This is a genomic window from Bradyrhizobium betae (assembly GCF_008932115.1).
Classification (GTDB): Bacteria; Pseudomonadota; Alphaproteobacteria; order Rhizobiales; family Xanthobacteraceae; genus Bradyrhizobium; species Bradyrhizobium betae.
Genome location: NZ_CP044543.1, coordinates 5638073 through 6092543 on the forward strand (window position 1 = coordinate 5638073; position 454471 = coordinate 6092543).

Below are 454471 nucleotides of genomic sequence, written 5' to 3' on the forward strand. Positions count from 1 at the left end.
CGATCACGATGCAGCGGTCGGGCCCGAGCGCCGCGAGCGGCGTGTCGTCGGCGAGGAAGCCGTAGACGGCATCCTCGATGATGGTGAGATTGAGCTTCTCGGCGACGCGCATGATGTCGGCGCGCCGCGTCGCGTTCATGGTGACGCCGAGCGGGTTCTGGATGATCGGCTGCAGATACAGCGCCGACAGATGCGCTTCGCGATGCGCCTTCTGGATCGCATCGGGACGCGCGCCGAATTCGTCCATCGGAATCGGGACCAGCGTCACGCCCAAGCGCGCCGCGATGCTCTTGACGTAGGGATAGGTCAGCGCCTCGACGCCGCAGCGGCCGCCGTTGGGGACGAGCGCCGCGAGAGCTGCCGCGAGTGATTGTTTGCCGTTGGCGGTGAAGACGATCTGCTCGGCCTGCGGCGCAAAATCCTTGCGCGCGAGATAGGCCGCGGCTGCGTTGCGCGCGCTCTTGGTGCCGGTGCTGGTCGAGACGCGTAGCGCGGATTCGAGCGCGTCGACGCGCTCGAGCCCCGCAAGGCTCTTGGCGATCATCGCCCATTGTTGCGGCAGCAGCGGGTAATTGACCTCGAAGTCAATCCGCGCGTCGCGCGGCTCGCTCAGCGCCTCGACCTCGCGCCTGATGTCGCCGGAGATGAAGGTGCCGCGGCCGACCTCGCCGACGACGAGGCCGCGACGGAGCAACTCCGTATAAACACGGCTCGCGGTCGAGACCGCAATGCCACGGTCATAGGCAAAATTGCGCTGCGGCGGCAGGCGGTCGCCCGGCCTTAACGTGCCGTTAGAAATATCCGAGGCAATAGCATCGGCAAGCTTCACGTACTCGAACTTGGACATTATTGCACCGAGAGCAATGTTTTTCTTGCTCCGAGCAATGTACTGGAGCATTTAAGTTCCATCAAGGTCCGCGATTGTGCCGAGGAGAGCGAGAGCAATCCGATGGCAAATGAGGTGCAAACGCTCAGGCGTCTGTGCCAACGGCATCCGCTTCGCCGCGTAGACCACAGGCCGGAGAAGAAACATGACCACGATTTCCCAAACTGCGGGGCGGAGTTTACGCCCAGCCTCGTCGGGCGGATTTTTCAGCACGCTCGTCAACGCCGCCTATGCCCTGTTCGATCGTCTCGAGCACCGCACCGCCGTCAAGACGCTGAACGAGCTCGACGACCGCGCCCTGCGCGACATCGGGATCAACCGCAGCCAGATCGAGGACGCGGTGTACGGCCAGTTCAAGGCCGAGCTGACGCGGTATCTGTGAGCGCTTCGGCTCTTGTCCCGGACGCGCTGCGGCGTTCTTACGCTGCTGCGCAGAGCCGGGATCCAGCAGGCCGCGGTACTCGCTGCGACATGGGCCCCGGCTCTGCAGCGCACCACACCGGACGATGCTTCGCATCGCCGGGAGCGCTGCGCAACGTCCGGGGCACGAGACCGCGGTCTCGGGCGCAACTGCTTCCGCATCGTCATTGCGAGCGCAGCCAGAATCTCGCCGCGGCGACAATGTCCATTCCGTCATCCTGAGGTGCGAGATTTGCGATGCGATAGCATCGCAAGTCGAGCCTCGAAGGATGAACGGCCGAGATGCAGCCGGGCCGTCGCCCTTCATTCGACTTCTGAAGCGTTAGACACAGCTTCGCATCCTCGCGGCGTGTTTCGCCCGAGCTTTACATCTCGCGTCACCCTCAAACGAAAGAGGGCGCAGGGAAGACCGGGTGCCGGCCGGGCACCCACGGTCCACTGTGCGAAGGTGGCAACAAGAATCTGCACAGCGGCATACAGGTGTAGCCAGGACATCCCGGCCTTCCCTGCGCAGTGGCTTTACGGCTTATGTCGCGCTCTCCCCGGGGAGCGATGCACTCTTGCCCCCGTCGCCTTGCGGATGGCTGATGCGCGAGTCCGGTTGGACCCCACCCATCACCGCAACGCTTGACGCCAGCCTGCGGGCGCCAGGACCACACGATTTTGCCGTACGCGGATCACACCGGTCGTGCGTGCGATGTGCCTCGCTCACGGTTTCCCGCCCTGCGATCACCCTCGCACCGATGTGGCCCACGTCCACCGCCGTCCGGCCCGCGTTCGTGACGATCGCGATGCGCCCCTCTTCCTTGGGCCGGAGTGCGCGCAATATCCGCCTATTCCGAATTTCTGTAAAGACGAATATTTTTGGCTGCGCGGATTGACCGATCGCTTGGGTGTTTTGCCCGTCGGGCAACGCGATATCTTGTAGCCAGGCTCTCGTGTCCCGGACGCGCTGCAACGCCCCATAGCGCATCGAAGACGCGCGTAAACGCGCTTTAGGCGTTGCTGCGCAGAGCCGGGACCCAGCAGGCCGCGGCATTCCTTGACGCATGGGCCCCGGCTCTGCAGCGCATCACACCGGACGATGCTTCGCATCGCCGGGAGTGCTGCGCTGCGTCCGGGGCAAGAGAGTGGAGTTCGCTCCGAGCTAGTGCCTGACCACCAGCACCGAGCATTTCGCGTAGCGCACGACATGGCCGGCGTTGGAGCCGAGGAAATAGGTGCGCATCGCCGGCCGGTGCGAGGTCATCACGATCAAATCGGCCTTCATGTGCACGGCTTCCTCGAGGATCTCGTGGTAGATGCCGCCCTGGCGCACCACGCTGGAGATGCGCGCCGCGTCGATGCCGGATTCACGCGCGACGATGGCGAGGGCTTCTTCCGAGGTCTGGCGCTGCTGTTCGTCGAAATCGGCCGGCACGTATTCGGCCAGCATCACCGGCGTCATCGGCAATACGTTGAGCAGGCGCACGACGCCGCTCCAGGTTTGCGACAGCGTTGCCGCGGTGGCGATCGCCGGCTTGGCGAGGTCGGTGTCGGCGAGGTCGATCGGCACGAGGATGGACTTGAACATCTGCGCCTCCAAATCTTCCGGTCAGGACGTCTTCCCGGCACGTCGCGCGATCAACCCGATCGAAGCAGCCTTGCGTTACCGAAGCAGCTTTGGACTCACGAACAGCACCAGCTTGCCGCGGCGGTAGGCTACGTCGTTCCAATCCTTGACGTCAAAGTCGAAGATCGCAAGCCCCGCGGTGGGCAGGTTATCGGCCAGCGCCTTGGCGCCATCAGGATCGCCACTGCCCATCAGCATCAACGCGGCCTCGTGCATGCCGGGATTGTGGGCGATCAGCAGCAATTGCTTCGGGTCGGCCGGGGCGGTTGCAGTGCGAATGGATTCCAGGATCTGCGCGGAATCGGCGCCGTAGAGTTCCGGCACGACCTCGACCTGCGGCGCCGCGACGCGGTCCTTCATCGTCTCCCAGGCGGCATCCCAGGTCTGCCTGGCACGGACGGCGTGCGACACCAGCACCGCATCGGGGAAGGGGGATGGGTGGCGATCCAGTCGCCAATCCGGGCCGCGTCCTTGTGGCCGCGGTCGTCGAGGCGGCGATCCTGGTCACGGCCGCTCGGCGCGTCGGTCTCGGTCTTGGCGTGACGCAGCAGCATCAAACGGCGCATGGCATTCTCGAATCGTTACAGGTCCAGGATAGTCCAGATGGATCATCTACAGGCGCCGGCTGAGGACAAGGTGACAACGGCCCGCACGGTCCTTTAAAGCGCGACGAGATCAGGACAAACCCTCGTCCCGCGTAAAATTTTCGTTTGGAGCATGATCTTTTCGGAAAACCGCTGCACACTTTTCCGGATCATGCTCTAAGAAAACGACATGAGCGAGACTTTCACAAGCGTAGCCCAGGAAGAAGCCGGCTTTCGCGACCGTGCGCGGCTGTCGTTCGATCTCGACGCCGACATCTGCGTCATCGGGGCCGGGCTCGCCGGGCTCTCGATCGCGCTGGAGGCGGCCCGGCTCGGGGCCAGCGTCGCGGTGCTCGAGGGGCGCCAAATCGGCTGGAACGCCTCCGGCAACCAGCTCGGCACCGTGATGCCGGGCTTCGCGCTGCCGCTGACGGAACTGATCGAGCGCATCGGCTTCGAGGACGCGCGCGAATTGTGGGCGATGTCGAAGGAGGGCGCCGAGTTCGTCCGGGCCAACGCCACCGAGGCGAACATGCCGGGGATCGGGCCCAGCGACGGGGTGCTGGAGGTCTCCAATGTCGATGCCGGCGACCGGCTTATCAGCCGGCTGCAGATGCTTCACGAGGATTTCGACACCGAGGTCGAGGGCTGGCAGGTCGATCGCGTCCGCGAGGCGCTCAAGACCGACCATTACTTCCACGGCGTCTACTATCCCCGGGGATTCCAGGTCGACGGCCGCAAATACGTGCACGGCCTTGCGGCGCTGGCGCGGCGGGCAGGCGCCCGCATCTTCGAGGACACGCCGGTCGTCAGCATCGATCATTCCGGCATCCGCAAGCGCATCGTCACGCCCTCGGCGCGGCTGCGCGCCACCCACATCGTGCTCGCCGGCAACATCCACCTTGGCGCGCCGCTGCGTCGCCTGTCGGAGACGCTGCTGCCGGTCTGGCGCTATGCCGGCATCACCGCGCCGCTCGGCGAGCGTCTGCACGAGATCATCGCCTTCAAGGGATCGGTGATGGATTCCGACGGCGTCGACCATTTCCGGATCGTCGACGGCGACCGGCTGATGTGGGAAAGCCCGGAGACCACCTGGGCGGCACGTCCGCAGCGCTTTGCAGGCAGCGTCAGGCGGCGGATCCGATCGATCTTCCCTGAGCTCGGCGATGTCGCGATCACCGACATGTTCGGCGGCGCCACCGGCCAGACCGTGCACGGCATGCCGCAGATCGGCCAGTTGCGCAAAGGCCTGTGGGTGGCGAGCGGGTTCGGCCGCCAGGGCATGAACACCTCGGCCATGGCCGGACAGTTGATCGCGCGCAGCATCCTGTGGGGCGACGAGCGCTGGAAGCTGTTCTCGCCGTTCGAGCTGGTCTGGGCCGGGGGCGCGACCGGGCGGGTCGCGGGCCAGCTGGTCGGGGTCTGGGGCAGGGCGAGTTCCGCCGCGGCAGGCTCGCTGGCCCGCTACCGCGAGCGGGCCAGGCTCAAGGACCGGGAGCGCGAGGCGCGGCTGGCCGAAGCCAACCGGGCCGCCGGAACTGGCCCGCGCCGTCCGCCGCCAGGTGCCCGGCCAAATGTCCCTCCAGGTCTCCGGCCGCGACCGGCCCCGCCGCCGCAACCCGCGGCCGGAGAGGTGGAACCGGCCCCGCATGACGGCGGCGTCTCGCAATAATCCTGCGAAAAATTCCGCCCGGAAGTGTAACGTCGGCCGTTAGAGCCCGTATCTCAGGACGTGGGACTCCCCGCGCACGGAGAATGAGATGTTTGACCGCCGCATCCTGCTAACGACCGTCGCCGGCCTGTTCGGCCTTTCGGCTTTCCGCTGGCTGAGAGGAACGCCTGCCGAGGCCGGCGAGAAGGCCGCGCAAAAATTCGAGATCGAGAAGACGGACGCCGAGTGGCGCGCCCAGCTCACGCCGCAGCAATACGAAATTCTCCGCAAGGAGGGCACCGAGCGGCCGGGCTCCAGCCCGTTGCTGAAGGAACACCGCAAGGGCGTCTTCGCCTGCGCCGGCTGCGACCTGCCGCTGTTTGCGTCCGACACCAAGTTCGAGAGCGGCACCGGCTGGCCGAGCTTCTACCAGCCGATCGAGGGCAATGTCGGCAAGACCGAGGACCGCACCTACGGCATGCTTCGCACCGAGGTGCATTGCCGGCGCTGCGGCGGCCATCTCGGCCACGTCTTCGACGACGGCCCCAAGCCGACCGGATTGCGCTACTGCATCGACGGTTTCGGGCTGGTGTTTCACCCGGCTGCGGCGTCGGCGACGTAGGCTTCATGTGACCTCATGCCCCGGCAATTGTTGCCGGCCCCGGCAATTGTGCCCCGGTCATCCGACCGGGGCAGTCTCTCTAAGTCATTGATTTCCTGAGAATACCCGCATTGGCATAGCCCTTGCGACTGTCTCCCCCGACTGCGGCCCTGGTCGACCGGCCGCCGAGATCGGATTTGGAGACAAAGTTATGGGTATCTTCGATGCAATGAACACCTCGGTGGGTGGCCTGCAGGCGCAGTCCTACGCGCTGCAGAACATTTCCGGCAACATCGCGAACTCATCCACCACCGGTTACAAGGGCATCGGCACCAGCTTCGTCGACCTCATCCCCGACTCCTCCACGCCGAGCAAGCAGGTCGCGGGCGGCGTGACGGCCAACGCCAAGGCCACCATCACCACGCAGGGCACGATCTCGTCCTCCAGCGTCGCCACCAACATGGCGATCACCGGCGACGGCTTCTTCTCGATCCAGAAGGCGACCGGCACCGTCGACAACGTGCCGGTGTTCAGCGGCGTCACCTACTACACCCGCCGCGGCGACTTCCAGCTCAATGCCAACGGCAATCTGGTCAACGGCGCCGGCTATTATCTGATGGGCGTCGCGGTCGACTCCAAGACCGGCAACCCGACCGGCAGCGTGTCGACGGTGCTGAAATTCCAGAACAACTTCATCCCGGCGCAGGCGACCACCTCGATCCAGTACGCGGCCAACCTGCCGACCCAGCCGAACACCTCGGCGAGCACGACGGCGGCGAGCGGCTCGCTGCTGGCGGAAGGTGGCCTGAACCCATCGGATTTCGCGGCCAACCCGCTGCCGGTGGGCACGCCGCCCGCGCCCTACACCAACGCGACGGCGTCCGGTGCAGCCGCCACCGGCAACATCCGCTCGGCCTATTCGTCGACGACGGCGACGGGCACGACTGCACTCCAGAACAACTCCTCGGCGGTGGCCTCGACCACCACGTCCCTCGACAACACCGTGGGCACCCATCTCGCCTCCAGCATCCTCTCCGCGCTGAGCGGCCAGACCCTGACGATCAACGGCAACACGATCACCTTCAACGCCGGCACCACGGTCACGACGGCCGGCAGCAATACCACGATCGGTCTCGGCGCAGGCACGACGGCCACGGTGGCCAGCATCCTGAGCGCGATCCAGACCGCCGGCGGCGCGGGCGTCACGGCCTCGCTGAGCGCCAGCGGCAACATCGTGATCTCGAGCGGCACCGGCACCGACGTGGCAGTCAACAGCGGCACGGCAGCCACGGCCCTCGGCATCAGCAGCGTGACGCGCGGCGGCAACGTGCTGTCCTCGCCCGCGATCTCGGGCGCCACGGTGCTGAGCGGCTCCGCGACCGCTGGCGGCGCCCAGGTACTCTCGTCCGGCTTCGCCGCTGGTGACACCATCACGGTCGACGGTCAGACGTTGACCTTCATGGCCTCGGGCGCGTCAGGCACGAACCAGATCAACGTCACCGACAACATCACGACCCTGCTCGGCAAGATCGATGCTCTCGCGGGCGCCTCGGGCTCGGCCGTCAGCACTGGTGGCGTGATCACGCTGAACACCGGCACGGCGGCCAATCTGTCGGTGTCGAGCTCCAACAGCGCCGCCTTCGCCGCGCTCGGTTTCACCTCGACCATCACCAAGAACCGCAATGGCGGCGGCACCGCCGGCACCGGCGGGGTGATCGGCAACGACATCTCGACCTTCACCAAGGAATCGATCAGCGGCGGCGCGGTCACGGCCTACAACGCCGCCGGCACGCCCGTGAATCTGCAATTGCGCTGGGCCAAGACCGACAGCGCCGCGCTGGGCGCGGGTCATGCCGATACCTGGAACATGTTCTACCAGACCGATCCGAACGCGACCGGCACGACGGTCGGCTGGGTCAACACCGGACAGGCCTTCACCTTCGCCAGCGACGGCTCGCTGACCTCGCCGAGCGGTTCCGGCATCACCATCAACAACGTCTCCGTCAGCGGTCAATCGCTCGGCTCGGTCGCCTTCAACATCTCCACGGGAGGGCTGACGCAATATGCGAGCACCAGCGGCGCGGTGACCATCAACACCATCACGCAGAACGGCTACGCCGCCGGTCAGCTCCGCTCCGTCTCCGTCAACAACAGCGGCCTCGTGGTCGGCACCTTCTCGAACGGCCAGAACCTCAACCTCGCCCAGGTGACGCTGTCGCACTTCAACGGCACCAACTATCTGAAGGCGATGGACGGCGGCGCTTACGCCGCGACCGAACAGTCGGGAACCGCCATCGACGGCGCCTCGGGCAGCATCAGCGGCTCGTCGCTGGAAGGCTCGAACACCGACATCGCCGACGAGTTCACCAAGCTGATCGTGACCCAGCAGGCCTATTCGGCCAACACCAAGGTGATCACGACGGCGAATTCGATGGTGCAGGACCTCCTCAACGTATTGCGCTGACCGGCGCGTGACGTAACCAAAGGCGGGTAAGTCCACATGGGTTTGAGTTCAGCCCTTGCCAGTGCGATGAGCGGACTGCGTGCCAACCAGGCCGCGCTCTCGATCGTCTCCTCGAACGTCGCCAACTCGCAGACGCCGGGTTACGTCGTCCAGAAGGCGAACCAGATCGAGGTCACCACCGGCGACTTCGGTTCGACGGCGATGACGACCGGCGTCAGCCGGGAGCTCGACACCTATGTGCTGAACCAGCTGCGCACAGAGACCGGCGGCAGCGGCTACGCCGACCAGATGGCCAGCATCCTGAAGCAGCTTCAGAATGTCTATGGCACGCCGGGCAACAGCGGCACGCTCGAAACCGCGCTGAACAATTTCACCACCGCGCTGCAGGCGCTGTCGACCAGTGCGGGCTCGTCGTCGGCGCAGACGGTGGCAGTCGGTGCGGCTCAGACGCTGGCGCAGCAGCTCAACGTCACCACCAAGGGCATCCAGTCGCTGCGCTCCAACGTCGAGCAGGACCTCGGCAGCTCGGCGCAGCAGGCCAATCTGGCGATGAACCAGATCGCCGACATCAACACCAAGCTCCAGGGCCTGTCGGCGAACGATCCGTCCGCCGCGACGCTGATGGACCAGCGCGACCAGGCCATCAACACGCTGTCGAAATACGTCGACGTCCGCGTCACCACCGACGGGTCGAACCAGGCCAACATCTACACCACCACGGGGATCCAGCTCGTCGGCGCGGGGCTCGCCTCGCAGTTCTCGTTCGCGTCGGCCGGCGCCCTGACAGCGACCTCGCAGTACAACATCGATCCGGCCAAGTCGGGCGTCGGCGCGTTCAACATCAAGCTTCCGAACGGCTCGATGGTCGACGTCGTCGCCAACAACGTGGTGTCCTCCGGGCAGGTCGCGGCCGATCTGAAGCTGCGCGACCAGACGCTGGTGCAGGCGCAGAACCAGATCGACCAGCTCGCCGCCACGATGTCGAGCGCGCTGTCGGACAAGACCACGACGGGCAGCACCGTCTCCGGCCCGCCCGCCGGCTTCGACATCGATCTTGCCGGGGCGCAGCCGGGCAACACCGTCAACATCAGCTATACCGACACGACCACCAACACCCAGCGCCAGATCACGCTCGTCAACGTGACCGATCCGGCCGCCCTGCCGCTGCAGAACGCCACCAACGCCAACCCGATGCAGATCGGCGTGAACTTCTCCGGCGGCATGGGCGCGATCGCCTCCGCGCTCAACACCGCGCTGTCAGGCGCGCATCTGACATTCGCCGCCGCGTCGTCGCCGGCGACGGCCACGACGCTGCGCGTCACCGACGACAATACCGGCCTTGCCAAGGTCAATTCGTCCTCAAGCACCAAGACGATATCGTCGCTGACCTCGGGCAATCCGCAACTGCCGCTGTTCACCGATGGCGGGCAGGCGCTCTACACCGGCGCGATCACGGCGTCGGGCTCGCAGATGACCGGCCTTGCCGGGCGCATCGCGGTGAACACGCAGCTGGCCGCCGATCCAACCAGGCTGTCGGTCTACAGCACCTCGCCGGTGACGCCCACGGGCGATACCACGCGCTCGGACTATCTCTATTCGCAGCTGACCAATGCGGTGTTCTCCTATTCGCCGCAGACCGGCCTCGGCTCGGCGAACCAGCCCTTCACCGGCAGTGTCTCGAACTACCTCCAGCAGTTCCTGAGCGTTCAGGGCAATGCCGCGACGCAGGCGACCCAGCTCCAGCAGGGCCAGAGTGTCGTGGTCTCGACGCTCCAGGCGAAGTTCAACTCGACCTCCAGCGTCAATCTCGACTCGGAGATGTCGAACCTGATCCAGCTCCAGAATGCCTATGCCGCCAACGCCCACGTCATGTCGGTGGTGCAGACCATGATGAATACGTTGCTCCAGGCGCAAGTGTAACCAGTACAGGGCCCTGAACCATGTCGATCAGCAGCATCAACTACTCTTCGTCGGTTCTCGGCTCGCAGATCCGCAACATCAACCAGCAGCTCACCGACCTGTCGACGCAGCTCTCGACCGGCAAGCTGTCGCAGAACTATTCCGGCATGGGCACCAACGAGGGCTTTGCGATCGCCGGGCGCTCGCAGATCTCCAACATCGCCGCCTATACCGACACGATCACCAACGTCAACGTCAACATCAACCTCGCCAACACGGCGCTGCAGTCGCTGACGACGATCCGCAACACGGTGCAGACCGGGTCCGCCACCACCGCGCAGGATCTCAACGTCAACGGACAGACGGTCGCGCAGAACACCGCCGCGGCGCAGTTCGGCTCGATGGTCGGCGTCCTCAACACCCAGTCGGGCAATCGCTATCTGTTCTCCGGGACGGCGTTCAACACGCAGTCGGTCGCCAATGCCGGCGACATCATCAACGGCACCACGACGCAGGCGGGCCTGAAGACCGTGATGGCGGAGCGTCAGGCCGCCGACCTCGGCGCCAACGGCATGGGCCGGTTGGTGCAGACGCAGCCGACGCCGAGCTCTGTAAAGGTGTCCGAGGATGTCGCGGGATCTCCGTTCGGGCTCAAGATCGCGGCGGTCTCCTCGACCCTGACGGGGGCGACCGTGACCGGCCCGAGCGGCTCGCCGGTGTCGTTCTCGGTCGATCTCAACGGCGTCAACCCGAACAACGGCGACAAGCTGAGCGTCCAGTTCACGCTGCCGGACGGCTCGACCGAGCAGATCGACATGACGGCATCGACGAAGATTCCGACGCCGCTCGGCAGCTTTGCGATCGACGCGAGCGTCCCGGTCAACCCGAACAACACCGCTGCGAACCTCAACACGGCGCTGAACACCGCAATCACCAAGCTCGCCAATACCTCGTTGGTGGCGGCATCCGCCGTCACTGCGGGCGACAATTTCTTCAACACCGCGAGCTCGGCGATCGGGGCGTCCGTCAACAACCAGGCGGCGACGCCTGCGCCGATCACGGGCGCGACGGCACTGTCCGGCGCGAGCCCATCGGACTCGATCTCGCCCGGCTTCGTCGCCGGCGACACCATCACCGTCAACGGGACCACGCTGTCCTTCGTCAATTCCGGCGCGACCGGCAACCAGCTCAATGTCGGGGACAGCATCCAGACCCTGATGAGCAAGATCGACGCGATCACCGGCACCTCGAAGCCTTCCACCGTGCATGGCGGCTCGATCACGATCAACACCGACAATGCGGCAAGCCTGAGCATCACGACCTCGAACACCGCTGCGCTGGGGTCGCTCGGCTTCGGCTCGACGCCGGTCACCGCCACGCAACCGCCGCTGCGTGTCGGCTCGTCGCCGGCAAGCTCGGCGACGACGCTGGTCAACGGCTCGGCCAATACCGTGAAATGGTACACCGGCAATGACGGGCCCGGCTCGCCGCGCTCGACCGCGGTGGCGCGGGTCGACGATTCCATCACGGTGCAATATGGCGCGCAGGCCAACGAGGACGCGATCCGCAAGCAGATGCAGGCGGTCGCCGTGTTCGGGACGTTCTCGACCTCGCCGACCGGACAGTATGCCGGCGGCCAGGTCGCGGCGCTGAGCCTGCGCACGACCCAGGCGCTGACGAAGCAGCCCGGCGAGCAGCGCATCGAGGACATCCAGACCGACATCGCAATGGCCCAGAACACGATGAAGGACGCCTCCACGCGTCAGACCCAGGCCAAGGCGCAGCTCCAGTCCATCATCGACCAGGCGGAGTCGGCTTCGCCGGACCAGGTCGCCAGCGAGATCCTGTCGCTGCAGAACGCGCTTCAGGCGTCCTACCAGGTTACCTCGAAGCTCGCGCAGCTGTCGCTCGTCAAATTCCTGTAAGGCGGCATTAAGGCGCCGTTAACCATGCCTCTTTACCTCTTGGTGAGGATTTGAGCGGGGCGGAGCCGTCAATGTCGGACAAGATGCAGCTGGTGGTGGCCACGCCGTGCTTCGGCGGGCAGGTGTCGAGCATTTATGCGAGCTCGATCTTCGCGCTCCAGCGGGCCGTGCACGGCATGTCCAATCTCGAGCTCAAGGTGCTGTTGCGCGACGGTGACGCGCTGATCACGCGGGCGCGGGCCAATCTGGCCGCGATGTTCCTGGACGATCCCAAGGCGACGCACTTCCTGTTCATCGACGCCGACATCGGGTTCAAGCCCGAACAGGTGTTCCGGCTGATCGAAAGCGGCGCGGATGTCGTTGCCGGCTGCTATCCGATCAAGCGCGTCAACTGGGACAAGGCGAAGCGGGCGATCCAGTCCGGCCGCGCCGACGTGCCGGCCGCCTCGCTCGACTATGTGCTCGAGATCGAGGACCCCGACCGCATCGTGGTGGTCAACGGATTCACCCGCGTGCGCTACGCCGGCACCGGCTTCCTGATGATCCGCCGCCACGTGCTGGAAGCGATGTGCCGCCACCCCAACCATGCGAACCTGCAATTCTTCCGCGAGCATTCGCACGATACGCTGGCGGCGAGCCAGAACCGCTTCGCCCTGTTCGAATGCATGATCGACCCCGCGACGGGCACGTATCTGTCCGAGGACTTCGCGTTCTGCAAGCGCTGGACCGACATGGGCGGGGAGATCTGGGCCGACATCCAGAGCTCGCTCGACCACGTCGGGCCGTCAGTGTTCCACGGCGACATCGCTTCGCAGTTCGCACCGGCGCCCGCGGCGGCGGCCGATGCGGCGTGAGCCTCCCGGGATGAGCGCCGGCGCATCCCGTCTGTCGACCCCCGAGCGCACGCCCGACGACGGCTCGCGCTACCGTCTGCGCGATCTCTTCACGCCACTGGACACGCTGCTCGTCTCCGGCGGAGATCAGCGGCTGGCGCTCGACGCCAGGGATCGCGTCAACGGCTATGGTTGTGCGGCCTCGCCGGAGCCGGAGCTGTGGAATTTCGCCTCGTCGACCGCTTCGACGATCTCGCAATTGGCTTATGACCGCGCCGCGCTGGCGCGCGAAGAGCTGATGCACAAATGCCTGTTCGACGAGGTCGAGGTCGCCTTCGATGCGCGCTGCGAGGACATGCGCGAGGAGTTGCGCGGCCATCTCCAGCTCCCGTCGCGCGTCGACATCGTGTTCTCGCCTTCGGGGACGGACTCGCAGCTCCACGCGCTGTTCCTGGCGCGCGCGGTGCTCGGCGCAGCTCCAGTGACGATCGTGGTCGGCGCCGACCAGACCGGCAGCGGCACCGTCCACACCGCGCGCGGCCACCATTTCAGCTCGCTGACGGCGAGCGGCTTTACGGTGCGCAAGAACAGCCCGGTCGCGGGTCTTGCCGGCGACAGCATCGCAGTGCCGCTGCTCGATGACGCGTCCGACTTAGCGATGCGCCGGGATCCGGATGCCGCTGCAATGTGTGCAATCCAGGACAGCCTCGCGCAAGGTCGGCGCGTTTTGTTGCACATCATGGATTCGTCAAAACTCGGCTGGCGTGCCCCAAGCGAGGCCTGCCTCGACGAGATCGCCAAGCGCTGGAACGGCCAGGTGCAGATTGTGGTTGATGCCTGCCAGATGCGGCTCGGGCGCCGGCGTCTGCGCGGTTATCTCGATCGCGGCTACATGGTGCTGATGACAGGCTCGAAGTTTTTCGGCGGCCCCGCCTTCTGCGGCGCGCTGCTGGTTCCGAAGGGATTGTCTCGCGCCGTCGATGGGCTGGGTGAGATCGCGCCGGGCGTCCTCGACTACGCCGGCCGCTGCGACTGGCCTATGGCCTGGACGGCGCTGCGCTCGCGCTTCGAACGCCGGCCGAATTTCGGTCAATGGCTGCGCTGGGAGGCGGCGCTCGCGGAGATCGGCAGCTACTACACAGTATCAGGGGCTTTCCGTACGAGAGTGCTGGCCGAGCTTGCCGCCGGCATCGACAGCATGATTGCGTTGTCGCCATCGCTTCGCCGCGTTTCCAGCGCGACCCGGACGACCGGTCCGGACGACGAGGAATTTGCGCACGCCACCATCTTCCCCTTCACGCTGCAGCGCGACGGCAAGCCGGTCTCGATTGCCGAGACGACCGCCGTTTACCGGGCGCTGGCGCGCGACATGAACGAGGAGATCGGCGGCAGCGCGGCAGACCGGCAGGTCGCCACGCAGCGCTGCCTGATCGGCCAGCCGGTTCGGCTGGAGCGACCGGACGAGGCGCCGCAGGCCGTATTGCGCCTCTGCGTCGGCGGGCGGCTCGTCACCGAGGCCTGGTCGGCGGACGCCGCGCAGGCGCAACGCAATTTGCAGCACATTCTCGATCGCATCGCCCATGTCGTGGCGAAGATCGAACTGCTGCTTGATCGTGCCACGGCTGCGCCGGGGAAGTTTGTGCTCGAGGCTTAAGATGCTGCATCCTGTTTTCGCGCCCGATAGCGTGACCACGCCGAACTATTCCGACCGCATCGGCTTTGCGCAATTGACGCGCCGGGCTTTCGAGGGCGGCGATCTGCATCCGTTGCGCGAGCATCTTCTGGCACGGATCGCGGAGGGAACGGCGGAGGCGGGCGAAGGCCTGGATCTGTCGCTGATTGCCCAGCTTCTGGGTGAGAAGGAGGCCGGGCTCGTGATCCAGAGCGAGGTGCTCTCCTTCCATCAATTGTTTCGTACCCCTTGCGCGGCTGCGAAACCCCGCCTGCGCGTGCTCGCGCTCGCGGCCGATATCGACATGGGTGGCAACACCCCGATCGAATTCCTGCTCGAAGGCTCCGACATCGAGCTGTTGACGCTCTATGTCATCAAGGGCGTCGGCCTTCCCGAGACATTGCCCGATCACGACGTCGCCATCGTGGTCGCCTCCGATTCCGAGGAATGCCGCGAGACACTTGCCGTCATCGCAAAGGCTGCGCCACGCTGGCCGCGGCCGCTGCTCAATCGCCCCGAGTTCATCGGCAATCTCGACCGCGACAAACTGTACCGGTTGTTGGCCGGCATCTCCGGTCTCGACATTCCCGTGACCGCCCACGCGACGCGCGGGCAATTGTCGGAACTTTCGCAAGGCAAGATCGCGTGCGAGAGCATCACGGGCGAATTGCGCTTTCCGATGATCGTCCGGCCGCGCGGTACGCATGCCGGCGTCGGACTCGCGAAGATCGACGACGCTGCGGCGCTCGCTGCGTATCTCGCCGAGCGGCAGGAGCACGAATTTTTCGTCGCGCGCTTCGTCGACTATGCGAGCCCGGACGGACTTTACCGCAAATACCGTCTCACCGTGGTCGACGGCAAACCTTACGCCTGCCACATGGCGATCGCCGACCGCTGGGACATCTGGTATCTCAACGCCTACATGGCGTTCAGCGAAGAGAAGCGCGCTGAAGAAGCCGTCTGGATGCAGGACTTCGATCACGCCTTCGCTGCACGGCATAAAGCTGCGCTCGACGAGATGAGCAAGCGCGTCGGCCTCGACTACTTCATCGTCGATTGCGCCGAGAACCGGGACGGCGAATTGCTGGTGTTCGAGGCGGACAACACCGCCGTCGTACACAACATGGACCCACCCGCCGTGTTTCCGTACAAGCCGCCGCAGATGCGCAAGATCTTCGCCGCGTTCACGGCGATGCTGTCGCGGCACGCCATGAACGGCGAGGGGAGGGCCACATGAACGAGATCATCCGCAACGCGCAAAGCGCCGTCACGCACACCTCGCTCGATCCGCAGGACTGGAGCGAATTTCGCGCACTCGCGCACCGCATGCTGGACGAGGCGATCGACGGCATCGCCAATGTTCGTGCGCGTCCGGTGTGGCAGCCGATCCCCGATGCTGTCAGGGCGGCGATGAAGGCCGAAGTGCCGCGCGAGGCGAGCGATCTCGCCGAGGTCTATCGCGAATTCTCAGAGCATGTCGCGCCCTATGCGACCGGCAACGTTCACCCCGGTTTCATGGGCTGGGTGCATGGCGGCGGTACCGCGGTCGGCATGCTCGCCGAAATGCTCGCAGCCGGCCTCAACGCCAATCTCGGCGGGCGCGACCACATGCCGATCGAGGTCGAGCGCCAGATCGTTGCCTGGATGCGCGATCTGTTCGCTTTCCCGGAGAGCGCCAGCGGCATCTTCGTCACGGGCACGTCGATGGCCAATCTGATGGCCGTGCTGGTGGCGCGCACGGCTGCGCTCGGCGCGCTGGCGCGGCAGCACGGCATCGGCAATGATGGCGCACTGCTCACGGCTTACACGTCGCGGGCCGCGCATGGCTGTGTCTCCAGGGCGATGGACATTGCCGGGCTCGGCACCGATGCGCTGCGCAAGATCGATGTCGATTCCGATCATCGCATCGACGTGGCCGCGCTGCGCGCGCAGATCGCCACCGATCGCGCGGTCGGATTCAAGCCGTTCCTGGTGGTCGCGTCCGCCGGCACGGTCGATATCGGCGCAATCGACGATCTCAAGGCGATCGCCGAGCTGTGCCGCGAGGAGGGGATCTGGTTTCACGTCGATGGCGCCTTCGGTGCGCTCGCGATCCTGTCGCCGGAGCTTGCGCCCCTGCTCGGCGGCATCGAGCTCGCCGATTCCATTGCGCTCGACTTCCACAAATGGGGGCAGGTGCCTTACGATGCCGGCTTCCTGCTGGTGCGCGACGGCGAGCAGCATCGGCAGGCCTTTGCGCAGCCGGCGGCGTATCTGAGCCGCGAGGCGAGGGGCCTTGCAGCCGGCGCGGTCTGGCCCTGCGATCTCGGCCCCGATCTGTCGCGCGGCTTCCGTGCGCTGAAGACCTGGTTCACGCTGAAGACGTTCGGTACCGATCGGTTGGGCGCGGTGATCGCGCGAAGCTGCGCGCTGGCAAAATATCTGGAAGCGCGCGTTCTCGCCGAGCCGCGGCTGGAGCTGCTCGCGCCGGTCAATCTCAATATCGTCTGCTTCCGTTACCGTGCCGACGATGCGGTCAATCGCGAGATCGTCGCCGATGTCCAGGAGTCCGGCATCGCGGCGCCGTCAAGCACGACGCTGGACGGCAAGTTCGCGATCCGCGCGGCCATCGTCAATCACCGCACCGACGAGAGGGACATCGACGCGCTCCTGGCTACGGTGCTGGAGTTCGGCGAACGCCGCAGCGCCGGCGCCGTGATCGAGGTCGAAGCGCCGCCGCTCGCGGCGCAGTGACATCAGCACTTGTCTTGACGTGTTGAAACGAAAACGCCCCGGACCCGGTCCGGGGCGTTTTCGTTCGGATGTGCGAAGCGCTCAGGCGGCCGAGCTGACGTCGGCCGCGACGCCGTCCTTGGGATGGGTCGCCTCGAACTGCTCGCGCAGCTTGTCTTCATAGGAGATCAGCTTGCGGGCGTCCTTCAAGGCTCGATAGAGATCGCCGCTCATGATGTGGTTGTTGATGCTTTCGATGATCGGCCAGGCGCTCGGCACCGCGGTGACGATGTCGCGCACCAGGTTGAAGTAGGTGCCGTGCTGGCTCTGCGGATCGGGCGAGATGTACATGAGCTGCACCGCCAGATAGACGAGCTTGGCCGCCGTATCGGCGGTCTCCGGCGTGAGGATGTCACGCTCGCGAAGGATCGGCACGTTCTCGCCGTCGATCAGAAGGCGGGCGCGCTGGTCGGTGTTGGTTATTACGCAGTTACCGACGATGATGCGTTCGTGCGGTCTCAGCTCGACCTTGAGGGCCATGCCTGTTCTCCATCAACGCTTTCGTAACCGAGCGTGTGTTGCGGCGGATCAGGGCGCAATACTCTCTCAAGACTAGTTAACGAGTTGTGAATCCCCGGTTTTTTCGAGAAAAATACCAATCATTTCAATGGCTGGTTCGAGCCGCAGCGCGGTGGCGGTGACGCTTGTCCTGCCGAATCATCCCGCGACTCGGCGAAAGCGACGGTTTCATTTCATGCTTCGTTAGATTCTCGGCGCCACGGTCCGCCGGTCGCTTGGCAAATCTCGATCAAGCAGACGCGTAACAGTAAGCGTCGTTTACCAGAAAGGTAACACCCAATGTCCGGTATCGTTCTCTCCTCCTCGGTTCGTCAGAACCTGCTCTCCCTCCAGTCCACCGCTGATCTTCTCGCCACCACGCAGAACCGTCTGTCGACAGGCAAGTCGGTCAACTCGGCCCTGGACAATCCCACCAACTTCTTCACCGCGCAGTCGCTCGACAACCGCGCCAGCGACATCAACAATCTGCTCGATGGCATCGCCAACGGCGTGCAGGTGCTGCAGGCCGCCAACACCGGCATCACCTCGCTGCAGAAGCTGATCGACAGCGCGAAGTCGATCGCCAACCAGGCGCTGCAGACCACCGTCGGCTACTCCACCAAGTCCAACGTCTCCACCACCATCTCCGGTGCGACGGCTTCGGACCTGCGTGGCACGACGTCCTTCGCAAGCGCCACCGCGCTCAGCAACGTGCTGTATGACGGCACGGCAGGCGGCACTCACGCGGCAACCTCGGCGATCACTCTGGGCGCGACCCAGGGCGTTGACACCGGCGCGACCGCGACGGCTGGCGACGGCTCGACGGCTCTCTCCGCGGGCATCACCCTGATCGCGAGCGGTGCGGCGACGGCGACCGGCCTGGTCGGCACCGCCCAGCCCGCCGACGGCGACACGCTCACCGTCAACGGCAAGACCATCACCTTCCGCGCCGGCGCTGCTCCTGCCTCGACTGCTGTTGCCAGCGGCTCGGGCGTCAGCGGCAACATCGTCACGGACGGCAGCGGCAACTCGACCGTCTTCCTCGGAACCTCCGGTACCCCGGCCGCGACCGTGGGCGATCTCGCCACCGCGATCGACCTCGCCAGCGGCGTCAAGGTTGCCGTGAACACCGCCGGTGCTGCGGTCATCAGCACGAGCGCTGGTGAGACGGCATCGGATGTCGGCGTCACAACTGCCAGCAAGGTTACGCTGCGCAGCTCGACCGGTGCCGACCTCAACGTCACGGGCAAGGCGGATCTGCTGAAGGCCCTCGGCCTGAGCTCGGCCGTCGGTGGCGGCAACGCCACGGTGAACGTGGCCCGCACCACCAGCGCTGCCTCCCTCGGCCAGCTGATCCAGGACGGCTCGACGCTGAACGTGGACGGACACGTCATCAGCTTCAAGAACGCCCCGGTTCCGGGCTCTGCCGGTGCTCCGGCAATTCCGACCGGCTTCGGCAAGAGCGGCAACGTCATCACCGACGGCGCCGGCAACTCGACGGTCTATCTGCAGGCCGGCACGATCGCCGACGTCCTGAGCGCGATCGACCTTGCCACCGGCGTTCAGTCCGCCAGCATTGCCGCTAACGGCACTGCCACTCTGTCGACCGCCACCGGCCAGACGGCTTCGTCGATCAACGCGTCGGGCCAGCTCAAGCTGTCCACCGGCGTGAACGCCGACCTGTCGATCACCGGCACGGGCAATGCGCTCAACTCGCTCGGCTTCGCCGGCAACACCGGCACTGCGACCGCCTTCACCGCGGCCCGTACCTCCGGCGTCGGCGGCATCACCGGCAAGACCTTGACCTTCAGCTCCTTCAACGGCGGCACGGCGGTCAATGTCACCTTCGGCGACGGCAGCAACGGCACGGTCAAGACGCTCGACCAGCTCAACACGAAGCTTCAGGCCAACAACCTGACCGCGACGATCGACGCCAACGGCCTGCTGACGGTGTCGACCACCAACGACTACGCGTCCTCGACGATCGGGTCGAGCGCCGCGGGTGGTGCAATCGGTGGTACGCTGACGAGCTCGCTGACGTTCTCGACGGCTTCCAGCCCCGTCCAGGACACGGTTGCGCAGACGTCCCGCGCCAACCTCGTCAACCAGTACAACAACATCCTGAACCAGATCGACACGACCTCTCAGGACTCCTCGTTCAACGGCGTCAACCTGTTGAACGGCGACCAGCTCAAGCTGGTGTTCGACGAGACCGGCAAGTCCAACCTCAGCATCACCGGCGTGACCTACAACTCCAAGGGTCTGGGCCTCGCCGCTCTGACCAGCGGCGTTGACTTCATCGACAACTCCGCGACCAACAAGGTGCTGTCGAACCTCAACGCGGCCTCGAGCACGCTGCGCTCGGAAGCCTCGGCGCTCGGTTCGAACCTCTCGGTGGTGCAGGTTCGTCAGGACTTCAACAAGAGCCTGATCAACGTGCTGCAGACCGGTTCGTCCAACCTGACCCTGGCCGACACCAACACTGAAGCGGCCAACAGCCAGGCGCTGTCGACCCGTCAGTCGATCGCGGTCTCCGCGCTGTCGCTGGCCAACCAGTCGCAGCAGAGCGTGCTGCAGCTGCTCCGCTAATAAGCGGCAGACATCGCAACACATCTTTAAGCAAGACATGGCGGCGGGGCTTCGGCCCCGCCGCTTTCTTTTGTGCCGGTGTATGAAGACGTCGTGTGGTGAGACGAAGAGGATGCATTCGAATGCAGCCAATTGCTCTCTCTGAGTTATGGTTGACAAGTAGCAAACACACCGTCGCTGCACGAAAAAGCATCAATCTATCATGGCGATACACGCGGGCGTGATCTGGCCTCGATCGCGTTTATGGTGAATCCGCGCAAGGACTGGTGCGACACGCTTCATGCTTTGTTAGCCCCAAACGGTCACCGTCCCGGCATCGATTAATCCTAATCGAAGTTTGTTGCGTTGCGTACCAGAAGGGTAACAGTCAATGTCCGGTATCGTTCTCTCGTCCTCGGTTCGTCAGAACCTGCTCTCCCTCCAGTCCACCGCTGATCTTCTCGCGACCACTCAGAGCCGGCTGTCGACCGGCAAGAGCGTCAACTCGGCCCTGGACAATCCCACCAACTTCTTCACCGCGCAGTCGCTCGACAACCGCGCCAGCGACATCAACAATCTGCTCGACGGCATCGCCAACGGCGTGCAGGTGCTGCAGGCTGCCAACACCGGCATCACCTCGCTGCAGAAGCTGATCGACAGCGCGAAGTCGATCGCCAACCAGGCACTGCAGACCACCGTCGGCTACTCCACCAAGTCCAACGTCTCCACCACCATCTCCGGTGCGACCTCTGCCGACCTGCGCGGCACGACGTCTTTTGCAAGCTCGGTTGCCACCAGCAACGTGCTGTATGACGGCACGGCGGGCGGCACGCACGCGGCAACCTCGGCGATCACTCTGGGCGCGACCCAGGGCGTTGACACCGGCGCGACCGCGACGGCTGGCGACGGCACGACGGCTCTCTCCGCGGGCATCACCCTGATCGCGAGCGGTGCGGCGACGGCGACCGGCCTGGTCGGCACCGCCCAACCCGCCGACGGCGACACGGTCACCGTCAACGGCAAGACCATCACCTTCCGTGCCGGCGCTGCTCCTGCCTCGACTGCTGTTGCCACCGGCTCGGGCGTCAGCGGCAACATCGTCACCGACGGCAGCGGCAACTCGACCGTCTTCCTCGGCACCTCCGGTACCCCGGCCGCGACCGTGGGCGATCTCGCCACCGCGATCGACCTCGCCAGCGGCGTCAAGGTTGCCGTGAACACCGCCGGTGCTGCGGTCATCAGCACGAGCGCTGGTGAGACGGCATCGGATGTCGGCGTCACAACTGCCAGCAAGGTTACGCTGCGCAGCTCGACCGGTGCCGACCTCAACGTCACGGGCAAGGCGGATCTGCTGAAGGCCCTCGGCCTGAGCTCGGCCGTCGGTGGCGGCAACGCCACGGTGAACGTGGCCCGCACCACCAGCGCTGCCTCCCTCGGCCAGCTGATCCAGGACGGCTCGACGCTGAACGTGGACGGACACGTCATCAGCTTCAAGAACGCCCCGGTTCCGGGCTCTGCCGGTGCTCCGGCAATTCCGACCGGCTTCGGCAAGAGCGGCAACGTCATCACCGACGGCGCCGGCAACTCGACGGTCTATCTGCAGGCCGGCACCATCGCCGACGTCCTGAGCGCGATCGACCTTGCCACCGGCGTTCAGTCCGCCAGCATTGCCGCTAACGGCACTGCCACTCTGTCGACCGCCACCGGCCAGACGGCTTCGTCGATCAACGCGTCGGGCCAGCTCAAGCTGTCCACCGGCGTGAACGCCGACCTGTCGATCACCGGCACGGGCAATGCGCTCAACTCGCTCGGCTTCGCCGGCAACACCGGCACTGCGACCGCCTTCACCGCGGCCCGTACCTCCGGCGTCGGCGGCATCACCGGCAAGACCTTGACCTTCAGCTCCTTCAACGGCGGCACGGCGGTCAATGTCACCTTCGGCGACGGCAGCAACGGCACGGTCAAGACGCTCGACCAGCTCAACACGAAGCTTCAGGCCAACAACCTGACCGCGACGATCGACGCCAACGGCCTGCTGACGGTGTCGACCACCAACGACTACGCGTCCTCGACGATCGGGTCGAACGCCGCGGGTGGTTCGATCGGCGGCACGCTCACCTCGTCGCTGACGTTCTCGACGGCTTCCAGCCCCGTCCAGGACTCGGTTGCTCAGACGTCTCGCTCGAACCTGGTCAATCAGTACAACAACATCCTGAACCAGATCGACTCCACTGCGCAGGACTCCTCGTTCAACGGTGTCAACCTCCTGAACGGCGACCAGCTCAAGCTGGTGTTCGACGAAACTGCCAAGTCGAGCCTCAGCATCACTGGCGTGACCTACAACTCCAAGGGTCTGGGCCTCGCCGCTCTGACCAGCGGCGTCGATTTCATCGACAACGCGGCGACCAACAAGGTGCTGACCAACCTGAACTCGGCCTCGAGCACGCTGCGTTCGGAAGCTTCGGCACTCGGTTCGAACCTCACGATCGTGCAGGTGCGTCAGGACTTCAACAAGAACCTGATCAACGTGCTGCAGACCGGTTCGTCCAACCTGACCCTGGCCGACACCAACGTCGAAGCCGCCAACAGCCAGGCGCTGTCGACCCGTCAGTCGATCGCGGTCTCCGCGCTGTCGCTGGCCAACCAGTCGCAGCAGAGCGTGCTGCAGCTGCTCCGCTAACAAGCGGACGACATCGCAACACATCTTTAACCAAGACATGGCGGCGGGGCTTCGGCCCCGCCGCCTTCTTTTTGCGTCCATGTTCGCGGCGGTGCTGATCGAGCTTCCGAAAAGTAACCCGCGGTTATGGTTAATGGAGCGTAAGCGCGGAAAAACGCCAGTAAATTCAGCCGGATTTTGGGGCGGCGCCGGTTTCTCCCGCCGGTTTATGGTGAACCGGCGCTTATGCTGGCGCGTCTCATTTCACCCTTTGTTAGCCATGTCGCGGCAGGCTGTCCCTGTCACTCGATCCGAAGCGATCGAACGAAGACGCGTAAACCAGAAGGGTAAGAGTTATGTCCGGTATTGTTCTCTCTGCGTCGGTTCGCCAGAACCTGCTGTCTCTCCAGTCCACCGCCGACCTCCTCGCCACCACACAGAACCGTCTGTCGACCGGCAAGAGCGTCAACTCGGCCCTGGACAATCCCACCAACTTCTTCACGGCCCAGTCGCTCGACAACCGCGCCAGCGACATCAACAATCTGCTCGATGGCATTGCCAACGGCGTGCAGGTGCTCCAGGCCGCCAACACCGGCCTGACCTCGCTGCAGAAGCTGATCGACAGCGCGAAGTCGATTGCCAATCAGGCGCTGCAGACCACGGTCGGTTATTCCACCAAGTCGAACGTCTCGACCACCATCGCGGGTGCGACGGCTGCCGACCTGCGCGGCACCACCAGTTTTGCAAGCGCTGTCGCTTCCAGCAACGTGCTGTATGACGGCACGGCGGGCGGCGTGCATGCGGCGACTTCGTCCGTCACGCTCGGGGCGCCTCAAGGTGTCCAAACGGGCGCAACCGCAACCGCCGGCGACGGCTCGACGGCGCTGAGCGCCGGCATCACCCTGATCGCGAACGGTGCGGCGACGGCGACCGGCCTGGTCGGCAACGCTCAGCCCGCCGACGGCGATACGCTCACCGTCAACGGCAAGACCATCACCTTCCGTGCAGGCGCGGCTCCGGCTTCGACCGCTGTTGCCACCGGCTCGGGCGTAAGCGGCAACATCGTCACGGACGGCAACGGTAACTCGACGGTTTATCTCGGCACCACCGCAACTCCCGCTGCCACGGCCGGCGACCTCGTCACCGCGATCGACCTCGCCAGCGGCGTCAAGGTTGCCGCGATCACCACCGGCGCTGCGGTCATCAGCACCAGTGCCGGCGAGACCGCATCCGACGTCGGCGTCACCACTGCCAGCAAGGTTACGCTGCGCAGCTCGACCGGCGCTGACCTGAGTGTCACCGGCAAGGCCGACCTGTTGAAGGCTCTCGGTCTCAGCACCGCGACCGGCGGTGGCAATGCCGCGGTGAGCGTGAACCGCACCACCAGCGCCGCGTCGCTCGGTCAGCTGATCCAGGACGGCTCGGCGCTGAACGTCGATGGTCACACCATCACCTTCAAGAACGCTCCGGTGCCCGGCTCCGCGGGTGCTCCGGCGATCCCGTCCGGCTCCGGCAAGAGCGGTAACGTCATCACAGACGGCAACGGCAATTCGATCGTCTATCTGCAGGCCGGCACGGTGGCCGACGTGCTGAACGCGATCGACCTCGCCACCGGCGTGCAGGCCGCCAGCATTGCCGCCAACGGCACTGCCACACTGTCGACGGCCACCGGCCAGTCCGCCTCGTCGATCAATACTTCCGGTCAGCTCAGGATCGCGACTGGCGTGAACGCCGATCTCTCGATCACCGGCTCGGGCAACGTGCTGAACGCGCTCGGCCTCGCCGGCAACACCGGCTCGGCCAACACCTTCCAGGCGGCTCGCACCTCCGGCATCGGCGGCATTGCCGGCAAGACCCTGACCTTCACCTCCTTCAACGGCGGCACGGCGGTCAATGTCACCTTCGGCGACGGCACCAACGGCACGGTCAAGACGCTCGATCAGCTCAACACGCAGCTTCAGGCCAACAACCTGGCCGCGACGATCGACGCCAACGGCCAGCTCACCATCACCGCGTCCAACGACTACGCGTCTTCGACGCTCGGCTCGACCACCGCGGGCGGTACGATCGGCGGCACGCTGACGTCGGCGCTGACCTTCTCGACCGCAACCACCCCGGTTCAGGACGCGGTTGCGCAGACGGCCCGTGCCAACCTGGTTTCTCAGTACAACAACATCCTGAACCAGATCGACACGACCTCGCAGGACTCCTCGTTCAACGGTGTCAACCTCCTGAACGGCGACCAGCTCAAGCTGGTGTTCGACGAGACTGCCAAGTCGAGCCTCAGCATCACCGGCGTGACCTACAACTCCAAGGGTCTGGGCCTCGCTGCGCTGACCGTCGGCGTCGACTTCATCGACAACGCCGCGGCCAACAAGGTCCTGACCAACCTGAACGCCGCGTCGAGCACGCTGCGCTCGGAAGCCTCGGCGCTCGGTTCGAACCTCTCGGTCGTGCAGGTGCGCCAGGACTTCAACAAGAACCTGATCAACGTGCTGCAGACCGGTTCGTCCAACCTGACCCTGGCCGACACCAACGTCGAGGCGGCCAACAGCCAGGCGCTGTCGACCCGCCAGTCCATCGCGGTCTCCGCGCTGTCGCTGGCCAACACCTCGCAGCAGAGCGTGCTCCAGCTGCTCCGCTAATAAGTAGCTGAATTAACAGTATAAAATCAGGCGGCGGGGCTTCGGCCCCGCCGCTTTTTTCGTTGGCGCGGGGTCCGTGTGAAACCGGGGGAAGGGGGCTAACCCCCCATTAACCCTATCCCTTAAACCGCCGTTAACCATACTTTAAAGGACAGCCCCTAAGACTGGACAAAAGCCCGCTTTCCAAACCGCGCGGCCGATTCGTATCCGGTTCAAGAGGAAGTCTCGCCAATGTCCAACATCGTTCTCTCGGCGTCCGTTCGCCAGAACCTGTTGTCGCTGCAGTCGACGGCCAATTTGCTGGCCACGACGCAGGAGCGGCTGTCGACCGGCAAGAAGGTCAACACGGCGCTCGACAATCCCACCAACTTCTTCACCGCACAGGGGTTGGACAACCGGGCGAGCGACATCAGCAACCTGCTCGATGGCATCAACAACGGTGTCCAGGTGCTTCAGGCGGCCAACACCGGCATCACCTCGCTGCAGAAGCTGATCGACAGCGCGAAGTCGATCGCCAACCAGGCGCTGCAGACCACGGTCGGCTACTCGACCAAGTCCAACGTCTCGACCACCATTCCGGGTGCAAGCCCGGCGGACCTGCGCGGCACGACCTCCTATGCGAGCGCGACCGCCAACAGCAACGTGCTCTATACCGGTGCAGCCGGCGGCGTGACGCCGGTGACCTCGGGCGCATCGCTCGGCGCGTCGCTCGGTTCGACGGCCGGCACGCTGACCGGCGCAGTTGCCAAAGCCGCCGACACCACCACTAACCTCGCCGGCACCGACACGCTGATCGGTGCGACCGCCGCGACCACGTTCGGAGCGTCGCCGGCAGACGGCGACTCGATCACCGTCAACGGTAAAACCGTGACCTTCCGCACCGGTGCTGCACCTTCGTCCCAACCGACCGGCTGGGGCCTCGACGCCAGCGGCCACATCGCCACGGACGGCAACGGCAATTCCATTATCTACATGGGCACGACCGCTGCTCCGACGGCCACCGTCAACGACCTGCTCAGCGCGGTCGATCTTGCCAGCGGGGTCAAGACGGCGACGATCAGTGCGGGCGCAGCGACGATCGCGACGAGCGGCGCGACGGTTGGTACGGTCCAGACGCCGTCGTCCATTACCGCGGGCGCCGTTACGCTGAAGAGCTCAACCGGTTCCGATCTGAACGTGACGGGTAAGGCCGACTTCCTGAAGGCGCTCGGTCTGACTTCGGCGACCGGCGCAGGCAATGCCAGCATCAGCGCCAACCGGCAGACCACCGCGGGTTCGCTCGGCAGCCTGGTCAAGGATGGCTCGACGCTGAACATCGACGGCCACACCATCACCTTCAAGAACGCCGAGACGCCGCAATCGGCGACGAGCGTGACCTCCGGCGGCGTCAACGGCAATATCGTCACCGACGGCAACGGCAACTCGACCGTCTATCTCCAGAGCGCGACGTTGACCGACCTGCTCAACTCGATCGACCTTGCCACGGGCGTGAAGACCGCCAGCATCTTCCTCGGTGCCGCGACGCTTTCGACCACCGCTGGCCAGATCCCGTCGTCGGTGAATACCAGCGGTCAGCTGGCGCTCTCGACCGGCATCAACGCCGACCTTTCGATCACCGGCACCGGCAACGCTCTCAGTGCATTCGGTCTCAGCGGCAACACGGGAACGGCGACGGCGTTCAGCGCGGCACGCACCTCGGGCGTCGGTGGCGTCAGCGGCAAGACGCTCACCTTCAGCTCGTTCAACGGCGGCACGCCGGTGAATGTCACCTTCGGCGACGGTACCAACGGGACCGTCAAGACGCTGGATCAGCTCAATGTGCAGCTTCAGGCCAACCACCTGACGGCAACGATCGACGCCAACGGCGTGCTCACGGTGACCACGGTCAACGAGTACGCCTCTTCGACCCTCGGTTCGGCGGCGGCGGGCGGCGCGGTTGGCGGCACGCTCACGGGTGTTCTGGCCTTTACCACGGCGCAGCCGCCGGTCCAGGATCCCGTGGCGCAGACGGCGCGCTCTGGCCTGGTCAGCCAGTTCAACAACATCCTGGCGCAGATCGACACGACCTCGCAGGACTCGTCCTTCAACGGCGTCAACCTGCTCAATGGCGACACGCTGAAGCTGGTCTTCAACGAGACCGGCAGCTCGACGCTCGGTATCAACGGTGTGGTCTTCAACGCGGCGGGTCTCGGACTCAGCAATCTCGTCCCGGGCACGGACTTCATCGACAACGGCGCCACCAACAAGGTGTTGACCAGCCTGAATGCCGCCTCGAGCACGCTGCGCTCGGAAGGCTCCGCGCTCGGTTCGAACCTCTCGATCGTGCAGGTGCGTCAGGACTTCTCCAAGAACCTGATCAACGTGCTGCAGACCGGCTCGTCCAACCTGACGCTCGCCGACACCAACGAGGAAGCGGCCAACAGCCAGGCGCTGTCGACCCGCCAGTCGATCGCAGTGTCCGCGCTGTCGCTCGCCAACCAGTCGCAGCAGAGCGTGCTGCAGCTGCTGCGCTAATTCGCAACGCAAGATCGCTGAGACGTCGCGGCGGAGCTAATGCTCCGCCGTTGTTTTGAGGGAGATCGCTAAGGCAGGATTAGCTGAGATCGACACGCATCACGCAAAGCAAGTTTACAGCGTGCGTATGTGCATCTAGCGTTGTGCTGAGAAGAGCTCCGAGCCCCGTAATAATCCGGAGTGCCTTCCATGCACACACGTAAGCAAATCTTAAGCGGTGCTGCCTAGGGTTGGGAAAGAAATCCTTAAGCGCGTTCAACGGGCTAGGTAACCTCCAAGGTGTGATTGATGTCGAATTCCGCTGCCTCGGCCTACGCGCGTGTCGCAACGACAACCGCATCTCCTCGCGACGTCGAGGCGCAGACGCTGCTCAAGGCCGCCAACAAGCTGCAGGACGCGGTCAACAGCGCCGACCCGTTCAGCGAGCAGACCACACACGCCCTGATGTTCAACCGCAAGCTTTGGACGATCTTCCTGAGCGAGGCGATGCGCGACAACAATCCGCAGCCGCTGGACGTCCGGCAGAAGATCGCCAACATCAGCGTGTTCGTGTTGAGCCAGACCGCGGCGCTCCAGATGAGCCCGCAGTTCGATCACTTCCGTCCGCTGATCGAGATCAACCGCAATATCGCCGCCGGTCTGTCCGGTCGTCCCTGACGGAAAACCCGTCATGGCCGACCTCATGAGCATTCTGTCGACCGCGTACAAGTCGAACGTGCTGTCGAGTACATCCGGCTCATCGAAATATGTCGCGGTTGATTCCTCGCTCTACCAGGGCAGCTGGACCGGGAAGTATCCGGACGGCAAGACGTTCTCGTTGAACGTCTCGCGGGTCAGCGGATTTCGCGCGCAGATCCACTACCAGAGCGAAGGCACGTCGCAGTACCAGCAGGTGCTGATCAAGGACGGCTCATTCCGTTTCGGGAATACCAAGTTCACGCTGACCGATACCGGCAAGGCGCAGATCAAGAACGTCGTGACGGATCCCGCGACCGGCTCGACCTATCTCGACACCGCGCAGGCCACGCTCGATACGTGACCGTCAGGCGCTGACGTCCGTATTGAGCGGACGCGAGGGCTGGGACTTCAGATCCTCTGCATGGAAATAGGCCCGCCGGCGCAGCATCGCTTCGTCGGGGAACTGATTGACCACGGCGTCGGTCCTGTCGTTGACCACCTGAAAGACGAAAGACGCGGCGGCCTGGTCGAACACGACCTGACGCGAGACGTTCTCGTTCTTCGGCAAATCACCGCGCAAGGCCGCACTGGTATCGCTTGCGGCGACCGTCTGGCTCACCGGCAAATCAGTTTGCACCGCCTCGTTCGCCGCCGAATTCGACGTCGTTACGGTCTGCACGGGGGCCGGTATCCCCACCGGCCTGATGCTGAAATCTGTACTCATGGCAGCCTCCTGGTTGCCTCACGTGAGTCAAATCCCAACCCCTCTCAATACGCAACCATGGAACACCAGGTTTGAAGACCTGGTAAGGAAACGTGCCTAACCGCGCGACGAGATCGCCGCGCGGGTTTTCGTAAAATTGTCGCTGGTTTTTGCGCGTGCTCAGAGCGAGCGGCTGACCGCGAGCGGCGTGATGTGGCGCGGGCCCGGCGTGGCGCGACGGCCCGCGGCCGTATAGGTGTTCGGCACGTTGCGCTTCTGGATCTCGGCATTGACGCCGCGCACGACGCTCTCGGAGACCGCATGTGCGGTCGCGAGCACGGTGAGATTGACCTGGAGCATTGCGCGGAACGCATCGTGGTGCCGATGCAGCGTCGAGAGCAGCTCGGGCGCGGATTTGGCGAGCTGGGGCTGGTTCGCCTTCAATTCGCTGACGGCGCTGACATAGTTTCGCGACAACTCCTGCTTCTTGCTTTCGAGAGTCATCGCCTCGCGGACCTGGCCGGCGCGAACGAGCTCGGTCTCGCGCTCGATCAGTCCGAGCAGGGCGCTCATCGCGTCCATCAACTGCTCGGCGACCTTGCGCGCCTCGGTGCTGCCGGGAGCAGTGTTCGGGCGCTGCGCTTGCACCGGCTGTCGTGAGGCGTTGAAGTGGTTCATCTCGTTTGACCTTATGCCGTGCGGATGGTTTTCGCCTGCTGCATGATGAGGGTGCGGTAGACCTCGGTTGCGACGCCGACGCCGCCGGCCTTGGCGAAGTTCCTGGAATATTGCTCGGTCAGCATCGAGCGCCACACGCCGGTGCCCGTCGTGTCGCCGAACGGACCTTCGCCCTTCAGGCCCGAGGTCATCTGCGAGAACATGCTGTTGAGGAACATCGCCTCGAAATCGGTGGCGGTCTTCTGCGCCTTCGCCTGCTGCTTCGGCGGGACCTTTTGCAGTGCGGCGGCGAGCTCGAAATCGGGCCGGCCGTTACGGCTCTCGACGGAGAACGCCGGCGACGTTGCGACGTGCGGGGTGTTGATCATGCTGGTCTGCATCACATCACCTCGATGTCGGCTTCGATCGCGCCTGCGGCCTTGATCGCCTGCAGGATGCTGATGAGGTCGCGCGGGCCGATGCCGAGGCCGTTGAGGCCGTCGACGAGCTGCTGCAGCGAGACGCCGTCCTTGACGACGGCGAACTTCTTGCCGTCCTCGGTGACGCTGACGCCGGTGCGCGGCGTGACCACGGTGCGGCCGCGTGACAGCGGGTTGGGCTGGCTGACCTGCGGGCTCTCGGAAATGGTGACGGTGAGGTTGCCCTGGGCCACCGCGACGGTGGCGACGCGGACGTCGCGGCCCATCACGATGATGCCGCTGCGCTCGTCGATGATGATCTTGGCGGCGAGGTCGGGATCGACCTGGAGCTGCTCGATCTCTGTGAGGAAGGCGACGACGTTGCCCTTGAAGTCCGGCGGGATCGACAACTGCACCGTCGAGGGGTCGATCGGCTCGGCGGTCTTGAGGCCGAGATAGTCGTTGATCGCGGCCGCGATCCGCTTGGCCGTGGTGAAGTCGGCGTTGCGCAGCGCCAGCCGGACGTTCGGCAGCCGATTGAGTGCGAACTCGATCTCGCGCTCGATGATGGCGCCGTTGACGATGCGGCCGACGGTCGGAACGCCGCGCACGATCTTGGCCGCTTCACCCTCGGCCTGGAAGCCGGAGATCGCGAGCGAGCCCTGTCCAACCGCGTAGACGTTGCCGTCGGCGCCGAGCAGGGGGGTGACCAGCAGCGTGCCGCCGCGCAGATCCTTGGCGTCGCCGAGCGCGGAGACGGTGACGTCCATGCGCGTGCCCTGGGTGGCGAAAGCCGGCAGATTGCCGGTCACCATCACGGCGGCGACGTTGCCGGTGCGGATGGTGGCGCCGCGGATATTGACGCCCATGCGCTCGAGCATCGCTTGCAGCGACTGCTTGGTGAAGGGGATGTTGTTGAGCGTGTCGCCGGTGCCGTTGAGGCCGACGACGAGGCCGTAGCCGATGAGCTGGTTCTGCCGTACGCCCTCGATATTGGCGAGATCCTTGATGCGCGACGTCGCGCTCGCGGGCGCGACCGAGAGCGCCAGCGCTGACAGCGCGGCGCAGGCCACCCCAAGAATCCTTACCCAACGAACGGCTGGCATCCTCTGCTCCCCGAGGCTCCTCAAATCTCGGACCAATCTCGACACTCCCATGACGAGCTGGTCCGACGCTGTCCTTGCGAGCGCTGTGCCAACACGGGAAAATTGGGGTAGTCGATTGAATAGGTTGAATAAACCTGTTTCGACCGGTGTCAGCCGGCGTTCTCCCTGAGGCGCGAAACTGCCGCCTCTCGGCAGATTTTGCCGGGCTGTTTACGCGCCGTTAACCATAAGACGGCGAATGTGGCGCATCGATCACCCGGATTGCTGCGATGCGCATCTACGGACCGAACGGCACAACGCTTGGAACGCCGGCCAGCCAGGCCAAGCGGACGGGCTCCGGCACCTTCGTCCTGCCCGACGCCTCGTCGGCGCAGGAGACGCGGAGCGCTGCCGCGCCGAAGGCCGCCGCGAACATCGATGCACTGCTTGCACTGCAGGGCATCGAGGAGGATCCGGTCGAGCGCCGCAAGCGTTCGGTCGCTCGCGGCAGGACCGCGCTCGACGTGCTCGACGATCTCAAGATGGGCCTGCTGTCCGGCAATCTCGACGCGTCGACGGTGATGCGGCTGCGGGATGCCGCGACGAATTTGAAATCGTCCTCCGGTGATCCCGGTCTCGATTCCGTGCTGTCCGAGATCGAGCTGCGCGTCGAGGTCGAACTCGCCAAGGCCGGACAGGCTTAGACTAGTCGGGCAGGTTGTCGTCGCCCGGCTTGACCGGGCGACCCAGTATTCCAGAGACAGTCGTCTTGAATCGAGAAGCCTCAGCGTGCTGGATGCCCCGGTCAAGCCGGGGCATGACAGCGGAGTTTGGGGCGGCGCGCGAACGGCTCGCTCCAGAGCTTGCCATTCACGCCGCGACGTCCTTAAGCTGCGCATCGTAACGGCGCTGGGCGGCGAGCACGTCTTTCAGGTTCTGCTCGGCCCAGTCGCGCAGCGGATCGACGGCGGCGGCCAGCGTCACGCCGAGCTGCGTGATCGAATACTCCACCGTCACCGGCACGGTTGCGATGGCGTGACGCTTGATCAATCCGTCGCGCTCGAGCGACTTGAGAACCTGGCTCAGCATCTTCTGCGAAATGCCTTCAATCGTGCGGCGCAACTGATTGAAGCGCATCGGCTCCTCGCGCAGCAGCAGCAGGATCAGCACCGCCCATTTGTCGCCGACGCGGTCGAGGATCTGGCGCGTGGGGCAGTTCGCTGCATAGACGTCTGGCTTCATCGTCGGGGTCCTCGCAATCTTCTTCGGCCGCTCGCCGGTTACTCCTGCGTAATCAGGTAAGCGCAAAGTGCTCTCTTAACACCAGCATCCTTTGCGATATCTAGTCACCATTAGTTACCACAGAAGCAAAGGAAGCCTTTCATGAAAATCGCAGTCGCCGGCGCCTCGGGCCGGGCCGGGTCGGAAATCACCAAGGAACTGGCCCGTCGCGGCCACACCGTTACGGCCATCGCCCGAAACCCCGAGAAGATCGCGGTCCTGCCGCATGTCACGCCCACCAAGGGCGACGTGCTCGATCAGGCGGGTCTTGCCAAGCTGTGGGCCGGGCACGACGTCGCTGTGAGTTCCGTGCACTTCCTGGCCAGCGACCCGCTCAAGCTGATCGGCGCGGCAAAGGATTCCAGGGTCGGCCGCTACCTGGTCGTCGGTGGAGCCGGCAGCCTGGAAGTCGCTCCCGGCGTCAAACTGGTTACAACCCCTGGTTTTCCGGCCCAATACAAGGCGGAAGCGGAGAAAGGCGGCGCCTTCCTGGACCTGCTGCGGCAGGAAAAGGACCTGAACTGGACCTTCATCTCGCCCTCGGCCCTGTTCGTCGAGGGGGAGCGCACGGCCAAGTTCCGGCTCGGGACCGACCAGCTTCTCGCAGATGCGAGCGGGAAGAGCTGGATCAGCTTTGCCGACTACGCCATCGCGCTCGCCGACGAGATCGAGCGGCCGGCCCATGCGCGGCAGCGTTTCACGGTCGGTTACTAGGCTTTTGGCCGCCTCCGGACCCTCCAGGATAAACCTTCCTGTGCAAGGGTTTGGGGGCGGTAACCGAGCGATTAAGGAAATATTGTCTGTCACAGGAGGTCGCTATATAAGCCCCGGCTCAACGGACGTCGTTCCGTTCACGAGTCGTTGCTTAAGAAGATAGGCCGCCCTTGGAAAAGTTGAAAAACTACCGACCGACCGAAAAAGAGCCTTTCATGAACGACCGGCAGAAGGAGTACTTCCGTTTGAAGCTCCTCGCCTGGAAGGATGAGATCCTCAAAGAGTCCAAGCTCACCCTGCAAGCGCTGCAGGAGGAGAACGTCAACCACCCCGATCTCGCCGATCGGGCATCGTCCGAAACCGACCGCGCCATCGAACTCCGCGCCCGCGACCGCCAGCGCAAGTTGATCGCCAAGATCGACGCCGCGCTCCAGCGCATCGAGGACAACACCTACGGCTATTGCGAGGACACCGGCGAGCCGATCTCTTTGAAGCGGCTCGAAGCCCGGCCCATCGCGACGCTCTCGGTGGAAGCGCAGGAGCGCCACGAGAAACGCGAGAAGGTCTATCGCGACGAATAGAGTTCGAGCCGCAGCGATGCGGCTCTTTGTTTTTGGACGCAAGGCGCCGCTTCGCGCTGTGATCAGCATGTTGCCTGTCGCTTGCCGACGCGCGCTTCAACGCGCGGCTGCAATCGCGAAAAGTGAATCGCGATCAATGAGCTAGACTCGACTCCTCCGAGCTCACGTGAGTTCGGATGAGAAACAGCCTTCACTTCAGGTGCGGGATGTTTTGCGAGTCGCATCAACGGGATCGGCCCGGATGCTGAGACACCGATCCGGCAGCATCAGACATCGCTGCAATCAGGCCTGCTGCGACGTCACGAGGCGCGCATCCCCATAAAGCCTGGACCAGCTCAATATTTCCTTAAACGCCGGCAGCAGGCCGTAGGCCGCATCGGTCAGCTCGTACGCGACCTGCAACGGCCTCGAAGCGAGGACCGTCCGCGACACCAGTCCGTCCTGCTCGAGCTCGCGCAGTTGCGTGGTCAGCATGTGCTGGGTGATGCCGCCGATCGATCGCCGCAAGGCACCGAACCGAACCGCGCCGTTCATCAGCGCAAACAGGATCTCCAGTTTCCACTTGCCGCCGAGCGCGTGGATGGCGCGCTTGAAGTCGGCGAGCAGGGCGGGGTCGGGGCTGCAATCGCAGTCGCCGTCGCAAATGCTGGTCAGGTTTTCCATACCGGTCTCGAAATCCATTCTACTTGTCCCCCGGGAGATAGTGACCAGATGCGGCCTTGAGCAGGGCCGGCGGAACCCATTCGCCTGGCCGCACACCGAAGGGGAATTGGCAATGAGCACCGTTCTGGTCACCGGCGGGTCCGGCTTCGTCGGCAGCCATGTCGTCCTGCAACTTCTGGCCGCCGGCCACGGGGTGCGGACGACGGTGCGCCGGCCGGACCGGCGAGACGACGTGCTGACGATGCTGCGCGAGGGCGGGGCGATTTCGCCGGAGAGCCTGTCCTTCCTGATCGCCGACCTTACCAGGGACGAGGGTTGGCGCGAGGCGGTCTCGGGTTGCGACTACGTGCTGCATGTCGCCTCGCCCCTGTCGACCAGCGTTCCCAGGGACGAGAACGAGATGATCATCCCGGCGCGTGACGGCACGCTGCGGGTGCTGCGCGCCGCGCGGGATGCCGGCGTCAGGCGGGTCGTCATCACCTCGTCGCTGGGCGCGATCGGCTACGGCCATCCGCCGCGCGAAAAGCCGTTCGACGAGACCGACTGGACCAATCTCGAAGGCGCCGACGTGCAGCCCTACATCAAATCCAAGACTTTGGCGGAGCGGGCGGCCTGGGATTTCCTCGCGCACGAGGGCGGCGGGCTGGAACTGTCGGTGGTCAATCCCGCCGGCATTTTCGGTCCGGTGCTGGGGCCGGACTTCTCCGGCTCGATCGAGATCGTCAAATCGCTGCTCGACGGCGCCGTGCCGGCGGTGCCGCGGGTCTATTTCGGCGTGGTCGACGTGCGCGACGTCGCCGATCTGCATCTGCGGGCGATGATTGCGCCCGAGGCGAAAGGCGAGCGCTTCATCGCGGTCGCCGGCGAGACGATGTCGATCCTCGACATCGCCAGGGTCTTGCGGCGGGAACTCGGCCCGGCCGCACGCCGGGTTCCGCGGCTCCAGGCCCCGGACTGGCTGGTGCGGCTGGCCGCCAACCGGATTCCGCTGCTGCGTGCGGTGGTGCCGATGCTTGGCAGGGTGCGGCATTCCACCAGCGCCAAGGCGAGGTCGCTGCTCGGCTGGCAGGCCCGCTCCAATGACGAGGCGATCCTGGCGACGGCCGAGAGCCTGATCCGTCTTGGTCTCGTCAAGGCGTGAGGCCGCCCCGTCCTTGTCACGCCCCGGCGGGGGTGCTGAAGTGCCGTCCTCGATTGTGTTGCGTGGGAGGCGGCGCCGATGGACAAGATTCTCAAAGCCGCAAAGGCGATCGCGCTGGCGCGGCGCAACCACGCGCCGCTTGCCGCGCTTGAGGTTCCTCCCGCCGACGAGGACGAAGGCTACGAAGTCCAGCGCGCGCTGCACGATCTGCTGCTGCCGCATGCCGGGCCGCTGGTCGGCTACAAGATCGGCTGCACCAGTGCGGTGATGCAGGACTATATCGGCATTCCGCATCCCTGCGGCGGCGGCGTGTTCCAGAAGGGCGTGCACGACAGCGGCGTCAAGCTCGCGGCCTCCGATTACGTGCGTGTCGGTGTCGAATGCGAGATCGTGGTGCGGCTGAAGCGCGACCTTGCCGCCGGCGAGGCGCCGTTCACGGCCGAATGGGTCGGTGAAGCCGTCGAGGCCTATCATCCCGCGATCGAGATCGTCGACGACCGCTACGTGAAGTGGGAGACGATGGGCGCGCCGACGCTGATCGCCGACGATTTCTTCGCCGCCGGCTGCGTGCTGGGGCCGTCCGTGCCGCGCTCGTCGGTGCCGGACCTGAAATCGGTCAAGGGCCGCGCCATCGTCAACGGCGAGGAGGTCAGCCACGGCACCGGCGCCGACGTGCTCGGCCATCCCCACAATGCACTCGCCTGGCTCGCCAACCATCTCGCCGCCGAGGGCAAGGGCCTGCACGCGGGACAGCTCGTGCTGACAGGGAGCCTCGTCAAGACGCTGTGGCTGAAGGCCGGCGACAAGGTGCGCATGGAACTGGACGGGTTGGGCGTGGTGGAGGCGGAGTTTACGTGAAGTCGCTCCGTCGTCATTGCGAGCGCAGCGAAGCAATCCAGACTGCCTCCGCGGAAAGACTCTGGATTGCTGCGCTGCGCTCGCAATGACGGAGTGTGGAGCAACGTCTTCGCAAAATAGATGCGGCCCTCGCCAGGGGAGCTAGCGAGGGCCGCGTCGTACATCGTCGTTCGCGCCTAGGTTCGCGAGCACGATGTGGGAGCTCGGGAGAAACTTAGAAGGGCAGCAGCACGTCCATGACTTGCTGGCCGTAGCGCGGCTGTTGCACGTCCGTGATCTGGCCGCGGCCGCCATAGGCGATGCGGGCCTGCGCGATCTTGCTGGAATCGATGGTGTTGTCGCTCTGGATGTCCTCGGGGCGGACGATGCCGGCGACCACGAGCTCGCGGATCTCGTAATTGACGCGGATCTCCTGCTTGCCCTCGACCACGAGGTTGCCGTTCGGCAGCACCTGCGTGACCACCGCGGCGACGTTGGTCTGCAAGGCTTCCGTACGATTGACCGAGCCCTTGCCGTCGCTGGAGGCGCTGGAATCGGCGGTGAGGATGCGGCCGGGCAGCACCTTCTGCGCCTGCACGCCGAGCGTCTTGCCTCCGATGAAGTCGGTGATCCCCGAGTCTTCCTTGTTGGTGCGGCTGCGCTGGGTCTCGTTGGCGATGTTGGCCTTGTCGGTGATGTTCACGGTCACGGTCAGGAGGTCGCCGACATGGGTCGCGCGCTGGTCCTTGAAGAAGGCGCGGCTGCCGTTGCGCCACAGCGAGTTCGGATTGTAGGAGGCGACTTCCGGCTTCGGCATCGGCATCTGCACCGGCTTGTAGCCGGGCTGCGTCGTCGGATTGTCGATCGTCGACAATTTCGGTTGTTCGCCGATCTGTGACAGGCGGTCGATCGAGGAGCAGCCGCTCGCCAGCGCGCAGGTTGCCAGCAGCAGGGCAGAGATCGCGATGCGACGAAGACGGGAAGCCGAACTGAACCTGGACATGACTTACTCTGACTTGGCTGGAGCTTGCGAGACGCGAACTTGCGGGATCTGGGCCTGTGCGACTTGCGCTTGGGACGCCGGGGCCTGGACCAGGTTGCGGAGGAGGGCCGCGGTATCGACGGGGGCGGGCGCTTCGTCGCGCTTGAGCGACGAGCTCTGCTCGACCGCGGCCGGCATCGGCGCGGACTGGCTGGCGCCCTGGACCGTGACCTGGCCGCGGCCGGTGACCGTTCCGGTCAGCGTCCGCTTGGTCTGCAGGTTGAGGACGCTCACGGTGTCGCCCTCGGTGCCGCTCTCGAGCGCCTTGCCGCGGGTGGTGAGGTAGATCCCGGGGACCTGGTAGATCACGGTGACGCTCTGGTCGCGCGACACGAAGTCGGGCTTGACGATGTCGGCGACGCGGATCGGCGTGCCCGCCCGCATCGGCCGGCGCAGCTGCATGCCGACGGTGCGGTCGCGCGAGGCGGCCTCGCCGGTGACTTCGGCCTTCGGCCGGCGCTCCAGCGCGACGTCGGAGGATTTCAGCAGGTCGGCGCGGTCGATGTCGCGCGTCAGCACGGCCACTTCCACCGTCTCGATCGCGTTGCCGGTGAAGCGCAGCTTGGTCGGCGCCGGATTGTTGTCGTTGACGATCTCGAAGGCGACGTCGAAGCGGCCGCTGCGGGCGTCGTAGCGGGTCGCGACCGGCTGCAGCGCGCCGCTGTTGGAGGCGTCCAGCCGCATGTCGGAGATGCCGCGGTCGAAGGTGACGGTGATGTTGGCGGCATCGCCAAGGCCGAAGCGGCGCTCCAGCGCGGCGGCCACGGCGTTTTCGAGGTCCTTGTTGACGAGCGTGCGGGCGAGGCGGGTGACCTGGACTTCCTTGATGTCGCCGGTCATCACGCCAATCACCTGTTTTCCGCGCAGCACCGACAGCACCTGCGCGACCGGCAGCGCGCCGGTGGTGCCGAGATCGGGCGAACGGTAGACCGGGATCAGCGCGGCCGAGCCGGCGTTGTCGATGAGATCGCCGACCCGCACCACGTCCGAGGTGACGGTGACGCTGGCGCGCAGCGTCGGTGCCGCGATGAAATCGTCGGCGGCCCGCGCCGGCAGCGCCAGCGCGAGGAGGACGGAGATCGTGACAAGGGTGGCGCGGATCATCGTCATTGCTTCAGTCCTGGCCTCAGCGGAACAGCGCCGTGGTCGATTGCATCATCTGGTCGGCGGCGCTGATGACCTTGGCGTTCATCTCGTAGGCGCGCTGCGCGGCGATCAGGTCGCTCATCTCCGAGACGACGTCGACATTGGCCTGTTCCAGGCTGCCCTGGGTGAGCTTGCCGTAGCCTTCGGAGTTCGCGGTGCCGTCCTGCGGCGCGCCGGAGGCCGGCGTTTCGGTGAACAGGTTGCTGCCGACCGGCTGCAGGCCCGCCTTGTTGATGAAACGGGTCACGCCGATCTGGCCGATGATCGAGGAGGTCGACGAGCCCGGCAGCGTCACCGAGACCTGGCCCTGCTCGCTCACGGCGATGCCCGAGGCGTTGTTCGGGATGGTGATGGTCGGCTGCACCGGGTTGCCCTGCGCGGTGACGACGCGGCCCTGATTGTCCATCTGGAAGGTGCCGTCGCGGGTGTACTGGTAGGTGCCGTCGGGCATCAGGATCTTGAAGAAGCCTTCGCCCGAGATCGCGAGATCGAGGTCGTTGCCGGTTTGCGACAGCGTGCCCTGCGTCATGCTGCGCGGCGTGCCGACGGTCTTGACGCCGCCGCCGACGTCGACGCCGACAGGCAGGATGGTGCCCTGATCCGAGGCCTGCGCGCCGACGCGGCGGACGTGTTCGTAGATCAGATCCTGGAACGCTGCCGTCTGCTTCTTGAAGCCGGTGGTGCGCAGGTTGGCGATGTTGTTGGAGATGACCTGGACGTTGAGTTCCTGGGCCGCCATTCCGGTCGCAGCGGTGTGGAGCGCTTGCATGTCAGTAATCCCTTACATCAGGCCGGAACGTCGGCGAGCTTCTCGATCGCCGATTTGTGGAGGTCGCTCTGCTGCTGGAGCAGATTGGCGATCGCGGTGTAGCTGCGCATGACTTCGACCATGCGGCTCATCTCGCCGACCGAGTTGACGTTCGATTTCTCGATGTAGCCCTGGCGGACCACGGACTTGGCGTCGGCCTGGATGACGGCGGAGCCGGCGTCATAGAGGTTGGCGCCGAGCTTGGTCAGCTTGGCCGGATCGTCGAACGAGGCCATGCGGATCTTGCCGCGGATCGAGTCGGTCCTGGCCGTGCCCTCGAGCACGGTGACGGTGCCGTCGGGGGCGACGTTGATGTCATGGTCGGTCGGCTGGAAGGTGATCGGGCCGCCGGTGCCGAGCACGAGGTTGCCGTCGGAGGTGACGAGCTGGCCGGTGCTGTTGAGCGAGAACTTGCCGTCGCGGGTGTAGCGCTCGCCGCCATTGGCCTGCACCGCGAAAAACGCGTTGCCGTCGATCGCCATGTCGAGCGGATTGTTGGTCGGCTCCATCGGCCCCTGGCCGACGTCGCGGAAGGTGCCGCGGTCCTGCACATAGGAGACCTTGCGGTCGGAGGCGATGAAATTGTCCTCACGCGCGTTCGAATTGAGGAATTCCTCGAACAGCGAATGGTCGGCCTTGAAGCCGTTGGTGTTGGCATTGGCGACGTTGTTGGCGACGACATCCATCTGCCGTTCCAACGTCATCTGCCGCGACAAGCCGATCAGAAGCGCGTTCTGCATCGGAAATCTCCCCTGAGTGAGCCTGCCACCTCGCTCTCCCAAGCGCCTTGGCCGACCCCGTGAACGAGACTGTCAGGTTCTCCCAAACCCTCCGGTCTCATCCCTCTCTCAGCGAAAGCCGTGCCAACGTGGGAAGTTGTGTAATTTCAATTGGTTGTTGATTTTTCGAGGGCGCGGGAAGCCGGCAGAAAGGTTCTGTTAGCCATGTTTGCCCGGCAGATTTTTCCTAGTGGAGGCCCGATCGAAAGGTTCCGTTAACCATTATTACCGTAGCGTTTGCGAGCAAGAGGAGCGCATCGCGCCGGGGCATTTGTATCGCGTCATTGTCTGCAGGAGGCTTCGCTCTTTCGATCCGTTTAAGATGAGCGAGCCTGATCGACCATGGCAGAGAATGAAGCGGAAGGCGGCGCAGCCGCCGAAGGCGCGGAAGCCGCTGCCCCCAAGAGCAAGTTCAAGCTGATCCTGATCGTCGTCGGCGCACTCGTCCTGCTCGGGGGCGGCGCTGCGACCTGGTTCCTGTTCTTCCGCCATGGCGAGGACGAGCATCACGCCGAGGCGGCGCCGCCACCGAAGCCCCCGGCCTTCGTCGAAGTGCCCGACATCATGGTCAACCTCGCCGGCGCGCCGGGTGAGCGCGTGCAATACCTGAAGCTGAAGGTCGTGCTGGAGCTGAAGGAAGAGAAACAGGTCGAGGTGATCAAGCCGACGATGCCGCGCATCACCGACATCTTCCAGACCTATGTGCGTGAATTGCGCTCGTCCGACCTCAACGGCTCCGCCGGCATCTTCCGCCTCAAGGAAGAGCTGACCAAGCGCGTCAACGCGGCGGTCGCGCCGGTCCAGGTCAGCGCGGTGCTGTTCAAGGAAGTCGTGATCCAGTGAGCATGGTGGGCTAGGGATCATGGCGGGCACCGACCAACCAGACCAGGATGCAATTGCCGCCCAATGGGAGGCCTCGCTCGATTCCGAGGATCCCGCCGAGGCCGCGAAGGCTGCTGCCGAAAACGAACTATCCGAGACCATGGCCCTGCAATGGGCGGCCATGGTCGAGGACGGCAGCCGGGATCTCGGCACCGGCAAGAACTCCGGCGAGCGGGTGCTGTCGCAGGAGGAGATCGACAACCTCCTCGGTTTCACCGTCGGCGACGTCACGCTCGACGACCATTCCGGCATTCGCGCGATCATCGATTCGGCGATGGTCTCCTACGAGCGTCTGCCGATGCTCGAAATCGTCTTCGATCGCCTGGTGCGGTTGCTGACGACGAGCCTGCGCAATTTCACCTCGGACAACGTCGAAGTCTCGCTCGACCGCATCACCTCGGTGCGCTTCGGCGACTACATGAACTCGATCCCGCTGCCAGCCGTGCTCACGGTGTTCAAGGCCGAGGAGTGGGAAAACTTCGGCATGGCGGTGGTCGATTCCAGCCTGATCTACTCGATGATCGACGTGCTGCTTGGCGGCCGCCGCGGCTCGAGCCAGCTCCGCATCGAGGGCCGGCCCTACACCACGATCGAGACCGAGCTGGTGAAGCGGCTGGTCGAGGTGGTGCTGACCGACGCCGAGCAGGCGTTCCGGCCGCTGTCGCCGGTGACCTTCTCGATCGACCGGCTCGAGACCAATCCGCGTTTCGCCGCGATCAGCCGGCCCGCCAACGCCGCGATCCTGGTGCGCCTGCGCATCGACATGGAAGATCGCGGCGGCAATATCGAGCTGCTGCTGCCTTATGCGACCATCGAGCCGATCCGGGGCGTCCTGCTCCAGATGTTCATGGGCGAGAAATTCGGCCGCGACACGGTCTGGGAGGGCCATTTCGCCACCGAGATCAACCAGGCCGAGATCGCGGTCGATGCCGTGCTCTACGAGGCCGATATCCCGCTCAAGCAGCTGATGCGGCTCAAGGTCGGCGACACCCTGCCGCTCGACATGCGCGCGGATGCCAACGTGACCGTGCGCTGCGGCGACGTCACCCTGACCGAGGGGCGGATGGGCCGGGTCGGCGATCGCGTCGCGATTCGGGTGACGAAACCCTTGCGCAAGCCAAGTACGACACTTGCCATGTTCGAGAAGGTCGACGAGCAGAACAAGATGATGGAGGCCCCATGAACCACTCCCTGGGAATGGCGATCGAGACGCTGGTGGCTATCCTGCTGATGCTGACGATCTTCTACTGCGTCATGCTCAACAAGCGGCTGACGCGGCTGAAGGCGGACGAGCATTCGCTGAAGGCGGTCATCGGCGAGCTGATCACGGCGACCGAGATCGCCGAGCGCGCGATCGGCGGGCTGAAGCTCGCGGTGCGCGACGTCAACGAGAACCTCGGCAGCCAGCTCGCGGCGGCGACCCAGATGTCGGACCAGCTCTACAAGCAGCTCGGCGAAGCCGACAACGTGGTGCGGCGCCTGTCCAAGATCGCGATCGCCGCGCGCCCCATGACCGGTCCGGAAACGGTTGCCGCGCCCGTGGTCAAGCCATCCTCGGCGAAGGCGGTGGCGGCCGCGGCCGAAGCCTTCTCCGAGCGCCGACGATCCAACGGCGGCCTTGCCGCATAAAGTCAGGGTATGAAGTCCTTTCGTAACATCCGCGTCATTCCGATCGTCCTGGTCGCCGTCGCAGGCCTCGCCACGCTCAAGGTCGCGGGCCTCGTGATCAATGGTGGCTATGTCTTCGACTACCAGCCGAACAAGCTCAAGAAATCCTGGGCGCAGGAGAATCTGAATTTTCCGGGACGGGAAGACCCCGACATCACCGGCTCGACCCATGGCGCGCCGAAGGAGGCGCCCAAGCCCGCTGCTCCCGAGACCAAGATGGAGGGCGGCACCGTGGTCAAGATCGACGAGACGCAGCCGCAGATCTCTGCCTCGGAGCGCGCGATCCTGGAACGGTTGCAGGCCCGCCGCCAGGAGATCGAGGCCCGCCAGCGCGAGATCGACATTCGCGAGAGCCTGCTCAAGTCGGCCGAGAAGCGCATCGAGAACAAGGTCGACGAGATGAAGGCGGTGGAATCCCGCATTTCCGCAGGCCAGGCCGAGCAGAAGGCCGCCGAAGCCCAGCGCATGAAGGGCCTCGTGACCATGTACGAGGGCATGAAGCCCAAGGACGCCGCACGGGTGTTCGACCGGCTCGAGATGGGCGTTCTGATCGAGATCGCCTCGGCCATCGCGCCGCGAAAGATGTCGGACATCATGGGCCTGATGTCGCCGGAAGCCGCCGAGCGGCTGACGGTCGAGATGGCCCGCCGCGCCAATGGCGGCGGCGATCAATCGGCCTCGGCCGGCGATCTGCCCAAGATCGACGGCAAGCCGACGCAAAAGCCGAATTGAGGGCTCATACTTAAGAAGCCCTTAATTGGCAAAACCTACAATCGGCGGCACGGGCCGGCGCCAGTGCCGGCATGGACCGTCGAACCGGAAGAAATGCCGCCAATGGCGCAGAAGGCTGCCGCTGGATTTGTGTCGCGAGCCCGCGCCTTGGCGCGGGTGCCGTCGCGCCATGTCCGCAAGGCCGCCATGCTGGCTGCCTGCCTGCTGATCGGCATCAGTGCGCCCGCCAGGGCGGCCGACCCGATCCGGGGAGAGGCGAGCTTCTCGGCCGCCGGCGGCTTCGCCCGGCTGGTCATCAAGCTCGGCGAGGACGTTCCCTCCGAGGTCACGACCGCCGGCTCCATTCTCATCATCCGCTTTGACCGGCCGGTCGACGTTCCCGTCGACCGCGTTCCGGAAGGCGCGCCCGATTACGTCAATTCCGCCCGGCGCGATCCCGATGGCGGCGCGATCCGGCTGTCGCTGGCGCGGCGCGTTACCGTCAACACCATGAACGCCGGCGAGCGCACCTTCATCGACCTGTTGCCGGACGGCTGGAAGGGGCCGCCGCCGAGCCTGCCCATGGACGTGGTCAAGGAACTCGCCGAGCGCGCGCGCGTGGCCGAACGCGCCTTGCGTGCCCAGCGCGCCTCGGCCGAGAGCAAGAAGCGTCCGCCGATCCGCGTCCGCGCCTCGGTGCAGCCGACCTTCGTCCGTTTCGTGTTCGAGATGCCCGACGGCGTCGGCGTGTCCTCCGTGCTCAACGAGCAGAAGCTCACGCTGGCCTTCAACGCCAACCTCAATTTCGATCTGGCGGACGCGGTCGTTGCCGCGCCCCCGAACGTCGCCTCGATCAAGCAGAAGGGCGACGTCGATCAGACCAGCGTCGAGATCGCCCTGATCGGCGATTCCGACGTGCACTCCTTCCGCGACGAGAAGAACTACGTCGTCGACATCTCCTTCCAGCCGGACAAGGGCAAGACGGCCGCAACCGCTGAATCCGTGCTCGCGCAGGCGAAGCCTGCTGCCCAAGGTCATGCACCCGCACCGGCGCCGGAAAAACCGGCGGCCGAGAAGCCGAAGGACGCCCAGCGCGAGATCGCGCCGCCGACCTCGGAGACGATCGCCCGCGAAGCCAAAATCGAGGTGAAGCCCGAGGCGAAGGTGGAAGCACCCGCCGCGGTGCCGCCCGGCGAAGCACCCAAGGAAGTGCTCAAGGAAGCACCCAAGCCGGCGCCGGCTCCCGTGGTCGAGGCGCCGCCCGCCGCGGAAGCGCCCAAGGAAACCGTCAAGGAAGCTGTCAAGGAAGTCGCCAAGGAAGCCGTCAAGGAAGCCCCGAAGCCGGTCGCGCCGGCAACGGAAGCCGCGGTTGCGCCCGTCAAGCCCGCGGTTGCCGAGGCGCCGGCCGCGCCGCAGCCGCCCATTGCCAGCGTCGATGCACGCCGCGACAGCGACGGCTTGCGCGTCACGTTCCCGCTTCAGGTTGCAACGCCCGCGGCGGCGTTCCGCCGCGGCGACACGGTGTGGCTGGTGTTCGACACGCCGAAGCCGATCGACGTCGAGGCGATCCGCACCAGGGGCGGTGCGATGATCGGCGAAGTCAGCCGCATGCCGCTCGACAAGGGGCAGGCGGTGCGCATCCGTCTCACCCGGCCGCTGGTCTATTCGCTGACGAGCGAGGAGGTCGGCAAGGAGACCAACTGGCTGCTGACGCTCGCCGACAAGATCCAGGCGACGCCGTTGCCGCTGATGATGTCGCGCAACATCACCGATCCCGCGCTCGCCACCATCGCGATCCCCTTCGCCAATCCGGGCGTGTTGCACAAACTGACCGATCCCGACGCTGGCGACATGCTCTATGTCGTCACCGCGCAGCGGCCGGTCCGCGGCTTCATCAAGCGGCAGGACCTCGTCGATCTCTCGCTGCTGGAATCCGCGCACGGCATTGCGATCCGGCCGAACTCCGACGAGGTCGGTGTGGAGGTCGGTTCCGACAAGGTCATTCTCGGCAAGAAGGGCGGACTGACGCTGTCGCCGGTCGATATTTCCGCCGACCGCGCGCCGACCGCGGTGCGGCCGATCTTCAGCCCGGAAGGCTGGCGCAAGGGCCAGTCCGAAGACTTCGTGGCGCGGCAGGGCGAGCTGATCATGGCGGCTGCCGCCGCCGAGCCGGCGCAGCGCTCGCTGCCGCGGCTCGACCTCGCGCAGTTCTACATGTCGCGCGCCATGTATCACGAAGCCAAGGCCGTGACCGACCTGATGCTGAGCGATCCGCTCAACAAGGAGGAGAGCAGCGCGCTGATCATGCATGCGATCGCAAGCATCCTGATCGGGCGGCCGGCGCAGGGTCTGAAGGACCTCGCCAATCCCGTGATCGGCAACAGCCATGATTCCCAGCTCTGGAAGGCGCTCGCCTATGCGCGCCAGGGCAAATGGGCCGATGCGCGCGAGAAGTTCAAGAACGTCGAATTCGCCATCGCCTCGCTGCCGCTCGACATCCAGCGCATCGTGACGATGGACGCGATGCGCGCCTCGCTCGAGGTCAAGGACTATGCCGGCGCCTCCAAGCGCCGCAGCGAGATCGAGGTGGTCGGCGTCCCGACCGAGGCAGCGCCCGGCTTCGCCGTGCTGCGCGGCCGGCTCGCCGAGGCGCTCGGTCACGACAAGGACGCCCTCGACGACTACAAGTTCGCGGTCGCCTCGAACGACCGGCCGGCGGCGGCGGAGGCCAAGCAGCTCGAGGTGGCGCTGCGGCAGAAGCGCGACGAGATCAGCAAGGAAGACGCGCTGCGCGAGCTCGAGACGCTGTCGATGACCTGGCGCGGCGACTCGATCGAGGTCAAGACGCTCCAGTTGCTGTCCCAGATGTACGCGGAGAACGGGCGCTATCGCGACGCGCTCACGGCGGCGCGCACCGCGACGAGGCTCCAGCCGAACGCCGAGGCCTCGCGTCAGGCGCAGGACCTTGCCTCCGACCTGTTCACGCAGATCTTCCTGGGCTCCAAGGGCGACGATCTGCCGGCGGTCGAGGCGCTCGGGATGTTCTACGAGTTTCGCGAGTTGACGCCGATCGGCCGTCGCGGCGACGAACTGATCCGCCGTCTCTCCGACCGCCTCGCCTCGATCGACCTGCTCGACCAGGCGGCCGAGCTTCTGCAATATCAGGTCGACCACCGTCTCGAAGGCGCCGCCCGCGCCCAGGTCGCCGCACGCCTGTCGATGATCTATCTCGCCAACCGCAGGCCGGACAAGGCGATCGCGGCGCTGCGCGCGAGCCGCATCAGCGATCTCTCCGGCGAGCTGCGCCAGCAGCGCCTGCTGCTGGAGGCCCGGGCGCAGAGCGACGTCGGCCGTCACGACCTCGCGCTCGACATCGTCTCCAACGTATCCGGGCGCGAGGTGCTTCGCCTGCGCTCCGACATCTTCTGGGCGGCGCGGCGCTGGCGCGAATCCGCCGAGCAGATCGAGCTCTATTACGGCGAGCGCTTCCGCGACTTCAAGCCGCTCAACGCGGTGGAGAAGAGCGACATCATCCGCGCCGCCGTCGGCTATGCGCTCGCGGACGATTCGATCGGCCTGTCGCGCTTCCGCGAGAAGTACGCGCCGCTGATGAGCGAGAGCGCCGACCGTCTCGCCTTCGACATCGCCAGCAAGCCGGCCGCTTCCTCGAGCGCCGAATTCGCCGAGATCGCCAAGCTCGCCGCCAGCGTCGACACGCTCGACGGCTTCCTGCGCGAGATGAAGCAGCGCTTCCCCGACGCCACCGCCCGCGCACCGGGCTCGCCGCAGGCCAAGGAAGAGGCCGACCACACCGGCTCGCTGCCCACGATCCCCGTCGTGCGGCAGATCAAGATGACGCGTTAGGAACCCTGCTACCTCTGGACCTCTCGACAGGTGCCGCGCCAGGCGGCAACCTGTGCCCCTTCATGCCGGGAGAGCGTTGTTATGAGCAAGCCTGCCAAGACCGAAGCCGAACTCGTCGCCATGGCGCGGGCTGAATTGAAGGTCCATGCCGATGGCCCGGATGGTCTCGCCATCTCGATCGTCCGCGACGGTGACAGCTGGGAATTCCGTGCCGATGCGGACCAGGCGACGCGGGACAAGCCGGGCTTTCCCGAAAGTGTCGCCATGCTGGTGCAGATCGGGGATCACCTCAGCAGGCAGTATGACGTGAAGGGGTAGGGGGCAAGTCTGCCCTACGTAACGCGATTCGTGTCACACGTTCGGTGTCGTCGCCCGGCTCGACCGGGCGACCCAGTACTCCGAGACGGAAGTGATCGATCGATGGGCCGCAGCGTACTGGATGCCCCGGTCAAGCCGGGGCATGACAGCGGAAGTTGCGGTTACTATCCCCCGTAACTCTGCACCAGGCTCCCCGCCACCAGCGACCAGCCGTCGACCAGCACGAAGAAGATCAGCTTGAACGGCAGCGAGATCGTCGCCGGCGGCAGCATCATCATGCCCATCGACATCAGCACGGAGGCGACGACGAGGTCGATGATCAGGAAGGGCAGGAACAGCAGGAAGCCGATCTCGAAGGCGCGCTTCAGCTCCGAGATCATGAAGGCGGGGACGAGGATGCGCAGCGCGAGGTCGTCGGGAGTGGCCGGCGGCGGCTCGCGGGACAGGTCCAGGAACAGCTTGAGGTCCTTCTCGCGCACGTTCTTCTGCATGAAGCCGCGCAAGGGGACGGAGGCGCGCTGGAGTGCGTCCTCGACGCTGATCTGGTTGGCGACGAGCGGACGGATGCCCTCGTCGTAGGATTTCTGCAGGACGGGTCCCATCACGAAGAAGGTGAGGAACATCGCGAGCGCGATGATCACCGAGTTCGGCGGCGCTGTCGCCGTGCCCATCGCGGTGCGCAGCAGCGACAGCACGACCACGATGCGCGTGAACGACGTCATCATGATCAGGATCGACGGCGCGATCGACAGCACCGTGAGCAGGGCGATGAGCTGAATCGCGCGCTCGGTGACGCCGCCGCCCCCCTGACCGCCCAGATTGATGCTGATGTCCTGCGCATGCGCAGGGCTCGCGAGCGAAGCCGCGCCGATCAGGACAGAAAGAAGAAAAACTCTACGCGGGAGGGCCGACAGCCTCACGAAGACGGCTTCGGACGGCCGAGCAGCGAGGCCATCTCGTCTTCGAGATTTTCAAAGCTGGTCTTCTCCACGGCCGGCTTTGCGGGCGGGGCCGGTGGCGTCGGCGGCTCACTACGCGCCACGCGCGGCGGCGGGGCGGGCGGCTCGGGTGCAACCGGCGGCGCGACCGTCTCACCGGCGGGACGGCGCAGCGCGGCTTCGAGCCGCTGCGCCATCTCGGCGAGATTCTGCTCGGCGCTCGATGGCGCCGCGGGGGCGAGAGCCGGCGGCGCTGGAACGGACGGAGCCTGCGGCACGGGCGGAGGTGGCGGAGGTGCGGGCGCGCGCTCGGCGCGGACCGGCGGCACCTTCACAGGCTCGCTCTGGCGCGGCGGACGCGGCATCAGCGGCGGTTCGTTGCGGGCGATGCGGGGCGGTAGGGGTTCGGGACGCAGCTCGCGCTCAGGGCGCGGTGCGATCGGCTCGGGCGTAAAGCCGCCCAGTGGCGGCTCGCCGCGGCGCTCGGCCAAAGCGGGCGCGGGCCGGCGCACCTCGTCGGCGAAGGAGGGACGTGCGGGCCGCGGCGGCGGCTCGGGCATCTGCGGCTCGGGATGATCGAGCAGCTCAGGCCGCGGCGCTTCGTCGGCCCAGCCGCCGGTGTCGGGCATCGGCGCGAGACGCGGCGGCTCGGCGGCGTTGGGACGCTGCGGAAGCTGGTCGCGGCCGGGCGCGCCGCGCACGATATTCGGCTCGACGACGATGTCGGTGGGGCCGCCGATCATCAAGAGATGTTCGACATTGTCACGCCGGACCAGCACCAGGCGGCGCCGGCCGTCGACCGCGGCGGCATCGATCACGGCGAGCCGGGGCATCCTGCCGCGCTGGGTGTTGGCGCCGAGCCGGCTGGAGGCGAATCGGCGAACCAGCCATGCAGCGACGCCGATCAACGCCAGAACGACGATGAACGCGACGATGAAGGTGATAGGGCTGCCTTGCATACTTGTCCCCGACAAATGGCGCTTTTCTCGTGCCCAAGGTCAGATGCGCCGACCACAGGCGTGCGATGCCCCAAACTGCGATTTCTTAACGTCCCACGGCAAGTTTTGCCGTCCCCAACTCTTAATAACCCATGAATCGCTCGATCCAAAACGACTTCTTGGCCTGTGCATGACCGGCCAAGCGATTGGGTTAATGCCGCTTTTCGGGGCGTAGAATCACGGGAGCGCAAACGCGTGTTCCGCGCGATGGCAAGCGTCGATCGCATCCTTAACCACCTGTTAACCATACACGCGGCAAATTCTGCCTAGCTTCGGACCCCAGATCCGCAAGAGGCGGAAGGAGCCGCAACGATGTCCATCAACGACCTTCCGGTGCTGTCGGCGCTTCGCACCAAGATGCAGTGGCACCAGGAGCGCCAGCGCGTCCTGTCCGAGAACGTATCCAATTCCGATACGCCGCAATTCCGGCCGCGCGACCTGGTCGAGCCGAAGCTCGACAAGGCAGGCGCGGTCACGGGATCGATGGGCCCTCTGGCGCTCACCCGCACCAGCGGCTCCCACATCAGCCCGTCAGGCGCGGCCTCGGCCTTCGACCAGAACAAGAATGCAGGCTTCGAGACACGTCCCGCGGGCAATGCCGTCAATCTCGAAGAGGAGATGCTGAAGTCCGCCAGCAACCAGATGGATTATGCGGCGGCGACCTCGCTCTATTCGAAGAGCCTGCATCTGCTCAAGACCGCGATCGGTAAAGGCTAGGGCCGGAGAGGTAGACCATGGCGAATGACAGCAGCGACTTTGCCCGCTCGATGGCGATCGCGACCTCCGGGCTGCGCGCGCAGGCCGGGCGCATGCGGGTGATCTCGGAAAACATCGCGAACGCGGATTCGACCTCGCAGACCGCAGGCGGCAATCCCTACCGGCGCAAGGTGCCGACCTTTTCCTCCGCGCTCGACCGCACGCTCGATGCGCAGGTCGTGACGCTGGGCAAGATCAAGCCCGACCAGTCCAATTTCCGCGTCAAATACGAGCCGAACAATCCGGCGGCGGACGGCTCCGGCAACGTCAAATATCCCAACGTGAACTCGGTGGTCGAGATGACCGACATGCGCGATGCGCAGCGGTCCTACGAGGCCAACCTCAACATCATCAGTGCGACGCGCCGGATGATCCAGCGCACTCTCGACATCCTCAAGAGCTGAACAGGACAATTGAGCCATGGCATCACCGACAGTCGCCGCCAATGCTTATGCCAACCTCGCCCGCGTGCTGGAAAACAGCGGCGCCGGTGCCGGCAAGGGCAGCGAAGCGAGCGGGCAATCCTTTGCGTCGCTGCTGAAAGACGCCGTCGGCAGCGTCATGGAGTCCGGCAAAAAGTCCGACGCACAGACGGTGGCGATGGCCGCCGGCAAGGCCAACGTGATGGACGTGGTGACGGCGGTCGCCGACACCGACGTCGCGGTGTCCACGCTGGTCTCGGTCCGCGACCGCGTGATCGCGGCCTATGAAGACATCATGAAGATGCCGATCTGATTTGGGGCGCTGTCATTCCGGGGCGCGCGCAGCGCGAACCCGGAATCCATGGTGCGACCAACCCCGCGGCTCGATGGATTCCGGGGCTCGCGCTGCGCGAGCCCCGGAATGACGACCAACAATTCACAGTGAGAAAAAGAAAATGACCGGACCCGAAACCCTCGACGTCGCGCGTGATGCGATCTGGACCATCGTGATCGTGTCGTCGCCGCTGATGGTGGTCGGCCTCGTGGTCGGCGTCATCGTGTCGCTGTTCCAGGCGCTGACGCAGATCCAGGAGCAGACGCTGATCTACGTGCCGAAGATCCTGGCCATCTTCGCCACGATGCTGCTGGCGCTGCCGTTCATGGCCGACGCACTTCATTCCCACATGCTGCGGATCTCGTCGCGAATCATCGGCGGCTGAGGCACAATGCGCCGGTCATGCGCATCGACGTCTCGCTGCTGCCGGCGCTCGCCGCGGCCTTCATGCTCGTCTTCGCCCGGGTCGGCGCGATGGTGATGCTGCTGCCGGGGCTGGGCGAGACCAATATTCCGACGCGGATCAAGCTGTCGATCGCGTTGCTGCTCACGCTGATCATCCTGCCGCTGCATCGGAGCGCCTACCAGGTCGACATGGGCTCGATCGCGCCGCTTCTGGTCCTGATGCTGCATGAAATCGTGATCGGCATCGTGCTGGGCGCGACCGCGCGCGTGACGCTGTCGGCGCTTCAGGTCGCAGGTTCCGTCATCGCCCAGCAGATGGGGCTCGGCTTCGTCACCTCGGTCGACCCGACCCAGGGCCAGCAGGGCGTGCTGGTCGGCAACTTCCTGACCATGCTCGGCATCACGCTGCTATTTGCCACCGACAGCCATCACCTGGTGATCGCGGCGCTGAACGACAGCTACGCGATCTTCTCGCCGGGCGAGACCGTGTCGAGCGGCGATGTCGCTTCGCTGGCGACGCGCGCCTTTGCCGCCGCGTTCCTGCTCGGCCTGCAGCTTTCCGGGCCGTTCCTGGTGTTCGGCCTCGTCTTCAATATCGGGCTCGGCGTGCTGGCGCGGCTGATGCCGCAGATGCAGGTCTATTTCGTCGGCGTGCCGCTGTCGATCTTCGCGGGCTTCCTGGTGCTCGCCGTGGTGCTCACCGCGATGATGGGCACGTATCTCGACTACTTCATCGGTGTCATGCACCAGATGATGCCGTTGAACAGGTGATCGATGGCGGACGACAAGGATCCAGAGAGTCAAACAGAAGACCCGACACAAAAGCGTCTCGAAGAGGCGCTCGAACGCGGTGACGTCGCCAAGAGCCAGGAGATCAACACCTGGTTCATGATCGCGGGCGGCACGCTCGTGGTCTCGACCTTCTCGGGATCGGTCGGCAGCGGGCTGCTGACGCCGATGCGTGGCCTGCTCGCCAATTCCTGGATGATCAAGACCGACGGCAAGGCTCTGCTGGCGTTGATGCAGCAGATCGAATTCGCGGTGCTCGCGGCGGTCGGCATACCGTTGCTGATGCTGGCGCTGGCAGCGATCGCCGGCAACATGCTGCAGCACCGGCTGGTGTGGTCGGCCGAATCCCTCAAGCCCAAATTCAGCAAGATCTCGCCTGCCGCCGGCTTCACGCGCATCTTCGGCAAGCAGGCGGCGGCGAACTTCCTGAAAGGCATCGGCAAGCTGATCGCGCTCAGCGTGGTGATGACCATCGTCCTGTGGCCGGAACGGCATCGCATGGAGGCGATGGTCAAGCTCGACCCCGCCGCCCTGCTGGGCGCCACCACCAGCATGACCATCCATCTGCTCGGTGCCGTGGTCGCCGCGCTCGCGATCGTCGCCATCGGCGACTATTTCTTCCAGTATCGCAGCTGGTTCCAGCGGCAGAAGATGTCGCTCCAGGAGATCAAGGAAGAGTTCAAGCAGTCCGAAGGCGACCCGCACATCAAGGGCAAGCTGAGGCAGTTGCGCCAGCAGCGCTCCAAGAAGCGCATGATGGCGGCGGTTCCCAAGGCTGCCGTGATCATCACCAACCCGACCCACTATTCGATCGCGCTGTCCTACGAGCGCGGCATGTCGGCGCCGATCTGCGTCGCCAAGGGCGTCGACAACCTCGCTTTCAAGATCCGGGAGATCGCGCGCGAGCACGACATTCCGATCGTCGAGAACGTGCCGCTGGCCCGCGCGCTTTACGCCACAGTCGAAATCGACCAGGAAATCCCGACCGAGCACTACCATGCGGTCGCCGAGGTCATCGGCTACGTCATGCGGCTGAAGCGCGGATTCAGCGCCGGCCGCGGATAAAACCCCCGAAAAGTACCGGAAATGGCCGTAATCTGGGAATCAGCGTACCTTTCGCCCTTGCTGCCCTTGCGCCTGCGGGTCCGATTCAGGCAGGGAGGGCCGTGCGCGCGGCGTAGCGCGTTGATTCTCTGCCGACAGGCTGTGCCAGCTTGAGATGACTGCCGAGACCGACCACGATCTCCCACGCGAGCCCGTTGCGACGCACGAGCCGTCGCCGCGCTCGGGCAGCATTGCGCTCGTGCTGCTGGTGGCTGCCGGCCTCGTCGCGGTCGCCGTAGGGCTGATGACGCTCGGGCGCGTGCAGGCGCAGCCCTACATTCTCGGCATCCTCGCCGTGCTGGCGATGGTCGGCCTGTTCAACCTGTTCGCCTTCGCCGCCGGCATCATCCGCTTCGTCGACCGCAATCTCGACGATCCCGTGATGGGCCGCATCGCCGACCACGCCTTCGACGGGCTGGCGGTGACCGACCCGCGCGGCCATGTGATCTATTCCAATGCGGCCTATCTGACGCTGACCGGCGCCACCGGTCCGCAGGACGTGCGCCCCGTGGAGCGCGTCTTCATCGGCAACCCCGACGTCTCCGAAGCCGTGTTCCGCCTGCTGAAGGCGGCCCGCGAGGGCAAGCGGCAGCAGGAGGAGGTGCGCATCTCCGGCCAGGACGGCAGCCAGGGCCGCTGGCTGCGCATGCGGGTGCGTCCACTCGGCACTGGAAAGCGCGAGACGCGCTATGCGGTGTGGTCGATCGCCGACATCACCCGTGATCGCGAGCGCCAGGAGGACGTGTTCCAGGAGCTCCAGCACGCGATCGAATATCTCGACCACGCGCCGTGCGGCTTCTTCTCGGTCAATCCGGCCGGGGAGCTTGCCTATGTCAACGCAACGCTGGCGAACTGGCTCGACTACGATCTGGCCGAGATCGGCTCGGGGGGGCTGAAGCTCACCGACATCGTCTCGGGCGATGGCGCCTCGCTGCTGACGTCGATCGTGGCGGTGCCGGGCGAGGTGAAGACGGAAGTTTTCGACATCGACCTGCGCATGCGCACAGGCAAGACCATGCCGGTGCGGCTGTATCACAAGCTCGCCTTCGGCGCCGACGGGGCGCCGGGGCCGTCGCGCACGCTGGTCATCAGCCGCGCCCGCGACGAGCGCAGCGATCCGGACCGTGCCGCCGAAGTGCGCTTCATGCGCTTCTTCGACCACACGCCGATGGCGATCGCGACCGTCGACCGTGGCGGCAACGTCGTGCGCGCCAATGCGCGCTATGCCAAGCTCGGGCAGGCGCTCGGGCTCGACAACGCCAGCAAGTCGATCTTCCGCGCGGTCAGTTCGCGCGACCGTCATCTGCTGATCGCAGCCATCAACCAGGCCGCAGAAGGCCAGGCCGACATCGCGCCGGTCGAGGTCGCTCTCGAGGGGACCAAGGAGCGCTGGGGCCAGTTCTTCGTCACGCCGGTCGACTCGGCCGAGAACGACGCCGAAGCCGCCATCGTGCACATGCTCGAGACCACCGAGCGGCGCGCGCTGGAGAACCAGATCAACCAGTCGCAGAAGATGGAAACGGTCGGCCAGCTCGCCGGCGGCATCGCCCACGACTTCAACAACGTGCTCTCCGCCATCATGATGGCGAACGACTTCCTGCTGAACGCGCACAAGCCGACCGACCCGTCGTTCCAGGACATCATGCAGATCAAGCAGAACGCGACGCGTGCTGCGACCCTGGTGCGGCAGCTGCTGGCGTTCTCGCGGCGGCAGACGCTGCGGCCGCAGGTGCTCGATCTGGGCGATGCGCTCTCCGACCTCGCGATGCTGCTGCGCCGGCTGATCGGCGAGAAGGTCAAGCAGGAGACCATCCACGGCCGCGATCTCTGGCCGGTGAAGGTCGACGTCTCCCAGTTCGAGCAGGTGATCGTCAATCTCGCGGTCAACGCGCGCGATGCCATGCCCGACGGCGGCAAGCTGATCATCCGCACGGCCAACGTCACCGCGGAAGAAGCGGCCAAGCTCGCCTACAAGGGCATGCCGGCCGCGGACTATGTGCGGATCGAGGTCGCCGATACCGGCACCGGCATTCCCGCCGACATCCGCGACAAGATCTTCGAGCCGTTCTTCTCGACCAAGGAAGTCGGCAAGGGCACCGGCCTCGGACTCTCCACGGTCTACGGCATCGTCAAGCAGACCGGCGGTTTCATCTACGTCGATTCCGAGCCGGGGCAGGGCACCTCGTTCAAGATCTTCCTGCCGCGCCATCATGCAGAGCCCGAAGCGCAGGTCGAGCAGCCAGCGGCAGTGGCCAGCGCGACCAACGGCGCCGCCAAGGACGCTGCGCCCGCGGCGGAGGCGAAGCCGCGCACCGATCTCACCGGACAGGGCACCATCCTGCTGGTGGAGGACGAGGAGGGCCTGCGCGCGCTCAACGCACGCGGCCTGCGCTCGCGCGGCTACACCGTGGTCGAGGCCGAGAACGGCGTCGAGGCCATGGAGATGCTGGAGGAGCAGAGCGGCGCGATCGATCTCGTCGTCTCCGACGTCGTGATGCCGGAGATGGACGGCCCGACGCTGCTCAAGGCGATGCGGGAAACCAATCCGGACATCAAGTTCATCTTCGTCTCCGGCTATGCCGAGGACGCCTTCGAGAAGAGCCTGCCCGAAGGGCAGCAATTCGACTTCCTGCCAAAACCGTTCACGCTCAGTCAGCTGGTGGCGGCGGTGAAGGAGACGATGGCGAAGCAGGGGTGAGCGTCCCCACCGCTTGGTCGCAAGGGCGCATGGACGGGGAAAAAGCGGAATCCGTGCGGATGAGTTGCCGGTACCCGGCGACCACAGTTCCGCCGTAGGCCCGGCCAAACCCTCGTCAAATATGGGCTTTTGCCACATCCCCGCGACTGAGGGCCGCAGCCACGGGTTCCGAAACCGGCTTTCTTTTTCGGGAAGTCTGCCCATCTTAGGGGCACGTCCCCATGCCGGGGATTTGGGAAACGAACATGAATTTCTCGCAACGCTCCCGCAGTCTCTTCAAGACGATCGCCGTCGTGCTGGCGCTTGCGCTGCCGACTGCACTGGCGATCTCGTCCGCCGACGCGCGGGTCGGTGGCGGCATGTCGTCGGGTTCGCGCGGCTCGCGGACCTATTCGGCGCCGCCCTCGACCACGACCGCGCCGGGCTCGGCCTCGCAGTTCAACCGCACCTACACCCAGCCGGGCGCAGGCATGAATTCGGCCGCAGCCGCGCCCGCGCGCGGCGGCCTGTTCGGCCGTGCCGGCGGCTTCATGGGCGGCCTCGCGGCCGGCTTCCTCGGTGCCGGCCTGCTCGGCATGCTGTTCGGCGGCGGCCTGTTTGGCGGCCTCGGCGGCCTGTCGTCGATCCTCGGCCTGATCATCCAGATCGTGCTGGTCGTTGTCGTGGTGCGGCTGGCGATGTCCTGGTGGCAGCGCCGCCACACGCCGCAGACGGCCTATGCCAATGCTGATGCGAATGCCGGTCAGGGTCCGCAGCCGAACTATCGCAGCGGCCTCGGCGGCGGCGCTCTTGGTGGTGGTCTTGGCGGCGGTCTTGGCAGCGGTCTTGGCGGCTTCGGCTTCGGTGGCACCAACAACGCGCCGCTCGAGATCAAGCCTGATGACTACGAGGCGTTCGAGCGCCTGCTCGGTGATGTCCAGGCCGCCTGGTCGAACGAGGACGTGGCCAAGCTGCACACGCTCGCGACGCCGGAGATGGTCTCCTATTTCGAGCAGGACCTCGGCAAGAACCGGGCGAGCAACGTCGTCAACAAGGTCACGAATGTGAAGCTGTTGCAGGGCGACCTCGCGGAATCCTGGCGTGAGGGCGAGACCGACTACGCTACGGTGGCGCTGCGCTTCTCACTCACCGACAAGACGCTCGACCGCAACACCGGCGCGATCGTTGCCGGCAGCGAACAGCCGGGCGAGGCCACCGAGGTCTGGACCTTCGCCCGCCGGACGGGCGGCACCTGGGAATTGTCGGCGATCCAGCAGACCAACTGATCGCCTTCGAATTGAAGGCAAGGGCGTCGTGCTTCGGCACGGCGCCCTTTTCGTTTGTCTCCTCCGTCATTGCGACGGAGTGTGTGGCGCCGCCGTTCCATCCCTCGCTGACGGAACCTTCGGCTGCGTGCTACATTGTTCGCACCCCCAAGTGCACGGACCCCTCCCATGAAATACGAGCTCTACTATTGGCCCGAGATCCAGGGCCGCGGCGAATATGTGAGGCTGGCGCTGGAGGAGGCGGGTGCGGCTTACGTGGACGTCGCGCGCGGTCCGCGCGGCACCGGCGCGATGATGAAGATGATGGACGCGCACAAGGGCACGCCGCCCTTTGCGCCGCCGTTCCTGAAAGCCGGCAAGCTCGTCATCGGCCAGACCGCCAACATCCTGCTCTATCTCGGCAGTCGTCACGGGCTCGCGCCTAAGACGGAAGCGGGAAAGCTCTGGGTGCACCAGCTTCAGCTCACCATCACCGATCTCGTGCTGGAGATCCATGACACCCATCATCCGCTCGGACCCTCGCTCTACTACGAAGACCAGAAGCCGGCGGCCAGGAAGCGCACGTCCGAGTTCTGGAGCGAGCGCGTGCCGAAATATCTCGGCTATTTCGAGCAGTTCCTCACCGACAATGGCGGCGCCTATGTCACCGGACGCAGGCTCACCTATGTCGATCTCTCGCTATTCCAGATCGTCGCCGGGCTGCGCTACGCCTTCCCCAGGCGCATGAAGGCGTTCGAGGCAGACATCCCCGGCCTCGTCGGCCTGCACGACCGGATCGCCGCGAGGCCGAACATCAAGGCCTATCTTGCGAGCGAGCGCCGCATTCCCTTCAACGAGCAGGGCATCTTCCGCCGCTACAGGGAGCTCGATGGCTAGAGCGTTTTCGAGCGAAGTGGATTCCGGTTCGCGTGAAGACAACGCCTCAAAATAAGAAATCTAACCGGTCCGGAGGGAGGCTGGCGGCAGCCCCCGTTCCGGACCGGCCGTTTCGGGCGCGATCAATCGCCCGAACGCGTCATGGCTCCCGAGCGCCCGTGAACGCTCCGGACCAGATCGGTCGTTTGAATCGTCGGGGACGGGGGAGAGGTCGTGCTCGTCGGGGCAGGGGGGCTTGCAGAACATCGTCGCGACTCCCGTTGCGTGGGTGCGGACGCTGTCTAGCGGGGGCCGGACGCGGTGGCGTCGCCCGATTGGAGGAGCGCGCGCGCTTTTCCGGGAGGTCTCGGCTTATCGCAGAGAGCCGTGATGCGTGCTCATGGCGCATCCGGCAAAGATCGGGCCGGACGCGCGAAAGGCCCGATCGACCGGATCGGGCGCTTCGTCATCATCGGCGGGCTCGATCAGGCGAGCTGATCGATCCGCGTGCCCTGACCCGGCGGCAGCGGCGCCGGCGGCGGCGGCTTGTAGGTCGGGTCGGTATCCTTGGTCTTGGCCTGGTCGTCCTGCTGCTTGGTCGTGTCGTAGCTCGGGACCACGATCGCGATCGGCGGCGGCGTAACGGTAGAAACGCTCATCCACAAATCCTCACATATGGAAACAATTGGACCCTGCGCCGCGAGGCGCGAAACTTCCGTCAAGCCAATCGTTAAAATGCGAGGGATCTGGTGCAGCGGGAGGGGCTGTCTTCGTCGCGGCCTCCTCTGCGCAATTTGCGTGAGACGACGAGAACTCTCCTCGTCATTGCGAGCACAGCGAAGCAATCCAGAGTCCCAATGCGAAGACAGTTCCGGATTGCTTCGCTGCGCTCGCAATGACGGAGTAGGTTGAAAGCGCGAGCGCCCGCTCTATTCGTCCTTGCCGCGCGTGATCGCGATGGACGCGTCGGTCTTGGTCCGGGTGCATTCCATGTTGAGCCGCCGGTAGCGCATGGCGACCTTGTCACCGCGGAGCAGTCCCATCCGCTTCAGGCAGCGTGTCGCGCCCGTCGTGGTGTCGTCCTTGGTCACCGTGAAGACGATCGCCGCCATCGATCCCACCAGCGCAAAGAACTCCGGCTTCGGCTTGCGATCACCCTTGGCATAGAGCTCGATGGAATATTTGTCGCCGCGGCAAGCCACGGACAGCTCCTTGGCCCCCGGATGTGTCAGGTAGACCACGTTGGCGGCGCGGAAATTCACCTTGAGGCGATCGACCTGGTTCGCCAGCTCCTTGGCGCTGTCGTCGCAGCGGTCCGCACGCGCGGGTGAGGCGAGGGTCACAAGGCCGGTGATGGCGGCGGCGACCAGGATCGCGCCGCGGAAGTGCAGTTTGAAAATCATGATGAAAAGCCCCTTGGAGGGCGCATTCAAGCGTCGGCGGACGCGAAGCGCAAGGGTGGGTCTTTCATGCTGGCAGGTGCGTGATATAAAGAGCACATGAGCAAGGATCAGGTGAAGGCCGTTCTGGACCGCGTTCTGACTTGGCCGCCCGAGCGCCAGGAAGACGCAGCGAAGATGCTGATGCTCATGGAGTCGCAGGACGAGAGCGCCTATCGGTTGACCGACGAGCAGGTCGAGGAGGTTCGCCGCCGTCGGTCCGATCCGAATGCGCGTCGGCTTACCCTCGAGGAGTTTAGGGAACGGCTCCAGCGGCGCCTCGGCGAATGAAGGTCGTCATTCACGAGTCGGCAGCTCGTGATCTCGACGAGATTATTGATTGGATATCTCAAGACAGCCCCGCGCGGCAGCTAGGATAGCCGATCGCATCAGGGTGAAGATCGAGCGCCTTGCCGTTTCCGGTCTGTCTCACATAGGTCGTCCGGGTTTGCTTGAAGGGACGCGAGAACTCGTGGAGGCTCCCTATGTCATCGTCTATGCGATCGATCAAACAAACCAGCTGATTGACGTATTGGCCATCCTTCACGGGGCGAGGGATCGCGAAATCTAGGGCTCACCCATGACTTTGGCGGGCTTCCGAGGCGCTTCCTTTTGCGGCAAAAAAGCTTAGAACGCTTCCATGCTGAGAGGCCCGCGAGGGCTCCAAAACCCCGAGATCCGCCCCCATGAACGCTCCCACCGCCTTCCCCGACCCCGCAAAGCCCGTTCCGCCCTACAAGCACACCCCGCTGTTCCCGCTGGGCAAGGACGAGACGCCCTACAAGAAGATCACGGCCGAGGGCGTGCGCGTCGAGAAGGTCCTGGGCAGGGACATGCTGGTGGTGTCGCGCGAGGCGCTGCGGGCGCTGTCGGAGGCGGCTTTCGGCGACATCAACCATTATCTGCGCCCCGGCCATCTGAAGCAGCTCCGCGCCATCCTGGAGGACGGCGAGGCCAGCCCGAACGACAAGTTCGTCGCGCTGGATTTTCTGAAGAACGCCAACATCGCGGCCGGCGGCGTGCTGCCGATGTGCCAGGACACCGGCACCGCGATCATCATGGGCAAGAAGGGCTGCAACGTCATCACCGACGGTGACGACGAGGCGGCGCTGTCGGAAGGCGCGCGCGATGCTTACCTGCGCCGCAATCTGCGCTACTCGCAGGTCGCGCCGCTCTCGATGTACGAGGAGAAGAACACCGCCAACAACATGCCGGCGCAGTGCGAGATCTACGCCGAGGGCGATGACGCCTACAAGTTCATGTTCATGGCGAAGGGCGGCGGCAGCGCCAACAAGAGCTTCCTGTTCCAGGCGACGCCCTCGGTGCTGACCAAGGACCGGCTGCTTGCCTTTCTGAAGGAAAAGATCCTCACCCTCGGCACCGCGGCGTGCCCGCCCTATCACCTTGCCATCGTGATCGGCGGCACTTCGGCCGAGCTCTGCATGAAGACGGTGAAGCTGGCCTCGGCCCGCTATCTCGATGCGCTGCCGACCCACGGCTCGCCCGACGGCAACGCCTTCCGCGACGTCGAGATGGAGCAGGAAATCCACAAGATGACGCAGTCGCTCGGCGTCGGCGCGCAGTTCGGCGGCAAGTATTTCTGCCACGACGTGCGCGTGATCCGCATGCCGCGTCACGGCGCCTCGCTGCCGATCGGCCTTGGGGTGTCCTGCTCGGCCGATCGCCAGGTGCTCGGCAAGATCACCAAAGACGGCGTCTATCTCGAGGAGCTCGAGCACAACCCTGCGCAGTATCTGCCGCAGGTCGAGCAGTCGCTCGGCGGCGAGGTCGTCAAGATCGACCTCAACCAGCCGATGAAGGACATCCTGGCGACGTTCTCGAAGTATCCGACCAAGACCCGGGTCTCGATGACCGGCACCATGATCGTCGCGCGCGATTCCGCGCATGCCAAGCTGCGCGAGCGCCTCGACAAGGGCGAGCCGCTGCCGGATTATTTCAAGAACCACCCGGTCTACTACGCCGGCCCCGCCAAGACGCCCGAGGGTTACGCCTCCGGCGCGTTCGGTCCGACCACGGCGGGCCGCATGGATTCCTTCGTCGACCAGTTCCAGGCCGCCGGCGGCTCGATGGTGATGGTGGCGAAGGGCAATCGCGCGCCCGCCGTGCGCGAGGCCTGCAAGAAATATGGCGGCTTCTATCTCGGCTCGATCGGCGGCGCCGCGGCGAATCTCGCCGAGCACTGCATCAAGAAGGTCGAAGTGCTCGAATATCCCGAGCTCGGCATGGAAGCGATCTGGCGCATCGAAGTCGTCGACTTCCCGGCGTTCATCATCATCGACGACAAGGGGAACGACTTCTTCAAGGAGTTGAATTTGGGCTAGCGCATCACCTGGCCCCGCTTGCGGCTGCGATCGCTGTTGAAGCTGTCCCCCCGCGGCGCATCCTTCGAGACGCCCGCCGTTGGCGGGCCCTCAGCGACTGTCTTCGAAGTCAAGCGTTTTGCCATGGTCTATTGTCTCTGATGATGGCGTTGAGGGTGGTGAGAAGCTTCCGGGCGACTGCCACCAGAGCAACCATCTTCGGCTTTCCGGCGCTGAGGAGGCGCTGGTAAAAAGTCTTGAGGGCAAGGTTGCAGCGGCTCGCCACCAAGGCGGCCATGTGGAGGACTGTGCGAACGCTGGCTCGGCCGCCGCCGATCATGCTCTTGCCTCGCCAGCGGCCTGATTGCCGGGTGTAAGGCGCAAGGCCGGCGAGGCTGGCGATTTCCCGACGGCTCAACCGGCCAAGTTCAGGCAGCTCGGCGAGCAGAGTTCTGGCGACGATGTTTCCTATCCCAGGCACCGAGGCGAGAAGATCCTCCTTGGCGCGCCAGACCGGCGAGCCACGAACCATGGTCTCGATGTCTCGGTCGATGGCATCGAGCTCCTTCTGCAGCATGGCGATGTGACGCTGCAGACCTTTGCGGATCCGGACATTGCTTGCCCGTTTCTCACGCTGGCCTTCCGCGGTCTTCATCTCGATGATCTGCCGGCGGCGACTGACCATTTCGGCCAGCAGGCGCGCTTCCTGGTCAGGCAGCTCGCGCGGCTCCGGCCGGAGCGCATCCGCGAAGTGAGCAATCACGGCAGCGTCGATCGGATCGGTCTTCGCCCGTTTGCCGGCCGCCTGGGCGAAGTTGCGGATTTGGGCAGGATTGACCACCGCCAGCGGGATTGAAGCGCCGGCAACGGCCGCAGCCACAATGGTTTCGAAACCTCCGGTCGCCTCCACCGCGACCAAAGTGGGTTTCAGCTCTAACAGCCGTTCGACGAGGCTCTCGAGCCCTTTGCCGTCTCGCGTGACAGCGAACATTTCTCCGCTCGGACGTACGTGAACGTCCAGGCGGTCCTTGGAGACATCGATTCCCACGAATGACAATTCCATCGGCACCCCTCCTTGCGCAACCGGGCTCGCCAGGCGGCCCACGCGACTGTTCGGGTTCAACGGACTTGCAGATGGGGAGCCGAGCTGAGGGACGGGCTTTGCGGCCCTAGAATGAGACGGTCTCCCATCTGCAGCCGAACGGCCAAGCCTAGATCGCCGACCGGTCTTTGGCGAGTTACAAGGATGAGGGCGGAGTATGCGGCTGCAGTTTCTGGGACGCCGACGTAGTTCAGCCTCATCCTGAGGAGACCGCGAAGCGGTCGTCTCGAAGGACGAGGCGCTTGCTCAGTGGTAGCCAGAAAGCATGTGCGATTGCCCTACGGCCCGCAGGGCGGGGAGATCGGATAGCTAACTGCAATTCGTGACATGGTAGGAGCACAGACCGCGCCACCAGCCGCGCACGCCGTCCTGGCTCTCGACCAGGCCCCAGAGGCCGCTGCAGGCGAAGATGCGCTTTGGGCCGCCGTCGGTGTCGATCGCGCCGCCGAGCTCGCGCTGGGCCGGCATCGATTTGGCATCGACGAAGGGCGCCTGAAACAGTCCGCCCATGCGGGTGGCGCCGTTGGCGTAGGCGGCACCGACCTTGTTGGAGTCGACCCAGCCGCGACCCGCATAGGGTTTCGGCGCGTTGCGCGGATAGCGCTTCTCGTCCTCGTAATCCTTGCCCGGCGGCTTGGCACCTTCGATCAGAAACCAGCCGTCCCTGAAGCCGATGATGCGAAATTCGGTGAGCCAGCCGCCATCCGGCGTGTTCTCGGCGCCGCCGAGCTTGAGCCGGTAGGGCGGCGGCAGCGTGCCGAGCACGCGGGCCTTCGCCGACGGCTCGGCGCGCACGTTGAGGCCAGCTGGATCCTTGTCGATGGACCAGGCGCCGAGATCGCAGGGCTCGGTGCCACCAGGGAGCGTTGCGCGCCTGGCGGCGAGATCGGCGTGCAGCCGGGCGAAATCGGTGTCGTCGTTATCGGGATCCGGCCCGGTGCGGGGCTTCAGCTCGGCCGAGACCGCACGCGTCGCTTCCGGCGTGAGCGTGACCACGAGCGTCTGGCGCGCGGCGAACACGCTTGCCGGGGTCTTCGGATCGTTCGACGTGGCGGGATCAATGGCGAGGTAGCCGGTCGCCCCATCGGTCCGGTAGGCGAGGCCTGGGACATAGCCCGCAGGCACCAGGGCGAGCGCGCTTGCGCGCCACGCCGGTTCGGTGTCATCCGCGCGCACAGCCTGTGTCGCGAGGCACAGGATCGCCGCCGCGATGAGACGGAGCACGCGCACGGTTCGCAGCGGGCTTACGCGCGGGCGCCTGTGAACGGGAAGCTGCCCATCGGGCCAATACCCATCTCGCCGCTGATGCTGTCGCCGGCGACGGTGCCGCTGAATTCGACCGTGAGCGGCATCGGCTTGTCGATCGAGACCTTCCAGGAGACGTTGTCGCCGCTGACGGTGCCGTCGAAGATCTCCGAGGAGTTACCCTCCGCACTCTGCGTGCCCGTGAGCGTGCCGCCCGCGGCCTTCAGGCTCAGCGTGGTCGTGCGCTCGCCCATGGGCGTCGTCATGGTCAGAGTCCAGTTGCCGTCCACGGCCATTCGCATCTCCCAACTTTTTCCCGGCAGCCGGCGACAATCCGCAGGCTGAGCCAGAAGGCCTATAGCCCAACTCGCGTGGCCTGCCTAACGCTCTCTTTGCCGCGCCCTCACGCGCGGGCGCTGCGAATGCGGCTGCCGACGAGCAAGCGGAAGGCAACGTACTGGACGGCGAACGCGGCGATCTTGGCGCCGACCAGGACCACGGAAATATAGAAGACCCACAGCTTCATGTCGCCCGTCATGGCGACGGCGACGGTGCCTGCGGCAAGTACGAACATCAGCACGGCCCAGGCGTAGCCCGCGACGGTGACGTATTTCGGAATGGTCTCGGTCACGATCGCCGGCAGATAGCGCAGCATCCAGCCGCGCTTGAGCATGATGATGCCGATCGCGATGTGTCCGATGGCAGGCTTAGCCAGCACGAAGCGCGGGTCGTTGGTGAGCAGCGTCGCGCCACCGAGCACGATGACGAGGCCGAGGCTTGCCCAGGTCATGTAGCCGAGCGTCTGGCCCTTGATCCGCGCCCAGACCACCTGGCCGATGGCGCCGAGGATGGCGACCGTCGTTGCGAGGATGACGTTGTCGGTCGCCAGATAAATCACCAGGAAGACGATGGTGGAGAGGAAATCAGAGACGAGCCGGCGGAATACGTCTTTCATCGTCTGTCCTGTCATCAATGAGAGTGGGCGATCGCGGCCAATGGCTTACCGTATTTGATCTGGCAATATTCAGGATACCACTTCGTGAAATAGATCGCGGTGTTGCGGGCGGCGAAGGCGACCGCGAGGCCCGACCAGACCGGCAGGCCGGGGAAGTAGAGCAGCACGATGTTCGCTGCCGTCATCAACAGCGCGGCCGCGGTCCAGGCACCCGTGATGATGTAGTTGGCAGTGAGGAAGCCGGGCATCGCCGCGGTCTCGGCCGGGACCGCCTCGACCGCATATTGCAGCGTGAAGGGACGGCGAACCAGCATCGAGCCGAGCGAGATCACGAAGATGCCGATATCGACCGACAGCTTGACGCCGAGCGTGCCGAGCGCGGGATCGACCAGCGCGAGGGTGAGGCCGATGGCTGCGAAGACGATCGCCGAGCCCGCGGCCAGGATCTTCACGGAGCGGCCGCGCGCAACGTCGATCGCGATGGTGGCGAGGCAGATCGCGGACGCTGCGAACACGCTTGCAGTGGCCGACGTCACCAGCATCAGGAAAGAGTAGGCACCGTAGGGCGCGAGGATCAGGAAAATCGCCATGGATGGCCTCGGTCTGGCTGATCTTTACAATGTCAAGATAGATAGTCGAGCCGGTCCGGCGGGTCAAGCAAAATCTTTACAGTGTCAAAATGACGTAAGTGACCTCCAAAAAGTGAAGTGCCGCAACGGCTTGCTCGGACGCCTCCTGGGCGAATTCCGCCCAGGGCAGGCGTGACAGGACCGGCAGTCCGGCGGCGATCAGGAGGCCGATGGCGAGCAGGATGCCGCCGTCGAAGAGGGCGTGGCTGCTCCGCCGCAGCAGGATCGTCGGGAACGCGAGCGCGGCGCAGGCGAGGGCGAAGATGGCGAGGAAATCGGTGATCGAGGGCAGGTACATGGGAAGCTCCTCTTCTGTTCTGTCATTCCGGGGCGACGCGCAGCGTCGAGCTGCGATGCGCAATTGCACATCGCAGGATCCATCGGGCGTCAGACGTGCGGCAAAATGGATTCCGGGTTCGCGCTAACGCGCGCCCCGGAATGACGAGGGGAGAGCTACGCCGCTCCCACCCAATTGCCGTGAAAGCCATCCGGGACGCGATGGCCGAGCTGCACCAGCGCGACCGGGCCCGCCTCGATATCGGTGGCGTTGAAAACGGCGAGGTCGCTGCGGTTTTCCCGCGCGCGCCAGACGACCGCGAGCAGCCAGCCGTCGCCTTCGGCTGCATCCTTCGCGCGTTCGACGAACACCGGCTCGGAGATCGTGTCGCCGGCCGGCAGCAGGTATTGGCCGAGCCGCTTGCCGTTGCCGTCGACATGCACGACGCCTGACAGCGCGCCGAACATCGGCAGTTTCGGATTGGCGCAGGCGTACCAGCCGTGATGGCTCTTCAGCCCGGCGCGACGATCGTCGATGCGGGGGAATTCGCCGGTGAGATCGTCGAGATAAGTCTGCTGGAAGCGGTCGGTATTGCCGGAGAGATCGAACGTCCAGCGGCAGTGGCGGGCGCGCGATTTCTCCGGATCGGTCGGCCGGCCGTCGGGATGTGGAAACAGCGGCGCTTCCTCGAACTGCATGACGTCGGCGACGATGCGGCCATCGTCCTCCCACGCATTCATGACGTGGAAGACGTAGCAGGCCTCGGCACGAAACCAGACGATGTCCTTGGCCGCGCCGTTGCGCTTCATCACGCCGACATAGGCGCCCTTGTCCGGCTCCCAGGCATAAGGCGGCCGTCCGCTCATCGCGCGCTCCATGCTGCCGGTGATGGGGAGGATCGGAAACAGCACATGGTTCTCGGTGACGATGAAGTCGTGCACCATGCTGGCATAGGGCGCCTCGAAGCGTTCGAACCGCGTCGCCTTGCCTGTTACATCGATCGATCCCCAGGAGAGGGCAGGCGTCAGCGGCCCCGCTGCGTTGTAGCCGAAGAACACGAGCTCGCCGGTCACGGGATCCGTCTTTGGATGCGCGGTAAAACTGCCGGCGACGCGGCCGTGATAATTGTGATAGCCGCGCGTTGCCAGCGTGCCCGGCTCGATCTCGGTCGGCAGATGCGCTTCTTCCAGCGCGAGCAGCTTGCCGGCATGGAAGATGATGTTGGTGTTGGCGACGCCGCCGTCGGTGAGGTTTTGCGGCGCATCCGGCAGCTTGCGGCCGAAGCCGCCGAACAGCGCGCGGCCGGCATCGTGCTCGGCCAGCCATTTCGGCGTGCGGACCCAGCGGTTGCGATAGCTGGCGCGGCCGTTCTCGAGGTGGAAGGCGTGCAGCATGCCGTCGCCGACGAACCAGTGCGCGCCGGGCGCGTCGAACTGCGGATTGGGGCCGTTGCGATAGAGCGTGCCGTTCAGCTCGCGTGGCAGTTCGCCGACGATCTTGAGGAAAGGCGCGTCGGCCTCGAACGGAATCGGTCCGAGATTGTTGCGGCGCTCGGTGGCGGCGGCCTGCTGCACAGCGTATCCCTCCGTCTATCTTTACATCGTAAAGATCAAATAGAGCCGATCGCGGCGCCGGTCAAGCGAAATCTTTACACTGTCAATATTGCGTCATATAGCTGGGTCCATGGCCAAGTCAGAAACGGTGCGCCGCCCGCGCACTTCGAAGAAAACATCCTCGGCATCGTCGGCGCCGCCCCGCACCGCGAAGACCGAGACGCCTTATCATCACGGCGCCCTGCGCGAGGCGTTGCTGCAGGCGGCCGAGCGGGTGCTGGAGCGCGACGGGCTTTCCGGCCTGACATTGCGCGCGGTGGCGCGCGAGGCGGGCGTGTCGCACGCCGCCCCCACCCATCATTTCGGCGATCTCACCGGCCTGCTCAGCGAGCTCGCAGCCGTCGGCTTCCGCCATTTCAACGCGGCGATGGCGTCGGCGTGCGATACAGCCACCACGCCGCTCGCGCGCGCGCTGGCGCGGCCGAAGGCCTATGTCGCCTATGCGCAGGCCCATCCCGGCATGTACGGCATCATGTTCCGCACCGAACGCCTCGACTATTCCCGGCCGTCGCTGCACGAGGCGGCCGAGGCTTCCTTCGCCGGGCTTGCCAACGCCATCGGCATGATGCGGCAGGAGCAGATCAGCGAGGACTCGCTGACGCTGAACCAGGGCGCTGCGATCGCGCGCGCTTGGTCGATGGTGCACGGTTTCACGATGCTGCTGCTCGACGGGCGGCTTGAGGACATCATGGGGCGGCTGCCCGAGGGGACCACGCCCGAACGCCTGTTCGAGGCGATGCTGACGGCGCCCATGAGCGGGAAGCTGCCGGCATAGCTTTCCGGGCTGGGCGCAGGCCTAGCGCCGCGTCGCGAGCTCGACCGCGCGGCCGCTGGTGCCGATGACCTGCACCTCGTCCTCGTCGCAGTTGAAGCCGCGGGCGACCTCGTCAGCCGCCTTGCGGGCAAGTTCATTGGTGCTGCCCAGCGATTGGGCGTCGGCATCACCCGCGTTCGAGCAGGCAAGCAGCCCGGCCAGGCAAATGAACGCAATACGCCTCATGATGACGCCCTGATGCAGCGGAACTCCGTACCATCAGACGTCTTCATTGTGGGCAAGGTTCAAACAGGGGCGGGATAGACCTGACAGCGCCGAGGAATCGTTCTAGAAGAGCGGCTTCGCTTGAGGCATCGGGCCTCGTTTGCGTCCTCATTTTTCTCGATCATGCCAGCCATCGCTTCCAGCAAATCCTATCGTGTCGGCCGTTCCAAGACCGGCCTCGGCCTGTTCGCCACCATGCCGATCAAGAAGGGGACCCGGATCATCCGTTATTTCGGACCGATTCTGGACTCCAAGATTCCCGCGCATGACGAGATCGAGAACAAGTATCTGTTCGAGCTCAACAACCGCTGGACCATCGACGGTTCGGTGCGCAAGAACCTCGCCCGCTACATCAACCATTCCTGCCGGCCCAACGCCGAATCCGACGTCCGGCCGCGCGAGCGCAAGGTCTTCATCCGCGCCATCAGGAACATCGAGCCGGGCGACGAGATCAACTACGATTACGGCACCGATTATTTCAAAGCCTATCTGAAGCCGATCGGCTGCAAGTGCGAGTCGTGCGAGAAGAAGCGCAAGAAGCTGCGCGCAGAGGCGCGCGCCGAACGCGCCAAGGTGAAAGCCCGCGCGGAGCGTAAGGCGCTGAAGGCCGGCGCGAAGGGCGCGCTCGCGAAAAAGAAGAAGCTGAACGGCAAGCGTTTCGGCGGCAAGGTCGGCCGGGCGAAGGCGTAGCTGCTGTCGGTCACTGCTTACGCAGAAGCGGCGCAGTCTCGACATTTTCCGGTCTCGGACAGGAAGCTGGTCATGAGCCCGCGGGCGTCACGATCATCATTCCGATTGGAACAGCTGGTTCCAGAGCCTTGGGAACCTTGCCCTGGGAACTCTGAGGCGGCCACCGCCTACGTTCACTTTTGAACATTCAAATTCCCTGAGAACGGGCATATTCTACCTATGCCATACCAAGTGAAATCGGGATCGTTTCTGATCGTCGCATCCACGCTGCCCGCAGCGCTCCAGCTGTATGACGACATGAAGAGCGGGCCCGAAGACGTGTCGATCCGGGACATGGACGGCAGACAGATCGACATCGACGAACTCCGGCCCATCCTCAATGACGGCGAGCCTTCGTAAGCTCTGATCTGGTGATCAGGCTTGTCGTGTTTCCTGCGGACCGAAAACGGACATCGCAGCGGCGATCACTGTGGCGCGCTGCTCTCTCCAGCCAATGGTCTTGGCTTTCTCCGCACCCACAGGTCAGCCATGACCTTGATGGTCGCCGCGAGGACCAGTGCGCAAAGCGCCGCCTTCGACACCGTCTCCATCGTTCCCTCGATCAGCAGGCAATGGACGACACTGCCGATGACGATGACGATCGCGAGGGGGATGTGAGCGATGCGCCACGTTCGCAGCCGCAGCCCCAATCGCCGGCGCAGGGTAGCCAGGAGCGCGACAACGAAGATGGCCCACATGGCGATCACGCCAAAGGGGGAGAACGGCGTCGGCGACGAGAAGGTCAGGGCGTCGATCATATCGGGCGGACTGGTGAACCAGAGGCCGGCGACATGGATCACCACGGCCACGAGCAGCGCGCCTCCGATCCAGTGATGGGCGCGGCGTCCGCGATAAGTCGACAGCGGCGGCAAATATCCGCCGATCAGCAGTGGCTGAACCAGCACGAGACCCAGCGCAACAATCCCTGCAAACCCGGCCAGAACATAGACCGGACCGCGCCATGCGAGCAGCGGGCTCATCGCTGCCGCGGCGATCGGCACGCCAACGGCTGCTGCAAGGGCGGCCCAGATCAGGGGCACCTTCGCCCATCTCATTCCCGTGGTCCCAATCCGGTCAGGCCGGCTGAAGGACGAAGTGGGCCTCCAGGCTCGTTTCCTTTGCACTGCGCATCACCGGCCGCAGGAAGACGGTTTTGAATTCACCGCTGTCATAGGCGAGGTGACCGTGCGGCTGGCCGAAGACGGGAATGATCTGCGGCATCTCGAGCCGGAACGCTCCGTTCTTGTCGGTGAGCGTGGCGCCATGGCTCTGCGGCTCGTGCTCCTGTCCTTCGGTCGTGTGCGCCCAGATCTGGATGCGCTGCCCGGCAAGCGGCGCCCCGTCGCCTGCGCGGCGCACCGTGCCGCTCATCCAGAAGCCGCCCTTTCCGATAAGGTCAACGATCGGCGCGCCCTTGCGGTAGTTGTTCGACCCGCCCGACATTGAATCGGTCGGCGCGAGGCCGTCCGCGCGCGCGGGCAACAGCAGCCCCGAGACCCCGGTTGCGAGAACGGAACCGCCGGCGGCGAGGAGGAGGTTGCGGCGGTTGAATACGACGTTGGTCATGTCAATTCCTCCTGGCGGCCGGGCAACTGCTCCACCGATCGTACAACAACATGCGCGAGAGGCCCAGTTGAGGCAGGCAAACAGGTCGACAGGCCGCAATGACAGTGTTGTGAACGGGCGTCCCGGCTCCGCGCCGCAACGCCAGGAGCGTTGCGGCGCGTCTGGAGCGCGGGAGGATCACGCCGTCACGACACCGCCGCTCTTGCGCAAGCCCACATATTGCAGCTCCGCGAACACGCCGGTCGCGATGGCTTGCGCGACCACCATCAGTTCGCCGCCGATGTTCGGCGACACTGCGCCCGAAAGCAGCAGCGCAATGCTGCCAACCGTCCAGGCCGCATTGCCGACCACGACCAGCAGCACGAGCGGCTTCGGCACCGCTGAGCGCGCGGCGAGCCAGCCGACCAGCGCAGTGTAGGCGATCAGGAACAGCCCGGTCTCGCGCAGCAGCGCTTCGGGCAGATTGAACAGCGTCGCGAACGCGCCTGCGCCGAACGTGAAGCCGAGGGCGGCGACGCCGCTGAACATCGCGTCGGCAAGGAGCGCGCGGCGCAGGAAGGTGGATGCGTCAATCATCGTGGGTCTCCATGGTTGGTTGGGCTTGGGGTGAACTCGATGCATCTTCCGTTGCGAATGAAGATGCGCTGGGCCGAGACCGAATTCGATTACCTCGGGGTAATGGAACGGGTGAAATCCGCATGCTAGGTTTTCCGTCATGACCGCTCATGCATCCACGGCACGCGCCGAACACAGCCAGCCGGTTCATATCGGCGATCATTTGCGCGAATGGCGGCAGCGCCGCCGCATGAGCCAGCTCGATCTCGCCGGCGAGGCCGAGATCTCCGCGCGACATCTGAGCTTCGTCGAGACCGGCCGTGCCGCGCCCTCGCGCGAGATGGTGCTGAGACTGGCCGAGCGCCTCGACGTGCCCTTGCGCGAACGCAACGTGCTGCTGGTCGCGGCCGGCTACGCGCCGGTGTTTCCGCAGCGCCCGCTGGAGGATCCCGCCTTGACATCAGCCCGTCAGGCGATCGACCTCGTTCTCAGAGCGCACGAGCCCAATCCGGCGCTGGCTTATGACCGGCACTGGAATCTGGTTGCGGCCAACCGCATGTTGGCGCCGCTGCTCGACGGCATTCCGCAGCGCCTGCTCGGCCAGCCCGTCAACGTGCTGCGGCTCGCGTTTCATCCCGAGGCCTTGGCGCCGCGCACGGTCAATCTGGCGGAATGGTGCGGACACCTGCTGGAACGGTTGCACCGGCAATGCGAGGCGACGGCCGATCCCGAACTCGTCAAGCTCTACACCGACCTCAAAAGTTATCCGATTCCGGCGCGCTCGGCGCCGCTGCCCAGCGACAATGTCGCGATCCCCTTCAAGCTGCGTCTTGGCGGTGAGATACTTAGTTTCTTCTCCACCACCATGGTGTTCGGCACCCCGGTCGACATCACCCTGTCCGAACTGGCGCTGGAGACATTCTTTCCGGCGGATGAGCGCACCGCCGGGCGGCTGAAGCAGATGGCGGCAGCCATGAGCTAGCGCCCTCATCCAGTGCTCTTGCCTCAGCGCCCGTTCGGCTTATCTTGGGGCAAACCCGCATCGCCCGAAGGAGGCGCTCATGAGCACGCTGAAACCGCTCCAGATCGATGTCGTCTCCGACGTGGTGTGCCCCTGGTGCTATATCGGCAAGCATCGCATCGAGAGCGCGCTGGCGCTCGTGCCCGACGTTCCCGTCAAGCTCAATTTCCGTCCCTTCTTCCTCAATCCCTGGGTGCCGCGCGAAGGCATCAGCCGCGAGGCGTATCTCACCCAGAAGTTCGGCTCGGTCGAGGCCTACAAGGGCATTGCCGGGCGCGTGGTCGGGGCGGCGAGCGAAGAGGGCCTCGTCTACCGGCCCGAGCTGGTCGCGCGCCAGCCCAACACGACCGATTGCCACCGCCTGATCCTCTGGGCCGAAGCGATCGGCAAGGCACCCGAGATGAAGCAGCGCCTCATGGAGCTCTACTTCCGCGACGGCGGCGACCTGACCGACGTCAACGTGCTGGTGCAGGCCGCAGCCGATATCGGCCTCGATGCCGACGACGTGCGCAAGCGCCTCGCCACCGACGAGGACGTCGCACGCGTCACTGCGGATGCGCAGGAAGCCGCCGAGAAGGGCATCTCCGGCGTACCCACTTACGTGTTCGCGCAGAAATACGCCGTATCAGGCGCGCAGGATCCGAACCTGCTCGCCCGCGCCATTCGTGAGGTCTCGGCGGAGATCAACGCGCAGGCGGCGGAGTAGTCTATTTGCGGAGCCGACGGACCACGCGTCGCGCAGCCTCGTGGGCGACGTTGAGGCCGGTCAGTGCCGCGTGAATCAAGGCGACGACCGGATCGTTCCGCCGCAGCGGGATCAGCACGTCACCGATGGCAAAGCGTCCGCGCCAGATCGGGTTGATCATGGGGTGATCGGCGCTCGCGGTGGAGTCCGCGCTGGCGATGGCGGGATCGGCGCAGAGATGGCGGGTGAGCTCGAGCGTGAGCTGCACGCCCGGCGAATATTTCGCGAAATTTTCGTCAATGCCGAGCTTGAAAAAGAAGGCGCGGTCCTGGTGGCGCAGCACGATTCCGGCGGCCACCGGCGTGGCACCGGCGCGTAGCGTGTTGATTTCGCATTGCGCGGTCTCGGCGAGTGCCGGCACGGCGCGGCGGATGAAGGTCGCATCGCCCGCGTGCTGGATCAGCGCGGTGCCGCGCTTGCCCTTCCAGCCACTGGCCTCGAGCTGCAGGAATGTTTCGAGTGCGGAACGGATCTCTTCGGGCCTGCGCGCAGCCTCGAACGTGACGGGACCGTGCTCTTCGAGGCGATGGCGCTGACGGCGGAGCTCCTTGAGTCGCCTGGCGCCGAGCGCCTCGCGCAGCAGCGTCTCGCCATCCCGCGTCGCATCGAGGCTGGCGCGGATGTAGGAGGATAGTACGCGCGGCTTCAGGCCGTCGCGATCGAGAGCCTGGCTGAGCGCATTCATCGCCGCACCGTCAAGCGCGACGTCGTTCAGCACGAGCGCATGGGCTCCGGCGGCGCGCGCCTGCTGCAACAGACGCGTGGCGGCCTCGATCGGGGCGTCGCGGTCGATGAGGGGGCTGCACAGCGTGCCATAGGGATGCGCGCTCACCAGCGCGGGCAGGGGGATCCTGCAGGCGCGCCACAGCGAGATCACCGGCATCAGTCCGATCAGCCGCGACGAAGATCCGTCGGATGCGGCCAGCGCCGAGGCGTCCGTGCGGCCGCGCGCGGTGGCGCTGACGGCGAGCTCCCAGCCCGGCAGGTAATATCCGTTCGGCTCGATCGCGCGCTGCGCCAGCGCGCGCCATTGGCCCGGGTCGATGGAGCTGAGTGGGACGAGCGCGCGCGCCGCCGCGGCATCTCTTGCCGATGCCGGATTGATCGCAGCCTCATGCGCGATATCGACCACGTCCCGTCGTCCCCGTTCACGCGGGCCAAGGCCCGTGTTGCACGGCCTTGTCTAGCGCAAAGATTGGAAAATACCGTTGGGGCGCCGCTTTAATTCGAGCGGTAGTATTAACGTCTCATTCACCCTCCGGCGCCTGCCGCCGGAGGGTGAATGGACTGTGAGTGCTGCTAGTCGCCCGGCACGAAATGATCGCGTGCGCTCGCGCGGCCGCCGCCGGCGGTGTCGGTGTCGGTGATGGCAATGTCGATGTCACGCGAGGCCTTCGGCAGGTCGCCGGGGCCGACCTGCACCGACAGCCTGACCTCGCGGGTCTGATCCTGTCCGACCTCGATGATCGGCTTGCCGCCGGGGCTGTTTTCGACACCGGCGACGCGACTGATTGCGCCGGGCAGTCCGGAGACCTCGAGTGCAAACGATCGCTGCGCGCCCTTGTTGAGGATGCGGACGGTGTAGTCGTTGCGCACCCCGCCATCCGAGAGCTGGACGAAGAGGGGATTGCGCTCATGCAGCACGCTGACGTCCATCGTCGCGCGCGTGGCGAGCTTGTAGAGCATGATGCTGCCGACGACGGCGATGGCCGCGGCATAGATCAGCGTGCGCGGACGGATGATGCGGTAGATCGGCGCCTTGCCCTCGCGCCGGCGCTGCATGTTGATGTCGGTGTCGTAGCCGATCAGGCCGGCGGGCCGGCCGATCTCGCCCATGACGTTGTCGCAGGCATCGATGCACAGGCCGCACTGGATGCAGCCGAGCTGGATTCCATGGCGAATGTCCACGCCGGTCGGACAGACATTGATGCATTGGTGGCAATCGACGCAGTCACCGGCGGGATCGCCGTGCGCGCGGGCGGCATCCGCCTTCTTGACCGACATGCGCGGCTCGCCGCGGTCGAGGCGATAGGTGACGTTGAGCGCCCATTCGTCGGTCAGCGCCGCCTGGATGCGCGGCCACGGACACATGTAGATGCACATCTGCTCGCGGGCATGACCGGCAAAGACATAGGTCGTGGCGGTGAGGATGCCGATCCACAGATAGGCGATGAACGGCGCCTGGAAGGTGGCGAGCTCCTTCACCAGCGTCGGCGCGTCCGCGAAATACAGCACCCAGGCGCCGCCGGTCCACCAGGCGATCATGATCCAGAGGAAGTGCTTCAGCGCGACCTTCCGGATGTGATCGAACGTCCAGTAGCGCTTGTCGCCCTGCATGCGCTCGCGCCGGTCGCCCTCGACCCAGCGCTCGACCGCGTAGAACAGGTCGGTCCACACCGTCTGCGGACACATGTAGCCGCACCACAGCCGGCCGGCGACGGCATTCATCAGGAACAGCGTCATCGCGGCGATGATCAGCAGGCCGGTGAAATAGTAGACCTCCTGCGGCCACAGCTCGATGAAGAAGAAGTAGAAGCGCCGATGCGGCAAGTCGATCAGCACCGCCTGGTCCGGCAGGCCGGGCCCGCGGTTCCAGCGCACGAACGGCAGGAGATAATAGGCCCCGAGCGTGACGCAGAGGATCGCCCATTTGATGCGGCGGAACCGACCATGGACGGACTGCGGATAGACCTTCCTCCGCTTCTCGTAGAGCGGTCCCTGGATGAAGGTGTCGTCGGTCATGGTCGGCCTATGCAATCTGTGCGAACGGTCTCAGGCAATCTCGGCGACGACTTGCTTCAGCAACTCGCGAACCTGACCGGCGACGGCGCCGAGCTTCGGATTTTCGATCGCCGTCATCGAAGCGACGGGATCCACTGCCGAAATCTCCACTTTGCCGCGCTCGCGTTGCTGAACCACGACGTTGCAGGGAAGCATCGTGCCGATCTTGTCCTCGACGGTCAGCGCCTCATAGGCGAGCTTGGGATTGCATGCCCCGAGGATGAGATATGGCTGAAACTCGACCCCGAGTTTCTTGTTCAGGGTGTCCTTCACGTCGATTTGGGTGAGCACGCCGAAGCCATGGTGCTTCAACGCTTCGATCGTGGCCGCAACCGCGGCGTCGAACGGCAGGTCGACCGTCTTCGAGAAGTGATAGGTCATGGCTGTCTCCGTCGAATTGGGTGGTTTTCTCTGTACGGGTTCACGAGAACGCGCAGCCACCGCGCAGGCCCAGCTTCTTGAACACGATCGCAGCGGGACAGAAGCCCGTGAACGAGGCCTGCAACATGTTCACCCCGGCAAACGCCGTCAGCAGGTACCAGTATGCATTCACGTAGGTGCCCAGTGCGAGTCCGAGCAGGACAACGAAACCTGCGAAGGCGAGAACGGCTTTGTCGACATTCATGGCATGCTCCTATTGAAGGGTTACGGTCTTAAGAATCTGTCAGGCCAGCCTGGGTCCAGGCGACGATGCTGCGCGCATCCATCGCGCCGGCGTGGCGGGCGACTTCCCGGCCGCCGCGCATCAGCAGCAGGGTGGGAATACCCGTGATGTTGAGGCGCGACGAGAGGTTCGGCGTGTTGTCGGAGTTGAGCTTGAGCAACCGAACCTTCGGCTCGAGCTCACGCGCAGCGCGCTCGTACATCGGTGCCATGGCGCGGCAGGGCCCGCACCATGGTGCCCATACATCGACCAGGACCGGAATCTCGTTGTTCGCGACGTGACGCTGAAAACCTTCCTCGTCGACCTCAATCGGATGACCGGTGAAAAGCGCCTGATGGCATACACCGCACCGTGCGGCTTCCGGCGCGCGCTCGGCGGGCAGGCGGTTGGTCCGCCCGCAATGCCCGCAAACGATCTGGCATGTCTCACTCATTTGCCAGTGCGAACCTCCCTGATCTTGGCGATGTTCAGCCTGTCGAGCACGAAGCGTTCATAGAACGGCTCGCTTTCGCCCCTCCGCATCTTGCGGATGAAGTATTTCTCGAAGGCCACCTTCGCGTAGTGGACCCACTCGCCCTTCGACGACCAGCTAACGTTCCGCGGCGGGATCTGCGGCTGCGCGAGGAACGCGACGCCGGAGTCGCCGAAGTCCGCAAGACAAATCGCGTTCAACGTCGGCTCCGTCTTGGGCTCCGTGCCGCGAAGCAGGGCGCCAATGTTCATCGCAGTCGCCGTTACCATGGACTCGATCATGAAGCCGGTCTTCGGCACGCCGACTGGTACTGCCGTCGCCCCGACCGGCGCGATAGCCACGCAAACCCCCACGGCGAATACATTCTGGTAGGTGGGGTTACGCTGGTGCTTGTCCACGATCACGAAGCCGCGCGGATTGGTCAGCTTTTCGACGCCGCGGACCGCCTCGACACCGCGAAAGGCGGGCAGCATCATCGAATAGGCAAAGGGCAGGTCGTGCGCCTTGTGGGCCGTGCCGTTCTCGGCCAATTCCTCCACTGACATCATGCCGGGCCCGACGCTGTCCACGCGCGCGTTGGTGATCCATTTGATGTGCTTCTCCCGCATCTCAGCCTCGAGCAGGCCCTTGGTGTCACCGACACCGTCCAACCCGAGATGGCCGATATAGGGCTCCGAAGTGACGAAGGTCATCGGCACCTTGTCCCGCAGCTTGCGGCGGCGCAGCTCGGTTTCCAGGATGAAGAGGAACTCGTAGGCGGGCCCAAAGCAGGAAGCGCCCTGGACCGCGCCGATCACGACAGGGCCGGGATTGGCTGCGAGCTTTTCAAACGCTTCGTTGGCGCGCGAGGCGTGATCCACATGACAGATCGATTGCGTGTGGCCCTGTGGACCCAGGCCCGGGATTTCGTCAAAGGCCAGCTCGGGACCTGTTGCGACGATCAGATAGTCGTAGTCGATCGAGGTGCCGTCGGCGAGATCGATGCGATTCTCGGCCGGATGCACGCGCTTGGCGCCCTGCGTCAGCAGGCGAATACCCTTGCGCTTCATGATCTCTTCGAGATCGATCTCGATCTCGTTTTGCTTGCGCCAGCCGATTGCCACCCAGGGATTCGACGGAACGAAGTGATAGACGGCGCCCTGCGAGATCACGCTCAGGCGATCTTCCGTTCTCAACTGTGGCAGCAATTCATAGGCCATCAGCGTTCCGCTAAGTCCGGCTCCGATTACGACGATTTCCGCCATGGGGTCCTCCGTTGAGTATCGATCACCGGTTCAGTCCGGCCGTTCTGTGCTTGACCTTATATTCGTAATTGCGTATATACGCAAGTATGAAAATAAATAGCGAAGTCATAAACGGCGAAGTCATGGAACAGGCGGCCGATCAGGCGAGCGAGCTGCTGAAGTCGCTCTCCAATCGGCACCGGCTGTTGATCATCTGCCAGTTGATCGACGGCGAACGGTCGGTCGGTGAACTGGCCGAATTCCTGAGCCTTCGGGATTCGACGGTCTCCCAGCATCTTGCGCTCCTGCGCAGGGATGGTCTCGTATCCTCTCGCCGGGACGCGCAGACGATCTTCTATTCGATCGCAAGCGAGCCGGCGCGTGAGGTGCTGAAGACGCTTTACGGAGTGTTTTGCGCGCCGAAATCCGCAAGGACGAAATGAAATCTGCGAGCGATCGCGTGGCGGCGCATTGAGCGAGATCAACACCCCGCCGGATAAAACCGACGACATGACAGAGGCACACCGTACACCGGTGTGACAGTTCCATGATTATGCGGATAGACCCTATGCGGGCCTTTGGATTTCTGGTCGCGCTGGCGGCCGCTACCTTGCAGGCCAGTCTCGCGACGGCGGAAACGCTGACGGTGGCGCCGCACGTCGTCGCCGACGAAAAGGCCGTCTTTGCCACTGTCGAAAGCATCAGCGTGGTACCGGCGCGCGGGCGCATCGGCGGAACCGTGGTCCAGCTCCACGTCAGGGAAGGGGATCGCGTGACCGCAGGGCAGGCGATTGCGACCATCGGAGACGAGAAGCTCGGCTTGCAGATGAAGTCCCTGGATGCGCAGATCGAGGCGCTGCAGGCGCAGGCCAACCAGGCGCAGATCGATTTCACTCGGATTGAAGGTCTGGTCGAGCGCGGCACGCTTCCGCGCGTCAAGCTCGACGAGGCCCGGACCGCGCTGAACGTGGCGGAGAACGGCCTGCGCGCCAGGACCGCCGAGCGTGCCGTGATCAACGAGCAGCTCAACCAGGGTCAGGTCCTTGCACCGACAGAAGGACGCGTACTGAAGAGGCTCATCACCGTTGGTTCTGTCGTATTGCCAGGTGATCCCATCGTCACGGTCGCGCAGCAGAACTTCAAATTGCGGTTGCGGGTGCCGGAGCGCCATGCGCGTCGTCTCAAGGCTGGCGACAAGGTTCGCGTCGACGGCGCGGAGCTCGGCGGCGAAGCCGCCAAATGGGGAGTTGTCGATCTCGTCTATCCGCTGATCGAGGAAGGGCGCGTCATCGCGGACGCGACCGTCGAAGGGATCGGCGAATATTTCGTCGGCGATCGGCTGCGGGTGTGGATCTCCGGTGGCACCCGGCCGGCTTTCATCGTTCCGGCAAGCTACGTGACGACCCGGTTCGGCATCGACTACGTGCGGCTGCAAAAGGCCGGAGGAGTGATTGACGTGCCGGTGCAGCGCGGCTCGGAATTGCCGACGCCCGCGCTTCCCGACGGACTTGAAATCCTATCCGGCATTCGCGCCGGCGACCAGTTGGTGCGGCCGTGAACCTCGGTCTCTCGGGTAGGCTCACCAAGGCGACGATCGGCTCGCCGCTAACGCCGTTGTTTCTGATCGCAGCGTTCGTCGTCGGCCTGATCGCGGTTATCGTGATTCCGCGCGAGGAGGAGCCGCAGATCAGCGTTCCGATGGTCGATATCCGCGTCAACGCCGACGGCTTGCGCGGACCCGACGCGGTCGAGCTCGTCACCAAGCCGCTCGAGGCAATCGTCAAGGGCATCGACGGCATCGAGCATGTCTACAGCCAGACCGAGGACGACCGGGTGATGGTCACAGCGCGGTTTCTGGTGGGCACCAAGGCAGAGGACGCGATTCTCCGCGTCCATGAGAAGATTCGAGCCAATCTCGATCGCATCCCGGTTGGAATTCCCGAGCCCTCGATCGTCGGCCGCGGCATCAATGACGTTGCCGTGACCGTCTTGACGCTTTCGCCGAAGCCGGAAGCCGCCGAACGCTGGACCGACAAGGATCTGTTTGAGCTTGCCGACAAGCTTCGCTCGGAGCTCGTGAAGGTCGACAGTATCGGCTTGACCTACATTTCCGGCGGGGCGGCGCAGCAGATCAGGGTCGAGCCAGATTCCGAAAAATTATCGCTGTTCGGCGTCACACTGCAGCAGCTCGTGGCCAAGGTTAAGGACGCCAATCGCTCCTTCCTGGCCGGCCAGGTCCGTGATGCGGGCATCGTTCGCAATGTCGCCGCAGGCCAGACGCTCGCAGGCATTCCCGATATCGGCCTGCTCCTGATCTCGACCCGTGACGGACGGCCGGTCTACGTCAAGGACGTGGCGAGCGTCATCATCGGTCCGAATACGATCGAGCACCGGGTCTGGAACGATGCGCGGGACGAGAAGGGGCAGTGGGCCCGGGTGCCCGCGGTCAGCCTCGCACTCGCCAAGCGCGCCGGCGCCAATGCGGTGGTTGTGTCTGCCGACATCAATCACCGCCTGGAGGGATTGAAGGGGCGTCTCATCCCCGAGGATGTCCAGGTGACGGTGACCCGCGACTACGGCGAGACCGCCAACGAGAAGGCCAACGAACTCCTGTTCCACCTCGGGCTCGCGACGGTCTCGATCGTCGTCCTGATCGCGATCGCGATCGGCTGGCGCGAAGCGTTGGTGACCTTCGTCGTGATCCCGACGACGATCCTGCTGACGATGTTCGCCGCCAACCTGATGGGCTACACCATCAATCGCGTCAGCCTGTTCGCGCTGATCTTCTCGATCGGCATCCTCGTCGACGACGCCATCGTCGTCGTCGAGAACATAGCGAGGCACTGGGCCATGCGCGACGGCCGGCCGCGCCTGCAGGCGACCATCGAGGCCGTTGCGGAGGTCGGCAACCCGACCGTCGTCGCGACGCTGACCGTGGTCGCGGCGCTGTTGCCGATGCTGTTCGTGTCGGGGCTGATGGGCCCTTACATGGCGCCGATTCCTGCCAACGCTTCAGCGGCGATGCTGTTTTCTTTCTTTGTCGCCATGGTGGTCGCGCCGTGGCTGATGCTCAAGCTGGCGCCGAAGGGCGAAATGACGTCCGCGCGTGCGGCGCATGATGAAGGACGCCTGGGCCAGCTCTACCGACGCTTTGCCACGCCGATCGTGCGCAGCAGGCGTTCTGCCTGGATATTTCTGCTTGGCGTCGGCATCGCGACGCTGTTGTCGATGACGCTGTTTGCAACCAAGTCGGTGACCGTCAAGCTTCTGCCGTTCGATAACAAGTCCGAGATCGCCGTGGTCGTCGATCTGCCGGAAGGGGCAAGCCTGGAGGCGACCGAGCGCACCTTGTTCGGTGCTGCCGAGATCGCCCGGCAATTGCCGGAGGTCACCTCGTTGCAATCCTACGCCGGCACACCGGCTCCCTTCAATTTCAACGGCCTCGTGCGGCACTATTACCTGCGGGAGAGGCCCGAGCTCGGTGAAGTGCAGGTGAACCTGGCTGCGCGTGGCGAGCGCAAGCGTGCGAGCCATGAGATCGCGCTCGAGCTGCGCGAGAAGCTGAAGGTGCTCGATCCGCCCAAGGGCACCAGCATCAAGGTGGTTGAAGTGCCGCCCGGGCCGCCGGTGCTTTCGACGCTGCTTGCCGAGGTTTATGGTCCCGATGCGGCTACCCGCCGCGCGGTGACGGCCGAGCTCAAGAAGGTCTTCGCGGAAGTGCCGTTCATCGTCGATATCGACGATTCGATCGGGGAGAAGCGGCCGCGGCTGCGGCTCTCGATCGACCAGGACCGGCTCGAGTTCTTCGGCGTCGAGCAGCGCGACGTCTACGACACCATCCAGGCGCTGTTCGGAGGCATTTCGATCGGCTACTCGCATCGCGGCGAGGACCGCAACCCGATCGAGATCGCGGTACATCTCGGCAAGCGCGACCTGGTCTGGGACGAGGCGCTTGCCTCGACGCCGGTACCCGCCAACACGGTGCCCGGCAGCAAGACGGTGGTCGAACTTGGCCAGGTCGTGAAAGCGACGCTGGAGGAGGGCTCGCCGACGATCTTCCGCCGTGACGGGCGTTTCGCCGACATGGTGATGGCCGAGCTTGCCGGGCGCTTCGAGGCGCCGCTCTACGGCATGCTTGCGGTAGCCGACCGCGTCGATGCCCATGATTGGGGCAATCTGCCGAAGCCGGCGATCAGTCTGCACGGACAGCCGGTCGATGAGTCGCGTCCGACGGTGTTGTGGGACGGCGAATGGGAAATCACATGGGTGACCTTCCGCGACATGGGCGCGGCCTTCGGCGCGGCCATCCTTGGCATCTACGTGCTGGTCGTCGCCCAGTTCAAGAGCTTCCGTTTGCCGCTCGTCATCCTGACGCCGATCCCGCTCACCTTGATCGGTATCCTCGTCGGACATTGGCTGCTGTCCGCGCCGTTCACGGCGACGTCGATGATCGGCTTCATCGCGCTGGCCGGCATCATCGTGCGCAACTCGATCCTGCTGGTCGACTTCATCAGGCACAGCGGCGGAGACGGCAAGTCGCTTCGCGAGGTGGTGCTGGAGGCCGGCGCGGTCCGCTTCAAGCCAATTCTGCTCACCGCACTTGCGGCCATGATCGGCGCCGCGACCATCCTGCTCGATCCGATCTTTCAGGGATTGGCGATCTCGCTCCTGTTCGGGCTTGCCTCGTCAACGCTGCTCACCGTGCTGGTGATTCCCGCGATCTATATCGCCCTGCGCGCGCCACGCGAGGCGACTTCGACCACAGCCCAACCCAGCTAGCGAGGGTCCGATGGACAAGAACTACGTTGATATCACCAGGAATATCTCGGCCAACCTGAAGAAATTGCGGAGCGACATTCCCGACACGATGAAGGGGTTTGCGATGCTCGCCCAGGCCGCGACGCGGGACGGTGCTTTGGACAAGAAGACCAAGGAGCTGATCGCGCTTGCGCTCGGTGTCGCCGCGCATTGCGACGGCTGCATCGGCTTTCATACGGAAGCGCTGGTCAAGCTCGGTGCGACGCGCGAAGAAGTCGAGGAGACGCTGGGTATGGCCGTTTACATGGGCGGCGGTCCGTCGCTGATGTATGCCGCGGATGCGATCGCGGCCTACGAGCAGTTCCAGCAACAGGCGGTCATCGCCTGACGCCGGTGATGTGCTTCGATCACGAGAGCAGGACCGGGCGAGTTGTCTCGTCCGGTCCTGCGCACTATGGCTTGATTTATTACCAGCGGTCGCCGACACCGACGCCCACGCTGACGCCGGGGGCGCGAATGCCGACGCCGGCGCGCGGACCATCGTCCCAGTCGCGATAGGTGCGGCGCTCGTAATAGCGCTCGCGCGGCATGGCATTGTAGGAGTCGCGCACGATCACGCGCGCGCCGCCGCGGGTGCGATAGCAATTGCCGGCGTCGTCGCACACGAGCCGGACCTCCTGAACGAGATCGGGACTGGTGTATTCGCTGGTCGTGTAGATATCGGCGGCCTTTGCGCCGCTCGCCGCAGCAAGAGCTCCGACACCAGCCAGCAGTGCAATCGTCAACGTCCTCATCATGTCCTCCTCCGAAGCTGCCCTGTGCAGGTAACAAGAATGGGAGGCGGGGATCGTTCCCGGCCGGGTGCATGTTTTTCCCGAATAGGCCTGTCAGATCGGCTCGTAGGTCTCCGACCCGCAGATGTCGTCTGCCTCCGCGCGGCGGCGATCGACCACCTTTCCGGCTGATATCGTCACGATGTAGATCTGGGTGCCGAGCGTGGAGCCGGTCGCGGAGGTGAGCTGCGCGCGGACGCAGGCGGTCCAGCCCGGTCCTCGCACCTCGCGATGGGGCGGGGCAACGTGCACCTCGCGCGGATAGGACGTGTTGAGGAAGACCACGTTGATCTGCTCGCGCACCACGCGCTTGACGTCGGGGGCCGGTTCGGGCGGCGGCTGCTCGGCTTCTTTCAGCCGCATGAACTCAGGCACCGGCGCGCGGCTGTCGGCAAAGCCGCAAGACGCCAGCGCCAGCGCGGCGGCGATCAGCGCCGCATGAGCAACAATCCGCAACATACGTGAAGGTCCCCTGCGGGCCAACAGATAGGCAGGAATGCGATCTGGCGAAGTCCCGGCCGATCAAGATTTGCTGAAGGCAAATCTTGCTGAAGATCCGGGAGCCCGCGACATTTGCTATTACGGGATTGCAGGCTAGGTTGTACCCCAGACGAAGGGGATTGCACCAATGAGAATTCTGGTCATGGCAGCCGCACTGCTGGCTCTGACGGTCGTGTCAGTGCAGGCGCAGGGCCGTGGCAGAGGTCAGCCGAACGAAGGCGCCCCCAAGACGGACAACAAGCCCAAGGTCGACGAGAAGGCCTACAAGGCCGCGCTCGAGCGCATTCCCGAGCCCAAGGAGAAGTACGACCCTTGGAGCGGGGCGCGTCCGGCCGAGCCCGTCAAGAAGCCGAAATAGACGAGGTGGGCGTTGGCGACCCGCCCGGGCTATTTGGCCGCCGTCCTCGCGCATTTCGCTCTTGCGAGAAATCACGCCCGACAATGTCGGTGATCTGGTTCGGGCGTTCGAATTACACAGCGGCGATCTTGCGGCCCGCCCGCCTGAGTTGATGCGGCGAACCAAATTCCAGGCGACGCCACTCTTCGTCGAAGACAGCCTGATCTTCTGCACGCCCTTCAACGGGGGCCTTTGCCGGCGCCATCGACGTCGTATCGGGCGAACATAGCACCGCATCGTGCGCGCGTTGCGAACGCGCATTCACACCGTGTGTACTACTGTACGAAAGCGAGGCCGATGCGCCTGTCGCTGCGCCAGACGGCACGGCAATTCCGTGCGAAATTGTCGCGCGCGATCGACAGCGTGAACGATTGCGGCAATGTGACGGGGCCTTCGAGGTCGATCGCCGCGCCGCTGGCCGACATGTTTCGCACCGTGCACGCGATGCCGCTGTCTTCAAAGATGATCGTTCCACCCTTGAAAACACGGTGCCGCTGCGCTGCACGCTTCTCGATCATTCGCGTTCATCCATAATGACGTTTGTGAAATAGTGCATAGAAATTACGTTGAACTAAACTCAATACTGGCGCTACTTGCGCTGCGCTTCAGACTTCGTTTACGACGTTGAAGCGGAGAGTCACTCCGCCGACTTCCCTGCAGGCCTTTTTTTATGGCGTCCCGCGCCGATGGAGATACTGATGAAGACCACGCTTTCGATTCTGTTCGCCGCAGCGTTCTCGCTGTCGTCGATGCCCGCCCATGCCGTCAAGTGGGACCTCTCGACCATGACCTGCAAGCAGTTCCTCGAGAGCGGGGAAGACAACATCGCGGTCGTGCTGACCTGGATGGATGGCTGGTACAAGGGCGACGAGGACAACGCGATCATCGACACCGAGGTGTTCATCGACAACGCCAAGAAGTTCGGTGCCTATTGCGGAAAGAATCCGACCGTCAGCGTCGTCACCGCGGCCGACGAAATTCTCGGCAAGTAATTCTTCAAGCGTACCGAAGCGCGGATGCAACCGCGCTTCGGTCTCTCGCTTCGATAAGATCGTGATGGAGAGCCGCGGTGCGCTTTGCGCTCACGCGGCTCTCTTCGTTTGGAATGATGCTCAGCCCGGCAACATCGCGAACGCGCTCGACACCATCGCTACCGGTTTGTTGTCGGAGGCGGAGAGCAGCGTGACGCGGCCGAAGCTCATGGTGCGGCCGAGCCGCACCACGCGGGCGTCGGCGAGCACGTCGGAGGAGGAAACCGCGCGCATGAAATGCGTGGTCTGGTCGACCGTGGTCATGGGACGGTAGCCGCGATTGGCGGCGAGGTTCGCCATCACCATCGCGGTGTCGGCGAGCGCCATCAGCGCCTGGCCGCAGACCACGCCGCCGTTGCGGCACAGCCGCTCCGAGAACGGCATGCGGAGCAGCGCGCTCGGCTGCCAGTCGGGCATGTCGGCCGGCTGCGCGTGCTCCATGCGCTCGACGGTAAGGTTGAGGTCCTGGACCCAGGGCGCAAAGACCTCGCCGAGGATGCGTCTGGCCTCGGTGATGCCGAACTCGGCTTCTGGCTGCGATGGCATTGCTGTCGTTTCCCCCTATGTTACCGGTTGTTGCGGCTATCTTGCGCGAACTGGCGCGGCAAAGTCACCCGGTCTTGCGCCGGTCGGTCGGCTTGAAAATGCCTGACTTCGCCCGATATGGTGCACCGGATGCGGCCCTCGGCGGGCGGTTGACAGGGACGACCAGGCGCGGTTGATCCGTCCCCGATGGACCCAAGGAGTACATGATGAAGCTTTTCCGTATGGCGGCGGTGCTGCTGGCCGTGCTGGCGGGACCGGCCTACGCGCAAATGCCCAATCTCAATTTGCTGCAGGACGGCCCGAGCAAGACGCCGGAGGAGAAGGCCGCGGAAGCCGAGCGTGACAGGGCCTACAAGGAAACGCTGAAGAAGATTCCGGACTCCAAGGCGTCCAACGATCCCTGGGGCGGCATGCGCTCCGATCCGCCGAAGGCGCCTGCTGCGCCGAAGGCGTCTGCCGCAACCAGCGCGCCGAAGAAGAAGTCCGGCACGACTCCCAATTGATCGTATCGTCCGATCGGAGGCGGCTGACGCCGCCGATCGGGACTCCTCTTCGTCCGATCCGCGCCCTACATTCTTGCATGCGTGTTGCGTAGTGGAGGTACGGGATGGCCGATCGTCCGCGGGATCTCGCCGAGCGGATGGCACGCCGGCGCAAGATGGGCAGCCAGCCGGGTGAAAGCCGCGGCGACGGTTATCTGCGCGAGACTTTCACCCTGCCGCGTGAGGCGGCGCGGGCGAGGGCAGAGGCCTTCTTCACCCGCTACCCCAAGGCGGGCTATATGAGCGCGGTCGAGGCTTGGCGCGAGCTGCCCGGCGGCGAGATCGAATTCACCATGCGGCGGCTGCCCAGCGCGGACTAGGCGTTTTCACCCGCGACCATGCCGCCGGACTCGGGTTCAGGTCCCGTCCGCTGTCCGATGGCCTTCAACTCCCGATCGATGCGCAGCTGCACACGGCGGATCGCCAGCAGGTCGATCTTCGTCTCGGTCTTGCCCGTCTTGGTCTCTTCACCGATGCGGAACTGCCACTGCCAGATGCCCGGAATGGCCGTCTTGGCGACGGTGAACTCAACGCCCCTGTGATTCATGGTCACCTCCACGATTCACTTCCATGATCGCAAACATGTTGGGCGTCACAATATTCCCGCGACAAGCAAAATCTCCCGATAACCCATGGATAGATCATCGGAATTTGGAAATCGCGCGTGGTCCGAAACAAACGAAATCGGATTCCGAAAGGCGGCAGGCTTATGGAGGCTGCGCCGCAAGAGGCACCCGAGGTGACATCGCCGCCGCGGGAACTCCGTTCAGGGTGGGAGAACCACGGACGGCCCAAGGCCTTCACACCGCGGTTCCATCGTGGCGCGAAGCGAGCAGGAGTGGTCGACACTTTTCCACTTTTGCGTGTCATCCGTTTATACTCCTGCTAATGCCGATGGGCGGTGCGAGCGCGATGTCGCGGAAGAGGAAGGCGTGAACTGGCTGAGACACATTGTGCTGCGCTGGGGTGCACGGAATATCTCGCTGGCCTGTCCGCGCTGCCGGCATCCCGCGTCCTCGTCGACCTTCAGGCGCGGGCGGTTCATGCTCGGTGACGAGGAGCTCGTCTGCGACCAGTGCGGCGAGAGCAGCGTCGTCACGTTCTGGCGCTTCGAGGGATTGTCGTGCTGCGCCGAAGAGATGCCGCGTGCGCCGGTGACCAACTCGCGACGCTGACCGACGCCTGAGATGCGACCGGCGGCACGTGCCTTGCTTGACCTGATGACGGCCAGCAACAAGGGTGCGTCATGCTCGGCATTCCCCGCCGCTACAGTCATTTCGTCTTCGGCATCATCCAGTCCGGCCTGACCTCGCTGATCGCGGCGGGCATCGCCAGCCTGCCTGCGGACAGCGCGCCGGTCTTCCTCGGGCACTGGATGGTGTCGTGGCTGATCGCATGGGCCGCGATGCTGCCCATCGTGCTGCTGGCGGCGCCCGCGATCCGCGCCTTCTCGCTGCGGCTGACGCAGGAGGAGAGGGAGCCGCGCGCCGGCCGGCAGGCATGAAAAAACCCGCTTGGGGAGAGCCAAGCGGGTGAGAGAGTTATTGGAGGCTGAGGTGCTGGGCTGCAACACCATAGCCAGGTAAGCCTAGCCTGCCCGGCTTACGACAGCCTGACAGGCCGGCGGATCGAATCCACACCCGTGCCCGCAAACCAAAAACCCCGCTCGGGGCAGAGCGGGGTTCTCAGGCTGGTATGGAGACCCGGTGTTGGTCCACCGGGCGGGAGAAGACTAGGGGAGCTGGCTTACGGGTGTCTGACGGCGGCCGAAAGCCGCGCCCGAACAGGCCGCAGACTGGCCCCGCACACGTCCCAATTTGGCCACCCGATCGCACGACTGGAGCCACAGCCGCGGGCGAGATTTCGCACCGTCAGGCGCAGCCATGGGGGAAACGTGGCGCGCCGGCAGCGGGGTCGCATCATGGACAAGGTAGAGCGGTCGTTCGCCGCCGCGACGGCGGTTGGATTTGTGGTGCTGGTGATCGGCATCGGCCTGCTGGCGCTGATGTAGGCGCGGCACGGGCGCAGCTGTGGGGCTGCCATGCCGGGCGGTCGCGCGCCGCCGCGGCCTCAGAAACATCGAAAACAACCCCATGCACAGTAGGTCGCTGTGGGATTTCGCTGTGCCGTCAATGACTTGATGGAGGTGTCAAGATACCGATAGCCCGCTCCCGGCGGCCCTATTGGACATTGATCGCGTCCACAGGAAGGTGGAGTTCGGCCGCGCGCTCCTGGCGATCCTTCTGGCGGAATTCGCTTTCCTTCCGTTCGAACTTCGCCAGCTCCTCCATCGCTGCCGCCAGCAGGAGGTGGCGCCTGGTGGCGTCGTGGTGCGTATTTTCAATCATGATCGATGTCCCCAGAGTGGCGGTCTCCGGCCAGATAAAGCCGTTCGCCGCCGAAAGGTTCGCTACAGCAGGATTGCGAAATTATGACGGCGCCTAAGCGGTGCGTCTTTGATGCGCGTCATGCTTCGGCCGCATGCCTGCGGCCGGCCCGCAATTCGGGTACTGGCCGAAATAGGCCACTCGCAGATGCGAAATAGGCCACCCTTTCGTTATGTCATCATTGCTTACATTTGCAGGGCATTGCGTATCTGCAAAGACCGTCAACGAACTTGCGGATTAGGTCGAATCGGTCCATAAGGGCTACGTGGCCGACTTGGCGGAATTGGTAGACGCAGCGATCTTTAAAATCGCGACCCTCGCAGGTGTACGGGTTCGATCCCCGTAGTCGGTACGACATTCGCGTTCTAAGGAGCCTAGCCATGGCTAAAACATCAGCAGGAATGAAGGCCCTTCTCGAAGAGAAGGATCGCCTAGAGAACACTATGTTTCGACTGTTCGAACAGAGCGAAGCAATCAGGAACAAGATCGCTGGCATCGATATCGCAATCTCAATCATTGAGAGAGGCGATCAAGCGCCTGCGACAGAGAACCAAGTGTCCGCAACCAATCTGAAGGTATTGTTGACGGATCTTGCCCGTGAAACCGGTGCCACCGGCATAAATTCGAATACGGCGGTTGAACTAGCCCACAAGCGCGGCATCAAACTATTGCGGGGTAGCGCAGCCAGCAATCTAAGCCGCCTGAAGAATGACGGTGTGCTTGTGCATGATGGGAAGGTCTATCGGTTGCCGGAATTTGTTCGCCCACAACCTCAATTGATTTTGGGCGGGAAGAGTTCTTAGAGCGACGACGTCTAGCTCTAGGAAGCATGGGGGCGGGTTAGGGTCCGACTGTTAATCGGGTGCCCAAAACCCGCCCTCTCACTTTGATCGGTAGACGCAACCGAATTTCTTCGGTTCCTCGCAGGATTTGGTCTTCCGTTCTAAGCATTGGAATCATCTGCGTCTTGCGAGTTGATTACAAGCAACTTGTGTATCGGATTCATTGCGTTGATATTGAGCGTGTTATTCATGATTAAGATTTTCCTCCGTTGATTACTACGAACTTCCGCCGTCGATCTGGTGGGGTCTCGGTTGGTAGAGCGGGCGCAACGGCAAGCGCGGCGTCAACAAGCTGAGCAATGCTCCAAGGTCGCTCAGCAAGCCCCAGCGCCTTTGCTGGCGTCGTGCGCAGCGCTTCATGAGTGCGGCACAGATTGTAGTGAGCAACGTACAGCGCGACGGCTGCAACGTGGTTGTCCAGCTTCTTGCTAAAGCCGTTGGTAAGGCGAGTGAACCGACGCGATGCCATGCGCAGCGTCAAGTTCTGGCACTCGACATAGCTAGTCGAAACGTACTGCTCGGGATCGCCTGATACTACCTCACGGCTTACGGCTACTACTTGAGCCGGGCTGTAGCGGGTGACGGCATCCTTTGCGAGGTTAGTTACGCTGTAGGTCTTTACGATCACGCCATGCGAGGCGTTCGGGCCGAAGGCGTCACGTCCGAGCCGCTGCAGAGGGCCGCAATCCCTTGGACAATATCATTCGGCGAGACGATCAATAATGAAAGAGGCCGCCAACTGAGGCGGCCTTACCTGCACTCGCAATGTTTTGTGCCCTGCTGGTCAGAGACAGCAATACAAACGCCTGGGCAACCCTGAGGCTGACAAGTTCCGCCAGCGCCGAAGCAACGGGAATCATCAACGGCGATTATTGAACCGTCTCCCAGTTTTTCGAGCTTCATAGCGATTCTGGCCTTCGATATTGGAGTGTAATTCCTTTCTGCCGCCCCAGCGGATAACGTTGGCAGTAAAAGCAAGACAGCGCCGAATGCGAAACCAGCGCCGAGACCGAACAGAGCCTTCCGGGTCATGGAGTAACCTCCCTTAAGGTTGCAAGTCATAATTGATAATCGTGTAAGGCTAGCGCTGAAATTGCGTGGGCACAACCTCACCAAACCAAATCAAGCCACTTTCGTTTTCAAAAACAGGCCACTGAGGTCGGAAACAGGCCAGCACCGCAATTCGCAAAAGAACATATTGCGAACTTGGAACAAATGGGGTACGTTGCTTTTGTCGACGACCCGCCGCGCCAGCCGTTTGTCCCCCTAGCGAATCCCCGCCATAAGGAGCACGACCCATGTCCACCACTGCCCTGCGTATCGTCGAAGGATCCTCCATGGACAAGAGTAAAGCTCTGGCCGCCGCGCTCTCCCAGATCGAGCGCCAGTTCGGCAAGGGCTCGGTGATGAAGCTCGGAAAGAACGATCGCTCGATGGATGTCGAGGCGATCTCATCGGGTTCGCTGGGGCTCGATATCGCGCTCGGGATCGGCGGCCTGCCGAAGGGGCGCGTCGTTGAAATCTACGGGCCGGAATCCTCGGGCAAGACCACGCTGGCGCTGCACACGGTGGCGGAAGCGCAGAAGAAGGGCGGCATCTGTGCCTTCATCGACGCCGAGCACGCGCTCGACCCGGTCTATGCACGCAAGCTGGGCGTCAACATCGACGAACTCCTGATCTCGCAGCCGGACACGGGCGAGCAGGCGCTGGAAATCTGCGACACGCTGGTGCGCTCGGGTGCGGTGGACGTTCTGGTGGTCGATTCGGTCGCGGCGCTGGTGCCGAAGGCCGAGCTCGAGGGCGAGATGGGCGATGCGCTGCCGGGACTTCAAGCGCGGTTGATGAGCCAGGCGCTGCGCAAGCTGACCGCCTCGATCAACAAGTCCAACACCATGGTGATCTTCATCAACCAGATCCGCATGAAGATCGGTGTGATGTACGGCTCGCCGGAAACCACGACCGGCGGCAACGCGCTGAAATTCTACGCTTCGATCCGCCTCGATATCCGCCGCATCGGCGCGATCAAGGAGCGCGACGAGGTCGTCGGCAACACCACCCGCGTCAAGGTGGTGAAGAACAAGCTGGCGCCGCCCTTCAAGCAGGTCGAATTCGACATCATGTACGGCGAGGGCGTCTCCAAGATGGGCGAGATCCTCGATCTCGGCGTCAAGGCCGGCATCGTCGAGAAATCCGGCGCCTGGTTCTCCTATGACAGCCAGCGCCTCGGCCAGGGCCGCGAGAACTCGAAAGCGTTCCTGAAGGCCAATCCCGACATCACCGCCAAGATCGAGACCGCGATCCGCCAGAACTCCGGCCTGATCGCCGAGCAGATCCTGGCCGGCACGCCCGAGCGCGACGCCGACGGCGAGGAGCCGGGAGACGAGTAAGCCTTAGCGCGAAAGAGTTTTTCGCGAGGAGCGGGCGCTGAGGACGTTGAGTTGCCGACGTCGTCAGTGCCCGTTTCTTTTTGTGCGTGGGAGGCAGCCGCGGTGAAACGTCTGATTTTGACCAGTTCGTCCGGCTCCGATCTTGCCAAATTGGAGTTGGCTGAAATCGTCGTTTTTTTCTTTTTTTGTTTCGCGTGGGATCGGCTGCCTTCGCCTGAACATTTCGCAGCTTATTTCGGGGCGCGTTCGGCGACGCTCAAGACAGGCGATCACTGGTCGGATTGGGGCATCGTCTGGCCTCCCGCCTTCAAAAATCGCAGGAAACGGCCTTTTGCCGAATTTTGCGAGCGCTATGACGAGATTGAACTTTGGTTTGACCGGAGCCCCGAAGACCAATTGCAGTTGATTTGGCTGCTCGACTATCTCGGGTCATGCCCCGCGCTGCTGGAAAAGCTCCGATTGCGCTTGGTACCGTCTGATTTTTTCGACGTGAGCATCGAACGACTCGGAAAATCCACCTCTTATATTCCCCTCGTGGACGTCGGGGCCCGTGAGCTCGCGACCGCCAAGATGGCTTGGCAGGCCTATTGCGCGCCGACACCGGAGGCCTCCGCTGATCTGCTCCACAAAGACCTTAGCGCTTTGCCGATGTTGAGGCCGGCTCTGGTCGATCTGTTGGCAGAGCTTCCGTCGCCTTTAACAGGACTTGGTGCGACTGAGTTGCGGTTCTTGGAGCTCATTGCGCGAGGGTTCACGCTCACAAATGCGCTATTTCACCTGCGCTCACTCCGAGGCACGCGGATATTTGGTGAATTTGAATCGGGATGGTTGCTTCAAGGGCTGGCGCATGGTCCGAAGCCTGCGGTGGCAGGGCTGGACGATGAACTGCGCACAATCGACCGACAGAACCTGAGGGATCGGCACGCCGCGTATCTCCGCAGCCGGTTGTCGCTGACCGAGTTCGGCAAGGCCGTCCTGGCTCATCAGGAAGATTTCAGCCGTTACAATCCGATTGATCGTTGGTGGGGCGGTACGCATCTGACCAACGACCGGCTGTGGCGCTACGGCGCTGCTCTGACGAAGCCTTGATGGATCCAAGCAATGACGAAGCTCATCGTGACGACCGACTCGTCCATCGCCGGCGCCATTCAACAGGCGGGCCTTGCGGATCTCGTCATTGCGGTCGAGCGTCGGCTCGTGTGGGGACGATTGCCGTCCGATGCTGAGCTCGACGCGTTTTTTGCGCCGCGTACCACACAGCCTCGAGGGCTTCATTGGCTCGACGATACGCCCTCATGGCGTCTCGAGGAATCGGGTGCGACGGATCGAGGATTCATCGAACTGCTGGGGGATTACGACGCGGTCGAGTTTTGGCGGGGACCGGAGCCAAATGCGCAGTTGATCCTGCTCTGGCTGCTCGATTATTGGCGCCGCCGACACGATGCGAATCCCGACTTTGTTGTCCGCTCTCTGTTCCTGGGCGTCAGGGACGTCGACCCACCGCGAGATGAATCCTACCCGCCGGTCGTCGGGATCACTCCTCGCCAACTCAAATCGGCCAGCCGTGCATGGGGGGCCTATTGTGCGCCAACCCCGGAAAGCTGGCGCGGTCTCTTCAAGACCGATTTGCACTGGCTGCCGCAACTTGCACATCACGCGATGGCTCTTCTCCAAGAGCTGCCGCGCCCGGATTCGGGCCTTGGCGCCACGGAGCTGCGGATACTCCAGCTCATCGCGCGAGGTGGCCTGCAGCCTTTCGATGTCTTTCCGGGGCGTCGGAAGCAGGAGGAGCTGCCTGTCTACGGATATTGGGAAGTTGGCGAATTACTTGACGGGCTCGCCCGGTGCGACAGGCCAGCGGTCGCCGGACTGGATGAAGGTCCGTTTTCCCTGGAGATGCACAACGATTCCGCTCGTTTCGATCGGTACAAGCGATCGCAATTGTCGCTGACCGCGTTCGGCAAGGCGGTGCTCGAAGGCGCCCAGAATTTTCGCCGGCACAACCGGATTGACCGCTGGTGGGGCGGCACTCACCTAACCGACGAACGGTTATGGCAGTGGGACAATGAGACCCGCGCCCTTGTCGCGCCCGAATGATATTTATCTAGTCGCTCAAGACATTCCTTTCTTGCGTATCAATTTTGAGAGGCAATCGTGTCCCATTTGATCCTGGCGACGAACGATCGCGCGGAAAACACGCTTGGCCAGACGCGCCTCGCGAATGTCGTGCTCGCACTCTGTCCGCGCTTCGTCTGGGCGAAATTGCCTTCCGAGAATCAGCTTTTGATGGGACTGGAGCGTCGATCGGCGAATCACCGTAATCCCGGCAATCATTGGCTCGATCACGCTTGTCCCGACAAGCTCAGCGGTTTCGGCACGCGCGATGTCGGCTTCTTCGAGCTGTGTGAAAAGTTCGACTCAATAGAAATATGGGTCGATCCTCGGCCAAATGACCAGCTTGTGCTGGTCTGGCTGCTGGATCTGCTTCGTCCCTACAAGGAGATCACGACGAAGCTCAGCCTGGTGCAAACAGACGATCAGGTTGCGAACTATGCGCCGGAATCTGTCGCAAAATGGAAGCTGCCGGCCTTCAGGGTGACCGACAATCATTTCGCGATGGCAAGGCGCGCCTGGCAAGCCTACCGGGCTGAAACGCCGGAATCATGTTTCAATCTCCTGATGACGGATCTGATGATCCTGCCGCGACTTCGATCGGCGCTCATTGCGTTGCTCGAAGAACTTCCGGACAGCGTGACGGGACTCGGTGCCAGCGAAATGGACATTCTGGACTTCGTGAACGATGGGCACACCGACCCAAAGCGCGTCGCCGAGGCGAGGTGGATGCGCGATGTGTTCGACGCAAACGACGCGGGCGATGCCTTGCTCGAACTGGGTGCACATCCGGCGCCGGCGGTCCTGCTGGGCGATCCGGCGTTCGACAATGAGGACCGCTACTTCGGCAGGAGCGAGTGGAAGGTCACGCTGACCGAACTCGGGCGTTCAATTTTTGCGCGCGAGGACGACATGTGGCGCCACAACCAGATCTATCGCTGGTGGGGCGGGACTGAACTCACCAACGAAAAGCTCTGGCGATGGGATCGCGAAAGCCGATCGCTGGTTGCGCCTTAAGTCGGAATGGTAGGGTGGATTAGCCGAAGGCGTAATCCACCACTGTTGATTTCCGCGGATGGATAAATGGTGGGTTACGGCTTCGCCTAACCCACCCTACGAGGCCTACTCCGCGGCCTCCGCGTAATCGCTCACCGGCGGGCACGAGCACACCAGGTTGCGGTCGCCATAGACGTTGTCGACGCGCCCCACCGGGCACCAGTATTTGTCGGTGCGCGAGGTGCCCGCGGGGAAGCAGCCCTCGGCGCGGGTGTAGGGGCGCTTCCAGTCGTCGTCGGCGATGTCGTGCACGGTGTGCGGGGCGTGGCGCAGCGGCGACGCTTCGATCTTGAAGCGGCCGGCCTCGACCTCGGCGATCTCCTTGCGGATCGCGATCATGGCGTCGCAGAACCGGTCCAGCTCCGCCCTGGATTCCGACTCTGTCGGCTCGATCATCAGCGTGCCCGGCACCGGGAAGCTCATCGTGGGCGCATGGAAGCCGTAGTCGATCAGGCGCTTGGCGATGTCGTCAACGGTGACGCCACTCGTCGTCTTCAGCGGACGGGGATCGACGATGCACTCATGCGCGACGCGGCCCTTCTCGTTCTTGTAGAGCACCGGGAAGTGCGGATCGAGGCGCGCGGCGATGTAGTTGGCGTTGAGGATCGCGATCTCGGTGGCGCGCTTCAGGCCGTCGCCGCCCATCATCAGGATGTAGATGTAGGAGATGGTCAGGATCGACGCCGAGCCGAACGGCGCGGCCGAGACCGGACCGACCGGCGCATCGCCGTTCGTCGCGGGATGACCCGGCAGGAACGGTGCGAGATGCGCCTTGACGCCGATCGGGCCCATGCCGGGGCCGCCGCCGCCATGCGGGATGCAGAAGGTCTTGTGCAGATTGAGATGGCTGACATCGGCGCCGTAATCGCCGGGCCTGCTCAGGCCGACCTGCGCATTGAGGTTGGCGCCGTCGAGATACACCTGGCCGCCATGGCCGTGGACGATGTCGCAGATCTCGCGGATGTGCTCCTCGAACACGCCATGGGTCGAGGGATAGGTGATCATGACCGCGGCCAGATTCGCCGAGTGTTTCTCCGCCTTGGCGCGGAGATCGTTGACGTCGACGTCGCCGTTCTTCTCGCAGGCGACCACCACCACGTCCATGCCGGCCATCGCGGCCGAGGCCGGGTTGGTGCCATGGGCGGAGGAGGGGATCAGGCAGATCTTGCGATGGCTCTCCCCGCGCGCGGCATGATAGCCGCGGATCGCAAGCAGGCCGGCATATTCGCCCTGCGCGCCGGAGTTCGGCTGCAGCGAGATCGCGTCATAACCGGTGATGTCGCACAGCCATTTCTCCAGCCGCGCGAACAGCGCGTGATAGCCGGCGGCCTGCTCGCGCGGGACGAACGGGTGCAATGTCGCAAACTCCGGCCAGGTCAGCGGCATCATTTCGGTGGTCGCGTTCAGCTTCATGGTGCAGGAGCCGAGCGGAATCATCGCGCGGTCGAGTGCGAGGTCGCGGTCGCTGAGCTTGCGCATGTAGCGCAGCATCTCGGTCTCCGAGCGATGCGCGTGGAAGACCGGGTGAGCCAGGAAACCGGTGGTACGCTTCAGCGCCTCCGGCAGGGCCTCGCGCGTGGTGGCGTCGATCTCGGCATAGGAAAGCGTGCCGCCGAAGGCGCGCCAGGCCGCCTCGACCGTCGCGGGCGTGGTGGTCTCGTCGAGCGCGATGCGCAAGTTCGTCTCACCGACGCCGAGATTGATCTTCTCGGCGGCAGCGCGCGCGATGATCCCGGCGCGCTTGGCGCCAGCGTCCACGCTGAGCGTGTCGAAGAAGCTTTCGCTATCGGGCGTGAAGCCGAGCTTGCGCAGGCCGGCGGCGAGCACGGCGGCGCGCCGATGCACATTGCGCGCGATCTGCGTCAGGCCCTCGGGGCCGTGATAGACCGCGTACATCGAGGCGATCACGGCGAGCAGCACCTGCGCGGTGCAGATGTTGGAGGTCGCCTTCTCGCGGCGGATGTGCTGCTCGCGGGTCTGCAGCGCAAGGCGATAGGCGGGCGCGCCGCGTGAATCCACGGAGAGGCCGACGATGCGGCCGGGCAGCGAGCGCTTCAGCGCGTCGCGCACCGCCATATAGGCCGCGTGCGGTCCGCCATAGCCCATCGGCACGCCGAAGCGCTGCGCCGAGCCGATGGCGATGTCGGCCCCGAGCTCGCCGGGCGAGGCGAGCAGCGTCAGCGCCAGCAGATCGGCCGCGACGATCGCGAGTGCGCCCTTGGCCTTCAGCGCCGCGATGGCGGGCCGGAGGTCGCGCACGGCGCCCGAGCTTCCTGGATATTGCAGCAGCGCTCCGAGCACGTCGGCCTTGTCGAGATCGGCGAGAGGATCGCCGACGACCAAGGTCCAGCCCAGCGGCTCGGCGCGGGTGCGCATCACGGCCAGCGTCTGCGGATGCACGTCCTTGTCGACGAAGAAGGCTTTTGCTTTCACCTGCGAGTGCCGCTCGGCGAGCGCCATCGCTTCGGCGGCGGCGGTGGCTTCGTCCAGCAGCGAGGCGTTGGCGATGTCGAGCCCGGTGAGGTCGCAGATCATGGTCTGGAAGTTGAGCAGCGCTTCCAGACGGCCCTGGCTGATCTCGGGCTGGTAGGGCGTGTAGGCCGTGTACCAGGCCGGGTTCTCCAGGATGTTGCGCTGGATCACCGCGGGCAGGATGGTGCCGGAATAGCCTTGACCGATCAGCGAGGTGAAGACCTGGTTCTGACGCGCGAGTTCGCCCATGTGCGCGATCGCCTCGGTCTCGCTGAGCGGCTTGCCGAGATCGAGCGGCGCGGCCTGCCGGATCGAGGCCGGCAGCGTCTCGGCCATCAGCGCATCGACGCTCTTGGCGCCGACGGTTTCCAGCATCGCGGTGACATCGCGCGCGGAGGGGCCGATGTGGCGTCGAACGAAAGTGGCGGTGTCGCCGTTGGATTTGCGGTGCGCGGTCATCATGGGTCCTCGCTAGATTTCGCTGTCGCCGTCGTCGTTGTCATCGTCCGCGAAGGCGGACGATCCAGTAAACGCAGGCGTTCGTGATTGAGCCGATGGGCCGCGGCGTACTGGATCGCCCGCCTGCGCGGGCGATGACACCGAGTGGGAGGCGACCGCTTGGCTCATATCTTCACGCCGTGTGTGCCTTGTACGCTGCTTCATCCATGAGGCCGCCGAGCTCGCTCTTGTCGCCAATCCTGATCTTGAAGAACCAGGCCTTGCTTTGCGCATCGGAATTGACCAGCGCCGGCTCGGCGATGAGGGCGTCATTCACCTCGAGCACCTCGCCGGTCACGGGCGCGTAGACGTCGGAGGCGGCCTTGACCGATTCCACCACGGCGGCGGCTTCCGCCTTCTTCAGCGAGCGGCCGACCTTGGGCAGCTCGACGAACACGACGTCGCCGAGCTGCGACTGCGCGTAGTCGGTGATCCCGACGGTGGCGACATCGCCGTCGATGGCGAGCCATTCATGGTCGGAGGTGTACAGCGTCGTGGTCATTGTCTCAATCCTCAGCGTTTGTAGGTGTTCTTGACGAAGGGCATGGCGGCGACGGTAAGCGGCAATCGCTGGCCGCGCACCTCGGCGAAAAGATTTGTGCCGAGCGCGCTGTGGCTCGTGGGCACATAGCCCATCGCGACCGGCGCATTCAGGCTCGGACCGAAACCGCCCGAGGTGACCTTTCCGATGGCCTCGCCGCCCTCGCTATTTGCGAACAGCAGCGCGCCTTCGCGCACCGGCGCGCGACCCAGCGCGAGCAGGCCGACGCGGCGGCGGGAGGCGCCATTGTCGAAATGCGCGAGAATCTTTTCGGCGCCGGGAAAGCCGCCGGCGCGGGCGCCACCGGTGCGGCGGCTCTTCTGCACCGACCATTCCAGCGCGGCCTCGACCGGCGTGGTCTCGGTATCGATGTCGTGGCCGTAGAGACAAAGCCCGGCTTCCAGCCGCAGGCTGTCGCGGGCCCCGAGGCCGATCGGCATCACGTCGGGGTTTTCCAGCAGGGTCTTCGCAAGACGCTGGGCATCGGCGGCGGGGACCGAAATCTCGAACCCGTCCTCGCCGGTGTAGCCCGAGCGCGAGACGAAGCAGGCGAGGCCGGCAACCTTGTGCGGGCCGGCATCCATGAACTTCATGGTGGGCGCCTCTGCACATAATTTCGCCAGCACGGATTCCGCCTTCGGGCCCTGCAACGCGATCAGCGCGCGGTCGGAAAGCGAATCGATCACGCAGTCGTCCGCGAGATTCGCGCGCAGATGCGCCTCGTCCGCGTCCTTGCAGGCGGCGTTGACGACCAGGAACAGGTGATCGCCGAAATTGGCGACCATGAGATCGTCGAGGATGCCGCCGTTTTCATTGGTGAACTGGGCGTAGCGCTGCCGTCCCGGTGCAATCGCGACGATATCCTGCGGCACCAGTCGCTCCAGCGCGCGGGCGGCGTCCTCGACCTTGCCCGACTTCGGGCGGAGCGCGATCTGGCCCATGTGGGAGACGTCGAACAGGCCGGCGGAAGAGCGCGTATGCAGATGCTCTTTAAGGACCCCGGCGGGGTATTGCACCGGCATGTCATATCCCGCAAACGGCACCATCTTGCCGCCGAGGGACACATGCAGCCCGTGAAGGGGCGTCTTTTTCAGGGAGTCTTGGTCGTCGCGCGCAAGCATTACGGAGCCCTCGGCGGTTCCCCGGGGACGATTCCCGCGAGGACACCCATCGAAGCCCCATCTGTCGCTGTGCCTGAGAGTATTATCCCGTCGGCGGACGCTGTCCGGGTCTTAAGCCCGCCAGTGCCTCTTTCCAGATGTCGTCAAAGCCACGCGGTCCTTTTGCCTGAGAGTTTCCGGGGCGGTTGCTCCTTCGGCGCCGGCACCCATGCCGGTCTCTCCCGACGTGGCCGTACGATACAGATGGGTACAGACCACAGGGCGCCCAAGCCTGTCAACGCAGGCTTTGCGCCTTTCCAAAGGGATTGCAACGGGATTGCGCTGATGCGGCAACCCACTGATCCGCCTGCACAGTTTCTGGACAGCGAAGCTGGCCTTGTCTAAAAGCGCTCTGGCCCGCAGATATCAGTCCAAACTCGCGGTTTGGATGGCAAGTCAGCGGGTTCTAAAGCGCAATGAAGAGTCATCGCGCTTTAGCTCTTTGTTTGAGCATGATCTTTTCGGAAAACCGCTTCACACTTTTCCGGATCATGCTCCAGCACACCCGATTGGATGAACATGAGCGGCGTCAACGAGATCAGGTCGACCTTTCTGAACTTCTTTGCCGAGAACGGCCACGAGATCGTGTCGTCCTCGCCATTGGTGCCGCGCAACGATCCGACATTGATGTTCACCAATGCCGGCATGGTGCAGTTCAAGAACGTCTTCACCGGCGTCGAGAAGCGGCCCTATCAGCGCGCCACCACGTCGCAGAAATGCGTGCGCGCCGGCGGCAAGCACAACGACCTCGACAATGTCGGCTACACCGCGCGCCATCTCACCTTCTTCGAGATGCTCGGCAACTTCTCGTTCGGCGATTATTTCAAGGAGCGCGCGATCGAGCTGGCCTGGACGCTGATCACCCGCGACTTCGGGCTGAAGAAGGACAAGCTGCTCGTCACCGTCTACCACACCGACGACGAGGCGGCTGGCCTGTGGAAGAAGATCGCGGGCTTCTCCGACGACCGCATCATCCGCATCCCGACCTCGGACAATTTCTGGGCGATGGGCGACACCGGCCCGTGCGGGCCATGCTCCGAGATCTTCATCGATCGCGGCGATCACATCTGGGGCGGACCGCCGGGCTCGCCGGAAGAGGACGGCGACCGCTTCCTTGAATTCTGGAATCTCGTGTTCATGCAATACGAGCAGGTGACGAAAGAGGAGCGCGTACCGCTGCCGCGTCCCTCGATCGACACCGGCATGGGCCTCGAGCGCATGGCCTGCATCATGCAAGGCGTCGACAGCGTGTTCGAGACCGATCTGTTCCGCCATTTGATCGACGCGACCGCTTCCGCGCTCGGCAGCGGGCCGAACGAGCAGACCGTGGCTTCGTTCCGCGTCATCGCCGACCACTTGCGCTCCTCCGCCTTCCTGGTCTCCGACGGCGTGCTGCCCTCGAACGAGGGCCGCGGTTATGTGCTGCGCCGGATCATGCGCCGCGCGATGCGCCATGCGCAGCTGTTAGGGGCCAAGGAGCCGCTGATGCATCGGCTGGTCTGGGCGCTGGTGCGCGAGATGGGCCAGGCCTATCCCGAATTGATGCGCGCGGAGAATCTGATCGAGGAAACGCTGCGGCTGGAAGAGACCCGCTTCCGCAAGACGCTGGTGCGCGGCCTTGCCATCCTCGACGAGAAGAGCGCGTCCTTGAAGAAGGGCGACATGTTCGACGGCGACGTCGCCTTCACGCTGTACGACACCTACGGCTTCCCGCTGGATCTGACGCAGGACGCGCTGAAATCGCGCGGCATCGGCGTCGACCAGGCCTCGTTCACCGACGCGATGGAGCGCCAGAAGGCCAAGGCGCGCGAGTCCTGGAAGGGCTCGGGCGAGGCTGCTTCCGAGGCGATCTGGTTCCCGCTGCGCGAGAAGCTCGGCGCCACTGAATTTCTGGGCTACGAGACCGAGAGCGCCGAAGGCGTGGTCTCCGCGCTGGTGAAGGACGGCCAGGAAGTCGCCCACCTCAAGGCCGGCGAGACCGGCGCGCTGCTGCTGAACCAGACGCCGTTCTACGCGGAGTCCGGCGGCCAGGTCGGCGACACCGGCGTGCTGACGGGCGAGGGCGGCATCAGGTTCCGCGTCACCGACACGCAGAAGAAGCTCGGCGATCTCTTTGTCCATGTCGGCACGGTGGAGAGCGGCGAGCTGAAGCTCGGCACCGCGCTGCAGCTCGAGGTCGATCACGGCAGGCGCTCGTCGATCCGCGCGCATCACTCGGCGACGCATCTCATCCACGAGGCGCTGCGCCAGGTGCTCGGCGACCACATCGCACAGCGCGGTTCGATGGTTGCGCCCGACCGCCTGCGCTTCGACTTCGTGCATCCGAAGCCCATCACGGCGGAAGAGCTCGCCCGCGTCGAGGACATCGCCAACGACGTGGTGCTGGAGAATGACGAAGTGACGACCCGGGTCATGGGCGTCGATGAAGCGCGTGAGGCCGGGGCGCGTGCGCTGTTCGGCGAGAAATACGGCGACGAGGTCCGGGTCGTCTCGATGGGCCGGACCGCGCGCGAGCGCGGCGCCAACGCGCTCGGCTGGTCGGTCGAACTCTGCGGCGGCACCCATGTGCGGCGCACCGGCGACATCGGCCTGATCACGCTGACCGGCGAGAGCGCGGTGGCCTCCGGCGTGCGCCGCATCGAGGCGCTGACGGGCAACTACGCGCGAAAACACGCCAACGACACCATGGCGCTGGCGAAGACGGCGGCAGGCGAGCTGCGCACCTCGATCGAGGACGTCCCGGCGCGCATCGCAGCCCTGATGGACGAGCGCAAGAAGCTCGAGCGCGAACTCTCCGACGCCCGCAAGAAGCTCGCGATGGGCGGCGGCGCGGGAGGCGGCGACGGCGGACAGTCCAACGTCGTGGAGATCGGCGACGTCAAGTTCTACAGGCTTCACGTCACGGGATTGCCGAGCGATGAACTCAAGTCGCTGGTCGACCAGGCCAAGGCCGAGATCAAGTCGGGTGTCGTCGCGGTTGCGAATACGACGGCTGACGGCAAGGCCAGCCTCGTTGTCGGCGTGACCAAGGATCTGTCGGCCCGTTTCGACGCCGCAAGCCTCGTCAAGATCGGCGTGCCGGTCGTCGGCGGAAAGGGCGGCGGCGGCCGGGCCGAGATGGCGCAAGGAGGCGGACCCGACGGAGCAAAGGCTCTCGACGCCCTGTCGGAGATCCAAAAAGCCATCGCAGCGGGCGCTTAAGCAGCCATGCGCCTCGTTCCGCGAGGAATTGGGCTTCGCGACCCCAACTTGAGGGATCGCCTCTACGAATTGCTGGAGCACGATCCGCTGGCCTATTCGGCGGGATCGCGCTTCATCCAGCTCATCATCGGCGTCATCGTGCTCAACGTGACTGCGATGATCCTCGCCTCGGTGCCGGAGCTGGACTCGCAGTTCGGCGCACTGTTCTCGGCGATCACGATCCTGTCCGTGATCGTGTTCGCGCTGGAATATGCCGCGCGGCTGTGGACGGTGGCGGGTCACACGCAGCGCAAGGCGTCCGCACTCGCCGACCGGCTCGGCTATGCCTTCTCGACGCTCGGCATCATCGATCTGCTGGCGTTCCTGCCCGCCGCGATCGTGCTGGCGACGGGCCGGCATGCGACGCTGGCGGCGCTCGGCGTGCTGCCCTTCTTCAAGCTGATACGATACTCGCCGGCGATGCGCTCGCTCCTGGCCGCCGTGCACGCCGAGCGGCGCGCGCTGATCGGCTGCATCGTCATCCTGATCGGCGCTGTGCTGACCTTCGCCTCGCTGCTCTACGCCATCGAGCGCGACGTGCAGCCGGACAAGCTCGGCACCATCCCGCAGGCGATGTGGTGGGCGATCGTGACGCTCGGCACCGTCGGCTATGGCGACGTCGTGCCGGTGACGGCGCTCGGAAAATTCGTCTCCGTCTTCACCATCGTCAGCGGCTTCGCCATGATCGCGCTGCCGGTCGCGATCATCTCGACCGCCTTCGCCGAAGAGGTGAAGCGGCGCGACTTCGTCGTGACCTGGGGCATGCTGGCGCGGGTGCCGCTGTTCTCGCATCTGTCGGCCGCGGAGATCGCCGACATCATGCGTCTGCTCCGCGCCCGCACCGTCGAGCAGGACGAGATCCTGGTGCGGCGGGGCGACGCCGCCTCGTCGATGTACTTCATCACCGCTGGCGAGGTCGAGATCGCGCTGCCGAGCCAGCAGGTGCGGCTCGCCGACGGCACCTTCTTCGGCGAGATCGCGCTGCTGCACAAGACCAAGCGCAGCGGCACCGTGACGGCGACGCGCAAGACGCGGCTCTTGGTGCTCGATGCTCACGATTTTCACGCCCTGATCGAACGCATGCCGACGCTTGCCGAGCACGTCCACACCACCGCCAAGGCGCGGCTCGCCGACACCGGCGACCTTGCGCCGGCTGAACTGGCACAGGCCGAACAGGAAGACGGGCGCCGCGGCAAATAGCCGTCAGTCCTTGTCGAGGAACGGCGCGACCACCTCGCGCGTCTCCTTGCTCGGCACCACAGGCACGATCTCGAAGGTCATGCCATTGCCCTGGCAGTTCAGCACCCATTCCTGCAGCAGGCGGGCGTCGTCGCATTCCATCAGCTGGAAGCAGCGGTCGAAATTCGGCTCGATCCAGCTGCCGTGATATTTGAGGCCGTCCGGAAACTTGACGCCCTCGTCGCGGACGCGTCGGTAGACCGGAACGGGATCGCGATCCCTGAAGCGTTCGATCACCATGAAGAGCATTGGCCTCAGCCCTTCTTCAGGAAGACGTACTCGGCCGAATAGGGCGCGCTCCTGAACTCACCGGCCTTGTCACAGACGCCGTCGAGCTTGCCGCCATGGGTGTTGATGCGCTGGACCGTGGTGACGGGGGTGAGGACGCCGCTGCCGCGATGGGCGGTGACGTCCAGCTTCAGCCAGGGGATATCGGCGGCCGTCGCACCCGGTGCGTTGCCGGTCGCCTTGCCGGCGACCGCGCTGCCGTCGGCATGCTCCCAGTTCGGTCCGGCATAGTGCCGGCCGATGGTCTTGCCCTCGGACAGCAGCGTCGCGATCGGTTCACGGAAGGCCCAGGCGAGCTTGCCGTCGGTGCCGGCCTTGCATTCATAGACCTGCGCGCCTTCGGCATGGACGCTGAGCACGATGGTCTCGCCGGCCGCTGCGATGGCGTCGGGGAGTGGGTCGGCGGCCGCGGCCGGTCCGATCAGAGCCGCGAGCAGCAGGGTGGGGGCAGCAAGCTTGATGAACATGGTCGCATCTCCGCAAAAGCTCTCAAAAAAAGAAACGGGCCGCGCTCGAAAGCGCGGCCCGTGATGATGTCTGGCCCAGTCGGGCGAAATTGCGGATGGCCGTCAGGCCGCCAGCGCCTTTGCCAGGTTTTCCGCGACCTTGTCGAGGAAGCCGGTGGTCGAGAGCCAGCGCTGGTCGGCGCCGACCAGGAGCGCGAGGTCCTTGGTCATGTAGCCTTCCTCGACGGTGTCGACGCAGACCTTCTCCAGCGTGTTGGCGAACTTGGCGAGCTCGACATTGTTGTCGAGCTTGGCGCGGTGCGACAGGCCACGGGTCCAGGCGAAGATCGACGCGATCGAGTTGGTCGAGGTCTCCTTGCCCTTCTGGTGCTCGCGGTAGTGGCGGGTCACCGTGCCGTGGGCAGCTTCCGCTTCCACCGTCTTGCCGTCGGGGGTGAGCAGCACCGAGGTCATCAGGCCGAGCGAGCCGTAGCCCTGCGCGACCGTGTCGGACTGCACGTCGCCGTCGTAGTTCTTGCAGGCCCAGACATAGCCGCCGGACCATTTCAGCGCCGAGGCCACCATGTCGTCGATCAGGCGGTGCTCGTAGGTCAGGCCCTTGGCCTCGAATTCCTTCTTGAACTCGCGGTCGTAGATGTCCTGGAAGATGTCCTTGAAGCGGCCGTCATAGACCTTGAGGATGGTGTTCTTGGTCGACAGGTAGACCGGGTAGTTGCGCAGCAGGCCGTAGTTCAGCGAGGCGCGGGCGAAGTCGATGATGGAGTCGTCGAGATTGTACATCTCCATGGCGACGCCGGCGCCGGGGGCCTTGAACACTTCTCGCTCGATCACGGTGCCGTCCTCGCCGACGAACTTCATCGACAGGGTGCCCTTGCCGGGGAATTTGAAGTCGGTGGCGCGGTACTGGTCGCCGTAGGCGTGGCGGCCGATGATGATCGGCTTGGTCCAGCCGGGAACGAGGCGCGGAACGTTCTTGCAGATAATCGGCTCGCGGAAGATCACGCCGCCGAGGATGTTGCGGATGGTGCCGTTCGGCGACTTCCACATCTGCTTGAGGTTGAACTCCTTCACCCGGGCCTCGTCCGGGTGATGGTGGCGCACTTGACGCCGACGCCGACCTTCTTGATGGCTTCGGCGGCGTCGATGGTGACCTGATCGTTGGTCTGGTCGCGGTACTCCATCCCCAGGTCGAAATAGAGCAGCTCGACGTCAAGGAACGGGTTGATCAGCTTGTCCTTGATGTACTGCCAGATGATCCGGGTCATCTCGTCGCCATCGAGTTCGACGACGGGATTGGATACCTTGATTTTTGCCATGATCGGGGAAGCCCTCTTGGGAACGGCGCTTGCGGCGCGCCACGTGAATATCCGCCGCCTCTTAGCACCGCCGCGCGGCGGGCGAAAGCCAAGTGATTATGCACTTTTAGCTCATCCAGCTTCCCCAGATGGGGGGCGGGAGGGTGACCTGCCGCAGGGGCGGGGCTGAGGTTTCAGGCGAGATTCAAAAGTCGAATCCAACCCGTTATTTCCCTTGAGAATTTTGTCAGGACAGGCAAACGACAGGCGAACGGGCGGCCGGTCCAAGATGGGGCCAAGGCCGGCTTTGAATCAATTCCTGAAGAGCGCCTTGTCCTGGAAGCATCTTGCCAAGGCCTTGAGAACCAGTGTGAAAGCGAAACGAGATGTCGGGGACTGACAAGAGCAAGGCGGGCCTTTCCCTCGACGGTCCCATCGTGATCCTGGTCGAGCCGCAGCTCGGCGAGAACATCGGCATGGCCGCGCGCGCCATGGGCAATTTTGCGCTCGGCGCCTTGCGCATCGTCAACCCTCGCGACGGCTGGCCCAATATCGCCGCCCAGCGCGCCGCGGCCGGCGCCGACCATATTCTGGAAAAGGTCGAATTGTTCGATACGGTCGAGCAGGCGGTCGCCGATCTCGACCTGCTGTTCGCCACCAGCGCGCGCCCCCATGACCAGGCCAAGCCGGTGGTCGGGCCGGAAGCTGCCGCCGCCGAGATCTCCGGGCACGTTGCGGCCGGTGGCAAAGCCGGCATCCTGTTCGGACGAGAGCGCTGGGGCCTGACCAACGAGGAGGTCGGGCTCTCCAACCGCATCATCACCTTCCCGGTCAATCCGGGCTTTGCCTCGCTGAACCTCGCCCAGGCCGTGCTTCTGGTCGGCTATGAATGGTTCAAGCGGGCCACATCGGGCGAGCTGCCGCACGCCATGCCGGAGCGTTCCGAGCGCGCCTCGCAGCACCAGATCCAGGCCTTCTTCGACAATCTGATCCGGGAGCTCGACAAGGTCGAGTTCCTGCGGCCGGCCGAGAAGCGCGACACCATGCTGGTGAATTTGCGCAACATCTTCACCCGCATGGACCCGACCAAGCAGGACATGCACACCCTGCACGGGGTGGTGATGGCGATCGCGGAAGGGCGCAAGGGCCCGGCCAAGGGCGGCGTGCTCGACGGCGAGCAGGCCACGCGGCTGCGCGCGCTGCTGGCCGAGCACGGCAGCGGGGCGCCCGACAGCGGCTCGACCGTGCGCGGCCTCGCCCGCCTGCTGCGACGTAACCCGACCGATGCCGAGCGCCTGCTCTGGCAGGCGCTCACGCGCGATCGCCGTTTCGCGGGAGGCTTTAAGCGCCAGACCCCGGTCGGCCGCCACATCCCGGACTTCGTCTCCTTTCCGCACCGGATCGCGATCGAGCTTGTGAACCCGGGTGAAGGCGAGGCGATTGCGGCGGACCGCGCGGGCCGGCGGACGTGGCTTCAGGCGCGGGATTATCGGGTGATCGAGATCCGTGCGGCGGATGTGGAGCGGGATCTCGAGACGGAGCTGGTGCGGCTGCAAGGGATGATCGAGCAAGGTTCGTAGGGTGGGTTAGCCTTGTGGATGCGCGAAGCGCAGTCCGCGAGGCGTAACCCACCATGTTTCATCGGTTGCGGAACGAAGTGGTGGATTACGCCAGCGGATTGCGCTTTGCGCAGCCGCGGGCTGATCCCCACCCTACGCACCTCAAGCGGCGACGCTGGTGCCATCCGTGGCGCGCGTGCCGCTGCGATGAAGTCGGCGCAGCGCAGTCAGGCTCACATCGATCGACGCCAGGCAGCAACGAGACTTGCCGCTGGATTTCGCCTCGTAGAGGGCAGCATCCGCGACCGCGAGCAGCTCGTCCACCTGGGAGCCATGGTCCGGGCCCAGTGCAATACCAACGCTCGCACCGACACCGACGCGGGTTTCGCCATCGACCTGGTAGGGCGCCGCGATTTCGCCGACGATGCGTTGTCCCATCGCCAGCGCCTGCTCGGCCGTGGCGCCATCGACCAGCGCGACGAATTCGTCACCGCCCATCCGCGCGATGGCCGCGCCTTGGTGCACCGCCTTGCGCAGCCGCGCGGCAACGCCCTTGAGCACCTGATCGCCGGCTGCATGCCCGAACGTGTCGTTGATCGGCTTGAACTCGTCGAGATCTGCGAAGAACAGGGCGAAGGGGCGGCGCTCGCGACGTGCGTCCACGAGCTTCGTCTCCAGCGCATCGATCAATCCGGCGCGGTTCAGCAGCCCTGTGAGCGCGTCATGGTGCGCGCGATGGCTGTTCTCGCGCTCGGCCCGCATGGTCGTGATCAGCATCCGGTTGAGCCGGAAGCCCGCGCCAGCCATTGCCGCGAGATACATCGGGACCTGATAGATCATGATGTAGAGCATCGGCTCGCCGAGAAGAGCGATGTACACGGCGACGGGGCCGAGGCAGATCAGGATCATGATTCCGGCAAATCGCGGCGCGCCGAAATTACGGAAGCAGATGCCGCCGATCATGGCTGCCGTCGACATCGAAGCGAGCATCGCGACCATCCAGTCGCCGCTGCCGATGCTTGCGATGGCGCCCAATCCGAGGCTCAGGCTCCAGGCCATCGAGAGCAGGAGATGAAGATCAGTCGGGGTGGGCCGGTGCAGCCGGATCGCGCGATGCGCCGCGACCAGAACCGCGAGGCGCGCAAGGCAGATCATGAGTTCGAGCACGAACCAGGCGACAAGAGGCCCCGTCTGCAGGCGATAGGCGATGATGGCCGCGATCGCGACGGAATTGATGGCGCCGCCCGCAAAGATCGGGATCGCACCAAACAGTTGGGCGATGAGGGCTGCGCGAATGTCGGCCGGCACGTCGGGGCCGACGTCGGTCAACCACCGCATCACGCGCCAGCGCGGCAAGCTGTATCGTCCGCCTTCGGACTGCATCCCGGAGCATCCCTTCTCTTGCGGATGACCAAAGACGAGGGGGTGATAAGGCCGTCTTTACAGACCTTGCCCGATCGCAAGCCGTGCTTGATGGAAGGTAAATTCGATGGGGGTTCGCCACGACACGCCCGCGGTCGCGCCGACTGCGCGCTTCGTCCTTCCTCGTGCTGAGGTCTCGTAGGGTGGGCAAAGCGAAGCGTGCCCACCATGTCGCTCAACGACGCTGATCCAGGAGTGGTGGGCACAGCGCTGCGCGCCTTTGCCCACCCTACGAGACCCTCGTCTATCGGCCGAGCTGCACCTCGCGGCCGACTTCAATCCACGTCGTCTTTGCCACGGCCAGCAGCCTGCCGGCTTCGTCACGCGCCGCAGCCTCGGCGGTGCGCTTGCGGCCGTCGCGGCCGGTGGACCAGGCGGTGATGATGCAGCGCTCACCGGGACGAGGCCTTGCCTCGATCCGGGCCGACATCCGGCCCAGCAGGAGCGGGGCCTTGTCGAAGCCGTCGCTCTCCTGGCTGTAGTTGCAGGCATAGCCGGTGGGGCAATCGAGCGCCGACCAGAGAAACTCGTCGGCGACGAGGCCGTCCGCGGCGGCCAGCGTCGGATCGGGTGTCCAGCTCGCCGCGAGAACGGCGTTGCGTGAATGACGCCCGAGCGGTCCGGCGAAGATGCGCAGGCCGTCGCCGTTGGCCCGCGCGGGGCCGCAGACGAAGCAGGTCGGCAACGGATGTTCGTGCGGCTTGACCGGCGTCAATAGCTCGGCGGCGCAGGCTTCCTCGAAACTGGCTGTCTCCACGCGCGCAAGCTCGACGCTCGCCGCCCGCCCGGTCGCGACGACCTTGGTGCCGTCGCGTAGCTCCCACGCGCCGTCGCCGGTCGCGATCGCATCGAGCGATGTGTCCAGAGGCGGCGGCGCGCGCAGCGTCACCTCCGCAGCTCCGGGAATATGCCGGGCGAGCCGGCCGCAGACATATCCGCCATTGCCGGAGTTCGGGGGACCGCAATAGCGCTTGTCGATGATGATCTCGGTCAACGGTTGCCTGCCTGTTCTGTCGTCACCTCACGCACTTTACCTGATCTTGAGGACAATTCTTCCCTGAACCGTCCGGTTGGCCACGGCGCGCATGGCCTCGGTGACCTCCGCCAGAGGGAGGATGCGATCGATGTGTGGACGAATTTTTCCTTCGGCCAGCAATTGCATCAGCGCATCGTTCATACGCGCGGCCTCTGAGGAGAATTTTTCCGCCCAGGCGCCGACGAAGACGCCGATGATGGAATAGTTTTTCAGGAGCGGCAGGTTCATCGGGATCGAGGGAACCTCGCCGCTGGTGAAGCCGATCGGCATCAGCCGCCCGCCCCACCTCATCAGTCGGGCCAACTGCTCGAAGATCGCGCCGCCGACATTGTCGAAGCCGACATCGATGCCGTCTCCTGATGTGATCGACTTGATCCGGTCGCGCAGATCTTCGCTGCGATAGTTGACGATTTCGCCGGCACCGTAATCGCGCACCAGGGCCGCCTTGTCGTCGGAGCCGACACCGCAAATGACGCGCAGGCCGAGATGGCGGCCGAGGTCGACGGCGGCAAGGCCCACCCCGCCGGCAGCGCCGGTGACGAGCAATGTTTCGCCACGTTGGGCGCGGGCCCGCTCGACCAGCGCGTAATAGGCCGTACCGTAATTGTGCAGCACCGTCGCCGCGGCTTCGAACGCGACGCCATCCGGCAGCAGCACGCTCTTCGATGCCTTGGCCGTCATCCGTTCGGCGTAGCCGCCGGTCCAGCTGCTGCATGCGACGCGATCGCCGGGCCGGAATGCCGTGACCTTGTCGCCGATCGCGACGACGATGCCGGATGCTTCCGTGCCGGGCACGAACGGCGTCGGCGGCCGCATCTGATACAGGCCCGAGACCATCAGCTGGTCCATGAAGCTCACGGAGGCCGCATGGACGTCGATGAGAATCTCGTCGGCGGCCGGCTTCGGCTCGTCGATCTCGCCGAGGCGCAAATCGCCGGGTCCAGTGAACGATTTGCAGACAACCGCTTTCATCATGACTCTCCAATGTCGCGCAGCGGCGTCGCATAGCCCGCCACGAGCTTGACGAAATCGGCCTGCCGCGCGGTGCCGGTCTTTTCGAACAGGCGGCGGACGTGCGTCCTGACCGTCGTTGCGGCCACGCCGAGGGCCGCGGCGACTTCGGGGATGCCGCCGAGTTCGACGATCGCGAGCAGCACGCGCAGCTCGGTCGGTGTCAGTTTGAACGCATCGCGCAGCGCATCCGAGCGAGGGGGTATCGTCAGCGCCACCTTCCGGATGAACAATGCGGCGACGGCGCGGTAGCCAGCCCCGGCACGCCGGCGCGGGCCTGAGGTCAGGGGCAGGACATGGGCGACGTGACGCTGCCCGTCCAGGCCGACCATCGGGATGGCGTTGCCACGGGGGCCTGGGGCCGGATCGCCGCGGCCGCTTGCCGCGAAGGCCTGCCGCAACCGATGCGTGATCATGGGATCGCAAGCCATCAGCAGCCCACGGATCTCGAGCAAGACATTGCACGTATCGAGCACGGCTCGTCCGGCGGCATTGGCGTGCATGAGACGTCCGTCCGCATCGACGAGATAGAGGCCGGCGTCGAGCCCATCGAGGGTGTCGGCGAACGCAGCGGCGTCCGCGGCCTCCAGGTCAGGCGTTCGGGCGGCCGCGAGCGCGCGGCATGGCACGACGTTCATTGCGGCGCTCCGGCAGGCCGCGGCGACGGGCGCTCGTCGCTACGGCGGCGACCGAACAGACGCGGCACTAGCATGGGAACGCGCCGGCGATACTCCTGGTAGGTCGCGCCGAACGCGGCGATCAGATCCCGTTCCTCGAACTGCAGCGCGACCAGGATGTAGGCCGTGTTGGCGATGGCGAACAGCAGGTGGCCGGCGGTCATCTCGGGTGTGGCCCAGAACGCGAGCAGGAAGCCCAGCATCAGCGGGTGCCGGACGATCTTGTAAAGCAGCGGCGTCTTGAAGGATTGACCTGGCATCTCGGTGCCGCGGAGCGCGACGAAAGCCTGGCGCAGGCCAAACAGATCGAAATGATCGATCATGTGGGTCGAGGCAAACGCGATCAACCAGCCGAGCCAGTGGACACCGATCAGCAGCCAGGCCGCAATGCCGTGGACCTGCCAGATCACAGCCGGGATCGGACGCCACTGCCAGAACAGCAGCAGCAGGATCAGGCTGGAGAGCAGCACATAGGTGCTGCGCTCGCAGGCAGCTGGAAGGAATTGGGTCAACCATCGTTTGAAGGATGCGCGCGCCATGACGGTGTGCTGGAGTGCGAACAGGCTCATCAGCAGCAGGTTGATGACGATGGCCTCGCCCAAATTCGCGGGGGCGCCGACGTCGATCGACGTATCGATTGACTTGGGGACGACATAATTGCCGACGAAACCGAGCGCATAGAGAAATGAAGCGGTGAAGACGGCATAGCTCACGATGGCGTAGAGCAGGATTGCGAGGCGCGCGACCATGGTTTTTCCTATTGTGCCTGATCCAGCGGTGCCGCATGCAGGAGCGTGAGCCGCTCGCCGGCGAGCGGACTCGATCTGGCCCGACTGTTACCGCTCGACCGTCCCCTGCGCGTCCCCCGGGGACGCCGCGAGGGGAGGGAGGATTTTGATGACGGCTTTCTCGCTCGGGGCGTTCGGTTTCCCCGAGGTCCATGCCGACGGCCGCCCGATCAAGCTGGCCTTGCGCAAGGGTCTCGCGCTGCTGGTCTATCTCGCGGAGGCCAGGGTCGCCGTGGCCCGGGACGTCATTGCCACGCTGCTGTGGCCCGAGACCGATCGCGAGACCGGGCTGGCGCGATTGCGGCGCCTGCTTCACCGCGTCGAACTGACGCTCGGCCAGCCGGTGTTCGAGACCGACCGCACCAGCGTGCGATGGTCTCCCGCGGTCGAGCTGACGATCGACACACATTTGTTCGAGAGCGCCTGTGACGGTGGCGACTTCGAACGGGCCTGCGCGATCGATCGGGGGACTTCCTGGCGGGCTTCGCTCTGGATGGCTGTGCCGAATTCGACGATTGGGCGTTCTTTCGGCGGGAGGCGCTGCGGGGACGGCTCATGCACGCGCTGGAGCGTCTGGTGCAGGACAAGAACGCCGCCGGCGATCATTTTGCCGCGACCGTACATGCAGGCCGCCTGGTCGAGCTCGATCCGCTCAGCGAAGTGTATGGCCGGCATCTGATCCGCAGCATGCTGCTTGCCGGCGACCGTAGCGCGGCGGAGCGGCACCACGCGGCACTGACGCGGCGGCTGCGGGACGCGCTCGGGGTGGCGCCGGAAGCCGAGACGGAGGCGTTGATGAGTCCCGCGGCGGCGCCGCATGCCGCCCCGATGACACGCTATGTCAAGGGCGCCGGCGCGCATCTGGCCTATCAGACCTTTGGCAGCGGCCCGCTCGACATCCTGGTCATGCCCGGCTTCGTCTCGCATGTGGAACGCGCCTGGGAGCATCCCGCGAGCCGCACGTTTCTGGCGTCGTTGATGAAGCTTGGGCGCCTGATCGTTTTCGATCGCCGCGGCATCGGGCTGTCCGACCGGGTCGGATCAGCCCCTGGAATCGACGTTACCGCGCAGGATATCGGCACCGTGCTGCGGGCGGCGGATTCGCGCCGCGTCGTGCTGTTTGGCGCATCCGAATGCGGGCCCGCCTGCATCAAATTTGCCGTCGATGAACCGCGCCGCGTGGCCGGGCTCATCCTGTTCGGCGCGCTGGCCAAGGGCTGCTGGTCACCGGACTATCCGCATGCGCTGCGCGCCAGCCAATATGACGCATGGAGCAAGCACCTCATCGCGCAATGGGGCGGCCCGGTCGGGATCGAAGCGTTTGCGCCGAGTCTCGCCAATGATCCGCAGGCGCGGGCTTGGTGGGCCGGGCTGCTGCGCGCGGCCTCCAGCCCCGGCGGCATCTCCGCCGTGCTGGAGGCATTTCGCGACGCCGACGTGCGGCATCTTCTGGCGCAGATCGCCGTGCCGACATTGGTGCTGCACCGGCGGGACGACAAGGCCGTGCGGATCGCGGCTGGCCGCGATATCGCGAGCCGGATCAAAGGTGCGGAGTTCGTCGAGCTCGACGGCCGCGATCACTGGTTCTTTGCGGGGGACCAGGAGCCGGTGCTCGCGGCGATCGGGCGGTTTACGAAACGCATATTGTAGGGTGGGCAAGGCGGAGCGTGCCCACCATCTCGATCAACGCGGCCGAGAAATTTTGGTGGGCACGGCGCTACGCGCCTTTGCCACCCTACGAAATACGACCTCACACCGCCTCGAGCTGATCCGCGCGCTTCTTCTTCGCTTTGGATTGGCCGAGCAGGGGGCCGGCGGTGAGCGCTGCCGTATCCGCCACGCCGGGATCGCGCGAGATCATCGCCGCGACGATCGCGCCGTCGATGATGAGGCCGAACTGGTGGGCCAGCACGACGGGCTCGCTCGAGCCGAGTTCGCCGGCGAGCTTCTCGATATGGCCGAGCACGATCTTCTTGTGCTTCAGCGCGATGTTGCGGAACTGCTTGGCGTCCTTGTCGTGCTCGCCGACGGCGTTGATGAAGGGGCAGCCGTAGAAGCGCTCTTGCGCGAACCAGCTCTTCAGCGCGGGGAAGATCCGCGTCAGCTTGGCCTGCGCGTCGCCGCCGCCGTCTTCCATGGCGCCGATGAACCATTCGCGCCATTGCTTGCCTTCGCTCTCCAGCACCGCGTTGACGAGATTGGTCTTGGAGCCGAACAATTTGTAGAGCGTGGTCTTCGCGGTGCCGGCTTCCTCGATGATCGCGTCGATGCAAGGGACCGCTGATCAATCCGCAGGCAGGCATCGCTAAGCGGCTCCAATGCTTCGCCTTTTGTTTTTTGCCTGATCTGGCACGCTCCATGCAAGGAAACAGACCGTTCGGTATCCTGCCGTTTTCCACGGCTGCCAGGGAGAATATGATGACTGCCGTCGTTCAAAAGACAGTGCTGACGGGGTGCCTCGCACCCATCGACAAGAATGGCCTCGAACAACTGATCGCGAGCGGCAAGGCCAATCCGAAGGTCATCAAGACCTTGAAAAGCAAGACGGTCGCGGAAGGCAAGTTCCGCCACGCCAACTACATCCGCAACCTGCCGCCCTACATCGTGGACGAGCCGCCGGGACTTCTGGGCGACGATACCGCGCCCAATCCGTCGGAAGCCTCGCTCGCTGCGTTGGGCTCCTGCCTCGCGGTCGGCCTGCACGCCAACGCCGTGCATCGCGGCTGGATCGTCAACAAGCTCGAGCTCGAGGGCGACCTCAACATCACCGCGGTCTGGGGCACCGGCGACATGTCGGACAAGCCCGTCGGATTTACCGATGTGCGCGTTAAGGTCGACATGGAATGCGAGGGCATCTCGCAGGACGAGATCAACGCGCTGGTCGCCCATGTGAAGAAATGGTCGCCGGTCGCCAACACCTTCACCCGCCCGGTCAATCTCGAGGTTGGCATCTAGGCTGACGGCAACAGGACAGGGTGCGGGAGACGATCATGGGTTCACTGGCTTTATCGCGGGTCGAGACTTTGGATCAGCCCGCACCGCACCGTGCTTGGCAATGTCTCCTATGCCGTGAGCTCGAAATGGCGGAGCTGGAATCGCGCCAGGGTCAAGGCGCATGCGCAGACCTTCATCGATCTCGTCGGCCTGACGGGCTCGGAGCACAAGCGCCCCTCGGAGCTGTCAGGCGGCATGAAGCAGCGCGTCGGCATCGCCCGTGCGCTGTCGATCACGCCGAAGATCATGCTGATGGACGAGCCGTTCTCGGCGCTGGACGCGCTGACGCGCGGTACGCTGCAGGACGAGGTGCGACGCATTTGGCTCGAGACCGGGCAGACCGCGTTCATGATCACCCATGACGTCGACGAGGCGATCTACCTCGCCGACAAGATCTTCCTGATGACCAACGGCCCCGGCGCGGTGCTGGCGGAGGTCGTCGAAAATCCGCTGCCCAGAGATCGCGGCCGCACCGACCTGCACCGCCATCCGCTCTACTACGCGCTGCGCAACCACATCATCGATTTCCTGGTGACGCGCAGCAAGACTTTCACCGCCGAGAAACCCGATCACGATCCGCGCAACGTGCCCGTCGTGCATATCGGCAAGCCCGGACTGACGATCGCATCAAACGGCGAAGAGCAACGACAGACCTGGACACCCGGGACCAGTCCCGGATTGACTGCTTAAGAAGGGAGACCTGACATGAAACGCGAAGACCTCACCGAGAAGCTGCTCGACATCAAGCGCGAGAAGGGCTGGACCTGGAAATACATCTGCGAGCAGGTCGGCGGCTATGCCGAGGTGCTGATCGTCGGTGCGATCCTCGGCCAGATGAAGCTGACGAAGCCGCAGGCGGCGAATGCCGGTGAGCTGTTCGGCCTGTCGAAGGCCGAGACGGCGATGCTCAACGAGGTGCCGATGCGCGGCACAGGCACGCCGATGCCGCCGACCGATCCCTTGATCTACCGCTTCTACGAGATGGTGATGGTGAACGGTCCGGCCTGGAAAGCGCTGATCGAGGAAGAGTTCGGCGACGGCATCATGTCGGCGATCGACTTCGACATGGGCATCGAGCGCGTCGCCAACCCGAAGGGGGACCGCGTCAAGATCACCATGAGCGGCAAGTTCCTGCCGTACAAATATTACGGCGCCAGCGGCAACGTGCCGGAGTACGGCTTCAAGGAGGGGTGATTTACACTCCGTCATCCCGGGGCGATGCGGAGCATCGAACCCGGAATCTCGAAATTCCGGGTGCGGTCCTGCGGACCGCCCCGGAATGACTGCGAGTGTGGACGCGCTTCGCGTTACTTGCCCGCCTTTACCTCGGCAGCCGCCACCGCGATCAGCTCGCTCATCTTGGCGCGAATCGTCTGTTCGGTGATGGCGACGTTCTTGGCGGCGAAATCGGCCATGACCTTGCGCAGGACGTCGGCGTCGCCGGCTTCCTCGAAATCGGCTGCAACGACTTCCTTGGCATAGGCCGCGGCGGCCTCGCCGGTGATTCCGAGCTTTTCGGCAGCCCACAGGCCGAGCAGCCGGTTGCGGCGGGCTTCCGCCTTGAATTTCTGCTCCTCGTCGAGGGCGAACTTCTTCTCGAAGCCTTCCTCGCGCTTGTCCAACGTGCTCATGCCTTTTCCAATTCTCTGCTGACTGGACCCGGGGCCCTCGTTGCGAGAGTCCCGTCGCATGCCTAGATAGGGGGCACGAATCGGCAAAACAACAGGCCGTTAGCCGCAGGCAGGGCGGTATAAGTTGGCATCGAATGAGCCGGATCGATTGTGCTGGGACAGCCAATCGGATAGGTTGCCTGGAGGCTTGGTTCCCGTTCTGTTTCCTTGGGTTGCAGATGGGGTTCCGGGTCGTTCACGGCAGCTCCGCTGTGGGTCGTATTCCTGGTAACCGGAGCACACCAAATACATGGATTTCAACAAAACACGGTACATCCCCATGAGCCGTCGGCGTCGCATTTATGAAGGCAAGGCAAAGGTTCTTTACGAAGGCCCGGAGCCCGGTACCCTGATCCAGCACTTCAAGGATGACGCCACCGCGTTCAACGCGAAAAAGCATCAGGTGATCGAGGGCAAGGGTGTCCTCAATAACCGGATCTCGGAGTACCTGTTTCAGCACCTCAACGACATCGGGGTGCCGACCCACTTCATCCGCCGCCTCAACATGCGCGAGCAGCTGATTCGCGAGGTCGAGATCGTGCCGCTCGAGGTGGTGGTGCGGAACGTCGCCGCCGGCTCGCTGTCGCAGCGCCTCGGCATCGAGGAGGGCACGCAGCTGCCCCGCTCGATCATCGAATTCTACTACAAGAACGACCAGCTCAACGATCCCATGGTGTCGGAAGAGCACATCACCGCCTTCGGCTGGGCGACGCCCCAGGAGATCGACGACATCATGGCGCTCGCCATCCGCGTCAACGATTTCCTCACCGGCCTCTTCCTCGGCATCGGCATCCGCCTCGTCGACTTCAAGATGGAGTGCGGCCGGCTGTTCGAGAACGACATGATGCGCATCATCGTCGCCGACGAGATCTCGCCGGATAGCTGCCGTTTGTGGGACATCAAGTCGAACGAGAAGCTCGACAAGGACCGCTTCCGCAGGGATCTCGGCGGCCTCCTGGAGGCCTACACCGAAGTCGCAAAACGTCTCGGCATCCTCATGGAGAACGAGCGTCCGGCGGGCTCCGGCCCGGTGCTGGTGAAGAGCTAAGGGGATTTCGACGTGAAGGCACGTGTCACCGTTACCTTGAAAACGGGTATCCTCGATCCGCAGGGCAAGGCGATCGAGGGTGCGCTGAAGTCGCTTGGCGTAGACGGCGTCGCCAGCGTCCGCCAGGGCAAGGTGTTCGACATCGAGCTCGCCGGTGCCGACAAGGCCAAGGCGGAAGCGGCGTTGAAGGACGCCGCCGACAAGCTCTTGGCGAACACCGTGATCGAGAACTACCGGGTGGAACTGCTCTGATGAAGGCCGCGATCCTCGTATTTCCCGGGATCAATCGCGAACGCGACATGGCGCGCGCGCTGAGACTCATCTCGGGCCATGAGCCCGCGATGGTCTGGCACGCCGAGCCGTCGCTTCCCGCGGGCACCGATCTCGTGGTGGTGCCGGGCGGCTTCTCCTACGGCGACTATCTGCGCTGCGGCGCGATTGCGGCGCGATCGCCCGTGATGAATGCGGTGCGCGACTATGCGGCCAAGGGCGGCCTCGTGCTCGGCGTCTGCAACGGCTTCCAGATCCTCTGCGAATCCGGCCTGCTGCCGGGCGTGCTGATGCGCAATGCGCAGCTGAAGTTCATCTGCAAGGACGTGCATCTGCGCGTCGAGCGCTCCGACACTCCGTTCACCCGCGGCTACAATGCGGGCCAGGTGATCCGTGTGCCGGTGGCGCACGGCGAAGGCAATTACGAGGCGGACGAAGAGACCATCAAGCGGATCGAGGGCGAGGGGCGGGTGCTCTATCGCTATTGTTCCGCCGACGGCGCGGTCGACGAGAGCCACAACATCAACGGCGCGGCGCATTCCATCGCCGGCCTTCTCAACGACAAGGGCAACGTGCTCGGCATGATGCCGCATCCCGAAAACCACGTCGAAGACATCATGGGCTGCACCGACGGCCGCGGCCTGTTCGCGGGCCTGGTCCAGCATCTGGAAAAGGCCGCGTGATCTGGTTCGCGGCGAAGCGGCTTTCGGCCGCCATTGCTGTCTTTGCGTTTGCGTCCGCTTCGTTGGCGCAGGACTTCCCCAAGCGTCCGGTCACCATGATCGTGCCGTTCGCGGCCGGCGGTACCTCGGACGTGATCGCACGTACGGTCGCCGAGCAGATGGGCATCGCGCTCGGCCAGACCATCGTGATCGAGAACGTGGCCGGCGCCGGCGGATCGACCGCGCTGGCGCGCGCCTCGCGCGCCGAGCCTGACGGCTACACCATCGCGATCGGCAACGCCGGCACGAATGCGGCGACCTACACGATCTATCAGAAGCTGCCGTTCACGCCCGAGTCCTTCGTGCCGATCGGAATGGTGGCGAAGACGTTTGGCATCGTTGCGCTTCGCAAGGATTTTCCGGCGAAGGATCTGAAAGAGTTCATCGCCTACGCCAAGGCCAATCCCGGCAAGGTCAATCTCGGCCACGCCGGCGTCGGCTCGTCGAACTATCTGATCTGCAAGAGCTTCGTCACGGCGGCCGGGATCGACGCGACGCTGATCGGCTATCGCGGCGCCGCTCCCGCGCTCACCGACGCGATCGGCGGCCAGATTGACGGCGTCTGCGATGCCGCCGCCTCCGTCTCGCAGTCGATCAACGAGAAGCTGGTGAGGGGACTCGTGGTCGGCTCGACCGTGCGGCTCGCCACGGTGCCCGATTTGCCGACGTCGGCGGAAGCAGGCCTTGCCGAATTCGAGGCGCAGGGCTGGAACGGCCTGTTCGCGCCCAAGGGCACGCCGCCGGCCATCATCGCGAAGCTGAATGCCGCCGCGCGCACGGCGGTGGAAACCGATGCGGTGAAGAAGCGTTTTGCCGAGCTGTCGACCGTTGCGCCCGACGACAATGAGCATACGCCGGAGGTGCTCCAGCAGCTCGTGACGCGCGACGTCGAGAAGTACCGGAAGATGCTGGCGGACGACGCCAAGCAATAGCGGTCCGGACTATGGCTTGCGCATGATCTTTTCGGAAAACCGCTGCACACTTTTCCGGATCATGCTCTACCGCCACTTCAGCCGTCCCGCCGGCACCGTCATCGCGGCGACGCCGGCCATGACCAGCAATAGCCCTAGCGCCAGGTTCGACGGCACGCTCTCGCCGAGCAGCAGCACGGACAGGCCGACGCCGATCGGGATGCGCAGATACCCTTGCGCGTTCGTCGTCAGCGTACCGAGCCGTCCGAGGCACATGTAAAACAGCATTAGCCCCAGCGCGCTGGAAACGATGCCCATGACGATGGTTGCGACGATCGCCGTCGGCGTCGGGTGCAGCGTCCAGGGTTGGTCGATGATCAGCGCGGGCGGCAGCAACACCAGGCCGCCGAACAGCAGCGAGCCTGATGCCACCACCATCGGGTCGTATTCGGAGAGCCGCAAGCCGAAGATCGTCGCGCAGGCAAAGGAGATGGTGGCGAGCAGGATCGCGATCTCGGCGATGATCTCGCTGCCGAAGCCGCGCAGCGCGTCGAGGCCGACGATCACGACGGTGCCGGCAAGGCCGAGGATCGCGCCCGCAAGCTTCAGCAGCGTGGCCGGCTCGTGCCGCGTGATCAGCGAGGTGATCAGGAAAGCGAAGATCGGCGTCGTCGAAGCCAGCACCACCGTATTCGACGCCGGCACATATTGCTGCGACCAGGTGATGATCAGGAACGGAAACGTCGAGTTGATCAGCTGCTGGACCGCGAACAGCTTCCAGGCCTTCAGGTCGGTCGGCAGCCTGAGACCCCGCATCCAGAGGATCGCGACCAGGAAGGCGGCCGCGATCAGCGAGCGCGCGGAGATGAAGGTGATCGGCGGGATGGTGGGAAGCGCGAGCTTGGCCAGCGGATAGGTCGAGCTCCAGCAACAGGCGAGCGCGAACAGCAGCGCATAGTCGCGCCAGTTGCGCGCGCCGGTGGCGGTCGTGGATGGCAATGGCGATGCGACGGAGACCGCTGTGCGGCCCGCCCTTGATGTGCTCTGCGGCACCTTGGTCCTGCTCCCCGGCGCGATAGCGCTTGGCCCAACTGTGGGCGAGGGGACGCGAAAAGGGAAGGTGTCGAGCTATGCGTTTGGCTGCACGGCCGGCTTCCGCTTTACCCGCTTGATCGTGCCGGAGAAGGTGAACAGGGGCCGCCCGCCGGATGTCAGCTTGCCGCGCAGGAAGATCATCGAGCCGCCGGCGCGGGAGACTTCGCCGACGCACTCGATCAGCTCGCCCTCGCGTGCCGCGTCGAGGAAATCGCAGGCGAAATTGGTGGTTACCGCCGGCCCATCCAGCTCGTGGGTGGCGATTGCGAACAGGCAATAGTCGGAAAATGCCATGAAGCAGCCGCCATGGACGTTTCCGGAGCCGTTGAGGTGCTTTTTCTCGACCCGGAAGGCGCTGCGGACGCTGCCGTCATCCTCGACCTTGTGCCAGAACGGGCCGATATGGCTCTCAAAACTGTCGCGAATCCAGGTTCGCCAGCCCTTAAATTCGCCCTCGGTGGCGATGTGCAGGTCGGGGCGGCGGGACGGGGGCGCTTTGGTCAATTCGTGCAAGGAAATGGGCCTTCAATTACGGGTCTTCAGCCCTTAAATCCGATCCGTCAGCGCCTTGCAATTCCTGTTCCCGCCGACCCCGCCTGCAAAACGTGGGACAGCGGGAAAATGCTTGATAAAGGGCTTTTCGTAGGCCCCCGATGTTCCTAAGAACGGCCACAGCACGCCGAAAGCCCCGAATCCATGAAGAACGAACCCAAGATCACCCCCGAACTGGTTGCCGCCCACGGGCTCAAGCCCGACGAGTATGAGCGCATCCTGAAGCTGATCGGGCGGGAGCCGACCTTCACCGAGCTCGGCATCTTCTCGGCGATGTGGAACGAGCACTGCTCGTACAAATCCTCGCGCATCCATTTGAAGGGCCTGCCGACCAAGGCGCCCTGGGTGATCCAGGGCCCAGGCGAGAACGCCGGCGTGATCGACATCGGCGACGGCCAGGCGGTGGTCTTCAAGATGGAGAGCCACAACCACCCGAGCTATATCGAGCCCTATCAGGGCGCGACCACCGGCGTCGGCGGCATTTTGCGCGACGTGTTCACCATGGGCGCGCGTCCGATCGCCTGCCTCAATGCGCTGAGCTTCGGCGCCCCCGAGCACGCCAGGACGCGGCATCTCGTCTCCGGCGTGGTCGCCGGCGTCGGCGGCTACGGCAATTCCTTCGGCGTGCCGACGGTCGGCGGCCAGGTGCGTTTTCACACCCGCTATGACGGCAACATCCTCGTCAACGCGATGGCGGTCGGCCTCGCCGACACCGACAAGATCTTCTATGCCGCCGCCTCCGGCGTGAACATGCCGATCGTCTATCTCGGCTCCAAGACCGGCCGTGACGGCATCCACGGCGCCTCGATGGCGTCGGCCGAATTCGACGACAAGTCCGAGGAGAAGCGCCCCACCGTGCAGGTTGGCGATCCCTTCGCCGAGAAGCTGCTGCTGGAGGCCTGCCTAGAGATCATGGAGAAGGGCTGCGTCATCGCGATCCAGGACATGGGCGCGGCGGGGCTGACCTGTTCGGCCGTCGAGATGGGCGCCAAGGGCGACCTCGGCGTCGATCTCGATCTCGATGCGGTACCGACCCGCGAGACCGGAATGAGCGCCTACGAGATGATGCTCTCGGAGAGCCAGGAGCGCATGCTCATGGTGCTCAAGCCCGAGAAGGAAAAGGAAGCCGAGGCGATCTTCAAGAAGTGGGGCCTCGACTTTGCCGTCGTCGGCTACACCACGCCGAGCAAGCGCTTCGTGGTCAAGCATGGCGATGACGTCATGGCCGATCTGCCGATCAAGGAGCTCGGCGACGAGGCGCCGCTCTATGACCGCCCGCATGTTCCCTCCGCCGCGCTGCCGGTCGTGCACGCGCGCGAGGTGCCGGCGCCGATGGGCATCGGTGGCGCGCTGGAGAAGCTGATCGGCACGCCCGACATGTGCAGCAAGCGCTGGGTCTGGGAGCAGTACGACCACGTCATTCTCGGCAACACCTTGCAGCGTCCGGGCGGCGATGCCGCCGTGGTGCGCGTGCAGGACGGGCCGAAGGGCCTGGCGCTGACCGTCGACGTCACGCCGCGCTATTGCGAGGCCGATCCCTATCAGGGCGGCATGCAGGCGGTGGCGGAAGCCTGGCGCAACATCACCGCGGTCGGCGGCAAGCCGCTCGCGATCACCGACAATCTCAATTTCGGCAACCCCGAGCGGCCCGAGATCATGGGCCAGTTCGTCGGCTGCCTGAAGGGCATCTCGGAAGCCTGCCGGACGCTCGACTTCCCGGTCGTCTCCGGCAACGTCTCGCTCTACAACGAGACCAACGGCCGCGCTATCCTGCCGACACCCTCGATCGGTGGCGTCGGCCTGCTCGACGATTTCACCAAATCCGCGTCACTCGCCTTCAAGGCCGAGGGCGAGGCGATCCTGCTGGTCGGTGAAACGCACGGCTGGCTGGGCCAATCGGTTTATCTGCGCGACATCTGCGGTCGCGAGGAGGGCGCTCCGCCGCCGGTCGATCTTTCCGCCGAGAAGCGTAACGGCGATTGCGTGCGCGGCATGATCCATGCGGGCACCGCGACCGCCGTGCACGACCTCTCCGACGGCGGCCTCCTGATCGCGCTGGCCGAGATGGCGATGGCGAGCGGCATCGGGGCGAAGTTGCTGGCGGCGCCGACTTCGCTTGTCTCACAGGCCTATTGGTTCGGCGAGGACCAGGCACGCTATCTCGTCACCGTGCCGGAGGCGGAGGCAGGTCTCGTGCTTGCCAAGATGCGCGGCTGCGAGGTGCCCTGCGTGCGGATCGGCACCACCGGTGGTGATGCGATCGCGATCACCGGCGAGGCGCCGGTTACGATCGACGCGCTGCGCACGTCGCACGAGCGTTGGCTGCCGGAATATATGGGCGGCAAGGCGGCGTAAGCGCTGCCGCGAACGGCGTCATTGCGAGGAGCGAAGCGACGAAGCAGTCAAGACTGTCTCTACGGAGAGACTCTGGATTGCTTCGCTTTGCTCGCAATGACGAGTGGAGAGACCTCGTCCTCATAACACGTGTGACGCGCCCGGAATTTTCCGCAACGCCGCCGTCAGTCCCCAGCTCAGGATTACTGTGAGCACGAAGCCGATTGCGGCCTTCACGATCGCCGGCCAGCCGTAGTCGAACAGCACGTACTGGATCCACAGCGCGATCGGGTAATGCACCAGGAACATGCCGTAGGCATCCGCCTGCATGCGGTCGAGCAGGTTCGGCCCGGGCGACTTCTGGTGCAGGAAGAAGGCGAGGATCGCGAGCAGGATCGAGCCCGAGAACAGCACGAAGAACGTGCTGTAGATCGCCTGATACCAATGCGGCTGCGGGTCGGGATTGCCGAGGACTTCGCGCTTGATGTAGATCATCACCCACATCAGGCAGTAGGGGATCAGCGTGATGATCACCCACGTCCAGCGGCTCTTCGGCAGTTGGCCGTCGGCGCCGAGAATGCCGCGGTCGAAATTCGCAGCACCAACGCTGACGCCAATGAAGAAATACGCGAAGTAGAGCAGGATGCGGCTCGCCTGCACCGAGAACGGCCCGAACTCGAACCATTTGCTGCCGCCGAAATAGAGCAGTGCCGGCACGTAGACGATGACGCCGACGCCGGCGAGCAGCAGCCAGAACATTGCCGGCTGCTCGAAGCCGCGCAGCGAGACGCGGTTGACCGGATCGACCAGATGCGCCGAGACGCGGTAGAGCAGGCTCGCGGTCAGGTCGAACGCCAGCAGCACCCACACGAACCAGATCGGGCCGCTCGGCCACGGGCCTGAGGTGATCGTCTTCCACCAGAACGAAGCAAAGCTCAGTTCGGGGTCGTGCCGCAGCGCGATCGCGTAATAGGCGAGCGGAATGACGGTGAAGGCCGCGATGACGAAGGGCAGCCCGAGCCGCAGCAGGCGGTCACGCAGGAACACCTGGGGCGCCTTGCGCGCGATGCCGGACCACGTGAACAGTCCCGACAGGAAGAAGAACATCGCCATGAAGAAGCTGTCGGTGGCGAGCACGACGACGTCGAAGCCGATCCAGGACGCGGGATCGGTGTGACCGAAATAGGTGTAGGGAATGACGGCGTGATGCAGCAGCACGACCAGCGTCAGGAAGGTCCGGGTTCGATCGAGCGACAGATTGCGCGCCCTGGCCTTCGGCGCGGCCTGCGCCTCCGCACCGATCGTCGCGGAATGTGACATCGTGATCATGGCGGCCCCGGTCGCGCTTCTTTCCCGGTCCGACTGTGCCGCCCGGAACCCGATTCAGCAAGCGCAGTTTGTGCCAGGGTACCGGCGAGGGACCCGAAGGAACCTGTTCCGCGCTGCGAAGTTAGCGTTCCCGAAGAGGTTGAGCGGCCGCTGAGTGCTGCCTTGAGTCGGAGTTGGCGATGACGATCCTGAAATGGGCACTGATCTTCTTAGTTGTTTCGATCGTGGCCGGCGTGCTCGGCTTCACCGGCATCTCGGCCGCCTCCGCCGACATCGCCCGCTTCCTGTTCTACGTGTTCGTCGTGATCTTCCTGGTGCTGCTGATACTGGGGCTCACGATCTTCAGGGTGTAGCCGGGCTGCATCCACAGACTCAATCGTCATGCCCGGGCTTGTCCCGGCCATGACGGAGTTTATCGAGCCAAACAGCTACCCCACTTCCTCGATCTTCACCTTGTCCGGATAGAAGGCGAGGTGGCCGGAAATCTCGGTCATCGCGGGGAAGGGCGTCTCGTAGGTCCAGATCGCGTTGTCCAGTGTCTTGCCGTCGGCCTTGACGCTGTAATAGCTCGCGTCGCCCTTGTAGGGGCAATGGGTGACGCGTTCGGTACGCTCCAGCAACGCCATGTTGGCGTCCTGACGCGGCACATACTGTACCGCCGGATATTTGGCCTCCTTCAAGGTCAGCGCCTTGCTGGTCTCGGCGATCACGATGTCGCCGGCCGTGACGCGGACCCGGCGGGGGTTCGGGATGATGGTGATGGGGTGGTCGGGCCCTGGAAGCTTCATGATTTCACGCCTTTTCGATCGATCTGCCGCGCGCGGCACTTTTGTCGTGCCTTTATCCTGACGGGATGGGAGATATAGTGCCGGGAGGCGTGACGTAGAAGGCCGTTCACGCTAAGTTTGGCCCTGCCGGCAAGTTTGGTTTTCCAGATCGGGACCCCGGCAGCGATTCGACGACGAGACAGGAGCCAGCCCGAATGCCCATGGACGCCCACGATATCGAGGCGATGATCAAGGCAGCGATCCCCGATGCCGAGGTGACGATCCGTGACCTCGCCGGTGATGGCGACCACTATGCCGCGACCGTGATCTCGGAATCCTTCCGCGGCAAGTCTCGCGTCCAGCAGCACCAGATCGTCTATCGGTCCCTTCAAGGCCAGATGGGCGGCGTGCTGCATGCGCTGGCGCTGCAGACCGGGGTGCCGGGCACTTGATCTGACGAGCACCTGACCTGATCGCGACGGGGGGCGATGATGGCTGCGGACAACCCGCGCGGCGCGATGTTTCGCGTCATCGTGCCGAACCAGCACAGCCGCGTCACCAATGCCGAGCTGTTCTTCGATCTCGTCTTCGTCTTCGCCGTCACGCAGGTTTCGCATACGCTGCTGCACCATTTCACGCCGCTCGGCGCGGTGCATGTCACGGTGCTGTTTCTCGCGGTGTGGTGGGTGTGGGTCTACACGACCTGGGTCACCAACTGGCTCAATCCCGAGCTGACGCCGGTCCGCATCCTGATCTTCCTGATGATGCTGGGCGGCCTCGTGCTGTCGACGACGATCCCGACCGCGTTCGAGGGGCGCGGCCTGTGGTTCGCGATCGCCTATGCGACCATGCAGGTCGGACGGACCGCGTTCTGGCTGTTCGCGACTCCGCACCATCGAACGGCGGTGCGGCACAACGCTATCCGCATCCTGGTCTGGCTCTGCTGCTCCGCGATCTTCTGGATCCTCGGCGGCCTCGCGCATGACGAGGCGCGGCTGTGGTTCTGGATCGTGGCGCTCGCGATCGAATACATTTCGCCCGCGGTGCGGTTCTGGGTCCCGAAGCTCGGCTTCTCGTCGGTCGAGGCCTGGGCGGTCGAAGGCGGCCATATGGCCGAGCGCTGCGCCGGCTTCATCATCATTGCGCTCGGCGAAGCCGTCGTCGTCAACGGCGCGACCTTCGCCGAGCTGGAGTGGACCGCGGACAACATCCTGGCCTTCGTGTCCGCGCTGGTCAGCGCCGTCGCGATGTGGTGGATCTATTTTCACAAGGGCGCGGAAGCCGGCTCCGAATTGCTGTCGAAATCCGCCGAATCCGGCCGCTTGGCGCGGCTCGCCTACACCTATCTGCACCTGCCGATCGTCGCCGGCATCATCCTGACCGCGGTCTCGGACGAACTGGTGCTGAAGCACCCGACCGGACATTCCGACATGCGCACCATCGTCAGCACGATCGGTGGTCCCTTGGTGTTCCTGGTCGGCACCATCCTGTTCAAACACGCGATCCGTGGTTTCCTGCAGCTCTCGCACGGCATCGGCATCGTCATGCTGCTGGTGCTGTGGTGGTTCGCACCAGAGCTCTCGCCGCTCTGGCTGTCGGTAGCGACCGCGGTGATCATGATCGTGGTCGCGGTATGGGAGTCGGTGTCGCTGGGATCAAAACCGCAGGAGGCCGAGGAGTACTAAGCTCCCGGCCCGTCTACTCCGCCACCTCCAGCGCGTGCACCGAGAACATCTTGGCTGCATCCGTCCAGCTCTCGCGCACCCGCCAGCCGGCGCCCTGCGCCAGCGCGGCAAATCGCGCGATGCTGTACTTGTAGCTGTTCTCGGTGTGGATGCTCTCGCCGGGGCGGAACGAGAAGCTGGTGCCGAGCAGGCGCACGGTCTGGTTCTTCTTGCTGATCAGGTGCATCTCGATCCGGTGCCGCTCGCGATTGTAGATCGCGTCATGGGTAAAGGCGGACAGGTCGAAATTGCCGCCGAGCTCGCGGTTGATCCGCACCAGCACATTGAGGTTGAAACGCGCGGTGACGCCGGCCGCATCGTTGTAGGCGTCGTGGAGCACGCGCTCGTCCTTCTCCAGGTCGGCGCCGATGATCATCTGTGCGCCCTTGCCCAGGATCTGGCGGGCGCTCTTCAGGAAGGCCTGTGCCTCATGCGGCTCGAAATTGCCGATGGTCGAGCCGGGGAAGAAGCCGACCTTGGGCATTGAGTCGACGGCCTTGGGCAGCTCGAACGGCGTGGTGAAGTCGGCCGCCACCGGATAAATGCCGAGCGTGGGGAAATCCCGCTTCAGGCCGTTCGCCTGCGCCTTCAGGAAGTCGCCGGAGATGTCGACGGGCACATAAGCCGCGAACTTGCAGTGGTTCAGCAGCAGCCGGACCTTCGTGGTCGCGCCCGCGCCGAACTCGACCAGCGCCGCATGCTCCGGAATGATCCTGGCGATCTCGCTGCCGCGCTCTTTCAGGATCGATAGCTCGGTGCGCGTCGGATAATATTCGGGCAGGCGCGTGATCGCCTCGAAAAGCTCGGAGCCGGTCGCGTCGTAGAAATATTTCGGCGACAGCTTTTTCGGCTGCTGCGACAGGTCCTCGATGGCCTCGCGGGCGAAGGCGGTGGTCTGTTCGTCGGGGAGATGGGCTTCGGCCAAAGCGCTGGCGTGCACATTCATGATACTCTCCTGAACGCGCTGTCCGGCGCGCATTTGTCGTCGGATGTGAATTTACTCGTAATCGGCGAGCCGCAGTCCCGTGAGCTGCCAGCGGTGGTGCGGATAGAAGAAGTTACGATAAGTTATACGGCTGTGGCCTTCCGGGGTTGCAAGCGAGGAGCCGCGCAGCACCAGCTGGTTGACCATGAACTTGCCGTTGTATTCGCCGAGCGCGCCTTCGACCGCGCGATAGCCGGGGTAGGGTGAATAGGAGGACCGGGTCCACTGCCAGACGATCCCGAAGGCATCGTTGAGCGCGCCCGCGCGTGCGGCGACCTCCCATTCCATCTCGGTCGGCAGATGCTTTCCAGCCCAGCGCGCGAACGCATCGGCCTCGTAATAGCTGATGTGGCAGACCGGGGCGTCGGGATCGATCGGCTTGAGCCCGGCCAGTGTCATCACCTGCCATTGGCCGTCGACCTCGCGCCAATGGCCCGGGGCCTGCCAGTCGTCCTTGCTGGCGGCAGCAAAGCCGTCCATCAGCCACAGCGTTGCTTTCGCGTAGCCGCCGTCGCGCATGAAGGCGAGCCATTCGGCGTTGGTGACGAGATTGCGGGCGACCTTGACCGGGCCGACGAGGGCGCGATGCGCCGGCTTCTCGTTGTCGAAATGGAAGCTGTCGTCGACATGCCCGACGGTGTGGATACCCTCATTCAAAGACAGCCAATCTTCGCCCGCGCGTGTCGCGGCCGGAAAGCGCCAGTCCGGATCGTAAGCCGGCGAGACGGGATTTTGTGCGAAGGCATGCAGGATGTCGGTGAACATCAATTCCTGATGCTGCTGCTCGTGGTTGAGCCCGACCTCGACCAGCGGCGCCAAGGCCCGGAGCTTGTCCTCGCCGGCCTCGCGGAAGAATTGGACCACGGCCGCATCGACATATTTGCGGTAGGTGCCGACCTCGCCAGCACTTGGCCGGGTGATGTCGCCGCGATGCCCCCGTGCGTGGCGCGGGCCGGCGCTGACGTAATAGGAATTGAACAGGAATGCGAAATCGGGGTGGAAGGGGCGGTAGCCGGGCGCGTGCTCGCCGAGCAGGAATTGCTCCCAGAACCAGGTGGTGTGGGCGCGGTGCCATTTTGCCGGACTCGCGTCCGGCATGGACTGGATCTGCTGGTCCTCGGGCGACAGGGGGGCGGCCCGGCGCTCGGTCTCGTTACGGACGGTGACAAAGGCGTCTTCCAGCCGCTGGGCGAGGTTGCCCGGGGCGGAGGACGGTGACGAAATCGGGGATACGGCCGTAGCGGAGGCTTGTTTCGTCACGTTTTTCTCCAGACAGGACAAGAGAACGTTGTTTGCGTTGCCCGGTTCCAAAACCGGGGTTTGTCCTAGATAGGGGCTCCGTTACGGTATGAAAGTCCTCCCTGGTAATGATATTCGTGCCATCATGTAATGAGCCCAGCGTGGTCAGGACCGGCTGCCGAAGGGCTGTTCGCCGGCATTTTACTTTGGATGCACAACGGTTTGGGCTACATATATAGGCAGGTATCGGGTTAAATCGGCTGAGCCGGCCCGGAGTGGTTGTTGAGGGCTCCGCCCCAGAAGGACATGGATATGAGCATCGAGGAATTCATCGCCAACGAAGTGAAGTCGAACGACGTGGTTCTGTTCATGAAGGGGACGCCGCAATTTCCGCAGTGCGGTTTCTCCGGCCAGGTCGTGCAGATCCTCGACCACATCGGCGTCGGCTATAAGGGCCTCAACGTTCTCGAATCGGCCGAGCTGCGCAACGGCATCAAGGAATTCTCGAACTGGCCGACCATCCCGCAGCTTTACGTGAAGGGCGAGTTCGTCGGCGGCTGCGACATCGTCCGCGAGATGTTCCAGGCCGGCGAATTGCAGCAGCTCTTGTCCGAGAAGGGCGTCGCTGCCGCGGCCTGAGGCGTGCCTGCGCTGACGCGCCGGATCGGCGGCGCGCAGCTCGAGGTCATCGTTGCTGACATCACCACACTGAGCGTTGACGCCATCGTCAACGCAGCCAACACGTCGCTCCTTGGCGGGGGCGGCGTGGACGGCGCGATCCATCGGGCGGCCGGGCCCGACCTGGTCGCCGAATGCCGGACGCTCCACGGCTGCAAAACGGGCGACGCCAAGATCACCAAAGGCTATCTGCTCAAGGCCGCGCATGTGATCCACACCGTCGGACCGGTCTGGAATGGCGGCACGCTGGGCGAAGACGATCTGCTGGTCTCCTGCTATCGCCGCTCGATGGAGCTGTGCCGGGAGCACGAACTGACCTCGCTGGCATTCCCCGCGATCTCGACCGGCGTTTTCCGTTTCCCCGCCGACCGGGCAGCCGATATCGCCGTCCGTACGACGATCGAAGAGCTCCCGGCCGCGCCATCCGTTGCTCGCGTCGTGTTCTGCTGCTTTGCAGAGCCGAGCGCCAGGCTCCATGCCGAGGCGCTTGCGCGACACAGCGGCCCTTGTGCCTGATGACGCCGTCAGTACACTCCGCCCGCCACGTTCCGGGGAGGGGCTATGATTTCACAGTCTGGACTGCGCGCGTTCGTCTGCGGCACGCTGGTAGCGTTAGGCACGATCACGCTCGCGCGTGCTGAGGGCACCTACGAGATCCCGGCCGGCGCACATTTCAATCAGGAGAAGCTCTCGAGGATCAGCGAGTTCTTCAAGAATGAGGTCGCGACCGGCAAGATCGCCGGCGCAACCGTGTTGATCAAGCAGCACGGCAAGCCGGTCTACCACGAAGCCTTCGGCGTGCAGGACGTGGCGAGCAAGGCGCCGATCACGGACAAGACGATCTTCCGCCTGTTCTCGATGAGCAAGGCGATCGCGTCCGTCGTCGCCGTGCAGTTGATCGAGGACGGCAAGATCAAGCTCGATGATCCCGTCTCGAAATACATCCCGTCCTTCGCCAATGTGAAGGTCGGCGTCGAGAAGAAGGCCGACGACGGCACCAAGTCGCTCGAGCTCGTGCCGCCCACGCGGCCGATGACCGTGCTCGATCTGATGCGCCATACCTCCGGCGTCACCTATGGCTTCTACGGCGACAGCCTGGTGCGCAAGGCCTATCGCGACGCCAATATCTATGCCGGCGATTTCGACCTCGCCGAGTTCGCCGAGCGCATCGCCAAACTGCCGCTGCACAATCAGCCGGGCGCGCTCTGGCAGTACGGCCACTCCACCGACATCCTGGCGCGCGTGATGGAGATCGCGACCGGCAAACCGCTGCTCGACATCGAGCGGGAGAAGCTGCTCGATCCGCTCGGCATGGTCGATACCGGCTTCTTCGTCACCGATCCCGAGAAGCAGAAGCTTCTGGCGCAGCCGGTGCCGAACGACAGCGATTTCCGGGTCGGCCGGATCAACGATCCGACGGTCGTCAAGAAGATCCAGTTCGCCAGCGGCGGCATGGTCACGACCATGGCGGACTACGAGCGCTTTGCACAGATGCTGCTCAACGGCGGCAGCCTCGACGGCAAGACCATCCTCAAGCCCGAGACCTTCAAGCTGATGGTGACCGACCAGGTCGGCCCGGGCTCCGGCGTCGATCGTGATTACTTCTACTTCCCCGGCGACGGTTTTGGCTTCGGCCTCGGGCTTGCGGTCCGCACCGATCCCGGCAACGCCAAGCCGCCGCCGCCCGGCGATCTCGGTGAGTTGAAGTGGGACGGCGCCTCCGGCTGCTATTTCGTGATCGACCCCAAGCAGGACATGTTCTTCGTGCTGCTGGAGCAGACCCCGACCGAGCGCCAGCGCGTGCAGCGGACATTGAAGCAGTTGGTCTATGAAGCCATGGAGAAGTGACGCGTTCGGGCGCCGCGCTCTGATCGCGGCGCTCGTCCTTCTGTTCGGGGCCGTCGGCGCGAAGGCGGGTCCGGACGGACGGGCCGCGCACGACTTCTCGCCCGAAGGCCTGGCAAGAGTCTCGGACTACATCCGGAACGAGGTCGCCGCCGGCACGTTTCCGGGCGCGATTCTGCTGCTGCAGCAGCACGGCAAGCCGGTCTACTATCAGCAGTTCGGTGTCCGCGACGTCGCCACTGAGATTTCGATGAGCGCGGACACGATCTTCCGCCTTTATTCGATGTCGAAGCCGATCACGTCGGTCATGGCGATGATGCTGGTCGAGGAGGGCAGGCTTTCGCTCGACGATCCCGTCGCGAAATACATTCCGGCCTTTGCCGGGATGAAGGTCGGGGTCGAGAAGAAGGCCGCGGACGGCAAGGCGCTGGTGCTGGAGCCGCTGGAGCGTCCGGTCACGATCAGGGATCTGCTGCGCCACACCGCGGGACTGCCTTACGGCTATCAAGGCGGCGGCGCGGTGCGCGAACTCTATGATGCGGCCAAGCTCTTCGACAGCGATCTCAGCAATGCCGATTTCGTGGCGAAGGTCGCCGCGCTGCCGCTGGTCGAGCAGCCCGGCACGGTGTGGGACTACGGCCATTCCACCGACGTGCTCGGCCGCGTCGTCGAGGTGATCTCGGGAAAGACGCTGCTGCAGTTCGAGAAGGAGCGGCTGCTCGATCCGCTTCACATGACCGAGACGGCGTTCTTCGTTGCCGATCCCGCCAAATTCCCGCGTATCGCCGAGCCGATGCCGGCCGACCGCAACATCAATCCGACCACGCAGCTTCGCGATATCAGGCGGCCGGTGGCATGGGAATCGGGTGGCGCCGGCATGGTCGGCACGATCGGCGACTACGCCCGCTTCGCGCAGATGCTGCTGAACGGCGGCAGCTATGAGGGGCGGCGCTATCTCAAGCCCGAGACCATCGCGCTGATGGCGTCGGACCACATCGGCCCCGAGACCAAAATCGCGCGCGACCAGAATTATTATCCGGGCGGGAGTTCCGGTTTCGGCCTCGGCTTTGCCGTCCGCACCTCGGTGCCATCAGGCACGTCGTGGCCGCTCGGTGAATATCGCTGGGACGGCGTCGGCGGCACCTTCTTCTTCATCGATCCCGAAGACGATGTGTTCGGGATCTTCATGGTGCAGACCCCGTCGCAGCGCGGCCGGATTCAACTGGCGTTGAAGACGCTGATCTATCAGGCGATGGGGCGCTGACGTTTCGTAGCCCGGATTTCGCTGCGCTCCATCCGGGCTACGGGATCATGCTCCGCGAACGATCTCGCGCACGTATCCGATCGTTTCCTCGACCTGGGCCGCATTGACGTCGAGATGGGTACAGGCGCGGATGCGGCCGTCCATCATCGCGAGCGTCACGCCGCGTTGGCGCAATGCCGCGACCATCTTGTCGCCGGCGACGCCGGCACCATCGGGCTTGAAGAACACGAGATTGGTCTCGGGCTCCTGCACCTCGATGCCTGCGATCTGCGACAGGCCGCGGGCGAGTGCGCGCGCATTGGCATGGTCGTCGGCGAGGCGGTCGACGTGATGGTCGAGCGCGTAGATGCAGGCGGCGGCGCAGATTCCGGCTTGCCGCATCGAGCCGCCAAGGCGCTGCTTCCACTGCCAGACCGCGTCGATGAAGGCGCGCGAGCCCGCGAGCACGCCGCCGATCGGGGCGCCGAGGCCCTTGGAGAAATCGATCCAGGCCGAATCCCACCCCGCCGTCATGTCGCGCGGGGAGATGCCGCTGGCCACCGTGGCGTTGAGCAGGCGCGCGCCGTCCATGTGGGTGACGAGGCCGTTGGCCTTGGCGATCGCGACGATCTCGTCGAGCGCGGCCTTTTTCCAGATCGTGCCGCCGCCGATATTGGCGGTCTGCTCGACGCTGACGACGGTCTGCGGCGGCTGATAGCGCGTGCGCGGATGCAGCGCCTTGCGGAACGTCTCCGGCGTGAACTGGCCGTCGGCGCCCTTCAACTGCGTCACCTGAAAGCCGCCGATCGCGGCATGCGCACCGCCTTCGCGGGCGATGATGTGGGCGCTCTCATGCGCCAGGATCTCGTCGCCGGGGCGGCAATGCACCAGCGTCGCCGTGACGTTGCACATCGTGCCTGACGGCATGTAGACCGCGGCTTCCTTGCCGAGCAGCGCAGCGACGCGTTCGCACAGCGCATTCACGGTCGGATCGTCGCCGACCTGCTCGTCGCCGACTTCGGCGCGCGCCATTGCCTCGCGCATCGCGGGTGTCGGCTTGGTCTGCGTGTCCGACAGCAGATTGATGCGCACCGGCGGCGCCTTGGGATCGATCGGGGGAGGGGTGTAGAGCATCACAAACCGTGTTTCTTCCACATGGCGCGAACTTCATCGGCATTGGCCAATTCGCCGCGAGCGATTTCAGCTTCTGCCTTTTCCAGTTCGGCCTCTTCCATTGCTGTTAGCTGTAGGGGAGGCCGATCATCAACGTTGTCAAAGCCCTCGTCCGGAAGACGCGTGATGATCGAGCTCCATCGCTCGCGACTGTAGCACAGGAGGATCGTGATATGGAGTGGCGGCCCGAAACGAAAAAGGCCCCGGAGAACCGGGGCCTTTGAATGTCGATCTGCCGAAACGATCAGCGCGAATAGAATTCGACGACCAGATGGGGCTCCATCTGTACCGGGAACGGCACGTCGGAGAGCGCGGGGATGCGGATGTATTTCGCGGTCATCTTGCCGTGGTCGACTTCGAGATAGTCGGGGGTGTCACGCTCGGGGAGCTGGCTGGCTTCGAGGACGTGGGCGAGCTGCTTGGAGGCTTCCTTGACCTCGATCACGTCGCCGACCTTGAGCTGGTAGCTCGAGATGTTGACCTTGCGGCCGTTCACCTTGATGTGGCCGTGGTTGATGAACTGGCGGGCGGCGAAGATCGTCGAGACGAACTTGGCGCGGTAGACGACCGCGTCGAGACGACGCTCGAGCAGGCCGATCAGGTTCTCGCCGGTGTCACCCTTGAGGCGGCTCGCCTCGACATAGATGCCGTGGAACTGACGCTCGGAAATGTTGGCGTAGTAGCCCTTCAGCTTCTGCTTGGCGCGCAGCTGCACGCCGAAGTCGGAGAGCTTGCCCTTGCGGCGCTGGCCGTGCTGGCCGGGGCCGTATTCGCGGCGGTTCACGGGGCTCTTCGGGCGGCCCCAGATGTTCTGGCCCATACGGCGATCGAGTTTGTACTTCGCCTCACTGCGCTTAGTCATCGCGTCCTCTTCAGGTACATGGTTTGAGGAAACGCGCCCTCCTGTGTGACGGGCTAGCCCGGCACTGACAGGTCCGATCCCCAAAGCATAGGAGGCAGGACCACGGGTCGCGAAACGCTTCGCGGGCCGAAATCGGCCCGCGAGCAGGCGGCTTTTAGGTGAGTTTGGGGTTCGCTGTCAATTCATTGCGGTGTCATTCCGGGGCGGTGCGAAGCGCCGAACCCGGAATCTCGAGATCCCGGGTTCGGTGCTATCGCACCGCCCCAGGAATCTCGAGATCCCGGGTTCGGTGCTATCGCACCGCCCCAGGATGACCGCTCTGCGGTCAGGTCCCAACCGCCCGAATCGGCTTCGACCCGGCCGCCCGCAATTCGGCAGCGATTTCAGTGTTCAGGACCTGTTCCAGCCGGGTCAGGACCCGGGCGATCGGGGCGGCGTCGGTGACCCGGTGGTCCCAGCGGATCACGACATGGATGGTCTGGTCGCCCTCGACCACCCCATAGCTGACGATGAACGGGCCGGGTGTGATCGGGTGGAGCTCGCCGCCGCCATAGGCGGCCACCGAGCTGACCGCGAAGCTGCCGAACCAGTTGCCGCGCTGCCGGCCGAAATTCAGCCCCACGGTCCAGGACAGGCGCCGCAGCGGCAGCGGCAGGCGGGTCGCCCGCATGATCTTGCGGAACATGGGCACGTCGTCGAGCGGCGCCGTCTTGGCGCGCCGGATCTCGGCATCGATTGCGGCCAGCGTCATGACCTCAGGGGCGGCGATTCGCTGCGGCAGCACGCATTCCTCGCCGTCCTCGACCCGGGCGACGGCGACCAGGGCCACGCTCTTCGGCAGCTCGTAGAGCATCGGCCAGGGCCATTTGGCGTAGACCGTGCGCAGGATCGGCTCGTCCCTGGCGACCAAGGCAAAGGCCTTGACGAACATCGCGGCCCAGCCGGCCGGGGCCATCGCGGCGGCGCGGGCCTCCAGCAGGGGGCGGATATTGAGCGATCGGGACAGCGAGACGAATGGCACGCCCATCGAGGCGCGCATGAGGTCGACAATCAGGCGGCGCGGCAGCGAAATGTTCTTGGGTTTCCCGCGCATCGTTCTTCTGGTTCCCGCGGATCAAAATATAGGCAGCGAGGGGCTTCCCGCTCGCCGCCTGCTCTAGCACGAACTAACCCGGTTGCGCCCAGTCGGTTCTCCGTACCGTCACGGCGCCGGCGAGGCCAGCGGCTTGGTCTTGTCGACGACGTAAACCCCTAGCACTTTCATAGCCTTATCACCGTGGGCCTTGGCGTCATGCACGACGCCTGCCGGGATCTGGTAGGAATCGCCGGGTTTCAGGGTTTTTTCGGGCTGGCCGTCGATCAGGAGATTGAGCTCGCCTTCGAGCACGTAGCCGGTCTCGATGCCCGGATGGGTATGGCGTCCGGCCGCGCCGCCCGCCGGGACTTCCGCGATGGCGGTAATGGTGTTGTAGCCGTCCGGAAATTCGACCTTCTGCAGCGGGGTACGCTTGATGCCGGGCTGCTGGGCGAAGGCGGCAACGGCAAGGCCGGTGAAGGCAAGAGCGAGCAAAGTCTTTTTGAGCATTGTTTCCTCCCTGAACGGCCGACCCTAGCAGCGCCGCCGTTCCGGGCAAGAGCCGCCGCTCAGCGCCTGATCCCCTCGAACGCCGCCATGATGCCGCGCTGGAACAGCGACCAGTCGAAGCCGAGCGCGATGGCACGATAGCCGCGATCGACCAGGGCGTTGGCTTGGTCGGCGGTGCGGGCGACGCCGCCGATCGGCACACCGCTTCTGAGGATGCCGGCTTCGGCGCGCGCGACCAGCTCCAGCAATTCCGGATCGTCCATCTGTCCGCGCTTGTTGATGGAGGTGGCGAGATCGCCGGGGCCGATCACCGCAACGTCGATGCCGGGCGTGGCCATGATCTCGTCGATGCGATTGACGGCCTCGACATGCTCGATCGTGATCATGCAGATCATCTCGTCGTCGGCGCTGGCCATGTAGTCCGGCATCGACTGGCCCCACCGGAACGGTGCGTGGAAGGGACCCCAGAGCCGGTCGCCGCGCGGCGGATAGCGCACGCTGCGCACCGCCTTCTCGGCGTCGGCGCGATTGGTGATCATCGGGAAGTTGACGCCGAAGGCGCCGATGTCCATCGGCGCTTTCGCAAGCCACGGCTCGTTCGCTGCAATCCGCACCAGGGGCGTGCATGGCGTGCCCGTGGTGGCGGCGATCATCGCATGCGCTTCGGTCAGCCCGATCGGCCCGTGCTCGAGGTCGACGATGATCCAGTCGAGCGAACGCGCCATGATCTGGACCAACTGGACGCTCGGGATGGTCGCGATCGCGCCGAAGGCGGGGCGGCCCTCGCTCCACAATTGGCGGAGGCGATTGAGCGGCGGAGTCGGGACCGACATGGAACGAACCTTGGGATGACCTGCGGAAAGATGACGACGGCGAAGCCTAGCAGCGCGCCGTGGCCGCGAAAAGTCAGGCCAGCGCGCGGCCGCCGAAGAACTGCGTCAGCGTGGCGCTGAGGCCATGCGCGCGGTTCGAGGTGAAGATCATCTCGGCGCCCGACTGGGCCTTGCCGCCGGCGTGCGGGCCGAGCAGGTCCGAGACGCGGCGGGCGATGGCCGGCGCCGGGTCGATCCACGCGACCGGCCAGGGCGCGAGCCGCTTCAGCCGGTCGAGCAGCAGCGGATAATGCGTGCAGGCGAGAACCACCGTGTCGGTGTGTGCACTGGAATCCGCGGGATCGCCGACGAAGCACGGGGCGAGCTCGGCGAGGATGTCGCCGTCGCTGATCGGATGGCCGCCGAGTTCGCGTTCGGCGAGCGAGGCGAGTTCGGGCGAGCCCACCAGCGTCACCTCGCAGCCCTGCGCGAAATCGCGGATCAGCGCCTTGGTATATTCGCGCTTCACCGTGCCCTTGGTGCCGAGCACGGAGACGCGGCGGGTCTTCGATTGCGCGCAGGCCGGCTTGATCGCCGGCACCGTACCGACGAAGGGCAGGGAATAAGCGGCGCGCAGGTGCGATAGGACCAGGGTGGACGCCGTGTTGCAGGCGATGACAGCGAGGTCAGGATCATGCGTGCCGATCAGTTCTCCCATCAGCGGCACGACGCGGGCGATGATCTCGTCCTCGCTGTGGTGGCCGTAGGGGAAGAAGGCGTCGTCGGCGACGTAGACGTAATGCGCGTCCGGGCGCGCAGCCACGACCTCACGCAGCACCGTGAGTCCGCCAAGGCCGGAATCGAACACCAGGATCGTCGGGGAATTGGTCACGTCGCTACCTTAAGGGCGTCATGGTTACCATTCGGTTTTTGGGGCGGATTTGCGGCGGGACCGATTTGGAACGATTCAATTTCGCGATTGCCGCATGTTCCCGCTATCAGCAGCCATGCTGCGGTGCGGACAGGGACAGGCCCGCAAAACTCCGGAGAGCCGACATGATCAGAAACACCAGCAACGGCTGGGGCAGCCTCGCCCGATGGCTGCACTGGATTTTGGCGTTGGCCATCATCGGCATGATCGGCTTCGGCTGGTGGATGAACCACATCCCGGCGCGGGCCGACAAGTTCTTCTACCGCTCGATCCATGCCGACATCGGCTACGCGATCCTGCTGCTGACCGTGCTGCGCCTGGTCTGGCGCGCCGTCAATCCGACGCCCGCCCTGCCGGCCGAGACCTCGCGCTGGCAGAAGATCGCAGCCCATGTCAGCCATGGTGCGCTCTATCTCGTGGTCATCCTGGTTGCGATGCTGGGCTGGGCGCATTCCGGCGCCCGCTCGCCCAACTATTCGGATTTTTTCGGGCTGTTTCACGTGCCGCAATTCACCTCTCCCGACCGTGCCGCGGCGGACGCCTATGAGGACCGCCACATCTTTTCTGCGTATGTGCTGCTCGCCCTGATCGCGGTTCACGTGATCGCCGCCCTCTGGCACCACTTCATCCGCCGCGATCGCGTCGTGGCGCGGATGGTGACGGACGAGGCGATGTAGAGACGGTCTTCATGACGGAGTATGATGCGGCATCACGACTGATCCAGCTGACGGATCGCAGGAGACGCCCATGCTCACCGTTCACCATCTCGGCAAGTCGCAATCCGAGCGCATCGTCTGGCTCTGTGAGGAGCTCGGAATCCCCTATGAGCTGAAGCGCTACACGCGCGATCCCGTCACCATGCTGGCGCCGGCCGAGTACAAGGCGTTGCATCCGATCGGGGCGGCGCCCGTGATCACGGATGGCGATCTTCTGCTCGCCGAATCCGGCGCCATCGTCGATTACATCATGGCCAAATACGGCAACGGCCGGCTCGTGCTCGGCCCGAACCATCCTGATTTCGCGCAGTTCCTGTACTGGTTTCACTTCGCCAACGGCACGCTGCAGGCCGGCATGGGCCGGTTGATGATCCTGAACCGGCTGAAGCTTGCGCACGACAATCCGATGCTGGTCGCGACCAGGGGGCGCGTGGACCGGGCCTTCGATCTGGTCGACGCGCGCGTTCGTGAGGCCGAATATCTCGCCGGCGACACCTTCACCACCGCCGACATCATGATGGCCTTCTCGCTCACCACGATGCGCTACTTCCAGCCCTACGACCTGTCGCGCTGCCCGAACGTGGTGAAATATCTCGGCCGGATCGGCGCGCGGGCGGCCTACCGGCGTGCGATGGAAAAGGGCGATCCCGGCATGGCGCTGCTGCTGAGCTGAGCGGCCGCCCGGCCTACGCGGTCCTGTTCGTGGTGGCGGTCCGCTCCGTCGCGAGCTGCTTCTGCAAGCGATCGATGTTCTGCAGCAGTCGCTGGCTGGTCAGCACCAGGAAATAATAGCCGAACTGCGGATCCTGGAAGTAGATTTCGAGCAGGCGGTCATAGGTGATCGTCAGCACCTGGCCGTCCTCGATGCATTCGATCGTGCCGGTGCGCCGGTTGTCGGGCGTCAGGAAGCCGAGCTCTCCCATCAGTGCGCCGGGCCCGATCTCGACGTTGATCTCCTTGACCAGGAACTTGCCGGTGACCGTGAGGAGCATCTCCTTGGCCGAATCGCCCAGCCTGAAAAGGGTGTCGCCGCGGCGATATTTGCGCTCGGTCATGAACGGCTTGAGCCATTCGATCGACATGTCGCCTTCGGCGGCATGTCGCGCTTTCTTGACCAGCTTGAGCATCTGCCGCAGGCGCACGGCGTTGATCGGAAGCAGCAGCAGATACAGCACGAACGTCGAGACATTGGCGGAGAGGGCACCGAAAATGGCGAAGAAGGCGCAGCCGATCATGTTGGCGACGCGCAGCGGCACCATCGTCCTCATCAGCAGGGTTGCGACGAAGAAGCCGGCGCCGACCGTAGCGAATAGATTGGCCAGCGTGATGTTGTGGACGAAGATCTCCAGCATCCGATTGAAGATCGCGTCGTAGGTGACGTTATTGGGATCGAGGCCCATCTGGACCAGGATCTTCGCGATCCTGAGGTTATCCGTCGCCGCGTCGAGAATGCGGTCGAGGATCGACGAAATGTCTGCGCTGCCGGACGGCATGGTACTAACCCCGCGTAAGGCCTTCAGTCCTGGTCGGTATCGTATAGCCGAAATCGAATGACGACCGCTTGAATGGAGCCTTCGGCCGTCATGCCGCAAGAGGCAAATTTTAGCCTGACTTGTGATTTCGGCAATTGCCCGTTGGTTGTGCGTATGGCCCTGGTGCGCCCGTGATTCGGGGGACGGCGGCACGGGCGTCGGCGGCGCGGATGGACCTGGGCACCCGACGGGGCGGCGGCGTGGGGGAGCTTCGCCCTACTTGGCGGCGGGCTGCACGATCTGCTGCTCGACAAGGCCGAGGTGCCCCGGCAGCGCACCGGCGCGCAGCAACATGGCGACGCTGTTGGCCTCCTCGAGGGTGAAATTGCCGGAGATCTGGCCGGAACCCCCGGTGATGGGCTCGCGGATCACCGGAGCCGAGATCACCTTGTCGTCGAGCACGATGGCGAAAGGCTTTCCGATGTTTTCCTCGGTGACGTGGGCGAAGCGCCGCGTGCCGCGGCCATTGAAGCGGAACGAGGCGATCGGCTCATTCGTTGCACTCGCAAAGCCCGGCCCCGCATAGCTGACGTCGTCGCCATCGAGTGCGCTGTCCCTGGCGACCAGATAAGGGCGCTTGTCCTTGAAGCCGAACAGGACTTCGCTGCCCGGAGGCGGCGTGCCGGATTGCGCCTGCTCGACCGGCATCGAGAGGTCGACCAGGCGGAAGCTGACCTTGACCTTTCTGGCGAAGATCGCGGTGACGCGCTCGGGCTCCATTTCGCCCGGCACGAAGATGCGGATGCGGTCCGTCCCGTCAGGCTGGACGCTGGCGAGCTTGACGCCGGAATCCTTGAGGCGCTGCTCGATCATCGCGATGGAATCCTCGACGAGATCGTGCAGCCGTGCGGTGGATGCGGCATCGGTCGGCGTGACCCTGACCAGCCCGTCGCCGCCGTCGGTCACGGTGAGCGCGTGCGACGGCAATCCTTCAGCGGCCGAGGCGAGCTTGCGTGCGAGCTGTTCGCGGCCCTTGGCATCCGCGATCTTCAATTCGACGCCGCCGTCGCGGATCGCGAGCCCGGAGAAGGCGATCTTGCCCTCGCGCAGGGTCCTGTAGACGTCGTCGCGCAAATCCGTGATGACGCTCTCGCGCAGGCCGTCGCTGTCGACCTTGTAGACGATGCGTGAGCCGCCCAGCTTCTCCATCTTGTCGCCGACGAAGGCCGCGATCTTGGCGCGCATCTTCTCGAACTGGCTGTCCGCAGCAAGCGCGGCGCGGGGCATGGCGATCGCCGCAGCCATGATCGCCGACGTCATGGCGATCGCGGCAATCCGTCGTGTCATCCGGTCCCGCAGGAGCAGGGGCATCGTGTCCTCGCGTATCGCGGCAGGGCGCTGGCGGGCAACTCTGCCGCCAGTCCTTGGTCCCGCAACCGCGTCAGGAGGTTCAATCAGCCCGCCGCGGCATGCGGCCGGGCCCGGATTTTTGCGCTGTAACCGCTAGATCACGCGCTCGCTGTGGACGCAGCGGCAGTCCATCTCATAGTCGAGACCGACCACCGGAGGCCGGTTGAAATGCCAGGTCACGCCGTGGCGGGCTGCGCCGCGCCGCGCAAGTTCGCTGGCAAGGAACGGGTGAATGTCGTGCACGGTATAGACCTGGACACCGGTGGTGTCGCGCCAGGTGCCGCCAAAGGCGCTCATCCGGCGCTCCATCTCGTCGAGCACGTACTTGGCCTTTTCCAGCATGCCCTCAGGGCTGGTGTCGCCCAGCCGCACCGTGTGGTCGCGGTAATTTGCCTTGCCTTCGAGGGATTCTCCGCTGCCGGCAACGACGAAGGATGGTGCAGCATCCTTCGCCGGCACGGTAAAGGAGAATGCGTGAAAACCCGGCTCCGCGGGCGGCGCGATCTCGGGACAGACATTGCTGCGCGCGACCGGATTGACGCCGTCGGTCACGATGCCCCATTGGACCAGAGTCTTGATGTAGATCTCGTTGAAGGCCTTGAAGCCTTCTTCGGTGAATGGCGCGGGCGAGCGCAACTCGCAGGCGCCGAACGCGGTCAGCGGGCGGCCGGCCTGTTTCAGCATGTCGGCGATCCGCGCAAAGCCCGCCTTGAGCGGAACCGGCTCGGCGAAACGCACGCGCTCGATCGAGAAGCCCGGCAGGGCGGCGATGCCACAGGAATACTGGCTGACGCCCGGCATGAAACGGTAGCCGCTGTTGGGTGCTTCGACGGTGCTGATCATGATGCCTCTTTGGCCTGAAGGGATCGACGGGTTGGCGGCGCGCTCATTCGCTTGCTCATCGGTTTGCTCATTCCTGGAGCACGCCGAGATAGGCGTCGCGCACGATGGGATCGGCGAGCAACTCGGTGCCCGATCCCTCTCGAACGATACGCCCCATGTCCATGACGAAGGCGTGGTGACAAAGATCGAGCGCGGTGGTGACGTCCTGCTCGACCAGCAGGATCGACATGCCCTTGGCGTTGAGGGCGCGGAGCGCGGCCACGAGCTGTTCGACCAGCAGCGGCGAAAGCCCGAGCGATAATTCGTCGATCATCAGCAGGAGAGGCGCGCTCATCAAGCCGCGGCCGATGGCGCACATCTGCTGCTCGCCGCCCGAGAGCGTCGCGGCGGCCTGGCGGCGCCGTTCGAGCAGCCGGGGGAAGGTGGCGTAGACCTGGTCGAGATCCCGCGCGACCGCGGTCCGGCCGTCCCTGCGCAGATAGGCGCCCATCAGCAGGTTTTCCTCGACGCTCATGGCGCCGAACAGGCGACGTCCTTCCGGCACATGCACGATGCCGTGGCCGAGGATCTCCGCGGCACTGCCGCCGGTGAGATCGCGGCCTTCCGAGAAGCACTCGCCTGCGGACATCGGGACCAGCCCGGAGAGCACGCGCATCAGGGTGGACTTGCCGGCGCCGTTGGAGCCGATCAGCGCGGTGATTTCGCCGCGGCGCACAGTGATATCGACACCCCAGAGCACCTGGATCTCGCCGTAGCCCGCGCACAGCCCCTTGGTTTCCAGGATCAGCGAGCTAGCCATGGCCGGCGCTCCGCTGCGCGTATTTCTGTCCGAGATAGGCTTCGACCACCGCCGGATTGCTGATCACCTCGCGCGGTGCGCCGTCGGCGATGAGTGCTCCGTTGTGCAGCACCACGATCCTCGTGCAGACATTGAGCACGACCTTCATGAGATGCTCGATCATCACGATGGTGATGCCGCCGGCTGCAAGCTCGTGGATCAGTTTGGTGGCGCGCTCGACCTCGGCGCTGTTGAGGCCGGCATTGACCTCGTCGAGGAACAGCAGCTTCGGCTCCATCGCCAGCGCCTTGGCGAGCTCGAGCCGCTTGCGCATCGCAAGGGTGAGCGTGGCGGCCGGCTGCGAGGCCTGCGCCTCGAGCCCGACGAAGGCGAGATGCGCGCGCGCCGCCTCGCGCGCTCCCTTCAGGCTTGCGCCCGGCTGTGAGAACAGCGCGGCGGCCGCGACATTGTCGAGCGCGGTGAACTCGGAGAAGGGCTGCACGATCTGAAAGGTGCGCGACAGGCCCAGGCGGGCGGCCTGATAGGTCTTGATGCGGGTGATGTCGGTGCCGTCGAAAGTCACGGTGCCGGAATTGGCAGGCGTGACACCGCAGATCGTGTTCACGAGCGTGGTCTTGCCGGCGCCGTTCGGGCCGATCAGGCCGAGGACTTCGCCTCTTGCGACCGACAACGTGACATCGCGCAGCGCCTGCAGGCCCGAGAAGTGGCGCGATACGCGCTCGAGGCGAAGCAGCTCAGACATGCTTCGCCCTCCGCCAGAGACGATCAGGGCGCAGTGAGCTCAATCCATGCGGCAGGAACAGCAGCAGGAGCACGATGAGCAGGCCAAGTACACCGGTATGGATCTGGATGTAGTTGCGCCAGACCACCTCTTCGAGGCCGAGATAGAGGAACGCGCCGCAGGCAACGCCGAGCGGCGAGCCGAGGCCGCCCATCAGCGCCATCACGATCGGCTTGACCGAATACAGGATGTCGAACACGTCGGACGGATCGATGTAGTGGACCCAGGCGGCATAGATGCCGCCGGCCGCGCTGACGAAGCACGCCGACAGGCCGAAGGCGGCGGCCTTGTAGAGCGTGGTATTGAGCCCGACCATGCTGGACGCAGTCTCGTTCTGCCTGATGCAGGCGAGCGCGAAGCCGAGTTTCGAGCCGCCGACGATGATCGCCATCAGCGCCGTCGCCAGCAGCACGCCCCACATCGCGAAGAAGAAGAACGTTGCCTCCGCCATGATGCCGGCGCCGGAGGCGAGCGGGATGTTGAGGCCCATGCCGCCGCCGGTGAGATCGGTGGCGTTGTTGACGAGCTCGCGCAGCACTTCGGCCAGTGACAGGCTGGCGATGGCGAAATAATGCCCGCGCAGACGCAGCAGCACGGCGCCGAGTGCCGCGGCGGCGACAAATGCGCTCAGCATGGCAGATGCGACCGCCGCCCATAGCGGCCATCCGTGGCCGAGCAGGACGCCGGCGGCATAGGCGCCGTATCCGAAGAACGCGGCCGTCGCGAAGGACGGATAACCGGCGAGCCCGCCGACCACGTTCCATGACAGCGCCAGCACCGCATAGAGGCAGGCGATGGTGCCGAGCCGCAGCGCATAGGCGCCGCCGAACAACGGCAGCGCGGCGACGGCCGCGATCAGGACCAGCAGTGCGATGTTGCTCCGGGTCATTCAAAGCCCTTCCGGCCGACCAGGCCCTGCGGCCGCAGCACCAGGAAGACGATCAGCAGGACGAAGGACAGCGTCGTCGCATGCGACGGGCCGAGGAAGGTCGATCCAACGCCCTCGACCAGCGCCAGCAGCAGTCCGCCGGCGAGCGCCCCGGACACGCTGCCGAGCCCGCCGAGCACGCAGACCACGAAGGCCTTGCCGAGATAGGCCGACGACGTCAGTGGCGAGATCGGGAAGATCAGCGCCATCAGCACGCCGGCGCAGCCCGCGAGCGCCGCCCCCAGGCCGAAGGCGATGGCGTAGATCGAGGGCACATTGACGCCCATCAGCACGGCGGCGTCGCGGTCGAGCCTGACAGCGACGATGGCACGGCCGATCCTGGAGCGGCGCAGCAGCAGGTAGAGCAGGCCGGTCAGCGCGAGCGCCGCGGCGGTCGCGATCAGGCGGTCGACCGGCACGACGACATCGAAGATGGAAGCCGACCCCAGCGACGGCGTCAGCGTCAGTTTGCGATAATCGGCCTTGAAGACATAGATCATCGCGTTGTTGAGGATCAGGTCCAGGCCGAAGGTCAGCGTCAGCGTCACCAACACGGGCGCCGTGATGACGCGGTTGAGGATCAGGCGCTGCAGCAGATAGCCGAGCACGAAGAACAGCGGCGCTGCGACGATGACGGCGTACCAGGGCGGGATATGCAGGGCGTTGTAGAGTCCGAACGCCAGATAGGCGCCGAGCACGATGAAAGAGCCGTGGATCAGGTTGATGACGTTGAGAACGCCCCAGACCAGCGAAAAGCCGATCGCGATGCAGGCGTACAGGCAGCCCAGAACGAGCGCGTTGATCAGGATCTGGGCGGCTTGCATGAGCGGCGGGCCGGCTCAGTTCACGCCGATTTTCAGATCGCCCTGCTGGATCGCCTGCGGAAACAGCACCACGGGCTTGCCTCCCTGGATCTGGAAGACCGGCGGATCGAGCGAGTTGATCTGGCCGTTGGCGCCGAACTTCACGGGACCGAAGAAGGTGACGACGTCGAGCTTGGCGAGCTCGTCGCGGACCTTGTCGCGGTCGAGCGAGCCGGCCTTTTCGATCGCGATCTGGAACAGCGCGCCGCAGAGCGCAGCGGAAGCCTGGCCGTAATCGGGCTCGCTGTTGTACTTGTCCTTGAACAGCTTCACGAAATTCGCGGTCGTGCCGAAGATGTCCTTGCCGTTATATTGCTCAGCGGGGTGCCACCAGGCGGCGCTGGAAACGTTTTCGGCCGCAGGTCCCAGTGCGTCGATGAATTCCTGGTAGGCGGGGCCTGCGATCATCGTGACGACGGGCGCCTTCATCTGCTGGTCGACCATCTGCTTGCGCACGAGCAGCAGGTCGTTGGTGTAGCCGGTGACGAAGATCCATTGCGGCGCCAGCGACTTGATCTGCGACAGGGCGGCGGAGTGATCGAGCGTGCCGATGGAATATTTCTCGGAATAGACGACCTCGTAGCCTTCCGCCTTCGCCGACTTCTCCATCTCCTGCGCGATCGCGAGCGGAAACAGGTCGTTGCGGGCGAGGATAGCGACCTTCTTCACATCGGGGACCTTGGTCTTGATGATCTTGGTCAGCGGCGTGGTGAGCGTGTCATTCGGCGTGAAGGTCCCGAACAGATATTTGTAACCCTGGTCGTAGACCTGCGATGACGAGGCGGTCGCGGCGAGCGTCGGCACCTTGTACTTCTCGGACACGGTGCTGGCCGCCTTCGCCGCGCCCGAACCGAAGGCGCCGAACATGAAGTTGACGTTGTCCTGGCTGATCATCTGCTCGGTGGCCTGCACCGCGCGCGGCGTGTTCGACTGATAGTCGGTGTAGACGATCTGCACCTTGTACTTCTTGCCGCCGACCGAAATGCCGCCGGCCTTGTTGGCCTGCTCGGCCCAGAGATCGTAGCCCTGCTGCTGCTTGACTGCCTCGGGCGCCAGCGCGCCGGTGATCGGCAGCGGCGCGCCGAAGCGGATGATGTCCTCGGCGGAGGCGGCGGACAATTGCGCTCCGAGCGCCAGCACCGCGGCGCTCAACGGAACGGATCGACGAACGCGGCGAGCAACCCACGACTGATTCATCTGAGGAATTCTCCATGGCGGTCTCTCTGCACTCGAGCATGGCAAATCCACCATTCGAATAAAAGCATTGAAATTAGAGATCTTGGATCGAATAATTAGAACGCTAGCCAGCCGCCTGCCGTCCTGTTGGGCAGCGCCGGCTGGCTGGTTTCATGAGGGAAGGCCAGCCCGTGATCGAGTCCGCCGCCATCCGATATTTTCGCGAAGTGACCGAAAGCGGCTCGATCAAGCAGGCCGCGACTGCGCTCCGGATCGCGCCGAGCGCCATCAGCCGGCAGGTCCAGGCGCTCGAGGAGGAGTTGTCGGTCAAGCTGTTCGAACGCGGGGCGCGCGGCATGATGCTGACCGATGCGGGCCGGTTGCTCTATCGCTACGCAGTCGAGAACCGCCACCAGCTCGACGGCATCCGGGTCAAGGTGCAGGAATTCGAGACGATGCGTCGCGGCCAGGTCAAGTTCGCGGCCGTCGAGGGCATGGTGACGAACTTCCTGTCCAATTTCGTGATCGATCTGTCCGCCAACTATCCGGGCATTTCGACCTCGATGACCGTAGTCGGCTCGCGCGCGGTGGCCGAGATGGTGAGCCGCAATGAGGTCGATCTCGGGCTGGTGTTCGGACGGGCGCCGCGCCGCGAACTGATCGAGCTTGCGCGCATGCGCCAGTCGCTGTGCCTGATCGTGTCGCCGAAACATTCGCTGGCCTATCGCGACAGCTGCTCGGTCAAGGAGCTGGCCGGCCTGCGCGTCGTGGTGCCTGATCCATCCTTCGGCATCCGGCAGGAGATCGATCGTGCCTGCGCCAATGCCAAGGTGCGGCTCGAAATCTGCAATGAGACGAACTCGCTGGCCTTTGCCCAGACGCTGGCTGCGCGCACGGATCTGGCGACGTTCCTGCCGCGTGATACCGCAATGCCTTCGATCGAGGCGGGCCGGCTGGTTGCCGTCCCCCTGCGCGACAAGCGGCTGGAAGCAACGCAGGTGACGCTGGTTCAGCTTGCCGGCCGCAACATGTCGCCGTCGGGCAGGCTGGTGGCCGATCTGCTGATCGGGCGGATGAAGGCCTCGCGAGAGTGACGGTGCTCGCGTGCCGCCTCTCGATTCGTGCACGGCCAGCCATGGACGAACGCCAAATCATCCATCATTGTGCTCCGGCTTGACCAGCCCATCGGTCGAGGCCTCGCCACACCAAAATGTCAAAAGACAGGGGGCGGGGAAATGCATCTGAGGGAGGACGGAATTCCATGGCGGGCATCCACGCGCTCGATCGCCTTATCGGCAACGACTATCCGGAGCTTTTGACGGACGAAGAAGTCCGGGCCTTCGAGCAGGTCCCTTACGCGAAACGCGTCGCGGCCGAGAGCACCTATGATGCCATCCGGCTCGGTGCCGAGCGCAACCCCGACGGCGCGGCGATCCAGTTCCTGCAGAATGCCGATCCGGCCGATACGCCCGTCGTGGTCACCTACCGCGACTTCATCGCGCGCGTGACGCAGGCCGCCAACATGTTTCACGCCCTCGGCGTGGAGAAGGGCGACGTCGTCAGCTTCATGCTGCCGCTGGTGCCCGACGCCTTCGTGACGCTGTTCGGCGCGGAAGCCGCGGGCATTGCCAATCCCGTCAATCCGCTGCTCGAGCCGCATCAGATCGCCGAGATCCTGGAAGCGGCGAACACGAAAGTTCTGGTGGCGCTCGGGCCGATGCCCGGCACCGACATCTGGCAGAAGGTCGAGCAGATCCGCCCGCAGTTGAAACACCTCAAGGCGATCGTGCAGGTGTTCGGCGGCGGCGATCCGGCGCAGGGCGTCTTTGCCTTCAACGATTTGATCAAGCAGCAGCCGTCCGACCGGCTGGTCAGCGGACGCAAGATTGCGGGCGGCGACATCGCCGCCTATTTCCACACCGGCGGCACCACCGGCACGCCGAAGCTGGTGCGGCACACCCACGCCAATCAGGTCTACCAGGCCTGGGCGCTCAATCTGCTGCTGAAGTCGAAGCCGGGCGCCAACATGCTGTTCGGCATGCCGCTGTTTCACGTCGGGGGATCGCTGACGCAGGTGCTGCTGACGCTATCGAGCGGCGGCTCGCTGGTCGTGCTGTCGCCGAGCGGCTGGCGCAATCCCAATGCGGTCAAGAACATCTGGGGGCTGGTCGAGCGCTATAAGCCCGAAGCGCTGTCGAGCGTGCCGACGGTGCTGGCCGCGACGCTCGCGGTGCCGCCGGGTCACGCCGACATCTCCAGCCTGAAATATGCAGCCGGCGGCGGCTCGGCGATCCCCGTGGCCGTGGGCTCGGCGATCCAGGAGAAGCTCAAGCTGCCGGTGGTCGAGGTCTACGGCATGACCGAGACGTCGAGCGTGCACACGCTGGCCTATCCGTCTCGGCCGATCAGGCTCGGCTCGGTCGGGCTACCGATGCCTTACGCGCGCGTGCGCATCGTGCAGCTCGATGCCGATGGCCGCCTGATCCGCGACTGCGCATCCGACGAGATCGGCGTCGTGATCATGGCGGGGCCCGGCGTGTTCGGCGGCTATCTCAACGACGAGCACAACAAGGGCGCCTTCGTCGACGAGATCTGGGTCAATTCCGGCGACCTCGGCCGGCTCGATGCCGACGGCTATCTCTGGATCACCGGCCGCGCCAAGGATCTCGTGATCCGCGGCGGCCACAACATCGATCCGGCGCCGATCGAGGAGATCATGTTCCAGCACCCGGCGGTCGGATTTGCCGCGGTCGTCGGCCAGCCCGATGCCTATGCCGGCGAACTGCCCGTGGGCTACGTGCAGCTGAAGCCCGGCGCCAAGGTCGAGCCGGGTGAACTCGAGACGTGGGTGCGCGAGCGCACGCCCGAGCGGGCCGCTGTTCCGGTGCAGGTCATTCCGATCGATCCGATGCCGGTGACCGGTGTCGGCAAGGTGTTCAAGCCGCAGCTGCGCTGGGACGCAGCCCAGCGCGTCTTCACCAAGGTACTGACGCCCATCATCGAGCGCGGCATCGACTGCAAGGTCAGGGTCGGCGCCCACGGCAGCCACGGCTCGATCGCCACCGTGACGCTCGCGGGCCTGCCGGCGGACCAGCGCGACGTCGTCGCGGGCGAGGTGCACACGCTGCTCGACCCGTTCGTGATGCGGCACGAGGTGGTGCAGGGGTAGACCTTGGCGCGCAAGCGTGGCGTGACCTTTCGCCACGTCCCGGAGCGCATTTGTGTGAGGATTGTCACATAGGGAAAAATTGGCATCGGGTAAGCTTTTGCATAAACTCATGGAATTGCATTCGCGGGGACACATGTGATTCCGCTTCGGCTATTTGCCCTATTGATGTTTGCGATTGGCCTTTCCTGCGCACCGGCGCAGGCCGAGAAGCGCGTGGCGCTGGTGATCGGCAACTCCGCCTACAAGAGCGCCCCCAAGCTCGGCAATCCCGTCAACGACGCCACCCTGGTCGGTGGCATGTTCAAGTTGGCCGGCTTCGACTCCGTCGACGTCAGGCTGGATCTCAATGCCAGCGACATGCGGCGCGCATTGCGGGAATTTGCCGGCCGGACGCGCGATGCAGATGTGGCGGTGGTGTATTATGCCGGCCACGGTATCGAGCTCGACGGAAACAACTATCTCATTCCGACCGACGCAGCACTCGAGAGCGATGGCGACGTTCTCGACGAGACCATTCCGGTCGAGCGCGTGCAATTCGCGGTCGAGCCTGCCAAACAGCTCCGCCTTATCATTCTCGACGCCTGCCGCGACAACCCGTTCGCCAAGACGATGAAGCGCACGCTGGCCTCGCGCGCGATCGGTCGCGGGCTCGCCAAGGTCGAGCCGACCAGCCCCAACACAATGATTGCCTTCGCGGCGAAGGCGGGTTCGACCGCGTCCGACGGCGACACCCGCAACAGCCCGTTCGCCACGGCGATCGCCGAGCATTTGCCCAAGCCGGGCCTCGATTTGCGCAAGGCGTTCGGCTTCGTGCGCGACGACGTGCTCAAACGGACCGGCTACAAGCAGGAGCCGTTCGTCTACGGCTCGCTCGGTGGCGACGACGTGCCCCTGGTTGCGGCCAGGCCCGCGGTGACAGGACCGCAAGCCAACCCGCAAGATGCCATTCGTCGGGATTATGAGCTCGCGCTGCAACTCGCCACGCGCGATGGCTGGGAGGCGTTCCTCGCGCAATATCCCGACGGCTTCTATGCCAACCTCGCCAAGGGCCAGTTGAACAAGATCGCCGCCGAGGAAACGCGCGCGTCGGCCGAGCAAAAGGCGAAGGCGGCCGAACAGGAAAAGGCGAGGCTCGTCGCCGAGCGCGCGCAGAAGGCCGAGCAGGACAAGGCGACTGCGGCGGCCAAGGCCGCCGAAGAGGCGCGGATCGCGGCGGAGAAGCAGAAGCAGATCGAGCAGGCTAGGACCGAGGCGGCCGAACAGCAGCGCAAGGTGGCCGAGGCGGCGGCTGCGAAAGCGTTGGCGGAGAAGCAGGCCGCCGAGAAGGCCAAGGCCGAGCTCGCCGCCAGGCAGGCTGCCGAGAAGGTGGAGCAAGCTGCAAAGCCGACAGCCGATCGGCAGATCCCTGAAGCAGATCAGAAAGTCGCTGCCCTCTCACCTGCGCCGACATCCACCTTGTCCGCGGCTGACCTGACGAAATCCGTGCAGAGCGAACTGCGCCGCGTCGGCTGCCTGTCCACCGCTGCCGACGGTGACTGGAGCGCCGCGTCACAGCGCTCGCTGACACTGTTCAACAAATATGCCGGCACTCAGTTTGACGCGAAGCTCGCCAGCGTCGATGCTCTCGATGCGCTGAAGGCGAAACCGGGACGCGTCTGCCCGCTGGTGTGCAATTTCGGCTTCAAGGCCGACGGCGATCAATGCGTGAAGATCGCGTGCCGGCCCGGCTACCGTGTCGGCGACGACAATGAGTGCGAGAAGATCCAGGAGAAGAAGCCGGTTGCAACGCGAGAGGATTCGCGGCGGCGCGACGAGGACCGCAAGCGGGGCGACGCGGCAGCGCCGGCTCCCCAAGCGAGCGGGCAGATCATCTGCAACAACGGCGGATGCAGGCCGGTCGCAAAGGGTTGCCGGCTCGGGTCGGTCCCCAATGCAAACGGCAGCCTCAAGATCACCGGAGAGGTGTGCAACTGATATCAAGGCCGGCCCCCGAAATTGCGTCGTAGTCGCGGTGGGGCGCGAGGTCGTGCAGTCCTCGGAATGCGCGGCTGGTTCGAGAACACACTCGCTGGCAGCATCACCAAGCGCGTAGGGTCGGTCTCGCCTTCGGCTACTTACCTTGCAGTGCTACCCCGCCGGCATCGCCGTCTCGATCAGGCGCACCCAGAACGAGGCGCCGTGGCCGAGGATGTTGTCGTTGAAGACGTAGGCCGGGTGGTGACATGCGGGACTGTCGCCCATGCCGACAAGCACCATTGCGCCGGGGCGGGCCTCCAGCATGAACGAGAAATCCTCCGCCCCCATCATCGGGATGATGCGGTCGTTGACCCGTTCGGTGCCAACGATGTCGCGGGCAACATCGGCAGCGACCCCGGCCTCGCGCGGATGGTTCATCGTCACCGGATACATCCGCGTGTATTTCGTCTCGGCCGATCCGCCATAGGCACGGGCGACGCTGTCGGCGACCTCGGTGATGCGGCGTTCGACGAGATCGCGCACTTCAGGATCGAGCGTGCGCACGGTGCCGCCGAGCTCGGCGGTTTCGGGGATGATGTTGAAGGCGGTGCCGGCGTGGAATTGCGTGATCGAGATGACGGCGGACTTCAACGGGTCGACGTTGCGGGCGACAATCGATTGTAGCGCGCCCACGATCTGCGAGCCGATCAGCACGCTGTCGATCGCCTGGTGCGGGGTGGCGCCGGCGTGGCCGCCCTTGCCGCGAACCGTGATCTGGATGTTGTCCGAGGAGGCGAGGAGCGGGCCGGACGTGGTGGCGAAATGGCCTTCGGGCAGGCCGGGCATGTTGTGCATGCCGTAGACCTCCTGGATGTTCCAGCGCGTCATCAGCCCGTCCTCGACCATGGCCTTGCCGCCGCCGCCGCCTTCCTCGGCCGGCTGGAAGATCATGATCGCGGTGCCGTCGAAATTGCGCGTCTCTGCGAGATATTTTGCCGCGCCCAGCAACATCGCGGTGTGGCCGTCATGGCCGCAGGCGTGCATCTTGCCGGGGACCTTGGAGGCGTAGGCGACGCCCGAGGTCTCCATGATCGGCAGCGCATCCATGTCGGCGCGCAGGCCGATGGTCTTGCCCGATGCCGATTTGCGGCCGCGGATCACGCCGACGACGCCGGTGCGGCCGATGCCCGTCACCACCTCGTCGCAGCCGAACTCGCGCAGCTTGTCGGCGACGATGCCGGCGGTGCGGTGGACTTCGTACAGCAGCTCCGGGTTCTCGTGGAAGTCATGGCGCCAGGCGGCCATTTCGTCGGAGAGGGCGGCAACGCGGTTGACGATGGGCATGGGGTGGTCCGTCTTTGTTGTCGTTCGTAGGGTGGGTTAGCGTAGCGTAACCCACCGCGTTGGCTTCAACGGAGAAAGAAGTGGTTGGTTACGCCTTCGGCTAACCCACCCTACGACCCTACGCTTCCCCGAACACGCGCTTGAAGATCGTGTCGACGTGCTTGAGGTGATAGCCGAGGTCGAACTGCTCCTCGATCTCGGCGTCGGTGAGATATTTCTTCACCTCGGCGTCCTTCTTCAGCAGAAGCAGGAAGTCGCCTTCGCCGCGCCAGACCGGCATGGCGTTGCGCTGCACCAGCTTGTAGGCGTCCTCGCGGCTTGCGCCCTTCTGGGTCAGCGCCAGCAATACCCGCTGCGAATGCACGAGGCCGCCGAGGCGGTCGAGGTTCTTCTGCATGTTGGCGGGGTACACCAGCAGCTTGTCGATCAGGCCGGCAAGGCGCACCAGCGCGAAGTCGAGCGTCACGGTCGCGTCCGGGCCCATCATGCGCTCGGCGGAGGAGTGCGAGATGTCGCGCTCGTGCCAGAGCACGACGTTTTCCAGCGCCGGCGTCACATAGGCGCGGACCATGCGGGAGAGGCCGGTGAGGTTCTCCGACAACACCGGGTTGCGCTTGTGCGGCATCGCGGACGAGCCCTTCTGGCCCTCCGAGAAGAACTCTTCGGCCTCCAGCACCTCGGTGCGCTGCATGTGGCGGATCTCCACCGCGATGCGCTCGACCGACGAGGCGATCACGCCCAGCGTCGAGAAATACATGGCGTGACGGTCGCGCGGAATCACCTGCGTCGAGATCGGCTCGGGCACGAGGCCCATCGCCTTGGCGACGTGCTCTTCGACGCGCGGATCGATCTGCGCAAAGGTGCCGACGGCGCCGGAAATGGCGCAGGTCGCCACTTCCTTGCGCGCCGCGATCAGGCGCTCCTTGGCGCGCGAGAATTCGGCATAGGCATAAGCGAGCTTCAGGCCGAAGGTGACGGGCTCGGCGTGGATGCCGTGGGACCGGCCGATGGTCGGCGTCATCTTGTGCTCGAAGGCGCGCTTCTTCAGAGCGGCCAGCACCTTGTCGAGGTCGGCGAGCAACAGGTCGGCGGCGCGGGTGAGCTGGACGTTGAGGCAGGTGTCGAGCACGTCGGAGGAAGTCATGCCCTGGTGCACGAAGCGCGCCTCGGGGCCGACGATCTCGGCGAGGTGGGTCAGGAAGGCGATGACGTCGTGCTTGGTCTCGCGCTCGATCTCGTCGATGCGGGCAACGTCGAAGGTGGCGTTCTTCGCTTTGGCCCAGACCGTCCTGGCGGCTTCCTTGGGGATCGTCCCGAGCTCGGCCAGGGCATCCGCCGCATGCGCCTCGATCTCGAACCAGATCTTGAACCGGGTCTGCGGCTCCCAGATCGAGGCCATTTCCGGGCGGGTATAGCGGGGGATCATTGGACGACTCCAGATAGGTGGGCGGGCGGCCCAAGGGGGCTGTGACCTGCCAAAATGCTTTTTACGCCGTGATTTAGCAGAGCGGGCAGGGCGAAACAAACGGTCTGGGGCCGCAGAGAGGAGGATCGCCGAGCTTTCCACCGGCCCGGCCAGCCTGGACGGCCGGGGGGAGGATGGGCTCACCACAAATATTAACTGTCAATCACGGATCATTGACTGACAGATATTGAAATCTGTCAGCGAGACGTGTATATCCATTCCCGGACGCTCCGATTGGGCGTCCCGTGGTCATCCCTCCCGGGGAGCCGAGGGTTCGTAACGACGACGGATCCGAGGCGTAATTTTGGGGTGGGTACCGCGGACGAATGGAGATTTAAGACAATGACGACCGAAATCATCAATCTCACCGGCACGATTGGGCATTGGCTCAATTTGCTGGTGGCGCGCCAGATCGCGGCGCAGGCTGCAAAACTGCCTCATTAAGGCGAGAGCTTTCCGAACGGCCGGCACGGGCGCTTCGGAAAGCACCCATCGCCGGGTAACTGAGCCCTCAGCGGGAACATGGTGCTGGCATGAATGAAGCCGTTATCTTGACGCCGGAGCGGATTCTCGAAGTCACCGAGGACGTGCTGCGGCGTTATGGGCTTGCCAAGGCCACCGTGGTCGATGTTGCCCGTGCGCTCGATGTGAGCCACGGCAGCGTCTATCGTCACTTCCCGAGCAAGGCCTCGCTGCGCGAGGCCGTTGCCAAACGCTGGCTGGACCGCATCGACGCGCCGTTGCTGGCGATCGCCGAGGAGCATGGCCCCGCGCCGGTGCGGCTCGACCGCTGGCTTCGTACGCTGTTCGCCGCCAAGCGTTCGCGCGTGCTCGACGACCCCGAGATGTTCGACACCTATCTGACGCTGGCGCGGGAAGCCTGCGCTGCCGTGAAGTGCCACAAGGACACCCTGATCGACCAGATCGCGGCGATCCTGGCCGATGGCGTGAAACAGGGCGTATTCGCCGTAGACGACGTCAAATTGACCGCGCGCACGATCTTCGACACCACCAGCCGATTCCATCATCCGGGCCACGCCGAAGAGTGGAAGGACGCGGATCTGCAGACGCGTATGGACGCGACCTTGGCGCTGCTGCTGCGCGGGTTGAAGGCCTAGACTTCCTTAGCTTCTCCTAAATCTTCGTCAGTCCGCAGCTCGCCGCCAGCCGCACCAGTTGTGCGTCCGTGCGCGCACCTGTCTTGGTCTTGATCATGTAGTGATAGTTCTGCACCGTCTTCACACTGAGATTGAGATGCGCCGCGATCTGCTCGGTGGTGGCGCCGCCCGCGAACTGGCGCAGGATTTCAATCTCGCGTTCGCCCAGCTGATCCAGCGCTGAACCGGTCGGCGACAGGCTGTCCTCGGCCAGGATATGCGCGATGTCGTCGCTCATGGCACGGTCGCCGCGAGCGATGCTGCGGATCGCGGCGACGACCGCGGACGGTTCGCTGCTCTTGGTGACGAAGCCAGAGGCGCCGGCGCCGAAGGCGGCTTTCACCAACACGGCCTCGTTGTGCATGGTGAAGACGAGAATCCGCGCCCGCGGGGACCACGCCCGGATGTTGCGGATCGCCTCCAGCCCGCTCGCGCCGGGCATCGAGATATCCAGCAGGACAACGTCGGGATCGTGCGCCTTGAAGGCGGCGTAGGCATCCGCGGCGTTGTTGGCTTCCGCCACGACGTGAAGGTTCCCCTGGCTTTCCAGCACGCGCCGGTAGCCTTGCCGCACGATCGGATGATCGTCCACCAGCAGCACGGAGATGCCTGTCGTTGCAACCTCGCTCATCGAGGCCTCATGCGGCGAGCGGGATGGTGGCGGCGACGCTCAGACCGCCTCTGGCGGGCAGGATCGACAGCGATCCGCCGGCGGCGGCCACGCGTTCGCGAATGCCGGTGAGACCGAAGCCGGCTGACTGCGCGACGCGCGCCGCATCACCGCCGCCGTCATCCTCGACGCGGATCAGAAGCGCATCGTCCTCGCCCACGCGCCGCTCGACGCACAGGGAAATCTCGCGTGCCGAGCTGTGGCGCAGCGCGTTGGTCAGACATTCCTGAGCGACGCGATAGGCCGTGGTGGCCGCCGCGCCGCTGATGTCGGTGAGGTCGCCCCTGAGATCGAGCTGGATCGTCGGCCGCGCGGTGCTGTGTGAACGCCAGCTGTCGACGAGATTGACGAGGCTGGCCTCGAGCCCGAGCTCCTCGGGCAAGGGATTGCGCAGGCGCTTGAGCGCATCGCGCAGCGAGGCCATGAGATGATGGGTGGCCTGCGAGATCATGCGCGCATCCTGCGCGATGCCGATATCCTTGCCCTCATCCTTGCCTTCCTTCGCACTCGCCGTCTCGATGGTGTTGGCGAAAGCGAGGATGGCCGAGAGATTCTGCCCGAACTCGTCGTGCAGCTCGCGGGCGAGCGCGCGGCGCTCGTCGTCGCGGATCTCGATCAGGCGCCGCGTCAGCGCCGCGCGCTGCTCGGTCGCTTCTTCCAGCCGGCCGCCGAGCTGGCTGACGGCGCCGCCGATCATCGCAAGCTCCATCGAACGGAAGCGCGGCAGCTTCGTGCGATAGTGGCCGCGCGCCATGCGCTGCAGCGCAGTGACGATGGTGCGCGCCGGCGCCAGCGCATGCGCAATCGCAATCGAGGCCAGCAGCGCGATCGCCACCGCCATCAGAAGCGCGACGTCGATCACGTTGAGGATGTACTCCCAGGCGAGCGAGATCGCGGCCGCTGCGTCCGGTGTCGCGACGACGGCGCCGGCCGCCGCGGCGCGCGGACTGACGGGGCGTACGACCTCGGCGTGGCTGCCGAGGAAGGTCGGCACGATCGAGGCGAACCAGCGCGGCGGCGTCTTGCCGATGCCCTGGCTCTGGCCGCAGAGGGGCTTTTCGAATGCCGCGGCCGGCTGGAACTCGACGCAGACGCCGGGGGAGATCAGCTTCATCATATCGAGGGTGCGCCAGTCCGGAACCGGCAACAGATGCTCGCGCGCTCTGCTGCTGCGCAACAAGAGTTCCTGCCAGTACAGCGCCTGAAGCGCATGCGCGACCCGCTGCGCAGAGGCGGCAGTCGCCCGGTCGACACTGCGATAGGCGTCGAACGTGGCCCACACGGTCGCCGCGCCAAGGCAGAGCGCGACGATGAGAAGCAGACGGGCGACAAGCTGAAGCACGAGGCGCATGCGATCACCCTCAACGTTTGATAGGGTCAGCCTAACAATGCCGCCGCGCCTTGCCAATTGCAGGGTTCGGCAGGATTGCAGGTCGGGCAAATTTCCCAAGCCGGATTGGGCATGGCTCTTTGGACGGGGCGCGGCGGCTTTGATCTAATCGGCGAGGACGCGTTGCAGGGCATTCCTTGCAAGCCAGTCCCTGCAAGCCAGGAGCAGTGCAGCATGAGTTCGATGACGATTGGGCCGATCGCGGGCTCTGCTGCCGACCCGTCCGAGCGCAGTGCGCTGCTGTTCTGGATGATCTTCACCGGGCTATCGGTCTTCGCCGTCGTGTTGCTGTGGCGGTTCGGCCTGATCCGTCTGATGCTGACCTCGGACCGCACCTACATCTCCAGCGTGATCGCGCTGCTCTATGTTCTGACCTGTGGTCACTGCTTCCTGCGCACGCGGGCGATCGCCCGTGAAGGCGCGGCGGCGCGGCGCTGCCGCGCGGTGCTCGCGGCGCCCGGAGGCGGCAAGGCGCTGGAGGCGAGCGCGGCGACGCTGCCGCGCGGGCTGGTGCGGGACCACATCGAGAGCCTGGTGACCAAGGCCGCCGCGCAGGACTATCGGCGGGTCGACCAGACGCTCTTGCTGAGGACACTCGCCGACCGCCTGAGGGGCTCCAACGGTTTCGGTGCGTTCGTCTCGGACACGCTGATGAAGCTCGGATTGCTCGGCACCATTGTCGGCTTCATCATCATGCTGGCGCCGATCGCGGGGCTCGATGCCGCCGACAAGGTCGCGATGCGCTCGTCGATGGGGCTGATGAGCGACGGCATGGCGGTCGCGATGTACACGACGCTGGCGGGCCTGGTCGGCTCGATCCTGGTCCGCATCCAGTACTACATGCTGGATGCCGCGACCCAGCGGGTGTTCTCGGACGCGGTGGTGCTGACCGAGACCTATGTGACGCCGGTGCTGGAGCGCCAAGGCGTTGAATTCAAAGGCGTTGAATTCAAAGGCGTTGAACTCAAAGGCGCAGGGATCAAAGGCGCTGGAACCTCGTCATGATGGACGACTTTGGTCTCTATCCGCGCGAGGAGTCGTTCGATCCGCTGGGCGTGATGCTGTTCAAGGCGCTCCAGGTGATCGCGTTCCTGTTCTTCCTGGCGCTGCTCGCGGTCTCGCCGGATGCCAAGGAAGGCAAGATCGACTCCAAGGCGGAGTTCATGATCACGCTGGACTGGCCGGACAGCCACCCCGACGATCTCGACCTGTTCGTGCAGGATCCCGCCGGCAACATCGCCTGGTATCGCCACCGCGAGGCCGGCTTCCTGACGCTCGACCGCGACGACCGCGGCGGCGCCAACGATTTCATCATGGTCAATGGCAAGAAGATCGCCTCGCCGATCCGCGAGGAGATCGTCACCGTGCGCGGCATCGTCCCCGGGGAATACACCGTCAACGTCTCGCATTTCGCCGCAACGACCGGCGAGCCCGTGACGGCGAATGTGAAGGTGCAGAAGCTCAATCCGACCGCGCAGGTGGTCTTCGACAACAAATTCACACTCGATCACACCGGCCACGAGAAGACGGCGGTGCGATTCCGGCTCGATGCCGAAGGCAAGGTGGTCAATGTGGACCAGCGGCCGAAATCGCTGCTGGAGACGTTCCGTAGCAGCTGGCGCAACGGCGCCGATCTCGACCCGAGTACCGGTGTGAGCAAGAACGCTGCGAGGGTGCGCCGTGACTAATCTGCAGACGGTCATCCTCACGCTGTCGGTGGCCTACGCCGTGATCGGCACGCTGCTGCTGGTCGTTCTGGTCTATGCGCGGCTGCACTGGTCGCTGAAGGCGGTGGCGGTGGTCGTGACCAGCGCCTTCTATGTCGTCAGCTTCACGGAAATGCGCGGACTGCTCGGCTGGGCCAGCGCTGACCGGCTGCCCACGTCCTTCAAGCTGCTCCAGGCGCGCATCGTCGAGCCGCATTCGCTGGAGGGCGACCCCGGCTCGATCTATCTCTGGGTCGAGCAGCTCGACGAGGACAATCGCCCGAGTGGCATCCCCCGGGCCTTCCGCGTGCCCTTCGAAGACAGGCTGGCCGACAAGACCCACGCAGCGCAGAACGAAATCGCGCTGGGGCATCCGCAAGGCGGGCGCGCCGCCGATTTCGGCGGCGGTGACGGCAGCCTGATCGACATGGTCCGGGAATACGTGACGCCGAAGACGATCATGGAGACGACCGGCGGCGATTCCTCGACCGGTGAATTCATTGCGCCGCCGGCCGGCGCGCAAGGCGCCCTGTTCACGCCACTGCCGCCGCCCCGGATGCCGCCAAAGGACGAGCAATAGCCTCTTCACCATCCCCGCGGAGCTGCGCTGGTAAACCGTCCCGCGCTGGCGCATCCTGTTGACCTCCCTCAATTCGGCCTTATCGGCTTCCAATAAGAGTTTGAGGGTGGAGGGTGCGTGCTTCTCGCTGTTTTCTCGGATATCCACGGCAACCGGCAGGCGTTCGAGGCGTGCCTGAAGGCGGCGCGTGCGAAGGGCGCGGAGCGGTTCGTCCTGCTCGGTGATTTCGTCGGCTATGGCGCGGATCCCGAATGGGTCGTGGATACCGCGATGGAGCTGGCGGCCCAGGGGGCCGTCGCCGTGCGCGGCAATCATGATGAAGCCGTCAACACCACTACCGAGACCATGAATGCCGAGGCGCAGATCGCGATCGAATGGACCCGCGGGCGGCTCGACGTCGCACAGCGGCGCTTTCTGGCAGAGCTGCCGATGATTGTGGACGAGAAGGAGCGCCTTTACGTCCACGCGGAGGCTTCACAGCCGACGCGCTGGCACTATGTCCGTGCCACCGCCGACGCGGCCAAGAGCCTGATCTCGACCCCCGCCCATGTCACCTTCTGCGGCCACGTCCATCGCCCCGCGCTCTATTCGATGTCGGTGACGGCGAAGATGACGAGCTTCGTGCCGAAGACCGACGTTCCCGTGCAGCTCCTGCGCGGGCGGCAATGGCTGGCGGTGCTCGGCTCGGTCGGCCAGCCCCGCGACGGCGATCCGTCCGCGGCCTTCGTGCTGTTCGACACGGAGTCATGCGAGATCACCTTTTGCCGCGCGCCCTATGATATCGCTAGCGCTGCGAACAAGATCCGCGAGAACGGCCTGCCGCCCTGGCTCGCCGACCGCCTGTCGCAGGGGCGCTAGAGGCCGATGCCAAAACCGCTGGTCAAATCAGGCGCGGTGATCGACGGCTACACCATCGGCGAATGCGTCCATGCCGGCGGCATGGCGACGCTGTGGACCGTCACCCATCCCGGCATCGACGTGCCGCTGCTGATGAAGATCCCGCGGGTGTCGGAGGGCGAGGACCCCGCCGCGATCGTCTCCTTCGAGATGGAGATGATGATCCTGCCGCGGCTCGCCGGGCCGCACGTCCCGGCCTGCTTCGGCACCGGCGATTTCGCGCACCAGGCCTATGCCGTGATCGAGCGCATTCCGGGCATCACGCTCTACAAGCGGTTGCCGGATTTGCCGCTGCCTTACGAGGAGGCGCGGTTGCTGGTGTCGAAGATTGCGGCCGCGCTGGCCGATCTGCACCGGCAGAACGTGATCCATCACGACATCAAGCCGAGCAGCATCATGTTCCGCGATAGCGGCGAAGCGGTGCTGATCGACTATGGCCTGTCACACCACAACCATCTGCCGGATTTGTTGCAGGAGGAGTTCCGGCTGCCTTACGGCACCGCGCCCTATATGGCGCCGGAACGGCTGCTCGGCTTGCGCGACGATCCGCGCAGCGATCTGTTCTCGCTCGGCGTGCTGCTCTACTTCTTCACGACCGGCGAGCGGCCGTTCGGAGAGGGCGAGACGCTGCGCGCGATGCGGCGCAGGCTGTGGCGCGATCCGCATCCACCGCGCAAATTGCGTGCGGATTATCCGCCCTGGCTGCAGGAGGTGGTGCTGCGGTGTCTGGAGATCGAGCCTGTCCGGCGCTACCCGACCGCGTCCCAGCTCGCTTTCGATCTGGCCCATCCGAACCAGGTCAGGCTGACGGCGCGTTCGGAACGGATGAAGCGCGATCCCTGGAGCGTGGCGTGGCGCCGTCGCTTCAACCAGGGCGTCATGCAGCCGCGGGCCAAGTCGGATGTCGCCGAACAAATCGCGTCGAGCCCGATCCTCGCGGTCGCGCTCGACACGGTGGAAGGTGAGCCGGAGCTGAACGAGGCATTGCGCGTGACCACGGAGCGGATCCTCGCAACGCTTCCGTCAGCGCGGCTTGCCTGTGTCAACGTGCTGAAGCTCAACCGTATCGCCATCGACAAGGCGCTGGATGAGCAAGGCTCCAACAAGCACATCGACCGGCTCGTTGCGCTCCGGCACTGGGCGACGCCCTTGAAGCTGGATGAGAGCCGGTTGTCCGTTCACGTGCTTGAGGCGGTCGATCCCGCCACGGCGCTGCTGGAATTCGCCGAGATGAACTCGGTCGACCATCTCATCATCGGTGCCCGGCAAAACTCGTTCAGGCGTACCTGGCTGGGCAGCGTCTCGGCCAAGGTGGCTGCAGAGGCGACCTGCACCGTCACCGTGGTGCGGCCGCAGCGAATGGCTGCGGCCAGGCCAGACGCGGGCGTGGTGTGGGGATAGGTGGGCTCAGGCCGCGTGAGCGGTGTAGACGGAGCGCTTGCGGCGGATGGGCCAGGAGAACTGGGGGCCGGGCTCGCCGTGGTCCGCGCTGCCGCCGAAATACTGGATGATCTCGCGGCAGGGCTCGCAGTTGAATAGGTTACGCGACGCGGATGCCTTGGTCATTTCCTTCAGGCAGTTCGGGCAATGCGGTTTCATCAGTCTTGGTCCAATCAAGAATTTCAATGCCGGCGCGATGACCGGAACGGGTAATCCAGGTCCGCCGTCTCGGCTCCGGGATCGTCGCGCATCTCGCCTTCGGTGCGTTCGAGCCGGCCGAAAAAATCGTCGAGGCTCGGATGCGGACGCCGCGGGATGCGACACCGGCGCTTCGGTTGACGCTTCACGAGTACGATCTGCACGGTGTCAGATCCGATGGCGAGGGATGTGACGCGCCGAACGTGCCGGGACCTGTATCGGTCCGGCCGATGGGCCAAACACAACAAACGCACTGAAACCGATCCACAACGCCACGCCAGTCCAAACCAGGGTCGTCGTCATGATGTGCTCCCGCGAAAACAGGCAGGAATCACTAACGGTGATTTGCGCGAATCAGGGAAGCCCGGAGGAGTACGGACCTTGGTTGCAATTTTAGGCATTGCGCCCCGCAACTCCCGTAGGAGCCGCAGTTTTGCGGGAGCTGATGTCGCCTGACGCGGCTCAGATCGCTTCGCCGCGGGCCTCCAGCGCTGCGCTCCGGATCGCCGCGATGTTGGTCTTGTAGGCCTCCTGCGTGCCGCCCTTGAACACGGAGGTGCCGGCGACGAAGGCGTTGGCGCCGGCCGCGGCGAGGGGGCCGGCGACGTCGGGGCCGACACCGCCATCGACCTCGATGTCGATCGGACGTCCCGCTGTCATCGCGCGGATGTCGCGGATCTTGCCGATCGCGGAGGGAATGAAGGCCTGGCCGCCGAAACCGGGATTGACCGACATCACCAGCACGAGGTCGACGAGGTCGATGACGTATTCGAGCACGCTGATCGGCGTGCCCGGGTTGAGCGAGACGCCGGCCTTCTTGCCGAGGGCACGGATGGCCTGGAGCGAACGGTGCAGATGGGGACCGGCCTCCGCATGCACGGTGATGTGGTCGCAGCCGGCTTTCGCAAAGGCCTCGAGATAGGGGTCGCAGGGCGAGATCATCAGATGCGCGTCGAAGATCTTCTTGGTGTGCGGGCGCATCGCCTTGATGACGTCGGGGCCGTAGGAGATGTTCGGAACGAAATGCCCGTCCATCACGTCGAGATGGATCCAGTCGGCGCCGGCGGCGTCCACCGCCCGGACCTCTTCGCCGAGCTTGGAGAAGTCGGAGGCCAGGATCGAGGGCGCGATGGCCAGGGGCGGGGGGCGAAGGCTTGGGTCATGGCGCGGTGTCCCGTGGCGGCCGTGAAAGATGATGCTCGCCTAACATGGGCCTCTCAGCCGGGCAATGCAGGGGCGGTGAGCTTCCTGTGGGCGGAAATTTCTGCCGCGCCCGGCACGAATTGCCGGTGTTTCCGGGCCGTCCGGGGCGCAGTGAAGGCGGATTTCATTGAGCTTTTCGCGCTGGCACGACGCTTGCTGACTTCACCGCCAGAACATTGGCTGCGGCGTGCCGCATCGGTTGGAGTTGTGCAATGTTGTTCGCCCTTGGTGCCGTATCGAGCGCGCTCGACGCGATCCAGTCGCTGACGAACTCGAAATCGTCCTCTTCGACGCAGAAGGCGGGCTCTTCGCAAAAGACGGCGACCGATCCGTTCGCGATCGACAGCGATAGCAACACGACGACCGGCGCGACCTCGTCGGTCAATGCGGGCAAAACTCCGCAGATATCTCCGGAGACGATGAACGCGCTGTTCGCCGCGCAAAGCCAGTCGTCCACCAGCACGAACAGTACCGCCAGCTCGACCTCATCCAGCTCGACCTCCTCGACATCGACCAGCCGGGATGCGGCGCTGAAGGACCTGTTCTCGCAGATCGATGGCGACGGCGACGGCAAGATCACCAAATCCGAGTTCGAGAACGCGCTGGGAGCCGGCGGCACCAACCTCGCGAAGGCCGACGACGTCTTCTCGAAAATGGACTCGAACTCCGACGGCAGCATCAGCCTGGACGAGATGTCGAAGGCGCTGAAGAGCGGCCATCACGGTCACCACGCGCAGGGCGCCAGCGGTTCGGGCGATGGATCGGATTCTTCGTCGTCGTCGAGCGGCGGGTCGACATCGACCACGACGACCGCCGCCGACGGCTCGACCACCACCACCGTCACCTATGCCGACGGCTTCAAGATGTCGACGACGGTCCCCGGCGCGTCAGCCACCGGCACCTCGCCCTACGACTTGTTCGCCAAGATGATGCAAAGCCAGTCGCAGGGCTCGTCGGGGTCTACGTCCTCTTCGATGTCGATGAGTGTCTGAGCCCACGGGCGTGAGCGAAGAGTGATGCGTGATTCACACGCATTGGATCGACGCCATTAGTCTCGGCGATACAGTGCGGCGGCAAAGCGCCGCTTTTGCGGATCGTCGAGGCTGTTGTAGAGCGGCTGAGCGGCATCCGCGAGCTTCTTTTGCGCGTTTGATCGGTCGATCTGCTCATCGGCTTCCTTGCGCATGCCGTCAATCAGATCGACGTTGTCCGGCTGCTTGGCGTGCGCGTTTCGCCAGGCGAGGCGCTGTTCAGCCTGGTTCTTCCACGTTTCCACGACGGCCGCCTCGAAAGCTGGCCAGTTCTTGTCCTGCTCGGGGGTAAGGCGCAGGTCCGCCTTGAGTTGAGCAGCGCGGGCGGCTGCCTGGTCGGTCATCTGGCTCGCCGTCAATTCCGGCCGATCCGAGCGGTCCCGCGCGCCCGCCGATCCCGTAAGCGCCGTACCGATCAACAAGACTGCAGTTGTCAAGAGAATTGGTGTCTTTCGCATGGCGTGCTCCTTTGGAAGACGTTTGAATGATGATGCATCGCGTGTGCTGCCGCGATCACCGAGCCCGAGTTGATATTGGTAGGCCGCGCTGGCGGGGCCGCAGCCCTTGGCCAGCGCGTACGTGCAACCGGTCGAGATGAGCGCGGCAATCAGTTGTAGCCGAACTGCGGAAGCGCTTTGACCTGATCGGCGGTGAGGTTGATCACCGCATGATCCGGATACCATTGCTCGTTGGCGCTTTGGACCGGCCGCGTGGTGGTCGCGGCGCCCGTCGTTGCCTGAGGAGCGGTCTCCGCAGGCTTCGTTGAAGCCGTCGACGTCTGCGTGCTCGATGCCATTTTCGCTTCGATAGGCTGGTTGACGAACTTCAGCTGATCGAAGCTGACCGCCACCATACGCTCGCCGAGGCCGAGAAATCCTCCGACACCGAGGATCGCGGTCTGGATCTTGCCGGTTGGATCGGTCAGCACTTCGGAGATGTCGCCGAGCTTTTCGTTGTTCTGGTTGTAGACGTCGAGACCGATCATCTTGGAAACCCACCACTGTCCCTTGTAGGGCTGTGTTACGCTGGCTGAGTTGGCTTCGGGCCGTGTTGTCGTGGCCGGTGTTTGCGCCATGACCGCGCTGGTCAACAAGCTGGCCGCGATAGCTCCGAGTACGATGAGCCTGGTCTTCATAGGATTGCTCCGGAATAGACCTTCTCGTGATTCCGAGAAGGTGCCTAAGCGTCAGGTATTGCAGCGACGCTGCGTGCCTTGTGCGCTTCGCATCGACTACTCGCCGGAGTCTGGATCGTTTCGGGGCTGGCTGCGAATACTTCAAGCAATGGTGAGCAGTATTGACCAGAGCATCTGCGACGCCAGCATGTATGATCGGACGTGTGGAGTGACTGACAGCCGGAAATAAAATTCATTGGAGCGGCAGTTGATGGTCAATAGAACCTTGTCGTTCAATCTAATTTGCGGACTGCTGTTGATTGCCGTCGCGTCATCCGCGCCAGCGCAAACGACGCTTTCTGTTGCCAGGGCAGATGCGCCGCTTCCTCGGGCAAGGTCTTGGACAGCGTCGAATTTCGAAGAGGGCCTGACGCTGTGTTTGATTTCCATCAAACCTGATTCGCTCAAGCGCGCGATGCTCGTCCCGGCGTCGCGTGAGTTGCAACGACCCCAACGGCATTGGGAGGCGAGCTATGTCACAGGGGATACCAGTTGAGCAGTACCGCGCCTATTATGTGTGGGACGCCCCGACGAGATGGTTTTATGTTTCGTCAGCTCGCAGGCTGATACCGAGGCTGCCGATGTTGCGAGAGAAAGTCGGGAGATTTCGGACCGGCCTGATGAGAAGCTCCATGAGTTGTTTGCTTGGCATTTCGGGTCTCAGATTACGACGCAGTTCGAACGCGCCTCTCACCGTAATCCTGCTTGTTCCCATCAACACGTTCTACCTGGAGGACACGCTGTGCGATACGCGCAGTTGGCCTGCCGCCCGAGCTGACGTCGGATGCCCCTGATCGAGCCTGTAGTCCTGAACCTGGCGGTTGCGCTCGGGATCGGTCTGTTGATCGGCGTCGAGCGGGAACGCCGCAAGGGATTCGGTCCAGCGCGTTCACCGGCCGGAATACGCACTTTCGCAACCGCGTCTCTTGCCGGCGCCGTCAGCTTCGCGGCTGGCGGTCAGATCTTGTTTTCAATTGTGACCGCGGGTGTCATCGCTTTGGTCGCGGTCGCTTATTGGCGCGGCCATGAAGACGATCCCGGGCTTACGACCGAGATCGCATTGACAGTAACCGTTCTGCTCGGTGGACTTTCGATGCAACTCCCCGCCCTTGCTGGCGGCCTCGGGGTCGTCGTCGTCGTCCTCCTCGCTGCAAAGTCTCGGCTTCACCGGTTCGTCAGGTCCATTCTCAACGAAAATGAACTTCAGGACGCCCTGACTTTTGCAGCAGCAACACTCGTTGTTCTTCCGCTCGTACCGGATCGACAGATGGGACCTTACGGGTCTCTCAATCCGCATGCGATCTGGCTGATCGTCGTCCTGATCATGGCGATCAGTGCGGTGGGGTATGTTGCCGTCCGCCTGCTCGGCAACCGGTTTGGGCTTCCGATCGCCGGTCTCGCCTCGGGCTTCATTTCGAGCACCGCGACCATTGCCGCGATGGGTGCACGCGTGGCGAAGGCGAAGGATACGCAGCCCGCCGCGGTCGCGGGTGCTGTACTGTCGTCGATCGCTACAATCGTCCAGATGGCGCTCGTTCTTGCCGCCACGAGCACGGCGACCCTTCTCGCGCTCGCTGTTCCACTTGCGTGTGCGGGGTTGGCGGCCTCGCTTTACGGGGCGTTCTTCACCGCTCTTGCATTTCGACAGACGGCGGAGGTCGACCTGCAAACAGGACGCGCGTTCAGCATTTCAACCGCGTTTGTGTTCGCCTTGACGTTGTCGGTCATCCTCCTGGCTTGCGCGGCGCTTCGGGACGCGTTTGGTGAAAACGGCGTCATGATTGGCGCTGCTGTCGCCGGCCTCGCAGACACACACTCTGCCGCGATCTCCGTTGCTTCGCTCGTTGCATCGGGAAAGCTCACGCCGAATGATGCTGTCTTACCGATCCTTGCCGGACTTTCGACCAACACGGTCAGCAAGATGGTCCTTGCGGCTTCGAGCGGCGGAGTTTCGTTTGCCCTTCGCGTCATCCCGGGATTGCTCCTGGTCGCGTTTGCCGCATGGGCAGCGGCATTCTACAACCTGTTCGTGTGGTGAGCCGACCCGTCTGACGCGCCCCTCTTCGAGTCCTCAGCACAGGATCGGGATTGGTTTTCATCGCGTTCAGGTTGACGTTTGAACACGAGCTTTCTGGAAAGCGGCAGCACACTTATCCACATCACACTCTAGTGATGATCCCGTCGTTGATCCCTGGCGGCTTCTTTTCCGAGCGCGCTTTGCACCGATCTTTTCAAGTCGTGAATAGCGCCGTGAATCGCCTTTTCCATGGTGCTATCCAGATGCGTCACCACGATCGGCTCGCAGCCGTCGCGGCGCGCCTCGATCATGCAGCTCTTGTCGTCGTGGCCGCTCTTGCGACCGGCGGCGTCGCTGAGGTGTACATCGATCCGCCTGAGGCGGTCTCCGTACTGGTCCAGCGCGGCGTGCACCTCGGCCTTGACCTCGGCGAATGACTGCTCGCCGCTGGTGGTGCCGGCCGTCCTGACCTCGATCAACATCTTCTCTCCGTCTCGATATCGCGCGGAAGACGTCGCGCATGACATTATCCGGCGTCCCCTGGCAGGCTGTCCCGCTTCGAAATGGACACTAAGCGCGACGCGGACCGGGCGTGTGGTCAATTGTGCTCATCGGCCACCACGGCCGTGCGCACGATGTCGAAAGCCTTGGAACGTCCTCGGACTGATTGGTCACGAAGCTATCCAAACCGATCTGTCCACGCCGGCAACGCACCGGGGAACGGCAGGGCCGTCGCGTTGTAGACGCCGCGTGCGATCGCGCGCGCAACCACGTTGGCGGCGACCGTGCCGAGCTCGGTGAGACCGACCAGCGGCTCGACCGGTTTCTCGCAGGTCGCGGCAGCGAACAGCACATCTCCGTCGGTCGGTGCATGCACCGGATAGATCGCGCGGGCAAATCCTGTATGCGCGATCATCGCAAGCCGCTTGGCCTGCGCCTTGGTCAGCGTGGCATCGGTAACGACGAGGCCGATCGTGGTGTTTTCGCGCGCGCTCGCGGCCGGGCCGCCCTTGATGCGCATCGCCAGCATGTCCTGCGTGAATTTGGGCGGCAGGCCGCGCCCGCCGAACTCGCCGTTGTCTTCGAACGGCGCCGCCCAGAACCACGGCCCTTCGCCGACGGTTGCGCTGCCGACGGCGTTGACGACGATGATTGCGGCGACCTTGATGCCGTTGGCCAGCACGGCCGACGCCGAGCCGAGCCCGCCCTTGAAGGTCGCGGTGGTGGCCCCCAGGCCCGCGCCGACGCTGCCCAGCGCGAAATCGTCGCCAGCGGCCACTGCCGCGGCGTAGCCGAGGTCGCGATAGGGCGCAAAGCGTCCCCAATTCTTGTCGCCGCCATTGAGCAGGTCGAACACGATCGCGCCCGGCACGATCGGGATCACCGCCTCGCGGATCCGAAAGCCGCGGCCTTGCTCGGCAAGCCAGGCCTGGATGCCGCCGCCGGCATCGATGCCGAAAGCGGAGCCGCCGGACAGCGCAATCGCGTCAACGCGTTCGACCGTGCTGGCAAGGTCGAGCATCGCGTCCTCGCGCGTGCCGGGGCCGCCGCCGCGCACGTCGATTGCCGCGACCGCCGGCTGGTCGAAAATGATCGCGGTCGTGCCCGAAGCGAGCTTCGCATCATGGGCATGGCCGACGCGGACGCCGGCGATATCGGTGAGCAGATTTTTCAAGGCCGGCACTCCATGCGCTGCAGCCGTCAGCGATAGCGCACCGATGCCGCGGGCTCAACTCGCCAGCGCCGTTCTGAGCATCCTAGCGAGCTCGGACTTGCGGTAGGGCTTGGCCAGCAGCAGCACGCCGGAATCGAGCCGGCCGTGATGGACGATGGCGTTTTCGGTGTAGCCCGAGGTGAACAGCGTCTTCAGGTCGGGGCGCCGCCGTGCCGCCTCGTCGGCGAGCTGCCGGCCATTCATGTTGCCGGGCATGATGATGTCGGTGAAGAGCAGGTCGATGTCCTCGTCGGCGTCGATGATGACGAGAGCTTCGGCTGCGTTGGCCGCTTCCAGCGCGGTATAGCCGAGGCTCTTGACCTGGGTCATGACGTACTGCCGCACCAGCGCGTCGTCCTCGACGATGAGGATTCTCTCGTCGCCGCCAGTGATGGGCACGTTCTGAAGCGCCTCGTACTCGGTCTCCTGCACGCCGCTCGAGCGTGGCAGGTAGATCTTCACGCTCGTGCCGTGGTCTTCTTCGCTGTAGATCTTGACGTGGCCCCCCGACTGCTTGACGAAGCCGAACACCATGCTGAGTCCGAGGCCGGTCCCCTTGCCGACTTCCTTGGTCGTGAAGAAGGGATCGAACACCCGGTCGATCAGGTCAGGCGGAATGCCCGTGCCGGTGTCGCTGACCGCGATCATCACGTAATTGCCGGCGACCACGTCGGGATTCATGCTGGCATAGCCGTCGTCGAGGAAGACGTTGCGGGTCTCCAGCACCAGGGTGCCGCCGCCGGGCATGGCGTCGCGCGCATTCAGCGCGAGATTGAGGATCGCGGTCGAGAGCTGGCCGGGGTCGATCAGGGCCGGCCAGGCATCCTCGGTGAGTTGCGGCATGATGGTGATCTGCTCGCCGAGGGTCGGATGCAACAGCTTGGCAGCCTCGAGCGTCAGCGCGTTGACGTCGATCTCGCGCGGCTGAAGCGGCTGCTTGCGGGCAAAGGCGAGCAGGTGCTTGGTCAGTTGCGCGCCGCGCTCGGCGGCGTCGTCGATCAGCTTGGTGATGGCGGCGAGTTCGGGGCGGTCGGCCACGGCGTCCGACAGAATGCCGATCGTGCCGGTGATGACGGTCAGCACGTTGTTGAAATCGTGGGCGACGCCGCCGGTCAATTGGCCGATCGAGTCCATCTTCTGGACTTGTCGAAATTGGGCCTCGGCGGCCTGCTTGTCGGTCAGATCGCGGCCGATGAAGAAATGGCGCTTCACCGGCTCCGACCAGGTGCCCATCCAGTTCAGCGTGACCTCGTGACCGTCGTCGTGATAGTAGCGTGCCTCGAAGCTGCGCTTGACCGCGCCACGCCGCGCCGCACGCATCTCGTTGCGTGTCTTGTCGAGATCGTCGGGGTGAATGAACTCGGTCGCGCTGTGTCCGATCATGTCGTCCGGGCTATAGCCGAGAATGTCCTTCACGCTGGGGCTGACCTGGATGAAATTGCCAAAACCGTCGGTGACCAGGATCAGATCCTGCGAGGTCTCGAAGATGCGCCGGCGCTCTTCGGTCTCGCGGCGCAGCTTCTCCCTGGCTTGTTTCTCCTCGGTGATGTCATGGGCGATCTTGGAGGCGCCGATGATCTCGCCGCTGTCCGATCTCAGGGGCGAGACGTTCAGGACGACGTCGATTTGACGTCCGTCCTTGCGAATGCGGACGGTTTCGTGCTGGGCGATCGACTCGTTGCCGCTGATGCGGTTGAGGATGCCCCTGGCTTCAGCTTTCCGGTCTGGCGGCACGACGAGGTAGATCGACTGGCCTACGGCCTCGGCGGCGGAATAGCCGAACAGATGCTCGGCAGCCTTGTTCCAGCCCGTGATGACGCCGTCGAGCGACTCGGTGATGATGGCATCGTTGGAGGACTCGACCACGGCGCCGTAAAGCGCCAGGCGCTTGCCGTAGAAGTCGCGATCCGAGGCCGATTGCTGCCGCAATCTGCCGACCAGGCCGATCGTGTGCGCCTGGAGGCGGACGTTCTCGATCAGCAGGACGGCAAGCACGAAGCTCGCAGCGCAAAGGCCGTAAAGGCGGCCGGCGTAGAAGCCGAGATCGTAGCGGGCGACGTTGACGATTGCCGACAGTGCGATGTCGAACAGCCAGGCGCACATCGTGACCATGAGCCAGACGTCGATCACGGTGTGCGGCCTGCGGAACCACAGCGTGATCAGCGCCGCGAAGCTCAGGGACCAGACGAACGAGACCACGCCGATCATGGTGGTGGTGTAGTGGCCATCCTTCAGCAGGACCGGCAGCAGGCCGTGCTGCGCAGTCACGAGCCAGCCGAACACGGTCATCGCAGCGAGCACGCCGGCGACGGAAAGTGTGACCGCGGATGCCGTCGAGCCAGCGATCCTGTTCCCGCCATTGCCGTCCTTCAGCCAGCCGTAAGCCAGCACGAACAGCGGGAAGCCGCCATGCCAGATCATGTAAAGCCAGACGGTGGTTTGCGAGCCGGCACCGAGCAGTCCGGCCGGGGCAAACAGCCCGGGGAAGGTGAAGGCGTGCGTCGCCGCGGCCGCCGCCGTGAATAGGTAGCCGGTCGCCAGCAGCAACAGCGCACGGCTGCGCAGCATGGCGAACTGCGACAGCAGCAGAACGGCGGTGATGATGTCGCTGACCGCGAGCGCCGACTGGTAGCTCGCCACGAACGCCGGTACCTGCGCCAGCGGCGTACCTGCAAACGGCACGGCTAGCGCAAACAGGATCGCGGAGATGCCGACGATCGCCAGGGCCGCCGTGCGATCGCTCTGCGTGGCCGGCAAGGTCGAAAGGAAGGTGCTCCGGTCGGCGGGGGCTAGCACGTTGATCTCTCGTAAGCCGGCATGGTGACCTCGTACGTCAATCTCTTCCGTCCGGGACAGCAGCTTCCGTCATGGTAGCCTGTTCCGGGCGCGCATCCTGACAGAAAGCGCTTGCGACTCAACCGAGGGTTACAGCTTACTTAACTTGGAGGGGAACGCGGAACAGGTATCTGGTAAGGGGTGATTTACCGGACGAACTCATACTGCCTTGCCGCTCTTCTGCAGTGTATTGAACCAATTAATGATACGAATTCGGGAGTTGTTCCCATGCCTCGTGTCCTCGTTGTCGACGACCAGAAGGGCGTCCGTGCCATGGTCGCGATGGTGCTTCGGGTCAACCATTATGACGTAGTCGAGGCCGAGAGCGGTGCGGAAGGGTTGAGGGCGTTTAGCGAGAGCGCTTTCGACGCAGCGATTGTCGACATTTTCCTGGCCGAGACCAGCGGCGTCGATGTCATGGCAACCATTCGGGAGCGTGTTCCGGGGTTTCCGATCGTGGCTGTCTCCGGCATGACCGCGCTGGATTTCGTGGGCGAGGCGCCCGATCTGGGCGGGGTCGTCTGCCTGCAAAAGCCGTTTCGGCCGAGCGATCTGCTGCAAGCGCTACGGAAGGCGCAGGCTGCGGCGGGTGGGGAACTGTCGGCTGCCGTCTGACGCTGCCGTCAAACGAAACGCCCCGGCGAGCCGGGGCGTTGGTTGGTCGGGCTAAAAGGTCAGCCTGGCTGCCTCAGGTCCCGTTGCCCTTGATCTCGGCGTAGCCGCCCTTGGCGTCCCACTTGTAGACGACGTAGTCGAGCTGCTTGATGTCGCCCTTGGCGTCGTACTCGATCGGGCCGATCACGGTGTCCCACTTGCCGGCCTTGATCGCCGCCATAACCTTCTTGGCGTCGGTGGTGCCGGCCTTCTTGGCCGCCTGCGACCAGACCTGCATCGCCGCGTAGGTGTAGAGCGTATAGCCTTCGGGGTCGATGTTCTTGGCCTTGAAGGCGTCGACGATCTTCTTCGCGGTCGGCTTGTTGCGCGGATCGGGGCCGAAGGTGAACAGCGTGCCTTCGCCGGCGGGGCCGGTGATGGAGGCGTACTCCTTGTCGGCGAGCGCGTCGCCGGCCATCAGGATCGTCTTGAGGCCCTGGTCGCGCATCTGACGCAGGATCAGGCCGCTCTCCTGATGGTAGCCGCCGACATAGACGAGGTCGATGTTATCGCGCTTCAGGCGCGAGACGATCGCGTTGAAGTCCTTGTCGCCCTTGTTGTAGGACTCGTACATCTTCTCGGTGATGCCGGCCTTGTTGAGCGCCTTCTTGGTCTCGTCGGCAAGACCCTTGCCGTAGGTGGTCTTGTCGTTGAGGATCGCGATGTTCTTGCCCTTGAAGTTCTTGGCAATGTACTGCGCCGCGACCAGGCCCTGCTGATCGTCGCGGCCGCACACCCGCGCCACGTTCCACAATCCGCTGTCGGTGAACTTCGGGTTGGTGGAGGCGGGGGTGATCTGGAGCACGTTGCCGTCGGCATAGGCTTCCGAGGCGGGAATCGACGACGACGAGCAATAGTGCCCGGCGACGAACGGCATCTTCGCGCTGGCGATCTTCTCGGCGACAGAGCGGGCCTGTTTGGGATCGCAGGCATCGTCCTCGACGGAGAGCGCGAGCTTCTTGCCGTTGACACCGCCGGCCGCGTTGATGTCGGCGACGGCCATCTCGGCGCCGTTCTTCATCTGGCGGCCGAAGGCGGACTCGCCGCCGGTCATCGGGCCTGCGACTGCGACGGTGACATCCTGCGCGAACGCCGCGCTCGAGAGCGCGAGCGACGCGCCGAATGCCAGACCGATGAGCTTCAGTGATTTCATGAGATACCTCGCGGATGGTCGCCTGTGGGAGTTGCCGGGTGCGCCCGGTCCAAACCGGCGCCATTCTTGAATGAATTCGGTGAGAAGTCACCGGCAAAATACGGGCATTGGCGGAGATATCTCGCCACATTCGGCCGCACTTGATCCGGCTTTGGGCCGCTCAGCCGTGCCGGCCGCCTTCCAGATAGGCGGCGCGAATTTCGGGGCGCTGCAACAACTCGGCGCCGGTCCCCGCCAGCGTGATCAGGCCGTTGACCATGACATAGCCGCGATGGGCGAGCTTGAGCGCGTGATTGGCGTTCTGCTCGACGATCAGCACGGTCAGGCCGTCCTGCCGGTTCAGGGTGCGGATCGCGTCGAAAATCTGGCGGGCGATCAGCGGCGCCAGCCCGAGCGAGGGCTCGTCGAGCAGGAGCAGGCGGGGACGGCTCATCAGGGCGCGGCCGATCGCCAGCATCTGCTGCTCGCCGCCGGACAGCGTTCCGCCGCGCTGGGCATAGCGTTCCTTCAGCCGTGGAAACAGCGAGAACACGCGCGCCAGCGTCGCCTCGCGTTCGGCATTGGTGCATTCGGTGGCGTCCGCCCCCATCTGGAGGTTCTCCGCCACGCTCATGCGCGGGAAGATGCGGCGGCCTTCCGGCGATTGCGCGATGCGCAAATGCGCGATCTCGTGGGTCGGAACGTCGGTGATGTCGCGGCCTTCGTACAGGATCTGCCCCGAGCGGGCGCGCGGCTTGCCGAAGATCGTCATCATCAGCGTCGACTTGCCGGCGCCGTTGGCGCCGATCAGCGCCACGATCTCGCCGGCATTGATCTCGACGTCGACGCCCTTCAGCGCCTCGATCTTGCCGTAGGCGGCGCGCAAGGACCGGATCGCGAGCAGGGGGTTGGGCGACGACGTCATGACCCGCCCTCCATCACGGCCACGGCTTCGTCCTCGTCGGTGCCGAGATAGGCGGCGATCACCTTGGGATCGTCGCGGACCGCGCGGGGTGATCCTTCCGCGATCTTGACGCCATGGTCCATCACCACGATGTGGTCGGAGATTTCCATCACCACCGACATGTCGTGCTCGATCAGCAGGATCGAGGTGCCGAGCTCGTTGCGGATCGAGAGCAGCAGCTCGCTCAGGGCGGCGCTCTCGCGCGCGTTGAGGCCGGCGGCGGGCTCGTCCAGGCACAGGAGCGCAGGTTCGGTACACATCGCGCGCGCGATCTCGAGCCGGCGCTGGTCGCCATAGGCGAGATTGCCGGCCGCGTCGTCGGCACGGTCGAGCAGATTGATCCGCTTGAGCCAGTCGGTGGCAAGATCGATCGCGTGCTTCTCGGCGTCGCGGTACACCGGCGCGCCGATCAGGCCGAGAAAGGTGAAGCCGGAGGCGCGCATCAGCGCGTTGTGCTGCGCCACCATCAGGTTTTCCAGCGCGGTCATGCCGGGAAACAGGCGGATGTTCTGGAAGGTGCGGGCGACCTTGGCCTGCTTGGCGATTCGGAAATCGTTCAGCCGCTCCAGCGCGATCGTCGCGCCGTCGTCATGGGTGAGGCGGATGGTGCCGCCGCTCGGCTTGTAGAAGCCGGTGATGCAGTTGAAGACGGTGGTCTTGCCGGCGCCGTTCGGTCCGATCAGCGCGGTGATCTTGTTGCGCTCGGCCGCCAACGACAGGTCCTGTACGGCGACGATGCCGCCGAAGCGCATGGTCAGCCGGTCGACGGCAAGAATCTTGTCGCTCATCTTGTCGCCGCTCATCCGTGCCCTTCCTTGACGAGGTCGGAGGAGATCGCCTGCGCCTTGGTCAGATACACGGTCGGCGCGCGATGGCCGATCAGGCCGCGCGGTCGCCAGATCATGATCAGCACCATGGCCATGCCGAACACCAGCATGCGGTAGGTCTCGAGGCTGCGGAACAGCTCGAAGCCGCCGATCATGGCGAGTGCGGCGAGTGCCACGCCGAGCTGCGAGCCCATGCCGCCGAGCACGACGATGGCGAGCACCAGCGCCGATTCCTGGAAGGTGAAGGATTCCGGGCTGATGAAGCCCTGGCGCGTAGCGAAGAACGCACCGGCGAAGCCGCCGAACATCGCGCCGGTCGCGAACGCCGTGAGCTTCGTCGTCGTGGTGTTGATGCCGAGCGCGCGGCAGGCAACTTCGTCCTCGCGCAGGGCTTCCCAGGCGCGCCCGATCGGCAGGCGGCGCAGGCGGATCGTCACCCAGTTGGTGAGCAGCGCCAGCGCCAGGATCAGATAGAACAGGAACACGATGCGATGGGTCGGCGAGTATTCGATGCCGAGTCTCGCGGCGAGCCCGCTATCGCTGTTGTCGAGCGGAATGCCGAAAAAGGAGGGACGCGGAATGCTGGAGACGCCGTTGGGCCCGCCGGTCAGTTCCTGCCAGTTGATGATGACGAGACGGATGATCTCGCCGAAGGCGAGCGTCACGATGGCGAGATAGTCGCCGCGCAGGCGCAGCACGGGAAAGCCCAGCAGCACGCCCCAGAACGCAGCCAGGATACCCGCGAGCGGCAGGCAGACCCAGAACGACCAGCCGAAATTGGTGGCAAGCAGCGCGTAGGAATAGGCGCCCACCGCGTAGAACGCGACGTAGCCGAGATCGAGCAGGCCGGCGAGCCCGACCACCACATTGAGCCCCCAGCCCAGCATCACATAGGTAAGGACGAGGATCGCGAGGTCGAGGATGTAGCGCTGGTCGTAGAAGATCACGGGCACCAGCAGCGTGAATATCAGCAGAGCCGGCGCGAGGTAGCGGCCGATGAAGGACATGCCGGTTTGCACCGCGGGCGGAATCAGCTTCTCGGTGCCCGCCGGGCCGATCCACTGTCGCAACAGCTCGATCACGATCGAGCCGCCGAATACCGCGGCGACGAGGGCTGCGACGTCGCCGAAGCGCGTCCAATAGGTGAGCTGGCCGTCGGAGCCCGCTTCGGTGCGGATTCCGACCATCAGCGAGAACAGCACCAGCGCGATCAACGCGTTGACGAAGGCCGTTTTCAGGAGAGCGGGGATGCCGGCGGAGCGGCTTGCGGAGGCGGTCTTTGGCGAAATGACTGTCACGCGCGGCCGTCAGACTTTTTCGACTTCGGGACGGCCGAGCAGGCCGGTCGGCATGAAGATCAGTACGACGATCAGGATCGAGAACGCCGCGACGTCCTTGTACTCGACCGAGAAATAGGCCGACCAGAACGTCTCGATCAGGCCGATGGCGAGGCCGCCGAGCATGGCGCCCGGCAGCGAGCCGATGCCGCCGAGCACGGCGGCGGTGAATGCCTTAATGCCGGCGACGAAGCCCATGAAGAAATCGACCAGGCCGTAATAGAGCAGGTACATCAGGCCGGCGACGGCAGCGAGCGCCGCGCCGATCACGAACGTCATGGAGATGGTGCGGTCGACGTCGACGCCGAGCAGCGCAGCCATGGTCTGGTCCTGCTCGCAGGCGCGCATGTCGCGCCCGAGCCGGGTGCGCGACACCAGCCAGGTGAAGATCGCCAGCAGCACGATGGTGGTCACGACGACGATGATCTGGATGTTGGAGAGCTGGATCACGAAGCCGTCGGCGCTCTCGTGCAGGGTATAGCCGCCGGTGATGACGGGCGGGATCGGTTTGACGCGGGCGCCCTGCGCCACCTGCGAATAATTGGTGAGCACGAAGGACATGCCGATCGCCGACAGCATCGGGGCGAGGCGGAAGGAATGCCGCAGCGGGCGGTAGGCGATGCGCTCGATGGTCCAGCCATAGAGCGCGGTGATCGCCATCGAGACCAGCAGCACGATGAGCAGGATCACCGGGATTGCGGTGAGGCCGGTCGAGATCAGGAGGAGGAAGGTGATTAGGGCGATGAAGCCGCCGATCATGAAGACGTCGCCATGGGCGAAGTTGATCATGCCGACGATGCCGTAAACCATCGTGTAGCCGATCGCGATCAGGCCGTAGATGGAGCCGAGCACGAGGCCGTTGATGAGCTGCTGGGCGAAATAATCCATAGGCTGCCGTTACCCAAACCTGACGCGGCTCACAGGGAGCTCTGTGAAGAGTGTTCTCGTTTCTTCTTGGGCCCCGGCAGCCCCTAAGTCTTCGTCCGGTTTTGTAACAGGAGGGAACTGGCGGCTGCAACTGGCCCGGCCTCGGCATAAAGGCTTGTACAGGGTCATTTCGTTACGGATGTCGTCTCGAGGTTCCGCAGGCGCGAGAAACCGGGTTCCGCGTAGCAACCAAAATCGGTGCGGGCCGTTGCCGCTGTACTGACGTCCAACAAGGGAGTTTCCCGACATGACGAACCAGCAGAACCAGAATCCGGGCCAGCAGGGCCAGAACCCCGGTCAGCAACAGGGTGGCGGCCAGAAGCCCGGGCAGCAGCAGCAGGATCCGCAGCGCCAGGGCGACAAGCCCGGCCAGCAGCAGGGCGGGCAGCACCGTCAGGACAACAAGTAATCTGGGAGCCCAATAATCTGGGAGCCCAAGACATTTGGGAGCCCTGGACAGAAGGCTCGTGAAGAGAGGCCCCGCCGAAAGGCGGGGCTTTTTCTTGGGACGCTTATTGGGCGGCCGCTTCTTGGGCCACGCAGTCCACAGGGCAGTTAAGGTAAACAAAGGGTTTAAATTGCCGCCCCAGTCCGATGCGAGTTAGCTCCCGGCAAAGCCTTCTGACGAAGGCGCGTGAGTGGCGAAGCGGGAAGCGGCATGTTCAGGAATTGGCGGATCGGCTCGGTCAACGGCGCGCTGCTGGCGGCCTATTTCATCCCGGCCTGGACCATGGTCGCCTTCAACATCATGGTCGCGCCGGTGCACGGCCTCTACGAGCGGCCGAGCGTCGCGGTGGCGCTGTTCCTCAGCGACCATCTCCAGATGGCGGGGATGGACACGGTGCGCGCGGCCTGGCTGCTGGCGCTGGGCCGGCTGACGGTCGTGGCGTTCTTTGCGATCTCCCTTGCACTTCTGTGCATCCCGCGTGTCCGCAGGAACGGCGGCAGCGACGAGGCGCTCGGCATCGCACTGGCGATCGGCAGCCTGATCTCGTTTGCCAGCATGGTGATGGCCTCGAAGGTCGGCGAGTTGGCCGCCCTCCGCCTGCACGCCACGGAATTGCTGTTGCTGCTCGGCGCCGCCATCGTGGTGGTGATCGAACGGCCCGCGCCGGCGCCGAAGACCGTCGAGGCTCCAGCGCCGCTAGCTCTTGAGCAGACCGAGCTCCTGCACAATCGCTGAGGCTTCCTTGACGGCGTGGTTCACCGCCGGCACGCCGCAATAGATCGCCTGCTGCAGCAGGATTTCCTTGATGTCGTCGGGGGTGAAACCGCCCTCGGCGAGCGCCGCACGCACATGCAGGCGGAACTCGTCCCATTGCCCGAGCGCGACCATGGTGCCGATCACCAGCACCCGCCGCGTGCGCTCGTCGAAATGCGGCCGTGTCCAGATCTCGCCCCAGGCATAGCGCGTGATCATGTCCTGGAAGTCGGTGTTGAAGGCGTTGCGGCCCGCGATCGACTTGTCGACCCAGGCATTGCCGAGCACTTTTCGGCGCATGGTCATGCCGGCATCGCGGCGCTTCTGGTCGTCCATGGTGGCTCCTCCGGTGAGTCATTCCGGGGCGCCTCGGAGAGGCGAACCCGGAATCTCGAAGTGACGAAATGCGGATCGAGATTCCGGGTTCGATGCTTCGCATCGCCCCGGAATGACGATGGACGTGGCTAGCGCTGCGTCAGGAATCCCACCACCGCGTCGGTGAACGCGTGCGGCTGCTCGACATTTGAAATGTGGGCGGCGTCGATGATGGTCATGCTGGCGCCGGGAATGTTGGAGCGGATCAGTTCGCCCGCCGCGATCGGCGTCGCCTGATCGTGGCGGCCGGCGATCACCAATGTCGGGCTCTTGATCTTCGGCAGCAGCGCGCGCTGGTCGAGCGTGGACAGCGCTTCGCAGCAGGCCAGATACCCCTCGACGGGGGTGGCGAGCAGCATCGCCTTCATCTTCGCGGTGATGTCGGGCTCGCGCTCGCGGAAATCCTGCGTCAGCCAGCCCGCGATGACGGCATCGGCGACCGCGGCGATGCCGCCCTTCTTCACGGCGTCGATGCGCTCCAGCCATTTGGTCGGCTCGGCATAGTAGCAGGAGGTGTTGGCGAGGATGAGCTTGCCGAATCTTTCAGGTGCGTTGGCGCCCAGCCATTGCCCGACCATGCCGCCCATCGACAGGCCGCACCAATGCACCTTCTCGATGTTGAGGTCGTCGAGGATCGCCAGCACGTCGCGGCCGAAGCGCTCCATCGTATAGGGCGCGGGCGGAACGTTGGACTTGCCGTGGCCGCGACGGTCGTAGCGGATGACGCGGAACACCTGCGTCAGCGCCTTCATCTGCGGCTCCCACATCTGCAGCGTGCAGCCAAGCGAGTTGGAGAGCATCAAGGTCGGCCCGCCGTCGCGGCCCTCGACGGAGACGTTGATCAGGCAACCGTCGGCATCGATCATGGGCATGCGGCGTCTCCGTTTTATTTTCGCGCTTCTATTCGCGATCGAGGCTGTCGAGCAGGCGGTCGATCAGCGCCTGCGAAGCCCCTTGATAGGCCATCGGCTCGAACAATGCCGCAATTTTTTCCGGCGTAAGATGTGCCGTGACGAGCGAATCGGCCGCGAGAATTTCGCGCAAATGCTTCTTTCCGGCAACCGCACGCTTGTTCGCGGCCTCGATCAGATGATGCGCATCGCTCTTGCCGATCTTGTCGGCCAGCGCGAAGGTGACGGCCTCGGCCATGATCAGTCCGTGGGTCGCGTCGAGATTGCTGCGCATGCGCGCGGCGTCGACTTCCAGCCCTTCGGCGATGTCGACGATGGCGGCAAGCGCGCCCGAGGTGACCAGCATCAATTGCGGCAGCGTCGGCCATTCTGCGTGCCAGGGGCCGGCGCTTCGCTCGTGATCCTGCACCTGGGCCGCAAAGATCGTCGCGGCGAGCTGTGGGGCCATGGTCGCGCAGCCCAGAGCGCTTGCGGCGGCGACCGGATTGCGCTTGTGCGGCATGGTCGAGGAGCCGCCGCGGCCTTCGCCGGCGGGCTCGAACGCTTCGCCGACGTCGGTCTGCATCATCAGCGAGACGTCGCGTGCGATCTTGCCGCAGCTGCCGGCGAGAATCGCAAGACATGAGGCCGCCTCCGCGATCCGGTCGCGGTGGGTGTGCCAGGGCGCTTCGGGCAGCGGCAGATCCAACTCCTGCGCCAGCCGTTCGGCGACCGCGAGCCCCTTGTCGCCGAGGGCGGCAAGCGTGCCGGCGGCGCCGCCGAATTGCAGCGCGAGGCCCTCGCGGCGCAAGCGCCGCAGGCGGCAGCGGGCGCGGGCGAGGCTTGCGGCATATTCGGCGGCCTTCAGCCCGAACGGCATCGGCAGCGCGTGCTGGAGCCAGGTCCGTGCCACCATCGGGGTGTTGCGGTGGCTGCGCGCCAGCCCGGCAAAGCCCTTGATGGCGCGGCCGAGGTCGGCGTCCAGCGCATCGATGCCGGCGCGAAGCGTCAGCATGGTCGCGGTGTCGATGACGTCCTGGCTGGTCGCGCCCCAATGCACGTAGCGCGCGGCCTCTGCATCGGCCTTGCCGACATGGGCGGTCAGCATCTTGACCAGGGGAATGGCGAGGTTGCCGGAGCGCGTCGCAGCCTCGGCCAGGGCGTTCCTATCGAAGGAATCGGCCTTGCAGGCAGCGCTGATCGGGCCCACAGCGGAGCCCGGAATCACGCCCGTGGCGGCCTCGGCCCGCGCCAGGGCCGCCTCGAAATCGAGCATGTTCTGCAGGGCGGACCGGTCGTCGCAGACGGCTCGCATGGCCGCGCTCGACAGCATCGGCGCCAGCAGGGGGGAGAGGGCTGTGCTCATGTTGCGCAAGTCCTGGGGGGAGACCTAACCATCATGCCCCGGCTCTGCCAATCCCCGACCGTCCGCACAAGGCTTTTTGCAGTTGCGAATATGCATTGCACGTGACCGAGGGCCACCCTTTCCTTTGCGGCCTCCGTGCGTTACTTGAGCAATATTATTCTGATGTGATCCCGGGAGGCACCCCATGGCCATGACAATGAACGGCGAAGTCCAGCTTGCGGCGCCGCGCGAGGCCGTATGGGAGAAGCTCAACGATCCCGCGGTGCTGAAGGCCTGCATCCCCGGCTGCGAGGAGCTGGAGAGGACCGACGATGGCGGCTTCCGCGCAACGGCAAAAATGAAGGTCGGCCCGGTGTCGGCCCGCTTCAAGGGCAAGGTCACGCTGAGCGATCTCGACCCGCCGAACGGCTACAAGATCTCCGGTGAGGGCGAAGGCGGGGTCGCCGGATTCGCCAAGGGCGGTGCAGTGGTCAAGCTGGCCGAGAAGGACGGCGGCACGCTGCTCTCCTACGAAGTCGAGGCGCAGATCGGCGGCAAGTTGGCGCAGCTTGGCCAGCGCCTGATCAACGGCACCGCCAAGAAACTGGCCGACGAATTTTTCGCGAACTTCGCCAAAGCGGTACAGGGCTGAAGGCTATCGCCTTTCGTCATGGCACCTTGCGTCCGGGGCGATGTTGCCCCCGGGCATAATGGCCCATATGATGGGTTGGAATAATTATAAGAACCGCTTCGACGGGACCCGTCGGGGCGCTGATAGAGAGTGCTTATGGCAAAAATCTCCCTCATCGTGAACGGCAATCCTGTTACGGCCAATGTCGATCCCCGCACCCTCCTGGTGCAGTTCCTGCGCGAGAATTTGCGTCTGACCGGCACCCATGTCGGCTGTGATACGTCGCAGTGCGGCGCCTGCGTCGTGCATCTCGACGGCAAGGCCGTGAAGTCCTGCACCACGCTGGCCGTGATGGCCGACGGCCACGAGGTCAAGACGATCGAGGGGCTGGCCGCCGACGGCGCGCCGCTGCATCCGATGCAGGAGGCCTTCCGCGAGCACCACGGTCTGCAATGCGGCTTCTGCACGCCGGGCATGATCATGACCGCGGTCGACATCGTCCATCGCAAGGGCAACGAGCTCGACGACCATACGATCCGGGAAGAACTAGAAGGCAATCTGTGCCGCTGCACCGGCTACCAGAACATCGTCGCCTCGATCTCCGCCGGCGCCAAGGCGATGGCGAAATCCGATCTCGCCTAAACCGCGCAACGATCCCGCGATCAGGACATTCAGATGTACGAATTCAAATATCATCGCCCCGGGACCGTGCGGCAGGCCGCCAATCTCCTGGTGAAGAACGAAGACGCCAAGCTGGTCGCCGGCGGCCACACGCTGATTCCCGTGATGAAGCAGCGCCTCGCCAGCCCGCCGCATCTGGTCGACCTCTCCCACATCGAGGGGCTCAACGCGATCGAGATGAAGGGCCGCGCGCTCGTGATCGGCGCCACCGCCAAGCATGCCGAGGTCGCAGGCTCCGCGATCGTCGGTGAGGCCATCCCGGCGCTGGCGAATCTCGCCAGCCAGATCGGCGATCCCGCCGTGCGCCACAAGGGCACGATCGGCGGCTCGCTCGCCAACAACGATCCGACCGCCGACTATCCGGCCGCCGTGCTCGCGCTCGGCGCCACCATCGTCACCAACAAGCGCCGCCTCAAGGCCGAGGAGTATTTCCAGGGCCTGTTCACGACGGCGCTCGAAGCCGACGAGATCATCACCAAGGTGATGTTCCCGCTGCCGAAGAAGGCGGCCTACATCAAGTTCCGCAACCAGGCCTCGCGCTATGCGCTGGTCGGCGTGTTCGTGGCGCGGCGTCCCTCCGATGTGCGGGTTGCCGTCACCGGCGCCGGCTCCGAAGGCGTGTTTCGCGTCACCGCGTTCGAGGAAGCCCTGAAGAAGCGGTTCTCGGCGAAGGCGCTCGACGGCATCGAGGTGCCGGCGGACGGCCTCAACAGCGACATTCACGGCAGCGCCGAATACCGTGCGCACCTCATCGGGGTGCTGACGCGGCGCGCCGTCGATGCCGCCAATGCCAAGGAGTGAGTGATCCTCACGATCTGGCCCAATACTTGCCCCCGGTGAGGGCGTAAGCAAGACTGGCTCTTTCATGACTCTTGTTGCCCTGCCGGCATCGGTCGATGCGATGCTCGAACTTCTCACTTCGCGCGGTTATCTCGCGGAGCGGTCGCTGGCGACGGTGACGTACCTGTCGCTGCGGATGGGCCGGCCGCTGTTCCTCGAGGGCGAAGCGGGCGTCGGCAAGACGGAGATCGCGAAGGTGCTGTCGGCGGCGCTGGGGCGCAAGCTGATCCGCCTGCAGTGCTACGAAGGCCTCGACGTCTCCTCCGCGGTCTACGAGTGGAACAGCGCCGCGCAGATGATCGCGATCCGGATGGCGGAAGCCGCCGGCGATACCGATCGCGACCAGCTCTCGTCCGATATCTTCGCCGACCGCTACATGATCAAGCGGCCCTTGCTCCAGGCGCTGGAGCCCGATGTCGCGGGGCCGCCGGTGCTGCTGATCGACGAGCTCGATCGCGCCGACGAGGCCTTCGAGGCTTATCTCCTGGAAATCCTCAGCGACTTCCAGGTGACCATTCCCGAGTTCGGCACGGTGAAGGCGCCGAGCCCGCCGATCGTCATCATCACCTCCAACCGCACCCGCGAAATCCACGACGCGCTGAAGCGGCGCTGTCTCTATCACTGGGTCGATTATCCCGCCGCCGAACGCGAGCTCGCCATCGTCAAGACGCGCGTGCCCGGCATCTCCGCGAAGCTGTCGCAGCAGGTGGTGCGGTTCGTGCAGGCGCTGCGCAACCAGGACTTCTACAAGTCGCCGGGCGTTGCCGAGACCATCGACTGGGCGACCGCGCTGTCGGAGCTCGACGCCCGCTCGCTGACCCCGCAAGTGGTCGGCGACACGCTGGGCGCGCTGCTCAAGTACCAGGACGACATCACCCGCATGCAGGGCGACACCCTGCAGAAGGTGCTGAAGGAAGCGACGAGCGAGAATTGATCTCGCGCCACAACTGAGCTCGTCATTCCGGGGCGCGCCCTTGGGCGCGAGCCCGGAATCCATACTCCCGATCGTGGTTATGGATTCCGGGCTCGCCGCTTGCGCGGCGCCCCGGAATGACGAGAAGATGAGTACCCCCATGGCCATCAACCACCTTGCCCCCGAGCAAACCGAGCAGTTCGCCGACAACATTGTCGGCTTTGCCCGTGCGCTGCGTTCGGCCGGCATGCCGGTGGGGCCGGGGGCGGTGATCGACGCCATGAGCGCGCTGCAGGTGATCGACATCGGCAACCGCGCCGATGTCTTCACCACGCTGGAGGCGATCTTCGTCAAGCGGCATGAGCATGCGCTGATCTTCAAGCAGGCTTTCAACCTGTTCTTCCGCGCCTCGGAAGAGTGGAAGCACATGCTGGATTCGGTGCCGTTGCCGGACCAGGCCAAGAAGAAGCCGCAGGCCGGCTCCCGCCGCGTGCAGGAGGCGATGTCGCAGCCGCGGATGACCGAGACGCCGCAGCACCAGGAGCAGGATCTGCGTCTGTCGGTCTCCGACAAGGAAATCCTTCAGAAGAAGGATTTTGCCCAGATGAGCGCGGCTGAGATCACCGAAGCCCTGCACGCCATCGAGCGGATGCGGCTGCCGCAGGCCGAGCTTCTGACGCGCCGGCACCGGCCCGATCCACGCGGGCTGCGTCTCGACCTGCGCCGCACGCTGCGGGCATCGCTGCGCACCGGCGGCGACATCATCGACATCCATCGCCTCGGGCGGATTGAGAAACCGGCGCCGATCGTCGCGCTGCTCGACATCTCGGGCTCGATGAGCGAGTACACCCGCCTGTTCCTGCACTTCCTCCACGCCATCGGCGACGCTCGCAAGCGCGTTTCGGTGTTCCTGTTCGGCACCCGGCTGACCAACGTCACCCGCGCGCTGCGGCAGCGCGATCCGGACGAGGCGCTGGCGAGCTGCTCGGCCTCGGTCGAGGACTGGGCCGGCGGCACGCGGATCTCGGCCTCGCTGCACAACTTCAACAAATTGTGGGCCCGCCGGGTGCTGAGCCAGGGCGCCATCGTGCTCCTGATCTCCGACGGGCTGGAGCGGGAGGCCGATTCCAAGCTGGCCTTCGAGATGGACCGGCTGCACCGCTCCTGTCGCCGGCTGATCTGGCTCAACCCGCTGCTCAGGTTCGGCGGCTTCGAGGCCAAGGCCCAGGGCATCAAAATGATGCTCCCGCACGTTGACGAATTCCGCCCGGTACATAATTTGAGTTCGATCCATGAGCTGATCAGCGCGCTCTCCCGGCCGCTGCCGCCGCAACACCGCAGCCTGATCCGCTCCGCAGCCTGAGAGGCCACCCATGCTCGATCGTGACGAGGATATCCTGAAGGCGGCGGAAGACTGGCAGAAGGCCGGCCATGGCGTCGCGCTGGCGACCGTCGTGGAGACCTGGGGCTCGGCGCCGCGCCCCGCCGGCTCGAGTCTCGTCATCAACGACGACGGCACCTTCCTGGGGTCGGTCTCCGGCGGCTGTGTCGAGGGCGCCGTGGTTACCGAGGCCATGGACGTGATCCAGAGCGGCAAGCCGAGGATGCTGGAGTTCGGCGTCGCGGACGAGACCGCCTGGAATGTCGGGCTGTCCTGCGGTGGTACCATCCGCGTCTTCGTCGAGAAAGTCGGCTAGCCGTGAAGCTCGCGATCCTGCACGAACTCAATGCCGAGCGCGCCGCGCGCCGGCCGGTCATTCTGGTGACGGACACCGAGAGCGGCGAGCAGCGCCTGGTGAAGGCGAGGGACTTTGCCAAAGACCCGCTGGGCGCCGAGCTGGACAAGCAGCTTCGCATGGGCAAGAGCGCCAATGTCGAGGCCGGCGGCAAGAAACTGTTCCTCAACGTCTACGCGCCGACCGCAAAGCTCGTCATCGTCGGCGCGGTCCATATCAGCCAGGCCCTGGCGCCGCTGGCCCGATCGCTCGGCTATGACGTCACGGTCGTCGATCCGCGCACGGCCTTTGCGAGCCCGGAGCGCTTCCCCGACATCCCGCTGGTCGCAGAGTGGCCGGACACGGCGCTGCCGCCGCTGAACGTCGACCATTACACGGCTTTCGTCGCGGTGACGCACGATCCGAAGATCGACGATCCGGCACTGCTGCACGCCTTCGAACGCGACTGTTTCTATATCGGCGCGCTCGGTTCGCGGAAGACTCACGCCAAGCGTGGCGACCGGCTGCGGGCGCAGGGCGCAAAGGACTCCGACATCGCGCGGATCCACGCGCCCATCGGCCTTGCGATCGGTGCGGTCTCGCCATCCGAGATCGCGGTGTCGATCATGGCCGAGATCACGGCGGTGCTCCGCCTGTCACCAAAACAAAAAGAAGAAGCGGCATGAAGTTCGGACCGGCGAGCCCCAAGGATGCGATGGGCGGGGTGACCGTCCACACCCTGCGCCAGGGACCGCTGGTGCTGAAGAAAGGCACGACCATCGGTCCGGCCGAGGTCGAGTCGCTCCAGCGCGCCGGCATCAAGGATGTCGTGGTGGTGCGCATGGAGGAGGGCGATGTCTCCGAGGACGTCGCGGCCGCCAGCATCGCGCTGGCCGTCGGCGGCGAGGGCATTCACGTCGAGCGCGCTTTCACCGGGCGTGCCAACCTGTTCGCCGCGCGCCCGGGCGTTCTGGTGATCGACCGCGCCGCGGTGGACCGCATCAACAATATCGACGAGGCCATCACCTTTGCGACGCTGTCCGCCTACAAGCCGGTGGTCGAAGGCGAGATGGTCGGCACCGTCAAGATCATCCCGTTCGGCGTCGAAGGACATCTGCGCGATGCCGCGGTGAAGGCGGCGGGCCACGACGTGCTGAAGATCGCGCCCTACGTGATCAAGCGCGTCGGCATCGTCTCGACCCTGCTGCCGGGCCTGTCCTCCAAGGTGATCGACAAGACGCTGCGCGTCACCGCCGAGCGGCTCGCGCCGGCCGGCGCCGGCATCATCGCCGAGCGGCGGGTGCAGCATGAAGAGCGCGCGCTGTCGGCTGCGATCAAGGAATTGCTCGGCCTCGGCGCCGAGCTCGTGATCGTGTTTGGTGCCTCCGCGATTGCCGACCGCCGCGACGTGATTCCGGCGGCCGTCACCGCTATCGGCGGCGAGATCGAGCATTTCGGCATGCCGGTCGATCCCGGCAATTTGCTGCTGATCGCGCGTGCCGGCGGCGTGCCGGTGCTGGGCGCGCCGGGCTGCGCGCGCTCGCCGGTCGAGAACGGGTTCGACTGGGTGCTGATGCGACTGCTCGCCGGCATCAAGGTGACGCGGTCCGAGCTGATGGGCATGGGCGTCGGCGGCCTCCTGATGGAGATCGTGACCCGGCCGCAGCCGCGCGCCAAGCCCGAGATCGAGGGCAATAACGTCGCGGCCATCGTGCTCGCGGCGGGGCGCTCGACCCGGATGGGCGGGCCGAACAAGCTCCTGGCCGAACTCGACGGCAAGAAGCTGGTGCGCATTGCCACCGAGCAGGCTCTTGCCTCGAAAGCATCCGAGGTGATCGTCGTCACCGGCCACCAGACCGAGCTGGTCGAGCAGGCGCTCGAAGGCTTGAAAGTGAAATTCGTCCGCAATCCGGATTTCGCCGGCGGCATCGCGAGCTCGGTTAAGGCCGGCATCGCCGCCGTGCCGGAGACGTGTGACGGCGCGGTGGTCTGCCTCGGCGATATGCCGTTGATCGAGGCCGGCCTGATCGACCGCCTCATCGACGGCTTTGCGCCAGACCGCGGCAATCTGATCGTCGTGCCCGTCAGCGAAGGCCGCCGCGGCAACCCCGTGCTGTGGGCGCGCCGATTCTTCAGGGAATTGATGACGCTCGACGGCGACGTCGGCGCGCGGCATTTGATCGCGAGGCACGCGGAAGCGGTCGCAGAAGTCCCAGTCGACGGCGAGGGCGCCTTCCTCGACATCGACACCCCGCAGGCGCTGGAAGCGGCACGGCGGGGATAGTGCAGTGGTGTCGTAGGGTGGGCAAAGGCGCGCAGCGCTGTGCCCACCATCTCTTCATGCAGTGATCTACAATTGGTGGGCACGCTTCGCTTTGCCCACCCTACGGCGCCAATCCACCCTACGGCATCTCCTCAATCGTCCGACTTCAACTCCCCGTTCACCATCTGGAAACGACCGCCGCTTACAGTCCTCACCACCTGCCTGGGGGAGGGGTTTTCCATGGCTTCGAACGTCGTCGCGCGCCGCTGCGCGATGTTTTTCTTTGCGTTGTCGGTTTGTGTTGCGGGTGCCCGCCACATCACGGATGCTCACGCCGCCGGCGCGTTTGCGGTCGGCAAGTGCGGCGCCTATGGCCAGGCCTTTGATTACGGCGCCGAGCATGACGCCCGCGCCGCGGCGCAGAAGCAGTGCAAGGGCGATTGCACGACCGTGACGATGAAGCGTGCCTGCGCGGCGATGTCCGTCGATCTGTCCAATCCTTGCGGCGCTTACGGCTACGCGGTCAAACCGAAGATATCCGCCACGCTCAATGCCGCCACGCGCGAATGCTACAAATACGGCGGCAAGGAATGCGTGATCCGCGCCTGGGCCTGCGACGCCAAGGGTTGATTCTTAGCGCGCTGATTCCTCTTGCTGTCATTCCGGGGCGATGCGTAGCATCGAGCCCGGAATCCATAATCACCATCGGGCGTCTGGATTCCGCGCTCGCGCCAAGCGGCGCGCCCCGGAATGACAGTTGGGGAGTTGCATGCAGTTCGACACCAAGATCGCCATCGTGATCCGCACCGATCTTCAGGCCTGGCAGAAGCTCAACGTCGCGGCCTTTCTCACCAGCGGTATTGCGGCGGCGTTTCCGGAATGCATCGGCGAGCCCTATGAGGACGCCTCGGGCACGCAATACCACGCGCTGATCGGCCAGCCGATCCTGATCTATGGTGCCGACGGTCCCGCGCTGTCGCGCGCGCTCGACCGTGCGTTGACGCGCAACGTCAAGCCGGCGCTCTATACCGAAGACATGTTCAAGACCACGCATGACGCCGCCAATCGCGAGGCGGTCAAGGCGGTGGCACGCGCGGACCTCAATCTAGTCGGAATCGCGCTGCGCGCCGAGCGCAAGGTGATCGACAAGATCGTCGACGGGCTGAAGTTCCATAGCTGACGCGATCTGCACGTCGCGCCGCGCTGTCATCGCGTTGTCACGATCGCACGGGCGCTGCGGAAACTTTGTGCGGTTTGACTCCAATCAAGGGTGAGCCGTCGGGCCGGGCTAGTCTGCTCCACATATTGCAATGGAGCAGACAGATGCCGACCATGAAAGCCGCTATCGTCAGACAATTCGGCAAGCCGCTGGTGATCGAGGACGTGCCGGTGCCGCAGCCGGGTCCCGGCGAGGTGCTGGTCAAGGTGAAGGCTTGCGGCGTCTGCCACACCGATCTGCACGCCGCCTCCGGCGACTGGCCGGTGAAGCCGGTACCGCCCTTCATCCCCGGCCATGAAGTGGCCGGCATCGTCGCCGCGCTCGGGCCCGGCGTGAAAAATCTGAAGGTCGGCGATGCCGTCGGCGTCGCCTGGCTGCACGATGCCTGCATGTCCTGCGAATATTGCGAGACCGGCTGGGAGACGCTGTGCGAGCACCAGCACAACACCGGTTACAGCGTGAACGGCGGTTTCGCCGAATATGTCATCGCTTCGGCCGCCTTCGCCGCAAAGCTGCCCGCGACGGTCGATTTTGCCGCCATCGCGCCGATCCTCTGCGCCGGCGTCACCACCTACAAGGGTCTGAAGGAGACGGATGCGCGGCCCGGCGAATGGGTCGTGATCTCGGGCGTCGGCGGGCTCGGTCATGTCGCGATTCAATACGCCAAGGCAATGGGTCTCAAGGTCGTCGCCGTCGATATCGCCGAGGACAAGCTCAGGCTCGCGCGCGAGACCGGCGCCGATCTCGCGGTCAATGCGCTCGAGGCCGATGCCGTCGACAAGGTGCTGGCGGCGACCGGGGGCGGGGCCCACGGCGTGCTGGTGACGGCGGTCTCGACCGCCGCCTTCGCGCAGGCGCTGAAGATGGTGCGCCGGAAGGGCACCGTCAGCCTCGTCGGCCTGCCGCCGGGCGAATTCCCGACGCCGATCTTCGACGTCGTGCTCAAGCGCATCACCGTGCGCGGCTCCATCGTCGGCACAAGGCGCGATCTTGATGAAGCCATCGCCTTCGCCGCCGACGGCAAGGTCAAGGCCGAGGTGACGAAGGTGCCGCTGGAGCAGATCAACGACGTCTTCGAGCGGATGAAGGCCGGCAAGATCGACGGCCGCATGGTGCTCGACTTCGGCTAATCTCCGGCGGGGAGCAGAGTATGGCCAAGCCAACGAAGATCGTCTTTCTTGGCGCGAGCAGCGCATCCTTCGGGATGAGCATGTTCCGGGACCTGTTCTCGACCCACGATCTGGCCGGTTCCACATTGGTGCTGGTCGGACGAAATGTCGACCGGCTCGACCGGTCGACGCGGCTCGCGAAACTGCTCAACGCGAAATCCGGCGCCGGGTTTGAGATCGAGGCGACGACGGATTGGCGCGCGGCGCTCGACGGTGCCGAGTTCGTCGTGCATTCCACCGCGATCGATCGCAATCGGTTGTGGCGGCTCGATTTCGAGATTCCACGCAAGTTTGGCATCCATCACACGCTAGGTGAGAACGGCGGACCCGGCGGTCTTTTCTTCACACTGCGCACCTTGCCGGTGGTCTTCGACTTCGTGCGAGAAATGGAGCTCCGCTGCCCGCGCGCGACCTTCATCAACTTCTCCAATCCGGAAAGTCGCATCATCCTGGCGCTCGGCCTGTACAGCAGGATTCGCAACCTCGGCCTCTGCCACGGAATATTTCTTGCTCGCGGCAATGTCGCCCGAATTTTGGGAATGCCGGAAGACCGGGTGGATGTGTGGGGGGCAGGCCTCAATCACTTCCAGTGCTTGAGCGAAATTCGAGATCGTGAGACGGGCGAGGACCTCTATCCGCTGTTGCGTGAGAAGGAGAGAGATTTCGATCCCACCTTCTGCCCCCTGACGCGCAAATTGTTGCATGCCTTCGGCTACTGGCTCGGCTGTGGCGACAGTCACGTCGGCGAGTATCTCTCGTTCGGATGGGAGGCCGGCGAGGGCGGCTACGATTACGACTGGGACGAGAGTGAACGCACGAAGCTGACCCGATTGATCGATGACGTGCTCGCAGGCCGGACCGAGGCGCCGGACTGGTGGTCGGTGCCCTCAGGAGAGCGCGCGATCAGCATCATAGTCGCCATGGTTCATAACCGTAAGCAACTCATCGAGTCCGCCGTCATTCACAATCGGTACGTGATCCCGAACCTGCCGGCCGATGCTGCGGTCGAAGTGCCGGTGGTGGCAGATATCGCGGGCATCCACCCTGTCTCGCTCGGGCCGCTGCCCGACGGAGTGGCCAAGCTGATGACGGTCCAGGTTCAGGTCCAGCAGATGGCCGTGGAAGCGGCGATGCACGCATCGAAGGAAATGGCGCTGCAAGCGTTGCTGCTCGACCCTGTCATCCATTCCGAGCAGGCCGCACGCGGCCTGCTGGATGAGCTGTGGGAGATCAACCGACCGTACATCCGGGCATGCATCTGACGTCGACCGTCTCAGCGCGCCGGATCTCGCGCCGGCGGCATGCCTGCGAACTTCGGCAGACTGGGATCGAGGTGATCCCAGCCATATCCGCGCGCGGCGTAAGTCACCACCTGCGGCTTGTAGCGGGCGGGCTCGTCGAGGCTTGCGGCGCGGATGGTGAAGATGTCGGGCATCGCCGCGAATGTCATGTAAACGGGCAAGCCGCACTGGGGGCAGAAGCTCCGCGTCTTCACATTGCCGCTGTCGCCGACCATGTCCCAGTGCTTCGCCTCGCCGGTCACCGTGACGCCGGCGCGCGCGAAAGTGGCGTACGAGCCGTGGCCGCTGCCGCTGTCCCGCTGGCAGTCCCGGCACTGGCAGTGATTGCTGAACACCGGCTCACCCGGAATCGAATAGCGGATCGCGCCGCAGGCGCAGCCGCCGGCATAGGGCTTGTCCATCGCGATGACGCCTTACTTTTCTTCGCTGCTGATGTTGTCGAGTTGGTGGACGACCTTCTTCCAGCCTCCGCTCATGCCCGTGTAGGCCGACTCGTTCCTGGGCAGGACGAAGCCCGCATGAACCAGGCGGATCCGCGTGCCGGCTTCGACCGGTGTGAGGGACCAGGTGACGACGGTGTCGAGCGGCGCGCCATAGCCGGTGTTGCGCGCGTCGCCGCCTTTCCATGCGTAGACGAGGCGGCGGTTCGGGACGACCTCGAGAACCCGGCAATGAATGACGCCGTCCCAGTTGCCGCCCGGCGTGGTCTGGTAGGTGAAAATGTTGCCTTCGACGGCCTCGAAACCGGTCGGCGGCATCAGCCAGCGCGCGATCAACTGGGCGCTGGTCAGCGCCTTCCAGATTGCCTCGGGCGGGTGAGGGAAGACCTCGTCGATGACGATGTCCCTTGTTTCAGCTTTCAACTCGGGCGCACTCACGGATCGATCTCCTTCAAGAGGTCACGCAGGTTCTGGAAGCGCTCGCGCCAGAACACGCCGTAATGGTCCATCCAGGTGACCAGCGGCTCGAGTCCTTGCGGCGCGGCGCGGTAGTAGACGTTGCGGCCCTCGGCGCGCTCGGCAACGAGGCCGGCCTGCTTGAGGGACTTCAGGTGCTGCGAGATCGCGCCCTGGGTGACGCCGCTGCCGCGCGTCAGCTCGGCGACGCTGATCTCCTTGCTCTCGAACACGCGCTCGAACACGGCCCGGCGGGTCGGATCAGCGAGGGCGCGCATCACGGTGGTGACGGGATTGGGGGTGGCTTCGATCATGGAAATAAATTAGTAAGAGCTAATGCATTAGTCAATACTAATTTGTTGCCGCTCCTCCGTCCCATCATCCACATCTATTTGACCATGACTGACCAGTCAGTCATATATTATAAATGACCAAAAAGCCGTCCAGCGCCGTCACGTCATCTGGAGCGAGGGCAAGGACCTCGCCCGCGGCCGGCGAGGCGGCCCCAGCCTCGAACCGCGCCACGCGCGCGGCCGAGCGGCGCGCGGCGATCGTGGACGCGGCGATGGAGGAGTTCATCGCGCGCGGCTTTGCCGCGACCCGGCTCGACGACATCGCAAAGCGGGCTGGCGTCGCCAAGGGCACGATCTACCTGCACTTCAAGGACAAGGAATCGATGTTCGAGGAGCTGGTGCGGACTGTGATCGTGCCGGTGGTGGCGCGGCTGACTGCGCTGCCGCCGCCGACCGGCTCGGTGCGCGACCTGATCGAGGCCTTCGCCGGCAACTTCCTCAAGGAGGTGATCGGCACCAGGCGCGGCGATCTCGTCCGTCTGATCGTGGCGGAGGGGCCGCGCTTTCCCTCGATCGCCGATTTCTATTACCGCGAAGTCGTCTCACGTGGGATCGCCGCCATGCGCGCGCTGATCGAGCTCGGCATTGCCCGCGGCGAGATCCGCGAGAAGAACCTCGCGCGCTACCCGCAGATCCTGGTCGCACCCGCGATGATCGCGGTGATCTGGCAGAGCCTTTTCGCGCGGCACGCGCCGCTCGACGCGCAGGACATGCTGCGCGTCCATCTCGATTTGATTTTTGGCGAACGGAGGGCGACATGAGGTCGTCGCAGAAAATTTTCAGACTTGCACTGACCGCCGCGCTCGCCATCGGCCTTGCCGGTTGCAAGGAGAAGCGCGATCCCGGCTTCCAGGGCTGGGTCGAGGCCGACATGATCTTCGTCAGTCCGGACGAAGCCGGCCGGGTGACGAAGCTTGGAGTTCGCGAGGGTGACCAGGTCAAGGTCGGCGATGCCATCTATTCCGTCGACGACGATCTCCAGCTCGCCGATCTCAACCAGAACAAGGCGACGCTGGCGAACGCGCAGCAGACCTATGACCGCGCCGCTTCGCTGAGCAAGACCGGCTCGGGCACCCAGGCCAATCTCGACTCCGCCGTGTCGGCCCTGCGCGTGGCGGAAGCGCGGGTGGCGACGTCGGAGACGCGACTGGCGCGGCGCAGGGGCTTCGCGCCCGTCGCCGGCACAATCCAGCAGATCTATTTCCGCGAGGGCGAGATGGTGGCGGCGCAGCGGCCGGTGCTCTCGATCATGCCGCCGGGCAACATGAAGCTGCGCTTCTTCGTGCCGGAGACCGAACTGCCGAAGCTTGCGATCGGCGACACGGTGCGCGTCGCCTGCGACAATTGCGCGGCCGATCTCACCGCAAAGGTCTATTTCATCGCGACATCGGCTGAATACACCCCGCCGGTGATCTACAGTCTCGATGAGCGCAACAAGCTCGTCTATCTCATCCAGGCGCGGCCGTCGCGGCCCGATGCGCTGCGCGTGGGCCAGCCGATCGACGTCTATCTCAATCCCAAAACCCCGGTGGCGGACAAGCGATGAGCGGCGAGAGCGGCATCGCGATCGACGTCAAGGGCCTGACCAAGTCGTTCGGTGGCCGCGAGGTCGTGCACGATCTGTCGATGCAGGTGAAGCGCGGCTCGATCTACGGCTTCCTCGGCCCCAACGGCTCGGGCAAGACCACGACCATCCGCATCCTCTGTGGTCTGCTCACGCCCGACAGCGGCGAGGGCACCTGCCTCGGCTTCGACATCCTGAAGGACTCCGAAAAGATCAAGCGGCAGGTCGGTTACATGACCCAGCGCTTCAGCCTCTACCAGGACCTCTCGGTCCGCGAGAATCTGGAATTCGTCGCGCGGCTCTATGGCCTGCGCGATGCGCGCGGCGCTGCGCGCGAGATGATCAAGCGGCTCGGATTGTCGGGCCGCGAGGAGCAGCTTGCGGGCGAGCTCTCCGGCGGCTGGAAGCAACGGCTGGCGCTGGGGGCCTGCACGCTGCCCAGCCCGAAATTGCTGCTGCTCGACGAGCCCACCGCCGGCGTCGACCCCAAGGCGCGGCGCGATTTCTGGAACGAGATCCACGCGCTCGCGGCCGACGGTCTCACCGTGCTGGTCTCCACCCATTACATGGATGAAGCAGAGCGTTGCCACGAGATCGCCTATATCGCCTACGGCCATCTGCTTGCGCACGGTACGGTAGAAGAGGTGATCGCGAAGTCGGCGCTCTCGACCTACACCGTGACGGGCGAAAACCTCAACGAGCTCACGGCCGCGCTTGCCGGCAAGCCCGGCGTGGACATGGTGGCGCCGTTCGGGACCTCGCTGCACGTCTCCGGCCGCGACGTCGCCGCGCTCGAATCCAGCATCGCGCCGTGGCGCGAGCGCAGCAGCCTGCACTGGCAGAAGTCGCCGCCATCGCTTGAAGACGTGTTCATCGAGCTGATGGGCCGCTCCAAGGACAATTTTCAATGAGCGCCGTCGATCAACCGGCCCCGGTGCATGAACTCCGCGAGCGCTTCGGCTTCCTGCGGCGTTCCTATGCGATGCTGATCAAGGAATTCATCCAGCTCAAGCGCGACCGCGTCTCGTTCGCGATGATCGTGATGCTGCCGGTGATGCAGCTCCTGCTGTTCGGCTATGCCATCAACACCACGCCCCACAATCTGCCCAGCGCGGTCTTGTTGCAGGAGGATAGCGATCTCGCCCGCTCGGTGCTGAAGGCGATGGAGAACACCGCCTATTTTCGCTTCCTTTACGAGGTGCACGACGTCGAGGATTTCGACAATCTGCTGAAATCTGGCAAGGTGCTGTTCGGCGTCGAGATCCCGCGCGGCTTCGAGCGCGCGGTGCGGCGCGGCGACAGGCCGGCGCTGCTGGTTGCGGCCGATGCCACCGATCCGGTCGCTGCGAGCGCCGCGATCGGCTCGCTCGGCATGGTCGTGCAGACCGCGCTCCAGCACGATCTCTATATCGGCGATCCCCCGGGGATGCCGTTCGAGATCCGCGCCCATGCACGCTACAATCCGGCCGCGTCCTCCAGCCTCAACATCGTGCCGGGCCTCGTCGGCACCATCCTCACCATGACCATGCTGATCTTCACCGCGCTCTCGGTCACGCGCGAGGTCGAGCGCGGCACCATGGAGAGCCTGCTGTCGATGCCGATCAGGCCGGTCGAGGTGATGTTCGGCAAGATCATCCCCTACGTGCTGGTCGGCTTCCTCCAGGCCTTCCTGATCATCGGCATCGGCGTGGTCCTGTTCGGCGTGCCCGTGTTCGGAAACCTGTTCCTGCTGGCGCTGCTCTCGACGCTGTTCATCACCACCAACCTCTCGATCGGCTACACCATCTCGACGCTGGTGCAGAACCAGCTCCAGGCGATGCAGATGTCGATGATGTTCTTCCTGCCGAGCATTCTGCTCTCCGGCTTCATGTTTCCGTTCGCCGGCATGCCCGCCTGGGCGCAATATGTCGGTGAGTGCCTGCCGCTGACGCACTATCTGCGCATCGTCCGCGCCATCATGCTCAAGGGCGCGAGCATGCAGAATTTGCACTTCGACACGCTGGCGCTGGCGACCCTGATGCTGGTCGCCATGACCGTCGCCGTGACACGCTTCCGCCGCACGCTGGATTGAGGCAAGATGCCCCTGAATCGAAGGGGGCGGAATGGTCAGCTTTGCGAGCAGGAAGAGCCGGCAGCATGCCGTCTTGTCGGAGGATTTCGAGCGCGAGCTGACGCGGGAAGTGCTGCGCACCGAGCTGTTGCGGGTGCGGGCGCTGATCGCGACGGGGGGCGTCATCATTCTTTTTCTGACCGCGATCTACCTCGTGGCCCCCGATATCGTAAACCGGGTCTGGCGCGGGGCGAGCGGGCTCGCCGAAGTCTATGGCCTCCTGACCGGCTTCATCCTGTTCGAGGCCTGGGTGCACAGCCAGATCCGGAAGAACCTCAGGCTGGATCGCGATCTTCCGGTGATCAGGCGCTATGTCGGCGCGCTGATCGAGACGTCGGTGCCGACGATCATTCTGCTTCTCGAGATCCGCAACATGGGAGCAAGCCAGGCGCTCGGCTTCGTCGTGCCGCTGGTCTATTTCATCTTCGTCATTCTCTCGACGCTGCGGCTCGATTTCCGGCTGTCTGCGTTCACCGGTTTTGTCGCCGCGGCTGAGCTCTTCGCCGTTGCGCTGGTCTACGATCCCACCAGCGCTGCGGGCGAGCCGCAGATCTATTTCCACGCGGTGCGCAGCACCATCATCCTGATCTGCGGCGTGCTCGCGGGCTCCGTCGGTGCGCAGCTGCGGCGGCAGTTCGCCGCGAGCATCGCGGCCGCTACCGCGCGCGACCGTGTCACCAATCTGTTCGGCCAGCACGTCTCGCCGCAAGTGGTGGAGCGGTTGATGGCGGCGGGGACGAGCACGGCCGGCGACCTGCGCCGCGTCGCCGTGATGTTCGTCGATTTCCGCGGCTTCACGGCGGGCGCGCAGTCGCGCACGCCGCAGGAAGTGGTGGACCGGCTCGACGGCGCCTTTGCCGTCCTGGTCGACATCCTCGACCGCGAGGGCGGCATCGTGAACAAGTTTCTGGGCGACGGCTTTCTCGCGCTGTTCGGCGCGCCGCTGGAAGCCTCCGACGCCGCGCATCGCGCGGTCGCGGCCGGCCGCGAGATGCTGACCGCGATGGAGCGCATCAACGCCCAGACGAGCTGGCCGCTGCGCATCGGCATCGGCATTCATTTCGGCGAGGTCGTCGCCGGCAATATCGGCTCGCCCCGGCGCAAGGAATACACGGTCATCGGCGACACCGTGAACTTCGCTTCGCGCCTGGAGGCGCTGAACAAGGAATTCGGCTCGCAGCTCCTGATCTCCGCGACGGTGCGCGAGGCGCTCGGCGACGACGGCAAGGATGCCGTCGCGCTCGGCGAGGTGGAGGTGCGCGGCTACGAGCAGAAAGTGGCTGTGTTTCAGTTGGGGTGACGCGTTTCGAAACGAGCACGCTTATATATTTGATTGCCGGGCTTCGCGTCCGACGTTCCGACCTCCATTGCTCCGATTGCTCCGAATTTTGGGGCATGACGGACGATATCGCCGGCTTGTAGATTGCCGGCGATGCGGCCGATCGCGGCCGCGACTGTCATGAGGAAGTGTCGATGCAGCGCCGCTACATCACCGTCGACGTGTTCACCGATCGCGCCTTCGGCGGCAACCAGCTCGCCGTGGTGCTCGACGCCGCCGGGCTGTCGACGCAGCAGATGCAGGCGGTCGCGACCGAGTTCAACTATTCCGAGACGACCTTCGTGCTGCCGCCGCGCGACAAGGCGAACGATGCCGAGGTGCGCATCTTCACACCGGTGAGGGAGCTGCCCTTCGCGGGCCATCCCAATGTCGGCACCGCCTTCGTGCTGGGGACGCTTGCGAGAGAGCCGAAGCCGCGGTTGTTGTTCGAGGAGAAGGCGGGCCCCGTGCCGGTGGATATCTTTCGGGAACAGGGACGGGTGGTCAGCACCGAACTCACGGCGCCGCAGCCGCTCTCGCGGCTCGCGCAGTGCTCGGCCGAAGAGGTCGCGGCCTGCATCTCTCTGACCGCTGCCGACATCGTGCTTGATGGTCATGCCCCGCAAATTGTCAGTGTCGGAACGCCTTTCGTGGTGGCGGAAGTGCGCTCGCGCGACGCCGTTCGCCGGGCGAAGCCCGATGCCGCGGCGTTTGCACGGATGCTGCCGCGCGACGGCGCGTTCTCGGTCTATTTCTACACCCGCGACGTGCCCCCCGCGGAGGCGCCTTGCGTGCGGCAGGCGCGGATGTTCTTCCCCGGCGCCAGCGGCCTGATCGAGGACCCCGCCACCGGCAGCGCGACGGTCGCGGCCGCCGCATTGTTCGCCGATCTGGATCCCATACGCGACGGCGAGCTGAAGCTCACCATCGGCCAGGGCTTCGACATGGGCCGGCCGAGCCTGCTCCTGACGCGAGTGCGCATGCAGGACGGCAAGATCGTCTCGGCGCATGTCGGCGGTTCTTGCGTGCAGATGATGGAAGGGACGTTCCGGCTGGCTGGGGAGGGGTGAGAGTACGCTCTCCCTCCGTCATTCCGGGGCAGCGCGAAGCGCTGAGCCCGGAATCCATCGGGCTACGGCGGTGGTGGGTGAATGGATTCCGGGTTCGTGCTGCGCACACCCCGGAATGACAGCGGAGCTACGCCTGCCGTCCCGCCAGATTCCTCACCGTCACCCCATCGCGCTCCTCGATGATCTCCGCGATCATCTGGCGGTGGCAGTGCGTGTGGTCGCGCTCGTAGCAGAGCAGGCACACGGGACCGGCCTTCTTCACCAGGGCCGAGAGCTCGTCCATCTCTTCGCGCGCCTGCGGTGTCTTCAGGTGCTTTGAATAGATCTTCTCCAGCACGTCGTATTGTCCGCTGCGCGCGGCGAGGCGGCCTTCCTTCGGCGTGCCCAGCGCGGCGAGATGGACATAGGCGATGCCGCGTTCGTCGAGTCCTGCGGCAAGCTGCCTCTTGGAAAAGCCGGGCCGCCGCGATGACGTCACCGCGCGCACGTCGACCACGAGCTTGACGCCGGCTTCTTCCAGTTCGTCCAGTACCGCCTTGGGCGGCGTCTGCTCATAACCGATGGTGAAGAGCTTCTTCGCCTTTGCCATGCCGCATCCTCAGCTCACCCGCGCGATCAGTTCCATGGCGCCGTGCGGTGCGCGGACCTTGCCCTCGTGAATGACATAGGCGAACACGTCGCGCGGCTCTTTCTTCGGCTTGGCCTTGTCGACCTTCGGCAGGTCGTCGGGTTCACCGCCCGCGGCCCAGGTCTGAAGACGCTCCGCCCAGGCATCGAGCTGCTTGGGCGGATAGCAGGTCTTGATCTCGTCATTGCCCTTTTGCAGCCGGGCATAGACGAAATCGCTGGCGACGTCGGCGATGGCTGGATACTTGCCGTGCTCCGCGAACACCACCGGCGTCTCGAATTCGCGGATCAGTGCGATGAAGTCAGGCGTGCAAAAACTGTCGTGGCGGACCTCGACGACATGGCGCAGCGCGCGCCCTTCGAGCTTGCGCGGCAACAGCTCGAGGAACTTGCCGAAATCGGCACCGTCGAATTTCTTGGTCGGCGCGAACTGCCACAGCACCGGTCCGAGCCGGTCGCGGAGCTCCAGCACGCCGGAATCATAGAACCGCTTGATTGAATCGGCCGCCTCGCCGAGCACGCGCCGGTTGGTGGCAAAGCGCGGCCCCTTCAGCGAGAATACGAATCCGTCCGGCACTTCGCCGGCCCATTTGCGAAAGCTCTCCGGCTTCTGCGAGCCGTAATAGGTGCCGTTGATCTCGATCGAGGTTAGCTTCGAGGCAGCGTAGGACAGCTCCTTCGCCTGCGTCAGCTTCTCCGGATAGAACACGCCGCGCCAGGGCTCGAAGGTCCAGCCGCCGATGCCGATGAAGATGTTGCCGGATTTTTTGGACGCGGTTTTTGCTTTGGCCACGGAGGATCTCGCATCGTCGGGGAGGGGAGAGACGCCATCCTAATCAAACCAGATTTGATTGGCCAGTTGCCGTGTCCCGTCTAAGCTCGCGACCGGATCTGCAATAAGGGAGAACAAGATGCGGATGCTGATGCTGGGAGCTGTGCTCGTCATGATGACATCTGCTGCCATGACGCAAGCTGTCATGGCTGACGATGACGACGCGAAGGGGGCGCAGAAGCTCGCCATGCAGGGCCGCGACGATTACTGGCATTGCCTGGCGCGGGAATATTCGCGCGACAGCAATCAGGGCCTCTCGGAACAGGATTTTGGCCGCTCGGTTGCCGGCGCCTGTCCGTCGGAACGACAATATTACCGGGTCGCCTTGCTGGAATATCTCACCACGCAATACCCGTTCATTGATGCCGGCGCTCATCTCGCGACCGCGAACAGGGCCGTGGAGTCGGCGCAGAAGGATGTCGTGATAGCCTTCGTCAAGCACAGGCCGCCGGCCAGGTAGGGAGTGGCGAATGGCGAGTGGCGAATAGGGCATGAACACGGTTGCCTTATTCGCTACTCGCCATTCGCCCCCTTCCGGCCCCGCGCGCATCCATGATATCACCGCAGCTTCTGGAACAGGGATGGTTTTCCATGTCGTCTGAGTCGGTGGGTGGCATTTTGGGCGCGATCGTCGCGGCGATCGTGCTTGCGGTCGCCGTCGTCTTCGGGCCGATCGGCCAGTACGGCAAGCCGGTCAAGCCGGCGAAAGTCGAGCCCGCTCCTGCTGCCGCGCCGGCGGCACCTGCCGCACCGGTGCCGCGCGGTCCGGTGATCAAGGAAGTCCCGAACTAACGGCGGCCCCAAAAAAGGGGGGCTTTGCCCCTTGAAAAGCGGTTCTGTCGTCCCCATCTAGCTTCTAACGGCGACGTTGAGCGGAAAACTCCGGCGCTGGGACGACCTTGGAATAGCATGGGCTCGCGCCGGATGTACGCGCGGTCCGCCGTTCCGGGGTCGTTGGCATTTTAGGGCCCTTTTTGGGCCGTTCCCCCCCCTCGGAAAACCCGGCTTCGCATCGCAGAACTTGGCAGCGCAGGACGCGGCGGATATACGCTGCCGTCATGAATGAAGCGATCAGACCGGGCACCGATAACCCGCAGACCTATCAGGCATCTTCGCCGTCGCCGCAATTGTCGGTCGTGGTCCCGACCTTCAACGAGCGCGACAACGTCACGGTGCTGTACCGGCGGCTGGAGGCGGTGCTTGCCGGCATCGCCTGGGAGGTCGTGTTCGTCGACGACAATTCGCCTGACGGCACCTGGGACGTCGTGCGCGCGCTGGCGCAGCGCGATAGCCGCGTCCGCTGCATCCGTCGCATTGGCCGGCGCGGCCTGTCGGGGGCCTGCATCGAGGGCATCCTCGCCTCCAGCGCGCCCCATGCGGCCGTGATCGACGCCGACCTGCAGCATGACGAGACGCAACTGCCGAAGATGCTGTCGCTGCTCGCGAGCGGGCAGGCCGACCTCGTGGTCGGCAGCCGCTACATCGAGGGGTACAAGAGCGAGGGTTTCAACAAGCAGCGCGCCGGCGCCAGCGCGCTCGCGACCGAACTCGCCAGGAAGGCGCTGCGGGTCGAGATCGCCGATCCCATGAGCGGCTTCTTCATGGTCCGCCGCGATCGCTTCGAGCAACTGGCGCCGAAATTGTCGGTGCACGGCTTCAAGATCCTGCTCGATCTCGTCGCCAGCGCAAACGGCAGTCTGCGCGCCGTCGAAATTCCCTACACGTTCGGCGAGCGCCAGCACGGCGAGAGCAAGCTCGATTCCATGGTCGCGCTGGATTTTCTCGGTCTGGTGCTGGCCAAGTTCACCAACGATGCCGTCTCGCTGCGCTTCATCCTGTTCGCGATGGTCGGCGGCATTGGCCTGGTGGTGCATCTCACCACGCTGTTCATCGCGCTGCAGCTGCTGAAGGCGCCGTTCGCGGAGGCGCAGGCCGCCGGCGCCGTCGTCGCCATGACCAGCAATTTCGTCCTCAACAACTTCCTCACCTATCGCGATCAACGGCTGAAGGGCTTTGCGCTGCTGCGCGGCCTGATCGCGTTCTACATCGTGTGCAGCGTCGGCCTGCTCGCCAATGTCGGCGTCGCGTTCTCGGTCTACGACCAGGAGCCGATCTGGTGGCTGGCCGGCATGGCCGGTGCGCTGATGGGCGTGGTGTGGAACTACGCGATGTCCGGACTGTTCGTCTGGCGCAAGAAATAGCGCCAGATGGGCGGGGCTGACGCGCGGATCGTCCGCAATACGACGCTGGTGATCCTTGCGCTGGTGGCGCTGCGGCTCGTTGCGGCCGCGTTCACCCCGATCACGTTCGACGAAGCCTATTACTGGATGTGGTCGAAGAATCTGGCGGGCGGTTATTACGACCACCCGCCGATGGTCGCCTATGTGATCCGCGCCGGCACCATGATCGCCGGCGACACCGAGCTCGGCGTTCGCGTGTTCTCGATCCTGCTCGCGCTGCCGATGAGCTATGCGATCTATCGCTCCGCGGCGATCCTGTTCGGTGGCGCGCGCGTGGCCGCGACCAGCGCCATCCTGCTCAATGTCACGATGATGGCCTCGGTCGGCACGCTGATCGTGACGCCCGATGCGCCGCTGCTCGTTGCCTCCAGCTTCGTGCTGTTCTTTCTCGCAAAAGTGCTCGAGACCGGCCGAGGCGGCTGGTGGCTCGCGGTCGGCGCGGCGGTCGGTGCTGCGCTGCTGTCGAAATACACCGCGATGTTCTTCGGGCTGGCGATCCTGATCTGGCTCGCTGCCGTGCCGAAGCTCAGGCACTGGTTCCTTTCGCCTTGGCCGTATCTCGGCGGGCTCGTTGCGCTTGCGCTGTTCTCGCCGGTGATCCTGTGGAATGCGGATCATCAATGGGTCTCGTTCGCAAAGCAGCTCGGGCGTGCGAAGATCGAAGACTTCCGCCCGGTCTTCATCGCCGAGCTGATCCCGACCCAGATCGCGTTCGCAACGCCGCTGGTCTTCATCCTCGGCGCGATGGGGCTGCACGCGCTGACCTGGCGCCGGGCCGGCGCGCTCGCCTCGCGCGTGCTGATTGAGACCATGTTCTGGACCATCGTCGCCTATTTCGTCTGGCATTCGCTGCATGCCCGCGTCGAGGCCAACTGGTTCGCGCCCGTCTACCCGCCCTTCGTCGTCGCAGCAGCCGCGGCCGCCAACCTCGTGCAGTGGAAGCAGCGGCAGCGGCGCTTGGTGGAGTTTTGCCTGCGCTGGGCCGCGCCCGCGGGCATCGTGATGTTTGCAGCGCTGATCGTGCAGGCCAACACCGGCTGGTTGTCGGGCTATCGCCGCGATGCGACCGTGCGCAGCGTCGGCGTCGGCTGGCGCGAGCTCGCTGCGGAGATCGAAAGCGTGCGCGCGCGCAACGGCGCGACCTGCGTCCTCGCGCCGGACTACGGCACCACCGGCTGGCTCGCCTTCTATCTGCCGCGCGGCACCTGTGTGGTGCAACAGAACCAGCGTATCCGCTGGGTCAACATGCCCGAGCCCGATGCAAAGCTGCTCGCGGGCAAGCTGCTCTATGTCGACGAGCTGCGCGCGGACGGCTCCGCCCTCGGTGACCGCTTTGCGAAGGTGACGCAGATCGCGCAATTGCAGCGCAAACGCGGCCCGCTCGTGGTCGAGACCTACGGCATCGATCTGCTCGAAGGCGCCAAAGGCGACGTGCTGGATCGCTCGCCGCCCCCGGAAGCGCGGTAGTTGTTTGTCGTCCCCGCGAAGGCGGGGACCCATACCGCGTGATCTCTCGATGAACGCAGGTGTCCGTACCGCGGTGACATCTGCTCACTACTAGTGTTCGCCAAATTTCTCCCTGTGGTTATGGGTCCCCGCCTTCGCGGGGACGACAGCTGAGAATGAGGCGCGCAGTTGCGGCTAGTCGATCATCTCGGCCCTGGCGGCGGCCTGGCTCGGCCCGTTCCGGTCGCGCCAGAACCAGACGGTTACGACGCCGGAGCGGCCGCGCACCTGGGTGAGCAGCGGGCCTGTCAGAACGCCGTCGGGATCGCCCTGGAAGTCGGCCGCATCCAGCAGCGTATCGGTCAGCGCGAGCCGCGCCTTGTTCTGTGCGGCGACCTCCATCAGCCGGCTCGCGACGTTGACGGTGTCGCCCGTCGCCGTGATGTGCTGGTGGCTTTCGCCGAGACGAGAGGCGACGATCGGACCGAAATGCGCGCCGATCTTGAAGCCGAGCCGGCCGCCGATCGCAGGGGGTAGCGCCGCGATCCAGCTTTCGACACCACGGTGCAGGTTGATCGCGCATTTCAGCGCGCGTGCCGCGTCGTCGGGCATGGCGCCGGGCAGGCCGAACAGGATCATGGCGCCGTCGCCGAGAAAGCCGGTGATCAGACCGTCGCAATCGACGGCGGCCTTGTCGATCAGCGCGTGAAACGTCCTGAGCAGATCCTGGAGTTCGTCCGGATCGATCTTTTCGCTGAACGCCGTGAAGCCGGAGAGATCGATGAAGACCACGGCTGCGTCCTGCCGCACGGGCCTGGACAGGAAATCGGGATCGCGCGCCAGCCACTCCTGCACCGCGGGCGCCTGGAATTGCGCGAGCGACCTGCTCTTGGCGGCGAAATATTGCGTGCGGCGGCCGCCGACCCACAGCTGCATGCCGGCAAACACCACGACCGGCGGCACGGCGGCAGCGAGCGTGGTTGCGGCATTCAGCCAGACGCCATGCGTGAACGCGAACAGATTAAGGCCGCCCCAGGCGATCATCACCGCGGCCGCGACCATGAGGCCGGGCGCACTGCGCCGCCAGGCCAGCAGGCCGACCAGCAGCATCGGCAGCAGGATCGCGGTAAGCGCGTCGGCGATGCGGACCTTGCGGCCGCGCACGATGCCATCGCCGGCGACCAGGTGCGTGATCGCGGTCGAGACCACCTCCACGCCCGGCATCAGGGAATCGAATGGCGTCGGGTAGAAGTCGCCGCCGCCGGCGACCGCGGCGCCGATCACGACGATGCGATTCTCGATCGCCGCGCGATTGAGCGTGCCGTCGAAAATGCTCTGCGCGCTGACGGTGCGGATCGTGCGGCGCGGGCCGTAATAGGTGATCGGCAGCGCGAAATCGGTATCGGTCGGCACCGCGCGATCGCCCAGCATGAGGTGATCCGGCGCGATCGTCAGCGGCTTGTCGAGCGCACGGCTCGCGACGCGCAATGGAAACGAGAGCTCGACCTTGTCTGCCGTCCGGAACAGCATCGGCACCGAGAGCGGCGAGCCTGACTGCCCCGTCGCGACGTTGACGACGCCGACATCGGCGTGGTCTGAGAAAGCCGGAAGCGGCAGCAGGAAGCGCTCGGCCTGAGGCAGGACGGCGAGGGGGCCGTCGCTGCTCGGCTCCACGGTCTCGCTGGCGCTCGGGAAGATCGCCGCGGCGGCGAGCACCATCGGACCGGTGGCGAGCGTGTTCGCCAGCGTGGCGTCGCCGATCGCGGCGCTGCGGTCGACCAGCAGCAGGTCGATCGCGACCACCTTCGGCTTGAACTGCACGATGGTATCGACGACGCGGGCGAGATCGGCGCGCGGCAGCGGATAGCTGCCACCCCGCTTGACCACGGTGTCGTCGATCGCGACGATGGTGACGAGATCGGGCGGAACCTGCACGCCGCGGACCTGGGTTCGCCAATCCGTCAGTGTCGCCTCGAGGCGATCGAGAAAACGCAGGTGACCGTTGGCGTGGCCGATATAGATGCCCGCGCCCCATAGCGCGGTGAGGACGAGTGCCCCCCAAATCTGAACGCGTCTCTTCATTACGTCGTACTTCAATCTTCTTTGTTGTCGGGGCCTGACAGAGCAGGCCGTATCGACTGGGTGTTACTGACCCAGTCTCGCCATCAGTGCGTCGACGCGCGGCTGGCCCCAAGTCTTGACGATCAATGGACCGGTTGCCTCGACATCGACGCCTTCGCCGGGACCCAAGACGACACCGCGTCCGCGAGCCCTGCGGGTCACGCCGACACGACCATCGGCAACGAACACGGAGGTCTTTGCATCTGCGACATCGACCGCCCATCTGGTGCCACGTACCGCGGCGATCGCTTGCGGCGTCAGCACCTTGAAGGGATTGCCGCCGGGCTTTTTGGGCACTTCGACCAGCAGCGCTTTGCTGCTCAACTCCACGGAGTCTATATGTCCGTCGCGGTTGGTGTCCTTTAGTTCAAATCGGGCACCACTTTCGGCGACGATGGTGATGCCGTTGTCGCAGCGCCAGGTCTGCGTGCCCGCGGCCGTCGGCGATGCCGTGCAACCCGCCTTGGCGGCAGGCTGCGCCCCCGCAGATCCAGTCAACAGAACCAACCCCGCTAGGGCGAAAAACCCGGCGCGCGCGACCCCTCTCATGCCAGCCTCCGTTTGCGTGCCCGGCACAGTTCAAGGCGATGTTGATACGGCACCGTATCACACGCAGAGGCTGCTGAAAAGTGCCGCTCAGGCAGCTATTTCCTCGCAGCGGCATTTTCCAGACGAGCTCGATCAACTTTCAGTCAGGGCACGACGGAGGGGGTCAAGGAGGCGGCAGGCGGGAGGCGGGACGCACCAGCCTCGCACAACGATTCCCCGTTATCGTCCGGGTATTGAAGACCACGAAAACGACTTGGTTGGATGGCCTAGAGAGGCGGCCGGAGAGGTCTGTTGATCACGCTGAACCGGCCGAGAATTATAGTTAACAGCCTCGCCTAAGTCCGTAATTCTGCGGGTGTTTTCTCAAAATGGCACAGCGTTAACGAGTTGCCCTACATCTGCCCGAACTTAATCCGCATTTAACTAAAAGTCGCCTTAATGACGCTCCGAGCCTCTGCGAAATGCTGTTCCCGGATCGTGACCAGCGGCACTTCTAAGGGGGACTTAGTGACACCGTCCTGGACGCAAGGCGAATGAGTACGAGTATCGCTGCGCAAAGTAACGCGGCACGGAAGTCCAAGAAATTCTCCAAGAATAATTCGCGGAAATCTTCCCGGAACATGACCACGACCAATTGGCTTGGCGCTGCCGCCATCGGCTGCGCCGTGCTCGGCGCCGGCTGGACCGTCTATACCAACGTGCTCGGCGCGAGCGTCTATCCAAGCGTCGGCAGCACCGGCTTTGACGAGCCCGTGATCAAGCGCGCGCCCAAGGTGGCGCTGCGCGAGGCGGGCGACGCCATCAAGGAAGCCTTCGCGCTATTGCCCGACCGGCTCCAGGTCGCAGCTCCGATCTCGCGCGAGATGTTCAACGAGCGCTTTGCCGCGGCCGCGACTCAAGGCGTGGCGTCAAATGCGGCGAGCGCTGTGCCCGCGACTCAGGTTGCCGTCGCCAAAGACGCTCCGAAGCAGAGCGTGATCGCAAAGGTCGCCGAGGCGCTGAAGCCGGCGGCACCGGCCAAGGTCGCGGATGCGGCCAAGGCCAAGCGCGGCGCCGATGCGCCGGTGCAACTGGCGTCAGCCGATCCGGCCGAGATCGTCCCGGCGCCCGAAGCAAAGCCAAAGTCGTTCGCCGATCGCGCCAAGGCTGCGGTGATGTCGATCACCGGTCCCCGCCAGTCGATGGTGGACAAGCTCTGGGGCAAGCGCGAGCCCTCCGGCGGCCTGCTCGCCTATGCCTCCGCCGATGCCAGCGTGACCGCCTCGATCGCACCGCGGGAGCAAAATCCCATGCTCGGCGGTTCGGCGCCCTATGAGCGCGATACCGCGGTCTACGACATCTCCGCCAAGACGGTTTACCTGCCCGACGGTACCAAGCTCGAGGCGCATTCCGGCCTCGGCTCCAATCTCGACGATCCGCGCTCGTCGAAGGTGCGGATGCGCGGCGTGACGCCGCCGCACATCTACACGCTGAAGCCGCGCGAGGCACTGTTCCACGGCGTGCCGGCGCTGCGCCTGACCCCGATCGGCGGCGAGAGCGCGATCTATGGCCGCGACGGCCTGCTCGCGCACACCTTCATGCTCGGGCCGAACGGCGACTCCAACGGCTGCGTGTCGTTCAAGGATTACTACGCATTCCTCGATGCCTACCGCAACAAGGGCATCCGCAAGCTCGCGGTGCTGGCGCGGGTGGATTGATCCCGGCTCGTTCTCGATGATGCAAAAGGGCCGCTCGCAGCGGCCCTTTTTTTGTCCTGTTCGTGGACGTGCTCAGCCCGGCCAGCACTGTCCGCCGCCGTCGATCCGCAGCACCTGGCCGGAGACGAAGGCACCCATGGGGCCGGCGAAGAACTCGACGACGCGCGCGACCTCGTCGACGGTCGCGATGCGGTCGAGCGTGCCGGTCTCCACCATCCTGTCGGGGTCCACCGCGCGGGTGCCGAGGAAGCGGCCAGTGCGGGTATCGCCGGGCGCGATGCAGTTGACGGCGATGTCGTAGGGGCGGAGCTGGTCGGCGAGGCATCGCGTGTAATGGGTCACGCCGGCCTTCGACACCGCGTAGATCGCGCCGTTGGTGCGTCCCTTGAAAGCGACCGAGCCCAGCGTGACGATGCGGCCGCGCCGCCGCTCCATCATGCCCTTCGCGACCGCCTGGCAGGTCAGGATGGTGGAGAGCAGGTTGCGCTCCAGCACCGCGCGCATGTCGGCCTCCTTGATGTGCACCGCGTCGTTCGGATCGGGCTTGCCGCCGGCGGCCGCAATGTCGCCGCCGGCATTGTGCACGAGAATGTCGATCGGTCCGAGCGCGGCCTCGGTCTCGGCGATCACCCGCGCGATGTCTTCGCCCCTGGTGAGGTCGCCGAGCACGCGCTGGCTGCGGACACTGAACTGCTGACCGATCTCTGCGGCCACCGCGGTCAGCGTCGTGCCCTCGCCATATTCCGCCGGCCCGTTCTCGCGCATGCCGTGGATGGCGACGTCGGCACCGAGCGCCGCGAGCTTCTCGGCGAAGGCGCGGCCGAGCCCGCGCCCCGCGCCGGTCACCAGCGCCACCTTGCCTGCCAAAATCTTCGCCGTGTCATGCGATGCCATGATCTCGTTCCTGTCGTGCGATGTCAGTCCGCCGCGCGATCGAGGCCGATCGCCGTCGCCGCGACTGCGTGATATTGCACGATCAGCGTTTGACGAAAACCAGATTGCAGGGACGCATCTCGTTGCGCTTGCCGCTGCCACGGGTGCGATCGAACTGCGCATCGACCGTAAAGCCGTAGGGTGAGCCGGGGGCGACGTTGTTGAGGGCATAGGTGCTCGCCCCCGTCGTCCCCCGCGCGCTCAAGGTCGTCTTGCCGTCTGCCTGGATCTGGCCGTCGATCTCCAGCCGGTTGACACCGCTCGGCCCCTGCGCCTCGGCGTGAAACACGCCGTTCGTCACGGTTGCCGCGAGGGCTCTGGTGAAGCCCTGCGCCTTGCCGCTGGTCTGGCAATTCAACGTCACGTCCCAGTTGCCGTCAAAATCCTTGCTGCCGCCGATTCCGGCATTGCCGGCCGCCGGCGCAAGCGCCGTCTTCTGTTTCAATCCTTCAACGCGCGCTTTGGCGAGGGTCGCGAAGATGCAATTCGGGAATCTGGCGAGATGATCTTCGTAGGCCCCCAGCGTGCCGATGCCGTCCGCGGCCTTCCAATGCGCCTCTGCGGCCGCGCAGGGATCAGCCTTCGGCGCGGCCTGGGGGGCGGCCGGTGCCACCGTGACTGACACCGGCCCGTTCAGATAGAACTTGCCGATGATCGACAGCGACAGCTCCGGGAGCTGGGTCTTGCCGCTGCTGTCATAGACGTCGCTGCTGATGTCGCGGAAGACGTCGCCGATTTCCTGCGGTTCCTCGATGTGTTTCAGGAACGCGGTCGTGTAGGGGCTGTTGCGGCCGCTGCCGTCGGCGGCGGTCTGTCCGGATTGCGTCGAGAACGACACGATCGTGCCGCGCGGTGCCTCGACCTTCGACAAGCCGTGTCCGACCGAGGCGGCGCGCGTCGCGGAGCGCTTGAGGGTTTCGGCCAGCGGATTGTCGCGGCAGGAATCCAGCACGAGGATGCGCAGGTTCTTGGCCTGCTGCAGATCGTTCACGATGTCATCGACCCGCACGAAGCGCTTGAGGTCGGCTTCATCCGTCAGCACGGCGTCGACCGGCATCAGGTAGTTGACGCCGTTGTACTGCATCGCATGTCCGCTGTAGTAGAACAGCGCGACGTCGGCCCGGCTCGCGGCGCGCGCGAAGCGGATGGTCAGGTCCTGCATGTCGGCCTGGCGCAGGTCGATGCCCTGAAAAACCTCGAAGCCGCTGTGCTTGAGCGAGATTGCTACGTCCTCGGCATCGTGCGCGGGGTTCGGGAGCTGCGCCGTGGAGGCATAGGCGCCGTTGCCGATCACCAGCGCGACCCGCGTGTCCGCCGATGCGGGAGCAACGCAGAGCCAGCAGACGAGGAGGGCCAGAGAGAGTCCGGGCAAAAATCCGGGCAGGTGAAATCCTGAAAGAACGCGCATGAACACCGTCCGAGGGAATAATCGAAAAATATTCCCTCAGATTAGCGCATGCCGCACCGACTTCAATGCCCTTGCCGGGAACTGCTCAGATCTGGCGGCCGTGGCATCCCGTCACGCCGGGCTCGCGGCCACCGTCTTGCGCAGCGCCATCTCGGTCGCGATCGCCTCCCGCACGGCGGGGCGCGCCTGCATGCGCTCGAGATAGGCGGACAAGGATGGCCATTGCGCGATGTCGACGCCGGCCGGGCGAAGCAGCAGCAAGGCCCAGGTCAGGTGAGCATCCGCGACGGTGAAGCTATTGCCGACCAGGAATTCGCGGTCCGCCAGATGCGCGGCGGGCGCCGACAATGTCTGTCCGATCCTTGCGCGCGGCTTGGCGAGCGAGCCGTCGTCCTTGTACCAGAAGGTCGGGAACAGGAACGCCTTGTGGATCTCGGTGCCGACGAAGCTCAGCCATTCCTGCAGGCGGTAGCGGTCGGGATCGCCGAAGCTTGGCGCAAGGCCGGTCTCGGGCTTCACATCGGCGATGTATTGCAGCACCGCCGCGCTCTCGGTCAGCCGCTCGCCGTTCTCCAGCACCAGGACCGGCACTGCGCCCTTCGGCGAGACGCCGCGGAAATCGCTGCCGTCGTCCACGATCGTCTTCGTCCAGATGTGGGCGAGGTGATACTGCGCCGCGATGCCGGCCTCCATCAGCGCGATGCGGCTGGCGAGCGAGCAGGCCATCGGAAAGAAATAGAGTTGCAGCATCGCTCACGCTCCGTCAGGTCAGCGCTTCGCCCTGCGCGATGATCGCAAACCGGTCCGACAATTCGGCCAGCGCGACCTCGTGAATCGTGCGTGCCGACAGCGCGCCGCCGCGGCCGTCGGGCAGATCGCGGGTGGCGCAGGCGTCGGCCGCGATCGTGGTGCGCAGCCCGAGATCGAGCGCGGCGCGGGCCGTTGAGCTGATGCACATGTGGGTCATGAACCCCGCCAGCACGATGTTGGTGCGTCCGGTCGCGGCCAATTTGGCTTGCAGGTCGGTGCCGGCAAAGGCGTTCGGCAGCGCCTTCTCGATCACGGCTTCGTTCGCGAGCGGCGTCAGGCTCGACACGATCGCCCCGCGCTCGGCCTCGCGGTCGAACAGGCTGCCGGCGCGGCCCTTGTGTGCGATGTGGAAGATTGCCGCGCCGCTCTGCCGGGCGCGCGCGAGCAGTTTTGCGGCGACCGCGATCGCGGGCTCGGCGTCGGGCAAGGCGAGGGGGCCGGAACGATACTCGTTCTGGATGTCGATCAACACCAGGCAGGCGTCGGAAAGTTTCGGCGGATTGAGATCGGCGCCGGAGAGTTCGAGCAGGGTCTTGGGAGCGGTCATGCTGGTCAGGCCTTCTAAGGGGGATCGTATGGCGTGACACTAGCGCGGCCGTGGCCTGCCGTTGTGCAGGACTATTGCAGCAGATGGCTGCAAATTTGCAGGGAGCGGCCGCCCCTGCTAGGCTTGTCGCCATGAACTGGGACGATCTGCGCATCATCGCCGCGGTGCGGGACGAGGGCACCTATGCCGGCGCCAGCGCGCGGCTGCGCATCGACGAGACCACCGTCGGCCGCAGGCTTGCGCGGATTCAACGCGATCTCGGCGTGCCGCTGTTCGATGCGGTGGACGGGCTGCGCCGGCCGACCCGCCATTGCGAGGCGGTGCTCGAGCATGTTGGCGCGATGGCCGCCCATGTCGCTGCGATCGACCGCATCAAGGAGAGCCAGGTGGGCCCGGTCGGCCGGCTGCGCATCGCCTCGACCAATGCGGTCGCCGAGGAGCTGCTGGCGCCGCACACCAGCGCCTTCCTGCGCGATCATCCCGGCCTGACCCTCGAATTCCTGACCTCCAGCGGCAACGTCAAATTCTCGCGCTGGCAGGCCGACCTCGCCATTCGCCTGCGCAAGCCGGAGAAGGGTGATTTCACCATCTCGAAGCTCGGCGATGTCAGGCTGTATTTCTTCGAGCCCGCCGACCGAAGCGGCGGCGAGCCGGTCACGTGCGTCTATCCGGACGAGCTCGATGCCATTCCGGAGCAGCAGTTCCTGCGCGCCAAGCGGCTGACAAACATGCGCTGCGTCACCGACAATGTCCGCATCATCAAAACCCTGATCCGGTCGCATCAGGCCGTCGGCGTGCTGCCCGAGCACAGCTGCGGAGACCTGCTCGCCGACCGCGGCCTGCACGCGACGCTGCTGCCGAAGCGCCGTGACGTCTGGCTGCTGGTGCAGAATCATCTCAAGCGCGATCCGGCGACGCGGCTCACCATCGCATGGGTGCGGCACTGCTTCGGGGATTTTTCGCGCGGCTGACGGCCGGTGGCCTTGCCGTGAACGCGGTCCGCCCGTGGCGCGACCAAGTTTTGGGACCGCAGGGATTGCACGCGCGCGAAGGTTGCGTAATCTCGCGGGCAAAAGTTGAGATCAGGCAGGCATGGCCACTCTTGAACAAACGACCAGGCCGCGGGCCAGGGCGCAGGAATGGAAGGCGATCGTCGTCCTGATCCTCCTGATTCCGGTGCTGTGGTCGCCGCCGTTCCTGTTTCGCTTCTTCCTGTATCAGCCGTTCAGCATTCCCTCCGGCTCGATGATGCCGACGCTGATGACCGGCAACTACGTGTTCGCTTCGAAGCGTGCCTATGGCTACGGGCCCTATTCGTTTCCCTTTGCATCATCCCTGATCTCGAGCCGTGTCTTTGCCGCGGAGCCCGAATATGGCGACATCGTCGTGTTTCGCACGCCAAAGGATACATCGGTCGACTACGTCAAGCGTGTGGTCGGGCTGCCCGGCGACCGCATCCAGATGCGGCAGGGCCAACTCTTTCTCAATGAGAAGCCGGTAACTCGCGTCGCTCTGAAGGAGACGGACGGTGAGGCCGCCTGTGGCACCGACGACGCGAAAGTCAGGAACTGGCGCGAGACGCTGCCGAACGGCGCGTCCTACGCTACCTACGACTGCGTCGACAGCGGCTACTACGACAACACTGGCGTCTACACCGTGCCGTCGGGCCATCTCTTCGTGCTCGGCGACAACCGCGACAACTCCACCGACAGCCGCGTGATGACCGCCATAGGCTTCGTGCCGATGGACAATCTGGTCGGCCGCGTGACGCGGATCATCTGGTCCCTCGACGACGACGGCGAGCCGCGCTTCGAGCGGATGGGCAAGGTGCGGTGAGGCGCTGTCATTCCGGGCTCGCGCTTCGCGCGCCCCGGAATGACAAAAAAACCCCGGCATCGCTGCCGGGGTTTCGTAGATCTCGAGGTGGCTGGACTTAGAAGTCCATGCCGCCCATGCCGCCGCCCGGGGGCATTGCGGGGCCGGAGCCGCCCTTCTTGGGCAGCTCGGCGACCATGGCTTCCGTGGTGATCAGCAGGGCCGCAACCGAGGCTGCGTTCTGGATCGCGGTACGGACCACCTTGGTCGGGTCGATGATGCCCTTCTTGACGAGGTCGCCGTATTCACCGGTCTGGGAGTCGAAGCCGAAAGCGTACGACTTGTTCTCCAGGACCTTGCCGACGATCACCGAGCCGTCTTCGCCGGCGTTGATCGCGATCTGGCGAGCGGGAGCCGACAGCGCCTTGCGCACGATCTCGACGCCGGTCTTCTGGTCGTCGTTCTTGGTGCGCAGGCCCTTGAGCTGCTCGGAAGCACGCAGCAGGGCGACGCCGCCGCCCGGGACGATGCCTTCCTCGACAGCCGCGCGGGTCGCATGCATCGCGTCATCAACGCGATCCTTGCGCTCCTTCACCTCGATCTCGGTCGCGCCGCCGACGCGGATCACCGCGACGCCGCCGGCCAGCTTGGCCAGACGCTCCTGGAGCTTCTCACGGTCGTAGTCCGATGTGGTTTCCTCGATCTGCGCCTTGATCTGGGCCACGCGCGCCTCGATGTCGGCCTTCTTGCCGGCGCCGTTGACGATCGTGGTGTTCTCCTTGTCGATCATCACCTTCTTGGCGCGACCGAGCATGTTGAGCGTGACGTTCTCGAGCTTGATGCCGAGATCCTCCGAGATCGCCTGGCCGCCGGTCAGGATCGCGATGTCCTGCAGCATGGCCTTGCGGCGATCGCCGAAGCCCGGAGCCTTGACGGCCGCGACCTTCAGGCCGCCGCGCAGGCGGTTCACGACCAGGGTCGCAAGCGCTTCACCTTCGACGTCCTCGGCGACGATGACCAGCGGCTTGCCGGTCTGCACCACGGCTTCGAGCAGCGGGAGCAGCTCGTTCAGCGAGGAGAGCTTCTTCTCGTTGATGAGGATGTAGGCGTCGTCCATCTCAACGCGCATCTTGTCGGCGTTGGTGACGAAGTAGGGCGAGATGTAGCCGCGGTCGAACTGCATGCCCTCGACGACGTCGAGCTCGGTCTCGAGCGACTTGGCTTCCTCGACGGTGATGACACCCTCGTTGCCGACCTTCTTCATCGCGTCGGACAGGAACTTGCCGATCTCCGCGTCGCCGTTCGCCGAGATGGTGCCGACCTGGGCGATCTCGTCGTTCGAGGTGACCTTCTTGGAGTTCTTGATGAGGTCGGCGACCACGGCTTCGACCGCGAGGTCGATGCCGCGCTTGAGGTCCATCGGGTTCATGCCGGCGGCAACCGACTTGGCGCCTTCGCGCACGATCGCCTGGGCCAGCACGGTGGCGGTGGTGGTGCCGTCGCCGGCCGCGTCAGCGGACTTGGAGGCGACTTCGCGCACCATCTGCGCGCCCATGTTCTCGAACTTGTCCTCGAGCTCGATCTCCTTGGCGACGGTGACGCCGTCCTTGGTGATGCGGGGAGCGCCGAACGACTTGTCGAGCACGACGTTGCGGCCCTTCGGACCGAGCGTGACCTTCACCGCGTTGGCGAGGATGTCGACGCCGCGAAGCATCTTGTCGCGCGCATCGACGGAGAATTTGACTTCTTTAGCTGCCATGTGGAGTTTTCCTTAGGGGTTTGGCTGGATGAGAGAGGGGGCTCTTAGGCCGCCTTCTTCTTGGAAGCGGGGACGTCGAGGACGCCCATGATGTCGCTTTCCTTCATGATCAGCAGGTCGACGTTGTCGATCTTGACCTCGGTGCCGGACCACTTGCCGAACAGCACGCGGTCGCCGACCTTCAGGTCGATCGGGATCAGCTTGCCGGCTTCGTCGCGGCCACCCGGGCCGACGGCGACGATTTCGCCCTGCGAGGGCTTTTCCTTGGCACTGTCGGGAATGATGATGCCGCCAGCGGTCTTCTCTTCTGCGTCGATGCGCTTGACCACGACGCGGTCGTGAAGCGGACGGAATTTCATGCAGTCCTCCTAAGCAATTGCTCGGGTTGATGATTTTAAAATTGTTAGCAGTCCATGCTAGCGAGTGCCAGCGCGGGCACTGCTGAGATAAGCCAGGATATTTGCGGGGGCAAGGGCTTCTAGCAGAAAAATAAGCACTCAGAAGGCCCGCCTGCCAAATTCCTTTACCATCGTTAACCCGGCTTTGGGGCCGTATTAGCACGGAGCCGCATCTGCTGCTAACGCATTGAATTTCAACAGCTTGTTAAATTTTTGGGCTTGAGATGGATTGTCAGTTTGCGTCACATTTCTCTCATGTGAGCGCATCGTTTCCGGGTGGCTCGTAAGCAGCGTACCGGCAAGCCACCCCTTGAATATGCGCTCCTGCAAAGGAGGTTGGCATGGTCTCGCGGGTTGGGGTTGTTTCCGACGACTTTCGGAAGCAGGTGCTGGGTTACGGGCTGACGACGGCGGAAATCCTCTACCGGATGCCGGATCATCCCTCGCTGCTTCAGACCTATGTCTGGCAGAATTACGATCTCTTCCCGAAATTCCCGGCGCTGAAGGACTTTCTGGCCTTCTGGCAGGCGAAGCTCGACGGTCCGCTCCATTCGGTGACGGTCGCGCATTCCAAGCTGATCAAGCCGGCCGAGCTGCGCGCCGTGGATGGCGTGTTCCGGCTGCATTGAGGCGAACACCGGTTTGGTAGGGTGGGCAAAGACGCGCACGCGTCGTGCCCACCATCGCTCCGCAATCGCATCTGACAATGGTTGGCACGCTGCGCTTTGCCCACTCTACGAGGCCTGTTTCCATGCTAGCCTCTTCCCATAACAACAGGGGAGGCCGGCCATGGCCAAGAAGCTGAAATCGCGCAGCGCAGCGCAGGTCGCGGTGAAGAAGCGGAGCGGAGCCAAGGTCGCCGTGCGATCCTCGGCGCGCAAGGCTGTGAAGGCGAAGGCGCGCGCAATGCCAGCCAAATCAGCGGTCAAAAAACCCGCACGTCCCAAGCAGCGCATCGCAATCAGCCATCACCGCGAAGAAGACTTCAAGGCCGACGGCCTGCGCGCCTACGCCAAGTACCGCGACCTCGGCATCGCCGCCGCAAGCCACGGCCTCGCGCAAGCCCACGTGATCCGGCTGCAGGGCCCGTGCGATCCCGCCGAGGTGTCGAAGCTGCACTTCCACCATGTCGACTTCCAGCTGGTCTACGTGCTCAAGGGCTGGGTGAAGACCTACATGGACGGGCAGGGCGAGACCCTGATGAAGGAAGGCAGCGCCTGGACCCAGCCGCCGAAGATCAAGCACATGATTCTGGATTACTCCGACGATGTCGAACTGCTGGAGGTGATCCTGCCGGCGGAATTCAAGACGGTGGAGTTGAAGGCGTAGGCGCTGGTGTCGTCGGAGATGCGCGTACCGCTCTCTCGTCATTCCGGGGCGCGCCTCTTGGCGCGAGCCCGGAATCCATTTCACCTCATGCACCGCGGCCCAATGGGTTCTCAGGTGCGCAATTGCGCACCGTAGTTCGCGCTACGCGCGCCCCGGAATGACCAGCGGAGAGTCGCCTAACTCAACACCCCCACCACCGCGCCCATCAAACACGTCGTCAGCGTCCCCGACACGATCGACTTCAATCCCAGCGCGTTGATCTCCTCACGCCGCTCCGGCGCCATCACCCCCAAGCCGCCGATCATGATGCCGAGGCTGGCGAAGTTGGCGAAGCCGCACATCGCGTAGAGCATGATCAGGCGCGAGCGCGGATCGAGTGTACCCGGCGGCAGCTTCGAGAAGTCGACATAGGCGATCAGCTCGTTGAGCACGGTCTTGGTGCCCATCAGGCTGCCGGCGGTCACCGCCTGATCCCATGGCAATCCCATCAGCCAGCACACCGGCGCCATCACGAGGCCGAGCAGGCGCTGCAGCGAGATTGCGGCGCCGCCAATATTCGGCAGCAGGCCGAGCATGGCATTGACGAGATAGACCAGCGCCACCAGCACCAGCAGCATCGCGACGATGTTGATCAGCAGCTCGATCCCCGCGCCGGTGCCCTTCACGATCGCATCCATCGTGCTGGAAATCTCCATCTCGGGATCCGCCAGCGCGCCGCCGGTGCGCTTGTCGCTCGTCTCGGGCACCATGATCAGGCTGACGAGGATCGCGGCCGGCGCGCCCAGCACGGAGGCGATGACGAAATGCGCGGCCGCATCAGGAATGAGAGGAGCAAGGAGCGTCGCATAGAGCACCAGCACCGTGCCGGCGATGCCGGCCATGCCGCCGGTCATCACCACAAACAACTCGCTGCGGGTCATCTGCGCCAGATACGGGCGGACGAACAGCGGTGCCTCCACCATTCCGAGGAAGATGTTGGCGGCGGTCGACAGCCCGACCGCGCCGCCGACGCCAAGCGTCCGCTCCAGCAGCCAGGCCATGCCGCGCACGATCGGCGGCAGCACGCGCCAATAGAACAGCAGCGTCGTCAGCACGCTCATGACCAGCACGATCGGCAGCGCCTGGAACGCCAGGATGAAATCGGCGCCAGGCACCTTCAAATCGAACGGCAGGGCGCCGCCGCCGACATAACCGAACACGAAGGACGAGCCGGCGCGCGAGGCCGCCGAGATCGCGCCGACCGCGTCGTTGATGGCGCCGAAAGCGACCGCGCTCCATCTCGGTGTCATCACCTATCTCGGCGCGGTCAGCGAGGTGCAGATCTTCATCGCGACCTTCGTGCTTGGCATTGCCGGCGCGTTCGAAAGCCCGACTACCGCGGCGCTGTTGCCGCTGATCGCGCCGCAGGGATCGCTGCAGCGCGCGACGGCGGTCGCGAGCGGTGCGGGGCAGGTTGCGACCATCACGGGACCGGCGCTCGGCGGCTTCGCCTACGCGATCGCGCCGCATCTTGCCTATGCCGTGATGCTGCTGTTCTGGATTTTCGGGATGATCCTGACCGGCTTCATCCGGCCGCGACCGCAGGCGGTGGCCAAGGAGGGCACCGACTCGGACAACATCTTTGCCGGCGTCCGCTTCATCCGCAGCAATCCCGCCATCCTCGGCACCATCTCGCTCGATCTGTTCGCGGTGCTGTTCGGCGGCGTCACCGCGCTGCTGCCGATCTATGCCCGCGACATTCTCCAGACCGGTCCGATGGGGCTCGGGATATTGCGCGCCGCGCCGGCGGTCGGTGCGCTGCTGATGACGATGGTGCTGGCGCGTCACGCCATCTCGCGCCACGTGGGCCTGCGCATGTTCCAGGCCGTGATCGTGTTCGGTCTCGCCACGATCGTGTTCGCGCTGTCGTCCTGGATGTGGCTGTCGGTGCTCTCGCTGGCGATTTTGGGAGCCGCCGACACCATCAGCGTCGTGATCCGCTTCTCCCTGGTGCAGCTTTCGACGCCCGACGAGATGCGCGGCCGCGTCGGCGCGGTGAATTTCCTCTTCATCAACGCCTCCAACCAGCTCGGCCAGTTCGAGAGCGGCGTGGCGGCAGCCCTGCTCGGCGCCATGCCGGCCGCCGTACTCGGCGGCGTCGCGACCGTCGCGGTCGCGCTGCTATGGATGAAGCTGTTTCCGAGCCTGCGGCAGGTGGAGAGCCTGGAGTAGCGGGAAGTCTCGTGTCCGGGCCGCGGTGCAGCGCGCAGCGGTGCGCCGCAGAGCCGGGACCTTGAAAGCCAAGAACGAGATCGCGGAGGCATGGGCCCCGGCTCAGCAGCGCGTCATTGCATGCCGCGCTGCGTCCGGGGCACGAGAGCGGCGACTAGCCCCGTCCGACGAACGGCATCTTGGTGGCCATGACCGTCATGGTCAGCACGTTGGCATCGAGCGGCAGGCCGGCCATGTAGGCGACGGCATCGCCGACCGCCTTGGCGTCCATGCGCGGCTCGTGCTTCATCGTGCCGTCGGGTTGCATGACGCCAGGGCCGGCGACCATGCGGTCGGTCATCGGCGTCGCGGCGTTGCCGATGTCGACCTGGCCGACCGCGATGTCGTACATGCGCCCGTCGAGGTTGGACGCCTTGGTCAGGCCCGTGATGGCGTGCTTGGTCGAGGTGTAGGCGGCCGAGAACGGCCGCGGCGCGTGCGCCGAGATCGAGCCGTTGTTGATGATGCGGCCGCCGCGCGGGGACTGGTCCTTCATGATGCGGAAGGCGTGCTGGGTGCACAGGAACGGGCCGGTGAGGTTGGTGTTCACCACCGCCTGCCACTGCTCGAGGCTGAGATCCTCGAAGTTCACCGGCGGCGCGCCCATGCCGGCATTGTTGAACAGCACGTCGAGCCGGCCGTAGGTTGCCTTCACCTTGTCGAACAGCGCGGCGACCGAGTCCGGCTTGGTCATGTCGGCGGTGACGCACAGGCTCTTGCCGGCGAGGCCGAGCTTGGCGGTCTCCTCGAGCATGTCGAGCCGGCGTCCGACGAGCACCACGGTGAAGCCGATGTTCATCAGCGCCAGCGACGCCGCGCGGCCGACACCGGTGCCTGCGCCCGTCACCACTGCGATCTTGTTTGCTTCACTCATCGTTTCCTGCCTTTTCTCTTAAGCTGTCAGGTTTTCGGTTCTTTTTCGTTCTTGTAGGGCGGCCGCGGAATGTTCTGATGCGCGGCACGCAGCGCCGCCGACCAGCGCGAGCGCAGATCGTGGAAATAGGGCTCGCCGGCCTCGATGCGGTGGTTGAGATCGGCATCGCAGGCATCCGCCCGCACCACCAGCACGTCGATCGGCAGGCCGACGCCGAGATTGGAGCGCATGGTCGAGTCCATCGAGATCAGGCCGGTCTTCAGCGCTTCGTAGAGCTCGACGTCGTAATGCATGGCGCGGTCGAGCACCGGCTTGCCGTATTTATGCTCGCCGATCTGCAGGTAAGGCGTGTCGGTGGTGCACTCGATGAAATTGCCGGCCGTGTAGACCATGAAGAGGCGCATCCGCGCGCCCTTGATCTGGCCGCCGAACAGGAAGGAGACGTCGAACGAGACGTCCTCGGACTTCAGCGCCGGCCCTTCGGTCGCGTGCACGGCCCGGATCGCCCGGCCGATGCGCTGGGCGGCCTGGAACATGGTGGGCGCGTTCATCAGCGTCTCGATCTCGCCCGTGTTGGGGTCTTCCAGACCCTCGGTGAGGGTGGAGAGCACCGACTGGCTGATGGCAAGGTTGCCGGCGCTGGCGATCGCCATGATGCGGTCGCCGGGCTTGGAGAAGATGTGCAGCTTGCGGAAGGTCGAGACGTTGTCGAGGCCGGCATTGGTGCGGGTGTCGGCGATCATCACCAGACCGTCCCGAACCAGGATTCCGCAACAATAGGTCATTTCCGATCCCCGAACGCGTTTGCGCGGAATTACTAGCCAATTTCAGGGGGCATGTAACCCCCCGATTCCCCCGGGAAGGTCGTCATTCCGGGGCGCGACGAAGTCGCGAGCCCGGAATCCATTCATCCACCAACTCTGCGGCCTGATGGATTCCGGGCCCACGCTGCGCGCGTCCCGGAATGACAGCGAGGTTTGTCGCTCAGTCCGCGGCATCGACGAGAAACGCCTCGTCGACGGGAACGCCCAGCGCTGTGACCAGCCGGTTCGTCTCCGCGGCCATGCCGATGATGGCGAGCATCTCGCCATATTCGGCCTCGGTCATGCCCTTCGCCCGTGCGCCCGCGGTGTGCGAATGGATACAGTAGCTGCAGCCATGCGCCACCGAGACCGCGACATAGATCATTTCCTTGATCTTGGGATCGAGCGCACCCGGAGCCATCACCTCCTTGATGCTCTCCCAGGTCCGCCGCAGCGTCTTCGGATCGTGCGCCAGCGCGCGCCAGAAATTGTTGACGAAGTCCGACTTCCGCACCTTGCGGATGTCGTCGAAAACGGCGCGCGCCTCAGCGGATAGCTCGTCGTCCGAAAGCAGCTTCACGGTCGCCATGGGGGTCCTCGCAGGGTCTGATCTGACCCTGCGACTGTAGCACGGCTCACACGGTCATCCGGCTGCGCTTAAGTCTGCCGCTGAGACTGCGATTGCGACTGGCCGCCGCGACCGGCCTGCTCGACCTTGACGGCGACCGTCAGCGTCTCCGCGCCGCCGCCATAGCGGGTGCCGCGCACGGGTGCCGCGCCGAGATAATCGAGCCCGATCGCGACACGGACATGGGCATCGGTGGTGCAGATGCTGTTGGCGGGATCGAAGCCGACCCAGCCGAGATCAGCCACGTAGGCCTCCGCCCAGGCATGGCCCGCGTCCTGATACACCGTGCCGTCGGCGCGCAGGAAATGGCCGGAAACGAAGCGCGCCGGCACGCCGCCGCTGCGGGCGCAGGCGATGAAGATATGCGCGTAGTCCTGGCAGACACCGCGCTTGAGCGTGAACGCCTCGGCCGCCGAGGTGCCGCTGTTGGTCGGATCCTCGTCGAAGGTCATGTGGTCGCCGATCTCGGTCATCAGCGTGTGCAGGAAGCCGAGCGTGTCGCTTTCGGCTTCGCTGCGCAACTGGCGCGCCACCGCCGCCATCGCCGGATTGACCTCGGTCAGTTCGGTGGTGCGCAGGAACATGTCGGCCGGAAAGCGCTCGTCGGCGCCGCGCAGCACGCCGCCGGTGTCATGGGTCTCGATCAGGCCCTCGGCGATGATCTTGATGTCGCCGACGGGGCCGCAGGACAGTACGTGGGTGACGTTGCCGAATGCGTCCTCATGGGTATCGAGCTTGGTATCGGTGGAGACGTCGATCTGCCACTCCGCGACGTATTGTCCGTCATGGCTGCACGGTGTCATGCGCAGGATCTGGATCACGCTGGTGGCCGGCGGCTCGTAGCGATAGGTCGTGGTGTGCTGGATTCGCAGGCGCATGGTGTTTCTGGGCCGGTCATGGGGATGGCGCGAAGCGCCAGACCCGGAATCTCGAGATTCCGGGTTCGATGCTTCGCATCGCCCCGGAATGACGAAGGGTGAGTGGTTCGGTCTTGACTAGATCAAATACTGCTTCGTGATGATTTCGCCCAGCCTGGAATTGTCCGCGATGAATTCCTGAATGAATTCATGCACGCCATGCTGGAAAATGTCGTTCATATTGCTGTGTTCGAGCCGGTTGCGGATGCCGCGGGCGTGGCGCTGGGCCGGGCCCTGGCGGCCGTAGGCGACGCCGATCTGGTCGAGATTGCGCACGAGGTTGCCGTAGCAGCTCGCCAGCGACCGCGGCAGCGTGTCGTTGAGGATGAGAAGATCGGCGATCAGCCAGGGCTTCAGCGTCTCGCGATAGACCCAGTGATAGGCCGTCAGCGCCGAGACCGAGCGCAGGATCGAGGTCCACTGGTAGAAGTCGAGCGGGCCGCCGACATGCTCTTCCTCGGGCAGCAGCACGTGGTACTTCACGTCGAGAATGCGCGCGGTGTTGTCGGCGCGCTCGAGATGCAGGCCCATCCGCGAAAACCAGTAGGCGTCGTTGCGCAGCATGGTCCGGTAGGCCGAGCCGTCGAAGCGCAGCGAGGTCTCCTGGACGAAGCGCAGGAATTTGGCGAGTTCCTCGCGCGTCGACGTGCCCTTGCTCCAGACCTCCTGCAATTCGATCCAGGCCGAGTTGATGGTGTCCCACATCTCGCTGGTGAGCGCGGTGCGCACCGAGCGCGAGTTGAGCCGCGCCGCCTCGATGCAGTTCCGGATCGAGGACGGGTTGTTCGCCGAGAACGAGAGGTATTCGACGACGTTGTGCTCGTTGGCTTCCTGGTACTGCTGATAGAAGCTCGCGGCGACGCCGGCGGTCAGCAGCGCCGAGTCCCATTCGTTGGTCTTGCCGATATAGGCGGCGGGCAGCGCGGTGACGCGCAAGGTCGCGTCGATGGTGCGCGCGAGATATTCGGCCCGTTCGACGTAGCGGGCGAGCCAGTAGAGGTTTTCGGCGGTACGCGACAGCATCTGACTACTCGTCCAGGATCCAGGTGTCTTTGGTGCCGCCGCCCTGGCTCGAATTCACCACCAGGGAGCCTTCCTTCAGCGCAACGCGGGTCAGCCCGCCGGGCACGATCGTCGTGGTCTTGCTGCCGGTGAGCACGAAGGGCCGCAAATCGACGTGGCGCGGCGCGAGGCCGGATGCCGTGCAGGTCGGGCAGGTCGAGAGCGCCAGCGTCGGCTGCGCGATGAAGCCTTCCGGCTCGCGCTTGAGCTTTTCCCGGAACGCCTCGATGGTCGCCTTCGTCGCGGCGGGGCCGATCAGCATGCCGTAGCCGCCGGAGCCGTGCACTTCCTTGACGACGAGCTCGCTCAGATTGTCCAGCACATAAGCGAGATCCTTCGGCTCGCGGCAGCGCCAGGTCGGCACGTTCTTCAGGATCGGCTCCTCGCCGAGATAGAACTTCACGATGTCGGGCATGTAGGAGTAGATCGCCTTGTCGTCGGCGATGCCGGTGCCGACGGCGTTGGCGAGCGTGATGTTGCCGGCCGCGTAGGCCGACATCAGCCCGGGCACGCCGAGCACGGAGTCGGGGCGGAAGGTGAGGGGATCGATGAAATCGTCGTCGACGCGGCGGTAGATCACGTCGACCCGCTTCAGCCCCTCGGTCGTCCGCATGAACACTTCGTTGTTCTTGATGATGAGGTCGCGTCCCTCGACCAGCTCGATGCCGAGCTTGTCGGCGAGGAAGGAGTGCTCGTAATAGGCCGAGTTGTAGACGCCCGGCGTCAGCAGCGCGACCGTCGGCTCGCCGGAGGCGCCCTGTGGGGCGACCGAGCGAAGCGCGGAGAGCAGCTCGTCCGGATAGCGCTCGACCGGCGCCACCCGGTGGCGGGCGAACAGATCCGGAAACAACCGCATCATGATCTCGCGGTTTTCCAGCATGTAGGACACGCCGGACGGCGTGCGTGCGTTGTCCTCCAGCACGATGAAGTCCTCGGCGTCGACCCGGACGATGTCGATGCCGGCGATGTGCACGTACACGTCGTGCGGCACCTGCTGGCCGTTCATCTCGGGGCGGAATACCGGGTTCTGGAAGATCAAATCGTCGGGCACGATCCCGGCGCGCAGGATGTCGCGGCCGTGATAGATGTCGCGCAGGAACATGTTGAGCGCGCGCACGCGCTGCTTCAGGCCCTTCTCCAGCAGCGCCCATTCCTTGCCGGACATGATCCGCGGGATCACGTCGAAGGGGATCAGGCGCTCGGTGGATTCGGAATCGCCATAGACGGCAAAGGTGATGCCGATGCGGCGGAACAGGAGCTCGGCTTCCTGGCGGCGATATTCGAGCGCCTCGGGAGGCGTCTCCTTGAGCCAGCGCGCCAGCTCTTGATAGGCGGGGCGAAGGTCCCCGCCGGGAATGTTCATTTCGTCAAACGCGACTGCCATAGATCCCGACTGTTCTCCCCCAGGCGTTGCGCCAATGGTCAGGTCGAGAGGTCCCAGTGTGGATCGCAACGTCCTGTGGCCATGCCTGACAGTGCATGACTTACCCGGGTGGTAGCAAGGGCCGGGCCAGCGCGATAAGCATGGACTGACAGCATTTGCCGGGGATGGCCGGCGGCTTGCCTGAAAAAATGGCTGAGGACTGCTTATTTCGGCAGCAAAACCGCGTGACTTCAACGCGTTACCTCGGCAAAGTCGGGCCGATAGGTGAGGGACTTAAGGCATGAGCGAGATCGTCACGGCGGGCATTCTGGTCATCGGGGATGAAATCCTGTCCGGCCGGACCAAGGACAAGAATATCGGCTTCATCGCCGAATACCTGACCAATATCGGCATCGACCTCAAGGAAGTCCGGGTCGTTTCCGACGACGAGGCCGACATCATCGCCGCGTTGGATGCGCTGCGGCATCGCTACACCTATGTGTTCACCACCGGCGGCATCGGGCCGACCCACGACGACATCACCGCCGACAGCGTCGCCAAGGCCTTCGGCGTCGGCATCGACCACCATCCGGAGGTGGTCGCCCGCTTTAAGGAGCGCTGGAGCGAGCAGGACCTCAACGAGGCCCGGCTGCGCATGGCCCGCATCCCCGACGGCGCCGAGCTGATCCAGAGCGCCACCATCCTCGCCCCCGGCTTCAAGATCGGCAATGTCATCGTCATGGCCGGCGTGCCGTCGATCATGCAGGCGATGATGGACATCGTCTCGCCCAAGCTGAAATCCGGCGTGCGCATGCTGTCCGAATCGGTCCGCGCCAATGCGCGCGAGGGCGACATCGGCAGTCCGCTGCGGGAAATCGCCGCCGCCCATCCCGACACCATCATCGGCAGCTATCCCTTCATGGACGAGGAGCAGAAGCCCAACACCAACCTGGTGGTGCGCTCGCGCGATGCGGACAAGCTCGCGGCCGCGATGGCGGCGGTGAAGGACATGCTGGCGGGATTGAACATCACCCGGTAGCTGCCGGCAGACGAAGCAGGAGACGACGATGGCTGGTGACGCACCGGAACTGAGCGCGCAGGAGCGGGCAGGCAGGGCCTTCCCGGTCTCGTGGGACCAGTTCCATCGGGATTGCCGGGCGCTGACCTGGCGCCTCAACGAGGTAGGCCCGTTCCACGCGGTGATCGCGATCACCCGCGGCGGCCTGGTGCCGGCTGCGATCGTGGCGCGCGAACTCGGAGTGCGCGTGATCGATACGGTCTGCATCGCCAGCTATGACCACGACAAGCAGGGCGAGCTCCAGGTGCTCAAGGGCATTTCCGAATCGGCGATGAAGCTCGGCGGCGGCACCGGCAAGGGGCTTTTGATCGTCGACGACCTCGTCGACACCGGCAAGACCGGCAGACTGGTGCGCCAGATGCTGCCCGATGCGCATTTCGCCACGGTCTACGCCAAGCCGAAGGGACGGCCGCTGGTAGATACCTTCATTACGGAAGTGTCGCAGGACACCTGGATCTTCTTCCCCTGGGATACCGCGCTGTCCTACCACCCGCCGCTGCGCGACGGCGCGGCGTGATCTTTTTCACCTCGCCCCGCTTGCGGGGAGAGGTCGCGCCGAAGGCGCGGGTGAGGGGGACTCTCCGCGAGTCTAGTTCTCACCGACCTTGTGGAGGCTCCCCCTCATCCCGACCTTCGCAGCGCGAGCGATAGCTCGTCGCGGCCCCGCAAGCGGGGAGAAGGAGAAGAAGCACCATGCCCCTGCAGAACCGCGTCACGCCGACCGGGGACATCATCGCCACCCCGCATCGCGGCCTGTTCACCGGCAATCGCGGCATCATCCATGATCCCGCGACGAAGACGCTGCTGAAGAAGCGCTGGGCCAGCGAGACCTGGATCGTCTGCGTCCGCGAGTTTCGCGGCGCGCGGCGGGAGCCGATGGGCGGGCGTAGCTGGACCGAACTGTTCTTTCTCGACGAAGCAACCGCCTTTGCGGCGGGACATCGCCCCTGCTTCCTATGCCGGCGCGCCGACGCCAACCGGTTTCGCAGCGCCTGGGAGACCGGCAACGGCGGCAAGGCCCTCAAGGCCAAGGAGATCGATCGCAAATTGCATCGCGAGCGGCTCGATCGCGGCAAGAAGCGTCTGCACCCGCCGCGCGTGCCGATCGATCAACTGCCCGAAGGCGTAATGATCCAGGACGGCGCGGACAGTTTTCTCGTCGCGCGCGGACGAACGCTGTTGTGGTCGCCGGCTGGCTACGTGGAGACTGACCGTAGTCCGCAACATGCAATGGTCTTGACGCCGCCGTCGATCATCAATGCACTGGCGGCGGGATATCGGCCCCTCTTGCATCCGAGCGCGGGCCAATAGTCGGTTCGCGCTTCTAGCGCAGCGGCTTTCCGTCCTGGTCAACCGTCGTCCGCGCATCGCGCAGCGCCCATTCGCGGATCACCTGACGGCAACGGGTCAGCTCGGCTTCGCTGGCAGTAGTCGCATCCTTCGATGCACGCTCGACCATCGCCTTGCAGTTCAAGAGCACGGAGCGATCCTCCGCGCGCACGGGCAGCGTAATCGCCGCGAGAGTCGCGACGACGAGCACCAGGCGGACTACCACCATCATCCCAGCTTCTCGCGTGCCAGCGCGGCGCCGGCACCGAGCGCCATCAGCTTGGCTTCGGCGATGTCGCGCCGCATCGGCGCCATGCCGCAATTGGTGGTGGCGATGATGTTGCTCTTGGGGACGAATTTCGACACCGCGTCGATCACCTTGACGACATCTTCCGCTGTCTCGACCTCGTCGCTGGCAACGTCGATCACGCCGGCCTGCACGATCTTGGTCTTGAGCAGCGCGAGCAGGTCGAGCGGCACCTTGGAGTTGCGGCACTCGATCGCGACCTGCTGGATCGGGCTGGCATCGATCGCCGGAAAAATCTGCTCATACTGACGCCATTGCGCGCCGAGCGTTTCCTTCCAGTCGGTGTTGGCCTTGATGCCGTAGCCGTAGCAGATGTGCACGGCGGTGGCGCAGGTGAGACCTTGCGCGGCGCGCTCGAGCGCCTTGATGCCCCAGTCGTTGACCTCGTCCATGTAGACGTTGAAGGCGGGCTCGTCGAATTGCACGAGATCGACGCCGTCGGCCTGCAGCGCCTTGGCCTCCTCGTTCAGAAGTTCGGCGAAGGCAAAAGCCATCTTGACGCGGTCGCCGTAGTAGCGGTCGGCAATGGTGTCGATGATGGTCATCGGGCCGGGCAGGGTGAATTTCAGCTTCTTCTTCGTATGCGTGCGCGCCACACGGGCCTCGTCGGCGTGCACGCGGCCCTTGAGGCGGAGCGGCGCGACCACCTGCGGCACCATCGCCTTGTAGCGGTCCTTGCGGATGCCCATCTCGACCTTGTGGGCGAAGTCGATGCCCTCGATCTTCTCCAGGAACCCGTGCACGAAATGCTGGCGGGCCTGCTCGCCCTCGGTGACGATGTCGATGCCGGCGTCCTCCTGGATCTTCACGGCCAGCATGGTCGCGTCGCGCTTGGCGCGGACAAGCTCATCACCCTGCGACTTCCAGGGCGCCCAGAGCATGTTGGGCTCGGCGAGCCATTCCGGCTTCGGCAAGGAGCCGGCGATCGTGGTTGGAAACAGCATGGCGGCCCTCCCGGCAGGTTGTGTTGCGCCCCTTCCTGCCATGTCTTAACGTCGAGGTACAGAACAACAAAAGTCGCTCGCTATTCCGGTGACGTAAGCAGGGAAGGCCAAGGGAAAGGTCATGATCGACCTCTATTACGCGCCGACGCCGAACGGCTGGAAAATCTCGATCATGCTGGAGGAACTCGGGCTCCCCTACAGCGTGAAGCCCGTCAATATCCGTGCCGGCGAGCAGTTCAGCCCGGAGTTTCTGGCGATCTCTCCGAACAACCGTATCCCCGCGATCGTCGATCACGCGCCAGCCGACGGCGGCGGACCGTTCGCGGTGTTCGAGACTGGCGCGATCCTGATCTATCTGGCGGAGAAGACCGGCCGCTTTCTGCCCAGCGATCTGCGCGGCCGTTCCACCACCATCCAGTGGGTGATGTGGCAGATGGCCGGCCTTGGTCCCATGCTCGGCCAGCACGGCCATTTCGCACTCTATGCGGCGGAGAAGATTCCCTACGCGATCGAGCGCTACCGCGACGAAGCCGCGCGGCTCTACGGCGTGCTCGACCGGCAGCTCCGCAAGACCGGCGCCTATGTCGCCGGCGACTATTCCATCGCCGACATCGCTTGCTTCCCCTGGACCATGACCCACAAGGCGCAGGGCTTCACGCTCGACGACTATCCGAACGTCAAACGCTGGTACGCCGAGGTCCGCGCCAGGCCGCAGGTGCAGGCGGGACTTGCGATCGGGAAATTCGTGAAAGAGCCGTTCGACGAGGAATCACGCAAGATCATGTTCGGCCAGAAGGCTAAGGAAGTGTTGGGGAAGACGTAGGAGATTTCCGCTCGTCATTCCGGGGCGGCGCGTAGCGCCGAACTACGGTGCGTAATTGCGCACCTGAGAATCCATCGGGCCGCAGTCAAACTGGAGAAATGGATTCCGGGCTCGCGCCCAAGAGGGCGCTCCCCGGAATGACAGCACAAAGGAACCACCATGATCGAATTCTTCTTCGACTGTTCCAGCCCCTGGACCTATCTCGCCTTCCACAACATCCAGCCGCTGGCGAAGGAGCTTGGCGCCGAGATCGTGTGGCGGCCGATCCTGGTCGGCGGCATCTTCAACACCGTCAATCCCAGCGTCTACGCGCAGCGCGAGACGCCGGTGCCGCTGAAGGCGCGCTACATGAAGAAGGACCTTCAGGACTGGGCGCGCTCGGCAGGCCTTGCGATCAAGATGCCGCCGACCGTGTTCCCGGTGAACAGCGTCAAGGCCATGCGCGGCTGCATCTGGTTGGGTGCGGACATGGTGCCGTTCGCCACCGCATTGTTCGAGGCCTATTGGGGCGGCGACAAGGACATCTCGCAGGACGCCGTGCTCGCCGAGATCTGCAGGAAGGTTGGCATCGACGAGCAGAAGTTCTTCGCGGGCATTTCGGAGCAGGCGATCAAGGACCAGCTCAAGGCCAACACCGAAGAGGTCGTGGCGCGCGGCGGGTTCGGCTCGCCGACGATCTTCGTGGGCAAGACCGACATGTACTTTGGCAATGACCGGTTGCCGCTGATCCGCGAGGCGCTGCTGCGCAGCAAGGCGAGCGCGGCCTGATGGTGCGGGCTGTCGTCTGCCGCGCGCTCGGGGCGCCCGAAACGCTGCGTCTGGAAGAGTTTCCGTCGCGCGCGCTGAAACCGGGCGAGGTGCGGGTCGCAATTCGCGCTGCGGGCCTCAATTTCCCTGACGTGCTGATGGCCGCCGGTGACTATCAGCTCAAGCCGGAGCTGCCGTTCACGCCCGGCATGGAGGCGGCTGGCGACGTGACCGAGGTCGGCGCGGAGGCGAGCGGCGTTGCCGTCGGCGACAAGGTCATCGTGAAGATGCGCCATGGCGCGTTCAGCGATGAAGCGGTGGTGACGCCCGGCCAGCTCACGCCGATGCCGTCGACGTTCGATTATCCGGAGGCCGCGACCTATCTCGCCGGCCACGGCACCGCCTATCATGCACTGATCGATCGCGGCCGAATCGAGCCCGGCGAGGTGCTGCTGGTGCACGGTGCCGGCGGCGGCGTGGGACTCGCCGCCGTCGAACTCGGCAAGATGCTGGGCGCGACCGTGATCGCGACGGCCTCCAGCGACGAGAAACTCGCGATCGCGAAAGCCCGCGGCGCCGATCACCTCGTGCGCTATGATCGCGAGCCGTTCCGCGACGCCGTCAAGCGTATCACCGATGGCCGTGGCGCGGACGTGGTGTTCGATCCCGTCGGCGGCGAGGTATTCGAGAACTCGATGCGCTGCATCGCCTGGGGTGCCCGGCTGCTGGTGATCGGCTTCACCGGCGGGATCGGCTCGGCGAAGACCAATCTCTTGCTGATCAAGGGCGCCAGTGTGCTCGGCGTGCGCGCGGGCGAGGCGGTGCGGAAGAATCCCGCACTGGGTAAAGTGCGCCTGAAGACGCTGCTGCAATGGGCGGAGGAGGGCAAGCTGCGCCCCAACGTCTCGCACCGCCTGCCGCTGCAGGACTACGCGAAGGCGATGCGGCTGTTGCTCGACCGCAAGGCGATCGGGCGGGTGGCGCTGGTGATGGAGTGAGGTTGTCATGCCCCGCGAAGGCGGGGCATCCAGTAATCACCAGCGGTCGTGATAATTGACGCTGGTGGAATACTGGATCACCCGCCTTCGCGGGTGATGACCGCGGTGAATGAGGGACGAGCCCCGCCGCCTCACTTATACTCCCGCTCCGTCCACCACGGAAAATAATCCGGCATATCGCGCGTCACCTTATCCTTGAACTGCGCCGGCCGCTTCTCCAGGAACGACACCACGCCTTCCTTGACGTCGTCCGAGCGGCCGCGGGCGTAGATGCCGCGGCTGTCGACCTTGTGGGCTTCCATGGGATCGTCGGCACCCATCATGCGCCACATCATCTGGCGGATCAGCGCTACCGAGACGGGCGCGGTCTTGGCCGCGAACTCTTTTGCCAATGCGCGGGCGGTCGGCAGCAGATCATCCGGCGCCACGACCTTGCTGACGAGGCGGCCGGCGAGGGCTTCCTGCGCCGGGAAGACGCGGCCGGAATAGCACCATTCCAGCGCCTGCGAGATGCCGACGATGCGCGGCAGGAACCAGCTCGAGGCAGCCTCGGGCACGATGCCGCGCTGGGAGAACACGAAGCCGAAGCGCGCAGCATCCGATGCGATGCGGATGTCCATGGCCAGCTGCATGGTGACGCCGATGCCGACGGCGGGGCCGTTGACCGCGGCGATCACAGGCTTCAGGCACTTGAAGATGCGCAACGTCACCTGGCCACCGCCGTCGCGTACCTGCGGATCGCTGTAGTCGACTTTGCCGTCGGCGAAGCGCTTCACCGGGCCGCGCCGGGCGTCCCGATCGAAGGTGTCGGCGCCCGACGAAAGATCGGCGCCCGCGCAGAAACCACGGCCGGCGCCGGTGACGATGATGGCGCGGACGTTGTCGTCCTTGTCGGCGGCGTCGAACGCCTCGATCAGCTCGGCCTGCATCTGCGCGTTGAAGGCGTTGAGCTTGTCGGGCCGGTTCAGCGTGATGGTGAGGATCTGCTCGGCGACCTCGTATTTGATCGTCTCATACGCCATGGTGGTTTCCTTCCCTGTCTTGAATTCGTTCTCGAAAAGACGTCATGCATGGTCGCCAGCGTCCGTCTTGCGCGGACTGGGCATGCGGCCATGACGGAGCGCGGCTACTTCGCCGGCGGCTTGGGCCAGGGCTTCTGCGGGCCGCGCAGGCTCTCGAACGCCTTGGCCATGCCGAGCACGCCGATATCATCGAAGCGGCGGCCGACGATCTGTACGCCGATGGGAAAACCCTTGGCGTCGAAACCGCCGTTGAGGGAAACCGCCGGGTTCTCCGACATATTCCACGGCACGGTATAGCAGATGTGCTCGAACGGTCGCATCGGATCATTGGTCGGCGAAGCCCAGTCCGCCGGATAGTTCACGTTCGGCGCAGTCGGCGAGATCAGGTAGTCGAGCTCGCAGAACAGCTTTGCGGCGGCGGCGCGGATCGCCATGGTCTGGTTGAAGCCGCGGATCACGTCGACACCCGACAGCTTCGCGCCGGACTCACCCCATTTGAAAATGTAGGGCAGCACCTTGGCCTGCTGGTCGGGCGTCAGCTTCGACAGATCGTCCCACATCCGGGCGCGCCAGAAATTGTCAAGGCCGTCGAGCATCTCGCGGGTCAAAATGCCGTCGACCTCGGTGACGACGCTTCCTGCGGATTCGAATGCCTTGGCGGCTTTCACCGCAACGTCGCGGACCGGCCGTTCTGCCGGCAGACCAACGCCAGCATCCAGCATTAATCCGATGCGCAGCTTGCGCGGAGACTTCTCCAGCCCCTTCCAGTTGAGCGGTTCGGCGGGCAGGCTCATGCCGTCGCGCCGGTCGGGCTTCGCGATCACGCTCATCATCAGCGCGCAATCGTCGACGGTGCGGGTCATGGGACCCGCGACGCGGCCCACATAGGTGGGGTCGATCGGCACGCGACCAAAGCTCGGCTTCAGGCCGACGAGGCCGCACCAGCCCGCGGGCAGGCGGACCGAGCCGCCAATATCGGTGCCGAGATGCAGCGGACCGTAACCGGCGGCCGCGGCTGCGCCAGCACCCGCGCTGGAGCCGCCGGGATTCTTGGAGAGGTCCCACGGATTGCGCGCCAGCGCGTGGAAGCTGGAGAGCCCCGAGGACAGCATGCCGTAATCGGGCATGGTGGTCTTGGCGAAGATGATGGAGCCTGCCTCGCGCAGCCGCGCGGCGGGCGGGGCGTCCTTCTCGGCCGGCACCAGCTTGACGCTCTCCGCACCCAGCGGCACCGGCACGCCCTTGGTGGCGATGTTGTCCTTCACCGTCACAGGCACGCCGTCGAGCGCGCCGGAGGGTTCGCCTCCGGTCCAGCGCGCGGTCGAGGCCTTTGCAGCCTCGCGCGCGCCGTCGGGATCGAACGCATAGAGCGCCTTCAGATGCGGTTCCCACGCAGCGACATGCGTGAGCAAATCCTCCAGCACCTCGCTCGGCGAGAACTGCCTGGCGCGATAGCCCGCGATCAGATCGACCGCGGACAGATCGTGCAGCGAGGTGACCGTCTCTTCGACGCTCTTTTTCGGCATTGCTAGCCCACTGGCATGCGCGTTTCGATGATGCGGGCGAACATGCTGGCGCCGATCGGCAGGATCTTGTCGTCGAGTACGAAGCCGGGATTGTGCACCGGCACCGAGCCGTCATGGCCGACCCAGAAATAGGCGCCGGGAATCGTCTGCAGCATGTCGGCGAAATCCTCGCTGCCCATCTTCGGCTGGGCGCGGGTGATGACGTTGGCGGGGTCGACGATGGTGCGCGCGACGTCCTCCACCACCTTGGACTGTTCGACCTGGTTGACCAGCACGTCGAAGGTGTCGCGAATGTCGACGTCGATCACGCACTGATAGGCGCTCGCGATGCCGGCGCTGATCGTGCGGATGCGTTCGGCGATCAGGGTGCGAACTTCCTTCGAGAAGGTGCGGATGGTGCCGCAAAGATGCGCGTCACCGGGGATGACGTTGTAGGCGGAGCCGGCGTGAATCTGCGTGATCGAGATGACGGCGGCCTGCAGCGGCTCGACGTTGCGGCTGACGATGGTCTGGATCGCCTGCGCCAGCGTGGTCGCGATGATCACCGCGTCCTTGGAGCGTTCCGGCATCGCGCCATGCGCGCCATAGCCGGTGATGCGGAGGTCGAAGAAGTCGGCGCTGGCCATCGCGGGGCCGGGCAGGATCGCGATCTCGCCGTGGTTGAGGTCGGGCGCGTTGTGCAGGCCGTAGAGCTCGTCGCAGGGAAACTTCTCGAACAAGCCGTCCTTGATCATGGCGCGGGCGCCGCCGAGGCCTTCTTCGGCGGGCTGGAAGATCAGGTGCACGGTGCCGTCGAAATTCTTCGTTTCGGCGAGGTAGCGCGCGGTGCCGAGCAGCATGGTGGTGTGGCCGTCATGGCCGCAGCCGTGGAAGCGGCCGGGGATCTTCGAACTCCATTTCAGATTGGTGTTCTCCTCCATCGGCAGCGCATCCATGTCGGCACGCAGGCCGATACGCTTGCTCCCAGTGCCCTTGCCCTTGATGACGCCGATCACGCCGGTGCCGCCGAGACCGCGATGCACCTCGATGCCCCAGCTCGTCAGCTTGTCGGCGACGATGCCGGAGGTGCGCACTTCCTCGAAGCCGATCTCGGGATGGGCATGAAGGTCGCGGCGGATGGCGGTGAGTTCGTCGGCATAGCGGTCGATGCGCTCGAGTGTGGGCATGTGTTCCTGTCCGGTTAGCGTGAAGGGGGATTGAAAACGGGGCCGTTCGGCTTGATGCGGATGCCCGGACGCAGGCGCGTCCAGGGCAGCGAAGCGGTGTCGGCCGGCATCGCGCCGGGCGCGGCGCAGATCATCAGCTTTTCCGCGATCGGCTCGAAATCGGCGCGGAAGTGCACCGAGCTCTTGTTGACGAGAATCTTCTGTTCGGTCGGCTCAATGCCGACATAGCGATACATCGCCTGGTCGGCGAGCTGCGCCTTGTGCGAGGAGACGACGACACGGACATCGCCGATGCGCAAGGCCGCCGAGGGGCCCATCTCCATCTCGCGGCCGCCGTAATAGGGGCCGGGCGCGATGAAGCGGCCGTCGGAGAGCTTTTCGACCACGAAAGTCTCGCGATAGGGCTCGTCGCCGGGAATGCCGGACTTGCCGCCGAGCGACAGCGTCACGGTGGCGCCGACGCCGGCCGCATGGGCGGCTTTGGCCGATTCCGGATCGTAGATCGCGCCGGTCGCGGCGCTGGCCTTGTTGCGCACCAGCGCGCGCAGCATGCCGGTGGTGTCGGAATCGCCGCCGGCGCCGGGATTGTCCTGGGTGTCGGCGATGATGATCGGCTTGCTGGCGTTCTTCGAGAGTTCCATCGCGTGGCGCACGCCGTCGTCGGGCGACCAGATCTTGCCGTCGAAGTCGTCCTCGTGGCTCTCGATTAGTTTCACGATCGTGTCGGCCGCGCGGTCGGCATCGGCCTGCGTCTTGCCATAGGCGAACACGCTCGGCCCGCAGTCGCGGAAATCGGCGGCGGGGAAGCCCGGCGCGAACGAGAGCGTCGGAACCGCGTCGCCCTCGAGCGCGGCGAGCTTTTCGTAGATGCCCTTGGTGGGAAAGTCGTTGGTGCACTGCCAGCTGATCGCGATCAGGAACGGCAATTGGCGGAACGACTTTGCGAAACGCTGTTTCGTGTTCAGGAGCAGCGCGAGGTGCTTCGCCGAAGCGCGGCCGGTCTCGGCCATGTCGACATGCGGATAGGTGCGGTAGGCGATCAGCGCGTCCGCATGTTCCACCATCTCGGGCGTCACATTGGCGTGGAGGTCGAGGCTGGCAACCAGCGGAACGTCCTTGCCGATGACGCGGCGCACGCGCGCCAGGATCTCGCCTTCGCCGTCGTCGAGGTGCTCCGTCACCATGGCGCCGTGCAGGTCGAGATAGACCGCATCCAACGAGCCGGCGGCCGCGATGCCGTCGACCATGACCTTGACGATGCGCTCGAACGCATCCCTGGTGACATGCGCCGACGGGCTCGCCCCGCAGGCGATGGTCGGAACCAGTTCCCAGCCGTTGGCTTCGGCGCTGTCGACGAAGCCGGCGAGGCCGACATTGATGCGCCGCATCACCTTCAGCACGTCGGGCCCTTCCGTCATCGCCGGCCAGCCGCCGCCGTGCTGGAAGTCCGCGAAGGTCGCCTTCGTCGGAGCGAAGGTGTTGGTCTCGTGCAGGAAGCCGCCGACGGCGATACGTGTCATCAATTCTGGTCCAGTGAGCAAAGAGGGGGACGTTAGCCTTGGCCTTGCGGCGAGAGCAAGGTGGGACGCAGTCGCGCCGTGCATAGGGTCAAGACGTTTTGGGAATGCTCTGCCGTCATTCCGGGGCGCGCCACTTGGCGCGAGCCCGGAATCCATTGCGCTGCAGAGTCTGCCGTTCGATGGATTCCGGGCTCATCGCTTCGCGATGCCCCGGAATGACGACGGCGGGACCTACACCGTCGCCGCCACACCTTCCGAGACCGGCCGGAAGTTCGCGAAATCCCAGCCGCGGCCCGGTGCTGCTTCCAGCAAGGCCCTTGTGTAGTCCTCTTTCGGATGCGTCAGCACCTCGGCGGCCGGGCCCTGCTCGACGACGCGGCCGTGCTGCATCACCACGACCTCGTCGCAGATCTGGGCAGCGACGCGCAGATCGTGGGTGATGAACAGGATCGCGATGCCGAGCCGATTCTGGATTTCGTCGAGCAGTTCCAGCACTTGCGCCTGCACCGAGACGTCGAGCGCGGAGACTGCTTCGTCGGCGACCAGCACGTCCGGATCGAGCGCGAGCGCCCGCGCGATGGCGATGCGCTGGCGCTGGCCGCCGGAGAACTGGTGCGGATAGCGCGTCACGGCGTCCGCGGGCAGGCCGACCAGCTCGAGCAGCTCGCGGGCGCGCTTCATCGCGTCGGCATGCGAGGTGCCGTAATTGATCGGGCCTTCGGCGATGCTCTCGCCGACGGTGACGCGCGGGTTGAGCGAGCGATAGGGATCCTGGAAGACGATCTGGATCTTCTTCCGGTGCGGCTGGAGCAGGCGACGCGAGATGTCGGAGATCTCGCGGCCGGCGAGGCGCACGCCGCCGGAGGTCGGGTCGATCAGGCGGACGATGCAGCGCGCCACCGTCGACTTGCCCGAGCCGCTTTCGCCGACGATGCCGAGTGTGCGGCCCTTGCGCAGCGTCAGCGTGACCTTGTCGGCGGCGACGACCTCGCGGCCTTTGCCGAAGAAAGAGCGTTCCTTGTAGACCTTGCTGAGGTCGTTGGCCTCCAGCACCACCGGCTCGCGGCAGTCCTCGCGCGGGGCGCGGGGCACCAGGCTCGGCACCGCCGAGAGCAGGTTGCGGGTGTATTCCATGGTCGGGTTGCGCAGCACGGTCTCGAGCGGACTGGTTTCGACCAGCCGGCCCTGCCGCATCACCGCGACGCGGTCGGCGATCTCGGCGACGACGCCCATGTCGTGGGTGATGAACAGCACGGCCGTGCCGTGATCGCGCTGGAGGTCGCGGATCAGGGTCAGGATCTGCTTCTGCGTGGTGACGTCGAGCGCGGTGGTCGGCTCGTCCGCGATCAGCAGCTTCGGCTCAAGCACCAATGCCATCGCGATCATGATGCGCTGGCGCTGGCCGCCGGAGAGGCGGTGCGGGTAGGAAGCGAAGATGCGCTCGACCTGGGGCAGGCGGACCTGCTCCATCATGTCGAGGATGCGCTTCTTGCGCGCCTTCGCATCGAGATTGGTATGGGCGCGCAGCACCTCGTCGATCTGGCGGCCGACCGGAACCACCGGATTGAGCGCCGTCATCGGCTCCTGGAAGATCATCGCCATCTGCGTCGCGCGCAGCTGCCGCAGGCGGCGGTCGGTCGCGGTGAGAATCTCCTCACCGACCAGCTTGACGCTGCCGCCGGTCGGAACCAGCGTGCCCTTCGGCAGCAGGCCCATCGTGGTCAGCGAGGTCACCGACTTGCCCGAGCCGCTCTCGCCGACGAGGCACAGCGTCTCGCCCTTGTGCACCTGGATCGAGATGCCGTCGATGATGTTGGCGCCCTTCGGCTTCTTGCCGATGGAGACGACGAGATTGTTGATGTCGAGGATGGGGCCGGTCATCACTTGATCCGTCATCACTTCCCCTCCCGCTGCTTCATGCGCGGATCGAGTGCGTCGCGGGCGGCGTCGCCGATCAGGTTGATGCTGAGGATGGCGATCGAGAGCAGCAGGCCCGGCCAGAAGATCAACGTCGGCTTGAGCTGAAAATACTGGCGGCCTTCGGCCATGATGTTGCCCCAGGTCGGCGTCTCCGGCGAGATGCCGGCGCCGAGGAAGGACAGGATGGCCTCGGTCAGGATCGCGGAGGCGCAGACATAGCTGCCCTGGACGATCAGCGGCGCGATCGTGTTTGGCATCAGATGTCGCCACATGATCTTGGGGAGCGACGAGCCGACCGAGATTGCGGCTTCCACGTAAGGCTCCTCGCGGGCGGATAGCACGACCGAGCGCACCAGGCGCGCGACGCGCGGAACTTCGGGGATGGTGATCGCCACCAGCACGGTCCAGATGCTGGCGCCCGACAGCGACACCACGGCGATCGCGAGCAGGATGCTCGGCATCGCCATCAGGCCGTCCATGACGCGCATCAGCACGGAATCGACCAGCTTGAAGAAGCCGGAGACGAGGCCGATCGCAAGGCCGATGACGATCGAAAGGATCGCCGAGCCGATACCGATCAGAAGCGAGATGCGCCCGCCATAAATCACGCGTGACAGCAGGTCGCGGCCATAGGCGTCGGTGCCGAGCAGGAACTGCGCCGAGGCCGGCTTCAGCCGCTGCGAGGGGGCCAACTGGATCGGATCATGCGGCGCGATCAGCGGCGCCAGGATCGAGACCAGCACGATCAGCGCGAGGCAGACCGTGGCCGCCGCGATGATCGGCGTCGAGGTGAGGAATCCGAAACGCGGCCGCAGCGGCGTCGTGATCGGAATGGACGATTGAGGAAGGCTATCGACCGACATTGTTGTTGTTATCCTTGGCCCTAGTACCGGATCCGGGGATCGAGCAGCGTGTAGGCGACGTCGATCAGGAGATTGACGACGACGTAGATCAGCGAGGTCAGCAGGATCATCGCCTGGATCACCGGATAGTCGCGCGCCAGCACCGCGTCCACGGTGAGGCGGCCGATGCCGGGGATGTTGAACACGCTCTCGGTGACGACGACGCCGGAGATCAGCAGTGCAAAGCCGGTGCCGATCACGGTGATCACGGGCACGGCGGCATTGCGCAGCGCATGCCGCATCATCACCGCGACCTCGTTGATGCCTTTCGCGCGCGCCGTTCGGACGTAATCCTCGCCGAGCACGTCGAGCATCGCCGCCCGCGTCATGCGCGCGATCAGCGCGACGTAGATGAAGGAGAGCGCGCAGGTCGGCAGGATGATGCGCTCGAAGAACGGTCCGAAGCCGTTGAAGATGCTGCGGAAGCCCTGTACCGGCACCCAGCGCAGGTCGATCGCGAAGACCTCGATCAGGATATAGCCGACCACGAACACCGGCACCGAGAAGCCCAGCACGGAGAGACCCATCACGAAGCGGTCGATCCAGGTGCCATGCTTCCATGCCGCGATCACGCCCAGGGGGACGGCGACAATGACCGCGAGGATGATGGTCGAGAGCGCGATCGAGATCGACGGCTCGACGCGCTGGCTGATCATCTTGATGACCGGCAAATTGGAGATCAGCGACGTTCCGAGGTCGCCGTGCAGCAGCTTGTTCACCCAGGTGATGAACTGCACGATCAACGGCTCGTTGAGGCCGAGGGAGTCGCGGATGCGCTCCAGCCGTTCAGGTGTCGCGTTGTCGCCGGCAAGAATTGCGGCGGGGTCGCCCGGGGTCAGCCGCAGCAGCAGAAACACGAACAGCGCGACGACGCCCATCACGGGGACCGCCGCCAGAACGCGACGAATGAGATAACCTAGCATGCACCTATCTCCGGCTGCGGAACGTGTGGCGCCCTGGGGCGCCCGTGGAGTCTGTCGTGTCTATCATGCGCGCCTGTCATTCGGGCTTGGAAAGCCGGCCGGAGATGCCGACCTTGCGGGGCAAATTGTGTGCCAAGGGTAGGGCGGTATCAAGGGGCCGCCCTGCGTCCGATCGGAACCACTCAGGATGCATGACGCAGCTCGGTCTCAACCTTGAGTGAGGGGACGGTCGGCGGAGCGTTGAGCCCGCGCCGGCCGTCGATGGTCCCGGCAATCATCTGCGCGGTCGCGGCCGACAGGGTCCAGCCGAGATGGCCGTGGCCGGTGTTGAAGAACACGCCCGGTATCCGGCCTGCGCGCACCACCGGCATCATGTTCGGCATCATCGGCCGTAGTCCGGCCCACGGAATGACACGCGACGTCTCGACGTCGGGGAAATTGCTGCGCACCCAGTCGACCAGCGGCTGCACGCGGTCCGCGCGAATGTCGCGGTTGAAGTCGTTGAATTCGGCGGTGCCGGCGACGCGGAAACGATCGGCACCGAGCCGGCTGGTGACGATCTTGGCGGCTTCGTCGAGCAGGCTGACGGTCGGCGTCGCGTTGCGGCTCGCGGCGGTGTCGAGCTGCACCGTGATCGAGTAGCCCTTCACCGGATAGACGTTGACGCGCTCGTCGAGCAGGGTGGCGAAGTGACGGCTCGCCACACCGGCGCAGACCACGACGCCGTCCACCTTCAGCATGCCGCGCGCGGATGCGGCCGCATCGCTTGCGGACAGATCGGCCCAGCCGATGACGAAGCCGGCGCCGGCGCGGGCGATCGAATCGATGTTGGCCTCCTGGATGAAGGTGGCGCCGCGTCGCTTGCAGGCCTCAGCCAGCCCGCGGGTAAACTTGTGGATATCGCCGGTCGCATCCGACGGCGTGTAGAAGCCGCCGTAATAGTCCTTGCGCAGCGTCGGCTCGATGGCGCGGATTTCCTCCGAAGTCACCGGACGCCGATCGAGGCCGCCTTCCTGCAGCAGCGCGTTGACGCGCAGGCCGGATTCAAAGCCTTTCTTGTCGTGATAGATGTGGAGGATGCCGCGGCGTTCGAGATCGAAGTCGATGCCTTCGCGCGTCGCGATCTCGAACAGATGCTTGCGGGCTTCGATCGCAAGGCGCGTGGTCTGAATCGTGTTGGCGCGGTAGTTGCCGATGTTGGCGACGAACTCGCTCATCCACGAATATTTGTGCCAGTTCGGCCGCGGGTTCATCAGCAATGGCGCATCGCGCCGGAACATCCAGCGCAGGCCTTTGAGGATCGTCGCGGTGCTATTCCAGACCTCGGCATTGCTGGCGGAGAGCTGTCCGCCATTGGCGAAGGAGGTCTCCATCGCGGCGTAGCGGTGCTTGTCGAGCACCGTCACCTTGTAGCCGCGTTCGAGCAGGGCATAGGCGGTCGTTACGCCGGTGATGCCGGCGCCGATGATGGCGATATGGGTCATGGCAGGTTCGGGGCTCCCGTGAGTTAGAGTCGGCTAACCGCCGGCCGTGAAGCCGTTGGCGGCGCCCCATCTGTCACGGTTACCTGAGAGCTTGACCCGGCGCAGACCCCGTAAGGTCAGCTCCGGACTATTCCCTTCGGTGGACGTCACGACATTTCAAATCGTGCCGTCTCTCTCCAGATCGTCCTGACGATACAGTCCTTTTGCCTGAGAGTTTCCGGGGCGGTTGCTCCGTCGGCGCCGCAAGGAAGGCTGGATGCCTTCGTTGCGATCTCTCCCGCATCGTCGCGTGGACCATCGAGCAGTACGATGCGCCTCATTTTTAGACAAGGCTAAATTTCAACCGTGATTGCCAACGTATTGTGCAGTGCAAAGTTGATTCAATTTACTCCAGCGTCGCCAGCAATCCCGCCATCAACCGGCCGCGCTCGACCAGGCTGTCGACCTCGATGAACTCCTCGAGCGTGTGGCCATTGCCGCCGCGCACGCCGAGGCCGTCGAGCGTCGGGATGCCCATCGCACCGGTGAAATTGCCGTCGGAGCCGCCGCCGGAGCTCGCATGCGGCAGCTCGGCGCCGAGCGATTTGGCGATGCCGCGTGCCTTTTCATACAGCGCCATCGTGCCCGCATCCGGCTCCCACACGGGCCGGGTGACGCCGCGCGTCACCTTGAAGGAGACGTCGTTGGCCGTGCCAGACAGGGCCAGCATGCGCTCGACGCCGCGGTCGAGATCGGCCTGGCGTTTGGCCATCGACAGCGCTTCGCCTGTTGCGGTGGTGGCAACGCAGTTCACCCATTGTCCGCCATGCACGACGCCGACCGAGAAGGTGCAGTCTTCGGTCGTCATCGCGTCGATCGCAAGAATCTGCCGCGCCATCTCGCGGATCGCCGAGCGTCCCGACGACAACGTCGCGCCGGCATGGCTCGGTCGGCCCGTCGCTTCCAGGTTGAAGCGCGCGATGGCGTAACGTCCGGTGGTGACGCCGTTGTCGGCGCGGCCTGGCTCGGGCACCAGCACATATTTGTTGCGCGCAGCCTCGGCCTCGATGATGTCGCGGGTCGAGGGCGTGCCGACTTCCTCGTCAGGCGTGAACAGCACGGTGATCGGCAGCGGCGTCGTGAAGGAGGCGCGCGCCAGCTGACGGATCGCTTCCAGCGAGAGATAGTTGCCGCCCTTCATGTCGTAGATGCCGGGGCCGTAGCACTTGTTGCCCTCGCGCCGCCATTTCAGCTTCTCGATGGTGCCGACCGGGTGGACGGTGTCCATGTGGCCGGCGATCAGGATGCCTGGCTCACCTTGCTTCGGATGCGGGAAGCGTGCGCGGATGACGCCGCCAAAGCCCTGGCGGCCGGCGATGCGTTCGATCGTCGCACCCATGATTGCCATATCCCGCGCTGCGATATCGAGCATGCGGTTAACGGCACCGGCGTCCCAGGTCGGGCTCTCGCAGTCGACCCAGGTGCGCAGGCCTTCGAGCATGGCTTCGGAATCGAAGGGAAGATTGGCTGGATTCATCTTAATGTCTCTCAAGCTTCGAAAGATGGAACGCGCATTGCATTGCGCTGGGCAGGACGAGCGGGGAGTGTTGTAGAGCCAAACCGATCTTTGTGGAGCCCGTGCCCGCGCCGCTTGGGCTTGCAGCTAAAGCGGATTGACGCGCACAACACTGTCTGCAAGTCTCGAAAAGATAAAGGCATTGCATGAGGTTAGTTCGCCTAAGGAACGAACCGAATGCTCAACCAATAACCTGCCTTTGAACAGTTTCACGTCAGGAGAAACTTTTATGCTGAGCTTAATGCGCCGGGGGCGGCGCGCGTTCGCCTCCACACTTGCGCTGTCGGTCGTTGCGCTTTCGACCACAATGGCCTCGCCGGTATTTGCCGCCGGCAAGACCATCACCGCGGTGATGCATTCGGATCTGCGCGTCATCGATCCGATCTTCACCACCGCCTACATCACGCGTGACCATGGCTACATGGTCTACGACACGCTGATCACGACGGATTCGAATTTCAAGATCCAGCCGCAGATGGCGGACTGGAAGATCTCCGACGACAAGCTCACCTACACCTTCACGCTGCGGGACGGCCTGAAGTGGCATGACGGCACGCCGGTGACGGCGGAAGACTGCGTCGCCTCGCTCAAGCGCTGGGCCTCCGTCGACGGCATGGGCCAGCAGATGATGACCTTCACGGCCAGCATCGAGGCGACCGATCCCAAGACCATCACGCTGAAGCTGAAGGAGCCCTACGGCCTCGTGCTGGACTCGATCGGCAAGCCGTCTTCCCGCGTGCCCTTCATGATGCCGAAGCGTCTGGCCGAGACGCCGGCCGACAAGCAGATCCCCGAGCAGATCGGCTCCGGCCCGTTCAAGTTCGTGCAGGGCGAATTCCAGCCCGGCGTGAAGGCGGTCTACGTCAAGAACACCGACTACGTGCCGCGCAAGGAGCCGGCGAGCTGGACCGCCGGCGCCAAGGTCGTGAAGGTCGACCGCGTCGAGTGGATCACCATGCCGGATGCGCAGACCGCGGTGAACGCGCTGCAATCGGGCGACATCGACTTCATGGAAGTGCCGCCGTGGGACCTGCTGCCGGTGCTTGAAGGCAACGCCGACCTCAAGGTCGAGGTGCTGAACAAGTTCGGCTATCAGACCCTCGGGCGCATGAACTTCCTCTATCCGCCCTTCGACAATGTGAAGATCCGTCGTGCGGCACTTCTGGCGATGAACCAGAAGGACGTGCTCGACGCGCTCGTCGGCAATCCCAAATATTACAAGATCTGCGGCGCCTTCTTCATCTGCGACACGCCTTTCGCGAGCGACGTCGGCTCCGAATCGCTGGTCAAGGGCAACGGCATGGCGGAGGCCAAGAAGCTGCTCGCCGAGTCCGGCTATGACGGCACGCCCGTCGTGGTCATGGTGCCCGGCGATGTCGTGACGCTGAAGGCGCAGCCGACGGTCGCGGTGCAGCTGCTCCGCGAGGCCGGCTTCAAGGTCGACGCTCAGGCGACCGACTGGCAGACGGTGGTGAGCCGCAGAGCCAGCCAGAAGCCCCCGAAGGAGGGCGGCTGGAACATGTTCTTCACCAACTGGGTCAGCGCCGACGTCTCAAACCCGGTCTCGAACCTCTCGATCGGCGGCCAGGGCAAGAAGGGCGGCTGGTTCGGCTGGGCGGAGAACGCCAAGATCGAGAAGCTCAAGGACGACTTCGTCCGCGCCGCCTCGCTCGACGATCAGAAGAAGATCGCGACCGAGATCCAGAAGGAAGCCTACGACCAGGTGATCTACGTTCCGCTCGGCCAGTATCTGGCGCCGAGCGCGTGGCGGAAGTCGCTGACCGGCGTGCTGGACGGTCCGGCAACCCCGGTGTTCTGGAACATGGACAAGAGCGAGTAAGGCGAGAGCGCGCATTCCGGGTCGAGCGTTACGCGGCGCCGCTGTCATCAGCGGCGCCGCTCTTCAAAGAATTTCCCAACAGAACTTCTCAGGAGAGCCTCAGTGTTCCAATTCACGTGCCGGGGACGTCGGTCTTTCGCCTCTACACTTGCGCTATCGGTCGTGGCGCTTTCGGCACTGGGCTCGCCAGTTCTTGCCGCGGGCAAGACCATTACCGCCGTGATGCATTCGGATCTGCGCGTCCTCGATCCGATCTTTACCAGCGCCTATATCTCCCGTGATCATGGTTACATGGTCTACGACACGCTGATCGCGACGGATTCGAACTTCAAGATCCAGCCGCAGATGGCGGACTGGAAGATCTCCGACGACAAGCTCACCTACACCTTTACGCTGCGCGACGGCCTGAAATGGCATGACGGTACGCCCGTCACCGCGGAAGATTGCGTTGCTTCGCTGAAGCGCTGGGCCGCCGTCGACGGCATGGGCCAGCAGATGATGACCTTCACGGCCGGCATCGAGGCGACCGATCCCAAGACCATCACGCTGAAGCTGAAGGAGCCCTACGCGCTCGTGCTGGACTCGATCGGCAAGCCGTCGTCGCGGGTCGCCTTCATGATGCCGAAGCGTCTTGCCGAGACGCCGGTTGACAAGCAGATCCCCGAGCAGATCGGCTCCGGCCCGTTCAAGTTCGTGCAGGGCGAATTCCAGCCCGGTGTGAAGTCGATCTACGTCAAGAACACCGACTACGTGCCGCGCAAGGAGCCGGCGAGCTGGACCGCCGGTGGCAAGGTGGTCAAGGTCGACCGCGTCGAATGGATCACCATGCCTGACTCGCAGACGGCGTTGAACGCGCTGCAGTCGGGCGACGTCGATTTCATGGAGAATCTCGCCCTCGACATGTTGCCCACCATCGAAGCCGACAAGGGGCTCAAGGTCGACATCCTGAACAAGTTCGGCTTCCAGACGGGCGCGCGGATGAACTTCCTTCATCCGCCATTCGACAACGTCAAGGTCCGCCGCGCGGCATTCCTCGCGATGAAACAGAAGGACGTGCTGGACGCGCTGATCGGCAATCCCAAGTTCTACAAGACATGCGCTGCGGCCTTCATCTGCGACACGCCGTTCGCGACGGACGTTGGCGGCGAGACCCTCGCGAAGGGCGGCGACATGGCCGCGGCCAGGAAAGCGCTCGCCGAATCCGGCTACGACGGGACACCCGTCGTGCTGATGGCGCCGGGCGATGTGCTGACGCTGAAGGCGCAGCCGATCATTGTGGCCCAGCAACTGCGCGACGCCGGCTTCAAGGTCGATTTTCAGGCGACCGACTGGCAGACGGTGGTGAGTCGGCGCGCCAGCATGAAGCCCCCGAAGGAGGGCGGCTGGAACATGTTCATCACCAACTGGGTCAGCGCCGACGCGTCCAACCCGATCTCAAACGTTGCCGTCGGCGGGCAGGGCAAGACGGGCGGCTGGTTCGGCTGGGCGGAGGATGCCAAGGTCGAACAGCTCAAGGACGCTTTCGTGCACGCGGCTTCGCTCGACGATCAGAAGAAGATCGCAGCCGAGATCCAGAAGGAAGCCTACGATCAGGTGCTCTACATACCGCTCGGTCAGTTCCAGATCCCGAGCGCATGGCGGAAATCGATCTCGGGTGTGATCGACGGCCCGGCAACCCCGGTGTTCTGGAATATGGACAAGTCCGAGTAGGACAGGATCGAGTATGCGAACGGTGCGTCTCGCGCCGTTCGTGACAACGAACGGCGCCGCTGCCATCAGCGGCGCCGTTTTCATTCGTCAGTTTCGGCTCAGCTTAGGAGTGTGGAGCTTCGAGCTCTTCCAGCTTCAAATTGTTGCTATTTGTTTCTGTTTTGAACTAGATGATTGGCTTCACTCATCACTTTCCTTCCTCCGACTTGATTCCCGTGCCGATCGATTTTGCACTTCAGGCGATGGCCGAAAGGTCCGACCGCGCGCCGTCGCGATGGCGACGACCTTTCCTGCACTGGCTCGACGGCGTCGAGGCGGGCTGGGCCGTGCCGCTGCTTCTGGTCTGCTTCGTCGCGATCTGGACGCTGTATCTGGCCATCGCCTATGCTGGCGGCGGCCTGCACCCCGATACGCTCGAGGCCTGGACGCTGGGGCGGAATTTCGCGTGGGGCTATCACAAGCATCCGCCGCTGATGGGGTGGATCGCCGCAAGCTGGACCTTGGTCTTTCCGCTGAGCGACTGGTCGCTGCAATTGATGGCGATGGTCAATGCCGGGCTGGCGCTGTTCTGCGTCGACCTGGTCGCGCGGCAATTCGTGACCGGGCACAAGCGCATCCTGGTGCTGTTGCTGTTGATGCTGACGCCCGCCTATCAATTCCATGCGCAGCGCTTCAATGCCAATGCGGTGCTGCTCGCGATCTGGCCGCTGGCGACCTGGTGCTTTTTGCGCGCGTTCGAAACCCGCAAGGCGTCGTGGGCGGTCGCGGCGGGATGCACGACGGCGCTGGCGATGGTCGGCAAGTATTATTCGATCTTCCTCGTCGCCAGCTTCGCGTTTGCCGCACTGGCGCATCCGGCGCGGCGCGCCTATTTCACCTCGGCTTCGCCCTGGATTTCGGTCGTCGCCGGGTTTGCGGTGCTGTCGCCGCACATCTATTGGCTCGCGACGACGGGGGCTTCGACCTTCACCTATGCGATGAACCACGCCAACGGCGATGCCGCGAGCTCGCTCGGCGATGTGAAGAATTTCCTGCTGGGGCTGGCGGCGGCGATGAGCGTGTCAGCCGTGCTGTGGGTGCTCATCGCAGGTACGCGCCTGAAGCAGTTTCCGGCCGACTTCGCCGCCATGAGCCCGGGCCTGCGGCTCCTTTTCTACGTCGCGATCGGCACGATCGTGCTGCCGGTCGTGACGTCGCTGGGGATGGGCACGGATCTGCCGTCGCTGTGGGCGTTGCAGGGGCTGTTTCTGTTCGTCGTCTTGATCGTCTGCGGCACGCGCTATCCGATCGAGCGCTTCTATACCGTCAACGTCACGGTGATCACGGCCGGCGTGGCGCTGGCCGCCGTCCTGGTGGCGGCACCGATCCACGCCGTCTATCGCAACACGCACGGTTATGAGGAGGGGCGGAATCTCTACGCCCAGGCGGCGAGCGGACTGACCCGCGAGTGGCACGAACTCACCGGCGAGCCGCTGAGCGCCGTCAGCGGCGACGATTCGCTCGCTTTCGCCACGGCGTTCTACAGTCCGGATCATCCGCGTTACGCGCGGGCCGACGAATTCCAGGACACCCTACAAGACACTTGGGGCCTGCCGCGCAAGACGACGCTGGACCGCGGCTGGGCTGCGCTGTGCTTCCGCGGCCAGGACTATTGCAATCGCTGGATGGAATGGGTCTCCGGGCGCGCCGAACATTTCGTCCGGCGCGAGTTCACCGTGCAGGCGAGGCTGTGGGGGCAGCCTGGTCTCACGCGGGATGTGGTCGTGATGATGGTGCCGCCGCGCGCAAGAAGCACGATGCCCGCGGGCCCTGCCGAAGATTTCAGTGCCAGCAGGCGAGCCGCCGACTAGGCTTCGCGCTCAGCAATGGCTGTCGCGAATACCTTCCAGGCCTTCGCTTGCGAACGGCGCCGTGAACGCGGCATGCTTCGGCTGCGGCTCGGGACGCTTCGTTTCCGTCGCATCGGAGGCGTGGCGGTCTTTGCGGAGTTCCGGTTCCATAGCGGCGGCCTTTCGAATTGCTGCAGGACAACATCGAGGCCGCCGGCAAGTTCCTCAGGCCAAGTTCCTCAGCCGATGGGGCGGTGATGCGGCTTGAACATCCGTCCCTTTTCCACCACCAGCACGATCGCCAGTGCCGCGACGGTCGACAGGAAGAAGCCGACCGCGAACGGCATCAGCGTGCCGTCGAAGCTTTGCCCGATGGCCATGCCGATCGCAATTCCGATCAGGGTGGTGATGGAGCCGTAGAGCGAGGAGGCCGTGCCGGCGATGTGGCCCTGCGGCTCCATTGCGAGCGCGGTGAAGTTTGCAACCATCATGCCGAACGAGAACATCATCAGCGCGGACAGCGCCATGAACAGCGCGAGCGGCAGCACATTCAGGCTTTCCGTGATGAGCAGGACGGAAGCCACCACCGCATAGAGCGTCAGTGCGCCGTGTGAGATCACGCGCATGCCGAGCCGTCCGACCAGTCGCGCGTTGAGGAAGCCCGCAATGGCGACGCCGGTCGCGATCGCGGCGAAGGCGAGCGGGAAATAATGGCCGAGGTGGTAGATCTCGGTGAAGACCTGCTGCGCCGAGAACACGTAGGCGAACAGCGCGCCCATGACGCTGCCCGCGGCCATCGCGTAGCCGATGGTCTGGCGGTTGGTCAGGGTCTGCCGGAAGGCGGCGAGCACATCGGCAGGTGCGAGCGACCTGCGCTCGGAATCCGGCAGGGTCTCCGGCAACCGCAGCACGCTCCAGGCGAGGGCAAGCAGCCCGTAGAGCGCCAGCACGATGAAGATGCCCCGCCATTGCGACACCAGCAGCACCGCCTGTCCGAACGACGGCGCGACCACCGGCACCGCGATGAACACCATCATCGCAAGCGACATCACGCTCGCCATCCTGCGGCCGACATAGCAATCGCGCACGATCGAGGTCGCGATCACGCGCGTCGCAGCGGTGCCAAACCCCTGCAGTGCGCGCGCCAGCAATAATGTTTCGAACGAGGGCGCGGCGATCGCCAGCAAGCTGGCCACTGCATAGACCGTCATGCCGCCGAGCAGCACCGGGCGTCGTCCAAACCGGTCGGACAGCGGTCCCATGATGAACTGGCCGGCGCCGAAGCCGATCAGGAAGATCGACAGCACGAGCTGGAGATGGTTGGCGTTCGGAATTTTGAAGGCTGCCCCGATATTGGGCAGCGCCGGCAGCATCATGTCCATCGCGAGCGGATTCAGCGCCATGATGGACGCGATCACGACGACGAATTCCGGAAAACCCATAGGACGGTGTCCCGAGGACACCCATTCGTCGGCATTGACGTCGGACAAGCAGCTCACCTCTGAAATTCAGGGGCTTTTCTATCGTCTATGCTGCGTTGCACAACCCATTTTTCGGGATGGCTGTCAGGCGGGGCGGTCGCGGACACGAGTTGGCGAGGTTGCGGCCTCGGCCTGCGATGTGTCGGGGTTAAGCACGGCTTAAGCGCGACGGGTCTTTTGAGCTGTTTCGACCAGGCCGAGCGCCAATTGCCCTGCGGTCTCGACATAGGCGAGATCGCGGTGGATCAGCATCACGGTGGTGGCGCCGTCGAGCAGGATCACGAGCTGGCGTGCGAGCGCCGTGGCACCGGCAACGCCGTGGTCGCGCAGCTCCGTTGCGAGCCACGCCTCAAAACGCTTCTTGTGCGCCGCGCCTGCCTTGACCGCCGGATGCGCCGGCGTGTTTGCGAGTTCGGCGATCGTGCGCAGGAAGCCGCAGCCGCGCCATCGCGGCGTATCCACGGAGCGTCCGAGTTTTGTGAAGAGACCGCGGACCTTGTCGGCCACACCACCGTCGGTCTCCGCGAACCAGCGCATATAGAGCTCCAGCGTCGGCTGGTCCCTGGCCGCGATGGTTGCGGCGACGAGCTCGTCCTTGCTGGTGAAGTGATAGTACAGCGTCTTCTTGGTGACGCCCGCCTTCTCGGCGATGGCGTCCATGCTCGCCGCACGGATGCCTTCGCCATAGAACAGGCGTGTCGCCGCAACGACGATCTGCTCGCGGGTGGTGTCGCCTTTCCCTGACATCCGCGCAAGGTATACCGCCTAGTGAGTATACACAATGCGGCCGCTGTGGCTGACTCCCTTTCCTGTCCGAGCTGGAAGGAGCTGCGACTTGTCCGACCTGGTACTCTCTGAGACGCGCGGTGCCGTCGCGCTGCTGACGTTCAACCGCCCGAACAAGCTCAATGCGCTGAGCTACGCCCTCATCGACCGCCTGATGGCGGTGCTCGACCGGATCGAGGACGACGCAAATATCCGGGCGGTAGTGCTGACGGGCGCGGGCGATCGCGCCTTCTCGGCCGGTGCCGACATCGCCGAATTCTCGGACAGCGTGAGGTGCGGGCCGGATGTCGCGGTGAAGCAATTCGTGCGGCGCGGGCAGGGCATGACGGCGCGCCTGGAAGCGTTTCCGAAGCCGATCATCGCCGCCGTCAACGGCATTGCCTTCGGCGGCGGTTGCGAGATCACGGAAGCGGTGCATCTGGCCGTTGCGAGCGAGCGGGCGACTTTTGCCAAGCCCGAGATTGCCATCGGCATCACGCCGACCTTCGGCGGCACGCAGCGCCTGCCGCGGCTCGCGGGCCGCAAGCGGGCGCTGGAGCACCTGCTGACCGGAGATCCCTTTTCACCACAGCGAGCCCTGGAGATGGGACTGGTCAACCGCATCGTTCCTCATGAGCAACTGCTGGACGCAGCCTTCGCGCTGGCGGATCGCATCACGCGGCATTCGCACCTGGCGGTGGCCCGAATCATCACCGCCGCCACGCGGGGGCTCAACGTCTCGATTTCGGAAGGTCTCGCGATCGAGAGCGAGCAGTTCGCGCGCATGGCGGCGACACAGGACACGCGCGAGGCGCTCGATACATGGCTCGCCGCCCGCGCTCAGCGATAGACGCCGCCGGGCTGTGTTGACGGCTGCGACGACGGCGGCCGGTTCCGCAGCCATCCAGGCGGCGCGCCGGCAACCAGCTATTCACCATAAGCGCGACGGCAAGGCCTCAGGGAGATGAATCCGCAACCCATCCTGTCCATTCTGGCCGGGCCTGGCGCCGCTTTGGCGCCGGCCGATATCAGGCCAGACAAGGTATCCGATTGTGTCCGATCTCACCGGTGCAGCACGATGGCTGGAGCCTGCGGCCGACATGACGCCGCGGCGGAACATCTGGCTCGCCGGCCTGATCGCAGTGACCGCGCTGCTGGTGTTCGGCAATCTCGCCAACGATGCCGTGCTCGATGTGAAATATGGCTGGGACGTCCGCGTCAATTGCGCGGCGGTCGATGCGCATGTCGCCGGACTTGATCCCTACGTCGTCAAGAACCTGAAGGGCACGCGGCTTTCCTATCCCTATCTGCCGGTGACGCTGGATGTTTTCCGTCCCCTGTGTGCGGGCGGCGTTCTGGTCGGTCACTATAGAGGTGTCTTTTTCGCTCTCGCCGTGCTCTGCGGGCTCCTTTTGCCCGGTCTCGGCCGCGCACGCCCGAGCGCGCGCGACGTCGGACTCAGGGTGCTCTGCGCGCTCGGCGCGTTCGTCGGTTTCGAATGGGTGCAGGCGCATGGCAATTTCGCGATTTTGAGCGGCGTCCTGACCGCGATCGCGCTGAGGTTCCTGCTTTCTCTGCCTCCCTCCCGAACGCCGGAGCACCGCGGCTCTCCGCTGCATCTGGCCGGCGCTGCGTTGCTCGGCCTCGTGATGTCGTTCAAGCTGGTGTTCTTCCCCGTGCTGGCTGCGCTGTATTTCCTGCCGCTGCCGCGCGGCCGCAAGCTGGTGTTGATTGCGGTGGCGGCGTTCAGCTTCGCATTGCCGATCCTGATATCGTGGCTGGGATACCCCGATCTGTTCGCCAGCTGGCAGCTTGCGATGGCCGGCAAGATTCCCGACCAGCACATCGTCGATCTCTTCGAGCTCAATCCGTCGCTGCTGCTGCTGGTGCGGGACCTCATGACCGATGCCGGCCTCGGTGGCAGCAAGCCGGCCATCTTCGCGATCTACGCATTCGGGGCACTCGCGCTCGTGCTGGTGCCGTTCGCCCTGTCCGTCTTCCGCGCGGTCGCAAGCCGGCCGTTGCGGGAAGGAGAGACGCTTCTTGCGCGACTGGATCGCTGGCTGATCGATCATCCCCGCGCGGCCATGCGCATCACGGTGCTCGCCATGTTTGCGCTCTATCTCTGCTCGCCGCGCCTCAAGGAATATGCCTTCTTCGAGCTCGCGCTCTATGCCGCGATCCTGCTCGCCGATCTCCCGGCCGCGGCACTCGCTGCCGTTCTCACCGTCGGCCTGCTCGTTCCCTCGGTGAACTCCCTTGTGGGACATTCGCTTGAGGGCAGTTATCTGCTGCTGTTTGTCGCGACGGCATGCTTCTGGATCCTGCTGCTCGATTTTCGGGCGGAGCCGAAACGCCTCGATCAGCAGGCGGCGGACGCATGAATGCCGCTCCGTCCGCCGGGACGCGTGCGTGAACGGCACGGCGCGTGACCCTACCGGGACACGGGCTCTTTGAACTCCTCGCGCGAGGAGGCCTGCTGCCTGGTGTAGAGGCTCACATAGGCGCCGGTGTAGTCCTCTTTCCAACCCCGCTCGCCAACGAGGAACCGCCTCAGCTCTTCGTGTCCTCGGAGCCAGAGCACGGCGTCGATGTTGTATTTGCTGATCGTCCTGTCCCACGTCGCCGCGTCGATGTCCCACCGCACCAGCTTGCGATAGTCCTGCAGCAGATCATCCGGATAGGCGGTTGCCGCGCGGCCGTCCACGAACACGGGCGCTGATCCCCGCGTCCGGAAGATCAGCAGCCCGCCGACGTTCCAGTGGTTCAGGACACGTGCATGCGAGCAATGCGCCGTGAGATAATTGGCATCCTCGTCCGAGAGCATGTCGGGCAATGCCAGGGCCGGTCTCACATGCATGAGGGTCAACGGCAGAAGCAGCACGCCGACCACGCCTGCGGCCAGCATCGCGCGCTGGATCTTGAAGCTCGAAAGGCGTGCGGGCAAGAGACGGTCGATGTGAAGCGCCATCGGGACGCTCGAGAAGATGAAGAAGAACGCGATGTACCTGAACTGATAGAGACCGAGCGCGAGGAATAGCCACGCAAGCGCGCGCGCCTCGATGGGGATGCGCGTCGTGTTGCGGTACCACAGCTCCAGCACGACGAACGCCAACGCATAGACGATGCCCGGAAGGCTTCCCGGCATCACCATGTTGTGCAGATAGGGGCGCCATTCGCCGATATCGGCCTGGACGAAATGACCGAGCGTCGCCGTCACGCCGTCATAGACATGCCATCCCAACGGATTGACGAAGATCGCGAGGATACATCCGACGCCCGCGAAGACGTAATGCCGGAAGTTGGCCCAGTCCCGCCGCAACAGGGCGCCGGCGCAAAAGACACCGATGATGGGAAAGGCCAGCACGAAGCCGCCGTGCAGATTGACCCAGAGCACCATCAGCGGCGGCAACAGGAACCATCCACGCCGGTGCAGGCATTCCCCGTAGAAGACGACTGCGAACAGCATGGTCGCGATGTTCGGCGATGCCGCCAGATACATGTTCGGCGACGCTTCGTAGCAGGGATAGAGCAGGCAGGCGGCGAAGACCGCGATGCAAACCGCGGGCGCCGATGCGCCGCTGCGCAAGCCGCAGAAGGCGAGATATCCGGCAATGACCGCGCCGGCGGCGACGACCATCAGCACGATGCCGGCAAAGCCCGTGTGCTGATACAGCACGCTGGCGATCACGTCCCAGAGCCACGACAGATTATACCAGCGCTTGTCGCCGAGGGTGAACGCCCAGGGATCCTGGAGCGGGACTTCGCCTCGCTCGCGGATCAGGTCGCCGGCGGCAAGATGCCAGCCGAGGTCATAATGGCCGAGCATGAGCGGCCCGTTCGACAGATAGAACACGCCGAGGAAGGCGATCAGGAAGACGTAGGCTTCGACCCCATCAGGGAGACGTCCGATTGCCGCGGGCGCTCCGCCAATCCCGGACCCGGACCAATTCTCGCGCGCGTCCATCGGAGCTCTCACCATCGCAGCCCGCCGCCCCAGGCCCTGCATGATTCCGGGCCAGCATCGATCGGCGGCAGACCTCGCTTTAGGAGGCAACAATCTAAGGATGCGTAAATGCAGAGCGCGCAACTCAGGTTCCGGACGAGGAGGGCGGCGGTCCGGTGAATGAACGATTGCGTGTGCGGCTGGCGATGGTCGGCGTCCGGCTCGCGCCTCGGCCTACGCCGTCAGCTCTGTTGGTGCGGGCAGCCGGGGTCGAACCGGCACAGCGCTTGCGCACCGAGGGATTTTAAGTCCCTTGCGTCTACCAATTCCGCCATGCCCGCTTGATCCAACCAGATCAAACACTTAAGTCCACCTCCGGCCGTCTGGAATTGGCACGCGTCGCGGGCCGGATGGATGGTTCTTCCTTAAGCGAGGCGGCCGCGCAAGGCAAAGCCTCAATCCGGACATCTGGCCCTGCTTTAGGCATTCTCAATTCAAGAGGACTATCTTTCCGGCATGCCTGCTTCGTTTTCCTTCCGCCTGCGCTCTTGTTGCGCGGCTGCCGCGCTCCTCGCGGCCGGTGTCGCGCTGTCCGCTTGCGCCAGCGTCAGCGAGACGATCGCTCCTGCCTTCGCCGATCCGGCGAGGTACGAATTGTACGACTGCAAGCAACTCGAGACCGAGCGCAGGACGCTTGCGAAGCGCACCGAGGAGTTGCAGAAGCTGATGGAGAAGGCTGAGACGGGGGCAGGGGGCGCAGTTGTGTCCGAGCTCGCCTATCGCAACGACTACGTTGCGGTGCGAGGGCTGGCGCAGCTCGCCGAAGACGCCTGGCGGCGCAACAGGTGCCGGGAAACCCCGCCGGGTGCGCCACCGGTGACCTCGGCGCCGCAGCGGCCCGACATCAAGCCGGCGCCGCAATCCGGCCGCGCCGTTCGCTGAGCCGAACTCCGCCTCAGGGGCGCCAGCCGTAGATCCAGTCCTGCCGCGCCAGCATCCGCTCCGGGCCGAGCGCGCGGATCGCAAGATCGCGCGCGATCGCGAGCGGTCCGCCCAGATGATAGATGCGGCCCTGCTGCCGCGCGGTCCGCTGCACCCGCCGTACCCGCGCCTGGCGCGCGCGGCCATATTGCGTCAGCGCGGCGGTGATGCCGGCGGTGCTCTCGGCGGCTTCAGCGCTCAAATGCCGGGCCAGCACGGCGGCATCCTCGATCGCCATGCCGGCGCCCTGGGCGGCGAATGGCAGCATCGCGTGCACGGCATCGCCGAGCAGCGCGACCTGGCCCTTGCTCCAGGGGCAGCCATCGGGCACGCCGAACAGTGCCCATTTGCGCCAGGTGTCGACCGCGGCGAGCATCATGCGCGCCGCCGGCGGCCAGCGCGGCGCGGCGAAGGCGTCCATCACCTCGAACGGATCGCCCGGCGTGCTCCAGCCCGGCCTGTTCCAGGTGCCCGGCAGCACCGCGACCACGTTGATCTGGCGTCCGCCCGCGATCGGGTAGGCGACGAGATGGGCGTTCGGACCCATCCAGAGCTGCACCCGCCGTGCCGTGAAATCCTTCGGCAGTTGCGTGGCATCCAGCGTGCCGCGCCAGGCGATCAGGCCGGAGAAGCGCGGCTGCACCTCGGGAAACAGATGCTGGCGCACCGTCGACCAGATGCCGTCGGCGCCGATCAGCGCGCTCGCAAGATCACTGCGGCGGATCGTGCCGCTGCGGTGGACGACCGTCAGCCCCCTGGCGTGGGGCGCGACATCCTCGAAGGTCGCACCCAGCTTCAGGTCGATATCGGGATGGTCGGACACCGCCCCGGCCAGCGCCGATTGCAGGTCGGCGCGGTGCACCACCCAATAGGGAGCACCGGCGCGCGCGGACGCGGCTTCGCCCAGCGGCATGCGCAGCAATTCGCCGCCGGCCCGCGCGCTCATGACGCAGAGCGCCTCGGGCGTGACGGCGCGCAGCTTGAGCCGCTCGGTGAGGCCGAGCTCGACCAGCACGCGGCTGGCATTGGGGGAGAGTTGCAGGCCGGCGCCGACTTCCTCGAGCCGCTCGGCCTTTTCCAGCACCACGATGCGGAAGCCGCGGGCCGCGAGCGCAAGCGCGGCCGTCAGTCCGCCGATGCCGGCACCGGCGATGACAATCGTTCGGGAGAGCGTCACCCCTGACCGAAGGGGGCGGTCAGGCCACCTTGTCCTTCAGCACGCATTCCGGCGGACGGGCTTCACCCGGCTTCAGGTCGGCGGCGAAGCGGTACAGCGTCGAGCAGTAGGGGCAGATGATCTCGTTGTCGTTGCCGAGGTCGAGGAAGACGTGCGGATGGTCGAACGGAGGGTTGGCGCCGACGCACATGAACTCTTGCGAGCCGATCTCGATGACGGGAACACCGGCATCGTTGTGGAAGTGCGGGACGACATGGTCGGACATCGTAGTTCATCCTGGGGTGGCAATGGCGGCAGACACAATCAAGAACTGACGCGGCATCCTTGAGGCGCCGCGGACCATACTGGCGGGTGCCGCTGATTGCTAGTCCGGCGGAACCGAAAGGTTCGCAACAGCCCCATGCTCATTTGCTCATGCAAATTCGACACAATCTTGCGGCCTGAGAGAAGCCCTTCTTTCGTCGGGGACGTTGTGTCGCAATTTTGGCATACTATGTCTGTGGACAAGCGGGATTGCGACGAAAGACCAACCACAGGCAAGCATCCGGGCTCTCTGCATGAAGTGGCTGCGAATCAGCACAGCGTTGACCGGGATTGCAGCCTGCGGCTTTCTGCTCGCGCAGGTGGCGCCGCATGCCCGCGAGGCCGGCGCGATCTTCGCCGCCCAGGACGATCCGGCCGCGCTGTCCGAGCTCCAGCTCGACGCGCTGCTGCGGCAGGGCGACCGCCTGGTGCAGGACAATATCGAGGCCGCGCTCGCGGCGGGTGATGCCGACCTCGCCGACAGCTTCGTGGCGCTGGCGCGTGACCGCAACATCGCGCTTTCAGACGATCTGCTGAGCCGCGTGAGCGATGCGGTCAAGGCCGAGAATTCCAACGCGCATTTTGCCAAACGGTTTGCCACCGGCCTCGTCACCGGAACTGCCGACGACGTCGCGAGCCTGTCCGGCACGGTGGCCGGCGATCTCTTCGTGATCGGCGATGTCAGGGACGTCGTGCGCGAGGGCAAGCACCTGGCGATGGGCGAGGACACCGACCACCTCGTGCTCGGGCTTGCGACTGCGGGCCTTGCGGTGACGGCCGTGACTTACGTGTCGGTCGGCGGCGCGGCCCCGGTGCGCGCCGGCCTGACGCTGGTGAAGGATGCGCGGAAAGTCGGGCGGCTCGGTGAAGGGCTCGCCGTGTGGGCGGGCCGGTCCGCGCGCGAGGTCGTCGATGGCCCGATGCTGCAGAACGCGGTCGCCAGGGGATCGGTGTTCCGCCCAGGCGAGACCGTCACCGCGATCAAGGCCGCGTTCCGTGCCGAGAAGGCCGGCGCTTTGGTCCGGCTTGGCAAGGACGTCACGCGGGTTGCCGAGAAGACCGGCACGCGCGGCGCCATGGACAGCTTGCGCATCGCCGAAGGCCCGAAGGATGTCGCGCGCGCGGCACGGCTTGCGGAAGCGCAGGGCGGCAAGACCCGCGCGATCATGAAGCTGCTCGGCCGCAGCGCGCTGCTGCTCGTCGGCGGTGCGTTCGACCTCGCGCTCTGGCTGTTCGGCGCGGCGCTGACGCTGTTCGGCCTGGTGTCGTCGATCAAGGCGACCGCCGAGCGCCTCACCCAGGCTTGGTGCGATCGCAGGCGCGCGCGGCGGCTGCGCCGGGCGCAGATCGCCGCTGAAGCCGCTCTGGCGAACGCGGCGCTGACCGCCTAGGATCAATCTCTCCCCCTCAATACCGGAACTGATGATGCCGAGCTTTCACAACGGCGCCGTTGAAATTGCCTATCTCGACGAAGGCGAGGGCGACCCGATCGTCCTGGTGCACGGCTTTGCCTCCAGCAAGAACGTGAATTGGGTCTATCCGACCTGGGTCTCGGAACTGCGCAAGAACGGCCGCCGCGTCATCGCGCTGGACAATCGCGGCCATGGCGACAGCGCAAAGCTCTACGATCCCGCGCAATATTCCATTCCCATCATGGCCGGCGACGTGCTCGCGCTGATGGACCATCTCGCGATCCCGCAGGCCGACATCATGGGCTATTCGATGGGCGGCCGGATGACGGCCTGGCTCGGCCTGAACGAGCCGCAGCGCCTGCGCTCGGCGATCCTCGGCGGCATCGGCATCGGTGGCCTGATCGAGGGCTCCGGGCCCGGTGAGAATGTCGCCAAGGCGCTGGAAGCGCCCTCGCTCGACGACGTCACCGATCCCGTCGGCCGCACCTTCCGCGCCTTCGCCGACCAGACCCGCTCGGACCGTGTGGCGCTCGCCGCCTGCCTGCGCGGCACGCGCGACCTCATGACGAAGGAGCAAGCCGCGCGCATCGATGTGCCTGTGCTGATCGCGGTCGGCAGCACCGACGACGTCGCCGGATCCGCCAGCGCGCTGGGGGCCATCATTCCGGGCTCGGAAGTGCTCGACATTCCCAACCGCGATCACATGCGCGCAGTCGGCGACAAGGTCTACAAGACCGGTGTGCTGGACTTCCTCTCACGTCGCGGCTGAGTTGTCGTCCGCCGGTTCGTCGTCTCCGAATGGCTGCAGGAACGATATCTGCCAGCGCAAACGTGATAACACCGGTGCCAGCCCCTCTAGGCAGGGGCGGCGGCACCGGCGCATTCTCGAATTTGCGTTCTTGATCGTAGCCTGGGGTCCGCTAAGGGCTGGTACCGGGCTCTTCGACGGCGAGCCGATGGCCAAGTATCAAGCGGATTTCCTCTGCATCGACCGCAATCCGTCAAAGTAAGCTTTGGGTGTCCATTCGGATGCCAAATTATCTGTTATGAAGCCGCCTAAGATCCCTGCGCCCGATTTAAGTGCCTTGTCTCTAAGAGTCGCCAATGTCGTTGCTCCCAGGCCCGTCAGCGCGGCAGCGCCAGCGGTCAGTGCGTCTGCTCCTAAGGCAGTTGCGGCGGAATGGCTTAAGTGTCCAATTGCCCCCACGGTCACCATTTTAAAGAATTTGCGCGGAGCTGTATCAAAGAAGCCCTTTTTGCCTTTGCAAGCGTCGACGTACTCGCGAACGATGTCGGTTGAGTCAGTTAAGTTGATGCTCGAAAGCCACGCTCGAAAGTTGCGCGCTACACTTGTGGCGCGAAATCTCGCGGCGGTCTTGAATGGTTGATCAACCTGATCGAAAAGTGCGCGCAGGCTAGGAAATCGCTCGAATTCTGAAATCACACCGAACTGTTCCAGTTTCAAGTCGGGCGTTTCAAGTTTACTCATTCCCATGGCAAGAAAGTCGAAAACGCTCTGATCGCCAGTCGAAATCATGTTATTCGCGAGAATGTGCCGATAGGCGAGCAGGGCTTCTGCTGCTTGCGCTAAGATGGTGCCTTCAGCGAGAGGGATATCGATAGGAGATGATCGAGTAGAGACGCCACGGTCAACAAGCACGCCTTCAGACATCGCTTTGAATGCTGACTGCCAAGCCTCGGAACCGAAGCGCTCCTCCAAAATGGACGTCTGACGCAGCAGCTTCTTTTTGACGCGTTGTCGGTACGAAGCTGAGCCGGCATGTTCCAAGGCAAAGCCCGTGTCGATTCGCTTTTCAATATCTATTGGGCCGCCGTCATCCACGCGTCCCATGAACATCGCCTTTACCGTCTTTCCATCGTGCGTCATCATGGGTTCAGGCTCCCATTGGACGAACAGGATGGCATCTTGGTCCAATAGTTCTTCGAACACGCGGAGGCCCATCTGCTTACAAAGAAGCGGTGCAATTACGTTAGGGCCCGTCACGCTAATCTGAATCGTATCGAACAGCAGCAGCTGCTCAAAAAGAGTTTTCTCTGCGCTTCGAAGAGCTAACGGATATGTGGGCGAGTTCTTCGCTAGCGGTGCATTATTGAGGGTGACAGCGCCGGGATTTATTGCAGCGTGATCTAATCGCAGTTGTTTGAAGTCTCTCGAAAATGCAATTTGGCGCATATAGCCTCACATCGAGGAGATAACTTAGGCTGGAGTCCGCTAATGGTTCTTGTCCGACTCCAGAATTGTTGAACCGTCTCAAAATAGCAGTAAGCGCGATGACTCTTCACCCCAATCTCATCGCCCTTTAACGTCCTCGCCAAACCGTCTCGCCACCGCCATCAGCACCACGAAGGTGGCGACCCACACCATCCGCGCGCCGTAGCGGTCGTGAGGGCCCGATATCACGGCGCAGATGAAGGCGTTGCCGAGCAGCGCGAGTGCGACGGTGGCCGCCAACAGCGTAAGATCGTCGAGCCGCCGATTGATGAGCGAATGCGCGAGCAGCGCCACCAGTCCCAGCATCGAGGCCAGCGCGACGGGAACGTGCAGCCAGTTCACGTATTCGAAATCGAGCCGCCAGTTCTGCTGGCGCGCCGCGCGCATCGGCGCGACCTGGGCGGGGATGTAGCGCTCGATGATGCCGTAGGTGTGCGGGATCCAGCCATTGGTGCCTTCGCCGGTCGCCACATGCAGCAATTGCTGGCCCATCGCGCGCAAGGCTGCGGCGGCCTGCCACGCCGGATAATCCCTCAGCGAACCCACGACGATGGCGCCCATCTCGTCGTCGAGCCCTTCGAAGCGGCCGAGCGTGTTGAACATGCTGTTGCCCCACAGGAACTGGTCCGCAGTCGCCGGCAATTCGTTGCGATACGGGCAGAGCTTGAATGTTTCGCGCGGGCAGTGGTCGTTGAGGAAGCGCGCGACGATGCCGTCCTGCATCATGCGGCCGAAGGCGACGCCGGTGCCGCCGGGTGTCCAGGCCCATTTGCCCGACAGCGCGTGGTTCGCCGCCACCAGCATCAGGCCGCCGGCGACGATCGTCAGGCTCGCCTGCGCCAGTCCGGCGATCGGGAGACGACGCCCGAGCAGCGGCCGCGCCATCCAGCCGGCGAGGCAGAGCCCGAGCAGCACGCCGAGCGTGGCGCTGTGGGTCGCGGCGGCAAAGGCCGTGAAGACGAACAGCGCGATCTTTTCGAGCGCCGAGGTTCGGCTTGCGCCGACGACCAGCAGGAACAGCGACAGGATCGAGAGTCCGGCAAAAATGTCGGTGAGCAGCATGCTGGCAAGCCAGGGCAGCGCGGTCGACAGGATCAGCAACAGGCTGATCGCGACGAAGCGGAAGGTCTGCATCAGGCCGAGCACGCGCAAGGTGAGCTGCAACAGCCACAGCGTCGCCAGCGACTGCAGGGCGAGGTTGATCCAGAAGCCGAAGCTCTCGCCGTAATGCAGATAGAGGCCGAACACGGTGGAACGGCTGGGGACGAGATAACCTTCATACCAGCGCGCCAGATAGCCGCCGGTATCCCACTGCAACAGCGGGTAGCCGTTCCAGAACGCCGGCGCGATCATGAGCAGGGGCAGGGCCATCGCCACCAGCCGCAGCCAGAGCGAACCCGTGGCGCGGCCGCGCCGATGATCGGTGGTGGTGGTCAAATCCGCTCCGTCGTCTTCCGGACCATGTCCGCAATAGAGCGTTTTCGAGCGAAGTGGAAACCGGTTCGCGTGAAGAAAACGCGTCAAGAAAAGAAACCTGGAGCCAAGGGCTCCAGCCGTTGGCATGGAATTCACCAAGAGTTTGAGGCCGTACGGCTTGAATTTGCCAAAACCCTGACCATTTTGAGCCGACCTTGCCGCCTGGGGGCGTCAGACAAAACTATTGTGTTTCAAGGCGTTGGCATGGTTTCGCGGGGCAAGGCGCTGTTCACTCTCAGGCAAGCCCGTCAGGACTTTGTCGCCTAGACTGTGTTATAGAGCCCGCCAAACGAGCCCATTCGAAAGAGCAGATCCCAAAGAGAAAACCAATGGCAGTGCATCAGGTCAATCCGGGAGGAAAGCTCGCGTCCCTCGATCCGATCTGGGATCGGATCCGCGGCGAGGCGGAGCACATCGTCCATCGCGAGCCCGAGCTTGCGACCTTCATCTATTCGACGGTGCTGCATCACAGCCGCCTGGAAGATTCGGTGATCCATCGTGTCGCCGACCGGCTCGATCACTCCGCGCTGTCGGGCGATCTGGTGCGCCAGACCTATGACGAGGCGCTGCGCGACGATCCCGATCTCGGCAACGCCTTCCGCGCCGATCTCGTCGCCGTCTACGATCGCGATCCCGCGACCTCGCGCTTCATCGATCCCTTGCTCTACTTCAAGGGCTTCCACGCGATCCAGACCCATCGCCTCGCGCACTGGCTCTGGCTGAAGGGCCGCAAGGATTTCGCGTATTATCTCCAGAGCCGCGCCTCCGCGGTGTTCCAGACCGACATCAATCCCGCCGCACGCATCGGCCGCGGCATCTTCCTCGACCACGCCACCGGCTTCGTCTGCGGCGAGACGGCGGTGATCGAGGACGACGTCTCGATCCTGCACGGCGTCACGCTCGGCGGCACCGGCAAGGAGAACGAGGATCGTCATCCGAAGATTCGCCACGGCGTGCTGATCGGCGCCGGCGCGAAGATTCTCGGCAATATCGAGATCGGCCATTGCGCGCGCATCGCCGCGGGCTCGGTCGTGGTCAAGCCGGTGCCTCACAACGTCACGGTTGCCGGGGTGCCCGCCAAGATCGTCGGCGAAGCCGGCTGCGCCGAGCCGTCGCGCACCATGGATCAGATGATCAACGCCACGGGACTTTGAGACATGGGTCCTTTAAGAGCCGGGGCTTTGATCCCGTGAGGTGAGGGCCGGATTCTCCGGCCCTTTCGTCCCCAAATTGTTTGGCAATTCATGCTGGCGGTTCGTCGCGTCTCGTCCTAAAACGCGGCCAGCCAATTTCGATCGGAGACTTGCCGTGGACGTCAAAGAAGTCAGAAAGTTAGATGCGTATCTGAAGCGCGTATTCGGCAATCCCAAGATCCGCGTTGTGCCGCGGCCGAAGAAGGACGATTCCGCCGAGGTCTATATCGGCGAGGAATTCATCGGCGTGCTGTTCGTCGACGACGAGGACGATGATCGCTCGTTCCAGTTCCAGATGGCGATCCTCGAAGACGATCTCGTCGATCAGGAATAGTTTTTTTCGTTATTGCGAGCGAAGCCGTTGCTCGCAATGACGCTGCGCGAGTGACCGCCGCTCTCGTGTCCCGGACGCGCTGCAACGCTTGTGGCGTTGCTGCGCAGAGCCGGGACCCAGTAGCCCCACAACGCATCTCTGCAACATGTGCCCCGGACGCAGCGCACCGTCGAAGAGACGCTGCGCTCGCAATGACGAGGGGGCCTCCATTGAGATCCCGCAAAGGAACGGCCGGGTGGTCGGCATGGAAGATGGCTGAGCGCATCGTTCAAACCGACTGCGCCAAGGGTGACATCATGCACCTGTTTTGCCCGACGGGTCAAGTTGAAATTCGAAAAATACGAAATATCAAAAATACGAAGCCATGACAGCGGCCTGGCTACTGTGCATGGGGTTGTTTCGATGGTCTCGTCGGGAGAGGCCCGCGCTCACCCCTTCGGCCCGCGCAACTGCGCCGTCAGCCTGTCCATCGCGTGTCCCACATCCTGCCATTGCGAGAGCCAGCTGCGCGGAAAGCGGAAGGTGAGGTCGGCGCCGCCGACCCGGCGTTCGGACAGGCACATGCCCGGGGTGGCCGCATCGCGCGTGCAGCGCGCGGTCAGGGCGGGGTTTGCGGCGGAATAGAAATCCTCGCTGCCATAGGGCGTGTCGCTGCGGAACATCCGCATCGTCAGCCCGTCGGCGGGCATCGTTGCAGCCTGGTCCAGGTAGCGCGGATAGATCGTGGCCGTGCGCTGCTCCGGCGCCAGCGCATCGTGATGCGCCGCGATCGACAGGAAGATGCGGTCGATCGGCTGCATCGTCGAGTCGACGCTGTCGGCGGTGACATGCTTCGGTGCGCCCGGCGGCTCCAGCGAGGGATACAGGAAATCGAGGTCGATGCGCTCCTGCGGTCCGGAGTGCCGCTGGATCTTCATCCGGATCGCGGCCGCCGGCAGGTTGAACAGAGTGCCGCCGACGCTGACCGGCAGCTTGTCCGGCGCGTTCGCGCCGCCCGCGCCCCAGGTCGGCCACAGCAGATAGGCGACGAGCGCGACCGCGCACACCGCGGCCATGCCGCCGAGCAGGATCGGGACGACATGCGCCCGGGGGCGCGCCCTGGAGGACCGGGAAGAGGTTGCCGAAAACATCGTCATGAGTTGCGCGAGCAGCCGAAGGTCGGCCGGTGGCCGACGAATCAGCGGCGAATATGCCACGCGGCGGCGATTTCGCGGAGCATTCCCGGCTCTAGGTATGGAGGAGGGCTCTGCGCCGACCGGCGGGCCTTGTTAACCTTCCCTTAAGGATAATGTAGCGTTAACCAGCACTATTTGTCACAGGAAGGCTCCGGCGTTGCGTAAGGGCGGACCGTTCCGATGACACCTGAAGCTTTCAATACCCTCTTCTCGATCTGCATCGGTTTCGCGCTCGCGGGCGCGCTCGTGAACGGGTACCAGGCGCTCGCACAGCGACCCGCCGGGTTCGGCCTGTTGCAGGATGGCGTGGCGCCGAAGACCTTTGCCGCGGTTCCGTTCCTGGTGTTCGCGGCGCCCTTCATCATCATGCGCAACACGCTGCGCGGCATGCGGGTGGAAAGCCGCCGCGTGGAATTCGTGATGATGGCGACCGTCATCGCCGGCTTCTGGAGCATGATGAGCGGGACCTTCTTCCTGATGACGCTGCGCGCGACCGGCGTGCTGGGCTGACGCGCGCAGCCAGGCCGGGCCCTTTGCTTCAGGCCCACCGTTTCGCTATGGCTGGGGTCAAAATGACAGGAGGCCTCCATGGCGATCTATGAGCTCGACGGGCAGGCGCCCGATCTTCCCGCCGACGGCAATTACTTCATCGCTGAGACCGCCACCGTGATCGGCCGCGTGCGCCTGAAGCCGGGCGCGAGCGTCTGGTTCGGCGCGGTGCTGCGCGGCGACAATGAGTGGATCGAGATCGGCGAGGGCGCCAACGTGCAGGACGGCTCGACCTGCCACACCGACCTCGGCTTTCCCATGGTCATCGGCAGGAACTGCACCGTCGGCCACAACGTCATCCTGCACGGCTGCACCGTCGAGGAGGGCGCGCTGATCGGCATGGGCTCGATCGTGATGAACGGCGCCAGGATCGGCCGCAACAGCATCGTCGGCGCCGGTTCCGTCATCACCGAGGGCAAGGAGTTTCCCGAACGCTCGCTGATCATCGGCTCGCCCGCGCGCGTGATCCGCACGCTCGACGACGCGCAGGTGCAGAAGATGGGAAGCGCGGCGAGGTTCTACGTCGCCAACGGTCCGCGCTTCAAGAAGGGCCTGAAGCGGATCGGCTGATGCGCTCGCGGACGAAGCCGGGTCCGCTTCGCGTGCCTCCCGTAGAAGTACCGACCGGAACTTTTAGTCCCCGCTAGCGGTACCTCCCTATGGTCGGTGTCTTCAACCAGGGGGAGCGGCGCGATGAACGCTGCGGCGCCGGGATCCGGACTCGAGGCCGCATCCCGACTAGTGAAGAAGTTCGCTCGTTTCGCGCGCGGCATCGACACGCTGACCGTCGCGGAGAAGGTCTACAGTATCGCCGGCTTCCTCGCGATCGTGACCACCTTCCTGCTCGTGATGTCGATCCAGACGGTGCGGCTGCAGACGACCTATCGCCACATGCACGCCTCGTCCGCCGAGGCCGCGATCAATGTCGGGCGCATCAACGCGTTGATCTACGCCATCGTGATGGAATCGCGCGGCATCTACATGTCCGCCGATCGCGTTGCGATGAAGCCGTTCGCCGACGGCCTGATGCGTCGTAACCGCGAGCTCGCCGAGGCCGTCAAGGGCCTCGAACGGACCGTCGACTATGACGATGCCGAGCAGGTCTCGAGCTTCCGGCAGCGCATCGCGCAGTTCATCGATTTTCGCCAGGAGCTGGTGCGCCGCGGGCTGGAGATCAGCCCGGCGGCGGCGCGCGAGTGGGGCGACAATGACGCCAACCGGACGCTGCGGGCCAGGCTCAACGGCGATCTCGAGTCGCTCGAACGGATCTACGGGCAGCGTGCCCGCGAGGCGGACGAGCTCGCCAACTCGAACCGCTATGCCGCCGCCTATCTGTTCGCCCTCGGCCTCGCGTCTCTCGTTCTGGCGGGTCTGAACGTCGTCGTCATGCGGCGTTCGGTGGTCGGGGCGCTGGCCGAGATCACGCTGGCGACCGACCGGATCGCGGACGGCGACGTCAAGAGCAAGGTGCCGCATCTGGGCCGCAACGACGAGATCGGGCGCCTTGCGCGTGCGGTCCAGCATTTTCGCGATGCGGTGGCGCGCATCTTCGAGCTCGAGGAGCTCGAACTCGGCACCGCGCAGGCGCGCGATGCCGCGATGACCGAGCGCGACAAGTTCAACGACAAGTACCAGGCCAAGAAGTGGCAGCTCTCCGCCGCGATCAACAGCATGCCGCAGGGCCTGATCATGCTCGACGGCAAGGCCAACGTGGTCGCGATGAACGGCAACTACCGGCAGATCTACAATCTGCCCGAGACGATCCAGTCGGGAGCGACGCTCGGCGAGATCCTGCAGCACCGCGTCAAGAGCGGTTTGTTCAGCGGCGACATCGCGACATATCTCGCCGCCGTGCTCGACCGGATCGCCAGGCGCGAGCCGGCCGCCTATGAGATCACCTTGAACGACGGCCGCACCATCAGGATCCACGAGCGCCCGATGGACGGCGGCGGCTGGGTGTCGGTCCAGGAGGACGTCACCGAACAGCGCCAGCGTCAGCGAATTCTCGAACGGATGGAGCGTTTCCTCGCCACCATCATCGAGAACGTGACCGAGGGCATCATCGCCAAGGATGCGCGAAACCAGCGCTACGTGTTCGTCAACAGGGCGGCCGAGCAGATGATCGGCATGTCGCGTGGCGAGATCATCGGCAAGACGGCGCGGGAATTGTTCTCCCCGGAAGCAGCCGAATTGATCGAGCGGCGCGACCAGCAGCTCCTCGCGCAGAAGCAGCAGCTCGAGCCGATCATCGATACGATCGACAATCCGACGCGCGGTCGCCGCGTGATCTCCACCCGCCGGGTCCAGGTCGGCGGTGCCGGCGAAGAATCCCACATGTTCGTGACGATGATCGAGGACCTGACCGAGACGACCGGGGCGGTCGCCGCGTAGCGAGACGTCATCGCCTCTTTGTCTTCTTTGCCTTGCTGCGCGGCGCCGCCTTGTCCGCCGTCTCGCCGAGCCTGGCGCTCTTGCGCAGGGCGTCCCTGAGATCGACGGGGATGCCGTGCTTCTTCAAGAGGTCGGCGAAGGCTTCGTCGGCGAGCTCCTGAAGCGTCCCCATCCTGTCGCGTCCCAATTGCTTCAGCTTGTCGAACGTGTCCTCGTCGAACGCGATCAGTTTGCGCATGATCGTGCCAGCCTCCCTTGGCTCAAGCTGATGAGGCGGCATTTGTTCCGGAACCGGCCTCTGCCGCAGCGGTTGACCGCTAAAGGAGAATTTCCGATGGCCAATTCGCATGCAACCGTTTCAACGAAGATCTTGATCGTGATCCTCAGCCTTGCGGCGCTGCCGGCGGTGTCGTTCGCGCAAGCGACCGGCGGTGCAGCCGGCTCGAGCGGATCGACCGGAGGTGTCGCCAACGCTCCGTCATCACCGCCCGGCACCAACAGCCTGGGCACGGCCCAATCGTCCGGCGCGTCTGGCGGGGCCACCACCGGCACCGGCGCAGGCGGGTCCGCTGACGCCGCCGTCAATGCCGAAAACCGGATCCTCGACAAGAAGCTGAAGAGCATCTGCCGCGGCTGCTGACGCTCGCGCGGAAGTGAGGCTGCATGGCTGTCCGGAATGCCCGTGTGACGTTAGTTTGATCCGGCTTTGAGGCGTGGAGCGTGTCCACGCGGAGGATCAAGTGATGTTGCGTAAGACGATGATGGCGGCGCTGGCCGCTGCGACGATCGGGCTGTCGATGCCGCAGGCGGCACAGGCGGGCGGTCACGGTGGCTGGGGCCACGGTGGTGGAAGCTGGGGTCACGGCGGTGGCGGCTGGGGCCATGGCGGCCATTGGCATGGAGGCGGCTTCTGGCCGGGCATCGCGATCGGCGCCGGCATCGCTGGCGCCGGCTACTATGGCGGCTATTATGGCTACGGACCCTATTATTACGGTCCCGGTCCCGCTTACTATTCCGAGGACGGTGGCTATGGCGGTTGCTACGTCGTCCGCAAGCGCGTCATGACGCCATCGGGCTGGCGATATCGTCGCGTGGATGTTTGCGAGTAATCGCGACGCTGGGCGAGGCCGTTAAAAAACAAGGCCGTTGACGCAGTATACCGTCAACGACCTTGCCAGCCCCGGACATTGAAATCGGCTCACGCCATCCGGTAACCGCTACCATCGCGCGGAATCATACGGGCAAATGTGATCCAGTTCACAAGCGGCGAAAATAATAGTCCAATTGCGTCGATCTCCGGTCAGCTGCGCGATTTGCCGCGTTTTCGCACGCTGGCATGATGCCGGGCCGGTTTCCTGCGGGTAACCGAGGGCGTTTCGGCCTCGGTGGCCCGGGCGCTGGCAAAGGACTGCCGCAGATTGTCGATGGACTCATTCAGCGTGGTGACCTGCTCGGACAGCCGCTTGGTGTCGGCTTGCTGCGCCGCCATCAGCCGTCTCATCGTCTGAAGCTGGTCCTGCACGACCTGCAACTGGTCGATCGATTCCTGCTGTGTCGCCTCCAGCCCCTTGGTCTTCTCGACCAGCTGCTCGGAGGCCTGTGCGGTGCGGGCCTGAAGCTGCCGCGACGCCACCACCCGATCAGGCTCAGGAGCTGCCCCGGTGTAGGCACGCCAGATCGCGATCGACGTTACGCCGGCGATCAGCAGGAGCAGGGCGGCGGCGGTCAGCGCGATGGGCTGGGCGCCGAGGCGAAGGAGGGGGTGGGACCGTGAGTCCTCTGCGAGATCGATCATCGCTGACAAAACCCAAATTGAAACTTGGTGAGTGGCGAAGACCGGCAAGCCGAAAGCCGCCGGGACGTCCCGAAAGCGTTACTGTTCGGCAACAAATGGGACCAAAAAGAGGCTGGCCTGCCCAGATCAGCGCAATAAGCGGGAAAAGAGGTTTCTTACTACCTCTAGCGCTGCGTCGGCCCAAGCCGGTTCGCTGGCGGCCTATCCGAAGAAGCGGTGCCAGCCTGATCGATCAAGGCCGCGCCAGGCAGTGATCCGAATCAGAATCGGTAGGCGATACCGACCGTCGCGGTGTGTGTGCGGTCCTTGATGCGGGCGGTGAAGCGGTCGTCGAACGCGATCCCGACTCCCCCTGCGGTGAAGAAAGTCTGGGTCCAAGTCCCGAAATCGGCATAGCGGTAATCGACGCGCGCGAGCCAATTGCCGCCAATCATGTGCTCGACACCGCCGCCGACGGTCCAGCCGACCCTTGTCGATGCATAGGTTTCATTGTGAGGCGTGTTGAAGCAGAAGGAGTTTCCGGGAACCGGGGCGCAATTGGCGTTCAGCTCAATGCGGTGCCACGCTACGCCGCCAGAGCCGTAGACCAGTGTGGCGGGTCCGATGAGATAACCGAGACGGCCGCGGAGGCTGCCGTCCCATGTTTCCTTCACCGTGCCGGATGGAAGGCCGACGAGGGGTGTGCCGAAGAAGAGCCCAGCCGTCCCCGGTACAGGACTCGTCGTCTTCTTGTTATCGGCCCACCCGAAATCGGCCTCGACGCCGGCGACCCAGGATCTCGAGATCTGTGCGTTGTAGCCGAGATAGCCTCCGAACCTGGCCGCGACGCTTTCGATTGCGCCGCCGGTGCCGCCCGTCGGTACGAACGTGCCGGCACCGAAATTCGGGGCGATGTCGGAGGTCTGCCAGTCGTTGGCCGCCCAGCGCGCGCCGAGCGACAGGCCGGCGTAGAATCCAGACCATGACGGCGCTGCTGGCAGCGCCTTCACCGGCATATCGGCCGCCAGCGCCGAACCCGCCAGAGCGGCCCATGCCAGTGTCCCGGCAACCGTCGAGATCAAGTATTTCACCGTGTTCAGCCCCACCGCGCGCCCCGAATCTGCGAATCTTCTACGGCAAGCTCGCAGTTCACGGTATCGGCTACAACAATCGCGGAACTCGCAACCGCAAAATGAACCCGATGTTGCGGGCAAGACACGACGCTCCCGCATCAGGCAGCGCGGTTGTGCAACGCTTACGGCTCGAAGCTCGACAACATTCCCGAATAAGTCTTCGACCGCGGCGCCGCGTAGGGCCCGAGTCGCGACGTCTTCAGCCCCAGCCGCACCAGTGATTCCGCCAGCGTCACCGCTGCGGCGACGCCGTCGACCACGGGCAGGCCGTGGGTGGCGGCGAGCTCGGCGGCGAGATCGGCCATGCCGGCGCAACCGAGCACGATCGCCTCCGCGCGGTCGTCGCGGATCGCGGCGGTGATCTCCGCGGAAATCCTTCCGAGCGCATCGGTGTTGCGCTCCTCAAGCGCGAGCACGGGGACCTCGGCGGCGCGGACGCGGGCGCAGCGCTCGGCGAGGCCGTACTTTTTCAGATTGTGTTCGATCGGCACGATGGAGACGCCGAGCGTCGTCACCACGGCGAAGCGCGCCGCGATCAGGCTCGCCATGTGGAAGCCGGCCTCGCCGATGCCGATTACCGGTGCTTTCGCGGCGGCGCGCGCGGCGTCGAGGCCGGTGTCGTCGAAGCAGGCGATAATGTGGGCGTCCGCGCCGTCGCGGTCGGCGTCACGGATGCAGCCGAGCATGCCGGGGACCGCAAAGGCCTCGTCGTAAAAGCCCTCGATCGAGACCGGGCCCATGGCGGGCTGGCGCGCGTCGATCACGGTGTCGGGCAGTGCGACGCTGCGCGCCGCAGCGGCGATCTTCGCCGTCATCGACGCGGTGGTGTTGGGATTGACGACGTGCAGTCGCATCGCGATCAGACCAGCCCCTTGTCAGACGAGTCTCTTTTCAGACGAGCCCTTTGCCGGCGTCCGAGCCTTTGGCCGCCTGCCGCTTGTTCAGCACGTGGATGGTGCCGAGCGCAAGGGTGATCACCGTGAACGAGACGGCCGAAATCACGGTGCCGAGCGCGTAGATGTCGGGGTTCGTCACGGTGGTGGTGAGGCCCTGCAGATCCAGCGGCAATGTATTCACCGCCCCGATCGCCTGGCTGGAGCGCGCGAGCTCGTCCCAGGACAGCGTGAAGCCGAACAGGCCAATGCCGATCACGGAGGGCAGGATGATCGGCAGCACGACGTGACGGAAGGCCTGCCACGGCGTTGCACCGAGATCGCGCGCGGCTTCTTCGAGCCGGGGATCGAAGCGGTTGAAGATCGCGAACATGATGAGCAGGCCGAACGGCAGCGTCCAGGTCAGGTGCGCGCCCAGCCCCGAGGTCAGCAGGCCCATCGAGGTCTCGAAATTCTCGTTCCAATGCGCCTTGATCAAATCGTCGATGATGCGGAATTCAAGCGAAATGCCGAGCGAGGTGATGATCGAGGGAACGATCAGGCTCGCTATCGCCGAGTAGAACAGGATGCTCTGCGCCCTGAACTTGCGGCGGAAGGCCATGCCGGCGGAGACCGACAGCACGACCGTGACGATCATCACGATGATGCCGAGCAGCAGCGAGCGGCGGAAGGCCGCGCCGAGATCGACGATGCCGGTACCCTGAAACAGTTTTGCGATCCAGAAGGTCGACACGCCATTCATCGGGAAGGTGAGGCCGCCCTGCGGGCCCTGGAACGACAGCACGTAGATCGCGATCATCGGGCCGTAGAGGAACAGCACATAGGCCGCGAAGAAGATCGCGAGCACGTAGAACGAGCGGGAGCGTCCTTCCTTCATGCGCTAGAGCTCCTTCTTGATGTCGACGATGCGCGACATCATGGAGATGATCAGGAAGGTGATGATCAGCAGGATCACGGCGTTAGCCGCCGCCGCCGGGAATTGCAGCGCGTTCACCCGCGTCTCGATGATCTTGCCGGCGGCCGCGATCTGCTGGCCGCCCATCACGCCGATGGTGATGAAATCGCCCATGACGATGGTGATGACGAAGATCGAGCCGATCACGATCCCGGGCTTTGCGAGCGGAATGATGACGTTGACCAGCGTCTGGAAGCCGGTGGCGCCGGCATCATAGGCGGCCTCGATCAGCGACTTGTCGATGCGGATCATCGAATTGAAGATCGGCACCACCATGAAGAAGGTGAAGAGGTGCACCAGCGCCAGCACCACGGAAAACTCGGAGAACAGCAGCCACTCCAGTGGGTGGTTGATCAGGCCCGCCTTGACCAGGCCGGAGTTCACGAGGCCGTTGCGGCCGAGCAGCGGGATCCAGGCGATCATGCGGATGACGTTGGAGGTCCAGAACGGGATCGTGCATAGCAGCGACAGTCCCATCTGCCAGGTCTTGGATTTGACATGGAAGGCGAGGAAGTAGGCGACCCAGAAGCCGATTAAGAGCGTGATGGCCCAGACCATGAAGCAGAGCTTCAACGTCATCACATAGGTACGGCCGATCGTGCAGAGTTCTGGCAGCTTGTCGATGCAGCCCTCGAACGTGTCGGTGTAGCCGCGGCCGGAGAAAGCCGGCAGCAGCTGATATTCGTTGTAGTCCCAGAAGGAGACGATGACGACGAAGACGAGCGGAATGAGGAAGAAGGCGAGAAACACCAGCATCATCGGCCCGGCCTGGAGCCAGGAGATGACGGACGGCGACAGGCGCGTCGGCTTTGCGGCGCGCGCCGTGCCCGACCCCGGGATCAAGCCCGGGGATGCCTGTTGCAGAACCTCTTCCGACATGTCCATCACGCCGCGATGAACTCATTCCACTTGCGGACCATGTAGTCGTTCTCGTCCATCACGGCATTCCAGCAGGCGACGCCGCCCATGCGGTCCTCGTAGGAGCCACCGTCGCGCACGGCATCGGCCTTTTCGAGCAGCGAGCCGTCGGGCGCCTTGATGTCCTTCTCGGCCGGCTTGCCTTCCATCCAGTACGCCCACTCGTAGGGCTCCATGTGCGCCTTCGCGGTCGAGAGCACGGCGGAGTAGTAGCCCTGACGGTTGAGATAGGCGCCGGCATAGCCGGACAGGAACCAGTTGACGAACTCATAGGCCCATTCGAGCTTCGGACCCGACACGCCCTTGGAGACGCAGAAGCCAGAGGCCCAGGAGCGGTAGCCTTCCTTGAGCGGCTGGAAGGTGCAGGGGATCCCCATCGAGCGCACCTTCGTCACCGCGGGCGACCACATCGACTGAATGACAGTTTCACCTGATGCCATCAGGTTGACGCTCTCGTTGAAGTCTTTCCAGAACGCGCGGAACTGGCCGGCCTTCTTGGCTTCGGTCATCACCTTCATGGTGAGATCGATCTCTTCCTTGGTCATGTTGCCCTTGTCGGCATATTTGTATTTGCCGGTGGCTTCCACGACCATCGCGGCATCCATGATGCCGATCGAGGGGATGTTGAGGATCGAGGCCTTGCCCTTGAACTCGGGGTTGAGCAGTTCCGACCACGAGCTGATCGGCCGCTTGATCAGGTCGGGGCGGATGCCGAGCGTGTCGGCGTTGTAGACGGTTGGGATCAGCGTGACGAATTCGGTCGCCGACGTCGCGAACTTCTTGGAGTCCTTGCCTTCGAGATAAAGCACCTTCCAGGGCGCGGTGCCCTGGCCGCCGATCTTCTTGCCGCCGGGCGTCTCGCCCTTGGTGAAGACGGGCGTGATGTTGCCGAACTCCTTGATCTTCCTGGCATCGAGCGCAAGGATGTTGCCCGACGGCACGATCTTCTTCAGCGAGAAATATTCGGTGTCCAGCACGTCGAAGGAGTTCGGCTGGGTCATCACGCGCTTGGTGACGTCGTCGGTGGTCGCGGTGATGTATTCGATCTTGATGCCGGTGTCCTTCAGGCACTGCTTGGAGATGTCGTCGCCCTCGTTCACGGCGGTGCCGAGATAGCGCAGCACCTTGGTCTCGGCCGACTTCACATAGGGAAAGCCGGTGATGGCGCCGGAGCCGGCGGCGAGGCCGGCGAGACCCGCGGTGCTCTTCAATAGCGTGCGGCGGCTGAGGCCGTTTGTCCTGGTCTTCTCGGTCATGTCGTTCACTCCTCTGTGTTGCGCATTTCTTGAGATGACGGCGCTATTGCAGGCGCTGCGCCTTGGCGGGATCCCAGGTGGCCAGCACGCGATCGCCCGGACGGAACGGGTGAACGTCGAAGGCGGCCTCGGGGAGGTGGGAGAACAGGGCGGTGCCGTCGTCCAGCGTGAGCGAGACGGCGATGTAGGAGCCCTGGTACTCGGTCTGGGTCAGCAGCGCAGGCGCGCCGAACGCGCCGTCAACGAACGGCACGATGCCGAGTTGATCGGCGCGCACGGCGATGAGTTTGCCGGCGTCGCTGAGGACGTTGTGGCCGCCGATGAAGCGCGCCACGAATTCGGTGCGGGGGTGGTGGAAGATCTCGCGCGCGGTGCCCTGCTGCTCGATCCTGCCCTGGTTCATCACCACGATGTGGTCGGCGAGGGCCATCGCCTCTTCCTGGCCGTGGGTGACCTGGATGAAGCTGATGCCGAGTTCGCGCTGCAGCCGCTTCAGCTCGCAGCGCATCTTCACCCGCAGGAACGGGTCGAGCGCGGAGAGCGGCTCGTCCAGCAGCAGGATCTGCGGCTCGGTGATCAGCGCGCGGGCGAGCGCCACGCGCTGCTGCTGGCCGCCGGAGAGCTGCGCCGGCAGCCGGGACGCATAGGGCGTCATCGCCACCAGCTCGAGCAATTCGCCGGCGCGCTTGTGCCTGGTGGCGCGATCGACGCCGCGCATTTTCAGGGCAAACGCGACGTTGTCGAGCACCGTCAGGTGCGGAAACAGGGCGTAGGACTGGAACATCATCGCCGTGCCGCGCTTGGCGGGCTCGAGATCGGTGACGTTCTGCGCGCCGAGGATGATGTCGCCCTCGCTGACCGCCTCGTGGCCCGCGATCATGCACAGGGTCGAGGTCTTGCCGCAGCCGGAGGGGCCGAGCAGGCAGCAATAGGTGCCGGCCGGAATCTTCAAATTGACGGTGTCGACCGCCAGCGTCGTATCGTAGCGCTTGGTGACGGCGACCAGTTCGAGGGCGGCGGGAGTGGCCATGGCGTGTCCGAGGCGAGGGCGATGCGTCTCGCCTCTCTCCGCAAGGTCCGTGCCAACCGTCCTTGGTCGCTCGAATTCCAAAACTGTGAAGCGGAGTCAGATTGTTAGATCGAATCCGGCGCATTGAGGCGGCTTGCCGCGTGGGCGCTAGTCTGCACACAAAACGGGCGCAGATTGTATAATGTTTCGCCTGTGATTGGATACAGCTGGTCGACTAACATCGGCCGATATCGCCGATCGCGCCCTCAAACCCGCTCTCAAACTGATGGCCGCCAAGACCCGCCTGAAATCCGAAGCCCCCGACGTGAGCGATCGCGTCAGCCGGATCAGGGACGGCGTGACCGCGGCGATCCTCGAGCATCGCCTGCTGCCGGGCACCAAGCTCGGCGAGGACGAGATCGGCGAAATCTATGGCGCGAGCCGCACGCTGGTCCGCACGGCGCTGCAGCAATTGACGCATGAGGGCATCGTCAACATCGAGAAGAACCGCGGCGCCTTCGTCGCGCGGCCGACGCCGGCCGATGCCCGCGAAGTGTTCGAGGCGCGCCGCCTGATCGAGCCCACCATCGTCGACCATGCCGTCGACGCGGTATCGCCGGCCTGGATCGATCGGCTCCAGCGCCATCTCGCGGAGGAGCGCGAGGCCGAGCTGCGTGGCGACGCGCGCGCCTCGGTCCGGCTCTCCGGCGAGTTTCATCGTCTCGTCGCCGAGATGAGCGGCCACAGCATCTATCTCGGTTTCCTCAAAGAGCTGATCGCGCGCTCCTCGCTCATCATCCTGCTCTACCGCCGTCACGACACGCCGGCCTGCGGCACCGATCACCACGCCGGCATCGTCAGCGCGATCCGCAAGCGCGACAAGCAGGCCGCACGCGCGCAGATGCTGTCGCATCTTCGCGAGATCGAGGCCGAGCTGTTCCTGAAGGATCCCGCCGCCGACGAGTTGCGGCTCGCGGACGTGCTGGGCGCGTGAGCACCCGCAAACGGAACCGCAACAGGCGCACAGAGCCTGTCACAATCGCAGGCGGTCATCTCGGTTTCGAGAGAGGTCGGATTCGCTACGAATTCGATCGCTGCGGCGCGCGACGGCAATTTAGTTCGCAAGGTCACGGCCGATTGTGACAATCCTTGCCTGATTTTAGCGCCTCGTGGGGATGATCGCGCGCTGCAGCGTAACGTGACTATTCCTCGCCGGCAGCACCGGCTATAGGATGTGGCTCTGTCATTGAACTGTCATGTCACCAGAAATGCTGAAATCAGACGCAAGCCCGGCTCGCAAAACTCAGAGCGTGCCGGGGAACCCTGTCGCCAGGGACAACAAGAGGACGCAAGTCGTCGCCGGCTTCCTCAGGCAGATTGAACCGGTCGACCACGGCGCGGAACCTGCGATCGTCGAGGGCGCTGTGATTGATCAGACGCCATCACAAGATGCGGCGGCTGCACCAGAGAAAGCCCGGTCGCATCCCGCCACGCGGCTCGCCGGCGAAATCGAGCTCAAGCTTCTCGTCGATGCCGATCGCATGGCGCATTTCAACGCCGCGCCCGTCATCGCGGCCAACGCGCGCAACAAGGGTTCGCGAAAACATCTCAAATCCGTCTACTACGACACGTCCGAGCGCGTGTTGCGGCGCAACGGTCTGAGCCTGCGCGTGCGCCAGAGCGGCGCGCGCTTCGTGCAGACCGTGAAGACCGACGCTGCCGATGATCCGCTGCGTCGTGGCGAGTGGGAGGCGAGCGTTGCCTCGCTCGCGCCCGATCTCGCCTTGGCGATGCCCTTCATTCCGGAGAAGCTTCGCGATCGTCTTGAAACGCAGCCGCTCGAAGCCGTCTTCACCGCCGACGTCCATCGTCACGCGCGGATGATCGACCTGCCGGCCGGCAGCGTCGAGATCGCCTTCGATCACGGCGTCCTGACCGCCGGCGATCGCTCCCTGCCGGTGAACGAGATCGAACTTGAATTGAAGAGCGGCAGCGCGAGCACGATCTACGAGGTCGCGTTGCGGCTTGCCGAGCACGGGGCGGTGAAACCGTCGATCCGGACCAAGTCGGCGCGTGGCTTCGACCTCGCTGCCGACACGCCGCCATCGGCCCGCCGGCCGGGCAAGCTTCGCCTTGATCCGTCCGTGACGCTCGACGAGGCCTTCTCGACGATTCTGCGCTCCTGCTTCCTCCATCTGCTGCAGTCGCTGCCTGCGGCAGAGGACGGCCGCAATCCGGAAGGCGTGCATCAACTGCGCGTTTCGCTGCGCCGGCTGCGATCGGCGCTCGATCTGATGCGATCGGTGGGTGCGCTCAGCAATCTCGACGCGCTACGATCGGAAGCCAAATGGCTGGCGCAGGACCTCTCCGCCGCGCGTGACTGGGACGTGTTCCAGCTCGAGACCTTGCCGACGATCGCAAGAGCCTGTCCTGCGGTCGCTGGCTTCGACGCTCTGGGCAAGGCTGCGGCCGGACGTCAGTCCGATGCCTATCGCAAGGCCCATGATGCGCTCGGCGATCGCCGCTGCGCCATGTTTCTGATCGGCCTCGGCGGATGGATCGAGACGCGGGGCTGGCGCAACGACGTTGCCGCCGAAGATCTCGGCCAGCTCGCCGAGCCCGCCGTCAACTTCGCGCAGCGCATCCTGTCGGAGCAATACTCCAAAGTGCTCAAGCGCGGCCGCCGCTTCAAGTCGCTTCCGGCGCCGCAGCTGCACCGGGTGCGGCTCGCGACCAAGCGGCTGCGCTATCTCAGCGAGTTCCTGCTGCAGCTGTTCGCCGATCGCAAGTCCGCGAGGAAATTCTCGCGCCGGCTTGCCGCCTTGCAGGAGGAGCTTGGCGCCTTCAACGACATGGCGGTCACGGCATCGTTGCTCGACGGGCTCGGCGCGGGGCCTGACAGCGCCATCGCGGCGGCGGCGATCGCCGGCTGGCAGGCGCGCGCATCGGTGGGTGTGCAGCCTGCCTTGCGAGATACATGGCGCGATTTCACCGCCGCGCGCGTGCCGTGGTCGTCACAGGGCTGATTGCGCATCCCCAAAAAAGTTGCGGCCAGCCATTGGGGGATGGCTGGCCGCGCGCGAACCGGTCTGGGACGGGGAGGGGTGGGGATGTGACCGGGTCGCGTAACCTGTTTGTCTCGTTCGTGAACTACTGATCTCTTGCGCTGGCGGTCGAAACCGCCGGCCTGGTATCGCCCAGCGAGACCCAGACGTTGGGATCGCTCTGCGACTGGCGCTTGACGAAGCGGTAGCCGGTCTCCGTCCAGGCAACGACGCTCTCGTTCTGATTGTCGAGAACGAATTCGCCCTTGTCGGTCTTCACCGTCAGCACCGCGTGCCCTTCGCCCTTCTTGTCGCGCACGACGGTGATGAGCAGGGCCTCGCGCGGCCATCCGGCATCGATCAGCATCTTGCGCTTCAACAACACGTAGTCTTCACAGTCGCCGTAACCGTCGGTCGGCAGCGACCACTTCTCGATCACGCCCCAGTGCTCCTGGTCGGTCAAAGGCTTGACGGTCTCGTTGACCCAGCGATTGACCTTGACGAGGTCGCGCCATGCGGCCTGCGACATCACGATGTCGCGCGGCTGCGTCGGTGCGCCCTGGCACTGCGCGGCATTGTCCGCACAGAACTCGACCCAGCCGATCGGCGCACGCGTGGTGTCGCCGAGGCTCGCGTAGAGCAGACGGCTTTCACCGGCCTGCGCTGTCGCGCCGATCCCGAAGAGGATGGCGGCCAGCGCCAATCCCTTCCCCTGTCCCCTGAAGTCAAACATTGCGGCCCCCGTTTCTTGTTGGGACCACAATGCGCATGGAGCTTTTGAGCTGCCGCTAAGTCAGCCAAGTCAAGTCGAGACGAATGCAAGTAAAATGCGCCGCGAATTCGATCTATACTTGAGTCAAATTCGAATAAAATTCGATATGACTGCAATTGATTCAAATTTTAGGAGTTAACGCGGAAACGCTGGCGGAGCCCTCGTTTCCGCGCGCAAAGGGACCGGCGTTAACGCGCGCACGGCCCGCCGCCATGCATGAAAAAGGCGGCGTCCGCATCGCGGAGGCCGCCTTCAGGGCTGGAAATCATGTGGTTTTGAGGTCCTCGCGCTTTACCGCGCGGTAACGCTCTCTTCGAGAGTCTCGATCGGCTGCGAGTGCAAGAACTCCAGCGCGAAGCCGTCTTCGAGGTTTCGGACCACGCGGCCCTGGATCCGGCCGAGCAGAACCGTCGATTTCAGCGGCGGACGGTTCTCCGCGGCGATGGCGGCCCCGGACAGCGAGAGGTCGATGATGCGGCAGGTCATCTTGGTGCCGTCCTCGAGCGTGAGCACCGCGATCGGGTTGCGCGGCACGATACGGTCGTGGCGGCGGTCTTCCGGCAGGTTGAGGATGTCGCGGTTGGCGAGCCAGGTCAGCTGCGCCGCGAGCTTGTCGCGCTTGCGGGGCGTCGCACCCACCGTCATGGCGAAGCCATTGTCGATGATGCGGGTGATCTTGCCCTCGACGCGGCCGATATGGTCGAGATAGGCGACCACGCGGTCGCCGACATTGCCGATGCCGGGCGCCAGCAGGGCGAGGCCGCCCGGTGACATGTTGATCACCTGGCAGGGGAATTCCCGGCGGTCCGGCAGCATGTAACGGCCGAGCAGGTGGACTTTCACCCGCTGGAAACGCCGACGTTCCTCGGCGGCCGGAAGAAATTTTTTGTTCGCCAACGCCATTTTCAGCACCCGACTCCCCGCCCGGGCGGAGTCCGGGACGACCCTAAGGTACACAGGGTTAATGCCGCGTTAGGATTGTGTGCGTCGATGACGGACAGACACAATACGCGCGAAAAGCCACATCAGGGGTGGGCAGGCCAGCACCGTCAGCGCGCCGAGGTCGAGCGCGGCCGCAGCGGTTCCGGCCGATTTGGCGAGCCGCCCGGCCACGGCCGGCCCCAGCATCATCGCCGCATAGAAGAGAGTGTAGAACACGCCCATGCCGATCGCCCTTGTTTGCGGGGCGAGCACCCGGGCCGGCAGGCTCACGATCGGGCCGGCCGGATGGCCGCTGATCAGACCGATCAGCACGATGATCGCCATCACCGCGTCCGACCGGGGCAGCCACGCCAGCAGCAGCGCCACCACGAGGCACGCCGCGACCGCGAGCGTCAGCGGCCGTCCGGTCCGGTCGGCGATGAAGCCGCCCAATGGCACCGAGATCGCCGACAGCCACAGCACGAGGCTGATCGCCGAGCCGGCCGCCGCAATGCTCCAGCCGCGCTCGGCGAGCAGCGAGGGGCCGAACGAGAAGATCATGGCGAAGCCGACATTATAGAGGCCCCAGATCAGGCCGGCGACGATCACGGCCAGCAGCGCGAGGGGATCGAGCCGGCCGGAGCCGGCCGCGCTGGCCGTCGCCTCCGGCGGCGGCAGATAGAACATGATCAGCACAATCCCGATCGCCGTGAGTGCGCCCGCGGACAGGAACACCGCGCCTGCGCCATAGGCCGTGCCGATCGCCGGCAGCACCAGCAGCGAGATCGCAACGCCCGCCGGCCAGGAGTTGACGAAGATCGCCATCGCGGTCGCGATCTCCTTACCCGCGAACCAGTCGGTGCCCATCTTGGTGAGCTGCACGGTCAGCAGCACGCCGCCGGCGCCGGAGGCGAGCCGGCCCGCCATCTGCCAGCTCCAGATGTCTGTTGCGGCCATCACGAGGCTGCCGGCCGTCATCAGCAGCAGCGCCGCGATCGTGGTCGGCTTGTCGCCAAGCATTCGGCCGATCGCGCCGCCGGGCAGCGCCAGCACCACGCCCGGTGTGAAATAGAGCCCGATCAGGATGCCGATATCGGCGAGCCCGACGCCGAAGGTTTGCTGCAGCAGCGGCGCGACCGCAGCCACGCTCTGGAACTGGAACGCAATGGTGAGGCGCACGGCGAACAGGATCGCAAGAATGCCCCAGCGATTGCGCAATGCCCCATCTCCCCAAGCCCTCTATCGCAAGCCCTCTGTCGAAGGTGCGGTGGGGAGAGGCCGGAGTCAACCGGCCGCCTTCCTGGTCGCACGCTGATAGAGCAGGAACAGCAGCGCGAGCAGAACCGCAGCCGACAGCCCGAGCGACCAGTGAATGCCGATCGCCGCGCCTGATACCCCGACGGTGATGCCGCTGAAGGCCCGCATGCCGAGCCCGGCCATATTATAAAGCCCGACGACACGGTCGCGAATGTCGTGCGGTGCGTTCAGCTGCACCAGCGCCTGCGCCATGGTGTTGAACGATAGCTCGAAGAAGCCCGCGAAGAACAGCAGCACGATTGCAACGGGATAGATCCGCACCGCCGCAAAGCCGAGCAGTGCCACGCTCCACAGCATCGCGAGCGTGATCGCGGTGCGCGGCGTGCCTTTCAGCCGTCCCCACGATTCCAGCGCGAGGCCGGCGAGCAGGGCGCCGCCGGCATCCGCTGCAAGCAGCACGCTGTAGGAGACGCCGGGATCGCCATGGCCGAGATCGCCGGCAAAGCCCGGCATCTGGGCGTGATAGGCATTGCCGATCATGAAGGAGGTGAGGCCGGCAAGCCATGTCATCGCCGTCAGCACCGGCTGGGTGCCGATCGAGCGGATGGTCAGCATGATGTCGGCAAGGCCGCGCACCGCGAAGCGCCTGATGGCGACGCTGTTGTCGCGCACCGGCGCCCAGAACAGCCAGAGCAGCATCGGCAGATAGAACAGCGTGTTGAAGATGATGCCGTGCGAAGTGCCGAGCGTCAGCATGATCACGCCGCCGACGGCAGGCCCGACGAGAATGCCGAGATAACGCGCCATCGCGTTGAGCCGCACCGCGCTCGGCAAATCGGCGGGGCCGACGAGGTCGTAGAGTAGCAGCTGGTTCGGCGTCTGCCACAGCACGCCGGCGCAGCCGTGGATCACCAGCAGCAGCATCGCGTGCCACATCTCGATCGTGTCGGTGATGAAGAAGAAGCCCCAGCCGGCCGAGGCCACGATGAACAGCAGCATGCCGCACTGGATGATGCGGCGCGGATCGAACCGGTCGGCGAGCCCGCCGACCGCGACCGAGAACAGCAGGAACGGCAGCCAGTGCGACAGCACGGCAAACCCTCCCAGCGTCGGCGAATGGAATTTCTGGAACACCACCCAATAGCTGATCACATGCTCGATATTGTCGGCCATCATCGCCAGCACATAGGCGATGAACTGGAGACGGTACGGCACGGACTTCATCGCGGCGAACGAGCCGGACGCGGCCACGGGATTTTGCGGGAGGGGGTTCAAAGGGGGCGCCTGGAAAGGACTTGAGCCGTCGGTACACGGTCAATCGGGGGCGCTCAAGACACTTGGGGTGCTTGGACATCAGCCATGCACTGCCGCCACACACGCCGCCGTCATCCTGAGGTGCGAGCGAAGCGAGCCTCGAAGGATGAGCTACGGGCGCTCGCGGCCCATCCTTCGAGGCTCCCCTCGCGATGCTGACGCATCGCAAGGCTCGCACCTCAGGATGACGTCGGTGGTCATAGCTGCGTGTTGCTCCATACGGGCTACAAGAGCGTATCTTGGCACCACCGCCCATCTCACATACGCTTCGCCTCAGCCCGCGCCATCAATCATAACAGACGGGCATGGAGGACACGCCCATGGATCAAATCCGCGTCTGCACCCACGCAGGACCGGGCTCGGAGCCCGTGATCAAGACCGTGCCGTGGCCGAAGGTCGGCCGCAAGGCCGCGCTGATCAAGATCGGCGCGTGCGGCGTCTGCGGCACCGATCTGCATATCCTCAAAGGCCATTGGCCGAAGCCGCTGCCGTGGCCGTTCACGCTTGGCCACGAGATCGGCGGCGTGATCGTCGAATGCGGCGACGAGTTCACCGAGGACTTCATGAGCAAGCCGCTCAAGGTCGGATCGAAGGTAATGATCCCGCCGCTGATGCCGTGCGGCCGCTGCTACTACTGCATCCACTATCCGCAAACCGCGAACAAATGCCTGACGCCGGTCTATTACGGCCGATATCTCGGCTTCGACAAGGCGCCGCACATGTGGGGCGGCTGGGCCGAATATGTCTATGTCGATCTCGAGATGCTGCCGGGCACCAAGATCTACAAGCTGCCCGACGACATGTCGCTGCGGCTCGGCGCGCTGTCGGAGCCGCTGACCTCCTGCATCCGCGCCTTCAACCGCGCCAGCCGTGCCGGCGGCTTTTCCTGGGGCGATACGGTGGTGATCCAGGGCTCTGGCCCGATCGGCATTCTCGCGGTCGCCGCCGCGAAGGAGATGGGGGCAGGGCGCGTCATCTGCGTCGGCGCGCCGGAGGAGCCGCGGCTCAAGCTGGCGCGCGAGTTCGGCGCGGAGGCGACGGTGAACATCGAAGAGGTGAAATCGCCGCAGCAGCGCATCGCGCGTGTGCGCGAGATCGTCGGCGGCTTCGGCGCCGATCTCGTGATGGATTGCTCGGGCCACCCCTCAGCCGGCCCCGAAGGCATCGAGATGCTGCGCGACGGCGGCACCTATGTCGAGATGGGCCAGTTCACCGACGCCGGTTCGATCGACACCTCCTGGCATCGCATCTGCACCAAGGACCTCAATTTGCTCGGCTCCTGGGGCTTCACCGCCAACGATCTGCCGCTCGGCGTCGAGATGCTCTACCGCACGCGTGACAAATATCCGTGGCTGAAGATGCAAACGATCTATCCGTTCACCGAAGACGGCGTCGCGCAGGCGGTGAGGGATGCGATGGCAATGAAGACGATGAAGTCGACCATCGTGCCGTGGCCGGAACTGGTGGAATAGACGATGCCGTCCATTCCGCACGATCTCGCGGCGTTCCTGGTCGAAGCCAAGCGGCGCACCTATGCGGGGCTCGACGACGACGCGACGATCGCCATGCCTCTGCTTGCAGGCTCCAGGCAGCTCGAGCATCGCGCCGCGCCTTATGCCTATCGCGATATCTATTTCGGGATGGGATTTTTCGTCGGGCAGGAGACGGTGTCGCGGGATGACCGCGTCATCTGGTCGATGAGCTACAGCGGCGGCGCCCGCGCGGACATCACGGATCGGGACACTTTCCTCACGATCTACAGATTCCTGCGGCAAGCGCTGCTGGGCGTATGCGAGGAGGAGCCTTATCGAGGACCGCGCCTGTTCGAGCATGCAGGCATGGTCTACCGCAACGAGGTTCAAGGCGCGCTCGATCGTTTTCACGGCGTCGAGACCATCGACCGAGAGGATGACGCGCCTCTCTACGAGCTGCGCTATAGCGGCGGTTTGCTGCGGTAGTTATTGAAATTGTAGCCCCGTTGGCTCCATACGGGCTACGAGTAGGTGTTCGGAATGAAGGACACGACGATGAACGAACAGACTTCCGAACCAAACAGGCGCTCGCCCTTCAGCGCCATCCGCGCGATCGACTACACCGTCATCTTCGTGCGCGACATGGCCGCGATGCGCCGCTTCTACGAGGACGTCCTCGCCTTATCCCTGCTGCGCGAGCTCTCGCCGAACTGGATCGAGTACGGCCTGGGCAGTAACACGCTCGCCTTGGCGAAGCCGGGGCGGACCGCCGCCGATGTGCCGGTGCCGCACGGCACGGCCTCGCTGCAATTGGCGTTCAAGGTCTCGGCAGCCGAAGTCGACGCGTGCGCCGACGAACTGGTGCGGCAGGGCGTGGCGCTGCTGTCACCGCCGACCAACCAGTCCTTTGGACATCGGACGCTGTTCTTTCGTGACCCCGACGGCAATCTGCTGGAGGTCTACGCCGAGATCTGAGAGCGGGCTGGAAGCGACCGGTTGGCCGCCAAATTCCCCCGCTTTGGCCCCGGATCCCGCTATATGCAGCAAACGGCTCCGGAAACGCTGGATGTAGTGGGTCGGGCGGCCGGTAAGCTTATTCTCGATGGTGCCAAAGCCATGCATCATAGGCATGGTGATTTGCCTGCGCTTGGCGTAAAGAGCGTCCAAATCAAATCACCACGCGTGCGGCTGGACCATTTTGCCGCGTACGCAGCTTCAGGTCGCGCGGGTCGACGTTCCGCGCCTGGACCAACCAAGGTTTATCCCGTGTCTTTCCCGACCATGAGTGCGCCGCTCGCCCGAGCTTTGGCCGAGCGCAACTACGACCGTCCGACCCCCGTTCAGCTCGCCGTGCTCACCGGCGAGGCCGCTGACCGTGACCTCCTGGTCTCGGCCCAGACCGGCTCCGGCAAGACCCTCGCTTACGGGCTCGCCATGGCCAAGGATCTGCTCGGCGACGCCGAGCGATTTGAACGAGCGGGCGCACCGCTCGCCCTGATCGTGGCGCCGACCCGCGAGCTCGCCTTGCAGGTTCAGCGCGAGCTGGCGTGGCTGTATGAACATGCGGACGGACGCGTCGTCTCCTGCGTCGGCGGCATGGATCCGCGGCGCGAGCAGCGCGAGCTGGCCGCCGGTGCGCACATCGTCGTCGGCACGCCCGGCCGCTTGTGCGATCATTTGCGCCGCAACCGCCTCGACATCTCCGAATTGAAGGTGGTCGTGCTCGACGAGGCCGACGAGATGCTCAATCTCGGCTTTCGCGAGGACATGGAATTCATCCTCAAGACCACGCCGGAGACGCGCCGCACCCTGCTGTTCTCGGCGACGTTTCCGCGCGGCATCGTCGCGCTGGCCAAGCAATATCAGCAGCAGGCGTTCCGGATCGAGGTCGCGGGCGACGAAGGCGGCCACGCCGACATCGAGTACCGCGCCATCCGGGTCGCCCCCGGCGATGTCGAACATGCTGTCGTCAACGTCCTGCGCTTCTATGAGTCGCCGAGCGCGCTGGTGTTTTGCAGCACGCGCGATGGCGTCCGGCATTTACAGGCGGCGCTTTTGGAGCGCGGTTTCTCCGTGGTCGCGCTGTCAGGCGAATTGACGCAGAACGAGCGAACCACGGCGCTGCAGTCGCTCCGGGACGGACGCGCCCGCGTCTGCGTCGCGACCGACGTCGCCGCCCGCGGCATCGACCTGCCGAGCCTCGACCTCGTCATTCACGCGGACCTGCCCAACGATGCCGAGGTCATGCAGCATCGTTCCGGCCGTACCGGGCGTGCGGGCCGCAAGGGGACGAGCGTCCTGCTGGTGGTGCCCGCCCGGCGGCGGCGCGCGGAGCTGCTGCTCAATCTCGCTGGCGTCGATGCAAACTGGGGCACGGCGCCGCAGGCCGACGAAATCCGCAAGCTCGATCATGCGCGCATGAAAGACGTGTTGTTCACCGAGGAGACGACCGCCGACGATCAGGTCCTCGCGCAGGCATTGCTGGCCGAGCGGTCGGCCGAGGATATCGCAGCCGCGCTGGCGCGGCTCTATCGCGCACGGTTGCCGTCCCCCGAAGACATCATCGATCCCGGCGAGCGAAGCAGCCGGCCGCGCGAGGATCGCGGCCGCAACGACGCCCGCACGCCGCGCGACGATCGGACTCCGCGCGACGATGTCCGAAGCTCGCGCGGCGATGATCGCTCCGAAAGGCTCCGGCCAAAACCCGGAAAATCGTCCGCGAAGCACGGCATGGCGGATGGCAGCGTCTGGTTCCGCGCCAACATCGGCCGAAAGAAGAATGCGGAGGCGCGCTGGCTGCTGCCGATGATCTGCCGTCGTGGCGGCATCGACAAGGGCGACATCGGCGCCATCAAGATCATGGACACGACGACCGAGTTCGAGATCTCCGAGCGCGTCGCGGAGTCCTTCGCCGCCAAGATCAAGCGCCCGGACAAGGAAGACAATATCCGCCTCGAGGCGATGGCGGATGCGCCGCAGCGCCAGGCGCCTTCCGAGAAGCGGCCGCACACGCCTCGGCGCGAGAGCGGCGAGGGTGATCATCGTGAACGCCGCGACGATCGCGCGCGCGACGTGAGCGAATTCAAGCCACGCGAGAAGGCGCACGGCGAGCGCGCGCCGAAATTTGAGGATGCTCCTTCTTTCGCGAAGAAAAAGAAGCACAAGAAGAAGCCGGGCCACACAGAGCCGTCAGTCACGCCGTGGGCCGGGAAGGGCGCGCCGGGAAAGAAACCCAAGAAGAAACATCGGGGCTGAGCTTCAGCCTGATAGCCCAGACAGGAAGCATGCCGCCGGATCGCACCGGCGGCATTTTCATTTCGAATTTCAGGTGGGCTCAGCGACCGCCACCGCCGCCACCACCTCCGCCTCCGCCGCCACCACCACCGCCGGCATCACGCATCGCCGAGCTGTAGCGCGGATCGGTCTGCTTCATGTAGGTGGGCGAGGTGTCGTGCGTGAGGTTGACGCGGCTTCTGCCAGGCGGGGTCGGTGCCTCGATCAGGATGCCGCAGCCCTCGAAGAAGGCGGAATCGCAGCCATAGGTCCGGAACTGCGCCGCGTTGGCACTGGTTGCGCTGAATGCGGCCGGCGCAACGAGTGCAATCAAGGCAACTTTCGACAATGTGAGCTTCATGGAAATTCTCCAGTCTCGTTTCGGCGAGACCGGAAACGGCCCGCACACACCTTCGACGGGAGCTGATTGAAGCCGGTTCGAGGGGATGGCTTCACGCCCGCGTGAGCCGCGCCGATCGGGGAGGGACGTTACGTCGCAGCGAGGTCGCGCAGCATGTAGGTCGCGCTGTCGCCATAGGACGCGAGCTTTGCACGCAGTTCCGCATCCGCCATGACCGGCCGAAAGCCGAGACGTTCCCACAGCGGCCGCGTGGCGTAGACCGAGACCAGCGCGAGCGCTGTGATGTGAGAAGCGCGCGCCAGCGTCTCGATCGTCGAAACATAGTCGCGCGACACGTCGCCGCGAAAGTCGGGCAGCACCGCGACATCGTGGACGTAGAGGCAGTCTGCATCATCGGGCAATCGTTCGAGGAAGCCGTCGAGCGGTGGAATCCGGTGCTGCTTCCAGGGATGCGCGAGCCCGTAGCCGGCGATCGCATCGTCCGCGACGAGCACGCGGCAGCCATCGGGATAGAGCCGCATCTTCTCCGCGAAGACGTCGGGACGTTCCGGAAGATCAGGATGGATTCGCGCCGCGATCGCGCTGATCGCGGGCAGGTCAGTGGTGCGCGCGGGACGCCAATGCGGCTTGCTCATGTCGATTCGTTGGTCCGTCTCTCTCAATCCAGTTTATTCCGCCGCGACGCCGCGCGCAGCGAAAAATATCTTTGCCGCTGTCTCAGGAATACCGCGGGCCGCGCGGCGTCCTACCTCCTGCAAGCCAATTGCATGACAGGAGAGACCATGACGACATCCTCGATCCGCCTCGCGCTCACACTCGCCGCAGCGCTCGCGATCATTCCCGCCGCGTTCGCCGCGCCGCCGACCAAGACCGGCAAGACCGACAAGGGCAATGTGCTCACCGACGCCAAGGGGATGACCCTCTATACGTTCGACAAGGACGCGGACGGCAAGTCGGCCTGCAACGGCCCCTGTGCGACCAACTGGCCGGTGCTGAAGGCCGAGGCGAGCGACGCCGCCGGCGACGGCTACACCATCATCGCGCGCGATGACGGCTCGAAGCAGTGGGCCTACAAGGGCAAGCCGCTCTACACCTTCGCCAAGGACACCAAGCCCGGCGACATCACCGGCGACGGCTTTCTGAACGGCGCCTGGCATCTGGCGACGCCGTAAAGACGGAGAAGGCGAGCTTTAGCGAAGCCCCTCATACACCATCAGCCCGCGGGCGATCTGCAGTTTGCGGATCGCGCGCGGCAGCAGTTTCTCCGGCTGGTGCAGATAGCGCCAGGAGGTGAGGCTGAAGGTGCCGAGCGCGCCGCATTCGTCGTCGAACGGCGCGAGCACGCCGGTCACGCTGACCGGCGTATGCGGGCGGGCGTTGAAGGGCAGCAGCAGCAGCTCGAGATGCGCCTTGCTGCCGTCTTCGCGCGCGGCGGTGACACCGGCGATCGCACCCAGCGTCTCGTCGGCGACAACGGTGGTGATCTCCTCGATCTCGCGGCGGCTGGCTTCGGTGAACAGCGCCGCAAAACTCTGGTCCTTGAGGTCGCGCCCTGCGAGCGCGCAGACGCGCGTGCCGGCGACGCGGAACGGGAAGCCGAGGTTCTGCTCGCTGGCCAGCACGAAGATGTCGCCGAGCAGCTCGCGGACGGCGGCCGGATCGATGTCGGCCCGGTCAGGGGCCCGCGTGGTGCCGCGCTTCTCGTTCCAATACGCAAAGAATGCGCGGCTCGACGGATGTTTCATGACTGAACGCTTTACCCCGGGGGACATCTGGCGGGACAAACCTGTCCCGCTTCAGTGCACCCGCGATCCCTTTGTTGTTGTGCAGGAGGGGATTTGCAGCGTCCATGCCGCAGAGGCGTTTTCGGCCACCTCGGGCCGGCCTTTGCGTCATTAACGTTAAATTAACTATGCGCTTTGCTCCGGCAGCGCCGCTGCTATGGTGACTGCGGTCGCAAGCCTCGCCGCTTTGCTCCAGGTTCTCGGCGGGGTCTGTACACAGGCGTCAAACAGTTTGGTCACGGGCGCGGGGAGGGGTGGGGATACACCTATTCCCAAAGCCGCCGGAAGACCGACACGGACAGGCAGGGCTTTCCCAGAGCCCTGCCTTTTCCTTTTGTGTACTTGCGCAAGGCCCGGAAAGGCGACTATCTCCAGATGGACCGTTCCGATCGCGCCTGAAAGCGAAGCTGCCTTGGATTCCCCGCACAATTCTCCGCCGCACGATTCCTCGCAGCAAGGTCTGCCGCAGGACGTGCCGGCCGTCGCTGAGGAAGCTCCGCGCGAGCCGATCCTGACGCTGCCCGTGGCGCTGACCGCCTATATCGTCCTGCTCGCGGTGATCCATCTGCGGATGCTGCTGCCGCCGGAACTGGAGAACTGGACCATCGACGTCTTCGGCTTCATCCCGAAGCGCTACGATTCCTCGCTGCTCAATCTGCAGATCCCCGGTGGGGCCGGCGCGAAGGTCTGGAGCTTTGTCACCTATTCGCTGCTGCACGCCAATTTGACGCATCTGGCCTTCAACGTGCTGTGGCTGCTGCCGTTCGGCAGCGCGCTGGCGCGGCGGTTTGGCGCCGTTAGGTTCTTCCTGTTTCTCGCGGTGACGGCGGCGGCGGGTGCGCTCGCCCATCTCGTCACCCATGAGCATGCGGTGGCGCCGATGATCGGCGCCTCGGCCTCGGTGTCGGGCGCGATGGCGGCGGCGATCCGGTTCGCCTTCGTGCGCGGCAGCTTCCTGTCGTTCAGCCGATCGGACGCCGATACCGCCGCGAAGGTTCCGGCGCTGCCGTTGTCGCGCGCGCTGCGCGACGGACGGGTGGTCGGCTTCCTCGCGGTGTGGTTCGGCGTCAACATCATCTTCGGCGTCGGTGCGATCGGCGTCGACGCCGAGACCACGAGCGTCGCCTGGCAGGCGCATATCGGCGGCTTCTTCGCCGGCCTTCTGCTGTTCGCGCTGTTCGATCCCGTGCCGCGCGTGCGAAGCGATGCTGCGGATGCGTCATCACAGGACGTTTCAGACCGTATTTGAAGCGGCGCTTGCGGCGCGGCCCGAATTCATCCATCATTCCCGAGAAGAATGTTCCGAAGCGACAAGCCCGTAGAGGCAATGCTTCGCAAAGCGCCCGAGCGTGAAACCGGCGCCTAAACTGTTAGTTGAAGACTCGACGAACAAGTCCGGACCGCGAAAGCGGACGGGTCCGATTCAGGGAGGCGACAATGACGGTACGTTCCATTCTCAATACCAAGGGCCACCAGATCATGAGCGTCGAGCCCGGCGCCAAGCTCGCTGCCGCGGTCAAGCTGCTCGGTGAGAAGAAGATCGGCGCGGTGCTGGTGATGAACCAGAGCCGGCTCGAAGGCATCCTGTCCGAGCGCGACATCGTGCGCGTGATCGGCGAGCGTGGCGCCGGCGCGCTGGACGAGCCGGTCTCGGAGGTCATGACCCGCAAGGTCGTGACCTGCAAGGAGGCCGACACGGTCGCCGAGCTGATGGAGATGATGACCGAAGGTAAGTTCCGCCATCTGCCCGTGATCGACAACGGCAAGGTGGTCGGCCTGATCTCGATCGGCGACATCGTCAAGCGCCGCGTCCAGGAATACGAGTCCGAGCAGGAAGCCCTGCGCGACTACATCAAGACGGCCTGACCGGACGTTACGCGCCGCCCTTAACCGCCGCCTTTGGGCGCATGACCGGCGGGCGCCGGTGCCAGCACCTCGATCGCCTCCTGGATCGACTCCAGCGCGCGCTCGGCCGAGCGGGCGCCGTGTGCGATCAGGTCCTCGGCGCGGTGGAAGTCGAACCAGCCGAACTGGCCGACCCGCGGTGAGATCAGCAGGTCCGGCGGATCGCCGGCGAGGCGCGCGCGGGTGATGCGGTCCTGCATGATGTTGAAGGCATCCACCATCACCGAGGAAATGCCGGGCCGGCCGCCGCCGCCGAAGAACTCGCGCTTCATGGTCTTCTCCGCCGAGAACAGCCGCGGAAAGCGCCGCTTGGCCGGCGGCTCCTCGACCTCCGGCGCGGCCGGCGCGGGCATCGCACCGTGCGAATAGATCGTCGTGGAATGGGTGAAGATGTCGCTGGAAAGATTTGCGGCGATGACGATTTCGGCGCCGAGCGCCCGGGCTGCCGAAACCGGCACCGGATTCACCAGCGCGCCGTCGACCAGCCAGCGGTCGCCGACCAGCACCGGCGAGAAGATGCCGGGCAGGGCGTAGGAGGCGCGCATCGCATCGACCACGCGGCCGCGCGTCAGCCAGATCTCGTGGCCGGTGCGGACCTCGGTCGCGACCGTCGCGAATTTGATCGGCAGGTCCTCGATCAGGGTCTGGCCGACCGCCTCCTCGAGCCGGGTTGCGAGCTTCTCGCCGCCGATCAGGCCGGAGCCGGTCAGGCGGATGTCGAGATAGCCGAGGATGTTGCGCATCCCCTGCAGGCCGAGTCCCCATTCTTCGAGCGTGTCGAGCCGGCCGGCCGCATAGAGGCCGCCGACCACGGCGCCGATCGAGGTGCCGACCACGACGTCGGGTACGATGCCGTTGGCAGTCAGGGTTCGGAGGATGCCGATATGGGCAAAGCCGCGCGCGGCGCCGCCTCCGAGCGCAAGGCCAATCACCGGCTTGCGAATGCTGCCAAGTCCGACCTTTTCGCCATTGGAGCCGTTCGCGCCCCGACCCTTCAAGATATCCAGCACCGAAACTCTCCTACCCGGGCCAGCCCTCACATCAGAGTAGGCACCGTACTCGCGCTTCGCCAGAACGACGGCGAAGCATGGTTTATACCGTTCGGGACGCAGGGGGCAGCAGTGTGGCGAGGGTGGGTTGCCTCATCTCTCATCACGCAGGCGTCAACCGGGTTCCATAGAACCTGATAGGGCCGTATTTCCTGGGATATCAGAGGCTTGAATTTGCCGCGTTTTCGGTGAAAAGCAGGTGGCATGACACGCGGGGGTGACGGCAGCATCGGATGGCGGCGCAGCGGCAGGCTGCTGCCGGCGCTGCTCCTTGCTGCGTGCCTCCTGCCGCTGCTCGGCCAAAGCGCCGCGCAGGCACAGCTTTTCTCCGATCGTCCGCCGCCGGTGCCCCCCGCATCGGTGCCCGACCCCGGCGGCGCCGTCAGCCTGGCGCCGCCCTCCGGTCCCGGCGCCGGCCCCCCGAGCCTGCCGCCGACCCTGATGCAGCCGAATACGCCGAGCATGCCGCCGCCCGCGGTCACCACCGTGCCGTCGGCTCCGCCGCTCAATGCCGCCGTACCCGGACAGGGCGTGCTGTCGCTGACCGCGAAATACGGCAAGGACTCTCCCGCGATCACCAGCGGCCTGGTCTGGCGGGTATTTGCCGATCGTCCCGACGAGAACGGCACCTTCAAGCTGATCCGCGAGGACCGCAGCGCCACGCCGAACATCGTGCTGCCGCCCGGCAATTACGTCGTGCACGTCGCCTTCGGCCTCGTCAGCGCGGTGCGCACCGTCAGTCTGAAGGCGGAGACCGACCGCGAATCCTTCTTGCTGCCGGCCGGCGGCCTGCGCATCGAGGGCCGCGTCGGCACCAGCCGCATTCCGCTGAACCAGATTTCATTCGCGATTTACAAGGGCAGCCAGTTCGAATCCGGCGAGCGTGCCTCGCTGGTGCCGAACGTCGCCGCCGGCGACGTCGTGCTGCTGCCGGAGGGCACCTACTACATCATCTCCAACTATGGCGACGCCAATTCGGTGGTGCGCTCGGACATCCGCGTCCAGGCCGGCAAGCTCACCGACGTCACCATCACCCACCGCGCCGCCGTGATCACGCTCAAGCTGGTCAGCGACAGGGGCGGCGAGGCGCTCGCCAACACCGCCTGGTCGGTGCTGACGCCGGGCGGCGACGTCATCAAGGAATCGATCGGCGCCTTTCCGCGCGTCGTGCTCTCCGAAGGCGAATACCGCGCCATCGCCAAGAACGAGGGCAAGGTCTACGAGCGAGGCTTCAATGTCGTGAACGGCGTCGACGGCGAAGTGGAAGTCGTGGCGCGCTAGCCTCGTGTCCCGGACGCGGTGCGGCATGCAATGCCGCTCCGCAGAGCCGGGACCCATCTCTCGATGAGCATGCGGCAGCCATGGGCCCCGGCTCAGCAGCGCACCGTCGAAGGGACGCTGCGCTGAGTCCGGGGCACGAGAGCGCAATGACGAGGCTCCTCACTTCCGATACCGCAACGCCTCCACCAGCACCGCGAACGCCGGGGTCGGCTGCCGCCGGCTCGGGTAGTACAAATGATAGCCCGCGAACGGCGCGCACCAGTCGGCGAGCACGCGGACCAGACGCCCGTCGGCGATCTCGCGCTTCACCATATCTTCGGGCATGTAGGCCAGACCGAGGCCCGCCAGCACGGCATTCATCCTGAGCAGGCCGGTGTTGAACACCAGTTGGCCGTCGACCCGCACCTTCATGGCGCGGCCGCGCTTCTCGAACTCCCAGGCATAGATGCCGCCATAGGTCGGCAGGCGCAAATTGATGCAATTGTGCTCGGTGAGATCCTGCGGCTGCTTCGGCTTGCCGCGCGTGGCGAAATAGGCGGGCGCGCCGACCACGGCCATGCGCATCTCCGGTCCGATCCGCACCGCGATCATGTCCTTGGCGACCTGCTCGCCGAGACGCACGCCGGCGTCGTAGCGCTCGGCGACGATATCGGTCAGGCCGTAGTCGACGACGAGCTCGACCTTGATATCGGGGTAGCGCGGCAACAGCTTTGCGAGCGCCGGCCACAGCACCGTCTGCGCGGAGTGCTCGCCGGCGGTGATGCGGACGGTGCCGGCCGGCGTCTCGCGCAGCGCGGTCAGCGCCGAGAGCTCCGCGTCGATCTCCTCGAAGCGCGGCCCGATGTTGCGCAGCAGGCGCTCGCCGGCCTCGGTCGGCGCGACGCTGCGGGTGGTGCGGGTGAGCAGCCGCAGGCCGAGCCGTTCCTCCAGGGCGCGTACGGTGTGGCTGAGCGCCGATTGCGAGACGCCGAGCTGGGCGGCGGCGCGGGTGAAGCTTCGCTCGCGCGCGACCGCGAGGAAGGCGAGCAGGTCGTTGATGTTGGTGCGGGCCATTCATGAGTCCGGATCATGAGTACATGCCGCTTTTATCACCTAATCGCAGGCCCTCGCGTCGCCTAAATTCGCCGTCGAACGTGATTTTGGCAAAGGAGAGCTGCGATGCAGACGCGCAAACTGGGCAAGAGTGGTCTGGAGGTCTCGGCCCTCGGCCTCGGCTGCATGGGCCTGAGCTATGGCTATGGCCCCGCCACCGAGACGTCACAAGCGATCACACTGATCAGGACCGCGTTCGAGCGCGGCGTGACCCTGTTCGACACCGCCGAGGCTTACGGTCCCTTCGTCAACGAGGAGCTGCTCGGCGAGGCGCTGGCGCCGGTCCGCGACAAGGTCGTGATCGCCACCAAGTTCGGCTTTAAGGGCGGCAAGGTCGAGGCCGGGCTCGACAGCCGGCCTGCCAACGTCAAGGCGGTGGCGGAGGCCGCGCTGAAGCGGCTCAAGACCGACCGCATCGATCTGTTCTACCAGCACCGCGTCGATCCCGACGTGCCGGTCGAGGACACTGCGGGCGCGGTCAGGGATCTGATCCGCGACGGCAAGGTCCTGCATTTCGGCATGTCGGAGGCGGGCGCGCAGACCATCCGCCGCGCCCATGCAGTGCAGCCCGTGACCGCGTTGCAAAGCGAATATTCGCTGTGGTGGCGCGAGCCGGAGCAGGAGATCCTGCCGACGCTGGAAGAGCTCGGCATCGGCTTCGTTCCCTTCAGCCCGCTCGGCAAGGGCTTCCTCACCGGCGCGATCAGCGAGAGCACGACGTTCGACGCGAACGACTTCCGCAACATCGTACCGCGGTTCTCATCCAGCGCACGTAAATCCAACCAGACCCTCGTCAATCTGCTTGGCGAGATCGCCGCGGCCAAAGAGGTGACGCCGGCGCAGATCGCGCTGGCCTAGCTGCTCGCGCAGAAGCCGTGGATCGTGCCGATCCCCGGCACCACCAAGCTGCACCGGCTCGAGGAAAATCTCGGCGCGGCCGCGGTGACGCTGTCGGAGGCGGATCTCGCTGCCATTGCAGCGGTGCTGGCCAAGGTGGCGGTGCAAGGCGACCGCTATCCGGCGCATCTGCAGGCGCGGGTCGGCCGCTAGATGCTGCTGTGAACGTCCGGTGAGCGTTCGCTTACCGGACGTCGTCGTCCTGTGTTCTGATTTGAATACCCGATCAGCGCCATCGCGCCGCGTCGGTGGCGCCCATAACACCGGTAACGTCGGCTTATTCCAGCAGCGTCGCGGCTTCGCCAACGCCGGTGCAAGATACGTATTTCCGATAATCAATTTTATTCTCTTTCCGTCCTGCTGCGTTATATGTCGGGCATCCGTCCAACGGAGGAGGCCGGCGCAGGGCTTGTATGGCTTGCGAGACCGGCAGGAGCAGGGGACCAAGCCCGCCGACATGTTCGAAGTGATCCTTACGAGGCGTAAGCGGATTGGCTGGCGATGGCAGGTGTGCGACCAGTCCGGCAAGATATTTGCCGATGGCTTCGAGCGCACGCGGCCGTCCGCCAAATATCAAGGCGAGCGCGCATTGTTCTTCCTGTTGTCACAAGCCTATCTGCGCAAGCGTTCCGCGGCGTCCAGCGAGGACTAGTTGCGCGGTGGAGCCGTAGCCCCGATGGAGCCACCGGGCTACCGACTCCACCTCAGACATCGACAACCAGCTTGCCCTTCGCCGCGTGATCCCGGATCAGCGCGTAGGCATCGCCGACGTCCTCCAGCGTGAAGTGCCTGGGGTCGAGCAGCGGCGTCAGCTTGCCGGCCTCAGCCAGCCGCGTCGCCTCCGCCATGATCTCCCCGTGATGCGCGCGGCCTTCGCCTGACAGCAGCGGCAGCAGCGTGAACACACCGGAATAGGTGGCGGCGCGGAACGAGAGCGGCGCCAGCGCATGCGTGCCCCAGCCGAGCGCGCTCACGACATGGCCGAAGCGGCGTACCGCCGCAAAGGAGGCATCGAGCACCTTGCCGCCGACGGTGTCGTAGACGATGTCGAAGCCGCGGCCTCCGGTTTGCTCGGCAACGTAAGCCTCAACCGCAACGTCGCGGTCGATGAAGACGGCGCCATAACCTTCGATCGTCGCACGTTGCGGTGGCGAGCCGGTCGCGTACACCTTCGCTCCGAAGGCGCGCGCGATCTGGATCGCGACATGGCCGACGCCGCCGGCGCCGCCATGGATCAGGACCTTCTGGCCGGCCTTCAACACCGCGCGATCGATCAAGCCTTCCCAGGCAGTGATGACGATGAGGGGCAGGGCAGCCGCTTCCCGCATGCTGAGATTGGCGGGCTTGAGGGCCAGAAGGTCGGCATCGACAGCGGCAAATTCGGCCAGCGATCCCGGCACGCCGCCGACGCCGCCGGTCATGCCATAGACTTCGTCGCCCGGCTTGAACCGCGTCACGTCGCTCCCGGTGCGCTCGACCACGCCGGCAAGATCGATTCCGGGAATGGCGGGCAGCGGGTGGCGCGCGTGCGCCGCGGCACCGGCGTGGATCTTGGTGTCGAGCGGATTGACCCCGCTCGCATGGACCCGCACCAGCACTTCTCCCGGGGCGATCCCGGGCGTGGAGATGGTTGAGATGCGCAGCGGTGCGTTGTGTGTTTCCAGGATGGCCGCACGCATCGTCGATTGTCTCGTCATGATCGTCCTGCTCCATTGTCGGCCTCCAATATGCTCATGATATTTTGCATGGGAATGAACAAGGATGTACGATAGTCATACAATTATGTATGGCGGGGATTTCGATGGACTGGAGCGATCTGCGCATCTTCCTGGCGATTGCGCGCGAAGGCACGCTCGGCGCTGCCGCGCGAAAGATCGGCCAAACCCAGCCGACCATGGGACGACGGCTTCGCGCGCTCGAGGCCGCGCTGGGACAGACGCTGTTCCAGCGCACCGCCGACGGCTTCGTGCTGACCGACGAAGGCACCGCCGTGCTGCGCCATGCCGAGCGGATCGAGGAGGAAGCGCTCGCACTTGCGCGGCACGCTTCCGGCGCAGAGACGCAGCTCGACGGCCTGTTGCGGCTGTCGTCGTCGGACTGGTTCGGAACGGTGATGCTGTCGCCGGTGATCGCCGCGTTCGGCAAGCTCCATCCCAAGGTGACGGTCGAGCTCCTGACCGATGCGCGCCTCTACAGCCTGCCGCGCCGCGAGGCCGATCTCGTCTTCCGCATCAAGCGGTTCGACGAGCCCGAGGTGATCTCCCGCAAGCTGCTGCACATTCCCTACGCGCTCTATGGCAGGAGGGGCAGCAAGCCGCCGCGCGCGGGTGACGGCAGCGGCGTCCGCGTCGTCACCATGAACGCCGAATTCGCCGACATGCCCGACGCGGTCTGGCTGAAGCGCGCGCTGCCGAATGCGGACATCGCCTCGCGCAGCAACAACCGGCAGGTTCAGGCCGAACTGTGCGCGAGCGGAGGCGGATTGGCCGTGTTGCCACGCCCGCTCGGCGATCCCGATCGCCGTCTCGTCGCGCTCGACATCGGTACGCCGCCGCCCGGCCGCGACACCTTCGTCGGCTATCACCGCGATCTCAGGCGTCTCGCCCGCCTGCGCGCGCTGCTCGATCTGGTGATCGAGCGGTTGGCGGGCACGCCGTAGTCTGTAGGGTGGCAAAGCGAGGCGTGCCCACCATCTCTCGGCGATCGCATGTGGCAATGGTGGGCACGCTTCGCTTTGCCCACCCTACGTCTCAATCCCTTGTGTTGCCCGACGGGCAAAACACCCAAGCGATCGGTCAATCCGCGCAGCCAAAAATATTCGCCTTTACAGAAATTCGGAATAGGCGGATATTGCGCGCACTCCGGCCCAACGAAGAGGGGCGTATCGCGATCGTCACGAACGCGGGCCGGGCGGCGGTGGACGTGGGTTACACTGGTGCGACGGTGATCGCAGGGCGGGCAACCGTGAGCGAGGCACATCGCACGTACGACCGGTGTGATCTGCGTACGGCAAAATCGTGTGGTCCTGGCGCCCGCAGGCTGGCGCCAAGCCTTGTGGTGGTGGGTGTGGTCCAACCGGACCCGTGCATCAGTCATCCGCAAGGCGACGGGGGCAAGAGTGCATCGCTCCCCGGGGAGAGCGTGACATAAGCCGTAAAGCCACTGCGCAGGGAAGGCCGGATGTTTGGCTTCACCTGTATGCCGCTGTGCAGATTCCTGTTGCCACCTTTCGCACAGTGGACCGTGGGTGCCCGGCCGGCACCCGGTCTTCCCTGCGCCCTCTTTCATTTGAGGGTGAGACGATCATGCAGAGCCTCGGGCAAAACAAGCCGCGAGGATGCGAAGCTGTGTCTAACGCTTCAGAAGTCGAATGCTGCGAAGAGCATTTGCCTATCACCGTCACCCCCGCGCAACGGCGTAGCCGTTGTCGCTGGAGGTGCTCGCCTCTTCGGCGAGCCTCGAAGGGCGACGGCCCGGCTGCATCTCGGCCGTTCGTCCTTCGAGGCTCCCGGCGCGATGCTTGGCATCGCGCCACTCGCAACTCAGGATGACGGAATGGACATTGTCGCCGCGGCGAGGCTGCAGCGCGTTCGGGACACGAGAGCGGAGCATGCCGCTATTGCACGCTCCGTCGACGCGAGGGCGCCTTCGCACAACTGTCACAGTCTCTAACGCACGCTAACCAACGCCCGATTTAAAACTGTCATAATCGCCAAATGGAACCCGCGCCTGCGTCCTTTTTACACGGCATTAAGCGCTGCTGCATTGGATGCGGCGAGAAAGTGCGTTGGGGACTGCGATGAGTGCCGCGAAGAAGATGCCGGGAAAACCGGCCACCGAAATGTTCGACGACATCCCGGTGCTTCAGCGCAAATGGCGTGCCGCGTTGAAGCCGGGCGACCGGCTGCCGCGCTATGAGGACGTGATGCTCGGCAGCCTCGGACGGCTCGCCGACCATATTGCGCTGCTGAAGAACGACGGCGCGCTCGAATTGTCGCGCAGCGGACGCTACGTGCAGAAATGGCTCGGCGAGGAGCGCTGGGACATCCCGGTCGCCGAGCTGTCGCCCGATTGCGCCACGGCGCTGTCGGAAGCGGTGGCCAACGCGCTGAAGAGCGGACGGCCGCACCATGCCAGCGCGCATTGCGTGCGCGACGGCATGGTCAGGACCTACGATTTGCTGGCGCTGCCGACCTCCTCGCGCTGGGGCGCCACGCTGGTCGGCGCCTATGTCAACGAGCGCGGCACGCAATACAATCTGCTGGACGCGATCTTCTCCTCGACCGACGACGCGGTCGTCTCGCTGGCGACGCTGCGCGACGCCGGCGGCAAGCCGTTCGATCTCCAGATCGTGCATCACAACCAGAGCGCCGCGATGCTGCTGAAAGCCGCAGGCGCGGGCCTGTTGTGGCGCCGGATCGGCGAGGGCGGCAATTTGCTCGCCTCGCCCGACATCATCAAGTTCCTGCTCAAGGTCGTCTCCGGCGGCCGCGGCGAACAGCTCGAGATCGAGAGCGAAGGACGGAATCTTCGATTGAGCGCCACCGCATTCGCCGATGTGGTCTCGCTGACGATCTCCGACGTCACCGCGCTGAAGCGGCGCGACGCCTCGTTCCGGCTGCTGTTCGACAACAATCCGATGCCGATGTGGGTGTTCGACGCGCAGACCAAGGAATTCCTCAGCGTCAACGACGCCGCGGTCCAGCATTACGGCTTCAGCCGCGAAGCCTTCCTGCGCATGACGCTGCACGAGATCTGGCCGCATGACGAATGGGACAGCCATGCCGAAGCGCTCGAACGCATCGGCGACACCTATAACTCCTCGCGCAACTGGCGGCATCTGCGCGCCGACGGCAGCGAGATCGAGGTGCTCACCTTCGGCCGCCGCGTCGCCTTCGACGATCGCGACGGCTATCTGGTCGCGGTGGTCGACATCACCGAGCGGCGCAAGGCCGAGGCGCGGATCGCCCACATGGCGCACCATGACGGGCTCACCGACCTGCCGAACCGCGAATATTTCCAGCAACGCCTGAAGCAGGCGCTCGACCAGGCCGGCGGAAAACGGGTCGGTGTGCTCTATATCGACCTCGACCTGTTCAAGAACATCAACGATTCCTTCGGCCATCCGGTGGGCGACCGCCTGTTGAAGGAAGTTGCCGAGCGCCTGACCACTGCGGTCCGCGGTGCCAATCTCGCGGCACGGCTTGGCGGCGATGAATTCGCGGTGATCCTCGCGGCTGACGTCTCGCCAAACGAAGCCAGCGCCTGTGCCACGCTGCTGATCGACATGCTGAAGGCGCCCTACGACCTCGACGGCCAGGAGATGGTGATCGGCGCCAGCATCGGCATTGCGCTGTCGCCGGGCGATGGCACGACGTCGGAAGAGTTGATGCGCAACGCCGACATGGCGCTGTACCGGGCCAAGTCCGACGGCGGCGGCGTGCATCATTTCTTCGAGCGCGAGATGGACCTTCAGGCGCAGAAGCGCCGCGACATGGAGCTCGATCTGCGCCGCGCGTTTGCCAATGGCGAGTTCGAGCTGCATTACCAGCCGCTGGTGTCGATCGCCTCCGACCGCATCTCCGGCTTCGAATCGCTGCTGCGCTGGTGCCATCCCGACAAGGGCATGATCTCGCCGGCGGAGTTCATTCCGGTCGCCGAAGACATCGGCCTGATCACTCAGCTCGGTGAATGGGTGCTGCGCGAAGCCTGTGCCGAGGCGGTGAAATGGCCCGCCGAGATCAAGGTCGCAGTCAATCTGTCGCCGGCGCAATTCCGCAGCCGCAACCTCGTGCAAGTCGTGATCTCGGCGCTGGCGCAATCCGGCTTGTCGCCGAAGCGGCTCGAGCTCGAGATCACCGAGTCGATCTTCCTGGCCGAGACCGATGCCAATCTCGCAATATTGCACCAGTTGCGCGAGCTCGGCGTCAGCATTTCCATGGACGATTTCGGCACTGGCTATTCCAGCCTCAGCTACCTCCGCAGCTTCCCCTTCGACAAGATCAAGATCGACCGCTCCTTCGTGAAAGATCTGGCGCTGCGGCCCGATTGCGGAGCGATCGTGCGCGCCATTTCAGGGCTCGGCCGCAGTCTCAACATCACCACGACCGCGGAAGGCGTCGAGACCGAGGATCAGCTCGACTGGCTGCGCGCCGAAGGCTGCAACGAGGTGCAGGGGTTCCTGTTCAGTGCGGCCCGGCCCGCCGCCGAGATCGCAAAGCTGCTCGCCGATTTCGGCCAGCGCGCGTCACGGGCGGCGTAACCCGGATGGGTAGCAGTCGTAGACCAGCGCCTTGAACGCGGGCGTGATGCGGCCGCGCTCGGTCTGGGTCTGCTGCATCATGAGGTAGACCATGTCGAGCTTGGGATCGACGCCGAAATAGGTGCCGCTACCACTGTCCCATTTCAATTCGCCGAGCGAGCCCGCCGGCGGCGGCTTCGCGTTGCCGGGATCGGTGCGCACGCCAATGCCGTAGCCATAGCCAAAGCCGTCGCCGGGGAAATAGAAATAGTCGCGTCCGACACCGGACCCGGGCCCGACGTGATCGGTCGTCATGGCCTTGAACGCGGCGGGGCTGAGATAACGCTTGCCCTCGAACTCGCCGCCGTTGAGCAGCATTTGCGAGAAGCGCTGATAGTCGGTGATGGTCGAGAGCAGCCCGCCGCCGCCGGACTCCCATTCGGGATGGGCGAGGCGGTCGCGCTCGCCTTTGAGCAGGACCAGGTCGCTCGGCAGCGGACGTGCCATCCGCGCGCGCTCCTCCGGCGTCTTCAGCACGAATTTGGTGCTGCTCATCCCGAGCGGATCGAGGATGCGTTGCTTGAGGAATTCGTACAGTGTCTGTCCCGAGATGATCTCGATGATGGCGCCGAGCACGTCAGTGGAATGGCCGTAGCGCCACAGCGTCCCGGGCTGGCGCGTGAGCGGCAGCCTCGCAATGCGGTCGGCGAATTGTCTGTTGTCGAAGGGCCCCTCGAAAATGTTGGCGGCCTCGTAAACCTGCATCACCCAGGGGGCGCCGATATAGTCGTAGCTGATGCCCGAGGTGTGACGCAGCAGATCCTCGATGTTGACGGGACGGATCGGCGGAGTGAGCTCGATTGTCGAGCTGCCCTCCGGCTCCACGCCCACCATGGTGTCGGCAAACAGCGGGACGTATTTCGACACGGGCTCGGCGAGCGCAAGCTTGCCCTCGTCGATCAGCATCATCGCGCCGAGACAGGTGATCGGCTTGGTCATGGAATGGATGGCGAAGATCGTGTCCGGCGTCATGGCAAGGCCGGTCCTGGTGTCGCGCACGCCGAACGTTTTGAAATAGACCGGCTTGCCGTGCTGCTGCACCAGGATCACCGCGCCCGGCAGCCGGCCGCTTCCCACCTCGTTGTCGAAATACGCCGTGATGCGATCGAGTCCCGCGGACGACGGAGCAGGGATGTCGGCGGCACGGCTCCGCGCCATCGTGCCGGCGAGCAGCGCGGCTCCAGCCAGAAAGTCACGGCGCTTCATCCCGGGCTCCTCCCTCGCCGGGAACAAAGCCGCAAGACATCGGGGTCGTCAACAAGCTCCAGATTAAAACCGCGTCACGATGTCCGAAAGGACCGGTCGCGGACGGTCCTCGCTCGGCTTGGTCGGCGTGCCGATATGGACGAGGCCGGCGAGCTTTTCGTCCGGCTTGAGGCCAAGCCCGTCCAGCACGTCGCGGTCGAACGAGAACCAGCCGGTCAGCCAGCAGGCGCCGTAGCCGAGCGCGGTCGCGGCCGTGACGATGTTCATGACGCTGGCGCCCGCCGACAATTCCTGCTCGAACGCCGGCACCTTCGGGTGCGGCCTGGTGAAGCTGACGATGCCGATCACCAGCGGGGCGTCGGTGAGGCGCTTGCGCTCGGTCTCGACGTCGGCTGCGGGCGCGCCGGGATTCTTGCGGGCAAACACCTTCGCGATCACCTCGCCGGCGCGCTGGCGGGCGTCGCCTTCGAAGATGATGAAGCGCCAGGGCGCGAGCTTGCCGTGGTCGGGCACGCGCGCGCCGATGGTGAGGATGGTCTCGAGCTCGGCCGGGGAGGGGCCGGGTCCGGTCATCTCGCGCGGCTTGACCGAGCGGCGGGTCTTCAGGAGTTCGATGGCGTCGGGCACGGGTGTCACTCTCATGGGGTCGATTTGAGCCACGCATTAGCATGCGATCCCGCTCGCCACGAGGCCATGGAGGCCCAATTAGACCGATTGTGATCGGTGCCTATTTGCGCTTCGCCGGCCCAGCGACGGCTGGCACGCCCGGCATGCAGTTGATGCTGCCGATGCCGTTCGGACCGTATTGTACGAACCCCGTTGCCATCGTCGGCGAGTGCGGCGCCGAGATCGGCAGGTACAGGTAGCAGACGGTGCCGTCGACCGGATCGCGCAGGCGCTGGACCACCGTATCCTGGAGCGGGCCCGCGAATTGCCGTTCCAATTGCATGCGCGGGAGCTTGGCCCATTCGCCCGATGGCTGGAACTGCTGTTGCGGTGCAGGTGCCGGCGGCTGCGGTTGTTGCGCCTGTTGCGCGACGACAGGAGGGGAGCCGAGCACGATTGCGGCCAGCACCAGGACCGGGACATGAAGCTTCATTTGTCACACATCAACGTTAGAATTCGACGGCCATGCCGGCGCGGCCGATATGCTCGCTTCCGCCGCCGTTGGAATAGCCCCCGAACACCACCGTCGGCACGGCCCAGTTCAGGCGATGCGAGATGCCGATGCCGACACCGGACTGGCCGCGATAATATCCGCTGTTGACTGCAACCGTCGTCTTGCCGGGAGCCGACGGCATCAGTGTCGGTGCAGCCGACACGGCGGCAACGATGCCACGACGCGCCTCCAGTTGGTTGGCAGCGATATCCTGTTGCAGACCGCCGATCTGCGACTGGAAGCCGGCCACGGTCGACTGCAGCTGTCCGACGTTGACGGCATCCGTGGCGTTGACGCCCGCCGCGACATTGGTGAGACGGCGCTCATTGCCGGCCGTGCCGAACGATACGGTGTTGGCGACGGTGTTGGTCGAGCCCGAGCCGATCGCCACCGAGTTGGCTGCGGTTGCCGAGGCGTTGGTCCCCAACGCGGCCGAGTTCGAGCCCGTTGCAACCGCACCGTCGCCGAAGGCCGCGCCGCCATTGCCCGCGGAGGCCGCTGCGCCCACGGCCACCGAGCCGGTTGCCACCGCACCGGTGCCGATCGCAATCGCATTGGTGCCGGTCGAGGCGGAATTCAATCCGATCGCGATCGAGCCGGACTGGGTGGCCTGCGCGTTGCCGCCGATCGCGATCGCATCGGCGCCGGAGGCGTTGGCTGCTGCGCCAGCGCTGTTGACCCTGGTGTACTGGGTTGCGCCGGAGATGCCGGCGACCGTCGCACTCAGCGAGGCAACGGCCTGGTTCGTGGCGTAGAGCTGGCCGCCATTGACGGCGTCGGTGCTGGTCGCGTTGACGGCGCCGGCGGCAACGCCGGTGACGGTGCGGTTGCCCGACGTTCCCGACACGTCGACCACGGAGCCATCGGTGGCGCTGCCGATGCCGATGACCTTGGTCGACGAGTTCTGCTGCACGAGGCCGATCGATCCGTTGTCGATCTGGGTTTGCAGGTTGCTGATGCTGGTCGCGGTGCTGCTCAGCGCGGCGTTTACGGCCGAGAACGCGCTGCCGACATTGCTGTAGGTGACGCCCTGGATCATGTAGCTCGGGGCGACCATCTGTCCGCTGCCATCGAGTGTGGTGCCGAATGCGGCGGCCACCCTCTGGTTTGCCGTGTAGAGCTCGCCGCCATTGACGACATCCGTGCTGGTGGCAGAGAGCGCGCCGGCGGCAACATTGACGATCTTGCGCTCCTTGCCGACCGAACCGACCGAGATCGTGTTTGCGACATTGGCGACGGACTGCGAACCGAGCGCAACCGCGTTGGATGCGGATGTTTGCGCGCCTTCACCGATGGCGACGCCCGAAATTGCCGCTGCCGAAACATTCGTATTGAAACCAAGAGCGGTCGAGTTCGAGGCACTGGCGCGCGCGTTCCAGCCAAATGCCGATGCAGCCGTGGCACTCGCGACACTGATGTGGCCGTAGGCCGAACTGCCCTGGCCGGTTGCCGCTGCCGCGTGCCCGACGGCGGTGCTGTAGTCGCCATAGGCATGTGCCGTCTCTCCAATCGCGGTTGCGGAGAGATGGGCTTGGGCGGAGCTGCCGACTGCGACTGCGCTTGAATCGTCGGCGAGTGCAGACGATCCGAGTGCGGTGCTGTTCGCTCCGGTTGCCGCGGCGCTCGGTCCGATCGCCAGCGCGCTCTGCATCGTGGCCTGGCTCTGCCGGCCGAGCGCAATGGCGTAATCACCGCTGGCGGTCGCGGCGTAACCGGCAGCGACGGAGCCTACGCCGCTTGCCGTGCTTGACGCGCCGAAGGCCGACGATTGCGCTCCGCTCGCTATGCTCGAATTGCCGAAAGCCGAGGCCTGTTGGGCGGTTGCGCTGCTGTATGAGCCGAAGGCGGAGGTCTGCGACGCTGTCGCTTCGCTGCCGTAGCCCACCACCGTCGAATCCATTCCGCCGGCGTTGCTCGCCGCACCGACCGCGATGGCGTGGTTTTGCGACGCGTTGCTCAGGAAACCGACCGCGACACTATAGGCTCCCGCGGCATCTGCGTGATTCGCCACCGCCGTACTGTTGGGAGCCGAAGCGGATGCAGAGTTGCCGCAAGCGAATGAATCGGCGACGGGCGCGCTGCCACTCCCGGAATCGAGCTGACAGGTCTCGGCGAAGACAGATTGGGGATACACCGCGACCCCGGCCACGATCATGACGAGACCGACGAGGGCGCCCAAAGCCCGCCGCCCGCCAGAATCGGGCGTGGTTCCCGGGTTCGTATCGAACTGACCAGACATAGCCAAGTTTTGCGCGTTGCCCGGTACGCAGGTATCCCCAATTCATGGGGTAGTGCTCCGGCAGTCGGGCGGGTAGCGCGCGCCGAGGGAGGCAACCTCGCCCGCAAACGCACAGAGCGCGCCGGCAGGCGCGCTCTGTTCGTCACGCCCGAGCGTGGGGTCTAAGCGATGCCGCGTGCCCGCTTCACGTCGGGCGCCGTCGCTTCCTCGACCAGAGCGGCGATCGCCTCGGCGGTCGTCATCACCTTCTGGCCGTCGCTGCCGAGCCGGCGGACCGAGACCGAATGCGTCTCGGCCTCCTTCTTGCCGACCACGAGCAGCGCCGGAATCTTGGCCAGCGAGTGCTCGCGGACCTTGTAGTTGATCTTCTCGTTGCGCAGGTCGATCTCGACCCGCAGCCCCGCGCGACGGGCCTGCTCCAGCACCTGCTTGGCGTACTCGTCGCCTTCCGAGGTGATGGTGGTGACCACCGCCTGCACCGGCGAGAGCCAGAGCGGGAAGTTGCCGGCATAGTGCTCGATCAGGATGCCGATGTAGCGCTCCATCGAGCCGCAGATCGCGCGGTGCACCATCACCGGCGGTTTCTTGCCGCCGTCATGGTCGATGTAGAACGCACCGAACCGCTCCGGCAGGTTGAAGTCGACCTGCGTGGTGCCGCACTGCCAGTCGCGGCCGATGGCGTCGCGCAGCACATATTCGAACTTCGGCCCGTAGAAGGCGCCTTCGCCCGGGTTGATCTCGGTCTTGATGTGGTTGTTCTGCGCCTGGATCTCGCGCAGCACCGTCGCCATCACCCGCTCGGCGTGATCCCACATCGCATCGGTGCCAACGCGTTTCTCCGGCCGGGTCGAGAGCTTCACCGTCAGGTCGCCGGTGAAGCCGAAGTCCGCATAGGTCGACAAGATCAGATCGTTGATCTTCAGGCATTCCTCGGCGAGTTGATCCTCGGTGCAGAAGATGTGGGCATCGTCCTGAGTGAAGCCGCGCACGCGCATCAATCCGTGCATGGCGCCGGAAGGCTCGTAGCGATGCACCACGCCGAACTCGGCGAGCCGCAGCGGCAGGTCGCGGTAGCTTTTCAGGCCGTGCTTGAAGATCTGGACGTGGCCCGGGCAATTCATCGGCTTCAGCGCGAACCAGCGTTTGTCCTCGGCCTCGTCGCCGGCCGACTGCGCCGCGAACATGTTCTCGCGATACCAGCCCCAATGGCCGGAGGTCTCCCACAGGGACTTGTCGAGGATCTGCGGCGCGTTGACCTCGCTGTAGTCGCCGGTCAGGCGGCGGCGCATATAGGCGATCAGCTGCTGGAAGATCGTCCAGCCCTTGGCGTGCCAGAACACGACGCCCGGACCTTCCTCCTGGAAGTGGAAGAGGTCGAGCTCGCGCCCGAGCTTGCGATGGTCGCGCTTCTCTGCTTCCTCGATCTGCTTGAGGTAGGCGTCGAGGTCCTCCTGCTTGGCGAACGCCGTGCCGTAGATGCGGGTCAGCATCGGGTTGTTGCTGTCGCCGCGCCAATAGGCGCCGGCCACCTTCATCAGCTTGAAGGCGTTACCGACCTTGCCGGTCGAGGTCATGTGCGGGCCGCGGCACAGGTCGAACCAGTCGCCCTGGTAGTAGATCTTGATCGGCTCGCTGCCGGGAATGGCGTCGACCAGCTCGACCTTGAAGGCCTCGCCCTTGTCGCGGAACACCTGCTTGGTCTTCTCGCGATCCCAGACTTCCTTGGTGAACGGTTTGTCGCGCGCGACGATCTCGCGCATCTTCTTCTCGATCGCGGCAAAGTCTTCCGGCGTGAACGGCTCGTTGCGGAAGAAGTCGTAATAGAAGCCGTTCTCGATCACGGGACCGATGGTGACCTGCGTGCCCGGCCACAGCGTCTGCACGGCCTCCGCCAGCACGTGGGCGCAGTCGTGGCGGATCAGCTCGAGCGCGCGCGCATCGTCGCGGTTGATCAGCTCGATCTTGGCATCGGCTTCGATGGGATCGTCGAGGTCGCAGACCACGCCGTCGAGCGCCATTGCGACCGTGCGCTTGGCTAGCGACGGTGAGATGCCCTTGGCGATCTCGAGGCCGGTGGTGCTCTTGGCGTATTCGCGCCGGGCGCCGTCGGGGAAGGTGAGGGTGATTTTTTCCGGCGGGGTCACGGGTCTCAAATTGCTGAGGCTGTACTGGAAGCCGGACTCGGATTTGGGCTGGTCGGTCATTGCTTTTCTCCTGAGGCTCACTCCTGCGAACGAGCGCAGGTAAGCGGGAACGAGCGATATATCAGGCGATTCGGCCTGTGCAATCCGGCATTTCCAAGAAAGTGGAGCGTAAAGGCCGGACCATGCACCAACTATTTCGCGCGGTGCCCTTTAACTGGTCACGGGCCTGCTCTACATGCACCTGCATGGAAAATTCGCCTGCCGCGGCCCGTTTCACGCCGACCGCCCTGATGCTTGGCAATCTCGTCACAGGCTGCTCGGTGCTTGCGCCGGCGGGGATGCTGCCGGAATTGTCGGCCGGGCTCGGCATCAGCATCCATGCGGCGGGGCTCCTGATCACCTTCGGCGCCATCACGCTGTGCATCGGCTCGCCGCTCACGGCCTGGCTCACCAGCCGCATCGAACGGCGGACGCTGCTCGCTACCACGCTCGCGGTGCTCGCCATCGGCAACCTCGCCTCGGCATTTGCGCCCGACTACGGAAGCCTCCTTGTCATCCGCCTGGTGATGCTCGCGGTCGGCGCGCTCTACACGCCGCAGGCGGCCGGCACGGCGGCGCTGATCGTGCCGGTGGAGCGGCGGGGGAGCACGATCGCCTACATCTTCCTCGGCTGGTCGTTAGCTGCCGCCGTCGGCCTGCCGCTGATCACCTTCGTCGCCAGCCGCTATGGCTGGCGCGCGGCCCATTGTGGGATCGGCGCGCTCGGCTGCGTCAGCTTCCTGCTATTGCTGCTGCGCCTGCCGGCCGGCTTGAAGGGCACGCCGGTGGATCTGAAGACATGGAGCGCGGTCTGCCGCAGCAGGACGATCCTGCTGCTGCTTGCGATCACGACGCTGCAGATGTCCGGGCAGTTCGTGGTGTTTACCTTCATGGGCCCGCTGCTCAAGAAGCTCACCGATGCCGGCCCTGATGCGATCGGCATGGTGTTCGGCATCTACGGCGTCTGCGGCTTCCTCGGCGTCGTCATCGCGACCCGCATCGTCGACACCTGGGGGCCGTATCGGACCTCGCTGCTGTTCACCTGCCTGCTGCTTGCAGGCATCACGGGCTGGGCGCTCGGCGCAGGCACGCTGCTGTTGATGGCAGTCGCGGTCGCCATCTGGGGCCTCGGCTTTGCCTCGACCAATTCGATGCAGCAGGTGCGGCTGGTCGCGGCCGCGCCGCCGCTTGCATCGGCGACCGTCGCGCTCAACACCTCCGTGCTCTATATCGGCCAGGCCGTCGGCTCCGCCATCGGTGGGCTGTTGTTCGCCCGCGATCTGCTGCATCCGCTCGGCTTTGTCGCGGCCGGCTTCGTCGTGCTGGCGCTGGTCCTGGTGATGCTGACCCGGCCGCGGCGGGCTGCCGCGACGGCGTGAACTGCGCGTTTCCCCGTGCGCAAGGCGCTTGGCAAATGGCGCGTCAGAGCGCTAGAAGGCGAGGCATGGGGACCAAAGAGAGTTGACTGAGATGAGGATGATTCTGGCGGTTGCCGCGGTGCTCTATTCGGCCTCCGCGTTCGCGCAAACCGACAAACCACCGATGGTCGGGGACAAGCCGCTGGTGCAGGTCAAGCCCAAGGGGGCTAAGGCCGGGACCAAGGCGGCGGCCACGGCAACTCCGGCGCCGAAGGGCAAGCCGCAATCGATCGCGGCGCGGCTCCAGGCCTGCCTCGAACTCGATGACGGCACCAAGGACCGGCTCAACTGCTACGACGCGATCATCCCGCCGGCACCGAAGCCGAAGCCGGCGAAGGCCAAGGGCTACGCCGACTGCCGCTTCTTCAAGGAAGAGGACGAGCGGCTGGCCTGCTTCAATGGCTTTGCCGAGAGCATTCCGAAGCTGCCCAAGACCTGAAGCTGCCCAAGACCTGACGTTTGAAGCCGGACGGTTAGTCGCTGATCCGGCTCAGCACGGCCCTGAAGGCTACGCCTGGCACTTGCAGTGCGGTGCCTTCGAATTCCGCCGCGTCGCCGTCTTCGCGGCCGGCAAGCGTCAATGTGATCCTGTCGTGCCCGAACAGCGCCTTGAAGGACGGATCGTCGTTGTAGCGCTCGGTCGAGATCCTGACCTTGATGCTATCGCCTTTGCCCGTGTAGGTGCCGATGAACGCGAAAGCTGAATTGCCGCCGCGCATCTTGCCGTCCGTGACATAAACGACGCCACAGCCGGTTCCATGAACCGTGTGGAAGTCGACCTTGTACAGCCCCTGGCGCACTCGCTGTCCTCACGGAATCCCAATTGCAACTCGGCGGCAAAATATGAGAGTTGCCAGCGGAAACAATCCGGTGGCTCCCGGGGATGTCGGCCATCAACATCACATTTTGATCAACGCATGAGATAATTGCAGGCAACGCGGTCAAATGCCGACTGGCGCAATATCGGGCCTAGCGGCTCGATGCCGCGGCCACGCGCGTCAGCGCCAGCGCAGGCGTTGCCGACATCTTCACCAGCACGTCCTTGAGCGGATACTGCGTCCATGCGCGGTTGACGTAGTCACGATGGGTGATGCCGTCGCCGGTTTCGACGAACACCACGCTGCCGGGACGCAAGGGCCCGTCCATGTCTTCGGAGACGCTGATGCCCTTTTGCCTGAGCGTGCTCATCAGCTCGCGGTCGCGCCGCGCGGTGTAGCGGGTGTAGGAGCTGACGAAGAAGCTGGAGCGGTGGCTCTCGATCCAGGAGGCGAACTTGTCCATTTCGCCATAGACGGCGTCGAGCAGCACGACTCCGCGGACGCGGTCGCTGATGCCGCCGACTTCGAGGCTCCAGGCGGTCGGGAGGAAGCCGCCGCTATAGCCGACGATCACGATCGGCATGTTGGCGAAGGCGCGTGCGCTGTTGGGATCGCCGGTGGCGCGGGCGAGGTGGTCGGCCGACTCCGCCATGAAGCGCTTGAAGCCGCCGGGCTGCCAGAATTTTCCGGCGCTGGAATCGGCGGCATCGACCGCCATCTGCGGCGCCAGCAGGACGGCGTTGGCGCCGGAATCGGTGATCTGCTGCGGCACCAATTGCCGGTCGCGCACATCACGCTCGAGCGTTGCGCCATTGCCGTGGAAGAACACCACGATCACGCCCGGCTTGCGCACGTCGAAATGCTCGGGCACGTGCATCAGCACGCGGCTGTCGCTGTAGGTCTCGTCCTGCCAGTAGACCCGGCCGGAGTAGCTGCGGTGGCCGCGGCGGTCGCCCTTGGCGATGTTGAGGAAAGGCGCCTCGGAGGCGGGGTTGTTGCCGAAATAGGGGAAGGCAGATGACTTCATGCTGACTAGAGCTGTCAGATCCTCGCGGGGCGGACGCTGGTAGGGCACCTGCGGCGCGAGCGAAGCGACCTTGTAGGGCGCCTGCTCCGGCTGTTGTTGCACGGCGCGCTTCGGCGAGAAGTCCGACATCTGTCGTTGCAGGAAACCCTCGCTCGCCGACGGGAAGCGTTCCCTGAACTGCGGGGCGGGGAAGCGATCCTCGAACGTGTCGCTGCTTGCGACTTGCTGCCTGGTGGCTTGTGGGTTGGTTTTGGCGACCACCTGGACATTGGCCTGCGAGTTCGCCGCGAGCGCCGCCGGATCGGGCGCCTTGCCGCATTGAGCCAGTGTCAGCGACAGTGGCACCAAGGCTGAGATCAGGCCGATCCGGAGCGCACGACCGCGCGCATCGGACAGCGTCCGATCCGCACGAATGTCAGCTCTCAATTTCGGAACGGCCCCGACCATCCACCCATGACCCCAAGTCACGATCCACGTCCATCGGCATGATCAAGACAATTGAGCCGACCGGCGTTTAGGCGACGTTAAGTGTCCGGAGAAACTTCCCCACATCCGGAACGCTCAAAAGGACCATGCAATCGTGTCGTGATTGTGGGGGAAGGGGACGGCATTCTCCTGTGCCTTGGCTGGTTTGTTGCCCGGGACCGTGCGTAGATGGTGCTTTGATACCTATTTCGGCCGCCTCATTTAACTCGTGTTAACCCTGCTTGAATTGACTGGACCAAACTGCACGATGCTCCCACGAGGCGTAACGCCTGAGGTTGAGGACCCCGATGACGGCATCAGATGCGGGAACCGCGCCCTGGACTGGGCGGCTGACCGGAAGCGGGCCGGGGGTCTCCGCTCTGGTTGCAACCGCCATCGTCGTCGCCGACATGATCGGGGTCGGCGTCTTCACCAGCCTCGGCTTCCAGGTGAAGGACATCCCGTCCGGTTTCTCGATCCTGTTGCTGTGGACCGTCGGTGGCATCGTCGCGCTGTGCGGGGTGTTCTCCTACAGCGAGCTCGGTGCGATGTTTCCGCGCTCGAGCGGCGAGTACAATTTTCTCGGTCGCGCCTACCATCCCGCTTTCGGCTTTCTCGCCGGCTGGGTCTCGGCAACGGTCGGTTTTGCGGCGCCGGTCGCGCTCGCGGCGATGGCGTTCGGCGAATACGCCAAATCGGTCGTCCCCGGCCTGCCGCCGATTCCGCTGGCCATTGGCGTGGTGTGGCTGGTCTCGCTCGTGCAGTTGACCGGCGTCAGGCACTCCTCGACCTTCCAGCTGATCTCGACCATCCTGAAAGTCCTGTTGATCGTCGCCTTCCTGGTCGCCGGCTTCATCATCGGCGTGCCGCAGCCGATCGCCTTCACGCCGCAGCCGGGTGATCTCGCGCATATCGTTAGCGCGCCTTTCGCCATCGGCCTCGTCTTCGTGATGTACTCGTTCTCGGGCTGGAACGCCGCGACCTACATCATCGGCGAGATGAACATGCCGCAGCGGGACCTGCCGCGCGCATTGCTCGCGGGCACGCTGATCGTGCTGGTACTCTACGTCGCGCTGAACGCGGTGTTCCTCTACTCAACGCCGGTCCGCGCGCTTGCCGGTCAGCTCGACGTCGCCAGCGTCGCCGGCAGTGCCATCTTCGGCAGTCTCGGTGGCCGGATCGTCGGCGCGATGATCTGCTTCGGCCTGATCTCCTCGATCAGCGCGATGATGTGGATCGGCCCGCGCGTGATGATGACGATGGGGGAGGACATTCCAGCCCTGCGCGTGTTCTCGAAGCGGTCGGTGAGCGGCGCGCCGGCCTATGCCATCCTGTTTCAGCTCGCGGTCGCCAATCTGTTGCTGTTCACGCGGAGCTTCGAGGCGGTGCTCGACTTCATCCAGTTCGCGCTGCTGTTCTGCTCGTTCTTCACGGTCGCCGGCGTCATCAAGCTGCGCATCACCGACCCGGATCTGCCGCGGCCCTACCGCGCCTGGGGATACCCGTTCACGCCGCTCGTTTTCCTGCTCGTGACCGGGTTCATGATGTACTACCTGTTGACCGAGCGTCTGGTGCAGTCGCTCTCGGGGATGCTCGTCATGCTCGCTGGCCTGTTGATTTATGCTGTTTTCCGCAGGCGGCCGGTCGCCGCTGGCACGTCACACAATCGCGAATAGACATGGTTCGAGCCCTGAGAATTGCGGCCGTCGCACTTGCCCTGCTGGCTGCGGCCGTTTCGTCCACACGCGCCGCCGACGTGACCTTCGATGACACCGCGCGATTCCTCGCGGGCATGCAGCCTTCGGCGGACTCGCCGCTGGTGCCGCTCACCCAGGATCCGGGCTGGCAGCGCCACGCAAAATTCTTCGACGGCGCCTTCACCCAGCTCGAGCAGCGGCAAATCTCCAGGATCCGCAACTGGGCTGACGTCAACCTGGCCGCGCCGCGACCGACCATGTTCTACATGTTCAGCGGCCCGGATTTCCTCTACGCCAACGCGTTCTATTCCAAGGCGAGCACTTACGTGCTCGGCGCGCTGGAGCCGGTCGGCACCGTGCCCGACCTGACGAAGCTGCTGCGCGGCTCGGTCGGCGCTGCGCTCTACAATGTCGAGCGCTCGCTCGGTTCGATCCTGAGCTTCTCCTTTTTCATCACCAAGCAGATGAAGGTCGACCTGCACGCCAACCAGGTCAACGGCACCTTGCCGATCCTCTATGTCTTCCTCGTCCGCTCCGGCAAGACCATCCGCAACGTCGAGATGGTTGCGCTCGACGACAAGGGCGGGATGCACACCGGCAACGACAATCCGGGACCGAATGCCACGCGCGGCGTCCGCATCACCTTCGCCGGCAGCGATGGCGAAGCGCGCACGCTGTATTATTTCTCGACCGACCTCTCCAATCCCGGCGCGCGTGCGGCGGGTTTCCTCAAGTTCTGCGAGACGCTCGGGCCCGGCAACAGCCTGATCAAGAGCGCGTCCTATCTGCTGCACTCCGGCAACTTCACCGTCGTTCGCGACTGGCTGCTGGCCAACAGCGCCACCATCGTCCAGGACGATTCCGGCATTCCGCTTGCGAACTACAATGCGCGGCAGTGGCGGTTCTTCCCGTTCGGCCGCTATCTCGGGCCGATCGGGGAATTCCCCGGCCGCTATCAGGAGCGCTACGCCGAACTGTTCACGCGTGCCCAGCCGATCGATTTCGGCGTCGGCTATCGCTGGCGCATGCACGAGTCGAACTTGCTGCTGTCGGTGAGGGTGCCGGGAAGCGAGATCGCACCGGCCGCGGAGACGACATCTTCCGCCGAGCCGCCGCCAAAGCCGCCGCGTCCGAAGCGGCCGCGCCCACCCGAGCCGGTCCCGCCGCCGCCCGGACGTTTCTACTGGTTCCGCTAGCTACCAGTGCACGCTCTGGCTCGGCACGATGAATGCCGTCGTGCTAGGCGGCGTGGCGAGACTCGTCGCCAGATACCAGCCGGAGCCGAGGACAAGCGCCAGCAGCGCGATGATGGCGAGCATGTCGATGGTTCTGGGATCGTGATCCCGTGGGCTGAACTTCGGGTGCGGACCAAACCTGACGTGAAAATGAGGGCTGATTTTCCAGCGCATTGTTGTTTCCTCCCTGGGGAGCAACAGAACAACGCGAGGCAAAAGTTCCAGTTCCGGTCAAGGCAGCGATGCGCAAAGCACTGCAGCATGCTTACGGGGCGTTGACTCCGCGCCAGCGGCCGTAGCGCCAGGGCAGATACCAGCGCGCGCCTTGTGGCGCGGTGAGTGGCACATTGTCGATGCCCGACGTGCCGAACGGATTGCAGCGGAGCAGGCGCGCCAGCGTCATCCAGCCGCCGGCCCAGAGTCCGAACCGCTCGATTGCCTCGTCGCCATAGACGGAGCAGGTCGGCAGGTGGCGGCAATTGTAGCCGACCAGTGGCGAGAGCGTATGGCGGTAGAGCCAGATCAGCGCGCGTCCGAATCTGCGTGGCAGTCTCAGCGCGCCGTCGACGGAAGTGGAACAATGCTCGCAGGCTGAATGCTTCATGTGCGGCGTGCTGCGATCCTGTGCGAGATGTTGCGCGGTTCCGGCGCAGGGAACAGCGAGCTGTTGTGCGCGCGCCATACTTTGTCTGATTTCAGGGAGCATTGCAGCAAGTACCTATGGACGATCTGTATTCCCCCGGATACCATTTTTGTGACGTCCATGTGTAGACTCGTTGAACGTCTGAACGGGGATTGCCTGAATCGGCTTGGGCTTAGTGCTTGGGGCTTGGGGAAGGGACCAGTTTGAAACTTCTGAAGTCGCTTTATCTTCGCGGCTGGTTGCTGGTGGGAACCGCTGCTTGTGGGGTCGTGTTTGCGGGCGCCGTCACGACCTTCGGATCGTCGGCTCGGGCCGGTGCTACGCTCGGAGAGCGCAAGCTGCCGATGAAGTTCAACTGGGTTGCCTGCGAGCCCAACTGCCGCGGCTGGGTCAGCGCGGTCGGCATCATCACCGCAGATACGCCGAAGGACTTCGAAGAGTTTGCCCGCGAGCGCCAGCTTGGCGGCGCCACCGTGGTGCTCGACTCCAGCGGCGGTTCCGTCAACGACGCCATCACCCTCGGCCGACGCTTCCGCAATCTCGGCCTTTTGACCACCGTCGGCATCAGCCTTCAGAACCGCGGCGGCCAGTCGGCGCGTCCGGCGGTCGCGCCCGAAGCCTATTGCGAATCCATGTGCGTGTTCCTGCTGCTGGCCGGCAAGACGCGCTATGTGCCGGACGCGGCGCATGTGCGGGTCCACCAGATCTGGATGGGCGACCGCGCCGACGATGCCAAGGCGGCCAGCTACAGCGCGCAGGACCTGATGATCGTGGAGCGCGACATCGGCCGGCTCGCCAAATACACCTTTGACATGGGCGGCGCCGGCGACCTGCTGTCGCTCGCACTCAGCGTGCCGCCGTGGGAAGATCTGCACGAGCTCGACACGGCCGAGCTGAAGCTCACCAATCTCGTGACGACCAATCTGGTGGCCGATGTGCTGCCGCATGTGGACGTCGGCGCGCCCGCGGTGGCGGAGCTCGCGCCGAAGACGCAGGCGAGGTTCGGCGCGGAACAGGAGCAACAGCCCCTCAAATCGACCAAGACGGCGGAGGCGATGGTACCGACCGGTGCGGTGCAGAGCGCGGGCTCCCAGAAGTAGGACGTCCCGCAGGTCGTCGTTCGGGATTCATGTGCCGGCGCGTGGCCAAGACCACATCAGCCCTGAGCGGCGGCCGGCTGCTTGGCCTTCGCCTCGATCTGGCCGATGGCATCGACCACAGCATCGAAGGTCAGCAGGGTCGAGGCATGTCGTGCCTTGTAGTCGCGGACCGGCTCGAGGAATTTTATCTCTTCCCATTTGCCTTGAGGAGGCGAGCCATTCTCTTTCAGCATCTTGCGAACGGTTTCGCGTAACTCACGGAGTTCGCTCGCAGTCGAGCCGACCACGTGACTTGCCATGATGGATGAGGAGGCCTGGCCGAGCGCACAGGCCTTCACGTCATGGGCGAAGTCGGTGACGGTATCGCCGCTCATCTTGAGGTCGACCTTCACGGTCGAGCCGCACAATTTGGAGTGGGCAGTGGCGGTGGCATCGGCGTCCGATAGCCGTCCGAGGCGTGGAATATTCCCGGCCAGCTCGATGATCCGCTTGTTATAGATGTCGTTCAGCATGTGATGGAGTCCAACACTTCCGCACCGGATCGGCCTTGGCGGGCGCCGTCCAGGGTCCTATATAGGATTGGAACTGACGGAAAAACAGTCCAGCGGTGCGACGGCGGTGATCCAGAACCGTGCGGCCGGCGTAGTGACCTACGGATGTTTTCACCCAGATTGTTCTCTTCAGGCGTCCGGCGGCATGCCGCCCCGTCTGCCGGTGACACTCCGGCCGCAAGGCCGTCGAACGGAGTCGACATGGACGCTGCGATCAAATCAATCCGCCCGGGCAAGCCCGCCGACAAGCAGCTCGAGAGCCGCCCGGCAGAGCTCGATCCCGCCGAATTCCTCGCGGCCGCCGTCCGCGCCGACCAGCCGCGCCCGGCGCGCGCAGAGGCGGAGGCGGCGGTGAAGACGCTGCTCGCCTATATCGGCGAGAACACCGAGCGCGAGGGCCTGCTCGACACGCCGCGCCGCGTGGTCGAGGCCTTCGACGAGCTCTATCAGGGCTACCACCAGTGCCCGGCCGAGGTGCTCGACCGCACCTTCGGCGAGACCGCGGGCTACGACGATTTCGTGCTGGTGCGCGACATCGAGTTCACCTCGCAGTGCGAGCATCACATGATGCCGTTCTACGGCAGGGCGCATATCGCCTATACGCCGGTGGAACGCGTTGTCGGCCTGTCCAAGCTCGCCCGCCTGACCGACATCTTCGCCCGCCGGCTCCAGACCCAGGAGCATCTGACGGCGCAGATCGCGGCGGCCATCGACGAAATCCTCAAGCCCCGCGGCGTTGCGGTGCTGATCGAGGCCGAGCATACCTGCATGTCGGTGCGTGGCGTCGCCAAGCATGGCGCGTCCACCTTCACCAGCCGCTTCACCGGCATGTTCCGCGACAATCCGGCGGAGCAGGCCCGTTTCCTGTCCCTGGTGCGAGGCCTGCAGCGCTGACCTCGCGAAAGCTTTTTGGCGAGGACGCCCGTGTCCGCTCACTCTCATGACATCGAGGAAGGCCTGTCCTTCCAGCCGCGCTTCGACGCAAGCGGCCTCGTGACGGTCGTCGCGACCGACGTCGCCACCGGCGACGTGCTGATGGTCGCCCACATGAACGATGAGGCGCTGCGCAAGACGATTGCGACCGGCGAGGCCTGGTACTTCAGTCGCTCGCGCAACGCCTTATGGCGAAAAGGTGAGACCTCGGGTCAGACCCAGCGCGTGGTCGAGATCCGCACCGATTGCGACCAGGACGCGGTCTGGATCCGTGTCGAGCAGATCGGCGCGGCCTGCCACACCGGCCGAAGGTCCTGCTTCTACCGCAAGGTCGAGGCCGAGGGCGGCGGGGCGAAGCTCGTCTTCGTCGATGCGGACAGGCTGTTCGATCCGGACGCTGTTTATAAGAAGTAGCCCTCCGTCACTCCGGGGCGCGCGCAGCGCGAGCCCGGAATCCATTGTGCGGCATCACGCGCAGCTTGATGGATTCAGGGCTCGTGCTGCGCGCGCCTCGGAATGACTCGGGGAGGAGCCGACCCGGATTAACCCCGCATTAACCATACCTGTCCCACGGTGAGACGACAGGGCGTCCGAATTGCCGGCGCCGCTCAACGCCGCACGGGGCGGGCACTCCATCATGTCGGTCGACAATTCCAGTGCCTCGCAGACGGCGGTTCTCGACCCGTCGCGGGCGCGTGTCGCCGGTGCGATCAAGCAGGCCTCGAACATCTCCGGCGTCAGCTTCCAATACATGCTGACCACCGCCAAGATGGAATCGGATTTCGATCCCACTGCGGGCGCCACCACATCCTCCGCGCACGGGCTCTACCAGTTCATCGACCAGACCTGGCTCGGCACGGTGAAGGAGGCGGGCACACAGCTCGGCTATGGCAATTATTCCGACGCGATCAGCAGGACGTCGTCGGGCACCTACACGGTCGACGATCCCGCCATGAAGCGGTCGATCATGAAGCTGCGCGACGATCCGGAGGCCGCGTCCAGCATGGCCGCGGCCCTGACGCAGTCGAACAGCTTCAAGCTCACGGGCCTGCTCGGCCGCAGGCCGTCCGACAGCGAACTCTACATGGCGCATTTCATGGGCGTCGGCGGTGCCGCGAAACTGATCGCCAATGCCGAAGACAATCCGCAAGCGGTCGGCGCGCGGCTGTTTCCGAATGCGGCATCTGCCAACCGCTCGATCTTCTATGCCAAGGACGGCCGTGCCCGCAGCGTCTCCGAAGTTTATTCGGTGCTCGACGCGCGCTACGCCAGCGCCGCGAATTCCAAGACGACCCGCAGCGCGATGGCGATGTACGGCGGCACGCCGTCGACGACACAGGTTGCGAGCGCCAACGGTGTGCAGCCGACTGCGCCGGTGATCGACAATGCCGCCTATCTCCAGACCTTCCCCAATACACGCGCGGTGACGCCGGTGAGCGCGACATCGTCAGCGTCGGTCGCGGACAATACGCCGGCCACGCCGGTGTTTCGCTCGATCTACCAGCCCGGCGACGTCACGCAGCCGGTCTCGACCACGGTGCAGAAACTGTGGGGCAACAACGCCTCGCTCACGTCAGTTGCGTCGACGACTCCGGACGTGCGACCGCCGCAACCGCTCGATCTCTTCAGCGATCGCAGCGGCACGTTCAGCAGCTGATATTGCGGCCGGCGGGCCGCCTCTGTTCCCTTAACAAATCATCAACAAAACCAGCCAGTTATGGTGAACGCTTTGTTAAGCGTCGTGGTTTATTTTGTGTTGCAGGTGACAAGCCGTCACCGCTTCGTCTTCGTTGCGTAAGCCGGAAGCACCATGATCGTTCGGCAGTTCATCAATTGGATCAGGACGGCGCCCGCAGGCGAGCGGGCCGAGGCGACACGGGCATTGGCTCGCGCCTGGCTGATCTCGGACCTTTCCCACGACGACCGCGTCGCCGCCGAAGGCGCGCTGCTGATGCTGCTCGACGATCCTTCGCCGCTGGTGCGGCAGGCGATGGCCGAGGCTTTTGCACGCAGCACCGAGGCGCCCGCCGCCATCGTGCGGGCACTGTCGGCGGACCAGCCCACCGTGGCGCTGATCGTGCTCGAACATTCTCCGCTCCTGATCGACGCCGATCTCGTCGACATCGTCGCCACCGGCAATGACGAGGTGCAGTGCGCGGTCGCCCGCCGCATCGCGCTGCCGGTGTCGGTCTGCGCCGCCATTGCCGAAGTCGGCTGCGCGGCGGCAGCGCTCGAGCTGATTGAAAATTCCCAAGCCGAGCTCGCGCCGTTCTCCTGGGATCGCATCGTCGAGCGTCACGGTCATCTCGCCGCGATCCGCGAGGCGATGCTGGTGCTGGAGGATCTGCCGGCTGCCACGCGTGCCACGCTAGTGGCCAAGCTCTCCGAGACCCTCGCGCAATTCGTCGTGGCGCGGAACTGGCTGAGCGCGGACCGCGCCGAGCGCGTGACGGTCGAAGCGCGCGACCGCTCCACCATCAACATCGCGGCGCGTTCGCGCGGCGAGGACATGCAGGGCCTGGTGCGGCACCTGCGCATCACAGGCCAGCTCACCGCCGGCCTGATCCTGCGCGCGCTGCTGTCGAGCAATCTCGATCTGTTCGACGCGTCGCTTGCCGAACTGGCCGATCTTCCGGTAGCGCGCGTGAGCGCGCTGCTGCACGATCGCGGCGGCAATAGCCTGCACGCACTGCTGCGCCGCGCCGGCCTGCCCGAAGCGACCTTCGCGGCGTTCCAGGTCGCGCTCGATGCCTGCCACGAGCAGGGCTTCGTCGACAGCGACGACGGCGCGGTGCGGCTGCGCCGGCGCATGGTCGAGCGCGTCCTTACCCATTGCGAGACCGATCGCGGCGCTACCGAGCCGCTGATGGTCCTGCTCCGTCGCTTCGCCACCGAGTCGGCGCGCGAAGAGGCGCGGCTGTTCTGCGACGAGCTGGTCGCGGACGATGCGATCGATCCGGCTTATGATGATCTGATTGCGGCGTAGCGAGATGCCGCAAGGGTGGGTTAGCCGAAGGACTGCGCGAAGCGCGGTCTGCAGGCGTAACCCGCCATGTCTGCGTCCGGGGAAATCAAAGAGGTGGGTTACGTTGCGCTAACCCACCCTACAACTTCGCCGCGCTCGCAATGACGAGAGGAGAGCTACTCCGCCGGCACGATGCTCGGCGCCAGGATCACCTCGAGATGCTCGGGGCGGTCGCGATTGACATCGGCGAGGTAGTCGTCTGCGACCTTGCGCAGGCGGCGGCTGAGCTCGGCGGAGACGCTGATTCTGTCGAGCTTGGTGTTCTCGTGCACGATGGCGAGAACCGCGTTGATGTGGTGCGTGAACAGCTCGGCCGGCACTCTGTCGAGATCGGGCGCGTGCTCGATGACGCGGCACAGGCTCTCGGCGATTCCCGCGGCCGCCGGAAAGCCGAACGTCGCGGCGTCGCCCTTGATGTCGTGCGCGGCGTGGAACAGCTCGTCGCGTCCTTCTTTGGTGAAGCCGTCATTGCGGATGGCGGCGTAGGCGGCGGAGAGACGGTTGACCTCGGTCGTCATCCAGTCCTTGAACTCGCCGGAGAGGCCTGCCAGCGCCTGCTCGGCGCGGGCGACCGGATCGTCCATGTCTTTTTCTTCGACTCGGCGCAGGACCTTCCGCAGCGGATTGGGCTGCGTGATGATTTGATGCGTGGCGAAGGCCGTGACCTCGATGTCCTTTGCGCTGTTCTTCGCCATGATGTCTGCCCCGATCGTGTGAGACGTTGCGCTAGATGGAGGAGCGGGCCTTGTCGAGCAGCGAGGGCTGCTGGAGCACCTCGTGCTTTTCGCCGACGCGGCGCTCGGGGCCCATATAGGCGGAACTGGTGTTGCGACGCCGATCGGGGCCGAAATAGGTCTTGGTCTTGATGAAGGGCCGGGGACTGGCGACGACGTTGAGGATGCGCTGGTAGAGCCCTTTGGCCGAGATCGGCTTGGCCAGGAATTCGGTGACGCCGGCATCGCGTGCGACGGTGACGCGGCGCTTCTCGGAATGGCCGGTCAGCATGATGATCGGCGCGTAGGGATTACCCTTCGACTCCGGCTGCCGGATCATCTGCGCGAGCTCGAGCCCGTCGAAGATCGGCATCGCCCAGTCGGTGATGACGATGTCGGGCACGTAATGGCTGTACATTTCCAGCGCCGTCGCGCCGTCCTCGGCCTCGTAGACTTCGCGTGCGCCGAAGGAGTGCAGCAGCGTCCGCAGGATGCGGCGCATGTGCGGATTGTCGTCACAGACGAGGAAGCGCAGCTTGTTGAAATCGATGCGGAACATGGCGCCCGGGGCCGAAGCGGTCAACTTTCATTAACCATATCGTGGCGGGGGTTAACGAAGGGTTGCCGCCGGGCCGCCCGCATACTGAAAGGGATGATTGGCGTATATCGTAATTTTGCCATTTTTTATTGTAAAACAATAAAACATTCAAATGCTCAGGAGTGTCGTCCAATGAGCGTGATTGCCTTTCCTTATCCTGCGCCTGTCGCGCCGAACCGCTTACGGCGCATCGGTCGGATCGTGGCTGTCGGTGCGCTCGTCTGCGTCGCGGGCGCGGTGCTCGCGGTGCCGCTGCTCTGGTCCAGCGACGAGATGCTTTGGCATTGGATCGCGACACAGTCCCCGCTGGGGGCACGGCCGTTCACGCTCAATTTCGGCACGCGCTTCGCTGGTGCGTTGATCAGCATGATCGGACTTGCGCCTGTTCTCTACGCCTTGTTGGAGCTCTCGATGCTGTTCTCCCGTTTCGCGCGCGGCGAGGTCTTCGTGACCGGGAACGCCTGGCGCATCCGCCGGATGGGCCTCGCGCTGATCGTCAACGCACTGATATCGCCGTTGGTGCAGATGCTGACTACGATCAACCTGACGCGGGCCAACGTTCAAGGCGGGCTCGTGGTCATGTTCGGCATCGAACAGTCGCAGGTGCTGTCGGTGCTAAGCGGCCTCGCGCTCGTCGCGTTCGCAACCGTGATGGCCGACGCGGTTCGCGTGTGGCACGAGAACAGCGAGATCATCTGACCATGCCGATCATCGTCAACCTCGACGTCATGCTCGCCAGACGCAAGATCAGGTCGCGTGAACTCGCCGCGCGCATCGAACTCACGGAGGCGAACGTTTCCCTGCTGAAGTCGGGCAAGGTGCGCGGCATCCGCTTCGACACGCTGGAGCGGATCTGCGCCGTGCTCGACTGCCAGCCCGGCGATATCCTGGAATATGTTCCAGACAGCGCGGACGACGCGTTAGAGCCTCGCACGCCTGGCCGAAAGTCGGCCTAGCAAGTCCGTTCAACTCCAGAGTGGAGATGCCTGATGAACCGCCTTGCGCGCGTTCTCGTGAGCGCGGCTGCGTTCATGCTGGCCGGATGCGGCTCGGTGCCGCTGACATCGATCCCGCGGCTGGCCCGCATCGATGCCAGGACCACGGACCTGTCGATGCTGCGCGTCGCCGTGCAACTGCCAGATGCGTTGCGGCCTCGCTCGGGCGGCGTCAAGCTCGACGTCGTCACCAAAGTGGCGGGCGAGGCCGAGGCGAGGTCAAGCTTCGCCATGCTGGAGATGAGCGAGGCGCGCGAGCGCGGTGGCCTGCCTGCGGCGCCGCAGGGCTCGTCGACCTACGCCTATCGCTTGTCGCCAGGCGATGCTGCGCGCTTCGAGGCGCTGCGGGCGTCGATGGTCGAGCAGGGGAAGAACGGCAAGCGTGGATCGATGGGGCTCGGCGTAGCAGCCAAGGAATTTTGCCGCGCTAGCATCGCGCCGCAGGCATCGCTGCCGGTGGCGATCTATCTGATGACATCGGAGACGAAGAACTTCGTTCCGGTTGTCAGGGATTTCGATCTGCTTGGCGACCCCGCGATGGCGGGCGGTCTGGAATCGATTCAGCCTTGCGGCCAGTGATCAGCACTCGCGATCAATAGCCAAACTGTTCGCGCAGGATGCGTTCTTCCAGGCTGTGGCCGGGATCGAACAGCATGCGCATCGAGATGGTCTTGTCGGACAGGACTTCGACCCGGCGGACGTCACGCACCTCGTCGTGGTCGGCGACCGCTGCCACGGGGCGCTTGTCGCCCTCCAGCACCTCGATCACGACATAGGCCGTGTTCGGCAGCAGCGCGCCGCGCCAGCGGCGCGGGCGGAAGGCGCTGATCGGGGTCAGTGCGAGCAGGGCCGCGTTGATCGGCAGGATCGGTCCCTGCGCCGACAGATTGTACGCCGTGGAGCCAGCAGGCGTTGCCACCATGATGCCGTCGGCGATCAGCTCGGGCATGCGCTCGCGCTCGTCGATCAGGATCCGCAGGCGCGCCGCCTGGTAGGTCTGCCGAAACAGAGCGACTTCGTTGATGGCGTGATGCAAATGGACGCGGTCCTCGACGTCGGTCGCGCGCATCAGCAGCGGATTGATCTCGGATTCATGCGCCGCTTCGAGGCGCGCACGAAGATCGACCGTCGAATACTCATTCATCAGGAAGCCGACGGTGCCGCGGTGCATGCCGTAGATAGGCTTTCCCGTGTGCATGTGCTGGTGCAGCGTCTGGAGCATCAGGCCGTCGCCGCCGAGCGCGACTACGATATCAGCCTCGTTCGGGTCGCAATTGCCATACTCCCTGCTGAGCTGGCCGAAGGCCGCCTGCGCCTCGCTGCTCGGGCTGGCGACGAAGGCGATCCGGTCGTATCGCGCTGGCTTGGTCATGGCTTCCGGGCAGGGCCGCTGGCTGGAGAAAGGTCCGCCGGGCTCGTCTATACGACCTGGGCCTGCATTGTCGAGGAGGACCGCCGCTCAAGGCAAACGGGCGGTCGTTCATCCCGATTCAGGACGAATCCAGGTCGGTTTTCATCCGGTCGGCCTGTTCGGGCGCCGCCGGACCGGTGATCCCCCAAACCGTCGCAATTCCGCGCTAGCCTTTCGGCACGCAGCGGTCCTCAGAGAGCCGGGCAAGGAGACGATCATGATCACGAGTTTGTCGGCGCTCCGCCATGCGGCCCTGGTGCTGGCGGTGTCGACTTTCGCATTCGCAGGCTTTGCGCGCGCGGACGATCCGCCGCAGCCGCGCTCCGAGGCGTCCGCGCCGGCCGGACAGAAAGGCGGGCGCGGCGGTGGCGCGCAAAGCGCGTCGCAGAATTCGCCGGCGGCCGAGACGCACCGCTTGCCGCCGGATTCGACCACGAAGCAGACGCTCGATCTGCCCGGCCGCTCGCTCGATTTCACCGCGACCGCCGGCTCGATCCGCGTATTCGACGGCAAGGGCGAGCCGCTGGCCGATATCGCCACGACGTCCTATGAGCTTGCCGGCGCCGATCGCGCGACGCGTCCCGTGACGTTCCTGTTCAACGGGGGGCCTGGCGCATCCTCCGCATGGCTGCAGTTCGGCGCCGCTGGCCCGTGGCGGTTGCCGCTCGATGGCGAGGCGCTGTCGCCGTCGGCCTCGCCCGAGGTGAAGCCGAACGGGGAAACCTGGCTCGACTTCACCGATCTCGTCTTCATCGATCCCGTCAGCACCGGTTACAGCCGCTTCGTCGCGAGCGGCGAAGACGCGCGCAAGTCGTTCTATTCCGTCGACGGCGACGTCAATTCGATTGCGCTGGTGATCCGCCGCTGGCTGGAGAAGCACGACCGGCTGACTTCGCCGAAATACGTCGCGGGCGAGAGCTATGGCGGCATTCGCGGGCCGAAGGTGGTGCGGCAGCTGCAGCTCCAGCATGGCGTCGGCGTCAGGGGATTGATCCTGGTGTCGCCGTTGCTGGACTTCCGCGAGTTCACCGGCACAAGCCTCCTGCAATATGTCGCGACGCTGCCGAGCTATGTGGCGGTCGCGCGCGAGGCCAAGGGTCCGGTGAAGCGCGCCGATCTCGCCGATGTCGAGGCTTACGCGCGCGGCGAATTCCTGGCCGATCTCGTCAAGGGCGAGGCGGACAAGGAAGCCACCAATCGGCTTGCCGACAAGGTCGCCGAGCTCACCGGCATCGACCAGACGGTGAGCCGCAGGCTCGCGGGCCGCTTCGACGTCGGCGAATTCCGCCGCGAATTCGATCGCAGGAGCGGCAAGGTGACGGGACGCTACGATGCCTCGGTGCGCGGCTTCGATCCCTATCCGGATTCGGGCAACTCGCGGTTCGGCGACCCTTCAGGCGATGCGCTCCAGGCGCCGCTGACGAGCGCTGCGGTCGACGTGCTGACGCGCAAGCTCAACTGGCGGCCGGATGGCTCCTATGAAGTCCTCAACGGGGCGGTCGAAGGCCAATGGGATTTTGGCCGCGGCATCAACCCGCCGCAGTCCGTGTCGGATCTGCGCCAGATCCTCGCCACCGACGCCAAGCTCAACGTGCTGGTCGCGCACGGCCTGTTCGATCTCGCCACGCCCTATTTCGGATCGAAGCGGGTGCTCGACCAGCTGCCGGCGTTCGCGACGCAGCGGGTGAAGTTCGTGGTCTATCCCGGCGGCCACATGTTCTATTCGCGCGACGGGGCGCGGCAGGCGCTTCGCAGCGAGGTCGAGCAATTGATCAGGGAATAGGCCGCCGCTTGCGCGGCTTGTATCTCCGCTCGATCTCCTTCGCCACGACACTTGCAGGCTTGAGGTTGGCCCCTGCGATCCAGACGTCGCTGACCTTGCCGCGCGCGTCGCGGACGCGGCGCACCGGCTCGCCGTAACTTGAATGGCCCGCGGCGGAGACGAGCTTGGCGGTGTCGCGGCCGGTCACCTCGATCTCGCCGGAATCCATGAACGGATTGTTGAACTGCGGATTGGCGACTAGGACGCGGTTGCCCATCGGCACGAGGTCCGTCGCACCCCAGAGCGTCCACCAGCGGCCGGTCCAGTCGCGCACGCGCCGGTCGGGCACGCCGCGGGTCCTGAAGACGCGCAGGATCTGCATCGCGCCATCCATCCAGAACGGCGCCGCGCCATCGATGGAGTTGCTCAGGATGCTGATCGTGAGCTCGCAGGCCGGGATGGAGCAGGTCCGCGAGATGTAACCCTGAAAGTGGCCGCCATGGCCAAACCAGTCCCAGCCGTCGAGCTTGCCGGCGCCGATGCCGAGGCCGTAATAGCCCTCGAAACTCTGCGGGATACGCCAATGATGCCGCGTCATCTCGCGGCGGCTGGCGACGGACAGCAGGCTCTTCTTCGCATTGGGCGCGAGCTGCGCGAAGAAGCGGGCGGTGTCGGCGGCGGTCGCGGCGAAGCCCGTGGCCGATGCCATCGCGTTTGTGCGATTGTCGCCGGGGATCACGCCACGCTGGCCCAGTGGCACCCTTCGCGTGTGGCCGCGCGCGAACGATGCGCCCTTGGGAAGTGGCGCGTCCGGCTCGGTTTCGCGCAGGCCTGCGGCCTCGACGATCTCGCGCTTGATCCAGACGGAGTAGGGCTCCTTCGTTACGGCTTCGATGACGAGACCGAGCAGGCCAAAGCCATGGTTGGAATATTTGAAACGCGTGCCGGGCTCGATCGCGGTCGGCAGCTTCAGCTCCGCGAGCAGCTCCTTCGCGCTCAGATAGGGACGGCGATCGATGAACTGGCCGGAATCGGCGCCGTCGCGCGTCAACCCCGCGGTGTGCGAGAGCAGCTGCGCGATGGTCGTCTCGGCAACGCGCGGATGCAGGCCGCCGACATATTGTCCGACGGGATCGTCGAGCCGGAGCTTGCGCTGTTCGCGCAGCTTCATGATGCCGGCTGATGTAAAGCTCTTCGAGTGCGAGGCGATGCGGCAGCGGTGGCGCGGCGTGAGCTTCTCGCCGGTGTCGAGATTGGCAATGCCGAATGCATGTTCGGCGACGATCTCGCCGCGATGGGCAAACGCGACGATGACGCCAGGCTGCTGGATTGTCGTCTGCTGGAATTCGATCCAGGAAGAGATGTAGTCGATCGCGGATCGCAGCCACGTATCCATTGCGCACCAATTTCAGGGGGGGGATTCGTGCGCGAAGGCTAACCGAGAAAGCGGAACGGGCACAACCCGGAAGGTTGTGCCCGTTCATTTGGTTCGAAGACGCGATGTCTTCAGTAGACCAGCGTCGCGCCGGTCGGCTTGTCGAGCGCTGCGGCGAGCGAGCGATATTCGGAGCTGTCGGTGCCGGCGAGCGAGGCGATCTTGTTCAGATGATACTGCGCCTGTTCGCGGTTGCCCTGCTCGAGCTGCCAGAGGCCGTAATACTGCCAGGTGCGGACGTGGTTCGGATCATCCTTCAACGCCAGCTCGTAATAGACCTTCGACGACTGGTAGTTGCCGAGCTTGCGGTAGGAGTAGCCGATCAAGTTGGCAACATCTGCGACGTCGTCGCGCTTGAGCGACTTCAACTGGCCGATCGCGCCGGTGTAGTCGTGGTTGTCGTAGATCGTGGTGTAGGCGGTGCGATAGGCAGCGAGGAATTTGGGATCGCTGACGGAGGAGCTCTTCTTCTTGCCCTTCTTGGACGAGTCGTCGGACTTCGGCGGCGAGGAGGGCTCGTCGCTGCCCGCGGCATAGGCGCTGGTCAAAACCGGCCCCGCCGCCAGCGTCATGGCGACGAGTCCCGGTACAAGAAGCGTAGAGAGTTTGCGCATCTAAGTTCTCCCGAATGCAACGTGGCGATCCTACACGATTGCCCTAGGACCGGAACACCCATCCGCCAAAAACATTCCCGTCCCGCGAGTGGATGACAAATTTGTCATCGAGATGAACGCAAGCCTGCAAGGGGCTTCAGACTGGGTTCAGCGCGGAGCCCCTAGGCTTGCACCTACGATCGAAGAGGAGGCGAGAGGGCGCAGCCTCAAGATCCTTCCAAGAGGAGACCAACCATGTTGAAGACCATTTCCGCCGCCTTGCTCGCCGCTTCCGTGATCGCAGCCCCGGCCTTCGCGGCCGAGGCCGGCAAGACCACCACGACTGCGCCGGTGATCAAGGCGGACCAGAGCCAGACCAAGGCATCGACCACCGCAGCGAAGCCCGATGTGGCCGTCAAGGCCGACACCAAGGCTGTCGATACCAAGGCCGCCGACGTCAAGGCGGATGCCAAGATGGACACCAAGGCGAAGGCGATGAACGCCAATGCCGCGGTCACGCCCGACCAGCACAAGACCGTGCGTACCCATCGCCATCATCACAAGCAGGTGTCGGTCAAGAAGTCGCTGGACGCGCAGCCGGACGTGACCAAGCCGGTGACGTCGGACAAGCGCAGCTAAGACTGATCCCGCGCGGCGGCATCCAGCATTGCCCCGCCGCCGCGTGCGGAATTCAGGCCCGGCCCGTCGTCTCGGCGTCCTGCGCGAAAGCGCAGGCGCCGGCGGCGGGCCGGTGCGTCGATGCGGCAAGCGAACTGCCTTCGATGCGCGACCACAAACGAGAACCTCGAAAACAACCCCATGCACAGTAGCCGGTGATAGACAAATCAATGGTTTGACGTCTGTCGCTCTGCGGATTTTACGAATCTATTTGACTCGTCGGGCAAAACACCTCTAGACATGCATCATCGCAACCTTGGGGCTGGACGTCTCCGGGTCTGATTGAGCGGCGAGCGTGACCTGTGGGGCGAGTGGCGAAACGTGCGATGATCCTGGCGTTGCCGCTGGCGCTCGCGGGATGTTTCGGCAGCGACGCTGACCGGCCATCCGTGATGGGCGGGGCCCAGGCCGGAGGGCCGCAGCCGTTCCCGGACAATTTCCGCACCGATACGCTCGCCCTGATGCGCGCCTATCTGAACAATCCGGTCGGCGTGCGCGAGGCCAGCATGGCCGATCCAGTACAGCGTGAGCTCGGCGGCCGGCAGTTTTATGTCAGCTGCCTGCGCTTCACCCCGCGTGAGACCGACGGCAGCTACAAGGGTATGCGCGAGCGCGCGGTGGTGTTCGTCAATGGACGTGCGGACCGTGTCGTCGACAAGGCCAGCGAGCTTTGCGCCGGTGCGGTTTATGGACCCTTTCCTGAACTCGAAAAGATGACGCGGTAGCGCAAAGCCGGCCTTCATCGCCCGGTGGTAGGACAGAGGTTGCCGGAGCCGCTGGATCACATTTCGGCGAGCTTTGAACGGGTGGTTTCACCTTGCGACGAATCGTTACGGCAGGCCTTGCGCCGGCGACAAAATCTGTCGGCGCGAGCAGACGTGACGGAACAAAATCGCTCTGTTGCCGCCCCGTCACAGTTACGAACGATCAACGTTCCGGCATCGCCGCGAAGCAACCTAAATCACGCCACGTTGTTTCCTGAGTGTCGATTTTGAAAGAACGGGGATGACCATGAAGACGATCTTGCTTGGCGCAGCAGCCGCTCTGCTGGCACTGGCCGCGCCGGCCGCCGCAGCCGACATGCAAGCGCGCACCTACACCAAGGCTCCGGCCTATACGCCGCCGCAGGTGATCTACAACTGGACCGGTTTCTATATCGGCGGCCATGTCGGCGGCGCCTTCGCCGGTGACAGCAGCTTCCAGTCCAGCGACGCCCGCTTCCTGGGCGGCGTGCAGGGCGGCTTCGACTACCAGTTCGCGCCCAACTGGGTCGTGGGTATCGAGGCCCAGTATTCCTGGCTGCCGACCAACAACAACGGTGTCACGTTCCCGTTCGGTACGCAGGTGACGTCGAATACCGACCAGCTCGGGTCGGTGACGGGCCGCCTTGGCTACACCTGGGGCCCGGCGCTGCTCTACGCCAAGGGCGGTTACGCCTGGCGCAATGGCGGCCTCGGCGTCAACGTCGCCGGCGTCGCACAGCCCTTCACCGCCACCGGCAACAGCAAGGACGGCTATACCGTCGGCGCCGGCCTCGAATACATGTTCGCACCGAACTGGTCGGCCAAGGCCGAGTACCAGTATTATAATTTCGGCAGCACGACCATTACCTCCGGTCCGGCCGACGTTGTCGGCGTTCGGGGCCGGGACGACGAGCATACCGTCAAGGTCGGTGTGAACTACCGCTTCGGCTGGGGTGGCCCCGCAGCCTCGCGCTACTGACGCGCGGCCAGCGACCACGATCTGTTCAAGCTCTGACAAAGGCCGGCTCCCGCCGGCCTTTCGTTTGCCAGGCTCGGGTTTGGCCTCTTTGTTTGCTTTGCGTGAACCATCTGGCGCGTCATTTGCAAGCAAACGGTCTGACGCGCGCTTTCTCACGGGCGTCATGGGGCTCGGGTAAAGCAAAAATAATTTTTGCGGACTAGGGAACTCGCGCTCCGGAACGCGTTATTATGAGAATTACCGGGCTTGTGGGACGACGGACATGCGTATCTTGGTGTCGGCAGTAGTGCTCTCGTGCTTCATTTCCTTGCCTTGTACTGCACAGACAATCCTCAAGTCCGAGCCTTTGATGCTGGCGCCTTATGAGGTGGCCTTCGTCAAGGATGCGTCCTGCCCGTCAGGCAAGGTGCTCAAGGTCACCGGCGCGATCCGCGGGCTGCATCGCCGCAAGGCCTGCGTGGTGATGGCGGGCGAGCAGGCCTCGCTGGCGACCGCGACTCCCTGAGATCTGTCTCTTCGATCTCTTCGATCCTTTAGATCTCTTGGGCTTTCGATCTCTTGGGCTTTCCGCCACACCTCAGGAATTCAGCTCGAGCTCCGTCCTGGACAGGCGCTCGGCCTCGGCCTTGTTCTTGGCGGGGTCCTCGCCCTGCGCGGCGCGGCACGGCTTGATCTCGTAATCATTGTCGAGCACCCGGCGCGGCCCGGGACGGTCGTCGTCGGCGATAACATCGACGACGAGGCCACTCCGCTGGGCGAGCTTCCAGACGTCGGCCTCGTCTGGATAGGCCTTGCTCAGTTGGGCGTCGTTGCAGAACAGGGCGTAGGGCATTCTTTCCGCTCCCGGAAAGCCCGTTAACGACTGGAAGCGGGACGGGTTCCGGCCTGGCAGGCGATCACGGGGGCGTGATCCGGGCGGCAGGGGCCTGAGTCGTAAACGAGTCCTGAATCCCCAAAAAAAGAATCCCCGGGACTCGTTTGGCGGAATCAGCGGATGTTTTCGGCCATGACGACCGAGCTCAAAACCTCCTGCGGGCACATGCTGCTGCCCCTCACGCTGGCACTGCTCAGTGCCAGCGCGGCCAACCTCTGGCTGGTCTGGTCCTGGCTATAAGGTCTTGGCTATAAGTTCTTGGCTGTAAACTGCCGGCGGTGAGGCGGTCGCCCGCCTCACTTGTCCGCCTCCGGGCGGACAGAGGGGTCGCGGATGGCGGCGCGCAATTTGGTCAGGGTGGCCGCGCAATATTCCTCGCGCTCGCGCTCGAACCGCTCCTGATGCTTGCGGAAATTGGCGATGCGGGCCTGCATCTCGGAGCGGAAATCGCCGCTTGCCCGCGGCGGCGAGACCACGACCGGCGGGGGCGGCGGAGCAGCTTTCGGCGGCTCGACCTCGAACGCGAAGGTCTCGATGGTCACGGTCTCGACCGCTGCGGTCTCCACCCACACGGCCGAGGCAGCGGTCGGGATCTCCGGCGGATGGAAGCCATCCTTCTTGCCGGTGACCGATTGGACGAAGGCCATTGTCTGCGCGATCAGCGCGTCGCGTTCCCTGATCCACTTCATGGGGCACCTTTGTTGGCCCCATTCCAGCAAAGCTGGCCGGCCGAATCAAGAAGATACCCCCCAAGGGATTGCATATTTTTCCCGATCGCCCGACAGTGGGGCATGGATGCCAAGACCAACCCATCGGACGAAGCGCAGGGCCTGAGGCTCATCCGCGCCTTCCTGTCTCTGCCGCCCGAGAAGAGGGCGGAGGCGATCGCGTTCGTCGAGGAGCTGGCACGGGCCCATGGCGGCCGCGAGGAGCGGCCGGAAGTGTCCCAGACCTGAGCTAGCGTTGGCGCGGATTGACGTTGGGTACGAAGACCGGGCCGCCGACCACCCGGACCGGCGGCTGGGCCGCGACATCGCCCCGCCCGCCGTCGGCGACCTGCTTCTCAGAGACCTTCGCGGGCGCCTGCCCAAACACCGGCTCGAGCAAAGTCGCTGTGCCGGCCACGACGCCACAGCACAGCGTCACCGTCGCCAGCAGGAATATGTTTCGATTCTCTTCTCTGATCCGCATGGGCCAAGAACGATCGAGGTGCGCCGTTGGTTCCGGCCAGGCGAGAGCGCACCAAACGCTGCCAAAGCAGATCGAAGCTTACGTGAGGCTTGCGTGCCGGCTTCAAACGCTTAGTTTTCCGTAAGATTACCTGTGTCATTTGGTATCAAATTTTAACGTCCGCCGGTTCCAATGGCGTCGCCGGGACTGCTTCGGTCGCTGGGGACCGGATAAAATCATTAGACGGCTGGAATGAGCTTTTTGAACAATCTGAAGATCGTATGGAAGGTCGCGCTGATCGTGACCGTGATGGGCTGCTCGATGATCGGCGTTGCCGCTTTCGGCACCCGCGAGCTTTCCGCGACCGTCGACGGTTTCAGCGAGCTCGATGCCGCACAATCGGCCGCGCTCAACATTACACGGGCCCAGCGCCGCATCGAGACCTATCATGCCGCGCTCTATGCGGTGTTCACCGAAGCGACCGAAGCCGGCAACGCCAATCGTCTCAAGACCGCCAACCAGAACCGTAACGAGATCACCCAATATCTCGATGCGGCGGAAAAGGATGATCCCTCCCGCGCGACCGAGATCAAGAGCATCAGCAGCCAGTTGAAGGCCGTCTTCGGCGGCTGTGATCCGGTGCTTCAGGCCGGCTCGCAGGCGACCAGCCCGGAGGAGAATTCGCGGGCTGCGGAACGCGCGCACAAGGAATGCGATCCGTTGATCGACGCGTCGCTGGATCGCGTGGCGAAATTCACGGCTGAAGTCTCGAAGGTTGTTGCCCAGCGCAAGGACGCCATTAACCGCGACGCCAAATCCGCGACCTGGACCGTGGTCGGCGTCAGCGCCGGCGGCCTGATCGTCGGCATCGCGATCGCGCTCTTCATCGGCCTCAACGCGATGTCCCGTCCGATCGCCCGGCTCAAGCTCGCGATGGAGGGCCTGGCCCGCAACGATCTCAAGACCGAGGTGCCCGAGAAGGACCGCCGCGACGAGATCGGCGACATGGCCAAGACCGTCGAAGTGTTCAAGACCAACGCGATCGAGGTTGAACGCCTCAAGGCGGCGCAGGTCGAAGCGGAGAAGCAGGCCGCCGAGCAGCGCCGCCGCGACATGGTCAACCTCGCCGACGGCTTCGAACGCGCAGTCGGCGAGATCATTGAAACGGTGGGCTCGGCCTCCACCGAGCTGGAGGCGTCGTCCTCGACGCTCGCCACCACCGCGCAGCGCGCCCAGGAGCTGACCTCGGTCGTCGTGACCGCGTCGGGCGAAGCTACCGGCAACGTGCAGTCGGTTGCGACCGCCACGGAAGAGCTGTCCTCCTCGGTCAACGAGATCAGCCGGCAGGTACAGGAATCCGCCCGGATGGCGGGCGAGGCCGTCACCCAGGCCCGCACCACGACCGAACGTGTCAGCGAGCTCTCGATCGCGGCCACGCGCATCGGCGACGTCGTCGAACTGATCAACACCATCGCCGGCCAGACCAATCTGCTGGCGCTGAACGCCACGATCGAAGCGGCGCGCGCCGGCGAGGCCGGTCGCGGTTTCGCCGTCGTCGCCGCCGAGGTGAAGACGCTGGCCGAGCAGACCGCCAAGGCGACCGGCGAGATCAGCCAGCAGATCTCCGGCATCCAGTCCGCGACGCAGGACTCCGTCAATGCAATCCGCGACATCTCCGCGACGATCGAGCGGCTGTCCGAGGTGTCGTCGACCATTGCCGCGGCCGTCGAGGAGCAGGGCGCCGCGACCCAGGAGATCTCGCGCAACGTGCAGCAGGCCGCTCACGGCACCCAGCAGGTCTCGTCGAACATCACCGACGTGCAGCGCGGCGCGGCCGAGACCGGCTCGGCCTCCTCGCAGGTGCTCTCGACCGCGAAGATGCTGGCATCCGACAGCACCCGGCTGAAGGATGAGGTCGGAAAATTCCTGCGGACGGTGCGCGCGGCGTAAGTCGGCGCGACGTACGAGCCGGCGGCCTTGCGCCGCCGGGGTGCCGTGCGTTCTATTACGATAGCAAGAGGGCCATCGCGATCGCGAAAAGCAAGCCCGTCGCGACGACCGCCGCGACGGCGCCGGCGATGATCCTGGCGATCTCTCGGTTGGTGTGGGGATGCATGCGTGCATTCTACCTCGTGTTGAACTCTGATCAAATCTGTGGTCAGTAACCGCGCCCGCGATGCGCGCGGGCTATATCCATTTCAGATGGTTGCCCCATGAACGAGGATGTCAGCGACGGCTGGGCCGCGTCCGCGGCCGCCTGGATCGTCGAGCAGGGCGAGGACGGCGACTACGGCCGCCGCTTCGTGCTGGATGCGCCGATGCGGGCGCGGATCGAAGGGCGGGGCTTCCGCAATGCGCTCGATGTCGGCTGCGGGGAAGGGCGGTTCTGCCGCGTCATGCAGCGTGCCGGCATCCGCACCACCGGCATCGATCCGACCGAGGCGCTGCTCGCGCGTGCACGGGAGCTCGACCCGAACGGCGATTATCGGCTCGGCCGCGCCGAGACGATGGATTTCGATGGATCCCATGATCTCGTCGTCAGCTATCTCAGCCTGATCGACATGCCGGATCTTGCTGCTGCGATCGCGAAGATGGTGGCGGCGCTGCGGCCAGGCGGAACGCTGCTGATCGCGAACCTGACCAGCTTCAATACCGCGGGGCCGCCCGAGGGCTGGAGGCGTGACGGCGACGGCACCTTGCGATTTGCCATCGATCACTACATGGACGAGCGGTCGGTCTGGCTGAGTTGGCGCGGCATCCGCGTCCAGAACTGGCACCGTCCGCTCAGCACCTACATGACGCTGCTGCTCGATCACGGCCTCCAGTTGCGCCTGTTCGTCGAGCCGCAGCCCACAGGCGGCGATCCCGACAGAAATGCGCGCCATCGCCGCGTGCCCTACTTTCACATCATGGAGTGGCAGAAGCCGGCGTGAGCATGACGGGATGGAGATTCCGGCTGCTCGACCTGTTAGTGTGGTCACGACGGAAGCTTGATTTGAGGCCCGCCCGATGATCGCGAAACGTCCCCCCGTGCTTGCCCACGACCGCTTCGTCGCCGACCGCGAGAATTTTACCGGCCTCGATCTCGCCGCGCGGTTCGAGCGGATCGAGCAGACGAACCTCTGGGGCGCGGCCAGTTCGGTCTCCGGTCTCGGCTCGGAGGACCCGGCGACGGCCGCGATCCGCGAAGCGCTCCCTGCGCTGCTGCGGGATCTCGGCGCGCGCTCGCTGCTCGATGCGCCCTGCGGTGATGCCGGCTGGATCGGCGGCGCCAGGTTCGACGTCGACTATACCGGCGTCGACATCGTGCCGACGCTGATCGAGACCAATCGCCGGCGCGTGGTGGACGGCGCTTTGTCCGGCCGGTTTCTCGTCGCCGACATCACGCGCGATGCGCTGCCGCGCGCGGATGTCGTTCTCTGCCGGGACTGCCTGGTTCATTTGAGCTTCGACAACATCGCCCGAGCCGTCGCTCGCTTTGCCGACAGCGGCGCGCGCTTTCTGCTGGTCACGACGTTTCCCGAATGGGATGCCAATCGCGATTGCGAGGACGGTGACTGGCGCGCGCTGAACATGGAGAGGGCGCCGTTCAACTGGCCCGCGCCGCGCGCGCTGATCAACGAACGTTGCGAGGAGGGCGGCGGCGGCTGGCGCGACAAGAGCAGTCCCGGATTGCGCTGCGCGCCATCCGGGCTACGGACAAGCGGCCGTCATCGACGCGACTTGCGGTATGCCAGGACCAGCACCATGGTTGCGGACTGCCCGACGACGCTCGCGACCGCGCTTGCGATCTGCATGCTGTAGTCGGCGCTGATGACGCCCGCCATGTACTCGCTGCGCGCGTAGGCGATCACGACGCCGCCGGACAATTCCGCGCATCGAAATCCCTGGAAGTATGTATCGTACGTCCTGGCACCGAGAATGAAATTGAGTTTTGCTTGAACGGCGAGGTCTTCTTCGTCAGTCAAAACAACCATGAGTGCTCCGAATTCGGCACGAGATACGGAGCCGGGCGGCGGAGCGTTGTGCATGCGCCCATGCGCAGTCGGGCGGGAACAAAATGCCTGGACGCTGATGCAACAGGGGTGGGGTGTATGCGATGATCGATGCCAGATGCAGTTGCGGCGCTATCGCGTTCGACCGTCGGCGCGTCGAGCACTGGTGCCGGCTGAGGGGATTGAACCCCCGACCTTCGGTTTACAAAACCGCTGCTCTACCGCTGAGCTAAGCCGGCGACGCTGGAATGCGGGCAGGGGCCGGCATCCGCCCGGTCTGTCCGCCCGTGCGCGTCGCAATATCAGACTTGGTTGGAAAGTGCCAGAACCCGGCGACGGATCACGGCCATGAAACAGGCGGCCCGAGGGCCGCCTGTTCGGTCTTGCTCAGGTCATGTCTGCTTACTGGCAGAGATGCGGACGGCCGTCCTCGCCCTTGAAGTAGGTGCCGGGGGTGCAGACGAAACCGTTGCGCTGGCCGTAAGTGCGGGTGTCCCAGCCGCGGTTGTCCCAACCACGATTGTCCCAGCTATCGTCATAGGCGTAGCTGTCGTCCCAGGCGCGGGCGGGCGCGGTTGCGATCGCAGCCGCGGTGCCGACCGCAGCTCCGGCGACGCCGGCCGCAACGTCGGTCGGCCAGAATCCGGTGCGGCTTCGGTTCCAGTCGTTATTCCAGTCTCCATTGGTCTGGCGATAGGCCGCGCGGCGGTGACGATAGCCGCTGTCGGTGTAGGGATTGCCGGGCCCCAGATTCTGGCAATTGGCGTTGGGGAATTGGGCCGAGCAGCGCGCCGGATTGGTGACCACCGCCTGCGCCATGGCGGAGCCTGCCAGCATGGTCGATGCGACCGCGACGGCGCCGAGGAGTTTCATCTTCGTCATTGTCGTCTCCCGTTTGATTGATCAGAGGCTAAACGCCGGCGGCGGCGGATGTTCCGGTGAAGCATGTCGATTATGCCGCTCGCGGGTCAAACGGATGTGAGCGCGCGGAGCACGTTCCAGTGCGCTCGGGGCCCGTTAACGCTTCGCTGCTGCGCTTCGCAGCATTTGAGCGGCGTGCGATCCTTCCGTGTTAGGCTTACCGGCATTTGGTGAGATGGCCTTAACCCTCTCTGCGTCGTGATCGGTTAGGTTGTGGCCTGGATAAACGGGATCCCACCATGCGCGTATTGGCGCTCGCTGCCTTTCTGATCGGACTGCCCGCGACGGCGTTTGCCGGCGGCGGCTTCGATATCGTCGTGCCCGGCCGTCCGGGCGTGCCGATCATCATCAACAATATCGACGCGTCCTATAGCGTCGTCGAGGGTGTCTGGGGTCTCGGCAAGAACGTCCAGGTGCAGCCCACCATCTATGGCGGGCGCTATGTCGCCGAGCGTCAGCCCGACGACGTCGGTCATTATTATCCGACGCTGGGCTTGCGGCCGGGCTATGGCCGGCTCGAGGTCGAGCCGCCCGCGAACCGCAAATTGCCGAAGCCAGCCGAGAGCTATCACGAGAGCTGGAGCGCGCGATCCGCACCATTGCCGGCGCAGATGGACGTCCCCGTCAATCCGCCGCCGGTGATCCTTGCGCCTGAGTTCAACGACACTCCGCGGTACCGTCAGCCGCGCTGAAGTGCCCGGCTGGCCGCCGGGTCAAGAAACGTCAAAATCCAACAAACGGAAATCAACAGGAGAGAGTAATGCGTCAGATGATTTCGGGACTGGTCGCGGCGGCTGCCGCGATGTTCGTCGGGGCCGCGCCGGCTGCTGCCTGCGGCTTCAATCCGTGCCAGCCGGTCGCGCCGGTCTATTCCGGCTGCAACACCGGTTGCGGCGGCTACGGTTACGGCGCCTATGAGCGTCTCGCCGAGCCGACCACGCAGTATTACTACGTCAACCAGGGCCCGACCTATACCGGCCCGGGCGCGTTCGCGCCCTATCCGACCTACCGTGAGGACGCGGTCGTTGCGCCAGCCGAATATGGCTACGGCCGTGGCTATGGCTACGGTTACGGCTATCGCGCTGCCGCCGTCGAAGCGCCGGCCGCCTATCCCTATCGCCGCCCGTATTACCGTCCGTATCGCTACGGCTACGGCCCGCGCGCCGGCTATCTGCCGCGCCCGCACTATGGCTACGGTCCGCGCTATGGCTACGCCCATCGCCACGCGCCCGCGCCGTACTACGGCGGCCACCGCGTGCTGCGCCGCTATTACTGATCGCCTGATCGGTTGAGTTGTCTGAAGCGCCCGTTCGCGTGATGCGGACGGGCGTTTTGCTTTTTCTTCGCCTCTCCCCGCTTGCGGGGCGAGGGAGCGCACCTCCGTCGCCGCCGCAATTACCGCTTCATCAGCCCGAGCCGGCTCGCGCCGACATAGAGCGAGAGCACGGCGGCATTCGAGACGTTGAGGCTCTTGATCTCGCCGGGCATGTCGAGCCGTGCCACGATGCTGCAGGTCTCGCGGGTCAATTGCCGCAGACCCTTTCCTTCCGCCCCGAGCACCAGTGCGAGCGGCTCGCGCAGCGTGACCTCCGAGAGGTCCTCGCTGCCTTCGCTGTCGAGGCCGACGGTGAGGAAGCCGCGCTCGTTCAGCTCGGTCAGCGCGCGCGCGAGGTTCGGCACGGTGACAACAGGCACCAGCTCCAGCGCGCCCGAGGCGGCCTTGGCCAGCACGCCGGTGGCCTCCGGACTGTGGCGCGCGGTGGTCACGATCGCCTTCACCGCGAACGCCGCGGCGGAGCGCAGGATGGCGCCGACATTGTGCGGATCGGTGATCTGGTCGAGCACCAGCACCATGCCCTCGAGCGGCAGGTCCTCGATATCAGGCGAGGGCAGGGGATCTGCCTCGGCGAGCAGGCCCTGGTGCACCGCGTCGGGCGACAGCAGCCGGTCGATCTCCTGGGGCCGCACGATCTCGGGGGTGACAGGGGTCTCGATGTTTTCGTCCGCCAGCCGCCTTGCGGCGTTCTCGGTCAGCGTCAGCTTGCGGATCTGCCGCGCTGGGTTGGCGAGCGCCATGGTGACGGTGTGCCAGCCATAGAGGATGACCGGCCCGTCAGCATGCGAATCGCGGTCGCGCCGGGGCGGCCGGCCGGCTGATTTCCCGGGCCTGTTGAAGGGCTTAGCCCCGCCGCGGGGCCCCCTTGGGGTGAATTTTCGATCCTTCATGGGCTCGCTTGTGTCACGGGTCCCTGAATATGGCAATTTGGACGCCGACGGGGGCGATTTTAGCTGTTCGCCGCGGTTGACTTTGCCCCACCGCATCGCCCATAACCGCGCCCGGTCGCGTCCCCATCAGGGCTGTTGCGGCCTCAAGTTCCATGGCCGTCTTCGGTCGCCGGAAAGGTCCGGCCTGATGTGCTGCCATCGAGCGGGGGAGTGTCCCGAGTGGCAAAGGGAGCTGACTGTAAATCAGCCGTCTTATGACTTCGAAGGTTCGAGTCCTTCTTCCCCCACCAGCCTTCGCTCGCTTCGCGAGCTACGGCTCGGCAAGCCGGCACCGATGGTCATGGCGCGAAGTGAGCGAAGGCTGTCGCGCCGTAGCCCGCAGGGCGTAGGCGCACTGGTTCCAGGCGTAACTCACCCCATCATTTCCCGCACCATCGGCACCACCTTGCGCCCATAGAGCTCGATGCTCGTCATGAGCTTGTCGTGCGGCAATGGCCCGGCCGAGTATTTCAGCTGGAAGCGCGAGATGCCGAGCGTCTTTGCGGTCTTCGCGATCTTGCGCGCGACCGTGTCCGGCGAGCCGACATAGAGCGAGCCGTGCTCGGCCTCGCTCGCGAACTCGTCACGGCCCATCGGCGGCCAGCCGCGCTCCTTGCCGATGCGGTCGCGCATCGCCTTGTAGTGGGGCCACAGCTCTTCGCGTGCCTGCGCATCGGTCTCGGCGACATAGCCGGGCGAGTGCACGCCGATCGGCTGCGCGGCGCGACCAAATTCCTTGAAGGCGCGGTGATAGAGATCGACGAAGGGTGCAAAGCGCGCGGGATCGCCGCCGATGATCGCGAGCATCAAGGGCAGATCGTAATGCGCCGCGCGCACCACCGATTGCGGGCTGCCGCCGACGCCGATCCATGTCTTCAGCGTGCCGTGCTCGACCGGCGGATAGACCAGCTGATCTTTCAGCGGCGGACGCAGCTTGCCGTCCCAGCTCACCGGCTTCTGCGAGAGCAGTGCGGTGAACAGATCCAGCTTCTCCTCGAACAGCTCTTCGTATTTGCGCAGATCGAAACCGAACAGCGGAAAGGATTCGGTAAAAGAGCCGCGGCCGAGGATCACTTCGGCGCGGCCGTTGGAGAGTGCATCCAGCGTCGCAAAGCGCTGGAACACGCGGATGGGATCGTCCGAGGAGAGCACGGTCACGGCCGAGCCGAGATGAATGCGTTTTGTGCGCGCCGCGATCGCCGCGAGCACGGTTTCGGGCGAGGAGATCGCAAAATCGGATCGGTGGTGCTCGCCGAGGCCGATGAAGTCGAGGCCGAGCTCGTCCGCCAGCACCGCCTCGTCGACGACGTTGCGGATCACCTGCGCATGCGCAAGCGTGGCGCCAGAGGCGTCCCTGGTGACGTCGCCAAAGGTATCCAGTCCGAATTCGAGCGGTGCGGTCATCGATCAGGTCTCTGTGGGATGATCGGCCAGACTTAATGAACCGCAGCCAGGCCACAAGGGCGCGCACGGAAATGCTCGGTTTCCGATTTTTCAGTCCGTTCTGTCTGGAGCCGGATGGTCAGCCCCGGGGCGGCGCAGGCTGGACGGTGTTCGCCCATAGCGGCGGCGGAAGCTCCGGTTGAAGGTCGAGAGGTCGCCGAAGCCCGCGGCGAGCGCGATGTCACCGATCCGCTGCTGCTGCCGCGCGGGATCGAGCAACATCGCGGTGGCGCGCTTGAGCCGCTCGTCCGTGACGAAGGACGAAAAGCCGAGGCCGCCGCGTTCGAACAGCAGATAGATCGATCGTTCGGACAGGCCGAGGCGCTGCGCGACCTGTCTCGCCGACAGGGTCGGATCGGCGAGATGGGTGCGGATATCCGTCTTCGCCGCGGCAAGGCGCGTCACCGCAATCGTGCCGCCTGCGGCACGCTCGACATCGTCGTCGCCCGGGCGCAGCGAGGCCGCCATCAGGTCGACGATATGCTCGTGGATGCCGTGGGCGAGCCCGCGATCGGCGGGGATGCCGCTCGCGGCGAGCGCCTCGACATAGGCCTGGAGCAGGCGAAGGGCGATGTTGTCCGAAGGCAATTGACGCAGCAGCCGCGCGTCGATGTCGGGCATCCGGTTGCGGACCAGCGCGCCGTCCAGCCGGACGTTGGTGAGCCGGGCAGGCCCTGTGATCACGGATGATCCCATGGGGCCGTAGCACAGCAGGATGCCGCCGCCGGTATCGGGTGGCGTCGCCGCATCCTTGCCGACGATGCGATAGGCTGATGGCCCGATCCAGCTGAATACGAAATCGCCCCTGCCGAGCTCATCCGCGCCGGCGTCGCGAGGCTCGATCTCGAGCCGCATGTCGTGCGCCCCGAGATCCTCCACCCAGACGGCGAGCCTGTCCTCCGGCGGCAGAACGTCGGTGTTCAACACGAAACGCGTCGCGCGGTTGGTCGTCAAACTGATCGAGCCCCGTCAAAGTCCGAAGCTTGGTCGCGCGCCTCGCGAACCCGGTTCGAACCGGCGTCCAGGCACGGCGCGGTAGTCCGTGTGATGCGCACGCAACACGGGACACATTTCCGCGCCGTTGCGCAAATTGCAGTGTCGGTTGCACGGAGCGCCGAGATTTTGGCGCGGCACCTTCTAAGATGGCCGCGAGTCTCGGGAGCTGCCGCGCGCGCCAGCTCCCGGCGTGATGCGGCAATGACAGGACGCGGTATGAAGAAGGCCCTAGCAGCGGCGCTATTGGTTCTCGGTGGATGCGTGTCCGCACAAGCCGGCGACACCAACTGGACGGGATTTCATGTCGGTCTCAACGGAGGCTATGGCTGGGCAAGGGGCGGCGTCACGGCGCTTCCGGGAGATCCGCTGACGCAGAGCCTGTCGTTCGGCCAGCCTGTCGTCCCGCCGGTCTCGGCCTCTCTCAACGCCGACGGCGGGCTCGGCGGCGGGCAGATCGGCTATGACTGGCAGTTCGCCGGCCGCGGCGTGGTCGGCGTCGAGGCCGATATCGCGGCGGCCAGCCTGAAATCCAGCGCGTCGGCACCGACGATGTTGTTCGGCATGCAGCCGGCGACGTTCGACGTCAGCCGCAACATCGACTGGTTCGGCACCGTCCGCGGCCGTGTCGGATTCCTGGCGACGCCGGACCTCCTGATCTTCGCCACCGGCGGCTTCGCGTACGGCCGCGTGAGTGAATCGGCCAGCGTGTCGCTGCCGCCGGGGGTGTCGAACTCGATCGGCAATTTCGGCTATGCCTTCGCCTGCGGTCCGTTCTATGGACCGAGTTCGTGTTTTGCCGGCAGTTCGTCGCGCATCGCGACCGGCTGGACGGCCGGCATCGGCGGCGAAAAGCGTTTCACGCAGAACCTCAGCCTGAAGGTCGAGTATCTTCACGTCGATCTCGGCAGCAGCAACTATCCGGTCGTCGGCAGTCTTTATGCCGGCGCGCCCTTCACGCCGAGCTTTCTCAATGCCCGTTCCACCACCACGATCGATCTCGTCCGGGCCGGGCTGAACTACAATTTCTGAGCCCGGCTGCGCAGGGCCGGTTGCCGAGGCTCGCTAGGACGAGATCCGCACGACCATCTTGCCGAGCGCGGAGCGCGTTTGCATCGTCTTGAATGCGTCGCGAAAGTCTTCCAGTGCGAAGACGCGGCCGACCGCGGGCTTCAGCCCGCCATCGGCGAGCCATCCGGTCAATTGCGACATGAGGCGCTTCTGAATGTCAGGCTCGCGCACGGGAATTTGCGCGAGGTCGACGCCGAGCAGGGCACCGCCCTTGAGCAGCGGCAGATTGAACGGCAGTGCGGGAATGGCGCCGGCGGCAAAGCCGACCACGAGATGGCGTCCGCGCCAGGCGATGGACCGAAACGCCTGCACCGAGATTTCGCCGCCGACCGGATCGAAGATCACGTCGGCGCCATGTCCTCCCGTCAGCTCCTTGAGCTCGTCGCGCCAGCCGGCTTGCGTGTAGTCGATCACCGCGTCGGCGCCGTGCGCCCGTGCGAACGCGCGCTTCTCCTCTGTCGATGCCGCCGCGATCACGCGGGCGCCGAGCAGCTTGCCGATCTGCACGGCCGCGGTCCCGGTGCCGCCGGCCGCGCCCAACACGAGCAACTGTTCCCCCGCGACGATCATGGCGCGCGCGCTCAGTGCGTAGAGCGCAGTGAGATAATTGGCGCGGAACGAAGCGGCGACCTCGGGCGCAACGCCATCCGGCAGCAGGTGGAGTGCTGCGGGCTTGACGACGATCTCTTCGGCGAGCGCGCCCGAGCGCGTCATGCCCATCACGCGCGTGCCGGGCCGATAGCCTGCCGGCTCGCCCGGAGCCTCCGCCACGACGCCCGCGAACTCCGTTCCGGGAATGAAGGGCAGGGGATCCTTGGTTTGATAGAGACCCTGGATCTTCAGGCCATCGACAAATCCGATCCCCGCCGCTTCAACCCGAATGCGCAACTGTCCGGGCTCGATCCGCGGAGACGGAACGTCCTTCAGCGCGATCTGATCGATGGGGGCGTATTGCTCGACGACGACGGCTTTCATGGCGGACCTCTGCGGTTCCGGTTATTCTGACAGGCCCCGACAGCAGTCTCTTGTGTCTACCGCCACATCCCCCGCATCCGCGCGCCGATGTCGACCTTCGGCCCCTGTGCCCCCGTGCGGGCAGCGCCCGCGGCGGCCTTCGGCCAGGCGGTGCGCTCGAACAGATAGACGAGGGATTCCGGGATGAAGCGTGTGCGCGAGGCGTAGACGTGGCGGTCGCCCTTGGCGGCCTGGCCGTGGACGAAGAAGCGCTGGGGAACGACGAGGTGCAGATCGTCCTTGGCCCGCGTCATCGCGACATAGAGCAGGCGCCGCTCCTCCTCGAGCTCGGCGCTGGTGCCGGCGCCGAGGTCGGACGGCATGCAGCCGTCGACGACGTTGAGCACGAACACCGACTTCCACTCCTGGCCCTTGGCGGAATGGATGGTCGAGAGGATCAGATAATCCTCGTCGCGCAGCGGCGGCCCGGACTTGTCGCTGGTCGCATCCGGCGGATCGAGCGTGAGCTCGGTCAGGAATTTCTCGCGCGAGGGATAGCCGCTCGCGATCTGCTCGAGCTGCATCAGGTCGGCGCGGCGCGTCTCGGACTCCTCGTGGATGCGGTCGAGATGCGGTTCATACCAGAGCCGCACGCGCTCGAGATCAACAGGCCATTCCGAATAGCGCAGGTTCTCGACGGTGCGAACGAAGTCGGTCCAGTCGGCGCCGGTGCGCGCGGGCACCGGGAGCCGGCCGAGCGCGGCCAGCGGATCGGTGCTCTCCGCCATCTGGTCGAGCACGCGCTGCGCGGTCGCGGGGCCGACGCCCGGCAACAGATGCAGGATGCGGAAGCCGGCGACGCGGTCGCGCGGATTTTCGGCAAAGCGCAGCAGGGCCAGCACGTCCTTGACGTGCGCGGCGTCGAGGAATTTCAGCCCGCCGAACTTCACGAAGGGAATGTTGCGGCGGGTCAGCTCGATCTCCAGCGGCCCCGAATGCGAGGACGTCCGGAACAGCACCGCCTGGTGCTTGAGCAGCGCGCCTTGCTCGCGGTTGGCCAGCACCTCCTCGACGATGTAGCGGGCCTGGTCGGCCTCGTCGTGCACGGTGACGAGCTGCGGCTTTTGCGACCCGGTGCGGTCGGTCCAGAGGTTCTTGGTGAAGCGCTCGCGGGCAAGGCCGATGACGCCGTTGGCCGCCGCCAGCACGGGTTGCGTCGAGCGGTAATTGCGGTCGAGTGTGATCATCTCGGCCCGTGGCGAGAAGCTTTGCGGGAAGTCCAGGATGTTGCGGACGGTGGCGGCGCGGAACGAGTAGATCGACTGCGCGTCGTCGCCGACCACGGTGAGCCCGCGGCCGTCGGGCTTGAGCGCCAGCAGGATCGAGGATTGCAGGCGGTTGGTGTCCTGATATTCGTCGACCAGTACGTGATCGAAGCGGCCGCCGATTTCCTCGGCGATCAGCGCATCGCTCATCATCTGCGACCAGTAGAGCAGGAGGTCGTCGTAATCGAGCACGTGCTGGGCCTGCTTGGCTTCGACATAGGCCGCGAACAGGCCCTTCAGCTCGGCGGCCCAGCTGGCGCACCAGGGATAGTGCGCCCCGAGTACTTTCTCGATCTCCATCTCGGCATTGACGCAGCGCGAGTAGATCGACAGGCAGGTGCCCTTGGCCGGAAAGCGACTCTCGGTCTTCGACAGGCCGCGCTCGTGCCGGACCAGGTTCATCAGGTCGGCGGAATCCTCGCGGTCATGGATGGTGAAGGCGGGATCGACGCCGATGCGCTCGGCATATTCGCGGAGCAGCCGCGCGCCGATGCCGTGGAAGGTGCCGGCCCAGGTGAGGGCATCGCGCATGATCGCGGCGTTGTTCTCGCCGAGCACCTTTCGGGAGATGCGCTCGACCCGGCCGGCCATCTCGCCCGCCGCGCGGCGGGAGAACGTCATCAGCAGGATGCGGCGCGGATCGCTGCCGGCGACGATCAGGTGCGCGACGCGGTGGGCCAGCGTGTTGGTCTTGCCGGAGCCGGCGCCGGCAATGACGAGCAGGGGGGCGCCCACGGTCGCGCCATCGGCCACGCCATGCTCGACGGCGCGGCGCTGCTCCGCATTGAGCGTATCCAGATATGTCGCCACGAATCGCCCCGGTGAAACGGTGAGACTCGGCGATCTGGTCGCGAATCGCAATGTGGCTGGACGGAACCGGTGTTAAGACCTAGGGACAAGATGGCCCCAAGTTCCAGCCCGAAAAGCGCACACAAGGCATGACCGAACCCAAGCCCGAGTCCAAGCCCGAGCAGTTCGAGATGCGGCGGCTGGAGTCGCTCAGCAACACCATCTTCGGCGTTGCCATGACGCTACTCGCTTACGACCTGCCGAAGGCGGCGGTGTTCACCGGCGCGCCTGACTGGAACGATCTGGCCCGGGTCTATTCGGGCAAGCTGATCGGCTTCGCGCTCAGCTTCATCATCGCCGGGGTGTTCTGGATCAGCCATCACCGGCGACTGGCGCGGCAGCCGGTGGGCAGCCGCGGTGCGGTGATGCTCAATTTGTTTTTCCTGCTGTCGATCGTGCTGCTGCCTGTCACCAACGGCCTCTACACCAACTATCCCATGAGCAGCGCGGTTGCCGTGCTCTACGGCGTGCATCTGAGCGCGATCGCGGCCCTCAACGCCTGGCTCTGGTGGAGGATATTGGGCGGCTGGGGCCATGAGATCATGGCCTCGCTGTTTCCGCTGCTCGTGTTCATTCCGGGCACGATCGTGGCGGCATTTGCGCCGCATGTCGCGCCCTTCCTGTGGTTCATCGCCTTCGGCGGGCTGCTGATCCAGCGATTCTACAAGGCGCGGACAGGGCCGGCCACGTGAGGCCGATGCTCAGCCTCGTGTCGTACCGAACCCGTCGGCCGGCACGAAAAGCTTGACCGGACGGATTTCGTAGACCGCCGACGGGTTGACCTCGCGCAGCTTGCGTGCCGCCGCAATCGCCTCTTCCTCCGTGTCGTAGTTCACGAGGTGGAAGCCCAGAAGCTGCTCCTTGGTCTCGGCGAATGGGCCGTCCAGCACCATGCCGGCGCCAGGACCGCGCAGTGTCTTGGCCTTTTGGGTGTCATCCAGGCGGGCGGCCGGGCCGAAGTGTCCGCTTGCCCGCATGGGCGCCTGAGCCTCGATGACCTTGGCGACAACGGCAGCGTCTTGCTCCGGCGTCCAGGCCAGGAGCTCGTCTTCCACGTGATAGGCCAGGATGGCGTAGAGCATCGTCACCTCGGTTGCTTATGAGTTCGCTGTCCGAAGGACGTATCACCGCGGCCGAATCCGACAAGCCCGTCGACGAAAATATTGCGTCGCGACGCGCGTGACGAAACCGTCCTGAAACCCGATTACGGCCTTGCGGCGTGAACGCTGCCCAAAGCCGAGGCGACTGATGGCCACCAAGAACACTTCGGAGGCGGCCATGTCGACCATCAAGATCATCTGCGACGCGCGTCGGACGGGACAATCGGACGCCGCGGATCTGCACGACCAGAGCGGCCACCACCGTTATTACGGCAGCTCGGCCGAGAACGGCGGCGAGCGCATCGTCGAAAGCCGCCGCGGCAAGCGCCCGCGCGCGCCGAACGTCTGCGGCTTCTGAAGCCTCGCTCTTTGAGACAGCTTGCGACCATGAATGTTCTGCAGATATCGATCGCCGCGATGCCGTTCCTGCTCTCGCTCGTGAGCAGGTCCAGCAAGGCGATCGTGCCATGCCTGGTTGTGGGCATCTTCACCGTGCTGCTCGGCGATGCGCCGCCCCGCGCCGCCATGGCCTGGTGCATCGGCATCCTGATCGCCGCCGTCGCGGTGCGCGAGCGGCTCCGGGCGATCTGAGCCGGACCGCCGCCCCCTCCCAACCAGGACCAAAAGAAAAGGCGCGGCGGGGAGAACCCCGTCGCGCCCGATTTCTTGCTCGCTGGTCCAGGGCTGAGAGCGCCCCGATGCCAAGCCCTTCTCAGAACTTAGCGGGCGATCCCAGCGAGGTGACAGCGCTTGGTAAGAGACACTGGATCACCTCCTTTCGTTGGTTGCGGAAGATCACAATATAGGCCGGGAGCCCGCCGCTGTTAAGGGGAGGGTGGCAGCGGGTGGAACCGGCCCTGTGCACAAGGGACGGAAAGCGGCCCCGGGGCCGCATTTAGGGCGATAAAGCCACAGCTGGGGCAGTTGAGACCGCCGCCCGGCCGTGTTAGGGAGCCGGTGATGCGGGTGTAGCTCAATGGTAGAGCAGCAGCCTTCCAAGCTGAATACGAGGGTTCGATTCCCTTCACCCGCTCCAGTCGATCATCGGTGAGCAGTTAGAGCTTTGGCCTCTCCGAATTGACGGCGCCCGCGACGGCGAGGCTGGACTTTCAGATTGTTGTCGTGCGGTTGACTGATCTAAGGTTGCGATTGTAGGAATCGCCTAAATGTTATTTAATGTCCTCAAGGCGCTCTTGTTTTAGTCGATCCAAGGGCAGATTTTAAGCTGTCCTTGAGATGGTGCGTCTAAGACCGAAGCTGGTTTTGGGGCATCTTCATTGATCGGCGATGGGTTCCATGGCGCACCGAATGCCGGTTCAGCTGATCGAAAAGACGAAACTCCGCTCAAGCGTTTGGCTCACGTTCTGGGATGGAAAAGCTCGGGCGCAGCTTTCGATCCAGGTGAACGGCGACGCCCCAGAGTATGATGTTGGAGATGTATTCGCTCTTGATCGTGAGCCAATAGGCTCGAAGGTTGAGTTGACGCCGATCAGCGGACACATCGACGAGGATCTTTTACTGATACCGCGCAAGTCCTCGAGGCGCTCTCCAAAGCTCGGTTCACACGTGAGGAAAAGTCCGTTGGGTGGTTTCACCTTTACGGAGGAAGAGCGCAGAGTGCACATCGGGCTTCGAGATCAGGATCGCCCAAATCTGAAAGTCAAATCGGTGAGATCGGTCGCCAAGTCCACCGAGCGCGAAATCAAGAAGAAGTCAGATGCGCGGACACTGCCCATCCACGGCACGATCGTAAAATAAGAGTCCTTAGATGGGGACGGTGCTGGCCGTTCCCTATGTTCCATCGGGGGAAGCGATTGAGTCCCTGGCGAGTCTGCCAAGGGACGCGCTCTTGTCGACCGTTGCGGTCAATGTCGATGGTCATCTGCTGTCGATGAACTATCCGCAACTCCAACCTGGCGATGTGTTCCTCTTCGACGGCGGTAAGCCCGATCCGCTGCTGCCCAGAGCCATTCCGCGATTTCAGGCTCGCATCTTCGGTGATGAGGCCAACGTCATTAAGTGGCGTCATGTCGGGATATTGGACCGAAATTTCCAGGTTTGGGACGCGATGCCGAGTCTGAATGTTCGCGCAAGACCGTTGCGCGAAGTATTGGTCGATGTCGGTCGCATCTGCGTAGTTCGCCCCAAAAAACCGATCGATCCCGATAGACTCAGCGAGGGCCTCCTCGAATTTTCGCGTGGCCAGTACAGGATCTTCACCTCCGATACCGCCGGCGAATTGGTGAAAAGGCTTCTTGTTCGTTTGCCGGTCAAGGAAAGAAGCAGCTCAAAGCAAGAAGACAGGTGCCAAACCCGAATTTTGTAATCTGCTCGACCTTCGTCACGTATGTCCTGCGCTATACGACAGGCTTCAACTTCTTGAAGCATTGTGCGGTGCAGGTGCCCGCCGACTTTGCCGCTGACAAGGACTTTGCGTTCTTGGAGCTGGAGTGGTGTCGGCTTGATCTTCAGCCGCCAGTGCAGCCCTCCACAATACCCCCGCCGCCACCAAGTGAGATTGGTGAACTGCCATCTTGATGGCTCGCTTGCGTGAGGTTTTGCCGAAGGGGCGACTTCACACTGTCCGCTTGCAAACGCCGCCAATCGGATGCGAGGAGCATCACCGCTCCCGCAAACTCTCCTGCCCATACCGGATCAGCGGCGATATCACATAGCTGATGATCTTCCGTGTCCCGGTCTTGATCTCCACCGTGACGGCCATGCCGGGCGCGAGATTGACCGTGCGGCCGTCGATGTCCATTTGCGAGCGGTCGAGCGAGACGCGGGCGGAGTAGACCAGCTCCTGGCCCTTGGGCTCGCTGGAGGCGGTGTCGGTGCCGGCGGGGGGATCGCCGGGCTTTTCCGGCGGCTTCTGGCGGACGATGGCGTCCTGGGAGACGCTGAGCACCTTGCCGCTGCGCAGGCCGTAGCGGGTGAAGCTGAAAGTGTCGACCTTGATCGCGGCTTCCTCGCCGGGCTGGACGAAGCCGATGTCCTTGTTGGAGATCATTGCCTCGATCTCGAGGCCGCCGCTGGTCGGCACCACCACCATCAGCGTCTGCGCCGGTGTCACGACGCCGCCGACCGAGTGAACGGCGAGCTGCTGGACGATGCCGTCCTCCTGCGCGGCGAGGCGGAGCAGGCTGGTGCGCTGCTCGGCCTTGACGATGTCCTGGCGCAGGCCCGCCGCCTTCTGCTCGACCTTGGCGAGCTCGTCGAACAGGCCGCGCTGGTATTCCGCCTCGGTGCGCCGCAGCGTCTCCTCGATGCCGCCGACGGCCGCATCGGCCTCGGCATAGTGGCTCTTCTGGACCAATAACTCCTGCTGTTGCGCGACCAGATCCTGCGTCTCCGTCAAATATTGCAGCTTCGAGCCGAACTCGCGGTCGACGAGATATTTTCGGACGTCGACCCGCTGCTGCATGATCGGGATCAGCGCGCTGATCTTGCCGATCGTCGCCTCGGTGGTCGATCGCTCCGCCTTCTTCTGCGTACCCTGCCATTCGAGCGAGGTGATCTTCGAGGCCTGCTCGGCGGCCTGCGAGGCCAGGAAGCGCTTTGCCGTTCGGATCTGCTCGGTGGTCGCGCGCGTGGGCGCGATGAACTTGGAGGGATCGCCGCCGGCCAGCGCAGCGTGCAGGCGCGCGATGTCGAGCTCGCTCGCGAGCAGGTCGCTCTGGAGATGGCCGAGCTCGGCCTGGCTCATGGTCGGATCGAGCTCGATCAGCAGGTCGCCCGCCTTGACGCGCTGGCCGTCCTGCACGTGGATGGCGCGCACCACCGCGGTCTCGAACGGCTGGATCACCTTGGTGCGGCCGTCGGGCACGATCTTGCCGGTCGCGGTCGCGATGATGTCGACGGTGCCGATGCTGGCCCAGACCAGCGCGATCAGGAACACCGCGGAGATGGACGCGGAAATGGTGCGTCCGATCGGGGAGGGCGGGGTCTCCACGATCTCGAGCGCGGCGGGAAGGAACGCCAGCTCGTCGCGCGTGCGCGTCGGGCTGCGCAGCGAGGCCATCATTGCCTTAGCCGACTTCATGGATGCCTGCCTGGACACGGTGCAGCGTGGCGTAGCGGCCGCCGCTGCGGATCAGCTGGTCGTGCGAGCCGTCCTCGACGATGCGGCCGCGCTCCACGGTGATGATGCGGTCGGCTGCGCGCACGGTCGAGAGACGGTGGGCGATGATCAGCACGGTGCGGCCCGCGGTGATCTCGCGCATGTTCTGCTGGATCACGCGCTCGCTCTCATAGTCGAGCGCGGATGTCGCCTCGTCGAAGATCAGGACGCGCGGATTGGTCGTCAGCGCCCGCGCGATCGCGATGCGCTGGCGCTGGCCGCCGGAGAGCGTGCTGCCGCGCTCGCCGATCACGGTATCGTAGCCGTCCTGGAGCTCGAGGATGAACTCGTGCGCACCGGCGAGCTTGGCCGCTGCCACCACGCGCTCCATCGGCAGCGCCGGGTCGGCCAGCGCGATGTTGTCGCGCACCGAGCGGTTGAACAGCATGCTCTCCTGCAGCACGACGCCGACCTGTCGCCGCAGCCAGGTGGGATCGACGGCGGCAAGATCGTTGCCGTCGACCAGCACGCGGCCGCTCTCCGGCAGATAGAGCCGCTGGATCAGCTTGCCGAGCGTGCTCTTGCCGGAGCCGGAGGTGCCGACGATGCCGACGATCTGGCCGGCCGGAATCTTCAGGGTGATGTCGTTCAGGATCTGCGGCCCGTCGATGCGATAGCGGAAGCCGACATGCTCGAAGGTGATGTCGCCGCGGATGGCGGGCAGCGCCGCACGCCCGGGACGGTGGCTCGGCTCGGGCGTGGTGTTGAGGATGTCGCCGAGCCGCTCGACCGACAGCCGGGCCTGGTGGAAATCCTGCCAGAGCTGCGCGAGCCGCAGCACCGGGGCGGTGACGCGGCCCGACAGCATGTTGAAGGCGACGAGCTCGCCGACCGTGAGGTTGCCGTCGATCACCAGCTTGGCGCCGAAATAGAGCAGCAGCGCCATGTTGATCTTGCTGACGAACTGCACCGCCTGGCTCGCAACATTGCCGAGATTGACGACGCGGAAGCTCGAGGCGACGTAGCCGGCGAGCTGCTCCTCCCAGCGCTTCTGCATCTGCGGCTCGACCGCCATCGCCTTCAGCGCTTCGACGCCGGTGACGCTCTCGACCAGAAACGACTGGTTCTCCGCGCCGCGCTTGAACTTCTCGTCGAGACGGTGGCGGAACAGCGGCGTGGCGCCGGCCGAGATCACGATGTAGAGCGGGAACGAGGCCAGCACGATCGCGGTCAGCAGCGGCGAGTAGAACGCCATCAGGCCGAGGAAGACGAAGGTGAAGAACAGGTCGATCACCAGCGTCAGCGCCGAACCGGTGATGAAATTGCGCAGGTTCTCCAGCTCCCGCACCCGCGCCACGGTGTCGCCGACCCGGCGCGCCTGGAAGTAGGACAGCGGCAGCGCCAGCAGGTGGTGGAACAGCCGCGCGCCGAGCTCGACGTCGATGCGGTTTGTGGTGTGCGAGAACAGATAGGTGCGAAGCGCGCCGAGCACGACCTCGAAGATCGAGATCGCGACGATGCCGGCGACCAGCACATCGAGCGTGCCGAGGCTGCGGTGCACCAGCACCTTGTCGATCACCACCTGGAAGAACAGCGGCGAGACCAGCGCGAAGATCTGCAGGAAGAACGAGGCGAGCAGGACTTCGCCGAGCAGGCCGCGATAGCGGTTTATCGCGCCCATGAACCAGGTGATGTCGAAGCGCCGCGACAGATCGGCAAGACCGGCGCGCCTGGTCATCAGGAGGATGCGGCCGTCCCAGATCACCTCGAACTGAGCCTTGGTCAGCATCTGCGGGCGCGGCGAGCCCGGATATTGCACGATGGCCTTGCCGTCGCCGGCCTTGCCCAGGATCAGGAATCCGCCGTCGCGCAAGGGGACGATGGCCGGCAGCGGGGTCTTGTCGAGCCGGTCCCAACTCGTCTTCACCACGCGGGACTTGATGTTGAACTGCCGGGTACAGCGCAGCATCTCGGTGACGCCGATTTCGGTGACGCCGAGCTGATGGCGGAGCTGCTCCGGTTCGGCGGGGATGCCGAGGAACTGGAGCATCATGACGAGCGCAGTGAGGCCGGGATCGGCCGGCGGCTTCGGAACGGCCTGGACCGGCGGCTCCTTTGCAGCGGCATCCCGCGAGATGGTCTCGTTCACGCTCATCGGCAGCACATTTCCGCGGGTCGGGTCCGGACGATCTCACGGACGGGTGTCCCGCCGGACGGCAGGGCGGCCGATAGCTAACGCGGCTATGTTACGGTTTGATAACTATGTCAGATCGCTCACATAACGCCCGGGTTTGGCGGTCTGCGGCGCCATCGCAGGCTTTGCGCACCGGGGCGAACCCCGGTGCGCAAGTCTGGTTTGGGCAAGATCAGCCCTGTCCGGCTCAGCCCTGGCTCGCCAGCGTGGGCTGCTGCTGCGTGGTGTCCGGAGACACGAGGCTGCTCTCGGTGCCGGCATCCGGAACGATGCTCGCCGACTGCTGCACCAGCAGCGACAGCGAGATCGCGGTGCCGCCATGGCCGTCGTCGATCACGTTGAGCTCGGTGCCGGACTGCACGCCCGCGAACTGATAGGCAACACTGCCCGAGTTCGTGGCGAGCGTCAGGGTCGAACCGTCGAAGGTGAACGAGGAGACCGAAGTGTTGAGCAGGTCGATCGAGTCACCGATTTCGAAGTTCGACACCGTGCCGGTGAGACCGGCGGCGTTGTCGAGCGTCAGCGTCGCGGCCGCGCCGGCGAAGTCGACGCCGTTCTGGACGCCGCCCGCAAGCACGTGCTCGACGCCGCCGGCCAGATGCGTGCCGGTGGCCGAGCCCGTAACGTCGAGCTCGCCGCCGTTCAGCGTCGTGTTCGAGGCCGTGCCCGCAACCCAGGCGAAGCCGCCGTCGATGGTCGAACCGGCAGCCGAACCGCCGGCGTCGACATAGAGCAGGCCGCCCGCGTTGACCGTGGTCGCGGTCACCGCACCGCCCGTGCCCACATAGGCGTTGCCGCCGCTCTGGATCACGGTCTGGTCGGCGGTGGCGCCGTCCAGCACCTGCTGCGAGCCCGAGAGGTTCGTGCCGGTCACCGAGCCGTGGAAGACGTCCTGGAAGGCGCCTGCCTCGACCGTCGAGCCCGACGCGCTGCCGCCATTGTAGACGTGCTGAGCGCCGCCGTTCTTGACCGTCACGTTGGTCGCAACGCCGCCGGTCTGCGCGTGACCGCCTTCGACCGAGCCGCCGTTCGTCGAGCCGTTGACGAACTGGAAGCCGCCGTTGATGACGGTGTCATCCGCGCTCGCGCCGGTGTCGACGTACTGGAGGCCGCCGGTGTTGATCACCGTGCCCGCCGTGTGGCCGCCGTCGCCGACATACTGGTAGCCGCCGTTCTCGACGAGGGTGTCGATCGCGGTGCCGCCCGCGAGCACTTGCTGCTGGCCGGCGAGAGTGGTGCCGGTGACGGTCGCGTTCGTGTAGACGTCCTGGTAGCCGCCTGCTGCAACCGTCGTGCCGGTGGCGCTGCCACCGAAATAGACGTGCTGCACGCCGCCGGACTTGACGTCCGTGTCGTTGGCGGTGCCGTAGTCGAACTGCACGCCGCCGTTGAGGACGTCGGTGTGCTCAGTGGTCGCGCCGGTCAGGACGTCGACGACGCCGCCATTGCCGATCGTGATCTGGCCGGCGACGTTGCCGCCGGTGACGACATCGAGGGTGCCGTCGCCGAGCACGACATAGCCCTGCGAGGTCGTCGTCGCCGAGGTCACCGAAACCGTGCTGGTCGAGACCAGCGTCGGCGCCGCGAAGACGGTCGAGGTGCCGGCATTGCCGGCCGCATCGGCGGTCTTGGCGGTCAGGTTGTTGGCGCCTTCCACCAGGGTCACGCCGGCAAGGCTCCAGGAGCCATCGGCGCCGGCCGTGGCGGTGCCGACCAGGGTTGCACCGTCATAGACCGAGACCAGAAGACCGGCTTCGGTGGTGCCGCTCACCGTCACGGTGGGCAGGTTGCCGGTGTCGAGCGTCACGCCGGTGACGCCGACCGCCGGGGCAACCGTGTCGACGGTCACGTTGATCGCGGCGGCGGCATCGCTGACCGCGCCGGTGGTGTCGGTGACCTTGGCCGTGATGGCGTGGGCCGCGTTGCCGAGCACGCCGGTCTGGATGTCGATGTAACCGCGGGCGATGTCGGCGAGCGAGAGCGTCACGGCGGTGCCGAGCGCGGTCTGGCCGTCGAACAGCTGCACGACGTCGCCGGCAAAATTGCTGCCGGTCGCGATGCGGACCGTCAGGTTGGTGTCGTTGGTGCTGGCACCGCTGACGAGCACGCCGGCATTCGGCGAGACGTCGTCGGTGACCGAGACGATGGTCGGCGCGGTCGGGGCGTTCGACAGGTTGAAGACCTGCGCGGTGATGCCGTAGGAGGAGGTGTCGCCGAGCGTCTGGCTGAAGTCCTGCCAGGAGACGACGAAGCCGCCATTGGCGAGCGCCGCGACGGTCGGATAGTACTGATAGCTGTTGGTTTGCGAGTTGACGATGTACTCGCCGCCGATCTTGCCGCCGGCCGCATCATAGACCTGCGCCTTGATGGCGGAGCCGCTGCCGTCGGCGGTGCCTTCGTCCGACCAGGCCACGACGAAGCCGCCGCTGGTCAGCGCGGTGATGCTGGAAAAGCCCTGATTTCCGCTGGTCTGGGTGTTGACCTGGAATTCCGAGCCGACCTTGACGCCGCCGGCTGTGAAAACCTGCGCACGGATTTCGCCGCTGGTGTCCTCGAAGCTGATGATGAAATTGCCGTTGGCAAGACCGGTCACACCGGCAACCATGCGGTTGTTGTAGAATGCGGTGTCGACGGTGAATTCCGAGCCGACCTTGCTGGCGCCGCTCGCGGTCGGATGGAACACCTGGCCGCGGACTTCCCAATTGCCGGTGCGGAAGTCGTTCCAGGTCACGACGAAGTCGCCATTGCCGAGTGTGGCGATCGAGGCGCGCTCCTGATCGTAGACGCTGGCGGAGTTGACGAGGAATTCGGATCCGACCTTGGCGCCGCTCGCGTCATAGACCTGCGCCTTGACGTCGGGAGCCGACGAGCCCTGGTTGGTCCAGGCGACCACGAAGCCGCCATTGGGCAGGCCGGTGATGGCCGGAGTGTTCTGGTTGTTGGCGGTGACGGAGTTGATCAGGAACTCGCCGCCGACCGGAGCGCCGTTGGCGCCGTAGATCTGCGCCTTGATGTCGCCGCTGGTGGAGTTCTGGTCCTGCCAGGAAACGACGAAGCCGCCATTGGACAGACCGGTCACGACCGGAGTGGCCTGCGAGCCGGTGGTCTGGGTGTTGACCAGGAATTCGCCGCCAACCTTGCTGCCGTCGGCGGCATAGAGCTGGGCCTTGACCGCGGAGCCGCTGGTGTCGCCGAGCGTGCTGCTGCCGCTGCCGTTATAGCCGGCGAGACCGTCCTGCCAGGTGACGACGAAGCCGCCATTGGAAAGACCGGTGACGGAGGGATACCACTGGCCGCCGGTCGTCTGGCTATTGACCTGAAATTCGTTACCTATTTTTACGACGGTGGTCATAACATAACCTCAAGTGATGCTGAATGAGCGCTGAAAGGGCGGATTCCGCTTCGCCACCGCGACCTGCAGCGGCGTGAACCGAACCTGCATGGGCTCTAAACGATCTGTTTATGATGTTTTATGATACATTTTTGCGCGGCGTGCGGCATTTTGTCCGGAGTAATGTTATATCAGTGATATGAAGCGGTTCGGCCGGCGCAGCTACGACGCGTGCTTCGGTTGACATGCAATCGCGCGCTCTGCGCGCCTTCCGTCCAGGCAGGCGTGAGCGGCGTTATCATTGCTGCGGACAGGCCGGTCCGTACGTTGCCGCGCGACCTGCTGCTTTCGTAGTCTGGTGGTAGAGGGGGCGGGGCTTTCGCCCGAAGGTCCTGACCGGAGCCTGGCTCTGACGGCGAGGGCAGGCCGTACCGGGATGCGTGTCCCGGTACGGCGATGTCGTTCTGGCTCAGCTCTGGGCGTGAACGAGCGAATTGCTCTCGGGATCGGAGCCCTGCGGCGTGATCGCGCCTTCGCCGGCGTCCGGCACCAGGCTCGCCGAGAACTGCGACAGCAGCGACAGCGACACGGCGGTGCCGCCGTGGCCGTCGGAGGCTACGTTCAGCGCGGTGCCGGCCTCGACGCCAGCGAACTGGTAGGCGAGAGAGCCGTTGCTGGTGGTCAGCGTCAGCGTCGCGCCATCGAATTCGTACGCGGTCACCGCGAGGTTGCGGAAGTCGATGACGTCCCCTACCTCGAAATTCGAGATCGTGCCGGTCAGGCCGGCCGCGTTCTCGAGATAGAGAGTCGAGGCTGAGCCTGCGAAGTCGACGCCGTTCTGGACGCCGCCGGCATAGACATATTCAATGCCGCCGGCGAGATGCGTGTTGCTGGCGCTGCCCGCCACATCGAACTCGCCGGTGTTGACGGTCGCGCCCGAGGCCGAGCCGGCCACGAACACGAAGCCGCCATTCACCGTGGTCGAGCTCGCCGAGCCGCCGACGTCGACATATTGCAGGGCGCCGGCGTTCACGGTCGTTCCCGTCGCCGCAGCTCCGGAGCCGATATACTCGTTACCACCCGCCAGGATCACGGTGTCGGTCGATGTGCCGGTGCCGAGGACCTGAAGGCTGCCGCTGACCTGACTGCCCTGCACGCTGCCGCTGATGACCTGCTGGAAACCGCCGGCCTGGACGGTGGTCGTGATCGCATTGCCGTTCAGAACGACGTGCTGAATGCCGCCACTGTTGACGGTGGTGTTGTTGGTGGTGCCGGCGACCTCCTGGATGCCGCCACCGAACACGACGCTGTCGTTGCCGGTGCCGAGCACGTATTGATAGCCGCCATTGTTGATCGCGGTGCCGTTGGCGGTGCCGTCCGTGCCGACATATTGCAGGCCACCCGACGAGATGATCGTCCCGTTGGTGGTGCCGCCGGCCGCAACGAACTCGTTGCCGCCGCTGACGATGACGGTCGCATAGGTCACGCCGCCGACATGCACCTGCTGGGAGCCCGCCAGCGTCGTTCCGTTGACCGTGGCGTTCATGACGTCCTGGTAGCCGCCGGCGCTGATTACGACGTTGCTGGCGGTGCCGCCATAGACGTGCTGGACGCCGCCATTGGAGATGACGACGCCGTTGGCCGTGCCGTAGGTGAACTGCACGCCGCCGGCGACGGTCGAGTTGTTGGCGGTGCCGCCGGCCTCGATCATGATGACGCTGCCGGGGCCGATCGCGGTGGCGCCGGACACGACGCCGCCGGCGGCGACGTCGAGCGTGCCCGAAAGGACGACGTAAGTCGTGGCGGTGGGGGCGGAGACCGTCGTCGGGCCGCCAAATACAACTTGAGTGGTCATTGATGCCTCTAATGAGCGCTAAGGGGTGGTCGCGATGGTTATACAATTCGAAATGGGAATCATTCCATCGGGAATGATATATATTGTATCATAATTTGCGTGGAATGTTATAGAGGCATTCACGGCGAAAAGGTGCGGCGAAACGCCGGACGACCGCCGGCGTGCATGGCCGGCGGGCCACACGCCCCGATGCGACCAGGGCCGCGAGGCCGGCTCGAAGCTCGTTTTACAGGTAGATCAGCGCTCGACGGTCAGGATCGGCGGCTTCGGCTGCTCTGCGCCGAAGGACACCCAGACGTTCGGGTCGCCCGCGCTTTGCCGCGCCAGATACCGGTATTTGGTCTCGTACCAGAACAGGATTTCCGGCGTCTGGTTGTCGAGGATCATCTCGCCGCGGTCAGAGCGGACGGTCAGCACGGCATGACGCCCCTTGGCCGGAGCGGGCTCCTCGACCGTGGTGATCAGGAGCGAGCCTTGCGGCCATCCCGCTTTGGCGAGCATTTTGCGCTTGAGCAGGACGATGTCCTCGCAATCGCCACGATCGAGCGGCAGCGACCAGCGTTCGGCCTTGCCGTAGAGCACGTCATCGCTGGTCCAGGTGACGCGATCGTTGACGTATTTGTTGATCTCGTAGAGTTGCTGCAGCAGTTCGGGCGTGAGCACGACATCCCGGGCCTGATCGGCACCGGGCCGGCACTCGTCGGCATTCTCCGCGCAGAATTGTTGCCAGCCGGAGGGCGCCTTGGTGGCGGCGCCGACGGCGGCGAACAGGGTGGGGCGGACCAGGAAAGCGTAGGCCGGCTGCGCCATCGACAGGCAGGCTGCTGCGAAGCCGGCCGCTGCGGCAAGCGTTGCCAGCCTCTGCCTTGCCAGCTTCTGTCTTGCCAGCTTCCGTCCTGCGTTGTGAATTCCCGGCATATCGTCCCCCCGACGCTCCTACGCGGGGACGTTGGCAGAGACAGCTCGCGATCCGGCTAAGCAATTGCTTCAAATTCTACAGATCCGGTCCATTGCGGCCGGGCAGGGTGGTGATGGTGTGATTTATGTTAAGAGCGACACTATGCCGTCATATCTTTGATATGACGGCTGTCCCGGCCGGCGCCTTCGATCAGAACGGAGACTCTTCGGGCCAGCGCAGCGCATGCCATTGGCCGGTCGCGATCTGGCCGCGGCTCATCTTCGACGCGACGGCGTTGCGCAGCTTGGCGAAATTCTCGCGCGTCTTCTTCGGTGCATGTGCGGCCGCAAGGTTCAGCCATTTGTAGGCGGCGACGTCGTCCTGCGGCACGCCCTGGCCCTTGTCATAGGCAAGGCCGAGCAGATATTGCGAGGTGGTGTCGCCTTGCTCCGCCGCCAGCCGGTACCAGTAGCCCGCGGCGTCGTAGGCCTGCGGCAGGCCTTGTCCCGTCGCGTACATGAAGCCGACCATTCCTTGCGCGCGGGCATTGCCGCGCTCGGCCTGTGGCAACAGCAGGCGGGCGGCGGTGTTGTAGTCGCCGCGGTTGAAGGCGCCGGTTCCGGCACCGAGCGCATCCGCGCGAGCGATGTCCGTTGAGGCCAATCCCAGCACGAGGGCTACGGCGAAGAATATGCCGGGCTTGATCATGTGAACCGCTCCTGCTTACCGCCAACTTCCATGGGCTCAGCGGTAGGTCGTCGGTGCCGTTGGCTTCGGCCCGATCGCGTTGATGGTGCCGCGCAGCTTGGTGCGCAGCTCCTCGGCGACGAAATGCGCATCCGCACCGTCCCGGATGATCTGCGGGCGGATGAAGATGATCAGCTCGGTGCGCTTGACCTGCTTGTCGGTCTGGCCGAACACGGCCTCGCCGAGGCCGGGAATCTGATCGAGCCCGGGAATGCCGGCGCGGGTCTTGGTCTGGGTGTCGCTGATCAGGCCTGCGAGCAGCACCGTCTGCCCGCTGGCGACTGCGACCGAGCTGCGCACCTTGCGGGTCGACACCGTCGGCGTCAGCGAATTGGTCGACGTCGACGAAGATCCCGACGACGAGTTGGCGACGGGATTGCTGATCTCCTGCTCGACGTCGAGCCTGACATTGCCGTTGGCATTGATCCGCGGCACCACGCGCAGGATGATGCCGGTGCTGCGATAGTCGGTGGTGTTGGCGATGGTGTTGCTGCCGGTCAGCACGGTCGCGCTTCCGGTCTGGATCGGGATTTCGTCGCCGACCTGGAGGGTCGCGACCTGGTTGTCGATCACGACGACGGATGGGTTCGACAGCACCTTGACGTCGGTAATCGCATGTAGCGCGTTGAGCACGGCGCGCGGCGTCTGCGCCGACCCGACCAGGAAGTTGAAGCCGGGGATGGCGCGCTGGAGCACGACATCGGCTGCTGCGGCGGCCACGGAGGTCGCACCATTGAAGCCGACAGAGCCGGTGTTGGGCTTGAGGCCGACGTCGCGGCTCATGATGTAGGACTGGATGCCGTATTGGAGATCGTCGGTCAGCGTCACCTCGGCGATGGTGGCGTCGATGGCGACCTGGAGCTGCGGCTGGTCGACCTCTCTGATGGTCTGCTCGATGATCCGGTACTGCTCCTGGCTCGCATAGATCAGCAGCGTGTTGTTGACGCTGTCGGCGGTGATGCGGACGCCGTCAAGGACGTTGCCTGGGCCCGCGCCGCCGCGGCCTGAATTCTGTCCGGTTGCTGCGTTATCGAACAGGCTGCCGCCGCCTTGCGAAGCGGACGATGCGCCGTAAGCGGGCTGACCGCCGGAGGAGGCGTCGGCGGCACCGGCACTCGCGGCACGTCCGCTCGAATTGCCGCCAAAGCCGCTGCTCGATTGATTGGGGGCGGCGGACAGGCGGCTGAGCGCGGAGCCGCCGCTCGAACTCGCGGCAAGGCCGGATCCCGGCGCGACCTGTCCGCCCGGCCCGTCGAGCGGAGAGGCCGACGAGCTGGACGAGCTGCCCGCACCGAAGACGTCGTTGAGCACGCGTGCGATCTGCCGGGCATCGCCGAACTTGACGCGGTAGACGTGAACCGCGGAGCGGCCGGTGTTGGTGGTATCGAGGCGGCGGATCCAGGTCTCGACACGGTTGAGCAGCTCCGGCTTCCGCGTCACCGCGAGCACGGCGTTCATGCGGGCGATCGACTGGAATTTGATCATGCCCTGCGTCATCCCGCCTTCGCCGGAATCGACGATCTTCTCGAGCTCGGCGATGATCGGCCCCGGATTGCTGTTCTGCACCGGGAAGATGCCGACCGATTGTCCCTTCAGGAAGTCGGCATCGAAGCTCAGCACGAGATCGACCGCATTGCGGCGCTCGCTGCCGGAGCCCTGGATCAGGATCAAATTGCGGTTGGTGTCGGCGCGGATCATGCCTTGCTTGGTGGCAAAGCTGTCGACCAGCTTGATGACGGTCTGGGCCGAAACATATTGCAGCGGCACCACCGTCACGCCGTAGCCCGGCGTCATCCGATCGGAGGCATCGGCAATGCCGGCGCCGACCGCATCGCCCTGCGGCATCAGCCGGTAGCCGGTATCGTCGCGCACCAGGGCGACGCCGCCGATCCGCAGCGCGTTTTCGAGCGCGAAGACGACGTCGGATTTGGGGATCGGGCGGCCCGAGGAGAGGCTGATGTTACCCTGGACGCGCGGGTCGATGACGTAGCCGACGCCGAGGATATCACCGAGCACGATCTTGGCGACGGAAGCGATCGGTGAATTGTCGAAATTGAGTTCGAACCGCTCGGAACTGACGGTAGCCTGCTGCGAGGACGTGGCGGTCGGCGCATCGTCGCTGGCAACGGCAGCGTAGATCGCGGTCTTGGCGCGGGGGCCGGTGGAGAGTTCGCGCTGCGGCAGCTGGTTCGGATATCGCGGCAGAAGGTCGACCGAGCGGACCTTGTCGAACACATCCGGGTCCTTGGTGTCGGCATCCGCGATGCCGCTCACCGTGTTGCACGATCCGAGCAATACGCAGACGACAGCGCATTGAACAACCAAGCCGATCCGGAATGCTGCTCGGCTCACTCTCGACCTCACTCACGCGCTGCCCGCCGTCGTTCCGTCGAGACGGGGCGGGCCGAAGGAGGCTTGCTTAGCCCTCTCGTATGACAGTCGTGTGTTATCAATGTTGGAGATCGCGTATCTATCGCACGCGACTTTGTTATGATGGCGTAATTCGCGGAATTGCCCGGGAATATCGAAAGTGTTGCCGGCTGCGCGGCTGTGAATAGCCTGGGGATGATGTTACGCTGGATCATCACGTCACATTTCCAATCGGAAAACTGAGGTAAACGGCCCGCTCGCCGCTCTGCGGCCACCAGAGTGACTGCGGTAGACGTTCATGGCCTCCCCGAATGCGCGCGAGTTCGCAGCTCGTTTCAGCCAGAAGACCGGCCTGAAAGCGGATGCGGACAAGCTCGGCAGGCTTAACGGCTCCGGTCCGACCGACGGCGGCCTGCGCAAGTTGTGGGAGATGAGCGAATTGTCGGCGAGCGAATTCGCCGACGAAGTCGCGCTGTTCTTCGAGCTGCCGCGCATCACGCTTCAGGAGATGATGGCGGCGGAATCCCGGGTGCAGCAGTTCTCGCGCCGGTTCCTGCGTGAGATGGCGGTGTTTCCGTGCCAGGCGGCAGGCGGAGCGCCGACGCTGGTGCTGGCGGATCCGACCGACCGCGCGTCCATCCTGGCGGCGGGGATCGTGCTCGGAATCGCGCCCACCATTCGAGTGGCGTCGTTCGAGGACATCGCCACCGCGCTCGACCAGCGCCTCGGCGAAGAGGAGAGCGGCAGCGCCGAGAGCACCGTCAGCGCGGCGGTGCAGGATGACGATATCGACAATCTGCGCGACCTCGCCAGCGGCGCGCCCGTGGTCCGCGCCGTCAACGACATGTTCGAGACCGCGGTCGAACTGCGCGCCAGTGATATCCACATCGAACCGGGCCGGACCTCGCTGGTGATACGGATGCGCGTCGACGGCCTGTTGCGTATTGTCGCGACGCCGAACGGCGTTCCTCCGGCGGCGGTGATCTCACGCATCAAGATCCTGGCGGGCCTGAACATCGCGGAGCGCCGGCTGCCGCAGGACGGCGGCGCGCGGGTACGGGCGGCGCGATCGGAACTCGACGTGCGCGTCGCGATCATGCCGACACAACATGGCGAATCCGCCGTCATCCGCCTGTTGCCGCGCGACCGGGCGCTGCTGTCGGTCGACAAGCTGGGCTTCCTGGCCGGCGACCAAGCCAAATTGCGGCGCATGCTGGCGCTGCCGCACGGCATGATCATCGTCACCGGCCCCACCGGCAGCGGCAAGACCACGACGCTCGCCACGGTGCTGTCGCTGCTCAACGAGCCGACTCGAAAAATCCTGACTATCGAGGATCCCGTCGAATATGAGATCCCCGGCGTCTCGCAGTCCCAGGCCAAGCCGTCGATCGGCCTGACCTTTGCGACCGCGCTGCGCTCTTTCGTGCGCCAGGACCCCGACGTAATCATGGTCGGCGAGGTCCGCGACTCCGAGACGGCCCATGTCGCCGTACACGCCGCGCTCACCGGCCATCTCGTACTGACCACGCTGCACACAGAGACGGCGGCCGCCGCCGTGCCGCGTCTGCTCGATCTTGGCGTCGAAGCCTTCCTGCTGCGCTCGACCTTGCGCGCGGTGATCGCGCAGCGCCTGGTGCGCCAGCTCTGCGACCGCTGCAAGAGCAGCCGGCCGCTGACCCATGCCGACGTCGAGGCCGATCCGCGTTATACGGCGGTCGGCCTGTCCGTCGGCAACGTGATCTTCGAACCCGCCGGCTGCGAACGCTGCGGCAATGTCGGCTATCGCGGCCGTATCGGTGTGTTCGAAGTGCTGGAAATGAACGAGGAGGTCCGCGCGCTGGTCGAGGAGAAGTCCGACTGGGAGTCCATCGACAAGGTCGCCATCCGCAACGGCATGACGACGATGATCGAGGACGGCCTCGCCAAGTGCCTGTCGGGCATGACCTCCGCCGCGGAGATCCTTCGCGTGACCACCGTGCGGTGACGGGATGCCGAACTTTCGCTATCGCGCGCTGACGCAGAAGGGAGAGGTGGTCTCCGGATCGATCACGGCAGCCAACCTGGCCGAGGTGGCCCAGCGCATCGAATATCTCGGCCTCGTCGCGATCGATGCCGGCCCCGAGGAGGAGGCCAGGGGCTGGTCGCTCTCGCTGGCGTCGCTGACGCTGTCGAAGCCGGGACCGGCCGACGTCACGATCTTCACCCGCGACCTTGCGCTGCTCCTCAAGGCCGGGGCCCGGCTGAATGATGCGCTGGAACTGCTCGCCGGCGATACGGATGTCAGCCGGCTTCGTCCGGTCGTCAACAATATCAAGACCGCGATCCTGTCCGGTGAAAGCTTTGCCGAGGCGCTGGCGCGCGAGCCGACGCTGTTCCCGCCGATGTATATTGCCCTGGTGAGGGTCGGCGAGCTGTCGGGCGGGCTGGACCACATCCTGGAGACGATCGGGACCGAACGCGTGCGGGCCGAGGCGCTGCGCCGCAAGGTGACCGGCGCCCTGCAATATCCGGCCTTCGTGCTGTTGGCGGCCGGTGGCGTCCTGATCTTCTTCGTGACGTTCGTGCTGCCGCAGTTCTCCGCTGTGCTGCGCGACTTCAATGCGAAGACCGATCCGGTCATCGAGGTGTTCCTGACGTTGTCGGACATCCTGCGCGGCCACGGCTTCGAGGTCGGCGCCGCGGTCGCCATCGCCGTCATCGGTGGCTGGCTGGCCTGGCGCAGGCCGTCGGTTCGCGCTGGTATCGTGACCCAGATCGCACGGCTGCCCGTCATCTCGACCGTGGTCGAATTCCATCGCGCCGCGCTGTTCTCGCGCAACCTCGGCATCCTGCTCGGCAGCGGCGTGACGCTGACGGCGACGTTGCGCATCCTGATCGACATCATGACCGCGACCGGCAATGCGCCGGCCTGGGCGGCGATGGCCGATCGCGTGCGCCACGGCGGCAGGCTGGCCGAGGCACTGACCGCCTCGGCCGTGCTGCCACCGGTCGCGGTGCGGATGCTGCGGCTCGGCGAGGAGACCGGGCAGCTGCCGACGCTGTCGGGCCGGGTCGCGGAGTTCTACGAGGAGAAGCTGCAGCGGCAGCTCGATCGCGTCGTCGCCATCATCGGGCCCGCCGCCATCATTCTGATCAGTGTCGTGGTCGGCGGTCTGATCGTGTCGGTCATGACGGCGCTGCTGTCAGTGACGCAAGTCGTCGGTTGAGAAGGGGAGAGTTCACATGATCCGCTTGCCAGGGAAGGCCCTGTTCGCTCCGCCGAGGCGACGCCGCCGGCGACGCGGCGAGGAGGGGTTCACGCTGGTGGAGATGCTCGTCGTCATCACCATCATCGGCATGATCATGGCGCTGGTCGGCCCGCGGGTGCTGAACTATCTCAGCGAGTCCCGCGTCAAGGCCGCCAAGATCCAGATCCAGAGCTTCAGCAGCGCGCTCGATCTCTTCTACCTCGACGCCGGCCGCTTCCCGAGCAGCTCGGAGGGGCTGGGTGCGCTCGCCCATCCGATCAGCGGCGTGGCGTCCTGGAATGGCCCTTACCTGAAGGGCGGCAATGTTCCCAACGACCCGTGGGGCAATCCCTATGTCTACAAGCAGCCCGCAGAACGCGCGCCCTACGAAATCCGCTCGCTCGGCTCCGACGGGCAGGAAGGCGGGACGGGGACATCGGCCGATCTCACCTCCGGACAGAACTGACACCGGCGAAGCCGGCTTCACCCTGCTCGAAATGGTCTGCGTGCTCGCCATCGTCGCGATGCTCGCCGCGGTGCTGCTGCCGCGCTTTCCGTCGGCGACGTCGCGGCCACGGCTGGAGGCGTATGCGATCGAGGTCGCGGCCCTGCTCAAGGCCGACCGCAGCGCCGCGCTGTCGCGCTATGGCGCCGTCAACGCCGTGGTCGACGCGCGCTCGCGCACCGTGCGGTCGGGATCGGGGCCCTGGGTGGTCCGGGTGCCGGAGGACGTGGTGTTCGATGCGCTGTTGCCGCAGCGCTGCAACGGCCGGCCGGCGCTCTCGACCATCAGCTTCTTTGCCAGCGGCATGTCCTGCGGCGGCACGATCCGGCTGACGCGGCTCGGCAGTGCCGTCGAAGTGCGTGTGAACTGGTTGACGGGAGGCGTGGACATTGTCGCGCAAGACGTCCTCTAGCCGCCGGGGCGAGGCCGGCTTCACCATGATCGAGGCCGTCGTGGCGCTCGCGCTGGTGACGATCGGGCTGGCCGCCATCGGAACGCTGGTCGCGACCAATTCGCGCGGCGCCTGGAAGCTCGAGCAGCACGCTGCGCTGGTCAACGCGGCGCGCGTCGTGGTCTCGACCCTGCCGCGCGCGGGCGAGCCGATGCCCGGCGATTTGCGCGGACGGGTCGCGGGCCACCGCTGGCAGATGCGCATGACGCCGTTCACGGACGATGTGCCTGTCGTGCCGGAGTCGCGGTTCGTCCCGCAGCGCGTCGAACTGCGCGTGCAGGCGCCCGGCGGGGCCATCGTGTCGTTCGAGACGATCCGCTTGCAGGGCAGGGGCGGGAGCCGATGAATCACACCGGGACATGGCGCGCTGAAGACGGCTTCACGTTGTTCGAGGCGCTGGTCGCCCTGGCGCTGATGGGGCTGATCATGGGCGCGCTGGCCTCGGTCACCGCGCAATGGCTGCCGAGCTGGAATCGCGGCATCATCCGCGCCCAGCGCAACGAGCAGGTCGCGGTTGCGCTCGACCGCCTCACGACCGATCTGTCGGCGGCAGACTATGTGACGCGGTCGGACAATCTGCCGCTGTTTCGCGGCTCTGAGCAAAGCGTGATGTTCGTTCGCTCCGTGCTTGGTCCGAACGGCCGCCCGGGACTGGAGATCGTTCGCATCGCGGAGGTCAACGACAGTCGCGGCGCCGCGCTGGTCCGCATGCGCGCGCCCTTCGTGCTGCTGCAGGCCGGCGATCCCCGGATCGATCAGATCCAGTTCGCCGATCCCGTCGTGCTGCTGCGCATGCCCTATCGCATCAGCTTTGCCTATGCCGGTCTCGACTCCAAATGGGGCGGCCGCTGGCTCGAGACCGGCGAGTTACCGACCGCGGTCCGCTTCGACATCAGGGACGTCGAACGCGGGACCGTGATTTCGAGCGCAGCGCGGATCCATGTCGAAAGGGGTGCCCCGCGGGCAGACCCGTCGACGATCCAACAGGAAGAAGCGCAGCCACAAGCCAATGACGGGCCGACATGATGACCAGTCAGGGCCTTCGACTCCGGCGCAAGCTTGCGGCACAGGACGGCTTCATCGTCGTCGCGACGTTGTGGCTGCTCGCGGGGCTTGCTGCACTTGCGACTGTCGCGTCGGTCTACATCGCGCAATCGGCCAATGCGCTCTCGGCACTGGACGCCGCGACGCAATGGGAGATGCTGAGCTCGGCCGGGGTAGAACTCGCCGCCTATCAATTGTCGGCGCCCGCGACGGTGCGGCGTCCGAGCCATGGCGGATTTGGCTTTCGCCTCGCGGGTGCATCCGTGCGCGTCGAATACATGTCGGAATCGGCGCGGATCAATCTCAACCTGGCGCCGCGCGCGATGATCTCCGGCCTGTTCAGGGCGCTCGGCGCGCCGGCTGAAGCAGCGGACGATTATGCCGCGCGCGTCATCGCGTGGCGTCGCCCACCGCGATCGGACCGGCAGAATGCGGAGTTGGCGGCTTACAACGCGGCGGGCCTCGCTTACGTGCCGCGGCAGGCCCCGTTGAGCAGCGTTGACGAAATGTGGCTGGTGCTCGGCCTGCCGGTCGCGCTGGTCGAACGCGCGATGCCGTTCGTGACCGTCTATAGCGGCATGGCCGAGGTCAATGTGCTCGATGCCGCGCCGGAAGTGATCGCAGCCTTGCCGGACATGAGCACGGCAAAGCTCGATGCCTTCCTCAATCAGCGCGCGGATCTGCCGCCCGACAATCCGGAGTTCGTCATCGGTGCGCTCGGCGGCCGGCAGCCGGGCGCGACGATATCCGCAAGCGATGCCTATCGCGTGCGCATGCGGATCACGCTGCCGGATGGCCGGCAGCGCATGCCGGAGGCGGTGATCCAGATTCCGGGGCCGGGCGAGACGGAAGCCTTCCGCGTGCTGGCGTGGACGGACGAGGTCGATCCGGAGCGGGGAGGGCGGCCACGGCCGCGAGAGGTGAGATGAGTATTCCTGGTCAAATCGCAGCCGCGCTGTCGTTGTGGATCGACAGCGTTGCAAACACGGTGAGCGCGCGGCTCGAACGCGCGCGCGGCGCGCAGCAGATCGCGATCAGCGAGGACGAGGAGGGCGCTCTCACGTTGCGCCTGGTCTCGAAGGCGAGCAAGGATGCCGATCTGCCGCCTGTCCGCATCGGCATCGTCGACGGCGCGATCAGTACGCCGCTGTCGCCGGAATGGTCCGCGGCGATGAAGGGGGCGATCGTCGACCTCGCGCTTCGTCCCTCGCGCTTCGTGTTTCGTCCGCTGGAGCTGCCGGGCCGCGCGGTCGAATTCCTCGACGGCATCATCCGCGCCCAGATCGACCGGTTGACGCCCTGGAGCCCGGCGGAGGCGGTCTTTCACTGGACGCCGCCACAGCCGATCGCCGACGACCATGTCGAGCTAACGGTGGTGGCGACGGCGCGTGCCGCCGTGACGTCGTTGTCGCAAGCCCTGCTCGATCTCGGCGCTACGGCTGTCGATATCTCGACGGCGACGCCCGGGATGGAGCGCATCGCCGTCCATCATCAGCGCATCGGTGGGCAGACGGGATCAAGTCGCCTCCGCTTCGCGCTGATCGCGGTGCTCGCGATCGCAGGCGTGCCGGCGATACTCTCGATCGGCCTTGGCGGAATCGTGACCGACTCCTACGATGCCGAGCAGCAGCAGATCCAGCGCCGGATCGCCGAGCGGCGCGCCATCGCGCGCGGCAGCCAGGGCGGCCCGGGCGGCTCGGCGATCGAACTTCTGGCGCGCCGCAAGCAGACGATGCCGTCGGCGGTGATGGTGCTGGAAGAGCTGTCCGGCATCCTGCCTGACCACACCTATGCGACCGAGCTGCGGATCGAGGGCGACAAGCTCCAGATCACGGGCCTGACCCATGATGCGCCGTCGCTGATCGAGATCCTGGAGCGGTCGCCGCATTTTGCGAGCGCCGGATTCTTCGCCCCGACGACGCGCGCCGCCAACGAATCCGGCGAGCGTTTCCACATCGAGACCAGGATCAAACCGCAATTCGGATCGGGCACATGATCTCCATGCAGAAGTTCGAGGGCTATCTCACCCGCTTTCCGATCGCCGCGGTCGCGGCCTATGCGGCGCTGGTGGTGCTGCTTGCGTTCACGACGGTGCAGACCGTGGTCGAGATCCTCGGCAGCCGCGATGCTGCGGCCTCGGCCGCGGAGATCCTCCAGACGCTGGAAACCCGGCATCCGGCGCAGCGCTCCGCGGCGAGGAGCGACGTGAGCGTGCCGATTGGGTCGGCATTCCTCGAGGGGCAGACGGCTTCGGTCGCAAGCGCCATGCTGCTCCAGCGCGTGCTCGCGGCTGCCAAACGCGTCAACGGCAACACGCTGTCGTCGCAGGTCGACACGCAGGGGCCGCTCGCCAAATCCGGCTTCGTCTCGGCGACGTTCAACATCGAGCTCGCCTCCGCCGCGCTTCAGCCGCTGCTCTATGATCTGGAGGCAGGCATGCCGTTCCTGTTCATCGACGAACTGGTGGTGCAGCCTGCCGCGAGCAGCACCGACAGGATGCGGCTCGTGCTCGGCATCTCGGCGCAGCGGCAGCCGACGAAGTGAGCGCCTAGCCCGGCATTGCGGGGGCGTGCAACCGCGTCACCGGCGCGCGGTGCGGGGCCGGTTTTGTCCGGGGTCTGAACAGCAGCAGCAGCAGCGACACACCGAAGGCGTCGCCGAGGCTCAGGAGTTGCGGCTGGAAGAAGGCGCCGAAGGCGAGAGCGACCAATCCGGCCAGGCGCGCGCAGGCAAAGCGATGATCCTGCAGGGTCCTGCCCGCCGATTTCACGACATCGAGGGTTGCAGCGGCAATGGTGCAGGCAAGCAGGAAGATGATCAGTCCGCCGCCGACGACGCCGAATTCGACGACGGTCTTCAGATAACCGTTGTGACCGGCCTCCGCGGCCGTCGCGCGCTTGAAGCCGATGCCGAACGGGTGATCCGTGATCGCGGCGAGCGCGCTGTACCAATATTCGTCGCGTCCCGAAAAGCCCGAGGACGCGTCCCGGCTGGGATCGTCGAGCGCCAGCATGCTGGCGATCTGCGGCCAGAGAATGATGCCGGACACCACGACGAGAACCAGTGCTGCGAGCTTCCACGCGCTGAGCGGCCTGTAGGTCAGCTCGTAGACGAGCAGGGCGGTGATGCAGCCGATCAACGCGAAGCGCGAGCTGACCAGCGCCACCATCGCGAAGCACGCGATCCTGACGGCGAGGCTGATGAGGCCGGGGCGAAACTGGGATAAGATGAATGCGATCAGGAGAGGTGCGGCGAACAGGTTCGGCTGGATGCCCCCCACGTTGCGGTTCTCAGGCAGGCCGAGCACGGCGAGGGCGGAGATGCCGAACACGCAGAAGATGATGGAGGCCATGCCGAGGCCGCTTTCCAGATCATTCGGCTCCAGCGTCCATACGACAGACAGCGTCAGGGCCGTCATCATCAGCAGGCTGGTGTAGAAGATGCCGATGAACGTCGATCCTTCGTCGCCCTGCAATTGCAGCCCGAGCGAGAGATAGATGATGACGACGATCGCGGCCTGCGCGAGGCTCAGTCGCGTCAGGCTGGCGAGAAGCTGGAATGGCCGCGCCAGGGTCACGGCCGTCAGGAACAGGACCAGCCCCGCGGTCTGCCCGATCAGAACGGCGCCGCCAGATCCGAACGCGGTCGGAGCATCCAGATAGTCCTCGGTCAGGCCGATCATGGGAAAGCACAGCAGGCCGCACCATGCCCAGAACGACATCAGGATCGCCATCGTCCCGGTGCGTCCGGAGGCGGCGGTCATGGGCATTCGGCCGTTCCCGGCACCCGGATATGGTCCGGCGGCAGTCCCGCCAGATGCCGCTCCATCATGGCGGCGTAGGCTGTCTCGAGGTCGCGCGTGTAGCGCGCGGTGTCGTACAGGGGCGCCCGCAACCGATTGAGGGCGAGCTTTGCCCTGAGAGTTGCGAGCCTGTGAGCATCGTGGGCGAGGTCGATTGCCAATCGTTCGTAGGCGGCCGGCGTCGTCGTCACGAGCTCCGGCAGGCCGATGGCGTGCAGCAAGCTCGCGCCGACGCGGCCGGCGAATGTGTCACCCAGGCAGGTGAGCACGGGCAGGCAGGTCCAGAGCGCATCGCTCGCCGTGGTGTGAGCGCCATAGGGAAGCGTATCGAGGAAGAGATCGGCACAGCGATGCCGCGCCAGATGCTCCGGCGTCGGGAGCCGGCCGGCGAAGACCAGGCGCTGCGGCGCGATGCCGCGTGCCGCCGCCTCACGCCGCAGATTATCCGCTGCCCCCGGATTGTCCTCGAACAGCCATAGGACGCCGTTGTCGACGGCGGTCAGGATCCGCATCCACGAGGAGAAGACGTCCGGCGTGATCTTGTAGTTGTCGTTGAAGCAGCAGAAGACGAAGGCGTCGTCGGCAAGACCGTGCGCGGCGCGAACGGCCGGCACATCCGCGACGGCGCGGTTGCGATCGTTGGCCTGATAACTCTCGGGAAGCCAGACGACCTTTTCCGCATAGGCCGAGACGTCGTGCTCGGGAATGACGTGCCGGTCGGCGATGACGTAGTCGATGAAGTCGGCGCCGATGGTGCCGGGGAAGCCGAGATAGTTGACCTGGATCGGAGCGGGGCGCATCGCCAGGATGGCGGTGCGGGCATCCTGGGTGAATCCCTTCAGGTCGACCAGGATATCGATCTGGAGGCTTCTCGCGAGCTCGGCAACCTCGGCGTCGCCACGCGGTTTGGCATCGACAAAGCGGTCGAAGGCGGCCTCGATCCGCCGGCGCATGTCCGAGCCGTCATTGGGCCCGATCGAGATCGCGGTGACCTCGAAGCGCGCCCTGTCATGATGTTCGAACACACCAGCCATCAGTTGCGATGTCGCGTGCTGGTGGAAGTCGGCGGAGAGATAGGCCAGCCGGATGCGGCCGTGGCCGTAACTGCTTCGAATGGCCGGAGCGGTGTTGCGGAAATTGTGCCCGATCCACGTGCGAGCGCATCGAAGCTGCTCGGCCGGTGTGGACGGCACCGCGACGAACATGAAGGGCGAGATGATCTTGCCGCTCTGGACCGAGGTCCGCAGCGAGGTGCAGGCCGCCTCGAAGCCGGACCAATCGCAGAGGTGCATCCTCACCCGCAGGCACGCGGCCGCGACTGAAGGTTGATCCGGATTGAGCGCGAGTGTCCGGGTCCAGGCGGCGAGCGCTTCGTCGTAACGCTTCTCGAGATAGGCGACCTGGCCCTTGGCGAGCCAGGCGCCCGCAAGGCTCGGGTTGAGAGCTGTCGCCCGGTCGAGTGCGGCAAGAGCATCGACGTGACGGCCGAGCGACAGTGCAAGGGTCCCGCGGCCGAGCCAGGCCTCGGCGAAATCGGCATCCGCGGCGATGGCGCGGTCGAATGCGGTCTCGGCATCCTGCTGGCGCCCGGAACGAAGCAAGACGTTACCCTTGCCGCTCCAGCCGGCTGCGAATTCCGGCCCGATCGCGAGCGCGCGGTCGTAGGCGGCTTCGGCGTCATCCCGACGATCGAGATCGAGCAACGCATTGCCGCGGGCAACCCAGGCCTCGGCGAGATCGGCTCGAAACCTCAGCGCCTCGTCCGCCGCGGCGAGCGCGTCCTCGCGCCGGCCAAGCTGGATCAGCGCATGGCAACGGCCGAGCGAAGCCTCGGCGAGATCGGGCCGGAGCGCGCGCGCGCGGTCGTAGGACAGGAGCGCTTCGCCGTGGCGGCCATTCGTAAAATGGATCGTGCCGATATCGAGATGAGCTTCAGCGAGCTCCGGCCGCAGGCGCAGCGCGCGCTCATAGGCGGCGAGGGCAGGCTCGTACTGCCGGGTCTTGGCCAGCGCGGAGCCGAGCATGAAGTGTGCCGGAAAATGACGGGGATGATGCGCCACGAGCCGCGTCAGCCGCTCGATCGCCTCGGCGAAGCGGCCGAGCGCGAGATAGCCGGCTCCGGCGGCGTGCAGGAGCTCGAGGCTGTTGGGCGACAATTGCAGGCCGTGCTGACAGAGCCGGATGAGCTCGTCGTGCTCGCCGGCCCGATGCAGCACGGCGGCATAATTCTCGAAGAACTGCAGATTGGCCGGGTTTGCCTGCAGCGACCGCTGCATCAGCAGCTTGGCGCGCGCGATGTTTCCCGATGCAGCCTCGGCGAGGCCGAGGAAATGTACGGCGTGGAGATTGCCGGGATTGGTCCTGATGATGCGTTGATACAGCTTGGCAGCACCGGTGATATCCCCCTTGTTATGCAGGGAGAGGGCGCGATCAAGTATCTGTGCTTCGTCACGCATTGGTCAAACAGCGTCTGTCCGGAGGCTCAGTCGCCGAGCCGACCCCGTCCTGTACGACGTCAATTGTACAGGACTGTGACACGCGATGATTTCGCGCCGCGCAGACGACAGCGAGATGACGAAGGCGTCGAACGCGACGTCAATAACATAACAAGTGCACGCGCTACGTTGCATCTGTCCCGAGTTCTGTTATGAGCCTGCGCGGCGCATTTGGTTGGGAGACGGCCGTGTCGTTGATGTCCAATAGGTATGTCCTTCAGCTCCGGCGCGCGGCGCGTGCCGCCGGCGTGCCGCGGATGCTCGGCCGCTTCACCAGGGATTACGAAAGTCCGTTTTCGAAGCAGCTCATGCTGGCTTGTCGCCAGGGTGACGTCGTATGGGACGTCGGCGCCAATGTCGGGCTCTACACGGCAAGCTTCGCTGATTGGGTCGGCCCCTCCGGCAAGGTCTTCGCATTCGAGCCCGACGCGATGAACCTGCCCAGGCTGCGATCCGCTTGCGGCGAGCGGCCGAATGTCGAGATCCGCCCATTCGGCTTGTCGGACAGAACCGAGCGCAGGACATTTCTAGGGGATGGCGGCGACGGCACGACATCGCGGGTGCTCCAGCCCGGCGAGTCCGTTCCCAAGGGCGCCGTCGAGGTGGAGTTGCTGACCGGCGATGACGCCATTCAAGGCGGTAAGGCCGAACTGCCTGATATCATCAAGGTCGACGTCGAAGGGCACGAATTGTCGGTGCTGAAGGGGCTGCAGGGAGCGCTTGCCAACAAGCGCTTGCGCAACGTCTTCGTCGAGGTGCATTTCGGCATTCTCGATTGCAGCGGTCGGGCCGACGATCCAAAGCGCATCGAGGAAATCCTCAAGCGCAGCGGATTCAAATTGAGCTGGACTGACGCATCGCACATCTTCGCGGCCAGGCCGGCCTGATCAAGCCAGACGGATCGCAATTGGGAATTGAACGCATGCTCTCGCAGCAGTCATCGCACGGCAAGATCGATCGTTCGGACCTCCCTGACGATTGTCTGTTCTGCCGGCACCCTCAGCCCGAATACTGGTTCTCCAAGCGGTCCAAGCACAACAACCGGCCTTATCCGCTTTTCAGGTGCTCGAACTGCGGCGGCGCCTTCGTCTTTCCTGTGCCCAGTGAGCAGGAGCTGCACGAGTTCTACACGAGCCCGCAGAGCGCCCTGGAGCTCAGCCTTCGCGCCGACGACCCCTTGGATCAGTACAAGCAGGCCGTCCAGGAAGAGGTCGAGTTTCCGAACTCGACGGTTGATGCAAAGCGGATAGCCGAGACCCTGAAGAGCCTGGCGCCGGGGACCAGAGCGCTGGACGTCGGCAGCGGCTACGGCTTTTTTTCCAGGGCGCTGCTGGACGCGGGCTTCTCCGTTGACGCGATCGAACTCGGCGAGGCGTCGCGGAAGATCCACGCTCGGATGACCGGCTTTGAGCCGAAGGCAGAGCCGTTCGACGCGGATTTCGCGCGGAGGAATTCAGGGAGTTACGACGCGATCCTGCTGTCGCAAGTCCTCGAGCACCTGCCGATGGATGCCGACCCGATCGGAAGTCTGCATGTGCTGCTCAGGAAGAACGGGGTCTGCGCGATCGCCATCCCGCATTTCCGTTCCTACCTCTCGATGCTTCAGGGCAAGGACGACATGTTCATTTCGCCGCCGGAGCACCTGAACTATTTTACCGTGAAGAGTCTGGACGAGGCGTTCGCAAGCCGCGGCTTTCAGGCCATAAAGTTCGAGACGGTGAGCAGATTCGACTATCGAAAATTCAAGAGGAGGTTCGGCGCGTTGTCACCGGTGCCGTCGCTCGCCTTGAAAGGATTTCTGGGGGTCTCGTCCCTGATGGACAAGGGTATGTTCATCAACGGATACTTCAGGAAGCTGTAGCAAGCGTCAAAGATCGAAGCCGGTGAGACGGCGGAGCTCGGCGCGCATTTCCGCCCGGTCCTCGATGTGGACGATTGCGGCTTCGAATTCGGCCACCTTGGCGCCAACCAGGAAGCGATACCAGAGGCCCTGCAATCCGTGATAGACGAGGCCCTGCTTGCCGTCGAGAAACCCGAGCTGGAAGATCAGGCGATAGAGAAAATAGGAGGGGGCGCTGATCTGATAGGGGATCCTGTTGTACAGCCGTTCCTTGATCCAGCGCTTGACGGCGGCCTGACGTGATGCCTCCTTGGCCGTCAGCTCGACGTCGCTCTTGAACAGCTTGTATCGCCCGTTGAGGACTTCGATCGCCTCCCGCGTCGCATATCTGTTGTGCTTGTCGGTGAAGGACGTCAGGTCGAAGAGATTGTGGTCGGCGAAGCCGCCCTCGAATGTCACGGTACGGCCGCCCCATACGACGACGTGCTCGTCCATCCAGCGATCTTCGACGCGGCCGTGGCCTCGCCGCCAAATCCGCAACATCAACAGCGGATAGCGGCCGCCATAGCGGATCCAGCGTCCGAGGAAGATGTGCTTGCGCTTGAGATTGATCCCGACGATGTCCTTGCCGAGGCGCGGCAATTCGTTGCCAACCCTGGCTGCGAGGTCGGCCTCGATCACCTCGTCGGCGTCGAGCCGCATGATCCACTCGGCCGTGATCGGGGCATTGTCGAGCGCCCACTGGAATTGCTTGGCTTGATTGACGAACTTGTTCTGCAGCACGGCCGCGCCGTGCGTCAGTGCCAGCTCGACCGTCCGGTCGGTCGAGAAGCTGTCGACGACAAAGACCTCGGTCGCGATACCGGCAATCGAGGCGAGGGCCCGCGCGATGTGGCGCTCTTCGTTGTATGTCAGGATGACGACGGCAAGGCTCATGAACCCACTCGCTTTCATCATCGCGCCCGCGCCGATGACGTCAATTTGTCATACAGGGATCGCGTCGGATCCAGATACGATCCGCATCGTCTAGGTGCCGAACTGCACAGGACTGTGACATTTCTTCCGTGGCCTGGGGCGCTGCGGGCTTCGGGGAAGACGTTTCGCGGGACGATTTGCTTTCGACAAAGATATCACGGGCTCTGTTATATGCCTGTGATCGTATCAATCCATATGACGGGCTGCATCCGGGCTGCCTGCCGACGACCGGACGAATGGGACGCGGTCCGTCTGAAGGTGCCATGCCTGAAACCAGTGCCGCGAGCTCCAGTCCTGCCGAGAACGGCGCTTCGTCCCCACTCACCGGAGGCTGGCTCGCCGCACGGCTGAGGCTGGTCCGGGACCGATGGTCGCAATTCGTCAACATCGGCATGTTGATCGCGGGGCTGGCGCTCGGTCAGGGGGCGATCTTCCTGGTCCAGACCGCACTCGTGGCGGCCGGCAGATACGAGCTTCTTGCCGAGTTCGGCACGCATTATTCCTTCGCCATTCTGGGCATCATCGTCGTGGACGCCGGTGCAAGCATCACGCTCGCACGGGCCGTCGCACAGATGACCGCCGAGGGCAGGCCGCGATCCAGGGTGTGGCAGCTCTTTTGCGATACCAGTGCGATCAGGATCCTGACGGCGCTGATCATCGGTGTCGCCGGTGCTGCGTATGTCGTCGCGTTTTCCTCCGATGAATTTTCGAAATGGTATCTGTCGCTGGCCTTTCCGGGATTGCTGCTGTGGGCCGTCAATGGCGTCGGCCTGCTTGACGGGCTGAGGCTGAGCGGCATCAGCGGGATCACGGGCTCGGTCGCCTACATCATCAATGCCGTCGGCCTGATGCTGGCGATGTACGGATCGCATGAGAGCGCCGGTGCGATCCTCGGCGGCGCCTTTTCGATCGGGTATCTCCTGACCGTCGTTGCGCAATGGACGGCGCTGGCGCGCAAGGGCTGGTATCCCCGCTTTCATGGATTGACACGAGCGGGTCAGGTGCGCGCGATCAAGGACGGCGCCGCGCTCGCGTTCCAGATCGTGCCGGGACAGATCGTCATGCGCGCTCAACTGGTGTTGAGCGCGGCCTATCTCGGTGCGGAGACGACCGCGTTGTTCGTGTACGCCAAGCAGATCCTGTCGGCGGCCAATCAGATCCTGGGCTTCGTCCTGCGGGTCGAATTCCCGAGCCTGGTCGAGAGATTGTCAGCGGTTGGAAAGCCGGGCCTTGCCGGGATGTTGGGCGCGCAGAAAATGACGCTGCTTTGCGCCGTGGTATTTTCGGTCGGCGCGACGTCCATTGCCGGCATCGCGGCGATGGTTTCGGATGCCGGACTGCATCGGGCCGCGATCGTCATTGCCAGCTTCGCACCGACGATCCTGACGATGGCGCTGGTGCTGATGATGTGGCAGGGCATGGCTGCGCTAGGCGCCTATGTGGCCGCTGCCCGGGCGCTCGCCATCGGCGCTGCCGCTGGAATCGTGGCCAGCTATGTGCTGGTTTCGCTGTTCGACGTCTTCGCCTTCGTGGCGGCGGAGGCGGTGGTGAACCTCACGACGCTGTATGTCGGATATCGATATTTGCGCCGCTAGGGCGAAGCTGCTTCATGCCGGCACGCAAGTTGCGTTGATCTCAGTCTTTTCCGGAGCCGACGCCCCGCGCCTTAGGGCGCATCGAATGTCTCGAGAATAGCCGGCCCGGCGCATCCGGCCGCCGCCGGCTGCCGGTCGCGACATGCTCGATCGAGCGCACCGGTGTCGCCGGCTGCGGGACGCTCTGGGCGGTTGCGGCGGCGCGCTGGGGAAGCGCCATGAATTCGCGTTCGAGCGACCGGATGATCGAGATGCGGTCCCATTTCAGTTCGGCGCGGGCGCGTGCGACTGCGCCGAGGCTGGCGCGCAAGGGCGCGTCCCTGGCAAGGGTCACCACGGCGGCCGCGAGCGCGCCGGCATCGCCGGGTGCGATGACGAGACCCGCGCCATCGACCTCGGTGGCGATGCCCGTGCCGGGCTCGGCCATCGCAATCAGCGGGCGGCCCGAGGCCAGCATGCCGGCGAGCTTGGACGGCAACACCAGATCGGAAATCGCGGCCTTCTGCGGCAGCAACTGAATGTCGGCGGTGCTCAGAAGCTCGGAGACGCGATCGAGCGGCTGGAGGTCGAGGAAGCGGACGTTGTGCAGTCCCTCGGCCATCTGCATCAGCGCTGGCTTGACCGGGCCGTTGCCGCAAAGGACGAACTTGACCGCGGGATGGCTGTCCCTGAGCGCCGCGGCGGCCTCGATGATCAGCTCCAGGCCCTGCTTGTTCGACATCGCGCCCGAATAGAGCGCCACGATGTCGCTCGGCGCCAGCTTCAGCTCGGAACGGAGCTGGGTCTGGTGGTCGCCGGGCACGACGAGGCTGGTATCGATCCAGTTCCGGAATTCGCGCAGCCGGGCGCGCCCGATGCCTTTGTGCTCGAGGCGGCCCATCATTTGCGGCGAGATGGTCGAGACCCGATGAAACGCCCGCAGGATCCACCGTTCGACGGTGGCCATCAGCCTGCGCGTGACACCGCTGCGCAGCAGTCCGACCTCGAAGGCGGCATCGACCTCGAGATCCTGGACGTGAACCCAGGACGAGGCACCGGATATCCTGGCGGCGAAGGCCGCCATCGGCGCGGACAGCAGCGACGGCGCCACCACGAACACGATGTCGGGACGCCACCACAGCGCGCTCGACAGCATCGGCGCGGCCGCCGAGACCAGGAACGAGGCGTGGTGAAGCAGGCGCTTGGCACCGGACGGGCGGCCCGGCACGTAGATGGGGGCCCTGATAACATCGACATCGTTCACGACTTCACGATGATACCACGCCGAACGATACGCCTCGGGAATCTTCCAGTCGGGATAATAGGGCGGCGCCGTAACCACGCGCACCTCGTGGCCCCAATCGGCCAGACTCTCGCAGAACTCGGTGGTGTATTTCGCAACGCCGATCAGATCAGGGGCGTAATTGATCCCCACCACCAAGACCCGCATGATCGCCCTCATTTCCGCGGGCGAAGCGCGAGGCTTCGACCGGCCCGACAAATCCCGGCCCGCCGAGCCGGTTAGGGGATCGGTCATGGCGCCTGCAGGCGGAAGCGAGACTGGAGGTGAAACCGGGACCGGGAGGATCCTGATCAGGATCGACCTCAGCGCGTTCCCTTCTGCATGTTGGCGTGCCTGATATCATTTGGCGTGTGACAGTATCACTATAACGATACGACAAGTAACAATAGGCGGTCGATGCATTGTTGTGGCGCTGGAAACTGGCCGGGAAAATAGGTATTTGCGCAGCCGGATGCCGCGGGTCGCTGGGAAACGATATGTCACGTCCCGGATGGATGTTGCCGGATCAGACGCGCGGTGCCTGTACCGCGCTCACCACGTCGATCAGCGCCGACGCCATCTGCTCGACGCTGAACCGGTCCGCGAACAGCTCGCGCGTCCGCTGGCCCATGGCGGCCCGGCCTTCCGCGGGCAGCGCCAGCCATGCCCTGAGGTTCTCGAGCGTGCCGGCCTCGGAGTCCGCGGCGACGAGGCCCGCCTGTGCGGCCAGGACCTCGCGCCAGATGTTGACCTTGTCGGAGATCAGCACGGGCAGGCCGCAGCCCAGGGCTTCGGCGACCGAGATGCCGAAGTTCTCCTGGTGTGACGGCAGCATGAAGGCTTCGCTGGAATAAAACGCCCCCCATTTGGCATCGCCCTCCAGCATGCCCGGCCACGTGATCCGGTCGGCCAGTCCGAGTGTGCGTGCCCGCGCCTTGAGGTCGCTTACCCAGCCGGTCTGATCGGGGCCTGCCATGAGCAAATGCAGATGCGGCTCCTCGGCCGCGACGCGCGCGAAAGCCTCGACCATGAGATCGCAGCCCTTCTTGGCGTGCAGCCGCCCGAGAAACAGCAGCACGCGCTTGCCGCGCAATTCGGGATGGGCGGCGAGGAAGGCGTCCCGCAGTGGCGCTGCGTCCTGCGGCGGCAGGCGCGTGCCATAGGAGACGACACGCTCGCGCGCCCGGTAGGGCCAGAACGATTGGCGCGCCAGCAGCCGCTCGTCCTCACTGGTGAACAGCACGGCGGCGGCATCGCGCAGCACCCGGTATTCGGCCCAGGGCCAGTAAAGCGCCTTCTTGAGACGTTTGAGCGGATAGGCGCGGTTAAACCAGGGATCGAGCATGCCGTGCGTGAACACGACGTAGGGCCGCCGCAGCTCGCGCATCACCTGCCAGGCGGCAAGGCTGTGATACTGCCACAGGCCATTGACGATGACGGCGTCGTAACCTCCGGCATGGGCGCGCAGCCACGGGCGGAGGGACGCTGCATAGTAATAGCCGCCGCGTCTGGGCGGGCCGAGCGCGTGCACGGGAAGCGGGAATGCCTCCACATGCGGCGCGCCCGGATCGTCGGAGGAGGCCACTTCGATCTGGTGCCCCATTTCGCGCAGCCGCAGTCCGCGCTGAAGCACGCCCTCGATGGGCCCGCCAAAGCGGCGATCGACGGAGGAGACGACGTGCAGCAGCTTCATGGCCTTGACCTCATGCCGCCGCGAAATGCCGATAGAGCTGCCTGGCCCAGTCGCGATGCCGCATCACGCCGCTGGCTGCGCCCGGATTGAGCCATTGATGGATCGGCACGGAAAAGCCGGTCTTCGGCCGGTTCAGCACGCCCTCGGGCAATTCGGGTGCCACGCGCCTGACGATGGTGCGTTTCTCGCTGGTCGCGTCCAAGTCCGGCAGCTCGACGAAATCCCTGAGCAATGGCATGTCGACCAGTGGCACGCGGATCTCGAGCGAATGCGCCATGCCGGCCCAGTCGGCGTCGCGCAGCAACTGGTTGCGCATGTACCATTGCATCTCGAGCGCGGAGACCGCGAGCCGGTCGCTGTCCAGCCCGTCGATGCTGGCATCGAGGCGGTTCATGGTCGCGAGTTCGTCGAGGCCCTCCCTGGCCATCGCGGGCTCCATCAGCCGGCCGAGCTCCCAGGGCATGTGCAGCGCGCGGCGGAGCAGATAGGCGCCCGACAGGCTGCGGCCGTATTCGGCGAGGCCGGCATATTTCGGCGATGGCAGATGCGCGGCGAACGGTTGGGCGAGATGGCGCAGCAGAATGCCGGCGCGCTCGCCGACGGGCGCGCGCCGCATCAGCTTCACCAGCCGCGGCACCTGGTGGAAGCTCGGATAAGAGCCGAACAGCTCGTCGCCGCCGAGGCCGGAGATCGCCACCTTGAGGCCTTGCGCGGCGGCGGCCTTGGAGACGAACCAGACGTTGATTCCGTCGATCGACGGCTGGTCCATCGCATCGATCAGTTTGTCGCGGTCGCCTTCGAAATCGCGCGCGGAAATCCGGTGCAGCGCGTGCTTGGCGTGGAGCAGGCCGGCGACCTCGTCGGCAAGTCCCGCTTCGTCATGGGGGCCGTCGGCATATTCGCTGAAGCCGAGGGTGAGCGTGCGCAACTCGCCCGCACCCGCCGCGCAGGCCGCGAGCATGGTGGAGTCGAGGCCAGCCGAGAGGAAGACGCCGACCGGCACGTCCGCGACCATGTGCGCGGCGACGCTGTCCTTGACGGCCGCGGCGATCTGGTCGAGCGCGTCGTCGGTCTTGCTGCCGGCGGCGGAGGGCAGGCGGCCGAGCGCATCGACGATGTTGGCGAAGCGGACCGGTGTTGCGGCGCGTCCGTCGGCAAAGCGCTGCCAGTGCCCGGGCGGCAGCGACCGAATGCCGCGATAGAGCGTGTAGGGCTCGGGCACCGATCCCCACATCAGGAAGCCGGCATGACCCGCCGGCTCAGGGCGGCGGTCGACCGGCGCCTGCAGCAACGGCTTGACCTGCGATGCAAACCGCATGGTGGCACCGTCGTCCGCGACATAGAGCGGCTTGATGCCGAAGGGGTCGCGAGCCAGCAGCATTTCGCGGCGGCGCTCGTCCCAGATTGCGAAGGCGTACATGCCGCGCAAATCGGCGAACATGCCGTCGCCGCGCTGGGCATAGAGCTTGAGCAGGACCTCGGTATCCGACTGGGTCCGCGTCACGATCCCGTCGCGGTTGAGGCGGGCGCGAAGCGCCTGATGATTGTAGATTTCGCCGTTGAAGCAGATCCAGTTGCCGGTGTCGGGATCGCGCATGGGCTGCGCGCCGCCCTCGCTGAGATCGATGATGGCGAGGCGCCGATGCCCGAAGCCGACGCGACCGTCGTCGGAGAGCCAGAGACCCGCGGCATCCGGCCCGCGCGCGGCCATCGCGTCGCGCACGCGCAGCAGTTCGGCCCGGTCGACAGGGGGCGCATCCGCGCGGTAGGCGAAGCTGCCGTTGATTCCGCACATGGTTCAGTCGTCCATCGTCGAGATATGTGCCGGCATGTTTGCGTGGGGATGCATCGGCGCCAGCGCCTCGCGCAAGGCGGCCGCGAAGCCCGGCATGGGCGGCGCCGTGGCGGCCGCGATGTTACGCTCGATGTGCGCCGGATTGAACATCGAGACGATCACCACGCCCGCCGGATTGTTCGAGAATGCGAAGGGCAGCAGCAGGTCGCTTGGCGATTTTGACCCGTCGATGCCGTGATGCCGGGCGATCGCGGCGATGCGATCCCGCGCCGCGCCATCGCGGCGGGCGATGGCCTCGGCAGCATCGGAGTCGAACACGCCATGCGTCACGAACATCGGCGGCGCCGGAAGTCGTGACCGCAAAAGCGGTGCCGCATTCGCAAGCGGTGTATCGGGAAACTGTGCGATGTCGATCGGCTTCGCGCTGCGGCTGGCCGCGATGATGCTGTCCGGGGCGCCGGCGATGGAGACGGCCCGGACATATCCTTTGTCGACGAGCCGGAGGAGGACGGCGAAGATCTCGTCATTTTCCGCGTCGCCCGGCGCCGGATCATGCATCGCCAGGACATCGATATAGTCGGTGCCGAGCGATCGCAGGCTGCTTGTCACGGACGCCTCGATCGTCGCGGGATCGATCGGCGCATGCGTTCCGGTCGACCGCGCCCTGGATGCGACGCGCCGCAGCGACGGGAATGTCGCAACCGCCTGCCGGGCCGCGGGCCGGATCAGGCGCGCTGCGAGCGACAGCTGCGGCGCGGCGATACCGAACTTGGTGCAGATGACGACCTTGTCGCGTCGTCCCCGCAGCGCTTGGCCGAGCAGAGCTTCCGCGTGGCCATCGCCATAGGGTGGTGCGACGTCGAACCAGCTCACGCCGAGATCGAGCGCGCGGACGATCGCGCGGTGCCCGTCGGCCGCCGAAATGCGCGAGCCGAGCGAGGCGCAGCCGAACCCTATCGCGGAGACGGCGCGGCCGAGCCTGGGAACGCGCACCATTCTCATGCGGCCACCCCGATATCTCCGGCCTTTGCCTTCTCCGCAAGGTGCGCGGCCAGCCGCAGTGCCAGCGCAACAGTGGCGAAGGTCGGATTGGCCTGGCTTGACGACGCGAACACCGCGCTCGATGACACGTAGAGGTTCTCGATGCCGTGGACGCGGCAATCGCCGTCGACGACGCTGTCGTCGGGGCTGAGCCCCATGCGGGTCGTTCCGATCTGGTGAAAGCCGTCTCTGGCCTGCTGCAGGATGCTCGTCAGCCGCATCTCCGGCGGCACGCGGTAGTCGAGACGGCCGTATCCGGCGCTTCGAAGCGATTGGTCGAGGACTTCATGCGCGCGCAGCACCGAGCGCGCATCGGCCTCCGAATAACGCAGATCGATATCGAGGAAGGGCACGCCGAGTGCGTCCTTGCGGCCCGAGAGCGTGACGCGGGACTCGCGGATGGGCGTCTGCTCCGCGAGGAAATGCAGGGCATAGCGGCCTTCCGCGCTCTTGATCAGGAAGCCCGGCCGGCGCGGTTTGGTCAGGACGCGCGCATGCACGATGGCCGCGATGTTCCGCAGCGTCGCGAGGGGCGACATCATCACGTTGCGCAGATGGCTGCCCCAGCGATGTGGTTTCTCCCCGACGTGGATGATCCGGATCGCCTCCGACACCAGCCGCCGGCCGACCGGCGGGATCGCGAGCGCCATCCAGACCAGCGACAGCACGCCATTGCGGTGGCCGGCCTGATGGAACGGCGGATTGTCGAGCCAGAAGGCGATGTTCAGGAGGCCTTCGCGCAATTGGGCCTCGCGCGCGAGCGTGAAGCGGCGCCGCGCATAGGCGCCGTCATCGCCGAAGAAATCATAGGCGGCGACGGCAGCGGGATCGGCGAGCACGAGGTCGGCGATCTTGCCGGAGGCATGTCCCATGTAGAAACGGCCAAGCGCGCCGCCGGCGCCGCCAAACAGGTTGGGCCGCTTCTGTCGTATCCATAGCAGCAGCCTGGTCGTTTCGAGGCCGCCGCAGGCCAGCACGGTTCGGCGCGCGACGATCCGGCAGGTCTTGCCGGCATTGCCGGCGACGAGCCCGACGATACGGCGGCTGTCGTCCGACAGAAGGAGCTCCGTCACGGTCGCGCCCGTCACGGCCGTGATCAGCCGAGACTTGGCAAGATGCGCGCGGTGCCGGCGTCCGGCGTCGATGTCAGGTGTCCAGCGCTCGAGCTGATCGGTTCTGATGTCACCGAGTGCGGGCGCTGCCGGCGCCGTGGTGAAGCGGGCGGGGCCGATGCCGAAGAAGTCGGCCGCAGCATCGTACCAGCGCGAGATGTCCTGATGCGGGATCGGCCAGGCAGTGCCCGGTGCATGCGACCGGCTTGCAAAATCGACATCGTCGAGCGGAACGCAACGACCGCCCCACCAGCGCGACGTGCCGCCGAGCCCGCGGCGGATCGCGATCTCGGTCGCCGCATGGCGTTGCTCGTCGGCGACGTGTCCCGCGGTCAGCGACGCCGCGAATGCATCCTGCTCCTCGTGTCCGGATTCGAGCAGCAGCACCGACAGGCCGTGCTGCTCGCAGGCGAGCGCCAGCGCGATGCCGACGGGGCCTGCGCCCACCACGCAGATGTCGCAGCCGCCGAGCTCGCCGGCATCAGCAAAGGACGTCAGCATGCGCGCTCTGCCGCCGGTTGCCGGTGATGATGTGGCCGTTGCCGCAATGCCGTGCCCCGAACTCTCATCGCCTCGGAGCCGTCCATCGGTCCCCGCCGCGCCGCCGCGGACGCGGGTCTGTCTATCCAATGTTATCATGCATCGCAACGCGTAGATGCAGGCAATCGATATCTTCAAACTGTAATGTTCTTTTGGTACTCGCAGCGCGAACGTAACAAAATGGTAACAGGGCTGGGCTGCTTCCGCTCCGATTTTCCAGGGGCAGGTTGCGCGCGGCCTTGCATGTCGGGAAAGCGGCTCGTTCGTCACATCCGCCGGCGGCTGATTTTCCCAATGCCATGTCCCGCGAGTTGCACCGGAAATGTCGAAGCCGCGCCGGCACCAGGCCTCCGATCGGATATCGCTTGTCTCGCATGTGCCGGAGCGGACAGCGCAGATGATCGATTCCGCCCGTTCACCGTCAGAGGCGCGACATGACGGAGACGCCCCGACAACGACCGCCTGGCTGAAGCCGGTTGCCGCGTTCATCCTGCTGTTCGGCGCGGTGTGGCTGTCGCTCTATGCAGCCCATGCGCTGCTGCCCTTCCTGAGGCCGGGTTCGGTCGTCATTGCGGATGCGAAATTCGAGACACTGGTGAGGAATCCGATGTTCGGTCCGCAGGACCGCCATCGGGTGATGATGTTTGGCTTCAGCAAGGTCCTGTCGGCGATGCGGCCGCGGGAACTCGATGCCGCCCTCGGACCCGGCTTTCGCTCCTATAATCTGGGCCTGCCCGGCGACGTGCGCTTTCTTCCCATTCTGGAAGCCGCGTTGGCGGCCGGCAACATCCCCACCCATGTGTTGCTCACGATTGCCTGGGACGGCAAGCGCGAGGCCGATGGCCTGGCGGCGGTCTTCCACGACGACAATGCGCTGGCCGGAAAGCTGTTTCCCTTTCGCACCCTGCCGCGAGACGCGGCGCTGTTTCTCGTTCAGAACAGAAGCCGGCTGCGGGACGCCGTCCGCGACGTGGACGCTCAACGCTCGGCCATGCTGGACGACCGCGGCTGGTATTTCATCAAGTCGCAGAGCCACTATCCGGGCGACCGGCTGCCCGACGGCTATGCGCTTCCGAGCGATCATCCTACCCGTGTCGAGCGGCGCGCGATTCCGGAGAAATCGCTGGTTCGCGATCGCCTCGAGCAACTGGCGCGCCAGTACGGCTTTCAGGTGATCTTCGTTCCGGCATTCTTTCGGGCGGGCGAGGCGGCTTCCTGGCCTGAGCCTGACGGCACTGGATTGACCACCATCTCGGAGCATCCGCGCATGCGCGTGCTCGGCCCGGACTACTTCACCTATCCGCCGGCGCTGTTTGCCGATCCGCAGCACATGAATCCGACCGGCGCGCTGGTCTACACCGCCGATCTCGCCCGGCTGCTGAAGGCCAGCGGAGCGTTCGACTGATGCTCTTCAACTCCTTCGAGTTCCTGGCGTTTTTCGTGGCGTTCCTGGTGGTGTTCTTTGCGCTGCCGCCGCGAGCCCAGCCGGTCACGCTGCTGGTCGCGAGCTACGTCTTCTACATGAGCTGGCGGCCGTCCTTCGGTCTGTTGCTCGGCTTGACGACGGTGGTTGACTACGCGACTGCGCTGATGATGGCGCGCTCGCGCACCGAGGCAGGCCGCAAGGCCGCGATGATCGTCGCGCTCACGATCAACCTGGGTGTGCTGGGCACGGTCAAATATCTGGATTTCCTGATCGCCAATGTGATCGGCGCCGTCGGCCTGTTCGGTTATGTGATCCCGGATTACGCGCTGGGCCTGATACTGCCGCTCGGCATCTCCTTCTACACCTTCCAGTCGGTGGGCTATACGCTCGACGTCTACAACCGCAAGGTCGAGGCCGAGCGCGACTTTCTCACCTATGCGCAATATGTCAGCTTCTTTCCGCAGCTGATTGCAGGCCCGATCGAACGCGCGGGCCACATGCTGCCGCAGTTTCGCATCACGCATCGGCTCACCTACCAGAACGTCACGTCCGGCCTGTTCCTCGTCGGCTACGGCCTGTTCAAGAAGATGTGCATCGCTGACGTCATCGCGCCGGTCGTGAACGGAATCTATGCGAGCCCGGCGCAATATTCCGGCGGCTATCAACTGCTTGCCGCGGTGCTGTTCGCGATCCAGATCTATTGCGACTTTTCGGGATATTCGGACATCGCACGGGGAACGGCGCGGATCATGGGGTTCGATCTCATGATCAACTTCCGGCAACCCTATTTCACCACCAGCCTGAATGAATTCTGGCGCTGCTGGCATATCTCACTGTCGACCTGGTTTCGCGACTATCTGTTCATTCCGCTCGGCGGCAGTCGCGGTTCCGAGCGCGCCACCGCACGCAATCTCATGATCGTGTTCGCCGTCAGCGGCATCTGGCACGGTGCGGCCTGGACGTTCGTTGCCTGGGGCGTGCTGCACGGGCTCGGTCTGGTGATCGAGCGGATATTTTCGCGCCTGGTGCAGCCTGAAGCATGGCTCGGGGAGACGCCACGTCGGTTGCTTGGTTGGCTGTGGATGATGTCAGTCGTGCTGGTTGGATGGATCTTCTTCCGCTCGAGCAGCGTGGCGAATGCCATCATGACCTTGCGGAGCATGGTCGATCTCGGTCCGATCTCGTACTTCACGTTGAAGATGCTTGGCCTCGCAAGCGTCGAGCTGGTGATGCTCGCGGTCTCGCTCATGATCCTGCTCGTCGTCGATTTCCATTTGGCGTTCCGGCCGCAGCGGCTTCACGCGCTGGGCGGCATGCGCTGGCTGTCGACGGGCGTCGGTGTTGCAATGGCGTATTACGTCATCCTGTTCGGTATCTTCGGGCACGCCGAGTTCATCTACTTCCAGTTCTAGAAGCGCATCGCGTTCGAATTTCGGAAAAATTCACGATTGTGCCGACGTATTGGGTTGACCCGGTCGGCTGATATGTCAAAGAAGGGCGGGTTCAGGGCAGTGCCCGTCGTCGAGTTGCTGCGGAGCAGGTTCATAGATGAGTAAACGCATCGCTTTGATCACCGGCGTGACCGGCCAGGACGGCGCGTATTTGGCCGAGCATCTGCTGTCGCTCGGCTATGTCGTGCACGGCATCAAGCGGCGCTCGTCCTCGTTCAACACCGCGCGGGTCGATCATCTCTATCAGGATCCGCATGTCGGGGACGTGCCGTTCCTGATGCATTACGGCGACATGACGGACTCGACCAATCTGATCCGCCTGGTGCAGCAGATCAGGCCGACCGAGATCTACAATCTCGCCGCCCAGAGCCACGTCGCCGTCAGTTTCGAGAGCCCGGAATACACCGCCAATGCCGACGCGATCGGCGTGCTGAGGCTGCTGGAGGCGATCCGCATCCTCGGCATGGAGAAGGAGACGCGGTTCTACCAGGCCTCGACCTCCGAGCTCTACGGCCTCGTGCAGGAAATCCCGCAGAAGGAGACCACGCCGTTCTATCCGCGCTCTCCTTACGGCGTCGCAAAGCTCTACGGCTACTGGATCACCGTGAACTACCGCGAAGCCTACGGCATGTTCGCGGCCAACGGCATCCTGTTCAACCACGAGAGCCCGATCCGCGGCGAGACCTTCGTCACCCGCAAGATCACCCGCAGCGTCGCCCGCATCGAGGTCGGCCTGGAAAACACGATCTATCTCGGCAATCTCGAAGCCAAGCGCGATTGGGGCCATGCGCGCGACTACGTCGAGGGCATGCACATGATCCTGCAGGCCGACAAGCCCGACGATTTCGTGCTCGCCACCGGCGAGACGCGCTCGGTGCGCGAGATGGTCGAACTGTCGTTCGCACAGGTCGGCCGCCGCATCGAATGGCGCGGCAAGGGCGTCGAGGAGACCGGCATCGACACGAAGAGCGGCAAGACGGTCGTGAAGATCGATCCGACCTATTTCCGCCCCACCGAGGTCGATCTTCTCGTCGGCGATGCCAGCAAGGCGCGCGAGGTGCTCGGCTGGAAGCCGAAGCGGACGTTCGCCGAACTCGTCCAGGAAATGATGGCGAGCGATCTGGCCGAGGCAAAGCGGGACGCGGCCAGTGGCAAGCGCACCGTTTGAGCTGAAGGGCAGGAGCGTCTACGTCGCCGGTCATCGCGGCATGGTCGGCAGCGCGATTGTGCGCCGGTTGGCGCGTGAGGACGTGAAGCTCGTCACGGTGGACCGGCGCGAGGTCGATCTCTGCAACCAGGCTGCCGTGTTCGACTGGTTCGGACGCGTGCGGCCGCAGGTCGTGTTCATGGCCGCCGCCAAGGTCGGCGGCATCGTCGCCAACAACACGCTGCGCGCCGAGTTCATCTACGAGAACATCGCCATTGCGGCGAACGTGATCCAGGCCGCGCATCAGAACGGCACCGAGAAGCTGCTGTTCCTGGGCTCGTCCTGCATCTATCCGAAGCTGGCGGCGCAGCCGTTGCGCGAGGACTCGGTGCTATCAGGCCCGCTGGAGCCGACCAACGAGCCCTACGCGATTGCAAAGATCGCCGGCATCAAGATGGCGGAGGCCTATCGCAGCCAATATGGCAGCGACTTCATCAGCGTGATGCCGACCAATCTCTACGGCCCCGGCGATAATTATCATCCCGAGTTGAGCCACGTCGTCGCAGCATTGATCCGCCGCTTCCACGAGGCGAAGGTCGCGGGTGCCGGGAGCGTCGTGGTCTGGGGCACCGGCACACCGCGGCGCGAATTCCTCTATGTCGACGACATGGCGGATGCCTGCGTGCACCTGATGAAGACCTATTCCGGCGCGGAGCTGGTCAACATCGGCACCGGCGAGGACATCACCATCGCCGAGTTCGCGCGTGTCGTGGCCGAGATCGTCGGTTACAGCGGCAAGATCGATTTCGACAGCTCGCGTCCCGACGGCACGCCGCGCAAGCTGCTCGACGTCAGCCGCCTCGAAAAGCTCGGCTGGCGCGCCACGACCTCACTGCAAGACGGCTTGAGGCGCGCATATGAGGCTTATCTGACGGCCTGAAGCGCGATGAGATTGGAATCAGTCGTCATCGCGCTTGAGGTTGTTGTTTGAGCATGATCCGGAAAACCGCTGCGCACTTTTCCGGATCATGCTTTAGGCGTCCGGCAGCAGTCCGGCGTGCTCGCCCTTCACCACGAGGTAGCGGCCGAGGCAAATGGCATCGAGCCCGGTGCGCAGGAAGCAGCTCATCGCCTGCTCGGGCGTATCGACGATCGGCTCGTTCTCGTTGAAGCTGGTGTTCAGGACGATCGGAATTCCTGACAGCTGACCGAAGTTTTCGATCAGCTCGTAGTAGAGCGGATTGGTGTCGCGCGCGATGCTTTGCAGGCGGCCGGTGCCGTCGACATGGGTGATGGCGGGAAGCTTCTCCCGCCATTCCGGGCGCAGCTTGACGACGTGCATCATGAACGGGCTGAACACGTCCTGTTCGAAATAGGTCGACACCGCCGGCTGGAGAATGCTCGGCGCGAACGGCCGGAAGCTCTCGCGCCGTTTGATCTTGGCGTTGATCACGTCCTTCATGTTGGGCCGGGTCGGGTCCGCAAGGATCGAGCGGTTGCCGAGCGCGCGGGGGCCCCATTCGGAGCGCCCTTGATACCAGCCGACGACCAGGCCGGCATGCAGGAGCGCGGCGACGGCCTTGGGAACGTTGCCGGAGGACAGCTCCCGCATCGGGCACTGGGCCGCTTCGGCCGCGCGCCGCATGGCTTCGTCGGAGTGCGAAGGCCCCCAATAGGCATGGGTCATGTGGAAGCGCTCGCGTCCGCCGGCGGCATTGTGCCAGGCCCACAGAGCCGCACCGACGCACAGGCCGTCATCCGACGAAGCCGGCTGCATGTAGGCCTGCTGGAACGGCGTTTCGCGCAGCAGGCGCGCATTCATGACGCCGTTGAGCGCGCAGCCGCCGGCATAGGCGACCTGCGTGGTCGGCACCAGATCGTGCAACCGCTTGAAGCAGTGCATCGAGACTTCCTCGAAGCGGATCTGGCAGGAGCGCGCGATGTCCTTGTCCCGCTGCGTCATCTCTTCGCCGCGCTGGCGCGGCGCGCCAAATCGTCCGGTCCACTTGTCGGTGAACAGGCGCAGCATGTCGAGGCGGTGGTTCTCGTCCATCGTCCCGCCTTCGCCGCCGCGATGCATGCCGAAATAGCCGTCGGCCAGCTTGAACCATCCGTCCGGCCGGGTCTGGACGAGGTCGCGCATCTCGCCGACATAGGCGTCGGTGCCGTAAGGCGCGAGCCCCATGACCTTGTATTCTTCGCCAAAGCCGTCAAAGCCGATGAACTGGCAGCACGCCGTATAGAAGAAGCCGAGGCTGCTTGGCAGATGAACGCGGTCGATCACTTCGATCTGCGTGCCTTCGCAGCGCGCCGCCATCATGCTGGTGAAATCGCCGCTGCCGTCATATGAGAAGCCGGCGGTCAGGGTCTCGTACGGCGAGCAGTAATAGGAGCTCGCGATGTGCGACAGGTGATGTTCGACATTCACGAGCTTGGCCTTGACGGCATCCGGCGCCTCGCCGGTCGCCTCGGCGACCATGTCGCTGATGCTGAGATCGACCCGGGCGCGACGGATGTGCTCCATCGCCGCCATGCCGCCGGAGATGGGATTGCGCAGGACATAGGAGACCTGAGCGGCGCGGTTTCGCGACGGATCGCGCGCCACCGCGATGAAGTCGAGATCCTTCGCCGTAATGCCGCCTGATGCGAGAACGGCCTGGATCGCGTGCTGCGGGAACGAGGGATCGTGCTTGATGCGTTGACCGAAGCGTTCCTCGGCGGCCGCGGCGACCACCTTGCCATCGAGGATGAGCGCCGCGGAGGCATCAGGATGGTTGAGGTTGAGGCCGAGAATAGCGGTCATCAGGGCGGTCTTTCAGGTTGTGATGCAGGTATCGGACGAGACTGTTATGTTGGCGTGGCAGGGTGGCAATCGCACGAGAAACGTAACTAACAACGGAACTTATCATTTAGGTGACTGACTCCCCGGCGCATGAGGCGAGGGAATGACGCTATTTCTGGATGCGCCGCTCCTCGACGTTCTTGCGGGCAAGCCACCACGCGACACCGCGATCGATCGTCAGACCCTCGCGCGAGGCCCCGGTCGTATTTCCCTCGATCACGACGTCGCGCACGCCCGGCGATGCCGGAGCAAAGCCCTTGATCTCGATGTGAGCGTCCTGATCGAGGCGGTTGCCCCTGATGATGACGGCCTGGACCATCGGCGGGCGGCCCGCGCCGGTTGCAGTCTGGTTTCCACGGACGAGGATCGAGGCTTCATTGGAGAAGATGGTCCGCTCCGGGCCGGCGCGGTAGACGTTTCCCTCGAGGATGTGGTTGTCGAGGAATTGCGTCCGCCATACCGGCTGGAATTGCTCGTAGGACAGGCCGAACGCAGCGAAGCCGCTGGTCCTGTTGGAGCGGTTGCCGGAGATGACATGATCGAGCGCCGTTCCGTAGGCCTGCGCGGCGACGCCGGTGTCCTCGAAGACATTGTCGATGACGAGATAGTTCTGCTGCGCCTGGGTGATCGTGATTTCCGAGCTCCGGTCGAGCGTGACCGCCAATGGCCGGTCGAGCGCGATCGACAAATGGGGCGGCTTGTTCTCGGACGTCTTGAGCCTGGCGTATTGGCCGGCACCGCGCCCGTTCACCACCATGACGGCCGCGCCGGTCCAGTCGAGGCTCGACGGATAGGGATTGGGCGCGTCGGGCAGCGACAGGCGATCCGGCGCAATCGTCTCGGCGTGGCCGAAATAATAGCCGCCCGGTCCGTCCGTCGTCATCGCTTCGCGGTCGAGGCCGTAGATGGCCTTGAAGCTGTTGCCGCCGATGAAGATGTTCTCGGACGCGCTGACCGATTTCGACAGCGTGGTAATGCCGCCGCCGCTAGCCTGTAGGTCGGCCGACGTCACGGTGTTGTTCTCGAAAATCACCTGACGCGACCCGACCAGGGAATAGGCGCCGTAGCGGCCGTTGCTCAGGATGTTGTTCGAGACGACCGCGTTGGTCACCTTGAACAGGCGCAGTGAATGCCCGGATCCGAGCACGTCGCAGTCGGTGACTTCGATGCGGTTTCCGCTCAATCGAATGGTGTCGGGCGCGGCTGCGGCGTAGGCGCGATGGAATTCGTTCATGCGCCGCACGGTCGCGTCCGGCTCCATCAGGCCGCGGAAGGCGGAGCCGCGGATGCGGACATGCCTGATGGCAATGTCGCCTGCGCCGGGCGCCTGCGTGTCGCCGAACTGGAAGCCGCCCGAGATGATATGCGGATGGTTCGACGCGTAGATGGTCAGATCCTCGATCGCGAACCGCGACGTCCCCTGGATCAGCGCCAGCGGCGGACTTTCCAGATCCGGCCATGCGAGATTGACGAGATCGATGCGTTCGCCCTGGAGTTTGACACCGGGTGGGATGCTGATCATGTCCGAGATCAGATAGCGTCCGCGCGGGAAGTAGACGGTGCCGCCGCCGGCGTCCTTCGCTGCGTCGATCGCGGCCCTGACTGCGCGGGTGCTGTCGAACCTGCCGTCGCCATTGGCGCCATAGGCGCGGACATCGAAGGATTGCGAAGACGCAGGCGCAGGCGCGCGTACGGTGATTTTGCCGGCATCGACCCATTCACCGTCGCCGCCGTCGCCATTGGACAGGCGAATCCGGTAGCGGCCGGGCGGGATCTGATCCGGGATACGGAATGTGCCGCGCCACAGATCGCCCCTGGTCAGGACGGCCTTGGTCTGAACATTGCCGGGCTCGGACAGCATCGCGAGTTGCGCGCGACTTGACTCGCGAACGACGTTGCGGCCGAACACCTGCAGCCAGCCTCCGGGCGAGGCCTCATCGCCGAGGTTTCCCTGCACCCAATAGATCGTCGGCAGGTTGATCCGGCCATCGAGGGATCCTTGCGCATGCGTCAGCGCGAAGCGGTAGATGCCCGGCTGGAAGTTCTCCGGGATCACGAATTTCAGGGAGAGCGGGTTGGCCTGGAGGATTGGAACGGTCGTCGTAGGCCCAGCCTCGCTGGCCGATCCGTTGCTGATCCGGGCAACGGTTGCGGATGTGATCCGGTCGAGATCGGCTCCGGTGACGAGCACCGTCTGGTCGGGGCCGACGGGATCGTTGAACCAGAACATAGCGGGCTGCGCGTCTGCCGCCGCGCTCCAGAGGCACTGGAGCACGGCGACGATGGCGGCGTGAGCGCGCGTCATATCGAATACCCATCGCTGTCGTCGGGACGCGAGCGCGCGTCAGCCGGAGTGCGGTCGTCGAGAGAGGGAAGGGCGCTATTTGAGCCCGACGGTTCCCTTCTCGGCTGTATTCGTCTGGTCCGGACGCTCGATCTTGGCTTCCGCGCGGATCTTGTCGACCAGCTCGATCTGTGCGGCGTTCGCAACGAGAGCGGCAAGCCGGTCGCGGATCTTGTCATAGTCCGCGGGCTTGCGGGTGCGCTGGTCGTCGAGCTTGAGGATGTGCCAGCCGACCGCGGTCTTGAACGGTGCCGAGACCTCGCCCTTCTTCAGCCTGAACGCGACGTCGGCATATTCCCGGCCCATCTCGCCGCGTCCGCGCCAGTCATAGTCGCCGCCCCTGGCCTTGGTGACGGGATCTTCCGACATGTCGGCGACGACCGCGGCGAAGTCTTCGCCCTTGTTGATGCGCTCCATCGCGGTCCTGGCCTTCTGCTCGGCCGCCTTGATCGCGGCTTCGTCCGCGGGAGGCGCGATCATGAAGAGGATGTGGCGCAGATGTAGTTCAGGCTCGGTCGCGACAGCCTTGACCACGACCTCTTCATAGGCCTTGCGCATCGCTTCTTCGGTGGCGGCCTGCTCGCCGACGACGGTCAGGAGGTGGTTGGCGAGACCCTGGTTGCGCGCGAACGTCGCGCGCCGCTGGAGGTCGGCCTCGTCGGCGATGTGCCGGTCGTTCGCAGCCTGCGCCAGCAGCATGCCGTCGATCAGCATCTTCAGGAGGCTTTCGCGCCGCTCGACCGGCTCCCGAGCCAGGAGATTCCGCCCGACGACCTCGTCGGCGACCTGCAAATCGCTTTCCAGGATCTTGTTGCCGTTGACGATGGCGACAACGGACTCTGCCGACGGGGATTGGGCGAACGCCGGCGCGCCTGCGCCGAGCATGACGGCCAGCCAGACGGTCGCCGCGCCGGCACGCGCGTTGATAACCGGACGGGGCATACGAAAGGCGGGCACAATGTTCATGGCGAGGTTCCTCTTCGACGGTCTGTTCGGATCCGTACGACGCTCGCGCGATCGCCTGAATGTTATTCATAACATTCGGACGTGGCGCGCCAGCACGGCCGGATTGCGGGCCGCTTTTTAGCGACGCGACGTTGACGGTGATGTGATGCCGGCAAGACAGGTCTGTGAAGGCGGCATTCCCCGACGCGCGCCGCGTGAGCGCATTGGCGAATCATCGGCGCAATGCGCTCTTTCGCCGCGTGGCGCAAGACGCTTTTGCTGATCGTCATCGGCTTTCTGCGCGCGAGAAACCGGCGTTCGCGGTTGTTGTCGTGACGCGCGCCGTACTCGGGGTTGTCGATCCGCTGCCGCGCGCGCGACATGATGCGATGTCGGTCGCCTGTGAATAACATTTTTTCGCGGCGTCGAATGCAGCGTTTTCTCGCGGAATTTCCGCGTCTTCGGCGCGTTGCGAGTGGCGGCTCTCACGTCGCGATGAGATGCGAATAACATAATTCACAAAACAACAATCAAAGTCTCACATATCGCCGATAGCGTCCGCGGCGCTCCGGGACCCTTCCGCTGATCGTAGCGGTTCAGGGTGATCCAAACAGGGAGAGTGAGACTATGCGAAATATGAAGGCTCTACTCATGGGTACGGTTGCGTTCGCCGCGATGGGCGTCGCTTCCGAATCCGCGCAGGCGCAGTCGTTTGCGTTCGGCGCTGGCGCGACGTTCCCGCAGATCGTCTATCGTCAGCTGATGGACTGCATGTACGACCAGGCTCAGGGCAGCTCCGGCAAGCCGGGTCCGCTCGCCAAGGCTGCGAACTGCGGCAGCTTCAACACCAGCGGCTTCCACGGCATGATCCTGTACGCTCCCACGGGATCGGGCAACGGCAAGGCAGTGCTGCGTTCCAACGACAAGACCGTGATCGGTACGCCCTCGGCCTCGGCTCCTCCCTACACCAGCGCCAACATCGGCGTGAGCGCCACGACCGATTATGACGGCGTGCAGTTCATCGGCAGCGACGACATCGTCAACGCCGACGACATGACGCTCTGGAACACCGGCGGCACCACCAGCCCGCAGTCGAAGTTCGGCAACCTGATCCAGATCCCGGCCGTGATCGGCGCGGTGGCGTTCGGCTTCAACGGCAAGGACGGCACCGGCGCGACCCTGAACATCCTCCCGGCCACCCCGACCGGCGGCAGCTCCGGCCTCAACCTGTCGCGTAACGCGGTTTGCGGTATCGCTTCGGGTCACATCACCAAGTGGAACAACCCGATCCTGACCGCGCTCAACGGCGGCGCGCTCGGCACCGGCAACATCACCTTCGTCCACCGCACCGACGGCAGCGGCACCACCTTCCTGCTCACCAATGCCCTGGTCGAGCAGTGCCGCTACGAGTTCGGCCCGAACAACGAAACCGACTCGACCGTCGTCTCCTACGCGTTCCCCTGGGCTGATCGCGCCCAGTCCTGCTCCACCCCGCTCGTTCCGCGCGGTGCGAACCAGGTCAACTGGCCGGATCAGTTCGCGACCAACCAGTGCGGCACTGCGAACACCAATGCGGGCGGCGGCACCTTCGCCAACGCTTCGGGTTCCGGTGCGCTCGTCTCGCTCGTCACGACGACGAACGGTGCGATCGGCTACGCGTCCGGCGACTTCTGGCTGCCCGTCAAGGCCGGTGGCCTGAAGACGGCCAACATCCAGTCGCAGTGGGACATCACCGGCGCGACCGGCAAGTTCCAGCCGCCGACCTTCGCCGGCGCGCAGAAGGCGCTTGCCACGGCCATTCCGCAGTTCGATGCCACGAGCCGCGCGAACCCGCTGACCTGGAGCTTGCAGGGTGTCGCTCCGAACCCGGTGGTTGCCGGTGCGTACCCGATCTCCGGCTTCAGCTGGATCGAGATGTATCAGTGCTACCAGACCCACAGCAACACCAACAACGCCTACACCTGGTTCAAGACCTGGATCGACTTCGTGTACGGCACGGGTGCGACCGGTATCTTCAACGAGAACGGCTTCGCTCAGGTGCCCGCCGTTTGGCAGAACGAAATCTACGCTCTGTTCAACGATCCGGCCAACGGTCCGCAGGGCAGCGGCTGCTCCGGCAAGGTCGGCGCTTACTGATCACCGCTCGGGCTTCGGCCTGATCGACGATCGACATGACTTTTGCACCCGGCTCGCGCCGGGTGCATTTTCTTTTGTGCGGCTCGCCCTCACATGTCGCCCCAGGGGAGGCGAGAGGGAGCCTGCCTTCATTTCCCGGACGTCACATCATTGATAAGGTGCAACGTTATCGCTCGGGGCTGATCAAGGACGGCCGGTTTCATGTCGATGCGCCTTCTCGCTATCTTGCTCGCTGGCGCCGTTGCAACGGGACCGGTGCTTGCGGTCAGTGCGCCGGGTTCGATGGATTCATCGTCCAGTGAATCGCGCGACGATTTGTTCGCATCGAAGCCGTCCAATCCGGCTCCTGTCACGCCGCCTGTGCTGGTGCCGGCCGTATCGCCGGCTGCAGTTGAACGGACGCCGGCTGCTCCGCCGCCGCAGCGTGTTCTCAGCGACAATCCGCTGTGGGCAATTCCGCTCGCGCGCCTGACGAACAGCCGCGAACGGCCGCTGTTCGCGCCGACGCGGCGGCCGCCGGCGCCGGTGCCCGTCGCGATGCCTGCGCCGGTGCAGGTTGGGCCGCCGCCGAAGCCGCCCGAGCCGGAGAAGCCGCAGCTGTCGCTGCTCGGCACCATCATCGGCAGCGAAAAGATCGGCCTGTTCATGGATCCCGCCAGCAAGTCGGTGGTCCGGCTCAAGGCCGGCGACAATCACAACGGCTGGACGCTGCGTGGCGTCGAGCGACGCCAGGTGGAGCTTGCCCGGGGGCTCGACCGCGTCATGCTGGATATTCCGGCGCCCGACATGAAGGGAAGCGGAGCGCCCGGTACGCCGATGCTCGCCGGACCGCCGCCGATGCCGGCCATGCCCCAGGTCGCAATGCCGGCCGCGCCGCCGCCGGGCGCATCGAGCGGCGGCACCTATGTCCATCCCGGCGCCAACATGAAGCTGCCCGTCGGCCGGGCCGCCCCGCAGCCTGCGAATTTGAAGCTGCCGCCGGGGCTTGCGAACCCGCTCGCGAACCAGGGTCAGCGCTAACACGGCGTTGCGGCGGGTTCCGCAAAAATATCGATGACATAACAACGACCAACATTTCATGCGCGGACTTCGCGCGTGAAATGCGCCGTTTCGCCGCAGATTCATGATGTTGATCAACATCATCGGGGAACTGCGTCAAATGCGAGCAATGCTACAAATCTGACATATGAATGTTAGTAAACAATCAGTAAATGCGCCGCGCGAGTATGCCTGCATGGGTAGGCTCGACTGGAACTTGCAATCGGAAAGTGCTGCGGCGTGCCCCATCGCGATATCGTTGAGACTTCCCAAGGTTTGAAACCCCAAGGTTTGAAACATCCGGGAATGCGGCGCGCCTTCGAGCGTTCGCTGCTGTGCGGCGTCAGCTTGGTGGCGCTGTCGCTGGCGAGCGGCTTCGGTCATGCGCGTAACCTGACGCCCGGCGGCAGTGCGGTGGCGCCGACCGCGGCGGCGCAGCAGGCGGCGATCCAGGCCGCGCTTCAATCCGCCGGCGCGGCCAGCCAGGCCGAAGCCTCGCTCGTCCGTGCGGCAGCCGCGCTCGCCGCCGCGCGAAAACTCCAGGCGGACACTGCAGCCGCTGCGCGGGCGGCGGGCTCGTCCGTTCCGAACGGGCTGGTCACGGGCGGCTTGATGCCCTATGGCGGCACCAACAGCGATCCGTTGGCGGGCATCAAGGTCGATCCGTCGAAATGGACCGGAGCTAACGCTCCGGTGCAGACGACGAACGGCTCCAATGTCTCGGTCAATATCAAGCAGACCCAGCAGAAGAGCATTCTGTACTGGGACACATTCAACGTCGGCGCCAACACCACCGTCAATTTCCAGCAATCGGCATCCGACTGGATCGCGCTCAATCGGGTGCAGGATCCGAGCGCCTCACCGAGCCGTATCCTCGGCCAGATCAACGCGATGGGCGGGGTCTACCTGATCAACCGCAACGGCATCGTGTTCGGCGCCGGTTCGCAGGTGAACGTCCACACCCTGATCGCCTCCAGCCTCGACGTCGGCAAGCTCGGCGCCTCCCTGAGCGATCGCGACGCGTTTTTCCGCGACCAGGGCATCGCCAATCTCAACTCCTTTTCGATCTACGACAAGGATGGGGGCGCGACAACCAATCTGATCGCCGGCGACGTCAAGGTCGAGCGCGGTGCGTCGATCACCGGCAACATCCTGTCCGACCAGGTCTCGCTCGGCTCGCCCGGCTCGGTCTTCCTGTTCGGCGCCAACGTCACTAATTCCGGCTCGATCAAGGTGAACGGCGGCGAGGTTGCGATGGTCGCGGCGCGAACCATCGACGTCGTGCCGAACGGATATTCGACCCTTCCCGAGAGCGTTCTGGGCAAGGACGACCAGGGCAACACCAACAAGTTCCCGGGCAGGGAGTTCAGAATCTCGCAATTCGCGGCGTCTTATTACCTCCCCGATCCGAACGCGTCCCCCCCACCCCCAGTTGGCTACCCGCGCACCAACTTCTATCTGCCGGGCACGGGTGCAGTCGTGCATGACGGCGTGATCGACATCGGCCGCGGCGTGCTGGTGATGAACGGCGACACGGTGAAGGTGGCCAATCCCACCGACGCGAATGGTCGCGCGCTGACGGACAGCGCCGGGCATCTGCTTCAGGGCGTAGTTTCCGCCGATACCAGCATCAGCCGCAACAGCTTCGTGCTGCTGCGTGCCGCCACCAGCGTCACCATGAATGGCGTGATCTCGAGCCTGCCGGTCGACGACGGCGCGGCGGGATTGACCGGCATGCAGAGCTTCGTACCGACCTATATCGAGGCCACGGCGCAAACCAACGTGACGATTGGGGCGACCGGGCTGATCTCGGCACCATCCGCCCAAGTCTCGCTGAACGCGAAAGTATTCCCGATAGCTAACGCGGATAACAAACTACCGCCGGGCCTCTTTCAACAGGGTATGAACGGCGTGAATGGAGGCAACCAGAACGGCGTCTCTCCCAATTCTCAAGATCCCCAGTCGATCCTGCTCGCGCCCGGTGCGACGATCGACGTCGCGGGGCTGCAAAACGTCGAACTGCCGGCGAGCTACAATGTCATCGCCGTCAAGCTTCAGTCGGAATTCGCCGACTCGCCGCTGCAGCGTCCTCCCTATGCCACCGTGAACGCCGACGGAACCGGCGTGGTGTACGGCCAGACGCTGTGGATCGACATCCGCAACACCGGCACCCGCAGCGACGGCACCACATGGGTGGGAACGCCGCTGGCCGACGCGAGTGGCTATGTCGCCAAGGTGCCGCGCAGCATCTACCAGTTGATGACGGTCGGCGGCAGCATCAGCCTCAACACCGATCTCGGCACCAACAACGGAGCTGCCGGGGTCAAGACCGATGGTTCGGTCATGAACGTCGCCGGCGGCAGCGTCAAGTTCCTGCCCGGGATGGTCAACACCACGCGCCTGATCGGCAGCGACGGCCGCATCTACAACATTGCTAAGGCCGACCCGAACATGACTTATGTCGGGATCGCCGGCCAGTACACCGTCAATCATTCGCGCTGGGGCGTCACCGAATACTGGTCGTCTCAGAGCCAGGTCTATTCGTCCGGGTACACCGAGGGACATAACGCCGGCGACGTCAGCCTGGTCACCGTCAATCCAGCGCTGCTCGGCACGATGTATTTCGGCTCCACGGCGGGCGAGCGGCAGATCAGCAACGGACAATTGCCGTTGCAGGGCTCACTCTCGCTGACGACGCCGTCGAGCGTCCAGATCGGCGCGTCGGCTTCGGCCAACTACGCCACGCAGAGCGCCTATACGACGAATCTGTCGGATGAGATCCTGTCGAGCTACGGCCTGAGTTCGCTGTCGGTGACGGCGAACGACTTTGTGCTGTCGAGCGGCAGCACGCTTAATCTGGCGGCTGGCGGCAGCCTTTCCGTAAAAGCCGGTGTGATCGACATTGCCGGAACGGTGTCGGCCGCGGGAGGGAGCATCGACCTCACGACTGACCGGATTGCAGTCAGCGGGACAGGTTGGTTCAAGGCGCCAACAGACGCATCGGGCAAGCCGATTGCAGCAAACATCTTCGTCGAAGGCACAATCGATGTCAGCGGCCGATTTGTCAACGATATCGGTCGCACAGCCGGCGTCGATGCGGCGGGGCCCGCCTTTATCAATGGCGGGTCTATTTCGATGGCCACCACCCTGGATAGCTCAGCGGTCTCTGGCGGATACTTGGATACGACCGGAAGCATCCTGCTGGCGAAGGGCAGCCTCCTCGACGTGTCCAGCGGCGGTTATATCTCGCCGCAGGGCAAAGCCCGAACCGTGAGCGGCGGCGTCATGGAAGGCAAGGCGGGCAGTATCTCGCTCGCCCTTTATAGCCATGGGCAGTGGGAAGATACGCAGGGACCACACACCCCAACGACAGGCGTCGCTACTCCGGCGGTCATCAAGCTCGACGGCGTTCTGCGCGGCTACGGGTTCGAAAGCAACGGCAGCTTAAGAATCGCAGGAGTGAATACGATCCGAATCGGTGGGACTGCGAGCACCTTGCCTGAGACGCTGTTCACGGAGGGCGGCTTCGGCTCTTACACGGTCGAATCTGTTAAAGACCAGTGGTCGGGCGCGGACTCCAATGTCATCGTCTCGGCCGGTACCCTTCTCACGCTGCAGCAGCGCAACTTCGTGAGCCTCGCTGATTATACTGCGGTCCCGACTGGTACCAAGCTCGGCCAGCAGGGCGCCGCGCCGGTTGCACTGTTGCCGGACAACCAGCGCAAGGCGGTTGATTTCACGCTGAAGGCCAACAACATCCTGCTCGACAAAGGCTCGAAGATTGTCACCGATCCCAAGGCCAGAATCACTATGGCTGCGGTGATCGCGAATCGAAACGGGCTGAAGCCAAGCGACCCACTCTGGACCGTTGCAGCGCAGTCGGTCGAATTGCTCGGCACGATCATCGATCACGGCGGATCGCTCTTCATCAATTCCAAGAAAACGCACCTTTCTTCGGAGGCGAAGGTTGACCTGTCCGGAACATTTGTCGCCAACTCGCTGTTTGGCACGGTCAACGGGCCGACGACCAGTGGCACCTACATCGCTGGCGGTACGTTCGCGGTGGAAGGCGGAAAGACCATAATCGCCTACACTTATACTGATCCAACGGACGCCAGCAAAAACAAGTTGTACTATGGGTATGACGCTCCGGGGCAAAGCACTCTCGTGAGCGACGCCGGTGCGTTGGTCGACGTCTCCGGCGCCGCCGGAAACATCCAAATAGCCAACGCGCGCGGTGTCACGTCGACCCAATGGTCGTGGAGCGACGCCGGAACGGTGAGCGCTGATGTCGGCGGCTTCGCATGGGGCGGCAGCTTCGCGGCGGCGGGCGGCCGATATGTCGCCGGCGACGGTCCCGTAAAGATGGACTCGCGCGCCAACGGCGGTACGATCCTGCTCGGCGGTGGGGACATCACGCTCGGGCAACACGCTAGCGACAGTCAGGGAGCGGCCTTCTTTGTCGCTGCGGATCAACTCGCGCCGTTCGACAACGTCTACTTGTATGCAGGAAGTGCGGTAGGCGGCACACCGCTCATCTTCACGGACCTCCCTGGCAATAATTACGGCATAACGGGTGCGACGTCGGTCGGAGGCACCGCCGCGCCCGCAATCGTATGGAATACGCTGAAGATCTCCGGTGCGTTGAATTGGAATGTGGCCAACCGATTGCACATCGCGGCCGGCAGCATCAACGCTCCGACGTCGGGCTCGGTCGATGCGACCATTTCCGCATCTTACGTCTCTCTCTCCGGCAGCGGCAACAAGCCGGTGGCCGGCGCAAGCACCTTGACGGTGAAAGCGCAGACCATCGACCTCGAAGGGGCGCCAACGCCAACCGGTGCCAAAGCCACCGACCCTGTCCAGGGGCTCGATTTTTCTGGCTTCAGCCAGGTCAATCTGATTGCGAGTGGCGACATCCGCCTCAGCACCCTCAAGGTGCAGGACGGCCTCAAGAACGTGTCCGCTGACAACGCCGCAACAGCAGAAAAATCGAGCTTCACCGGCAACCTCGTCACGGCCGGCGATCTCCTGTTCTCCGCCCAACGCATCTATCCGGTGACTGCCGTCACCTTCGGAATCGATACGCCCGGCAACGTCAAGTTCACTTCGCCCGCTGGCAGTGACACGACCATTCCGCTGTCGGCTGGCGGAGGCATTACGGTTCATGCCAAGACCATCGAGCAGGCGGGCAATCTGTTCGCGCCGCTCGGCACCATCACGCTTGGCAGCACCAATGCCTCGGTCTCGCCCGTCATCACCCAGTCGGTGGTGCTTTCGCCGGGAAGCCTCACCTCGGTGTCGCTGGCCGACACCATCGTTCCCTACGGCGCCACCTCCGACGGTACCGACTGGTATTACAACGCCAGCCTGAATCCGCTCTCCGCGCCTCCGTCGAAGGGCCTGATCCTGTCCGGCGGGACCGTGACGCGCTCCGACGGCTCCACGATCGACCTGCGCGGCGGCGGTGACCTCCAGGCCATTGAGTTCATCCAGGGCAAGGGCGGATCGCGCGATGTGCTGGCGGGCCAGAACGTTTACGCGCTGGTGCCGTCGCGAAGCGATCCGATCGCGGCCTACGACATCCATTTTGCCACTGCCCGCAGCGCGGACAATGGGGCGACCATCACCGCCGGCGACAGCGTTCCTCTCGCAGGCCAGCAGATCACGATCGACGGTGGCAACGGCATTCCGGCAGGAACCTATACGCTCTATCCCGCGCACTACGCGACGCTGCCCGGCGCGATGCGCGTCACGGTCTATGCCAGCGACAACAACACCAAACATGTGACCTCGGGCACCAAATTGCCCGACGGTACGGTGCTGGTGACCGGCAATTACACGCAGTCGACGGCGCCCGGAAAACAGTCGTCGGGTGAGACCGTGTTCGCGGTGCAGACCAGCTCGGTCTGGCAGCAATACAGCGAATACAGCTTCACCGGTGCGAACAGCTACTATTCGCAGCTCGCGGCCAAGAAAAACACCGTCGCGCCGCGGCTGCCGATGGACGCCGGCCGGCTCTCGGTCTCCGCGCTGCAGACGATCGTGCTGAACGGCATGGCGCTGACGCAGCCGGGTCGGGACAGCAGCGGCAACACCGGCCGCGGCGGCGAGCTCGACATCAGCGCGCCCAAGCTCGCGGTGGTCGGCCATGCTGAATACGTCAACAACGACGTTCCGGCCGGCTATGTCGGCCTTGACGTGGCCCAGCTCACAGGGTTCGAGAGCATCCTGATCGGCGGCAGTCGCAGCGATTTCGCCAACGGCACGCTGATCACGCCGACCGCATCCAACGTCGTGGTCGACACGCGGGGCGAGACCTTCAGCGCGCCGGAGATCTTGCTCGTCGCCAAGGTCGGCGAATGGCAGGAGCTCAAGCAGCAGGTGACCGTCGGATCCAATTCCGTCACGCTGGATATTCCGGTTTACGTCCCGGTCGACGGCAGCGGCACGGTGACCGTCAAGTCCGGAAGCATCATCGAAACCACGGGCGCTGTTCACAACAAGCTCGGGCGCAACTATGTCGTAGTGTCGGATGGGCAGGCGCCTGTGACCGCGGCCAGCCTCGCCGCGGCGTTGGGTGGAACGCTGTCGGGAACGGAGATCCTCGGTGCCGATCTGACGAAACTCACGGGTGCGGACAGCGCCGCGTTGCGAGCGCTGGCGTATTACGCCAATGGTGGACCGCAGCAGCCCGGCCGCGGCGCGTTGGTCGTCGCCAGCAATGACCCGACGCTGCAGATCACGGGACCGACCAAGACCGGTGGATCGACACCGGCACTCACCATCAAGTTCGCCAATGTCGGCGCCGATCAGGTCAGCGGAAGCCTGAACCTGGCGGGTGGCGACACCGGCGCGAACGGCAAGGTCGTCATCGCGGACGGCGCCAGGATCACGACGAACACCCTGACGCTGCAAGGCACCGCGTCCAACAACGCGATCGCCCTCAACACGACCGATCTCCACGCCAGTCTGGTCAACCTGGTCGCGCCGACCATTGGCATCGGCGCCGCCAATGCGGTGGCCGGCAAGAGCCTGGTCCTTCCGGCCAACAGCGCCCGGTTCGCCGACGTGCAGACGCTGGCCCTGCGCGCGTTCGCGGGTCCGATCACGGTCTACGGCGACTTCAATTCCGGCACGCGCAACCTCACGCTCGATGCCAACGGCATCGCGCTCGGCCTCGACGGCGGCGCCGCGCAGGACGCCAGGATCAGCGCGAGCGGCACCCTTACGCTGACGAATACCGCCGGCCCGGCCTTCAGCGGCAACACGGCCGCGAACGGCAACAGCCTGCAATTCGCCGCCAAGGAGATCGATCTCGGCAGCGGCGTCGTGAACGGCGTTGCGCCTGCGACCTACATGACCATTGCGGGCTATTCCAACGTCGGTCTCACCGCAACCGACCGCGTGCTGGTCAAGGGCCCGGGCATGCTGACGCTCGGCGTCAGCAACACCGACAAGGTCGACCTCACTGTCACCACGCCAAGCGTGCTGGTGGCCGGTGCGACCGGCGCCAAATCGCAAAACTTCGCCATTACCGGTTACGCCGGCAATGTGACCATCCAGGACACCATTGTGCGCAACGGTGTCGCCGACCGGCCCGCCGACAGCACCGAGGTCGGCGGCAGCCTCCAGATCACGGCGTCGAACATCACGATTGCGAGCACGGTTCAGGCGCAGGGCGGCACCATCACGCTGAACGCCATCGCCGGCAATCTCGAGCTGAAGTCCGGTGCCTATCTTGCGGCCGGCGGCTACAAGAAGACTCTGGTCGATGTCGACACCTACGCGCCCGGCGGCAAGATCGTGCTCAATGCCGATATCGGCACGTCGTTCCTGCCAGTGGTCCCAGGTGCGGGCCAAGTCCTGGTCGACGCCAACAGCGTCATCGACGTGGCGCAGCCTGCAGGTGGTCTTGGTTACGGCGGCGAGATCGATGTGAACGCGCTCCGCGGCGGCGCGACGATCTCCGGCATCCTGCGCGGCGCCGGCGGTGCGGGCCTTGGCGGCCGCTTCAAGCTCGACACCAAGGACGCAGCCGATCTGACCGCGCTGGCGGACACGCTGCTCGTCGGCGGCATCACCGGCTTGATCGACATCCACACCCGCACCGGCAATCTCGAGCTTCAGCAGGGCCACACGCTCAAGGCCAACGCCATTACGCTGACTGCCGACGACACGGCCTGGGACAGCGGCGATGCCAGCAAGCAGTTCGGCCAGGTCAAGATCCGCGGCCTGATTGATGCGACCGGCTACGGCGGCAAGACCGCCGACGGCACCGGGCAGGCCGGCGGAAAGGTCTCGCTGTACGGCGCAAATTCGGTATTCCTGGCGAGCAGCGGCGTGATCGACGCCTCGACCACGCACGCCGACGAGCGCGGCGGCGACGTCACCATCGGCATCGGCTGGGCCGCCAAGTCGAAGATCTGGCTGCAACAGGGCACGCAGATCAACGTGTCCGGCGGCACCAAGGGCGGCCTGAGCGGCGGCACCGTGACGTTCCGCGCGCCGCTGGACGGCAACGACGACGTCAAGATTGCCGCGATCAGCAATGTCGCCAATTCGGCCGGCACGCACGGCGCGAGCTACTACGCCGACGGCGACAAGACGTATGACGAACTGCCCGTGCTCGATGCCACCAACAACGTCAATGATCGCTCGAGGACCAGCATCGTCGGCGCTCGCTCGGTCGCGGTGAACGGGTTCGTTGCGTTCGACACGATCGCCAGCAGCAATGGTATCGACGGATCGAAGGGCCTCGGCTGGTCCGGCACCATCGATACGGCTGGCTGGTACAAGGGAGTGGATGAGCACGGAAATCTCGTTCCGGCGACGGAGGGGACGTGGACCAACGTGAGCGGATGGCGCATTGAGAAAATCGAGGGCGGCACGGCACTTGCGACTGTGCCGGCGCCGGTTGCCGTGAAGAACACTGCGGGTAGCACGATCGCAACCATCAGTTTCGCCGCGGGGGTAGATGTTTTCCAATTGAACCCGAGCACACCAGGGCTCGAGCAGTACTTCGGCCAGAGCAACATTCCCGTCACATTCCCGGACCCCGGTTCCGGCGGGAGACGTGCGACGGGTGTCGTGTCCTTTAGTGCTGACGGACAAGTCGCCACCGTCACGATCATTGATCCCGGCAGCGGTTATCTGACCAGAGTTCCAAGCATAACGATCGGCAACCTTGACGCGCCGGCAAAGATGCAGTTCGGCCGTCCAGTCTCGACCCTCAAGGTCGTATCGGCGTCGATGTCGCTTGCGCCTGGTGCCACCGGCTATGACGGGGCATCGTTGACTTCGGTCAGTATCGGTCAGAACGCCTCCGTTAAATTTGTACCGGTTACCGGCCAGGCCGGCACAACGTCCTTGGTCAATGGCACTCCCCAGTTTGTGCCATCCACCAACGACTATATTCCGGCGACGTCGAGTGGGGTGTTCGCCTTCGATCCAAACCAGCAAGGCAAGACTGGCGTTGCGTCCTTCACCGGCGGGGCCGGTACCGGCAAGGTCTTCTTCGGCGAAACGATCGCCGAGATCACCAAGGGCACCTGGAGCTACAACGGGCAGAGCTACGGCTTCACCAACCTGTTCACGCGCCTTGCGCCGCTGGTCAGCAGCCTCGGCGCCGACGTCGTGCATGTGCAGCCGGGCGTCGACCTCGTGAATTCGAACGGCGACATCACCGTTAGCAGCAACTGGAATCTGGCGGCCGGCGCGGTCAACCCCGGCAAGCCGTCCCCGACCACCTTCAATCCTGCTTCGGACTATATCGATTTCACCTACCGTCTCGCAACGCCCTGGGGCGGGCTCGACGCAGGCGTGCTTTCGCTGCGCGCGGCCGGAAACATCAACGTCAACGCCTCGATTTCCGACGGCTTCTTCCAGTTCGCGGATTATCTCGACGCGAGCTATGCCGGCAAGGTCAACAGCTATTTCGCTTCGAACAGCGGTCTCCGCTCGATCGATTTCGGCGCGATCTATTTGAACGACTACGCCAGCAACACGCTTCTGATCGCGCCTTACAAGGCCGGTGACGTCGGCAACGGCATCAGCCCGACGTCGCAGGACCTCGCGACTGCCGACCTGTTCCCGCACAAATTGCTGGTCTGCACGATCGACTGCAGCCAGGCCAACATCAAGGCGGTGACGGCGCCGTCGTCATGGTCCTACATCCTGACCGCGGGCGCCGATTTATCGAGCGCCAATCCGACTGCACGGGTTTCGCTTGCGAACGACAAGGGCGACGTGATCGTCGACAAGCACGCGAGCTACGACCAGAAGCTGGTGGGAGGGTCCGTCACGGTCAACATTCCGACCATGATCCGGACAGGCACCGGCAGCATCACCGTCGCGGCCGCGCGGGATGTGGTCCTGAAGGACACCGCCGCGCCCGGGGTGATCTACGCGGCCGGCGTCAACACGGAAACCTACGCCAATCCGTACAGTTCGGGCCTCGCAGTCACTGATCCAAACGGATTCTTCGAGCCCCGCCTCATGGCGTACGGCAACGCGGCTGCCACCGCCGCGCCCGAGCTCTATTACGGACCGCCAACGGCGGCGGCCTTCCCCGAAAAGGGCGGCGACGTCGTTGTCGACGCCCAGCGAGATATCGTCGGCGGCACCAAAGTAATCTCGATCCAAGCGAAGGACGCCCAAGGCAATTTGTTAAAGGACAAGGACGGCAATCCTGTCTTGATCGACCAGAAAGTGCCGCAGTACTATCAGGCCTGGCTGCTCTCCAATTCCGGCGTGACGCCCGATGCCAACAATTCGGCATACGGTGCCGGTGTCTTCGCGCCCTCGACGCAGATCGCCTCGCAAACGGCGTGGTGGATCCAGTACGGCAGCTTCCAGCAGGGCTTCCTCAGCGCGGGTGGCAATATAAGTGTGCTCGCTGGTCACAACATGCTCGATGTGTCGGTGTCGGCCCCGACCACCGGCCGCGTCACCGGCGGCCTGTCGGCAAACAGCACACCCGTGACGCACCTCTATGGCAGCGGCAACATGATCGTGCGTGCTGGCGGCGACATCCTCGGCGGTTCGTTCTACGAGGGATCCGGCCACGCCAGCATCGTCGCGGGCGGTCACATCGGCCAGAACGGGTACGTCTACAAGTATGGGAGCAGCACTCTCAAGCTTCGGGACGTTCCTCAGCTTGCTGTCGACACCGGGCAGATCATGATGAGCGCCGCCGGCGCCGTCACGATAGCCGGTGTTGTCAATCCGGCTGCGCTGCACGCTCAGCAGCCGAGCAGGTCAAACCCACTCGAGATAGCGACCAATCCGGGCCAGCCGCTCTACATGGACACGTATGGCCCGGACAGCAAGGTGCGTGTGGTGGCGCAGTCGGGCGATCTCACCATCACCATCGCGCCGGCCACGATTTGGACGAACAGCACGTTCGACAGGGCTGGAGCAGCGACCTACCCAGCGAGTTTCGAGGCTCTCGCTCTCCAGGGTGACCTGATCACGACCGGTATCGGTGATCTCATCGCGGGCACGGGAATCAAGGTGCCGGGGATCGTGTTGAGCCCGTCCGAACACGGTACGTTCGATCTGCTCGCGCAGGGCAGCGTCGATCTCACCTTCGGCTATCCGGAGAAAACGTCGGGCCCGCAACGAATCTCCCGTCCCTATATTTCGACCGGACCATCGTTGATCGATGCCGCCTTCGATCCATACCGGCCCAACAGCGGCAATGACGCATCGTCCAGCCGCGCCATCCTGGCGCACGAGAGCGACGACGCTGACGGGCTTGATACCAATGCACGAATTTACGCCGTCACCGGTGACATCACGGCAACGGGAAATTACGGCCGGCGGAACCTTGATTCTCCTGAGACTGAAGCAGTTTATCAGCACATCGAAATCAACCGCCCGGCCAGCATCTATGCGGGGCGAGACATCTTCGACCTCAACGTCGTCGTGCAGAACATTCACGCTGCCGACGTGAGTTCGATCGTGGCCGGCGGCAACATCACCTATACCGGTTACAACAATGGCGGCGGCATCCAGGTGGCCGGACCCGGTTTCCTCGTGGTGCAGGCTGGCGGCGACATCGGTCCCTTCCTTCCGGCGGCGCACAACAATTCGACCGAAGCCCTCGTTCAGGAAGGCATCGTATCGGTCGGCAATTCCACGCCTACAGCGGTCGGTAACTTCTTCATTCCGGGCGACACTGGCACAGGCGGCGGCTCAATCGGCATCTACAACCAGGCGCTGCTCGGCCCGGCCAGCAACCCGCGGCGCAACGCCGCGCTGGTGGCGGCTGCCGGCACGAAGCAGGGGGCCGATATCATCACGATGTTCGGCACCAAGTTCGGTGTCGACTACAAGGCGGTGATCGACGGCTATATCGATCCGGCCAATGCGGGCGGGGTGCCGCACAACTATATTCCCGAGCTGCGCGCCTTCCTGACCCGGGTCGGAAAATCAGTCAGTGGTGACGATGCCAGCGTGTTCGCGGTGTTCCAGGCTCTGCCGGCCGATCTCCAGCATGTCTTCGTCGACCAGGTGTTCTTCGCCGAGCTCAAGCAGGTCGGCATCAGCCAGTCCGCCGGCACGGCTTCGGACTCCCAGCGCGGCTATCGCGTGATTGAGACGATGTTCCCGGCGAGCCTGGGCTACACCGAGAACGCGCTCGGCGGCGGCGCGAACGGTGCCAGCCAGCTCGTCAAGACCGGCGACATGAATCTGCTGCATTCCACAGTTCAGACCAGGCTCGGCGGCGATATCTCGATCTTCGGTCCGGGCGGCAGCCTGATCGTCGGCTCGCTCGCCGCCGAGCCCAACAAGGCGCTGAAGCTGCGCGACATCGGCATCCTCACGCTGGGTGGCGGCGCGATCAACACCTTCACCGACGCAAACGTGCTGGTGAATTCCAGCCGCGTGCTCACGACCCAGGGCGGCGACATCCTAATGTGGAGCTCGAACGGCAATCTCGACGCGGGGCGCGGCTCCAAGACGACGCTATCGGCGCCGGCGCTACAGGTGCTGTACGACCAGGATGATTATCAGTCGATCGATCTCGGTGGCTTCGTGACCGGCGCGGGCATCGGCACGCTCAGGGCTTCGAACGTGGCGGTCGCGTCCAATCTCTATCTTCTCGCGCCGCGCGGGACGATCGACTTCGGCACGGCCGGCGTGCAGTCCTCTGGCGATGCAGTCTTCGTCGCGCCCGTGGTCGCCAATTACGGCAACTCCTCGGTTCAGGGCTCGACGACCGGCGTTCCCACCATTTCCGTTCCCAACATCGGCGCGCTGACCGCGGGTTCGAACACGGCAGGCGCCGCGGCCAAGACTGCGGAGACACCGACTGCGGGCGGCGCCAGCAAGCCGGCCTCGATCTTCATCGTCGAAGTGATCGGTTATGGCGGCGGTGATGGTCAGGGCCAGAGCGAACAGCCGGACGACAAGAAGCAGTGCGACACGACGTCGTCCGGCGACTGCAAGCAATGACGCCGTCGCGTGCCCGACGGTCGATCAGATTGCGGTATTGGCAATAAGTCGCGCACGGCGTCAATTTGCGCGTGTCATCACGCCGCCGCTCGTGCACAGGTCGAGACGCATCGCTCGGGCGACGCGGGATCGCGCCTTATGTGACAGTCTGACGGCATTGCGAGATGCTTGAATCGATTTGGATTTGGACAGGTTAGGAGATCTGCCACCGGACGGCCGCTTTGCGTCCTGAAATCTGACGCTTTGTTTAAGATCGGTCACAGCAACGATAAGAAACATACCTACAAGGACGGCAACAGGCTTCGTGGAAGAGGGCAGTGGGCTGCTGTCCGTACGAGTGTGACAAGCCTGCGTGTTTGAATTTGTGTTTTGGGGGTTGAAATGCGCGCGACAAATCCGATCGAACCGGTCTGCCCGGAGTCCGCGCTCCCGGCGTCCAAGGCTGATGTCAAGTCCGATGCCAAGGCCAATGTCTACGATCTCGGCCTCAAGCAGGACGAGAGCAACCGGCTTCGCCGCATCAGGGACCTCGAGCACGAGAATGCGCTGCTGATGCGCATGGTTTCCGAGACCCAGATCGAGATCGCGCGGCTGCGGGAGCTGTTGGCCTCAAACTGACGCGACCCGGCGACCGCGCTTTGGGCGGCAGGTCGCACCTTTTCAACCGTTTGTTCGAGCGATCGATCCACTCCGCAAATGCGAGTGTGTCGATGCGTTCGGCTGAATCAATCCGCGCGAACGATTGACGGCGCTTCTGCGGAACGCGCGGCCAGGAAGTCACCGCCGGCAGCCGCGCCTGTTTTCGCAATTGCGATGCGCGCAGCGTCTACTCAACAGGAACCGCACATCGCCCGCGCCGGTGGCGCGGGCGGCATATCGCCGCCGCGAGCCGCGCGGCAGGCCTGTCCGGATGCGCGTCAGCTTGGTGTGAAACGAACGTCATGCGATTTGGAAAGCTCTTGTCGATCGCATGTTGCCTGATCGCGTCGGCCCTTCTCGGCGGCTGCGGATTCGTGCCGATGGCGGGGCCGGCGAGCCTCGACGTCAGGAACGAGAACACCACCGCGCTGCCGTTCGCGGTCGTCAAGCTCAATCCCGAGGTGGTCCAGATGCTCGAGAAATTCGAGCCGAATGGACTGCCGGGATTCCTGACGGATACGCGTCCGCCCGCGAGCATCAAGTTCGGCATCGGCGACATCATCAGCGTCACCATCTTCGAGGCGTCCGCCGGCGGCCTCTATGTGCCGCTGGAGGCCGGCGTGCGGCCCGGCAATTTCGTCAACCTGCCCGACCAGGCCGTCGACAATGACGGCAACATCACGGTGCCCTATGCCGGCCGGATCCGCGCCGCGGGTCGCACCAATGTGCAGGTCCAGGACGACATCCTGGCGCAGATCAAGAAGCGCGCGATCGATCCGCAAGTCGTGGTCACGTCCAGCCAGCAGCGCTCCTCGATGGTCAGCGTGTTCGGCGAGGTCCGCACGCCGGTGCGCTTCCCGATGCCGTCCGCCGGCGCGCAGGACCGCATCACCGACGCGATCACGCGGGCGGGCGGCATCAGCGGCGCCGGCTGGGAGACCTGGGTCGTGCTGGAGCGCGCCGGCAAGCGCGCCACGGTGCCGTTCGGCAATCTCGTCTATTTCCCCAACAGCAACGTCTTCGTGCAGCCCGGCGACCGCATCTATCTCTACCGCGAGCCGATGAAGTTCATCGCGTTCGGCGCCACCGGCCAGCAGGGGGAGTTCAACTTCGACGCCTGGCGTATCAATCTGACGCAGGCGGTCGCGAAGGCGCGTGGCCTGCTCGATCTCCAGGCCGATCCCGCCTCGGTCTTCCTCTACCGCCGCGAGCCGCGCGAGGTGGCGCAGCGGCTCGGCGTCGACTGCTCGAAATTCGACGGCGATTCCGTGCCGATCGTCTTCAACGTCAATTTCCAGGATCCGGCCGGCTATTTCATCGCCACCAAGTTGTCGATGCGCCCGTTCGACGTGGTCTATGCCGCCAACGCGCCGCAGGTCGACATCACCAAGGTCCTGAACTTCATCAACACCACGCTCGTCACCGCCGAGAGCGGCGTGTCGCTGGTCAACAATATCCGTTTCCCGGGATCGGCGACCTCGACGACCACGATCAGCCCCAGCGGGCCGTGAGGGCTGGCGGACTGCGATGATGGAGACGAACGCGTCGCGGCTTGACGCTCTGTCCGCAAATGTTACTCATCATGGGCGATCGAGTCCGGCCGCATCGAATTATGTTAACGCAGGTCCCGGATCTGCCGACGGGGCGCGCCGGCGAGCGGAGGAACAGGCCATGAGCCGCGCTTTGCATGGGTTCGGAAATGTTGGCGGGCGGGCTCTGGCCATCGGGCTGATCGCGATCGCCGGGCCTGCCGCGGCCCAGTCTGCCGGTCCCGGCCCGATCAACCCGCCGCCGGCGGAGCGGCAGGGCACGATCATCGGCGGCAAGCCGACCTCCAGTTTCGAGCGCTGCGTTGACGTGCAGATCGGAAACGACGGCGCCTTCGGCTGCCTGAACCAGAAGCTCCGGCGTGAGGTGGACAAGGTTAATCCGTCGCTCAACCTGCCGCCGGTCGATGCGCGGTCGTCCGATGTGCGCGTCGGCAACGTGAACGAGGCGGCCGTCCGCCAGCAATACGGCTCCAATTACGGCCGTTCGGCCGTTCCTTTCCGTCCGTCGTCAGTCATCAACGTTCCGCCGCATCGCTGATGGCCGCATCCACCTCACGAGCGAAAGGCATCCGCGCCGCGCGCTGGTCGTGGCCGGTCGCGGCGTTGTGCCTGCTGGTCATGAGCGGCGAGGGGCGGGCGCAGGAGGATGAGGGGGGCGGCCAGGCCGCGACGGCCGGTGTCGCCGCGTCTGCTGTCGATGCGGATGACGGCGGGGTGCAACCCCTGGCGCTCGAGCGCTTCGCGCCGCGGCCGCTCACCGCTGCGGACTTTCCTCCCGCCAATCCGCTGCTGGCCAACACCACCTATCGCACCAGTGCCATCTTCGGCCGCGACTGGCGCGCCGGCCGTGCCGAATACCGCCAGCTCGTCGAGCGTGAATCGCTCGCCTTCGGCCTGCCGCCGGCGCTGGTCGATGCGGTGATGGCGGTCGAGAGCCGCTACAATCCCGGCGTCGTCGGCATGGATGGCGAGGTCGGATTGATGCAGGTGATGCTGCCGACCGCGCGGATGATGGGTTTTGCCGGCACGCCGGCGGAGCTTGCCTCGCCCGAAGTCAATGTGCATTACGGCGTGCGCTATCTCGCCGGCGCCTGGCGCCGCGCCAACGGTGATCTCTGCACCGCGACGATGAAATATCGCGCCGGCCATGGCGAGACGCGCTTTTCCTATCTGTCGGTCGAGTATTGCACGCGCGTCCGCGCGCATCTGGCCGCGAGCGGCGTTGCCGTCACCGGCTCGGTTCCTCAGGCGACGTTTGGAAGGTCCGCCGGTGGCGGCGGACCCGGCCGCGGCAGCCGCGTCCTGACGGCGGGCGGTGCGATCAATTTCGCAGCGCTCAACACGCGGCTGCGCGGCGTTGCCGAGCGCAAGGCACCGGCGGATCTGCGCTGATCGAGGCTGACGAGAGAGAGACCCAGACCTGAAGCCGGATGCTGCGCGTTACGCGCGCGCCTTGCTGTTGGGCGCGCGCCGCCGCCGGCTTGCCGGCGCCGGTCGGCCGGTCGCAAGCGCCTGGCCGATGGCGCGCCAGCATTTCACGGCTTCGCGGAAGGCATGTTCATGCGCGGAGCTGCGTCCGCGCCAGTCCATCAGCTGCTCGGCATCGGTCAGCGTCGCCTCGCCCGACTTGAGGCGCGTGATCCATGACAGGGCTTCACGGATTAAGGGATCTAAGTGATCGACCTGATGGCTTCGCTTCGTCACGATCCAGCGCTTTCCCGCACACGCCGGCCGCGAGCGGATGCTCCCGGTCGACATATCTCTGTACGTAAGACGAAGCGGGACGCTGAAAACCGAATTTGACGCGGCCGGGTCGTTTGAGACGATCGGCGCAATGTTCGACCGCCTGCTTGAGGTCGGTTTCGACGGTGCGGACGGTAACGCCGAGCAGGGCCGCGATCTCGCGGTTCGGCATTCCGTCGATGCGCGAGAGCGTCAGGACACGCCGGCGGCGCTCGGGCAGCTCGGCGATTGCGTGCCGAAGCAGATTGACCTCGGAGCGATCCTCGATCACGCGGGCAGCGTCCGGCTGGTCGTCGGGAATCTCGAGCAGCGCATCGACCTCGTCGGAGGTGAGGCGGCGCCGCTCGGCGCGGCGGCGGTCGGCGGCGATGTTCAGCGCGATGCGGAACAGATAGGCCTTCGGGCTGCGCACCGGTCCGAGCTCGCGCATGCCCTCGAGGCGCAGATAGGTTTCGTTGAGCGCTTCGGAGGCGAGGTCCGGCGAGCCGAGGCGGCGCGTCAGCCTCCGATCGAAGTCGACATATTCGGCCAGCAGAAGAGTCCGCAAGCTGCTGATGCTGTCGATGGTCATGCTACGCCCCACTTCACTCAGTCCCATTTGACGGCGGGACGGTAGTAAGGCCGCACAACGGTAATGTGACGGATTGTTAGTGAATAACAGGCGTCTTGCGTTAGTCGCGTTATGTTGCGCGGAATCATCACATCCTTGATTGGCGATGCTGCGCGCGCAGCGAAAAAGTTTTCGCTGCGGCTCCGTTCGCAGCGTCTATCGGATAAGGCCCCAGCAGACCACCGCGTTTCGGTCGGTTCGGGCTGTCCGAAGGATGCTGCGGCCGCGTGCGAGCCGGCCGCAATGAGAGAGCGATATCGAGGCCGAGGTGAATTCGCGTGGTCTGTATCATAACGGCGCGCGTCGCCGTGCGCCGCGGCTGCTGCGCACGTTGCGCAGCGGCAGGACCGACGTTGCCTGTGCATCGCGCCTCGCCGTCTGCTGCCTGATCATCTGCGCGATCTGCACCAGGCCGGCCGCCGCGAAACCCGAGGCTGAGGTCACCAAGCCGGGCGCCAAGCCCGCTGCCGCCGCGGCTGCGAGCGCGAAACCGGGCAAGGCTGCGGCAGACAAGGGCGCCGCGGAGAAGAGTGCGCCGGATGCGACCAAGCCGGCCGCGCCGGAACCGCGTTTCGATATCGACGAGTATCGTGTCGAAGGTGCGGACAATCTGCCGCAGATCGAGGTCGAGTCCGCCGTCTATCCGTTCCTCGGCCCGAGCAAGAGCGCGCAGGATGTCGAGAAGGCGCGCGCCGCGGTCGAGAAGGCCTATCACGACAAGGGCCTTCAGACCGTCAGCGTCGCTGTACCGCAGCAGGATGCGCAGCGCGGCTTCGTCGTGCTCAAGGTCACCGAGAACAAGGTCGGCCGGCTGCGGGTGAAGGGCTCGCGCTATTTCGATCTCGACAACGTCAAGAGCGGTGCGCCGTCGCTGAAGGAAGGCGCGCTGCCGAATTTCCAGGACGTGACGAAGGACATCGTCGCGCTGAACAGGTGGCCGGACCGTCGCGTCACGCCGGCGCTGCGGGCCGGCGTTGCGCCCGGAACGGTCGACGTCGACCTCAACGTCGAGGACACCCTTCCGCTCCACGGCAGCGTCGAGCTGAACAACAAGCAGAGCCCGAGCACCACGGCGCTGCGCACCAGCATCTCGATGCGCTACGAGGATCTGTGGCAGCTCGGTCATTCCATGACCTGGACCTACCAGTTCGCGCCGATGAATCCGAAGGACGCGATGGTCGTGTCGGGCTCCTATCTGGCGCGGACCGAGATCGACTGGCTCAGCGTCCTCGTCTACGGCCTGAAGTCCGACAGTTCGGTCGCAACCGTCGGCGGCTCCAACGTCGTCGGCCCCGGCCAGGTCGTCGGCGGCCGCGCGGTGCTGACTCTGCCGTCGCGGGGCGATTTGTTCCAGACGCTGTCGCTCGGCGTCGACTACAAGGATTTCAAGCAGACGCTGCAGCTCGGCTCCGACGCCTTCAGCTCGCCCGTGACCTATGTGCCGCTGGTCGGCACCTACGGCGCGACCTGGCAGGGCGAGGGGCGGCTGACCCAGCTCAATGCCACGATCACCGCGGGCATGCGCGGCATCGGCTCCAGCCGCGACGAGTTCGATGCCAAACGCTACAAGGCGACGGCGAACTTCATCTCGCTGCATGCCGACATCTCGCACACCCAGGACTTCGCCGGCGGTTTCCAGCTCTACGCGAAGCTGCAGGGGCAGGCCGCGGACCAGCCGCTGATCTCCAGCGAGCAATTCAGCCTCGGCGGCCAGGACACGGTGCGCGGCTATCTCGAATCCGAAGTGCTCGGCGACTACGGCGTCGCCGGCACGCTGGAGCTGCGGACGCCGAACCTGGCGCAATATCTCGAGCAGAAGCTGCCGAATCCAGCCGGCGATGCCATCAAGTACAACGCCTTCGACGAGATGCGCTTGTTCGCCTTCGTCGACGGCGGCAATGCCAGGATTCACGAGCCGCTCACCGATCAGCAGTCGCACTTCGACCTCGCGAGCTACGGCGTCGGCATGCGCATGAAAACGCTGCGCTACCTCAACAGCATCGTCTTCGTCGGCGTGCCGCTGACCGGCCAGCAGGCCACCGTCGCCAACCATCCACGTTTCAGCTTTCGGCTCTGGGGAGAATTCTAGATGTCGCTCCTTCGCTTTGGATCACGTCCCGGATTTCGCCTGAGCGCACCGGTGATGCTCGCGCTGGTGTTCCTCGCCGCGCTGTGGCCGGGCCCGGCCTCCGCGTGGTGGAACGACCAGTGGACGCTACGCAAGAAGATCACCATCGACACCGGCCCGTCGGGCGCCGGCATCAGCGATGCGATCGGCGCGACCCCAATCCTGGTTCGCCTCCATGTCGGCAATTTCCGTTTCGGTGCGGCCAAGGAGGACGGCGGCGATCTTCGCTTCGTCGCCGGTGACGACAAGACGCCGCTCAAGCACCATGTCGAGAAATACGACTCGCTGCTCGGCGAGGCGCTGGTCTGGGTCGGCGTTCCCGATCTGAAGCCGGGCGCCAAGAACGACATCTGGCTCTACTACGGAAACCAGAAGGCGCCGGCCGCGGTCGATGCCAAGGGCACTTACGATCCCGATACGCTGCTGGTCTATCACTTCAACGATCGCGCGACGCCGGCGCAGGACGTGACGGCCTGGGCGAACACCGCGCAGAACGCGATGCCCGGCGCGGACGGGGCCATCATCGGCCAGGGTGTGCGTCTCGACGGCCAGACCGCGCTCACGCTGCCCGGCTCCCCCTCGCTGGTCGTCGCCGAGAACGGCGAACTGACCTGGTCGCTCTGGGTCAAGATGACCGCGCCGCAAGCCGGAGCCGTGCTGTTTTCGCGCACCGAAGGGGCCAACGGCGTAACGGTCGGATTGGACAACGGCGTGGCCTTCGTGGAGGTCACGAATGGCGGCAGCACGCAGCGCAGCGTCGGCGGCGCAGCAATCGCGGCCGGGACCTGGCACCAGATCGCCTTCACGGCGAAGGGCGCGCAGATCGTTCTCTACGTCGACGGCAATCAGGCTGCGACGCTGGCCGCGGGCTTGCCCACCATGACCGGCACGGCGCAGCTCGGCCTTGCCGCATCAGTGGCGGCACCGGCAGCGGATGCGGCCGCGCCTGCCGCCGATGCGGCTCAAGCGGCTCCGGCCGCAGCCGCTCCGGCGATCGTTGCCGCGGGCTTTGCCGGCGATGTCGACGAGTTTCAGATTGCCAAGGTCGCGCGCTCGGCCGGTTTCATCAAGCTCGGCGCGATCGGGCAGGGACCCGACCAGGCCAAGCTGATGGCGTTCAGCGTCGACGAGGAAAACGCGGGCTGGTTCAGCGGCGGCTATTTCGGCGTGATCCTGCGCTCGGTGACGCTCGACGGCTGGGTCGTGATCGGACTGCTCGGGATCATGGCGCTGATCAGCTGGTACGTCATGGTCGACCGCATTTCGTATCTGAACCGGGTCTCGGCCGGCAATACGATCTTCCTCAAGCATTTCCGCGAGACGTCGACCGACATCGGCGGCCTGCTTCAGCTCGACAGCAAGGAGAACGACCCGGGCTTCGGCGGTGAGCTCGGCAAGAAGCAGCGCAAGGTGGTCCATGCCGCGCCGCTGTACCGCCTGTTCGCCTCCGGCGCGCAGGAGATCCGGCGGCGCTTCGCGGGCGGCGGCTACCGCCGGCTTTCGCCGCAGGCGATCCAGTCGATCCGCGCCGTGCTCGACAGCGGCTTCGTGCGGGAGAGCCAGCGCCTCAACCGCCTGATGGTGATGCTGACGATCGCGATCTCCGGCGGTCCGTTCCTCGGCCTGCTCGGCACCGTCGTCGGCGTCATGATCACCTTCGCGGCGATCGCGGCCAGCGGCGACGTCAACGTCAACGCCATCGCGCCCGGCATCGCCGCGGCACTCGTCGCCACCGTCGCCGGCCTCGGCGTCGCGATCCCCTCGCTGTTTGCCTACAACTACCTGACGATCCGCATCAAGGACGTCAGCAGCGAGATGCAGGTCTTTGTCGACGAGTTCGTCACGCGCATCGCGGAATCCTACGACATTCCGGACGAGCCTATGAAGCAGGCGGCGGAGTAGACCGATGCAAGTCCAGTCCGAAAGCAAGCCGTACGACGACATCAACATCACGCCGATGCTCGATCTCGCCTACGTGCTGCTCGTGATCTTCATCATCATGACCACGGCGACCGTGCAGGGCATGAAGGTGAACCTGCCGAAGGCGAGCGCTGCGCCGAGCCTGGCGCAGCAGACCACCAAGGCGATCACGGTCGCCACCGACGGCAAGCTGTTCCTCGACACCATCCCCGTCACGCTGCCCGAGCTCGAGCAGCGTCTCGTGCAGCAGCGCGCGTTGACGCCGGAGTTTCCGATCGTCGTGCGCGGCGACAGCCAGACCCCGTACCAGAACGTCGTCGACGTGCTCGATCTGCTCGGCCGCCTGAACTTCACCCAGGTCGGCATGGCGACCAAGCCATCGGCGCGATGAGACGGAATGATGGCGTGGGACGACGACAGCAACGACGAGGACGGCGGGCCGGCATGGCGGCGCTATCTGCTGCTCGGCGTCTCGGCGCTGGTCGTGATCGGGCTGACGACGGGCGTCGTCGTCATGGTGATGAGCGGCGACAAGGATCCGCCGCGCAAGGTGAACGAGCTTCAGGTGACGATGGTGCTTCCACCGCCGCCGCCTCCGCCACCGCCGCCGCCTCCGCCCGAGCAGCAGCCGGAACAGCAGCCCGAGCAGAAGGTGATGGAGCAGACGCCGGTCAAGGATGTCGTCGAGGAGAAGCAGGTCGACATTCCCAAGGATGCGCCGCCCGACGCCGGCCCCGATCCGACGCCGGGACCGCCGGATCTCGGTCTCGGCAACGGGCCGGGCAGCGGCGGTCTGGCACAGGGCAAGGGCCGCGGTGGCGGCGGAGGCGGTGGCAACAGCCGCTTCGGCTGGTACGCGAGCATCGTGCAGTCGCAGATGGAAGCGGCACTCCAGGCCAACGAGAAGACCCGCTACGCCTCGATGCAGGCGGTGATCCGGGTCTGGCTCGACGGCTCGGGCAAGGTCAGCCGTGTGCAGCTGTCGCCGTCGACCGGCGACGGCGCGCTGGATGCGACCATTCGAGATCAGGTGATCGGCGGCATGCGCATGCGCGAGCCGCCGCCGAGGGACATGCCGATGCCGATCATCACCCGCATCACGGCGCGAAGCCGGGCCGGGTGATGTCGAGTGACTATGAGTGAGTTGAGAGCAGAAGAGGTGACGTCATGTGGCGTGAAATGAAAACGCGAAAGCTGACCGCGACGGCTTTGATGCTGATCGCGTGCGCGGCCCCCGCCGCGGCGCAGGACGACGGCATGCCGCAGGGCAAGCGTCCGACCGTGTCGCGCGACGCGCCGCCATCGTCCAATGCGACGGTCAACCTGATCAACCTGCTCGTGAAGCAGGGAACGCTCAGCGAGGAGCAGGCGGCCGTGCTGGTCAAGCAGGCCGACGACGAAGCCTATGTCGCCCGCCAGGCCACGCGCGATGCCGCCGCCAAGGCGGAAGGCGCCGAGAAGAAAGCCACCAGCGCGGCCGACGCGACGTCACCGCCCGGCACCAAGCGCGTCACCTACGTGCCCGAGATCGTCCGGAAGCAGCTCCGCGAAGAGATCAGGGCCGAGGTGATGGACCGTGCGCACAAGGAAGGCTGGGCCTCGCCGGGCAAATATCCGGAATGGGCGCAACGGATCAGGTTCTATGGCGATATTCGCGCGCGGTATGAGGGGGATCATTTCCCGGCGGGCAACTCTGGCCTCCTCGAGAACTTCAACGCCATCAACACCGGCAGTCCATTTCTTGGAGATAACGCCAACGCAATCAATCCATATATTTTTCCGGCTTACAACACCACACAGGATCGCAATCGCTTCCGCTTCCGCGCTCGACTCGGAGCCGATGTTGATCTTTTCGATGGCTTCACTGCGGGTCTAAGGATTGCGACCGGCGAGAACAGCTCACCTGTTTCTACCAATCAAACGTTCGGCGGGAACGGCGGTGACTTCTCGAAATACGCCCTCTGGCTTGATCGCGCCTTCGTCAAGTACCAGCCGGTCCAGGATTTCGTGGCTTCGGTCGGCCGGTTCGACAACCCATTCTGGTCGCCGACCGATCTGGTCTGGTACAAGGATATCGGCTTCGACGGTTTCGCGATCCAGGCCAAACAGGAAGTTGCCGAGGGCTTTACGCCATTCTTCGCCGGCGGGGCCTTTCCGGTCTTCAATACCGATCTGAACGCCGGGTTGAATACGTCCGATCTTGCTGGACCGATCAAGTTACCGAGCCGCGACAAATGGCTGTTCGGTGCGCAAGGCGGCTTCGGCGCGAAGTTCGATCCTGAGACGACCCTCACCATGGCGGTCGCCTACTACGATTTCTCGAACATTCGTGGGCGTCTGTCCAGCGCGTGCCTTGTCTATACGGCAAGCGATGTCTGCGACACGGATCTGCTCCGCCCATCATTCGCGCAAAAGGGCAATACCTATATGCAGCTGCGCAACGTCCCCGTTGTGCTGCCGGTTTCCGCGAAGGACACCGGGACCCTGAACTATCAGTACTACGGTCTGGCGAGCGATTTCCGGCCGGTGGTCGCGAGCGCTCAGCTTGATTTCGCGCAGTTCAACCCGATTCACATCATCCTCGATGGTGAATACGTCTGGAACACTGCCTTTGATCGATCCGCTGTCGCCGCCGTGGCGGTGTGGCCCAACAACTTCGCCTCGTCGACAACCGCGGGCGTCCAAGGCCCCTACAACGGGGGCAACCAGGGCTGGCTCGCGCGCATGACCGTCGGCAACAAGGAGATCAAGCATCTCTGGGATTGGAACGCTCACGTCGGCTACAAATACCTCGAGTCCGACGCGACGGTGGATGCGTTCGTCGATTCCGACTTCGGTCTCGGCGGCACCAACCTCAAGGGCTACTTCGTCGGCGGCAATGTCGGCCTCGGCGAGAACATCTGGGCCTCGGTGCGCTGGATGAGTGCGAACAACATCGCCGGCCTGCCTTATGCCGTCGATATCGTTCAGCTCGATCTCAACGCGAGGTTCTGATCATGCGGCTGCTGAATCTGGCGTCTACTGCCGCATTGGCGTTGATGATCTCGTCGGCCGCGCACGCCGACCAGGAAAGCGACCGCCTGCGCGAGGCGCTGCGCAGCGCCACTGCGCAGGCGCGCACCGCCGAAGACCAGCGCGCCGCGGTTCAGGCCAAGTTGACCGCGGCCGAGCAGGAGCGCGACCGCCTGCGCAAGCAGACCGAAGCCTATCGGGCTCAGGTCAAGGAAGCCGAACAGGCCTACCGTCAGGCCGTGAAGGATTTCAACGAGCGCATCGCCGAGCGCGATGAGTCCCTGGAGAAGTGGAAGAGCGCCTATGGCGAGGCGGCAGGCGTCGCGCGCACCAAGGATGCTGAACGCAGCAAATTCGAAGGCGAGGCCACGACTTGGAAGGCCAGCGCCAAGGCGTGCGAGGCCAGGAACGTGAAGCTCGTCAGGATCGCCGACGACGCGGTCAAGCAATACGAGAAGATGGACCCGCTGGAGAAGGTGATCCACCACGATCCCGTGATCGGGTTCAAGCGGGTCGAGCATCAGAACGCCGCCCAGGACTTTCGCGACCAGATCATCGAACAGAAGGCCAAGCCATGAACCGATTCATGACCGGGAATGTCCTCAAGCTCGCGCTGCTGGCTGGCACGCTGAGCGTCGCCGCCGCTTCACCGCTGCTCGCACAGACCCGCACTCCGCCGCAGCCGGCGGCCCCGCGCGCGACACCCGCGCCGGCCGCTCCCGCTGCGGCGCAGCCGGCGCCCGCGGCGCAGGACAATGCGGCCGTGAAGGGCGGCGAGATCATCGCTCGCGTCGGCGACAGCGATGTCACGGCGGAGGAGGTGCGCGCCACCATCCAGCTGCTCGACGGACGCCAGCAGGCGGCGATGGCGCGCGATCCGGCGCTGCTGAGCCAGACCGTGCGCGCGATCCTCGCCAACCGCCTGGTGCTGAAGGAGGCCGCGGCGAAGAAGTGGGACCAGCAGCCCGCCGTGGTGACCCAGCTCGCCCGCGCCCGCGACACGCTGATCGTCGAAACCTATCTGCAATCGGTCACGGCGGTCGGCGATAGCTATCCGGGCGAAGCCGACATCAGAAGCGTTTACGAGGCGAACGCCAGCGCGTTCCTCGTTCCGCGCCGCTTTCGCCTGGCACAGATCGTGGTCAACCTCGCCAAGGACGCCGACAAGGCGGCCGAGGACACCGCGCGCAGGAAGCTCGACGACATCGTCCGCAAGATCAAGCAGCCCGGCGCCGAGTTCGGCGCGATCGCGAAGGCATCATCCGAGGATACGGCGACCGCGGGGCGGGAAGGGGAGATCGGCTGGGTCGCCGAGCCCGATATGCGCACCGAGATCCGCAGCCAGGTCACCGGCCTGCCGAAGTCGGGCATCAGCGATCCGATCCGGCTCGAGGACGGCTGGCACATCCTGAAGCTGGTGGACACCGAGGCCTCGCATACGCGGCCGCTGGCGGAGGTGAGGGACGCTCTGGTGCAGCGCATGCGGGCCGAGCGCATCGAGGCCAACCGCCGCGCCTATGTCGCCGAGCTGTTGAAGCAGTCCCCGCCGGTGGTCAACGAGATCGCGTTGTCCAGATTGCTCGACGCCAAATCCGAGGCTGCGCCGTCGCGCTAGTGCGGCAGATTGCAGATTTGTGTCAGGGAGATTACGGTGCCGAGGCGCTGTCATCCGTTAGCGCGACAATGGTGAATCGTCGGTAAAAGTATCATAATTATGGTACAATGCGCGTGATATCGGGGGCGCGACATCGATCCCGGGGGCGACATGACCGACCTGACCAATGCGGGTGAAACGACATCGGCATTCGCGAGCCGATCGCGCGTCCGTCTGGCTATCCCGTTCGGCCTGATCGAGCCCCTGTTCGCGGCACTCGACTGCGCGATCATCGTCGCGGCCGGCGCCATCGGCGGCATCGCCTATCAGCGCGCGCTCGGCGGCTCTGCCGAGGATGCCTCCTTCTATGCCGGGCTCGGCCTGGTGGCGAGCCTTGCCTATGTGCTGGTGGCGCACTTCCTCGGCCTCTACCGGCTGAACCGGCTCCTTGACGACGAACGTGACGGCGGACGGGTCTGGGCCGGCTGGTGCCTTGCCGCGCTCGTGCTTGCGGTCGTGCTGTTCCTGTTCAAATCGGGCGGGGACACCTCGCGCGGTTCGGTCGTCTGCTTCTTCGCGATCGGCGGCGCCGGCCTCCTCGTGGCGCGCCGGCTCGGAAAACGCGGTCTTCGTTCGGCACTCGTCGCCGGCACGATCCGCGGCCGCCGCGCGGTGGTGATCGGGACGCAAGGGGAACTGGCGCAGTTCTCCAAGGCCGGTCTGCTCGCCAGGCTCGGCCTGCACGAGGTCGATCGCATCACCTTGCCGCGGGACGAGGTTACGAAATTCAACCCGTCGGGGGCGAAGCAGCGCGATGACGCGCTGATGAAGCGCATCAGGGAGGCTTCCGCCGAAGAGATCGTGCTGGCGGTGTCCTGGGCCGGGCCGCAGGATATCGAAGCCTTGCTCGAGCGGTTGCGCGTGATCCCGCTGCCGGTGCGGCTGCTGCCGGATCGCGCGGTGTCGACGGTGCTGCGTCACCAGACCTCGATACAGCAGCGGCTCTACATGGTGGAAGTCCAGCCGGCGCCGCTGTCGACGTTCGATCGCCTGACCAAGCGGCTGCTCGACATCGTCGTCGCGGCGACGTCGCTGGCGCTCCTGACGCCCCCGCTGATCCTCGCCGCGCTCGCGATCAAGCTGGAGTCGAAAGGGCCGGTGATCTTCCAGCAGCGCCGCAACGGCTTCAACGGCAAGCCCTTCGTCATCTACAAGCTGCGCAGCATGCGCGTGCAGGAGGACGGCGGCTCGGTGGTGCAGGCGACCAAGGAGGATCCGCGCGTGACCCGCGTCGGACGCCTGCTCCGTCAAACCAGCATCGACGAGCTGCCGCAACTGTTCAACGTGCTCCAGGGCCACATGTCGATCGTCGGGCCGCGTCCGCACGCGCTGGTCCACGACTACGAATACGGTGCCATGATCGCGAACTACGCGTTTCGCCATCACGTCAAGCCAGGCATTACCGGCTGGGCCCAGGTGCACGGCTATCGGGGCGCCACGCCGCAGCTCGAGCTGATGAAGCAGCGCGTCAATCTCGATTTATGGTATATCGATAATTGGAGCCTGATACTCGATATCCATATCATGTTCAGGACGGCGTTCGAGCTGATCCGGCCGCGCAACGCCTATTGACGTGAACCGTGACGGCGCGTCGCGCGTCTCGGAACGGTCCGAAATAGTTAACATTGGTTCATTTGTCGGCTCGCCCGGGAGTCAGCTCGTCGGTCGCGGTGCGGCCGTCGGTTGCCCGTTCCGACAATCATGGATACAGGAGACTCCGTGGGCCTATTGAAAAGGTTCACGATTCGCGCTTACTAAGCCCGGGCTGGCGCAATTCGGGCCGAGGGGACCCAATATGGTTGGCAAGAGGCATGCCTCCGACGAGATTTCGGCCAAGCTGGCGCAGGCCAACGAACTCGCGGCCAAAGGCAAGACCCAGCGCGAGATCTCCAAGGCGCTCGGCGTCAGCATCATGACCTACCATCGCTGGAAGAAGATGCTCAAATCTTCACCGGCCGTGGATCATGGGCGCCGCGCGATCGAAAGCGTGCCGCGCGCGGCGGCTGCCGATGCAAGTTCCGAAGAGACGATCAGGCGGCTGGAGCTCGAGAATGCGCAATTGCGTCGCCTCGTCACCGACATGCTGCTCGAAAAGCTGAAATACGAAGAGGAACTGCGGGCACGGCAGGGCTCGCGGATGCGGCGCCCAGACAACGGCTGACGATTGCTGTTCTGAGGCGTTTTCTTCGCGCGAACCGGTATCCACTTCGCTCGAAAACGCTCTAGCCACCCCTCATATAATATCCATTCTGATAGATGCCGGGCTGATCGAACCGTTCGAGCATCCTCAAATTTGCCTTGTTCAGGACGATTCCGAGCAGGCGGTCGTGCAGCTCCGTCTCCGCGAGCAGGTGGCGTCGCACGGTCTTGACGCTGGTCGCGCCCCATTCCACCACGAAGACGAAGGAGTCGATCGCCGGGACGATCGCGCGGACGTCGACGACCGGCGCCAGCGGCGGCAGGTCGACGATGATGTAGTCGTAGCTCTGGCGCAGCCGCTCCAGCAGGTCGCGGAAGCCCTGCGAGGCCAGAACCTCGTCGGAATGCACGGGCGCCTCGGTCAGCAGCAGCGGCAGCAGGGCCAGTCCCGTCGTCGGCTCCCGGCCGGTGGCCTCTGCGAGGTCGAGCTTGCCGCTCATGACCTCGAGCCATCCCACCTGCGGGCGCGGCGTCAACGAACGCGCCAGCGTCGGGTTGCGCAGATCCGCATCGATCAGCACCACGCGCCGGCCGGCGTCGGCCATCAGCGCCGCAAGGTTGGCGGCGACGGTGGACTTGCCTTCGCTGGGCAGCGTCGAGGTGATGCCGATCACCTTGGTCTCGCGGACATTGGCCTGCAGCCAAGCGCTCACCTTGATGGCGCGAAACGCCTCGGTGAACACCGAAATGGGATCGTCGACCGCGCGCCGCTTCAGGGAATCGCTGAACGCATAGCGCTGCTGCTCCGCGGGCGCAGGTCCTGTCGCACCTTCTGGCGCGGGCAGGGCTGGGAGATCGCCGGGATCGGCCGCCATGACGGCGCCGGATCGCGGCAGCACAGGCGAGGCCGACGCGGAGGCCAGCGGGATCACGGACAGGCAGCGCGCGCCGAGCTCCTGCTCGACCTGCCGCGCCGTGCGGAACACGCCGTCGACGGCCTCGCGCAGCGCCGCGATGCCGATGCCGGCCATCAGCCCCAGCGAGAGCGAAATGGCGAGGACCAGCGACGTCACCGGCTTGCTCTTCTTCGTCGGTGCGACCGCCGGGCTGATGATCCGCGCGTCGGTGATCGGGAAAGATTGCTGCTGGATCGCCTCCATGTAGCGCTGGAGGAAATTGTCGAACAGCGTGTGATAGACCTTGGCCGAGCTCTCGAGCTCGGCAAGGCCGAGCCGGTCGCGGTTGGTGAGCTGTCCCTCCGACACCAGCGCGGCCAGCGACCGCTCCATGCTCTCCTGGCGGGTTCTGGCGATCTCGTAGTCGCTCCTGTAGCTGCCGGCGATCCGCCCAAGCTCGGAGCGGATGTTGCGGCGGACCTCTTCCATCTGGTCGCGCAGATTGGCCGCCGCGGCATGGTCGGCGCCGTAGCGGCCGGAGATGTTGGCCTCGCGCGCGGAGAGGTCGATATACTGGTTGCGCAGACGCGTGATGACGTCGTTCTTCAGCGTGTCCGCGACCGCGCCTTCGCTGACGTCCAGTTTCTGGACCTGCTCGATACGGTCGAGGCGCGCCTTGGCCTCGCTGGTCGCGCCGCGCGCGGTCGCAAGCTGGCTGTTAAGCTCGTAGAGCTGCTGCTCGCCGATCAGCCGGCTGAACGTGCTGGCGCCGGCCGTCGACGATGCGCCGGCGCCGCCGAGATCGACGATGTTGTTCTTTTCCTTGAAGTCCAGCACGGCGCGGTCCGCCGCCGCCGCCTTCGACTTCAGCTCGTTGATGCGGTCCTGCAGCCACGCGCCGGCGCGGGTCACCGTCTGGTATTTGGCGCCGAGCTGGTCGTCGATATAGGCTTCCGCGATCGCGTTGGCGACCTTCGCCGCCGTCGCGGCGTTCTTCGACGTGTAGGAGATGTTCAGCGCATAGGTCTTGTCGGCGCGCGCGATGCTGCGATGGGCGAGAAATTCGTCGAGCGCCCGCTGCTCGCGTTCTTCAGCGCTGCCAGCGGTGGGGGTCGCGAACGGGCTCCAGCCGTTCGTTCCCGAAAACTCGGGATCGTCGGCAAGATGCAGGTCCTTGACGACGGCGAGGCCAAGCTTGCGCGAGGCCAGGATCTCGACCTGCGATCCCACCTGAAGCGTGTCGAGCGGGACGTCGCCCTGCGGCTGCAGCTGGTTCTGGAGCACCCGAAGCGTGGTGCTGTCGATCAGCAGCGTGGTGGTTGCGGTGTATTGCGCCGGTGTGACCAGCAGGTACAGCAGGCCGATCGCGAGCGCCACGGCGGGCACGACGAGAAAGACCCGGTATTGCCGTCGGGCGAGGCCGGTCACCTGCTCGATCAGGGCCGCCATCGAGCCCGAGGCTTCGTCCCGCCCGTGGTCGACAAGTGTTCTGCGAGCCAGCATGTCCATCGTCGATCAGATCCTCGGGGCCTGGCACCGCCGGCACATGTGACTCAACCCGCCCGCCGCGCGGACGGCGACGGCGTGAACTGGTCGAACCGGCGGCTGCAAGCAAACGGCGTGACCGCGGCACAGGCGCGCCTCAACCGCGCTGGCGGACCGGGGCCTTCACGCTCTTCGCGTTACCTGTAACGAAGAAATAATACACATTTGCAACAGACGGCGCAGTCGGGCGGATCGAAAGCCGCTGAATTCCGCGAGTCCGGTGCGCGCGATATCATTGTTTAACATAAGCGCTGCGCGCCTCCGCCCGCTGGCGCCTCGTGGGCGGTGAAAGCCGCGGACCCACGTGCCAGCGCCGCAATCTCCCAGGAACCATCACTCCCGGCATGAGTTGGCCGTCGGGTGGGCGAGAGATATACGAGGCAGACCGTGCAAAAAGCCGTGCGCGTGAATTCCACCGCGCAGATCGCAGGCCATCCCATCCATCCGATGCTTGTGCCGATCCCCATCGCTTGCTTCGTCGGCGCATTGTCGACCGACATCGCCTACATCGTCACCGCCGAGATCATGTGGGCCGATTTCTCCGCCTGGCTCTTGATCGTCGGCATCGCCTTCGGCGTGCTGGCGGCGATCGCGGGCCTGACCGACTTCCTCGGCAACCGCCTGGTCCGGACCCAATTGCCCGCATGGCCGCATCTGGTGGGCAGCGCGGCGGCGTTGATCCTGGCGATCTTCAATGCGCTGATCCACACGCGCGATGCCTGGACCTCGGTATGGCCGACCGGGCTCGTTCTCTCGGTGATCACGGTCCTGATCCTGCCGGTGACAGGCTGGCTCGGCCGGGCGCTGGTCTATCGCTACGGTGTAGGAGTAACGCGATGACCTCTTTGTTCGCCCGCGCTTTGCTGTGTTCTTCGCTGTTATGTCTTGCCGGCTGCGATGACGGCAGCGGTGATCCCAAGGCGCAGATCGGCGCCAATCCGAAGTTACCCGAGATCCAGCAATATCTGCTGCCGCCGATGCACATTGCGCGCATCGTCGGGTGGAAGAAGGACGAGACGCCGACGGTTGCGGAGGGTCTGCAGGTCAAGGCGTTTGCGACCGGCTTGCAGCATCCGCGCTCGATCTACGTGCTGCCCAACGGCGACGTGCTGGTGGTGGAGTCGAAGGCGCCGAAGGGCGCCGCGATCAAGCGGCCCAAGGAAATCGTGATGGGCTATGTCGAGTCCTGGGCGACCTCGGGCGGGGATACCGGCCCGAGCAACCGCATCACGCTGCTGCGCGACAGCAACGGCGACGGCGTGCCTGATACGCAGAGCGTCTTCCTCGACCATCTCAACTCGCCCTTCGGCGTCGCGTTGGTCGGCAATGACCTTTACGTCGCCAACACCGATGCGATCGTCCGGTATCCCTATACGGAAGGCGATACCAGCATCACCGCGCCGGGCACGGTGCTGACGCCGCTGCCGGGCGGGCCGATCGACCATCACTGGACCAAGAGCCTGGTCGCGAGCCCCGACGGCTCGAAGCTCTATGCCGGCGTCGGCTCCAACAGCAACATTACCGAGAACGGCATGGAGGCCGAGCACAATCGCGCCGCCATCCTCGAAGTCGACCGCGCCAGCGGCCGCTGGCGCATCTTTGCGAGCGGCCTGCGCAATCCCAACGGCCTGAGCTTCGAGCCGCAGACCGGCGCGCTGTGGACGGTGGTGAACGAGCGCGACGAGCTCGGTCCCGATCTCGTGCCGGACTACATGACGTCGGTGAAGGACGGCGGCTTCTATGGCTGGCCCTACAGCTATTACGGCCAGCACGTCGATCCCCGCGTCAAGCCGGAGCGGCCGGATCTCGTCGCCAAGGCCATCGCGCCGGACTATGCCCTGAGCTCGCATGTCGCGCCGCTCGGCATGGCCTTCTCCACCGGCACCAGCCTGCCGGCCGCCTATCGCGGCGGCGCTTTCGTCGGCGAGCACGGCAGCTGGAACAGGCAAGTCCTCAACGGCTACAAGGTCGTGTACGTGCCGTTCACCGACGGCAAACCGAGTGGGCCGGCGCAGGACGTCGTCACCGGCTTTCTCAACGGCGACAATCAGGCACGCGGCCGCCCCGTCGGCGTTGCTCTCGACAAGAGCGGCGCGCTGCTCATCGCCGACGACAGCGGCAACACGGTGTGGCGCGTCACAGCCGCGCACCCGCAGCTCACGCAGCGGTAGGGAATTTGAGCTGATTGCGGCCACGCAGAAACTGCGCCTCTCGACGCGTCCTTCAAACTAGCGCGCGAACAGAAGTCCTGACTGCGCGCTGCGCTGGGTGCTGGAGTTGCTTTGGCCGCACCGCTCTTGCGCGCCGCTTCAAGCAAGCTCCGCCGAGCAGCCCGGTCTAACGAACGCTTGACCGGTACAAGCCGCGCCACGGCATATCCACGCTCCGTCAGAACCACCTCGCCGCATGCCTCGGCATGGCGTACGAGCTCGCTCAATTGCCCCTCGGCATTGCTTATGGAAATCCACATCTCGTTGTTTCCTCTATGTATTTTAGAGAGTGAACCCGGCGCCGGTTCTAGGTCAACGACCGTAAGCTACCGCTGTGGAGGGGACACCCCATTCGGAACCAACAGTCCTCGACTCCCCGGTCTCCCGCTAAGACATGCCTCCCAGGCGTGATCCGCGCCTGCCGGGCAGGCGACGTTTGGAATGCGGTTTCTGAAATCGGGCAGCGGGATGCTCGGCGTCCTGCTGGTGCTCGCAATCACCCAGCTCATCGGATGGGGGACGATCGGCCTTCCGGCCGTCATCGGCCGCGACCTTGCGGCCGATCTCGGCTTGAGCCTGCCGGCGGTGTTCGCCGGCAGTTCGGTGCTTTACGTCACCATGGGGCTGTGCGCGCCCTGGCTCGCCAAGGCGTTTGCGCGGCACGGTGCACGCAAGGTGATGATGGCGGGCACGGTCGTCGCCGTGCCGGGCTTCATCGTCATGTCCCTGGCCCACGAGCCAATGTTCTATTTTGCCGGCTGGGTCATTCTCGGCATCGGCGGCAGCGCAACGCTGTCGACCGGCGCCTATATCATGCTCAATGAAGTGGCCGGGCGGGGCGCCAAGAACGCCATCGGCGCGCTCATGCTGGTCACGGGGCTCTCCAGCAGCATTTTCTGGCCGACCACGTCGCTGCTCAGCGGGCTGCTCGGCTGGCGTGGAATGTGCCTCGTCTACGCGGCCGTGCTGCTCGTCATCAACCTTCCGCTCTATGCCTTCCTCGCGCCGCGCCGGAAAATAGCCATCGACGACGTTGACGAACTGGCCAAGGTGGCGCCGCCGCCGGCGATTCCGAGGAGCACCTTCGGCCTCGTCGTCTGCACCATCACGCTCAACGCCTTCGTCAATTTCGGCATCGGCGCCGTGCTGATCGAGCTGTTGCGGGCGGAGGGGCTCGCGCCCGCGCAGGCCCTCGCGTTCGGCTCCATGCTCGGCGTGATCCAGGTCAGCGCCCGCGGCCTCGATTTTCTCGGCGGCGGGCGATGGGACGGCATCACGACCGGGCTCGTCGCGGGCACGGCGCTGCCTGTCGCCATGTTGCTGCTGATGACGAGCGAAGGCGCGACCTGGGCGGTCGCGGTCTTCATCCTGCTCTATGGCGCCGGCAGCGGCGCGATGGCGGTGGCACGGGCGACCATCCCGCTCGTGTTCTACGACCAGGCCGAGTTCGCCAAGGCGATGTCGATGATCGCGCTGCCGCTCAATCTGGCCTCCGCCATCTCGCCGCCGCTGCTGGCCGGCCTGCTGACCCAGTTCGGCAGCCGCGGCGCGCTGGGTCTCACCTTCGTCTTCTCCTGTGCGACGGTGCTGATCCTGGTCCTGCTCGGTCGCCGGCGTCCGCAGGTGGCCGCGGCGGCCGCCACCTGAGCCAGCCCGGGCAATATCACCGCGCGGAAATTCGCTGCCGGAGCGGGGGAGGGTCGTATGTCCTGAGTGCAGTGCTCAGAACTCCAAAATGGTGTATCCGCAAGGTGCGCGGTCACGGTCGAAAGCCGCCGCGCCAAGATCCAGTTCCCCGGAGGAAATCGACATGTCGGCCTTGCCGCTCTCAGGCATCAAGATCCTTGACCTTACCCGCGTGCTTGCCGGACCCTTGTCCGCCCAGATGCTGGGCGATCTCGGCGCGGAGGTGATCAAGATCGAGCGGCCGGGCACCGGCGACGACGCGCGCGCGTTCGGCCCGCCTTACCTGACCGACCCCGAGGGCAAGGCCAACAACAACAACTCGTTCTACCTCTGCGCCAACCGCAACAAGAAGTCGGTCACCGTCAACATCGCCAAGCCCGAGGGGCAGGCGATCATCCGCGAGCTCGCCAAGGACGCCGACGTCTTCATGGAGAACTACAAGGTCGGCGATCTCAAGCGCTACGGCCTCGACTACGAGACCATCAAGGCGATCAACCCCGGCATCATCTATTGCTCGGTCACCGGCTTCGGCCAGACCGGCCCCTACGCCCCGCGTGCCGGCTATGACGCCATCCTCCAGGCGATGGGCGGCCTGATGAGCGTCACCGGCCATATCGACGGCGAGCCCGGCGAGGGCCCGATGAAGGTCGGCCCCTCGATCGTCGACTACATGACCGGCATGAACACCTCGATCGGGATTCTGTCGGCGCTCTACCATCGCGACGTCAATGGCGGGCAGGGCCAGCAGATCGACGTCTGCCTGTTCGATACCGTCATCGCGTCGCTGTCGCACTGGCTGCAGATCTTTCTCGTCAACGGCAAGACGCCGCCGCGCCGCGGCACCTGGGGCAATGGCGGCATGCCGGCCGGCGTGTTCCGCTGCACCGACGGCGAACTGATGCTGGTGGTCGGCAATGACGGCCAATTTCGGAAGACCTGTGCGGTCCTCGGCGAGCCGGAACTCGCGAACGATCCGCGCTTCGTCAAGAACAACGACCGCGTCGTGCACGGCAAGGAGATCATGGCGATCTTCGCCGGCCTGTTCCTGAAGCAGCCGGTGGCCTACTGGCTGGAGAAGCTGGAGGAGGCGGGCGTGCCGTCAGGCCCGATCAACAATTTCGAGCAGGTGTTTGCCGATCCCCACGTCCAGTCGCGCGGCATGCGGGTGAAGGTCGATCATCCCTTCGAGCCGGATCTGTCGCTGATCCGCAACGCGCTGACTCTCTCGGGCACCCCCATCGAGACTTACCGCGCGCCGCCGCTGCTCGGCGAGCACACGCAGGAAGTGCTCGGCGGAAAGCTCGGCTATGATGCCGGGAAGATCGAAGAGCTGAAGAAGCAGGGCATCATCTAGCTCGACGAAGCGGCGCCCGGGCTTTCCCTCTCCCCTTGTGGGAGAGGGTGGCTCGGTGGTCCTGACCGGCTACATAGGTAACAGTCTAGACCGGCGACATGGGTAACAGGTCAATTGGTCGGCAAGGAGAACATCGCATGACCGGCAAGACCATCATCACCTGCGCCATCACGGGCAACCTGACCAAGCCCGAGCAGTCGCCGTATCTCCCCATTTCGCCCGAACAGATCGCAACCTCCGCGCTGGAAGCCGCCGAAGCCGGCGCTGCCATCGCTCATATCCATGTGCGCGATCCCGCCACGGGGCGGCCCTCGATGTCGATCGACCTTTACCGCGAGGTGGTGGAGTTGATCCGCGCCCGCAACAAGAGCCTGGTCATCAATCTCACGACCGGCCCCGGCGGCCGTTTCGTTCCCTCGGTCGAGGACCCCCGCGTCGCCGGTCCCGGCACCACGCTGCTGCAACCCGAAAAGCGCGTCGAGCATATCGAGCTGCTCAAGCCTGACATCTGCACGCTCGATCTCAACACCATGAATTCCGGCGGCGAGGTCGTGATCAACACGCCGCGCAACGTTCGCATCATGGCGGAGCGGATGAAGGCGGCCGGTGTGCTGCCGGAAATCGAGCTGTTCGATTCCGGCGACTGTCACCTGGCGCGCGACCTGTTCGCCGACGGCACGCTGAAGGGCCCGGGCCTGTTCTCGCTCGTGCTCGGGGTGAAATACGGCTTCTCGGCGACGCCCGAGACGATGTTCTATGCCCGCGGCCTGCTGCCGCCGGGCGCGATCTGGTCCGGCTTCGGCATTGGCCGCGCCGAATTCCCGATGGTGGCGCAGGCCTGGCTGCTCGGCGGCCATGTCCGGGTCGGCATGGAGGACAATCTCTATATGTCGAAGGGCGTACTGGCGAAGAGCAACGCCGAGCTGGTCGCGCATGCGGCAGGTATTCTGAAGAGCTTGGGCGCGAGCGTTGCCACCGCGGCCGAGGCGCGCGCGATGCTGGGGCTTGGCTGATCGGCATTTAATAAATCGTGACGTCAGCATGACGCGCGCGCGGCCTTATGTGAAGCTTGCGCGCAATCCCCAGATAAACCCGGTCCGTACACATACAGGCTTCCGCTTCGCGCGCGAGTCAGATTCGATCTCTTCACCGGGTTCGGGAGAGAGCGAATGTCCTACACGATCGGGTTTCAGGCCAAGAACCAGAAGGCAGTTCTGGCGACCGAGGCGGCCACGGCCAATCAGGCTGTCGCCATCATTGCCGCGCTGCGGCAAAGCGCCGACGAAATAAAGTTCATCCGCTCGCCGCAGGAAGGCGACATGGGCATCGAGATGCTGCTGCTGCTCGCCAAGGAAGAGGCCGAGGAGATGCCGCAGCGGGCATAGTCCCGCTCCCGACCACACTTCGATCAAAAGCGAAGCATGCCCGCTACATAATGATGTAGCACGGCGCCAGTCTCGTTTGAACCGAAGGTGGTCACCCATGAAACGCGAAGCGCTCCGCGTCGAACCGATCTCGTCCTTCCTCGACCGCGCGAAGGCGCCGACCTCGCCGGTGACGCGCGCCGGCAACATGATCTTCGTCGCAGGCCTGCCGCCATTCGATCCGGAGACGGGCGAGATCGGCGGGATGCCGATCGAGCGGCAGAGCGAGATCGTCATGGAGCAGATGAAGCTGTGCCTTGAGACGGCCGGCGCCTCCCTCGACAATGTCATGAAGTGCAACGTCTACTGCACCTCGACCAGGCACTTTGCCGCCTTCAACGCGGTCTATGCGCGCTACTTCCCGGATCATCCGCCGGCGCGCATCTTCGTCTGCACACCGGAATGGTTCGGCCCCTTCGACGTCGAGATCGACTGCATCGCGATGGCCTGAGGCGAGGCGTATTGCAGATTGGCAACACTGCGCAGCAAGACGGGCTGTGTCATTCGAGCGAATGACGCGGACAGCGCGGGCTCCCCTTAAGCCTGATCCATCGGTGACCGACTCGCAAACTGTGCGGTCGACGGATGGAAGGGCCGCAGATGTCTTGTCGGATTGTCCTGAAAGAGCTTGCCGGGGCTGCTGCAGCGGCAGGCATGCTTTGCCTCGGCCTCGCCGGTGCGCACGCGGCGGATATCGCTCCGCGTTATGTCAAGGCCCCGGCAGCGGCCGCGGTCTGGGACTGGACGGGCTTCTATGCCGGCGCCGACATCGGCGGAGTCAAAGCCACGACAGGCGGGCGTTCGAACTTCTTTCAGGACGACGACACCCCCGAATTTGTCAACAACCCACAGCCGTCACCGGCATCGTCGACGTCGTCGGCCATCGGCGGCGTTCATCTCGGCTACAACTGGCAGATCTCGCATCTGGTGCTGGGCCTGGAAGGCGACTGGCAATGGGCGTCGGCCAGGCACTCGTTCTGTCGCCAGACCGATATCGGGAGCGACCCATGCAGTGACGACAGCGGCAGAGGCTTCCTCACGCTGCAGGGCGAGACGAGAGGGATCGGAACCGTGCGTGGGCGTCTCGGCTATGCCTTCGACCGCGTCCTGGTCTACGGCACCGGCGGTGTCGCGTTCGTGGATGCGCGCGATTCGATCACCGCCGATTGCCGGGTCGCCGGATGCGCCAACTCTGGCACCAGGAATCTGACCACGGCGACTTTCTCCAGCGTCAAGACCGGCTGGGTGGCCGGCGTCGGCGCGGAGTTGATGCTGTCGCCGAACTGGATCGTGCGGTCCGAATATCTGCACGTCGATGTCGGAACGGCTTCCGATACGTTCAATCTGGCTCCTGCGAATTGTCAGGGAGGGCCGTGCGGCGCATCCTGGTCGCGCAGCCAGCATTACGACATCGGCCGGGTCGGCTTCAGCTACAAATTCGGCGGCGCCACGCGGATCGACTGATCTCGCCGATCGCTCAAGCCAACTCAACCCGGCCTTCGGCCGGGTTGTTTTTTGATGCCGTGGCGGTCGCGCTAGCGCGCAGCGAGCCGTGACGGTGCCTTCGTCTCGACCCGTCCGGCCGTCAGCGCCATCGTCGCCACGCTGACGACGCGCGCGATGACGTCCTCGACATCGTCGAGGTCGCATTTGCCTTCCGACAGTTTTATCAGCCGCTCGCTCTCGCGGATGGTGTGGTGCGCCATGGCGAGCGCGAAGTTGAGGCCCCAGTAGATATCGACGTCGCTGCGGTCGGGCAGGGCCCGCCGCATCGCGCCGGCGAACTTCCGCAAATGGTCGATCTCGCGGTTCTTGATGCGTCGGATCGGCGGCACGGATTCGATCGAGGCGCGGATCATGAAGCGCGCCGCGGTCGAGCGCTGGTTCTCAGGGCCGAGACAGCCGCGCAGGGTCGGCCCGACCAGCGCGTGCAGGATCACCTCGATCGGGGCGCGACCACCGCCTTGCTCTTCCGCCGCCTTCAACTCGCGCAGGCGCTCGCGGTTGGTCGCGATCGAGCGGGTGACAAACAATTCCGCGATCAGCTCGTCCTTCGAGCCGAAATGATAGTTCACCGCAGCCAGGTTGACATTGGCCTCCGCGACGATGTCGCGCAGCGTCACGTCGCCGAAGCCGCGATCGGCATAGAGCCGTTCGGCGGCGGCGAGAATGGCAGACCTCGTATGATCGCTGGCCATCGATGCCCTCAGGGAGGGGAGTTGCAATTCAAACACTTGTATGAAACTATCGTTTGAAGGCCGGAGAAGTCAATCCGCAATCGAGACTCGTTCGCAACGCGCGAACCGGTTCCGAAGCGTCCGCAAGGCTTGCGCATCGAGGCATTCGCGCTTGCGGGCCGCGCGCGGCGGGAGGACAGTCCGGTCAAAACAGCTTTGCAAAGAGAGACCGAGGAGCGTCCCATGGATTTCGATCTGTCCACCAAGCAGAAGGAATGGCTCGACCGCGTGCAGTCGTTCATGACCAAGCACGTGCGTCCGGCGGTGCCGATCTACAACGAGCAGGACAAGGCCGGCGAGCGCTGGAAGGTCATCCCGGTGCTGGAAGACCTCAAGAAGAAGGCGAAGGCCGAAGGCCTCTGGAACATGTTCATGCCGCCGAACGAGCATGAAGACGATGAATTCCGCGGCGCGGGATTGACCAATCTCGAATACGCGCTGCTGTCGGAGCAGATGGGCCACATCTCCTGGGCCTCGGAAGTGTTCAACTGCTCCGCGCCCGACACCGGCAACATGGAAGTGTTCATGCGCTACGGCTCCAAGGAGCAGAAGCGCAAATGGCTGCGTCCGCTGATGGACGGCGAGATCCGCTCGGCGTTCCTGATGACGGAACCCGCGGTCGCTTCGTCGGATGCGACCAACATCGAGACCAGCATCACGCGCGACGGCGATCATTACGTCATCAACGGCCGCAAATGGTGGTCGTCCGGCGTCGGCGATCCCCGCTGCAAGATCGCGATCCTGATGGGCAAGACCGATTTCAAGGCGGCCAAGCACCAGCAGCAGTCGCAGATCCTGGTTCCGCTCGACACCCCCGGCATCAAGGTCGAGAAGATGCTGCCGGTGTTCGGCTTCGACGACGCGCCGCACGGCCACGCCCAGGTGCTGCTCGAGAACGTGCGCGTGCCCAAGGAGAACATCCTGCTCGGCGAGGGCCGCGGCTTCGAGATCGCGCAGGGCCGTCTCGGTCCCGGCCGCATCCATCACTGCATGCGCACCATCGGCAAGGCCGAGGAAGCGCTCGAGAAGATGGTGAAGCGTCTGATGTCGCGCACCGCCTTCGGCAAGAAGATCGTCGAGCACTCTGTGTGGGAGCAGCGCATCGGCGAGGCCCGCACCAACATCGAAATGACGCGTCTGCTGTGTCTGAAGGCCGCCGACATGATGGACAAGGTCGGCAACAAGACGGCGCAGGCCGAGATCGCCATGATCAAGGTCGCAGCACCCAACATGGCGCTGAAGATCATCGACGAGGCGATCCAGGCTTTCGGCGGCGCCGGCGTCTCGGACGAAGCGGGTCTGGCCAAGGACTACGCCGGCATCCGCACGCTGCGGCTCGCCGATGGTCCGGACGAGGTGCACAATCGCGCCATTGCCAGGCTCGAGGTTCGGAAGTATGCCAACTCTCCCAAGCATTAAGCGGGAGAGTCATACGACGTTCCCGACTTGAAGAAACGACAGGGCATGATCCCATTCGGAATGACCGCTTGACGCAAGTGCGCCAGCGGTTACCGATTAGGATCATGCTCGACCTGAAATGGTCAGGACTGAAGAGGGAGCGTCACCGTGGCTGACGGCGTCAGGAAAGACGAAGAGTTCTCGGGCACCAAGCCGGTCGAGGAGCGTCATCGCTTCGACGAGCTGCGCCTGGAAGCCTGGATGCGCGACAACGTCGAAGGCTATGAGGGCCCGCTGGTCGTGCTCCAGTTCAAGGGCGGCCAGTCCAACCCGACCTATCGGCTGAACACGCCGAAGCGTTCCTACGTGATGCGCCGCAAGCCGTTCGGCAAGTTGCTGCCCTCGGCGCATGCGGTCGATCGCGAATATCGCGTCATCGCAGCCCTCGGAAAGCAGGGCTTTCCGGTCGCGCGCGCCTATGCGCTGTGCCAGGATGACGCCGTCATCGGCGCCGCCTTCTACATCATGTCGATGGAAGAGGGCCGCGTGTTCTGGGATCCGACGCTGCCCAGCCAGACGCCGGAAGATCGCCGCAAGATCTTCACCAGCAAGATCGAGACGCTGGCGAAACTCCACATGTACGATCCCGTCGCGATCGGGCTCGGCGAGTTCGGCAAGCCCGGCAATTATTTCGCGCGGCAGATCGACCGCTGGACCAAGCAGTACCGTGCGTCCGAGACCCAGCACATTCCGGAGTTCGAGAAGGTCGCCGAATGGCTGCCGAAGACGGTGCCGGAACAGGCGCGCGTCTCGATCGTCCACGGCGACTATCGCCTCGACAACATGATTTTCCATCCGACGGAACCGCGCGTGCTGGCCGTGCTGGACTGGGAGCTGTCGACGCTCGGCGATCCCATGGCCGACTTCACCTATCTGCTGATGCAGTGGATCATGCCGGGCCTTGATGGTGCCGACCTCAAGGCGCTCAACATCCCGAGCGTGGAAGAGGCCGCGCAGATCTATTGCAACGTCACCAAGATGACGGTGCCTGATCTCAACTGGTATTTTGCTTACAACCTGTTCCGCCTCGCGGGCATCACGCAAGGCATCGCTGGCCGCGTCCGCGACGGCACCGCTGCCAACGCCAAGGCGCTGGAGTCCGCCAAGCGCACCGTGCCGCTGTCGAAGGCGTCGTGGGACTACGCGCAGAAGGCGGGCGCGGTGTAGCGTCGTAGCCCGGGGGAGCGCAGCGACACCTGGGACAGCGGTCCCGCATATCGCGCTGCTCATGCGGGTTACGCCAGCTCTCGTAGGGCGGGCAAAAGCGCGTAGCGCTGTGCCCACCATCTCTCCGCGATCATGGTAACAATGGTGGCACGCGTCGCTTTGCCCACCCTACGGCACCACCGATTACCCCTTCACGCAATGCGCGATCAGCCTCTCCACGAAGCCTGCGCATTTCTCCAGCTCAGCCATCGCCACGAACTCATCCGGCGTATGCGCCTGCGCGATCGAGCCCGGTCCGATCACCACCGACGGCACATCGGCCATGCTGGCAAACAGGCTCGCCTCGGTGCCGAAGGCGACCTTGGCGTGGTCGTTGCGGCCAGCAAGGCTCTTGGCGAGCGTGACGATCGCGGCGTCGGCGGCGGTGTCGAGCGCGGGATAGTCGAGGATCTCCTCGAAATCGATGCCGCACTCCAGATGCTGCGCCTTCATCGCAGGCTCGAGCTCGGCCTTGGCCCAGGCCACGATCGCATCCGTGACCTCGCGCGACTCGGTGATGCCGATGCCGCGGCATTCGAAATCCACCGTGCAGGTGTCGGGCACGATGTTCAGCGCCGCGCCGCCATGCACGATGCTGGTGAGCAGTGTCGAGTGCGGAACGTCATAGAGGCTGTTGCGCTCGGCTTCGCTGGCAAGCTTCACGGCGCGGCGGCGGATCTCGACGATCAGCTCGGCGGCGTATTCGATCGCGTTGACGCCGTCGGGGGCGATCGAGGAATGTTTGGCGAGGCCATGGAATGTCGCGCGCACGCCGTGCTTGCCCTTGTGGCCGATGATGACCTTCATCTCGGTCGGTTCGCCGATGAAGGCGCCGAGTGGTTTTACGCGTTTCTTGGCGACCTCGCGCAGCATCGGGCGCACGCCGACGCAACCGATTTCCTCGTCATAGGAGATGGCGAGATGGATCGGCGTTGCCAGCTTTGCCTCCAGCATCTCCGGCACCATGGCAAGGCACACCGCGACAAAACCCTTCATGTCGGTGGTGCCGCGGCCATAGAGCTTGCCGTCGCGCTCGACGAGCTTGAACGGATCGTGGCTCCAGTCCTGGCCCACGACCGGGACGACGTCGGTATGGCCGGACAATACGAGCCCGGGACGATCCTCGGGGCCGATCGTGGCCCACAGCGAGGCCTTCTGTCCGGTCTCGTCGACGATGCGCTCGCTCTTGACGCCGAGCGCGGTGAGATAGGTTTCGATATGGGCGATCAAAGGCAGGTTGGTGCGGTCGCTGATGGTGTCGAAGCCGACGAGGTCGGCGAGCAGTTTGCGAATCCGGTCGGGTCTTGAGGCTGGCATTCTCAACATCATGTCATGGGAGGGGGGTGGTCGGCTCTGCCGCGCGCACGAACCATACCAACGGAACGGCATGAGGTGCAAACCCGCCGGGCGGGGGGCTCGGGCAAGGCCGGTCACGCGCCGCTCGAATGCGCTCAATTCTTCTGGGCGGCGCTCTTTTTCGCCGGGGCGGGGGCGGGTGCCACAGCGGTTTCCGCCGGCGCCTGCGGCGTTGCGACCGAAATGCCGAACGGCCGCCACTGGTTGCCGACGTTCTGGAACGTCAGGTCGAAATTGATCTGCAGCGGGCGGGTGGGGAAGAATCCCGTCAGCCGCAACATCTTGTTCGGATCGAGATAAGGCGGCGTCGAGAGCTGCGGTGCGGCCAGCGCCACCGAGAACAGGTCGAAGTTGCGCCGGCGCAGGTCGGTGAAACCCAGCGCGAGATCGGCGGCGGTGTTCTTGGCCTGAAACTCGGGCGCCGCGAGATCGCGCAGCACGGAATAGTTTCCGGAGCGGTTGGCGTCGTTCAGCGTCAGCAATGTCGAGCGGATCAGATACAGCGCCTGCTCGGCGCTGACGGGCAGTTGCGGTTGCTGCGGCCTGGCCGCGGCCTTGTCGTCCTCGGCCAGGGCCTGGCGCGATACGGACGGCGACAAGGCGACGGCTACGGCCAGAGCGAAGCCGAAGCGCTTGAAACCAAGGCGTTTGCCGATGCGCGCGGCCAAATCCCGCCTTACCATTCGAGTCTGCCCCTGACACGCGAGCCGAACCGCACGCGCATCATCATGACCCCACCTGACAACAGGGATGCGAGACTAGCCGCCGGATCGTGACGATGCTGTAACCGTAGAGCAACATATCGAAACTCAGCCTTGCTTCAATTCAACGTCCATGACGCGCCGGCCCGCACGCCGACGGCGCCCTGCTGCGCGGCGGTGAACGCGGCATTGAAGCGCATGGCGTCGGAGTAGGAATAGCCGACGCCGACCGCGAGGCCGGACTGCCCCTGGAAATTGCCGAAGCCGCCGGCGACCGACAGTTTGCCGGGGCGGGGATCGAATTGCAGGCCGGACGCCGCGAGCGCCAGCGCGACGCCACCGCGCGCTTCCCGCGTCAGGCTGTCGACACGGTTGCTCAGCGTCGCCAATTGGGCGTTGATCCCGTTGATGTCCGCTGTCGATGCAAGCCCGAGGCCGGCCAGCGTCGTCGTCGCGAGGTTGCCGGACGCGTCCGAGGTCACGAGCTGGGTCGGCCCGGACTGCGCGGCCTTGCTCGCGGCCGAGGTGATGCCGCTCATCGTGTAGGTGCTGCCGGCGGTGCCGACGCTGACCTGGTTGGCGCGCGTGGTGGTCGCGCCGCTTCCGATCGCGACCGAGTTGTCGAAATTGGCGCTGGTGCCGTTGCCCATCGCGATCGCGTTGACGCCGGCCACGGCCGTACCGTTGCCGACCGCGATGGCGGACGCGCCGGAGACGGTGCTGTTGTTGCCCACGACGATCGCGTTGGTCGCGTTGACGGTGTTGCCGCTACCGAACACCGAGGAGCCGGCGGCGCTCGACGTGCTCGCGACATTGTTGTTCGATCCGACGAGCTGGATGTTATCGCCGTTGCCCGCGACGTTGGCCCCGTTCACCGTGTTGTTGTTACCCGCCACGAAGCTGCCATTGCCGTTGACGATGTTGGGGTCGCCGATGGAGAACGTGCCGTTGCCGTTGACGGTCTGCCCGGTGCCGAACGCGCCGCTGTTGTTGCCGGTGACGGTGTTGTTGGAGCCGACCGCACTGGTGTTGCCTCCGTTGGCGGTATTGTTCACGCCGACGGCGGTGCTCTGGCTGCCGAGCGCCTGGGCGCCACCGCCGAATGCGGCCGAATTCGAGCCCGTCGCCGTCGCGCCGCTTCCGACCGCCGTGTTCGACGTGTTGTCGCCGCTCGCATTGGCGTTGTTGCCGAAGGCGACGTTGGCGCTGCCGTTGCCGTTCGCATTGGCGCCCGTTCCCATGGCGCTGTTGTACGCGCCATTGCCGTTGGCGCTCGCGTTGAGGCCGATGGCCGCATTGCCGGTCGGTACGAATCCGCCGGTGGACCCAAAGCTGCCATTGCCGGTTGCGGATGAGCCGCTTCCGAGTGCGATGTTGGATGCGATCGTTCCTGACGCGTTCGCAGCGCCCGCCAGCAAGCCGGCTCCGCCGATGGCGACGTTCTGACCGAACGCGGAGGCGGCTGCCTGTGCGCCGAAGCCGAGGGCCACGTTCGCCGAGACATTGCCGGCCGCGCTGCTGCCCGATCCCACCGCGAGATTGTTGCCGCCGCTGCCGCTTGCGTTCGCGGCGGCGGCCACCCCCGTGGCATCCGCGCCCCCGATCGCGATGTTGTGGAGGACGCCCACGCCGAACGTGGCGAAGCCGGTGGCGTTCGCCCCGTTTCCGATCGCCATGTTCGCAGCGTCGGAGAACGAATTGGCGTTGGCGTTGACGCCGCACGCCATGTTGCCGCTTGCGCCGCCAGCGGAAGCACCGTCCCCGGTCCCGCCGGTGCTCTGGCAGACGAATTGCGCCGCCGCGGTTCGGCTGCCGGATAGAAGAAGGGGCATCGACAGCAGGAGGGTCGCTGCCAGACATAACCACGGGCGGCCCAGGCTCAATCGTCCTCGGGTGGCACGAAGCGGCAGCCGGCGCGCTTCACGCAAACAATTTGTTTCGGGGCCTGCCCACTCCAACATCATATCGCTTCAGCCTGTGCCCGCAGGAGAGGCATTTCGTCCCGCTGCATCGTGTTGAGATTCCTCCGCGTCGGGCCGAAGCCTCCGCAGCGCATCGATTTGTTGCGAGCGACTCTATTGTTCCTGCCGGGCTGCCTCTACCGCTTGGCACGCAATCCAATTGCGTCTATTGCAAATCGTTGCCGAAAACCGATCGTGGCGTCGTCTGAGAGACTTTTTGAATTGCAATTTCGAGGCGCTGGATGTCGGTCTTTCAAAGCCTGGTGTTCGATACGACCATGCTCGACGGCATCGCCGACCCGGAAGCCCGGGCCAGGCTCTGGGCCGAATGTTTCGAGCAGATCGTCACCGGTATCGACATGGGGTTCGCCGAGGGCGACGCCCGCATCATCGGGACGCACAAATTTCTTGTGAACGAGACCATCGCGCTCGGGGAGATGTTCAGCTCGTCCTTCGTCGGCATTCGCACCAGGAAGCACATCAACCGCGATGACGAAGATCACGTCTATCTGAGCTTCAACATCGGCCAGACCGCTCAGATCGGCCGGCAACTGGGGCGCGAGATCGATATTCAGCCGGGGCAGGCCGGGCTTGCCGTGATGGACGCCAGCACGGAGGCCATTGCGCCGAGCAACGGGCATTGCATCAGCTTGAAACTGCCGAGCCCCATCTTCGGGGAGTGGGGCCTGTCTCCGGTCGACCTCGCCTGTCGTCCGCTCGACTGTAGCGGGGCCGACTATCAGCTCCTCACCGGCTATGCCCGCCTGTTGATCGCGAACGGGGCGGGGCTCGAAGCGGACAGCGCTGCCGAGGCGACGCAGCACCTGATCAAGCTCACAGGCCGCTGGCTCGGCGCTCGGGACGGCGTTCAGGGCGCGGAGGGCGAGGAGGCCGTGTATCGGGCCCGGCTCGCCTTCGTCAGGCAGACCATCAGCAAGCAGGCGTGCGATACCCAGGTCAGCCTCGAGCGCGTCGCGCGGCGGCTCGGCATGCCGTCCCGCACGGTCCAGCACATGCTGGCGAAGGCCGGCGAGAGCTTTTCGCAGATCGTGATGGCTGCGCGGCTGCGGCGCGCGCGCGTCTATCTGCTCGATCCCACTCACGCCGATCTGTCGGTTGCCGACATCGCGTTTCGCTGCGGCTT

426 protein-coding genes, 4 tRNA genes, 10 pseudogenes and 3 riboswitches (2 of these 443 cut by a window edge) are annotated in these 454471 nt (G+C 64.9%); of the genes and pseudogenes, 235 read left to right on the top strand and 205 right to left on the bottom strand.

From position 1 onward, the window contains the following. Window positions 1–847, bottom strand: the 5' portion of a protein-coding gene (locus F8237_RS27035; protein WP_162006237.1) for an aminotransferase-like domain-containing protein. 497 nt of this gene lie to the left of the window's left edge; the window shows 847 of its 1344 coding nt (coding positions 1–847); it begins with the start codon at window positions 845–847; the stop codon falls past the left edge of the window. A gap of 184 nt (window positions 848–1031) precedes the next feature. On the opposite strand from F8237_RS27035, the gene F8237_RS27040 reads away from it, so the two are divergent. Beyond that, window positions 1032–1268: a DUF1127 domain-containing protein gene (locus F8237_RS27040; RefSeq protein ID WP_151649271.1), complete on the top strand. Its 237-nt coding sequence runs from the start codon at window positions 1032–1034 to the stop codon at window positions 1266–1268. A gap of 1185 nt (window positions 1269–2453) precedes the next feature. Here the strand turns inward: F8237_RS27040 and F8237_RS27050 are convergent. Both F8237_RS27050 and F8237_RS27055 read right to left on the bottom strand, forming a co-directional pair. After that, window positions 2454–2879: a universal stress protein gene (locus F8237_RS27050; RefSeq protein ID WP_151649272.1), complete on the bottom strand. Its 426-nt coding sequence runs from the start codon at window positions 2877–2879 to the stop codon at window positions 2454–2456. Window positions 2880–2954: 75 nt separating this feature from the next. Beyond that, window positions 2955–3484, bottom strand: a pseudogene (locus F8237_RS27055) (SixA phosphatase family protein). Window positions 3485–3692: 208 nt separating this feature from the next. Between F8237_RS27055 and F8237_RS27060 the strand changes: the two are divergent. The 9 genes from F8237_RS27060 (at window position 3693) to F8237_RS27100 (ending at window position 17280) form a co-directional block, all read left to right on the top strand. Then, window positions 3693–5174: an NAD(P)/FAD-dependent oxidoreductase gene (locus F8237_RS27060; protein WP_151649273.1), complete on the top strand. Its 1482-nt coding sequence runs from the start codon at window positions 3693–3695 to the stop codon at window positions 5172–5174. 88 nt (window positions 5175–5262) lie between these two features. Beyond that, the gene (gene msrB / locus F8237_RS27065) at window positions 5263–5775 is read left to right on the top strand and encodes a peptide-methionine (R)-S-oxide reductase MsrB (RefSeq protein ID WP_151649274.1); all 513 of its coding nucleotides are present in this window, start codon (window positions 5263–5265) and stop codon (window positions 5773–5775) included. 190 nt (window positions 5776–5965) lie between these two features. Beyond that, window positions 5966–8218, top strand: coding sequence for a flagellar hook-basal body complex protein (locus F8237_RS27070; RefSeq protein WP_151649275.1), 2253 nt, complete (start codon window positions 5966–5968; stop codon window positions 8216–8218). 36 nt (window positions 8219–8254) lie between these two features. Beyond that, the gene (flgK, locus tag F8237_RS27075; protein WP_151649276.1) at window positions 8255–10138 is read left to right on the top strand and encodes a flagellar hook-associated protein FlgK; all 1884 of its coding nucleotides are present in this window, start codon (window positions 8255–8257) and stop codon (window positions 10136–10138) included. A gap of 20 nt (window positions 10139–10158) precedes the next feature. After that, window positions 10159–12042, top strand: coding sequence for a flagellar protein (locus F8237_RS27080; RefSeq protein WP_151649277.1), 1884 nt, complete (start codon window positions 10159–10161; stop codon window positions 12040–12042). A gap of 71 nt (window positions 12043–12113) precedes the next feature. After that, window positions 12114–12896 carry a hypothetical protein gene (locus F8237_RS27085; protein ID WP_151649278.1) on the top strand — a complete coding sequence of 261 codons (783 nt, stop codon included), beginning with the start codon at window positions 12114–12116 and terminating at the stop codon, window positions 12894–12896. Next, entirely contained in the window at window positions 12886–14529 is a 1644-nt protein-coding gene (locus tag F8237_RS27090; protein ID WP_151649279.1) for a hypothetical protein, read from the top strand. The genes F8237_RS27085 and F8237_RS27090 overlap by 11 nt, the downstream gene beginning before the upstream one ends. 1 nt (window position 14530) lies before the next feature. Next, complete coding sequence (locus F8237_RS27095; RefSeq protein ID WP_162006238.1) at window positions 14531–15784, top strand: ATP-grasp domain-containing protein; 1254 nt, start codon at window positions 14531–14533, stop codon at window positions 15782–15784. Continuing rightward, complete coding sequence (locus F8237_RS27100; RefSeq protein ID WP_151649280.1) at window positions 15781–17280, top strand: pyridoxal phosphate-dependent decarboxylase family protein; 1500 nt, start codon at window positions 15781–15783, stop codon at window positions 17278–17280. The genes F8237_RS27095 and F8237_RS27100 overlap by 4 nt, the downstream gene beginning before the upstream one ends. A gap of 81 nt (window positions 17281–17361) precedes the next feature. On the opposite strand, the gene flbT is transcribed toward F8237_RS27100, so the two are convergent. Then, window positions 17362–17799, bottom strand: a complete 438-nt coding sequence (flbT, locus tag F8237_RS27105; protein WP_151649281.1) for a flagellar biosynthesis repressor FlbT — start codon at window positions 17797–17799, stop codon at window positions 17362–17364. A gap of 318 nt (window positions 17800–18117) precedes the next feature. Between flbT and F8237_RS27110 the strand changes: the two genes are divergently transcribed. From F8237_RS27110 to F8237_RS27135, 6 genes are all read left to right on the top strand, one after another. After that, complete coding sequence (locus F8237_RS27110) at window positions 18118–20406, top strand: DUF1522 domain-containing protein (RefSeq protein ID WP_151649282.1); 2289 nt, start codon at window positions 18118–18120, stop codon at window positions 20404–20406. Between the two features lie 370 nt (window positions 20407–20776). Next, on the top strand, window positions 20777–23065 hold the full coding sequence (locus F8237_RS27115) for a DUF1522 domain-containing protein (RefSeq protein WP_151649283.1): 2289 nt from the start codon (window positions 20777–20779) through the stop codon (window positions 23063–23065). A 335-nt stretch (window positions 23066–23400) separates the two neighbouring features. Next, window positions 23401–25689 (top strand): DUF1522 domain-containing protein, encoded by a 2289-nt coding sequence (locus F8237_RS27120; protein WP_151649284.1) that lies wholly within the window; start codon window positions 23401–23403, stop codon window positions 25687–25689. Window positions 25690–25920: 231 nt separating this feature from the next. Further along, window positions 25921–28203, top strand: a complete 2283-nt coding sequence (locus F8237_RS27125) for a DUF1522 domain-containing protein (RefSeq protein ID WP_151649285.1) — start codon at window positions 25921–25923, stop codon at window positions 28201–28203. A 288-nt stretch (window positions 28204–28491) separates the two neighbouring features. Beyond that, on the top strand, window positions 28492–28860 hold the full coding sequence (gene flaF, locus F8237_RS27130) for a flagellar biosynthesis regulator FlaF (RefSeq protein WP_151649286.1): 369 nt from the start codon (window positions 28492–28494) through the stop codon (window positions 28858–28860). Between the two features lie 13 nt (window positions 28861–28873). Then, window positions 28874–29242, top strand: coding sequence for a hypothetical protein (locus F8237_RS27135; RefSeq protein ID WP_151649287.1), 369 nt, complete (start codon window positions 28874–28876; stop codon window positions 29240–29242). A gap of 3 nt (window positions 29243–29245) precedes the next feature. Here F8237_RS27135 and F8237_RS27140 read toward each other — a convergent pair whose 3' ends face one another. From F8237_RS27140 to F8237_RS27155, 4 genes are all read right to left on the bottom strand, one after another. Further along, on the bottom strand, window positions 29246–29605 hold the full coding sequence (locus tag F8237_RS27140; protein ID WP_151649288.1) for a hypothetical protein: 360 nt from the start codon (window positions 29603–29605) through the stop codon (window positions 29246–29248). A 159-nt stretch (window positions 29606–29764) separates the two neighbouring features. Then, entirely contained in the window at window positions 29765–30262 is a 498-nt protein-coding gene (locus F8237_RS27145) for a hypothetical protein (protein ID WP_151649289.1), read from the bottom strand. Between the two features lie 11 nt (window positions 30263–30273). Continuing rightward, on the bottom strand, window positions 30274–30642 hold the full coding sequence (gene flgJ, locus F8237_RS27150) for a flagellar assembly peptidoglycan hydrolase FlgJ (RefSeq protein ID WP_162006239.1): 369 nt from the start codon (window positions 30640–30642) through the stop codon (window positions 30274–30276). Beyond that, entirely contained in the window at window positions 30642–31766 is a 1125-nt protein-coding gene (locus F8237_RS27155) for a flagellar basal body P-ring protein FlgI (protein ID WP_151649291.1), read from the bottom strand. Before F8237_RS27155 ends, flgJ begins: the two co-directional genes overlap by 1 nt. A 269-nt stretch (window positions 31767–32035) precedes the next feature. On the opposite strand from F8237_RS27155, the gene F8237_RS27160 reads away from it, so the two are divergent. Then, window positions 32036–32449: a flagellar assembly protein FliX gene (locus F8237_RS27160; protein WP_143840785.1), complete on the top strand. Its 414-nt coding sequence runs from the start codon at window positions 32036–32038 to the stop codon at window positions 32447–32449. 166 nt (window positions 32450–32615) lie between these two features. On the opposite strand, the gene F8237_RS27165 is transcribed toward F8237_RS27160, so the two are convergent. Then, window positions 32616–32987: a winged helix-turn-helix transcriptional regulator gene (locus F8237_RS27165; RefSeq protein ID WP_151649292.1), complete on the bottom strand. Its 372-nt coding sequence runs from the start codon at window positions 32985–32987 to the stop codon at window positions 32616–32618. A gap of 141 nt (window positions 32988–33128) precedes the next feature. Here F8237_RS27165 and F8237_RS27170 point away from each other — a divergent pair, with 141 nt between their 5' ends. Together F8237_RS27170 and dksA are read left to right on the top strand one after the other, a co-directional pair. After that, window positions 33129–33740 (top strand): NAD(P)-dependent oxidoreductase, encoded by a 612-nt coding sequence (locus F8237_RS27170; protein ID WP_151649293.1) that lies wholly within the window; start codon window positions 33129–33131, stop codon window positions 33738–33740. A 215-nt stretch (window positions 33741–33955) separates the two neighbouring features. Next, complete coding sequence (gene dksA / locus F8237_RS27175) at window positions 33956–34321, top strand: RNA polymerase-binding protein DksA (RefSeq protein ID WP_008554760.1); 366 nt, start codon at window positions 33956–33958, stop codon at window positions 34319–34321. Between the two features lie 282 nt (window positions 34322–34603). On the opposite strand, the gene F8237_RS27180 is transcribed toward dksA, so the two are convergent. Further along, window positions 34604–35002 (bottom strand): winged helix-turn-helix transcriptional regulator, encoded by a 399-nt coding sequence (locus F8237_RS27180; RefSeq protein ID WP_201280159.1) that lies wholly within the window; start codon window positions 35000–35002, stop codon window positions 34604–34606. A gap of 94 nt (window positions 35003–35096) precedes the next feature. Here F8237_RS27180 and F8237_RS27185 point away from each other — a divergent pair, with 94 nt between their 5' ends. Further along, the gene (locus F8237_RS27185; protein ID WP_151649294.1) at window positions 35097–36125 is read left to right on the top strand and encodes an SDR family oxidoreductase; all 1029 of its coding nucleotides are present in this window, start codon (window positions 35097–35099) and stop codon (window positions 36123–36125) included. 78 nt (window positions 36126–36203) lie between these two features. Continuing rightward, complete coding sequence (locus tag F8237_RS27190; protein ID WP_151649295.1) at window positions 36204–36983, top strand: 2-keto-4-pentenoate hydratase; 780 nt, start codon at window positions 36204–36206, stop codon at window positions 36981–36983. Window positions 36984–37197: 214 nt separating this feature from the next. On the opposite strand, the gene flgH is transcribed toward F8237_RS27190, so the two are convergent. Genes flgH through flgF form a run of 4 tightly spaced genes read right to left on the bottom strand, consistent with a single transcriptional unit; the run spans window position 37198 to window position 40698 of the window. After that, window positions 37198–37965: a flagellar basal body L-ring protein FlgH gene (gene flgH, locus F8237_RS27195; RefSeq protein WP_151649296.1), complete on the bottom strand. Its 768-nt coding sequence runs from the start codon at window positions 37963–37965 to the stop codon at window positions 37198–37200. A 3-nt stretch (window positions 37966–37968) separates the two neighbouring features. Continuing rightward, window positions 37969–39108 (bottom strand): flagellar basal body P-ring formation chaperone FlgA, encoded by a 1140-nt coding sequence (gene flgA / locus F8237_RS27200; protein WP_162006410.1) that lies wholly within the window; start codon window positions 39106–39108, stop codon window positions 37969–37971. A 22-nt stretch (window positions 39109–39130) separates the two neighbouring features. Beyond that, a complete protein-coding gene (flgG, locus tag F8237_RS27205; RefSeq protein ID WP_151649298.1) occupies window positions 39131–39919 on the bottom strand; it encodes a flagellar basal-body rod protein FlgG in 789 nt (262 codons plus the stop codon). 17 nt (window positions 39920–39936) lie between these two features. Further along, window positions 39937–40698: a flagellar basal-body rod protein FlgF gene (gene flgF, locus F8237_RS27210; RefSeq protein ID WP_151649299.1), complete on the bottom strand. Its 762-nt coding sequence runs from the start codon at window positions 40696–40698 to the stop codon at window positions 39937–39939. A gap of 381 nt (window positions 40699–41079) precedes the next feature. Between flgF and fliL the strand changes: the two genes are divergently transcribed. The 6 genes from fliL (at window position 41080) to F8237_RS27240 (ending at window position 48180) form a co-directional block, all read left to right on the top strand. After that, window positions 41080–41580 (top strand): flagellar basal body-associated protein FliL, encoded by a 501-nt coding sequence (gene fliL, locus F8237_RS27215; RefSeq protein WP_151649300.1) that lies wholly within the window; start codon window positions 41080–41082, stop codon window positions 41578–41580. Between the two features lie 19 nt (window positions 41581–41599). Beyond that, the gene (gene fliM / locus F8237_RS27220; protein ID WP_151649301.1) at window positions 41600–42802 is read left to right on the top strand and encodes a flagellar motor switch protein FliM; all 1203 of its coding nucleotides are present in this window, start codon (window positions 41600–41602) and stop codon (window positions 42800–42802) included. Next, window positions 42799–43248, top strand: coding sequence for a DUF6468 domain-containing protein (locus tag F8237_RS27225; protein ID WP_151649302.1), 450 nt, complete (start codon window positions 42799–42801; stop codon window positions 43246–43248). Before fliM ends, F8237_RS27225 begins: the two co-directional genes overlap by 4 nt. Before the next feature lie 9 nt (window positions 43249–43257). After that, window positions 43258–44019, top strand: a complete 762-nt coding sequence (locus tag F8237_RS27230; RefSeq protein WP_151649303.1) for a MotE family protein — start codon at window positions 43258–43260, stop codon at window positions 44017–44019. A 102-nt stretch (window positions 44020–44121) separates the two neighbouring features. Beyond that, the gene (locus F8237_RS27235) at window positions 44122–47862 is read left to right on the top strand and encodes a tetratricopeptide repeat protein (RefSeq protein WP_162006240.1); all 3741 of its coding nucleotides are present in this window, start codon (window positions 44122–44124) and stop codon (window positions 47860–47862) included. Window positions 47863–47943: 81 nt separating this feature from the next. Further along, a complete protein-coding gene (locus tag F8237_RS27240; protein WP_151649304.1) occupies window positions 47944–48180 on the top strand; it encodes a hypothetical protein in 237 nt (78 codons plus the stop codon). Between the two features lie 164 nt (window positions 48181–48344). On the opposite strand, the gene fliP is transcribed toward F8237_RS27240, so the two are convergent. Both fliP and F8237_RS27250 read right to left on the bottom strand, forming a co-directional pair. Next, entirely contained in the window at window positions 48345–49100 is a 756-nt protein-coding gene (gene fliP / locus F8237_RS27245; protein WP_151649305.1) for a flagellar type III secretion system pore protein FliP, read from the bottom strand. Continuing rightward, entirely contained in the window at window positions 49097–50077 is a 981-nt protein-coding gene (locus F8237_RS27250; protein ID WP_151649306.1) for a flagellar biosynthetic protein FliO, read from the bottom strand. The genes fliP and F8237_RS27250 overlap by 4 nt, the downstream gene beginning before the upstream one ends. Window positions 50078–50428: 351 nt before the next feature. Here F8237_RS27250 and flgB point away from each other — a divergent pair, with 351 nt between their 5' ends. From flgB to F8237_RS27295, 9 genes are all read left to right on the top strand, one after another. Continuing rightward, complete coding sequence (flgB, locus tag F8237_RS27255) at window positions 50429–50833, top strand: flagellar basal body rod protein FlgB (protein ID WP_151649307.1); 405 nt, start codon at window positions 50429–50431, stop codon at window positions 50831–50833. A gap of 17 nt (window positions 50834–50850) precedes the next feature. Next, the gene (flgC, locus tag F8237_RS27260; RefSeq protein WP_151649308.1) at window positions 50851–51276 is read left to right on the top strand and encodes a flagellar basal body rod protein FlgC; all 426 of its coding nucleotides are present in this window, start codon (window positions 50851–50853) and stop codon (window positions 51274–51276) included. A 16-nt stretch (window positions 51277–51292) separates the two neighbouring features. Beyond that, window positions 51293–51607 (top strand): flagellar hook-basal body complex protein FliE, encoded by a 315-nt coding sequence (fliE, locus tag F8237_RS27265; protein ID WP_151649309.1) that lies wholly within the window; start codon window positions 51293–51295, stop codon window positions 51605–51607. Between the two features lie 142 nt (window positions 51608–51749). Then, the gene (gene fliQ / locus F8237_RS27270; protein WP_015684971.1) at window positions 51750–52013 is read left to right on the top strand and encodes a flagellar biosynthesis protein FliQ; all 264 of its coding nucleotides are present in this window, start codon (window positions 51750–51752) and stop codon (window positions 52011–52013) included. A 17-nt stretch (window positions 52014–52030) separates the two neighbouring features. Beyond that, a complete protein-coding gene (gene fliR, locus F8237_RS27275) occupies window positions 52031–52804 on the top strand; it encodes a flagellar biosynthetic protein FliR (RefSeq protein ID WP_151649310.1) in 774 nt (257 codons plus the stop codon). A 3-nt stretch (window positions 52805–52807) separates the two neighbouring features. Beyond that, window positions 52808–53887, top strand: a complete 1080-nt coding sequence (gene flhB / locus F8237_RS27280) for a flagellar biosynthesis protein FlhB (protein WP_151649311.1) — start codon at window positions 52808–52810, stop codon at window positions 53885–53887. Between the two features lie 154 nt (window positions 53888–54041). After that, window positions 54042–56624: a cell cycle histidine kinase CckA gene (gene cckA, locus F8237_RS27285; RefSeq protein WP_151649312.1), complete on the top strand. Its 2583-nt coding sequence runs from the start codon at window positions 54042–54044 to the stop codon at window positions 56622–56624. 221 nt (window positions 56625–56845) lie between these two features. Next, entirely contained in the window at window positions 56846–57889 is a 1044-nt protein-coding gene (locus tag F8237_RS27290) for a Tim44 domain-containing protein (RefSeq protein ID WP_151649313.1), read from the top strand. Between the two features lie 168 nt (window positions 57890–58057). After that, complete coding sequence (locus F8237_RS27295; protein ID WP_151649314.1) at window positions 58058–58765, top strand: glutathione S-transferase; 708 nt, start codon at window positions 58058–58060, stop codon at window positions 58763–58765. A 464-nt stretch (window positions 58766–59229) separates the two neighbouring features. On the opposite strand, the gene F8237_RS36485 is transcribed toward F8237_RS27295, so the two are convergent. Together F8237_RS36485 and F8237_RS27300 are read right to left on the bottom strand one after the other, a co-directional pair. Next, entirely contained in the window at window positions 59230–59403 is a 174-nt protein-coding gene (locus tag F8237_RS36485) for a hypothetical protein (RefSeq protein WP_167527492.1), read from the bottom strand. A 270-nt stretch (window positions 59404–59673) separates the two neighbouring features. Further along, on the bottom strand, window positions 59674–60147 hold the full coding sequence (locus F8237_RS27300; protein WP_151649315.1) for a hypothetical protein: 474 nt from the start codon (window positions 60145–60147) through the stop codon (window positions 59674–59676). Between the two features lie 96 nt (window positions 60148–60243). Here F8237_RS27300 and F8237_RS27305 point away from each other — a divergent pair, with 96 nt between their 5' ends. From F8237_RS27305 to F8237_RS27315, 3 genes are all read left to right on the top strand, one after another. After that, window positions 60244–60474, top strand: a complete 231-nt coding sequence (locus F8237_RS27305; RefSeq protein ID WP_151649316.1) for a hypothetical protein — start codon at window positions 60244–60246, stop codon at window positions 60472–60474. Window positions 60475–60523: 49 nt separating this feature from the next. Next, window positions 60524–60754, top strand: a complete 231-nt coding sequence (locus F8237_RS37485; RefSeq protein ID WP_151649317.1) for a type II toxin-antitoxin system RelE/ParE family toxin — start codon at window positions 60524–60526, stop codon at window positions 60752–60754. Between the two features lie 115 nt (window positions 60755–60869). After that, entirely contained in the window at window positions 60870–62525 is a 1656-nt protein-coding gene (locus F8237_RS27315) for a fumarate hydratase (protein ID WP_151649318.1), read from the top strand. A 109-nt stretch (window positions 62526–62634) separates the two neighbouring features. On the opposite strand, the gene F8237_RS27320 is transcribed toward F8237_RS27315, so the two are convergent. The 7 genes from F8237_RS27320 to F8237_RS27350 form a co-directional block, all read right to left on the bottom strand. Next, window positions 62635–63567 carry an IS110 family RNA-guided transposase gene (locus F8237_RS27320; RefSeq protein WP_151650688.1) on the bottom strand — a complete coding sequence of 311 codons (933 nt, stop codon included), beginning with the start codon at window positions 63565–63567 and terminating at the stop codon, window positions 62635–62637. Window positions 63568–63915: 348 nt separating this feature from the next. Next, window positions 63916–64836, bottom strand: a complete 921-nt coding sequence (locus F8237_RS27325; protein WP_151649319.1) for an SH3 domain-containing protein — start codon at window positions 64834–64836, stop codon at window positions 63916–63918. Window positions 64837–64850: 14 nt separating this feature from the next. Then, window positions 64851–65147 carry a hypothetical protein gene (locus F8237_RS27330; RefSeq protein ID WP_151649320.1) on the bottom strand — a complete coding sequence of 99 codons (297 nt, stop codon included), beginning with the start codon at window positions 65145–65147 and terminating at the stop codon, window positions 64851–64853. Between the two features lie 107 nt (window positions 65148–65254). Continuing rightward, window positions 65255–65806: an inner membrane-spanning protein YciB gene (locus F8237_RS27335; protein WP_151649321.1), complete on the bottom strand. Its 552-nt coding sequence runs from the start codon at window positions 65804–65806 to the stop codon at window positions 65255–65257. A 14-nt stretch (window positions 65807–65820) separates the two neighbouring features. Further along, on the bottom strand, window positions 65821–66396 hold the full coding sequence (locus F8237_RS27340; protein WP_151649322.1) for a hypothetical protein: 576 nt from the start codon (window positions 66394–66396) through the stop codon (window positions 65821–65823). Between the two features lie 76 nt (window positions 66397–66472). Beyond that, entirely contained in the window at window positions 66473–66733 is a 261-nt protein-coding gene (locus F8237_RS27345; protein WP_151649323.1) for a hypothetical protein, read from the bottom strand. A gap of 155 nt (window positions 66734–66888) precedes the next feature. Next, the gene (locus F8237_RS27350) at window positions 66889–68286 is read right to left on the bottom strand and encodes a carotenoid oxygenase family protein (RefSeq protein ID WP_151649324.1); all 1398 of its coding nucleotides are present in this window, start codon (window positions 68284–68286) and stop codon (window positions 66889–66891) included. Between the two features lie 109 nt (window positions 68287–68395). Between F8237_RS27350 and F8237_RS27355 the strand changes: the two genes are divergently transcribed. Beyond that, window positions 68396–69100, top strand: a complete 705-nt coding sequence (locus F8237_RS27355) for a TetR/AcrR family transcriptional regulator (RefSeq protein WP_151649325.1) — start codon at window positions 68396–68398, stop codon at window positions 69098–69100. 21 nt (window positions 69101–69121) lie between these two features. Here the strand turns inward: F8237_RS27355 and F8237_RS36490 are convergent, their stop codons facing one another. Beyond that, window positions 69122–69325 (bottom strand): hypothetical protein, encoded by a 204-nt coding sequence (locus F8237_RS36490; protein ID WP_151649326.1) that lies wholly within the window; start codon window positions 69323–69325, stop codon window positions 69122–69124. 162 nt (window positions 69326–69487) lie between these two features. Here F8237_RS36490 and F8237_RS27365 point away from each other — a divergent pair, with 162 nt between their 5' ends. Both F8237_RS27365 and F8237_RS27370 read left to right on the top strand, forming a co-directional pair. Next, window positions 69488–70054: an SET domain-containing protein gene (locus F8237_RS27365; protein ID WP_151649327.1), complete on the top strand. Its 567-nt coding sequence runs from the start codon at window positions 69488–69490 to the stop codon at window positions 70052–70054. Between the two features lie 219 nt (window positions 70055–70273). Continuing rightward, entirely contained in the window at window positions 70274–70453 is a 180-nt protein-coding gene (locus F8237_RS27370) for a hypothetical protein (protein ID WP_151649328.1), read from the top strand. Between the two features lie 65 nt (window positions 70454–70518). On the opposite strand, the gene F8237_RS27375 is transcribed toward F8237_RS27370, so the two are convergent. From F8237_RS27375 to F8237_RS27385, 3 genes are all read right to left on the bottom strand, one after another. Then, window positions 70519–71148, bottom strand: coding sequence for a ferric reductase-like transmembrane domain-containing protein (locus tag F8237_RS27375; RefSeq protein ID WP_151649329.1), 630 nt, complete (start codon window positions 71146–71148; stop codon window positions 70519–70521). Window positions 71149–71167: 19 nt separating this feature from the next. Beyond that, a complete protein-coding gene (locus F8237_RS27380; RefSeq protein WP_151649330.1) occupies window positions 71168–71659 on the bottom strand; it encodes a peptidase associated/transthyretin-like domain-containing protein in 492 nt (163 codons plus the stop codon). Window positions 71660–71836: 177 nt separating this feature from the next. Then, a complete protein-coding gene (locus F8237_RS27385; RefSeq protein ID WP_151649331.1) occupies window positions 71837–72235 on the bottom strand; it encodes a hypothetical protein in 399 nt (132 codons plus the stop codon). Between the two features lie 139 nt (window positions 72236–72374). Between F8237_RS27385 and F8237_RS27390 the strand changes: the two genes are divergently transcribed. Beyond that, complete coding sequence (locus F8237_RS27390; protein WP_151649332.1) at window positions 72375–73196, top strand: helix-turn-helix domain-containing protein; 822 nt, start codon at window positions 72375–72377, stop codon at window positions 73194–73196. A gap of 79 nt (window positions 73197–73275) precedes the next feature. Further along, on the top strand, window positions 73276–73941 hold the full coding sequence (locus tag F8237_RS27395; RefSeq protein ID WP_151649333.1) for a DsbA family oxidoreductase: 666 nt from the start codon (window positions 73276–73278) through the stop codon (window positions 73939–73941). 1 nt (window position 73942) lies between these two features. Here F8237_RS27395 and F8237_RS27400 read toward each other — a convergent pair whose 3' ends face one another. The 6 genes from F8237_RS27400 to F8237_RS27425 form a co-directional block, all read right to left on the bottom strand. Continuing rightward, window positions 73943–75112 (bottom strand): GNAT family N-acetyltransferase, encoded by a 1170-nt coding sequence (locus tag F8237_RS27400; protein ID WP_151649334.1) that lies wholly within the window; start codon window positions 75110–75112, stop codon window positions 73943–73945. A gap of 167 nt (window positions 75113–75279) precedes the next feature. Next, window positions 75280–76722 (bottom strand): cytochrome c oxidase accessory protein CcoG, encoded by a 1443-nt coding sequence (gene ccoG, locus F8237_RS27405; RefSeq protein ID WP_151649335.1) that lies wholly within the window; start codon window positions 76720–76722, stop codon window positions 75280–75282. 30 nt (window positions 76723–76752) lie between these two features. After that, window positions 76753–77142, bottom strand: coding sequence for a DUF302 domain-containing protein (locus F8237_RS27410; protein WP_151649336.1), 390 nt, complete (start codon window positions 77140–77142; stop codon window positions 76753–76755). 40 nt (window positions 77143–77182) lie between these two features. Beyond that, entirely contained in the window at window positions 77183–77386 is a 204-nt protein-coding gene (locus F8237_RS27415; protein WP_151649337.1) for a YgaP family membrane protein, read from the bottom strand. Window positions 77387–77414: 28 nt separating this feature from the next. Further along, entirely contained in the window at window positions 77415–77858 is a 444-nt protein-coding gene (gene trxC, locus F8237_RS27420; protein WP_151649338.1) for a thioredoxin TrxC, read from the bottom strand. Then, entirely contained in the window at window positions 77855–79141 is a 1287-nt protein-coding gene (locus tag F8237_RS27425; RefSeq protein WP_151649339.1) for an NAD(P)/FAD-dependent oxidoreductase, read from the bottom strand. The genes trxC and F8237_RS27425 overlap by 4 nt, the downstream gene beginning before the upstream one ends. Before the next feature lie 122 nt (window positions 79142–79263). Between F8237_RS27425 and F8237_RS27430 the strand changes: the two genes are divergently transcribed. The 4 genes from F8237_RS27430 (at window position 79264) to F8237_RS27445 (ending at window position 84266) form a co-directional block, all read left to right on the top strand. Next, the gene (locus F8237_RS27430; protein ID WP_162006242.1) at window positions 79264–79563 is read left to right on the top strand and encodes an ArsR/SmtB family transcription factor; all 300 of its coding nucleotides are present in this window, start codon (window positions 79264–79266) and stop codon (window positions 79561–79563) included. Between the two features lie 125 nt (window positions 79564–79688). Further along, window positions 79689–80678 carry an efflux RND transporter periplasmic adaptor subunit gene (locus tag F8237_RS27435; protein WP_162006243.1) on the top strand — a complete coding sequence of 330 codons (990 nt, stop codon included), beginning with the start codon at window positions 79689–79691 and terminating at the stop codon, window positions 80676–80678. Continuing rightward, window positions 80675–83899, top strand: a complete 3225-nt coding sequence (locus tag F8237_RS27440; protein WP_151649341.1) for an efflux RND transporter permease subunit — start codon at window positions 80675–80677, stop codon at window positions 83897–83899. Before F8237_RS27435 ends, F8237_RS27440 begins: the two co-directional genes overlap by 4 nt. A gap of 10 nt (window positions 83900–83909) precedes the next feature. Then, window positions 83910–84266 (top strand): carboxymuconolactone decarboxylase family protein, encoded by a 357-nt coding sequence (locus F8237_RS27445; RefSeq protein ID WP_151649342.1) that lies wholly within the window; start codon window positions 83910–83912, stop codon window positions 84264–84266. A 79-nt stretch (window positions 84267–84345) separates the two neighbouring features. On the opposite strand, the gene F8237_RS27450 is transcribed toward F8237_RS27445, so the two are convergent. Next, complete coding sequence (locus F8237_RS27450; protein WP_151649343.1) at window positions 84346–84675, bottom strand: hypothetical protein; 330 nt, start codon at window positions 84673–84675, stop codon at window positions 84346–84348. Between the two features lie 90 nt (window positions 84676–84765). Further along, window positions 84766–85170, bottom strand: a complete 405-nt coding sequence (locus F8237_RS27455) for a hypothetical protein (RefSeq protein ID WP_151649344.1) — start codon at window positions 85168–85170, stop codon at window positions 84766–84768. Between the two features lie 169 nt (window positions 85171–85339). Between F8237_RS27455 and F8237_RS27460 the strand changes: the two genes are divergently transcribed. After that, window positions 85340–85570 carry a hypothetical protein gene (locus F8237_RS27460; RefSeq protein ID WP_151649345.1) on the top strand — a complete coding sequence of 77 codons (231 nt, stop codon included), beginning with the start codon at window positions 85340–85342 and terminating at the stop codon, window positions 85568–85570. A gap of 31 nt (window positions 85571–85601) precedes the next feature. Next, window positions 85602–85793: pseudogene (locus F8237_RS37005) on the top strand (hypothetical protein); the annotation flags it as partial. A gap of 91 nt (window positions 85794–85884) precedes the next feature. Here F8237_RS37005 and F8237_RS27470 read toward each other — a convergent pair. Continuing rightward, complete coding sequence (locus F8237_RS27470; RefSeq protein WP_151649346.1) at window positions 85885–86127, bottom strand: PilZ domain-containing protein; 243 nt, start codon at window positions 86125–86127, stop codon at window positions 85885–85887. A gap of 180 nt (window positions 86128–86307) precedes the next feature. On the opposite strand from F8237_RS27470, the gene F8237_RS27475 reads away from it, so the two are divergent. Next, window positions 86308–86601, top strand: coding sequence for an HdeA family protein (locus F8237_RS27475; RefSeq protein ID WP_162006244.1), 294 nt, complete (start codon window positions 86308–86310; stop codon window positions 86599–86601). A 120-nt stretch (window positions 86602–86721) separates the two neighbouring features. On the opposite strand, the gene F8237_RS27480 is transcribed toward F8237_RS27475, so the two are convergent. After that, window positions 86722–87186 carry a PaaI family thioesterase gene (locus F8237_RS27480; RefSeq protein ID WP_151649348.1) on the bottom strand — a complete coding sequence of 155 codons (465 nt, stop codon included), beginning with the start codon at window positions 87184–87186 and terminating at the stop codon, window positions 86722–86724. A 206-nt stretch (window positions 87187–87392) separates the two neighbouring features. Between F8237_RS27480 and F8237_RS27485 the strand changes: the two genes are divergently transcribed. Beyond that, a complete protein-coding gene (locus tag F8237_RS27485; protein ID WP_151650690.1) occupies window positions 87393–87689 on the top strand; it encodes a hypothetical protein in 297 nt (98 codons plus the stop codon). A gap of 104 nt (window positions 87690–87793) precedes the next feature. Then, window positions 87794–88048 carry a hypothetical protein gene (locus tag F8237_RS27490; RefSeq protein WP_151649349.1) on the top strand — a complete coding sequence of 85 codons (255 nt, stop codon included), beginning with the start codon at window positions 87794–87796 and terminating at the stop codon, window positions 88046–88048. On the opposite strand, the gene F8237_RS27495 is transcribed toward F8237_RS27490, so the two are convergent. After that, a complete protein-coding gene (locus F8237_RS27495) occupies window positions 88045–88275 on the bottom strand; it encodes a hypothetical protein (protein ID WP_151649350.1) in 231 nt (76 codons plus the stop codon). The genes F8237_RS27490 and F8237_RS27495 overlap by 4 nt on opposite strands. 385 nt (window positions 88276–88660) lie before the next feature. Here F8237_RS27495 and F8237_RS27500 point away from each other — a divergent pair, with 385 nt between their 5' ends. Both F8237_RS27500 and F8237_RS27505 read left to right on the top strand, forming a co-directional pair. Next, the gene (locus F8237_RS27500) at window positions 88661–88903 is read left to right on the top strand and encodes a hypothetical protein (protein ID WP_151649351.1); all 243 of its coding nucleotides are present in this window, start codon (window positions 88661–88663) and stop codon (window positions 88901–88903) included. Window positions 88904–88974: 71 nt separating this feature from the next. After that, window positions 88975–89232: a DUF2798 domain-containing protein gene (locus F8237_RS27505; RefSeq protein ID WP_151649352.1), complete on the top strand. Its 258-nt coding sequence runs from the start codon at window positions 88975–88977 to the stop codon at window positions 89230–89232. Window positions 89233–89908: 676 nt separating this feature from the next. Here F8237_RS27505 and F8237_RS36495 read toward each other — a convergent pair. Further along, window positions 89909–90076 carry a hypothetical protein gene (locus tag F8237_RS36495; RefSeq protein WP_167527493.1) on the bottom strand — a complete coding sequence of 56 codons (168 nt, stop codon included), beginning with the start codon at window positions 90074–90076 and terminating at the stop codon, window positions 89909–89911. Between the two features lie 419 nt (window positions 90077–90495). On the opposite strand from F8237_RS36495, the gene F8237_RS27510 reads away from it, so the two are divergent. Beyond that, on the top strand, window positions 90496–90918 hold the full coding sequence (locus F8237_RS27510) for a hypothetical protein (RefSeq protein WP_151649353.1): 423 nt from the start codon (window positions 90496–90498) through the stop codon (window positions 90916–90918). A 232-nt stretch (window positions 90919–91150) separates the two neighbouring features. Here the strand turns inward: F8237_RS27510 and F8237_RS27515 are convergent. Then, window positions 91151–91621, bottom strand: a pseudogene (locus tag F8237_RS27515) (hypothetical protein); the annotation flags it as partial. 634 nt (window positions 91622–92255) lie between these two features. Here F8237_RS27515 and recA point away from each other — a divergent pair. From recA to F8237_RS27535, 4 genes are all read left to right on the top strand, one after another. Beyond that, window positions 92256–93344 (top strand): recombinase RecA, encoded by a 1089-nt coding sequence (gene recA / locus F8237_RS27520; RefSeq protein WP_151649354.1) that lies wholly within the window; start codon window positions 92256–92258, stop codon window positions 93342–93344. Window positions 93345–93446: 102 nt separating this feature from the next. Continuing rightward, complete coding sequence (locus F8237_RS27525) at window positions 93447–94433, top strand: hypothetical protein (RefSeq protein ID WP_151649355.1); 987 nt, start codon at window positions 93447–93449, stop codon at window positions 94431–94433. 12 nt (window positions 94434–94445) lie between these two features. Beyond that, the gene (locus F8237_RS27530) at window positions 94446–95441 is read left to right on the top strand and encodes a hypothetical protein (protein WP_151649356.1); all 996 of its coding nucleotides are present in this window, start codon (window positions 94446–94448) and stop codon (window positions 95439–95441) included. Window positions 95442–95498: 57 nt separating this feature from the next. Further along, window positions 95499–96473 carry a hypothetical protein gene (locus F8237_RS27535; protein WP_244625986.1) on the top strand — a complete coding sequence of 325 codons (975 nt, stop codon included), beginning with the start codon at window positions 95499–95501 and terminating at the stop codon, window positions 96471–96473. A 105-nt stretch (window positions 96474–96578) separates the two neighbouring features. On the opposite strand, the gene gcvP is transcribed toward F8237_RS27535, so the two are convergent. From gcvP to gcvT, 3 genes are all read right to left on the bottom strand, one after another. After that, window positions 96579–99443, bottom strand: coding sequence for an aminomethyl-transferring glycine dehydrogenase (gene gcvP, locus F8237_RS27540; RefSeq protein WP_162006411.1), 2865 nt, complete (start codon window positions 99441–99443; stop codon window positions 96579–96581). 172 nt (window positions 99444–99615) lie between these two features. After that, entirely contained in the window at window positions 99616–99984 is a 369-nt protein-coding gene (gcvH, locus tag F8237_RS27545) for a glycine cleavage system protein GcvH (protein WP_151649358.1), read from the bottom strand. A gap of 11 nt (window positions 99985–99995) precedes the next feature. Continuing rightward, entirely contained in the window at window positions 99996–101144 is a 1149-nt protein-coding gene (gcvT, locus tag F8237_RS27550; RefSeq protein ID WP_151649359.1) for a glycine cleavage system aminomethyltransferase GcvT, read from the bottom strand. A 145-nt stretch (window positions 101145–101289) separates the two neighbouring features. Then, window positions 101290–101378: riboswitch (glycine riboswitch) on the bottom strand. A 324-nt stretch (window positions 101379–101702) separates the two neighbouring features. On the opposite strand from gcvT, the gene alaS reads away from it, so the two are divergent. Both alaS and F8237_RS27560 read left to right on the top strand, forming a co-directional pair. Beyond that, complete coding sequence (gene alaS / locus F8237_RS27555; protein ID WP_162006245.1) at window positions 101703–104384, top strand: alanine--tRNA ligase; 2682 nt, start codon at window positions 101703–101705, stop codon at window positions 104382–104384. A 6-nt stretch (window positions 104385–104390) separates the two neighbouring features. After that, a complete protein-coding gene (locus tag F8237_RS27560; protein ID WP_151649361.1) occupies window positions 104391–105623 on the top strand; it encodes a cyclic nucleotide-gated ion channel in 1233 nt (410 codons plus the stop codon). A gap of 3 nt (window positions 105624–105626) precedes the next feature. On the opposite strand, the gene F8237_RS27565 is transcribed toward F8237_RS27560, so the two are convergent. From F8237_RS27565 to F8237_RS27575, 3 genes and pseudogenes are all read right to left on the bottom strand, one after another. Continuing rightward, the gene (locus F8237_RS27565) at window positions 105627–105911 is read right to left on the bottom strand and encodes a DUF3303 domain-containing protein (protein ID WP_151649362.1); all 285 of its coding nucleotides are present in this window, start codon (window positions 105909–105911) and stop codon (window positions 105627–105629) included. Between the two features lie 5 nt (window positions 105912–105916). Then, window positions 105917–106417: a DUF3455 domain-containing protein gene (locus F8237_RS27570; RefSeq protein WP_151649363.1), complete on the bottom strand. Its 501-nt coding sequence runs from the start codon at window positions 106415–106417 to the stop codon at window positions 105917–105919. A 102-nt stretch (window positions 106418–106519) separates the two neighbouring features. Further along, window positions 106520–107733 (bottom strand): annotated as a pseudogene (locus F8237_RS27575) (NADP-dependent isocitrate dehydrogenase). A 365-nt stretch (window positions 107734–108098) separates the two neighbouring features. On the opposite strand from F8237_RS27575, the gene F8237_RS27580 reads away from it, so the two are divergent. Next, window positions 108099–109292: a TrmJ/YjtD family RNA methyltransferase gene (locus F8237_RS27580; RefSeq protein ID WP_151649364.1), complete on the top strand. Its 1194-nt coding sequence runs from the start codon at window positions 108099–108101 to the stop codon at window positions 109290–109292. A gap of 141 nt (window positions 109293–109433) precedes the next feature. Here the strand turns inward: F8237_RS27580 and F8237_RS27585 are convergent, their stop codons facing one another. The 5 genes from F8237_RS27585 to mddA all read right to left on the bottom strand — a co-directional run bounded on the left by F8237_RS27585 (window position 109434) and on the right by mddA (window position 114166). Beyond that, window positions 109434–110654 (bottom strand): GGDEF domain-containing protein, encoded by a 1221-nt coding sequence (locus tag F8237_RS27585; RefSeq protein WP_167527494.1) that lies wholly within the window; start codon window positions 110652–110654, stop codon window positions 109434–109436. A 283-nt stretch (window positions 110655–110937) separates the two neighbouring features. After that, window positions 110938–111687 carry a hotdog family protein gene (locus F8237_RS27590; RefSeq protein WP_151649365.1) on the bottom strand — a complete coding sequence of 250 codons (750 nt, stop codon included), beginning with the start codon at window positions 111685–111687 and terminating at the stop codon, window positions 110938–110940. Window positions 111688–111723: 36 nt separating this feature from the next. Next, complete coding sequence (locus tag F8237_RS27595) at window positions 111724–112701, bottom strand: NADPH:quinone oxidoreductase family protein (protein ID WP_151650693.1); 978 nt, start codon at window positions 112699–112701, stop codon at window positions 111724–111726. After that, window positions 112701–113378, bottom strand: coding sequence for a helix-turn-helix transcriptional regulator (locus tag F8237_RS27600; protein ID WP_151649366.1), 678 nt, complete (start codon window positions 113376–113378; stop codon window positions 112701–112703). The genes F8237_RS27595 and F8237_RS27600 overlap by 1 nt, the downstream gene beginning before the upstream one ends. Continuing rightward, the gene (gene mddA / locus F8237_RS27605) at window positions 113375–114166 is read right to left on the bottom strand and encodes a methanethiol S-methyltransferase (RefSeq protein ID WP_151649367.1); all 792 of its coding nucleotides are present in this window, start codon (window positions 114164–114166) and stop codon (window positions 113375–113377) included. Before mddA ends, F8237_RS27600 begins: the two co-directional genes overlap by 4 nt. A 148-nt stretch (window positions 114167–114314) precedes the next feature. Here mddA and F8237_RS27610 point away from each other — a divergent pair. Continuing rightward, window positions 114315–115855, top strand: a pseudogene (locus tag F8237_RS27610) (bifunctional AfsR/SARP family transcriptional regulator/alpha/beta hydrolase). 100 nt (window positions 115856–115955) lie between these two features. Here F8237_RS27610 and F8237_RS27615 read toward each other — a convergent pair. Further along, window positions 115956–116474, bottom strand: a pseudogene (locus tag F8237_RS27615) (TetR/AcrR family transcriptional regulator); the annotation flags it as partial. A 149-nt stretch (window positions 116475–116623) separates the two neighbouring features. Here F8237_RS27615 and F8237_RS27620 point away from each other — a divergent pair. From F8237_RS27620 to cynS, 3 genes and pseudogenes are all read left to right on the top strand, one after another. Further along, entirely contained in the window at window positions 116624–117160 is a 537-nt protein-coding gene (locus tag F8237_RS27620; protein ID WP_151649368.1) for an OsmC family protein, read from the top strand. A gap of 78 nt (window positions 117161–117238) precedes the next feature. Next, a pseudogene (locus tag F8237_RS27625) lies at window positions 117239–117889 on the top strand (ABC transporter ATP-binding protein); the annotation flags it as partial. A gap of 15 nt (window positions 117890–117904) precedes the next feature. Beyond that, the gene (gene cynS / locus F8237_RS27630; RefSeq protein WP_008135039.1) at window positions 117905–118393 is read left to right on the top strand and encodes a cyanase; all 489 of its coding nucleotides are present in this window, start codon (window positions 117905–117907) and stop codon (window positions 118391–118393) included. Between the two features lie 113 nt (window positions 118394–118506). On the opposite strand, the gene F8237_RS27635 is transcribed toward cynS, so the two are convergent. Beyond that, window positions 118507–118830 (bottom strand): DUF1476 domain-containing protein, encoded by a 324-nt coding sequence (locus F8237_RS27635; RefSeq protein ID WP_151649369.1) that lies wholly within the window; start codon window positions 118828–118830, stop codon window positions 118507–118509. Between the two features lie 319 nt (window positions 118831–119149). Between F8237_RS27635 and purC the strand changes: the two genes are divergently transcribed. From purC to F8237_RS27655, 4 genes are read left to right on the top strand one after another with little or no spacing between them, the layout of a single operon-like run. Then, window positions 119150–119917, top strand: coding sequence for a phosphoribosylaminoimidazolesuccinocarboxamide synthase (gene purC / locus F8237_RS27640; RefSeq protein ID WP_171944915.1), 768 nt, complete (start codon window positions 119150–119152; stop codon window positions 119915–119917). A gap of 12 nt (window positions 119918–119929) precedes the next feature. After that, entirely contained in the window at window positions 119930–120169 is a 240-nt protein-coding gene (gene purS, locus F8237_RS27645) for a phosphoribosylformylglycinamidine synthase subunit PurS (protein WP_015685059.1), read from the top strand. After that, complete coding sequence (purQ, locus tag F8237_RS27650; RefSeq protein WP_151649370.1) at window positions 120169–120870, top strand: phosphoribosylformylglycinamidine synthase subunit PurQ; 702 nt, start codon at window positions 120169–120171, stop codon at window positions 120868–120870. The genes purS and purQ overlap by 1 nt, the downstream gene beginning before the upstream one ends. After that, complete coding sequence (locus F8237_RS27655; RefSeq protein ID WP_151649371.1) at window positions 120867–121841, top strand: tripartite tricarboxylate transporter substrate binding protein BugD; 975 nt, start codon at window positions 120867–120869, stop codon at window positions 121839–121841. Before purQ ends, F8237_RS27655 begins: the two co-directional genes overlap by 4 nt. Before the next feature lie 66 nt (window positions 121842–121907). On the opposite strand, the gene F8237_RS27660 is transcribed toward F8237_RS27655, so the two are convergent. Continuing rightward, the gene (locus F8237_RS27660) at window positions 121908–122873 is read right to left on the bottom strand and encodes a DMT family transporter (RefSeq protein WP_151649372.1); all 966 of its coding nucleotides are present in this window, start codon (window positions 122871–122873) and stop codon (window positions 121908–121910) included. 75 nt (window positions 122874–122948) lie between these two features. Continuing rightward, on the bottom strand, window positions 122949–123428 hold the full coding sequence (locus F8237_RS27665; protein ID WP_151649373.1) for a PaaI family thioesterase: 480 nt from the start codon (window positions 123426–123428) through the stop codon (window positions 122949–122951). A 183-nt stretch (window positions 123429–123611) separates the two neighbouring features. On the opposite strand from F8237_RS27665, the gene purL reads away from it, so the two are divergent. After that, entirely contained in the window at window positions 123612–125822 is a 2211-nt protein-coding gene (purL, locus tag F8237_RS27670; RefSeq protein ID WP_151649374.1) for a phosphoribosylformylglycinamidine synthase subunit PurL, read from the top strand. Between the two features lie 120 nt (window positions 125823–125942). Here the strand turns inward: purL and F8237_RS27675 are convergent, their stop codons facing one another. Further along, complete coding sequence (locus F8237_RS27675) at window positions 125943–127130, bottom strand: acyltransferase family protein (RefSeq protein ID WP_151649375.1); 1188 nt, start codon at window positions 127128–127130, stop codon at window positions 125943–125945. Window positions 127131–127309: 179 nt separating this feature from the next. On the opposite strand from F8237_RS27675, the gene F8237_RS27680 reads away from it, so the two are divergent. After that, window positions 127310–127483 carry a DUF1328 domain-containing protein gene (locus F8237_RS27680; protein WP_151649376.1) on the top strand — a complete coding sequence of 58 codons (174 nt, stop codon included), beginning with the start codon at window positions 127310–127312 and terminating at the stop codon, window positions 127481–127483. A 75-nt stretch (window positions 127484–127558) separates the two neighbouring features. Here the strand turns inward: F8237_RS27680 and F8237_RS27685 are convergent, their stop codons facing one another. Then, window positions 127559–127918, bottom strand: coding sequence for a DUF427 domain-containing protein (locus F8237_RS27685; RefSeq protein ID WP_151649377.1), 360 nt, complete (start codon window positions 127916–127918; stop codon window positions 127559–127561). 194 nt (window positions 127919–128112) lie between these two features. Between F8237_RS27685 and F8237_RS27690 the strand changes: the two genes are divergently transcribed. Both F8237_RS27690 and F8237_RS27695 read left to right on the top strand, forming a co-directional pair. After that, window positions 128113–128349 (top strand): BolA family protein, encoded by a 237-nt coding sequence (locus F8237_RS27690; protein ID WP_015685068.1) that lies wholly within the window; start codon window positions 128113–128115, stop codon window positions 128347–128349. A 39-nt stretch (window positions 128350–128388) separates the two neighbouring features. Continuing rightward, complete coding sequence (locus F8237_RS27695; RefSeq protein ID WP_162006412.1) at window positions 128389–129582, top strand: low temperature requirement protein A; 1194 nt, start codon at window positions 128389–128391, stop codon at window positions 129580–129582. A gap of 13 nt (window positions 129583–129595) precedes the next feature. Here the strand turns inward: F8237_RS27695 and egtD are convergent, their stop codons facing one another. Beyond that, window positions 129596–130567, bottom strand: coding sequence for an L-histidine N(alpha)-methyltransferase (gene egtD / locus F8237_RS27700; RefSeq protein ID WP_162006246.1), 972 nt, complete (start codon window positions 130565–130567; stop codon window positions 129596–129598). 51 nt (window positions 130568–130618) lie between these two features. Further along, on the bottom strand, window positions 130619–131917 hold the full coding sequence (egtB, locus tag F8237_RS27705; RefSeq protein WP_162006247.1) for an ergothioneine biosynthesis protein EgtB: 1299 nt from the start codon (window positions 131915–131917) through the stop codon (window positions 130619–130621). 240 nt (window positions 131918–132157) lie between these two features. Between egtB and grxD the strand changes: the two genes are divergently transcribed. Genes grxD through F8237_RS27725 form a run of 4 tightly spaced genes read left to right on the top strand, consistent with a single transcriptional unit; the run spans window position 132158 to window position 135632 of the window. Then, a complete protein-coding gene (gene grxD / locus F8237_RS27710; protein ID WP_201280160.1) occupies window positions 132158–132484 on the top strand; it encodes a Grx4 family monothiol glutaredoxin in 327 nt (108 codons plus the stop codon). Between the two features lie 3 nt (window positions 132485–132487). Beyond that, a complete protein-coding gene (locus F8237_RS27715) occupies window positions 132488–133039 on the top strand; it encodes an O-acetyl-ADP-ribose deacetylase (protein ID WP_151649381.1) in 552 nt (183 codons plus the stop codon). A gap of 45 nt (window positions 133040–133084) precedes the next feature. Next, complete coding sequence (locus tag F8237_RS27720) at window positions 133085–134371, top strand: serine hydrolase domain-containing protein (RefSeq protein ID WP_151649382.1); 1287 nt, start codon at window positions 133085–133087, stop codon at window positions 134369–134371. Next, window positions 134352–135632 (top strand): serine hydrolase domain-containing protein, encoded by a 1281-nt coding sequence (locus F8237_RS27725; protein WP_151649383.1) that lies wholly within the window; start codon window positions 134352–134354, stop codon window positions 135630–135632. The genes F8237_RS27720 and F8237_RS27725 overlap by 20 nt, the downstream gene beginning before the upstream one ends. 45 nt (window positions 135633–135677) lie before the next feature. Here F8237_RS27725 and F8237_RS27730 read toward each other — a convergent pair whose 3' ends face one another. The 6 genes from F8237_RS27730 to murI all read right to left on the bottom strand — a co-directional run bounded on the left by F8237_RS27730 (window position 135678) and on the right by murI (window position 140935). Then, a complete protein-coding gene (locus F8237_RS27730) occupies window positions 135678–136745 on the bottom strand; it encodes a threonine aldolase family protein (protein WP_151649384.1) in 1068 nt (355 codons plus the stop codon). A 283-nt stretch (window positions 136746–137028) separates the two neighbouring features. Further along, window positions 137029–137646 (bottom strand): 30S ribosomal protein S4, encoded by a 618-nt coding sequence (gene rpsD, locus F8237_RS27735; RefSeq protein WP_063195345.1) that lies wholly within the window; start codon window positions 137644–137646, stop codon window positions 137029–137031. Window positions 137647–137971: 325 nt separating this feature from the next. Further along, complete coding sequence (locus F8237_RS27740) at window positions 137972–138739, bottom strand: acyltransferase (protein ID WP_151649385.1); 768 nt, start codon at window positions 138737–138739, stop codon at window positions 137972–137974. Window positions 138740–138847: 108 nt separating this feature from the next. Next, complete coding sequence (locus F8237_RS27745; protein WP_151649386.1) at window positions 138848–139231, bottom strand: cupin domain-containing protein; 384 nt, start codon at window positions 139229–139231, stop codon at window positions 138848–138850. A 59-nt stretch (window positions 139232–139290) separates the two neighbouring features. Further along, window positions 139291–140064, bottom strand: coding sequence for an HpcH/HpaI aldolase family protein (locus F8237_RS27750; RefSeq protein WP_151649387.1), 774 nt, complete (start codon window positions 140062–140064; stop codon window positions 139291–139293). A gap of 73 nt (window positions 140065–140137) precedes the next feature. After that, a complete protein-coding gene (murI, locus tag F8237_RS27755; RefSeq protein ID WP_151649388.1) occupies window positions 140138–140935 on the bottom strand; it encodes a glutamate racemase in 798 nt (265 codons plus the stop codon). A gap of 164 nt (window positions 140936–141099) precedes the next feature. Between murI and F8237_RS27760 the strand changes: the two genes are divergently transcribed. Both F8237_RS27760 and F8237_RS27765 read left to right on the top strand, forming a co-directional pair. Then, window positions 141100–141651 (top strand): cytochrome b, encoded by a 552-nt coding sequence (locus F8237_RS27760; protein ID WP_151649389.1) that lies wholly within the window; start codon window positions 141100–141102, stop codon window positions 141649–141651. Window positions 141652–141721: 70 nt separating this feature from the next. Then, window positions 141722–142363 (top strand): glutathione S-transferase family protein, encoded by a 642-nt coding sequence (locus F8237_RS27765; RefSeq protein ID WP_151649390.1) that lies wholly within the window; start codon window positions 141722–141724, stop codon window positions 142361–142363. 13 nt (window positions 142364–142376) lie between these two features. Here the strand turns inward: F8237_RS27765 and F8237_RS27770 are convergent, their stop codons facing one another. The 8 genes from F8237_RS27770 to F8237_RS27805 form a co-directional block, all read right to left on the bottom strand. Further along, window positions 142377–143183 (bottom strand): Crp/Fnr family transcriptional regulator, encoded by an 807-nt coding sequence (locus tag F8237_RS27770; protein WP_151649391.1) that lies wholly within the window; start codon window positions 143181–143183, stop codon window positions 142377–142379. A gap of 255 nt (window positions 143184–143438) precedes the next feature. After that, a complete protein-coding gene (locus tag F8237_RS27775; RefSeq protein WP_151649392.1) occupies window positions 143439–144533 on the bottom strand; it encodes a SecDF P1 head subdomain-containing protein in 1095 nt (364 codons plus the stop codon). Between the two features lie 132 nt (window positions 144534–144665). Then, a complete protein-coding gene (cnbZ, locus tag F8237_RS27780) occupies window positions 144666–145415 on the bottom strand; it encodes a 2-amino-5-chloromuconate deaminase CnbZ (protein ID WP_151649393.1) in 750 nt (249 codons plus the stop codon). Between the two features lie 67 nt (window positions 145416–145482). Beyond that, window positions 145483–146214 (bottom strand): ABC transporter ATP-binding protein, encoded by a 732-nt coding sequence (locus tag F8237_RS27785; protein ID WP_151649394.1) that lies wholly within the window; start codon window positions 146212–146214, stop codon window positions 145483–145485. Beyond that, complete coding sequence (locus F8237_RS27790) at window positions 146207–146956, bottom strand: ABC transporter ATP-binding protein (RefSeq protein ID WP_151649395.1); 750 nt, start codon at window positions 146954–146956, stop codon at window positions 146207–146209. The genes F8237_RS27785 and F8237_RS27790 overlap by 8 nt, the downstream gene beginning before the upstream one ends. After that, the gene (locus F8237_RS27795) at window positions 146949–147884 is read right to left on the bottom strand and encodes a branched-chain amino acid ABC transporter permease (RefSeq protein ID WP_151649396.1); all 936 of its coding nucleotides are present in this window, start codon (window positions 147882–147884) and stop codon (window positions 146949–146951) included. Before F8237_RS27795 ends, F8237_RS27790 begins: the two co-directional genes overlap by 8 nt. After that, entirely contained in the window at window positions 147881–148747 is an 867-nt protein-coding gene (locus F8237_RS27800) for a branched-chain amino acid ABC transporter permease (RefSeq protein WP_151649397.1), read from the bottom strand. Before F8237_RS27800 ends, F8237_RS27795 begins: the two co-directional genes overlap by 4 nt. 15 nt (window positions 148748–148762) lie before the next feature. Further along, window positions 148763–149983 carry an amino acid ABC transporter substrate-binding protein gene (locus tag F8237_RS27805; protein WP_151649398.1) on the bottom strand — a complete coding sequence of 407 codons (1221 nt, stop codon included), beginning with the start codon at window positions 149981–149983 and terminating at the stop codon, window positions 148763–148765. A gap of 170 nt (window positions 149984–150153) precedes the next feature. Here F8237_RS27805 and F8237_RS27810 point away from each other — a divergent pair, with 170 nt between their 5' ends. The 3 genes from F8237_RS27810 (at window position 150154) to F8237_RS27820 (ending at window position 155105) form a co-directional block, all read left to right on the top strand. Further along, the gene (locus F8237_RS27810; RefSeq protein WP_015685091.1) at window positions 150154–151056 is read left to right on the top strand and encodes a LysR family transcriptional regulator; all 903 of its coding nucleotides are present in this window, start codon (window positions 150154–150156) and stop codon (window positions 151054–151056) included. Window positions 151057–151223: 167 nt separating this feature from the next. After that, window positions 151224–153131: an acyl-CoA synthetase gene (locus F8237_RS27815; protein WP_151649399.1), complete on the top strand. Its 1908-nt coding sequence runs from the start codon at window positions 151224–151226 to the stop codon at window positions 153129–153131. 165 nt (window positions 153132–153296) lie between these two features. Continuing rightward, complete coding sequence (locus F8237_RS27820; RefSeq protein WP_151649400.1) at window positions 153297–155105, top strand: caspase family protein; 1809 nt, start codon at window positions 153297–153299, stop codon at window positions 155103–155105. Between the two features lie 153 nt (window positions 155106–155258). Here F8237_RS27820 and F8237_RS27825 read toward each other — a convergent pair whose 3' ends face one another. Next, window positions 155259–156431, bottom strand: coding sequence for a M20 aminoacylase family protein (locus F8237_RS27825; RefSeq protein WP_151649401.1), 1173 nt, complete (start codon window positions 156429–156431; stop codon window positions 155259–155261). A 118-nt stretch (window positions 156432–156549) separates the two neighbouring features. After that, window positions 156550–157857, bottom strand: coding sequence for an adenylosuccinate lyase (gene purB, locus F8237_RS27830; protein WP_151649402.1), 1308 nt, complete (start codon window positions 157855–157857; stop codon window positions 156550–156552). Between the two features lie 572 nt (window positions 157858–158429). On the opposite strand from purB, the gene F8237_RS27835 reads away from it, so the two are divergent. Next, window positions 158430–159014, top strand: coding sequence for a TetR/AcrR family transcriptional regulator (locus F8237_RS27835; RefSeq protein ID WP_162006248.1), 585 nt, complete (start codon window positions 158430–158432; stop codon window positions 159012–159014). A 16-nt stretch (window positions 159015–159030) separates the two neighbouring features. Here F8237_RS27835 and F8237_RS27840 read toward each other — a convergent pair whose 3' ends face one another. Further along, complete coding sequence (locus F8237_RS27840; RefSeq protein WP_151649404.1) at window positions 159031–159684, bottom strand: response regulator; 654 nt, start codon at window positions 159682–159684, stop codon at window positions 159031–159033. A gap of 7 nt (window positions 159685–159691) precedes the next feature. Next, window positions 159692–161074 (bottom strand): sensor histidine kinase, encoded by a 1383-nt coding sequence (locus F8237_RS27845; RefSeq protein ID WP_151649405.1) that lies wholly within the window; start codon window positions 161072–161074, stop codon window positions 159692–159694. A gap of 213 nt (window positions 161075–161287) precedes the next feature. Here F8237_RS27845 and F8237_RS27850 point away from each other — a divergent pair, with 213 nt between their 5' ends. From F8237_RS27850 to F8237_RS27870, 5 genes are all read left to right on the top strand, one after another. After that, window positions 161288–162118, top strand: coding sequence for a MotA/TolQ/ExbB proton channel family protein (locus tag F8237_RS27850; RefSeq protein WP_151649406.1), 831 nt, complete (start codon window positions 161288–161290; stop codon window positions 162116–162118). Next, entirely contained in the window at window positions 162115–162801 is a 687-nt protein-coding gene (locus tag F8237_RS27855) for a hypothetical protein (protein WP_151649407.1), read from the top strand. The genes F8237_RS27850 and F8237_RS27855 overlap by 4 nt, the downstream gene beginning before the upstream one ends. Further along, window positions 162794–163399, top strand: coding sequence for a hypothetical protein (locus F8237_RS27860; RefSeq protein ID WP_151649408.1), 606 nt, complete (start codon window positions 162794–162796; stop codon window positions 163397–163399). Before F8237_RS27855 ends, F8237_RS27860 begins: the two co-directional genes overlap by 8 nt. Window positions 163400–163516: 117 nt before the next feature. Continuing rightward, on the top strand, window positions 163517–164257 hold the full coding sequence (locus F8237_RS27865) for a metallophosphoesterase family protein (protein WP_151649409.1): 741 nt from the start codon (window positions 163517–163519) through the stop codon (window positions 164255–164257). Window positions 164258–164263: 6 nt separating this feature from the next. Then, entirely contained in the window at window positions 164264–165697 is a 1434-nt protein-coding gene (locus F8237_RS27870; protein ID WP_151649410.1) for a serine/threonine protein kinase, read from the top strand. A gap of 6 nt (window positions 165698–165703) precedes the next feature. On the opposite strand, the gene F8237_RS27875 is transcribed toward F8237_RS27870, so the two are convergent. Both F8237_RS27875 and rpe read right to left on the bottom strand, forming a co-directional pair. Next, entirely contained in the window at window positions 165704–165895 is a 192-nt protein-coding gene (locus F8237_RS27875) for a hypothetical protein (RefSeq protein WP_151649411.1), read from the bottom strand. A gap of 501 nt (window positions 165896–166396) precedes the next feature. Next, window positions 166397–167128: a ribulose-phosphate 3-epimerase gene (rpe, locus tag F8237_RS27885; RefSeq protein WP_151649413.1), complete on the bottom strand. Its 732-nt coding sequence runs from the start codon at window positions 167126–167128 to the stop codon at window positions 166397–166399. A 221-nt stretch (window positions 167129–167349) separates the two neighbouring features. Here rpe and F8237_RS27890 point away from each other — a divergent pair, with 221 nt between their 5' ends. After that, window positions 167350–168129 carry an EF-hand domain-containing protein gene (locus tag F8237_RS27890; RefSeq protein WP_151649414.1) on the top strand — a complete coding sequence of 260 codons (780 nt, stop codon included), beginning with the start codon at window positions 167350–167352 and terminating at the stop codon, window positions 168127–168129. A gap of 56 nt (window positions 168130–168185) precedes the next feature. On the opposite strand, the gene F8237_RS27895 is transcribed toward F8237_RS27890, so the two are convergent. Together F8237_RS27895 and F8237_RS27900 are read right to left on the bottom strand one after the other, a co-directional pair. Further along, window positions 168186–168512 (bottom strand): Spy/CpxP family protein refolding chaperone, encoded by a 327-nt coding sequence (locus F8237_RS27895; protein ID WP_244625988.1) that lies wholly within the window; start codon window positions 168510–168512, stop codon window positions 168186–168188. 263 nt (window positions 168513–168775) lie between these two features. Next, window positions 168776–169303 carry a PRC-barrel domain-containing protein gene (locus F8237_RS27900; RefSeq protein WP_151649415.1) on the bottom strand — a complete coding sequence of 176 codons (528 nt, stop codon included), beginning with the start codon at window positions 169301–169303 and terminating at the stop codon, window positions 168776–168778. A 250-nt stretch (window positions 169304–169553) separates the two neighbouring features. Here F8237_RS27900 and F8237_RS27905 point away from each other — a divergent pair, with 250 nt between their 5' ends. Beyond that, the gene (locus F8237_RS27905) at window positions 169554–169838 is read left to right on the top strand and encodes a hypothetical protein (protein WP_151649416.1); all 285 of its coding nucleotides are present in this window, start codon (window positions 169554–169556) and stop codon (window positions 169836–169838) included. A gap of 288 nt (window positions 169839–170126) precedes the next feature. Continuing rightward, a complete protein-coding gene (locus F8237_RS27910; RefSeq protein WP_151649417.1) occupies window positions 170127–171380 on the top strand; it encodes an MgtC/SapB family protein in 1254 nt (417 codons plus the stop codon). 128 nt (window positions 171381–171508) lie between these two features. Here F8237_RS27910 and F8237_RS27915 read toward each other — a convergent pair whose 3' ends face one another. The 3 genes from F8237_RS27915 to F8237_RS27925 all read right to left on the bottom strand — a co-directional run bounded on the left by F8237_RS27915 (window position 171509) and on the right by F8237_RS27925 (window position 175869). Next, window positions 171509–171841 carry a hypothetical protein gene (locus tag F8237_RS27915; protein ID WP_151649418.1) on the bottom strand — a complete coding sequence of 111 codons (333 nt, stop codon included), beginning with the start codon at window positions 171839–171841 and terminating at the stop codon, window positions 171509–171511. Between the two features lie 197 nt (window positions 171842–172038). Continuing rightward, on the bottom strand, window positions 172039–173034 hold the full coding sequence (locus tag F8237_RS27920) for a P1 family peptidase (protein ID WP_151649419.1): 996 nt from the start codon (window positions 173032–173034) through the stop codon (window positions 172039–172041). Window positions 173035–173088: 54 nt separating this feature from the next. Continuing rightward, complete coding sequence (locus F8237_RS27925; RefSeq protein WP_201280161.1) at window positions 173089–175869, bottom strand: PAS domain S-box protein; 2781 nt, start codon at window positions 175867–175869, stop codon at window positions 173089–173091. Between the two features lie 267 nt (window positions 175870–176136). Between F8237_RS27925 and F8237_RS27930 the strand changes: the two genes are divergently transcribed. Then, on the top strand, window positions 176137–176523 hold the full coding sequence (locus tag F8237_RS27930; RefSeq protein ID WP_151649421.1) for a response regulator: 387 nt from the start codon (window positions 176137–176139) through the stop codon (window positions 176521–176523). A 73-nt stretch (window positions 176524–176596) separates the two neighbouring features. Here F8237_RS27930 and F8237_RS27935 read toward each other — a convergent pair whose 3' ends face one another. The 5 genes from F8237_RS27935 to F8237_RS27955 all read right to left on the bottom strand — a co-directional run bounded on the left by F8237_RS27935 (window position 176597) and on the right by F8237_RS27955 (window position 181710). Continuing rightward, window positions 176597–177715, bottom strand: a complete 1119-nt coding sequence (locus tag F8237_RS27935) for a branched-chain amino acid ABC transporter substrate-binding protein (RefSeq protein WP_008137550.1) — start codon at window positions 177713–177715, stop codon at window positions 176597–176599. 160 nt (window positions 177716–177875) lie between these two features. After that, the gene (locus tag F8237_RS27940) at window positions 177876–178619 is read right to left on the bottom strand and encodes an ABC transporter ATP-binding protein (RefSeq protein WP_151649422.1); all 744 of its coding nucleotides are present in this window, start codon (window positions 178617–178619) and stop codon (window positions 177876–177878) included. Further along, a complete protein-coding gene (locus tag F8237_RS27945; RefSeq protein ID WP_151649423.1) occupies window positions 178616–179461 on the bottom strand; it encodes an ABC transporter ATP-binding protein in 846 nt (281 codons plus the stop codon). Before F8237_RS27945 ends, F8237_RS27940 begins: the two co-directional genes overlap by 4 nt. After that, on the bottom strand, window positions 179458–180783 hold the full coding sequence (livM, locus tag F8237_RS27950) for a high-affinity branched-chain amino acid ABC transporter permease LivM (RefSeq protein ID WP_151649424.1): 1326 nt from the start codon (window positions 180781–180783) through the stop codon (window positions 179458–179460). The genes F8237_RS27945 and livM overlap by 4 nt, the downstream gene beginning before the upstream one ends. Window positions 180784–180792: 9 nt before the next feature. Further along, entirely contained in the window at window positions 180793–181710 is a 918-nt protein-coding gene (locus F8237_RS27955) for an ABC transporter permease subunit (RefSeq protein WP_151649425.1), read from the bottom strand. Between the two features lie 286 nt (window positions 181711–181996). On the opposite strand from F8237_RS27955, the gene F8237_RS36500 reads away from it, so the two are divergent. Together F8237_RS36500 and F8237_RS27965 are read left to right on the top strand one after the other, a co-directional pair. Beyond that, a complete protein-coding gene (locus tag F8237_RS36500; RefSeq protein WP_167527495.1) occupies window positions 181997–182158 on the top strand; it encodes a hypothetical protein in 162 nt (53 codons plus the stop codon). A 249-nt stretch (window positions 182159–182407) separates the two neighbouring features. Next, the gene (locus tag F8237_RS27965) at window positions 182408–182932 is read left to right on the top strand and encodes a hypothetical protein (RefSeq protein WP_151649426.1); all 525 of its coding nucleotides are present in this window, start codon (window positions 182408–182410) and stop codon (window positions 182930–182932) included. Here the strand turns inward: F8237_RS27965 and F8237_RS27970 are convergent. The 3 genes from F8237_RS27970 to F8237_RS27980 all read right to left on the bottom strand — a co-directional run bounded on the left by F8237_RS27970 (window position 182894) and on the right by F8237_RS27980 (window position 185581). Further along, window positions 182894–183286, bottom strand: a complete 393-nt coding sequence (locus tag F8237_RS27970; RefSeq protein WP_151649427.1) for a carboxymuconolactone decarboxylase family protein — start codon at window positions 183284–183286, stop codon at window positions 182894–182896. The genes F8237_RS27965 and F8237_RS27970 overlap by 39 nt on opposite strands. A 128-nt stretch (window positions 183287–183414) precedes the next feature. Next, window positions 183415–184197 carry a 3-oxoadipate enol-lactonase gene (pcaD, locus tag F8237_RS27975; protein ID WP_151649428.1) on the bottom strand — a complete coding sequence of 261 codons (783 nt, stop codon included), beginning with the start codon at window positions 184195–184197 and terminating at the stop codon, window positions 183415–183417. Between the two features lie 28 nt (window positions 184198–184225). Beyond that, complete coding sequence (locus F8237_RS27980; protein WP_151649429.1) at window positions 184226–185581, bottom strand: 3-carboxy-cis,cis-muconate cycloisomerase; 1356 nt, start codon at window positions 185579–185581, stop codon at window positions 184226–184228. A gap of 184 nt (window positions 185582–185765) precedes the next feature. On the opposite strand from F8237_RS27980, the gene F8237_RS27985 reads away from it, so the two are divergent. From F8237_RS27985 to F8237_RS28040, 12 genes are all read left to right on the top strand, one after another. Beyond that, window positions 185766–186212, top strand: coding sequence for an SRPBCC family protein (locus F8237_RS27985; protein ID WP_015685124.1), 447 nt, complete (start codon window positions 185766–185768; stop codon window positions 186210–186212). A 135-nt stretch (window positions 186213–186347) separates the two neighbouring features. Next, entirely contained in the window at window positions 186348–186833 is a 486-nt protein-coding gene (locus F8237_RS27990) for a (2Fe-2S)-binding protein (RefSeq protein WP_151649430.1), read from the top strand. Between the two features lie 33 nt (window positions 186834–186866). Further along, window positions 186867–187673: an FAD binding domain-containing protein gene (locus tag F8237_RS27995; RefSeq protein WP_151649431.1), complete on the top strand. Its 807-nt coding sequence runs from the start codon at window positions 186867–186869 to the stop codon at window positions 187671–187673. A gap of 64 nt (window positions 187674–187737) precedes the next feature. Further along, complete coding sequence (locus F8237_RS28000; protein WP_015685126.1) at window positions 187738–188646, top strand: AAA family ATPase; 909 nt, start codon at window positions 187738–187740, stop codon at window positions 188644–188646. A 139-nt stretch (window positions 188647–188785) separates the two neighbouring features. Further along, complete coding sequence (locus tag F8237_RS28005) at window positions 188786–189988, top strand: vWA domain-containing protein (RefSeq protein WP_015685127.1); 1203 nt, start codon at window positions 188786–188788, stop codon at window positions 189986–189988. A gap of 10 nt (window positions 189989–189998) precedes the next feature. Further along, window positions 189999–190322 (top strand): XdhC family protein, encoded by a 324-nt coding sequence (locus F8237_RS28010; RefSeq protein WP_015685128.1) that lies wholly within the window; start codon window positions 189999–190001, stop codon window positions 190320–190322. Window positions 190323–190324: 2 nt separating this feature from the next. Then, window positions 190325–191026 carry an XdhC family protein gene (locus F8237_RS28015; protein WP_151649432.1) on the top strand — a complete coding sequence of 234 codons (702 nt, stop codon included), beginning with the start codon at window positions 190325–190327 and terminating at the stop codon, window positions 191024–191026. Continuing rightward, entirely contained in the window at window positions 191023–192624 is a 1602-nt protein-coding gene (locus tag F8237_RS28020) for an NTP transferase domain-containing protein (protein WP_151649433.1), read from the top strand. The genes F8237_RS28015 and F8237_RS28020 overlap by 4 nt, the downstream gene beginning before the upstream one ends. A gap of 219 nt (window positions 192625–192843) precedes the next feature. Further along, window positions 192844–193233: a DUF4189 domain-containing protein gene (locus tag F8237_RS28025; protein WP_007602435.1), complete on the top strand. Its 390-nt coding sequence runs from the start codon at window positions 192844–192846 to the stop codon at window positions 193231–193233. Between the two features lie 139 nt (window positions 193234–193372). Beyond that, on the top strand, window positions 193373–193783 hold the full coding sequence (locus tag F8237_RS28030) for a DUF2000 family protein (protein WP_151649434.1): 411 nt from the start codon (window positions 193373–193375) through the stop codon (window positions 193781–193783). A gap of 143 nt (window positions 193784–193926) precedes the next feature. Further along, entirely contained in the window at window positions 193927–194952 is a 1026-nt protein-coding gene (gene adhP, locus F8237_RS28035) for an alcohol dehydrogenase AdhP (protein ID WP_151649435.1), read from the top strand. 20 nt (window positions 194953–194972) lie between these two features. Beyond that, window positions 194973–196253 carry a family 4 glycosyl hydrolase gene (locus tag F8237_RS28040; RefSeq protein WP_151649436.1) on the top strand — a complete coding sequence of 427 codons (1281 nt, stop codon included), beginning with the start codon at window positions 194973–194975 and terminating at the stop codon, window positions 196251–196253. An 11-nt stretch (window positions 196254–196264) separates the two neighbouring features. Here F8237_RS28040 and F8237_RS28045 read toward each other — a convergent pair whose 3' ends face one another. From F8237_RS28045 to F8237_RS28055, 3 genes are read right to left on the bottom strand one after another with little or no spacing between them, the layout of a single operon-like run. Beyond that, on the bottom strand, window positions 196265–196693 hold the full coding sequence (locus tag F8237_RS28045; RefSeq protein WP_151649437.1) for a GFA family protein: 429 nt from the start codon (window positions 196691–196693) through the stop codon (window positions 196265–196267). Between the two features lie 12 nt (window positions 196694–196705). Then, window positions 196706–197170 (bottom strand): SRPBCC family protein, encoded by a 465-nt coding sequence (locus F8237_RS28050; RefSeq protein ID WP_151649438.1) that lies wholly within the window; start codon window positions 197168–197170, stop codon window positions 196706–196708. Beyond that, window positions 197167–197502: an ArsR/SmtB family transcription factor gene (locus F8237_RS28055; protein WP_014494205.1), complete on the bottom strand. Its 336-nt coding sequence runs from the start codon at window positions 197500–197502 to the stop codon at window positions 197167–197169. Before F8237_RS28055 ends, F8237_RS28050 begins: the two co-directional genes overlap by 4 nt. Before the next feature lie 113 nt (window positions 197503–197615). Between F8237_RS28055 and F8237_RS28060 the strand changes: the two genes are divergently transcribed. The 6 genes from F8237_RS28060 to F8237_RS28085 all read left to right on the top strand — a co-directional run bounded on the left by F8237_RS28060 (window position 197616) and on the right by F8237_RS28085 (window position 203603). After that, window positions 197616–198302: a TetR/AcrR family transcriptional regulator gene (locus F8237_RS28060; RefSeq protein WP_151649439.1), complete on the top strand. Its 687-nt coding sequence runs from the start codon at window positions 197616–197618 to the stop codon at window positions 198300–198302. Further along, window positions 198299–199087 carry an HlyD family secretion protein gene (locus tag F8237_RS28065; RefSeq protein ID WP_151649440.1) on the top strand — a complete coding sequence of 263 codons (789 nt, stop codon included), beginning with the start codon at window positions 198299–198301 and terminating at the stop codon, window positions 199085–199087. Before F8237_RS28060 ends, F8237_RS28065 begins: the two co-directional genes overlap by 4 nt. Next, window positions 199084–200016, top strand: a complete 933-nt coding sequence (locus F8237_RS28070) for an ABC transporter ATP-binding protein (protein ID WP_151649441.1) — start codon at window positions 199084–199086, stop codon at window positions 200014–200016. Before F8237_RS28065 ends, F8237_RS28070 begins: the two co-directional genes overlap by 4 nt. Further along, window positions 200013–201176: an ABC transporter permease gene (locus tag F8237_RS28075; RefSeq protein ID WP_151649442.1), complete on the top strand. Its 1164-nt coding sequence runs from the start codon at window positions 200013–200015 to the stop codon at window positions 201174–201176. The genes F8237_RS28070 and F8237_RS28075 overlap by 4 nt, the downstream gene beginning before the upstream one ends. Before the next feature lie 31 nt (window positions 201177–201207). Continuing rightward, window positions 201208–202515 (top strand): adenylate/guanylate cyclase domain-containing protein, encoded by a 1308-nt coding sequence (locus tag F8237_RS28080; protein WP_151649443.1) that lies wholly within the window; start codon window positions 201208–201210, stop codon window positions 202513–202515. Window positions 202516–202688: 173 nt separating this feature from the next. Continuing rightward, entirely contained in the window at window positions 202689–203603 is a 915-nt protein-coding gene (locus F8237_RS28085; RefSeq protein WP_151649444.1) for a PhzF family phenazine biosynthesis protein, read from the top strand. Between the two features lie 127 nt (window positions 203604–203730). On the opposite strand, the gene F8237_RS28090 is transcribed toward F8237_RS28085, so the two are convergent. Together F8237_RS28090 and F8237_RS28095 are read right to left on the bottom strand one after the other, a co-directional pair. Beyond that, the gene (locus tag F8237_RS28090; RefSeq protein WP_151649445.1) at window positions 203731–204192 is read right to left on the bottom strand and encodes a DUF488 domain-containing protein; all 462 of its coding nucleotides are present in this window, start codon (window positions 204190–204192) and stop codon (window positions 203731–203733) included. A 9-nt stretch (window positions 204193–204201) separates the two neighbouring features. Then, the gene (locus F8237_RS28095; protein WP_151649446.1) at window positions 204202–205023 is read right to left on the bottom strand and encodes a DUF72 domain-containing protein; all 822 of its coding nucleotides are present in this window, start codon (window positions 205021–205023) and stop codon (window positions 204202–204204) included. Between the two features lie 118 nt (window positions 205024–205141). On the opposite strand from F8237_RS28095, the gene F8237_RS28100 reads away from it, so the two are divergent. The 4 genes from F8237_RS28100 to F8237_RS28115 all read left to right on the top strand — a co-directional run bounded on the left by F8237_RS28100 (window position 205142) and on the right by F8237_RS28115 (window position 208769). Continuing rightward, window positions 205142–205522, top strand: coding sequence for a hypothetical protein (locus F8237_RS28100; RefSeq protein ID WP_151649447.1), 381 nt, complete (start codon window positions 205142–205144; stop codon window positions 205520–205522). A gap of 131 nt (window positions 205523–205653) precedes the next feature. After that, complete coding sequence (locus tag F8237_RS28105; protein WP_151649448.1) at window positions 205654–205854, top strand: hypothetical protein; 201 nt, start codon at window positions 205654–205656, stop codon at window positions 205852–205854. 266 nt (window positions 205855–206120) lie between these two features. Then, complete coding sequence (locus F8237_RS28110) at window positions 206121–207263, top strand: glycosyltransferase (protein ID WP_151649449.1); 1143 nt, start codon at window positions 206121–206123, stop codon at window positions 207261–207263. A 6-nt stretch (window positions 207264–207269) separates the two neighbouring features. Beyond that, window positions 207270–208769, top strand: a complete 1500-nt coding sequence (locus F8237_RS28115) for a glycosyltransferase family 39 protein (protein WP_151649450.1) — start codon at window positions 207270–207272, stop codon at window positions 208767–208769. 174 nt (window positions 208770–208943) lie between these two features. On the opposite strand, the gene F8237_RS28120 is transcribed toward F8237_RS28115, so the two are convergent. Continuing rightward, the gene (locus tag F8237_RS28120; RefSeq protein ID WP_151649451.1) at window positions 208944–210830 is read right to left on the bottom strand and encodes a CHASE2 domain-containing protein; all 1887 of its coding nucleotides are present in this window, start codon (window positions 210828–210830) and stop codon (window positions 208944–208946) included. 63 nt (window positions 210831–210893) lie between these two features. After that, window positions 210894–211418, bottom strand: coding sequence for a FecR domain-containing protein (locus F8237_RS28125; RefSeq protein ID WP_162006249.1), 525 nt, complete (start codon window positions 211416–211418; stop codon window positions 210894–210896). A 620-nt stretch (window positions 211419–212038) separates the two neighbouring features. Here F8237_RS28125 and F8237_RS28130 point away from each other — a divergent pair. Continuing rightward, window positions 212039–213115: a DUF2778 domain-containing protein gene (locus F8237_RS28130; RefSeq protein ID WP_151649453.1), complete on the top strand. Its 1077-nt coding sequence runs from the start codon at window positions 212039–212041 to the stop codon at window positions 213113–213115. A gap of 72 nt (window positions 213116–213187) precedes the next feature. Here F8237_RS28130 and F8237_RS28135 read toward each other — a convergent pair whose 3' ends face one another. The 4 genes from F8237_RS28135 to F8237_RS28150 all read right to left on the bottom strand — a co-directional run bounded on the left by F8237_RS28135 (window position 213188) and on the right by F8237_RS28150 (window position 216813). Continuing rightward, entirely contained in the window at window positions 213188–214009 is an 822-nt protein-coding gene (locus tag F8237_RS28135) for an SDR family NAD(P)-dependent oxidoreductase (RefSeq protein ID WP_151649454.1), read from the bottom strand. Between the two features lie 82 nt (window positions 214010–214091). Then, complete coding sequence (locus F8237_RS28140) at window positions 214092–215456, bottom strand: caspase family protein (protein WP_151649455.1); 1365 nt, start codon at window positions 215454–215456, stop codon at window positions 214092–214094. 111 nt (window positions 215457–215567) lie between these two features. Next, window positions 215568–216206, bottom strand: coding sequence for a glutathione binding-like protein (locus F8237_RS28145; RefSeq protein ID WP_151649456.1), 639 nt, complete (start codon window positions 216204–216206; stop codon window positions 215568–215570). Window positions 216207–216219: 13 nt separating this feature from the next. Beyond that, the gene (locus F8237_RS28150; RefSeq protein ID WP_151649457.1) at window positions 216220–216813 is read right to left on the bottom strand and encodes a cysteine hydrolase family protein; all 594 of its coding nucleotides are present in this window, start codon (window positions 216811–216813) and stop codon (window positions 216220–216222) included. Between the two features lie 131 nt (window positions 216814–216944). On the opposite strand from F8237_RS28150, the gene F8237_RS28155 reads away from it, so the two are divergent. Further along, window positions 216945–217784 (top strand): LysR family transcriptional regulator, encoded by an 840-nt coding sequence (locus F8237_RS28155; protein WP_151649458.1) that lies wholly within the window; start codon window positions 216945–216947, stop codon window positions 217782–217784. A gap of 121 nt (window positions 217785–217905) precedes the next feature. Beyond that, window positions 217906–218649, top strand: a complete 744-nt coding sequence (gene lepB, locus F8237_RS28160; RefSeq protein ID WP_151649459.1) for a signal peptidase I — start codon at window positions 217906–217908, stop codon at window positions 218647–218649. Between the two features lie 97 nt (window positions 218650–218746). Here the strand turns inward: lepB and groL are convergent, their stop codons facing one another. Together groL and F8237_RS28170 are read right to left on the bottom strand one after the other, a co-directional pair. Then, complete coding sequence (gene groL / locus F8237_RS28165) at window positions 218747–220387, bottom strand: chaperonin GroEL (RefSeq protein WP_151649460.1); 1641 nt, start codon at window positions 220385–220387, stop codon at window positions 218747–218749. A gap of 44 nt (window positions 220388–220431) precedes the next feature. Next, the gene (locus F8237_RS28170) at window positions 220432–220746 is read right to left on the bottom strand and encodes a co-chaperone GroES (protein ID WP_015685161.1); all 315 of its coding nucleotides are present in this window, start codon (window positions 220744–220746) and stop codon (window positions 220432–220434) included. Window positions 220747–221126: 380 nt separating this feature from the next. Between F8237_RS28170 and F8237_RS28175 the strand changes: the two genes are divergently transcribed. Together F8237_RS28175 and F8237_RS28180 are read left to right on the top strand one after the other, a co-directional pair. Beyond that, window positions 221127–221414, top strand: a complete 288-nt coding sequence (locus F8237_RS28175; protein ID WP_015685162.1) for an usg protein — start codon at window positions 221127–221129, stop codon at window positions 221412–221414. Between the two features lie 160 nt (window positions 221415–221574). Further along, window positions 221575–222114, top strand: a complete 540-nt coding sequence (locus F8237_RS28180; protein WP_151649461.1) for a cupin domain-containing protein — start codon at window positions 221575–221577, stop codon at window positions 222112–222114. Window positions 222115–222290: 176 nt separating this feature from the next. Here F8237_RS28180 and F8237_RS28185 read toward each other — a convergent pair. Further along, a pseudogene (locus F8237_RS28185) lies at window positions 222291–223385 on the bottom strand (NupC/NupG family nucleoside CNT transporter); the annotation flags it as partial. On the opposite strand from F8237_RS28185, the gene F8237_RS28190 reads away from it, so the two are divergent. Beyond that, complete coding sequence (locus F8237_RS28190; RefSeq protein WP_244625989.1) at window positions 223366–224325, top strand: MFS transporter; 960 nt, start codon at window positions 223366–223368, stop codon at window positions 224323–224325. The pseudogene F8237_RS28185 and the gene F8237_RS28190 sit on opposite strands and share 20 nt — an antisense overlap. A 154-nt stretch (window positions 224326–224479) precedes the next feature. On the opposite strand, the gene F8237_RS28195 is transcribed toward F8237_RS28190, so the two are convergent. From F8237_RS28195 to F8237_RS28220, 6 genes are all read right to left on the bottom strand, one after another. Further along, the gene (locus F8237_RS28195; protein ID WP_151649462.1) at window positions 224480–225238 is read right to left on the bottom strand and encodes an SDR family oxidoreductase; all 759 of its coding nucleotides are present in this window, start codon (window positions 225236–225238) and stop codon (window positions 224480–224482) included. Between the two features lie 26 nt (window positions 225239–225264). Beyond that, window positions 225265–226023 carry a proteasome-type protease gene (locus F8237_RS28200; RefSeq protein ID WP_011088363.1) on the bottom strand — a complete coding sequence of 253 codons (759 nt, stop codon included), beginning with the start codon at window positions 226021–226023 and terminating at the stop codon, window positions 225265–225267. A 199-nt stretch (window positions 226024–226222) separates the two neighbouring features. Further along, window positions 226223–226630, bottom strand: coding sequence for a carboxymuconolactone decarboxylase family protein (locus tag F8237_RS28205; RefSeq protein WP_151649463.1), 408 nt, complete (start codon window positions 226628–226630; stop codon window positions 226223–226225). Window positions 226631–226698: 68 nt separating this feature from the next. Next, window positions 226699–227547 (bottom strand): transglutaminase family protein, encoded by an 849-nt coding sequence (locus F8237_RS28210; protein WP_151649464.1) that lies wholly within the window; start codon window positions 227545–227547, stop codon window positions 226699–226701. Window positions 227548–227664: 117 nt separating this feature from the next. Further along, window positions 227665–228609 (bottom strand): alpha-E domain-containing protein, encoded by a 945-nt coding sequence (locus F8237_RS28215; RefSeq protein WP_151649465.1) that lies wholly within the window; start codon window positions 228607–228609, stop codon window positions 227665–227667. A 4-nt stretch (window positions 228610–228613) separates the two neighbouring features. Further along, complete coding sequence (locus F8237_RS28220; RefSeq protein ID WP_151649466.1) at window positions 228614–230032, bottom strand: circularly permuted type 2 ATP-grasp protein; 1419 nt, start codon at window positions 230030–230032, stop codon at window positions 228614–228616. 280 nt (window positions 230033–230312) lie between these two features. Here F8237_RS28220 and F8237_RS28225 point away from each other — a divergent pair, with 280 nt between their 5' ends. The 3 genes from F8237_RS28225 to F8237_RS28235 all read left to right on the top strand — a co-directional run bounded on the left by F8237_RS28225 (window position 230313) and on the right by F8237_RS28235 (window position 232400). Next, complete coding sequence (locus F8237_RS28225; RefSeq protein ID WP_151649467.1) at window positions 230313–231050, top strand: competence/damage-inducible protein A; 738 nt, start codon at window positions 230313–230315, stop codon at window positions 231048–231050. A gap of 28 nt (window positions 231051–231078) precedes the next feature. After that, window positions 231079–231606 carry a xanthine phosphoribosyltransferase gene (gene gpt / locus F8237_RS28230; RefSeq protein WP_151649468.1) on the top strand — a complete coding sequence of 176 codons (528 nt, stop codon included), beginning with the start codon at window positions 231079–231081 and terminating at the stop codon, window positions 231604–231606. Between the two features lie 176 nt (window positions 231607–231782). Next, window positions 231783–232400, top strand: coding sequence for a hypothetical protein (locus tag F8237_RS28235; RefSeq protein WP_151649469.1), 618 nt, complete (start codon window positions 231783–231785; stop codon window positions 232398–232400). Between the two features lie 13 nt (window positions 232401–232413). Here the strand turns inward: F8237_RS28235 and F8237_RS28240 are convergent, their stop codons facing one another. Both F8237_RS28240 and F8237_RS28245 read right to left on the bottom strand, forming a co-directional pair. After that, window positions 232414–232650, bottom strand: coding sequence for a hypothetical protein (locus F8237_RS28240; protein ID WP_151649470.1), 237 nt, complete (start codon window positions 232648–232650; stop codon window positions 232414–232416). Continuing rightward, a complete protein-coding gene (locus tag F8237_RS28245; protein WP_151649471.1) occupies window positions 232647–233669 on the bottom strand; it encodes a methionine synthase in 1023 nt (340 codons plus the stop codon). The genes F8237_RS28240 and F8237_RS28245 overlap by 4 nt, the downstream gene beginning before the upstream one ends. A gap of 121 nt (window positions 233670–233790) precedes the next feature. Between F8237_RS28245 and F8237_RS28250 the strand changes: the two genes are divergently transcribed. From F8237_RS28250 to F8237_RS28260, 3 genes are all read left to right on the top strand, one after another. After that, window positions 233791–234492, top strand: coding sequence for a glutathione S-transferase N-terminal domain-containing protein (locus F8237_RS28250; RefSeq protein ID WP_151649472.1), 702 nt, complete (start codon window positions 233791–233793; stop codon window positions 234490–234492). Window positions 234493–234651: 159 nt separating this feature from the next. After that, window positions 234652–235260, top strand: a complete 609-nt coding sequence (locus F8237_RS28255) for a 2-hydroxychromene-2-carboxylate isomerase (protein WP_151649473.1) — start codon at window positions 234652–234654, stop codon at window positions 235258–235260. Beyond that, window positions 235260–236237 (top strand): NADPH:quinone oxidoreductase family protein, encoded by a 978-nt coding sequence (locus tag F8237_RS28260; protein WP_151649474.1) that lies wholly within the window; start codon window positions 235260–235262, stop codon window positions 236235–236237. Before F8237_RS28255 ends, F8237_RS28260 begins: the two co-directional genes overlap by 1 nt. Window positions 236238–236368: 131 nt before the next feature. Here the strand turns inward: F8237_RS28260 and F8237_RS28265 are convergent, their stop codons facing one another. The 9 genes from F8237_RS28265 to F8237_RS28305 all read right to left on the bottom strand — a co-directional run bounded on the left by F8237_RS28265 (window position 236369) and on the right by F8237_RS28305 (window position 248216). Then, the gene (locus tag F8237_RS28265; RefSeq protein WP_151649475.1) at window positions 236369–237259 is read right to left on the bottom strand and encodes a crotonase/enoyl-CoA hydratase family protein; all 891 of its coding nucleotides are present in this window, start codon (window positions 237257–237259) and stop codon (window positions 236369–236371) included. A 104-nt stretch (window positions 237260–237363) separates the two neighbouring features. After that, the gene (locus tag F8237_RS28270) at window positions 237364–238785 is read right to left on the bottom strand and encodes an amidase (RefSeq protein ID WP_151649476.1); all 1422 of its coding nucleotides are present in this window, start codon (window positions 238783–238785) and stop codon (window positions 237364–237366) included. A gap of 2 nt (window positions 238786–238787) precedes the next feature. Further along, window positions 238788–239951 carry a M20 aminoacylase family protein gene (locus tag F8237_RS28275; protein ID WP_151649477.1) on the bottom strand — a complete coding sequence of 388 codons (1164 nt, stop codon included), beginning with the start codon at window positions 239949–239951 and terminating at the stop codon, window positions 238788–238790. 14 nt (window positions 239952–239965) lie between these two features. Next, complete coding sequence (locus F8237_RS28280) at window positions 239966–241471, bottom strand: M81 family metallopeptidase (protein WP_151649478.1); 1506 nt, start codon at window positions 241469–241471, stop codon at window positions 239966–239968. Window positions 241472–241702: 231 nt separating this feature from the next. After that, window positions 241703–243352 carry an ABC transporter ATP-binding protein gene (locus F8237_RS28285; protein ID WP_151650696.1) on the bottom strand — a complete coding sequence of 550 codons (1650 nt, stop codon included), beginning with the start codon at window positions 243350–243352 and terminating at the stop codon, window positions 241703–241705. Window positions 243353–243366: 14 nt separating this feature from the next. Next, window positions 243367–244254 carry an ABC transporter permease gene (locus F8237_RS28290; RefSeq protein WP_151649479.1) on the bottom strand — a complete coding sequence of 296 codons (888 nt, stop codon included), beginning with the start codon at window positions 244252–244254 and terminating at the stop codon, window positions 243367–243369. A gap of 20 nt (window positions 244255–244274) precedes the next feature. Next, entirely contained in the window at window positions 244275–245216 is a 942-nt protein-coding gene (locus F8237_RS28295) for an ABC transporter permease (RefSeq protein WP_151649480.1), read from the bottom strand. Between the two features lie 182 nt (window positions 245217–245398). Then, entirely contained in the window at window positions 245399–246700 is a 1302-nt protein-coding gene (locus tag F8237_RS28300) for a D-amino acid dehydrogenase (RefSeq protein WP_151649481.1), read from the bottom strand. A gap of 68 nt (window positions 246701–246768) precedes the next feature. After that, a riboswitch (glycine riboswitch) is annotated at window positions 246769–246882 on the bottom strand. 3 nt (window positions 246883–246885) lie between these two features. Next, a riboswitch (glycine riboswitch) is annotated at window positions 246886–246990 on the bottom strand. 95 nt (window positions 246991–247085) lie between these two features. Further along, complete coding sequence (locus tag F8237_RS28305) at window positions 247086–248216, bottom strand: M20/M25/M40 family metallo-hydrolase (protein WP_151649482.1); 1131 nt, start codon at window positions 248214–248216, stop codon at window positions 247086–247088. A 268-nt stretch (window positions 248217–248484) separates the two neighbouring features. Here F8237_RS28305 and F8237_RS28310 point away from each other — a divergent pair, with 268 nt between their 5' ends. The 3 genes from F8237_RS28310 (at window position 248485) to F8237_RS28320 (ending at window position 253655) form a co-directional block, all read left to right on the top strand. Continuing rightward, complete coding sequence (locus tag F8237_RS28310; RefSeq protein ID WP_151649483.1) at window positions 248485–250095, top strand: ABC transporter substrate-binding protein; 1611 nt, start codon at window positions 248485–248487, stop codon at window positions 250093–250095. Between the two features lie 222 nt (window positions 250096–250317). After that, window positions 250318–251805, top strand: a complete 1488-nt coding sequence (locus tag F8237_RS28315; RefSeq protein WP_420837974.1) for an ABC transporter substrate-binding protein — start codon at window positions 250318–250320, stop codon at window positions 251803–251805. A gap of 242 nt (window positions 251806–252047) precedes the next feature. Continuing rightward, a complete protein-coding gene (locus tag F8237_RS28320; protein ID WP_244626161.1) occupies window positions 252048–253655 on the top strand; it encodes a glycosyltransferase family 39 protein in 1608 nt (535 codons plus the stop codon). Between the two features lie 9 nt (window positions 253656–253664). Here F8237_RS28320 and F8237_RS36505 read toward each other — a convergent pair whose 3' ends face one another. The 3 genes from F8237_RS36505 to F8237_RS28330 form a co-directional block, all read right to left on the bottom strand. Then, window positions 253665–253805 carry a hypothetical protein gene (locus F8237_RS36505; RefSeq protein WP_167527496.1) on the bottom strand — a complete coding sequence of 47 codons (141 nt, stop codon included), beginning with the start codon at window positions 253803–253805 and terminating at the stop codon, window positions 253665–253667. Between the two features lie 68 nt (window positions 253806–253873). Beyond that, a complete protein-coding gene (locus F8237_RS28325) occupies window positions 253874–255124 on the bottom strand; it encodes a multidrug effflux MFS transporter (protein WP_151649486.1) in 1251 nt (416 codons plus the stop codon). A gap of 150 nt (window positions 255125–255274) precedes the next feature. Continuing rightward, on the bottom strand, window positions 255275–255862 hold the full coding sequence (locus F8237_RS28330; RefSeq protein WP_151649487.1) for a TetR/AcrR family transcriptional regulator: 588 nt from the start codon (window positions 255860–255862) through the stop codon (window positions 255275–255277). An 88-nt stretch (window positions 255863–255950) separates the two neighbouring features. On the opposite strand from F8237_RS28330, the gene F8237_RS28335 reads away from it, so the two are divergent. Together F8237_RS28335 and F8237_RS28340 are read left to right on the top strand one after the other, a co-directional pair. Next, window positions 255951–256730 carry a crotonase/enoyl-CoA hydratase family protein gene (locus F8237_RS28335; protein WP_151650697.1) on the top strand — a complete coding sequence of 260 codons (780 nt, stop codon included), beginning with the start codon at window positions 255951–255953 and terminating at the stop codon, window positions 256728–256730. Window positions 256731–256932: 202 nt separating this feature from the next. Further along, window positions 256933–258264 carry a hypothetical protein gene (locus tag F8237_RS28340; protein ID WP_244625990.1) on the top strand — a complete coding sequence of 444 codons (1332 nt, stop codon included), beginning with the start codon at window positions 256933–256935 and terminating at the stop codon, window positions 258262–258264. Window positions 258265–258314: 50 nt separating this feature from the next. Here the strand turns inward: F8237_RS28340 and F8237_RS28345 are convergent, their stop codons facing one another. Further along, on the bottom strand, window positions 258315–259847 hold the full coding sequence (locus F8237_RS28345; protein ID WP_151649488.1) for a hypothetical protein: 1533 nt from the start codon (window positions 259845–259847) through the stop codon (window positions 258315–258317). 231 nt (window positions 259848–260078) lie between these two features. Beyond that, window positions 260079–260167 (bottom strand) — tRNA-Leu (locus tag F8237_RS28350). 175 nt (window positions 260168–260342) lie between these two features. Here F8237_RS28350 and F8237_RS28355 point away from each other — a divergent pair. Continuing rightward, window positions 260343–260768: a twin-arginine translocation pathway signal gene (locus F8237_RS28355; protein ID WP_151649489.1), complete on the top strand. Its 426-nt coding sequence runs from the start codon at window positions 260343–260345 to the stop codon at window positions 260766–260768. Between the two features lie 13 nt (window positions 260769–260781). Here F8237_RS28355 and F8237_RS28360 read toward each other — a convergent pair whose 3' ends face one another. Next, a complete protein-coding gene (locus F8237_RS28360; RefSeq protein WP_151649490.1) occupies window positions 260782–261984 on the bottom strand; it encodes an FAD-dependent monooxygenase in 1203 nt (400 codons plus the stop codon). A gap of 19 nt (window positions 261985–262003) precedes the next feature. Beyond that, complete coding sequence (locus F8237_RS28365) at window positions 262004–262249, bottom strand: zinc-finger domain-containing protein (RefSeq protein WP_008562814.1); 246 nt, start codon at window positions 262247–262249, stop codon at window positions 262004–262006. 292 nt (window positions 262250–262541) lie between these two features. Here F8237_RS28365 and F8237_RS28370 point away from each other — a divergent pair, with 292 nt between their 5' ends. After that, complete coding sequence (locus F8237_RS28370) at window positions 262542–263678, top strand: hypothetical protein (RefSeq protein ID WP_151649491.1); 1137 nt, start codon at window positions 262542–262544, stop codon at window positions 263676–263678. A 34-nt stretch (window positions 263679–263712) separates the two neighbouring features. Beyond that, window positions 263713–264468 (top strand): alpha/beta fold hydrolase, encoded by a 756-nt coding sequence (locus F8237_RS28375; protein WP_151650699.1) that lies wholly within the window; start codon window positions 263713–263715, stop codon window positions 264466–264468. A gap of 198 nt (window positions 264469–264666) precedes the next feature. Here F8237_RS28375 and F8237_RS28380 read toward each other — a convergent pair whose 3' ends face one another. Continuing rightward, on the bottom strand, window positions 264667–265893 hold the full coding sequence (locus F8237_RS28380; RefSeq protein ID WP_151649492.1) for a hypothetical protein: 1227 nt from the start codon (window positions 265891–265893) through the stop codon (window positions 264667–264669). Window positions 265894–266010: 117 nt separating this feature from the next. Continuing rightward, on the bottom strand, window positions 266011–267369 hold the full coding sequence (locus F8237_RS28385; RefSeq protein ID WP_162006250.1) for a hypothetical protein: 1359 nt from the start codon (window positions 267367–267369) through the stop codon (window positions 266011–266013). A 69-nt stretch (window positions 267370–267438) separates the two neighbouring features. On the opposite strand from F8237_RS28385, the gene F8237_RS28390 reads away from it, so the two are divergent. From F8237_RS28390 to F8237_RS28400, 3 genes are all read left to right on the top strand, one after another. After that, window positions 267439–267675 (top strand): hypothetical protein, encoded by a 237-nt coding sequence (locus F8237_RS28390; RefSeq protein ID WP_151649493.1) that lies wholly within the window; start codon window positions 267439–267441, stop codon window positions 267673–267675. Between the two features lie 62 nt (window positions 267676–267737). Then, on the top strand, window positions 267738–268562 hold the full coding sequence (gene cysE / locus F8237_RS28395; protein WP_151649494.1) for a serine O-acetyltransferase: 825 nt from the start codon (window positions 267738–267740) through the stop codon (window positions 268560–268562). Window positions 268563–268716: 154 nt separating this feature from the next. Then, on the top strand, window positions 268717–268935 hold the full coding sequence (locus F8237_RS28400; RefSeq protein ID WP_007602550.1) for a DUF3126 family protein: 219 nt from the start codon (window positions 268717–268719) through the stop codon (window positions 268933–268935). Window positions 268936–269363: 428 nt separating this feature from the next. Here F8237_RS28400 and F8237_RS28405 read toward each other — a convergent pair whose 3' ends face one another. Further along, a complete protein-coding gene (locus F8237_RS28405; protein WP_151649495.1) occupies window positions 269364–270071 on the bottom strand; it encodes a hypothetical protein in 708 nt (235 codons plus the stop codon). A gap of 219 nt (window positions 270072–270290) precedes the next feature. Here F8237_RS28405 and F8237_RS28410 point away from each other — a divergent pair, with 219 nt between their 5' ends. From F8237_RS28410 to F8237_RS36705, 3 genes are all read left to right on the top strand, one after another. Continuing rightward, window positions 270291–270620, top strand: coding sequence for a DUF6949 family protein (locus tag F8237_RS28410; protein WP_151649496.1), 330 nt, complete (start codon window positions 270291–270293; stop codon window positions 270618–270620). Window positions 270621–270698: 78 nt separating this feature from the next. After that, on the top strand, window positions 270699–271229 hold the full coding sequence (locus F8237_RS28415; protein ID WP_151649497.1) for a gamma carbonic anhydrase family protein: 531 nt from the start codon (window positions 270699–270701) through the stop codon (window positions 271227–271229). Window positions 271230–271400: 171 nt separating this feature from the next. Further along, window positions 271401–273050 (top strand): PAS-domain containing protein, encoded by a 1650-nt coding sequence (locus F8237_RS36705; protein WP_244625991.1) that lies wholly within the window; start codon window positions 271401–271403, stop codon window positions 273048–273050. A 7-nt stretch (window positions 273051–273057) separates the two neighbouring features. Here F8237_RS36705 and F8237_RS28425 read toward each other — a convergent pair whose 3' ends face one another. Further along, window positions 273058–273288, bottom strand: a complete 231-nt coding sequence (locus tag F8237_RS28425; RefSeq protein ID WP_151649499.1) for a hypothetical protein — start codon at window positions 273286–273288, stop codon at window positions 273058–273060. Window positions 273289–273384: 96 nt separating this feature from the next. On the opposite strand from F8237_RS28425, the gene F8237_RS28430 reads away from it, so the two are divergent. Continuing rightward, a complete protein-coding gene (locus F8237_RS28430; protein WP_151649500.1) occupies window positions 273385–273690 on the top strand; it encodes a hypothetical protein in 306 nt (101 codons plus the stop codon). 103 nt (window positions 273691–273793) lie between these two features. Next, window positions 273794–274159, top strand: coding sequence for a hypothetical protein (locus tag F8237_RS28435; RefSeq protein ID WP_151649501.1), 366 nt, complete (start codon window positions 273794–273796; stop codon window positions 274157–274159). A gap of 191 nt (window positions 274160–274350) precedes the next feature. Here the strand turns inward: F8237_RS28435 and F8237_RS28440 are convergent, their stop codons facing one another. The 7 genes from F8237_RS28440 to F8237_RS28470 all read right to left on the bottom strand — a co-directional run bounded on the left by F8237_RS28440 (window position 274351) and on the right by F8237_RS28470 (window position 281009). Further along, window positions 274351–274845, bottom strand: a complete 495-nt coding sequence (locus F8237_RS28440; RefSeq protein WP_151649502.1) for a hypothetical protein — start codon at window positions 274843–274845, stop codon at window positions 274351–274353. A 260-nt stretch (window positions 274846–275105) separates the two neighbouring features. Beyond that, complete coding sequence (locus F8237_RS28445; protein ID WP_244625992.1) at window positions 275106–276038, bottom strand: outer membrane protein; 933 nt, start codon at window positions 276036–276038, stop codon at window positions 275106–275108. Window positions 276039–276079: 41 nt separating this feature from the next. Next, the gene (locus tag F8237_RS28450; RefSeq protein WP_151649504.1) at window positions 276080–276811 is read right to left on the bottom strand and encodes an aspartate/glutamate racemase family protein; all 732 of its coding nucleotides are present in this window, start codon (window positions 276809–276811) and stop codon (window positions 276080–276082) included. 37 nt (window positions 276812–276848) lie between these two features. Further along, the gene (locus tag F8237_RS28455; protein ID WP_151649505.1) at window positions 276849–277727 is read right to left on the bottom strand and encodes an ABC transporter permease; all 879 of its coding nucleotides are present in this window, start codon (window positions 277725–277727) and stop codon (window positions 276849–276851) included. 3 nt (window positions 277728–277730) lie between these two features. Beyond that, on the bottom strand, window positions 277731–278690 hold the full coding sequence (locus F8237_RS28460; RefSeq protein WP_151650701.1) for an ABC transporter permease: 960 nt from the start codon (window positions 278688–278690) through the stop codon (window positions 277731–277733). Continuing rightward, window positions 278690–279979, bottom strand: a complete 1290-nt coding sequence (locus tag F8237_RS28465; RefSeq protein WP_151649506.1) for an ABC transporter substrate-binding protein — start codon at window positions 279977–279979, stop codon at window positions 278690–278692. The genes F8237_RS28460 and F8237_RS28465 overlap by 1 nt, the downstream gene beginning before the upstream one ends. A 43-nt stretch (window positions 279980–280022) precedes the next feature. Further along, window positions 280023–281009 (bottom strand): ABC transporter ATP-binding protein, encoded by a 987-nt coding sequence (locus F8237_RS28470; protein WP_151649507.1) that lies wholly within the window; start codon window positions 281007–281009, stop codon window positions 280023–280025. A gap of 265 nt (window positions 281010–281274) precedes the next feature. On the opposite strand from F8237_RS28470, the gene F8237_RS28475 reads away from it, so the two are divergent. Continuing rightward, the gene (locus F8237_RS28475) at window positions 281275–281982 is read left to right on the top strand and encodes a GntR family transcriptional regulator (RefSeq protein ID WP_151649508.1); all 708 of its coding nucleotides are present in this window, start codon (window positions 281275–281277) and stop codon (window positions 281980–281982) included. 274 nt (window positions 281983–282256) lie between these two features. After that, window positions 282257–284014 carry a CYTH and CHAD domain-containing protein gene (locus tag F8237_RS28480; RefSeq protein WP_151649509.1) on the top strand — a complete coding sequence of 586 codons (1758 nt, stop codon included), beginning with the start codon at window positions 282257–282259 and terminating at the stop codon, window positions 284012–284014. Window positions 284015–284138: 124 nt separating this feature from the next. On the opposite strand, the gene F8237_RS28485 is transcribed toward F8237_RS28480, so the two are convergent. From F8237_RS28485 to F8237_RS28500, 4 genes are all read right to left on the bottom strand, one after another. Then, on the bottom strand, window positions 284139–284765 hold the full coding sequence (locus F8237_RS28485; protein ID WP_162006251.1) for a transglutaminase-like cysteine peptidase: 627 nt from the start codon (window positions 284763–284765) through the stop codon (window positions 284139–284141). 330 nt (window positions 284766–285095) lie between these two features. Continuing rightward, entirely contained in the window at window positions 285096–285707 is a 612-nt protein-coding gene (locus F8237_RS28490; protein ID WP_151649511.1) for a PilZ domain-containing protein, read from the bottom strand. A gap of 69 nt (window positions 285708–285776) precedes the next feature. Further along, complete coding sequence (locus F8237_RS28495; protein ID WP_151649512.1) at window positions 285777–286943, bottom strand: MFS transporter; 1167 nt, start codon at window positions 286941–286943, stop codon at window positions 285777–285779. Between the two features lie 66 nt (window positions 286944–287009). Beyond that, entirely contained in the window at window positions 287010–288233 is a 1224-nt protein-coding gene (locus F8237_RS28500; protein WP_151649513.1) for an MFS transporter, read from the bottom strand. A gap of 383 nt (window positions 288234–288616) precedes the next feature. Between F8237_RS28500 and F8237_RS28505 the strand changes: the two genes are divergently transcribed. The 4 genes from F8237_RS28505 to F8237_RS28520 all read left to right on the top strand — a co-directional run bounded on the left by F8237_RS28505 (window position 288617) and on the right by F8237_RS28520 (window position 293023). Continuing rightward, window positions 288617–289768 carry a zinc-binding dehydrogenase gene (locus tag F8237_RS28505; RefSeq protein WP_151649514.1) on the top strand — a complete coding sequence of 384 codons (1152 nt, stop codon included), beginning with the start codon at window positions 288617–288619 and terminating at the stop codon, window positions 289766–289768. Window positions 289769–289771: 3 nt separating this feature from the next. Further along, the gene (locus F8237_RS28510; protein WP_151649515.1) at window positions 289772–290254 is read left to right on the top strand and encodes a DUF5680 domain-containing protein; all 483 of its coding nucleotides are present in this window, start codon (window positions 289772–289774) and stop codon (window positions 290252–290254) included. Window positions 290255–290323: 69 nt separating this feature from the next. Continuing rightward, window positions 290324–290743, top strand: coding sequence for a VOC family protein (locus F8237_RS28515; protein WP_244625993.1), 420 nt, complete (start codon window positions 290324–290326; stop codon window positions 290741–290743). A 306-nt stretch (window positions 290744–291049) separates the two neighbouring features. Further along, window positions 291050–293023 (top strand): DEAD/DEAH box helicase, encoded by a 1974-nt coding sequence (locus F8237_RS28520; RefSeq protein ID WP_162006416.1) that lies wholly within the window; start codon window positions 291050–291052, stop codon window positions 293021–293023. Window positions 293024–293102: 79 nt separating this feature from the next. Here the strand turns inward: F8237_RS28520 and F8237_RS28525 are convergent, their stop codons facing one another. Then, window positions 293103–293402, bottom strand: coding sequence for a hypothetical protein (locus F8237_RS28525; RefSeq protein ID WP_151649518.1), 300 nt, complete (start codon window positions 293400–293402; stop codon window positions 293103–293105). Between the two features lie 128 nt (window positions 293403–293530). Beyond that, window positions 293531–294037, bottom strand: a complete 507-nt coding sequence (locus F8237_RS28530) for a GNAT family N-acetyltransferase (RefSeq protein WP_151649519.1) — start codon at window positions 294035–294037, stop codon at window positions 293531–293533. A gap of 147 nt (window positions 294038–294184) precedes the next feature. Here F8237_RS28530 and F8237_RS28535 point away from each other — a divergent pair, with 147 nt between their 5' ends. Continuing rightward, on the top strand, window positions 294185–294574 hold the full coding sequence (locus F8237_RS28535; protein ID WP_151649520.1) for a COG4315 family predicted lipoprotein: 390 nt from the start codon (window positions 294185–294187) through the stop codon (window positions 294572–294574). An 18-nt stretch (window positions 294575–294592) separates the two neighbouring features. Here the strand turns inward: F8237_RS28535 and F8237_RS28540 are convergent, their stop codons facing one another. After that, window positions 294593–295147, bottom strand: coding sequence for a PAS domain-containing protein (locus F8237_RS28540; RefSeq protein ID WP_151649521.1), 555 nt, complete (start codon window positions 295145–295147; stop codon window positions 294593–294595). A 451-nt stretch (window positions 295148–295598) separates the two neighbouring features. Between F8237_RS28540 and F8237_RS28545 the strand changes: the two genes are divergently transcribed. Further along, entirely contained in the window at window positions 295599–296435 is an 837-nt protein-coding gene (locus F8237_RS28545) for a rhomboid family intramembrane serine protease (protein WP_151649522.1), read from the top strand. Between the two features lie 188 nt (window positions 296436–296623). Further along, on the top strand, window positions 296624–297052 hold the full coding sequence (locus F8237_RS28550) for a CBS domain-containing protein (RefSeq protein ID WP_015685233.1): 429 nt from the start codon (window positions 296624–296626) through the stop codon (window positions 297050–297052). A gap of 20 nt (window positions 297053–297072) precedes the next feature. On the opposite strand, the gene F8237_RS28555 is transcribed toward F8237_RS28550, so the two are convergent. Continuing rightward, the gene (locus F8237_RS28555; RefSeq protein ID WP_151649523.1) at window positions 297073–298101 is read right to left on the bottom strand and encodes a patatin-like phospholipase family protein; all 1029 of its coding nucleotides are present in this window, start codon (window positions 298099–298101) and stop codon (window positions 297073–297075) included. Between the two features lie 243 nt (window positions 298102–298344). Between F8237_RS28555 and F8237_RS28560 the strand changes: the two genes are divergently transcribed. Beyond that, window positions 298345–299421 carry a hypothetical protein gene (locus tag F8237_RS28560; protein WP_151649524.1) on the top strand — a complete coding sequence of 359 codons (1077 nt, stop codon included), beginning with the start codon at window positions 298345–298347 and terminating at the stop codon, window positions 299419–299421. Window positions 299422–299580: 159 nt separating this feature from the next. On the opposite strand, the gene F8237_RS28570 is transcribed toward F8237_RS28560, so the two are convergent. Beyond that, complete coding sequence (locus tag F8237_RS28570; RefSeq protein WP_151649526.1) at window positions 299581–300474, bottom strand: LysR family transcriptional regulator; 894 nt, start codon at window positions 300472–300474, stop codon at window positions 299581–299583. Window positions 300475–300579: 105 nt separating this feature from the next. On the opposite strand from F8237_RS28570, the pseudogene F8237_RS28575 reads away from it, so the two are divergent. Together F8237_RS28575 and F8237_RS28580 are read left to right on the top strand one after the other, a co-directional pair. Beyond that, window positions 300580–301563 (top strand): annotated as a pseudogene (locus F8237_RS28575) (aldo/keto reductase). A gap of 256 nt (window positions 301564–301819) precedes the next feature. After that, window positions 301820–302062: a hypothetical protein gene (locus tag F8237_RS28580; RefSeq protein ID WP_244625994.1), complete on the top strand. Its 243-nt coding sequence runs from the start codon at window positions 301820–301822 to the stop codon at window positions 302060–302062. A gap of 52 nt (window positions 302063–302114) precedes the next feature. On the opposite strand, the gene F8237_RS28585 is transcribed toward F8237_RS28580, so the two are convergent. Then, complete coding sequence (locus F8237_RS28585) at window positions 302115–303107, bottom strand: zinc-dependent alcohol dehydrogenase family protein (RefSeq protein WP_310473106.1); 993 nt, start codon at window positions 303105–303107, stop codon at window positions 302115–302117. Window positions 303108–303211: 104 nt separating this feature from the next. Between F8237_RS28585 and F8237_RS28590 the strand changes: the two genes are divergently transcribed. Together F8237_RS28590 and F8237_RS28605 are read left to right on the top strand one after the other, a co-directional pair. After that, window positions 303212–304069: a LysR family transcriptional regulator gene (locus F8237_RS28590; protein WP_151649527.1), complete on the top strand. Its 858-nt coding sequence runs from the start codon at window positions 303212–303214 to the stop codon at window positions 304067–304069. 1140 nt (window positions 304070–305209) lie between these two features. After that, window positions 305210–307672 (top strand): putative bifunctional diguanylate cyclase/phosphodiesterase, encoded by a 2463-nt coding sequence (locus tag F8237_RS28605; RefSeq protein WP_151649529.1) that lies wholly within the window; start codon window positions 305210–305212, stop codon window positions 307670–307672. Here F8237_RS28605 and F8237_RS28610 read toward each other — a convergent pair. From F8237_RS28610 to thrS, 5 genes are all read right to left on the bottom strand, one after another. After that, complete coding sequence (locus tag F8237_RS28610) at window positions 307658–308917, bottom strand: serine hydrolase domain-containing protein (RefSeq protein ID WP_151649530.1); 1260 nt, start codon at window positions 308915–308917, stop codon at window positions 307658–307660. The two genes, F8237_RS28605 and F8237_RS28610, sit on opposite strands and share 15 nt — an antisense overlap. Window positions 308918–308980: 63 nt before the next feature. Further along, window positions 308981–309544 (bottom strand): nitroreductase family protein, encoded by a 564-nt coding sequence (locus tag F8237_RS28615; RefSeq protein ID WP_162006417.1) that lies wholly within the window; start codon window positions 309542–309544, stop codon window positions 308981–308983. A gap of 100 nt (window positions 309545–309644) precedes the next feature. Then, window positions 309645–310016, bottom strand: coding sequence for a hypothetical protein (locus F8237_RS28620; RefSeq protein WP_162006252.1), 372 nt, complete (start codon window positions 310014–310016; stop codon window positions 309645–309647). Window positions 310017–310032: 16 nt separating this feature from the next. Next, window positions 310033–312087 carry a YadA family autotransporter adhesin gene (locus tag F8237_RS28625; protein WP_162006253.1) on the bottom strand — a complete coding sequence of 685 codons (2055 nt, stop codon included), beginning with the start codon at window positions 312085–312087 and terminating at the stop codon, window positions 310033–310035. A 389-nt stretch (window positions 312088–312476) separates the two neighbouring features. Then, window positions 312477–314519: a threonine--tRNA ligase gene (gene thrS / locus F8237_RS28630; RefSeq protein WP_162006254.1), complete on the bottom strand. Its 2043-nt coding sequence runs from the start codon at window positions 314517–314519 to the stop codon at window positions 312477–312479. A 185-nt stretch (window positions 314520–314704) separates the two neighbouring features. Between thrS and F8237_RS28635 the strand changes: the two genes are divergently transcribed. Then, entirely contained in the window at window positions 314705–315877 is a 1173-nt protein-coding gene (locus F8237_RS28635) for an MFS transporter (protein WP_151649533.1), read from the top strand. Between the two features lie 91 nt (window positions 315878–315968). After that, window positions 315969–316355 carry a hypothetical protein gene (locus F8237_RS28640; protein ID WP_151649534.1) on the top strand — a complete coding sequence of 129 codons (387 nt, stop codon included), beginning with the start codon at window positions 315969–315971 and terminating at the stop codon, window positions 316353–316355. A gap of 34 nt (window positions 316356–316389) precedes the next feature. Here F8237_RS28640 and F8237_RS28645 read toward each other — a convergent pair whose 3' ends face one another. Together F8237_RS28645 and F8237_RS28650 are read right to left on the bottom strand one after the other, a co-directional pair. Next, window positions 316390–316716: a GrlR family regulatory protein gene (locus tag F8237_RS28645; protein ID WP_151649535.1), complete on the bottom strand. Its 327-nt coding sequence runs from the start codon at window positions 316714–316716 to the stop codon at window positions 316390–316392. Window positions 316717–316885: 169 nt separating this feature from the next. Then, window positions 316886–318208 carry an alpha/beta hydrolase gene (locus F8237_RS28650; protein ID WP_151649536.1) on the bottom strand — a complete coding sequence of 441 codons (1323 nt, stop codon included), beginning with the start codon at window positions 318206–318208 and terminating at the stop codon, window positions 316886–316888. Window positions 318209–318534: 326 nt separating this feature from the next. On the opposite strand from F8237_RS28650, the gene F8237_RS28655 reads away from it, so the two are divergent. Beyond that, complete coding sequence (locus F8237_RS28655) at window positions 318535–319902, top strand: APC family permease (RefSeq protein ID WP_151649537.1); 1368 nt, start codon at window positions 318535–318537, stop codon at window positions 319900–319902. 2 nt (window positions 319903–319904) lie between these two features. Further along, complete coding sequence (locus F8237_RS28660; RefSeq protein WP_151649538.1) at window positions 319905–321119, top strand: hypothetical protein; 1215 nt, start codon at window positions 319905–319907, stop codon at window positions 321117–321119. Here the strand turns inward: F8237_RS28660 and F8237_RS28665 are convergent, their stop codons facing one another. Further along, the gene (locus F8237_RS28665) at window positions 321120–321332 is read right to left on the bottom strand and encodes a hypothetical protein (RefSeq protein ID WP_151649539.1); all 213 of its coding nucleotides are present in this window, start codon (window positions 321330–321332) and stop codon (window positions 321120–321122) included. It lies immediately after the preceding gene. A 91-nt stretch (window positions 321333–321423) separates the two neighbouring features. Then, window positions 321424–321762 (bottom strand): membrane protein insertion efficiency factor YidD, encoded by a 339-nt coding sequence (gene yidD, locus F8237_RS28670; protein WP_151649540.1) that lies wholly within the window; start codon window positions 321760–321762, stop codon window positions 321424–321426. 242 nt (window positions 321763–322004) lie between these two features. Here yidD and F8237_RS28675 point away from each other — a divergent pair, with 242 nt between their 5' ends. Beyond that, window positions 322005–322901 (top strand): COG3904 family protein, encoded by an 897-nt coding sequence (locus F8237_RS28675; RefSeq protein ID WP_162006255.1) that lies wholly within the window; start codon window positions 322005–322007, stop codon window positions 322899–322901. A 56-nt stretch (window positions 322902–322957) separates the two neighbouring features. Here the strand turns inward: F8237_RS28675 and F8237_RS28680 are convergent, their stop codons facing one another. Further along, window positions 322958–323413: an iron-sulfur cluster assembly scaffold protein gene (locus F8237_RS28680; protein WP_151649541.1), complete on the bottom strand. Its 456-nt coding sequence runs from the start codon at window positions 323411–323413 to the stop codon at window positions 322958–322960. A 240-nt stretch (window positions 323414–323653) separates the two neighbouring features. Between F8237_RS28680 and folE the strand changes: the two genes are divergently transcribed. The 4 genes from folE (at window position 323654) to F8237_RS28700 (ending at window position 327371) form a co-directional block, all read left to right on the top strand. Beyond that, the gene (folE, locus tag F8237_RS28685) at window positions 323654–324346 is read left to right on the top strand and encodes a GTP cyclohydrolase I FolE (protein WP_151649542.1); all 693 of its coding nucleotides are present in this window, start codon (window positions 323654–323656) and stop codon (window positions 324344–324346) included. A gap of 30 nt (window positions 324347–324376) precedes the next feature. Next, window positions 324377–324799, top strand: a complete 423-nt coding sequence (hisI, locus tag F8237_RS28690; RefSeq protein ID WP_151649543.1) for a phosphoribosyl-AMP cyclohydrolase — start codon at window positions 324377–324379, stop codon at window positions 324797–324799. A gap of 181 nt (window positions 324800–324980) precedes the next feature. Further along, the gene (locus tag F8237_RS28695; protein ID WP_151649544.1) at window positions 324981–326042 is read left to right on the top strand and encodes a lytic transglycosylase domain-containing protein; all 1062 of its coding nucleotides are present in this window, start codon (window positions 324981–324983) and stop codon (window positions 326040–326042) included. A gap of 153 nt (window positions 326043–326195) precedes the next feature. After that, the gene (locus F8237_RS28700) at window positions 326196–327371 is read left to right on the top strand and encodes a DUF2336 domain-containing protein (protein WP_151649545.1); all 1176 of its coding nucleotides are present in this window, start codon (window positions 326196–326198) and stop codon (window positions 327369–327371) included. A gap of 155 nt (window positions 327372–327526) precedes the next feature. Here F8237_RS28700 and F8237_RS28705 read toward each other — a convergent pair whose 3' ends face one another. Next, a complete protein-coding gene (locus tag F8237_RS28705) occupies window positions 327527–328105 on the bottom strand; it encodes an Hpt domain-containing protein (protein WP_151649546.1) in 579 nt (192 codons plus the stop codon). 31 nt (window positions 328106–328136) lie between these two features. Then, window positions 328137–328682: a response regulator gene (locus tag F8237_RS28710; protein WP_129267984.1), complete on the bottom strand. Its 546-nt coding sequence runs from the start codon at window positions 328680–328682 to the stop codon at window positions 328137–328139. Window positions 328683–328853: 171 nt separating this feature from the next. Here F8237_RS28710 and F8237_RS28715 point away from each other — a divergent pair, with 171 nt between their 5' ends. The 3 genes from F8237_RS28715 to F8237_RS28725 are packed head-to-tail and all read left to right on the top strand — an operon-like array spanning window position 328854 to window position 330295. Then, window positions 328854–329420 (top strand): DUF2975 domain-containing protein, encoded by a 567-nt coding sequence (locus F8237_RS28715; protein WP_151649547.1) that lies wholly within the window; start codon window positions 328854–328856, stop codon window positions 329418–329420. 2 nt (window positions 329421–329422) lie between these two features. After that, window positions 329423–329677 carry a helix-turn-helix domain-containing protein gene (locus F8237_RS28720; protein WP_151649548.1) on the top strand — a complete coding sequence of 85 codons (255 nt, stop codon included), beginning with the start codon at window positions 329423–329425 and terminating at the stop codon, window positions 329675–329677. A 33-nt stretch (window positions 329678–329710) separates the two neighbouring features. Next, entirely contained in the window at window positions 329711–330295 is a 585-nt protein-coding gene (locus F8237_RS28725) for a hypothetical protein (protein ID WP_151649549.1), read from the top strand. Between the two features lie 13 nt (window positions 330296–330308). Here the strand turns inward: F8237_RS28725 and F8237_RS28730 are convergent, their stop codons facing one another. After that, the gene (locus F8237_RS28730) at window positions 330309–331088 is read right to left on the bottom strand and encodes an NAD kinase (RefSeq protein ID WP_151649550.1); all 780 of its coding nucleotides are present in this window, start codon (window positions 331086–331088) and stop codon (window positions 330309–330311) included. Window positions 331089–331344: 256 nt separating this feature from the next. On the opposite strand from F8237_RS28730, the gene F8237_RS28735 reads away from it, so the two are divergent. Continuing rightward, complete coding sequence (locus F8237_RS28735) at window positions 331345–332910, top strand: S10 family peptidase (protein WP_151649551.1); 1566 nt, start codon at window positions 331345–331347, stop codon at window positions 332908–332910. Here F8237_RS28735 and F8237_RS28740 read toward each other — a convergent pair. Together F8237_RS28740 and F8237_RS28745 are read right to left on the bottom strand one after the other, a co-directional pair. Next, the gene (locus tag F8237_RS28740; RefSeq protein ID WP_151649552.1) at window positions 332900–334285 is read right to left on the bottom strand and encodes a serine hydrolase domain-containing protein; all 1386 of its coding nucleotides are present in this window, start codon (window positions 334283–334285) and stop codon (window positions 332900–332902) included. The two genes, F8237_RS28735 and F8237_RS28740, sit on opposite strands and share 11 nt — an antisense overlap. A gap of 110 nt (window positions 334286–334395) precedes the next feature. Beyond that, window positions 334396–334938, bottom strand: a complete 543-nt coding sequence (locus F8237_RS28745) for a tetratricopeptide repeat protein (RefSeq protein ID WP_151649553.1) — start codon at window positions 334936–334938, stop codon at window positions 334396–334398. Between the two features lie 234 nt (window positions 334939–335172). Here F8237_RS28745 and F8237_RS28750 point away from each other — a divergent pair, with 234 nt between their 5' ends. The 4 genes from F8237_RS28750 to F8237_RS37390 all read left to right on the top strand — a co-directional run bounded on the left by F8237_RS28750 (window position 335173) and on the right by F8237_RS37390 (window position 337822). Continuing rightward, window positions 335173–335556: a His-rich protein BRANT gene (locus F8237_RS28750; protein ID WP_151649554.1), complete on the top strand. Its 384-nt coding sequence runs from the start codon at window positions 335173–335175 to the stop codon at window positions 335554–335556. 365 nt (window positions 335557–335921) lie between these two features. After that, the gene (locus tag F8237_RS28755) at window positions 335922–336320 is read left to right on the top strand and encodes a hypothetical protein (RefSeq protein WP_201280162.1); all 399 of its coding nucleotides are present in this window, start codon (window positions 335922–335924) and stop codon (window positions 336318–336320) included. A 286-nt stretch (window positions 336321–336606) separates the two neighbouring features. After that, window positions 336607–337317 carry an outer membrane protein gene (locus F8237_RS28760; protein ID WP_162006256.1) on the top strand — a complete coding sequence of 237 codons (711 nt, stop codon included), beginning with the start codon at window positions 336607–336609 and terminating at the stop codon, window positions 337315–337317. A 262-nt stretch (window positions 337318–337579) separates the two neighbouring features. Further along, window positions 337580–337822: a DUF6719 family protein gene (locus F8237_RS37390; RefSeq protein WP_151649556.1), complete on the top strand. Its 243-nt coding sequence runs from the start codon at window positions 337580–337582 to the stop codon at window positions 337820–337822. Window positions 337823–337894: 72 nt separating this feature from the next. Here the strand turns inward: F8237_RS37390 and F8237_RS28770 are convergent, their stop codons facing one another. Both F8237_RS28770 and F8237_RS28775 read right to left on the bottom strand, forming a co-directional pair. After that, window positions 337895–338149, bottom strand: coding sequence for a hypothetical protein (locus F8237_RS28770; RefSeq protein WP_151649557.1), 255 nt, complete (start codon window positions 338147–338149; stop codon window positions 337895–337897). 338 nt (window positions 338150–338487) lie between these two features. Beyond that, entirely contained in the window at window positions 338488–338880 is a 393-nt protein-coding gene (locus F8237_RS28775; protein ID WP_151649558.1) for a hypothetical protein, read from the bottom strand. 102 nt (window positions 338881–338982) lie between these two features. Between F8237_RS28775 and F8237_RS36510 the strand changes: the two genes are divergently transcribed. After that, window positions 338983–339147, top strand: a complete 165-nt coding sequence (locus tag F8237_RS36510; RefSeq protein WP_167527497.1) for a hypothetical protein — start codon at window positions 338983–338985, stop codon at window positions 339145–339147. A 1-nt stretch (window position 339148) separates the two neighbouring features. Here the strand turns inward: F8237_RS36510 and F8237_RS28780 are convergent, their stop codons facing one another. Further along, entirely contained in the window at window positions 339149–339382 is a 234-nt protein-coding gene (locus tag F8237_RS28780; protein WP_151649559.1) for a hypothetical protein, read from the bottom strand. A gap of 231 nt (window positions 339383–339613) precedes the next feature. Here F8237_RS28780 and F8237_RS28785 point away from each other — a divergent pair, with 231 nt between their 5' ends. The 3 genes from F8237_RS28785 to F8237_RS28795 all read left to right on the top strand — a co-directional run bounded on the left by F8237_RS28785 (window position 339614) and on the right by F8237_RS28795 (window position 343165). Next, entirely contained in the window at window positions 339614–341311 is a 1698-nt protein-coding gene (locus F8237_RS28785) for a methyl-accepting chemotaxis protein (RefSeq protein WP_151649560.1), read from the top strand. A gap of 263 nt (window positions 341312–341574) precedes the next feature. Further along, window positions 341575–342294, top strand: a complete 720-nt coding sequence (locus F8237_RS28790) for a class I SAM-dependent methyltransferase (RefSeq protein WP_151649561.1) — start codon at window positions 341575–341577, stop codon at window positions 342292–342294. A 76-nt stretch (window positions 342295–342370) separates the two neighbouring features. After that, entirely contained in the window at window positions 342371–343165 is a 795-nt protein-coding gene (locus tag F8237_RS28795; RefSeq protein ID WP_244625997.1) for a class I SAM-dependent methyltransferase, read from the top strand. Window positions 343166–343520: 355 nt separating this feature from the next. On the opposite strand, the gene F8237_RS28800 is transcribed toward F8237_RS28795, so the two are convergent. Then, a tRNA-Thr gene (locus tag F8237_RS28800) sits at window positions 343521–343595 on the bottom strand. 163 nt (window positions 343596–343758) lie between these two features. After that, window positions 343759–344238 carry a hypothetical protein gene (locus tag F8237_RS28805; protein ID WP_151649562.1) on the bottom strand — a complete coding sequence of 160 codons (480 nt, stop codon included), beginning with the start codon at window positions 344236–344238 and terminating at the stop codon, window positions 343759–343761. A 278-nt stretch (window positions 344239–344516) separates the two neighbouring features. On the opposite strand from F8237_RS28805, the gene F8237_RS28810 reads away from it, so the two are divergent. Both F8237_RS28810 and F8237_RS28815 read left to right on the top strand, forming a co-directional pair. Continuing rightward, window positions 344517–344969, top strand: coding sequence for a hypothetical protein (locus tag F8237_RS28810; RefSeq protein WP_151649563.1), 453 nt, complete (start codon window positions 344517–344519; stop codon window positions 344967–344969). Window positions 344970–345037: 68 nt separating this feature from the next. Further along, on the top strand, window positions 345038–345553 hold the full coding sequence (locus F8237_RS28815) for a hypothetical protein (protein WP_151649564.1): 516 nt from the start codon (window positions 345038–345040) through the stop codon (window positions 345551–345553). 119 nt (window positions 345554–345672) lie between these two features. Here the strand turns inward: F8237_RS28815 and rlmB are convergent, their stop codons facing one another. Further along, a complete protein-coding gene (gene rlmB / locus F8237_RS28820) occupies window positions 345673–346503 on the bottom strand; it encodes a 23S rRNA (guanosine(2251)-2'-O)-methyltransferase RlmB (RefSeq protein WP_162006257.1) in 831 nt (276 codons plus the stop codon). Between the two features lie 204 nt (window positions 346504–346707). Between rlmB and F8237_RS28825 the strand changes: the two genes are divergently transcribed. Continuing rightward, window positions 346708–346793 (top strand) — tRNA-Tyr (locus F8237_RS28825). A gap of 121 nt (window positions 346794–346914) precedes the next feature. Here the strand turns inward: F8237_RS28825 and F8237_RS28830 are convergent. Then, a complete protein-coding gene (locus F8237_RS28830) occupies window positions 346915–347946 on the bottom strand; it encodes an LLM class flavin-dependent oxidoreductase (RefSeq protein WP_151649566.1) in 1032 nt (343 codons plus the stop codon). Window positions 347947–348036: 90 nt separating this feature from the next. Further along, window positions 348037–348912 (bottom strand): AraC family transcriptional regulator, encoded by an 876-nt coding sequence (locus F8237_RS37280; RefSeq protein WP_151649567.1) that lies wholly within the window; start codon window positions 348910–348912, stop codon window positions 348037–348039. Between the two features lie 330 nt (window positions 348913–349242). On the opposite strand from F8237_RS37280, the gene F8237_RS28840 reads away from it, so the two are divergent. After that, window positions 349243–350010, top strand: a complete 768-nt coding sequence (locus F8237_RS28840) for an outer membrane beta-barrel protein (protein ID WP_162006258.1) — start codon at window positions 349243–349245, stop codon at window positions 350008–350010. A gap of 33 nt (window positions 350011–350043) precedes the next feature. Here the strand turns inward: F8237_RS28840 and F8237_RS28845 are convergent, their stop codons facing one another. Beyond that, window positions 350044–351024, bottom strand: coding sequence for an NADPH:quinone oxidoreductase family protein (locus tag F8237_RS28845; RefSeq protein ID WP_151649569.1), 981 nt, complete (start codon window positions 351022–351024; stop codon window positions 350044–350046). A gap of 56 nt (window positions 351025–351080) precedes the next feature. Further along, window positions 351081–353138: an ATP-dependent helicase gene (locus F8237_RS28850; protein ID WP_151649570.1), complete on the bottom strand. Its 2058-nt coding sequence runs from the start codon at window positions 353136–353138 to the stop codon at window positions 351081–351083. A 128-nt stretch (window positions 353139–353266) separates the two neighbouring features. On the opposite strand from F8237_RS28850, the gene F8237_RS28855 reads away from it, so the two are divergent. Further along, on the top strand, window positions 353267–353869 hold the full coding sequence (locus tag F8237_RS28855; RefSeq protein WP_151649571.1) for a TMEM175 family protein: 603 nt from the start codon (window positions 353267–353269) through the stop codon (window positions 353867–353869). Between the two features lie 9 nt (window positions 353870–353878). Here F8237_RS28855 and F8237_RS28860 read toward each other — a convergent pair whose 3' ends face one another. Next, complete coding sequence (locus F8237_RS28860; protein WP_151649572.1) at window positions 353879–354259, bottom strand: YciI family protein; 381 nt, start codon at window positions 354257–354259, stop codon at window positions 353879–353881. A gap of 166 nt (window positions 354260–354425) precedes the next feature. Between F8237_RS28860 and F8237_RS28865 the strand changes: the two genes are divergently transcribed. The 5 genes from F8237_RS28865 to F8237_RS28885 all read left to right on the top strand — a co-directional run bounded on the left by F8237_RS28865 (window position 354426) and on the right by F8237_RS28885 (window position 356603). Beyond that, window positions 354426–354635 carry a hypothetical protein gene (locus F8237_RS28865; RefSeq protein WP_151649573.1) on the top strand — a complete coding sequence of 70 codons (210 nt, stop codon included), beginning with the start codon at window positions 354426–354428 and terminating at the stop codon, window positions 354633–354635. A 29-nt stretch (window positions 354636–354664) separates the two neighbouring features. Further along, window positions 354665–354868, top strand: coding sequence for a hypothetical protein (locus tag F8237_RS28870; RefSeq protein WP_151649574.1), 204 nt, complete (start codon window positions 354665–354667; stop codon window positions 354866–354868). Between the two features lie 371 nt (window positions 354869–355239). After that, a tRNA-Gly gene (locus tag F8237_RS28875) sits at window positions 355240–355313 on the top strand. A gap of 272 nt (window positions 355314–355585) precedes the next feature. Further along, entirely contained in the window at window positions 355586–356035 is a 450-nt protein-coding gene (locus tag F8237_RS28880) for a hypothetical protein (RefSeq protein ID WP_151649575.1), read from the top strand. A gap of 10 nt (window positions 356036–356045) precedes the next feature. Beyond that, window positions 356046–356603, top strand: a complete 558-nt coding sequence (locus tag F8237_RS28885) for a hypothetical protein (RefSeq protein WP_151649576.1) — start codon at window positions 356046–356048, stop codon at window positions 356601–356603. Between the two features lie 294 nt (window positions 356604–356897). Here the strand turns inward: F8237_RS28885 and F8237_RS28890 are convergent, their stop codons facing one another. The 7 genes from F8237_RS28890 to gspD all read right to left on the bottom strand — a co-directional run bounded on the left by F8237_RS28890 (window position 356898) and on the right by gspD (window position 369714). Next, window positions 356898–358319 carry an HlyD family type I secretion periplasmic adaptor subunit gene (locus F8237_RS28890; RefSeq protein ID WP_151649577.1) on the bottom strand — a complete coding sequence of 474 codons (1422 nt, stop codon included), beginning with the start codon at window positions 358317–358319 and terminating at the stop codon, window positions 356898–356900. Beyond that, window positions 358306–360492 carry a type I secretion system permease/ATPase gene (locus tag F8237_RS28895; RefSeq protein WP_151649578.1) on the bottom strand — a complete coding sequence of 729 codons (2187 nt, stop codon included), beginning with the start codon at window positions 360490–360492 and terminating at the stop codon, window positions 358306–358308. Before F8237_RS28895 ends, F8237_RS28890 begins: the two co-directional genes overlap by 14 nt. 226 nt (window positions 360493–360718) lie before the next feature. Then, window positions 360719–363883 carry an AIDA repeat-containing protein gene (locus F8237_RS28900; RefSeq protein WP_151649579.1) on the bottom strand — a complete coding sequence of 1055 codons (3165 nt, stop codon included), beginning with the start codon at window positions 363881–363883 and terminating at the stop codon, window positions 360719–360721. A 448-nt stretch (window positions 363884–364331) separates the two neighbouring features. Beyond that, on the bottom strand, window positions 364332–365717 hold the full coding sequence (locus F8237_RS28905) for a hypothetical protein (RefSeq protein WP_151649580.1): 1386 nt from the start codon (window positions 365715–365717) through the stop codon (window positions 364332–364334). 237 nt (window positions 365718–365954) lie between these two features. After that, window positions 365955–366635, bottom strand: coding sequence for a transglutaminase-like cysteine peptidase (locus F8237_RS28910; RefSeq protein WP_244625998.1), 681 nt, complete (start codon window positions 366633–366635; stop codon window positions 365955–365957). Window positions 366636–366825: 190 nt separating this feature from the next. After that, window positions 366826–367323 carry a tetratricopeptide repeat protein gene (locus tag F8237_RS28915; protein WP_151649581.1) on the bottom strand — a complete coding sequence of 166 codons (498 nt, stop codon included), beginning with the start codon at window positions 367321–367323 and terminating at the stop codon, window positions 366826–366828. Between the two features lie 36 nt (window positions 367324–367359). Then, a complete protein-coding gene (gspD, locus tag F8237_RS28920; protein ID WP_151649582.1) occupies window positions 367360–369714 on the bottom strand; it encodes a type II secretion system secretin GspD in 2355 nt (784 codons plus the stop codon). 316 nt (window positions 369715–370030) lie between these two features. Between gspD and F8237_RS28925 the strand changes: the two genes are divergently transcribed. The 9 genes from F8237_RS28925 to gspM are packed head-to-tail and all read left to right on the top strand — an operon-like array spanning window position 370031 to window position 377503. Continuing rightward, on the top strand, window positions 370031–371716 hold the full coding sequence (locus F8237_RS28925) for a GspE/PulE family protein (protein ID WP_151649583.1): 1686 nt from the start codon (window positions 370031–370033) through the stop codon (window positions 371714–371716). Between the two features lie 4 nt (window positions 371717–371720). Further along, window positions 371721–372938 (top strand): type II secretion system F family protein, encoded by a 1218-nt coding sequence (locus F8237_RS28930; RefSeq protein ID WP_151649584.1) that lies wholly within the window; start codon window positions 371721–371723, stop codon window positions 372936–372938. 16 nt (window positions 372939–372954) lie between these two features. After that, the gene (gene gspG / locus F8237_RS28935) at window positions 372955–373425 is read left to right on the top strand and encodes a type II secretion system major pseudopilin GspG (protein ID WP_151649585.1); all 471 of its coding nucleotides are present in this window, start codon (window positions 372955–372957) and stop codon (window positions 373423–373425) included. Then, the gene (locus F8237_RS28940) at window positions 373403–373876 is read left to right on the top strand and encodes a prepilin-type N-terminal cleavage/methylation domain-containing protein (protein WP_259173760.1); all 474 of its coding nucleotides are present in this window, start codon (window positions 373403–373405) and stop codon (window positions 373874–373876) included. Before gspG ends, F8237_RS28940 begins: the two co-directional genes overlap by 23 nt. Beyond that, entirely contained in the window at window positions 373854–374261 is a 408-nt protein-coding gene (locus F8237_RS28945; protein WP_151649587.1) for a type II secretion system protein, read from the top strand. Before F8237_RS28940 ends, F8237_RS28945 begins: the two co-directional genes overlap by 23 nt. Then, window positions 374258–374941: a PulJ/GspJ family protein gene (locus F8237_RS28950; protein WP_151649588.1), complete on the top strand. Its 684-nt coding sequence runs from the start codon at window positions 374258–374260 to the stop codon at window positions 374939–374941. The genes F8237_RS28945 and F8237_RS28950 overlap by 4 nt, the downstream gene beginning before the upstream one ends. After that, entirely contained in the window at window positions 374938–375888 is a 951-nt protein-coding gene (locus tag F8237_RS28955) for a type II secretion system minor pseudopilin (RefSeq protein WP_244626001.1), read from the top strand. The genes F8237_RS28950 and F8237_RS28955 overlap by 4 nt, the downstream gene beginning before the upstream one ends. Continuing rightward, window positions 375885–376955 carry a PilN domain-containing protein gene (locus tag F8237_RS28960; protein WP_151649589.1) on the top strand — a complete coding sequence of 357 codons (1071 nt, stop codon included), beginning with the start codon at window positions 375885–375887 and terminating at the stop codon, window positions 376953–376955. Before F8237_RS28955 ends, F8237_RS28960 begins: the two co-directional genes overlap by 4 nt. After that, window positions 376952–377503: a type II secretion system protein GspM gene (gene gspM, locus F8237_RS28965; protein ID WP_151649590.1), complete on the top strand. Its 552-nt coding sequence runs from the start codon at window positions 376952–376954 to the stop codon at window positions 377501–377503. Before F8237_RS28960 ends, gspM begins: the two co-directional genes overlap by 4 nt. A 4-nt stretch (window positions 377504–377507) precedes the next feature. On the opposite strand, the gene F8237_RS28970 is transcribed toward gspM, so the two are convergent. Both F8237_RS28970 and F8237_RS28975 read right to left on the bottom strand, forming a co-directional pair. Continuing rightward, window positions 377508–378728, bottom strand: a complete 1221-nt coding sequence (locus F8237_RS28970) for an O-antigen ligase family protein (RefSeq protein ID WP_151649591.1) — start codon at window positions 378726–378728, stop codon at window positions 377508–377510. Then, on the bottom strand, window positions 378719–381217 hold the full coding sequence (locus tag F8237_RS28975) for a tetratricopeptide repeat protein (RefSeq protein WP_151649592.1): 2499 nt from the start codon (window positions 381215–381217) through the stop codon (window positions 378719–378721). Before F8237_RS28975 ends, F8237_RS28970 begins: the two co-directional genes overlap by 10 nt. A gap of 236 nt (window positions 381218–381453) precedes the next feature. Here F8237_RS28975 and F8237_RS28980 point away from each other — a divergent pair, with 236 nt between their 5' ends. Together F8237_RS28980 and F8237_RS28985 are read left to right on the top strand one after the other, a co-directional pair. Continuing rightward, window positions 381454–382143, top strand: a complete 690-nt coding sequence (locus tag F8237_RS28980) for an FkbM family methyltransferase (RefSeq protein ID WP_244626164.1) — start codon at window positions 381454–381456, stop codon at window positions 382141–382143. 35 nt (window positions 382144–382178) lie between these two features. Then, window positions 382179–383117 carry a class I SAM-dependent methyltransferase gene (locus tag F8237_RS28985; RefSeq protein WP_151649594.1) on the top strand — a complete coding sequence of 313 codons (939 nt, stop codon included), beginning with the start codon at window positions 382179–382181 and terminating at the stop codon, window positions 383115–383117. A gap of 6 nt (window positions 383118–383123) precedes the next feature. Here F8237_RS28985 and F8237_RS28990 read toward each other — a convergent pair whose 3' ends face one another. Next, complete coding sequence (locus F8237_RS28990) at window positions 383124–384032, bottom strand: glycosyltransferase family 2 protein (protein WP_151649595.1); 909 nt, start codon at window positions 384030–384032, stop codon at window positions 383124–383126. 302 nt (window positions 384033–384334) lie between these two features. Between F8237_RS28990 and F8237_RS28995 the strand changes: the two genes are divergently transcribed. Beyond that, window positions 384335–385666, top strand: a complete 1332-nt coding sequence (locus tag F8237_RS28995) for a hypothetical protein (protein WP_151649596.1) — start codon at window positions 384335–384337, stop codon at window positions 385664–385666. 40 nt (window positions 385667–385706) lie between these two features. Here the strand turns inward: F8237_RS28995 and F8237_RS29000 are convergent, their stop codons facing one another. The 5 genes from F8237_RS29000 to F8237_RS29020 form a co-directional block, all read right to left on the bottom strand. Next, a complete protein-coding gene (locus tag F8237_RS29000; RefSeq protein WP_151649597.1) occupies window positions 385707–387095 on the bottom strand; it encodes a glycosyltransferase WbuB in 1389 nt (462 codons plus the stop codon). A 358-nt stretch (window positions 387096–387453) separates the two neighbouring features. After that, window positions 387454–388620 (bottom strand): glycosyltransferase, encoded by a 1167-nt coding sequence (locus tag F8237_RS29005; protein WP_151649598.1) that lies wholly within the window; start codon window positions 388618–388620, stop codon window positions 387454–387456. A 10-nt stretch (window positions 388621–388630) separates the two neighbouring features. Continuing rightward, on the bottom strand, window positions 388631–390415 hold the full coding sequence (gene asnB, locus F8237_RS29010; protein WP_151649599.1) for an asparagine synthase (glutamine-hydrolyzing): 1785 nt from the start codon (window positions 390413–390415) through the stop codon (window positions 388631–388633). A 3-nt stretch (window positions 390416–390418) separates the two neighbouring features. Continuing rightward, on the bottom strand, window positions 390419–391417 hold the full coding sequence (locus tag F8237_RS29015) for an aldo/keto reductase (protein ID WP_151649600.1): 999 nt from the start codon (window positions 391415–391417) through the stop codon (window positions 390419–390421). Further along, entirely contained in the window at window positions 391414–393069 is a 1656-nt protein-coding gene (locus tag F8237_RS29020; protein ID WP_151649601.1) for a GMC oxidoreductase, read from the bottom strand. Before F8237_RS29020 ends, F8237_RS29015 begins: the two co-directional genes overlap by 4 nt. A gap of 436 nt (window positions 393070–393505) precedes the next feature. On the opposite strand from F8237_RS29020, the gene F8237_RS29025 reads away from it, so the two are divergent. The 4 genes from F8237_RS29025 (at window position 393506) to fcl (ending at window position 398072) form a co-directional block, all read left to right on the top strand. Next, window positions 393506–394513 (top strand): hypothetical protein, encoded by a 1008-nt coding sequence (locus F8237_RS29025; protein WP_151649602.1) that lies wholly within the window; start codon window positions 393506–393508, stop codon window positions 394511–394513. Beyond that, the gene (locus F8237_RS29030; protein WP_151649603.1) at window positions 394513–395946 is read left to right on the top strand and encodes an MBOAT family O-acyltransferase; all 1434 of its coding nucleotides are present in this window, start codon (window positions 394513–394515) and stop codon (window positions 395944–395946) included. Before F8237_RS29025 ends, F8237_RS29030 begins: the two co-directional genes overlap by 1 nt. Before the next feature lie 136 nt (window positions 395947–396082). Beyond that, the gene (gmd, locus tag F8237_RS29035) at window positions 396083–397153 is read left to right on the top strand and encodes a GDP-mannose 4,6-dehydratase (RefSeq protein ID WP_151649604.1); all 1071 of its coding nucleotides are present in this window, start codon (window positions 396083–396085) and stop codon (window positions 397151–397153) included. Then, entirely contained in the window at window positions 397134–398072 is a 939-nt protein-coding gene (gene fcl / locus F8237_RS29040) for a GDP-L-fucose synthase (RefSeq protein ID WP_151649605.1), read from the top strand. Before gmd ends, fcl begins: the two co-directional genes overlap by 20 nt. Before the next feature lie 93 nt (window positions 398073–398165). On the opposite strand, the gene F8237_RS29045 is transcribed toward fcl, so the two are convergent. The 3 genes from F8237_RS29045 to F8237_RS29055 all read right to left on the bottom strand — a co-directional run bounded on the left by F8237_RS29045 (window position 398166) and on the right by F8237_RS29055 (window position 403284). Then, on the bottom strand, window positions 398166–399935 hold the full coding sequence (locus tag F8237_RS29045; RefSeq protein ID WP_151649606.1) for a carbamoyltransferase family protein: 1770 nt from the start codon (window positions 399933–399935) through the stop codon (window positions 398166–398168). A gap of 148 nt (window positions 399936–400083) precedes the next feature. Continuing rightward, window positions 400084–402279 (bottom strand): glycosyl hydrolase family 28-related protein, encoded by a 2196-nt coding sequence (locus tag F8237_RS29050; protein ID WP_151649607.1) that lies wholly within the window; start codon window positions 402277–402279, stop codon window positions 400084–400086. A gap of 75 nt (window positions 402280–402354) precedes the next feature. After that, window positions 402355–403284 carry a peptidylprolyl isomerase gene (locus F8237_RS29055; protein ID WP_151649608.1) on the bottom strand — a complete coding sequence of 310 codons (930 nt, stop codon included), beginning with the start codon at window positions 403282–403284 and terminating at the stop codon, window positions 402355–402357. Between the two features lie 164 nt (window positions 403285–403448). Here F8237_RS29055 and F8237_RS29060 point away from each other — a divergent pair, with 164 nt between their 5' ends. From F8237_RS29060 to F8237_RS29095, 8 genes are all read left to right on the top strand, one after another. Next, window positions 403449–403673: a hypothetical protein gene (locus tag F8237_RS29060; protein ID WP_151649609.1), complete on the top strand. Its 225-nt coding sequence runs from the start codon at window positions 403449–403451 to the stop codon at window positions 403671–403673. Between the two features lie 241 nt (window positions 403674–403914). Continuing rightward, complete coding sequence (locus F8237_RS29065; RefSeq protein WP_244626002.1) at window positions 403915–405399, top strand: substrate-binding domain-containing protein; 1485 nt, start codon at window positions 403915–403917, stop codon at window positions 405397–405399. A 201-nt stretch (window positions 405400–405600) separates the two neighbouring features. Continuing rightward, the gene (locus F8237_RS29070; protein ID WP_151649611.1) at window positions 405601–406419 is read left to right on the top strand and encodes a hypothetical protein; all 819 of its coding nucleotides are present in this window, start codon (window positions 405601–405603) and stop codon (window positions 406417–406419) included. A 324-nt stretch (window positions 406420–406743) separates the two neighbouring features. Then, window positions 406744–419898, top strand: coding sequence for a filamentous haemagglutinin family protein (locus F8237_RS29075; protein WP_151649612.1), 13155 nt, complete (start codon window positions 406744–406746; stop codon window positions 419896–419898). A gap of 381 nt (window positions 419899–420279) precedes the next feature. Next, window positions 420280–420516: a hypothetical protein gene (locus tag F8237_RS29080; protein ID WP_151649613.1), complete on the top strand. Its 237-nt coding sequence runs from the start codon at window positions 420280–420282 to the stop codon at window positions 420514–420516. A gap of 341 nt (window positions 420517–420857) precedes the next feature. Then, complete coding sequence (locus F8237_RS29085) at window positions 420858–422048, top strand: polysaccharide biosynthesis/export family protein (RefSeq protein ID WP_310473107.1); 1191 nt, start codon at window positions 420858–420860, stop codon at window positions 422046–422048. A 160-nt stretch (window positions 422049–422208) separates the two neighbouring features. Further along, complete coding sequence (locus F8237_RS37020; protein ID WP_244626003.1) at window positions 422209–422625, top strand: hypothetical protein; 417 nt, start codon at window positions 422209–422211, stop codon at window positions 422623–422625. Continuing rightward, window positions 422625–423479, top strand: coding sequence for a lytic transglycosylase domain-containing protein (locus F8237_RS29095; RefSeq protein WP_244626004.1), 855 nt, complete (start codon window positions 422625–422627; stop codon window positions 423477–423479). The genes F8237_RS37020 and F8237_RS29095 overlap by 1 nt, the downstream gene beginning before the upstream one ends. 48 nt (window positions 423480–423527) lie before the next feature. On the opposite strand, the gene F8237_RS29100 is transcribed toward F8237_RS29095, so the two are convergent. Together F8237_RS29100 and F8237_RS29105 are read right to left on the bottom strand one after the other, a co-directional pair. Then, window positions 423528–423791: a FecR/PupR family sigma factor regulator gene (locus F8237_RS29100; RefSeq protein ID WP_162006260.1), complete on the bottom strand. Its 264-nt coding sequence runs from the start codon at window positions 423789–423791 to the stop codon at window positions 423528–423530. Then, on the bottom strand, window positions 423742–424401 hold the full coding sequence (locus F8237_RS29105; RefSeq protein WP_151649615.1) for an RNA polymerase sigma factor: 660 nt from the start codon (window positions 424399–424401) through the stop codon (window positions 423742–423744). The genes F8237_RS29100 and F8237_RS29105 overlap by 50 nt, the downstream gene beginning before the upstream one ends. A 307-nt stretch (window positions 424402–424708) precedes the next feature. Here F8237_RS29105 and F8237_RS29110 point away from each other — a divergent pair, with 307 nt between their 5' ends. The 9 genes from F8237_RS29110 (at window position 424709) to F8237_RS29150 (ending at window position 435315) form a co-directional block, all read left to right on the top strand. Further along, on the top strand, window positions 424709–426529 hold the full coding sequence (locus tag F8237_RS29110) for a ShlB/FhaC/HecB family hemolysin secretion/activation protein (protein ID WP_244626005.1): 1821 nt from the start codon (window positions 424709–424711) through the stop codon (window positions 426527–426529). Beyond that, the gene (locus tag F8237_RS29115; protein WP_151649616.1) at window positions 426530–428470 is read left to right on the top strand and encodes a DUF2341 domain-containing protein; all 1941 of its coding nucleotides are present in this window, start codon (window positions 426530–426532) and stop codon (window positions 428468–428470) included. Between the two features lie 4 nt (window positions 428471–428474). Then, the gene (locus F8237_RS29120; protein WP_151649617.1) at window positions 428475–428879 is read left to right on the top strand and encodes an ExbD/TolR family protein; all 405 of its coding nucleotides are present in this window, start codon (window positions 428475–428477) and stop codon (window positions 428877–428879) included. Between the two features lie 6 nt (window positions 428880–428885). Beyond that, window positions 428886–429611: an energy transducer TonB family protein gene (locus F8237_RS29125; RefSeq protein ID WP_244626006.1), complete on the top strand. Its 726-nt coding sequence runs from the start codon at window positions 428886–428888 to the stop codon at window positions 429609–429611. A gap of 56 nt (window positions 429612–429667) precedes the next feature. After that, window positions 429668–431482, top strand: coding sequence for a putative porin (locus F8237_RS29130; protein WP_244626007.1), 1815 nt, complete (start codon window positions 429668–429670; stop codon window positions 431480–431482). Between the two features lie 2 nt (window positions 431483–431484). Then, the gene (locus F8237_RS29135; protein ID WP_151649619.1) at window positions 431485–432078 is read left to right on the top strand and encodes a hypothetical protein; all 594 of its coding nucleotides are present in this window, start codon (window positions 431485–431487) and stop codon (window positions 432076–432078) included. Between the two features lie 8 nt (window positions 432079–432086). Beyond that, entirely contained in the window at window positions 432087–433115 is a 1029-nt protein-coding gene (locus F8237_RS29140; protein WP_151649620.1) for a peptidylprolyl isomerase, read from the top strand. 150 nt (window positions 433116–433265) lie between these two features. Continuing rightward, window positions 433266–434726 (top strand): undecaprenyl-phosphate glucose phosphotransferase, encoded by a 1461-nt coding sequence (locus F8237_RS29145; protein ID WP_151649621.1) that lies wholly within the window; start codon window positions 433266–433268, stop codon window positions 434724–434726. A gap of 223 nt (window positions 434727–434949) precedes the next feature. After that, the gene (locus F8237_RS29150) at window positions 434950–435315 is read left to right on the top strand and encodes a helix-turn-helix domain-containing protein (RefSeq protein ID WP_151649622.1); all 366 of its coding nucleotides are present in this window, start codon (window positions 434950–434952) and stop codon (window positions 435313–435315) included. Window positions 435316–435376: 61 nt separating this feature from the next. On the opposite strand, the gene F8237_RS29155 is transcribed toward F8237_RS29150, so the two are convergent. Beyond that, complete coding sequence (locus F8237_RS29155; RefSeq protein WP_201280163.1) at window positions 435377–437692, bottom strand: polysaccharide biosynthesis tyrosine autokinase; 2316 nt, start codon at window positions 437690–437692, stop codon at window positions 435377–435379. Between the two features lie 429 nt (window positions 437693–438121). Here F8237_RS29155 and F8237_RS29160 point away from each other — a divergent pair, with 429 nt between their 5' ends. Together F8237_RS29160 and F8237_RS29165 are read left to right on the top strand one after the other, a co-directional pair. After that, window positions 438122–438574 (top strand): DUF2231 domain-containing protein, encoded by a 453-nt coding sequence (locus F8237_RS29160; protein WP_151649623.1) that lies wholly within the window; start codon window positions 438122–438124, stop codon window positions 438572–438574. Then, window positions 438571–439905: a PQQ-dependent sugar dehydrogenase gene (locus F8237_RS29165; RefSeq protein WP_151649624.1), complete on the top strand. Its 1335-nt coding sequence runs from the start codon at window positions 438571–438573 to the stop codon at window positions 439903–439905. Before F8237_RS29160 ends, F8237_RS29165 begins: the two co-directional genes overlap by 4 nt. Window positions 439906–439976: 71 nt before the next feature. Here F8237_RS29165 and F8237_RS37025 read toward each other — a convergent pair. After that, window positions 439977–440204 (bottom strand): annotated as a pseudogene (locus F8237_RS37025) (type II toxin-antitoxin system Phd/YefM family antitoxin); the annotation flags it as partial. Window positions 440205–440385: 181 nt separating this feature from the next. On the opposite strand from F8237_RS37025, the gene F8237_RS29175 reads away from it, so the two are divergent. The 6 genes from F8237_RS29175 to F8237_RS29200 all read left to right on the top strand — a co-directional run bounded on the left by F8237_RS29175 (window position 440386) and on the right by F8237_RS29200 (window position 445872). Further along, complete coding sequence (locus F8237_RS29175) at window positions 440386–441591, top strand: MFS transporter (protein WP_151649626.1); 1206 nt, start codon at window positions 440386–440388, stop codon at window positions 441589–441591. Between the two features lie 163 nt (window positions 441592–441754). Further along, window positions 441755–442984, top strand: a complete 1230-nt coding sequence (locus F8237_RS29180) for a CaiB/BaiF CoA transferase family protein (RefSeq protein WP_151649627.1) — start codon at window positions 441755–441757, stop codon at window positions 442982–442984. A gap of 137 nt (window positions 442985–443121) precedes the next feature. Further along, complete coding sequence (locus tag F8237_RS29185) at window positions 443122–443997, top strand: beta-keto acid cleavage family enzyme (RefSeq protein WP_151649628.1); 876 nt, start codon at window positions 443122–443124, stop codon at window positions 443995–443997. Window positions 443998–444153: 156 nt separating this feature from the next. Further along, window positions 444154–444369 carry a hypothetical protein gene (locus tag F8237_RS29190; protein ID WP_008141655.1) on the top strand — a complete coding sequence of 72 codons (216 nt, stop codon included), beginning with the start codon at window positions 444154–444156 and terminating at the stop codon, window positions 444367–444369. A gap of 97 nt (window positions 444370–444466) precedes the next feature. Next, window positions 444467–444859, top strand: a complete 393-nt coding sequence (locus F8237_RS29195; RefSeq protein WP_151649629.1) for a RidA family protein — start codon at window positions 444467–444469, stop codon at window positions 444857–444859. Between the two features lie 134 nt (window positions 444860–444993). After that, on the top strand, window positions 444994–445872 hold the full coding sequence (locus tag F8237_RS29200; protein WP_151649630.1) for an outer membrane protein: 879 nt from the start codon (window positions 444994–444996) through the stop codon (window positions 445870–445872). 71 nt (window positions 445873–445943) lie between these two features. Here F8237_RS29200 and F8237_RS29205 read toward each other — a convergent pair whose 3' ends face one another. After that, window positions 445944–446606 (bottom strand): TetR/AcrR family transcriptional regulator, encoded by a 663-nt coding sequence (locus F8237_RS29205; protein WP_151649631.1) that lies wholly within the window; start codon window positions 446604–446606, stop codon window positions 445944–445946. 222 nt (window positions 446607–446828) lie between these two features. Here F8237_RS29205 and F8237_RS29210 point away from each other — a divergent pair, with 222 nt between their 5' ends. Continuing rightward, the gene (locus F8237_RS29210; protein ID WP_151649632.1) at window positions 446829–448064 is read left to right on the top strand and encodes an acyl-CoA dehydrogenase family protein; all 1236 of its coding nucleotides are present in this window, start codon (window positions 446829–446831) and stop codon (window positions 448062–448064) included. A gap of 147 nt (window positions 448065–448211) precedes the next feature. Continuing rightward, window positions 448212–449270, top strand: a complete 1059-nt coding sequence (locus tag F8237_RS29215; protein WP_151649633.1) for a phosphotransferase family protein — start codon at window positions 448212–448214, stop codon at window positions 449268–449270. A 183-nt stretch (window positions 449271–449453) separates the two neighbouring features. Here the strand turns inward: F8237_RS29215 and argE are convergent, their stop codons facing one another. The 3 genes from argE to F8237_RS29230 all read right to left on the bottom strand — a co-directional run bounded on the left by argE (window position 449454) and on the right by F8237_RS29230 (window position 453198). Then, window positions 449454–450626: an acetylornithine deacetylase gene (gene argE / locus F8237_RS29220; protein WP_151649634.1), complete on the bottom strand. Its 1173-nt coding sequence runs from the start codon at window positions 450624–450626 to the stop codon at window positions 449454–449456. Window positions 450627–450760: 134 nt separating this feature from the next. After that, window positions 450761–451333 carry a hypothetical protein gene (locus tag F8237_RS29225; protein ID WP_244626008.1) on the bottom strand — a complete coding sequence of 191 codons (573 nt, stop codon included), beginning with the start codon at window positions 451331–451333 and terminating at the stop codon, window positions 450761–450763. A 152-nt stretch (window positions 451334–451485) separates the two neighbouring features. After that, window positions 451486–453198 (bottom strand): YadA family autotransporter adhesin, encoded by a 1713-nt coding sequence (locus F8237_RS29230; protein ID WP_162006261.1) that lies wholly within the window; start codon window positions 453196–453198, stop codon window positions 451486–451488. 371 nt (window positions 453199–453569) lie between these two features. Here F8237_RS29230 and F8237_RS29235 point away from each other — a divergent pair, with 371 nt between their 5' ends. Further along, on the top strand, window positions 453570–454471 hold the 5' portion of the coding sequence (locus F8237_RS29235) for an AraC family transcriptional regulator (RefSeq protein ID WP_151649636.1). It continues 97 nt past the right edge of the window; the window shows 902 of its 999 coding nt (coding positions 1–902); its start codon is at window positions 453570–453572; its stop codon lies off the right edge, out of view.

Bases quoted from the DNA above. Each gene is read 5' to 3' on its own strand.
- F8237_RS29050 (WP_151649607.1), bottom strand. From the start codon at position 402,279: ATGACGCGCGCTCACGCCGCCATCGTCGCCGTGCTCCAGTGCCTCTGG.
- F8237_RS28410 (WP_151649496.1), top strand. From the start codon at position 270,291: ATGACACCTGAAGCTTTCAATACCCTCTTCTCGATCTGCATCGGTTTC.
- F8237_RS28975 (WP_151649592.1), bottom strand. From the start codon at position 381,217: ATGCGTGACGAAGCACAGATACTTGATCGCGCCCTCTCCCTGCATAAC.
- F8237_RS28155 (WP_151649458.1), top strand. From the start codon at position 216,945: ATGAACTGGGACGATCTGCGCATCATCGCCGCGGTGCGGGACGAGGGC.
- F8237_RS36505 (WP_167527496.1), bottom strand. From the start codon at position 253,805: ATGGAACCGGAACTCCGCAAAGACCGCCACGCCTCCGATGCGACGGAA.
- F8237_RS28145 (WP_151649456.1), bottom strand. From the start codon at position 216,206: ATGCTGCAACTCTATTTCTTTCCGATGGCCTGCTCGCTCGCCAGCCGC.
- F8237_RS28885 (WP_151649576.1), top strand. From the start codon at position 356,046: ATGGGGACGGTGCTGGCCGTTCCCTATGTTCCATCGGGGGAAGCGATT.
- F8237_RS27565 (WP_151649362.1), bottom strand. From the start codon at position 105,911: ATGCTCTTCATGGTGATCGAACGCTTCAGGGATCGCGATCCCGTTCCG.
- F8237_RS28075 (WP_151649442.1), top strand. From the start codon at position 200,013: ATGAGCGCCGTCGATCAACCGGCCCCGGTGCATGAACTCCGCGAGCGC.
- F8237_RS27380 (WP_151649330.1), bottom strand. From the start codon at position 71,659: ATGACCAACGTCGTATTCAACCGCCGCAACCTCCTCCTCGCCGCCGGC.
- F8237_RS36485 (WP_167527492.1), bottom strand. From the start codon at position 59,403: ATGAGCGTTTCTACCGTTACGCCGCCGCCGATCGCGATCGTGGTCCCG.
- gspG (WP_151649585.1), top strand. From the start codon at position 372,955: ATGATCCGCTTGCCAGGGAAGGCCCTGTTCGCTCCGCCGAGGCGACGC.
- F8237_RS27070 (WP_151649275.1), top strand. From the start codon at position 5,966: ATGGGTATCTTCGATGCAATGAACACCTCGGTGGGTGGCCTGCAGGCG.
- F8237_RS28905 (WP_151649580.1), bottom strand. From the start codon at position 365,717: ATGACCACTCAAGTTGTATTTGGCGGCCCGACGACGGTCTCCGCCCCC.
- F8237_RS28700 (WP_151649545.1), top strand. From the start codon at position 326,196: ATGATCGTTCGGCAGTTCATCAATTGGATCAGGACGGCGCCCGCAGGC.
- cckA (WP_151649312.1), top strand. From the start codon at position 54,042: ATGACTGCCGAGACCGACCACGATCTCCCACGCGAGCCCGTTGCGACG.
- F8237_RS28150 (WP_151649457.1), bottom strand. From the start codon at position 216,813: ATGACCGCTCCCAAGACCCTGCTCGAACTCTCCGGCGCCGATCTCAAT.
- F8237_RS28305 (WP_151649482.1), bottom strand. From the start codon at position 248,216: ATGAATCCAGCCAATCTTCCCTTCGATTCCGAAGCCATGCTCGAAGGC.
- F8237_RS29200 (WP_151649630.1), top strand. From the start codon at position 444,994: ATGGAAGGGCCGCAGATGTCTTGTCGGATTGTCCTGAAAGAGCTTGCC.
- F8237_RS27375 (WP_151649329.1), bottom strand. From the start codon at position 71,148: ATGAGATGGGCGAAGGTGCCCCTGATCTGGGCCGCCCTTGCAGCAGCC.
- F8237_RS28725 (WP_151649549.1), top strand. From the start codon at position 329,711: ATGAACCGCCTTGCGCGCGTTCTCGTGAGCGCGGCTGCGTTCATGCTG.
- F8237_RS27675 (WP_151649375.1), bottom strand. From the start codon at position 127,130: ATGATCACGATGTCACATTCCGCGACGATCGGTGCGGAGGCGCAGGCC.
- F8237_RS27955 (WP_151649425.1), bottom strand. From the start codon at position 181,710: ATGGATTATTTCGCCCAGCAGCTCATCAACGGCCTCGTGCTCGGCTCC.
- F8237_RS28060 (WP_151649439.1), top strand. From the start codon at position 197,616: ATGACCAAAAAGCCGTCCAGCGCCGTCACGTCATCTGGAGCGAGGGCA.
- purQ (WP_151649370.1), top strand. From the start codon at position 120,169: ATGAAGGCCGCGATCCTCGTATTTCCCGGGATCAATCGCGAACGCGAC.
- F8237_RS27560 (WP_151649361.1), top strand. From the start codon at position 104,391: ATGCGCCTCGTTCCGCGAGGAATTGGGCTTCGCGACCCCAACTTGAGG.
- F8237_RS28310 (WP_151649483.1), top strand. From the start codon at position 248,485: ATGCTGAGCTTAATGCGCCGGGGGCGGCGCGCGTTCGCCTCCACACTT.
- F8237_RS28320 (WP_244626161.1), top strand. From the start codon at position 252,048: ATGGCCGAAAGGTCCGACCGCGCGCCGTCGCGATGGCGACGACCTTTC.
- F8237_RS27170 (WP_151649293.1), top strand. From the start codon at position 33,129: ATGAAAATCGCAGTCGCCGGCGCCTCGGGCCGGGCCGGGTCGGAAATC.
- F8237_RS27115 (WP_151649283.1), top strand. From the start codon at position 20,777: ATGTCCGGTATCGTTCTCTCGTCCTCGGTTCGTCAGAACCTGCTCTCC.
- F8237_RS28530 (WP_151649519.1), bottom strand. From the start codon at position 294,037: ATGAGCAAGCCGCATTGGCGTCCCGCGCGCACCACTGACCTGCCCGCG.
- F8237_RS29025 (WP_151649602.1), top strand. From the start codon at position 393,506: ATGATCGATTCCGCCCGTTCACCGTCAGAGGCGCGACATGACGGAGAC.
- F8237_RS27335 (WP_151649321.1), bottom strand. From the start codon at position 65,806: ATGAAAGACGTATTCCGCCGGCTCGTCTCTGATTTCCTCTCCACCATC.
- F8237_RS28770 (WP_151649557.1), bottom strand. From the start codon at position 338,149: ATGCCCTACGCCCTGTTCTGCAACGACGCCCAACTGAGCAAGGCCTAT.
- F8237_RS27855 (WP_151649407.1), top strand. From the start codon at position 162,115: ATGATGGACGACTTTGGTCTCTATCCGCGCGAGGAGTCGTTCGATCCG.
- F8237_RS27460 (WP_151649345.1), top strand. From the start codon at position 85,340: ATGAGAATTCTGGTCATGGCAGCCGCACTGCTGGCTCTGACGGTCGTG.
- F8237_RS27490 (WP_151649349.1), top strand. From the start codon at position 87,794: ATGGCCGATCGTCCGCGGGATCTCGCCGAGCGGATGGCACGCCGGCGC.
- F8237_RS28120 (WP_151649451.1), bottom strand. From the start codon at position 210,830: ATGAAGAGACGCGTTCAGATTTGGGGGGCACTCGTCCTCACCGCGCTA.
- F8237_RS28135 (WP_151649454.1), bottom strand. From the start codon at position 214,009: ATGGCATCGCATGACACGGCGAAGATTTTGGCAGGCAAGGTGGCGCTG.
- flgC (WP_151649308.1), top strand. From the start codon at position 50,851: ATGGCGAATGACAGCAGCGACTTTGCCCGCTCGATGGCGATCGCGACC.
- F8237_RS28715 (WP_151649547.1), top strand. From the start codon at position 328,854: ATGAGCGTGATTGCCTTTCCTTATCCTGCGCCTGTCGCGCCGAACCGC.
- F8237_RS28930 (WP_151649584.1), top strand. From the start codon at position 371,721: ATGCCGAACTTTCGCTATCGCGCGCTGACGCAGAAGGGAGAGGTGGTC.
- F8237_RS27935 (WP_008137550.1), bottom strand. From the start codon at position 177,715: ATGAAATCACTGAAGCTCATCGGTCTGGCATTCGGCGCGTCGCTCGCG.
- F8237_RS28290 (WP_151649479.1), bottom strand. From the start codon at position 244,254: ATGTCGGTCGATAGCCTTCCTCAATCGTCCATTCCGATCACGACGCCG.
- F8237_RS27145 (WP_151649289.1), bottom strand. From the start codon at position 30,262: ATGAACCACTTCAACGCCTCACGACAGCCGGTGCAAGCGCAGCGCCCG.
- F8237_RS27870 (WP_151649410.1), top strand. From the start codon at position 164,264: ATGCCAAAACCGCTGGTCAAATCAGGCGCGGTGATCGACGGCTACACC.
- F8237_RS27345 (WP_151649323.1), bottom strand. From the start codon at position 66,733: ATGTACCTGCCCTCGATCACCGATTTCCTCGCCATCTTCGCCCTCGCC.
- F8237_RS28080 (WP_151649443.1), top strand. From the start codon at position 201,208: ATGGTCAGCTTTGCGAGCAGGAAGAGCCGGCAGCATGCCGTCTTGTCG.
- F8237_RS27895 (WP_244625988.1), bottom strand. From the start codon at position 168,512: ATGACCGACCAGGCAGCCGCCCGCGCTGCTCAACTCAAGGCGGACCTG.
- F8237_RS27805 (WP_151649398.1), bottom strand. From the start codon at position 149,983: ATGAATCAGTCGTGGGTTGCTCGCCGCGTTCGTCGATCCGTTCCGTTG.
- F8237_RS28065 (WP_151649440.1), top strand. From the start codon at position 198,299: ATGAGGTCGTCGCAGAAAATTTTCAGACTTGCACTGACCGCCGCGCTC.
- F8237_RS27235 (WP_162006240.1), top strand. From the start codon at position 44,122: ATGGCGCAGAAGGCTGCCGCTGGATTTGTGTCGCGAGCCCGCGCCTTG.
- F8237_RS28910 (WP_244625998.1), bottom strand. From the start codon at position 366,635: ATGCCGGGAATTCACAACGCAGGACGGAAGCTGGCAAGACAGAAGCTG.
- yidD (WP_151649540.1), bottom strand. From the start codon at position 321,762: ATGAAGCATTCAGCCTGCGAGCATTGTTCCACTTCCGTCGACGGCGCG.
- F8237_RS27930 (WP_151649421.1), top strand. From the start codon at position 176,137: ATGCCTCGTGTCCTCGTTGTCGACGACCAGAAGGGCGTCCGTGCCATG.
- F8237_RS28710 (WP_129267984.1), bottom strand. From the start codon at position 328,682: ATGTTCCGCATCGATTTCAACAAGCTGCGCTTCCTCGTCTGTGACGAC.
- F8237_RS28110 (WP_151649449.1), top strand. From the start codon at position 206,121: ATGAATGAAGCGATCAGACCGGGCACCGATAACCCGCAGACCTATCAG.
- F8237_RS28260 (WP_151649474.1), top strand. From the start codon at position 235,260: ATGGTGCGGGCTGTCGTCTGCCGCGCGCTCGGGGCGCCCGAAACGCTG.
- F8237_RS28265 (WP_151649475.1), bottom strand. From the start codon at position 237,259: ATGGCGTATGAGACGATCAAATACGAGGTCGCCGAGCAGATCCTCACC.
- F8237_RS28100 (WP_151649447.1), top strand. From the start codon at position 205,142: ATGCGGATGCTGATGCTGGGAGCTGTGCTCGTCATGATGACATCTGCT.
- F8237_RS36510 (WP_167527497.1), top strand. From the start codon at position 338,983: ATGGATGCCAAGACCAACCCATCGGACGAAGCGCAGGGCCTGAGGCTC.
- F8237_RS27890 (WP_151649414.1), top strand. From the start codon at position 167,350: ATGTTGTTCGCCCTTGGTGCCGTATCGAGCGCGCTCGACGCGATCCAG.
- F8237_RS27770 (WP_151649391.1), bottom strand. From the start codon at position 143,183: ATGCCGTCCGGCAGCGCAGACATTTCGTCGATCCTCGACCGCATTCTC.
- F8237_RS29115 (WP_151649616.1), top strand. From the start codon at position 426,530: ATGTCGCTCCTTCGCTTTGGATCACGTCCCGGATTTCGCCTGAGCGCA.
- F8237_RS28740 (WP_151649552.1), bottom strand. From the start codon at position 334,285: ATGGATACGTGGCTGCGATCCGCGATCGACTACATCTCTTCCTGGATC.
- F8237_RS28480 (WP_151649509.1), top strand. From the start codon at position 282,257: ATGCTGAAATCAGACGCAAGCCCGGCTCGCAAAACTCAGAGCGTGCCG.
- F8237_RS28300 (WP_151649481.1), bottom strand. From the start codon at position 246,700: ATGACCCATATCGCCATCATCGGCGCCGGCATCACCGGCGTAACGACC.
- F8237_RS28450 (WP_151649504.1), bottom strand. From the start codon at position 276,811: ATGCGACTGCACGTCGTCAATCCCAACACCACCGCGTCGATGACGGCG.
- F8237_RS28455 (WP_151649505.1), bottom strand. From the start codon at position 277,727: ATGAAGGAAGGACGCTCCCGCTCGTTCTACGTGCTCGCGATCTTCTTC.
- F8237_RS37020 (WP_244626003.1), top strand. From the start codon at position 422,209: ATGAGCCGCGCTTTGCATGGGTTCGGAAATGTTGGCGGGCGGGCTCTG.
- F8237_RS29000 (WP_151649597.1), bottom strand. From the start codon at position 387,095: ATGCGGGTCTTGGTGGTGGGGATCAATTACGCCCCTGATCTGATCGGC.
- F8237_RS28680 (WP_151649541.1), bottom strand. From the start codon at position 323,413: ATGCTGAACGACATCTATAACAAGCGGATCATCGAGCTGGCCGGGAAT.
- F8237_RS27315 (WP_151649318.1), top strand. From the start codon at position 60,870: ATGAACGCTCCCACCGCCTTCCCCGACCCCGCAAAGCCCGTTCCGCCC.
- purL (WP_151649374.1), top strand. From the start codon at position 123,612: ATGAAGAACGAACCCAAGATCACCCCCGAACTGGTTGCCGCCCACGGG.
- F8237_RS27745 (WP_151649386.1), bottom strand. From the start codon at position 139,231: ATGCTCAAAAAGACTTTGCTCGCTCTTGCCTTCACCGGCCTTGCCGTT.
- flaF (WP_151649286.1), top strand. From the start codon at position 28,492: ATGTCGAATTCCGCTGCCTCGGCCTACGCGCGTGTCGCAACGACAACC.
- F8237_RS27080 (WP_151649277.1), top strand. From the start codon at position 10,159: ATGTCGATCAGCAGCATCAACTACTCTTCGTCGGTTCTCGGCTCGCAG.
- F8237_RS28980 (WP_244626164.1), top strand. From the start codon at position 381,454: ATGTCCAATAGGTATGTCCTTCAGCTCCGGCGCGCGGCGCGTGCCGCC.
- flbT (WP_151649281.1), bottom strand. From the start codon at position 17,799: ATGGCCCTCAAGGTCGAGCTGAGACCGCACGAACGCATCATCGTCGGT.
- pcaD (WP_151649428.1), bottom strand. From the start codon at position 184,197: ATGCCCATGATCGATGCCGACGGTTGCCTGATCAACGTCTCCGTCGAG.
- F8237_RS27875 (WP_151649411.1), bottom strand. From the start codon at position 165,895: ATGAAACCGCATTGCCCGAACTGCCTGAAGGAAATGACCAAGGCATCC.
- F8237_RS28055 (WP_014494205.1), bottom strand. From the start codon at position 197,502: ATGATCGAAGCCACCCCCAATCCCGTCACCACCGTGATGCGCGCCCTC.
- F8237_RS28730 (WP_151649550.1), bottom strand. From the start codon at position 331,088: ATGACCAAGCCAGCGCGATACGACCGGATCGCCTTCGTCGCCAGCCCG.
- F8237_RS28570 (WP_151649526.1), bottom strand. From the start codon at position 300,474: ATGGCCCGCACCAACATCAACGACCTGCTCGCCTTCCTCGCGGTCGCG.
- F8237_RS28370 (WP_151649491.1), top strand. From the start codon at position 262,542: ATGAAGTGGCTGCGAATCAGCACAGCGTTGACCGGGATTGCAGCCTGC.
- F8237_RS28830 (WP_151649566.1), bottom strand. From the start codon at position 347,946: ATGACCGCACCGCTCGAATTCGGACTGGATACCTTTGGCGACGTCACC.
- F8237_RS27685 (WP_151649377.1), bottom strand. From the start codon at position 127,918: ATGAAGCTTCCAGGGCCCGACCACCCCATCACCATCATCCCGAACCCC.
- gcvT (WP_151649359.1), bottom strand. From the start codon at position 101,144: ATGCTTGCGCGCGACGACCAAGACTCCCTGAAAAAGACGCCCCTTCAC.
- F8237_RS28255 (WP_151649473.1), top strand. From the start codon at position 234,652: ATGATCGAATTCTTCTTCGACTGTTCCAGCCCCTGGACCTATCTCGCC.
- F8237_RS29195 (WP_151649629.1), top strand. From the start codon at position 444,467: ATGAAACGCGAAGCGCTCCGCGTCGAACCGATCTCGTCCTTCCTCGAC.
- F8237_RS28180 (WP_151649461.1), top strand. From the start codon at position 221,575: ATGGCCAAGAAGCTGAAATCGCGCAGCGCAGCGCAGGTCGCGGTGAAG.
- F8237_RS28805 (WP_151649562.1), bottom strand. From the start codon at position 344,238: ATGACGAAGATGAAACTCCTCGGCGCCGTCGCGGTCGCATCGACCATG.
- rpsD (WP_063195345.1), bottom strand. From the start codon at position 137,646: ATGACTAAGCGCAGTGAGGCGAAGTACAAACTCGATCGCCGTATGGGC.
- F8237_RS27355 (WP_151649325.1), top strand. From the start codon at position 68,396: ATGGCCAAGTCAGAAACGGTGCGCCGCCCGCGCACTTCGAAGAAAACA.
- F8237_RS28315 (WP_420837974.1), top strand. From the start codon at position 250,318: ATGCATTCGGATCTGCGCGTCCTCGATCCGATCTTTACCAGCGCCTAT.
- F8237_RS27300 (WP_151649315.1), bottom strand. From the start codon at position 60,147: ATGATTTTCAAACTGCACTTCCGCGGCGCGATCCTGGTCGCCGCCGCC.
- F8237_RS28225 (WP_151649467.1), top strand. From the start codon at position 230,313: ATGAGCGAGATCGTCACGGCGGGCATTCTGGTCATCGGGGATGAAATC.
- F8237_RS28520 (WP_162006416.1), top strand. From the start codon at position 291,050: ATGAGTGCGCCGCTCGCCCGAGCTTTGGCCGAGCGCAACTACGACCGT.
- F8237_RS28560 (WP_151649524.1), top strand. From the start codon at position 298,345: ATGACACGCGGGGGTGACGGCAGCATCGGATGGCGGCGCAGCGGCAGG.
- F8237_RS28750 (WP_151649554.1), top strand. From the start codon at position 335,173: ATGTTGAAGACCATTTCCGCCGCCTTGCTCGCCGCTTCCGTGATCGCA.
- F8237_RS28515 (WP_244625993.1), top strand. From the start codon at position 290,324: ATGAACGAACAGACTTCCGAACCAAACAGGCGCTCGCCCTTCAGCGCC.
- purB (WP_151649402.1), bottom strand. From the start codon at position 157,857: ATGATCCCCCGCTATACCCGCCCGGAAATGGCCTCGATCTGGGAGCCG.
- F8237_RS36500 (WP_167527495.1), top strand. From the start codon at position 181,997: ATGACGAACCAGCAGAACCAGAATCCGGGCCAGCAGGGCCAGAACCCC.
- F8237_RS28995 (WP_151649596.1), top strand. From the start codon at position 384,335: ATGCCTGAAACCAGTGCCGCGAGCTCCAGTCCTGCCGAGAACGGCGCT.
- F8237_RS28235 (WP_151649469.1), top strand. From the start codon at position 231,783: ATGCCCCTGCAGAACCGCGTCACGCCGACCGGGGACATCATCGCCACC.
- F8237_RS27835 (WP_162006248.1), top strand. From the start codon at position 158,430: ATGAATGAAGCCGTTATCTTGACGCCGGAGCGGATTCTCGAAGTCACC.
- F8237_RS27600 (WP_151649366.1), bottom strand. From the start codon at position 113,378: ATGAACGTCGTGCCATGCCGCGCGCTCGCGGCCGCCCGAACGCCTGAC.
- F8237_RS27395 (WP_151649333.1), top strand. From the start codon at position 73,276: ATGAGCACGCTGAAACCGCTCCAGATCGATGTCGTCTCCGACGTGGTG.
- F8237_RS28425 (WP_151649499.1), bottom strand. From the start codon at position 273,288: ATGCGCAAACTGATCGCGTTCGACGAGGACACGTTCGACAAGCTGAAG.
- F8237_RS28475 (WP_151649508.1), top strand. From the start codon at position 281,275: ATGGCCGCCAAGACCCGCCTGAAATCCGAAGCCCCCGACGTGAGCGAT.
- egtD (WP_162006246.1), bottom strand. From the start codon at position 130,567: ATGAATGTGCACGCCAGCGCTTTGGCCGAAGCCCATCTCCCCGACGAA.
- flgK (WP_151649276.1), top strand. From the start codon at position 8,255: ATGGGTTTGAGTTCAGCCCTTGCCAGTGCGATGAGCGGACTGCGTGCC.
- F8237_RS27620 (WP_151649368.1), top strand. From the start codon at position 116,624: ATGACTGCCGTCGTTCAAAAGACAGTGCTGACGGGGTGCCTCGCACCC.
- F8237_RS29135 (WP_151649619.1), top strand. From the start codon at position 431,485: ATGCGGCTGCTGAATCTGGCGTCTACTGCCGCATTGGCGTTGATGATC.
- F8237_RS28540 (WP_151649521.1), bottom strand. From the start codon at position 295,147: ATGAAACATCCGTCGAGCCGCGCATTCTTTGCGTATTGGAACGAGAAG.
- F8237_RS28345 (WP_151649488.1), bottom strand. From the start codon at position 259,847: ATGGACGCGCGCGAGAATTGGTCCGGGTCCGGGATTGGCGGAGCGCCC.
- F8237_RS29210 (WP_151649632.1), top strand. From the start codon at position 446,829: ATGGATTTCGATCTGTCCACCAAGCAGAAGGAATGGCTCGACCGCGTG.
- F8237_RS28330 (WP_151649487.1), bottom strand. From the start codon at position 255,862: ATGTCAGGGAAAGGCGACACCACCCGCGAGCAGATCGTCGTTGCGGCG.
- F8237_RS28435 (WP_151649501.1), top strand. From the start codon at position 273,794: ATGTTGCGTAAGACGATGATGGCGGCGCTGGCCGCTGCGACGATCGGG.
- F8237_RS28245 (WP_151649471.1), bottom strand. From the start codon at position 233,669: ATGCTGTTTCCAACCACGATCGCCGGCTCCTTGCCGAAGCCGGAATGG.
- F8237_RS28760 (WP_162006256.1), top strand. From the start codon at position 336,607: ATGAAGACGATCTTGCTTGGCGCAGCAGCCGCTCTGCTGGCACTGGCC.
- F8237_RS27495 (WP_151649350.1), bottom strand. From the start codon at position 88,275: ATGAATCACAGGGGCGTTGAGTTCACCGTCGCCAAGACGGCCATTCCG.
- F8237_RS37390 (WP_151649556.1), top strand. From the start codon at position 337,580: ATGCGTATCTTGGTGTCGGCAGTAGTGCTCTCGTGCTTCATTTCCTTG.
- F8237_RS27905 (WP_151649416.1), top strand. From the start codon at position 169,554: ATGGTCAATAGAACCTTGTCGTTCAATCTAATTTGCGGACTGCTGTTG.
- F8237_RS27790 (WP_151649395.1), bottom strand. From the start codon at position 146,956: ATGTCTGAGCTGCTTCGCCTCGAGCGCGTATCGCGCCACTTCTCGGGC.
- F8237_RS27180 (WP_201280159.1), bottom strand. From the start codon at position 35,002: ATGGATTTCGAGACCGGTATGGAAAACCTGACCAGCATTTGCGACGGC.
- fliQ (WP_015684971.1), top strand. From the start codon at position 51,750: ATGACCGGACCCGAAACCCTCGACGTCGCGCGTGATGCGATCTGGACC.
- F8237_RS27110 (WP_151649282.1), top strand. From the start codon at position 18,118: ATGTCCGGTATCGTTCTCTCCTCCTCGGTTCGTCAGAACCTGCTCTCC.
- F8237_RS28535 (WP_151649520.1), top strand. From the start codon at position 294,185: ATGACGACATCCTCGATCCGCCTCGCGCTCACACTCGCCGCAGCGCTC.
- F8237_RS27825 (WP_151649401.1), bottom strand. From the start codon at position 156,431: ATGCCCATCGTCAACCGCGTTGCCGCCCTCTCCGACGAAATGGCCGCC.
- F8237_RS28115 (WP_151649450.1), top strand. From the start codon at position 207,270: ATGGGCGGGGCTGACGCGCGGATCGTCCGCAATACGACGCTGGTGATC.
- F8237_RS27595 (WP_151650693.1), bottom strand. From the start codon at position 112,701: ATGAAAGCGGTTGTCTGCAAATCGTTCACTGGACCCGGCGATTTGCGC.
- purC (WP_171944915.1), top strand. From the start codon at position 119,150: ATGAGCCGTCGGCGTCGCATTTATGAAGGCAAGGCAAAGGTTCTTTAC.
- argE (WP_151649634.1), bottom strand. From the start codon at position 450,626: ATGCCAGCCTCAAGACCCGACCGGATTCGCAAACTGCTCGCCGACCTC.
- F8237_RS27530 (WP_151649356.1), top strand. From the start codon at position 94,446: ATGACGAAGCTCATCGTGACGACCGACTCGTCCATCGCCGGCGCCATT.
- F8237_RS28525 (WP_151649518.1), bottom strand. From the start codon at position 293,402: ATGAAGCTCACATTGTCGAAAGTTGCCTTGATTGCACTCGTTGCGCCG.
- F8237_RS27185 (WP_151649294.1), top strand. From the start codon at position 35,097: ATGAGCACCGTTCTGGTCACCGGCGGGTCCGGCTTCGTCGGCAGCCAT.
- F8237_RS28860 (WP_151649572.1), bottom strand. From the start codon at position 354,259: ATGCTCTACGCCATCCTGGCCTATCACGTGGAAGACGAGCTCCTGGCC.
- F8237_RS27730 (WP_151649384.1), bottom strand. From the start codon at position 136,745: ATGCTCTACACCCCTCCCCCGATCGATCCCAAGGCGCCGCCGGTGCGC.
- F8237_RS28665 (WP_151649539.1), bottom strand. From the start codon at position 321,332: ATGCGCTGGAAAATCAGCCCTCATTTTCACGTCAGGTTTGGTCCGCAC.
- F8237_RS27815 (WP_151649399.1), top strand. From the start codon at position 151,224: ATGGCGGGCATCCACGCGCTCGATCGCCTTATCGGCAACGACTATCCG.
- F8237_RS27505 (WP_151649352.1), top strand. From the start codon at position 88,975: ATGCTCGGCATTCCCCGCCGCTACAGTCATTTCGTCTTCGGCATCATC.
- F8237_RS29130 (WP_244626007.1), top strand. From the start codon at position 429,668: ATGAAAACGCGAAAGCTGACCGCGACGGCTTTGATGCTGATCGCGTGC.
- F8237_RS27320 (WP_151650688.1), bottom strand. From the start codon at position 63,567: ATGGAATTGTCATTCGTGGGAATCGATGTCTCCAAGGACCGCCTGGAC.
- F8237_RS27445 (WP_151649342.1), top strand. From the start codon at position 83,910: ATGGACAAGAACTACGTTGATATCACCAGGAATATCTCGGCCAACCTG.
- F8237_RS28295 (WP_151649480.1), bottom strand. From the start codon at position 245,216: ATGCTAGGTTATCTCATTCGTCGCGTTCTGGCGGCGGTCCCCGTGATG.
- fliR (WP_151649310.1), top strand. From the start codon at position 52,031: ATGCGCATCGACGTCTCGCTGCTGCCGGCGCTCGCCGCGGCCTTCATG.
- F8237_RS28735 (WP_151649551.1), top strand. From the start codon at position 331,345: ATGATCACGAGTTTGTCGGCGCTCCGCCATGCGGCCCTGGTGCTGGCG.
- F8237_RS29140 (WP_151649620.1), top strand. From the start codon at position 432,087: ATGACCGGGAATGTCCTCAAGCTCGCGCTGCTGGCTGGCACGCTGAGC.
- msrB (WP_151649274.1), top strand. From the start codon at position 5,263: ATGTTTGACCGCCGCATCCTGCTAACGACCGTCGCCGGCCTGTTCGGC.
- F8237_RS28985 (WP_151649594.1), top strand. From the start codon at position 382,179: ATGCTCTCGCAGCAGTCATCGCACGGCAAGATCGATCGTTCGGACCTC.
- F8237_RS27050 (WP_151649272.1), bottom strand. From the start codon at position 2,879: ATGTTCAAGTCCATCCTCGTGCCGATCGACCTCGCCGACACCGACCTC.
- gmd (WP_151649604.1), top strand. From the start codon at position 396,083: ATGAGTAAACGCATCGCTTTGATCACCGGCGTGACCGGCCAGGACGGC.
- F8237_RS27365 (WP_151649327.1), top strand. From the start codon at position 69,488: ATGCCAGCCATCGCTTCCAGCAAATCCTATCGTGTCGGCCGTTCCAAG.
- F8237_RS27985 (WP_015685124.1), top strand. From the start codon at position 185,766: ATGGCCATGACAATGAACGGCGAAGTCCAGCTTGCGGCGCCGCGCGAG.
- adhP (WP_151649435.1), top strand. From the start codon at position 193,927: ATGCCGACCATGAAAGCCGCTATCGTCAGACAATTCGGCAAGCCGCTG.
- F8237_RS29125 (WP_244626006.1), top strand. From the start codon at position 428,886: ATGATGGCGTGGGACGACGACAGCAACGACGAGGACGGCGGGCCGGCA.
- F8237_RS27370 (WP_151649328.1), top strand. From the start codon at position 70,274: ATGCCATACCAAGTGAAATCGGGATCGTTTCTGATCGTCGCATCCACG.
- F8237_RS28705 (WP_151649546.1), bottom strand. From the start codon at position 328,105: ATGGCGAAGAACAGCGCAAAGGACATCGAGGTCACGGCCTTCGCCACG.
- F8237_RS27785 (WP_151649394.1), bottom strand. From the start codon at position 146,214: ATGGCTAGCTCGCTGATCCTGGAAACCAAGGGGCTGTGCGCGGGCTAC.
- F8237_RS28755 (WP_201280162.1), top strand. From the start codon at position 335,922: ATGATCCTGGCGTTGCCGCTGGCGCTCGCGGGATGTTTCGGCAGCGAC.
- F8237_RS27510 (WP_151649353.1), top strand. From the start codon at position 90,496: ATGGCTAAAACATCAGCAGGAATGAAGGCCCTTCTCGAAGAGAAGGAT.
- F8237_RS28870 (WP_151649574.1), top strand. From the start codon at position 354,665: ATGAATGTTCTGCAGATATCGATCGCCGCGATGCCGTTCCTGCTCTCG.
- F8237_RS27140 (WP_151649288.1), bottom strand. From the start codon at position 29,605: ATGAGTACAGATTTCAGCATCAGGCCGGTGGGGATACCGGCCCCCGTG.
- groL (WP_151649460.1), bottom strand. From the start codon at position 220,387: ATGGCAGCTAAAGAAGTCAAATTCTCCGTCGATGCGCGCGACAAGATG.
- F8237_RS28795 (WP_244625997.1), top strand. From the start codon at position 342,371: ATGATCGCGAAACGTCCCCCCGTGCTTGCCCACGACCGCTTCGTCGCC.
- F8237_RS29045 (WP_151649606.1), bottom strand. From the start codon at position 399,935: ATGACCGCTATTCTCGGCCTCAACCTCAACCATCCTGATGCCTCCGCG.
- gspM (WP_151649590.1), top strand. From the start codon at position 376,952: ATGATCTCCATGCAGAAGTTCGAGGGCTATCTCACCCGCTTTCCGATC.
- F8237_RS28655 (WP_151649537.1), top strand. From the start codon at position 318,535: ATGACGGCATCAGATGCGGGAACCGCGCCCTGGACTGGGCGGCTGACC.
- F8237_RS27750 (WP_151649387.1), bottom strand. From the start codon at position 140,064: ATGTCGGTCCCGACTCCGCCGCTCAATCGCCTCCGCCAATTGTGGAGC.
- F8237_RS28635 (WP_151649533.1), top strand. From the start codon at position 314,705: ATGGAAAATTCGCCTGCCGCGGCCCGTTTCACGCCGACCGCCCTGATG.
- F8237_RS28010 (WP_015685128.1), top strand. From the start codon at position 189,999: ATGCTCGATCGTGACGAGGATATCCTGAAGGCGGCGGAAGACTGGCAG.
- F8237_RS27765 (WP_151649390.1), top strand. From the start codon at position 141,722: ATGCTCACCGTTCACCATCTCGGCAAGTCGCAATCCGAGCGCATCGTC.
- F8237_RS27820 (WP_151649400.1), top strand. From the start codon at position 153,297: ATGTTTGCGATTGGCCTTTCCTGCGCACCGGCGCAGGCCGAGAAGCGC.
- F8237_RS27915 (WP_151649418.1), bottom strand. From the start codon at position 171,841: ATGTTGATCGAGGTCAGGACGGCCGGCACCACCAGCGGCGAGCAGTCA.
- F8237_RS28190 (WP_244625989.1), top strand. From the start codon at position 223,366: ATGGCGCCGAAAGCGACCGCGCTCCATCTCGGTGTCATCACCTATCTC.
- F8237_RS28040 (WP_151649436.1), top strand. From the start codon at position 194,973: ATGGCCAAGCCAACGAAGATCGTCTTTCTTGGCGCGAGCAGCGCATCC.
- F8237_RS27940 (WP_151649422.1), bottom strand. From the start codon at position 178,619: ATGACGTCGTCGCCCAACCCCCTGCTCGCGATCCGGTCCTTGCGCGCC.
- F8237_RS29165 (WP_151649624.1), top strand. From the start codon at position 438,571: ATGACCTCTTTGTTCGCCCGCGCTTTGCTGTGTTCTTCGCTGTTATGT.
- F8237_RS27120 (WP_151649284.1), top strand. From the start codon at position 23,401: ATGTCCGGTATTGTTCTCTCTGCGTCGGTTCGCCAGAACCTGCTGTCT.
- F8237_RS28505 (WP_151649514.1), top strand. From the start codon at position 288,617: ATGGATCAAATCCGCGTCTGCACCCACGCAGGACCGGGCTCGGAGCCC.
- F8237_RS28790 (WP_151649561.1), top strand. From the start codon at position 341,575: ATGAACGAGGATGTCAGCGACGGCTGGGCCGCGTCCGCGGCCGCCTGG.
- trxC (WP_151649338.1), bottom strand. From the start codon at position 77,858: ATGAGTGAGACATGCCAGATCGTTTGCGGGCATTGCGGGCGGACCAAC.
- F8237_RS29015 (WP_151649600.1), bottom strand. From the start codon at position 391,417: ATGAGAATGGTGCGCGTTCCCAGGCTCGGCCGCGCCGTCTCCGCGATA.
- F8237_RS27635 (WP_151649369.1), bottom strand. From the start codon at position 118,830: ATGAGCACGTTGGACAAGCGCGAGGAAGGCTTCGAGAAGAAGTTCGCC.
- mddA (WP_151649367.1), bottom strand. From the start codon at position 114,166: ATGGTCGCGCGCCTCGCAATCCTGCTCTACGCCATCGTGAGCTATGCC.
- F8237_RS27450 (WP_151649343.1), bottom strand. From the start codon at position 84,675: ATGATGAGGACGTTGACGATTGCACTGCTGGCTGGTGTCGGAGCTCTT.
- fliL (WP_151649300.1), top strand. From the start codon at position 41,080: ATGGCAGAGAATGAAGCGGAAGGCGGCGCAGCCGCCGAAGGCGCGGAA.
- recA (WP_151649354.1), top strand. From the start codon at position 92,256: ATGTCCACCACTGCCCTGCGTATCGTCGAAGGATCCTCCATGGACAAG.
- F8237_RS27435 (WP_162006243.1), top strand. From the start codon at position 79,689: ATGCGGGCCTTTGGATTTCTGGTCGCGCTGGCGGCCGCTACCTTGCAG.
- F8237_RS27240 (WP_151649304.1), top strand. From the start codon at position 47,944: ATGAGCAAGCCTGCCAAGACCGAAGCCGAACTCGTCGCCATGGCGCGG.
- F8237_RS28485 (WP_162006251.1), bottom strand. From the start codon at position 284,765: ATGTTTGACTTCAGGGGACAGGGGAAGGGATTGGCGCTGGCCGCCATC.
- F8237_RS29080 (WP_151649613.1), top strand. From the start codon at position 420,280: ATGCGCGCGACAAATCCGATCGAACCGGTCTGCCCGGAGTCCGCGCTC.
- F8237_RS28175 (WP_015685162.1), top strand. From the start codon at position 221,127: ATGGTCTCGCGGGTTGGGGTTGTTTCCGACGACTTTCGGAAGCAGGTG.
- F8237_RS27720 (WP_151649382.1), top strand. From the start codon at position 133,085: ATGATTTCACAGTCTGGACTGCGCGCGTTCGTCTGCGGCACGCTGGTA.
- F8237_RS28440 (WP_151649502.1), bottom strand. From the start codon at position 274,845: ATGATCGATCTCGCAGAGGACTCACGGTCCCACCCCCTCCTTCGCCTC.
- F8237_RS28780 (WP_151649559.1), bottom strand. From the start codon at position 339,382: ATGCGGATCAGAGAAGAGAATCGAAACATATTCCTGCTGGCGACGGTG.
- F8237_RS27385 (WP_151649331.1), bottom strand. From the start codon at position 72,235: ATGATTGACGCATCCACCTTCCTGCGCCGCGCGCTCCTTGCCGACGCG.
- F8237_RS28215 (WP_151649465.1), bottom strand. From the start codon at position 228,609: ATGCTGTCGCGTACCGCCGAAAACCTCTACTGGCTCGCCCGCTACGTC.
- F8237_RS29120 (WP_151649617.1), top strand. From the start codon at position 428,475: ATGCAAGTCCAGTCCGAAAGCAAGCCGTACGACGACATCAACATCACG.
- F8237_RS29185 (WP_151649628.1), top strand. From the start codon at position 443,122: ATGACCGGCAAGACCATCATCACCTGCGCCATCACGGGCAACCTGACC.
- F8237_RS28045 (WP_151649437.1), bottom strand. From the start codon at position 196,693: ATGGACAAGCCCTATGCCGGCGGCTGCGCCTGCGGCGCGATCCGCTAT.
- F8237_RS27680 (WP_151649376.1), top strand. From the start codon at position 127,310: ATGACGATCCTGAAATGGGCACTGATCTTCTTAGTTGTTTCGATCGTG.
- F8237_RS29190 (WP_008141655.1), top strand. From the start codon at position 444,154: ATGTCCTACACGATCGGGTTTCAGGCCAAGAACCAGAAGGCAGTTCTG.
- F8237_RS27410 (WP_151649336.1), bottom strand. From the start codon at position 77,142: ATGACCTATCACTTCTCGAAGACGGTCGACCTGCCGTTCGACGCCGCG.
- F8237_RS27850 (WP_151649406.1), top strand. From the start codon at position 161,288: ATGAGTTCGATGACGATTGGGCCGATCGCGGGCTCTGCTGCCGACCCG.
- gcvH (WP_151649358.1), bottom strand. From the start codon at position 99,984: ATGACCACGACGCTGTACACCTCCGACCATGAATGGCTCGCCATCGAC.
- F8237_RS29145 (WP_151649621.1), top strand. From the start codon at position 433,266: ATGACCGACCTGACCAATGCGGGTGAAACGACATCGGCATTCGCGAGC.
- F8237_RS28090 (WP_151649445.1), bottom strand. From the start codon at position 204,192: ATGGCAAAGGCGAAGAAGCTCTTCACCATCGGTTATGAGCAGACGCCG.
- F8237_RS28460 (WP_151650701.1), bottom strand. From the start codon at position 278,690: ATGGACATGTCGGAAGAGGTTCTGCAACAGGCATCCCCGGGCTTGATC.
- rlmB (WP_162006257.1), bottom strand. From the start codon at position 346,503: ATGAAGGATCGAAAATTCACCCCAAGGGGGCCCCGCGGCGGGGCTAAG.
- F8237_RS27040 (WP_151649271.1), top strand. From the start codon at position 1,032: ATGACCACGATTTCCCAAACTGCGGGGCGGAGTTTACGCCCAGCCTCG.
- thrS (WP_162006254.1), bottom strand. From the start codon at position 314,519: ATGACCGACCAGCCCAAATCCGAGTCCGGCTTCCAGTACAGCCTCAGC.
- F8237_RS28990 (WP_151649595.1), bottom strand. From the start codon at position 384,032: ATGAGCCTTGCCGTCGTCATCCTGACATACAACGAAGAGCGCCACATC.
- F8237_RS27305 (WP_151649316.1), top strand. From the start codon at position 60,244: ATGAGCAAGGATCAGGTGAAGGCCGTTCTGGACCGCGTTCTGACTTGG.
- F8237_RS27800 (WP_151649397.1), bottom strand. From the start codon at position 148,747: ATGCAAGCCGCCCAGATCCTGATCAACGCGCTCGTTCTGGGCTGCCTG.
- folE (WP_151649542.1), top strand. From the start codon at position 323,654: ATGGACGCTGCGATCAAATCAATCCGCCCGGGCAAGCCCGCCGACAAG.
- F8237_RS27910 (WP_151649417.1), top strand. From the start codon at position 170,127: ATGCCCCTGATCGAGCCTGTAGTCCTGAACCTGGCGGTTGCGCTCGGG.
- F8237_RS27165 (WP_151649292.1), bottom strand. From the start codon at position 32,987: ATGAAGCCAGACGTCTATGCAGCGAACTGCCCCACGCGCCAGATCCTC.
- F8237_RS29075 (WP_151649612.1), top strand. From the start codon at position 406,744: ATGCGGCGCGCCTTCGAGCGTTCGCTGCTGTGCGGCGTCAGCTTGGTG.
- F8237_RS36490 (WP_151649326.1), bottom strand. From the start codon at position 69,325: ATGAGGCGTATTGCGTTCATTTGCCTGGCCGGGCTGCTTGCCTGCTCG.
- F8237_RS28550 (WP_015685233.1), top strand. From the start codon at position 296,624: ATGACGGTACGTTCCATTCTCAATACCAAGGGCCACCAGATCATGAGC.
- F8237_RS27455 (WP_151649344.1), bottom strand. From the start codon at position 85,170: ATGTTGCGGATTGTTGCTCATGCGGCGCTGATCGCCGCCGCGCTGGCG.
- F8237_RS29180 (WP_151649627.1), top strand. From the start codon at position 441,755: ATGTCGGCCTTGCCGCTCTCAGGCATCAAGATCCTTGACCTTACCCGC.
- fliM (WP_151649301.1), top strand. From the start codon at position 41,600: ATGGCGGGCACCGACCAACCAGACCAGGATGCAATTGCCGCCCAATGG.
- cysE (WP_151649494.1), top strand. From the start codon at position 267,738: ATGGCAGTGCATCAGGTCAATCCGGGAGGAAAGCTCGCGTCCCTCGAT.
- F8237_RS28270 (WP_151649476.1), bottom strand. From the start codon at position 238,785: ATGCCGAAAAAGAGCGTCGAAGAGACGGTCACCTCGCTGCACGATCTG.
- F8237_RS29055 (WP_151649608.1), bottom strand. From the start codon at position 403,284: ATGAACATTGTGCCCGCCTTTCGTATGCCCCGTCCGGTTATCAACGCG.
- F8237_RS27085 (WP_151649278.1), top strand. From the start codon at position 12,114: ATGTCGGACAAGATGCAGCTGGTGGTGGCCACGCCGTGCTTCGGCGGG.
- F8237_RS28250 (WP_151649472.1), top strand. From the start codon at position 233,791: ATGATCGACCTCTATTACGCGCCGACGCCGAACGGCTGGAAAATCTCG.
- F8237_RS27970 (WP_151649427.1), bottom strand. From the start codon at position 183,286: ATGGACGACCAGAAGCGCCGCGATGCCGGCATGACCATGCGCCGAAAA.
- F8237_RS28610 (WP_151649530.1), bottom strand. From the start codon at position 308,917: ATGAAGCGCCGTGACTTTCTGGCTGGAGCCGCGCTGCTCGCCGGCACG.
- F8237_RS28605 (WP_151649529.1), top strand. From the start codon at position 305,210: ATGAGTGCCGCGAAGAAGATGCCGGGAAAACCGGCCACCGAAATGTTC.
- F8237_RS27430 (WP_162006242.1), top strand. From the start codon at position 79,264: ATGGAACAGGCGGCCGATCAGGCGAGCGAGCTGCTGAAGTCGCTCTCC.
- F8237_RS27965 (WP_151649426.1), top strand. From the start codon at position 182,408: ATGTTCAGGAATTGGCGGATCGGCTCGGTCAACGGCGCGCTGCTGGCG.
- F8237_RS27570 (WP_151649363.1), bottom strand. From the start codon at position 106,417: ATGTTCATCAAGCTTGCTGCCCCCACCCTGCTGCTCGCGGCTCTGATC.
- F8237_RS28380 (WP_151649492.1), bottom strand. From the start codon at position 265,893: ATGCGCCAAATTGCATTTTCGAGAGACTTCAAACAACTGCGATTAGAT.
- F8237_RS27090 (WP_151649279.1), top strand. From the start codon at position 12,886: ATGCGGCGTGAGCCTCCCGGGATGAGCGCCGGCGCATCCCGTCTGTCG.
- F8237_RS28660 (WP_151649538.1), top strand. From the start codon at position 319,905: ATGGTTCGAGCCCTGAGAATTGCGGCCGTCGCACTTGCCCTGCTGGCT.
- F8237_RS29105 (WP_151649615.1), bottom strand. From the start codon at position 424,401: ATGACCATCGACAGCATCAGCAGCTTGCGGACTCTTCTGCTGGCCGAA.
- F8237_RS28085 (WP_151649444.1), top strand. From the start codon at position 202,689: ATGCAGCGCCGCTACATCACCGTCGACGTGTTCACCGATCGCGCCTTC.
- alaS (WP_162006245.1), top strand. From the start codon at position 101,703: ATGAGCGGCGTCAACGAGATCAGGTCGACCTTTCTGAACTTCTTTGCC.
- F8237_RS28855 (WP_151649571.1), top strand. From the start codon at position 353,267: ATGACCGAACCCAAGCCCGAGTCCAAGCCCGAGCAGTTCGAGATGCGG.
- fliE (WP_151649309.1), top strand. From the start codon at position 51,293: ATGGCATCACCGACAGTCGCCGCCAATGCTTATGCCAACCTCGCCCGC.
- F8237_RS29175 (WP_151649626.1), top strand. From the start codon at position 440,386: ATGCGGTTTCTGAAATCGGGCAGCGGGATGCTCGGCGTCCTGCTGGTG.
- flgA (WP_162006410.1), bottom strand. From the start codon at position 39,108: ATGATCCGCGCCACCCTTGTCACGATCTCCGTCCTCCTCGCGCTGGCG.
- F8237_RS28720 (WP_151649548.1), top strand. From the start codon at position 329,423: ATGCCGATCATCGTCAACCTCGACGTCATGCTCGCCAGACGCAAGATC.
- F8237_RS28000 (WP_015685126.1), top strand. From the start codon at position 187,738: ATGACTCTTGTTGCCCTGCCGGCATCGGTCGATGCGATGCTCGAACTT.
- F8237_RS27100 (WP_151649280.1), top strand. From the start codon at position 15,781: ATGAACGAGATCATCCGCAACGCGCAAAGCGCCGTCACGCACACCTCG.
- F8237_RS28465 (WP_151649506.1), bottom strand. From the start codon at position 279,979: ATGACCGAGAAGACCAGGACAAACGGCCTCAGCCGCCGCACGCTATTG.
- F8237_RS27190 (WP_151649295.1), top strand. From the start codon at position 36,204: ATGGACAAGATTCTCAAAGCCGCAAAGGCGATCGCGCTGGCGCGGCGC.
- F8237_RS27290 (WP_151649313.1), top strand. From the start codon at position 56,846: ATGCCGGGGATTTGGGAAACGAACATGAATTTCTCGCAACGCTCCCGC.
- F8237_RS27470 (WP_151649346.1), bottom strand. From the start codon at position 86,127: ATGATCGAGAAGCGTGCAGCGCAGCGGCACCGTGTTTTCAAGGGTGGA.
- F8237_RS29205 (WP_151649631.1), bottom strand. From the start codon at position 446,606: ATGGCCAGCGATCATACGAGGTCTGCCATTCTCGCCGCCGCCGAACGG.
- F8237_RS28590 (WP_151649527.1), top strand. From the start codon at position 303,212: ATGGACTGGAGCGATCTGCGCATCTTCCTGGCGATTGCGCGCGAAGGC.
- F8237_RS27690 (WP_015685068.1), top strand. From the start codon at position 128,113: ATGCCCATGGACGCCCACGATATCGAGGCGATGATCAAGGCAGCGATC.
- F8237_RS27125 (WP_151649285.1), top strand. From the start codon at position 25,921: ATGTCCAACATCGTTCTCTCGGCGTCCGTTCGCCAGAACCTGTTGTCG.
- F8237_RS29230 (WP_162006261.1), bottom strand. From the start codon at position 453,198: ATGCCCCTTCTTCTATCCGGCAGCCGAACCGCGGCGGCGCAATTCGTC.
- dksA (WP_008554760.1), top strand. From the start codon at position 33,956: ATGAACGACCGGCAGAAGGAGTACTTCCGTTTGAAGCTCCTCGCCTGG.
- F8237_RS27230 (WP_151649303.1), top strand. From the start codon at position 43,258: ATGAAGTCCTTTCGTAACATCCGCGTCATTCCGATCGTCCTGGTCGCC.
- F8237_RS27425 (WP_151649339.1), bottom strand. From the start codon at position 79,141: ATGGCGGAAATCGTCGTAATCGGAGCCGGACTTAGCGGAACGCTGATG.
- F8237_RS27225 (WP_151649302.1), top strand. From the start codon at position 42,799: ATGAACCACTCCCTGGGAATGGCGATCGAGACGCTGGTGGCTATCCTG.
- F8237_RS28880 (WP_151649575.1), top strand. From the start codon at position 355,586: ATGCCGGTTCAGCTGATCGAAAAGACGAAACTCCGCTCAAGCGTTTGG.
- F8237_RS28275 (WP_151649477.1), bottom strand. From the start codon at position 239,951: ATGCCCACACTCGAGCGCATCGACCGCTATGCCGACGAACTCACCGCC.
- F8237_RS28745 (WP_151649553.1), bottom strand. From the start codon at position 334,938: ATGCGCAAACTCTCTACGCTTCTTGTACCGGGACTCGTCGCCATGACG.
- F8237_RS27160 (WP_143840785.1), top strand. From the start codon at position 32,036: ATGCGCATCTACGGACCGAACGGCACAACGCTTGGAACGCCGGCCAGC.
- F8237_RS27585 (WP_167527494.1), bottom strand. From the start codon at position 110,654: ATGCAGTCCGAAGGCGGACGATACAGCTTGCCGCGCTGGCGCGTGATG.
- F8237_RS28510 (WP_151649515.1), top strand. From the start codon at position 289,772: ATGCCGTCCATTCCGCACGATCTCGCGGCGTTCCTGGTCGAAGCCAAG.
- F8237_RS28915 (WP_151649581.1), bottom strand. From the start codon at position 367,323: ATGATCAAGCCCGGCATATTCTTCGCCGTAGCCCTCGTGCTGGGATTG.
- asnB (WP_151649599.1), bottom strand. From the start codon at position 390,415: ATGTGCGGAATCAACGGCAGCTTCGCCTACCGCGCGGATGCGCCCCCT.
- F8237_RS28890 (WP_151649577.1), bottom strand. From the start codon at position 358,319: ATGAAGTCGGCTAAGGCAATGATGGCCTCGCTGCGCAGCCCGACGCGC.
- F8237_RS28220 (WP_151649466.1), bottom strand. From the start codon at position 230,032: ATGGCAGTCGCGTTTGACGAAATGAACATTCCCGGCGGGGACCTTCGC.
- F8237_RS27990 (WP_151649430.1), top strand. From the start codon at position 186,348: ATGGCAAAAATCTCCCTCATCGTGAACGGCAATCCTGTTACGGCCAAT.
- F8237_RS28200 (WP_011088363.1), bottom strand. From the start codon at position 226,023: ATGACCTATTGTTGCGGAATCCTGGTTCGGGACGGTCTGGTGATGATC.
- F8237_RS27795 (WP_151649396.1), bottom strand. From the start codon at position 147,884: ATGACCCGGAGCAACATCGCACTGCTGGTCCTGATCGCGGCCGTCGCC.
- F8237_RS28865 (WP_151649573.1), top strand. From the start codon at position 354,426: ATGGCCACCAAGAACACTTCGGAGGCGGCCATGTCGACCATCAAGATC.
- F8237_RS29020 (WP_151649601.1), bottom strand. From the start codon at position 393,069: ATGCTGACGTCCTTTGCTGATGCCGGCGAGCTCGGCGGCTGCGACATC.
- F8237_RS28895 (WP_151649578.1), bottom strand. From the start codon at position 360,492: ATGAGCGTGAACGAGACCATCTCGCGGGATGCCGCTGCAAAGGAGCCG.
- gpt (WP_151649468.1), top strand. From the start codon at position 231,079: ATGGCTGGTGACGCACCGGAACTGAGCGCGCAGGAGCGGGCAGGCAGG.
- F8237_RS28105 (WP_151649448.1), top strand. From the start codon at position 205,654: ATGTCGTCTGAGTCGGTGGGTGGCATTTTGGGCGCGATCGTCGCGGCG.
- flgH (WP_151649296.1), bottom strand. From the start codon at position 37,965: ATGTCCAGGTTCAGTTCGGCTTCCCGTCTTCGTCGCATCGCGATCTCT.
- cnbZ (WP_151649393.1), bottom strand. From the start codon at position 145,415: ATGATCAGCACCGTCGAAGCACCCAACAGCGGCTACCGTTTCATGCCG.
- F8237_RS28585 (WP_310473106.1), bottom strand. From the start codon at position 303,107: ATGACGAGACAATCGACGATGCGTGCGGCCATCCTGGAAACACACAAC.
- F8237_RS27980 (WP_151649429.1), bottom strand. From the start codon at position 185,581: ATGAGCACAGCCCTCTCCCCCCTGCTGGCGCCGATGCTGTCGAGCGCG.
- F8237_RS28170 (WP_015685161.1), bottom strand. From the start codon at position 220,746: ATGAAATTCCGTCCGCTTCACGACCGCGTCGTGGTCAAGCGCATCGAC.
- F8237_RS28620 (WP_162006252.1), bottom strand. From the start codon at position 310,016: ATGAAGCTTCATGTCCCGGTCCTGGTGCTGGCCGCAATCGTGCTCGGC.
- grxD (WP_201280160.1), top strand. From the start codon at position 132,158: ATGAGCATCGAGGAATTCATCGCCAACGAAGTGAAGTCGAACGACGTG.
- F8237_RS28415 (WP_151649497.1), top strand. From the start codon at position 270,699: ATGGCGATCTATGAGCTCGACGGGCAGGCGCCCGATCTTCCCGCCGAC.
- F8237_RS28140 (WP_151649455.1), bottom strand. From the start codon at position 215,456: ATGCGCGTTCTTTCAGGATTTCACCTGCCCGGATTTTTGCCCGGACTC.
- F8237_RS29065 (WP_244626002.1), top strand. From the start codon at position 403,915: ATGGGTACGGTTGCGTTCGCCGCGATGGGCGTCGCTTCCGAATCCGCG.
- F8237_RS27415 (WP_151649337.1), bottom strand. From the start codon at position 77,386: ATGAATGTCGACAAAGCCGTTCTCGCCTTCGCAGGTTTCGTTGTCCTG.
- F8237_RS36495 (WP_167527493.1), bottom strand. From the start codon at position 90,076: ATGATTGAAAATACGCACCACGACGCCACCAGGCGCCACCTCCTGCTG.
- F8237_RS27340 (WP_151649322.1), bottom strand. From the start codon at position 66,396: ATGGCGATTTTCCTGATCCTCGCGCCCTACGGTGCCTACTCTTTCCTG.
- F8237_RS28205 (WP_151649463.1), bottom strand. From the start codon at position 226,630: ATGGCGACCGTGAAGCTGCTTTCGGACGACGAGCTATCCGCTGAGGCG.
- F8237_RS27155 (WP_151649291.1), bottom strand. From the start codon at position 31,766: ATGCCAGCCGTTCGTTGGGTAAGGATTCTTGGGGTGGCCTGCGCCGCG.
- F8237_RS29005 (WP_151649598.1), bottom strand. From the start codon at position 388,620: ATGAAGCTGCTGCACGTCGTCTCCTCCGTCGATCGCCGCTTTGGCGGG.
- flgB (WP_151649307.1), top strand. From the start codon at position 50,429: ATGTCCATCAACGACCTTCCGGTGCTGTCGGCGCTTCGCACCAAGATG.
- F8237_RS28025 (WP_007602435.1), top strand. From the start codon at position 192,844: ATGGCTTCGAACGTCGTCGCGCGCCGCTGCGCGATGTTTTTCTTTGCG.
- F8237_RS28405 (WP_151649495.1), bottom strand. From the start codon at position 270,071: ATGACGATGTTTTCGGCAACCTCTTCCCGGTCCTCCAGGGCGCGCCCC.
- F8237_RS27095 (WP_162006238.1), top strand. From the start codon at position 14,531: ATGCTGCATCCTGTTTTCGCGCCCGATAGCGTGACCACGCCGAACTAT.
- F8237_RS28845 (WP_151649569.1), bottom strand. From the start codon at position 351,024: ATGAAAGCCGTCGTCGTCGAGCAATACGCCCCCATCGATCAGATCGCG.
- F8237_RS28955 (WP_244626001.1), top strand. From the start codon at position 374,938: ATGATGACCAGTCAGGGCCTTCGACTCCGGCGCAAGCTTGCGGCACAG.
- F8237_RS28030 (WP_151649434.1), top strand. From the start codon at position 193,373: ATGCAGTTCGACACCAAGATCGCCATCGTGATCCGCACCGATCTTCAG.
- F8237_RS28005 (WP_015685127.1), top strand. From the start codon at position 188,786: ATGGCCATCAACCACCTTGCCCCCGAGCAAACCGAGCAGTTCGCCGAC.
- F8237_RS28070 (WP_151649441.1), top strand. From the start codon at position 199,084: ATGAGCGGCGAGAGCGGCATCGCGATCGACGTCAAGGGCCTGACCAAG.
- F8237_RS28650 (WP_151649536.1), bottom strand. From the start codon at position 318,208: ATGGTCGGGGCCGTTCCGAAATTGAGAGCTGACATTCGTGCGGATCGG.
- F8237_RS28130 (WP_151649453.1), top strand. From the start codon at position 212,039: ATGACCACGACCAATTGGCTTGGCGCTGCCGCCATCGGCTGCGCCGTG.
- F8237_RS28210 (WP_151649464.1), bottom strand. From the start codon at position 227,547: ATGCGCCTGCGAATCCAGCACACCACGACCTATCGCTACGAGCCGCCG.
- F8237_RS29070 (WP_151649611.1), top strand. From the start codon at position 405,601: ATGTCGATGCGCCTTCTCGCTATCTTGCTCGCTGGCGCCGTTGCAACG.
- F8237_RS28775 (WP_151649558.1), bottom strand. From the start codon at position 338,880: ATGAAGTGGATCAGGGAACGCGACGCGCTGATCGCGCAGACAATGGCC.
- F8237_RS27945 (WP_151649423.1), bottom strand. From the start codon at position 179,461: ATGAGCGGCGACAAGATGAGCGACAAGATTCTTGCCGTCGACCGGCTG.
- F8237_RS29150 (WP_151649622.1), top strand. From the start codon at position 434,950: ATGGTTGGCAAGAGGCATGCCTCCGACGAGATTTCGGCCAAGCTGGCG.
- F8237_RS28640 (WP_151649534.1), top strand. From the start codon at position 315,969: ATGAGGATGATTCTGGCGGTTGCCGCGGTGCTCTATTCGGCCTCCGCG.
- ccoG (WP_151649335.1), bottom strand. From the start codon at position 76,722: ATGACCGACGACACCTTCATCCAGGGACCGCTCTACGAGAAGCGGAGG.
- F8237_RS27900 (WP_151649415.1), bottom strand. From the start codon at position 169,303: ATGAAGACCAGGCTCATCGTACTCGGAGCTATCGCGGCCAGCTTGTTG.
- F8237_RS27845 (WP_151649405.1), bottom strand. From the start codon at position 161,074: ATGCGCCTCGTGCTTCAGCTTGTCGCCCGTCTGCTTCTCATCGTCGCG.
- F8237_RS28355 (WP_151649489.1), top strand. From the start codon at position 260,343: ATGCCTGCTTCGTTTTCCTTCCGCCTGCGCTCTTGTTGCGCGGCTGCC.
- F8237_RS29095 (WP_244626004.1), top strand. From the start codon at position 422,625: ATGGCCGCATCCACCTCACGAGCGAAAGGCATCCGCGCCGCGCGCTGG.
- F8237_RS27775 (WP_151649392.1), bottom strand. From the start codon at position 144,533: ATGCCCCTGCTCCTGCGGGACCGGATGACACGACGGATTGCCGCGATC.
- F8237_RS27580 (WP_151649364.1), top strand. From the start codon at position 108,099: ATGTCGGGGACTGACAAGAGCAAGGCGGGCCTTTCCCTCGACGGTCCC.
- F8237_RS28280 (WP_151649478.1), bottom strand. From the start codon at position 241,471: ATGACACGTATCGCCGTCGGCGGCTTCCTGCACGAGACCAACACCTTC.
- F8237_RS27295 (WP_151649314.1), top strand. From the start codon at position 58,058: ATGAAATACGAGCTCTACTATTGGCCCGAGATCCAGGGCCGCGGCGAA.
- lepB (WP_151649459.1), top strand. From the start codon at position 217,906: ATGGCCACTCTTGAACAAACGACCAGGCCGCGGGCCAGGGCGCAGGAA.
- F8237_RS28125 (WP_162006249.1), bottom strand. From the start codon at position 211,418: ATGAGAGGGGTCGCGCGCGCCGGGTTTTTCGCCCTAGCGGGGTTGGTT.
- cynS (WP_008135039.1), top strand. From the start codon at position 117,905: ATGAAACGCGAAGACCTCACCGAGAAGCTGCTCGACATCAAGCGCGAG.
- F8237_RS28950 (WP_151649588.1), top strand. From the start codon at position 374,258: ATGAATCACACCGGGACATGGCGCGCTGAAGACGGCTTCACGTTGTTC.
- F8237_RS28430 (WP_151649500.1), top strand. From the start codon at position 273,385: ATGGCCAATTCGCATGCAACCGTTTCAACGAAGATCTTGATCGTGATC.
- F8237_RS29030 (WP_151649603.1), top strand. From the start codon at position 394,513: ATGCTCTTCAACTCCTTCGAGTTCCTGGCGTTTTTCGTGGCGTTCCTG.
- F8237_RS28020 (WP_151649433.1), top strand. From the start codon at position 191,023: ATGAAGTTCGGACCGGCGAGCCCCAAGGATGCGATGGGCGGGGTGACC.
- F8237_RS28970 (WP_151649591.1), bottom strand. From the start codon at position 378,728: ATGCCCATGACCGCCGCCTCCGGACGCACCGGGACGATGGCGATCCTG.
- F8237_RS28815 (WP_151649564.1), top strand. From the start codon at position 345,038: ATGCGTCAGATGATTTCGGGACTGGTCGCGGCGGCTGCCGCGATGTTC.
- F8237_RS27135 (WP_151649287.1), top strand. From the start codon at position 28,874: ATGGCCGACCTCATGAGCATTCTGTCGACCGCGTACAAGTCGAACGTG.
- F8237_RS27390 (WP_151649332.1), top strand. From the start codon at position 72,375: ATGACCGCTCATGCATCCACGGCACGCGCCGAACACAGCCAGCCGGTT.
- F8237_RS27250 (WP_151649306.1), bottom strand. From the start codon at position 50,077: ATGCAAGGCAGCCCTATCACCTTCATCGTCGCGTTCATCGTCGTTCTG.
- F8237_RS28785 (WP_151649560.1), top strand. From the start codon at position 339,614: ATGAGCTTTTTGAACAATCTGAAGATCGTATGGAAGGTCGCGCTGATC.
- F8237_RS28925 (WP_151649583.1), top strand. From the start codon at position 370,031: ATGGCCTCCCCGAATGCGCGCGAGTTCGCAGCTCGTTTCAGCCAGAAG.
- flgF (WP_151649299.1), bottom strand. From the start codon at position 40,698: ATGCAGAACGCGCTTCTGATCGGCTTGTCGCGGCAGATGACGTTGGAA.
- F8237_RS28960 (WP_151649589.1), top strand. From the start codon at position 375,885: ATGAGTATTCCTGGTCAAATCGCAGCCGCGCTGTCGTTGTGGATCGAC.
- gcvP (WP_162006411.1), bottom strand. From the start codon at position 99,443: ATGACCGCGCACCGCAAATCCAACGGCGACACCGCCACTTTCGTTCGA.
- flgG (WP_151649298.1), bottom strand. From the start codon at position 39,919: ATGCAAGCGCTCCACACCGCTGCGACCGGAATGGCGGCCCAGGAACTC.
- F8237_RS27475 (WP_162006244.1), top strand. From the start codon at position 86,308: ATGAAGACCACGCTTTCGATTCTGTTCGCCGCAGCGTTCTCGCTGTCG.
- F8237_RS28900 (WP_151649579.1), bottom strand. From the start codon at position 363,883: ATGACCACCGTCGTAAAAATAGGTAACGAATTTCAGGTCAATAGCCAG.
- F8237_RS28365 (WP_008562814.1), bottom strand. From the start codon at position 262,249: ATGTCCGACCATGTCGTCCCGCACTTCCACAACGATGCCGGTGTTCCC.
- F8237_RS27740 (WP_151649385.1), bottom strand. From the start codon at position 138,739: ATGCGCGGGAAACCCAAGAACATTTCGCTGCCGCGCCGCCTGATTGTC.
- F8237_RS27760 (WP_151649389.1), top strand. From the start codon at position 141,100: ATGATCAGAAACACCAGCAACGGCTGGGGCAGCCTCGCCCGATGGCTG.
- F8237_RS28375 (WP_151650699.1), top strand. From the start codon at position 263,713: ATGCCGAGCTTTCACAACGGCGCCGTTGAAATTGCCTATCTCGACGAA.
- F8237_RS28810 (WP_151649563.1), top strand. From the start codon at position 344,517: ATGCGCGTATTGGCGCTCGCTGCCTTTCTGATCGGACTGCCCGCGACG.
- F8237_RS28240 (WP_151649470.1), bottom strand. From the start codon at position 232,650: ATGATGGTGGTAGTCCGCCTGGTGCTCGTCGTCGCGACTCTCGCGGCG.
- F8237_RS27725 (WP_151649383.1), top strand. From the start codon at position 134,352: ATGAAGCCATGGAGAAGTGACGCGTTCGGGCGCCGCGCTCTGATCGCG.
- flhB (WP_151649311.1), top strand. From the start codon at position 52,808: ATGGCGGACGACAAGGATCCAGAGAGTCAAACAGAAGACCCGACACAA.
- F8237_RS27485 (WP_151650690.1), top strand. From the start codon at position 87,393: ATGAAGCTTTTCCGTATGGCGGCGGTGCTGCTGGCCGTGCTGGCGGGA.
- F8237_RS27995 (WP_151649431.1), top strand. From the start codon at position 186,867: ATGTACGAATTCAAATATCATCGCCCCGGGACCGTGCGGCAGGCCGCC.
- F8237_RS29155 (WP_201280163.1), bottom strand. From the start codon at position 437,692: ATGCTGGCTCGCAGAACACTTGTCGACCACGGGCGGGACGAAGCCTCG.
- F8237_RS27060 (WP_151649273.1), top strand. From the start codon at position 3,693: ATGAGCGAGACTTTCACAAGCGTAGCCCAGGAAGAAGCCGGCTTTCGC.
- flgJ (WP_162006239.1), bottom strand. From the start codon at position 30,642: ATGCAGACCAGCATGATCAACACCCCGCACGTCGCAACGTCGCCGGCG.
- F8237_RS27840 (WP_151649404.1), bottom strand. From the start codon at position 159,684: ATGAGCGAGGTTGCAACGACAGGCATCTCCGTGCTGCTGGTGGACGAT.
- F8237_RS28470 (WP_151649507.1), bottom strand. From the start codon at position 281,009: ATGGCCACTCCCGCCGCCCTCGAACTGGTCGCCGTCACCAAGCGCTAC.
- F8237_RS28195 (WP_151649462.1), bottom strand. From the start codon at position 225,238: ATGAGTGAAGCAAACAAGATCGCAGTGGTGACGGGCGCAGGCACCGGT.
- F8237_RS27480 (WP_151649348.1), bottom strand. From the start codon at position 87,186: ATGCCATCGCAGCCAGAAGCCGAGTTCGGCATCACCGAGGCCAGACGC.
- F8237_RS27695 (WP_162006412.1), top strand. From the start codon at position 128,389: ATGGCTGCGGACAACCCGCGCGGCGCGATGTTTCGCGTCATCGTGCCG.
- F8237_RS28285 (WP_151650696.1), bottom strand. From the start codon at position 243,352: ATGACCGGCCCCATCCTCGACATCAACAATCTCGTCGTCTCCATCGGC.
- F8237_RS28490 (WP_151649511.1), bottom strand. From the start codon at position 285,707: ATGGCGTTGGCGAACAAAAAATTTCTTCCGGCCGCCGAGGAACGTCGG.
- F8237_RS27330 (WP_151649320.1), bottom strand. From the start codon at position 65,147: ATGGCCGTGGACGGCAACTGGACTCTGACCATGACGACGCCCATGGGC.